Origin of the sequence: Afipia felis ATCC 53690 (assembly GCF_000314735.2) — a bacterium.
Classification (GTDB): domain Bacteria; phylum Pseudomonadota; class Alphaproteobacteria; order Rhizobiales; family Xanthobacteraceae; genus Afipia; species Afipia felis.
In genome coordinates, this window is record NZ_KB375270.1 from 2,881,195 (window position 1) to 3,321,226 (window position 440,032).

Sequence of the window (440,032 nt, forward strand, 5' to 3'; positions counted from 1 at the left end):
ATTTCAGGTCGATCGCGGCGATCATCACCGCATGCGCGCCGGCGAGCGAATTCGAGATTGGCAAGGCCGTCATCAGCGTCGGAAGATTGGCCGCACGACTGAAGATGTAGTCGCTGACGATGAAGCTTTTCGCGTTCCGCGCGCGAGTGACATACTCGCGGTCGGCGAGGTTGATGCCGACGACACGATCGGAGGTCGAGCAGGAGATGGTTCCCGAATCATCCACCACCGAAATGCTTCTGATCCAGGGCAGGTCCGAGCGCATGCTGGCGCGCAGCATCTCGCAGGCCCGTTCCGGCGTTCTCGCCGAGCCGTAGATGAAGGCCGAGGACTTCAGCACAGCCTGAACGGTGAGAATGATTTCGCGCTGCGCATCCGCGGTGTGGCGCGCGAGTTCGGTCAGTTCATTGCTGGCGATTTTGATCTGCTGCTGGCGGCTTTCCTCAAGCAGCCGCACGCGGTCGAACATCATCGGAACGACGAGAATCAGCGCGAGCAGGATCAGGCGGGCACGGATGCCGACAAGCGTCTTTATTTTTGACGTGCCCCTGACGAAACTGGTATTTGGCATGCTCTTCCCTGTCCCCGGCGGAGACTCGTAGGGCAAAGGCCTCAAGAAGAGTTTTTCCGATCCGATAAAGTTTGATCTAACTTCTATCTGCCGTCGGATTTGCGAGGGATGATGACCGACCGTAAAGCATCTTTGGTAACGCAGGATTCACCAAGCGGTCTCGACGCCGTCGAGCGCGAGATCGCGCGCGCCTGCGCCGATGCACGGCGCGATCGCGCGTCGGTGGAGTTGATCGCCGTCTCGAAAACCTTCGATGCTGACGCGATTTCGCCTGTCATTGCAGCGGGTCAGCGGGTGTTCGGCGAAAACCGCGTGCAGGAGGCGAAAGCGAAATGGCCGCCGCTGAAAGAGGCTGCGCCGGATCTCAAGCTGCATCTGATCGGCCCCTTGCAGTCCAACAAGGCGCGCGAGGCGGTGATGCTGTTCGACGCGATCCACTCAGTGGACCGTCCCAGCATTTGCGAAGCGTTAAGCAAGGAAATCAAATCACGGGAACGTATTCCGTTATTGTTCGTGCAAATCAACACTGGCGAGGAGCCGCAGAAGGCGGGCGTCATCCCATCGGAGGCTGATGATTTTCTCGTCGCCTGCCGCGAGCGTTACGGCCTCACCATTTCCGGCCTGATGTGCATCCCGCCGGTGGATGAAGCGCCCGCGCCGCATTTCGCGCTGACTGCGAAGATCGCGAAGCGCAACGGCTTGAAGCTTCTCTCGATGGGCATGAGCGCTGATTTTCCAATCGCGATTCAGTTCGGCGCGACCCATATCCGCGTTGGCTCCGCGATTTTCGGGAAACGATAGATTTTATCGGCGCACTCAATCGATCACGATTCGCGTTTCCGGCCCGATCCGCGCCAGCAACCGCAGCATTGCTCCGCGCGTCATGCCCACACATCCGGCGGTTGGTGCGAAATCCTTGCGCGCCAGATGCAAAAACACCGCGCTGCCGCGTCCCGGAATCCTCGGGCGCGTGTTGTGGTCGATCTCGATAATGAAATCGTAGAGATGATCCTCGCGCCGCAGCCGGTCGCCGGGCTCGTCGTCCCTGATTTTGATCGGCTGGTTGTAGCGGCGGTCGGCGGGATCTTCCGACCAGGCGTCGGTGGCGGTGATGCGGCGTACCGGCAATGCCGTGCGCGGCCGTGCGTGGCGATCGTCCCGCCACCACAGCCGTAGCGGGTGAAACACCCCGCGCGGCGTCCCGCCGTCGCCTTCGCGCTTGTCGGTGCGGATGCCGCCGCGCCCCAGCGCCACCGGGATGATCCGGCCGTCAAGCCGGAGCCAGCCGCGCTTGCGGTTTCCAGCGGCCGTGCGGATCATGATTTCCGCCACCGGTGCATCACGCAGGTTTGTGTGATAAGTATATGTATTGGCTCGGCTTCTCATGAATACGCCGAACTCCTATCTTGCGTCGTAAGCGTCAAATGCTATGCCGGACATCGTTTTGCCCCGGTTCAGCGTCTTTGGTCGAGATTCTTATTTCAATAATCTCAAAGGATTGGATGTATGCCCACCGCTCGCAAGATCCTGATCGTGGACGATGACAACGATCTGCGCGAGGCGCTGATGGAGCAGCTCGCCTTGCATGAAGAGTTCGAGCCGACCGCTGCCGAGACCGGGGCGAAAGGCGCGCATGCGGCGAAAACCGAAGCGCCCGACCTCGTGCTGATGGATGTCGGCCTGCCCGACACCGACGGGCGCGAAGTGGTTCGCGGCCTGCGCAAGAGCGGCTTCAAGGCGCCGATCATCATGCTCACCGGGCACGATGGCGAATCCGATACGATTCTCGGGCTGGAATCGGGGGCGAACGACTATGTCGCCAAACCGTTCCGCTTCGCCGTGCTGCTTGCGCGAATTCGCGCGCAGTTGCGTCAGCACGAGGCGAGCGAGGACGCGGTGTTCACGGTCGGACCTTACAGCTTCCGTCCCGGCTCGAAGATGCTTACCGGCGCCAACGCCAAGAAAGTCCGGCTCACCGAAAAAGAAACCGCGATCCTGCGCTTCCTCTATCGCGCGGGCCAGCAGCCGGTGACGCGCGAGACACTGCTGCAGGAAGTGTGGGGCTACAACTCCGGCGTCACCACGCACACGCTGGAAACCCACATCTATCGCCTGCGCCAGAAGATCGAAAAGGACGCCGCCAATCCCGAAATTCTGGTGACAGAGTCGGGCGGCTACAAACTTGTCCCCTGATTTGTGGCATAGCATGATGCGGGGTTCGCGTCGCGGCCCCGCAGGCCGCCATAGTCCGGGACCTTATGTCGATTGAAGACGATATTGCTCTGCTAGCCCGCGTGCCGGCGCTGAACCTGCTTGGCATGTCTGCCTTGCAGGTGCTGGCGATTGGTGCGGAGCAGCGTGACTATGGTTATGGCGACGTGCTGTTTCACGAGAACGATATCGCCGACGCCGGCTATGTGATCCGGCGCGGGTCGTTTCGTGTCACCGCGGAGGGTGGTCCCGAAGTGGTGGTAGGCGCGGGCGAACTGATCGGCGAACTCGCGTTGATTATCGACATGCGCCGGCCTGCGACGGCGACCGCGCTGGAACATTCCACAGTGGTTCGGGTGTCGCGCACGCTGTATCAGCGCGTGCTGGAAAGCCATCCCGAGGCGGCGCGCCGTATTCGCGATGATCTCGCCGAGCGCACCAACGCGGCGACCAGTGCGATCGCGCGCCTGACGTCGAAGCTGGTTTGATTTTTTCGCAAAAGAACGTGCGTTAAATATCCAGCACTGCCGTCACCGGCACGTGGTCGGAAGGGCGTTCCCAGCTTCGCGCGTCGCGCAGGATCTTGAAGTCGGTGACCTTGTCGCCGAGCGCGGGCGAGACCCAGATGTGATCGAGCCTGCGACCGCGATTGCCCACGGTCCAATCGGCGGCACGGTAGCTCCACCATGTGTAGACTTTCTCGTCCATCGGAATGCGCTGGCGCGCGATGTCGACCCAGCCTCCACGAGCCTGCACGGCGAGAAGCTTTTCGCATTCCACCGGCGTGTGCGAGACGACATTGAGAAGCTGCTTGTGCGACCACACGTCGTGCTCGTGCGGTGCGACGTTGAGATCGCCGACAAGAATATGACGAGCATCGCTCTGCGGATGGAGCGGCGCGCAATCGGCCATCTCATCCAGGAACGAGAGCTTGTGCTCGAATTTCGGATTGGCGACCGGGTCGGGAATGTCGCCGCCGGCTGGCACGTAGAAATTATGCAGCACCAGCGGTGCGGCAAGACCCGCGCTGTCGCCGAACGCGACCGAGATGTGGCGCGAGTCGATCTTGCCGCAGAAGGTGCGCACGTCTTTCGAAACGAAGGGACGCTTCGAGACGATGGCGACGCCGTGATAGCCCTTCTGTCCGTTCAGCGCGATGTGCTCGTAGCCAAGCCGCTGGAAGCGCTTCAGCGGAAACGCATCGTCGATGCACTTGGTTTCCTGCAGACACAGCACATCGGGCCGCCGACTTTTCAGAAACTTGGCGACCAGATCAATGCGCAGGCGGACGGAATTGATATTCCAGGTGGTGATCGTGAAGGGCATGAGACGATGCGAGAGGGCGAGGCGCGCCTTATCGCATAGTTGAAGCGGGATGTCTAAAGCCTGCGGCTGGAAGCGCAGCGCTCAGTTCGAGCCGCCCTGGTAATTGGTGTAGTCGATCTTGAACAGCGCCGGATCGAGCTTCTTAGCGGTGTCGAGATTGTAGACGGCCACGGTGGTGTCGTAACCCTGCGGATCGGTCACCGTCCATTGCTTGAGCTTGCCATCCTTGACGCCGGTCATCAGCGTCAGGCGGCTGGTGCCGGTCACCGCCTGTTTCTCCTCGATGGTGATGCTGACATAGAGATCGTCAGCGCTGATGCTCGTGACGTTGGTGTCCCTGAGCAGATCGAGTTTCGAGGCGAGCAGATAGCGCAGCGGCGTCTGCGACAGCGGATAGACATCCTGCGTCGCCAGCCTGCGGTCGCGTACGATCACGCTGGTGCCGTCGGCGACGAGCGCGATCGGCGAGGGATCGTCATATTCGAAACGGATCTTGCCGGGCTTCTGCAGATAGAAATTGCCGGTGGTGCGGCTGCCGTCGGGCCCGACCTGAACGAAATTGCCCGACAGGTTTTGCAGCGACGACAGATAGGCGCTGACCTTGTCCGCAAGCGCGCGCTGGTTGGCGTCGAACGCCTGCACCCTGGAGGCCGGGTTGTTGTCGCTGCCGCCGAACAGCTTCTTCAGCGCTGGCATGATCGGATTGGGCATCGGCTCGGATGTCTGCTGCCGTGGCGCGTCGTTGACGGTGGCAGGCGGTGCGGGTGTTGGCGGCTCGGACGCTGCAACCTGCATGTTGCGCGCTTTCGGAGCGGGGCGCGGCAGCGGCACAGCCTGCGCCTGCGCGATTGACGCGGCCACGAAAAGGGCTGCGAGCGTGACGCGCTGCCAGTTCGCAAAAGCGGGAATGCGGGACATAAAGAGAAGGCCGTTCTGATGTTTCAAGGAAGGTCCTGCGGGACGAGGAACCTCGGTTGCACGTCTAGCGGCGAGTAATGGCGTTTTCACGGCCCATTGTCCTGCCGCGCTCAAAAACCTTCCTCCTCGGGCACCAGAATCTCGCGTTTTCCGGCGTGATTGGCCTGCCCCACGATGCCGGCCTCTTCCATCCGTTCCATCAGCGTGGCGGCCTTGTTGTAGCCGATCTGCAAGCGGCGCTGGATGTAGCTCGTGGAAGCCTTGCGGTCGCGTTTGACGATCGCAACCGCCTGCGCGAACAGATCGCCCTCGCCACCACCGCCCATGCTGGTGTTGTCGAACACCGCATTGCCGTCCTCGTCGGTCTCCTCTTCGGCGGTGACCGCTTCGAGATATTCCGGGCTGCCTTGTGTCTTGAGGTGCCGGACGATTTTTTCCACTTCCTCGTCCGACACGAACGGGCCGTGCACACGGCTGATGCGTCCGCCGCCCGCCATGTAGAGCATGTCGCCCTGGCCGAGCAGTTGTTCGGCGCCCATTTCGCCCAGAAGCACCCGGCTGTCGATCTTTGACGTCACCTGGAAGGAGATACGGGTCGGGAAGTTCGCCTTGATGGTGCCGGTAATGACGTCGACCGACGGACGTTGCGTCGCGAGGATGACATGCAGGCCCGCGGCTCGCGCCATCTGCGCAAGGCGTTGCACCGCGCCTTCGATGTCCTTGCCGGCGACCATCATCAGGTCGGCCATCTCGTCGACGATGATGACGATATAGGGCAGCGGTTCGAGTTCGAGCTTTTCTTCCTCGTAGATCGCCTTGCCGGTCTCCTTGTCGAAGCCGGTCTGGACGGTGCGGGTCAACTCCTCGCCCTTGGCCTTCGCCTCGGCGACGCGGGTGTTGTAGCCGTCAATGTTGCGGACGCCGAGCTTCGCCATGTTCTTGTAGCGTTGCTCCATCTCGCGCACCGCCCATTTCAGCGCGACGACGGCTTTCTTCGGATCGGTCACGACCGGCGTCAGAAGATGCGGAATGCCGTCATAGACGGAGAGTTCGAGCATTTTCGGATCGACCATGATGAGGCGGCACTGGTCGGGCCGCAGCCGGTAGAGCAGCGACAGGATCATGGTATTGATGCCGACCGACTTGCCCGAGCCGGTGGTGCCCGCGATCAGAAGATGCGGCATGCGTGCCAGATCGACGATGACCGGCTCGCCGCCGATGGTCTTGCCGAGGCACAGCGGCAGCTTGGCGGTGCTGCCGGTCGCTTCCTTCGCGGTGAGCAACTCGCGCAGATAAACCGTCTCGCGCTTGACGTTCGGCAGTTCGATGCCGATGGCGTTGCGTCCGGAGACGACCGCGACACGTGCGGAGACGGCGCTCATCGAGCGCGCGATATCGTCGGCAAGGCCGATGACGCGCGACGATTTGATGCCGGGCGCAGGTTCGAGTTCGTAAAGCGTCACCACCGGTCCGGGGCTTGCTTTCACGATCTCGCCGCGCACGCCGAAGTCCTGCAGAACGGTCTCCAGCGCGCGGGAGTTTTCTTCCAGTTCGTCCTTGCTGAGCGTGAGGCGATCGGACGCCTTGGGCGCGGTGAGTACCCCGATCGGCGGCAATGTGAAGGCGGAGGCTTTGCGTGAAGACGGCTTCGAGGCTTTCGCCGCGCGCTTGCGCGGAGCCGGCTCCTCGTCCTCCTCCTCTTCTTCCTCTTCGTCCTCGTATTCGTCGTCGAAGTCTTCCTCGTCAGCCGGCACCAGCGAGGGTGCTGCGCGACCGCGCAACGTCGGTTCGGTACGCTCGAACGAATGGCCGCGCGTGGTTTCGTTGCGGCCGACCGCGAGCGAGAACAACGCCTTCAGGGCGCGGCCGATCCGCGCCTTGGTGCTGATCGCGGCATGCAGGAAGAAGCCGAGCGAGAACAGGCCGGGCGCGGCTTCTTCCTCGAAGGTTTCCTCATCGTCCTCGATGGAGGCGATATCCTCTTCCGGATCGGCTTCGCGCGCGCCGTAGCCGCCAGCGATCGCGCAGGTGACGATCACGCCGATGCCGAGCAACAGTCCGAGGCAAAGCCGATACAGAAAGCCGGGCGGGCCGAAGATCACCGCAGGCACGCGCACGATGGCATCGCCGACCACGCCGCCCAACCCCGTCGGCAGCGGCCAGGACATGCTGTGCGGCCAGCAGCTTGCAAAGCCGGCCGCCAGCACGGCGCACAGGATCCAGCAGCCGATGCGCACCGCTTCGCGATCGAACGGGCGATGGGTGAGAAGCCGCCAGCCCCATACCGCGACCGGCAGCACGAACATGAGGGTGCCGAGGCCGAGGATCTGCATCAGAAGGTCGGAGCCGATCGCGCCCGGCCAGCCGATCAAGTTGCGGATCGGGCCGGAAGTCGCGTGGCTCAGGCTCGGATCCTGCACCGACCATGTCATCAGCGCGGCGGCGACCACGCCCGCGAAGACGATGACCGCAAGGCCGATCAGTTCGCGCAGACGCCGCATCAGCATCTCGCGAATGGGATCGGACAATTGTCCGACCAGAGGAACGACGCGTTCGATTGCCATGTCCCGCCCTCAACCCCGCGGTTCGTGATCGTTCAATACTGCCACCATGCGCTTCAGCGCTTCCTCGGTGACGTCAGCCGGCTGCACCAGCGCGAGGCGGATATAGCCCGCGCCGGGGTTCGTGCCGTCGGCGCCGGAGCGCGCAAGATAACTGCCGGGCAACACCCGCACGCCGCCGTCCCGGAAAAGCCGGATCGCAGCCTGCTCGTCGCCGCCATGCGCGGAGACATCGAGCCAGGCGCAGAAGCCGCCCGCTGGGCGGCGATAACCGAAGCGCGTGCCGAGGATGGTGTCGGCGTGATCGAATTTCAGCCCATAGAGGCGGCGGTTCTCGTCGACATGCGCCTCGTCCTGATAGGCGGCGATGGCGACATGCTGCAGCGGCATCGGCACCTGCGGTGCCGCGACATTGCGCCATTCATGGAAGCGGCGGATGAAGGCCCTGTCGCCCGCGACGAAGCCAACGCGCAGGCCGGGCAGGTTCGAGCGTTTCGAGAGCGACTGGAAGGCGACGACGTTTTTGAAGTCGGTGCCTGCGTTTTCCAAAATGCTGCCGGGCGGCGTGCGGGTGTAGATCTCCGAATAGCATTCGTCGCTCAGCACCATGAAGCCATGGCGGCGTGCGAGTTCGCTCAGTCGCGCGAAGTAAGCGGGCGTCGCGACCGCGCCTTGAGGATTCGCGGGCGAGGCGAGATAGAACGCGACCGTGCGCGCCAGCAATTTCTCGTCGAGCGCGTCGAGATCGGGCAGGAAGCCGTTCGCGCGCGTTGCGGGAAGAAACACCACTTCACAGCCCGCGCCGCGCGCACCTGCAGCGTAGGCCGGATAAAACGGATTCGGCATCAGGATCGCGGGCGTGCCGCTCCGCGGACCGACATGGGCGGCCGCAGCGATCGCCGCATGAAACAGTCCCTCGCGGCTGCCGTTGAGCGCCAGCACTTCGCTGTCGGGATCGAGTGCGCGGGGTAGGCGATAGCGCCGCGACATCCAGTCGGCGGCGGCGGCGCGAAAGGCGGGAATGCCGTTGGAAGCAGGGTAGCGTCCGAAATCGGCAAGGTTTCTGGCCAGCACCTCGCCAACGAACGGGGGGATCGGGTGCTGCGGTTCCCCGAGCGACAGGTTGATGAGCTTTTGTCCGGGCTGATAGGGCGCGAGCAGCTCCGTCAGGCGCGCAAACGGAGAACGTTCGCCGGCCGCGGGTGCGACGGCGGTCTCCGGGCGGGAGGAAGCAAACGAGACCATTACAAAAAGCCCAGCACTTTCAACGAGTCAGCCATCACCGAGAATGTGGAAATGGATCCCTCCACCATAGCGGCGGTGAGGTTAAGACGCGATTAACCATCGGACGCAGCAGCGATTTTAGGCCAGACAATAAAGACAGGGTCGTGACCGCTCCTCCGGCCGGTGAGGGCCAAAGAAAAGGGCCCCGGCTTGCGCCGGAGCCCTCCGCGGTTGGGGCGTTGCCGGGAAACAGGCCCCGACCGTATCCGTGGCTTGCGCTTACATGTTGTAGGCGCGCTCGCCGTGGTCGGTGATGTCGAGGCCTTCGCGCTCGGCGTCGACCGGCACCCGCAGGCCGACGATCAGGTCGACGAGCTTGTAGAGGATCGCCGAACCGATGCCCGACCACAGCAGCGTGGCGATGACCGCCTTGCCCTGCGAGATCATCTGCGTGACGAGGTCGTAGGTACCCGCGTTGTTGCCGGTGATGTTGGTGTAGTCGGTGATACCGACGCCGCCGAGCGCGGGGTTGACCAGGATGCCGGTCATCAGCGCGCCGAAGATGCCGCCGATGCAGTGCACGCCGAACACGTCGAGCGCGTCGTCATAACCGAGTGCGTTCTTCACGGTGGAAACGAAGAACAGACAGATCGGCGAGACGAGCAGGCCGAGCACCAGCGCGCCGATCGGACCCGCGAAGCCTGCCGCGGGCGTCACCGCGACAAGACCCGCGACTGCGCCGGAACAGATGCCGAGCAGCGAGGGCTTGCCCTTCGCCATCCATTCTACCATCAGCCACGAGAACGCAGCGCCTGCGGTCGCGATCATCGTGTTGACGAAGGCGAGCGCGGCGCCGCCATTGGCCTCGAGGTTCGAGCCAGCGTTGAAGCCGAACCAGCCGACCCACAGCAGCGAGGCGCCGATCATCGTCATGGTCAGCGAGTGCGGAGCCATGATCTCCTTGCCGTAGCCGACGCGCTTGCCGACCATCAGGGCGCCGACGAGACCGGCGATGCCTGCGTTGATGTGCACGACGGTGCCGCCGGCGAAGTCGAGTGCGCCCGCGCCGGCGAGCCAGCCGACCGAGCCGGTGATGCTGTCGAGTTTCGCCTGTGCCGCAGCCTTTGCCGCGTCACCGCTTGCATCCGCGAGTGCCTTCGCGGCGGCGGCGATATCGTCGGGAGCTGCGACGTACCAGACCCAGTGCGCCAGCGGGAAGTAGATGATGCTCACCCACAGGAATACGAACAGCATCGCTGCCGAGAACTTCATGCGCTCGGCGAACGCGCCGACGATCAGCGCGGGCGTGATCATCGCGAACGTCATCTGGAACACCATGTAGGCGTATTCGGGAATGACGACGCCGTTGGAGAAGGTGCCGACGGTCGAGTTCGCATCGATGCCTGCGAGGAATGCCTTCGAGAAGCCGCCGACATAATTGGTCAGGCTGCCGCCATCACTGAAGGCCAGCGAGTAACCGTAGAGCGTCCAGATGATGCCGACCATCGCGACGATGGCGAACACCTGCGTGAGGATCGACAGCATGTTCTTGGCGCGGACGAGACCGCCGTAGAACAGCGCAAGACCCGGAATCGACATCATCAGCACGAGCAGTGCGCTGACCAGCATCCAGGCGGTGTCGCCCTTGTTGGGAACGGGCGCGTCAGCGGCAAAGGCTGCACCGGTGCATCCGATCACGGCGAATGCGGCGATCAGTGCGGCCGATCCCAGACGCGCGGGACGGTGAAAACTCATGTTGAAGACTCCTGATTGAATGGAATGGAAGGCGTGAAAATCAGAGGGCTGCGTCATCGGCTTCGCCGGTGCGGATGCGCACCGCGTGTTCGAGGCTGGTGACGAAAATCTTGCCGTCGCCGATCTGGCCGGTCTTGGCGGCCGACGTGATGGCTTCGATGGTGCGGTCGACCTGGGCATCGGTGACCGCGACCTCGATTTTGATTTTGGGCAGGAAACTCACGGCGTATTCGGCGCCACGATAGATCTCGGTATGGCCCTTCTGTCGGCCGTACCCCTTCACTTCCGTGACCGTGAGACCATGAACGCCGATGGCGGTCAGGGCATCGCGAACCTCTTCCAGCTTGAACGGCTTGATCACAGCCATCACGATCTTCATGCGTCTGTTCCCCGCTTGGCCCGGCTTGCCGGGCGCTTTCGATCGGGACTCACCGCGCGAAGAAGGACACTCCGCGGGCACCCGCCGGAACATGACGAATCAAAAGCTGTGCCAGAGCGCGCGCTGGCTTTATCGATCTGAAAAATATGATGTTTCTGTCTTGGCCCCGGATCGGCCAACTGCACCGCACAATCACGCGCTTAAAACAGCGACAGTGCAGCCCATAAAATAGGCAGGACAGGATGTTGCCGCAAAGCTGCTCATGCAGCGGGCAAGAGTTACCACGCCCTTAACGCGCCGCACGGCCGGGGACGGGGTTTCAGGGTCCCGGCGGAACGGCGTCCGGTTCAGTCGGCCGGTTTGGACCGCCGCACCCGGACCGAGCCCTCTTGCGCCACGGAAGCGACCAGCGTGCCGTCAGCGCGGAAGATCGAGCCACGGGAGAAGCCGAGCCCTTCATGGGCATTCGGGCTGTCCTGAGAATAGAGCAGCCATTCATCGGCCCGGAACGGGCGGTGAAACCACAGCGCATGATCGAGACTCGCGCCGCTGATGCCGTTCTCAAACACGGTGCGGCCGTGGCAGGCGAGCGATGCGTCGAGCAGCGAGAAATCGGACGCATAGGCCAGCGCGCACATGTGCAGGGCCGGATCGTCCGGCAACGGCTTCGCGGCTTTGAGCCAGATGGTGACGTGACCATCATCGATCTTTTCGCCGACATATCGCGTGAGATTGGTCGGGCGCAGTTCGAACGGCATTTCGGCTTCAAAAAAGCGGCGGATGAAGTTCGGCATTTCGCTCTGCCGCTTTTCATCGAGCACGTTGTGGAGATCGAGCGGCCTGACGTCATCCGGCAACGGTACCTGCGGCATCGCGGCCTGATGTTCGAAAATGCTGTCCTCGTGGACATGGAACGAGGCGATCATCGAAAAGATTTCGGCGCCTTTCTGCGAGGCGATGACGCGGCGGGTGGAGAAGCTGCCACCGTCGCGCAGCCGCGCGACGTCATATTCAATCGGAACGGCCGGATCGCCGGGCAGGATGAAATAGGCGTGCAGCGAATGCGGTAGCCGGCCTTCCACCGTGCGGCAGGCCGCGACCAGTGATTGCCCGACAACCTGACCGCCGAACACGCGTTGCCAGCCGCTCGGAGGACTGAAGCCGCGAAATCTGTCGCCTCCGAGCGTTTCGAGATCGAGAATAGAGATCAGGTTGGCGAGCGAGGCGGGCATTGCTTTACCTTCTGCGCGCATCCGGCGCGGGTGACGGTGCCGCGGAGGTATCCGCAGGGGAGGCAAGGGATTATAAAACCCGTTATAAAACGCGGGATGCCGGGCTCCGCAAGCGGTCTCGTGCGTTGAGGTAACGGCAATTTGGTTGGAGTGGCGATGACAAAATCGCAGGGCATCGTGATCGGCGGCGGTGGGCTGACAGGGCTTTCGCTGGCGTTGGCGTTGCGTCAGGGGCTCGGGCCGGAAATTCCGGTGATCGTGGCCGACCCGGCCTTCGCCGTGCGGCCGAGCCGCGATCAGCGCGCGTCTGCCATCGTCGCCGCCTGCCGCAGGCTGTTCGAGACGCTCGGCGTGTGGGGCGAGGTTGCGCCCGATGCGCAGCCGATCCTCGACATGATTGTCACCGATTCCAAATTGCGGGATGCGACGCGGCCTGCGTTCCTCACCTTCACCGGCGATGTCGCGGCCGGTGAGCCGTTCGCGCATATGGTCGAGAATCGTCACCTGATCGACGCGCTGACGCGCCATGCCGAAGTGAACGGCATCGAAATGCGCACCGACAGCGTGACGGCGTACGAGTCGAAGGACGACGGCGTGCAGGTGGCGTTCGGCGGCGGCGATGTCATCACGGCGCGCTTGCTGGCCGCAGCCGACGGCGCACGTTCGAAATTGCGCCAGCGCGCGGGCATCGCCACCCATGGCTGGGACTACGATCAATCTGCGATCGTCGTCACTGTCGGCCATGAGCGCGATCATGAAGGCCGCGCCGAAGAACATTTTCTGCCCGCCGGGCCGTTCGCGATCCTGCCGCTCACGGGCAAGCGCTCGTCGCTGGTCTGGACTGAGCAGCCCAAGGAAGCGGCGCGTATCGTGGCGCTCGGGGCGGATAATTTCAAAGCGGAGTTAGAGACGCGTTTCGGTCTGCATCTCGGCGAGCTTGAGGTGCTGGATAAGCCGCGCACTTTCCCGCTCGGCTATTTCGTTGCGCGCTCCTTCATCGCGGATCGACTCGCGCTGGTCGGTGATGCCGCGCATGTGATTCATCCCATCGCAGGGCAGGGCCTCAACATGGGGCTGAAGGATGTCGCCGCGCTGGCGGAAGTCGTGGTCGACGCTGCGCGCCTCGGCACGGATTTCGGCGCGGCTGATGTGCTCGAGCACTATCAGCGCTGGCGGCGGTTCGACACCATGGCGATGGGCGTTGCCACCAATGTGCTGAACGGCATGTTCTCGAACGATTTTGCGCCGCTGCGTGTGGTCCGCGATATCGGGCTCGGTCTTGTGGACCGGATGCCGCCGCTGAAAAGCGCGTTCATTCGTCAGGCGGCTGGATTGACTGGCGAAGTGCCGCGGCTGCTGCGCGGCGAGACGCTCTGAATCAAATCAGTCGATCTTCCGCGCTTCTTCCGGCAGCATGATCGGAATGCCGTCGCGGATCGGGTAAGCAAGCTTCGCGCCGCGCGAGATCAATTCCTGCTTCGCGGCATCGTATTCCAGCACGCCTTTCGTCACCGGGCACACCAGAATTTCCAGGAGCTTGGAGTCGACGGGGTCGGACTCGCTGGCGGGCGGAATGTTGGTCGTCATCTGCAATCCATCACTAGACAAAAAATTACTGTACCGGCGGATCGCCCGAAGTCTGCTTCTTGGCGAGATCCATCTGCGTCACCGCGATCAGGATTTCGGCGCGGGTCTTGAGATCGGGCGCTTCCAGCAGCGCCTGCTTCTCCGCGGGGCCGTAAGGCGACATCATCGCCAGCGCATTGACGAGCGCTTCGTTCGGCGCGGCGCGGATGCCGTCCCAATCCACCTTCAGCGAGTTGGCTTTCAGGAATTTGGTGAGGGTGTCGAGCACGGCGTCGCGGTCGACCTCCTCCTCGCCCTTGCGCGCGACGAAATCGTCGACGAAGGGAAAGAAGTCGACCTTGCACTGGCGATAGGGCGTCAGCACCGTGAGTTCCTCGACCACCTGGAAACGCGCAATGCCGGTGAGTTCAAGGATGTAGCGGCCGTCGCCGGTCTCGCCGAACTGGGTGATGCGTCCCACGCAGCCAACCTGAAACAGCTTGGGGTGCTCCTCGCTTTTCGAATGCGCGGCGTCGGGCTGGATGATGCCGATCATGCGGTGGCCGTCGCGTAGTGCGTCGTCCACCATTTCGAGATAACGCGGCTCGAAAATATTCAGCGGCATCTGCCCGCGCGGCAGCAGCAATGCGCCCGGCAGAGGAAACACCGGAATGGTTTCGGGAAGATCGCCGGGCCCGTGATATTCGGAATTGATGGCCATTCGATTTGATCCCCGATGGCTTTGCGCGTTTACGAGAACAGGATGGTGGACAGGCGCTTGCGGGCGTCCACTGTGGCCTCGTCCTCGCCGCCCCACGCCTCGAAGAATTGCAGGAGCTGTTTGCGCGCGCCGTCGTCGTTCCATTTGCGGTCGCGCCTGACGATTTCCAGCAGATGATTGGCGGCGTCACTGCGCGCGTGCTTCGCGTTCAGCGCGATCGCGAGATCGTAGCGGGCCTGATGGTCGAGCGGATTTGCGGCGATCTTTTGCTCAAGCTCCGCGACCGGACCGACCGACTGCGCCTGTTCGGCGAGATCGAGCATCGACTGCACGGCGGCGACGGCGGCATCGCCGCGCTTGGCTTCGGGCACCATTGCGAGAGTCTGCTTGGCCTGATCGAGCGAGCCCGCGACCACATAGCATCGCGCGAGGCCTGCCATCGCCGGAACGTTGGCGGCATCCTGCGCCAGTACTTCGGCATAGATCTCGGCGGCGGTGGCGGCATCGCCCTCGGCCAGATGGGCTTCGGCCTCCGCAAGGAGATCCCCATCGCCGCCCGGCATGCCTTTGGTCAATTTTTCGATGAAAGCGTTGATCTGGCTTTCCGGCTGCGCGCCCATGAAACCGTCGGCCGGCTGGCCGTTGACGAAGGCAATCACAGCGGGAATCGACTGGATGCCCATCTGGCCGGGAATCGCCGGATGCTCGTCGATGTTCATCTTGACGAGCTTGACCTTGCCCTTGGCGGCTCGCACCGCCTTCTCGATGATCGGGGTGAGCTGCTTGCACGGGCCGCACCAGGGCGCCCAGAAATCGATCAGCACCGGCTGGCGCTTGGATTCCTCGATCACGTCCCGGACGAAGGTTTGGGTCGTGGTGTCCTTGATAAGGTCCGGCGCAACGGTGCCCGCGGCGGAGTCATTGTCGAGTATCGTCACGTCGTTTCATCCCGGCTGATGGCTGTGTTTGGGCACATTTACCATGCCCGGTCCTAAAATGGCGGCGAAAGTGACGATTTCAATTGCGGAAGCGCTTGAAATCGTTCCCGAACACGAACTTAAAGCAGGCTTCAGGGTGAAAAAGACCGCCTTTCTCTGTTGCATTGCCGTGCGGGGTTTGGCATAGGTTGCGCCCGGCGGCGCGAGCCGTCCATTTCTGATGCGGGTGTAGCTCAGGGGTAGAGCACGACCTTGCCAAGGTCGGGGTCGAGGGTTCGAATCCCTTCGCCCGCTCCAGAATCTTCAGATCATGAAGACAATTGGCAACCACGCAAGCCGCCGCAAGGCGGCTTCGTCGTTTCTAGGCCTCCCCAACTTTTGGTTCCCTCGGGCGTTATTCTCCACGGAGCTGGAGGATAAGCCATGAGAGAAAGAGACGGGGCGGACCTGCAACGCTTCATCGACGCGCAGTGGTCGCTCTACGACCGGGTGCTTGGCGAATTGCGGGGCGGGCAGAAGCGGACGCACTGGATGTGGTTTGTGTTTCCGCAGATCGAGGGCCTCGGCCACAGCGCGATGGCACAGAAATACGCGATCACCTCGCGCGCGGAAGCGGCGGCCTATCTTGGTCATCCCCTGCTCGGCGGGCGGCTCGAGGAATGCACCGCGCTGGTCAACGCCATCGATGGGAAATCGGTGCACGACATTTTCGGTTCACCCGACGACCTCAAATTCTGTTCGTCGATGACCCTGTTCGCCAAGGTGGCCAAGGGGCACAGTCTCTTCGACGCGGCGATTGAAAAATATTTCGGCGGACGGTTTGATGACGCGACGCTCGCAAGGATCGGAAGCGCATGAAAATCAGCGGTCACCGCTCGCACACCGTCAGCGTTAAGCCCGACCTTATCGCGACCTCGACCCTGACGGTGAAAACGCCGCGGCGCGGCTTCTTCGACATCACGGCGGAAGCCCGGGATTTTCTGCATGAAGCGCAGGCGGCTGGCGGTGCCCTGACGCTGTTCGTCCGGCACACGTCGGCATCGCTCACGATTCAGGAAAATGCCGATCCCGACGTGCTGACCGACCTGATGGATGCGCTCGACCGCCTTGCGCCGGAAAATGGCGGCTGGATCCACCACAGCGAAGGTCCCGATGATATGCCCGCGCATATCAAAACCATGCTGACCTCAAGCAGCCTGCAGGTGCCGGTGGAGAACGGCGAGATGATGCTCGGCACATGGCAGGGCATCTATCTGATCGAACACCGCGCACGGCCGCATCGCCGCGATGTCGTGCTGCAGTTTGTCGGCAGCGCGGCGCATTAGTTCACTTCAGCGTTACGCATTTCGGCAAACAAATCTGACGTCAACCATTCGAGATGGCTGCGCACGTCCGTCGGCCAGTCGGCGATCAGCGTATGGAAGCGTTCACCGTCAGGGACATAGAGCGCCCGAAGCACGTCCTCGTAATGCGGCTTGTTGCCGGCGATGGCCGACAGGAAACGATGCACCGATTCCTGCCGCTCGCGAGCCTCGTCCTTGTCAGCGGTCTTGCGCCGTGCCTCGTCGATCAGCTTCCGCAGCGTGACTGATGCGCCGCCGGGCTGCGCGGCGAGCCATTCCCAATGGCGCGGCAGCAGCGTCACCTCGCGGGCGACAACGCCAAGCTTCGGCCGTCCCGGTCCGCGTTGAGGTTCGAGCGAGGCCTTGAGCCGCGTGGTGACGTCCGCGACAGAGCCGCGAAAATCGATCTCCACCGGGCGGCTGCTCACGAGATCGAATAGCAGGACCTGGCTTTGCGGGCGGGTGGAAAGGGTTTGTTTGACCCGGACGGCGACGTCCACGATGTCGCCGGAGGCGATGCAGTGGTCTTCGTCGAAGGCGATGATCTGGGGGGAAGGCATGACGAACCCGGGGCTCAAGGAAGATGCCCATAATATACCCGGGTAAAATAAGCTTGTCAATATTGCCCGGGTATTATTTAGGGCCGGGAAAGGCTCCCACCGTCACACCCGGCGGCGGCATATCGTCGTCCGGCACGAAGAAGTCCGGCATCAGCGGTACGGACGGATCGACCCGGTAAGGTTCGAAATCGGTCACGCCGTCGGCGGCGAGAATCTTGTCGTCGATGCAGAACTGTCCGGTGAAGTCGCGCGAGGGCTTGGTGAGAATGACGTGCGCGGCATCGGCAACGATCTCCGGCTTGCGGCTCGCGCGCATCGTCGCCTCGCCGCCGAGCAGGTTGCCGACGGCGGCGGTGGCAATCGTCGTGCGCGGCCACAGCGCGTTGACCGCTATGCCGTCGTTTCTCAGTTCGCCGGCAAGGCCGAGCACGCACATGCTCATGCCGAACTTCGCCATCGTGTAGGCGGTGGAGGGCGCGAACCATTTCGTCTTCATGTCGAGCGGCGGCGACAGCATCAGGATGTGAGGGTTCGCCGCTTTCTTCAGATGTGGAATGCAGGTCTTCGAGACGAGAAACGTGCCGCGCGCATTGATCGCCATCATTAGGTCGAAGCGTTTCATCTCGGTCGTCTGCACCGGCGTGAGACTGATCGCGCTCGCATTGTTGATGCAGATGTCGATGCCGCCGAATTCCTTCACCGTCTGATCGACGGCGGCGATCACCTGCGCCTCGTCGCGGATATCGCAGGCGATAGGCAGTGCGCGGCCGCCCGCAGCCTCAATTTCTTTGGCTGCGGTGAAGATCGTGCCTTCGAGTTTCGGCTGCGGCGTCGTGGTCTTTGCGGCAATCGCGATGTTGGCGCCGTCGCGCGCGGCACGTTTGGCAATGGCAAGGCCAATTCCGCGGCTGCCCCCGGTGATGAAAAGCGTCTTGCCGTTGAGAGTGCCCATGCCGCCTCGCTGATCTCAGTATCCTACCGCTTCGGCGCCCCGCGTGCGTGGATCGGCTGCACCCAGCCATCCCCGATCGGTCGCTGCAATCGAATTTGCCGAAGTCTGCCCCATCGGCGCCGTGAGCGTGTGACCCATGCTGCGCAGCGCATCGAGCGTCCTTTGCGAGAAGCCGCGCTCGATCCGCACTTCATCGGGCATCCATTGATGATGCAGCCGCGGCAGGCTCACCGCCTGCGCGATGTTCATGTGATAATCGAGTGCGTTGACGATGACCTGTAGCGTGGTCGAGATGATGCGGCTGCCGCCGGGTGAACCCGTCACGAGCACCGGCTTGCCATCTTTCAGCACGATCGTCGGGGTCATGGATGACAACGGCCGCTTGCCGGGTCCGGGCAGGTTCGCTTCATAACCGACGAGGCCGTAGGCATTCGACGCCCCGGGCGCGGCGGTGAAATCGTCGAGTTCGTTGTTGAGCAGCACGCCGGTGCCCTCTGCGATCAGGCCGACGCCGTAGCTGAAATTCAGCGTGTAGGTGTTGCTCACGGCGTTGCCTTGCGCGTCCGCCACCGAGAAATGCGTGGTGTTGGTGCCCTCATGCGGCTGCATCGCCGCGGCTTTCACCGGCGTCGATCTGTCGAGGTCGATATCGGCGCGCTGTTGCGCGGCGTAATGCTTGGAGAGAAGCCGCGCGAGCGGCGCCTTGCTGTAAGCGGGATCGCCAAGATAGCGCGCGCGGTCGGCGTAGGCGCGCTTCATCGCCTCGATCAGCAGATGCAGCGAAGCGGGCGTCTGCGCGCCCATCTTGTGCAGGTTGTATCCTTCCAGAATGTTCAGCGTTTCGATCAGCACCGTACCACCGGATGACGGCAGCGGCATCGACACGATGTCGTAGCCGCGATAGTGGCCGTGCACCGGCTCGCGCCACACCGGCTGGTAGGATTTCAGATCGTCGCGGGTGATGATGCCACCCGCCGCCTGAATGCCCTTCGCGAGCTTGTCCGCGACTGGGCCATCGTAGAATCCGTTCGTGCCGTGATCGGCGATAGCTTGCAGCGTATCTGCAAGGTCGGGCTGTACGAATTTGTCGCCTTCGCGCAGCGGCGAGCCGTCTGCGTGCGACAGCAGTTTTACGCTCGAGGGCCATGGCGCAAACCGCTGCCGCGCATCGGGCAGCGTGTCCGCGATATCGTCGGTAATGACGAATCCGTCGCGCGCGAGCTTGATCGAAGGCGCGAGCAGATTGCGCAGCGTGAACTTCCCCGAGCCGTAGCGCTCGAGCGCCGCCGCAAGTCCCGCGACGGTACCCGGCACGCCGATGCCGAGCGCGCTGTCGCGCGATTTCTCCGGATCGGGCTTACCGTCTGGTCCGAGAAACATGGTGGGTGTGGCGGCCTTCGGTGCGGTCTCACGATAGTCGAGCGCGATATCCTTATTCTCACGTGCGAGATGGATCACCATGAAGCCGCCGCCGCCGATATTGCCCGCGCGCGGATAGGTCACCGCCATGGCGAATCCGGTCGCGACCGCAGCATCCACCGCATTGCCGCCGCGCTTGAGGACATCGGCGCCGACCCGCGCCGCGATCTTCTCCTGCGCCACCACCATGCCGTGGTGTGCGGCCACCGGTTGCGCGCGCAATACATGCGGGGACGAGATACGGGCATCCTGCGCGAAACCGGCAGCAGGAAGAAGGAGCAGCAGCAAGGCGAGGGCGAAACGGTTCAAACGGAGGCTTTCCTGTCTCGGGATTGTCAGATCCGGCGAATGTCAGATCGCGATAATCGTCGCGATTTGATCTATAAGATGGCAACAACCTACCCGCCCGCCGCTCACACGCCAACGAACATGAAGGTGAAGATGACGTCACTTGCGCCAGCGCCGAGCCGTACCTATCCGCCGCGCTCGGCCGTGATCGGCTGGATCTTCTTCGACTGGGCAGCGCAGCCTTATTTCACGCTGATTACGACCTTCGTGTTCGCACCCTATTTCGCGACGCGTGTTGCGCCCGATCCCGCCACCGGCCAGTCGCTGTGGGGCTTTGCGACATCAATCGCCGGATTCCTGATCGCGTTCCTGTCGCCGGTGCTGGGGGCTATCGCGGATGCGGGCGGGCGTCGCAAGCCATGGATCGCGGCGTTCGGCGCGCTGCTGGTGATCGGCTCTTCGCTGATGTGGATCGGCAGGCCGGGCGATCCGTCTGTGATCGTGCCGGTGCTGATCGCATTTGCGGTCGCGACCATCGGTGCGGAGTTCGCCACTGTGTTCAACAATGCGATGATGCCTTATCTCGTGCCGCCGGAGAAAATCGGCCGCCTGTCCGGCACTGGCTGGGCCACGGGCTATATCGGCGGCATTATCAGCCTCGTTCTCGTGCTCGGATTCCTCGCCGCCAATGAAACGACGGGGCGAACGCTGTTCGGATTGACGCCACTGTTCGGCCTTGATCCGGCCATGCATGAAGGCGACCGCATTTCGGGTCCGCTCACAGCGGCTTGGTTCGTCGTGTTCGTGCTGCCGATGTTTGTGTTCACGCCGGATCATGCCTCGAAGACGCCCGCGCTCGGCGCGGTGCGCGAAGGCCTGCGCGAATTGCGCGAGACGCTGCGTGCGCTGCCGTCGCAGCCGAACATGGCGACGTTCCTGATCGCCAACATGGTCTACACGGACGCCCTGGTCGCGCTGTTTGCGTTCGGCGGCATCTATGCGGCGGGCACGTTCGGCTGGCAGACGATTCAGATAGGCACGTTCGGTATCCTGCTAGCGGTCAGCGGCACGTTGGGGGCGTGGATCGGCGGCAAGCTCGACGATCTGCTCGGTCCCAAGACCGTCATCACCGGCGCCATGACGATCCTGCTGCTGGCGATCCTCGCGATCCTGTCGATAGATCGTGATACGCTGTTCTTTGTTATCAAAGTCGCGCCGCCAGTGCCGGGCGGCGGGTTGTTCGCCGCGCCTGCCGAGCAGGCCTATCTCGGGCTCGGGCTGTTCATCGGCTTTGCGGCGGGGCCATTGCAGGCCGCGTCGCGCACGCTGCTCATTCGCCTTGCGCCACATGAGCGCATCACGCAGTTCTTCGGACTGTTCGCGCTGTCGGGAAAAGTCACGTCGTTCTTCGCGCCACTCGCGGTCGGCATCGTCACCGCCGCCACCGCCAGCCAGAAGGCAGGCATGGCGGTGCTGATCGTGTTCTTCGTCGCGGGACTTGCGCTGCTGTCGCGGGTGAAGGAGCCCGCGCGGCCTTAATGCTTGAAGTGGCGCGTGCCGGTGAACACCATGGCGATGCCATGCTCATCGGCCGCCGCAATCACCTCCGCATCGCGCACTGAGCCACCCGGCTGGATCACCGCGGTCGCTCCGGCCTCGATTGCGACCAGCAAGCCGTCGGCGAACGGGAAGAAGGCGTCGGACGCGACCACCGAGCCCTTGGTCAGCGGCGCGGCAAGTCCCAGTTCCTTCGCGGCGTCTTCCGCCTTGCGCGCAGCGATGCGGGCGGAATCGATGCGGCTCATCTGGCCGGCGCCGACGCCGACGGTGGCGAGGCCCTTCGCATAGACAATCGTGTTCGACTTCACATGCTTCGCGACGCGGAAGGCGAAGCGCAAATCCGCGAGTTCGGCATTGGTCGGCGCGCGTTTGGTTACGGTGGTGAGCGTCATGTCGTCGACCACGGCGTTGTCGCGCGACTGCACCAGCATGCCGCCGGCAACCGTCTTGGCAATGAATCCCTTTGCACGCGGGTTCGGTAATTGTCCGGCGAGCAGCAGCCGCAGGTTCTTCTTTGCAGCGATGATCTGGATCGCTTCCTCGCTCGCGTCGGGCGCGATGATGACTTCTGTGAAGATGCCGGTGATGGCGCGAGCGGCTTCTGCGTCGAGCGGACGGTTTACCGCGACGATGCCACCGAACGCCGAGGTTGAGTCGCAGGCCAGCGCTTTCTTGTAAGCGCTCGCGATGTCGTCGCCTTCCGCGACGCCGCACGGATTGGCGTGTTTGACGATGACGCAGGCTGCGCTCCTGGCCGGATCGAACTCCGCGACGCATTCGTAGGCGGCGTCGGTATCGTTGATGTTGTTGTAGGAGAGCTGCTTGCCCTGCACCTGCCGAGCAGTGGCGACGCCGGGGCGCTGCTCGGCGCCGACATAGAACGCCGCGCTCTGGTGCGGGTTTTCGCCGTAGCGCAAGGCTTCAGCCAAGCGACCGCCAATGGCGCGATAATCCGGCGCGTCGATTTTCAGTTCGGCAGCGAACCAGTTCGAGATCGCCGCGTCATAGGCGGCGGTGCGCGCATAGGCCTTCGCGGCGAGGCGCTTGCGCAGGGAAAGCGTCGTTGCGCCCTTGTGGGCTGCGAGTTCATCGAGCACGGCCTGATAGTCGGCGGCCTCGACGACGACGGCGACATCGCCGTGGTTCTTCGCGGCGGCGCGGATCATCGCTGGTCCGCCGATGTCGATGTTCTCGATGCAGTCTTCCTCGCTCGCACCCTTCGCGACCGTGGCTTCGAATGGATAGAGGTTGACGACCAGCAGATCGATCGGGGCGATACCGTGGTCCTTCATCGACTTCGCATGGTCGGCGTTGTCGCGGATCGCCAGCAGGCCGCCATGCACCTTCGGGTGCAGCGTCTTGACCCGGCCGTCCATCATCTCGGGGAAGCCGGTGAGGTCGGAGACGTCGGTGACCTTCAGGCCCGCATCCGCGATCGCCTTTGCGGTACCGCCGGTGGAGACGAGATCGACGCCATGGGCAGTGAGAGCCTTGGCGAAATCGATCAAGCCGGTCTTGTCGGAAACGGAAAGCAGAGCGCGGGTCACGCGGCGCGGATGGTCGGTCATGCGATGGTCCAGAAGCTGGGAGGAATGGCGGTCAGGCCGCGGCTACGCGCTAACATAGTTTGTTCCCCGGCTCTAGAGCGGCAATTCCGGCTCGCGCCGCGGGTCGCGTTTGGCGGTCGCGGCGGCGGAATTGGTGGATTTGGAGAAACTCCAGTACACGGTCGCCACCTGCCGGGCATGCTGGCGGATCACGATCTGGGTGGTTCGGCGCGGGCCGTCGGAACCGGCCAGGAACACGCTGTCTTCGAGGTCGATTTTCTGGTCCGGGGCCTCGAAGGTCCAGACGTCGCGGTTGGGCAGCACCAGCATAGCGCCGCGGCCATCGCTCAGCCGATTGACCTTGACGGAAGGGTGCAGGTGAAAGCGGATGGCGTAGTCGTCCATGCTGCCGCGGAATGCTGAGCCGGGATCTTTCGCGAGCGTGTCCTCGCCATCAACGCGACTGCCATCGGCGGCAACCGTGAGGACGCGGCGGTGGACGAAGCCGAATTGCTTGCGATAGCCATCATGCGACATCGTCAATACGGTGCTCTCGGACGTGACCTCGCGATAGGATTCGACGACTTCGGGGCCTGCAACGATCGGCGAGCCCTGCAGCAGGCGTTTCACTGTCTTGCGTTCGACGAACTGGCAGGACGACGTGTCGCTATAGGTCAGCGTCGAATGCGCGGCCGTAGAGCGCGCGAAGCTGCGCCAGTTGTCGCGCCCGGTCGAAGGCATGCCGCAATTGACGACGATGCGGTTGGTGCCGTTCGACATCTCGAACGAAAGGCAACCCGCGTGGGCGTCGCGGCTAAGTGGTGGCGGTGGCGGCGTGCCGGTGTCGGCGATGATCGTGAGCGTGCCGGCGTCGAGCCGCTGGAATCCGGTGTGCGGCATGTGCGGCATCGGCGTGCCGTGGGTGTCGTCATAGGCGAGCAGCGTCGCGAGCACACCGGGCGCTGCGGTGTTCATGCCGTTGAACAGCGCGAACGAACCGTCCCCATGGCGGAAGAAGCGCAGCATCGGCATCATCCGGTCGATGGCATTGAGCAGCGCGGGCGGCGGCGCGATGTTGCGCGCGGCGAAGGTCTGCCGCAGCGGCAGAAGGTCGAGGAGCAGTTCGACCAGTGCTTCCGGATTGCGCGAGATGTGGCCGCCGTCCGGCAGGATCTGGCGCTGCAATTCTTCGGAGAGTTTTTTCGTGGTGCCCTTGATGTGCTTGGCCTGATTGGCGAGGCAAAGCGAGGCGTAACACAGCGCGATCAGCACCTGCAGGCGTGAAAGGCCATCGGGAATGTCGGCCTTGGTGTAACGCAGGAAGCGGATTTCGCGCGTGAGACTCTTGAGAAAGCGGCGATAGAAACGCGCATCTGCATCGTGCAGGACCAGAGGCGCCTGCGACAGCAGGGAGATGATGCGACGACCGACCACGTCGGCGCGCTTTGCCACCGCGCTTTTGCGCGGATGCGCGAGCCAGTCGTCCAGCAGCGCGCGCGCGTTGGCGCGGGTGATTGCCGAATCGGCGGCGCGCAGATGGCGCAACCAGCCGAAGCCAAGCAGGGAGACTTCCCATTCCTCGGAGGGAGGATCGAGTTCGAACACCGAGCGACCGTGGCAGGTGACGATTTTCCCCGCGAACACAAAACGGCCCGAATAGATTTCGGCGGCGCGGGTGGCGTCGGTGGTGCGCAGATCGTGCGGGGCAATCAGCAGGCGGTCGGCACGGCCGGGCCAGAGGCGCGCGAGGGCTACCGATGTACCACTGGCGCGCGCCATCATTTTCCGCCCGGCCCGTCCGAGCAGAAGTCCCGATATGCGCCTTTGTCCGGTAACCGACATCATCCCCGCGCCGGAGGGAATCTCCGTGCGTCCTTTTTAATCCGGAATTTCGGACAAGGCACCTCTGTGTGGGGACAAAAGCCGGGAGGTGCCTGCAAAAAAAGGAGAAATGGGGATCAGGTCTTGATCAGCCGCGCGGCATAAAAGCCATCGAGGCCCGAGAGCTTCGGGTCGGCGTGGGGCAGATGGCACGGCAGCGTGCGGACATCGCCATCCGGGGTGATGAGTTCCGACAGGCCGGCCAGCTCGCTCGGTTCGACGGGCTTGCGCTTCATCTGCGGCTCGGATGCGAGCAGCGATGCAATTGCCTGCTCCCCTTCCTCGGGTTCCAGCGAACAGGTGCAATAGACCAGCGTGCCGCCAGGCTTGAGCAGCGCGACGCTTTTCTGCAGCAGGCGCTTTTGCAGCGCGTTCAGCACGCCCATATCGGCTTCGTTCTTCAGCCAGGCGACGTCCGGATGGCGGCGAATGGTGCCGGTCGCCATGCAAGGCGCGTCGAGCAGGATCGCATCGAACGGGCCGGCATCCCATTCGGTGGCATCGGTTGCGACGCAGGTGGCTTCCAGTGAAAGTCGCCCGAAATTTTCTTTCAGCCGCGCGAGCCGCCCGGCGGAGCGATCGACTGCGGTGACATGCGCGCCCGCCTGCGCGAGCTGTGCGGTCTTGCCGCCGGGTGCCGCGCAGAGATCGGCGACGGATTTTCCTGCAAGGTCACCGAACAATCGTGCGGGAATTGCTGCGGCAGCGTCCTGCACCCACCATGCGCCTTCGGAAAAGCCCGGCAGCATCGTGATCGGCCCGTGCAGAAGCGTACGCACGGTGCCGGTCGGCAGCGTTTCGCCGTGAAGCCGCGTCGCCCAGCTTGCGGAATCGGATTTCACCGTGAGGTCGAGCGGCGGCTCATGGCCAATGGCGCGCGCCATCGCCCGTGCATTGTCCTCGCCGTAGGCCTTGATCCAGCGCGTCACGAGCCATGACGGCAGATCGATCATCTCGTCCTTAACCTCTTCGAGCAGCGGTAACCCTTCACGCGCGCAACGGCGCAGCACCGCGTTGACGAGGCCCGCATATTTCGCTGCGCGTCGGTCGGCCTGCACGAGACGGACCGACAGATCGACGGCGGCGTGATCGGGCACGTCCATCCACAGAATCTGTGCGGCACCGATCAGAAGCGCGCTTTGCGCGCGCGGCGCATCGGTGGGAATGCCGCGATCGAGCAGGCGCGACAGCAGATGTCCAAGCGTGCCGAGACGGCGCAGCACGGTCGCGACGAGGCGGCGCATCAGCGCGCGGTCGCGGTCGGAGAGAGTCTTGAGAATGGGATGCGCGGCGGGCCCTTCAAGCTGATCGTCCAGCGTACGCCGTTTGTGGAGAACGCCGTCGATGATGTCGGCGGCTATACGGCGCGCGGCGAGGCCGGGCACCTCGGTCGGCGGAACGAATCGCGAAGGCTTCATGAAAACGACGCTAACAGGATGGGAAGGAAGGGGGAGTTACGACGAAGCGGCAGGGATGACATGCGAATATGCCAAATGTAAGAATCGTGACGCGGTTTAAATAAGACGCGGGACGAATAAAGCATGGCGATGCGCATCGCCGTTTCGCACTGAATGATACGGAGGTCGATATGGCGAAAGCTGATGTGGCGGATGCGCCGAAGACAGAAAGCGCGGCTGAGACGCCGGCGCGCCGACCGCTGCCTCCCGCGGCCCAGCGTGCGCTCGCCGAAGCAGAAGCCCGGCGTGCGGTGGCCAAGGAAAATAACCCTGAGCATGATTCCAGCGCTCCGAAAGAGGTCAACGGGCCGAAAGGCCCTGAGCCGACCCGCTATGGAGATTGGGAAATCAAGGGGATAGCATCTGATTTCTGAATTCTGAGACGGCTGCCGGGCATTACGTAAAAGCCCGTATCCGCTTGCAAGCATCGGGTTTCGGCAGTATCTAGGGATATGTTCCTAGATACTCCGAATCGTATGGCAACCCGGTCCGCGCGGCGCCGCGACCGCATATGGGCCGGCACGCTGCTCGCGCTGATGTTCAGTGCGGGTCTCGTTGCGGGCGTATGGCTGCCGCATCGCGGGTTCAATACGTCCTCGGACAATACTGAGCGGGCGGAACGCGATCGGCTTGTGGAAGCCTCGCGCAGCGGCGATGCAGGCGTCCGTCAATCCGCGCAGGTTCTCTATGTGATCGATGGCGATACCTTCGAGGCGCGCGTGCATCTGTGGCAGGGACTCGACATCACCACACGTGTGCGATTGCGCGGCGTCGATGCGCCGGAACTCAAAGCGCAATGTCTTGAGGAATCACGCATGGCGCAGGCAGCGCGCACGGCACTTGTTCAATTGCTCGCCGAGGGCGGTGTCACGATCTTAATGGAATGGATAATTGAGCCCATCATGGCCTCGCTTTGACTCCGTAAAAGTTGCGTATGGGATATATCCAATAACTCTTACGGCTCGCGGCAACCGGCCTGACTATTGGGAGTACACCTCCCTCAGCGCCCTTGAAAGATTGATGTCGTCATCCACGTACGGCGCAACGATTTCCGAGATTTCCAAACCGGGCAGTCGCTCGCTGAGCCTCGACAGCACATTGCGGACTAGCGGATCGCTAGGCGTTGCGTGACGCTTGAATGCGAAACGCTTACCGTTCTCAACGTCTGCCACTTTCACCACAACACCGTTCTCCTGCATGCCGCTCTGGTTCAAACTTACGGCGAAATCGGCAGCCTTCATCTCTCGATATGCCGACAATCCTGCTTCGCCTTGCTTGAACGCACGGCAAAGACTCTGCTTGAGTCGCTGCAAACTGCCTTTGTCCTTGCGCATATATTTCTGGTCACGCGGCGAGAGCGACTTGAGCATATCGAAGAATTGCGCGAAATCAGCGTAATCATCGATCGTCTTAAAGCAGCGAGGACATTTCGCCCAATAGTCGTCCCAAAATTTGCGGACCAGCATGAATTCATCGACGCTACGCCACGGCTCTGTGATGAAAGCGAGGTGCTCGATCGTTCGGTTAGGGTCATTTGGGTCGTTACAACGGCTCATAGTCAGCGCTTTCGGACGGCGCTTCATGTCATATTCCATGCGGACGTTTCGTTTGATCTCCTTCGAGACCAAGTCGGCGTCATAGAAAATCATCTCACGAACGCTCGTGTGAACATCAAGCTCGATCGGATTTTTCGGTTCGCGTCCAAAAAATGTCTGCAGAATGTGCGTATTCTGCTCCTCCAACTCTGTCGCTTCGACCGGAGATTTGATTCCCGCTTTCGCCAGCACGATGTGTTTCTCATCCTCCTCGTTCTCGCCTGGGACAAGAGTCGCCTGGCCGCGAGTCCGCCAGCCCAATACGCGGCGGACGGCATGCTTTTCGGACAGCACTTCAGCAATCCCCGTCAACGCCTCACGCGTATCGCGGTAACGCTGACACAGTTCGCCGCTCCTGGCGATTTCCATCTCACCTTCGGTTGCGTTCGTGAGAAATCCGTCAGTCGTCACACTGAATACTTCCTTGTTCTCAGGAATAGCGTTCATGATCTCGCCAACGACAGCGCGCACCATCGATGTAATGTAAGCCGCATAAAAGGGATTCGTAATTTCGCTAGGCTGCACGCGTTCACTTCGCCTCATTCGCAAACCGAATACGCGCTTGTCTCGGAGGCCTTGAGCTGTCTTGCCGTAGCAAGAGTTTGCAACTTCCTTCCAGAACGCTTTGTCGATCTTCTCCGACGCTGAATTGCGTTTGGCGATAGCTTCCTTAATGAAGTCGAAGAATGGCCGTTCGTCGGGGTTCTGTGGGATCACAACGGCATGCTTGACTTCGATATCGTAGCCGAGCCGCTTAGCCAGCGAAATTTCAGGCGTTGCGCAATAGCTGCGACCCGACATGGGAAATATGATCCCGTTTTGAGTGCGAACCGGAAAAATCGGATAGCGGGTCCCGGCGGGTGCTTTGAATTCGACACAAGCAAAGCCAAAATCACTCTGGAGAAGTTCATCGAGGTCCGAGACGATGCGAATCTCACGCCACCTCGGCTTGCCGATCATAGCCATCGCGGTGGGGTAGGCTCCCGTCAGGTCATAATCGGTCCAGGTATCTTCAGCCGATGGCCCGAACTGCATCTGCTCGTTGCGGCCTCCGTGATAGCATTCTGAGACAAAGTCGATGTGCCAATTAATTTCTTCGATAAAAGGCGTTGATTTTTGCGTCCGAAAGCACTGTCGTTTCTCGTCGTACAGAAGCTCGCTATGAGCCTCCCGTCCTACCATTTCTAATGCGTAAGCCTTCTTGTCATCGGTTGCTTGGGCTTTCCATTTCTCGACAAGAAGCTTCTGCCCGATATTTGAAAGGGCTGTTGGCGCAAACATCCTCGGGAGAATGCTGTGCACGCGCTCCACGAGCTGTTTGTAATATCGCGCGCTGATCTCTGCATCGGCGATCGCGTACTCCTTAAACAGTGGCCAATCGTCGGCGCGTACCGCACTCATTCGCGATTTCAGCAAGCGTTCGACGGTAGGCTCGTCGCACAGTTTGATCTTTTCGCAGCCGATCAATCCACCAAGGCCCGCCAGGCTTTTCTTACCAGCAGGTGCATGGAGAATCGTGTCACGCACATAAACACTGAGATCGATGTTGTCGTCCTCGGCTTCACTGAACTGCACACGGATGTGAACTGGCAACCCGAGCGACACGAGCGAGTTGCGCACATTGTTCAACCGCATCCAGAGTTGCTTACGGTCATCGAATGCCGGGAGATCGGCGCGATTATAATGTCCGACGAGCACGATTGTCGTTGGAATCGTGTATCCGAGTTCGGCGCCTTTTGAGATTGCATAGACGATAAAATCGGTCAGACTCATCCGCTGGCCAAATTTCGGAATGGTGATGCCGGACCATTCCTCCCCCGTGGGGTTAATTGCGTAAAATTGGTAGGACAGAACTTCGTATTTTGCTCGCCCCTGTTCGATATCGTCCTGTGTATTTTTTTCCTTTACCGCTTGGTACTCGGTGTCGAAGCCAAGGATCAGGTACTCTCGCCGGGGCAGATCAGCGATCGACTCCTTAAGAAAGGCGAAATCAATGAGGTCTCCGTCCGGCCGCTCACGCAGCCGGACGAGATTCGCTGTTTCCAGGACAGCCTGGAATTTTTCCTGCGGCGTCTTGGGTGCAGGCTTCTTTTTCTTCCGCTTGGACGGCTTTTCGTCTCCGCTCACGACTGCCGCTCCCGCTTCTTACGGTTTGCAGTTACGATCAGTCGGGCTTTAGCCGTTGCAATTTCAGCGGGCGTGAAGAGACCGGAGTCTGCATAGTCAACGACGGCCTGTTCGATTGAAAGGTGCTCAAGGTCGGCGGCTTCAAGAACTCGAAATCCGCTGTGAATGTTCAGTACCATGTTGACGTCGACTAACATCTTGGCCGTCGCCACGGCGCCGTGTTGCGCGATCAATTCACGAATGCCCTTGAAGTGGTATCCGATGCTCTGCTCAGCTTTGTCTAAGTTGGCGAGTACATGCATTTCAAAGTCTTCATCAGTCATGAGTCATCCTTCGCCGACCTTAAGGGTCGCGCTGTTAATTGATGGAGGAGCGAAATAGAGATTGCGGCGCCGTAAGCCGCCGCAGCTGCGGTGTCAGAAGTATTCGTGACAACCAGCGCGAGCGAGTATCTGGAAGCTTTCAAGTGCGCCGTTGCACCCGCCCGAAGCGATGTGGGTCCAATGAGCGGATGCTTGTTCGCGAAGCATTTTATGAATGGAATTGCGAAGTGACGCCCGCGGCAGGTCAATCAGCATTGTTGCCCACCATTCGCCCTTCTTATTATTGTCGAGGGCGATCAGAGCGCGAAAATGGTTGGGCCGAACGACCGATCGATATCGGGGTTCGTCGATGCGTTGAAACACCAGCTGAGCGCAATCATTTAGCGATTCAAGGTATTCCAAAGCCATAAGGTCATTCTGTGGATACCGAGGGATGCATCCGAAGAAAACCTTGGTGGCACAGCGCCAGCTGGCAGGCACCGTAAAATTCTGGCCAGCAATCAGGAGAGAGGGATTGGAGCCCTCCATCAACTGCAGTCCGTCAATTGCTGCACGCGCTCGGCTGCCCTCGGGAGGACGATCAAGAGTGCCTTTCATCGTAATAATCGAAGTCATATTTTCTCTCCGTTTCGGTTGCGTCTTTCGACAATCCGAAGGTACGTGACGGAGAGGCGTGCTTTCAAAAGATGTTGCTGCGCCTTTTTTAGTTTTTAAATGGCAGAATTTATATACAAACCGTACTGCTTAGTTGGGTTCAAAGAACTTCAAGTCTCTCTTCAATGAAGGCGATGCATCCTTAGCTTTAGCTTCTTTTCGTTTCCTGCGCAGAACGATGTTGAAGCGAGCTTGCAACGTCTCTTTCGAAAATTGATTATATGGCGCTGCTTCGATGAGTTCGACGCAAATCTTTTCTATGGATTGTTTGACGTTCTTCTTCTTGTTCTCTCTGCGATGGCGAACGACTGCCCGAAATAACCTATCCTCCTTGTCGGCATCCCAAATAATTTTGCGTCCGGTACGTTCCGAATGAATGGCGTTCGCTACGGCGAGCAATAAGAACTGCCAGTGACCAGGGTGCTTTGGATTCAGCTTGGCTCGCTCAAAAAACAAGAGAGCTGGCTCTTCATAATCAGGCTCATGCGCGAGGTAGTTTGGATTGAATCGTTCTGGGACTGCTTCTCCCATGTCGAAGTCTTCCGCGATAGCATTAAGTATTTCATTGAGGTTCGATTTGTATTTTCTAGTCATTGACTGCCCGCCTATTTCTATAGCTTCGCTTCGCGAAGGATCTGCGATCAGACGTTTCTCTTGAAAGTAACATCATAACCGAACTGGCTGGCCAGCGTCTCAAGGTAAACTTCCAAGTTGCGAATCTTGTTGTTGAAATACGCTCTTGCTTTCCGACTTGTGATCATAACGCTTCCATTCGGACCGGTTAGACGGACCAGACGCTGCTCGAATCTCCCATAGCGATAGCTGGCCGAGTAATCTTGAACTGTTCGATATGTTTTCAATGCCAACCTTAAATTAGCGCATCCAGCCAGTGTTTCTGGTCTGTTTGTCTTCCACCAGCCTTCAATGTCTGTACTGGTCGAAACATATACTCTGCGTTCAATGTTGCCGTATTGCTTTCGTTTAGGTTTAGGCTTTGGCGTTTCTGGTTCGATCTCTGGCAATCCCCATAGGGCGCTGCGTAATGACATTTGAGGTAGCCTTTATTGTTATTGATGGGAATTGATTAGGTGGCGTTTAGACAGCAATAGAGATTAAAGCCGGAATGGCATCACGGCCTTTGCAATGCAGATAAGCAATTGGCTGCCTGAAACGGGGTTTCACCCAGGAGTCAGCGTGAGCAGTGATTCCAATCTATGTGGTCATGGAGGCAGCCATTCTTCTGCCTGCCTTTCAGGATGTAAGAAATCCAACCGTCACTGGTCATCGGCTGTATATCCACATGGCGGTATCCGAAGTCAGTCTTCCGCCATTGCTTGCGTATCAAAGCAGAAAAATCGTCGCCTGCTATGTGTGGTGGCCTGTCAATAATCATGTGATAGTGCAGGCGGCCTTCCAAATTCTGTTCGATGACAGCGAAGGTTTTGAGCTTTTTGCCATATCGCTTGGCTGCCGCTCCGAGCGACTTGGCATTCAGCCTGTTCAAAAAATGGCGACAGTTTGCTGAAGCCGCGATGAGATCGTTGGTGCGGCCATTCGCTCGCATCTTCATCGTGAGCGTGACAGCCATAGGCTGTACAAAGCTATATGCCTTGACGTGCTCTGAAAGAGATGTGATGTCGGAATGATGTGGTCGCATTCCGATATTTATCGACGTTAAAAATCACAAATTTCTATTTCTTAGCCAAGGCTGCGTTGTCCCTTTGGCTTGGCTAATGGATGTTTCCTGTGAATTCAGGAGACCATCATGAAGCCCAATAATGTGATTGCTGACGAATGGCCGACATTCCGAGGGCGACGATTGACGGCCAAGGAGCGTGAGTTTGGATTGGTTATTACGCCAATCTCCCCTAAAACCGTGCCAAGACCTGGACGGTTGATCTCGTCCAATCAGTTATGGATGGGACGCTGCTGCAGGTTGTTCTTTGAACTGCGCTATGGTGGCTATCCTCTTGAAACCGTCGGCAACCGGTCCACACTGACTGCCCAAGGCGTAAGAGAATTAAACGCTCAAGCTTTGCGTATCCATGACTCCATAATGGAAATTGCCGAACAGCAGGAACGCGAAAGGCTCGCAGCTGAAGATGCAGCATTCCGGGTCATTATCGAGAAACGAAAGATCGAGCTTCCAACTTCAGGCCGATCGAAAAATAAAGCCGCTTAAATCTTTCAAATGAATGCGAAGATACGCATCGGCGATCCACCGTAGGCTCTCTCTAGGCGAGCCAATTTCGGTCGCAGTTTCTAAGCTGTAATTCTCATAGTCGATAAGAAGCCGTGCAGCGATCGTGTCTGCATCGGGAGGCAGAGTCCAAATCTGCTGCTCGATAGCGTCTATTGCCATCTTGATCTCATCCCATGAAGGTCCAGATTTTACTGCTCGAGCGGGTGTTGAATTGAAATTGCTTCGACCCTCGATGGCGAGACGTTCGCGAAGCAAAGGCATTCGCTGCATCCACAATTCCTCAAGGTGTGAGCAGGCCTTTGGTTGGTTCGAGCAACCGGATGCCATGCCGGACAGCGAAAGCTGCAACAATAATCGTCGGGTGAGATCTGTCATGGAAATCCTCATTGGTAGGATTCCCGCCTCTGTGCGTTAACCGCGTGCGTCAACAGGCGATTTTCAGGCTGTTGTCTTGGGTCTGAATCTGAGTGACGCGGGCTCCGTCAATTAACTGGAGCAAACGCCATGTCTGCACTTTCACTTGTCTCTGTTCAGAAGCCGACGACCAGCAATCCGATTTTGCAGCGCCGTAACCGCCTTGCCGCCAGCATCGATCAGCAGATCAATAAGATCGGCCTCTTCCGGGAAGGGAAGCGGATTTCCCGGGAGCAGTTCTGGGTCGATAGCAGTGGGACGATTTATTTCCAGCTTCGGTATGGCAAGCAGCCGCTGGAGATGAAGAAGGGTATGTCAACGCTCAAGGCGACGACGTTTGACGATCTGGTCGCGCAGCTGGACGAGGTGAAAGCCGTGGCAGTCGCCGGAGGTCTGGATGAAGCGCTGACCGCATGTGCGAACGCGGTACGAGCGAACTTCAAGGCAGCCAAGGATAAAAAGGCTAGCCGCTAACGGTCATTTCCGCTTGGGGACGGGCTTGATCTTCTTCAGGAGGTCAGCCCCTTCCACCCCCAGAACGTCGGCTATTCTGCCCAAAATCTCCAGTCCTACGTGCGTTCTCGCATTCTCAAGATCGCTTAAATAGGACCGGTTAACCTTGGCTTGGTGAGCCAATTCCTCCTGAGAAATACCCTTCTCGGCTCTCAGCTTAACCACATTGGCTGCAAAAGTTCGGCGCAAATCCATGCGCCAAGAAAAATCTGTTGTCGGATATAACGACACCGGTTTAAACCGACAAAGATATGTCGCTTTAAACCGTCATTCATATTTCATCCTTGGGGGCTCCATGCGCATTGCTGCTGTCGTCGCCGTATTACTGTTTAGTTTCTCTATGTCTGCGGCTGAAGCCCAGCAGGTTTCTGAACCTGTGGCTGTCGCCAATTTTGCTTGGCACCAGCTATCCCCGGCGACATTTCGCTGCGTCAGCACGCAGCTGGCTCAGCAGAGCTTGAGTATCCGCTATTTGGTCGAACAGGCGATATTGCCGTCAGATTCTCGCGTTGAATCTCTCGTGTCGCAATGCTCAGAAAGCACCGCGGAGAACGGTCAAGGTACTGTGAGGCAACGGCGATCTGCGATTGGAAACTATTTCCCAGACAACTCTACCAGAAGCCCCAACGTGCTAGCGCCAGTACCCACCGAGCCAACTGCACCGCCATCGCTGGTTTCTCCGGGTAGTGTTGCCTCCCAACCATCCGATAATGAGCTCCAGACCGAGCGATCAGCCCGGGTTCAGCAACAGCAGCAAGAAGTCGAACGGCAACGCCAAGCGCAAGTCGTTAATCAGCCTCAAAACACCACCACCACCACTACAGCACCACCACCGCCAGCGAACTCAACGATTGCTACTTGGATGTCGATCTTGCTTCTTGGTGTAGCGGCGATTGCCTTCTGGATATTCAGGTTAAACAAGCAAGTCGCCCTACAGGTTGCGGGCGGAGCGAACGTCACGTTGCAAGATGTAGCGATCAAATCTCTTCATAGTGCCGTACCCCGAAGCGCTGCCGACTGGTCGAGCATTGTAATGCTGTTCGCATTTGTTGCATCTGCACCGTTGGCTTTTGGAGCGATCGCAACGCCGAATACGCTGGTACGCGCGATCGGCATCCTCATCATCCCGGCTTCGTTCATCGGGTGGATTGTAACAACGGTTCGCGGATTGCATGCCGTCGATCTTTACTTTTGGCGGATGTCATCGACTTACGTCGCCCTATCGCTCTGTGCAGGAGCATTGTTGATCTTCATGCTTGGTAGCTTATTCGGTCTCAGCACTGTTAATTCTCATGACGACGCAGCCGCCAACGCTGGCGCCTCCGCCACGTTTGCTGCGATGGGGCTGATCTATCTGATAGCTGCCGTATGGTGTGCTTGGTTAAACTGGAAAAAGACCAGCAACATCTCACTTACTGTCAGTGTGACGGTGCTCCAGCTCTTCACTGGCAGCGCGATTATTGCCGTTATTGGGTATTTACTGTTTGGCCGTAGCGGAGAGGAAAATCGAATCCGATAGTCATCGTGATCGAATATATCCTTCAGCTCATGCTCGCGTTTGCCGCTATATCGGCTGGATGGTGTGTTGCGGGCTATATCAAAGATCGGTTTCTTCAATGAATCTCATTCGTCAAGGTGCACTGGAACCAAACCTTCAAACCTCCATTGATATCGCTTTGGAGGACAGCAGATGGCACCGCGTGCGTACTGGAAGGGCTACTTGCGCCTGTCGTTGGTGACCTGTCCCATCGCTCTATATCCGGCATCTACCTCAGCCGAGAAAACACACTTCCATCAGATCAACAAGAATAACGGCCATCGTCTCCGACAGAAGCTGGTCGATGAAGTCACTGGCAGAGAAGTCGAGAAGGAAAATCGCGCTCGGGGCTATGAGCTCACGAAAGGAAAGTACGTCGAGATTGAAGAAGACGAGCTGGATGCGGTCAAGCTGGAGAGCACCCACACCATCGAGATCGATGAGTTCGTGCCAGCCGGAGACATAGACCTGCGTTATTACGACAAGCCGTACTACCTGATTCCGAATGGAAAGACCGGAGCGGACGCTTTTGTCGTCATCAGGGACGCCATGAAGCGCAAGGATAAGGTCGCATTAGGTCGCGTCGTTCTTGCGAGCAGGGAACATGTCATTGCACTCCGGCCGCTGGACAAAGGCTTATTGGGAACAACGCTGCGCTATCCTTACGAATTGCGGGATGAGGGCGATTATTTTGATGCCATTCCGTCTCCTCGTGTCTCCAAGGACATGATCGACCTTGCTTCGCATATTCTCGACACTAAGGCCGCGAAATTCAATCCAAAGACTTTCAAGGACAAATATGAGAATGCGCTGAAGGCCCTCGTGAAGCGAAAGGCTTCAGGCAAAACCATCGAAGCTCCTGAGAGAAACGAGGCAGAAGGCAACGTCATCGATCTAATGGAGGCTTTGAAAGGCAGTCTTAGCCGGAAGTCAAAAAAGGCAGGTGGCAAAAAAGCCGCCCGGAAAGGGCGACGAAAGGCTGCCTAGCGGATGCAGAGCGCACATCGTGACCCAGGACCGGGAATTATTGGAGACAGCAGCGCGCAGCCTTAAGGAGGTGACCGACCGGATTGCTGGCATGGAGATGATTCTCAGCGAGCTCTTTCGCTCTCAAGGGAAAAACAGAACTAGCTCTGGCACGACTTCGGATTCGCACAGATCTCCTCAGGATGAAGGGCACTCCGTCTGCCTACCTTGAATCCTTCCTTCAACGCCTTGAGTGAACCATAGCTTATGCTCGAATGCAGCGATCGTCTCGCTAGTATCGTGGTGGCTGTCGAAATGTTTTCTTCCAATGCGGCGGACGTTTCATTCTCGGCAGACTTATCGGTCGCTCGGGATAGACGAATTCTGGGCCGAACAGCCATCTCCCTTTAAATTCATCCCAAAACATCATTGCGTCGAGCTGGGAGGCGAACTCATGAACGATCCAGCTCTGAATTCGCTCGCCCGTTTGATCGAACGGAATGCGGTTGTATTTGCAAAGCGTATCGATGCTGTCCCAATTCTCGCGAACGTAGGTGTCTTCAAGCGCTACGTGATACGGACGTAACGGCGACCACGGCTTCCCGCTCCCTCGAGGATGGAAGTCTTGTCGCTGCATTAAAAATTCCGGCAAGCGCGTGATTGCTTTTGCGATCCGCCTTGCTTCGTCAGACGTAAGCGAACGATGATGCAAAGGGATATCTTTCAGATCGTCGCGGCACGGTACAATGGCGAGCGGCATATTATTCGCGTCGGTTACCATGAACGTATCGGCGTTTGGCCTTTCGAGCTTCCACGGCGGTGGGAAACGTCGTTTCGGTCTACTTGACTGTATGAGAACAAAATAGGAACATGATCTAAGAGAGGTCAATACGGAACATCATCATGTCGGCACAACCGGAGCCTGATCCCCAGGCGGAATCGGATCGATTAGACGCGGCTGCCGATCAGGCGATTGCAGCTTGCGGCGGTGACCTTCGCAGCGCAATACGCGCGCTAATACTTGCAAACGAATATCTTGAATGGGAAATGGAGCAGAGCGTCTCGCGCGGATTTTTGCGAGGCGTAAAGCATGGGCGCTTTAACTGCTATTCGGGATAAATTATCTCCTCCAAGATGCGGATCAGCCGCAGTTAAGGAGAGCATGGAAAAGCTTTATGCTGCGGAGAAGCGCTCTATACGATGAGTCTGCTAAAGCCGACTGGTTAAGGTGAGAGGATAGAAATGCAAGATATTCGGCTCTTTATCGACAAACTCCACGCCGACGCTCAAGCCTGCGAAACCATTGGTCAAACGGCGCTGAACGAAGGGAAGCGTAAGATCTTCGCTGCGCTTGCCGACACATATCGGAAGCTGGCCAACGAAATGGAGCGGATCGCTGCCGCTCACGCGGTCCTGGATGAGGAGCGCGAGAAGAACCTTCTCGGAGTGCTTGGCGGCAATACGAGCACCGCTGACAGTCTTGCGGAGATAGCAAAAGTGCTGAGTTCGGCAGCGCCGAAGTCCTAGCCACCATCGGAACTAGCCGACTATCTCATCGTTATACGGCAATCTATCGTACCTGCGAGGATTGCTGTGAAGAACGGAAGCTGGACTGAAGACGATTTGCGCACCTTGCGTTTGTATGCTGAGCAAGGACGGTCCATTTATCGCATAGCAGCGGCGCTAAATCGAACTGCGTCTGGGGTTCGATCGATGGCTCAGCGGCATGGCATTTCCATTCGCAGCGGCCAGGAAATGAGCCGAGCATTTAAAGCGGCGAACGCTGAAGTGAGCAATTCGTCCTCCCCCCGGTAAACCCAAGCAGGTAGCCGTGAGCACTATTGACCTACGTGAGGAGCGAGTCTTCTGGAAAGAAGACTATCATCGGCGGACTTTCGACTTCCGGTCGCAGTTAAATTTCACGCGGTTTGATGGCTGCCTCTTTGTTGATTGCATCTTGCTGCTAGACGAAGGCACGGAGCAGCTCGCGTTCACAAGTTGCACGTTCAAAGATTGCAACATCGATAAAATCGAAGAAAATGTCGTTCGGGGTATCCGTTCCGAGAACAACACTTTCGACCGGCCCATTGCCTTGCGCAAAGCGGATCTCGATAAAAGGCTAGCCGAGGCGCTGCAAAATCAGGCGCGTAAGTAAGGGTGGGCGGCTTGAATGTCGAGGCATGAGAAAGAGATTGCTCTGGGGGTCCTCCAAGCTCTCAACGCGGCCCGTCTGATTCCGGGCGACGCCGAATTGGCGAAAGCCAGCGCGATGGCACTACCAGAGCGCGGCATATCCGGGGATCTCTTCAGAGAGAACACTTTCGTCGCAATTAGAAACCTTAGAATATCGATAGACGAAGGTGAGAACGAAGAGCGATTGAACGCCCTTTATTCTGCCGCTGTTGACGCAGCCTATGTATGGGTCGAGGCCCGCTCAGACTCTCAAAACGAGACCTGAGAAACTTACACACCGCTCCCAATTTTTCTGAGCATGAAACTTGCAGATGCTTATCGCGTAACGCTCAGGATTCTCTCTCACTCGCCAGCGATGCCGATGATGATATCGTAGCCGAACATCATAAGCGGATGGCCGATGCCTGGTATGTGCTCGCGAATGAACAGGACTGGCTAGTGATCGGACTGGCAAGGTGAAAGAGGTACTGAGCATCCCCGATGGCAATCTGGATTAACACAGATTGGAACTTGCTCCGAAGAGGAAGCTTGTTCGGCGCTATGCCAACTTCGGGAGACTAAAATGGAAACACCTATCTCAGAGCGCCCTTATTTTCCGGCGGCCTCTGGAATTTGCTGGGCGTCGGTTATTGCAGGCGCTGTTGTCTCATTAGCGATTACGATTGTTTTGTTATGGTTTGGTGCGGCGCTGGGTTTGACCTTGACGTCACCCTGGAACGATTCGGGCGTATCAGCGACTACCTTCAAAATAGGAACGGGTCTGTTCCTTGTCGTCGTCGCCATGATTTCATCAGCTCTGGGAGGGCATATCGCCGGCCGTCTTCGCAACGGTTGGGACTCGAGCGTCCATGCAAATGAGATATATTTCCGTGACACGGCTCATGGCTTTGTCACTTGGGCCACTGCGACATTCGTTGGTGCAGTCCTTCTCGCATCCGCTGCAGCAGGCATCGCCAGAACGACCTCAGGCGGTCTTGCTGCGGGCGCAGCGAGCGCCACTGCTTCTAGAGCGTCGTCGGGCCCTATGGACATCTACGTCGACCAACTTCTGCGTCCCGGTCCGGGCGCAGCAGCTTCTAACACCACAAGCCCAAATGACAGCCGGGCCGAACTATCTCGCCTGCTCACCGCCAGCTTCCGCTCCGGAAAAGACATGTCCCTCGACGACAAAACCTACGTCGCGCAGGTCGTCGCGAAGAACACGGGGATGTCACAAGACGAAGCCCAGAAGCGAGTTGATCAAACGATCGTCACGGCAAAAAGCAACCTTGACGCCGCTCGTAAGGCAGCCATGCAGCTTGCTTATTGGATCGTTGCCTCTCTTCTCATTGGCGCTTTCTCGGCAAGTCTGGCGGCAACGGAAGCCGGGGCCTTCCTCGACCGCAATTGGTCAACCGTCTAAAGGAGGAATCACATGCCGATTTTGCTCTGGTTGCTGGGTATCCCGCTTCCGCTAATTTTGCTCATCATCCTACTGCGATGACATTGAAGGCTCCTTAGAGGGGCCTTCCACTGCTCACAATCTGCTTCAGTCATAACCTATGTTGCTCCGTCAAATGAACTCGCGCAGAGAAGCTGATTTATCCGGTGCTCGCGCCGGGTGACAACCGGCCACAACGGGGACGATGGACGCAGTCATTTTGCCGGTTTCTGACCGCGACACCAACGCATCGGTACGCGCTGACATCTGACTTGTTCTCGACGCGAGCGCCTATTCCAAGTGGAGACTGGTACCCATGTCGAAGACTAAAACTCTCAAGGATTTATTCCATGATACGCTCAAGGATATCTACTTCGCTGAGAAGAAGATTATGAGCGCATTGCCGAAGATGGCAAAGGCAGCTCAAAGCGACGAACTGCGTGCTGCTTTCGAAAAGCATCTCGAAGAAACCGAGGGCCAGGTGGAGCGCCTTGAGTCCGTCTTCGAGGAGCTTGGTGAGACAGCTCGCGGCAAAACCTGCGACGCGATCATGGGCATCTTAGACGAAGGCAAGGAGATCATGTCGGAGTACAAGGGAGCTCCCGCCCTCGACGCCGGCTTACTCGCCGCGGCCCAAGCAGTCGAGCATTATGAGATATCGCGTTACGGAACGCTCATCACTTGGGCAGAGGAGCTCGGTTTAAAGAAAGCCAGCCAGCTTCTCAAAGAGACGTTGGCAGAAGAAAAGAAAACCGACCAAACGCTCACCAGCATCGCGAAATCAGTCGTTAACGCTGAAGCCGAAGCCGCGTGACTTCAATTGACCCGGTATAAAAGCCGGGCCAATTTGGCAGGAACGGACGATATTCTGGCGGAGCCAACCTAAGTGGAGTGCCATGGCCGACGATCTGTCCAAGAAGGGTCCGCAGGACCGCAGTCACATCAACATGCAGGAAGATTACGAGGTGAAGTATTGGGCGCATCACCTTGGCGTTAGTCGGGAAGAGCTGAAGCGGGCCGTCGATAAGGTCGGAACCTCCGCAGCGGCGGTGCGAAAAGAACTCGGGAAATAGTCTCCGTCACTGCTGGTTAACCCCCGTAACGCCCTTTCCTCGGCCGCAAGCCTCGACTCTAAGGTCCCGCGATCTTCGTCCCGGAGGTTTGGTGAGGCGAGTAAGAAGTGACAATGGCCGATAACCTTTTCATGACCGCGAATGATGAAGCGGCGCAGTTCTTCATCCATGGGGCTGCCCCGTTTTTGTCAAAAGGTATTCAGAAAGTCTTCGATATTGCGTAGGCCAGCGGACAACCGCCGACCTACGCTAAAGCCTATCTCGTTGGGCGGCTATCAATCCGGAGGCTACGCTCAAGGCTGGCAATCCGGGATTCCAAATCCGTCATCCAGTCCTCGGCTGGGATCATTCTCGGTTTCCCAAACTTGATTTCTGAGCCAAGCATGGCCTCTTTCAGTCTCCGCAGCCGCTGAAGCTCGAAGGCTTGGGGCACGCTCTTAAACATCGCCGCCTCCATCAGGCCGCCGCGGGCACGCGGGATACGGATCGACGCCGGACAGGCTTTCCTCCGGGCGGTCGAGGGCGATGATCGAGGCTAGAGAGGGCTTCCAAGATTTCGTCGATCGTCACCGGTCTGCGCTGGCCGGGGATTGCCCTTAGTGCAGGGCAGGAATTTACGGCAGCAGCGTCGGAAGCCCAAGATGCCAGGATGGCTCTCTTTTCTGCGACGGTCAGCCCTTCCTGGGCCAGAACATCCCGTGGATGGTCATAAACCAATCCAGGATGAAAGATGCCGTTGAGATCGAACACATCGTCTTCGTTAAATCTGCCGTGGATAGTCATCTCGTCCTCCTTCTTCTCCTTTCGTTGCGGACGCCAGTGGGGGCGGCTCGGTTTTCGAGCCGCCCCGAGGAAGGTCAAGCAGCCTTCGATTCAATTTGGTGGACGTTGGAAGGCGAAGAGCCAGCGTTGATTTCGATTTTACGGGGCTTCATCGCCTCAGGAACTTCGCGAACCAGATCAATACGCAGAATGCCATTCTCGAATGAGGCATTCTTCACCTCAACATGATCGGCGAGGCTAAACTGCCGTCGGAACGCTCGCGCGGATATTCCATGATAAAGGAACTCCCGCTTTTCCTCGTTCTTACGGCCCTCAATGGTAACAACATTCTGCTCGGCAGTGACGCTGACATCGTTCGGCGCGAAGCCAGCCAGCGCCAGAGAAATCTGGTACTGATTGTCGCCGACGCGCTCGATGTTGTACGGGGGGTAGCTTTCCTCGCTGTTGCGTTGCGCCGCATCAACGAGGTCGATCAATCGGTCGAAGCCGATCGAAGAACGCCAGAGAGGCGTAAAGTCAAAGGTCCTCATAGCCAAATCCTCCATAGAGCAAGATGGATACGAGCAGACACCGGACACCACCGGCGCCCGCCTCGCGGAGCCCATCAGGCGCTCCGCACCACTCAGCGTGGCGACAAAAAAATTAGAAAAGGATCGTTTTTCGTCAAGAGGGCAGAACGATTTTTTTAAGGTTCCCGGAAACCGGTTCGAGCTAAGGACTTGGCGTCTTTAACGTTTGGAGAACTGATTTTGGAAAAAAAGCCTGTCCCTGACTTTTTATCACTAAACTCGTCGATGGCCCGTTCGCCTGAGTGGCGCAAATTGAGTGCTATGGGAGCATTCGGTGTCTGTCAGGTTCATGTAAGCATTGAGAACTAGTTTGAGGGGGCGTTACAGCAGCGTGTTCCGAGAGCTCCCATCCGAGACGTTAAACGATCAGCATCGCGCGGATAAAATCAAAAAAACGTCTGAGAGGAAAAGGAAGTTTCTCCGCTTAGACGTGATGGTGATGATTGCAGCTACGCGTAAGGAACACCGTGCATAAAAATCGTCGTGAGGTTTCTCATCGCGTATCCTTCACTCGAGGCTATCCCGCTTGGATTATGAGCATTGATGGCACGCGGCGTTTGGATTGCGATCTCGTGGAAATATCGGAGGCTGGTGCTCAACTAATCGTCAAAAAATCGATAGCTGGCCTTAAGGAATTTTTTCTTGTGCTCTCATCGGTTGGAACGCCCGCTTACAGACGCTGCAATTTGGCCTGGGTTGACGGTGAAAGCGTGGGTGTCAGGTTCATTCTCAAATCTTCCAAAAAACAAGACGAGTCGACTGAAGACACCTCAAGCGCATCAAAAGGCGATGCTCGACCTAATTCGCGATAATAATTGGCTCAATAGCAGCATGACTGAGAAACGGATCGCACAACGCCGTCGAATATTGAAGGCCGGGTTCATTGAGACCAGCGGTGGCATTAATTGCTTTGTAAGAAACATCTCCGAAACCGGTGCCTCAATCGAAGTTTCTATCCATGACTCCATAAGGGAAATTGCCGGACAGCAGGAGCGCGAGCGAGTCGCTGCGGAAGAGACAGCATTCCGGTGACCGGCCCCCACTGAGTGGTCCGATTGGAATGTTAGTTTAGCGATTGCATTTTGACTATCTCCTTTGGTGCAGGCCAGACGAGAGCCTCGGGTGCCGGCGGTCGATATCCCAGTGATGAGTGTGGACGCACCGTGTTGTAGTGGCGGCGCCAGCTTTCAATGACGGTCTGGGCTTCCTTCAATGTGTAGAAGATCTCGCCGTTGAGCAGTTCATCGCGCAGCTTGCCGTTGAAGCTCTCGCAATAGCCATTCTCCCATGGACTTCCAGGTTCGATGTAAGCGGTCATGGCTCCGACGGTGGCGATCCAATCCCGAAGCGCCTCGGCGACGAACTCAGGGCCATTGTCTGAACGTATGTGTGCAGGGATGCCCCGTGAGACGAACAGCTCGCAGAGTGCCTCGATGACGTCGGTGGCCTTGAGCTTCCGTGCGACACGGATGGCCAGGCTCTCACGACTGAACTCGTCGATGATGCACAACATCCGAAACGCCTTGCCATCGTGGGTGCGGTCAGCGACGAAGTCATAGGACCAGACATGGTTGGGCCGCTCCGGCCGCAGACGGATGCACGAGCCGTCGGTGAGCCACAGACGCCCGCGTTTAGGCTGTTTGGCAGGGACCTTCAGCCCCTCGCATCGCCAGATCCGCTCAACACGCTTCTTGTTCACCGTCCAGCCGGCTCTACGAAGCAACGCCGTAATCCGGCGATATCCGTAGCGGCCATATTGGCGGGCAAGCTCGATGATGTCGGCAGTCAGTGCTGCCTCGTCATCGGGTGTCGTTGGGATCTTGCGCTGCGTCGATCGGTACTGGCCCAACGCTCGACATGCCCGTCTCTCGGAGATGCAAAGCTCGGTCATCACATGATCGACGCACGCTCGGCGTCGGGAGGGGCTTAGAAGTTTCCCTTCGCGGCCTCTGCCAGGATCAACTTGTCCAGCGTCAGATCCGACACCGCGCGACGAAGCCGGGTGTTCTCGGTCTCCAGCTCTTTCAAGCGCTTCACCTGATCGCCCTTCAGGCCACCGTACTCGTTTCGCCACCGATAGTAGGTTACTTCCGTCACACCTATCGCTCGGACTGCGTCTGCCACCTGCCGGCCCTGCGCCATCAGCACATCAACCTGCCGAAGCTTCGCAACAATCTCTTCAGCCGTATGCCTCTTCCTTGCCATCGATCTTATCCTCCATCCGAAAATCATACTTCAGGGAGGACCACTTCAAAGGGGGCAGATCAGAAGCGCAATCGTTGCCGTTATTGGGTATTTGCTCCTTGGTCGGACCGGAGAGGACGACTGAAGCCGATAGCTATCGTGATGGAATATATCCTTCAGCTGATGCTCGCGTTTGCCGCGATATCTGCTGCGTGGTGTGTGGCGGGCTATATCAAGGATCGGTTTCTTCAATGAAGCTTCCTACCTCTCCCCGTCAGAACAAGTTGAGGGACGACCACCACCAGTGATGCAGGCTCGATATTCCCATGGCGGTGCCCACGTCCCAACCCAGATGCCCTTTTCTCCGTGACGAGCGCGATCTTGAGTCGTGCCGTAACGGCCATGTGAATATCGGGGCCAATCAAGCGCCAGCCCGGTCTCGACCAGCCATTCCGCTATGTCGGCTCCATTGACCGAACATCTGGCGACGGTTCTGCCATAGCGGTCACGATCAATGGGCTCGCAGTTCACAATCTTGCCTAAAGTGAACGCAGACAGCTTGTTGGCTGCTTCGGCTCCGCACCGATACAGGTCGCTATTGTTGTTACGGCAAAGCTGCGAGGATTCCGGAGCGTCGATGCCCCAGAGGCGAATGCGCTGACCATGAATCTCGATGGTATCGCCGTCGATAACCGAAGCTTGGCCAACAATATTCTTGGCCGCATTTGCCGAAGGCAGTGCTAGTAAGACGAACGGCGTAACGGTTAAAGCGATTTGCTATTCATGATGGTTGTTGATTTTCGCTCACTGTAGTCTTCTCCCATATTCAGCCAAAGCGACAAAAAGCTCGTAAACTTTCCGAGCGCAAACCCGTTCATGAACTTCGTATTGTTGTCCGCTTTGTGAGCGTAGGGCTACATCTTCGTTTCGACCTCAGGGACATCCTCAATTCCTGTTTGCGTTACGGCAAGCCGGACGCTCGGCACCCTAGAAGCTTTGCGCCGTGGAATAAGCTGTAAGGCCAAAACAAAAGGAGCCGACCGGGAGTTAGGCCGGCCGGCTCAAATGACAACTGCTGGATCGCCCCAGTTCCGCTGCGTAGGTCAATAGATCAGCCCCGCAAACGTTCCTGTCGCTGACTTTTATAAAAACGCGGCCCGGCGAGCAGGCACTCTCACAAGAGCAGGCAAGCCGAGCCGCGCCCCGGGTCGCCCTAAAGCGCCTCTCGGTTCGCGCACCGTAGGCTTATCCGTCAACATCACAAGAACTAACAGTGACCCGCCTTGCGAAGGCCCTGGCAAGACAGTGGTGAGCGCAAAGGAAGCCCCGCCGCCTAGCTCGTGGTCGAGAGCTCTACAACGTCACGCCGTTCGGAATACCAAGGGATAGGGCGGGTCGGATTCTGCCTCATCCTGCGGGTTGTCCAGGCTTCGCATCCGCCTGGGACGGATCGAATTTCGGATGAGGCGGCTACAAAACGCAGACTGATGGCCTAATTATAGGCTGTCCGAGGCGAGAACCGATCATGCCAACGATCACGAAGTTTTTCTAGCGCGGCGAGTGCCGGTGACTTGTGTGCCTGAAGGATAGAGTTTCTAGGGGCCGCTCGAATTTCGTCCTCAAGCATCAATGTTAGAATCTGATGCTTTATTGCGGCCGTTGAATGCAATCTGATCTTTCGCCCTGAACGGTGATTTCTCATGGCCTGCTCACCTTTGGTCGGAAATCCGGGCTTGGTCCGACTTCGATCTGTCCATTTCTTTTTGAATTGCCATCCCACTACGTTCCGTCTCTTTTTCCCAAAGACACGATAGAGCTGCGGTGATGGTTGAATCGGCCTCGCGCGCCAATCGCGAACGAAGCTGGCCAAGCCGCTTTATGCTGGCTTGCATAAAGAGCGAGTCGGCCATCATGTCGGAGCCTGTAAGCCGGGAGATGTGATCCATGCATTGACCTGAAAAGCAGCCTCCACCTGCTGGGCGCGCCTTATGAGCCGTTGGCGCGCTTCCCCCAAAGGGGTTGAACTCGCCGCAGTTCGAAGGCGCCTAGATTCTAGGATCAGGCGTTGAGCAAGTGGCAGCATGGATTTGGAAGGAAACATTGGATGCACCTCTGTATGCAGAGGGCGGGAGCACTACACTCTCAGTCACCGATAGATGCCGGAAGGCCGCGCGGTGATGATCCATAGATGGCTATGAAACCGACTTAAACGAGTCCCTCAAGAAAATAATTCCCTCGAACGATGAGTCTGCGCAACTTAAATTAAGTGCCAGATAGCTGTGACCGCTACCAGCAGGGCAAGCAGCAGCGGCACGACAATGGGTGGTACGAACCAGTCGCGAAATTTTGTCATCGGCTATCTCCGGTATGAAAAAAGCCCGGCAAATGCCGGGCTTCCTCATCGGCCCATTCGGGCAAATTACTTCTGTTCAGCAGGCTTCTGAGTTGGCTTATTGCCACCATCGTTATCCTGCTTCTGGCCCGGCTTATTGTCGCCCGGAGCGGCGGTCTGGGGCGCTGTGGGTGCATTTTGATTGCTATCGGTCATCGTATTTCCTTTCAGGAAATACCTAAAGACATTCTAGGTACCTTACCTAAATGGGATCTCAACCTAGAATTACAACGGACGACTTGAAAACTTTTAGTTGTGGAGTATTTGTCAGGAGGCTGCCTAACCGCCCCGGCGGGGTTTTTCTATTCCGGCGGTATCATTTCCGCGCTCAAAGTTGCTCACGAATTGCGGCATATAGCATCCCCATCAGTTCGAGGGTCGCGCCGACACCTTTTGCTTCATCCGATACAGCAAACCGCTCTGTCTGAAGGCGCTTCGCTTCCTTCGTAATCTTGTCGGTGTAAGCGTCGAAGAGCCGAAGCCGCTCTTCACGATCTGCAACGCCAGCGGCCAGAATTTCGTCTGCTTTGATGACAACAGCAGTTTGGAATGCGGCGTGCAGCGCACTAAGCATTGCAACGAGCTGCGCGTTATTCGTGAGAGGCGAGGTAAACGAAAGTTCTGGCGTCTCAATAGACATTTTCGTTCTCCATTGGTCGGCTGGAGCCTCGTTCAAGGCCACCTAAACTCAACGCGATAGGCTAACCGGCGGGATTTTCTCTATCGCGGACGGGAATTTCATTTGCTAACCTCTTCGCATGACAACTGACGTAAAAGAGTTCATCGATTTCTGGATGCAGCATAGCATCCATGCCAAACTTGATATGGGTCAAGTCGGAAGTTCTCAGATCGCCGCCGATCTCGCTGCACGGCTTCTCGTTGCAGCGAAGGAACAAGGCCTTTCCGAGGACGAGGTGTGCGCAGAAATAGGCGATCCCGTCGAGTTTATCAGGAGCAAGCTGGGCGAGGCGAACGCGATTGAATCCGAGCGACGTCACCCAAATTCCTGACGCTCTTGCGGCGTTGTTTTTTAGGCAAAGTAAAAACCCGCCCAATCGTTTGATTGAGCGGGTCTAAAATCAACCCAGTACATCCGTGGAATTGATCGTTTTCGGTTAGGCGAGCTGCAGATTTTCCGCGCTGGTTTTGCCGCGCATCCGGTCGATCTTCGACTGGAAAAACCTTCTGCCCCTCACCAAGCCCGTGAAGGCCTGCGCGCTCCACAGCACTGACGTGAACAAGCGCCCGTCATTCAATCGCCTCAAGCCGCTCGATCTTACACAACGTTCCTTATCTGGATTGTCCTAGTTATCGGCATCATTCTTGCCAAGACGCTTTTCAGGCGCGGCGCCGATACCATTTCTTCACATGCATTGCCAACATCTTCTGTTACGCCGCCGATTTCGGCGTCGGCACAGTCGTCTTCGAATTTTGAAGCGCAAGACTTAACGCCCGCGCTCAACGCACAAACGAAAGCTTTTCTCGATCAGCTAATCCACGCCAAGCCTAGTGGCGGCGAACCCAGCGTCGGCTTTCCTGGCTCACCAAATTCAATTATGCCATCGCAGTCAGCGGGGGCTAGATAGCGATAGCTTGAGTAGCAACGGCTTCTTATATGAAATCCGATTTTCCTGATATTTTCAGAAATCAATGCTGCGTAGAATAATCCCCGCAGGCTTGCCTTCGAACTCGGCATCAAGGAATTTCTGTATGGCTCGTTCCTCAATGCGGGAACGTAATCGCATGAACTGAGCTTCGCGCTGGCTTTGGCTTACTTTTGTCGGCGAATCGAGATCGTCCATCGCGGAAGTGCTAATGGCGCACAACACCTCAGTGTCACCGTTCTTCATGCTGAACCGTACGACGTCTCGATCTGAATCATAGGTTTTGAACTCGCCTTGAGCGAGTATCATCATAACAATCCTTTCCGACGGGCTCCGAATGCCGTCTCAGAGTTGCGCTTAGGTGATAGTGAAGTCCGCGTGATAAAAGCCCTTTGAGTAGTATTTCCTTTAAATGCTGGGCTTACAAATAGAGTCTCAGGAAAACTTCGCCCGAGTTTGCTTCTCACCATCGTAGATTTCGATGAGTAACATAGGGTATCGGCCCAACAGTTCGGTTGCCGCAATTTTTGCCGCCGCTCCGTCAGGATATTCGTTTTTGTAGTGACCATCGACGACGAGAGAAAAGCCATCGACGGGTGCTCGATCAGCGCGCTTAACTTTTCGCGGCTGCTCTTCAGGCAGCAGGAGAGGTTTTTTCATTTTGGGTTCCTTGTACCGGCCAAGTGCTTCTTCACCGAAGATGCAACGCTGGGAAGCGGCCGCGATGGCTACTTTTACTGGAAAGTATCCTCACGTCTTAGATATGGGCTCTTTTGATTGAAAAGCCACTCAACGCCTTATCTTATTATGGCATTCGGTGTGGCTTTCGGGCGCGGATAGCCGCTTATGGCAATGTCGCTAAGTCGTGAAGGCGATAATCCGGAAGATTCAGGTCTACCAGGACGTTGCTCTCGTTAACGGCTTGCAATCTTGCCGCAACATCATGGGCCTGAGCTTCGACACCTGCCTGAATCAACAGTTGCCGAAGCTGGTCGTTTTCGCCTTCGAGATCACGCAGCGGCGCAAGATGTCCCAAAGCACTCATGATTCATCCTGTTGAGCGAAATGCCCCTTACGATTTTCGCGTCGCGGTCGGTCGAAGGGGCGGGTTCAATTCAGCGATCTTGAGGCGCGCCTCCTCCTGGCTAGCGTGGGGGCCGGTGACGAAAGTTCCGCTCATTTTAGTAGTGTACCATCCCGACACGACGCCAAGCCGCCGCGCCTCCTCCAATTTGACGTGCCGTGACTGCAATTCTTTCGTGGTCATATCAAGCATTGAAATTCCTCACGCCCCGCCGGACGTCTGAACGAAGTTTCAGAATCAATCGTTTGCGGAAAACGATCGAATCTCGAGTGAAATTAACTTTCGCTATCGAGCCGGGCGAAGTCGCGGAGAACAGAGGCCACCAAATCACGGTGGTGCGTGTCCTGCGAACTTAATGACGTGTAGTAGAGATTGAGAACATAGCGTGCCTTCGCGGCGGCTTCGGACCACGATGCCACAGGTGCGTCGAGCAATTCAGTCTCGATACGCAATTGCCGTTCACGCAAACTGGCTGCGTGGGCTTCGGCCTCGGCTACAATCCGGCGGAGGTTCGTCGCCTTTTGCGCGGCCATGCCGCGGTGGAAATCGAGTTCGACCGGATCATAAACCATTTGAGGCCACGGCGTCACGTTGCTGTGCATCCGCAAGATCGACCGAGGTGATCGGTAGCATTTCCATCGAATGCTGATGCGGCAGCGCTCCGGGCACCATGATCATGGTCGCTATGCGCCGGTAGCAGGGAAACGACAATCCCTCGATCATTTCTTCATCGGTAACGACATCGTATGCGCCGGCAGCGAGCAGCCGATCGATACCTTTGATGCGAAATGGATGATTAAACACGAACTTGTCACGTCGTGATCTGATTGTCATTTGTCTGAAGCCCTCTGCAAGGGAAACCTGCGTCGTCGCGTCTGACCGAAACATTGGTGGAAGTGCCGCCTACGCCTGAGATCGAAATTTTCGCGATTCGATCGAAGCGACATCACGGCAATATAAAACCCGCCCAACCCTTGATTGAGCGGGCTTTAGATCAACCCAGTACATCCGTGGAATTGATCCTTATCGATTAGACGATTTGGAGATTTTCTGCGCTCGTCTTGCCGCGCATTTTGTCCACCTTCTCCTCGAAGGAAACCTTCTGGCCTTCATTTAGCCCGTGTAGGCCAGCGCGTTCGACGGCGCTAACGTGAACAAACACGTCATTGCCACCGTCATCCGGCTGAATAAATCCGAAACCCTTTTGTCCGTTGAACCATTTAACCGTGCCGACTGGCATCGTCTCTTCTCCAAAAGCGCGACATTGCGCTGCGCCTGCACAAAGGATGCGCAGGACTTTCAAATGTCAGCAATGTCGAGAGAAAGAGCCGTCAGGCGCCTTAGCAAGATCAAGGCAGCATCGAACGCTCAATACATATAGATTTCCCGCGCGATAGCAAGGAAGCAATCAAGGCTTTTATACGACCGCAAACTTTCTATTCGAACTCACCCTGGTCGAGAGACCAAACTCCTAGCTATTTGATTCAAGAAAGCGCACAAAAAAAGCGTCGCCGCACGGCAATTGGCATCTATCGGTGATGAGGGCGTCGAGACGTTCCCGTCAATTTCGAATGGGGACGCCGATGTGCGAGAAGTGCCTTCGAATAGACGGCCAGATTGAACACTACGCAGCACTATCAAGAACAGCGGACGATCGCTTTACCGAAATGGGCGTCGCGTTTCTGGTCGTAGACCTTCAGGCCGAAAAGGCGAGATTGCACCCTATAGTTTTGACCGGGCGAATTGTTGCTTCAGAACGCGGGCCTTGAGTGTCAGGGCCATCGCTAGCGTAGCTGTAGCAAGAACCGTTCAGTCTCTCCAATAAGCAGATCACCTTACATGAAGCAGATTGATCCTGCAGCGCGGGTTGAAGATGGCGCGGTGGTCGGCGAAGGCACGACGATCGGACCCTATTGTCTAATTGGACCGAACGTCGTCATCGGCACCAATTGCAAGCTTCTCAGCCATGTCACCGTGACGGGGCATACCTCAATTGGAAATGATTGCGTAGTCTCGCCGTTTTCTTCACTTGGCGGAGCACCCCAAGATTTGAGCTATCGGGACGAGCTAACCCGGCTTGAAATCGGCTCCGGCTGTGTCATTCGCGAGGGCGTCACAATGAATCGAGGCACGATTAACGGTGGCGGCGTGACGCACATCGGAGATCGCGGGTTTTTCATGAATAACAGCCATGTGGCTCATGATTGCATCGTTGGGGACGACGTCGTTTTTGCAACCGCGGCCGTGATCGGCGGCCATTGCGAGGTGGGCAATCTAACCTTTCTCGGTGGTTTGTCCGCCGTTCACCAATTTTCCCGAATTGGACCACAAGTGATGGTTGGCGGCCTCTGCGGGGTTCGTGGTGACATTATCCCCTATGGCTTAGCAAACGGACAATATGCCGCGCTCGAAGGCCTTAACATCGTCGGCATGAAGCGCCGCAAATTCACGCGTGAACGACTTACTATTGTAAGGGGGTTTTATCAAAAACTCTTCCACGGCTCGGGTGGCTTTGCCGAGCGGCTGGCTCGGCTCCAGCATCTGGCGAATGAAGACCACGCAATAGCCGAGATTCTTGCATTTATCGGCACCCCCCGACGTCGCGCTTTATGTATTCCGCGAACTAGAATCAACGGCGGTCTATGAAAGTAGACCCAACCAATTTCCTGGCATGCCAGCGAGGAAAAAGTTGGTCTTGATCTCAAGGGCTCGGTCCGGCAGTGGCTGGCTCCAACAACGTCGCGAGCCCTAGAGCTTGTTCGTCGGCGAGCTATGCGCCGTCAAGACCAAGCAGCGCTAATCGTGCAACATTGGGCGGTCAGCCGACTCGTAAAACATAAACGCTGGTTTATGTTTTACGACTTCAAAGGCTTTAGGCTAGATGTCTGCTTATGACCCAAAGCGGGCATCTCACATCCACGTCCTCAAGGCCTCGCTGTCATCTCGAGGATCGCGTCATCCTCAATGACCGCAAGCCGATGGTGTTCGAGAATTGAGCGTCAGTTTTGAGGAAAGCTAACCGTCCGCTTGCGGATGGAACGACTGAGCTTGCGGAAAAGCCATGGATGCGGCGCTGAACGAAGCAGGCTCGTGATCGTAGCCGCCAAAGCCTTTGCCCTGAAGGTATTGAAAGCCGCATCTCCGCGTTCAAGCAATCATGTCAACGACATTGATGCTCCTCAGCCAGGATAGAGGAATTTACGCGGATTAAGTCTTGCTTGGCGGCGGCCTTCGGGTCTTTCCACATCAGTCTTCGACTTAGATCAGGAGCACCAATAAAGTGATGCCGTGTCGACCCGGCTCCTCCGTTATAATGGTTTCTGGATGCTATCAAACTGACGTCTAGGCACTTGGCACTGTTGCGAATTAGGCGCGGCATTTTTAGAATGATAATATGTCAGCGGAAAAATACTTCCTTGAGGTGAAGGGCTTTTGTCCTATTTGCCATCAAGATACGGCTTTTCATGCATATGGGCCGTGGTTGCGCGGCACATTCTATTGTCAGACCTGTGAGAAAGGGTCAGTTCCTCGGGAGCGGGCACTTGCTCTAGTTCTGTCGGAAGTGGCTCCCAACTGGCGTTATCTTAAAATTCACGAATCCTCGCCAGCGCCTCGCGGAATTTCAATTGCTCTGAAGCGAGATTGCCCGCAATACATTGGTAGCCATTACTATCCAGACAAGCCTTTTGGCTCATTGGTTGATGGGTGGCGCAACGAAGATTTGCGTAAACAAACCTTCGAGGATGGGGGATTTGATCTCGTCATCTCGCTCGACGTGATGGAGCATGTTTTCCATCCTGACGAGGTTTTCAAAGAGATACATAGAACACTGAAGCCAGGAGGGATGTATGTCAGCACCTTTCCAATCCATAAGCACCAGGTTGGTGCAGCCATTAATCGCGCAGTGTTGGATGAGGATGGCTGATCTGCCCCCTTTGAAGTGGTCCTCCCTGAAGTATGATTTTCGGATGGAGGATAAGATCGATGGCAAGGAAGAGGCATACGGCTGAAGAGATTGTTGCGAAGCTTCGGCAGGTTGATGTGCTGATGGCGCAGGGCCGGCAGGTGGCAGACGCAGTCCGAGCGATAGGTGTGACGGAAGTAACCTACTATCGGTGGCGAAACGAGTACGGTGGCCTGAAGGGCGATCAGGTGAAGCGCTTGAAAGAGCTGGAGACCGAGAACACCCGGCTTCGTCGCGCGGTGTCGGATCTGACGCTGGACAAGTTGATCCTGGCAGAGGCCGCGAAGGGAAACTTCTAAGCCCCTCCCGACGCCGAGCGTGCGTCGATCATGTGATGACCGAGCTTTGCATCTCCGAGAGACGGGCATGTCGAGCGTTGGGCCAGTACCGATCGACGCAGCGCAAGATCCCAACGACACCCGATGACGAGGCAGCACTGACTGCCGACATCATCGAGCTTGCCCGCCAATATGGCCGCTACGGATATCGCCGGATTACGGCGTTGCTTCGTAGAGCCGGCTGGACGGTGAACAAGAAGCGTGTTGAGCGGATCTGGCGATGCGAGGGGCTGAAGGTCCCTGCCAAACAGCCTAAACGCGGGCGTCTGTGGCTCACCGACGGCTCGTGCATCCGTCTGCGGCCGGAGCGGCCCAACCATGTCTGGTCCTATGACTTCGTCGCTGACCGCACCCACGATGGCAAGGCGTTTCGGATGTTGTCAATCGGCGTTCAAATTTGACCCCGGATCGGCGTCCAATTTTGACCCCTTTGATCGGGCTGGTTTGGCGGTAGCGCTCGTGTCGTCGGAGCCGGCCGGGGTTGCGGAGACGAGACGAGCGCGAGTGGCTTGATCGTCGTCGCGGCTTTTGAAGCGCCAGCTGTCGTTACCGGTCTCGACGATGTCGCAATGGTGAGTCAGACGGTCGAGCAACGCGGTCGTCATCTTCGCGTCGCCGAACACGCTGGGCCATTCGCCAAATGCCAGATTGGTGGTGACGACGACGGAAGTGCGCTCGTAGAGCCGGCTGATGAGGTGGAACAGCAATTGGCCACCGGATTGTGCGAACGGCAGGTAGCCCAGTTCGTCGAGGACGATGAAGTCCATCCGGGTCAAATGCTCGGCGACCCGACCCTGCCGTCCGCTTCGGGTCTCGATCTCCAGGCGGTTCACGAGGTCGACCACATTATAGAAGCGCCCGCGGGCACCGGATCGGATGCAGCTTCTGGCGATGGCGATGGCCAGATGAGTTTTGCCGGTGCCGGTGCCGCCGATCAGGACGGCATTGCGCTGCTGGGCGATGAAGCCGCCGCTGGCAAGGTCATTGACCAGCGTCTGGTTGATGGGAGTGCCCGTGAACTGGAAGTCCTCAAGGTCCTTCGCAAGGGGAAGTTTGGCGATGGTGAGTTGGTACTTGATCGAGCGGGCCTGCTTCTCGTTGATCTCGGCATTGAGCAGGTCGCCGACAATGCGCTGGGGTTCATGCTGACGCTTGATCGCAGTCGTCATGATCTCGTCGAAGGCGGCCTTCATGCCATAGAGCTTGAGCTCACCCATGAGGTCGAAGAGTTGAGTACGTTCCATCAGATGGTTCTCCTCAGATTGTCGTAGCGGGCACAGTCGGCGATCGGGGCATGGCACAACGTCAGCGCAGCCGGCGTCATGATGTTGGCGGGTGGAGTGGGCTCTCGTTGCCGAGCCAGGATATTGAGCACGACATCGGCGGAATGGACGCCTTGGACGATCGCCTCGGCACAGGCCACCTCGACAGCGGGCAGACCGTCGGTCAGAACTGCGTTGAGGATGTCGACCATCTGCCGGTTGCCATCATCGGCACCGGCAAGCTTGCGCCGTATGCGCTCGATCGCAGCCGGCAGCACCCAGTCCTTGAAGGGAGCGCCGTTGCGCAAGGCGCCGGGTTTGCGAGCCAGCACCGGCACGTAATGCCAAGGATCATAGGTCGTCTCGCCACGACTGAAGGCGCGCGGATGCTCGGCAACGATACGTCCGTCCTGGCGGATAACGATGCGGTCAGCGTAAGCATGAACCTCGACCGGCCGCCCGACGGCGCTGGCCGCGACCGAGTACTTGTTGTTGTCGAAGCGGACCAGGCAGGTCTTCGAGACCGATGCCGGAACCGCATGGAATCCGTCGAACCGGCCCGCATAGGGAACCAGCTTTGGGCGTTCGGCTTCGAACACCTCCCAGATCGTCTGCTCGGTCAGTTCCGGATGACGGTGTGCCTTCGTGTAGGCGATGCACTTGTCCAGCAGCCAGGCGTTCAACTCGTCGAGAGTTTTGAACCGAAGCCGCGGTGTGAAGAAGCGCTCGCGGACAAGGCCGACCTGGTTCTCGACCTGGCCCTTCTCCCAGCCTGATGCCGGCGTGCAGGCCACCGGGTCGACGAGGTAATGGCTGCACATCTGCATGAAGCGGCGGTTGTAGAGACGACCTTTGCCGACGAAGATCGTCTCGACCGCGGTCTTCATGTTATCGTAGATGCCGCGCCCGCAGGTGCCTTTGAACAGCGCGAACGCCCGATCGTGAGCGTCGAACACCATCTCCTGCGTCTCACGCGGATAGCACCGCACAAACAACATACGGCTATGGCACAGCCGGACGTGGGCGGCCTTCACCATCACCGTCACGCCATTAAGCAGAACTACCTCGTGGCTCCAGTCGAACTGATAAGCTTCCCCAGGCGCAAAGCTCAGCGGGACATAGGCCGCAGCCGTCGATTGTCCACGGTCCGTACTCCATCGTCTGGCGTAACGCCGCACGGCATCGTAGCCACCGTCGTATCCACGCCCGCGCAGCTCTTCGAAGATCCGGATCAGCGTCAGTCGCTCGCGAGCGGCCTTGGTCGCATTTGCCGCCAGCAACACGTCGAGCTCCGTTGCCCATCTTCCGAGCTTGGGCCTCGGCTGGACAACACGCTCGTACTCAAATGAGGTCTCTCCCGACCTCAGCACCTTCCGCACCGTGTTCCGTGACACCTTCAGGTCCCGGGCAATCTCCTTGATCGTCTTGCCCTTGATGAAGTGCTCACGCCGTATCCGCGCAATCGTCTCCACGATCAGCATCTCCGACCACCTGCTTTGTTACGAAGCAGGCAGCGCAACAGGCTAATGGTAGGGGGTCAATTTTGGACGCCGATCCCCCGGCTTACGGGGTCAATATTGCAGGCCGAATGACACGGATGTTGTGCATCATCGACGAGTTCAGTCGTGAGAGCCTGGCCATCCGTGTCGCACGGAAGCTCAAGGCCACCGACGTCATCGAGGCACTCTGCGAGCTGTTCGTCTCACGGGGCATCCCTGCACACATACGTTCAGACAATGGCCCTGAGTTCGTCGCCGAGGCGCTTCGGGATTGGATCGCCACCGTCGGAGCCATGACCGCTTACATCGAACCTGGAAGTCCATGGGAGAATGGCTATTGCGAGAGCTTCAACGGCAAGCTGCGCGATGAACTGCTCAACGGCGAGATCTTCTACACATTGAAGGAAGCCCAGACCGTCATTGAAAGCTGGCGCCGCCACTACAACACGGTGCGTCCACACTCATCACTGGGATATCGACCGCCGGCACCCGAGGCCCTCGTCTGGCCCGCACCAAAGGAGATAGTCAAAATGCAATCTCTAAACTAACATTCCAATCGGACCACTCCGCAGGGGCCGGTCACCAGGTTGATGCAGCCATTAATCGCGCAGTGTTGGATGAGGATGGCGAAGTAAAGTATCTGTTGGAGCCTGAATACCATGGCAACCCGATCAGCAATGACGGCTCGTTAGTCACTGTCGATTACGGCTACGAGATCTATCGTAAGATCTCCGAATGGGCTGACTTCGACGTTCGGATCACCAGACTGTGCGATAAAACTCACGGTATTTTAGGCGAATACACCGAAGTGATCGTCTGCAAGAAGCGCAGTTACGTCCGTCCGTCGGCAAAAGCAGAAACTGACTCAGGATCAGTGAGCTTGTTTCAAAAGATGCGCGCGCTGATGGGGCGCATCTAGTCACCCCTGAAATCAGGACACCCCAATGCCCAACCCGGCATCCTGCCGGTTACTCCGTGCGGCTGCTGGCTCACAATCGGCTTGATATCCTTGGCGTGGCCGTCCGCAATAGCATCGCTAGCCAGTCACGAAATCCTAACCGCCAAATAGGCGTTCCCAAATTGATGGTTGCTTAGAGGCTGATAATAGGTCGCCATCGTGAGCGAGCTTTCGATATATCTTGTTCTCCAGAATAGTTTCGTAGCGTGGGCTGGTCTTCACCAGCAGATCGACAACGCGCTTAACTTGTTGATCGTCTATCTGCTCGCTAGTGTAAAACTCTGCAGTTTTTGGGAAAAGATGAGGTGCTAAGGTGGGAGACTTTCCAAGGCACCAATCATAATCGTCGAAGTCGATTAAGCCGCCGACAGCAAGAAGGCGATCAACTAAGAAAAAGGTGAGGGCATCTACGTTCCAAGTATGGGCCCCGTCGATAAAACAATAGTCAAAAATATCGTCAGCTTTTCGCTCTAGCAAATGCGAAAGGGGCCAGTTGTAGCTATCCAGCAGCTTGGCACTCGATCCAAATGGATGGACATTTTTAAATCCGTTAGACTTTAGGAGGCTGGCAACGTAATCGACGTTGTACTGATAGTCGAAGAGATAAATCTCACCATCACCGTTCAAGTGTCGAGCGATTTCCAATGTTGTCGAACCAAGATTCACTCCAAATTCAGCATAACGCTTGCAGTTGAACCGAACGAATGTATCCACAGTCTCGGTATTCACATTCGTTATTAGCTGAGATGGATAACTGTCATTCTCTGTCGCGCGTTTTTCGAAAACCTCTTCGAGGCTTGCTGCTGTAGTTTCTTGCATCTGGAGAATTCCTGACTAATTTCCGCTCGCTTCGTAATCGAGAATTACTTGCATAGCGCGCCAAACACTATCTCCCAATCGGGAGGATCAAACGTCGCCAGTCCCGAGTGAGGGTGTAGTCCAATTTCTCCCATGATCGGCCTTTCGCCATCATACATGTCAATGCGGATAAAGGGTTCATCCTTTGAAAGAACCTCCGAGATCTTTATCATATGATCGAAGTTCTTCGGTTTTTCAGCTTGTTCTGTGTACGGCTGAAAGAGATTGCGGTGGCCTATATATAGTGGGAGGCGATTGAAGTTGGTGTCGTAGAACGCCTGCTTGTGACCGCTGTAGCGCGAGAAATCGACCTGCACAAAATGGACCTTGCCATTAAAGCAGAAGAATTTGTAATCGAGCGGTACTTCACCATTAGAGTCCTCGAGCAGTTCTTCGATAAAGAGCTGAGGTTTGATCCAGCGGCAAACCCAATCGCCTACGCTTAATGAAAAATCAGAAGCTAACCAAGCTTTCGATTTTTCAATTGCACCATCCCAGTCGAAGGTGGTGACGTCTCTAACGAATATGAGATCGCCGGAAGTGTGATTCGGCTTTATCACGAACTTGTTGGGGAGCTCAGCGGTCCTAGCGAGACTCAAATCATACCCGGTCCAGTAAAGTTTAGGGATATGCACGAAATCACCGCAGCGCGACCTTACGAAATCACGCGCAGCAAGTTTATCGGAATAGAGTGTGTGTTTGTCCTTTCGACTGAATAATTTCCATACCTGGATTTTGTCGCTGAACGTTTTTGGTTTGAATAGTTTCGGTTCGCGTTTGTGAAAGTGGACGAACCAGCGATAAACTAAGCGCACGTCTGTTGGGAACAGAAGGGCATCAATAAAGAGGCGGCCCAATTTGGTCCGACCCACACCTCTAGCTTTCAGCCAAATTGCCCGCTTTTTTAGGCTATTGGCGTGCTTGTCCAGTTTGTGGGTCTTCACCCCAGTGAACGGCCACATGTCTATATCCGAAGTGATCTTTTAAGAATTTCACCCGCTAGATCGGGTGGTCGAAGTTAAGCAATCCCAACGACAAAATCCAATGTGCCACGCAGCCAGGAAAGGTTGACTGAGTCAGTCGACGCGTCGGCGTAGGTCCAAAATCCGGCCCCCGTTAACGAGACTATCGAGATCAAGACGTTCGCCGTGCTTAAGGGCTGTTCCGCGTGTTATTGCGATCAAGCTTCCGTTAAATATTTCTATCTTTGCAATAACACCTCCCTGTGCGCATTGAGCCAAAACGATCTCTAAAATCAGTTGCGAAAGCGGGGTCGTTTCTTCGGAAAATAACTTGTGGCCTTTGAGAAAATCGCCTTTGTTCCAATGTGACCAGCCCCAATCTTCGATGATGTAGCGCCCGCCGGGCTTCAAATAGGAGAAACACGTCTCGAAGCTGCGTTTTGTTGGCTCGTAAAGGTGCGAAGCGTCGTCCGCGATCAGGTCAATCGACTTCTCCTTAAACTCATCCTGAATGATCGCGGTTACCCGCTCAACGTCAGATTGATTGACGCCGCCATGCATACTGACCCGATGCTGCAATCCTTTGGCAGAAATGATTCCGGAAATTGGTTCGGGTACATGGCTTAGATCGATAGCGACGATCTTTTCGGCGGTGCTCATATCCGAGATATAGAGAGGCATGCCGCCTTGGAAAAAGCCGATCTCTAAAACGTACCTCGCATCTGCAATGTAGGAGTCATAGAGCTCCAAAAACGACTTCGGCTTCAAAAGCTGAATAACATCAGCAGTTGTCTTCTTTGTGTAGTCCGAAATCTGCGTTTCGAAGTGAAAGTTTGGCGTCGCAAATGCAGTTTCACTCGTCCATTTAGGCCAACCGGCAGCGGTTTTTGAAGGTTCCGGTAAGCGTTTAAAGCGCGAAAATAATGAGTTCATAGGTCTCGCCTTCCGGTGGAGCAGCATGGACACTAACATGCCGCAAGCCTGAACAACCATTGGCACTAGTTGATTCCGTGCGGCAACGCACAATCGCGATCCCTCCTGAAAGGGCAATCCAATGCCTTACGTGGCGCCAGAAGCGCCGCGCCGTTCCCTGCCTAATCAGCAACTGGAAGACTGAAATCCTGCGGCTTCGGGGCCATACGGGTTGCGATTTTCTGGCTGGTGATCGCGGGGCTGACTCTGGTGTGGCCGGGTCTGGCAGAGAAAATCCACCGGCTGCTGTACGTCATCGGCGACGCTCTGATGGTCGTCTCGTTCGGGATGCACGGATGTCGACCGCGAACTAATCCTCAGCCACTTAAGGGATCTGTAATGCTGAAATCCATCCTTGCCGCGGCGCTGGCGCTTATGTGCCTGCTGAAGCTCGCCCGCGCCACGTCGCGCACCAGAGGTATGATCTGGCCTGCAATGTGTCGACGCCTTGTGAAGGCGCCATGGATAGACTGATCGACGTAGGATCCGGCTGAAGCCGCGCTCGGCCGCAGTTGCGTGAGCGGGCTTTTGATGAGCTTGGTTGCCGCGGATGAACTCAAGCTGCGCGTCCGATAGATTGTTCAGGTTTCCAGATTGCTCGCATAGGTGAGCTTGTCGAGATTGATGACAGGTGAGGACTCATTCATGATCCACGCGAAAATGAAGTTCGAACTAATAAAGCCGGTGCTGTCCGTGATGAGAACAGAAGCTTGGTAACTGGCGGTGCGGGGCATTGCGTAACTTTTGATGAGGACCGGTAGTTGGTGTCGGAAATGTATGAGTGTAGCTTCGTCAATTTCCCGGAATCATCATATGGCTTTCTGCTTTGCAATGACGATGGCCTGGCCGGCCATCTGGCGGTTGTCGATGTATTCTTCGATCTCAAAATAGGGGTGCCACTTTTCGCGAAGCCACTCGACAGGCATAATAGCGTCTCCATAGACAGATTTATCCCGATAGGCACCTCCACCTGATGCAAGATAAACGAATTCGCCACGGTCGAATTGCTGCAACCGAGCTTCGGTGTCGCCAGCGGCTTTCTTGAGTGATGCATGCCACGATGTCTGCGGATCGGTGATGCTGGCGATGAATTCGATAAAGCGTCTGGGCTGTGTCGTGCAGATCAGGATGCAGCCGTTCTTGGCGACGCGATGCAGTTCGCGAATCCAGTGGAGATGAACATGCTCCGGCAGATGCGTGAACACAGAATAAGCCATTATATGGCTAAATGAATTGTCTCCGAAGGGAAGGTTGCCGATATTGTCGATGCGATGAAGCTGCGCCTCGATGCCGGAGGCCCTGCAAAGCTCGATCATGTCAGGATCGACGTCGACGCCGGCAAGTCGCTTCTCGTCGAACTCGCGCCAGAAGAAGCGCAGAAAGCGTCCCCACCCGCATCCGAAGTCCAGAAACGTGCTTTCAGCATTGATCGGCTCGTCAAGCTCCTCCGATTTATTTTTAAAAAGCGAATAGAACGTCAATGCCTCTCCGAGAGCGGAGCTGTTTGCGGAGCCGACAAAGCGAGCTTGAAGATCGGGCGGAGGAAAGCGGGGAAATGATACGCCGTCGATGATGGGTTCGTCGACACTCCGGATCAGGACCTGTTTCCAGTCTTCATCGGAAACGCGCTTCCAATTTCTTTCTACAGGACGCTCCGCGAGTAGTGGAGCAGGAAGGTCCGCTTTTTGGGAGAAGCGAGACTTTAGTTTTTGAGTCCAGAAACTCATGAGGATTCTCTGCTGCAGATGTTGCCGGAGCGTATTCAAAGCTGCCAAAGGTCGCCTTGCCATTATGGGCGATTCCGACAATAGTTGCGATGCTGCACAAGGGGCAAATGAAGCTGAAAAGCATAGATTTTTCGAGCCTCACAAGGGATGAAGCGCGTTTAATTGTCGCGTCGGTTTTATTTTAAAATCGACGAAAGTGGAGGCTGTGAAGGCATCGTGTCGTCAAGGAATTCAAAGAATTCGTCGTCTAGCAATCAATCCCTTCGGTTTTTGAAATTGCGGGCGGTCTGGCGATATCCTCTGTCCTCGCAACGAAGGAAGCAGTGGCGCGAATTCAAAATACGAAGCATTATCGACTTCGTCGAATCCAAGGAAGTTGCTGAGGCATATCGGCACTCTTGCGCATATGCACGACTCTACGACGAGTTTGTGAAAAATTCGACAGGGCAATATCCAGCCTCAGATTACCTTGAATGCCGAACATATCCAGCTCGTCCGAAGTCTGGAGTGGCAAAAGTGGTCGCTTACTATCTTCCGCAATTCCATCCTATTGCCGAAAATGATTTCGCATGGGGCAAGGGTTTTACGGAATGGCGGAATGTGACGCGCGCGTTTCCGCATTTCGAGGGCCATTACCAGCCGCGCGTGCCGGGTGAGCTTGGCTATTACGACCTGCGCGTTCCCTCCGTGATGGCGCGGCAGGTTGAGTTGGCGAAGCTTCACGGAATCTCGGCTTTCTGCTTTCATTTCTATTGGTTCGCGGGCGAGCGGCTGCTCGAACTGCCGATTGATCATTTCCTCAATAACAAGGATCTCGATATTGAATTCTCGTTGTGCTGGGCCAACGAGAACTGGACGCGGCGATGGGATGGCGGCAAGAATGAGCTTATTCGTGCTCAAGCGCATTCGCCAGAGGATGATGTCGAGTTCATTCGCTATCTCGGGAAGTATTTTGCCGACCCCCGATACATGAAGGTCGACGGCAGGCCCGTGCTGACGATCTATCGCCCCTCGATCTTTCCAGACATGGCAGCTACGGTGCTTCGTTGGCGCCATGAAATTAAGAAAATGGGTTTCCCGGGCATCTATCTCATTGCCACCAACTCGTTTGGATTTGCTGACTATGAGAAGTTCGGCTTCGATGCGCTTTCGGAATTTCCGCCGCACAATACGAAAATAACCCAACCTCAGACCTTGCAGGTCACCCCGAAGAGGCACGGCGGACTTCTCCTTCCATACCCAGCGTTGGTTGAGTATGAGGAACAGAAAGTCTTGCCGGGGGGGTATCATTCACCCTGGCATCATGCCGGGCTGGGATAACAGCGCACGAAGGCCGCACGACGGGACTATTTTTTACGATGCCAGCCCAAGTCTATTTCGGAAATGGCTGGATGTTTGTTTCGCGCGCGCCAGCGAGAATCCTCCTGATGAGAGACTTGTATTCATCAATGCGTGGAACGAATGGGCCGAGGGCGCATATCTCGAGCCCGATCGCAGGTATGGGTATGCTTATCTCACGGCCGTAGCAGATGCTGTAGAAGGGCGGTCGAGCTTTGGCGGCAAGCGGTTCCTAGGTATTGAGGCTTTACAGTCTCTCGAAGCGGAACTGTTCGAGGAGTATGTGCAGAACGCGCTAAGCGAACAAAAGGCACCAGAATATACAGATGTTGCGGATGAGGAGGCTGAGACCGGCGACGTTCAGTTGATCGCGTATTACCTTCCTCAGTTTCATCCAATTCCGGAGAATGATCGGTGGTGGGGCAAGGGGTTTACCGAATGGCGAAATGTCGCTCGTGCGTTTCCGCTTTTCGAAGGTCACTATCAGCCCCGTAAGCCCGGCGAGCTTGGCTATTACGACTTACGCGTGCCTGATGTCATGCGTCGGCAGGTTGAACTGGCGAAATTGTATGGGATCTCGGCGTTCTGTTTTCATTTCTATTGGTTTGGCGGGAAGCGCCTGCTCGAAACGCCGATAGAAAATTTCCTGAACGACAAGAATCTCGATTTGTCGTTCTGCCTATGCTGGGCAAACGAAAACTGGTCGCGACGCTGGGATGGAAGCGAGAATGAGATCCTGATGGCGCAAAACCATTCGGACGAGGACGATGAAGCGTTCTTGCGTTACCTCGACAAGTATTTCAGGGATGAGCGCTATCTGAAGATTGACGGTAAGCCGGTCCTCACGGTCTATCGTCCCGCGATTCTCAAGGATGCCGCGGCAACGACGGCGCGCTGGAGACGGATTGCCAAGGAGCTTGGCTATCCCGACCTGTATCTGATCGCGACGAATGCCTTCAGTTTCAATGACTATGAAAAATATGGCTTCGATGCGCTGTCGGAATTTCCTCCTCACGTCATACGTGCATCTAATGTTCAGGATGAGATTGCGATGTCTCCGCGGCGCACCGGGTGGCGTGTCAGACAGTACGCGGAGATCGTCGAGTCGGAGAAAGAGCGGCTTGGTGATGAAGGGAGAAAGATACACCCTGGCGTCATGCCGTCATGGGATAATTCTGCGCGCAGACCTACGAATGGCGAAATCATTCATGGCTCTACGCCAGAGCTTTTCGGGGATTGGCTGCGGCATGCATTTTCGCGTGCCATCAAAAACCCGGAGAATGAGCGTCTAATTTTTGTTAACGCCTGGAATGAATGGGCCGAAGGTGCCTATCTGGAGCCCGACCAGAGATTTGGCTACGCTTATCTCGAGGCTTGCGCCTCGGTCGCCCTGGAGTACGTCAACCGGGACGATGAGATTGTTCTCCGTGGTAAAAACAGTCTCTCTTGGGAAATAATCAAGGGCGCTCGAACAAAGCAACAAGGTGCGAAGACGATTTTGCTGTGTTCTCATTATTCGGGAGCGCAGGTTTTTGGCGCGGAAAGGAGCCTGCTTGACGTTGCCACAGCTCTGAACAGCGCTGGATTCGATGTCGTCGCGACGCTGCCGAACAGTTCAAATGCCGATTATATCGAGCAGTTGAAAAAATCCGTCAGTGAAATTCATGCGATTCCATATGGCCAATGGGAGTCGAGTCGCTGGAGCGACTATGAAGCGATCGAATCCGTTCAATCATTTGTTTCGGTGATCGATCGCGTTCACCCCGACTTGATATATGCCAACACTGTGGTCCTCCGCGCCCCTTTGGTGGCGGCGCGATTCCGGAATGTGCCTGCAATCGTCCATGCGCGAGAGATTGTGGTTCACGATCCGGATATTCGAGCGCTCATCGGGCTCGAAGCAGAACAGATCGCCGGACAGATCGCCCGTTCAAGTGATTGTATCATTGCGAATTCGAAGACGACGGCCGAAAGCTTCGCTGCTTGTCACGATCTTGTCGTGATCCCGAACATCATCGACCCCGAACCCTTCGATATGTCGAACGATGTCGTGGACGGCTTGGTGAAATTCGGATTGATCAGCAGCAATGAGCCGAAAAAGGGGGTGGAAGACTTCATCGAGCTCGCTCGCCTAAGCAAACAGATCGCCTCAAATGCACGATTTCTTGTTATCGGGCAGCAGCACTTGGACGGAATCCAGGATTATTTGTCTGGAAAAAAACAATATCCCGACAATCTCAGTTTTGTTGATTATCAGTCATCCGCGATGGACGCGATAAGGCTGGTCAATGTTGTTGTCAGCACCTCATCTTTCCAAGAATCCTTCGGGCGGACAGTGCTTGAAGGCATGGCTGCGAGCCGCCCCACGCTCGCTTATGATTGGGGCGCGGTGAGCGAACTCGTCGATCCTAACGTCACCGGCTTCCTGGTGCCATTCAAGAACATCGACGCGGCCGCGCAATGCGTCAAAGTTTTTTGCGAGGACATCGCTCGATTGAAGCGGATGGGAGAAGCGGCAAGACTTCAGGCTCGCGAGAAATGCCGCCTTGACGTATTCCGAGACAAGCTGGCCGAGATTTGCAATCGCGTTATCGACAATCATCGATGCGATAATCGTGCCTATAAGGATGTGAGTGCCGAGCGACTAGCTCATGTGAACGACAAGACCATTGATGTCGTAGTGTGCGTTCACAACGCGCTGCAGGACGTCGAGGCGTGCTTGGAGTCAGTCCGTCGTTATCTCGGCGACAAGCATCGGCTGTTGATCGTCGACGATTGTTCTGACGAACCGACCCGGTCTTATTTGGCGACGTTCGCGAAACAGCATCCGTCAATCCTGTTGCTGAGGAACGACGAACGCGCAGGATATACAAGGAGCGCCAACAAGGGCCTTCAGGCCTCAACAGCAGATCTTGTGATCTTGCTGAACAGTGACACGATCGTGAGCGAACGTTGGGCTGAAAAGATGGCCGATGCCGTTTTTTCAACCCGGGGGGCCGGCATTGTCAGTCCGATGTCGAACGCTGCGAGCTATCAGTCTCTCCCGGATGTGGAGTCCTCCGGCCCGCAGACGGCGACCAATGAACTTCCGGCAAATTGTGGTTCGGGCGACGTTGATCGTTTCTGTGAGGTTACCTCGTATGCCCGTTTCCCAGTAGTTCCCATGGTGCATGGGTTCTGTTTCGGGATCACGCGCGAGGCTGTGAATTCTTTGGGCTATTTCGATGAAGTAGCTTTCAAGGATGGCTATGGCGAGGAAAACGATTATTGCTTGCGTGCGTTCCGGGCCGGAATATGGTCCGTCATCGCGACTAATACATTTGTCTACCACGCGAAGTCGAAAAGCTATTCGGCGGCGCGCAGGGCGCCGCTGGCCCGTAAGGGGCAGGCCCAACTCTATAAGACTCACGGACGATGGTTCTTCAATGCGAACGTAGAGATATTGAAGGAGCATCCCGATTTGGAGCGAATGAGAATCATGTTCCGCAGGATGTGGCCGAAGGGCCAAAAGCCACAGGACAACTTTGCGGAGCCAATTTGGGGTTCGCCGAAGAACTTATCTCGTCTAGACGACGCCGAATGGCTGTCGATGCTGAAGAGAAGCGCCAAGTCGAACGTGGTCGACGGGGTCACGTTGCCGAGCTTCCCAGAGGACAGCATCCAGATCGAATCCGTCGGATCGGCGGGGGAAACGACGGTTGGAGAAGCATTCAACTTCTATTCGCTGATCAGGGATCAGGCAGAAAAGATTGAGCGACCGATCCAGTCCGAGACGAAGATTCTGGATTTCGGCGCAGGTTGGGGTCGAATGATCCGGTGTTTCTGGCGCGATGCGGATCCATCGAACATTCACGGCGTCGATGTTTCGGAACGATATTTGACGGCTGCACGCAAAACCGGAATCGGGAATCTCCGCACCATTTCGCCGACGGGAACGCTGCCCTATCCGGATCATTCATTCGATATCGTCTATGCGTATTCTGTGTTCACGCATCTGCCGAAGCATGTGCAGGACATCTGGCTTCCCGAGATCGCCCGTGTGTTACGGCCGGGCGGATTGCTTGTGGCGACGGTAGAGCCGCGCCGGTTCTATGATTTCGTCAAGGATCTGAATGATGAGACCAAGGCGAAACATGTCTGGTACCAGATGCTGTCGGATGCTCTTGCAAGGGTCCCGGATGCAGAGGATCAACTGGAAAAAACAGGTTTCCTGTTCCTGCCGACGAACAACATAGATACCTATGGTGATACCGTCATGACCCCTGAATATGTTGAGGCGAAGTGGACGAGGTATTTCCGTATCCTCGACTATCTCGACGATTCCGAACGGTTCTTTCAGGCCGTCGTTTCTGCGCAGAAGGTCTAGTGCAAGGTGGTGCGTGCGTTTTTGCGAGACATGTCTCAAAGGTTTGCCGCGTCACTTCGGACGCAGGATGACGACGTCTATGCCGTCACAACAGGCGGCTCGCATATCTATGTAAACCCCAGCGATGCGCGCGGGAAAAAGCTGCTTGAAACAAACGGAAATTTTAATCCTCCAGCGCTCAGTATCTGGCAGGAATTGCTACGAAGTGCAGACTGGACCTTCGTTCTAGATGTCGGTGCGAACTATGGCGAGATGCTTGCCAATGGTGGAGTGCCAGAGCGTGCGAAGATCATTGCAATCGAACCCAACAGAGAAATTCTGCCCTATCTGAAGAAGACGTTGCGCAGAATCGGCAGGATCAAAATCTATGAAACCGCGATTTCCGACCAAGAAGGTGTATCGCAGCTTCTCGTCACCAAAGATTGGTCCGGAACGGTTCGTCTTGTCGAAGGTGAGGGAGATGTCGCCGTCAAAACGACTACCCTCGAAAAGATTATCAGTGCCGAGTGCCGCAATATCGATGCAACAAAAATTGTTTTGAAGATCGACGTGGAAGGATACGAAGCGAAAGCGCTATCGGGTCTGATGCCGCTGCTGAACCGTTTTCAGGAATTTGCTGCTTTTATTGAGGTGGCGCATCTTTCCCCGGACGACAAAAATTGGATTTCAGATCATTTCGCAATCGAGGCTTTCGACGTTGAGAAAGGTGCCCTCGTCAGCGTACCGAATCTGAATTGGACGGAGGATTCTGGCCTTTACCCGTATGACGTGGTTATTCGCCGATCTCCCGTTCCAGCAGCGGTAGCTAAATAGGTTCTAGCCCAATCATCAAAATCCTTTGGGTAGAGGATTTTGGGATCGTACAGTAAGTTTCCCGCGCAAGTTCTGCTGCCATCATTCGCGAATCGCGGTCACAGGCGATCAGATTTCTACAGGTGCCACCTTAGCAACAAGGTAGATGATTGGGTGTGCCCGTTTTTGGCGCTAGTCAGACATTTTTTTACGCGCAATCGTTGCCATAAGATCTCGGAAATGGGATCGGGCTGTCTGTAGGGGCAGCTATGACAAAATTTATTGCCTACTATCGCGTGTCTACTGAACGTCAGGGCAAATCGGGACTTGGTCTTGCCGCGCAACGCACTAAAGTTGCCAATTATGCTGCTGGCATTGGTCAGATAATCGCTGAATTTTGTGACGTTCAATCTGGTCGGGACGACGACCGTTCCGAGCTACAGAAGGCGCTCGCTCTGGCAAAACGCAAGCAGGCTAAGCTGATCATCGCTCGCCTAGACCGATTCTCACGCAGGGTCAGCTTCATTGCTCAAATAATGGAGCAAGGGATCGGACTGGTCTGCGCCGAGATGCCGAACGCATCAGACTTTCAGTTGCATATTTTTGCCGCACTTGCGCAGGAAGAGCGTCGGCTGATTTCTGAGCGCACCAAGGCCGCGTTGGCTGAGGCCAGACGACGAGGTAAAGTTCTTGGCTCAAATGGGAAGTATTTGGCAGCGAAGAACCGTGCCTCCGCGGATGAATTTGCGGTGTCATTCAAGTCAAAATTGAACGCAGAATTATTGGGGCAGTCTTATAGCAAGATAGCGAACCATCTAAACAATAACGGCGCGGTCACAGTGACTGGCCGTAAATTCTATGCGCAGACCGTCAAGAATTATTTGAAGCGTCTCGGCTATGATCCAACTGAACCAGCACAACCACCCGTTACATCACGCGTATTCTGTAACGATTAGACAGATCATGGCCGCGCACGAACGATCTTTCGAGTGGGCTTGACTCCAAATGTCATCGGCTCGTTGGTGAAAGAGTTTGTACCTTTCTTAGCCTTCGTCACTGGCTTTTGCGATCATCACAAACTGGACGAGGCTCGCCCCATCACCTAATTCAGATGGCGTCCTTGAAGAACTCCAGCACATCCTGATCTAATGGCTCGTGGCTGGACTCGAGAACTGCTAGAGATTTCTTCTTCGAGATATTCCACGTACTCAGATCAAAGACGCCTGAAAACTTATCCAGTTCGCCAAGGTGATGCAGCGTCGCTATCGTTCTGATGCATTTCGAACACCTGCCGCAATTGATCGGCATATTTGCGTCTTTTCCGGCCTGATACGGTTGATTTGTACAGACATCGAGATGTTTGTCGGCGAGGTAGCTAATGGCGATATGTTTTGTCTTTTCAGACCGGCTCGCGTCGTAACCAAGTTCAATGGCGCGAATACCTGGTGGTAAGATGTTGGCTATCGCTGCATGGTCAATGAAATGTATTCCGTGCTCTCGAGCCGTTTTGAACGATATATCCTCGTAGGCGATTGCCGACGAATAATAGAAGGTGGAGATTGTTGGCGCTAACGCTAAGCATGCTGCTATATTTCTTATTGTCGCGCAATGTACATGCGCCTTCGGATAGTGAATGTGGAAATTCGTATCAATTTCAATGATTGGAATGTTTAGTTGCTCGCTGATAGCGGTGATATTTTCAAGCCTGAATTTCCAAGCCGCTCGGTTATCGTCATGAGCACCGGCATGAATATTTATCAAAAAGTCCGGCTGAAGTTCCCGGCCCAACTTCTCCAGTGAGTAGAATGAATCGACTCCCGCACTAAACAAAAGGCCGCTGGCTCCAACCGGAACGGACGTAATTTGCTTGCTGCCATTTCTGATAATTGTCGGTGGCCTCGTTCCATATAAAGAACAAATAAATGGAGCGAAGCCATACTTGAGGCTCGCGAAGTAAGCATCGTCGAGAGCGGCATTTATTTCCAATGCTACATCGCGTTCGGATGCGATAAGCATAAGCATCGGCAAAAATGTTTCGATGTTCGGAGAGAGGTTAAGTTTCTCGCCGCCCCGAATTTTTGCTTCTACCCACAATTCTCCATCGCCAGAACTAATAGAAGACCTGCCGCCCTCGCTGCGAACAGAACCCAATCTCATGTTTGGCTTACGCGCGTACCACGCATCCATATTCTGTTTCGGATCTTCAACGTCTTTCTTCGGCCATCTTGGTAATTTTGAAGACGATTCGTGAACTTCTGCCGAGTTGTGCTCCAAAACGGGTGCTTCGCAGGTGGAGCACGGCCCCTTTTTCGACACGGGTTGCCGACCCTCGGATTTTCCAAACTTAATGTAATGGACAAGGGGGTTCATGCCTGAAGCAAGCACATCCAAGTTTTCACTGAGGTAGAAACCAGTATCAAAATTAGCGCTCGGATTTCTGCCTTCAAAGCGCCCGAAGTGCACATAGTGCTTTATCGTATCAAGAGATTTGTCCTTGATGTCTGCGTAGGTCTTTCGATACCAGGCTTCATCGAACAGACCTGATTTCTCGATCAAATTCCGATCGCGTTTGCTTTTTCGGTAAAACTGAGCTTTTTGTATCCTTCCATTTTGAAAGCGATCTCGACTGTTAAATGTGGTGACGATACGATCAATTGCCTGAGAGAGATAAGTTCGCTGTGCTTCAACATCTTCCTGCTTTTTACTCTCCTCTCTAAACCACGTTTCAGACGTAGCGATCTTTGCCAAGTTCTCTGAAAGGTCACTCGACAATTCTTTGGCAGAAACCTCGTCAGCGTCTTCCTTGCCCTCATCGTATGCCAATAGCTTTAAATAGGCACTAGGCTGGACAGCAAATGGTGCATGTTTAGCGAGAGGAGCAATCTTCGGAAGCCGAATATGCGGCCGTATTGATTGATCGTAAGTGTACTGTCCTTCGGTTATGTTTTTCGAAAAACTCCCCTCGAAATTGGCCGAAGCAGCAAAATCATCCCACTTCAAAGGAAGGTCTGTGGGAATGCCAGCATCCCAAAAACAGAAGGGCGTGCCGTAGGCCGCGGCAGCGATAGCTCCGTGAAGCGATGAAGACAGAACAAACTTCGCGGACGCGATGATATCAATCAATCGATAAATGTCAGCTAGTTCAGGTCCGATATTCGGTCGCGCAATGAGATCACATCCGCTGCGGGAAAGGATCTCTTGATCCGAGCGATCATCATTGAAGTGTGGAATGCAGATCGATTTGTTGCGATATTCTGAAAGCATTATGGGGCGATAAATCGCTGGCAAGACCAGCGCAGAATCTCCGATCGGAACGCGGCCCTCCAAGCCCAACATTTTGGCGGAGATCGGTCCGCGGACAGCGTAGATTTTGATCTGCTCGCGATTACTAGATTTAAGACCATCAAGCGTGCGAACGCCGCACCCCCAGAACGACGGCTTCACACCGGCGAAAGCGGCGAGACCTGGTTCAACCCACATATCGTCGATACAGCTGCCGACCAAGTGGATGATCCCGCAGCTTTCGCTGATGGGGAGAAATAGTCGGTCAAGAAAAACGCGAGTAAGAGAATCACCAAAATTCTGAATATTCTCGCCTTTCAACCAGAACTGTACGCGCTGAAACATGCTGATGCGCCCCAAAAGGTATTCTACTAATGCGTCATGATGATCAGCATTTTTGGATAGGGCGGTCAATTGTTCTGCATCCGGTGTCGATGCGATTACATGACCCGGCAGATAGTGATGATGGAGGTTTCCTCCCTGATAGGACGTCTTTGTAAATGCCGAGGCAGTCCTCGATCTCCGCGGGAGATAGAGGTTCGAATTCGGTCGAGCTTTCGGTCGTAAAGGTGTGGCAGGTAACCCGTGTAGTTCGATTATGCTTGCGACAGATCGTGCAAACCCACGCCTCAAACTGAACGCCGGTCTTCTCGTTGATGCACGTCGCTTGCACAGTTTTGCTATTGAAACTGCCATCGCGACCAAAGCAGACTTTGCAATACATCATCTGACCCGGCCTCACGATTTAGCCGCTGGAAAATAAAAGATCGAAAAATGACGCGTTGAAGTCGTGGATATTTCCCTACGTGGCAGCACTATTCGATTAGTGCTCTTAATAGCCCTCGACTTCGCTTTCTTCGTCCATCGTATAGCGATCTAGCTCATTTCCGTCAGGATCCGTCAGAATGAACAGGTCGTCCTTCTTGCGGATGATCTTAAGAATTTCCGCTGGCTTTTTGGGATTAACGAAAACCATCAAGTGAGCACCGTCGCAAAAGTTCACCTCGAACTGCTGCTCGCTCTCATCATTCTCGATCAGCAATTCTAAGCTTTTAAGTAAAGATTGTAAGCGGGATGCGATCTGGGACCGAATTCTGTAAACGCTCTCGCCTTTCGTTGACCGAACCTTTTCGACCAAATCCGCAATCTGATTTTTATCGCCGTAATAGAGCAGGGCATTGCTATCGAGCTGAGCAATCTCGGCACGAATTTCATTGATGTCTGTTTTTACTTTTTCGATTGCGGGCTCGATCTCCTCAATCTTTCTTGCCAGAAACTCGCTTGATCTGCCCAGCTGAACGCCGGTCTCGAACAAAACTTCAAGCTCCCTTTCAAGGTATTTCTGCTTCCCTTCCGTGGCCTCAAGTTTGGCGACCGTATCGGCTCGCTTTCCTGCATGCGTCGCTGATGAGACAAGCGATGCGAGGTCCAGCTTCTCTACAAGGGACAGAAAGGCTTTTTCAAAGTCGTCGTAGCGCCACCATGTTTTATGATCGCATCCAGAACGGCGCATCGCGCTCGAGCACGCCAAATATGAATTGGTTTTGGGTGGCTTTCCCTTCTGCACATAGGACATCGGATTTTTGCAATATGCACAGACCGCAAGCTTAGAAAACAAATTAGGGTAGTTAAGACCCTTGCGGCCGCCACTTCCTTTCTTTTCCGCCGTTGGCATAGTCTTGCGCGAAAGTCGTGCGAGCTGAACCGCGTCGAATGTCTCATCCGGGATAATAGCGGGGAAGTAATCCTTGATCGGTGCTCCTTCCGGAAGACGCTTGCCGTTCAATCTCTTGTGGGGTTGAAATTCGCCCACCACGGCCTTGTTGCTCAGCAGTTTGTTGACGGTCGACGGCTGCCAACCACCTTTGCCAAGAAAAGTCGATACGCCTTCCTGATTCAGATGCTGGACGATAGAGTAGGCGCCCAAGCCAGCTAAGGCATCGGCATAGATACGACGCACTTTGCCAGCCTGTTCCTCTACGACCGTGAAAGTCGATCGATCGGCCGAAAGCTTCAGCCAGTTAGGGCATTGCGCGGTTAGCTTTCGTTCGCTGCCATGCCGTCGTTTATTCAGCCACGCCTGGCTAAGCCGGTCGCTCTTTCGGGCGGATTCTTCGTTCGCCCGACTCATCTTGGCAATGGAGATGATCAGGTCTTCGAAGGAGATGTTGCCGCTGAATACGCGCTCGTCGTCCAGGGTGACGAGGTTGATTCCAGCCTTCACAAGCTCCAGGAATGGTCCGAGAGCCACTATCGGCTCCTGACGGCTCAGCCGATCGAACGATTCGACGAGCAGATAGGACCCCTGAGGTATCTCACCCCGTCGAACGGCCTCCAGGAAGCGTCCAAAGTTGCCTGAGGCGATATTCTGGCCGGTAAAGCCCGACTTGCCGATGTCGTGGAGATCGAACTCCTGATCCAGCTGGAGGTCATGGGCGAGGGCGTACTTCTGGGACCGCTCCTGCTGGCGACGGAGGCTGTCGCCCTTCAGCTGGATGTCCGTCGACATGCGGACGTACGAGAAGGCTTTGGGGCGATCTGGCGGGCTCCTATCCATCCGAAAACATTAAAGAAATTGTTGGTAATTGTCCACAATATCTTCAATGTCGGGCCGGATAAGTATAACGGCCGGGTGGTCGCCGATGTCGCAACGCGAACCACGCCAAATATTTCCGCTGCGCTGATCGCAGCAGGCCACGGCCGGCCTTATAGCGGCGGCCGCCGCGCCGGCTGGTGTCCGAACTAACTGGAGTGAAAAAACCCCGTGATTCCGGGGTTTTTTGATCAGCGGTGGGTCACGACCACCGGCGTGCCGACCGATACGCGCTCGAACAGGTCGGTGATGTCGGGATTGTACATCCGTACGCAGCCATAGGAGACGTAGCCGCCGACCGACTTCGGCACGTTGGTGCCGTGGATCGCATATTCTCCGCCCGCAAGCGTCATTGCCGCGACTCCCATCGGGTTGCGCGGCGAGCCGCCTTCGATCACGTCGGGAATGTTCGGGTGATCGCGCTTCACGTCTTCTGGCGGCGACCATGCGGGATTGCGGTACTTGCCGCTGATGCGCGTTTCACCGGCCCACTCCTTGCCGCGCTTGCCGACGCCGACCGGATAGCGGATAGCGTGCTGCTCGTCGAGGATCAGATAGAGCCGGCGCTCGTTTGTCTTCACCACGATGGTGCCGGGCGAATAACCCGCAGGCGCGCGAACCATGTCGGGATGCGCGAGGGCGGGCGCGGCGCTTGCAGCGAGGGCAAGCGAGCCGGCGGCAATGGCAGCTGCAACGGTTGAAATGAACGGGCGCATGGCAATCAGTCTCCGCAAAATCCTGTCAGGCCGCGCAGCTTTTCAAGCGCTTGCAGCCTACGCCGCACAGGTGAGCGAACCGTTTCTGCCCGCGCCGTGCGGCTGCGCGCCATAAAGGAAAAATCGGCGGAGGTGTAAATGTCCGCAAAACAACAGTTGCGGGGAAACCGCCGCGAGAGTGCCGCGACGTCCTAACAATGCCGTGATGGGCCTCACCCGCGGTCAAGAAAAAGCCTCTCCCGGAAGGGAGAGGCTTGAATGCGAGAAAACTTGAAACCGGATCAGGCGTGAACAGCCTTCTTGTTCTGGCGGTTGTTGACGAGATCGGTGACGACGTTCGGATCGGCAAGCGTGGTTGTATCGCCGAGGCTCGACGGCTCGTCTTCCGCGATCTTGCGCAGGATGCGGCGCATGATCTTGCCGGAACGGGTTTTCGGCAGGCCCGGCGCGAACTGGATCAGGTCAGGTTGGGCGATCGGGCCGATATCCTTGCGCACCCAGGCGACCAGTTCCTTGCGCAGCTCCTCGCTCGGCTCGACGCCCGTCATCAGCGTGACATAAGCGTAGATGCCCTGGCCCTTGATGTCGTGTGGATAGCCGACCACGGCAGCTTCCGACACCTTCTCGTGTGCGACCAGCGAGCTTTCGACTTCCGCAGTGCCCATGCGGTGGCCCGAGACGTTGATGACGTCATCGACGCGGCCGGTGATCCAGTAATAGCCGTCAGCATCGCGGCGGCAGCCGTCGCCGGTGAAGTATTTGCCTTTGTAGCTCGAGAAATAGGTCTGCTCGAAACGCTCGTGATCACCATAAACGGAGCGCATCTGGCCGGGCCACGACTTTGCGATGCAGAGATTACCGCTGCATTCGCCCTCGAGCATCTTGCCGTCAGCATCGACGATCTGCGGCACGATACCGAAGAACGGCTTGGTCGCTGAGCCCGGTTTCTGCGCAATGGCGCCGGGCAGCGGCGTAATCATGATGCCGCCGGTCTCGGTCTGCCACCAGGTGTCGACCACCGGGCAGCGGCTGTCGCCAACCACGCGGTAGTACCATTCCCAGGCTTCCGGATTGATCGGCTCGCCGACCGAGCCGAGCAGGCGCAGCGAGGCGCGCGAGGTCTTCTTCACCGGCGCGTCGCCTGCCTGCATCAGTGCGCGGATCGCGGTCGGCGCGGTGTAGAAGATGTTGACCTTGTGCTTGTCGACGACGTTCCAGAACCGCGAATTGTCCGGATAATTTGGCACGCCTTCGAACATCAGCGTGATCGCGCCGTTCGCCAGCGGACCGTAGAGAATATAGCTGTGACCGGTGACCCAGCCGACGTCGGCGGTGCACCAGTAGATGTCGCCGTCGTGATAGTCGAACACGTAACGGTGCGTCATCGCCGCGAAGAGCAGATATCCGCCTGTCGTGTGCAGCACGCCCTTGGGTTTGCCGGTCGAGCCCGAGGTGTAGAGGATGAACAGCGGATCTTCCGCATTCATCGGCTCGCACGGGCATTCGCTTTCGACCACTGCCGCAGCCTCATGGTACCAGACGTCGCGCGTCGGATCCATGTCGACCGCGCCGCCGGTGCGCTTGACGACGACGACCCAATCGACGCCGCCGACCTTGGCGATCGCTGCGTCGACGTTCGCCTTCAACGGAATCTTCCTGCCGCCGCGCAGACCCTCATCGGCGGTGATGACGACGTTCGATTTGCAGTCTTCGATGCGGCCCGCGATCGAATCGGGAGAGAACCCGCCGAACACCACGGAATGAATCGCGCCGATCCGCGCGCAGGCGAGGATCGCGTAGGCCGCTTCCGGGATCATCGGCATGTAGATGGTGACGCGGTCGCCTTTCTTGACGTTACGCAGCCGCAGGATGTTGGCCATCTTGCAGACTTCGTCGTGCAATTCGCGATAGGTGATGTGGCGCGATTCAGACGGATCGTCGCCTTCCCAGATGATCGCTGTCTGGTCGCCACGCTTCTCAAGATGGCGGTCGATGCAGTTGTAGGCGGCGTTGAGAACGCCATCCTCGAACCATTTGATGGAAATCTTGCCGGGATCGAACGAGGTGTTTTGGACCTTGGTGAACGGCTTGATCCAGTCGAGTTGCTGTGCCGCGTCCTTCCAGAACCCGTCCGGGTCCGTGATCGAGCGCGCGTACATGTCGTTGTACTTCGCCTCGTCGACATAAGCGCGTTTGGCCCAATCTGGCGTGACTGGATGAATCGTCTCGGACATCGTCTTCTCCCGGATCGCCCATGAATTGGGCGGCTGATCTTATTGACCGGGATTATGCGCCCCCCGAGGGGAGCGGGACAAGTTGGAAGATTTAGGACTTTTGTCGAGACACGATCGAATTTTCTCAATCGGTTGAGCAAACGGTCGCGCGCGTGAGGGGCGAAACGCCGCAGGCGAAAATATCGATAGAAGGGGCGCGCTTGAGTGCGTCAGATTCCGCCCATTTTGCATACGATCGCCCACTGCTGAGGAGTCACAGCCTGCACTGACAATCGTGACAACCGCAGCAGCTCCATGTCGGCGAGCTTGGCCTCGCTCTTCACAGCCACCAGGGTTACCGGCTTTTTTAAAGGCTTTTTCGCAGCGATATCGACGCAGACGAACTTGCCGGATTCATCGGTCGGGTCGGGATAATGCTCGCGCACGATCTCGGCGATGCCGACGACCTCCTTGCCTTCGTTGGAATGATAAAAGAAGGCGAGGTCGCCCTTCTTCATCTTCATCATGTTGAGCTTGGCGGAATGGTTGCGCACGCCGGTCCACGCCTCGCCCTTCGCGCCCTTGGCGACCTGTTGATCCCATGACCAGACCGAAGGTTCGGATTTGACGAGCCAGTAATTCATCGATCATTCCCTATGCGGATCGCCGATTGGTAAAAACGATGGCGACAATCGCTATTCTCTATCCTTCCGCCCTGAAGGGGCGGGTCAGCAGCATTTCGATCGCCTCGTTGACGGTGATTGCGCCGCCAAGCACATGCGCGACCGCCTCTGCGACCGGCATTTCGATTTTTTTCTCGCTTGCGATCTCGAGCAGCACCGGCGCGGTGAACTGTCCTTCGCTCAACACGTCGGGAGAGAATTTTTCGCCGCGGCCGAGCGCCATGCCGAAAGCGAAGTTGCGCGACTGCGGGCTCGAGCAGGTCAGGATCAGATCGCCGAGGCCGGACAGGCCCGCGATGGTCTCGTTGCGCGCGCCGCAGGCAAGACCAAAACGCATCAACTCGGCGAAGCTGCGCGTGGTGAGAGCGGCGAGCGCCGATGCGCCGAGTTGCTTTCCGGCGGCGATACCGGCCGCGATCGCCAGCACGTTCTTCACCGCGCCGCCGATCTCGACGCCGCGCACGTCCGTCGTGTGATAGGGCCGCAGCGAAGCAGACCCGAGCGCGTGCGTCAGCGCGACAGCAAGTTTTTCTTCCGAAGCGGCAAGCGTCACGGCCGTCGGCAGTCCGCGCGCGACGTCGCTTGCGAAACTCGGCCCCGACAGAATCGCGGGCCGCGCTTGCGGCAGAATTTCGGCGGCGATCTCGGTCATGAATTTGTGGGTGCCGCGCTCGATCCCCTTGGCGCAGATCACGACGGGCGTTCCATCAGCGACATGAGGCGCAAGCGCCGTCATCGCATCGCGCAGGCTTTGCGCCGGCGTCACCAGCAAGAGGATGCCCGCCTTCGCGCTGTCAGCGAGACTGCCAGTCACCTTGATTGTGCGATCGAGCTTGATGCCGGGCAGGCGCGGATTCTCACCGCTTCTTTTCATCGCGTCGAGAGTTGCCGCGTCGCGACCGATCAGCGTCACCGTCCGGCCTGCACGTGCGCTGGCATTGGCGAGCGCCGTTCCCCATGCGCCTGCGCCGATGACCGAAATGGTGTCGAAGGATGTCATGAGCCTGCTTTGACGTTGCGTGGAGTACGGTTGAGGACTCTTTTCGCGGTGCGCGTCAATGCCGCGCTCGGGTGTTGATGAATTTTGTCGGCGTCTCGGCGGCCTCGTCGAGTTTCCAGCGTGCGCGTGGCGGCGCCGCCATGGCATCGGTGAGGCCGAGCGCGAGCCGTTCGGCACCGGCCCAGGCGATCATCGCGCCGTTGTCGGTGCAAAGCTGCGGTGGCGGCACGATCATGGTGATCTGGTCGTTGGCCGCGATTTCCTGCAAGGCGTTGCGGATCGCGACATTGGCGGCGACGCCACCGGCCGCGACCAGCGCGCGGGGAGCACCGAATTGCTCGCGAAACAACCTCAGGCCGGAACGAATGCGGTCGGCGGTGGATTCAAGCACGGCGGCCTGAAAGCCGGCGCACAGATCGGCGATGTCCTGCGGCTCCAGCGGATCGATCCGCGACGCTTCGTTACGCACCGCGGTCTTTAGGCCGGATAGCGAGAAGTTTGCGTCTTTTCGTCCAAGCATCGGTCGCGGGAAGGAAAACCGCTCCGGGTCGCCATCGCGCGCGGCGCGCTCCACCTGCGGACCGCCGGGGTAGGGCAGGTCGAGCATCTTGGCGACCTTGTCGAAGGCTTCGCCCATCGCGTCGTCAACCGTGGTGCCGAGCCGGACATAGTCGCCAACGCCGAGCACGGCGACGATCTGGGTGTGGCCGCCGGAGGCGAGAAACAGGCAATAGGGAAACGCCAGCGGCACGGTGAGGCGCGGCGTCAGCGCATGTGCCTCGAGATGATTGACTGCGATCAGCGGTGTGTTGTGCACGAGCGCGATGGCTTTCGCAGTCGTGAGCCCGACGATGACGCCGCCGATCAGTCCGGGGCCCGCCGCCGCTGCCACGCCGTCGAGTTGCGAGAATTCGACGCCCGCTTCGGTCATGGCTTTTTCCACCAGTACGTCGAGCATTTCGACATGGGCGCGCGCAGCGATCTCCGGCACCACGCCGCCAAACGGCGCGTGCTCGGCGATCTGCGAGCGCACAATATTGGAGAGAATCCGCCCGCTGCCGTCCGCGTGCCGCTCGATCACGGCGGCGGCGGTTTCGTCGCAGGTCGTTTCTATTCCCAAAACGAGCATTGTCGAATCTTGCGCCAAATCAACCTTCAGGCGGGATTGCCGAATGAGATCGGCTGGGCCACTTGTGTTTGCCGCCAAAGCGGCGTTTTGCTTGGTTCTCGGGTAGCATTAGCGGGCGTCCGGTAAAAGTGGGTTCCGCAGATTGAGGTACGAATGGCGATATTGGTGATGCGGCCTTTTCCGGACAATGAAGCGACCGCGAGCGCCCTGCGCGCGGCCGGGTACGGCGTTTTGCTGTCGCCCGCGCTGCGGTTCGAGCCGGTTGCCGTGCGCGACGAGCTGGATGCACATTATAACGCGGTCATCGTCACCAGTGCGAATGCCTTGCGCGGCATTGAGGGGCAGGCGCTGCCGGAGCGGCTGCGCGACACGAAAGTGTTCGCCGTCGGCGATGCCACCGCGCAGGCGGCCCGTGCTTTCGGTTTTGCCGATGTGGAAAGTGCGTCGGGTGACGCGGTCGCGCTCTGCGAACTGGTGGAGAAGCGGCTGCGCGGCTCTGGTCAAATCTGCTACCTCGCGGGCGCCGATCTCAGCCGCGATCTGGGAACGGACCTGAATGCTCGCGGGTATCACGTCACCACGCTCACGACCTATCGGATGATCCCGCTGCCGCGTTTCTCCGAAAGCGTGGAGGCGGCGTTCGCCGCCGGTGATGTCGAGGCTATATTGCACTACTCCAGGCGCAGCGCGCGCTCGTTTGTCGGCGCGGTTCAGGCGGCGGGGCTCGAGATTTCCGCGCTGGCTCTACCGCAATGCTGTATTTCCGACGTAGTGGCGGCAGTCTTGCGCGATGCTGGCGCCTCACGGGTGCTGGCCGCGTCGTCGCCTGACGAAAGTGGGATATTCGAGGTGCTTCATCGTGCAATTCCGCTGGAGCGGCGCAGGGCCAAATCTGATAGCGTGTAGGAAACCGGGCAGGCTATGGGCACAGACGACGACCAGCGTGAGACCAGCGAGGCTGCCGCTCCCAAGCGGGCCGGGCCGACCATTGATCTCGATCCCTCCGAAGTGACCGACACCACGCCCGGTGCCGAGGACAAGGCAGCGGCGGGCGAATCTTCTTCGGACAAGCCGCGAACGGGCTGGCGTGCCCGTTTTGGCGGCAAGTCCTCGTCGAAAGACAAAGAGACCTCGAGCGATTCGGCATCGGCGCCAGCCGTGGTACCGTCGCGGATCATTCTGGCTGCGGTGTTCAGCGCGGCTGTCGTCGCGCTGCTGGTGAGTGGGCTTTGGAGCGTCCTGTCGCCGAACAATTCCGACCCGGACATTCCGCCCGCACAGACCTCAACCATCGAGGATCTGACGACGCGTGTGACCAATCTCGAAGACAAGCCGGCAACGCCTGCGGACACCAGCGCACTGGCAAAACGTCTCGATGCGCTCGATGCTTCGCTTGCCGCGATTCGCAATGATGTCACCGCGCTGCGCGACCAGATGAAGGACGCGTCCGCCAAGATCGCGGCGCTGGAAAAATTTGCCGCGCTGGAATCGTCTGCCGCCCGAAGTGCAGCCGCGCCGGATTTGTCCGGCATCGAAGGACGATTGTCGAAGATCGAACAGCAAATCGTGAGCGCGGAGGCCGCGAAGCCGACCGCTCCGCCGCCGGACGACACCGCGCTGCGCCGCGCGCTCGCAGCGTCCGCGCTCGATCAAGCCGTGCAGCAGGGTCTTCCTTATGCGACCGCGCTCGCCACGGCCACGCGGCTTGGTGGCGGAACAGTCGACGCGCTGAAGCCGCTCGAGCCCTTTGCCACAACCGGCGTGCCGAGCGCTGATGCACTTAGCCGCGATCTGGTTTCGCAATTGCCGCGCCTCCAGGTCAAACGCGAGGATACGCAGGCAGCGAACGGATGGATCGACCGGCTGCGTAACAGCGCCTCGCGCCTCGTGCGTGTGACGCGGATCGACGACGCAGGCTCGGATCGCGCGGCTTTGCTCGCGCAGGCAAAAACAGCGGCGGCGCGCAGCGATCTGCAACAGGCCGAGCGTATCGTCGCACAACTGCCGGAGAGCGATCGCAACGCGTTGCAAGGATGGATCGACAAGGTTCATGCACGCGCGGCGGCGCTTGCCGCTTCGCGTGCTTTCAATCAGGCCGCCACGGCGGCGCTGCCTTCGCCGTCTCACTGATGTTCTGAAGCCTCGCGATCGGAATCCGCATGGTTCGCATCTTCTCCTTCCTGATCCTGCTGGCGGTGGTGGCGCTCGGTGCGGCATGGGTCGCCGATCAGAACGGCGGCGTCGTGCTGTCGTGGAACGGATGGCGCGCCGAGACCTCGCTGCCGGTTCTGGTGCTCGTCATCTTGATCCTCGCGATTGCCGCGATGCTTGTGTGGACGATCGTCCGCGCGTTCTGGAAGACGCCCGCGCGGTTGCGCCGTCGCCGTCACGAGAAACGCCAGGCGAAAGCGCGGCATGCTATCACGCAGGGCCTGATCGCCGTCGGCACCGGGGACGCATTGATTGCGCATCGTCATGCGGGGACGGCAAAGCGACTGGCGGAGCACGATCCGCTGACGTTGTTGTTGCAGGCGCAGACCGCGCAGCTCGAAGGCGACCGCGCCGGCGCGCAGCATGCCTTCCATGCCATGGCCGAACGGAAGGACATGCGCCTTCTCGGCCTGCGTGGTCTTTTCATCGAGGCGCAACGCAACGACGATCTCCACACCGCGGTCGCGACAGCGGAAGAAGCCCTGAAGATCGCGCCGAATTCGCCGTGGGCTTCGCACGCGGTGCTTGGCTTTCGCTGCGCGCAAAGCGACTGGGACGGCGCGCTCGCGCTGCTCGACGCCAACAAGGCGGCAGGCCTGATCGAGAATGCGCCATATCGGCGTCAGCGTGGCGTACTTCTCACCGCGCGCGCGCTCGAACTGGAGGAGCGCGACCGCGATCTCGCACGCAAGAGCGCGATGGAGGCGATCAAGTTCGCGCCGCAACTGGTGCCGGCAGCCGTGCTGGCCGCGAAATTCTACAGCGAGGACAATCAGGTTCGCCGCGCCATGCGCACGATCGAGGTGGCGTGGAATGCCAATCCGCATCCCGACCTGGCCGATGCCTATGCGCATGTTCGGCTCGGCGATTCGGCGCGCGAGCGATTGGCGCGCGTCGAGCTTCTCGCGCAGAAGATGCCGGATCATCGCGAGAGTCGCCTGGCGGTGGCGCGCGCCGCCATCGAGGCGAGTGAATTCGATCGGGCTCGCGAAGCGCTCGCGCCGCTGCTGGCTACACCTACCCAGCGCGTGGCGTTGTTGATGGCGGAGCTGGAGCGGGCCGGCAATCATGACGAGGGCCGTGCTCGTGAATGGACCGCGCGCGCGGTGCGTGCCGCGCCCGATCCCGCATGGACGGCGGATGGCTATGTGTCGGATCGCTGGCGGCCGGTGTCCCCGGTCACCGGACGGCTCGATGCTTTCCAGTGGGTAACGCCGGTGGCGGCGCTGACGTCCGAGCGCACGGAGATTGAGGCCGGCGCCCCCCAACTTGCAGAGGCAAGATTGCCGGAGCCCGCGGTTCCACCGGCGATTGAATCGAAGGCCGTGGTTGTCGAGGCTGACGAACCTGCCGCCGAGGAGGCTGGCCTCATGGAGGCGACTCCCGAACCAGTGAAGCCTGAGAATGTGGCTCCGCCGGTGTTCCGGACCCGCCCGGCAGGTGAATCGCGCCCTCCTGCGGCATCTGCCATTATTCCGCTGGTGCGCGCGCCCGACGATCCGGGCGTTCCGGAGGACAATTTTTCTGACGATCTAGAGGGCGGCCATGAGCGGCAGCCCGGCGGCTGGCGGGGGTTCGTGTCGCGGCTGGGCGGCTGAAATGACCCCGAGAATCTTGCAAAACCGGGCCGCGACCGATAAACACGCGCCTGTTCAAGCCGGTTGTCGAACCGGCGCTCACGGTTCGCCGCAATAGCTCAGTTGGTAGAGCACGTCATTCGTAATGACGGGGTCGGGGGTTCGAGTCCCTCTTGCGGCACCACCTCTTTTACAATCGAAAGTTGGTCAGGACGGTAACGGCGCGCATTCCCGTACAATCCGGAATTGCAGTCATGCCGTGGCCGTGATGTTTGTGGCGCTGGGCGTCTGGGGCACGGCGACGGCGTGGCCAGATTTGATCGTCGCTGCGATCATGGCGGGAATATTCTTGACCTCGGCCTTCCAGATCTTGCGGCTCTGGCTACCTTGCCGGAATCGTGATGTTTTACCATTTGCGAGACCATGCCGGTCATGCGAAAACAGGGCATGCGCTTGAAGCGGTTAACCAATTTCTGGATCATGCTTTTTGTCGGGGTGGGGCTCTTGCTCGCCCCGCTGACGATTCCGGTGTTGGGCACACCAGCGATGGCTGCGGTCAGCCAGATGCAGGCTATGTCGATGGCCGACGATATGCCTTGCTGCCCTGATCAAACTCAAAATAAGAACTGCGATGGATGCCCCTTCGTCGCGTTGTGCATGTTGACGATTTCCTTTCCTGCACCGTCCAGCGCGGCCTCGCTTATTGAACGCCACTCAGTGCGTGAAGCCCTGCTTCCTGCCGACGACCTTCTGATCGACGGACTTGGCGCCAAGCCTCCCGATTATCCCCCTCGAGTACACGTCTGACCTGCGTGAGTTCGCGTGCCGGATGGCGCGCGCATTGTTGTATGCCGCTATGGCGGCACGTCAGACATATCGAGGATCTAAAATCATGAAGGGTCTCTATCGCGCGCGCGCCGCAACGGTCGCGCTATTCGGTGCTGCATTAGTAGGCATGACGTTGCCCGCGCATGCCGACATCAAGGACTACGAGTTTCAACTCATGCAGCCGACGGTCCAGGCTGGGTCGGATCGCATCGTCGCCGTACGCCTCGTCAACAAAACCACCGGCAAAGCCGTGCCTGATGCTGTGATCTTTGCAACCCGGCTCGACATGGAGCCGGATGGCATGCAGGAGATGGCAACAAAGGTCACCGCGATGCCAGGTACGGAGCCAGGAACCTATCGGTTCAAGGCAAACTTCAGCATGGCGGGACGGTGGCAGCTTTCACTTGGCGCCAAGGTGCAGGGTGAGACCGGCACTGTTGAGACCAAGTTAGTCGTCACGGCCGAAAAATGACTCCGCGCCGTCTCTCCGCGACTGCCGCTGCAATCATTGCAGCGGCAGGTATCGCTTTGATGTCCAGCCGCGAACTGGGGCTGCGGCATCCTGAATATTCAATCGTATCCGCCGCTATGGCGGCGGGTGCGCCTATCTACTTTCAAGATCCGGACGGCAGACCGTTCTACTCCTTGACGCCGAAGAAAACCCCGGATGGCCGAGACTATCGCGTGGTGCCCGCTGGTGCCGACGTGAGTTTCGACGACCCTGCGCACGAGGACGCCGATTCACAATCACACGTCGAAGCAGACGCCAAAGAACGCCGTAAGATCAAATATTATCGCAACCCCATGGGATTGCCGGACACGTCGCCGACGCCAAAGAAAGATTCGATGGGGATGGACTACATTCCTGTCTATGAAGACGAGGATACGAATGACGGATCGGTCAAGCTCTCGCCGGGAAAGATTCAACGCACAGGCGTGAAATCTGAGCTCGTCGTCAAGAAGACAGTGACGTCGCTGATCCGCGCGCCAGGAACCGTTCAGGAGGATGAGAGACGCGTTTCGGTTGTCGCGTTGCGATTCGAGGGATTCGTGGAGAGCGTCGCCAATGTCACAACCGGCGACCACGTTCATAGGGGGCAATTGCTTATGAACGTTTACAGTCCGGCGCTATCGAGCGCGGCTGCGGAATATCTCTCCGCCATTAATGCTGGAGCCACGGGCAGGGATCTGAAGGGCGCACGGCGCCGATTGGAGAACCTGGCCACACCGGATTTAGCCATCAAGGAGCTTGAGCGCAGCCGGGAAATCTCACTCTCGGTTCCTTGGGTTGCTCCGCAGGACGGAGAGATTCTTGAACGCAATGCCGTGAATGGCATGCGTGCGGCGCCTGGCGAAGTGTTGTTCAGGATCGCCGACCACCGCCTTGTCTGGGTGCTCATCGATGTGGCGGAGCGCGATCTGGCGCAAATCTCTGTCGGAGCCAAGGTGACTATCCGGCCGCGTGCGCTCGTCGGCCAAACGTTCGATGGCACCGTCGCGCTCATTTATCCGCATCTCAATGCAGCAACGCGCACTGCGCGGATTCGAGTCGAGGTGCCTAATCCCGACGAACTATTGCGACCCGAGATGTATGTCGATGCTGAGATCAAGGCTGGTACGACCGATCCGGTACTCGCGGCACCTGAAAGTGCGGTATTGGATAGCGGAAGCCGTCAGGTCGTTCTGATCGACAAAGGCGAAGGACGCTTCGAGCCGCGTGAAGTGAAGCTTGGTCGTCATGGCAGCGGTTTCGTCGAAGTCACTCAAGGCGTGTCAGAGGGCGAGGCTGTCGTCACCTCAGCAAACTTCCTGATTGATGCCGAAAGCAATCTTAAAGCCGCGCTGAAAGGACTTGCTGCCGCGAACGACGAAAAGCCGACGCCCCTGAGACCTGATAGCACGGGAACACGGCCATGATTGCCCGTGTCATCGCGTGGTCGGCGCGCAATCTGCTGTTGGTTCTGTTCGGTGCCGGTTTTGCGGCTGCCGCAGGCATCTACGCGCTGGCTCATCTGCCGCTCGATGCCATTCCAGACCTCTCGGATACGCAAGTTATCGTCTACACCGAATATTCCGGACAGGCGCCGCAGGTGATCGAAGATCAGGTCACCTATCCGCTCGCCACCGCGATGTTAACGGTCCCAAAATCGAAAGTGGTGCGTGGGTTCTCGTTCTTCGGCGTTTCCTTCGTCTACGTCATTTTCGACGACGGCACCGATATCTATTGGGCGCGTTCGCGCGTGCTTGAATCCCTCAACAGCGCGGCTTCGCGGTTACCTTCAGGCGTCACGCCAACCATTGGGCCGGATGCGACCGGCGTAGGCTGGGTCTACCAGTATGCAGTGGTATCCAAGGAATTGAACCTCGCAGACACACGAACAATCCAGGATTGGAATCTGAAGTTTGCTCTTGCAAGGGCGGAGGGCGTCTCGGAAGTGGCGAGCGTCGGCGGCTTCGTCAAACAATACAACGTGGTTCTCGATCCGCAGCGAATGCGCGATCTCGGCATCACCATGCAGAAGATGCGCGATGCAATCCGCGCCAGCAATGCAGACGTTGGCGGGCGCACTGTCGAACTGTCCGAGTTCGAATACGTCATTCGGGGGAAAGGCTACCTCAAAAGCATCAATGATCTCGGAAACATCGTTCTGAAGGCCGACAAAGGCACGCCGGTGCTCTTGCGCGACGTGGCGCGTGTTGAGCTTGGACCCGACGAGCGGAGGGGGATTGCCGAACTGAATGGTGAAGGCGAGGTGGCGAGCGGTATCGTTCTGCAACGCTTCGGCATCAACGCGCTCGACGTCATCAACAACGTTAAGAAGCGCTTCAAGGAGATCGCAACAAGTCTACCAAAGTCAGTTGAGATTGTGCCGGTCTATGACCGCTCGAACTTGATCAACGCGGCTATCACGACGCTCAAACACACGCTGGTCGAAGAAAGCATCATCGTTGCTCTGGTGTGCATCGTGTTTCTGCTACATGTCCGGAGTGCGCTTGTTGCCATCCTGATGTTGCCGGTCGGCGTGCTAATGGCATTCGGAGCGATGAAATTATTAAATATCGGCTCCAACATCATGAGCCTCGGCGGCATTGCGATTGCGATCGGCGCCATGATCGACGCCGCAATCGTCATGATCGAAAACGCGCACAAACATCTCGAACGGTCCAAAGACGGCCAGTCGCGCATCTCCGTCCTGATCGATGCAGCGTCGGAGGTGGGCCCAGCACTATTCTTCAGCCTTCTGATCATTACCGTCTCGTTCATGCCGATCTTCACGCTGGAATCGCAAGAGGGCCGGCTGTTCAGCCCGCTTGCCTTTACCAAGACCTTTGCGATGGCAGCTGCGGCATTGCTGTCAGTCACTTTGGTGCCAGCGCTGATGGTGATCTTCGTTCGTGGCCGGATCATCCCGGAACACCGGAATCCGATCAACCGATTCCTGATCTGGATTTACAAGCCGGTGATCAAATGCGTGTTGCAGGCCAAAGTATTGGTGATCCTTCTTGCCGTCGGAGTTCTCGCAATTTCGGTCTGGCCCGCGCGGCAACTCGGGACAGAGTTCATGCCGAACCTGAACGAAGGCACGCTGCTGTATATGCCGACGACGCTGCCCGGTATCTCGGTGACCTCGGCCGCCGAACTGATGCAAACTCAGGATCGGACCATTCGTTCTTTTCCAGAGGTGGCCTCTGTCTTTGGCAAAGCGGGACGTGCGTCGACGGCCACAGACCCAGCGCCCATGGAAATGTTTGAGACCATCATCAATCTCAAGCCAAAGGAGCAGTGGCGCCGCGGCGTGACGATCGACGGCCTCATCGCAGAATTGGACAAGGCGCTACAGTTCCCCGGCGTCTCCAATGCCTGGACCATGCCAATCAAGGCTCGCATCGACATGCTTTCGACTGGCATTCGCACGCCGGTTGGCGTGAAGGTGATTGGTCCTGATCTCGCCGGGATCGACACACTCGCGCGACAGATCGAGCAGGTACTTAAGGCTGTTCCGGGGACATCGTCGGCATATGCGGAGCGTGCGCTCGGCGGCTACTATCTTGAGATCACACCCAATCGTGAGGAATTGGCGAGGTACGGCATCTTAGTGCAGGACGTGCAGGACACGATCGCAACTGCACTTGGTGGCCAAAGCATAACGACCACTGTTGAAGGCCGAGAACGATTCACTGTCAACATGCGCTATCCTCGGGATCTTCGCGACAGTCCGAAGGCAATCGCGAGCGATATTCTCGTGCCGATGCCCGGGGGCGGGGCTGTGCCATTGGGAGAAGTCGCCAGCGTGACACCTGCACGCGGGCCAACCTCGATCAGGACAGAAAACGGCCAACTCGCAACTTACATTTATGTCGATATCCGGGATCGCGATCTCGGAGGATACGTCGCCGACGCCCAGTATGCCGTGCAGTCCGGGATTCAGTTTCCGCCAGGCTATTACGTGATTTGGAGCGGTCAGTATGAATATCTCGAACGTGCGACTGCCCGGTTGAAGGTCGTTGTACCTGTCACGCTCCTGATAATTTTCCTCCTGCTTTATCTCAATTTCCGCTCGATCACCGAGACCCTGATCGTCATGCTCTCGTTGCCATTCGCGCTGATAGGCGGACTCTGGCTGATGTGGTGGCTTGGTTTCAATCTTTCTGTCGCAGTTGCCGTTGGCTTTATTGCTCTGGCCGGTGTCGCGGCGGAAACGGGCGTCGTTATGCTGATCTACCTCAACCACGCGTGGGCTGAAGTACAGGCCTTGTGTCAAGCGCAAGGTCGACCGGTCTCGCGGCGTGACCTCGCCGACGCGATCATGGTGGGCGCTGTGGATCGTGTGCGGCCCAAAATAATGACCGTGGTGGCAATCATGGCAGGCCTCCTGCCGATCATGTGGAGTACAGGTACTGGTTCCGAAATCATGCAACGGATCGCAGTGCCGATGATTGGCGGCATGGTCTCATCGACGCTGCTAACGTTGGTCGTGATCCCAGCCATTTTCGGACTGGTGAAGGGTGCTCGCTTGCGAGATGAACGCCGCGCCTAATTATAGAAAATGAATTCACTCCAGATGATTCTGGAGTCGATGAATTTCAAACCTCAGTTCGGGTTCATACCAAGACCGTGTCGCTTTTACGATCTTTACAACCGACAGCATCATGGGCACTTCCACCAGAACGCCCGGGGGTCGGGGTTTCGAGTCCCTCTTGCGGCACCAGTCTTTTAGCTCAGTCGGCTCGAATCACGCACCTGAATCCGACGTGACTCGTAGACGTGTCGATGGGCTGTGCTTGACGAGCGGCGGGTCTGTATCGTCGGCAATAATTCGGCGCACATAGGTGCGAGCCACCCTTTACAACCCTCCTTGGAATACGAGTGTTGCGGTCTCCAGCATCGAAGCTGTCTTCTTCTCGCGCTCCCCGCGGGTTTTCAGGTATGCAGCAGGCTTTTTGCGCATCCGCTTGATGGCGTGAACCGTACCAATCCTTTGTCCACTCCCAAACATTTCCGATCATGTCGTGAATGCCGTAACCGTTCGGCGGAAAGGCGGTCACAGGCGAGGTGCGGGCATAGCCATCGAGAGCCAGGTTCTCGTGAGGAAATTCTCCTTGCCAGGTATTCGCGAGATACGTGCCTCCGGGTGCGAGCTCGTTGCCCCATGCGAAGTCGGCATTCTCCAGCCCGCCGCGCGCGGCAAACTCCCATTCAGCTTCGGTCGGCAAATCCTTTCCGGCCCATTGAGCGTATGCAAGGGCATCAGCGAAAGTGATGTGAACGACAGGGTGGCTATCGAGCGTATTGATATTGCTCTTGGGGCCGTATGGCCTGCGCCAATTGGCTCCCTTCATAAGGGTCCACCATTGCGCCCAGCTGTGCCGATGAGAGGACGACGCCGGAGGCGTGAAGACCAGCGAACCGGCAAACATCATATCTGGAAGTATTCCCGGATAATCTTTTGGGTCTGGCATCCTCTCCGCGAAGGTGATGTATCCGGTTTGTCTGACAAAGTTTTTGAACTGACGATTTGTCACCGGTGTCCGGTCGATCAGGAAGCTGCCGACTTTAACCCGATGTTCGGGTGCTTCTTCAGGATAGTGCCTGTCAGAACCCATCACATAGACGCCGCCAGTAAGCCGGATCATGTCCGGCACATCGGTCATGTTCTTCATGTTTGAAATCTGATGGTTCATGTTCCGATCCGAATCGCGGCGGGCGTATGACCCGTTCGATCTTGCTTGAACTCACGAACGATAAAACCAGCCGAGCGATACCGCATCAAAAAAGCCTTCGGAGCAGGCAGTCCGCTCCGAAGGCCTTGAAACCGCTCCGATGAGCCGGTTCGCTTCGTTTTGCGTTCTCCTGACTTAACCGAGTTCAGCCGCCACGCCTGGCGGAGGCGAGAAGCCGAGATCGCCGCGTGCAATCACAGCGTCTCGACCACCATTCTTTTCAAGCAGCGAATTCTGCCGAACCCGCGCGCGCGCATCGGCCTCTTTTGGGTCGCAAATTTCTTCAAGCCGGCGACGCATGTCGGCCTCGACATCCGCGTATTTCGGGTTGCCAGCAAGGTCATTCAGCTCTTCCGGGTCGTTTTCAAGATCGAAGAGTTGCGGCGGGTAATCGAGATAATTGACGTACTTCCAGCGGCGGCTCCGCACCATGAAAGCGGGTCTGGTCGTTCCCATTCCGTGGTATTCGGAAAATGCGACGCGGTCTTTTGGCTGCTCTTCGATGATATCGAACAGCGAGGCCCCTGGAAGGTTTTGCTCCTCGTCGGCCGTCAAGGCTTCACCGGCCGACGCCAGGATTGTCGGATATAAATCGACCAGCGAGATGGGAGTTTCACATGTCTGTCCGCGCGGGATGTCGGGACCGGACATGATGAAAGGCACGGCTGCGGTTTCTTCGTACATGGTGGACTTACCCCACAATCCACGGGCTCCCATGTTGTCGCCGTGGTCACTGGTGTAGATCACCCGTGTGGTGTCGGAGAGATTGGTGTCCGTCAGGCAGGCAAGCAATTTTCCCACGTTTTCATCCAGGAAACTGCAGAGCCCGAGATATCCCGCCAGCCCCCGGCGCAGCTTGTCCGGAGTATCGAAAAACTCGTCATAGACGAAGCTGCCTGCATAATCCTGCAGATAGGGATGGTTGGGGCGGTGCATGTCTTCGTAAAGCTTTGGCGACGCCAATCGTGGATCATTGTAATAGCGGTAGAAATGCTCAGGCGGCGCTGTAAGCGGAAAATGCGGACAGACGAGTGATACAAAAAGCACCCACGGCTTGTCGGCGTACTTCGGGGCTTCTTCCTGAAGCCAGGTCTGCGCGCGCGCAGTGATATCGCGATCATAAAATGTGTACGGAGACTCGCCCGGCCCGGCGAGTTTGGCCATCTTCCAGGACATTCCCCGCCGTGGGAGGTTTTCTCGAACCAGCCCCATGAGGTCGCCCTTGCCCTCGATGACATGCATCGGGACGATTTCTTCGCTGAATCCGTTGTCGTCTTCACTCGAGCGGAAATGCAGCTTTCCAATGGAGACAACGCGGTGTCCTGTTGACCGCAGCCGATGGTGCCAGCTGGTTACAGACCCATCGTAAGGATCGGCATTATCCCAGAAGCCAACCTGATTAATGTATCGTCCTGTCGCAAGAGATGCGCGAGAGGGGATGCATACCGGAGAGTTGCAATACGCCGCGTCAAATCGAACGCCGGAAGCGGCAAGTCGATCAAGATTGGGCGTATGGACGAGCGGATGTCCGTAACATCCGAGCGCCTTGGCGGAATGTTCGTCGGAAAGTATCACGACCAGATTTTTCGGGCTGGGCATTGCAGTGACCAATCTTTTAATTGACAGCGCTGCCATTTTGATCTGACAATGACAGCGCTGTCAATAATAAATGATTGCGCTGTCATTTTGGCGCAAGCTTATGGGAAGCGCTACTAATCGGGAGGGACCTTATGAGCGCATCAGTGCCGATATCGCAAAACCGCTGGTTTCGAATACTTGGCGTATCATTCGTCATGTACGTTCTGTCGTTCATCGATCGAACCAACATTGCGATGGCCATTCCCGGCATCCGGGCCGACCTGGGCCTTACAGCTTCCCAAATCGGGTTTGCGACCGGCGTTTTCTTCTGGGGGTACGTCGTCCTTCAGGTCCCGGCAGGGCGTCTCGCGTCGACCTGGAGTCCCAAGAAAGTCATCCTGGGTCTGCTTGTCCTCTGGAGCTTTATGTCGATGACGACGGCGTTCGTGCATACGACCACCGAACTCGTCGCTAATAGATTTCTGCTTGGCGTGACGGAAGGTGGCGTTCTCACGTCCGTTATCGTCCTGATTAGCCGATGGTTTACCCGCGCCGAACGGGCGCGCGCAAATGTGCTTTTCCTGATGGCAATCGCCGTCGGGCCGATGATTGCAAACCCGATTACGGGATTTGTTCTCACATTCATGAACTGGCGGTGGATGTTTGTGTTTGAAGCGGTGCCAGCTCTTCTGTGGGGCATCGTCTGGTGGTTCGCCATCGATGACACGCCGGCCGAAGCCGAGTGGCTTCCGAAGGCCGAGCGGGAGATGTTGGTCAGCGAACTGTCCAACGAGCGAAAGCTTGCTAGCGAGCCAACCGGTCATTGGGCAAAAACACTGATGCACCCAGCCGTGTTGCTGCTCGCGCTCTATAATTTTCTAGCGCTGATGGCTGAATGGGGCGTGATTTTTTGGCTGCCAAGTGTGATCAGGGATAGTTCGCACGGCATGCCTATCTACATTGTTGGCCTTCTGGCTTCTCTGCCCTATCTTGCCGGCGTCGTCGTGATGTATTTCGTGGCCGTAAGCTCGGATAAGCGGCAAGAGCGGAAATGGCACATGCTGATCATGTCGTCGCTCTCGGGTATTTTTCTCATCTGCGCGCAGTTCGCCGTAGGCTGGAATATCTGGGTCGTCCTGGGCTTCTTGGTCCTCTCCACCGCATCGTTCTTCGGCCGCTACGGTCCGTTCTGGACAATGCCAACCGAAATCCTCCCACCGTCGGTTTCGGGCGTCGGCATCGGACTCATCAATGGCGCAGGGAATATCGGTGGAGTCTTCGGGCCGCTTATGTTCGGATACTTCCGCGAGGTCACCGGCAATTTCTCGACCGCGCTGGTTCTGGCTGGTGTGTCGCTGATCCTGAGTTCGATCGTGGCGCTGCCAATCTCGAACAAGCCTCCGGCGAAAAGTGGCAATCGACAGATGGCCACTGCGTCAGCTAAATGATGGTTCATGAGCACTGAGAAATCCAACATCACTTTAGACGATGTTGCCGCCAAGGCGGGCGTGTCACCGATAACGGTGTCACGCACGCTGCGGAAACCAAATCTGGTTGCGGAGAAGACCCGCAAACAGGTCGAGCTGGCGATCTCGAAACTTGGTTATGTGCCCGATTTGATCGCGGGCAGTTTAGCCTCGCGGCAGACTCGGCAGATAGCCGTCGTTATTCCGTCCCTTAACACGCCCGCATTCATGCGCATGGTGCGGGGCATTTCGGAATATCTATCCCCGCGCGGCTACCAATTCGTGCTCGGCGACAACAATCTTTCCGGTGATGACGAAACAAAGCTAATAGCCTCACTGCTCGGCCGCCGATCGGACGGCATCATATTGGCTGACATTGTCCAGACACCGGAAGCACGTAGAATTTTGGAGCGAAGCGGCGTTCCTGTCGTTGAAACCTGGAGCCTGACACGCCGCCCGGTCGATATGAACGTTGGCTTCAATAACCAGGCGGCGGCGCGAGAAGCTGTCCGCCATCTGGTTGATATTGGCCGCCGTCGTATCGGCATGATTTGCGGTCCACTGCGAGCCAACGAGCGGGGGCGGCAGCGAGCGCTGGGTTTTCGACGCGCGATGGAAGAAGCCAATCTGAATGCCGATCTGTTCGTTGAGCTCCCGCTGCCAATTAGTTTCAGCGATACCTCCGTAGCGCTGCGTACTCTTTATGACCGCGATAAAGGGCTTGATGCAGTATTTTGTAGCGGCGATAGCTTTGCCGTCGGTGCGCTTTTTGAGGCGCAACGACAAGGTCGCGCCGTGCCCGATGATTTAGCAATTGTCGGTCTCGGCGACTTGGACCTGGCCAGTTATGTCGTTCCGGCGCTCACGCGCGCTGAAGTGCCCGGCTACGAAATGGGACGCTTGGCCGCAGAGATGATTGTCAGCCGGCTGTCCGGCAACACGATTTCGAAGAAGGTAATCGACGTAGGCTTCAAGCTGGTTGTCAAAGGAAGCACGGTGAAACCTGCCTAGCGTGGCAGAGCCCCCCAACCGAGTGCTGTCGCGCTCACGCGACGCCGCCTTATGCCATTGTTGATAATGTAGGAATCTGCGTCCCGTAATACGGGGCGGGGGCAAATCGCCTCTGGCGAGACCGCTTAATCTCCCCGCTTGGATAGCCGTCCTCCCGCGCAGTTAGCATGTCGGCGATTGGCGCCTGCTGGCGTTGGTGATCTTACTTCCGCCCCTGTTTAACCTTCGGCAAGCGTCCAAAGCCGTATGGCTTGACGAAAGCACTTGGTCATCGGCTGTCTCAGCCTTATGAGTTCGAACGGAAAGTCGGACTGATGACCGTATGCCGTTCGAAACTGGCTCGAGTTGTTCGCCGATTGCGGCCGAAGGGAAGGCAATGGAACAAGGCAAGAAGGATCCTCAGACTGTCACCGCGACGGGTGCGCGTGCTCAGTCCTTTAACATCCAAGGTGTTCGTACCATTGCTTTGAACAACGTGCTCACGCGCAGCGGCGCTGTCACGGAGCTGTTCCGCACGGACTGGCCTGAGATTTCCATCGAACCGCGTCACATGATTCTGGCCACGATGAATCCCGGAGCGGTCACGGATTGGCATCGCCATACACGACAGACGGATCACCTGATTGCCATCAGTGGGAATATCAAGCTGGTGTTGTGGGACGGACGCGAGAATTCCAAAACCAAGGGACAGCATGACATCATTCGTTTCGGTGTTTTGCGGCCGCTCATTGCGGTTGTGCCTCCGGGCGTGTGGCACGGGTTGCGCAATGAGAGCGGATCGATTGCTCAATATGTCAATGTCAACGATGTACCCTATGATCATGCCGACCCGGACAATTTCAGGCTGTCGTCGGAGCACGGCAAAGTGCCGATTGATCTGTAGAGTGGATCGATGCTCAGCGACACGGAGTCATTCGGGCAGGACTTTCTTCTGACGCTGCTCACGGCGGACCCCGCTGTTGCTGTCGAGGGAGAACAAGCTGGCGTTCAGCGAATTGGGATAGATATCGAGCGGCTGGGAAAGGCCGCTCGCCAGGCTGGGCACGATACCCGGCTATCCGAGCATACGTGGGATAATCTTTCGGAGATCGCGCGCGCCCTGCGCTCCAGCGATGTTTTTGTCCGGTTGAATCCGCCGCATCCAGGAACGGCCGAAGAAGTCGGGGTAGCGATAAAGTGCGGGGCAACCGTTTTGATGTTGCCCTACTTTCACACGGAGGCAGACGCTGCAGTCTTTGCAAATCTTGTGAAGGGGCGGGCGTACACCATGCTCCTTGTCGAGACCCCCCGCGCGCTTGTACGCATTCAGGAGATCGCGGCAACCAAGGGCATAGATGAGATCATGATTGGTCTCAACGATCTGCGGCTATCCATGAATCTTCGTGGGCTCGAGCTCGTATCATCTCCCCTAATGAGCACAATTGCCCGAATCGTGAAGGATAGCGGAAAGAGATTTTCGTTTGGTGGTCTAGGCCGTCATGACGATGCGACCCTGCCGCTGAATCCGGATATCCTGTATGCTCAGTACCCACGCCTTGGCGCGACCGGAGCATGGCTTTCCAGATCGTTCTTTCGAAATCCGCCGGCACATTGGACCATGAAAGACGGGGTCAAAGCATTGAGAGCGCGCCTGTCATTCTGGGCCGCGCAGTCCGAACACGACCTGACTCTTGCTAAGGACGCCCTCGCATTGCAGTCCATAAATTCCGAGGTCTAAACTTTAGCAAGGAGCGGTCGATAGCTCGACCAATTCCTCGCAGCCTCGTTCGAGGAATGCGACGCCAAATTTTCCGGCCCGGGTGGCGTTTACGGCTCCAATGATCGTTTTTTATGTCGATAGCCGATCGCTCAATCTCCGCCCATTGCTTGCGGAGCTCGACGTCCGACCAGATGTATTGAGCGCCCCATCCACGTTTCAGGTCTTTTGAGCGTTGGCGGGTGGCGTAAAGTTTATGACGTGCAGCAACGCGTGCCATGTCCAAATAATGGAAGTGAAATAAAAGCAGTTCGTCAGGTTTCGGCGCTAACACGCGCCCTTCAAATGCGGCGCGATGACGACCGGCAATGAAGTTGCTTTCACGAATTTCATTCGGATCAAAAATACTCACCTTCGAATAACTTTGATCCGGCGCGCCCCTTGAGCAGAAGTCGAACAGAGATTGATCATTGCTGTTCGGAAACGAATCCGAGACCATCTGAAATCCCAAGGCAGGAATGATCGTGACCGAGCTGTCTTTGCATTCCTCCAAATATGAAACGATCGAAGGGTGATAAAGATGCTCATCCAGATCGGTCACGACAACCCAATCCGCTTTACCCCGCGCATCTTTCCAAATCTCGTTCTGTAATCGACGTTGGGATTCGATGCGAGACTCCGGGTCTGAAAGGTCCGGTTGCGACCTTACTTCCACACGCGGGTGGGCCTGAAGCAGGGCGATTGAATTGTCGGTCGACCCGTCATCATAGACAAAATAGCGATCGACCCAGGGATCGTAATGCCTGAAGAAGAACGGCAGCATGTGTCCGTCGTTCCAGCATCGAGTATAGAGATAAACGGTCATGTCGCCTCAGGCACAGTCAAATCGGGCAATCTGCGCGATTGAGACCATGATGCATATCCATATGCAAACCATCCATTGGTCTGCGCTACGTTCGTCCAGATATTTTCTGTTGATCCAAGTCGGTCTCTGACTGCCGATCAGCTTAAAAACGAAAACGTCGGTCGGATAGGGTGGGCGCTTAGCTTCAGCCAGCTACGCGCTCTTCTCGTCCGGACTTTGATCATCCGCGAAATCGAACGTGCTGGCGTCGCGCGCCAGCTCCGCGATACGCGCCTGAAAGGTTGTCGAGGTTGAAGAGCGATAGATCGCGAAAAACTCGACGTTTGGGCCAGAAGGCTTTGTTCGCAGCAGCCGCAAATGGCCCGACTCGATGTCAGGCATGTATCGTTTGACCGGAAGCAGGCTTATTCCGACGCCCTCTCTGGTCAGGGAGGCGATCACATCCATGCTGTCGCACAGGTCGACCTTGGTCTGGGCGCCGCCAATCGAAGTCAGCCATTGCTGGACGGTGTGATGATGGAAGCTATCCTTTCCCAAAGACAGGATTCTGACGTTTTTTAAATCGGCCGGCTCAATGACACGATCAGGAAGCTCCTGCCTGCGTCCCGCCATCCAGGCGAAGCGAACGCTTCCCACGGGCTGGGTTTCGAAGTTTGCATCAAACGTCAGTCCCGGCGCCAGAATGAGATCGAATTCATCGGCGTGCATCCGTCGCAGAAGTTCTGCAGTCAGGGACACATTCAGTTCGAGAGACAGTTTCGGAAACTGCTCATGGATGAGGTCCACCAGCCGGGGCAGCCAGGTCACCGCGATCATTTCGGCAACGCCGAGCCGCAGCAGTCCTGCGGACATATCCGCGTTGGTTACAAACGTCTTGATATCGGCGACGGCCGAGGTGACCTTTTCGGCATAGCGGCACAATTCCCGCCCTTTGGGTGTCAGTCGAATTTTGCGCTGAGAGCGGTCGAAAAGAATGACGCCCAGGCTTTCTTCCAGCTCCTGGATTCGCGCGGAGATGGTGGATGTCGTGGCGTTCAGCTTTTCGGCGGCGGTCGCGAAACTGCCATGCTCGACAATGGCGAGAAATGTTTCGAGTTGGCGGATATTCAAGCGCGGCCTCATTACTCAAAGGCGCAATCGCCCCAGCGTCATTCAATCTCAGTGCAGGCACCGGAGCAAGTCGGAACAGACTTGTGCATTGCGGCGAGCGTTCCAAATAAAAACACAGCGCGCACTGTTCGGATTTTTCAAACGTAATCGTTCAAAATTATTCGCTTTTTATCGGGAGGGCGGTCGCTACCGTTGGCAGCAGATGTTCAATCGAGCCGAAGAGGCGAAACCATGCTTGCCAATCAGACCGCGATCGCTTCGCAAAAGAATTTCAGCCCGATGATCGATCATGCTCCTATCATGCCGGACCAGTTCAAGGCGGTCATGAGGCGGTTTGCCGCAAGCGTGAACGTCATTACGTCGGCAGACAGCGACGTTCTGAACGGCATGACCGCAACTGCGGTCTGCAGCGTGACGACGGAGCCGCCGAGCGTTCTGATTATCGTCAATCGGGCCAATCGGTCCCACCCGATCATCAAAAACTCGCAGGCCTTCGCGGTGAATGTTCTGTCGGAGGAGCAAAAGGTCCTTGCCCAGCATTTTGCGTCGCGTGCGAACGATCCCTTCGCTTCGGTCGAGCATTTCATCGGCAAGACTGGCTGTCCGATCATCAAAGGCGCCGACGCCTTTCTGGAGTGTGTCGTGACGCAGGAAACCGAGGTCGGTTCGCACACGATTTTTGTCGGACAGGTCGTTGCGAGCGAGACGTTCGATGAGCGGCCGCTGCTTTATCACGCCGGGCAGTATCTTTGCCTGAAAGATGCGAAGGGCGCTGCGTGACTCCGACCCCCGAGACCGAAGACAGGAGAACTATCGGATAGATCTTTGAATCGCCGCTAAAGGCCACTCAATCACATATAAAAATACTGGGAGGAGAGTATGACCTTGAATGCACAGACAATGGAAGACAGTCAACTGAACCGTTTCTACGCGAAACAGGCCAAACGGGCTGTTATTGCCTCAACGGTTGGTACCATGATCGAATGGTACGATTTTTATCTATACGGCCTCGTCGCGGCGCTGGTTTTCGGAAAGCTCTATTTTCCTTCACATGACCAGTATACGGGCACGCTGCTTTCGTTTTCGACGTTGTTTCTCGGGTATGTCGCCCGTCCGGCAGGCGCCATTCTGTTCGGGCACTTCGGTGACCGCATCGGTCGAAAGGGCACTCTGGTCGCCACGCTTTTGCTGATGGGCGGCAGTACGGTCATCATCGGCCTCGTCCCAACCTATGAAGTGATCGGTATCTGGGGCGCGGTCGCGCTCACGGCTCTGCGCATGCTGCAGGGAATCGGTGTCGGCGGCGAGTGGGGCGGTGCAATCGCGGTGGCAACTGAATGGTCGCAGTTCAACAAGAGCCGTGGTCTCGCGGGAAGCTGGCCGCAATTCGGTTCGCCGCTCGGACTTCTGCTAGCGGTAGGTGTTCTTACCATCGTGAGCCATGCAGGATCGCCGGAATGGTTCGAAACCATCGGATGGCGTATCCCGTTCCTGCTCAGCGCTATCTTGATCGGCGTCGGCCTCTACATTCGCCTCGGCGTACTTGAAACGCCGGTGTTCGAGAAGGTGCGAGCGGAGAACAAGATCGTTCGCGCACCGGTGCTCGACGCGATTAAATATCACTGGCGTGAAATTATCCTGACCTGCCTCATTCGTACCGGGCAGATGGCGCCGTTTGTCGTCTTCACCGCATATCTCCTCTCCTATGGCACAGGAGTGCTCAAGCTCGAGCGATCTTTCCTGTTCAATGCAGTGCTGGCGGCATCGTGCGTCTCGCTGGTTACGACGCCGCTCTTCGGCTACATCTCGGACAAGATCGGGCGGAAGCGGATGTACCTGATCGGCGCGGCGACGATGTTCCTGTTCGCCTTTCCGTACTATTTCCTTCTCAACAGTCAGGTCCCTGCATTGATCGTGCTGGCGATCATCGTGTCCCTGCCGGTGCACGACATGCAGTACGGACCGCAGGCGGCCTTCATTGCGGAAAGCTTCCCGCCTGCCGTGCGCTACTCGGGCTCGTCGCTTGGCTACCAGCTTGCGTCCATCACCTCGGGCGGTCCGGCACCGATTATCGCTGCGTGGCTGTATCACACCTACGGCACGTCGCTCGCGATAAGCGCGTATCTCGCGTTCATCGCGGCGATCAGCTTCATCTCGACGTTGTTCCTGCCCGATCGCTCGAAGCAGAACTACGGCGCGGACGGCCCTCTGCCGGTCTCACGAGAGGCACTTGAACTGGCGCAGGACGTCGCCATTGCGCCGGCCAAGGCTTGATTGAGAAATCCAGGAGGAAATACCGATGTCAGTTGAAACCCTCACGAAGGCCGCGGCCCAAAATCCCGTCGATCAATGGCACGAGGTATCGCCTCTGACGCGATTGCCGGATCACAAGCTGCTGGTCGGTTTGTTCCTCCCGATGCAGGAAGGCGCGTGGAGCCCATCAACGGCTCCACGCGGGACAAGCTGGACGTTCGACTATCTCGCGAAATGCACGACACGCGCCGACGAATTCGGGTTTGACCTTGCCTTCGGTCTTGCTCAGTGGCTGAGCAAGGGTGGCTACGGCGGAGCGATGAAGTTTCGCGAGCACGAGCTAGATCCGATCATCGTCAACACCGCATTGGCGACGATGACCAAGAAGATCGTGCTCATCAATACGGTTCACATTCTCTATGCGTGGCATCCGCTTCATCTGGCGAAGTTCGGCGCGGCGATCGATCACATCAGTCACGGCCGTTGGGGTGTCAACGTTGTTACCGGCTACAAGCCGAGCGAATACCGGATGTTTGGTTTGCCGACGATCGAGCACGATCTGCGCTACGAGATGGCCGATGAATTCACCACGATCATGCGCAAGCTGTGGGCGGACAATGAGGACCTCACGTTCAATGGCCGCTACTGGCAGACGGAGAAGGCCTTTCTCGCGCCGAGGCCGGGAGCCAAACGACCTTTCCTCGTCAATGCCGCATCGTCAGGGGCCGGGCTGGAATATGCGGCCAAGCATTCGGACATCATCTTCATCACGAGTCCGGCCGGGGCCGATCCGGTGAAGGCATGTGAATCGCTTCCGGCAGTCAACGCAAAGGTCAAGGACCTAGCGGCCAAATATGGACGCAAGGTCAAGACGATCATCAATCCGCATGTGATCTGTCGGCCAACCGAAAAAGAAGCGCGAGCGGCCTATCAGGCAATACTCGATCACGAGGATACGACGGCGGCCGATAATTTCGTGCAGACCTTCGTCAGCGGTGACACCAAGTCATGGCGTGGACACAGCCGTGCGCAGTGGGTAATCGGCGGCAACGTACATCTTGTCGGTACTCCCGAGCAGATCGTGGACTGGTTTGGCAAGCTGAGCGACGCCGGATGCGATGGCGTTCAGGTGAACTTCTTCGACTACCTGCCGGACCTTGAATTCTTCGGCAAGGAAGTCATGCCGCTCCTTAAACAAGCGGGCCTCAGGAACTGAGGAATCTCTTCCAGGCTGCTTACTCAGGAAAACCCGGCGTACTGCCGGGTTTTTTTGTCATCCGTCGCTCGAAGGTGAGGACGGATCAACTACCCGCCGCTTTCCAGCCGCCGCCGGCGCCCGATTTCGACGGCGTCGTCGAACATGTCTTCGAGAAAGCCGGTCGCCTGTCAGTCGCGAACGCCGAAGTGGCCTGATCGCGGTAGTCCATGTGAGGTTCCCTGAACACCCCTACGGAGCCTTGGACGAGGACGGTGTCGCGTCGCCAGGGCCCGTCACCACCACGGTGGCGGTCATACCGGCGCTCAGTGTGACGCCATCCGGCACGTGGTCGATTGCGATGCGCACCGGAATACGCTGCGCCAGCCGCACCCAGTTGAAGGTAGGATTGACGTTGGCGATCAACTCGCTTCCCGGCGCATTGTCGCGGTCGGTAATGGCGCGCGCCACGCTCTCGACATGGCCGCGCAATTCGGAGCTATATCCCAGGAGTCGGATCGAGACATTGTCACCGATATGGATCGAGCGCAGCTTCGTTTCTTCGAAATAACCGGCGACGTAATAGGAGTCGCTGTCGACGACGGCCACCATCGCCTTCCCGGCGGTGGCGTAGTCGCCCTTGTCGAGCAACAGGTTGGTGACGTGGCCGTTGACCGACGAACGCACCTGGGTGCGCGCGAGGTTGAGCTTGGCAACATTGAGCGCGGCCTGTGCCTGATCGTATGCTGCTTGCGCAGAGAGTGCGGCGCTGTGCGCCTGCGCGAGTGCTTCATCCGAGATGGAGGCGGAAGAAAGTCTCTGCCGCCGCGCGTATTCTTCCAGCCGCTGGTCGCGCAGGCTCTGCGCTCCGGCGAGTGCGGCTTCTGCGTTCGAGACCGCAAGCTGGAAGCGGGCCTGGTCGATCACGAACAGCACGTCGCCAACCTTGACGCTCTGGTTGTCCTTGATGCGGACGTCGATCACCACGCCTGACACGTCCGGCGTGACCTGCACCACATTGGCGCGCACCCGCGCGTCACGCGTCCAGGGGCTGTCCTCATAGGTGCGCCACAAGTACCAGCCTGCGACCGCCGCGACGGCGAGGGTCAGCAGGGTCACGAAAAGACGCAGAAGCGGCAGGCGTTCGGACATCCAGTTGTTTCCAGTCGACTTGGATTTTCGTTTAAAGCGTCGCGACCACAATGATGCTGAGTAAAATGACATAGAGAGCGGTATTGAACAAAGGCGGGTGCCAGACGAAACGGTAGAAGCCGGCGCGCGTCAGCCCAAAGCGTAGCACGAGCCAAAGGAGGCTCGCTGCAAGTGCATATCCCATCAGGGGCGGCAGCAAGATGCCGGCGAGGTTGATTTCCTTGATCATGCGGTCACCGTCTCCATCTGCGGAGATTCGTCCTCGGGCGGTTGCCCGAAGAAAACCGCATGCCGCTTCAGGATCATGTCGATGTTGTAGAGCGCCTCGGCAGCGCGCAGCGTCGCTGTGCTGTCGTCGCGGTTGAGGAGACTGGCGCTCGCTGCTCCGAGTGAAAGCAGCGGCCTTTTGCTTGCGCGGTTGCGCGCGGCGCGGGCGAAGTAATCCGAAATGGCCCGGCAGGCTGCGGCTACGCGGCGAGCGGCGGGCGGCGGCAATTGATGCCGTAAGGCGTGCAGCGCCATCACGTTCAGGCCGAGGCGAAGGCTGCCGAGGCCGCCCTGGATGGTGGCGCGCTCGTCCGCCTTCATTGGATTGAGCCGCGCAAACAGCGCATTGTTGCGATCGAACATCCGGCTTTCGAATGCGCCGCGGTCGGCATGCTCGTTCCGGCTGATGGCAGCGAGATCGAGGAACATGCCGCGCATCAGCCGCTGCACGGCCCAGTCTGTCCGCAGCGGCCAGAGCAGGCCAAGTGTCACGACGCCCATACCGATGCCGGTGACGTAGCCGAGCGCGCTGTTGATGAAGGCGGCGAAGTCATAAGTCATGGTGTTGACAATCGGTGTCAGGCCGCCCGCGGTCATGATCAGCGGCAGAGTAAAGCGGGCCGACTGAGGGGACGCGAGAAACGCGCCCGCGATAAGATAGAATGGGGCCAGCGCGACCGCCAGCGCTGCGAAGCCAGAGAGCGGCGGCAGAACCGCGAACAGATAGAATGCCGCGAGCAGGGCACCCGCGAAGCTCATCCAGAGAAACACGGCGGATGCGGCGGCGGGATTGTCGCGGCCACCCATAATGGCGCAGATGATGCCGGCAAAGGTGACGGCGGTCGGGCCATTCGGCCAGGCCGAGAGAATCCAGAAGGCGCTGGCGAGCAGTACGGTGAATGTCGCGATCGCGCCACCGAGCAACGCGGCGGACAGGTCACGGTAGGGGCGGAAGGACGGCACGGCGGGATTTCCGGGAAGGCGGCGGCCGCTGGCGATATGGGTGCGCAGCCATACCGCGTCGCGCCAATGGTCGAGCACGTCGCCAAGGCGCAACAACATGCTGCGCAGCAGAAAGGAGCGCGTGTCGGCACGCAGAGTTGCGGTGTCCGGCAAATAGGCGTCGATCTGGCGGTGAAGCTCCGTTTCGTCGAAACGCTCCGCCTGCGCGTCGCTAGCGGTTTTAGCACCGGCCGTTTGCGCCATGTGGGCCGCAGCCTTTTCCAGCAGGGGACGCAGCGCCTCAGCCGTGGCGGGGCGTTCCTGCACCAGCGCCGCGAACCGGTCGTAGACCGACATCAGCATCGCGAGCAACGCCAGCAGCTTCCCTTCGAGTTGCCGGATCGCCGGATCGACCACCCGAATGGCGGGTGTATCGAAGATCGCGAACACACGCAGCGAATCCAGCGACACCACGGCATTGAGAATACGACGGCGGTCGAGCAGGCCGGTGATTTCGTTCTGCTGGCCCTGCAGCGCGTCCTGTGCCCAGCGCGCCATGCTCGGCAGGGTCGCATCCAGTGCCCTGCGGAGCGCGTCGCCCGCGCGCTGCGGAAAGATCAGGTGATGCACCAGCGTGGCGCAGCCGATGCCGATCGAGATTTCCAGGCAACGCGATACCGCATAGTCGAAAGCGGTATCCGGTGCGAGTGCGGCGGGCAGCCCGATGATCGCCGCCGAATAGCCGGACAGCATGCCGACATAGGCCTGTGGGGCGTCGCGCAGATAGATTGTGATCGTCGTGCCGAGCCCGATCCAGAGCGCGAGCGCAAGGCAGAACAGTTCCGGGCTGTTGTTGAACAGCGCCACGAAGACCAGCGAGGCGACCGCGCCGATCATGGTTCCGAGCACGCGGTAAACTGATTTCGACAGCACCATGCCCGCGAGCGGCTGCGAGACGATATAGACCGTGGTCACCGACCACATCGGCTGGGAGAAATTGAGCCGAAGCGAAATGTAGAGGGCCAGCATCGCTGCCGCGAAGCTCTTCAGCGAAAATACCGCTTCGCGCCAGGTCAGGTTCTGGAAGGTTTTCAGCATGCAGGCAGGCTCGAGCCGAGTGGCCAAGATTTCTCTTACTGGGTAAATCGCGGATTCAGAAGGCCCTGCGGGAGTTTCATTGCCGGAGTTTCATGTTCTCGCCATGAAATGACAAGACGGCCCTGATTAGGGTAAGAACGCCGTTCCCCATTCGAGGACCACCCCGGATGCTTGATAGATTGCGCCAGTTCATCACTGATGTCGTATCCCTTGCCGGGCCGGAGCAAGCCGGCTTCGCCGACGATGATTATCGTCTGGCGGCGGCCGCGTTGTTGATCCATGTGATCTCGCTCGACGGCGAGCCTTCGGCCGCCGAAAAGCGCAAACTGCATGCCTTGCTGGAATATCGTTTCAATCTTGATCATGGAACCGCCGACGTGCTGATCCGCGATGCCATGCGGGTCGAGGGCGAGGCGGTCGACCTCTATCATTTCACCAGCGTCATTATGCGTTCGGTGAGCGAGGAGGGGCGGCTGCGGATCGTCGAGATGATGTGGGAACTCGTCTATGCCGACGGCCATGTCAGCGAGTTTGAAGAAAATGTGATCTGGCGTGCCGCCGACCTGCTCGCCGTCTCCGCTCGCGAACGGATCAATCTGCGCCAGCAGGTGGCGGATAGCGCGCTGGATTCCGACGCCGTAAACTGACCGCTGACGTTCACATCTCCGACAGGTTGAGCCGAATGGCCGAGCGCGTGACACTGATTACAGGAGCGTCGTCCGGTATCGGTCTTGAACTGGCGCGGATTTTTGCCGCCCATGGACATACCTGCGTGCTGGTCGCGCGACGCGCGGATCGTCTTTCTGAATTGTGCGATGTGATCGGGGCCACTGGCGCCAAGAAGCCGATCGCCATCGCCTGCGATCTTGCGGCCGAAGGCGCCGGAGCAAAGCTGGAGGAAGGCCTCGCGGCGCTTGGCTTCGAAGTGGAGTTTCTCGTCAACAATGCGGGCTTCGGACTGGCCGGTGCGGCGCTTGAACTCGATCGCGCGCAGCAGCTCGAGATGATTGATCTCAACGTCCGCGTGCTGACCGATCTCACGCTGCGCTTTGCCGACAGCATCGTCCGCCATCGCGGTGGCATCCTGAATGTCGCGTCGATCGCGGCATTCCTGCCGGGACCGGGAATGGCGGTCTATTACGCGACCAAGGCGTTCGTACTGTCGTTCACCGAGGCGATGCGGGGGGAATTACGCAAGACCGGCGTGCGCGTCACCGCGCTCTGTCCTGGCCCGGTGCCGACGGAATTCCAGTCACGTGCCGGATTCGTTCCGGGAATAGATTCGAAAGTGCTGACCGTGTCGGCTGTCGAGGTTGCACGCGCCGGTTACGAAGGATTGATGGTGAACCGGCAAGTGGTGTTGCCGGGCTTTGCAGTTCGCAGCATTCCGCTGTTGCTGCGGTTCGTTCCGCGCGCATGGGTGCTGGCTGCGGTCGCGAAGGTGCAGCAGCGCCGTCGTTAGACGCGCTTCAAGAATCCCGTTCGGCTTCGCGCGTGACGATGTCGATCTCCGAGGTCAGGGTGCGATGCACCGGGCATTTGTCGGCGATTTCCATCAGCTTGTTGCGCTGTTCGCCATCGAGTGTGCCTTCGATGGAAATGACCCGCTCGATCCGGCTGATCATGCCGTCCTTGGTTTCGCACTCGGCGCAATCCTTGGCGTAGATGCGCGAGTGTTTGAGTTTCACGGTCACGCGGTCGAGCGGCAGCGCCTTGCGCTCGGCATACATCCGCATCGTCATCGACGTGCAGGCGCCTAAGCCTGCGAGCAGGAGGTCGTAGGGGCCGGGGCCGCTGTCGAGGCCCCCGACGCCGACCGGCTCGTCGGCGAGAAGCGTATGACGGCCTGCCGTAACAAGTTGCTGGAAGCGGCCTTCGCCAGTCTCCTGCACGGTGACGCCCTCTTTCTCCGCGAGATCCTCCATCGCCCCAGGGACCGCATCGAGATAACGCTCCGCCCATGCCGCCACCATGTCGGCGACGTAAAGAGCGTCCTCCCGCTTCGTTAGCAGATGGTCCGCGCCCGCGAGCGAGATGAAGCTCTTGGGGTGCTTGGCCGCGACAAAAATCTCCGTGGCGTTCTCGATCCCGACCGTGTCGTCGGTCGGCGCGTGGAAGATCAGTAGCGCGCGCCGGAGGTTGGCGATGTGATTGGCCAGGTTTTGGCTGGTGACATCGTCGAGGAAACTGCGTCGGATCGTGAAGCTGCGTCCGGCAAGAGACACCTCGGCTTCGCCCTCGGCGCGGATGGTCTCAACATGATTCCGGAACAGCCCGACGACATGCGCGGGATCGGAGGGGGCTGCGATGGTGACGACGGCCTTTGCCTCCGGAATCCGTTCCGCTGCCGCGAGCACGGCCGCGCCGCCGAGGCTGTGGCCAATCAGCAGAGCGGGGGCGTGGTGGCCAGCGCGCAGATGATCGGCAGCCCGGATCAGATCGGCGACGTTGGACGAAAAATGCGTGTTGGCGAACTCGCCCTCGCTATTGCCGAGGCCCGTGAAGTCGAAACGCAACACCGCGAAGCCACGCTGCACCAACTCGCCGGCGATGCGGCTCGCGGCAAGATTGTCCTTGCTGCAGGTGAAGCAGTGGGCGAACAGCGCATAGGCGCGGGGTGTGCCCTCGGGGCGGTCGAGAGCGGCGGCGAGCATCCCGCCCCCGGTTCCCGGAAACTGAAAACGCTCGGTCGGCACGCCAGCCTCCATTTCTGCGGCAAGTCCGGCACAGGATGCCAGACAAACGGCAACGATGCGAGGCGGCCCTGTGGCATGAGCGGCATCACGGCGCAGATGGTAATGAAGGAGGGGGTTGGTGGAGCCAGGCGGGATCGAACCGCCGACCTCGTCATTGCGAACGACGCGCTCTCCCAGCTGAGCTATGGCCCCGTCGGCCGGTGGGTTGAACCCGGCAACGCGCGCCATTTACAATCCGGTCCAACCCCAAGTCAAGGACTCCGGCCGGGCTTCCGCGAGGGCTGAAATGGCCACATTTAAGGCCCTGAGACCGAGAGCCGAAGGCCTTCGGCTCTCTTGTTTGGTTCCCCCTGAGACGATAAGAGGGGCCTTCAACTGGAAAACTCGCCATGCGCGCCGTTCTCGATATTGTTCTCATCATTCTCGATCTTTACGTCTGGCTGCTGATCGCCTCCGCCATCCTGTCCTGGCTGATCGCATTCAACGTCGTGAATACGCGAAACCAGTTTGTCGCCTCGGTCGCCGAGTTTCTTTACAAGATCACCGAGCCGGTGCTGCGTCCGATCCGCAACATGATGCCGAACTTCGGCGGCCTCGATATCTCGCCGATCATCGTCATTCTCATCATCATGTTCCTGCAGCGGGTCATCACTTATTACATCTACCCGAACGTGATCTGATCCGGTCGCGCTGGCTAAGGGATTCCCGATGGACCCATGGCGATATGCAGCGCATGGCGTCATGGTTTCTGTCCGGGTCACGCCGCGCGGTGGTCGCGATGCGGTGGACGGCATCGAACAACTCGCTAACGGCAAATCGGTCGTCAAGGTTCGCGTGCGGGTGGCGGCGGAAGGCGGCGAGGCCAACCGCGCGGTGACCGAGCTTTTCGCGGAAGTTCTCCGCGTTCCGAAAAGCAAAGTGCGCGTTGCGTCTGGCGTGACCTCGCGCATCAAGCAGATCGCGATCGACGGCGATCCCAAACAACTTGGCGAGGCTTTGAAAGCCTCGACCGCCATAACCGACAAGGATTGAAAGGACATCGATGCCGGCCAGTGTGATCGACGGAAAAGTGATTGCGGCGAAGCTGCGCGAGGACGTGGCGGCGGAAGTGGCGCGGCTGAAGCGCGATCACGATCTCACGCCCGGCCTTGCTGTGGTGCTGATCGGCAACGATCCGGCAAGCGAGGTCTATGTCGGCAGCAAGACCAAGCAGACGCTGGCCGCGGGCATGGCGTCGTTCGAACACAAGCTCGCCGCCGACACGCCGCAGGCCGAGGTGCTGGCGCTGATCGAAAAACTCAACCGCGACCCGGCCGTGCACGGCATTCTGGTGCAATTGCCGCTGCCCAAGGGGCTCGATGCCAACACCGTCGTCAACGCGATCGATCCGGCCAAGGATGTCGACGGCTTGCATCCGGTCAATGCGGGGCGGCTCGCGAGCGGGCTATCGGCGCTGATGCCGTGCACGCCGCTCGGCTGCATCATTCTGGCGAAGACTGTGCATGCCTCGCTCGAGGGTATGAACGCCATCGTGCTCGGCCGTTCCAATCTCGTCGGCCGTCCGCTGGTGCAACTGCTGCTCAATGAAAATGCGACCGTGACGGTCGCGCATTCGCGCACGCGCGATCTGTCCGCGTTGTGTCGTCAGGCCGATCTGGTGTTCGCGGCGGTCGGGCGGCCGGAAATGGTGAAGCGCGACTGGATCAAGCCCGGCGCGACCGTGATCGATGTCGGCATCAATCGCCTGCCGGGCGAAGGCGGCAAGAGCCGTCTCGTCGGTGACGTTGCTTATGCCGAAGCGATGGAGGTGGCGGGCGCGGTGACGCCGGTGCCGGGTGGCGTCGGTCAGATGACGGTGGCCTGCCTGCTCGTCAATACGGTGCGCGCGGCCTGCGCCATTCACAAACTGCCGAAGCCTGCGGTCTGACCGCAGGCTTCACAGAGTCTTCTTCTTACTTCTTCTCGTTCTTGGCGCGGGCGATGCCCTCGAGGATGAGCTTCTGCGCTTCTTCCGCGCCGCCCCACCGCACGATCTTCACCCATTTGCCGGGCTCCAGATCCTTGTAGTGCTCGAAGAAATGCTGGATCTGCTCCAGCGTGATTTCCGGCAGGTCGCTGTAGGTCTGGATGCGGTTGTAACGCTTGGTCAGCTTCGGCACCGGCACCGCGATGATCTTCTCGTCGCCGCCGGCCTCGTCTTCCATCAGCAGCACGCCGACCGGACGCACCGCCATCACCGCACCCGGCACGATGGCGCGGGTGTTGGTGATGATGACGTCGCACGGGTCGCCGTCCTCGGACAGGGTGTGGGGGATGAAGCCGTAATTGCCTGGATAGCGCATCGCCGTATGCAGGAAGCGGTCGACCACCAGCGTGCCCGCGACCTTGTCGAGTTCATACTTGATCGGCTCGCCGCCGATCGGAACCTCGATGATGACATTGACCTCGTGCGGCGGGTTGGCTCCCACCGAGATAGCGTCGATATTCATGGATAACCCTGGACTAGGAATAAAGACCGCGAACGGCGGCCGACGCGCGCTGTTTAATCGCTTTTGCGGGCGAGGGGAATCACCTGCGGCCGATCCGGCATGATTTGATGATGGGCCGGCTGTCGCGAGACCGTCAGTTGCCCCAGGCGAAGGCGACCTTGTCGAGCGCCTTGGCGCCGAATTGCTCCGAGGAACGCGCCACCATGCGGCCGCCGAGGCTCTGGTAGAAGCCGACGGCCGGGTCGTTGTCCGACAGTGCCCAGACCACCATGCTTTTCAGCCCGCTCTGGGTCAGGTCGCGCTTCGCGGCGGAGAACAGGCGGCGGCCAAAGCCCAGCCCCTGGAACTCCGGGCGCAGGTACAATTCGTAGATTTCGCCGTCGAAATGCAGGCTGCGGGCGCGGTTGCGGCCGTAATTCGCATAGCCCGCGATCTTGTCCCCGAACGACAGCACGCTGACGCGGCTACCTTTGCGGATGGCGCCGTTCCACCACTGCGGACCACGGCGATTGATGAGCTTTTCCAGTTCCGCGCCGGGAATAATACCCTGATAGGCCGAGCGCCACGCCTCATCATGGGTGGCAGCAATCTCGGCGGCATCGGCTGTCCGGGCGGGCCGGACTTCGATCAGGATCGTGCTCATGAGATAATCAAAGCAACTCGCCGGGCGCTCGACAAGGTCTATCGTTAATTATCGGTTAACATGTGAGGTTTTTGCATCATCGTGCTGTGACCTGTCCCGAAATAGGACGAAAATCGGCAGGCGCAGCTTGGCTCATCGCGCCGCAAATTCGATAGTGCGGATATGGCGACGCGATGGCTTTTCACGACGGTATTCGCGGCTGGGTTGATGAGTACGGTGTTCGCCGCATGCGCACAGCCGCTCTCGCTCGGCCCGGTTGGGCCGGAAGGCACGCCCGCGCGGCAGCAGGAATGGCGTGTACCAACGCCCGATCCCGCGACAGTCTCCCATGCGCTGTTATTTCGTCCGCAAGGCGAGGGACCGTTTCCTGTTGCGATCATCGCGCATGCGTCGGTCGAGAATGAGATCCAACGCGCACAGATGACGCAGCCGAACTACGCGCATCTCGCTTTGGCGCTGGTCGCGTGGGGCTTCGCGGTGCTGGTGCCGCAGCGTCCCGGCCATGGCGATACCGGCGGTCCCTATCTCGAAGGCCAGGGTGGATGCGATGCGCCGGATTATCTCCGCGCCGCGCAGGTCACCGGCCGCGCAATCGGCATGGCGCTGGATTTTCTGCGAAGGCAATCTTTCGCGCGCCACGATGGCGCGGTGATCGTCGGCCATTCGGCGGGAGGTTTCGGCGCACTGGCACTCGCGCAACGCGATCCGCGCGACGTTGCTGCGATCATCGTCTTCGCGCCGGGCCGCGGCGGACACGCGCATGGCGAGCCCAACAAAGTCTGTGCGCCGGACAGACTGATCGCGGCAAGCAAGACGCTCGGGCAGAATGCGCGCGTGCCGGTGACATGGCTGGTGGCGGAGAACGATTCCTATTTTTCTCCGGCGCTGTCGAAGCACATGGCGGATGCGTTTCGCGCGGGAGGGGATCGCGTAACGTTCAACGCGTTGCCGCCCGCTGCGCGCGAAGGGCATTTTTTCGTACAGGAAGAGAGCGAGGCTCGACTGGAGTCGATCATCGCGCCTGCTCTCGGCAAGCGTTAACGTGCTCAACGGCCGCGCGGCGCCGTCACTTCCTTCGCTGCGCGAAAACCGCTTTCCAGCGCGCCATGGGCGGTGGAGAAGAAGCTTGGTGAGGTTGCTTCGCCCGCGAAGAACAGTCGCCCATCTACGGGTGCGGCGAGAATGGCACGATCACCGGCATGGCCCGGCAACGCATGTGAATAGGAGCCGCGCGCGAATTCGTCGTGCGCCCAGTGCGACGATGCAAGCGGCGTCAGTTTCTTGCGAAAGTCATTGCCGAGCAGACCCGCGATCTCGTCGATTGCAGCCTGCGCCAGCGCGCCTTTTCCCGCATCTTCGAGTTGGCGCGCGTAGGCGCCGCCGAAATAGCCCTCGATGCAGGCCATGCCCTGCGGCCGCAGATGATAGGCGCCGGTCTTCACGGTGCCGCTGCGCCCGCGCAGATTGCCGTCGGCGGGCAGATCGGTCGGCATCGCAAGCGCCAGCATTACCTTGTCGGCGAGGCCGAGCGGCAGACCGGCGGCGGCGTTCACCTTGTCGGACAGCGCCGGCGTGAAGCGGATTGTTTCTTTCGCGAGCAGGTCCGTCGATACCGTGACGATGATCTTGTCCGCCGTGAGCGTGCCGCGCGAGGTGTGCAGCATGAGGCGCGGCCCGGAATGATCAATCAAGGTCACTTGCGTGCCGAGAGCAACAGTGCAGGTTGAACCATAGGCCGCGATCAGCGCGCCGTAACCCTTGGCCGCTCGCCAGTTGATCTCGGTGTCCTCATACGCCGCCATGTCATGGACCGAGACCTGATCGAGTTCGCAGCCGTTAATGTAGGTCGAGACCGCGTCGATCTGTGCATTCCAGCGATTACCGGGTTTGAGGAGATCGCTCGCCGGGCGGTCGGGTTTGTCGACTGCAGCGAAGGCGCGCTCGAAAAAATCATCAAGCGCAGCGAGGAATTCTTCGCGCTCGGCGCGGGGAAAACCGGCGTCGAAAGTCTGCTGCTGCCACGGCGGCCGATTTCGATTGATCGCAAATCCAAGTTGCTCCGCGATCCGCACGAATGGGTTTTTGTCGGCGGAATGCAGCCAGCCGCAGCCCACGTCGAAGATCACATTATTGGGTAGAGACAGCGTCTGCGCGCGTCCGCCGATTCGATCCCGCGCTTCCAGCACGAGCGTCGAAAGGCCGGAGCCCTGCAGTGCATGCGCAGCGCCAAGTCCGGCTGCGCCCGCGCCGATGATCGCGACGTCGATGTGAGAAGGAAACGACATGGAATCTGGGCCGATGAGAATGTCATGGACGTATGAGACGAAAATGCCCGGCGCAAGGCCGGGCATTTTAGAGATTGTTCGAAGCGAATAAGAGATCAGCTCGCGAGAGCTTCCTTTTCCTTTTCGGCGCGTTTGCGCTCGTTCGGGTCGAGGTGGCGCTTGCGCAGCCGGATCGACTTCGGCGTGACTTCAACGAGTTCGTCGCTCTCGATATAGGACAGCGCCTTTTCCAGCGTCATCTTGATCGGCGGCGTGAGGCGCACTGCCTCATCCTTCGATGTCGTGCGGATGTTGGTGAGCTGCTTGCCCTTGAGCACGTTGATCTCGAGATCGTTCTCGCGGGTGTGCTCGCCGACGATCATGCCGCGATAGACGCGCCAGCCGGGCTCGATCATCATCGGGCCACGATCTTCGAGCTTCCACATCGCGTAGGCGACGGCTTCGCCCTGATCGTTGGAGATCAGCACGCCGTTGCGGCGACCTTGAATGTCGCCCTTGTACGCGGCATAGCCGTGGAACAGGCGGTTCATGATCGCGGTGCCGCGGGTGTCGGTGAGCAGTTCGCTCTGGTAGCCGATCAGGCCGCGGGTCGGCGCGTAGAACACAAGCCGCAGGCGGTTGCCACCCGACGGGCGCATTTCGATCATCTCGGCCTTGCGCTCGCTCATCTTCTGCACGACCACGCCGGAGAATTCCTCGTCGACGTCGATCACGACTTCCTCGATCGGCTCCTGAAGCTGGCCGTTGTCGGCCTTCTCCAGCACGACGCGCGGACGCGACACGGCAAGCTCGAAGCCTTCGCGGCGCATGTTTTCGATCAGAATCGCGAGCTGCAATTCGCCGCGACCCGAGACTTCCATCGAGTCCTTGTCGGTGGCTTCCACCACGCGCAGCGCGACATTGCCTTCGGCTTCGCGCAGCAGGCGATCGCGGATCAGGCGGCTCGTCACCTTGTCGCCTTCGGTGCCTGCGATTGGCGAGTTGTTGACCATGAAGGTCATCGACACAGTCGGCGGATCGATCGGCTGCGCCTGGATCGCTACTTCAACGGTCGGGTCGCAGAAGGTGTCGGCGACCGTACCCTTGGTGAGGCCCGCGATGGCGACGATGTCTCCGGCTTCGGCAAGTTCGATCGGCTGACGCTCGATGCCGCGGAAGGCGAGAATTTTCGAGATGCGGCCCGTCTCGACGGTCTTGCCGTCGCGCGAGAGCACCTTCACCGTTTGGTTCGGTTTCACCGAGCCCGAGGCGATGCGGCCGGTAATGATGCGGCCGAGATAGGGGTTGGCTTCCAGAATGGTGCCGAGCAGGCGGAACGGACCCTCTTCGACGACGGGCTGCGCAACATGTTTGAGGACGAGTTCGAACAGCGGCTTCATGCCGTTGGCGTTGTCTTCCTCGTTTGTGCCCATCCAACCGTTCTTGCCGGAGCCGTACAGGATCGGGAAGTCGAGCTGCTCGTCGGTGGCGTCGAGAGCTGCGAACAGGTCGAACACTTCGTTGACGACTTCAGTGACGCGCGCGTCGGGGCGGTCCACCTTGTTGATGGCGACGATCGGCTTGAGGCCGAGCTTGAGCGCCTTGCCGACCACAAACTTGGTCTGCGGCATCGGACCTTCGGCGGCGTCCACCAGCACGATCACGCCATCGACCATCGAGAGGATGCGCTCGACTTCGCCACCGAAATCGGCGTGACCGGGCGTGTCGACGATGTTGATCTGGGTGTCGCCCCAATTCACCGAGGTGCACTTGGCGAGAATGGTGATGCCGCGTTCTTTTTCGATGTCGTTGGAGTCCATCACGCGTTCGGTGATGCGCTGGTTTTCGCGGTAGGTGCCTGCCTGCTGGAGCAACTTGTCTACCAGCGTGGTTTTGCCATGGTCGACGTGCGCGATGATCGCGATATTACGCAGGTTCATAAATCATCCTGGGGCCGCCGTGGCGGCGTTCAAATCGGGCGGCCAAATCGCGGCCCGAAAAAGAGGTGCCCGGCTCTGTCGAACCGGGCACTCATTGCGGCGCAATATAGTCGGGAATCACTCAAAAACAACGGATAAATCGTTAAAATCGGCCTCGAGGCAAAAATTGATTAAGCGACATGCATAGGGGGCGGGGGACGTTGCGCCCGCGCCATTTCCGGCAGGTTGATCAGGAACATCTTCCGGTCGGCGACCGCGTTATGGAACTGTTCCAGCGCGATGCTGAACGCCGTCAAGGAACCCTCCTCGATGGCGCCGTCCTCGAAACAATGCAGCGTTTCCCGCATGATGGTGTCGGCCTCCGCCTGCATGGCGTCGAGTTCCTCCATCGAGGTGCTGGTTCGTGCCGCGGTGAGCATTTCGAGCAGCCGCTCGCGCAGGCCTGAATTGGTGACGCGCTCATCCTTGCGCAGGTAGCCGCCGAACCAGGCGATCACCGAGCCCATCACCGAGAGCAGCATGATGCCGCCCCACATGTAGTCGCTGTACTTGTCGAGGAAGCTTTTCTCCTCGCCGTCCACGAAGGCGGCCGCGCCGGGGTGGGCCGGAATGGCGGCATCCTTGTCGGTGTCCGGGGTTTCGATCTTGGCCGATTGCGGGAACTCGTTAATGACGGCTTGCCGGGCGCCGAATAATTGCCGTGCGAAGGTGGCGACCGTCGTGTCTGACAGCGAGCGGCGTGCCATGAAGTGATGGCCGACGGTGATGGTCGTCACGGTATCGTCGGGTCGTGGCGGGGAGGCGCTGAAAGTACCCGCGGGAATTTCACCCGAGTCATAGGCGGCGAATTTCTGCGCGATCGCGTCCGCTGTATCGAGCGAAAGAAAACGTGGCTCAGCTCCCGCGCGCGAGGTCGCAGCAATAGCCTCGGCAGTGATGCGGCTGTTGAGCGGCCCGACCGCCATATAGGCGTCGAGTTTAGCGCTGCGCAGCGCCTCGGAAATGCCTGCGGTCGAGAACTGGGTGACATGCACCGACTCCGGAGACACCCCGGACTGATCGAGGATGACGTGAAGCAGATTGATGTTGGCCTGGGTGCGCCCGATCACGCCGATATTCTTGCCCGCGAGTTGCTTGATGCTGGTGATCTTCGGCTTCTTCGAGGCGCCGCCCGGCACCCAGATCACCGCGAAATTCTTGCGCAGGAAGGCGACCGCGCCGGCGTTCTTCGGCAGATCGACGTCTGCGCGCACGATGGCGAGATCGGTCTTGCCCTGCGCAAGATCAGCGGCGCTTTGGGACGCGCCCTCCGTGATGACGGGGCGCAGGCGAATGTGGGCGTGGTCGCGTGCGAAGGCCTGGCTGAGTGCCTGGATCACCTTGACGTCATCGCTGCTGGGCGGCCCGACCGCGATGCGCAGCGTGATCGGCCGTAGCGCGTAATAGGTGATGCCACCTGCGAGCGCGAAGACAGCGAGCACGGCGGCGATCACCATCAGGATTCCGCGCATCTGCCGTCGTGCTCGCGAGGAGGAGACCCCGGGAGCCTGCAAAGCGGGTCGCGCCAACAGGTTGTCCTTTGCCATATTCCACCGCAGCGGCTTCTTAAGTCCTCCGCCCGGGCTAGGCGTTAAGGACCATCACCACTATCGTACCAGAGATTGAGGCGGAATGCGGCCGGAACCGGGATGTTGGTTAGCGTCCGGGTTGGGGAACGGTCGGAAATACCCCGGGTTGACGCGACAGGTAATGGTCAGGAGGCGTGGCATGGTCGATTTGCTCTCGGAAGCGGCGCGGAAGCAGGCGCTGGTGGGCCTGAAAGGCTGGAGCGAGGCGGTGGGTGGCAAGGCGCTGAACCGCACCTTCACGTTCCGGGACTTCAACGAGGCGTTCGGTTTCATGACGCGCGCGGCGCTGGCTGCGGAAAAGAGCGATCACCATCCTGACTGGCGCAATGTCTATAAAACCGTCGAGGTGAGTCTCTCCACTCATGATGCCGATGGCGTCACCGAACGCGATATCGCGCTCGCCAAAACCATGAACGAGATCGCGGCGAAGCTCGGCGCGTGAGGAGCGCCGCCTCCGGCGGCTTTCCTGATGGGTTGTCGCGCGCGGTACACATCCCCATTTAGGGGATGCGGATGAAGGAGCCGCGCCAACAGCCATGTCCAGATCGGAACAGAGCATCGAGTTCGACACCAACGCGCTGGTGAATAATCCCGAGCGTTTGCGCGAGAGCTTCTGGAAGAAGCTCAAGCGGGTGGCGGCGCAATTGCCCTTCGCCGAAGAGCTTTTGGCCGCCTATTATTGCGCGTTCGACCGTGAGACACCGCGTCATGTTCAGGCGGCGCTGCTTGGCGCGATCGCCTATTTCGTGCTGCCGTTCGATTTTATTCCCGACATGCTGCCGGTGCTCGGCTTTACCGACGACGCAGCCGTGCTCGCGACCGCAATCCGGCTGGTTTCGAGCCACATCACCTCTGAACACCGGCGGGCGGCCCGCGTTGCGCTGGGGCGCGGGTTCGAGGATACTCCGCACTGAATTTTCCAAGCCCCAAAAGCGGCGCATTGCTGCGGTTTGGCTGATCGGCGGAATCAGTGCAAACTCCGAGGAATCTTCGCCGATTCCCGTTTTCGACAAGGCCGGGCGGCGCTTTCGCGCCTTGCCCGATCAAAGAGGTTCTTCATGATGTTGCGGATGCTGGCACCTATGACCGCTGTGGCGCTCATCGGATGCATGGCCGTGCCTGTTTCATTGCAGGCCCAGACGCCCAAAGCACACTCGTCCAAGGCGCCGGCTGCGAAATCCAGCAAGGCCAAACCAGCCGCGAAGCCGGCTTCGAAACCCGCTGCCGCGCATGCCGGCGGTGCGGAGCCGACGCTGGTCGGGCAGTACGCCACCTGGGGTGCCTACGTCGCGACGCCGAACGGCAAGAAAGTCTGCTTCGCGCTGGCCAAGCCCTCGTCCTCGAAAACCAATCCGCCGAACCGGCCGCGCGATCCCGGCTACGCCTTCGTGTCGACCCGTCCCTCCGAGAAGGTGACGAACGAAGTGTCGATCATGATCGGGTACCAGATCAAGCCGGGCTCCGACTCCACGCTCGCGATCGGCAATGCGCGTTACGCGATGTACGCGCAGGGTGACGGATTGTGGATCAAGAACGCCGCCGAGGAGGACCGCCTGATCGACGCGATGCGCAAGGGCGCGGATGCGACGGTGAAGGCGACATCGGCCAAGGGAACGGACACGACCGACGTGTTCTCATTGAAGGGGCTTTCCCAGGCGCTCGACAAGGTCGCGCAGGAGTGCCGGAAGTAGCCGGTTCCCGACGCTGCCTCCTTGCGAGGGGAGCAGGTTTTTGACGTCTCCGGCGCAGAATCTTTAAGTCCAGGGCCGGAATCGCCCCGGCTGCGGCTTTCCACGGCTGCGTGAAAAGCCTATTTGAAGCGCCATGAACCCCACGATGACGCAAGCGGAGGCGCGCATGGACGCGCCCTTGGAAAAGACCGCCCAGGAGGTCTATGTCGCTCCCGACAGGCCCTCGCTGATCGGCCTGTCGCGCGCGGAACTGATGGTACGACTTGGCGAAGTCGGCGTGCCCGAGAAGCAGCGCAAGATGCGCGCGCAACAGCTCTGGCACTGGATGTATGTGCGTGGCGCGCAGACGTTTGCCGACATGACCAACGTCTCGAAGGACATGCGCGCGCAACTCGAAGCGCGCTTTACCGTCGACCGGCCGGAAGTCGTCGCCGAACAGGTTTCCAACGACGGCACCCGCAAATGGCTGCTGCGTCTGCCGGGCGACGGCGTCGGCCGCGCGCATGAAGTCGAGTGCGTCTATATTCCCGAAACCGATCGCGGCACGCTGTGCGTGTCCTCGCAGGTCGGCTGCACGCTGAACTGCTCGTTCTGCCATACCGGCACCCAGCGGCTGGTGCGCAATCTCACCGCGGGCGAGATCGTCGGCCAGGTGATGGTGGCGCGTGACCGCCTGAACGATTGGGTCGATCGCGAAACGCCGAACGGCAATCGCCTCGTCACCAACGTGGTGATGATGGGCATGGGCGAGCCGCTGTACAATTTCGACGCCGTGCGCGATGCGCTCAACATCGTGATGGACAATGAAGGCATCGCGCTGTCGCGCCGCCGTATCACGCTGTCGACTTCGGGCGTGGTGCCGAACATCGGGCGGATGGGCGAGGAGACCGGCGTGATGCTCGCGATCTCGCTGCATGCGGTGCGCGATGAATTGCGCAACGAACTCGTGCCGCTCAACCGCAAATATCCGATCGCTGAACTGCTGGAAGCTTGCCGCAACTATCCCGGCGCATCGAACGCGCGCCGCATCACCTTCGAATACGTGATGCTGAAGGGCGTCAACGACTCACTCGACGATGCCAAGCTTCTGGTGAAGCTGCTCAAGGGCATTCCAGCCAAGATCAATCTCATTCCGTTCAATCCGTGGCCCGGCAGCAAGTACGAATGCTCGGACTGGGAGCAGATCGAGAAATTCTCCGAATACGTGTTCAACGCTGGCTATTCCTCGCCGGTCCGTACGCCGCGTGGTCGTGACATTCTCGCCGCCTGCGGGCAGCTGAAATCCGAGACGGAGAAGTTGTCGGTGCGCGAACGCGATGCCCTGCGCGCGATGGCGATGACGGATTAGTTGTCGCATGGCTCTGATCGGACGATTGTTCGCGACCTTCTTCGGCTTCCTCGCCGCCTGCTTCGTCGCGGGCGCGGTGGTAGTGTTCGCGCTGGTGTTTCCCGAGATGGACGTGCAGACGCTCGATATCGACAGCGGCACGATGAACGTCATTTTCGGAATCGGTTTTATGCTGATCAGCGGCTTCGCGCTGCTGCCCGCGCTGATCGCGGTGCTCGTCACCGAAGCCTTCTCGATCCGTCATATTCTGGCCTATGCGATCTTCGGCGGCCTCGCGGGGCTTGGCTGCTACCTCGCCTTCATCCCGTTCGACACCGTGACGATGACGTTCGAAGGCATCGTCCGGCGTCACGTCGAAGTGATGGTGGGCGCGGGCATTGTTGGCGGCGTAGTTTACTGGCTGATCGCAGGCCGTAACGCAGGAGCATGGCGCGAGCCGGTGTGAGGGTGCTTTCCTCCGTCGGCACGGTCTGGTAGGCAGGCGCCATGAACAAGACGGGCCTTGTAATCGCTCTCGCTGTCGGTGCTGTTGTGGGCATCGTGTTCGGCGTATTTCCCGAGCTCGATCTGAAAATCGCGGCGCTGTTCTACGATCCTGCGAGCCATCGCTTCCCGATGCAGGCTTCGCACCTGGCAAGCTTTGCGCGCGATGCCGCGATGTGGATCACCTGGGCCTTTGCGCTGCCTGCACTGGTCTCGCTCGCTGTGAAGATCGTGCTGCCACGCCGCCGGATGCTGGTCTCGCCCAGAGTCACTTTGTTTCTGACGCTTTCCATCGTGCTGACCGCCGGGATCATCTCGAACGCCGGTTTCAAGACCTATTGGGGGCGTCCGCGTCCGGTGGCGACCGCCGAGTTCGGCGGTCCCTGGCAGTTCAAGCCGTGGTGGAATCCGACCGGACAATGTCCGCGCAACTGCTCATTCTATTCGGGCGAAGCGACCACGGCATTCTGGACCTACGCGCCTGCAGCGCTTGCGCCGCCGCAATGGCGGCCGCTTGCTTACGTCGCCGCCACGGTGTTCGGTCTCGGCACCGGACTGCTGCGCATGAGCTTCGGCGGCCATTATTTCACCGACGTGATATTCGGTGGCGTTATGGCATTCCTGATCGTGTGGGTGATGCACGGTATCTATTATCGCTGGCCGACGCGACAGAGCGACGATGAGATCGACGCCCGGCTCACGAGATGGTTTATGGCGTTCTTCAACGCCATAGGTGCGCCATTCAAGCGCCGCACGCCGACGCCTCCGGAAGGATAGGCGGATGAGTGTGGCGGCTGCTTCCGGCGCGGGCAAAGGCGGCAGGCTGCCGGCGGTGTTCGCTGTCCTTGTCGTGGTGCTGACGCTGGTGCGGCTTATCGGGCTGCATCTGTCGGTAGTCGATCTGTTCTTCGATGAATCGCAATACTGGGCGTGGGCGCAGGCGCCCGCGTTCGGCTATTTCTCCAAGCCGCCGCTGCTGGCGTGGATTATCGCCGCATCGCAGACGGTATGTGGCGCGTCGGAAGCCTGCATTCGTGCACCGGCGCCGCTGCTGCATGGCGCGACCGCCTTTCTGATTTATGCGATCGGACAAAGGCTGTTCAGCGCCCGTGCCGGTTTCTGGTCGGGGTTGATCTATCTGCTCGCGCCCGGCGTCGTGTTTTCGACGCGGATCATCTCCACCGACGTGCCGCTCTTGTTCTGCTGGGCACTGGCGCTGCTGGCTTTCGTCGAATTGCGCCGCGCGCCGAACTGGGGCTGGGCTGTTCTGCTTGGCCTCGCGATCGGCATCGGCATGCTGGCGAAATACGCGATGATTTACTTCGTCGCCTGCGCCGTGCTGGCCGCGATCATGGATGAAGGATCGCGGCGGCTGTGGCGCAGGCCGCAGCTATGGGTGGCGTTGGCGATCGGTGTCGTGGTGCTCGCGCCCAACCTGATGTGGAATGCCGCGAACGGCTTCGTCACGCTCAAGCACACTGGTGACAATGCCCGCGGCAACGGGCTGATGTTCAGCCTTCCTCATGCCGCCGAGTTTGTCGCCAGCCAGTTCGCTGTCATGGGTTTCATCACCTTCGGCGTGTTCCTCGCGCTGCTCGTGCGCCCGCGTCATTATCTACGCAATGCCGACATGCGGATGTTGATGGCGTTTGCCGTCCCGCCGGTCGCGATCATCACGGTGGTTGCGTTTCTCACCCATGCGAATGCCAACTGGGCGGCGCCATCGGCGATTGCCATGACCATCCTTGCGACCGCCGTGCTGGTGACTGAGGATCGCCGCGGCTGGCTCGTGGCGAGCATCGTCATCGGTCTCGTGGTGCAGGGGACGCTGCTGATCGGCGATCACATCGCCGATCGCGTCAGCATTCCCGGCATCCGCAATGGCAACGTCTACGCTCGCACGATGGGCTGGCATCGCCTTGGCGATGACGTCGCCGTCACAGCCAAAGCGCATGGCGCACGCGGCATCGCCGCCGACACGCGTGATCTCGTCTCGTCGCTGATTTACTACACACGCGCGAGCGGCTTGCCGGTGCTCGCCTGGCCGTTGTCGGCAGTGCCGAGCCATGAGTTCGATATCTCCCGGCCGCTGACGGCGGCGGCATCGATGCCGATCCTGTTCGTCACGGAATGTGAACTGCCGGCACGTCTCGAGGCGCAGTTCGGCAACGTCACATCGCTTGGGCCCGTGACGATGGTGAGGGGCCCGACCTCGCGCCGGAGCTTCTCGTTGTTTCTGCTGGATCAGCCGAAAGGCGCACTCAGGCCGCTGGCAGGCTGTAGCTAGGTATCGCGGGAGCCCCTTGCCGGACTTTGCTGGCCGCCGCGCTGGTCCCATCGACATGGTGGCCGCTGGGCCAGGACGGCGAAAATGAGCCTTTTCGGGGCCTCCCAATCTTTCTATAGAGAGCCGGTCTGATCTTGGCGTCGCCTACACTCCGGCCGCCAATCCACGCATTCCCGTCCGCGCGATGTCTGGTCATCGTGTATCCAAGTCGTCCAACGAAACTGCCCGAAGGAAGTCCCATGAGCACGATTCTGAAAAACCTTCCCAAGGGAGAAAACGTTGGTATCGCGTTCTCGGGCGGGCTCGACACCAGCGCGGCGCTGCTTTGGATGAAGCAGAAAGGCGCGCGCGTCTTTGCCTACACCGCCAATCTGGGCCAGCCCGACGAGGCCGACTACGACGAGATTCCGCGCAAGGCGATGGAGTTCGGCGCCGAGAAGGCCCGCCTCGTGGATTGCCGCACGCAGCTGGTTCACGAGGGCATCGCCGCGATTCAGTCCGGCGCCTTCCATGTCTCGACCGGCGGCATCGCGTACTTCAACACCACGCCGCTTGGCCGCGCCGTGACCGGCACGATGCTGGTCTCGGCCATGAAGGAAGACGGCGTCAACATCTGGGGCGACGGCTCGACCTACAAGGGCAACGATATCGAGCGGTTCTATCGCTACGGATTGCTGACCAATCCGGAGTTGCGGATCTACAAGCCGTGGCTCGATCAGCAGTTCATCGACGAACTGGGCGGCCGCGCGGAAATGTCGGCGTTCATGACGGCGCATGGTTTTGCCTACAAGATGAGCGCCGAGAAGGCGTATTCGACCGACAGCAATCTTCTCGGCGCGACGCACGAGGCCAAGGATCTCGAACATCTCAACAGCGGCATCAGGATCGTCAATCCGATCATGGGCGTGCCGTTCTGGCGCGACGATTGCGTCGTCAAGGCCGAGACGGTTTCAGTGCGGTTCGAGGAAGGCCAGCCCGTCGCGCTGAACGGCACGACCTTCGCCGATCCTGTCGCGCTGTTCCTCGAGGCCAACGCCATCGGCGGTAGGCATGGCCTCGGCATGAGCGACCAGATCGAGAACCGGATCATCGAGGCGAAGAGCCGTGGCATCTACGAGGCGCCGGGCATGGCGCTGCTGCACATCGCGTATGAACGTCTCGTCACCGGCATCCACAACGAAGACACCATCGAGCAATACCGGATCAGCGGCATGCGGCTCGGCCGGTTGCTTTATCAGGGGCGGTGGTTCGATTCGCAGGCCTTGATGCTGCGCGAAACCGCGCAGCGCTGGGTGGCGCGCGCGATCACCGGCGAGGTGACGCTCGAACTGCGGCGTGGCAACGACTACTCGATCCTGAACACCGAGAGTCCGAATCTGACCTATGCGCCGGAGCGGTTGAGCATGGAGAAGGTTGAGGACGCGCCGTTCACGCCGGGCGACCGCATCGGTCAATTGACCATGCGCAATCTCGATATTTCCGATACGCGCCGCAAACTCAATCTCTACACGAAGACGGGCTTGCTCTCGGCGGGTGAAGGCGCACACATTCCCAAGCTCGGCAGCGACAAGGGCTGAAGCGCATCAAGAATTGCGTGGCGCAACTAACCCGTCTTGTCCGCCCAATAGACGACGGTGTCGTAGGGAACGGTCACGATGTCCTTGCCCGCAAGCTCGGGTGTTGACGCTATCAAGGCGCGGATGGCCGCCACGACTTTGGCTTCCTCGTCGGGAGGCAGCGCGGCGATAAAGCTCGTCGAGCGGAAGCGGTCGACGATTACATCCTCCGGCGAGCCGGTATGGCCCGGATGTGGAAAGCGGTTCGCATGCAACGGGCCGAATCCATCGAATGGGAACACCGAACTCAGGGTCTTTGAGGTGAAGCGCGGCGTGTCGCCCTCATAGGGAGCGATGAGGTCCCTCAACTGAGCGACCCACGGCACGGATTCATCGCGCCTGTTCCAGACGAGTGCGAGTTTGCCCCATGGCTTCAGCACGCGATGGATTTCCGTGAGCGATGCCTTGGTGGCGAACCAGTGAAACGATTGCGCGCAGGTCAGCGCGTCGACCGAATTGTCAGGCAACGGAATCGCGGTGGCGGTGCCTTCAAGAACATCGATCTCCGGGAGCAGCTTCGCAAGCTGTTCACGCATCTGCCGCACCGGCTCGACTGCGATCACGCGCGCGCCGGTTTTGACCAGATAACGGGTGAACTTGCCCGTGCCTGCGCCAAGGTCCACGGCGGTTTTGCCGGCCTCAATGTTGAGATACTGGCTCAGCCAGTCCACGATCTCGGTTGGATAATCAGGCCGTCCGCGCGCGTAGGTCTCGGCTTTGGCAGTGTAACCTTTGGCGGCGGCGTGGTGGATCTGTCCAGCAACATCGTTCATCAAAGACTCCTTTTAGTCGCATCATGCGTCCGATCCGCTGGATAAGGCCAGATACAAAAATGGCCGGGACATTGTCCCGGCCATCGCATTTTTGTGACCAACATTGCAATCAGCGTGGCGCGGCGTTGGCCTCGCCACCGTTGAGAAGCGGTGTGATGTTGCGCACCGTGACGCGGCGGTTGCGGCGCTCCGGAGCGTCGGTTGCAATCTTCAGATACTGCTCGCCGTAACCTTGCGACGTGAGGTTCTCCGCAGGTACGCCGAACTGCTGCGTCAGCAATTCCGCGGCCGCTTCGGCGCGGCGATCCGACAGCGACAGATTGTCGACATCGTTGCCGACCGCATCGGTGTGGCCTTCGATCAGAAACACCGTCTGCGGATTTCTCTGGATGGCCCGGTTCATGCCATCGGCGATGGCCTGCAGCTTCGCAGCTTGATCCGGCGGAATGTCCCACGAACCGGTCTCGAAATTGATGGTATCGAGATCGATCGATGGCATGCGCTGGCGCACCGAGGGGCTGTAGCGGATTTCGTCGAGCGAATAGGGCCGCTCGAGCCGGTCCACTGGCGGCGCAATCAGCGTGTCGTAGATCAGATCCGGCGGCGCGCCGTCGGCTTCGACGATGTAGCGATCCTGCGGAATGTGCAGCACGGGCGGCGGCAGCGAGACGAAGTAGCCGCCGATGGCGCCGGCCACCACACCAGCGGCGAGACCGGCACCAAAACCCGGACCGCCGTGACGCCGGTTGTCGATGATGACCACCTCGCGTCCATCCGGTCCACGGCGGCTGCGCCGCAGAAGACCACCACGCTCGTCGTTGATGGTGATGATCTGCGAGCCGTCAGGACGAACCACGACTGTGCGCGTGTCGTTGCCCTGCCGGTCGACACGGACGTCTCGTGCGCCGTAGCGGAAACGGTCCACATCGTTGTGCCGGATGAACGACTGTCCATTCGGATCGCGTACGATCACGCGGCCCGGTTCGGTGATGATGGTGCGACCGCCTTCGGTGCGTTCCTGGCGCTTGCCGCGGAAGTCGTCGATCCGTCCGCGCTGCATCGTTGCATCCCGGGCGGGCAATGGCGTGGTGGCCGCTGCTGGTGCAGCAGGCAACGGTGCCGCGATCGGCGCGTGCGTAGGCGCAACGGGTGTGCCGGCGGGAAGGCCGGGCGGTGGACCGCGCCGCTCGCTGCGTTGTCCGTTGGCGCCGCCGGGTACGGGTGCTGCGTTGGGCGCAGCATTCGGTGCGGGAGGTGTTGCGTTCGGCAGCGCGTGGCCGCCGGGCGGCGTTTGAATGGCATTCGGCCGCATCGCGTTCGGAGGCGTCGCCTGATTCGGTGCTGCGTTGGGTGCAGTATTCGGCGTGGGGGGCGCGCCGTTCGGCAACGGGCGACCGCCGGGCGGGGTCTGAACTGCATTCGGGCGCGCATTTGGAGGCGTCGCCTGATTTGGCGCAGCATGCGGGGCCGCGTTGTTCGGCGCCGGTGGGCGTTGTGGCGTTACGTCGCGGGCGCCCGGCGCGATCGGCTGGGCGCTGGGTGCGCGCGGAGCTTCACCGCGTGGTGCAGGTGCGGGTTGCTGCTGCGGAGCAGGCGGTTGCGGGCGCGGGGCCTCGCCGCGATGCGGCTGAGTCGGCGCCGCGGCGGGAGGCGTTGGCCGTGCGGGTGCGCCGGGCGGATGAGCCTGTGGCGCGGGAGCGGCATGAGGAGGTGCCGCCGGCGGTGCGGGACGGGCCGCAGGAGCCTGAGGTGCTGCGGGCGGATGTGGAGGTGCGGCCTTCGGAGCCTGAGGCGGCGCGGCATGTGGTGGCGCGGGCGGTGCTCCTCTCGGCGCGACAGGCGGCGGAGCCTTCGGCGGCGTCCTGCCCTCAGGCGCCTTCTGCTGATCGGGAGCGGCCTGGGCCATCATGAAAGATGCTGGCGCGGCATGCGCAAATTGCGAAACGGAAAATGCGGCGGTCGCGAGCAATACCAGTCTCAGGTTCTTCATATCCATCCTTGGTGTTGGAGCCATGTCTCTCATCTCTCACCAGAGTCCACGACGCATCTGTTGAGGATGTGTCATGTCCGCAATGGACTGACAATGGTGAGGCGGGAGTGTGGCAGCATGCATCATCGTACTGATTATTTTGCGCGAAGTCGCGCATTGCATGCGGCGATATGAATGAGCGTTCATCGCACATCGTATTTTTGTAAAATGTATCGTCAGGATGAAGGATATTCGGCGGAGCAAAGGGCGAGGAGTTCTCAGTCGCTCGGCGGGGAAGGGCCCTGCGGCGTCTGCGGTCCGCGCACCGGAAATTCATCCGGCGTCTGTCCGGGCAATTCCTGCGGCACCTGTGGCGCATCCGGTTCATGCATCGGCGGCGGCACGTCGGGTTTGGGATTTCCCGGCGGCATTTCGCGTGGCGGTTCGGTCGGCGTGCCTGGCGTTGCAGGTGGTACTTCCGGCGGATCGCCCTGCGGCGTTTGCGGATCTGGTGCCAATTCGATCTCCTCGCGTATCGGACTAAAAGCAACAGCCACTGCCGCTGCATGTTCCGCGTCGACGCAGGCGATGAGTTGACTTTGCGTTCACCTGCCGACGAAATGCGGCGTCACAGGAGAAGACGATGCCGCTGGCTTATTGGTGTGTTCTGGTCGCTGCGCTGTTGCCGCTGTTCTGGGCGGGATATGCGAAGGCGGGGGGCACTGTCGACAATCATTGTCCCCGCGAGTCGACCAACGATCTGCCACCGAAGCATCGACGCGCTTATGCCGCGCACTACAATGCCTACGAGAATTTCCCGCTCTTCGCCGCCGCCGTCATCATTGCGATAACGCAGGGCGCTACGCTCTCCACCGTCAATGCGCTTGCGGTGATCTATGTACTGCTGCGCATCGTACACGGCGTGCTGTATGTCATCGATCAGCCGACCGCGCGTTCGATCGTCTACGGCCTCGCGCTGTTTACCAGCATCGCGATTTTCGTGTTGCCGGCGTTCGGCTAGCGCCGCCTCACGCCCGCCGGTTCTTTGCCACCTTGGCGAGATTGTCGCGGAGCGTGACGACCGCCTTCTGCAGTTTTCGGAAGTCTTCGGGCGGCAGGCCGGTCTCCTTGACGAGGTTCATGCACAGGCCCTTCTCGCGCAGGCGACGGCCTTCATTAGTGAGATGCACAATGACCTGGCGCTCGTCGGCGGGGTCGCGCTTGCGCTCCACATAGCCCAACTCCTCGAGCTTCTTGAGGATCGGCGTCAGTGTGTTGGATTCGAGAAACAGCTTTTCACCGAGGCCGCCCACGGTCTGATTGTCCTGCTCCCACAGCGCAACGATCGCGATGTACTGCGTGTAGGTGAGGCCGAGCTTCTCCAGGATCGGCTTGTAGGCTCGCCCGTAGGCGAGATTGGCTGAATAGACCGCGAAGCACAGGAAATCGTCGAGTCTCGGGGTGGGTCTGTCAGAAGAAGTCTTGCCGGCGCTGGTCTTGGTGGTCATCGCGAAGTTCCTCACACGGATGTGATATCTCGGACAGCATATATATCGGTTCCGATTAAATCGGAAGCGTTGACATCCGGGTATTTTGATATATTTAGATCGCATCCGATTGGATCGGTAGAGACATAATGAAAGGAACCCGCCATGACCACCCAGATCGAAAAAGTGCTCTACACCGCCAAGACCCACGCCACAGGCGGCCGCGACGGCGCGGCCCGTTCCTCCGATCGCCGCCTGGATGTGAAGCTGTCGCCTCCTGGCTCGGCCGGTCAGGGCACCAATCCGGAGCAATTGTTCGCCGCCGGCTGGTCGGCGTGCTTCATCGGCGCCATGGGCCGCGCCGCGAGCCTGCAGAAGGTCAAGCTCCCCGCCGACACGGCGGTGGATGCGGAGGTCGATCTCGGAACGGTAGGTGACGGCTTCCTTCTTCAGGCTCGTCTCAATGTCAGCCTGCCGGGGCTCGATCGCGATGTCGCCGAAGCGGTAGTGAACGCCGCCCACCAGATCTGCCCGTACTCGAAAATGTCACGTGGCAACATCAACGTCGAACTGAATGTGCTCTGAGCCGCCGCGGCGAACGATCCGTGCCGCCTATGTCAGTGCGGATCGTTCGCGGCGCCCTCAACGTTACGTTGCAAACCCGGGAAACAGCCATGTCCGATCTTCTCAATGCGAACCGCCGCAATTTTCTTCAGCTCGCCTCGACCGGCGCCGCCGCATTGACGGCCGCCGGGTTCGGTTTGCTGCAATCCGCCCGCGCGCAGAGCGCAGGCGCGCCGAGTCCCGCGACGCAATCGAACAGCGCAGCCGTGCTTGCGCCGGTCCGGCAGATCAAGGCCGGTGTGTTGAACATCGGTTATTATGAAACCGGTCCCGCCGATGGCCCCGTGGTATTTCTGTTGCACGGTTGGCCGTACGACATTCACAGCTACGTCGATGTTGCGCCGATGCTCGTCGCGAAGGGTTATCGCGTTATCGTCCCGCATGCCCGCGGCTACGGCACGACGCAATTTCTTTCCGCCGATACGCTGCGCAACGGCGAACCGGCCGCGCTCGCGGTAGACATGATCAACCTGATGGATGCGCTCAGGATCGAGAAGGCGCTGATCGCGGGTTACGATTGGGGCGGCCGCACGGCAGGCATTCTCGCGGCGCTCTGGCCAGAACGCGTCAAGGCGCTGGTAGCGGTCTCCGGTTATCTCATCGGAAGCCGTGCGGCGAACGAGAAGCCACTGCCGCCGAAAGCCGAACTGGCATGGTGGTATCAGTTTTACTTCGCGACCGAGCGCGGCCGTCTCGGCTACAGCGAGAACACCCATGAGTTTGCAAAGCTGATCTGGCAGCTCGCTTCGCCCAAGTGGCAATTCGACGACGTGACCTTCGCGCGCTCGGCCAAATCGCTCGACAATCCCGATCATGTCGCGGTCTCGATCCACAACTACCGCTGGCGGCTAGGCCTTGCCGAAGGCGAGGTGAAGTATGACGCCATCGAGCAGCGGCTCGAGCAGCTTCCGGCCATCAGCGTGCCGACCATCACGATGGAGGGCGATGCCAATGGCGCGCCGCATCCCTCGCCGGATTCCTACGCGAAGAAATTCATCGGGAAGTATCAGCACCGGCTCATCACCGGCGGCATCGGGCACAACCTGCCGCAGGAAGCACCGCAGGCTTTCGCCCAAGCGGTGATTGACGTTGATAAGTTCTGATCGTCTGTAGAGAACCCGAAATCAAAAGCCTGCCGTGTTCAGCGGCAGGCTTTTGATGCGAGAGAGTTGCGCTTGCTTACACCTGGCGCTCGACCAGCTTCGCCTTGAGATCGGCGATGGCCTTCGAGGGGTTCAATCCCTTCGGGCAGGCCTTGGCGCAGTTCATGATGGTGTGGCAGCGATAGAGCCGGAACGGATCTTCCAGATTGTCGAGGCGTTCGCCGGTGGCCTCGTCGCGGGAATCCTTCACCCAGCGATCGGCTGCAAGGAGCGCGGCCGGACCGAGGAAGCGGTCGCTGTTCCACCAATAGCTCGGGCACGAGGTCGAGCAGCAGGCGCACAGAATGCACTCGTAAAGTCCGTCGAGCTTGCTGCGCTCCTCGATCGACTGCCGCCATTCTTTCTGCGGCGTCGCGGTGGAGGTGTGCAGCCAGGGTTCGATCGATGCATATTGTGCGTAGAAATTGGTGAGGTCTGGCACCAGATCCTTCACCACCGGCTGATGCGGCAACGGACGGACGGTGATCGGGCCGCTCTCGACTTCGCTCATCGCACGGGTGCAGGCGAGGGTGTTCTGTCCGTCGATGTTCATCGCGCAGGAGCCGCAGACGCCCTCGCGGCAAGAGCGGCGGAAGGTCAGCGTCGGGTCGACGTGGTTCTTGATCCAGATCAGCCCGTCGAGAATCATCGGGCCGCAATCGGCGGTGTTGACGTAATAGGTGTCCATCCGCGGGTTTTGGCCGTCGTCCGGCGACCAGCGGTAGATGTGATATTCGCGCGTCTCGGTGGCGCCTTCCGGCTTCGGCCAGCTCTTGCCGCCCGTGACGGTGGAGTTTTTCGGCAGCGCGAATTCAACCATGACGTAAAGCCTCTGTTCTTGTCGTTCCGGGCATAGACCGTCTCAGACGGTCGTAAACGCCCTTTCGCCCGGCAATTGCTCAGTACACGCGCGCCTTCGGCGGAATGTACTGAATGTCGTTGGTCATCGTGTAGCTGTGCACCGGGCGGTAATCGATCGTGGTGTTGGCCTTGGTGTCGATCCACGCCAGCGTGTGCTTCATCCAGTTCTTGTCGTCGCGCTCGGAGAAGTCCTCCCGCGCATGCGCGCCGCGGCTCTCGGTGCGGTTGACGGCGGAATCCATCGTTACAACCGCCTGCACGATGAGGTTGTCGAACTCGAGCGTCTCGATCAGGTCGGAATTCCAGACCAGCGAGCGGTCGGTGACGCCGATATCGGTGAGGCCGCCATGAACCTTGTGGATCAGGTCCTTGCCTTCGTTGAGCACTTCGCCGGTGCGGAACACGGCGCAGTTATTCTGCATCACGCGCTGCATCGAATCGCGCAGCTTCGCGGTCGGCGTGCCCCCGGAGGCGTTGCGGAAATGGTCGAGACGAGAGAGCGCCATGTCGGCGGAATTGGCGGGCAGTTCCGGCTGCTTGCCGTTCGGCGTCAGTTTTTCGGCGCAGCGCAGTGCCGCCGCGCGGCCGAACACCACGAGGTCGATCAGCGAGTTCGAGCCGAGGCGGTTGGCGCCATGCACCGACACGCAGGCGGCTTCGCCGACCGCCATCAGGCCGGGGACCACCGCGTCGTCGTCGCCATGCTTCTTCACCACCACTTCGCCGTGGAAGTTGGTCGGGATGCCGCCCATGTTGTAGTGCACGGTCGGCAGCACCGGGATCGGCTCGCGGGTGACGTCGACGCCGGCAAAAATCTTCGCGGATTCCGAGATGCCTGGCAGGCGCTGATGCAGCACGGCGGGATCGAGGTGGTCGAGATGAAGGAAGATGTGATCCTTCTTCTTGCCGACGCCGCGTCCCTCGCGGATTTCGATGGTCATTGCGCGTGAGACGACGTCGCGCGATGCAAGATCCTTGGCGGAGGGCGCATAGCGCTCCATGAAGCGTTCGCCTTCGGCATTGACGAGATAACCGCCTTCGCCACGCGCACCTTCGGTAATGAGGCAACCCGCCGGGAAGATGCCGGTCGGATGGAATTGCACGAACTCCATGTCCTGCAGCGGCAGGCCTGCGCGCAGCGCCATGCCGCCGCCGTCGCCGGTGCAGGTATGGGCCGAGGTGCAGGACTGGTACGCACGGCCGTAACCGCCGGTGGCGAGGATCGTGGTCTGGGCGCGGAAGCGATGCAGCGTGCCGTCATCGAGCTTGAGCGCGATCACGCCGCGGCAGACGCCCTGATCGTCCATGATGAGATCGATGGCGAAGAATTCGATGAAGAACTCGGCCGAATGGCGCACCGCCTGGCCGTACATCGTGTGCAGCATGGCGTGGCCGGTGCGGTCGGCGGCGGCGCAGGTGCGCTGCGCCTGGCCCTTGCCGAAGTCGCGGGTCATGCCGCCGAACGGACGCTGGAAGATTTTGCCGTCCTCGGTGCGCGAGAACGGCACGCCCCAATGTTCGAGCTCATAGACGGCGGCTGGCGCGTTGCGCACCATGTATTCGATGGAATCCTGGTCGCCGAGCCAGTCCGATCCCTTCACGGTGTCGTACATGTGCCAGCGCCAGTCGTCGGGATGCATGTTGCCGAGCGAGGCGGAGATGCCGCCCTGCGCCGCGACCGTGTGCGAGCGGGTCGGAAACACCTTGGTGATGCAGGCGGTGCGAAGACCGGCTTCCGAACAGCCGACCACGGCGCGCAATCCAGCGCCGCCCGCGCCGACCACCACCACGTCGTAGGTGTGATCCTCGATCGGATAGGCCGAGCCTGCGGCCGCGGCCGTCTTGCCGCTTGCTGTCATGATTTAACTCCCGACCGAGAGCTTGAAGATCGCGAAGATCGATGCAAGCCCGACGGCGAACGAAAAGAAATTGTTGGCGATGATGGCGAGTATCTTGATCGCCTCGCTGTGCACGTAGTCTTCGATCACGATCTGCACGCCGATCTTCATGTGCAGGCAGCCCGCGATGATGAAGAGGGTCAGCAGGATCGCGACGATCGGCGACCCGAGAAGCTGGGCTGCGGCGGCCTGATCGCGTCCCGTCAGCATAACGACGATGATGGCGACCGGCACGATCAAGAGCGCCATTGCGATCGCAGTGACGCGCTGGCGGAAAAAATCCTTGGTGCCGGAATGGGCGGCACCGAGACGTCGTACGCGCGCCAGCGGCGTGCGCATGGATACGTTTTTTGCGGTGTCGCGCGCGCTCATCGGCCGGCTCCGATCATATAAAAGCCGATCCACAATGCTGCGGTGGCGACGATGCCGGCGACGAGAGCCGCCTGGGTCAGACGTTCACGGGCCTCCACGCCGAAGCCGTGGCCTGTATCCCAGACGAGATAACGCAGCCCGCTGAAGGCGTGGTGCAGCAGCGCCCAGGTGAAGCCGATCTCAACCAGGCGGCCGATCCAGCTTGTGGTGAAGGTCTGCAGGCAGGCATAGGCGGCAGGACCAGAGGCGGTGGCGATCAGCCACCAGGCCATCAACAGCGTGCCGGCATAAAGCCCGATGCCGGTGACGCGGTGGATGATCGACATGATCATCGTCAGCGTCCACCGATAGGTCATGAAGGGGGAGAGCGGGCGATCTGTCTGTGCGGCCATCGGCGACTTTTCGAAAAATGCGGCGAAGGAATTTCTTCGCGCCCGAGGGTTAGAGATTTTCTATTTACGGACAGGACAGAATGAGTGCAATGCGAAACTATGATAATTGAGAATATTGATTCATTTTTTAGTTGTGCCGACCGTTTGTGTATTTAGTATGCCAGCGTAAATGTTCACAATATAAAATGGCCGCTTGTTCACTCCTTGAAAGAGCCGCCTATCGGGGAATTGGATGGTTTGCACCGTCGCCATTCCCTCGCTAACCTGCGACAAACTAACGCAGATGACGCTCATGCCCTTACCTGAAATCCAGCCACGCAAAGACGCCGGTCCGGTGCGGTCCGGTCCTCGCAAGGGCGAGACAAATGCCCCTTTCATGGGCGTTTTCGGCTTCTCGGTCCTCGGGTTGCTGCTGTGCTGCATTCTCGGCAGGTTGCCGATCTCCCGGGATTTTCTGTCGACGAAGATTCTTTTGATCTTCATGGCCGCGCCGGTTGCCGCGTGGCTCGGTTTTTCGCTCGGCGGCGGCGAGTAGCCGGCATCATTGCAAGGCCTTCGAGTTCCGCAGATCGGGCATGCCCTGCCTGCGGAACTCGATCGCCGACCAAGCGCCGCTATTTCGAGTGGGCGTAAAGCTTTGCGTATTTGTCGCGCAGAATGTTCTTCTGCACTTTGCCCATCGTGTTGCGCGGCAATTCGTCGATGAACAGAACGCGCTTGGGCAACTTGAATTTCGCGAGTCGGCCGTCGAGCGCGTGCAGCACGGCGGCCTCGTCCAGGCTGATCTTCTTGTCGGGGACCACCACGGCTGTGACGCCTTCGCCGAAATCGGCATGCGGCACGCCGATCACCGCGCTTTCGATCACGCCGGGAATGGCGTCGATCTCGCTCTCGATCTCCTTCGGGTAGACATTGAAGCCACCTGAGATGACGAGGTCCTTGCCGCGTCCGATGATGTGGACGTAGCCGCGCTGATCGATCTTGCCGAGGTCACCGGTGATGAAGAAGCCGTCGCGGAATTCCGCCTTGGTTTTCTCCGGCATCCGCCAGTACCCCTGGAAGACGTTCGGGCCTTTCACCTCCAGCATGCCGATCTCGTCGCGCGGCAGTTCGCGGCCTGTCTCGGGATCGGTAACGCGCATGGTGACTCCCGGCAGAGGGAAGCCGACCGCGCCCGGCACGCGCTCGCCATCATACGGGTTCGAGGTGTTCATGTTGGTTTCGGTCATGCCGTAGCGTTCCAGTACGGCGTGGCCAGTGCGTGCCGACCATTCACGATGGGTTTCGGCGAGAAGCGGCGCGGAGCCGGAAATAAACAGCCGCATGTGCGAGGCGGCTTCTTTCGTCAGGCGCTGATTCTGCAGCAGTCGGACGTAGAAAGTCGGCACGCCCATCAGCACGGTCGCGCGCGGCATCAGGTCGATGATGCGGTCGGTGTCGAGCTTCTTCAGGAAGATCATCGTCGCGCGCGAGAACAGGCAGGTGTTGATCGCTACGAACAGGCCGTGGGTATGATAGATCGGCAGCGCGTGGATCAGCACGTCCTTATCGGTGAAGTGCCAGTACTTCATTAGCGTCAACGCATTTGACGCCAGATTGTCGTGTGACAGCATCGCTCCCTTGGAGCGGCCGGTGGTGCCGGAGGTGTAGAGGATCGCGGCAAGATCGTTTCCCGCGCGCGCGACGGTCTTGAAATCCGGCGAGGCGTTCACAGCGCCATCCTTGAGCGAGCCATGCCCGTCGGCGTCGAGCGTGTCGACGTTGGCGTTGATTGTCTGCGCAATTTTGCGGATTCCTTCCGCTTTCGAAGGATCGCAGACGATCAGTGACGGCTCAGCATCGCCGAAGAAATATTCAAGCTCGTTCAGCGTATAGGCGGTGTTCAACGGCAGAAACGCAGCGCCCGCACGGATCGTCGCGAGATAGAGGACCAGCGCCGCAAGTGATTTTTCAACCTGAGCGGCGACGCGGTCTCCCGGCTTGACGCCCTGCGCCACAAGATAATTGGCGGTGCGCGCCGTGAATTCTTCCAGCTCGCCGTATGACACCTCGCGGCCATCTTCGGTTTCGACCGCTGTCTTGAGAGGCTCCTTCAATCCCTCGAACAGGCGGGCGTAGAGATTGGCGTTGGCGGATGCGGTCATGGTGAAGATCCGAAAGACAAATGAGAATTCGGCTTTACCAAAGCCGCGCTGCACAATGCAATGCAGACCATCGCATGGATTCTGGTGTCGTTTAGCGCGCCTCGCCGCGACTGAAAGGCAGCGCGCGCTGGAAGAGGCTGATCACGACACCGAGCGCCAGCGCGGCTGCGGAGACCGCGAGTGCCGACGACAGAGTCCCGGTGAGATCGCTGATAACGCCGGTGACGAGTGGGCCGAGAATCTGTCCGAGGCTGAAGATGATGGTGATGATCGCGATCACGCGCGGCCAAGCCTGTTCGGGATAGTTGAACCGCGTGAAGGCGGTGGTCGCAATCGTGGTGGCGAGAAATCCGTTGCCGAAGACAACAGCCGACAGCGCGTAGATCCACGGCGATGATCCTGCAAGCGGAAGCGCCGCGCCGATCGTGGTGAGCCCGATCATCAGGGCCATGGCGAAGCCACTCTGTCCGCGCGCCATCAGGCCGCGCCAAATCCACGGCGCGCTGATGCCACCGAGCCCGATCAGGCACCAGAACGCGCTTTGTGCCGCCGCGCCGCCGCCATTGTCGCGGATATAGGCGATCATGAAGGTCAAATAGGCGATATAGCCTGCGCCATAGAGGAAATAGCCCGCGAGATACGGCAGGATCGGTTTGATCGAGGAATCCTGCTGGCTAGTGCCGACGCTGACCGGATGCAGGCGGACACGCAGCAGCGGCACGGCCAGCGCCGCCGAAATCGCGGTGAGAACGATCCACACGATCCACCACGAGCCGCGCCCGAATTCTTGCAGCAGGAACGGCGAAATCGCCCCCGAAATGATCAGGCCCATCGCTGGGCCGTAATAGAACAACCCGATCAGCAGCGCCGCGCGCCGTGGATGCATCTGTGCGATGGACGCGGCGAGCGCGCCGCCGCAGATCAGCACAAACGCGCCGCCGATGCCGGATAGGATCCGGGCAAAACCGAAAGGCACGGGGGCGCCGGAGACGGAGCTGATCGCGAGCGAGACGAGGCACATTACGATGCCGAGATGGATGGTTTTCAGCAGGCCGATCCGCTTCGCCACCGGCGCGGCCAGCAGCGCGCCCGCGAGATAGCCGGCAGCGTTGACGGTATTCATCGCTCCGGCTGTGGCGTAGGACCAGCCCAGCGTGTCACGCATATCTGGCAGGACCAGCGAATAGGCGAAACGGCAGATGCCGAGGCCGATGGTGGGGCCGATAGCCAGCGTGAGAACCGCCAAGGCCGGGCGGGCGTCGGCGATCGTGGGAGCGCGCGAGGTCATGCAAATCGCTCAGAGAGCCCTGCAAATGCGGGTGTTTGGCCGATGCGGCTTGCAAAACATGCAGGGGGAATCTAGCAAAGCCGCGACTTTCCATACCCGGCAACCAGCGACAGGACAATTCTACTATGGCACCGCACAAATTATTGCTTCTCCCCGGCGACGGCATCGGCCCCGAGGTGATGGGAGAGGTGAAGCGCCTGATCGACTGGCTGAACGCGCAGGGCATCGCCAGCTTCGAGACCGAAACCGGTCTGGTCGGCGGCTGTGCCTATGATGCAGACAAGGTCGCGATCACCGACGCCACGGTGGCGAAGGCGAAGGCGGCGGATGCCATCCTGCTCGGCGCGGTCGGTGGCCCGAAATGGGATGGCGTGCCGTTCGATGTGCGCCCCGAGGCGGGCCTGCTGCGGCTGCGCAAGGACCTCGAACTGTTCGCCAACCTGCGCCCCGCGATCTGCTACCCGGCGCTCGCCGATTCATCGAGCCTGAAGCGCGAGATCGTCGAGGGTCTCGATATCATGATCGTGCGCGAGCTGACCGGCGGCGTCTATTTCGGCGAGCCGAAGGAAATCACCGATCTCGGCGGCGGCAAGAAGCGCGCGGTCGATACGCAGGTTTACGAGACCTATGAGATCGAGCGTATCGCGGCTGTCGCCTTCGACCTCGCGCGCAAGCGTCAGAATAAAGTGACGTCGATGGAGAAGCGCAACGTCATGAAGAGCGGCCTGCTCTGGAACGAGGTCGTGACCCGTGTGCATGCCGAGAAGTACAAGGACGTGCAGCTTGAGCATCAGCTTGCCGATTCCGGCGGCATGCAGCTTGTGCGCAATCCCAAGCAGTTCGACGTCATCGTCACCGACAACCTGTTCGGCGACGTGCTGTCCGACATCGCCGCGATGCTGACCGGCTCGCTCGGCATGCTGCCCTCGGCCTCGCTCGGCGCGACCGACGCAAAGACCGGCAAGCGCAAGGCGCTGTATGAGCCGGTGCACGGTTCTGCGCCAGACATTGCCGGCAAGGGCCTCGCCAATCCGCTGGCGATGCTGGCCTCGTTCGGCATGGCGCTGCGCTATTCGTTCGATATGGGCCAACTCGCCGACACCATCGACAAGGCGATCGCCAACGTGCTCGACAAGGGCATCCGCACCGGCGACATCGCGACCGGCGGCGCGAAGGGCGTCTCCACCTCGCAGATGGGCGAGGCGGTGCTGAAGGAAGTGCAGGCGCTGCACGGCTGATCGCCGAGCGCCATTCCGAAAATAAAAAATGCCCGGCGCGAGCCGGGCATTTTTGATTCAGGCGGGACGTTCGATCAGTACAGCGGGAACGCTGTCGGATAGCCACCGAGATCGTAATTGTCGCTCAGCGGATTGCGGCCCATGTTGGTGCGGTCGATGGTGCGGCCGTAGTGATAGCCGGGCGCCAGCGCGTAGTCGGTGAACTTGCGGTCGCCGGGCAACACCTCGGTGCCACCATCGAGCCAGGAGCGGCGAGAGATGAAAACGCGGGTGCGCGGGCCGGAGCGGTAGGAATAATTGACGCCGCCGCCATCGCGCGCGACCACCGTCTGCCGCTTCTTGGGCGCGGCATTCGCATCGCTGACGCCAAACCCCAATGCGGCCACCGTCACTGTCGCTAGCGCGGCCGCCATGACGTTGGTGCGCAACATTTTCAAAACCATCGTGCCCTCGCGAATTCCTGAGTGGAGGACAATTTACCTGTTCCGGGGGCGCCGCCACAAGGTGAATTGGGCCACAGTCGGGCTGAATAACGGTCCAAGGTGCTGAAATGTTTCAAAAGCCCGGCATTTTATCGATTGGTCGCCTATATGAGGGGCGAGGCAACGCCCGTCGGTCCCTCCGGCCCCGGTTGCCGGGCCCGAAGAGGCAGTTGGCGTTGTCTTGATGGTATTTTTCGCATAGAAGCGCGGCGTCTCGCTCCGCACATCCTGTGGGCGAAGCACTGCTTTGGAGAACTAAAATGGGTTTCAAGGTCGCCTGCGTGGGAGCTACCGGCAATGTGGGCCGGGAAATGCTCAACATCCTGGACGAGCGCGCCTTTCCGGCCGACGAAGTCGTCGCGCTGGCGTCTCGCCGCAGCCAGGGTACGGAAGTATCGTTCGGCGACCGCACCCTGAAAGTCAAAGCTCTCGAAAACTATGATTTCAGCGACGTCGATATCTGCCTGATGTCGGCGGGTGGCGACGTGTCGAAGGAGTGGTCGCCGAAGATCGCAGCGCAAGGCACGGTGGTGATCGATAACTCCTCGGCCTGGCGCATGGATCCCGACGTGCCGCTGATCGTGCCGGAAGTGAACGCCGATGCAGCAGCAGGCTTCACCAAGAAGGGCATCATCGCCAATCCGAACTGCTCGACCGCGCAGCTCGTGGTCGCCTTGAAGCCGCTGCACGATGCCGCGACCATCAAGCGCGTCGTGGTCTCGACCTACCAGTCGGTGTCGGGCGCGGGCAAGGACGCGATGGACGAATTGTTCTCGCAGACGAAGTCGGTCTACACCAACGACGATCTGGTGGCGAAGAAGTTTCCGAAGCGCATCGCCTTCAACCTGATTCCGCAGATCGACGTCTTCATGGAGGACGGCTACACCAAGGAAGAGTGGAAGATGATGATGGAGACCAAGAAGATTCTTGATCCCAAAATCGTCCTGACCGCGACCTGCGTGCGCGTCCCGGTGTTCATCAGTCATTCCGAAGCCGTCAACGTCGAGTTCGAGAAGTCGATCTCGGCGGATGAAGCGCGCGAGATTCTGCGCAAGGCGCCGGGCTGCCTCGTCATCGACAAGCGCGAGCCGGGCGGCTACGCCACGCCTTACGAGGCGGCGGGCGAGGACGCGACCTACATCAGCCGCATCCGCGAGGACGCGACAGTGGAGAACGGTCTGGCGTTCTGGTGCGTGTCGGACAATCTGCGCAAGGGTGCGGCGCTGAACGCGATCCAGATCGCCGAAGTGCTCGTCAACCGCAAGCTGCTGCAGCCCAAGAAAAAGGCTGCTTAAAAGGCGGCCTGATTAGCCGCCTTTGTCATCGTGTTGAAACAAGCCGCCTTCGGGCGGCTTGTTTTTTGAAGCTTAGTTTGAAGTTGAATGCGGGCGTGCGCTCTCATATCCGAGAGGCAACGTCTGGGTGACGGCCTGGAATTCGCCGGTCGTGCGGTCAAGGATCGACAGCGATCCATGTGCGACACCGAAATAGGCGCCGTGAAGCTGGATCTTGCCGCGCTCGACCTGAATGCGGATGCAGGGAAACGTCATCAGGTTGTCGAGGCTGGTCGAGACCGCTTTCTTCTCGATGCGTGTGACGTAATCGTGCTGGGATTCGCCGGGCTTACGAGGCTCGCCGTCGAGCGCCGGAGACAGCAGCGACATCCACTTGCCGATGAAATCGCCCGGCGACAGCGGCGCGGAAGGTTCCACCAGCGCCTTGATGCCTCCGCATTGCGCGTGGCCGAGCACCACGATGTGCTTGACCTTCAGCACCTGCACCGCGAATTCCAGTGCGGATGAGACGCCATGCGCCTCGCCGTCCGGCGCGTAGGGCGGTACCAAATTCGCGACGTTGCGGACGACGAACAATTCGCCCGGCCCCGCGTCGAAGATCACTTCGGGAGACACGCGCGAGTCGCAACAGCCGATCACCATGACTTCCGGCGACTGGCCGATGTCGGACAATTCGTGGTAGCGCGACTGCTCTGTCGGAAGGCGATGGGCCGCAAAGGTGCGGTAGCCGGAAATCAACTGTTTTGGAAATCTCTCGGGCATGGTCACTCTCGCGTTATTTCCATTGGCTAACCACGATCCCTCCCACGGGGCAAGGCTTTCCTCCCTACATTACCGGTGATACGCCTCTCGAAGTCATGTCTCTGGAGCAATGCCGATGATCCGCCCGCTCCGCAGCGTTCTGTTCATGCCGGGTTCGAACGCGCGCGCATTGGAGAAGGCCCGCAGCCTTCCTGCCGACGGTATTATTTTCGATCTCGAGGATTCGGTTGCGCCTGAGGAAAAGCCGAACGCACGAACGCAGATCGCGCAGGCAATGTCGCAGGGCGGCTTCGGTGGGCGCGAGCTTGTCATCCGCACCAATGCGCCTGCATCTCCTTTTTGGCAGGACGACAGCGCGCTGGCGGCGCAGGCGCGCCCGGACGCCATTCTGGTTCCGAAGATCGCAGGGCCTGAGGATGTCGCGGCGATCTGCGCGCGACTGGACCAATTGGGGGCTAATCCTGCGATCAAGCTGTGGGTGATGATCGAGACGCCGCTCGCGGTGTTGCAGATTGCCGGGATCGCGGCCTGCGCGCGCGAGAAGGGTGCGCGGCTTGCCGCGTTCGTGATCGGTCCGAACGACATTTCGCTCGACACCCGCATCCGCATGAAGCCGGGGCGTGTCGAGATGGTGCCGCTGTTTCTCGATTGCGTCGTCGCCGCGCGCAGCTACGGCATTGAGGTTCTCGACGGACCTTACAGCGATTTCAGCGATGCAGCGGGTTTTGCGGCCGAATGCGAGCAAGCACGCGATCTCGGTTTCGACGGCAAGACGCTGATCCATCCGGCGCAGATCGAGATCGCCAATCGCGTTTTTCGGCCGGCGGATGACGAACTCGCCGAAGCACGCGGCATCATTGCCGCATTCGAGCAGTCTGAGGCTACCGGCAAGGGCGCGATCCGTTACGAGGGACGGATGGTCGAGCGGCTTCACGCCGAGATGGCGCGCCGTACGCTCGCGATGGCGGATGCGATCGGGAAAATGGAGCAGGCGGCAAAAACCTGAAGCCGCCCGGTTTTTATCGTGATGCGAGATTTGACGGCGGCAGGGCCGCTGTCATTGTGATCTCACAGCCAGGGACGTGCGATCTTCTCGCGGGCTTCGAAGCTGTCGATTGAAGCCTTCTTCTGCATCGTTAGGCCGATGTCGTCGAGGCCGTTGAGCAGGCAGTGCTTGCGGAACGGGTCGATCTCGAAATTGATGACCCCGCCGTCCGGGCCACGAATTTCCTGCTTCTCGAGATCGATGGTCAGCGTGGCATTGGCGCCGCGCTCGGCGTCGTCGAACAGCTTGTCGAGTTGCTCGTGGGTGACGCGGATCGGCAGCAGGCCGTTCTTGAACGCGTTGTTGTAGAAGATATCGCCGAACGAGGTCGAGATCACACAGCGGATGCCGAAATCAGCAAGTGCCCAAGGTGCGTGTTCGCGGCTCGATCCGCAGCCGAAATTGTCGCCTGCGACCAGGACCTGGGCGTGGCGGTAAGCCGGCTTGTTCAGCACGAAATCCGGATTTTCGCTGCCGTCGTCATTGTAGCGTTGCTCCGAGAACAGGCCCTTGCCGAGCCCGGTCCGTTTGATGGTCTTCAGGTACTGCTTCGGGATAATCATGTCGGTGTCGACATTGATGATCTTCAGCGGCGCCGCGACGCTGCTCACAACCGTGAATTTTTCCATCGTCTCAATCCGTTGGGACCTGCGGAGGCAGGCCAATTTGGAACGGTTCTTATCGTGAATGACGGATTTGGCAAAGGCCCATTGAACGCATGGCCGAATGCGGTGGGCGAAGGTTATTGACGCGGGAAGGCCGATCGGAGAGTTTTCGGGCTTCTCGAGGGGGCAGGCGGATGGTGCGGCATTCATTGTTAGGCATGGTGGGAGCGGTTTTGCTGGTGGCGCTGTCACCCGGTACCCAAGCGTCTGCCGAGCCTGCCGGTGCCGTCCAGTCCCATGCCGCGGTTGCGCCTGCAGAGGCGTCTACTGGAGCAAGGGCAGAGGAATTTTCCGCGCAGAGCCGGGAGCGCCGCCGCCGGCGGCCGCCCCGGGTTCATATCTATACGCCGCGCGGGCCGGGACCGAATTCCGTTCGGATTTGCCATTCTCATTACGAGTACGAGCATCGTCCCAGCGGGACAGTGATCGTGCCGCGTGAAAACTGTTACTGGCAGGGTTGAAGCTGTCGCGCATCGCCGAGTGCTTGCTTCGCATCGATGCCACTCTGTGGCCTTGATTCATTCAGCATAAATTCACCGTCTCGCTTTCAGGCTGACCAATGTCCCTCATCGGGAACCCTCGTGGCTCACGCGGGTTGTAAAGCGTTGGATTGCAGCCGTCGGATGACGGCTGTTTCATTGGTCATAGGAGAGCTTGAGGATGAAGAAACTTCTCGGACTTCTCGCAGTCGCGGGTCTGATGTTTGTTGTGACTCCGTCACAGCAGGCGAATGCGATGTCGCTTGCGGCACCTGGCACGGCTGCGGCCGCCGATCATGCTGCCGTCGGTACGACGGAAGTCCGCTATCGCCGTCATTGGCATCCGCGCCGTCACTGGCATCCTCATCGTCGCCACTGGCATCATCGCCGTTGGTGATCTCCAACGGATCAACGAGCAGGCCCTTCGCGGGGCCTGTTTTCGTTTGGAACGATTGGAATCGGCGCCGGCGCGGAACATGATATGGCTAGGCCGGGGCCCTGAGACAGATCGAAGGAGGATTTGATGAAATTCAATCTTCAGACATTGCTCGCTGCCGCAGCGATGATGTTTGGTGCCGCTCTGGTGATGCCGGCGGCGCAGGCCGCCACGCAGCAGCCGCAAGCGGCCTCGCAGCAGGCGCATCACGCCAAGCAAACGATGACCGATGTGAGCGCCCGGCGTTACCGCCGTCACTATCGTCCGCGCGTGTATTATCGCCCGTACTATCGGCCGTATTACCGTCCCTACTATTACGGGCCTAGCTATTACCGGCCATACGGCTATTACCGGCCGTATTATCGTCCCTACGGTTATTATTACGGCGGACCGGCCTATTACGGTTGGGGTCGCGGCATTGGATTCAGTTTCGGGTTCTGAAGACAGTAGTGGAAAGAGCAAAGCAAAACGGGCGCTTTTCAGCGCCCGTTTTTTATTGGGGTCATTCCCGGCGAAGTTGCGGTTACGCAGCCTTCCAGTCGCGGATGTCGACGAAGTGGCCCGCGATCGCCGCCGCTGCCGCCATCGCAGGCGACACCAGATGGGTGCGGCCCTTGAAGCCCTGACGGCCTTCGAAGTTGCGGTTCGAGGTCGAGGCACAACGCTCTTCCGGCGACAGCTTGTCGGGGTTCATTGCGAGGCACATCGAGCAGCCCGGCTCGCGCCATTCGAACCCGGCCTTGATGAAGATCTTGTCGAGGCCTTCGGCTTCGGCCTGCTCCTTCACGAGACCGGAACCCGGAACGACCATTGCATTGACATTGCCGTTGACGGTGTGGCCGTTGATCACCTCCGCAGCCGCGCGCAGATCCTCGATGCGGCCGTTGGTGCATGAGCCGATGAAGACGCGGTCGAGCTTGATGTCGGTGATCTTGGTGCCGGCTTTCAGGCCCATATAGGCGAGCGCGCGTTCCTTCGACAGCCGCTTGGCCTCATCTGCGATCTTGGCGGGATCGGGCACGATGCCAGCAACCGAAGCGACGTCTTCCGGCGAGGTGCCCCAGGTGACGATCGGCGGCAGGTTCGCGGCGTCGAGACGAATCTCGTGGTCGAAATGCGCACCCTCATCGGTGCGCAGCGTGTCCCAGTAGCGCACGGCCTGCTCCCACTGCGCAGCCTTCGGCGACAGCGGACGACCCTTCAGAAACTCATACGCCTTCTCGTCGGGTGCGATGAGGCCCGCGCGTGCGCCGCCTTCGATCGACATGTTGCAGACCGTCATGCGGCCTTCCATCGTCAGCGCGCGGATCGCATCGCCGGCATATTCCAGCACGTAGCCGGTGCCGCCTGCGGTGCCGATCTCGCCGATGATGGCAAGGATGATGTCCTTCGCGGTGACGCCTTCGGGCAGCTTGCCGTCGACGACGGCACGCATGTTCTTGGCCTTCTTCTGGATCAGCGTCTGCGTGGCGAGCACATGCTCGACCTCTGAGGTGCCGATGCCGTGCGCCAGCGCGCCGAATGCGCCATGCGTCGAGGTGTGGCTGTCGCCGCACACGATCGTCGAGCCGGGCAGCGTGAAGCCCTGCTCCGGGCCGATGACGTGGACGATGCCCTGACGTTTGTCGAACTCGTTGAAATACTGCACGCCGAAGTCGCGCGCGTTGGTCGCAAGCGCAGCGATCTGCTCGGCGCTCTCCGGATCGGGGTTCGGCTTGGAGCGGTCGGTCGTCGGCACGTTGTGGTCGACAACGGCAAGCGTCTTCTCCGGCGCATGCACCTTGCGGCCGGACACGCGAAGGCCTTCGAACGCCTGCGGCGAAGTCACCTCATGGACAAGATGGCGATCAATGTAGAGCAGGCAGGTGCCGTCGGGCTGCTCGTCAACCAGGTGATCGTTCCAGATCTTGTCGTACAGGGTGGTCGGTTTGGCCATTTTGGTTTTCGCTTTTTCCGGGTCGGGCGCGTTCCGTAGGCGCCTGTTGCAGCGGGCTTTTTACTCGCATAAGGCGCGGCGGGAAAGTATTCTCGCCATATAAGAACTGCATGGGGCTCCTCAATGTCTGCACGGCCGCCGGTCGCACCCTATCTCACGGTTTCCCCCGCGGCGGGTGCCGTTGCATTCTACAGCGCCGCTTTCGACGCCAAGCAGAAAGCCCTGATGCCAGCGCTGGACGGCATGCGGATTATGCATTGCGAGTTGGAGATCAACGGCGGCACGCTGTTCCTGTCGGATGCGTTCCCCGAATTCGGCAAGGCGCGTTCGCCTCTGCCCGGCGAGCCGGTGACGGCCTCGGTCAGCCTCGAATTCGCAACGTCCGAGGAAGTGGACGAAGTGTTCACGCGGGCGACGAAGCTCGGTGCGGTCGGCGAAGTCTCGCCGACAAATTCATTTTGGGGCACGCGCACCGCGATCGTGCGTGATCCGTTCGGCCATCGCTGGATCATGAACGGTCCGCTCGCAACGTAATTGCTGTCGCGTTCACGCATGAAAAAAGCCCCGGTGAACCGGGGCTTTTTTGAATCCTTGATAGAAGCCGAATTACTCGGCAGCCGCAGCAGCCGTCGTGGTCTGACGCTGATCCTGCTTCTCGACGATGCGGGCCGATTTGCCGCGCAGGCCGCGCAGGTAATACAGCTTGGCACGACGCACCTTGCCGCGACGCACGAGCTTGATCGAGTCGATCATCGGCGAATAGATCGGGAAGACACGCTCGACGCCTTCGCCGTACGAAATCTTGCGAACGGTGAAGCTCTCGTTGATGCCACCGCCGTTGCGGCCGATGCAGACGCCTTCATAGGCCTGCACGCGGGTGCGGTCGCCTTCCTTGACCTTAACGTTGACGGTCACGGTGTCGCCCGGACCGAAGTCGGGAATGGTCTTCCCGGCGGCGAGCTTCTCGAGCTGCTCTTTCTCGAGCTCTTGGATGAGATTCATAGCAAAACTCCATCGGGCAGCGCGCCCGAAAGGGACTGCGCGAAATTTCGTATCCAGCACATGCACGGATTGGGCGCTGCTATACGCCAAACCGCACCCGTTGTCACTGGTCCGTCGTGTTTTTTGGCGTCTTTGAGCCAATTCGAGCCGCCCAGAGGTCCGGGCGGCGGGCTCGGGTCAGGGATTCGGCCTGGGCGCGCCGCCATGACTCGACCCTAGCGTGGTCACCGGAGGTCAAAACATCAGGAATCTCATGGCCTTCGAAGGTCTGAGGCCGGGTGTACTGGGGATACTCAAGAAGGCCGTCGGAAAAACTCTCCTCGGTTCCCGAAGCGAGCTTGCCCATGACACCCGGCAAGAGCCGGACGCAGGCATCGATCAGCACCATGGCGCCGAGTTCCCCGCCGGATAGTACGTAGTCGCCGATCGAGACCTCCTCGAGGCCGCGTGCCTCGATCACGCGCTGGTCCACGCCCTCGAACCGGCCGCAGACGATTATCGGGCCAGGGCCCCCCGCCAGTTCCACCACCCGCTTCTGGGTCAATGGCCGACCGCGCGGGCTCATCAGGAGGCGCGGCTGGTCGAAGTCGCATCCGGCGGCGTCGATCGCGGCCGCCAGCACATCGGCGCGGAGCACCATGCCGGGTCCCCCGCCGGAAGGGGTGTCATCGACGCTGCGGTGCCTGTCGGTCGCGGAGGCGCGGATGTCGCGCACGTCGAGCCGCCAGATGTCGGACGCCAGCGCGCGGCCTGCGAGGCTGACGCCGAGCGGGCCGGGAAACATCTCCGGAAACAGCGTGAGAACGGTGGCGCGCCAAGTCATGGCGCAGAATCCGCCGGGTCTGGCGAATCGCCTTCGATTTCTTGCGGTAGATCGACGACGACACGTCCCGCCGCAAGATCAACCGTCGGCACTACGGCGTTGGTAAACGGCAGCAAGAGTGATGGCCCGCTTTTCGGCGCGATCTCGATGATGTCGCCCGCGCCGAAATTATGGATCGCAGTAACGGTTCCGATAGCTGCGCCCTGCGGATCGAGGGCGGCGAGGCCGATCAGGTCAGCGTGGTAGTACTCGCCTTCATTAGTATCGGGCAGGGCATCGCGCGAGATGTAAAGCTCGATGCCGTTGAGGCGTTCTGCTTCGTCGCGGTTGGTGACGCCCTTGAGCGACGCGACCAGATGGTCCTTGGCAGCGCGGGCGCGCGCCACCTCGAATTGTCGCGCGCCGTCCTTGGTCGAGAGCGGGCCGTAGTCGATCACCGCCATCGGGTCTTCGGTGAACGGCCACAACCGCACCTCGCCGCGCACACCGTGCGCGGCGCCGATCTTCGCAACGCAGATGCGCGCTGCCCGGGTCATTCAGGCTTAAGCCTTGGGAGCCTCGGCGGCCGCCTTGCGCTCCTTGCGCGGCACGGCCTTCTCGGGGTTGTTGCGCGCGGTGCGCTTCGCAACGCCAGCCGCATCGAGGAAGCGCATCACACGGTCCGACGGCTGCGCGCCCTTGGCGAGCCAGGCCTTCACCTGCTCCATGTCGAGCTTGAGGCGAGCCTCGTTGTCCTTCGGCAGCAGCGGGTTGAAGTAGCCCAGGCGCTCGATGAAGCGGCCGTCGCGGGGAAAGCGCGAGTCGGCGACGACGACGTGATAAAACGGGCGCTTCTTGGTGCCGGCGCGGGCGAGGCGAATGACGACTGACATGGTGTTCTCCGTTCGATTCTAAAAATGCTTGTGTGACAGGGGTTATTTCTTCTTGCCCAGACCCGGAAATCCTCCGAGGCCCGGCAAATTCGGTTTTCCGAGGCCGCCCAATCCTGAGGGCAGGCCCGGAAAGTCTTTCGGCAGCGAAGGCATACCGCCGGGGCCTTGCGGCAACCCTTGAGGCATCTGGTCCTTCAACTGCTGAATCTGTTCAGGCGAGGGCATGCCGCCGCCAAAGCCCATCATCTGCGCAAGGCCAGCCATCGGGCCGCGCTTGCCCTGACCCATGGCCTTCATCATGTCGGCCATGCCCCGGTGCATCTTCAGGAGCTTGTTGACGTCCTCGACCTTCACGCCCGCGCCAGCGGCGATGCGCTTCTTGCGGCTCGCCTTCAGGACGTCGGGGTTCTTGCGCTCCGCGCGCGTCATCGAATCGATCACCGCCATCTGCCGCTTGACGATCCTGTCGTCGAGATTGGCGGCGGCGAGTTGGTTCTTCATCTTGGCGATGCCGGGCATCATGCCCATCAGGCCGCCGAGGCCGCCGAGATTCTGCATCTGGGCCAACTGTTCGCGCAGATCGGCAAGATCGAACTTGCCCTTGCGCATCTTCTCGGCTGTGCGCGCCGCCTTCTCCGCATCGATATTGGCGGCGGCTTTCTCGACCAGCGACACGATATCGCCCATGCCAAGGATGCGGCTTGCGATACGTGAAGGGTGAAAGTCTTCCAGCGCGTCGGTCTTTTCGCCGGTGCCGATCAGCTTGATCGGCTTGCCGGTGACGGCACGCATCGACAGCGCCGCGCCGCCGCGGCCGTCACCATCAACACGGGTGAGCACGATGCCGGTGAGGCCGACGCGCTCATCGAACGCGCGTGCAAGGTTGACGGCGTCCTGGCCGGTGAGGGAGTCCGCAACCAGCAGCACTTCATGCGGATTGGCGGCGGTTTTAACCGCAGCTGCTTCACGCATCATCTCTTCATCGAGCGTGGTACGGCCGGCGGTGTCGAGCAGCACGACATCGTAACCGCCGAGCTTGCCCGCCTGCAGCGCGCGTTGCGCAATCTGCTGCGGTATCTGGCCGGCGACGACCGGCAGTGTTTCGATGGAGAGATCGCGGCCGAGCACCGCGAGCTGTTCCTGTGCCGCCGGACGGTAGACGTCGAGCGAGGCCATCAGGACTTTTTTCTTGTCGCGCTGGGTGAGGCGTCGCGCGAGCTTCGCGGTGGTCGTGGTCTTACCGGAGCCCTGCAGGCCGACCATCATGATCGCGATCGGCGCGGGCGCGTTGAGGTCGATGAGCTGGCCGTCGGAGCCGAGCGTTTCCACGAGCTGATCGTGGACGATCTTCACGACCATCTGGCCGGGCGTCACCGACTTGACGACGGTTGCGCCGATCGCCTGTTCGCGGACCTTGTCGGTGAACGAGCGCACGACTTCGAGCGCGACGTCCGCTTCCAAAAGCGCACGGCGCACTTCGCGCATCGCGGCGTCGACATCGGCCTCCGACAGCGCACCGCGCCGCGTCAGCTTGTCGAGAATGCCTCCGAGCCTTTCCGACAGATTGTCGAACATCTCAGCGTCGTATCCCGTTACGCTCCGGATGGAGCAATGATCCAAACAATTTTACGCCCGAGGGCGCACAGCGCTGTCGGGCGTTGACCTCCGGCGTCTCGCACCGGGCGGCGGGTCGAAAAGAAAACCTTTTCGAGAAGTGGCGCGGTTAAAGCCTTCCCGGCCCGGAAAGTCAAGAAAGGAGCGGAAAAAGCGGCTTTTATGGCTGAAAGCGGGCGTCGCGGAGCTGTTATTTGCCTCCCGGCCCGATTTTGGGGTCAATCGAAGCATGAAACTCACCCGTCGCGGCTTTTTCGGAACTTTCGCCGGTCTTCTGGCGGTCGCAGGCGGGTCCTCGGCGTGGGCATCCCGGATGAAGACCTATAGCGGCCCGGTTTCGGATCATTTCGACGGCTTGCACTTTTTCGACCCGCACGGTGCGCCGCCTCGGCCGCTGGCCGACCTGCTGCGCTGGCGCTTTGGCCGAAACTCCTCGAAATGGCCGGACTGGGTGCCGAGCGGGTTTGCCGATACGCCGCCGTTAAGCGTCACCGGCAGCAAAGTCCGCCTGTCCTTCGTCGGGCATGCGAGCTGGCTGATCCAGACCGCGGGGTTGAACATTCTGGTCGATCCGGTGTGGTCGGAGCGGGCCTCGCCGCTTTCTTTCGCCGGCCCGAAGCGCGTCAACGATCCCGGTATCGCGTTCGAGGCGCTGCCGCCGATCGACGCCGTACTGGTGTCGCACGGCCATTACGATCACCTCGATATGCGCACGCTCTCAAAGCTTGCGGCGAAATTCTCGCCGCGCGTCATCACGCCGCTCGGCAATGATGTGACCATCAAATCGAACAATGATGCGGTACGCGCCGAAGCATATGACTGGAACGATCGCGTCGAGATTGGCAACGGCGTATCGGTGACGCTGGTGGCGACGCGGCATTGGAGCGCGCGCGGCCTGTTCGACCGCAACAAGGTGCTGTGGGCGAGCTTCGTGCTGGAGACGCCTGCGGGCAAAATCTACATCGTGTGTGATTCCGGCTATGGCGATGGCGGACACTTCCGCCGGGTGCGCGAGGCGCATGGGCTGTTGCGGCTCGCGATCCTGCCGATTGGCGCTTACGAGCCGCGCTGGTTCATGCGCGACCAGCATATGAATCCATCGGATGCGGTGAAGGCGCTTGGCGACTGCGGAGCCGAGATGGCGTTGGCGCATCATCACGGCACGTTCCAGCTCACCGACGAGGCGATCGACGCGCCCGCGAATGATCTTACTGTTGCGCTCGATCAGGCGAAGGTGCCGCGCGACACCTTCGCTGTTTTGAAGCCGGGACAGATATTCGAGATCTGACCGCTTTCACCGGTTATGGTTTCGGCTTGATCTCGTAGCTCACGTGAACGGAGACCCGCAGTGTCTGTTCGCCGGGCACGATCGGAGTCGGTGCCGCAGCAAGAGTTGCGTCCATCCTTCGGAACGCGATCGGCGGCGGCGCGCCATCTTCGGCGATGCTGAGTGGCGCACCAAGAGTTACGCCCGCGGATTGGGCATAAATCGCGGCCTTACGGTGCGCATCTTCCACCGCCTTGGCGCGAGCTTCGTCGAGCAGTTTTGACGATTGCGAGACCGAAAAGCCGATGCCGCCGATATCGTTGGCGCCGGAGGCGACCAGCGCGTCGATGGTGTCGCCGATCTTGGCGATGTCGCGCAGTCTGACGCTGACGCGATTGGTCGCGCGATAGCCGGTGATCTGCGGCGGCGCGTTTGAATTGTTCCGGCTCGTCATCTGGGGGTGCAGCGAAATTTGCGAGGTCTGGACATCCTTTGGTGCGATGCCGGTTCCTTTCAGGGCGGCCAGCACATCGTTCATTGCCTTGGCGTTGGCTTCGCTCGCGGCGCGCGCGGTCTTTGCTTCCGTTGTCACACCAGCTTCGATCTCCGCCAGATCGGGCGCGGCTGACACAGTGGCCTGTCCGCTGACCGAAATCGAGGGCGGCACAGGTTGAGCGAGCGCGGGCGAGGCGAGCGCGAGGCACGCGGCGGCGACGAGACAACGCATGATAATGAACTCCTTAGTTCAGGGGGACGAAGACGTTGATGATGAGTTTGTCTTCTTCGGTCTTGAGCGGGTCAGTGACGTATTCCTCGATGAAGCTGTCTTTCGCCTCCAGCTTCTTCTCATCGAGATAATTGGTGATGGCCTCGTAGGTGTTGTCCATGTTGTCGTAGGAGCCGCGATGGACGAATTTCAACACCTTGCCTTCGGGCGATTGGGTGATGCTCATGTCCTTGGGCAAATTCTTCGGCTCCTGATTGACGGGCATTTCGGCCTGGAAGGTGAAGCCGGCGTCGTCGGTTGACGTGTAGACAATGATCACAGGGCCCGCGGGCTCGATCTTTTGCTTGGCGAGCAAGGTGTTCAGCGCCTTGATAGAATCCGTCAGCGTCTCGAACGCCGAATCCCACACGGCTTTGCCCTTGAGCGCGACGACCTTTTTTGCGGTTAGAGTGGTTTCCTCGCCGAACGGATCGGCTGGCTGCACTTTGGCCGGAGGTGCTGCTTCGGTCGCGGGTGAAGCAGGTGCGGGCGTAGCTGCTGCGGGTGGAGTGGCTGGAGCGGTGGGTGCGGACGATTCAGGCGGTGTCGCCGGAGCTGTGACGGCAGGAGCAGGGGTGGCTGCAGGTGCGGGGGGCGTCGCGGGAGCGAGCGTAGTGGGAGGCGCGACCGGCTTGTCGGCTGTTGTGGGAGGGGGCGTCGTCGGGGTCGCGGGCGACTGTGCGGATGCCGGAATTATTGCCATTGAGGCCGCCGCGAGAGCGATCGGGACCAGCAAAACCAGTCGGGTCGAGCGGGACGTCATCCGGGAAATCTCCATTTTATCCGGGTTTGCGTAGTCTGAGCGTAGCATGGCGTGATATGCGCGTCTCAAAGGGTCGGGAGGCGGGGCAGTGGGCTGGTCATTGTCGCCATCCTCGCCATATAAAGCGCCTGGATTTTGACCATGACCGTGCTCGCCAATCATAGCTTCGCCAAGATGAACGGAATCGGAAACGAGATCGTCGTTGTCGATCTGCGTACGTCCGATTCACAGATCACGCCGGCCGAAGCCCGTGCCATCGCCGCACCAGACGGCGTGCCTTACGATCAATTGATGGTGTTGCAGACGCCGCGGCTGCCCGGCACCAGCGCCTTCATCCGTATCTATAATAATGACGGCTCCGAGGCAGGCGCCTGCGGCAACGGAATGCGTTGCGTGGCCAAGCGTGTATTCGGCGCAAGCGGCGAGAAAGCCGCGACCTTCGAGACCCGCGCGGGACTCCTGAACTGCTGGCAGGGGCCGTCACCAGATCTTTACACGGTCGATATGGGCGTACCGAAGTTCGGCTGGCAGGACATTCCGCTCGCCGAGGAATTTCGCGACACGCGCTATATCGAATTGCAGGTCGGGCCGATCGATGCGCCGGTGCTGCATTCGCCATCCGTCGTCAGTATGGGCAACCCACATGCGATCTTCTGGGTCGCCGATATAGACGCCTATGATCTCGAACGGTTCGGGCCGCTTCTGGAAAATCACCCGATCTTTCCCGAGCGCGCCAACATCACGCTCGCCCATATCGTCGATCGCGATCACATCCGCATGCGCACTTGGGAGCGCGGCGCCGGTCTCACCAAAGCGTGCGGCTCGGCGGCGTGCGCGACGGCAGTGGCAGCGGCACGATTGAAGCGCACCAATCGCATTGTGCAGATGAGCCTGCCCGGTGGCGATCTCACCATCGAGTGGCGCGAGAGCGACGACCACGTTCTGATGACCGGCGCCGCCGTGCTGGAATATGAAGGCATCTTCGATCCAGCGCTGTTCGCGGCGCTTGCCTGACATGACGGTCGAGCTCGTCACCTTCGGTTGCCGCCTCAATCTTGCTGAATCGGAGACGATGCGCGCCGAGGCGGGAGCCGCGGGCGTGCACGATGCATTTATCGTCAATACCTGCGCGGTGACGAGCGAAGCGGTGGCGCAGGCGCGCCAGACCATCCGCCGTCTGCGACGCGAGCAGCCCGAGCGCAGGATCATCGTCACCGGCTGCGCGGCGCAGACCGATCCCGCAATGTTCGCGGACATGCCGGAAGTTGACCGCGTTCTCGGCAATGACGATAAAATGCGCGCCGATGCCTGGCAGGCGACGCGCAGTGCATTCGATCTTGATGACGGCGAGAAGGTCGCTGTCGCTGACATCATGGCGGTGCGCGAGATGGCGCCGCATCTGGTGGATGGATTTCACAATGGCCAGCCACGCGCCTTCGTGCAGGTGCAAAACGGCTGCGATCATCGCTGCACCTTCTGCATCATTCCGTATGGACGCGGCAATTCGCGTTCGGTGGCGATGGGGGCGGCGGTCGATCAGGTGCGCGTTCTGGTCGAGAACGGCTGTCCCGAAATCGTGCTTACCGGCGTCGACATCACGAGCTACGGCGCGGATTTGCCGGGAACACCGAAATTGGGTGCGCTTGTGAAGCAGATACTCAAGCACGTGCCGGAATTGAAGCGTCTGCGTCTGTCTTCGATCGATTCCGTCGAAGCGGATCGCGATCTGCTCGATGTGATGGCAGACGACGAGCGATTGATGCCGCATCTGCATCTGTCGTTGCAGGCCGGCGATGATCTTATTCTCAAGCGCATGAAGCGGCGGCACTCGCGCGCCGACGCCATCGCGTTCTGCGAGCAGATCAAACGGCTGCGGCCAGACATCGCGTTCGGCGCCGATTTGATCGCAGGTTTTCCGACCGAGGCGGACGGGATGTTCGAACGCTCGCTCGCGCTGGTCGAAGATTGCGATCTCACCTTCCTGCATGTGTTTCCGTACTCGAAACGTCCCGGCACGCCCGCGGCGAAGATGCCGCAGGTCGAGGGCCGCATTGTCAAGGAGCGGGCGAAGCGGCTGCGCGACGCAGGCGAGGCGGCACTGAAGCGCAGGCTTGCGAACGAGGTGGGAAAGATGCGTCATGTTCTGATCGAAAGCGCCACGCAGGGCCGCACCGAACATTTCCTGCCCGTCGCGATTACGGGCGGTGTTGCAGGCGAGGTGCGGGCCATGGCCATTTCGGGCCACGATGGTGCACGCCTAAGCGTGTGACACAGCCTGTTCCGGCGATTCGATCTCTTGCTCGCCGTTCCAGCCGCATGCGCGCAGCCGTTCCTGCAAATGCACGGGCACCGGCGCAACGACGCGCACCGGCGGCTTGTTCTTCGACAGTGGCACGATGATCTCGCGCGAATGCAGATGCAGGCTCGGCTCGCCGAAGCGCGGGCCGTTGCCGTAGATATTGTCGCCGACAATCGGAAATCCCATCGCCGCACAATGCACGCGCAATTGATGGGTGCGGCCGGTGATCGGTTCCAGCGCGAGCCATGTCAGCCCCTCACCGCGTCCCATCACGGTCCAGCGGGATTTGGAAGGCAGTCCGTTCGGATCGGGCTTCTGCCACCAGCCGCGCTCCGCATCGAGCCGCCCGAGCGGAATGTCGATCTCGCCTTCGTTCTCCGCAGGCCCGCCTTCGACCACGGCCCAGTAGGTCTTGCCGATCTTGCCGTGCTTGAACAGAAGCCCGAGCGAGGCAGTGGCCTTGCGGTGACGGCCAAGCACGAGGCAGCCGGAGGTGTCGCGGTCGAGCCGATGCGCCAGCACCGGCGGGCGCGGCAAACCGTAGCGCAGCGCGTCGAACGAAGCTTCGAGGTTGGGGCCACCCTTCGGGCCTTTATGCACGGCGATCCCGGCCGGTTTGTCGACCACCAGCATCAGGCCGTCGCGGTGAAGCACGCGCGCCTGCATTTCTTCGGCGGTCGGCTGTGGCGTATCCATGGTGAAGACCGGCTTTTGTTTCTCGGCCGAACCGGGTAACACACCCCCCGAAATGTTGACAGTCAACAAATGACAGATACGCCGCAGGACAAACCCAAGCAGAGCTGGTGGCAGCGGCTTTCGGCTGGGCTCAAGCGCACGTCCGGTTCGATCGGCAGCGCGCTCACCGATCTCGTCAGCAAGCGCAAGCTCGACCGCGCCATGCTCGAGGACATCGAGGATGTGCTGCTGCGCGCCGATCTCGGAACCGAGGTCGCTGCGCGGATCGCGGCGAAGGTCGGCGAGGGTCGCTACGACAAGGATGTCTCTGCGCAGGATGTTCAGGAGATCGTCGCTGCCGAGGTGGAGAAAGTGCTCGTGCCCGTGGCAAAGCCACTCGTCATCGATGAGAGCCAGAAGCCGTTTGTCATTCTCGTCGTCGGCGTCAACGGCTCCGGCAAGACAACGACGATCGGCAAGCTTGCCGCGAAGTTTATGGCGGAAGGCCGTCGCGTGATGTTGGCGGCGGGAGACACGTTCCGCGCCGCCGCCATCGAACAACTGAAAATCTGGGGTGAGCGCACCGGGGTGCCGGTGATTGCGCGCGCTCACGGTTCGGATGCCGCGAGCCTTGCGTTTGACGCGGCAAGTGAAGCGCGGGCGGACAATCGCGACGTGCTTCTGATCGACACCGCGGGGCGGCTGCAGAATAAAGCCGAACTGATGGTCGAACTGGAGAAGGTGGCGCGCGTCATCAGGAAGGTTGATGCCAGCGCGCCTCACGCGGTGCTTCTGGTGCTGGATGCGACGGTGGGACAAAATGCGCTGTCGCAGGTCGAAGCCTTCCGCAAGACCGCAGGTGTCACGGGCCTTGTCATGACCAAGCTGGACGGCACCGCGCGCGGTGGCATCCTGGTCGCGATCTCGGAGATCTACAAACTGCCGGTGCATTTCATCGGCGTCGGCGAAGGCATCGACGATCTCGCGCCGTTCACCGCGCATGATTTCGCGCTCGCGATCGCGGGCAAGGACACGGTGCAGGGATAATCGGGATCATGGACAAGCGCGTGCCACATCCGCTGTTCAAGCTCGCGACCGAGCTCGGTCCGTTGCTGGTGTTCTTCGCCGCCAACGCCAAGTTCAACCTGTTCGTGGCGACCGGTGCGTTCATGGTCGCGATCGTCGCGGCGGTGATCGCCTCCTACGTGGTGGTGCGCCACGTGCCGCTGATGGCCCTCGTCACGGCGGTGATCGTGCTGGTATTCGGCGGGCTGACGCTCGTGCTGCATGATGAGACGTTCATCAAGATCAAGCCAACCATCATCTACGCGCTATTCGCGGCGACGCTCTTTGTGGGCGTGATGATGGGACGATCGTTCATCGCCATTTTGTTCGATCAGGTCTTCAACCTGACGCCGGAGGGCTGGCGGCTTCTCACGATCCGCTGGGCGATCTTCTTCGCATTTATGGCGGTGCTGAATGAAGTGATCTGGCGTACCCAGAGCACGGATTTCTGGGTCGCGTTCAAGGCCTTCGGCGCGGTGCCGCTGACGGCGGTCTTCGCGATGGCGCAGATGCCGCTCGTCAAACGCTACCAGATCGAGGACGCGACTGCGGAAGCACCGGACAGCGAGCGCGGCGACATCACGAAGAGCTAAAGCGTTCTCCTTGGCGAAAATCCCGGTCTCAATGCTTCTTATCGAGATTGGCGATCTGTCCCGGCGTAATGCCGAAATTATGTGTGAATGCGGCAATGAAGGGTGTGGGACCGGCATACCCAAGATCGTAGGCCGCCGTTTTTACCGGCACGCCGAGTTGTAGCAGGCGAACCGCGGCTGCCATGCGAAGCTGCATTCTCCAAGCCCTCCAACTCATCCCTGTCGTGGTGACAACAATGCGAGACAGGGTGCGTTTGCTAACCCCATGTTCGCGAGCCCAATCGTTCAAATTTCGCGGATCGACCGGATCGCGGGCGAGTGCCGCGGTGATGGCGTCGAACAATGGATGTGCTCTGGGCAGAACGGCCGTCTGAGTCACCTGCCGTGCTGGGCGGAGCATCTGTTGGATTTCTGTTATGGCGGCCTTTAAAAAGTGCAACTGACTTTTTGCGGCCGTATCGTTGTCGCCCAGCCGCAATAATAATTCTCGTAAGAGAGAGGATATCTCCAGCGCGCCCGCCGTTGCAGGAAGTAATCGCGCGATGCGTGGCGCAAGATAAAGACTGTACGTGTTGCGGTCGCATCGTGCGCTTAATCGGTGCGGCAGATCGGGTGGAATCCAGATGCCGTTATCCGCCGACGCCATCCACACCCGTCCATCGACCGTGACTGTGACCAAGTCCCGGGGCGCGAATACGATTTGGCCGTGCGCATGCGCGTGCAGGCCAGGCGCTTGCTGATTGTCAAAATGAAAATGCAGACAGGCGGATTCCTGTGGCGAAAGGGAGTGGATTCGCTGCAGCGCTTCGTGTCCTGAATGATGAATGTCGCTTTTTATGGACTGAATGGCCTCTCGCATGGATTCACGGATCCTCTGCCGGTTTCGAAACGTGATTGGATTGCTCGCAATTCAAGGCAAACCAAATCACGGAGGAAACCAATGTCAAACGAATTTGATTTCAGTACCTCGCGGCGGACGGTTTTGAAGACATCGGCGGCAGCCACCGTTGCTGGTGTGGCGTTGGCGACCGGCCTGTCCGATTCCGCGAAGGCAAGTGAAAGCGGAGCTAAGCCGCGGGATTATGTGAGTCCGAATCGCGAGCGGTCGGTTCTGATTACGATCGATACCCAGAATGATTTCAGTCTCCACGGTGCCCCGGCCGAGATACCGGGCACAATGGCCGTGGTGCCCAATATCAAGCGTGGCCTCGAGGCCTTCAGGCGCAAAGGGTTGCCGATCATTCATGTCATCCGCCTTTACCAGCCCGACGGCTCGAATGTTGATGTCGCGCGGCGGAAGCTGCTGCAGGATGGCGCCAGGATCGTAAATCCCGGCACGGACGGCGCAGAACTTGTGTCCGATCTCAAGCGCTCGGCGTCAGACAGGCTTGATAGCGCTGCGTTGCTTGCAGGCCATTCCCAGCAGGTCGGTCCAAAGGAATGGGTGATCTACAAACCGCGATGGGGTGCGTTTTACGGAACGAATCTTGCCGATCAGCTTCGGGAACTCGGCGTCGATACAATCGCTCTCGCCGGTTGCAATTATCCGAATTGCCCTCGAACGACACTCTACGAGGCAAGCGAGCGCGATTTCCGCCTCATTATGCTGACGGACGCCGTGTCAGGGGTCTATGACAAGGGCTTGCAGGAGATGAAAGCAATTGGCGTTAATCTGATGACGACGGACGAGGCGACCAAATGGGTTAACGCCACCACTTAGTCGAAGCCAACGAGGCGGATGATCGAGCGCGGCGATATTACGCCGCGCTGAATGTCCCCTTTATCAGCTCAGCTGCTTCAGCAGCTTGATCATGGCCGGCGCGTTGCGGCGGATTTCAGCCATGTGGATGCCGGACAGCGCCTTGAGCGCGGCGTCAGCCTTTGGCGTTAGGCTCAGTAGAACGCGGCGGCGGTCTTCCTTGTCGGTCTTGCGCACCACGAGCTTCGCCCGCACCAGCCGGTCCACCAGTTCGACCGCGGTGTGGTGCTTGAGGTGGAGATGCTCGGCGAGGTCGCCGACCGTGACACCGCTCTCGTCCTCAAATCCGCGAATCGCCAGAATTGCCTGATGCTGCTTCGGGGTCAGGCCGCGATTCTGCGCCGCCTGCTCGCTGAAGTTGAGAAAATTCCGCAAGGACCGGCGGAACGAGGCCAATACCAGATAATCCTTGTCCTTAATGGCCACGCTGCGAGGCAGGGCTGATATGCGCTTTTGCGCCGTAACGCGAAGTTGCGCGGATTTTCCGGTTTTTGTCGTTGATTTAGCCATCCCTGACCCCGTTGCCTTCTATCGTATAGCGATATATTGACGTGACCCGTCGAAAGGCCATACCGCGCGCTTTCGGTAATTTCAATCCTATTTCGGATCCTTACGAATATGTCACGTTCTCCTACAGTGGCGCCGAGGCTTGGTGACTTCACCGCCGACAAGCGCGTGCTGGTTCTGGTCGCGATGGCGCTCATCGTTGGCAGTGGCGGTGCGGCGTCCGCCTGGCTGCTGCTGCACATGATCGCGCTCGTCACAAATCTGGTGTGGTTGCAAACGTTTAGCACGGCCAATCTGTCTCTTGCGGACCTCAAGCCTAGCCTCTGGATGGTGCTTGCACCCGGGCTGGGCGGCCTCATCATCGGCCTGATGGCGCGCTACGGATCGGAGAAGATTCGCGGTCACGGCATTCCGGAAGCGATCGAAGCCATCCTGATCGGCGGCAGTCGCATGCAGCCAAAGGTCGCAGTCTTGAAGCCGCTGTCGTCGGCGATTTCGATCGGCAGCGGCGGTCCGTTCGGCGCGGAAGGACCGATCATCATGACCGGCGGAGCGATCGGTTCGCTGTTCGCGCAATGTTTCCATATGAGCGCCGCCGAACGGAAGACGCTGCTGGTGGCGGGTGCGGCGGCCGGCATGACCGCGATTTTTGGAACACCGATCGCGGCGATGTTGCTGTCGGTCGAGCTGCTGCTGTTCGAGATGAAGCCGCGCAGCCTCATTCCGGTCATCACCGCCTGCGTGGTGTCTGCGGCCTGGCGCCCGTTCATCATCGGTGTAGGGCCGCTGTTTCCGTTCTCCGGCCATCTCGATCTGCCCTGGTGGGGCGTGTTCCTTTACATCGCGGTTGGTATTGTGGGCGGTCTGCAATCGGGTCTGCTCACGGCCTTGCTCTACAAGGCCGAAGATTTTTTCGAGCGGCTTCCGATTCACTGGATGTGGTGGCCGGCGATCGGTGGCCTGCTCGTTGGATTGGGCGGCCTGATCGAGCCGCGCGCGCTCGGTGTCGGCTACGATATCATTGCGGGCCTGTTGAACGACAAGATCGTCACCTCCCAAGTCTTGACGATTCTCATCGTCAAGTCCGTGATCTGGATCATTGCGCTGGCGTCTGGCACGTCTGGCGGCGTGCTGGCCCCGCTGCTGATTTTCGGCGGATGTCTGGCTTGGCTGGAAGGCCTGTTCTTGCCGGGCGATGCCGGTGCGTGGGCGTTGCTCGGAATGGCTGCGATGATGGGCGGCACCATGCGGTCGCCTCTGACCGGAATCATGTTTGCCGTGGAACTGACAGGCCATTTCGGTCTGCTCGAACCGCTCTTGGTCTGCACCGGCGCGGCCTATGCGCTGACCGTGCTGCTCCTGAAGCGTTCGATCCTGACGGAGAAGATTGCGCGACGCGGCCAGCATGTCGTGCGCGAGTACAGCATCGACCCGTTCGAACTGCTGCGCGTATCTGACGTCATGGTGAAAGACGTCGATACGCTGCCCGCGAGCATGCGCGTAGACGAGGCGGTTGCTTTCTTCTGCGGCGATACGCCGCCCCGCCACAAATCCTATCCGTTGATTGACGAAGACGGCAGCGTCGTCGGCGTCGTTGGCCGCCGCGATATTCTGAGCTGGCGCGCGGAAAATCCCGAAACCGACGAAACCCTGTTCGATTGCATCTCGGATTCAGCGGTGGTGATAGGTTATCCCGATGAACAGGTATCCGTGCTTGCCGACCGGATGGTGGCCACCGAAGCGGGCCGCGTGCCCATTGTGGATCGCACGAGCGGACGGCTGGTCGGTTTGATGACGCGTAAGGATCTGATGCGCACGCGCGGCAACGCGCTCTCGGCGGAAAGCGATCGGCTGTCATATTTCTTGCGCAGGCGGAAGCTGTCTGCGACAACAGGATAGCTGAGACGCCGCGACCGTAGACAAGATTGCCCGGCCTGATCGACGCCTTCGCGAGGTGGACATTGCATCAAGGGTATCGTCATGGATTTTCGCGCAGCACTCGGAGAGGCGATTCTCTCCTCGGAATCGGACGCCATCATCGCAACCGGCAAGGATGGCGCCATCACGTTCTGGAATCCGGGTGCGGTGCGGATTTTCGGGTTTGCCGAGAACGAGGCTGTCGGGCAGTCGCTCGACATCATCATTCCTGAAAATCTTCGTGCGCGGCATTGGGAAGGCTACGACAAGGTGATGGAAAGCGGGCAAAGCCGCTATTCCCATGGCGACCTTCTGGCAGTGCCGGCGCTGACGAAGGAAGGCACGCGCATTTCCGTTGAGTTCACCATGGTGGTGTTGCCCGGGCCGGACGGCAGACCTTCGGGCACTGCGGCGGTGCTGCGCGACGTGACCAAAAAATTCGAGGAAAATCGCGCGCTGCGCAAAAAACTCGCAGCAGCGCAGAACGCGGCGAGAGAAAATATCTAGCGGGTGCCGATACTTCGCCGGTTGAGAGGGATCGGCTCCGGCTCCCTGAACGCCGGGCCCGAAGTTTCTATGTAACCTTTTCCGTGTCGCTCCATCTAACAGGCAGCATGGAGAACAGGAATGACTGACTCTCACAGCCAGGCGCGGCGCCCCGCGCTGGACGAGACCGCAAGCGATGACGTGCTGGTGCGCGCCGCGCAGGGCGGCGACAGCCGCGCCTTTCGCGCGATTCTCACCAGATACAATCGCAGGCTTTACCGGATCGCGCGCGGCATCCTGCGCAACGACGCCGAGGCGGAAGACGCGGTGCAGGAAGCCTATATCAACGCCTTCACGCATCTCGCAGGTTTTCGTGGCGATTCAAGCCTTTCCACCTGGTTGTCGCGCATCGTCATGAACGAGGCGCTTGGCCGCCTGCGGTCTCGCCGTCTCATGGTGGACATCGCCGCAGTCGTCACGCCTGAACGGGAGGCCGAGATCGTGCAGTTTCCGAACACTGTTCGCACCGATCCCGAACGTACCATCGCCCAGCGCGAGCTGCTTCGTCTCGTCGAACGCGCGACTGACGAATTGCCGGATGTCTATCGCACCGTGTTCGTGACGCGGGTGATCGAGGGCATGAGCGTCGATGATACAGCCGAGTTGCTCGGCATCCGTACGGAAACGGTCAAGACGCGGCTGCATCGCGCGCGCAAGCTGGTCCGCGAGCATCTCGACCGCGAGATCGGCCCGGTGATGCTCGACGCCTTTCCTTTCGCGGGCAAGCGTTGCGAGCGCATGACCGAAAACGTCATGCAGCGCCTTCGCCTTGTCTGATCCGGAACCCTTGCCGGGTTCGTCCATTCATCACATGCAAACGCGGCGTCGATGCCGAAGGAGACGATCATTATGGTGTCCAACCTCAAGGTGCTTGAGCGTGAACGCGAGGCGGCTGTCGTTTCCGGGCGACCGGATCGCGCCGAAGTGGAGGACGCGTTCCGCACCATCATCCGTTGGACCGGCGATGATCCTGCGCGCGATGGCCTGATCGAGACTCCGAGCCGCGTTGCCCGCGCTTTCGAGGAGTTTTTCATCGGCTACAGCCAGAACCCGGTGACGGTGTTGCAAAAGACCTTCGAAGAGATCGAAGGCTATGATGAAATGATCACGCTGCGCGGCGTTCGCTTCGAGAGCCATTGCGAGCATCACATGGCCCCGATCGTCGGCAAGGCCTGGGTCGCTTACATTCCGAACGGCCGCGTCGTCGGCATCAGCAAGCTCGCCCGCGTGGTCGAGATCTACGCCAAGCGCCTGCAGATTCAGGAGAAGATGACGGCGCAGATCGCCAATACCATCAATGAGGTGCTCAGACCGCAGGGTGTTGCGGTGCTCATCAAGGCGCAGCACCATTGCATGACGACGCGCGGCATCCACAAGCCCGGCACCGATCTCGTGACCAGCCGGATGCTCGGCTGCTTCCGCGACAACCCGGCGACGCGACAGGAATTTCTGAGCATGACCACGGAGCGAGACCAGATCTGAACAGCGGAGGTCGCCATGCAGGACGATGCACTCAAGGGACCCGATCTCACCGGCGGCGTCGAACACGCGCAGTTCACCGACGGCAAATTGCTGGGGCATGTTGGCGATGACGAGGTTCTGCTGGTGCAATCCGGCACCGACGTTTTTGCGGTCGGCGCGCACTGCACGCACTATCACGGACCGTTGGCGGACGGGCTGGTTGTCGGCAACAGCATCCGCTGCCCATGGCATCACGCATGTTTCGATCTGCGAACTGGTGAGGCGACGCAGGCGCCCGCCTTTGATCCGATCGCGCGATACAAGGTGGAGCAGCGTGACGGCAAGATATTCGTCGGCGGCAAGATAGAATCCCGCCCGGCAAATCCGCACGCGCTGAACGAGGCACCGGACAAGATCGTGATCATCGGCGGAGGTGCTGCGGGCTTTGCGGCGGCCGAGATGCTGCGCCGGGAGCGTTTTGCGGGCGAGATAGTCATGCTGTCGAGCGAGGCCGCCGCCCCGGTCGACCGGCCCAATCTGTCGAAGGATTATCTTGCTGGCAGCGCGCAGGAAGACTGGATTCCGTTGCGCCCCGACGACTTCTATCGGGACATGAAAATCGACCTGCGTCTTGGTGTCGAAGTCACGTCCATTGACGTCACGGGCCATGCGGTTGTTTTGAAGGATGGTGCGCGGCTTGCCTATGACCGGCTGCTGCTGGCGACGGGCGCGGCGCCAAACCGGCTGTCCGTTCCCGGTGCGGATCGTCCGAATGTGCATGTGCTCCGCACGCTTCGGGACAGTAATGCGATCATTTCTAATGCAAAAGGCGCGCGCTGCGCGGTGGTGATCGGCGCGAGTTTTATCGGGCTTGAAGCCGCCGCCTCGCTGAGGGCGAGGGACATCGAGGTTCATGTCGTCGGGCCTGAGAAAATCCCGATGGAACGCGTTCTTGGTTCCGAGATGGGACAGTGTGTGCGCAGTCTGCACGAAGAGCATGGCGTGATCTTCCACCTTGAGGAAGGCGTGAACGCGATCGACGAGCGCGGTGTTGTGCTCAAAAGTGGCGAGGTGATAGCAGCCGATCTCATCGTGTGCGGCATCGGCGTCAGGCCGCGGATCGCGCTGGCGGAGAAGGCGGGGCTTGCGACCGACCGCGGTGTCGTTGTCGATCGCTATCTGCAGACGAGCGCGCCGGAAATCTATGCGGCGGGCGATATTGCCCGCTGGCCGGATCCGCATTCGGGCGAGAATATCCGCGTCGAGCACTGGGTGGTGGCTGAGCGCCAGGGGCAGGTCGCAGCCCGCAACATGCTGGGCGCGCGCGAGGTGTTCGACGCTGTTCCGTTCTTCTGGAGCCAGCATTACGATATCCCGATCAATTATGTTGGCCACGCCGAAAGATGGGACGACATCGTCGTGCACGGCGAGATCATGGCGCACGATTGCCTCCTCGAATACAGGCTCAACGGAAAGACGCTGGCGGTGGCCACGATCTTCCGTGATGGCGACAGCCTGAAGGCGGCTGCTGCGATGGAAGAAGGCCGTGCGCCGGTGTGAGGCGAAAGGTCGGCGAATAATCTTTGAATTTCTCGTAACCTTTTGCCGAGCGACTGCATCCAACAGACAGACGACTTCGAGCGTCGTCATCTGCCGTTATTCCACGGCGGCCACTGGAGCAGAGCATCATGTTGGTCAAAATCAGCGCGGCGCTAGCCGCTATTTGCCTTTTGGGTGCGCCGGCTTTCGCGCAAGGCACGAAGCTTACCGATCCGCAGATCGCCCATATCGCCTACACCGCGGGTGTCATCGACATCGCCGCCGCCAAGCAGGCGCTGTCGAAATCGAAGAACAAGGGAGTCATCGCCTTCGCCAACGACATGGTTCGCGACCATGAGGCGGTCAACAAGCAGGCACTCGATCTCGTCAACAAGCTTAAGGTCACGCCGGAAGACAACGACACCAGCCGTGCGCTCGCCAAGCAGGCAGCGGACAAGCAGGCCGAACTCGCAAAGCTGAGTGGAACTGCTTACGACAAGGCGTACGTCGCCAATGAAGTCGCTTTTCATAAAGCGGTCGATGGTGCGCTTGCCAAACAGCTGATCCCCTCATCGAGCAATGCCGAATTGAAAAGTCTTCTGGAAACGGGCCTCAAAATCTTCGAGGGCCACCTGCAGCATGCTGAGCACACGCTCGCTGATTTGAAATAAGCGCAACGGTCGAAAGGGGAGACAGCATGCTGTCGAGACACTACTGGTTCGCCCCTATGATTGTCGCGACCATGCTTGGCAGCGCTCCGGTGCATGCCGAGACGGTGCGCGTGACTATCAACAAGCTGGTGTTTTCACCGGCGGTGGTGAAGGCCAAGGTTGGCGACACCATCGAATGGGTCAACAACGACATCCTCGCCCACACCGCGACGGTAAAGGGCGATTGGGACGTCGTGATCCCGCCGAAGAAGTCGGCGACGCTGGTGATCAAGAAAGCGGGAGGGGTCGAATATTACTGTCGCTTTCATCCCAACATGAAAGCACGGATCGACGTCACGAACTGACGCCGATCAGGAAACGGAAGATTCGACCCGCTTGAAGCGGGCGCCCTTGGCCAGCATCACGCCGTTGGCGCCCGCGATCCCGAGTTCGAGGCTTTCGGCGATGCGCCGCGCGCGCTCCATGAAATGCTCGGCCGCGTTCGGCGTGCAGAGATCGTTCACGGTCGCTTCGAACAATTGTAGCCAGCGGTCGAAATGCTGCGCGTCCACCGGCAGCGGCAGATGCTTGCGCATCGGCTGGCCGTGATATTCCCCGCTCATCAGCGCGACCGAGGACCAGAACGCCTTCATCTGCCGCAGGTGAGGTCCCCAATCGGCAATGCGCGTGTTGAAGATTGGCCCGATCAGTTCATCGTCGCGGACGCGTGTGTAGAATTCATCGACGACGCGCGCGATCAGTTCCTCGTCGATCCCTGTTTCGGCGCGGATCGCGTTGGTAATCTGGGCGCGTCGTTCGGCCGCTGCCATGGCAGATTCGGACATGGTCCACCTTCAATCTAATGATGCATCCTATATGCATCTTTCTGTGGAAAATCAACCCACTGGCCCCGGTTCCGCCGTCAGCAAGGCGATGTCGGCGCCAACGCGCAGGTCGTCTTCCGCCCCTAGCGTGTGCTTGCGGATATGGCCCGTCTGGTCGATCAGCACGAGGCTCGGTGTTCCAGTCATGCCATAGGCCGCCATGGTCTGCGGGATCGGCGTGCCTTCGCTTGGCTGATCCACCGCGACCGGGAAATCGATCCGGTATTCATGCAGGAACGCCTCCAGCGCGACCGGCGTCATGGCGGCGTGATGCTCGAACACAGTATGAAGCCCGATCACGGCAACCTTGTCTGGAGAGAAGATGCTGGCAATGCGTTGGGCTTGCGGAATCCCGGCCTGAACGCAACCCGGACACAACATCTGAAACGCGTGCAGCACGACGACCCGGCCGCGCAGTTCCTTCAGCGTCAGCGGCGCGGCGACGTTGAACCATTGCGTGACTGCAAGCTCGGGAGCGAGGGTCATGGCGACATTCTCATCGATCGCCGAACATAACGCCGAACGCCGGGTCTGGCCACTCTCGGTTATTTTCTGGTCAGCACGTGGTCGTACAGCATCATGCCTGCAGCCATCGCTGCGGCGAAGATGAAGGAGGGCACAAGGCCGATCGATAGCGCCGCGACGGCAGGGCCGGGACATAGTCCGCCAAGTCCCCAACCCACGCCAAAAATGGCGGAGCCGAGAACAAGCGGCCGGTCGATGACCGTACGCGTTGGCAGATGAAACTGTTCGTCGAGCGCGGGCCGCGCCATGCGGCGCTGGATCGCGACGCCGGGAAGTGCGACCAGCAGCGCGCCTCCGAGCACGAAGGCGAGACTCGGATCCCAATGACCGCTTGCGACATCGAGAAAGCCGATCACGCGCGCCGGATCGACCATGCCCGACAGCGACAATCCGAAACCGAAGATCGCGCCTGCGGCGAGTGAAACGAGAAGACGAAGCAAGGCACTCATCGCCATGCACCCATAACGGTGGCGACGACGACACCCGTCGCCAGAAAAATGCATGTCGCCACGAGTGAGCGCTTCGAGAACCGCGCGAGACCGAGGATGCCATGACCCGACGTGCAGCCAGATCCCATCCGTGTGCCGATGCCGACGAGGAGACCTGCAACTACCAGAACCGGAGTGGATGCGACGATGGCCACCGGTGGCAGATGTCCGGTCGCGGCCGCATACAGCCACGGCCCGAGCAGAAGTCCCGCGAGGAAGGCGGCGTTGAGTCCGATCTGCTGGCCGTCAAGCAAGCGGCCGACGATGCCGCTGATGCCGGCGATCCTGCCGTTGACGATGAGCAACAGCATGGCGGACAGGCCGATCAGCATGCCGCCGGCGAGCGATGGCCAATAGGAGATCATCGCCGCTTTCCTTTCCGGCAGTAGATTGCGTGCAGGGCTTCGATCAGTTGCGCGGCTTTGGCCTCCGTCAGCCGATAGAAAATCTGCTTGGCTTCGCGACGCGTCTTCACCACGCCCGCATCGCGCAGGATGCCGAGCTGCTGCGACAGGCTCGGCTGATGAATGCCGAGCCGCTCCTCGAGCGCGCCGACGGAAAATTCGCCTTCGGCGAGCGCGCAAGCGAGCGCGAGCCGCCCGGGATGAGCAAGGGTTTTCAGAAGCGTCGCGGCTTCATTCGCATTGGCCACCATATCCATCGCGCGCGGAAAAGCCCGCGCCGCTGCACCTGGATGCCTCACCATGCCGCGCCCTCCAGCGCATCGAGTGGAAATTTGAGATAGCGTTTGCCGTTGGCTTCCGGCTCCGGCAGACGTCCGCCGCGAATATTGACCTGCAGAGCGTGCAGGATGAGCTTGGGCATCGGCAGTGTCTTGTCGCGCGCTTCGCGCAGACGAATGAAAGCAGACTCGTCGATGTCGGTGATGTGAGGGTTGCTGCGCTTCTGCTCGCCGACCGTGCTTTCCCAGCGGGCGTGGCGTCCGTGAGGCCGGTAATCGTGGCCGGTGAATAGACGCGTGTCGTCGGGCAGCGCCAGAATCCGCTGGATCGAAGTCCACAAGGTCTGCGCGCTACCGCCGGGAAAATCGGCGCGGGCCGTGCCGGAATCCGGCATGAACAGCGTGTCGTGCACGAAGGCGGCGTCGCCGATCACATAGGTGATCGAGGCTAACGTATGACCCGGCGAAAACAGAATGCGCCCTTCGAGCGTGCCGATGCGGAATGTGTCGCCATGGTTGAACAGCCGGTCCCATTGCGAGCCGTCGGTCTGCAGAGCGGGCCAGTTGTAGATGGCCTTCCAGAGCTTCTGCACGTCGGTGACATGCGCGCCGATCGCGGTCGGCGCGCCGGTTTTGCTCTTGAGATAATGCGCGGCGGAGAAGTGATCAGCGTGGGGATGCGTGTCGAGAATCCATTCGACGGAAAGGCCTTCGCTCTCGATATAGGCGAGCAGGGCATCGGCATTGGTCGTGCTGGTCGCGCCGGATTTTTCGTCGAAATCGTAGACGGGATCGATGATGGCGCAGCGTTTGGTGGCAAGGTCGGAGACAACATATTGGATGCTGCCGGTGCGCGCGTCGTAAAAGCCCTTCACCGCCGGTTTGTAGGCAGCGTCGCGTGCAAGCCAGCGCTCCGCGCCGGCGAGATCGAAGCCGCGCGTTTTCCCGAAAGCCTCGACGTCCTCACGCCGCATTCGCCCGTCGAGAACCTCGCCGAGAACATAGAGCGTCATCACGCGCGTGCCGCCCTTGCAATGAGCGTAAACCGGGCCGTCAGCCGCATTCACCGCCTGCTGAAACGCACGAATATCCGCTTCTGTGATCGTTGAGCCTGTGACCGGCACGAATGCGTAGCCGAGATTGGCGTTGGCCGCAGCGTCCCGCTCAGTGTCGTTGCCTGGCTGATGAGGCTCCTCGCCGTCCGGGCGAAGATTGATCAGGGCGGCATAGTCCTTCGCAAGATCGGAGATCGCGCCGATCTCCGGTTGGCTCGCGACCGTCAGGCGGTCGGTGATCTTGACGGCGCTCATGGGACCTCGCGAGGTTCATCAATATACAATATACTAAACTATATATTGTAAGGATGTGTGACGGCAAGGCCCGATGCCATCATTCCGGCGGGTGGGGCGTTTCGTCTCGCGCGGAAGGTGCCTTATTTTGCCCGCACATTCTGCGCGTCGGAAAAGGTGCCGCCGCTTGCTCTGGGAAGTAGGAACAGATGGCCACGGAAATATTATTTCCGGCCGGAAATTCTTGCTAAATCATTGATTTAACTGGCGCACCCGACACGATTCGAACGTGTGACCTTTGCCTTCGGAGCAATTTAACCTGCCCTTCGACGCTTTTCGATGGGTTTCGCTCCGATGCGCTATGTTACTGTAATAACTAAGCAAATTGAAAAACCGGCTCGTCCGGCGTACTCTCGGACACGCTCCGACTCGCGTCCGGCTGCTTACGTGGTGCTTACGCGAGAAGGGGAGTTTGGACGGGAGAATTCCCATGGCTAAGCTCACAAAGCGCCTCGTCGACGCTGCCGAGTCCCGCGAGAAAGACTACGTCATCTGGGATGACGAGCTACCAGGTTTCGGGCTCCGCGTCTTCGCTTCTGGCAAGCGCAGCTATGTCCTTCAATACCGGGCATTGGGTCGCTCGCGCCGCTACACCATCGGTTTGCATGGCGTCTGGACTGCCGAGAGTGCGCGACAGGAGGCGAAGGTTCAGTTGGGCCGTGTTGCCCAGGGCGACAACCCTGCCGAGGAACGCCAACTCGATCACAAGGCGATCACGGTCAAGGAGCTCTGCACGCTTTACGTCAACGACCTGAACGCAGGCCTTATCCTTGGGAAAGGCGGGCGGCCCAAGAAGCCGACAACCATCGTTACGGATACCGGACGCATCGAGAGGCACATCATCCCGCTCCTGGGTACGCGCCGCGTGAAGGACCTGACCAAGGCCGACATCAACAAGGTCCTGAAGGACATCATGGCCGGCAAGACGCGAGTGTCTGTCAAGACAAAGAAGCTGCGTGGCAAGGCCATCGTCCGTGGCGGCGCCGGAACGGCGACACGCACGGTCGGGCTCCTTGGGGGCATTCTCACCTACGCCGTCGAGGCCGGTATCATAGCGATCAATCCTGCCCATGGCCTGCGAAAGCCGAAGGACAACGTCCGCACCCGCCGGCTCACCGAAGCGGAATACCGGACGCTGGGCGAGATGCTGCGCACAGCCGAGAAGGAGGAGAAGTACGCGACGACGGTGGAGATCATTCGTCAGATCGCACTGACCGGCTGCCGCCGCAGCGAGATGATCGGGCTGATGTGGACCGAAGCGGATACCGATCGAAGCTGCCTACGGCTGGTCGACAGCAAGGAGGGAACGTCGGTCCGTCCTATCGGCTTGCCCGTTGTCGAGTTCCTCGAGGCACGTCGGGAGACAGCCTCCGGTTCATATGTCTTCCCCGGCTATGGCGACGACAATGCGTTCGGCAGTTTTCCGAACCATTGGGAGCAGGTCTTCAAGGGCTCGCCGCTCTCGGATGTCACGCCCCACGTCTTGCGACATAGTTTTGCGAGCATCGGCAACGATCTCGGCTTCACCGAGGTGACGATCGCGGCGCTGGTCGGCCACGCCAAAGGTTCCGTCACCAGCAAATACATCCACACGCTCGACACGGCCCTCATCATGGCTGCGGACACGATCGCTGGCTACATTGAGGGCCTGCTCGACGGGAAGGAATTCAAACAGACCGCATACGCGCTCGATCGCGATTCGCGAAAGGCCGCGCTTACGCGGTTCCTACAAAAGGCCGCCGGCGAGGAGATTACAGTTGCGGAAGGTGAGCGGCTTGCTGCCTAGTTGCGCAGCGCACTGAAGAGCTGACCATATTGATCCGCGGGACACATCCTATGCAGGCTTGTCGAGTGTCGATTATCACTATACGGTTGCCCGCTCAGGCAAACGCCAATCGATGGGGCCGATGCATCCAGGATCAGTGGTTCGGCAGGAATGCCTTGATAGGCACGGGCTCAGCGTAACCGACGCCGCGCGCGTCCTTGGCGTTGGTCGCCAGACCCTGAGCAACCTGCTCAACGCGCGTTCCGGCATCTCGCCTGAAATGGCCATCCGGTTAGAGAAGGCGTTCGGGACACCGGCCCGGGAGTGGCTGATGCGGCAGCTCGAGCACGAGTTGGCCGAGGCGATTCACAAGGCCGACAGCATAGAGGTGCAGCCCTTTCCTGGCACCCCGGACGAGATGCGGGGACGCTCATGAACGCGGTCGAAATTGAAGAAGCCATTTCCGCACTGGCGGAGCGACCCTTCGACGCCGAGGAGTTTCCCTACGCGTTTCTGGAGGCCTTCGGAAATAAGGAGACCACGCTCAAGCGCCTGCGCAAGGGCGAGTCCAACAAGTCCGATCTGGGCGGTGTACTTCAGACGAACAACATCCATATCGCGACCTGTAAGCCGGGTGACGTGACGCGTACGCTGGAAGCGTTGAAAGCGAGCCCAGCCACGGCGCGGGCGAAGGCGCGTTTCGTGTTGGCGACCGACGGCGACCTGTTCGAGGCGGAAGACCTCACCACCGACGACGCGCCGATCTCCTGCACCTATGCCGATTTCCCGAACCACTTCGGCTTCTTCCTCCCGCTGGCGGGGATCACCACGGTCAAGCAGGTCCGCGAAAGCTCGTTTGACATTCGCGCAACGAGCCGTCTGAACCGGCTCTACGTCGAGTTGCTGAAGGACAATCCCGAGTGGGGCACCGCGCAGCGCCGACACGACATGAACCACTTCATGGCGCGGTTGATCTTCTGCTTCTTCGCGGAGGACACTGAGATATTCAACGGCACTCGCGCCTTCACGTCGGCCGTTGAGACGATGACCGCGAAGGATTCGGCCAACACGCATGAGGTGATCAGCACGCTATTTCGAGCGATGAACACCAAGATGGAGGAGCGCGCCGCCGCCGGCGTTCCGCGCTGGGCCGAGGGCTTTCCCTATGTGAACGGCGGACTGTTTTCCGGCAGCACCGATGTGCCGCGCTTCAGCCGCATCGCGCGATCATACCTGCTGCACATCGGCAGCCTCGATTGGAAGAAGATCAACCCGGACATCTTCGGGTCGATGATCCAGGCGGTGGCCGATGATGACGAGCGCGGCACGCTCGGCATGCACTACACCAGTGTTCCGAACATTTTGAAGGTGCTGAATCCGCTCTTTCTGGATGATCTCCGTGAGAAGCTCGATGAAGCTGGCGAGAATGGGCGCATGTTGCTCAACTTGCGCAAGCGCATGTCTAAGATCCGCGTGTTCGATCCGGCCTGCGGTTCGGGCAATTTCCTTGTCATCGCCTACAAGGAGATGCGGGCTATCGAGGCGGAGATTAGTCGCCGCCGCGATGAGGCCGATCGGCGCACAGAAATTCCGCTGACCAACTTTCGCGGGATCGAACTGCGCGATTTTCCGGCCGAGATCGCGCGCTTGGCGCTCATTATCGCCGAATACCAGTGCGATGTGCTCTATCGCGGCCAGAAAGAGGCCTTGCGAGATTTCCTGCCGCTTGATGCGCAGAACTGGATCACCTGCGGCAACGCCCTGCGGCTCGATTGGCTGAGCATCTGCCCGCCGACAGGAACGGGCGTGAGGCACCACGCCGACGATTTGTTTCACACGCCGCTCAATCAGGCGCAGATCGATTTCGAGAATGAGGGCGGCGAGACTTACATTTGCGGAAATCCGCCGTACATCGGCGGAAAGAAACAAAGTGCTGAACAGAAAAGCGACCTCGCGGCCATTTTTTCCGGAGGGCAGCATAAAAACTTAGATTACGTATGCGGGTTCTTTGTGAAAGCTTGCAGATTCATAGATTCTTTTGACAAGGCTGCATTAGTTACTACTAATTCGATCAATCAAGGCACCCATGTCCCCGTGCTCTGGCCAGAGGTTTTCCGAGCCAATTGCGAGCTGGAGTTTGCATACGCGCCATTCAAATGGGCGAACAACGCGGCGAATAACGCCGGCGTTTCCTGCACAATTTTGGGTCTGAGAGTACGTAAGCCAGGCTCCAAATACATATACAACGGAAATACCCGGCGCGAAGTGTCCAATATCAGTCCTTATCTCGTCGAGGGACCGGATCGGATCGTGCAGTCGGAAACGAAGCCAATTTCTGGTCTCTCCAAGATGATCACTGGCAACGCTGCATATGACGGCGGCCACCTTTTTCTTGATAGCCGCGAGGCCCAAGCACTTCGAGGCAGCTTCCAAGAAATTAGCGGTAATATCCGATCTGTCTTGGGCACGTCGGAGTTCATTGACGGCATTTTGCGGTTTTGCCTTTGGTTTAACGACGACGAACTCGACTTCGCGGCCTCGCATCCTGCCGTGGCTCCTCGCATTGCATCTGTGCGCTCCTATCGCGAGACTGGTGGCGATGTCGCTAGGACATTAATTTCTCGTCCTCACCAATTCAGGTATCGGCACGAAGCAAAGCACTGCCAAATACTTGTACCACAGGTATCATCGGAGCGCCGGGAGTACTTGCCAGTTGGGTATCTGAGCAGTGACGCCATAATAACACATCTCGGTCACGCAATTTACGATCCCACGCTAGTCGATCTGTCCGTGCTGAGTTCAAAGCTCCATTTGACGTGGGTCTCGACGATATGCGGCAAGCTGGAAACGCGCCTGCGCTATGCTAGCAATCTGGGTTGGAATACGTTTCCGCTACCGATATTGACTGATAAGAACAAAGTTGATCTCACTCGCTGCGCCGAAAATATCCTTTTGGCCCGAGAGGCATATTTCCCAGCGACGATCGCCGAGCTTTATGATCCAGCGACCATGCCGGACGACCTCCGTGCAGCTCACGACCGTAACGACGAGGTACTCGAGCGCATCTATATCGGTCGTCGATTTAAGAACGACACCGAACGACTCGAAAGGTTGTTCGACCTTTACATCAAAATGACGACAGGATCGAGCAAGGCAACCAGAACCCCTGTGGCGGCAACATCATGAACGACTATGTGTTGTTTCAGATGTGGGGTCCATTTCGGCAGTCTCTGATTGCCAGCCACCTCTTCTATGTCGAACAGGCGAAAAGGCGCTTACTTTCGCAGTTTGAAGACATCGAGGCCGAAGCCGACAAGGCTGCCGAAGAATGGCTTCAGCGGAGCAGCGGACGTTTTGATCCTGATCGGCATGACGCCGGAGACTTCTACGAAGCTGCCAACGACGCCGGCATCGAGTTCTATACCCTTTTAAGTGATATGCGTGACCAGACCCGCCTGAGCGTCGTCGCGGGCATGTTCCATGAATGGGACAAGCAACTGCGCGATTGGCTAGTTCGAGAAGTGCAGCATTGGCACCAAGGGAACGTCGCGGCGCAGAAAGTATGGTCGGCTGATTTCGTGCAGATCGCGGAATTGTTGGCGAGCGTTGGTTGGGAGATCCGTTGCACGGACTACTTCCAAATGCTTGATGCGGCCCGTCTCGTTGTTAACGTCTATAAGCACGGTAAGGGAAAGTCACTTGAGGATCTCAAGCAAAAGTATCCTGACTACCTCGATGACCCGTTTCGTGGCGCTGCATTCTCAAGCGTGGAGCATCGCGACCACACGCATCTAAAGGTAAGTGACGAGCAATTTCAGGCATTTTCAGATGCGATCGTCGCGTTCTGGCAAGCGGTGCCAGAGAACATATTCGAGTCAAAGGTCAATGACGTGCCCGATTGGTTTGGCAAGGCCATCCTGAAAGACCGCACCGGCCACAACCAGGCGAGCAAACAATGATCGACAACACGCCAAAGTCAGTCCCCTCCGTTTCGGTTAAATATGCCAGCAACGGCAGTTCAACCAAGGCCAACGAGTTCGGCATGCGGCCGATGCAGGAGCGCGCATTCGAGAAGCGTGGCGAGCAATATCTGCTAATTAAGTCGCCGCCAGCCTCGGGCAAGAGCCGCGCGTTGATGTTTATCGCGCTCGACAAGCTGACCAATCAGAGCGTCAAGCAGGCCATCATCGTCGTGCCGGAAAGGTCCATCGGCTCTAGCTTTCATGACGAGCCGCTGAGCAAGCACGGCTTCTGGGCGGACTGGCACGTTGAGCCGATGTGGAATCTCTGTGACGCGCCCGGAAACGACAATGGTGGCAAGGTCAATTCGCTCGGCGCGTTCTTTGAAAGCGACGATAAGGTGCTGGTCTGCACTCATGCGACCTTCCGGTTCGCCGTCGACAAATTCGGGGTTGAAGCTTTCGACGACCGGTTGATCGCGGTGGACGAGTTCCACCACGTCTCGGCCAATCCCGACAACAAGCTCGGCCTGCATCTGGGCGATTTCATCACCCGCGACCGCGTCCATATCGTCGCGATGACCGGCTCCTATTTCCGGGGCGACGCCGAGGCGGTGCTGGCGCCGCAGGACGAAGGCAAGTTCGAGAGTGTCACCTACACATATTACGAGCAGCTCAATGGCTATCAATATCTGAAGCAGCTCGACATCGGCTATTTCTTCTATTCGAATTCCTACGCCGACGACATTCTGAAGGTTCTGAACCCAGCCGAGAAGACGATCATCCACATCCCTAACGTCAATTCGCGCGAGAGCACGAAGGACAAGATCAAGGAGGTGGAGCACATCATCGAGGAGCTGGGCGCCTGGCAAGGGACCGATCCGGCCACCGGATTCCAACTTGTCAAGACTCCGGAAGGCCAGATCCTGCGTATTGCCGATCTGGTCGATGACGATCCAGCCAAGCGGGATCACGTATCCGCCGCGCTGAAAGATCCTACGCAGAAGAACAACCGCGATCACGTCGACATCATCATCGCGCTGGGCATGGCGAAGGAGGGCTTCGACTGGATCTGGTGCGAACATGCGCTGACGGTTGGCTACCGCTCCAGCCTGACCGAGATCGTGCAGATCATCGGTCGCGCCACCCGTGATGCACCGGGCAAAACCCGCGCGCGCTTCTCAAACCTGATTGCCGAGCCTGCCGCCGCCGACGACATCGTGACCGAAGCGGTGAACGACACGCTGAAAGCGATCGCGGCGAGTCTGCTGATGGAGCAGGTTTTGGCCCCTCGCTTCGAGTTCAAGCCGAAGAATCCGCAAAACGAGCCGACGCCGGGCTTTGACTATGGCCAGGGTGGCTACGATCCGAGTAAGTGCAACGTCGGCTTCAACGAGGAATCCGGCAAGTTCCAGATCGAGATCAAAGGCCTCGCGACGCCAAAGAGCGAGGAGGCGACGCAAATCTGCCAAGAGGACCTGAACGAAGTGATCGCGGCCTTCGTGCAAGACAAGACGGCGATCGAACGTGGTCTCTTCGACGAGGAACTCGTCCCCGAGGAACTGACCCAGGTCCGCATGGGTAAGATCATCAAGGACAAGTTCCCACACCTCGACGCAGAGGATCAAGAAGCCGTGCGTCAGCATGCTGTGGCGGCGTTGAATCTGACCCAGAAGGCGAAGGAAGTCGCGGCGGGCAGCTCGCTCGGCGAGGAGAGCGCGAATACCGCCTTTGTCGATGGCGTGCGCAAGTTCGCGATGGACGTGCGGGAGTTGGACATCGACTTGATCGACCGGGTCAATCCATTCGGCGAAGCCTATGCCATCCTCGCCAAGACGATGAGCGAGGAAAGCCTGAAACAGGTTGCCGCGGCGATTGCCGCCAAGCGCACCAGCCTGACGCCCGAGGAGGCGAAGGTGATCGCGAAACGTGCCGTTGAGTTCAAGCGGGAGCGCGGGCGTCTGCCGTCGATCAGCTCGGCCGACGCCTGGGAAAAGCACCTGGCAGAAGGCGCTGCCGCGTTTGTCCGTTTCAAGGATGAGGGCCGCTATGATTGATCTCGACCTTGATGAGCTGCGTTCGGAGCTCGACGATTTCGCGCAACCGGAAAAGAAGGGCGGTCGTTCGCCTCGCGAGGAGCGCATCATCGCGGGCTTTGAGGAGATTCAGCGCTTTGTCGAGAAAAACGGCCACGCTCCGCGCCACGGCGAGGATGGCGATATATTCGAACGGCTTTATGCTGTGCGGCTCGACCGACTGCGCGCGCTCGAAGAATGCCGGTCCCTTCTCACACAGTTTGATCACCAGGGACTGATTACATGTGCGCCCATAGCGTCGTCTGGCCCGCCTGCTGACTCGATGGATGAGGAAGAGCTGCTCGCCGAACTGAAGGGCGCGGCCGGTTCATCCGACATCACCAAGCTGCGCCATGTGCGCACCAGTGCTGAGAAGCGCGAGGCCGAAGAAATCGCGAGTCGCGAGAAATGCGCGGATTTCGAGAGATTCAAGCCCCTATTCCTACAGGTGCAGGCCGATCTTGAGAGCGGGCGCCGGACCACAAGACCCTTCGTCAAGGATGCGGGTTTCCTGAAAGCCGACATTCAGGCCGGGCAATTCTTCATCCTTGGCGGCCAGACCGCTTATGTGGCGGAGGTTGGAGAACTGATAAAGGCGCCAAATGGCGAAACCGACGCGCGGCTCCGGGTGATCTATTCCAATAGCACCGAGAGCGACCTGCTGCTGCGATCGCTGCAGCGCGCCCTCTACAAGGATGACGCTGGTCGACGTATTACCGAGCCAAGCGCCGGCCCGCTATTCGACGAGCAGACTGGCGATGGTGATCAGGCCAGCGGCACGATCTACGTGTTGCGGAGCAAGTCCGACCACCCTCTGGTCGCAGCGAACCGCGAAATCCTGCACAAGATCGGCGTGACGGGTGGTAGCGTCGAACGGCGCATCGCTAACGCTCGGCTCGATCCAACCTACCTCATGGCGGATGTCGAGATCGTTGCGACTTACGAACTCTACAATATCAACCGGGCCAAGCTCGAATTCTTGATTCACAGGGTCTTTGGCGGGGCGCGCCTTGACGTCGAGATCATGGATCGCCTCGGTCGACCGATCGTGCCGAAGGAATGGTTTCTAGTGCCCTTGTTCGCCATCGATGAGGCGGTAAACCGGATCAAGGACGGCACGATCACCGATTACGTCTATAACCCGAATACCGCCCGGCTCGTAGAACACGGCGCGCAACCACCGCTGGGAAAATTGACATGAGCAATGTCAACGTCAGGCGGTTGGTCGAGAACATCCGTTCCGGCACCAATATCTATACGCCGCTTGTCGAAATCGTCGTAAATGCGATTCAGGCTATCGACGCGAAGGGCATACCGAATGGACTGGTAGAAATCGAAGTCCTTCGAAACGGGCAGGCCGACGTACTCGACCGCCTTGATGACGTTGATGGCTTCGTTGTCAAGGACAACGGCATAGGCTTCACAAAGAGCAACCGTGACGCCTTCGACACCCTCTACACCGAACAAAAGATTGCGGACGGCGGCAAAGGATTTGGACGCTTCACCTGTCTGAAATACTTCGACCAGGTGAAAGTATCCAGCACCTTCGCCCAAGGTGATGCCTTCCGTGATCGCGTCTTCAAGATGGGTTTGGATAAGGACATCATCGTTGATGAAAAGGAAAGCGCGTCCGATGCGCACGCGACGGGCGCAACCGTTGAGATTTCCGGCATCAAGTCAGTAAGATTTCCCGACAAGAAACTGGAAACGATCAGCCGGGTCATCGTGGAGCGGTTGCTGCCCTATTTCGTAGATAAGGAGCGGGTCTGCCCGCGCGTCGTGATCCGAGACGCGAATAAGCCGACCGATTCTATCTCCCTCAATGACTATCTGGGCAAGGCAAACAGCCAAATCGTCGAAATGAAGGTGGGCGAAGGCACGTTTTCTTTATCGGCGAATGAAGATGAAAAGTCCTTTCAGGTCCGCGTGTTCAAATTCTTCGCGCCACGAACGGCGAAGAGCAAGGTGAGTCTTGTCGCGCACCGGCGAGAAGTGACGGACAATCCGCTCGAATCATACATTCCCGAATTCGCGGAAGAGTTTTTCGAGCCGGGGCCGGATCAGGATTTGGCTAAGGGGCGCAACTTCGTCATCAAAGCCTATGTGTTCGGCGACTATCTGAACGACAACGTGTCCCTCGAACGGGGCGAGTTTCGCTTTCAAACCGACACCGACCTTTTGAACGGCATATCTCAGAATGACATCGAACAAAAAGCCGCCGAGCTCGTGCAGTCGGTGGTGGGCGCGGAGATCGCCGCAAGGAAGAGGCGCAAGGAAGTGCGCATCTCCGAGTACGTAACCAATGACGCGCCCTGGCATCGCATCCTTGCAAAAGAGGTGGATTTCAGCGTCCTACCCATGAGGCCGTCAAATCAAGACATCGAGCTTCATCTACAAAAGAAGAAATATGAGAAGGAGGTGGCGACACGAACGCAGGTCACGGCGCTACTGAACTCGAAGAACCCGGATGAGCTTGGTGAGAAGATCTCGCAGTTGATCGAGAGTATTTCCGATAGTAGCAAGAACGACCTGATTCACTACGTCTCCATGCGAAAGTGCGTTCTGGACCTGTTTTCCAAGTCACTAGAAATCGGAGCCGACGGAAAACACAAATCCGAAGGCGAGGTGCATGACGTCATCATGCCGCGCAAAAAAGACTCTGAGGAACTGAACTATGATGCGCACAATCTTTGGATTCTGGATGAGCGACTGAATTTTACGTCCTACGTTTCGTCTGACAAACCCCTTAAATCAGCGAAGGGGGACCGCACGGACCTAACTATCTATAATCGCCGCGTGGCGTATCGGGGGGACAATGAGTCCAGTAACCCCATTACGATTTTCGAATTCAAGAAGCCCCAACGAGACGATTTTGCCGATCCATCCTCCAAGGAAGATCCGGTTCAGCAGATCATCCGTTACGTCAATCAAATCAGGGAGGGCAAGTTCAAGACCCCGACCGGCCGTGACATCCTGGTCAACGACACAACGCCCTTCTACGGCTATGTCGTCTGTGATCTGACCAAGAAGGTCAAGGGCTGGCTCCAAAAGGAGAAGAACTTTACCCCTATGCCCGATGGCCTGGGATGGTTCAACTGGTTCGGCAACATCAGCCTCTATATGGAAGTGGTTAGCTGGACGAAGCTGCTCCGTGACGCGGAAATGCGGAACAAGATATTTTTCAATAAACTCGGCATAGATTGAACGGGTCACGACCGACGAACCCTTACTGCGGTCCCTGGCAGCCAGCACCTACGGCCGCGCAAGGTCCGCGTCATGGAAACGCGGCGGGGCGCACTCCCCCAGAGCTCGACCGCTTGGCTTCAGTCCCTTGCGATTTTGTCGTCGAGCCAGCCCTGCACGGCCTTACGAACACGAATATGGCCAAGATCGTCGAGCACTGTTTTCGGCAACCGTTCGCCCTCGCCCAGATCGAGCAGCTGCTGCGCGGGGTGATCTGATCCGAGCAACGCCAACAGCCCGAGCGCCGCCGAGCGGTCGCGATCCGCGAGGCCACAGACGCCAAGCAGCAACAGCGCGCGCCGCTTGGTCGAATATGCAACTCGCTCCATCGCCGCGACCACGGCCTCGACCCGACCATGAGTCGCGAGCAAAACGCAGGCGGAGGCGGCCAAGGGCGGCGCTAATCGCAGGAGAAGCTTGGCGGTGATCGCGTCGAGAATCTCGCTTTCGACAACATCGGCCTGACTCAGGGCATCTATGGCGTCGACCCGGACCCAGCGAGCTTGGTCGATGAAAGACAGAGCCCAGATCTTCCGGCGTATGGCCGGACTGCAGCATTGCGCAGCGGTCTCTAGCGCCACCATGCCAAGCGAGCGGTCGTCTGTGCGTTCAGCCCTAAACAACAGGGCCTCACCAATGTCATCCGAAAGGCTGCCATAGGCGGCGAGCCCGACAACCGCCTCGCGTGCGATGGGGTACGATGGTTCTTCGTTGTGAAACGCTTCAGCATCCGACCAATCATCATCGACCAGTCTGCGGAGCACGCCCTGATGCTCGGCGCACCGCCGCGTGGCAAGGATGCGGACTAGGGCTCGCCGGACCCGGCTACCCGGATCGGACGAGAAGTTCAGTAGGCGCGGCGGCAGCGGATCTGGCAATCGCGCTGCAAGATACGGAAGGGCAACCTCACGGGCGTCCGCTCGACCGTGATCAAGCGCGAGCCACACCAGCGTATCGTCCTCGATAAGAATTGCGGCTTGGGCAGCGGCCTTTGCCAGTCGATGGTCCGCGGTCTCAATAAGCCAACGTCGGATGGCCGCTGACGGGGCACCGCCGCTGGCGATCAGTACCTGCACAATCTCGTCAAGTACCGAGGGCGTCGCTGCTTCTGCCGCTTGGTCCAGCAAGTGCAGGGCCTCTCGGCCGACAACTGATGCGGCTTTATCTTTCAGGGATAGGGCCTGAAATATCTCGACGGCCACACCCGGAAGCATCGCCATGAGAGATCGGATCCGCCGCGCCCGCGTCTTGCTCGAAATGCGGCGCTGCGCCGCGTGCGCGTCCACCAGCAGATGCACGAAAGATGCGGGTGTGTGGGCCAATCGTTCGAAGCACCGCGCGAGCGCGGTCGGCGATTTGATCAAGGCGCAATAGGCGAGCGCACCGCGCAAACTCTCGTCACTCGGATTCGAGAGAATCCGCTCTTCAAGGTCGGAGGAAAGCGAGGCTTGCCAATGCTCGCGCGCTGCCTCCCAGACACGGTCTTCGTCATTGCTGGACCGCGCGACAGCGATGAGGGTCCGAAGTTCCTCCAGCGGAACCGGTCCGCTCGCCCGTGCGACGTCGTCGGCCCACGCGCGACACAGCTCAGCGATCCGGGGATGTTCAGCCAAGGCCCGCCAGCGGCCGAGTGCCCTGACTTGCTTCACATAGGCATCAACGAGAGTGCCGGCGGCATAGCCATCTTCCTCATGCTGGGATTGGTAGCCTTCCTCGACGGCCGCATCGCATTCACCGTCTTCGATCGCGCGCCATTGTTCTTTACCTTCGCGCTCATATGAGCGGCGAAGCCTCGCTAGTTCTTCGAGCGCCGCCTCGAGCACCTCTTCATAGCGGTCAAGGTCTCGCACGGCGCCAGCGGCCACCGCGCCGACATTTCTGTCGAAGCCGGAAGCGACCAATTTGCGCGCTGCCGCAAGAAAGGCTGGTGTTAGGCCGGTCGCGATCCGATCAAGCTTATTAGGAAAGGTATCGCCGAAGCCGTCCCGGTCCTCAGGCAATTGCTCACGGACAAAGCGATCAGCGATCGCGAACGACCGAGTATCGGCCGAGACGCGCTCATACCAAGCGTCGTCGAAGCTCGGCGGCTGCCATCTGTCGAGGAAGAACTGGCCGCCGCGCCGTATACCCTGGATGAACCAGCGCGCGAGTTCTGACGGGATCGACTTCTGCGTGCCGACGTCAGAAGCCAGTTGCAGCACGGGCCGGAAATCGGCTCGCGGATCGACCAAGCTCTCCTCCAGCCAAGCGTCGATCCTAGCCCGACTGGCGCTATCGGCCTCAAACTCCATGTCAAGATTGTCAGCGGCGCCAACGAGATCGGCGATCGCCTTGAGCGAACGCGCCGCGGTCTCGAACGCCCAGTCTCGCTGCGAACCACCGAGCTGGGTTAAGGCGGAGATCATCGACGTCAATGCCGTTTGGCTACGCGCCCAATTCTCCTTGATGAAGATCTCGAAACCAGCGCGGACGCTCGGGTGCGAGAAGCTGACGGTCAGGCCGGGCTGGCGCAGATGGCGCGTCGCGACGAGCCGATTCACCAGCTTCTCCAGCCCATCGGAAAAAGTCGGGACGGTGATCCGCAGTTGTCGGCTAAGCCCAATCAACTGGCCGCGGTCAAATTGCGATCTGGCCGTCAGCAGCGCCCAGATGATTGCCGACCAGCCGGTCTGATCGCTGGCATTCAGATAAGAAACGACCACGCCTTCCACAGCATCGCGATGGGCCAGCGCGAGGATTCGCCGAAAGAAGGCAGGATCGACTTCATCCGGCTCAGGGCCGTCGGCCATGTAAGTAAAGAACAGATCGATTTCGAACGGTGTTTCAAGCGCTTCCAAGGCGTCCGTCCGGAAATCCAAGGCCTTGGCCTGCAGCTCCGTCGCCAGGAGTTCCAAGCGTTTGTCGTAGATATCCGCGAGTTCGCCATCCCGGTATTGGTCGGCGTCTAGCACCACGGTCCAACGCTTGAGACCCTCGTCGGCCTTGGCCTGACCGAGCATGTCGGTACGCGAGGTGATGACGTACTGATGCCCAGCGTGCGCCTCGCGCAGCAGCCTCGGCAGTTGTTCGGTCCAGACGTCGGTGCCACCCCGCAAGCTATACTGCCCCCACGGATCCTCGACATAGAAGAGCTTTGGGCCGGTGTCGGTCAGCGTCCGCATGCTTGAGGGACCGTTGTTGACGTTGACCTGGATGATTTCAGGCGCGGAAGGCCGCTGCCGCGCCTGATCAACCAGCGCCAGCGCCGTCCAAGTCTTGCCCGTACCCGAAGGTCCGGTGATGACAAGGGCGTTCCGCCGTTCGAGCAGATCGCTTAGGGCTTGGTAGTTTCCCGGCGGCACGAACGCCTCGAGTTGGGGAGCGCTCGCCAGATAACCGCCACAGCCGCGGATGATGCTCAGCAAGTCCTCGCGCGTCCACACACCTGGGCTCGTCCCGCGCATTCGTTGCCGAGCCTCGTCGCGCAGCCGCGCGCGACACTCGGCTTGTCGGCTTTGCGGCACCCGCAAAAGAGAGCCGAGGATGTCGTTGATCTCCAAGTCCAAGAGACGCTCGGTGAGAACGCCCCAGATAGCTATCCGGCCTTCCGGCCCATGGGGTAACGTCCCCGATAGGCTGGCCGGGAAAGTTTGCTCTTCCGGCCACTCCTCCAAGCCCTGTACCAAGAGGTCGCGCGCCACGCCGCTGGCGTCGGCGTTCGTGATCAGAAGATAGCGCGTGCCAGGATCGTCGAGATGATGTTTGGCCGGTCGACGGGTCGTGCCGCGTTTGAGCAACGCTTCGAAGTCGGTGATTGACCAGGGGCCGCTGTTGCGGAGCTTCACCTGCACAACGAGCTTGTAGCCGTCTGCCACGTTCGCGCTAGGTTGGACACGGCCAGGCGTCGCAGGTTCGAGGTCCGACTCCAGATCTTCCTCGTTGGCGGGTTCGAGCGTGATCCGGCTCGCCGACTTGGTGATCAGCATCAACCGCAGAGCGGCCAACACCGAGACGCCGAGCTGATACTCGTAGCCGTCCAGTGCGGCCTTGGCGCCGCCTGCCACAGATTCTGGAGGCAGCGCGGTCAAATCTCGGCGTCCATTTGCTGCGTCTTCCTGGCACGCTTACTGATGAGGTTGGCCGCGCTCATCGCTCCAGCCTCACGCGCAGTCTACGGGCCCGCTCGCGGAAGGCGGCCTCGCCGCCTTCCAAGATGTCACACACCGCCTTGCGGATTTCCGCGCTCTCAAGACCGCCCGACACATAGGTGATCGGCGGAAGACCGCCCGAAGGATGCGGACCCGCCGATGCGACGATGATCTGGTCCGCATCGGTGTTGATGACGAGGTTGGCGTTGTGCGTGACCATGATCACTTGGCGCTTCGCCTTGGCCGCGACAAACAGCGCCACCAACTCGTCGAAAACCGATTTGGGATCGAGGTTTTCCTCAGGCTGATCGATGATCAATGGTCGATCGTCTGAATCGTCCAACGCCAGATACAGCAGCAGCAGCACAATGCCGCGCGTGCCAGGCGACAGCTTCCGGATGTCGACGCCGTCGTAGGAAATCTCGTACCGGACCGTGATGTGATCGGTGCCGAAAAGCCAATGCGCGAACCGTTTCGACCAGGCCCGGAATTCGGCCTGCTGCGTGGGCGCAAAAGGTGCGTGAGACAGCAGATCTCTGAGGTATCTTGCCATGAACGCGGTCATAGCCGCCTGAACCTCGACCGCCGAACCCGTCTCCCAGGCCGGCTTGAGCGCTTCAGTGGCGGCCGCGATTAGGGAGCCCCGTCCGTAAAATGGGCCGGTCTTGCGCCTATCGAGGAGTTCCTCTTCCGCAACCGAGCCCCACGCTTGAACGTCGGCGATCCTGCGAACCGCGAAGCTGAGCTTCTTCAGCGTGCCCGACGATGCCGCCAGCCGCGCCATCAGCGGGGCATAAAGACTAGCCAGCGCACTCTGTTCGTTGATGATCGCCTCGAACACCCGGCCGTAGGTGTTGTCGCGCACGGTCTGAAGGTCTTTCCGACGGACCGCCGCGCCTTGCGCATCCGTGAGCCGGATTTCGAGGGTCTGGAGCGCGGAGTTCTCCTGCGCGATGCGGCCGGTCAGCGCCGCGTATTGGTCGCGGACGACCTTATCGGCGCTGAACAGCGCCTCGAGGCGCGTCATTTCGGCGGCGATCGGCGCGAGCGGAAGCGCCGAAAGATCGGCTGTGTCCGGGATCAGGGCGACGTTCGGGGCGCCGGGCGGTGGTGGAACGCCGTTGAGCTTGCGGACCTCGCCATCGGCCCATGCGATATAGGCCGTGAGGCTCTTGTCGACGTCGCCCTTATAGATCAGCAGGAAATCGTCCCATTGCTGGTCGCTCATGCCGCTGGCGCCATGTCGCGCCCGAGCTTGGCGCAACATTTCCGGCGCGCCGGTGGCGCGGACGCTGCGGACCTCGTCCTGCAGGGCGACGAAGGTGCGGCGCTGATTCCCGAAGGATTGGATTTTGTTGCGAAGTGTCTGGGCCGCCTCGCTGAGCCGCGTGTGGCGGGTGACCTGCGCCTCGGTGCCCTTGACGACCAGCTTGGCACGATCAGCTGTGTAATCCGCGATTAACTTCTTCTTTTGCCCGACCTGGGTGGTCAGCGTCGCGACAAGGCTTTCTTTCTCAAACTCCGTGGCGATGCGGTCCGAGATGTCGGCGATCGCCTCGGCCTCGCGCTCGCGTGCCTGCTGGAACCGCGAAGTCTGCTGGTCGCGCAGCTCGGCGAAATCGAGCGCCCATTCACGATCGTCCTGCGAATGCGACTCGAAGATCACGCGCTCAATTTCGTCAACCAGGCCGTCGGAGACGCCCTTGGCCGAGCAAAGCTCCTCGACGAATTGCTGGGAGAGATACCGGGCGCGCGGAAAGGTCATATGGCCGTTGGCGTCGCTGCCATCCAAGGCGCGCGTGACCGTCGCGCCCCCGCCCCAGGTCAGCGTCGTCGATGCGTTGCCGATCAACCTGCGCGCCCGGGCCAGGAACGACGGGCTGATATTCTCATCGGCGTTCCAGCCCGACGGCGAAATCGCGTCGCAGCCGGCCGCGATCACGTCGGCCAGGGCCGTCTTTCCCGATCCGCGCGCGCCGATGATAGCGACAAGGCCGTGATTGAGGGGGATGTCGGGCGTGGTGGCCCAATCTGCATCGCCGATCTGGACGTGGGAGATGACTTGCGACGGCATCGCCGAGCCCGGCGGTTGCTCACCGACATAGGCGCGCCCCTCGGGATCGATGCACGCTTGGCGGAGCGCATCGAATTCGAGCCCGCCCTTGATCCACGAGAAGCGATTTCCAAATGGGGACGCCACGTCGTCGAGCTTGTGCGCATCGCTCCCGTGCAGACAGGGCTTCAGGCCGCCGTAGCGGGTGCGGATTTCGTCGGGGCCGAGATCTCTCTGGCCCAACCAGAACTCACGCTGCGCCGGGCTACCCGCGAAGATCACATGGGCGAAGCCTTCGATTTCGCGCCGGATCGTCTGATCCGCAGCTTCCCGCACGCCCGACGTACCGTCCGTCGCGCCGCCGGCCACTGCGATCAGGATGTTTGTCTTCGCCCATCCGCTTTCGGAGAACACTTCGCGGAGCTTCTGGAAACTGACCTTGAACTGGTTGGCCCCATAGGCCAGCGCGGCCCACTCGTCCGTAATGCTGGGATCGGCTTTCTTGCCGAGCCGGATGAGATCGGCCCGCGTGCAATCGAAACGATCCTGCATGACGTTGAACTGCAGGCGCGATAGCAGACGCCGCAGCTCGTCGAGATGTTGCGGATCCTCCGGGCTGACGAAGAGGTGGAGATTGACGAAGCCGCCTTTCGCCGTCGCAACGTCGAGCCGGAGTTCCACGTTGGGGAAGACCAGCTTGGTGCTGGGCAGGCGGCCAGCCGCCCTGTGCCGCAGCACCTCCTCGTAAGTATCGGTCACGTAGTAGTCCGTGACCGCGATCGCCTCGATGACCGGCGCGGCCTGCTCAAGCGCGGTCAGATAGTCACCCCAAGCGTTCGGGCCGCTGAACTGATTGTTCATGACCGTGCCGGGCGCGTGGATATGCGGTTCCCATCTTCGCCATTCTGACCCTCTGCTAAGCATCGTTTCCCCTTTCTCGGCGGCTATCTTGATTTGTCCGCCTTGTTCGTCCGCGGCGCTCCATTCCAAAGACTTGACAATGGCGCTGCCGCCAGCCTGTCGCCGAACGGCACGACGTCCGTGCTGTCATAAAGGACGACGCCAAAAGCAAAGCGGTCCCCGCACGCCTCGGCCAAGGCCCGCAGGCCCCCGAAATCACCGGCTTTAACCGTCGCGCTCGCCTTGACTTCGATGCCTGCGATCATCCCGTCATCGCGTTCCAGTACGATGTCGACCTCGCGCCCGTCCCGATCCCGAAAATGGTGAGGCGTCAGCCGCAGGTCCGAGGCCGTCATCAGCTTCAGAATCTCCGCGAACACGAAGCTTTCGAGCAGCGCGCCGAACGTGCTGCGATCTGCCTTGACCCTGTCGAAGGAAAGACCGCGCACAGTCGCTAGCAGCCCAGAATCGAGGAAGTGCAGCTTCGGCGTCTTCACGATGCGCTTGAGGGCATTGGTGAACCAAGGTTGCACCGTCGCGATCAGGAACACCTGCTCAAGCAGCCCGACATAGCGCTGCCCCGTCTTATGGCTGACGTTGATGCCGGCGCCGAACTGCGAATAGTTGACCAACTGGCCGGAGTGCTCGGCCAGCAGCCTTACGAATTTCGGAAGTTCCGTCAGCTTCTCGACGTCAGCGATATCCCGCAGATCGCGCGTGAGGATCGAGGTGAGATAGGACCTCGACCAGTCCTGCCGCCGCCGCTCGCTGTCGCGGCTGATCGCTTCGGGAAAACCGCCGAGCAAGACAAGTTGGACGAGATCGTCGCCGAGGATTGCATCGCGCTGGCTCCGGAGCTTCCCTGCGAAGAGATGCTCCAGGAAAGTCGGCGTCCGGCCTTCGATCTCCGCCCTTGCGAGCGGCAGCATCTGTATGGTCTCCATCCGGCCGGCCAGGCTGTCGGCGACTCGCGGCAAAGTCAGGACATTCGCCGAGCCGGTGAGCAGGAAGCGACCCGGCCGATAGTCCTCATCAATCGTCTTCTTGATGGCCAACAGCAGGTCGGGCGCGCGCTGGATTTCGTCGATAATGGCCCGATCGAGGCCGCGGATGAAGCCGGCGGGATCGGACTGGGCGGCCTCAAGGACCGTTTGATCATCGAGCGTGATATAGGTCCGCCCGGCTTCTCCCATTTTTCGGACGAGCGTGGTCTTGCCGGCACGACGCGGGCCCACGATCAGGACCACCGGCGTATCAGAAAGGGCTTCCTCCGCCCGTCGCTCCACAAACCGCTCGAACATGCCATCTCCGAATCCGGAAGATTGGAACTATCGGTTCCGGCTGATTGGGAGTCAATGGTCCGCTGATTGGAAGTTTCGGAACCGCGATCTGGAAGCTCTAGAGGGGAAAGCCTTCCCCCTGGTCGGCGCCGCGGTCGCCGACGCACCCCCTTCTGCGGGGAGATCCCCGCAACGCCCCCTAGAGTGAGAGCGCGGACCGGATTCGCCGTGACGGGTTGAGGGCTGGAGGAGAGGCCTCCGGCGCCCGTCGCGGAGACCCGCGATGTCCAGCAAGACCGCTTCGGCTCGCCCCGGCCACGACCGGGCGAGCCTCTATGACGAAATCACCGGCAAGATCATCGCCGAGCTGGAGGCCGGCCGCGTGCCCTGGGTCCAGCCCTGGGGGACGGCCGCGGCGAAGGCGCCGCTCGCCATGCCGAAGAACGCCGCGACCGGCCGGCAGTATTCGGGGATCAACGTCCTGATCCTCTGGGGCGCCGTGATCGAGCACGGTTTCCCCGCCCAGAGCTGGCTTACCTTTCGCCAAGCGCTCTCGCTTGGCGGCAATGTGCGCAAGGGCGAGCACGGCACCACCGTCGTTTATGCCGACCGCTTCGTGCCGGACGACGAGAAGCGACGCGCCCGAGAGACCGGCGAAGAAGCCGCCGCGATCCCGTTCCTGAAGCGGTTCACCGTCTTCAACGCCGCCCAGTGCGAGAATCTCCCAGCCGAGGTTGCGGCCGTTGCGCCACCGCCGCCACCGGGCCTGATAGAGCCCAGGGTCGAGGCGCTGATCCGGGCGACCGGCGTTGATCTCCGCATCGGCGGCAACCGCGCCTTCTACGCGCCGGGCCCGGACTACGTCATGGTCCCGCCGCCGCAGGCCTATTTCGAGCCGATCAACTGGCACCGCACGGCCCTGCACGAGCTGGGGGCACGCCAGCGGCCATCCCTCCCGTCTCGGCCGCGATCTCGGCGGCGCGTTCGGCAGCAGGAAGTATGCGTTCGAGGAGCTGGTGGCGGAGATGAACGCCGCCTTCTGCTGTGCTTCGCTCGGCATCGTTCCAACCGTCCGGCACGCCGATTACATTGGCTCCTGGCTCGAAGTGCTGCGGGAGGACAACCGCGCTGTCGTCCGCGCCGCCTCCCAGGCCAGCAAAGCCGCCGACTGGCTTCTCGGCTTCTTGCCCGACGCTGAAAGTCGGGCGGCCTAGCCGCTGCACCGGCGGAGGAGGCGGCTTGATGCTCGACCTGAAACCCGGAAAAGCGGCAATGCGGACTTCCGGCTTCGTGTCTTTCTGGTTCGTCGGCTTTGCGGCGCAGTCCTCCGAGAGGAAGAGGGCTGCGCCGGTTTTCGCGGCGGGTTGGAGGTCGAGAGAGAGTCTCTTGGCCGCCCGCCGCGGAGACTACTCCCATGGCTACTGCAGTTCAGAAGATCACCCTATCGTCCTCGCGCGACATCCCCTTCAACAAGCTCGTTTTGTCCCAGTCGAACGTCAGACGCGTGAAGGCTGGCGTCTCGATCGAGGAGCTGGCCCAAGACATCGGCCGGCGCACGCTGCTCCAGAGCTTGAACGTCCGGCCGGTCCTCGACGCCGAGGGCGCCGAGACCGGCATGTTCGAGATCCCGGCCGGCGGCCGGCGCTACCGCGCGCTCGAGTTGCTGGTGAAGCAGAAGCGTCTCGCCAAGACCGCGCCGGTTCCGTGCGTGGTCCGCGATCCCGCGACCGACATTCTTGGCGAGGACGACTCGCTGGCCGAGAACATCCAGCGTGCGCCGCTGCATCCGCTCGACCAGTTCCGCGCCTTCCTTACTCTGCGCGAGAAGGGGCGTTCCGAGGAGGACATCGCCGCGACGTTCTTTGTCGGTGTGAACGTCGTGAAGCAGCGCCTGCGCCTGGCGTCGGTCGCGCCGACCCTGCTCGACATCTATGCCGAGGACGGCATGTCGCTCGAGCAGCTCATCGCCTTCACCGTCACGGCCGACCATGCCCGCCAGGAACAGGTCTGGCAGGCGGTCTCCGGCTCCTGGCAGAAGGAGCCCTATCAGATCCGCCGCATGCTGACGGAGAAGACGGTGCGCGCCTCCGACCGGCGAGCGGTGTTCGTCGGTCTCGACGCCTATGAGGCCGCGGGCGGCGTGGTGCTGCGCGACCTGTTCCAGTCCGATGACGGCGGCTGGCTCGAAGACATCGCGCTGCTGGACGGCCTGGTCGCCGAGAAGCAGAAGACCGAGGCGGAGACGATCGCCGCCGAGGGCTGGAAGTGGATCGAGGTCGCCATCGACTTTCCCTACGGGCACACCCACGGCCTGCGCGAACTGGAGGGCGTCACCATCGATCTCACCAGCGAGGAGCAGGCGACGATCGACGCGCTGAAAGCCGAATACACCAAACTGGAGGAGGAGTATGACGGCGCCGACGAGCTGCCGGACGAAGTGGACGAACGCCTCGGCGAGATCGAGGCGGCACTCGCCGCCTTCGACGATCGGCCCGTCACCTATGATCCGGCCGACATCGCCCGCGCCGGCGTCTTCGTCAGCATCGATGCCGAAGGTGCGCTGTCGGTCGACCGTGGCTACGTCCGGCCGCAGGACGAGGCTCCCGCTGGCGACCCGGAGCAGGATGGCGAGACCGATCCCGCAACGGCTCGGGCGCACGGCGTCGATCCCGACGCGCCCGTGGTTCAGCGCGCCGTCATCACCATCGGCGGACAGATCGCCGGACCGGAGGATGAGGACGACGAGGACCTGAAGCCGCTCCCCGACCGCCTCGTGACCGAGCTGACCGCGGAGCGGACGCTCGCGCTGCGCGACAAGCTGGCGTCCACGCCCGCCGTCGCGTTCCAAGCCGTGCTGCACAAGTTCTGCCTCGACGTCTTCTCCCGTTACTTCTCCTACGGGACGGCGATGGAGGTGTCGGTGCGCAGCGCCAGCTTCCCGGTGCAGGCCCCGGGGCTGAAGGACACGCCCGCAGCCAAGGCGATCGACGTGCGCCACAAGGCTTGGGAAGAGCGCATGCCCAAGGACAAGGCCGATCTCTGGGACTGGCTCACGACCCTCACCGGCGACGAGCAGGCGACGCTCTTCGCCCATTGCGCCTCCTTCGGCATCAATGCGCTTTACGAGAAGGGCGACCGCTATGGCGCCGGGGTTTCGTCCCACACCGTCGAACAGCGGATCGCCGAGGCCGATCGCCTAGCCCAGGCCGTCGATCTCGACATGGTGCAGGCCGGCTGGCGTCCGACCGTCGAGAACTATCTCGGCCGGGTGCCCAAGCGCCGCATCCTCGAGGCGGTGCAGGAGGGCGCCGGCGAACGGGCAGCGCAGCTCATCGACCACCTGAAGAAGGACGACATGGCCAAGGAGGCCGAACGACTCCTGGCCGACACCGGCTGGCTGCCGGAGCCGCTGCGGATCGCCGCCGCGGACGACGCGCCCGTCGAAGCCACCGCAGCCGAGGACGGCGGCGAGGCGCTGCCCGAATTCCTCGCCGGCGACGATGAGGAGGCGGAGGCGCCGCAGGTGATCGCGGCCGAATAGCCTGCGTGCGGGGCGGCTTCGGCCGTCCCGCGCCCTTTTCCCCTTTCAACCGACCCGACAGCCCGGCCTTCGCGCCGGGCTCGTTGCATTTCAGGAGGGCCGCATGTCCATATTCACCATTGAAACGACCTACCGCCTGCCGGTCTACCGGCAGCGTAGCTATGAGGCGGAAACCCTCGACGCCGCCTGTGCGCTCGCTATCGCCGACAAGGGCTGGGACGACGAGAAATCCGACGTCGAGACCTCCGGCGCCACCTATGTCACCGGCGTCTGGGACGGGCGCGACGCAGCCTATCGCGGCAGGGCGCTCATCATCCCGTCGCAGTTCGGCGAACAGGTCCAGCGCAAAGCCGACCACTTCGAGGTGCTGCTCGGCCTGCTCAACGTCTTCGCGCACGCGCCGGACGCGGAACCGGCCGACGGTCCGTTCTGGCGTCAGCGCCTGGACGCGGCAATCGCCAAAGGCGAGGCAATTCTTGCGGACGAATCTGATCCCCAAGCGGCAGGAGGCGCATCATGACCGAGTATGTCGTGAAGATCGGCTTCTGGCTGCGCGCCTACGACAGCGTTACGGTCGAGGCGGATGCCGACGCCGAAGCGATCGAGAAAGCCAAGATCGCTGCAACGACGGCCATGACGTTGACCACACACCCCGAACATGTCGAGTTTGACGAGCGACGCGAGGGCGTCATCGCCTTTATCGACCGGGTCAACCCGGACGGCCGCGAACCTGTGGTCGAGGATATCGCGTTCGACAACGATCACATCCATCCGGACGACGCGCCCTCTCGCGCCGATAAGGAGATGCACCCCCGCCGCGTCGTCTTCGCCTACCGCGTTCCAGTCCACGTCGAGGTCGAGGACGGGCTGGTCTCGCGCGTCACCGTCATCGATGAAACGCCGATCTCCGATCCTACTGTCGTTGAAGGCGACGCTGGCTACCTCGCCGAAGCGATCGCCGCCGCGGACGACGGCCAGGCCTGGCCGTCCTGGGCCTTCGGCTACTGATGATCGCCATAGCTCGGCGCCCCGCCACCCGGTGGGGCGCCTTTTCTTATGCCGGCCACGGCCGCGACGCTGAGAGGAAGAGGGCGGCCGGAACGGGTTTGAGCCGGTGCGGTCCAAGAGAGAGCGCCGGCCGGCTCGCCCATTCCCGCTCTCCCGAGGCTCCCTTCATGAACGACCTTTCTCAGATCGCGGCCGACCAGGCCGCGCAGCCGTCGCCCGGCCATCGCCTCGATGCCCCCGGCGCGATCATCGCCGCCGCCCAGCACCTCCTCCCACATCTCGAGCGCGGCCAGCGCGTCGATGCCGCGATCCTGCGCACCGCCATGGAAGCGGCTTTCGGCGCCTCCGACGCCTCCGGCGCATGGGACTGGAAGACGGCCTATGACGCCTGCGAGGCGGCGACCGTCCTCTTCCTCCACAAATACGGAAAGGCGCTGTTCCGCAAAGCCGACTCTCAGGCTTCCCGGCTTTCCGCCTTGATCAAGATTGCTAGCCTTCTCCCGACCCACACCCGCCGCTCCGCCGAGAGCGAGGCCTTCCAGCAATTCTCTACGCCGACCCCGCTCGGCTTCGCGGCCCTAACCGCGGCCGCCGTCGGGGCTGCGGACCGCGTGTTGGAGCCTTCGGCAGGAACCGGCCTCCTCGCCATCCTGGCCGAGATCGCCGGCGGCGCGCTCGTGCTGAACGAGCTGGCCGAGACCCGGTCGGCGCTGCTCACTTCCCTCTTTCCGGCCATTCCCGTCACGCGCTTCGATGCCGCGCGGATCGACGACCATCTCGATCCGGCCGCCGTTCCGAGCGTCGTGTTGATGAACCCGCCCTTCTCGGCGATGGCGAACGTCGCCGGCCGCATGGCCGACACCACCTATCGCCACATCGCTTCGGCGCTCGCGCGCCTCGCCGACGGCGGGCGGCTGGTGGCGATCACCGGCGCGAACTTCGGGCCGGACACCCCAGCCTGGCGTGACGCCTTCGTCCGGCTGCAGGCGCGCGGCCGCATCGTGTTCACGGCCGCGATCGACGGTGCAGTCTACGCCAAGCACGGCACCACGATCGACACGCGGCTGATCGTCATCGACAAAGCGCCCACCGAGAACCCGGCCGCGCTGCCGGAATCGCGGGGCATTGCGCCCGACGTCACGACCTTGCTGGGTTGGATTGCGGAGCATGTTCCGGCGCGTCTGGCTCTCGCGCCAAGCCTCGCAATTCCCATGTCGGCTGTCGCCGCACCGCGGACGGTGCGCGGCTATCTTGCCCGCGCGGCTGCCGCGCAAACCGCTAGGCCCTCTGTCGCCGACCCGGAGGCGGTCGATCTCGGCTATGAGACGATCGACTGGGCGCCGCCCGAGGGCGCGCGTCTCAGCGATGCGATCTACGAGGAATACCGCCTCCAATCGATCCGCATTCCAGGCGCCCAGGTCCATCCCACCAAACTGGTGCAATCGGCGGCGATGGCCTCGGTGGCGCCGCCGAAGCCGAGCTATCGGCCATGCCTGCCGATCAAGCTCGTCGGCGGTGCGCTCCTGTCCGACGCCCAGCTCGAGACGGTGATCTATGCCGGCGAGGCGCATGGCGATTATCTCGCCGGCGCGTGGACCGTGGACGAGACCTTCGATCTCGTCACCGCCGCCCATGACGATGCGCCGAGCGCCGTTCGCTTTCGCCGGGGCTTCATGCTCGGCGACGGCACCGGCGCCGGCAAGGGCCGCCAGTCGGCCGGCATCATCCTGGACAACTGGCTGAAGGGCCGGCGCAAGGCGGTCTGGATCTCGAAGTCCGACAAGCTGCTCGAGGACGCCCAGCGCGATTGGTCTGCCCTCGGCATGGAGCGCCTGCTCATCACGCCGCTGTCGCGCTTCGCGCAGGGCAAGCCGATCCGGCTGTCCGAAGGCGTCCTATTTTTAACCTACGCTACGCTGCGGTCCGACGACCGCGGCGAGAAGCTTTCCCGCGTCCGGCAGATCGTTGAATGGTTGGGCTCCGACTTCGACGGAGTGATCATTTTCGACGAGAGCCACGCCATGCAGAACGCCGGTGGCGGCAAAGGAGAGCGGGGCGATATTGCGGCCTCGCAGCAGGGCCGTGCGGGCTTGCGTCTGCAGCACGCCCTGCCGGACGCGCGCGTCGTCTATGTCTCGGCGACCGGCGCCACTACGGTCCACAACCTCGCCTATGCCCAGCGGCTCGGCCTCTGGGGCGGCGAGGATTTCCCCTTCGCCACACGCGCCGAGTTCGTCGAGGCGATCGAGGATGGCGGTGTCGCCGCCATGGAGGTGTTGGCCCGCGATCTCCGGTCGCTCGGGCTCTACACCGCCCGTTCGCTCTCCTATGACGGCGTCGAATACGAGCTGGTCGAACACGCGCTCACCGACGAGCAGCGGCGCATCTACGACGCCTATGCCGGGGCGTTCGCGATCATCCACAACCATCTCGATGCCGCGATGCAGGCGGCGAACGTCACCGGCGAGACCGGCACGTTGAACCGGCAGGCGAAGTCGGCGGCCCGCTCGGCCTTCGAGAGCGCCAAGCAGCGCTTCTTCGGCCATCTGCTGACCTCGATGAAGACGCCGACCCTGATCCGCCGGATCGATCAGGACCTGGCCGACGGCCATGCCGCCGTGATCCAGATCGTCTCAACCGGCGAAGCGCTGATGGAGCGCCGGCTCGCCGAGATTCCGACCGAGGAATGGAACGACATCCGCGTCGACATCACGCCGCGCGAGTATGTTCTCGACTACCTCGCTCATTCCTTCCCGGTGCAGCTCTACGAGCCGTTCACCGACCGCGAGGGCAACCTCTCGTCGCGGCCCGTCTTCCGGGACGGCCAGCCCGTCGAGAGCCGCGAGGCCGTCGCGCGCCGCAATGAGCTGATCGAGCGGCTGGCTTCGCTGCCGCCCGTCCCCGGCGCGCTCGACCAGATCGTCCAGCGCTTCGGCACGGACCTCGTCGCCGAAGTGACCGGACGCTCGCGCCGCGTCGTGCGCAAGGGCGACCGCCTCGTCGTCGAGAACCGCGCCGCCTCCGCCAACCTCGCAGAGACCGCCGCCTTCATGGATGACCTGAAGCGCATCCTAGTGTTCTCGGAAGCGGGCGGGACGGGCCGCAGTTACCACGCCGAACTGTCGGCGCGGAACCGCCGGCTGCGCGTCCACTATCTGCTCGAACCCGGCTGGAAGGCCGACGCCGCGATTCAGGGCCTGGGGCGGACCAACCGCACCAACCAGGCGCAGCCGCCGCTGTTCCGGCCGATCGCCACCGACGTGAAGGCCGAGAAGCGCTTCCTCTCGACCATCGCACGCCGCCTCGACACGCTAGGTGTAGCGGCTCGCGTTTGAAAACGGGCGTGCTCGCATTCGACGCCGCTTTCGGCTCGAATTAACTGCAACTGACGGCGCGCTGATGCTCACGCTATCTGCAAACGAGCTTGCAATCGACGGCGGCGGCTCGCATTTCATGGCGGCGTGCTCGAATTAATTGCAAGTGAAATGCCGGGTTCCAAGCTATCCAAAATCAATAGATGCAGTGCCGGCTGCCCGCTAACGCCTCTGAGCGGTCAGACGGGGATTGACCTACGCCGCCTCTCGCACGAGACGGATATCGACTTCTCTGTCAACGTACTTCCATTCCTCTGTTGCACGCAGTTCGGAAAGCAATGCGTTGAACTCAGCCTCATGGGTTGGCGCGAACTCGAACCAATTGAGAAAATCGAACGGTTCATTTTCAGAGAGGTCGCGGCAGTGGTGGAGCTTGCGCGCTACTGCAGGCAAGTAGTTGAGCCCGATTTGGATGTGCTTTGACTTTTCGAAAACGCTCCGGCGCTCGTCTTGCGTGAATTCCCACCAAGCTGCGTTTTTTCGGATCGGTATCAACGCAGCGCAAGTTGCTTCTGGGCGCGCTAGCCCTTGCTGCTTCACCACAATTTCGTTCTTCTCTTCGCGCATGACATACCGTTCATTGCTTGTTATTCCGCGAAGTACCCAGGGTGCATTGGTTTCGGGCTGCAACTCTGAGGCAGATATTACGTTGAGCCTTTTGGCTTCAGGCAGTGACTTGCCAACTATGGTTTCGGTTCCAACGATCCGCCAAAGACCGCTGTCTCCGCCGACGAATGCAAATAATCGTGTATCCATTTCACCCCCTTCATGTGAGTGTGTTAACTTTTTTACAGCCTCAAAAAACCTATCTGCCCATCCCATGCTTGTGCATCATCGTCTCGCCTCGCTTAGCGTAGTATTGCATTACGCTTACCAGCGCCCCCAGTTAAATTGTAAATATAGCATCGAATTGGTCTGTGATACGACCGCCAGAAAATAGCCGTTTGTCGCCATTTCAAAAATTAATTGTACCGTATCGGTACACCCAAATGGGTCGTCAAGATGAGACGATATTCTTGTCTCAATAGGGTTGTTTTGCTATTTCCGATATGCTATCTTCGGAGGATCTAAAGGCTAACGAGACAATTCAAATCTATGGCGCTCTACGGATATGCTCGGGTTTCCAGCAGCGATCAGGATTTCGCTCTGCAGGAACAAGCGCTGCGCGCTGCCGGCTGCGATGTGGTCCGGGCCGAGAAAGTGAGCGGAACCAGTCGGGTCGGGCGTACTGAGCTTCAGACGCTGCTCGATTTCCTGCGACGTGGAGATACGCTGGTCGTCACACGGATCGATCGCCTCGCGCGCAGCATCAAGGATCTGCAGGACATCGTGTACACGCTGAAGGAACGCGGTGTCACCCTCAAGGCAACAGAGCAACCCATCGACACACGCAGTGCGGCAGGCAAGGCGTTCCTGGACATGCTGGGCGTTTTCGCCGAATTCGAAACCAACCTCCGGCGTGAGCGTCAGCGTGAAGGTATTGCCGCCGCCAAGGAGCGAGGCGTCTACCGTGGCCGCAAGCCATCGATCGATCCCGCCGAAGTTCAGCGCCTTCGCGTCGAGGAGAAGCTGGGCGCGACGGAGATTGCGCGCCGGCTTGGCGTCGGCCGTGCCTCGGTGTATCGTGCGCTGGCCCACTATGGACGCCCGGCGTAAGACGATTCCAGTCGACTCACTGCTGCAATTGCGGCAGCGGCTTGACCGTTTGCCGCGCAAAAGCCCGGAACGAGCCACCCAGATTGCTGCGGTAGCCGGGTTGTACGGCGTCTCCGCAACGACCGTCTATCGGGCGTTGCACGTCCTTCAGAAGCCACACGCCGCGCATCGCGCCGACCATGGCAAGCCGCGGCTGCTGCCCCAAACGGAATTGGAGCGCTACTGCGAACTGATCGCGGCACTGAAGCTGCGCACCACCAACAAGGCCGGGCGCCACCTTTCGACCGGGCGGGCCATCGAACTCTTGGAAGACCATGGCGTTGAGACCATGCAAGGTTTGGTCAAAGTGCCCAAGGGCCTGTTGCGCCGACCTACCGTCAATCGCTATCTTTCCTTGTTGCGACTCGATCAGCCCCACCTTCTTCGCGAGCCGCCGGCCGTGCGCTTCCAGGCCGAGAAAAGCAACGACTGCTGGCAGTTCGACATGTCGCCTTCCGATCTCAAGCACATCGACAAGCCTGACTGGATTGACCCAGCGAAGGGCGTGCCGACCCTGATGTTGTACAGCGTGGTGGATGATCGTAGCGGCGTCGGGTATCAGGAATACCAGTGTGTATATGGCGAGGATGCAGAGTCTGCGCTCCGCTTTTTCTTCAACGCCATGACCGCCAAAGCCGACGCCGCCTTCCCGTTTCAGGGACGACCAAAAATAATCTATCTGGACAACGGGCCGGTAGCCAAGAGCCGGGTGTTTCAGAACGTCATGTTGGCCCTCGACATTGAATGGCAGACCCACATTCCGGCCGGCAAGGACGGAACACGCACGACGGCCCGGTCAAAAGGCAAGGTCGAGCGCCCATTCAGGACAGTGAAAGAGGCGCACGAAACGCTCTACCACTTCCACAAGCCGGAGACGGAGAGGCAGGCCAACGAGTGGCTGATGCGCTACCTGCTGCGCTACAACGATCAGGGTCACCGCTCTGAGAAACATTCTCGGCTGGAGGACTGGCTGAGCAACCTGCCTGCGGATGGCCTGCGCGACATGTGCACCTGGCAGCAGTTCTGCCACTTTGCGCGTGAACCGGAACGTCGCAAGGTGGGCATCGATGCTCGTATCGCCATTGGCGGCACTGTCTACGAAGTAGAACCAGACATGGCCGGTGAAACCGTCGTCTTGCTGTGGGGCTTGTTCGACGACGAAATGCATGTCGAGTTCGATGGCGAGAAATTTGGACCCTACTCCCCCATATCGGGTCCGATCCCGCTCCATCGGTACCGCGCATTCAAACGTGGCAAGTTCGATGAACGCGCCGACCGTATCCGCGCACTTGCCGACCAGCTTGGTCTGCCCATCAGTGCTTTGGCCGGAAGCGATGTGCATTTGACGTCATCGGCGAACGCCATATCGCTGCCGCATCAACCATTTGACGCCGAGGCACATGAATATCATTTCGCCAGCATCATCGCCGCCAAGCTGGCGATTGCCGACGACTTGGCGCAACCGCTGGCCAAGATTGCACCGGCCGATCGTGCTTTCATCGACCAGGTGCTGGGCGAAACGCTGACACGCAGCATCGTGTTGGCGCGCGTACGGGATTATTTCCGCAACAAAAAATCGGGAGAGGACCATGCGAGTTGAGGTAATGCAGTATTACGGACTAACGCAACCGTTCAGCCAGGCGGGCTACTATGAAACCGAGCATCACAAGCAGCTCATCAAGGATATCAAGGGGGCGATCCTCGAAGGGCGGCTGATCGCACTCTGCGGCGTCGTGGGCAGCGGCAAGACGGTTACCTTGCGCCGCTTGCAGCAGATCCTGAAGGATGAAAATCGCGTGTCCGTCGCCAAATCGCTGTCGGTCGAAAAGCACAGCATCAAGCTCGCGACCCTGATCACGGCACTCTTCTACGACCTGGCACAGGACAAGCTGGTGCAAATTCCGAAACAAGGCGAGCGGCGCGAACGCGAATTACAGGAGCTGGTCAAGAAGGGAAAACGCCCAGTGGCACTGTTCGTCGACGAGGCACACGACCTGAACGGGCACACGCTCATTGGCCTCAAGCGTCTGATGGAAGTCGTGGAAGACGGCGGTGGCCGGCTGTCGGTAATCCTGGCCGGTCATCCCAAACTGCGCAACGACCTGCGCCGGCCGACCATGGAGGAAATTGGCTACCGTACCGATATCTTCACCTTAGACGGCATCGCCGGCAGCCAGCGCGAATATATTTTATGGTTGCTCGGTGCCAGCACCGGCAACAAAACTGAGCCAGAGTTGATCCTGACTGTTGAAGCGATCGACATGCTGGCCACCAAACTGCGCACGCCGCTGCAGGTCCAGCTGCACCTGACGTTGGCACTCGAAGCCGGCTACCAGACAGGCGAAAAGCCGGTCACGGCAGCACTGGTGGAATCCATGCTGTCGCGCCACCTCGATGATTTGGAGCCGATGTTGACGCGCCATGGCTATCGGCTCAAGGACATGGTGGAGCAGTTCGACGCCAAGGCGGCGGAAATCCGGGCGCTGTTCAGCAATCAACTTGAACCCAAGCGCACGGCAGAGCTGCGCGATCGAATGCTGGCGGCGGGGTTGCCGATATGAACTGAACCGTCATTTGCAATTAATGTGAGCACACGGTCATGGAATGCGAGCCGGCGCCGATCAATGCAAGCTCATTTGCAGATAATGTGAGCACGAACGCTCTTTCATTTGCAGTTATTGTGAGCCGAAAACTGCGTCAAATGCGAGCATGGCCGGTTTCAAATGCGAGCCGTTACAGCTAAGCGTAAGCGTGCTATCCCACAAGCTCGGTTCGTCCGGCCGTTTCGGGTTCCAGAATAGAAACCCTTTGCTGGCAATCACCATCTGCGAAAAACCCAAGGCGTTCACGTCGGAACCATCGGCCGAAATGGTCGAGCGGACAAGGGCGAGTGTCTGGCTATGCAAACTCTTGATGTATCGGCCATCGCTCGGCAGTTTCAGCTTGTCTAGGAACTGCTTCTGATTGTTGCCCAGCACCAAGACAGGGGAGCCGGTCAAGGTGGCCTCTGTACACATCCACGCCAGCAAAAGCCGAGGCATCATCCCGTAAGGCATTCCAAATTTCGGATGCGCGTTGATGGACAGTGAAATTTTCGAGGTGCCGCGCTCGAAATAGGTTGTTTTCGGGTCGGTATGGGGCAACGTGGCTTGTGCCAAAAAGTGCGCAACATACCCGGTTGCCCCGGCCGCCTTCGCGTCCTCAAGTTCCAATGCCAATGCTTCCGAAATCAAATGCTCTTGCCGCTTCGTTATGCTGGATTTCTGCGCTTCCCCGGCCAGAACCTGCGCGGTGGGCGGCTCTGAAACTGGCGAGGCCTTCGGCGCAGCCGGCACGCTGCGACCGACAACGGCCCCCACGGACTGGAAGCCCTCGATGCGCGAAGGCTCGGCGCTCTTGGCCTCTGGCGTACCCATGAAGCGGGCGGCCGTTGCTGCGGCCTTCTTGGCTTGCTCTGCGCCCATGCCGGCGTCGATCAGCTTTAGCCGGTACTCGTTCGCGTTCAAAGCATCGCGGCGGGCGTTGGCCATCTTGGCCGCCACGGCGGCGGCATCCTCGGCCGGTAGGCCGACTGCTATCAGCTCGGCGCGGTAGGCTGCTTCATCAAACAAACCGCCATCAAGGTTTAGTGCTGTCTGCTTTGCGCCATTTTTGCTAAGATTGGTCATGGTCATTTGCCTGTTTTGGTGATGGTCAGCAGCCCTTTACGAGTTCGCCACTCCGGGGCTGCACCCCCGGCCCGACACTGTTAGAGCAGTGCCGGGCCATTCTTTTTTCAGTGCGGGCCGGTTTCCTCGCACCAGTTGGACGAATCCACGATGATTTCGGGGTCGAGGTGCGTCACGTCGGCCAGCGTCGTGAGTGCCTTTTCAAACGTCCGAAAGCGCACCGGGCGGCCTTCATGCGTGATGGCGTGCAAGGTCTGGCCCTGACGGGCGTACAGGGCGAACCCTTGGCCGTCGTTGGGGTAAAGCACGGCCTGCACGCGCTCCCCGTCCGGGGTGTCACAAGCGGCATTCAGGCGGTGGAACGTCCACGCCCTGCCCTTCTTCACTTTCGGTTCCATCTGCTCGAAAAATTCAGCCACAAGCGCCTCGACTTCTGCGGGCGTTGCGCCCAAGTTTTGATCTGTATTCATCTTCGCCACTCCTGAAAACCGGCGTTAGAGCGCCGGGGTTGTAATCACGGCACCTGTTGGGCCGCGTGCTTCACTCTCAAAATCTCGACGGTGCGGGCCTCAGCCAGCACACGATAAAAAACGATGTAGTTCGGATGCACGATCAGTTCGCGCAACCACTCGGGCAAGCCCGGTCGGCCATGCCGGCCAAGCTCTGGATGCTGTGCAAGCGGCTTGGTCTTGTCGCGCAACTCCTGCCCGAAGCTCTTTGCCCGCGTCGGGTTGTCCTTGCCGATGTAGCGCACGATGGCGCGCAAGTCATCGCGTGCCATTGGCCGCCATTCAATGCGGTAAGGCTTGGCCGTCATGCGCGCTTTTTCTTCGGCAAGGCGGCAATGTCGGCGTCCATCTCGGCCATGACTTCATCGTGCGGAATGCTCGGCCGTGGGTCGTCAATAGATGCCTGAAGCTCGCCGGCCAGCCACTGGTTATAGGCGGCGGCTTCGTGCGCTCCGCGTAGTACCTGCGCCCTCGCGTCGTCGCGGCTGTTGACCACCTTTTCGGCGGGGTTCCAGTCGCTGGCGTCGAACTGGCCGACCGTGATTCCAAGATCACGCAACAGGGACAGGGCGGCAATCGGATTGCCAAACCGGCGCGGCTCGCCGCTGCGGGCCTTCGACAGCACGGCACCGGAACCGCTGCGGGTTGCGATCTGAACAAGGAACGCCCCGCCCTGCCCTTTCAAGGTCACGCCTGAGACGCCGCCGGCATTGCTGGCAACGCGAAGCTGCTCAAGGGTCATGCTTTGCATGGTGTTCTCCTTATACGTCACTAATCAGATTGTATTCTGCACGAAAATTAGAAAGCGTGCAAGCGCTCTAGACAATTTGGGTGGTCAAAATTGGCATAGCCAATTTAGATTGGCCTTTGAGTTATTGGCCGGGTCTGCTACGCTAGGCCAAGTTAGCTATACCGATACGGTACAATTAATTTTTGAAATGGCGACAAACGGCTATTTTCTGGCGGTCGTATCACAGACCAATTCGATGCTATATTTACAATTTAACTGGGGGCGCTGGTAAGCGTAATGCAATACTACGCTAAGCGAGGCGAGACGATGATGCACAAGCATGGGATGGGCAGATAGGTTTTTTGAGGCTGTAAAAAAGTTAACACACTCACATGAAGGGGGTGAAATGGATACACGATTATTTGCATTCGTCGGCGGAGACAGCGGTCTTTGGCGGATCGTTGGAACCGAAACCATAGTTGGCAAGTCACTGCCTGAAGCCAAAAGGCTCAACGTAATATCTGCCTCAGAGTTGCAGCCCGAAACCAATGCACCCTGGGTACTTCGCGGAATAACAAGCAATGAACGGTATGTCATGCGCGAAGAGAAGAACGAAATTGTGGTGAAGCAGCAAGGGCTAGCGCGCCCAGAAGCAACTTGCGCTGCGTTGATACCGATCCGAAAAAACGCAGCTTGGTGGGAATTCACGCAAGACGAGCGCCGGAGCGTTTTCGAAAAGTCAAAGCACATCCAAATCGGGCTCAACTACTTGCCTGCAGTAGCGCGCAAGCTCCACCACTGCCGCGACCTCTCTGAAAATGAACCGTTCGATTTTCTCAATTGGTTCGAGTTCGCGCCAACCCATGAGGCTGAGTTCAACGCATTGCTTTCCGAACTGCGTGCAACAGAGGAATGGAAGTACGTTGACAGAGAAGTCGATATCCGTCTCGTGCGAGAGGCGGCGTAGGTCAATCCCCGTCTGACCGCTCAGAGGCGTTAGCGGGCAGCCGGCACTGCATCTATTGATTTTGGATAGCTTGGAACCCGGCATTTCACTTGCAATTAATTCGAGCACGCCGCCATGAAATGCGAGCCGCCGCCGTCGATTGCAAGCTCGTTTGCAGATAGCGTGAGCATCAGCGCGCCGTCAGTTGCAGTTAATTCGAGCCGAAAGCGGCGTCGAATGCGAGCACGCCCGTTTTCAAACGCGAGCCGCTACAGCTAGGCGCCATCACGCGAGGCCAGCGCCAGACCGGGGGCCAGGGACTCTTCAGGCCAGAGGACAATCTGGAATCGCACTACGCCCGTGACGCGCTGCGCCAGCTCTACATGCTGCTCGTGCGTGGCAAGATCGAAGGCTGTTCGCTCCAGATGTTCGAGGCCGCCACCGGCCTCAACCTGATGGACGCCAACGGCATCAAGGACGAGTTGCCGCCGATCACGACTTTCCTCAACCGCCTACTGGCGCTCACCATCGAGCTGCAGGGCGTGCTGTTCACGGCGTTCGAGCAGTTGCTGAACGCCAAGATCGAAGGCGCCATCGCCAGCGGTGTCTATGACGTCGGCCTGGAGACGCTGCGGGCCGAAAGCTTCGTCGTCATCGATCGCCGGACGATCTACACCCATCCCGCGACGACCGCGGAAACCCGGCTGCTGACCATCACCGAGCGCCGGCGCAATCGCCCCGTCACGCTCGATGAGGCGCTGGACCATCTCGCCGACCACCGCGCCGCGTTGCTGCTCAACGAGCGCTCGGGCCGCGCCGCCGTACAGATTCCGGCGCCAAGCCTGATGCTCGACGATGGCGAGATCGAACGCCGCGTTCGGCTGATCCGGCCGATGGAGCACCATCACGCGTCGCTGAAGATGATGGACGACAGCCACTGGCAGGCGGCGGAGCGGGAGGCCTTTGCGGCCGCGTGGGATCGTGAAGTGTCCGAGGTCCCCGAGTTCGCCGACAACACGATCCATATCGTCGCCGGCTTGCTGCTGCCGATCTGGAAGCGCCTGCCGAACGAGTCGACCCGCGTCTATCGGCTCCAGACCGATGCGGGCGAGCGCATCATCGGCCGCAGGGTCTCGCCGGCCTGGGCGGCGAACGCGTCAGTGACCGGGACCACCATCCTGACGCCGGATGCGGCCTTCGCGGCGCTGACCGAGGGCCGCACCGTTCTCGACCTCGCCGAAGGCCTTCAGCTCCACCGCGCGCGCGTCATGGGCGTCCACCGCATCGAGCTGTCGGGCTTCACCGACACGATGCGGGACCGCCTGCGCGCCTACGGCCTCTTCAGCGAGATCATCTCGTGGAAGCTGCGCATGTTCGTGCCGACCGACGCCGCCGGAGCCGGCGTGCTGGCGAAAGTCCTCGACCACTATCCGGCCCTGCGCATCAGCGAACGGGAGGCCGCGTGATGAGTCGCCACGACGCCTCCGAACTGGCACACCGACTCGCGCGCGACGCCGAGGCGGTGTGCCGCCACTACCTCTCGGCCGGACGGCGGGAGGGCCGCTATTGGCTGGTGGGCGATGTGCGCAACACGCCGGGCCGCTCGATGTTCGTGCGGCTCAAGGAGTCCGTGAAAGGGCCGGCCGGCAAATGGACCGACGCCGCGACCGGCGAGCATGGCGATCTGCTCGACGTAATCCAGGAAAGCTGCGGCCTGATCGACTTCAAGGACGTCGCCGATGAGGCGCGTTCGTTCCTCAGCCTGCCGCATCCCGAGCCGGAGCCAGATCGGCATCGATCGCGAGCGCCCGCCGCTCCAACCGGATCGCCGGAGGCGGCACGACGACTGTTCGCCATGTCGCAGCCGATTTCCCGTACACTCGTAGAAACGTATCTCAGTAATCGCGGCATTACGTTTTTGCACGGAACCGGAAGCCTGCGTTTCCACCCGCGCTGCTACTATCGACCGGACGAACACAGCCCGACCGAGACCTGGCCGGCGATGATCGCTTCCGTCACCGATCTCGAAGGACATTTGACCGGGGCGCACCGCACCTGGCTCGATCCCGGCGACTTCACCGAGGCGACACTCGGCAAGGCGCCAATCGACACGCCGAGACGGGCGATGGGTGACCTTCTCGGTCACGCCGTTCGATTTGGCGTGGCGGGCGAGGTCATGGCGGCCGGCGAGGGCATCGAGACGATGCTGTCGCTCCGATGCGTCTTGCCGACCATGCCGCTGGTTGCAGCCCTCTCGGCGGCGCATCTCTCCGCCATCCTGTTCCCGGACACGCTGCGGCGACTCTACATTGCTCGCGACGATGATCCGGCCGGCGACGGCGCAATGGCGACATTGATCGACCGGGCGCGGGAGGCCGGGATCGAGGCGATCGTGATCTCGCCACGGCTCGGCGACTTCAACGAGGATCTCCGCCTGCTTGGGATCGACGCGCTTCGGGCGGCGAGCCGGGTGCAGATCGCGGCGCAGGACGTCGCCCGCTTCATGGAGCTGGCGGCATAGTCGGAACCGGGATGAGGGGCGGATCGGCAGCGCCGTCACCGTAGGGCCGGCGATCATGCGTTCCCCAGCGCCGGAGGGGACCGCACCCACGGCCTTCTGAGAGGGCGATCGGGCAGCAAGCGGCCCGGACCGGCAACCTCGTGGGCCGACTATTTTCCGTCGGCGGCGGAGCCGCCTTTACATCGCGAAACAAAATGGCCGGCCCCCTTCGGTCCTCCGCCAAGGCTTCGGCCCTCCACTGCGCTGCGGATGCAAGTCCGTTCCGCCCGCCGCCTTCGTCGCCATGAAGGCCGCGATGGGCGCGGCCGATCCGACGAGGAAAGCCGCGATGACCACCGACCATGACGACGAATTCGAGCCGCACCACAGCTCATCCCCGACCGACCAGGTCCTCCACGAACTCCAGCTCTATGGCTACCGCCCCTTCAACGACGAGCCCGATCCCAGGCCGCTTCCAGAAGCGAACATCCTCGCGGGCAGCATCTCCGACATCTTTGACGCCCTCGTGGTGGCGCTTGCTGACACTCGCCTCGAACCCGACCTCGAGGACCTGCTGTGGTCGACGGTGAATGTCTTCCATCGGGCCATCGAACGGATCGAGCGCGAACTCGACGACAACGAACTGGCCCAGCAGCGTTCGCAACGTGAACAGGATGGCAGCGAGGTCAAATCCGTCGAGCTGGAACGACTGACGGCGGAAGGTCAGACGCTCATCGAACGCCGCAACGCCTTCGAGCTGATGCGCGACCAGGCCGCCGACCAGTTCGAGCACCACGCCTATTCAGCCTGGCGGCCGCGCAACGGGTCGAAGGTCAACCATCGCAACCTCACCTCGGCGATGATCGACAGCCGCGACTTCCTGGCGGCGAAGAAGCGCGCCGACAACCAGGTGCTCCTGCCGGCGGGGCCGAAGGTGGCGCTCACCGGCGGGCTCGATTTCAACGATCACCGGCTGATCTGGGCCAAGCTCGACCAGGTCCACGTCAAGCACCCCGACATGGTGCTGCTGCACGGCGGATCGCCGAAGGGCGCCGAACTGATCGCCGCCAAATGGGCCGACAACCGCAAGGTTCCGCAGATCGCCTTCAAACCCGACTGGACGAAGCACGCCAAGGCCGCTCCCTTTAGACGCAACGATGCCATGCTGGACGTGCTGCCGATTGGTCTCCTTCATTTCCCGGGCACCGGCATCCAGGACAATCTCGCCGACAAGGCGAAGAAGCTCGGTATCCCGGTCTGGAAGTTCGGCGGCGCGTGAGCGCCGCCATCTTCCACATCATTCTTCCGGATAGGAGAAAGAGTTCAAGGCTGCTGGCGCCAGAACTGCGTGCTGTAATTGTTCAGTCCGCGGGTATGCGCGTCGACTGTCACCTGGAAGGTTTCCGGAATCTTGTCTCCGTCGCCGCCTTCTTTGAAATAGTCCCTAATCGAGTAGAGCGCTCCTCTCATCAGGTGCTCCCACGTTTGATACAGCTTAGTCTGCCGATCCTGCTCCTGCTTGGCGGCGCTCGGCTTTCGACTGGGGACCGGGATCGTATAATCGGGACGTATATCTGCGTTATGGACGAACGTGATGCTGCCGAACGTCCACTCGCCATCGACGGCCCGGCGCCACCGATAGCTCACTCTGACACTTAGGCGTTCGTCGAAGCGATGAGGCGGCATGATCTGGTCATCGACGTAGAAGAGCTGCCCTTCCTTCTCCTCCGTTTCCATCCGGCGCTTCATGGCTCCCACGGCGAAGGACAAATCACTACCCGCGCGTCGAAGAGTGCTTTCAGTCTCTGCGCGCTTTCGTGGCGCCTTGGCCAAGTGGTGTTTCGCCAGCGCCTGTTCGAAGTGATGGAGTTTTGTCGAGATGTAGGGACCGCAACTTGTGAGAGGGAGACGATGCAGATCGCCAGATCGTTCTTCCCGGATAGCCTGATCGACCAGCCTGTCCAGCTCGTTAGTGTCGATCGCCTGAAGGGCATTCTGTTGATCGCGGGGGATGTTGATCTCGCCCATGCCTACTCCCTTACGCTTTGTCTACAACCGGCCCTCGGCCGAGCCCGACGACCCGTCCACAGTAAAGTACCAAATGCTTGTTGCGCATCGCGAGATGACACAACCTTGGGAAGATGATGTGTCGCTATAGAAGCCCATCATACTTCCTTTCAGTCGCCATTGTCCGAGCGGCCCGTCATCTTGTGCATGCACAGGCCAAGCGCGCACATCGCAAGGCATGGCAATGCGCTGAGGAGAAGCGGTGCTATCCCGAGCGCAAGCAGCCAGCTCCAATTGAACGCGACGCCGAGGATGATGATCACCGCGCCGAGCACGAAAAGGCCGCGGCGGCTACCAAAATAGCGGCCGATCATCTGGAAGGCATTGTCAGGGCAGGGAGGCGGCGCTGGAATAAGGAATTTCAAATCGACCATGAGTGTTTTTCCTCGGCTATGGAGCCGCCGATCTCTTGCGGGCTCGTATCGGAGCCGCACCTTCTCGTGAGCGGCATCCATGCAAAATGCGGCGGTCGATCATTCCGTCGCGTAGATAAACGGCGCCTTGCCGTCCTTCGTGACGGCATAGATCGTGAACTTCTCGGTCTTCGTGCCGACCATGCCGGGCGAGCCCATCGGCATGCCTGGCAGGGTAATGCCAGCGATGGCAGGCTTCTCCGCAAGGAGCTTGCGGATGATGTCGACAGGCACGTGCCCGTCGATCACATAGCCACCAACGAACATGGTGTGACAGCCTTCCAGCTCTTCGGGTACGCCGGCCTTGCTGCTGATGTGGGCAAGATCATTGGTCGGCTTGACGTCGACGTCGAAGCCGTTGTTGCGCAGATAGGCGGCATAGCCTTCGCAGCAACTACAGTTCGGGTTCTTGTAGAGGACCGCGTGGATGGGCGCGGCGACCACGGGCGCCGACAGGAACAGAAGGGCGGCGCTGGCGAGGAGGAAGTGTCGTCTTTGCATGTCCGTTCTCCGTTTCGAATAGGGTTGAGTTCAAGCGACGCGCAGTACGGTCATCAGACCGGCCACCTGGTGGTCCATGACGTGGCAATGCAGCATCCACTCGCCGGGATTGTCGGCGACGAAGGCGACCTCCACCGTCTCTCTCGGTGAGACCAGGACGGTGTCGCCCCAGAGATTGTGCGGCACAGGCTTTCCGTTGCGTGTCAGCACATGAAAGCTGTGACCATGCAGGTGCATCGGATGCCACCATGCGGTTTCGTTCTTGAGAGCTAGCAGGACGCTGCGGCCCCGCTGGAATGTAAGAACGGGCTTCATACCGGCGTCGCCATCGCCGGTCATCGACATACCATTGATGGCCCAGGCGGCGCCCCGACCCAAACCCATCATTCCCATGCCCTTCATGCCGCCCATCATCCCACTCATGCCGCTCATCATGCCGCCGCCCCCCATCATGCCGCCCTGGAGCGCCAGTTCGTGTCGCTCGGCGGTGGTGAGATCCGGCTCCGGTAGGGGGTTGCGCGGCAACTTGAGCGTGGCATCGAGGGGATGCGGGCGAAGCGGCGGCCTCTCGCCATAGGCAAGCTGGGTGAGCGTGTAGGATAGGTCGTCATAGAAGTCGTCGACCACGCGGTAGCGGCGGCCTGGCTCACCCTGCATGTCGAGAACGACATCGATTCGCATCGCCGGGCCGACAACGACGCGACCTCCGTCCGGCTCATGCGGATCGCAGGGTTGGCCGTCGGTCGCGACGATCACCGGCCGATGGCCCTCGAAACGCAAAGCCATGATCCGGGCGAGTGCTCCGTTGACGAGCCGGAGCCGGAGCCGCTCACCGGCCCGGACCGGCTGCTCGTCCGATATCGCGCCGTTGAGCGTTACCGTGTTTCCGACCCGGCCAGACATGGCCGCTTCCATGCCATTGCCGAACCCGCCAGCAATCTGGGCCTCTGAGGTGAGGCGCCAGTCCGAGAGCACCCAAAGGAGATCGCGGTCGACCGCGATGGGCTCGCGCTCTTTCACGATCACGGCGCCCGCGAGGCCACGGCCAAGCTGTTCGAGGCTGTTGGCGTGCGAGTGATACCAGAAGGTGCCGGCATCCGGCGGCGTGAACGTGTAGGTGAAGGTCTCGCCAGGCTTGATCAGTGGCTGCGTCAGGCCTGGCACGCCGTCCATCGCGTTCGGCAGCCGGATGCCGTGCCAATGCACGGTCGTGCCCTGATCGAGCCGGTTCTCGACGAGGATACGTGCCGGCTCGCCTTGCCGGAGGCGCACGACCGGCCCCGGCACGGCGCCGTTGTAGGCCCAGACCTCCGCCCGAGGATGGCCTGCTCCTGCGAGTGAAGCACGGCTCGGCCCAGCCGTGATGCGGATGTCGCCCGGGGCGGCCGCTCGTGCCCGCCATGGGAGCGACGATGTTGTCAAAGCCAGTCCGGTGCCAGCCAGCAACAGGCCGCGGCGCGAGATGGCAGAACCAGTTCTTATATTCACGTTGGACCCTTCCGAATCATCGTAGATGACGGGAACGCGCCGGTCTTGATCGCCCGTTGGCGGGATCAGACTGGTGCCCGCGATAGGCACAGCACGCGCACGCATTCGTTGGCCTCGGCCTTAGTCGCTTAAAGCGATGGCCGCGGTGTCAGCCGATGCTGGCGGGTCTGGGCGGGTGGGGGCCAGGCGGCGAAGCCCTGCCGTTGAGCAGCGCCACGCGTGCTGCAATCGGTGACCCGGGCCTCTGGACCAGGGCCATTCCGGTGACTTGCGGGAGCACGGCCAAGACCGGCGCAACGCAGAAGGCCGCGCACGGCATAGCCTTCATGTCGTTATCATTCCCGCCGCTCGGGCAACAATCGCAGCCATTGTGGCCGGGAGCGCCCATATCGGACGCCATCGCCATCTTCGCAGTCATGTCGCTGGCCTGGACTGCCGACAGGCTCATCCCCACGGTCACGAAGACCGCGAGGAACAGGGCGACGAGCTGTGTGGCCGACCAGCGTTTCATGGTGCCACCAGCGTCGCGCCGAACTGCGCCAAAAACAAGTCGGCTCGGCTCTCGTCTCACCGGAAGAAGACGTATTTTACGAGCGCGGCAATCACCAGCACCAGCACGACGATGCCGATGACGCCGAAAAGGCCCATGCCCCACATCATTCCTTCGCCCATCATATTGTGCATCTTGGCGCTCTCCTGTCATTCGGCCGCCTCGCGTAGCGGTAAGGGTTCGAGTTCCTCGACGGAGGCCGGGACGGCCTTCGCCGGAAGCCCCCATCCTTTGATCAGCCCATAGATCGCCGGGATCACAACGAGCGTCAGGATCGTCGATGAGATCATGCCGCCGATCATCGGGACAGCGATGCGCTGCATGACCTCCGAACCAGCGCCGGTGCTCCACAGGATCGGCACTAGGCCCGCCATGATGGCCACGACCGTCATCATCTTCGGCCGTACCCGCTCGACCGCGCCGAGCATGATCGCCTCGTAGAGATCGGCACGGGTGAAGCTCCGGCCTTGTCCGGCTCGCGCCGTCTTCACCTCGGCCATCGCCTGATCGAGATAGATCAGCATAACGACCCCTGTCTCGGCAGCGACGCCGGCGAGCGCGATGAACCCTACCGCCACCGCGACCGACATGTTGAAGCCGAGCCACCACATCAGCCACACCCCGCCGACCAGAGCGAAGGGCAGCGACAGCATGACGATCAGCGTCTCCGTGAGCGCCCGGAAGTTGAGGTAGAGCAGCAGGAAGATGATCAGGAGCGTCACCGGCACCACGATCTTCATCCGCGCTTCGGCCCGCTCCAGATATTCGTACTGTCCGCTCCAGCCGACCGAATAGCCCGGCGGCAGCTTCACCGATGCGGCGACCGCCTTCTGCGCCTCGGCAACATAGCCGCCAAGATCGCGGCCGTTGATGTCGACATAAATATAGGTCGCGAGCTGCCCGTTCTCGGTGCGGATTGAGGTCGCGCCCCGTGTGAGCTGAACCTTCGCCACCTCGCCAAGGGGAATGGCGCCGCCACCGGACAGCGGCACTTCGACATCGGTCGCGATCGCCCGTGGATTCGAACGTAGGTCGCGGGGGTAGCGGATATTCACGCCGTAGCGCTCGCGACCCTCGACTGTTGTCGTCACCGTCTCGCCGCCGAGTGCGGTTGCGATAACGTCCTGCGCATCGCCGATCTTAAGACCGTAGCGGCCTAGCGCCTCCCGGTCGGGGATGATGTCGAGATAGTAACCGCCGATGACTCGTTCGGCATAGGCGCTCGACGTGCCGGGCACCGCCCTGAGGACTGTTTCGATCTGACGGGCGACCTTCTCCATCTCACCAAGGTCCGCGCCGAACACTTTGACGCCGACTGGCGTGCGGATGCCGGTCGAGAGCATGTCGATGCGAGCACGAATCGGCATGGTCCAGGCATTCGAGACGCCGGGGAACTGTAGCGCCTTGTCCATCTCGGCCTTGAGGCTGTCGATATTCACGCCGGGCCGCCACTGCTCCTTCGGCTTCAGATTGATGATGGTCTCGAACATTTCGGTCGGCGCCGGGTCGGTCGCCGTCGCTGCACGGCCGGCCTTGCCGTACACGGAATCCACCTCCGGGAACGATTTGATGATGCGGTCCTGCACTTGTAGTAACTCAGCCGCCTTCGTCACGGAAATTCCCGGCAGGGTGGTCGGCATATAGAGCAGCGTGCCTTCATCGAGATTTGGCATGAACTCCGAGCCGAGCTGGCGCGCGGGCCAGATGCTGACGGCAAGTGCAACAAGAGCAACGATGATGGTAAAGGTCTTCGCCTTCAGGACCGCGCGAATGATCGGTCGATAAGTCCAGATCAGAAATTTGTTGATCGGGTTCTTATGCTCCGGAATGATCTTGCCGCGCACGAAGATCACCATCAGCGCCGGCACCAATGTCACCGACAGAATCGCGGCCGCCGCCATCGAGAAGGTCTTGGTGAAGGCGAGCGGGCCGAACAGCCGTCCCTCCTGCGATTCCAGCGTGAAGATCGGCAGAAAGGACACGGTGATGACGAGCAGGCTGAAGAACAGTGCCGGACCGACCTCGCTCGCCGCATCGATCAGGATTTGCACGCGGGGCTTATCCGGCGGCGCGCGCTCCAGATGCTTATGGGCGTTCTCGATCATGACGATGGCGGCGTCGATCATGGCGCCGACCGCGATGGCGATGCCGCCGAGACTCATGATGTTGGAGCCGAGCCCGATCAGCTTCATCCCGGTGAAGGCGATCAGGATGCCAACCGGCAGCATAAGGATGGCGACGAGTGCGCTTCTGAGATGCAGCAGGAACACCACGCAGACAAAGGCGACAATGATGCTCTCCTCTGTCAGTGTGTGCCGCAACGTTTCGATCGCGGCCTCGATGAGATGCGAGCGATCATAGACCGGCACGATTTCAGCGCCTTTGGGCAGGCTGCCCGCGATGTCGGCAAGCTTCTGTTTGACGTTCTCGATCACGCTGAGCGCGTTGGCGCCGAAGCGCTGTAGCACGATGCCACTTGCCACTTCCCCTTCGCCGTTGAGCTCGGTGATGCCGCGTCGCTCGTCCGGACCGATCTCCACGCGCGCCACGTCCTTGAGACGCAGCGGCACGCCCCGATCGGTCTTCAGCACGATGTTCTCGATATCGGCGGGCGATTTGATGTAGCCCCGGCCGCGCACCATAAACTCGAACTCTGACAGCTCAAGCGTACGACCGCCGACATCCTGGTTGCTGTTGCGCACGGCGTCACGCACGGCAGCGAGTGATATTCCCTGGGCGCGCAGCCGCAGCGGATCGACGACGATGTTATATTGCTTGACGAAGCCACCGACGCTCGCGACCTCCGAGACCCCCTCGGCCTTCGAGGCAGCAAAACGGATGACCCAGTCCTGCAGCGAGCGTAACTCAGCCAGTGTCATGTCCTTGGCGATAACGGCATATTGGTAAACCCATCCGACACCGGTCGCGTCCGGCCCGAGCCCCGGCGTGACGCCGGCCGGCAGGCGCTTGGCCGCGGCGTTCAGATATTCGAGCACGCGGCTACGCGCCCAATAGGGATCCGTGCCGTCCTCGAAGATCACGTAGACGAAGGAGACGCCGAAAAAGGAGAAGCCGCGCACGACTTTGGACCTTGGTACGGTCAGCATGGCTGTTGTCAGAGGATAGGTGACCTGATCCTCAACCACCTGCGGCGCCTGGCCGGGATAATCGGTGTAGACGATGACCTGCACATCCGAGAGATCGGGAATGGCGTCCAGCGGTAAGGTCTTGACGGCATAGACACCGGCCGCGACAGCGAACGCGGTGCCGACCAGGATCAGAACGAGGTTGCGTGCGGACCACGCGATGAGGCGGGCGATCATGGCGTATCTCCTGTCGCTGTCATGCCGCTGAGTGCAGCCTTCAGATTGCTCTCGGCGTCGATGAGGAAGTTTGCCGAGACGACAACCCGATCGCCGGATGCGACGCCGCTACGGATTTCGGTGAAGCCGCCGCCCTGGGTGCCGAGCTTGACCTGACGCGGTTCGAAACGGCCATCGCCTTTGTCGAGGATCACCACCTGACGCGTGCCAGTGTCGATCACCGCGCTATCGGGCACCGCGACCACCGATCTTCCGCCACCCACTTCGATCTCGACATCAGCATACATGTCAGGGCGAAGAACGCCGTCCGGGTTTGGGATCTCGATCCGCACCTTCGTCGTGCGCGTCGCCTCGTTGACCTGCGGATAGATCAGCGCGACGCGACCCTCAAAAGTCCTACCGGGCAAGCTGCGCACGCGAACCTTAGCGAGTTGACCAAGTTCGACGCTCGCGAGTGCATATTCAGGCACGTCGGCAAGTACCCAGACAGTCGATAGATCGGCGATACGGAACAGAACCTCGCCGGCCGTCATTTTCATTCCCTCGGTCGCATTACGCACGAGGACGATGCCGTCGCGAGGGGCGTACCAGGTAAAGGCCGGCGGAACCTGATGAGTCCGGTCGATCTCGTCGATGACTTCCTTCGGCACCGCGTAGTTCTCGAGACGCCGACGCGCTACATTGAGCCCTGGATTGATCTGGACTTGTACGGCAGCAGTCGCGATCTCCTGCGAGCGTAGTTGCAGGAGAGGCTGTCCCTTCCGCACCCGGTCTCCGGTCGTGACGTTCTCGACCTTGCCGACATAGGAGTCAGCCGCGACGGTCACGACCGAGACATTCCGCTCGTCCGGCTGGATGGCGCCCGGAACCCGCACCGCTTGGACGATGACACGATCGGCGGCAATCTCAGAACGAACGCCCGTTCGCTGCAGCTTGCCCGGCGCGACCTTGATGGTCGAACCGTCCTCGTCGTCGCCGGCGTAGACGGGGAGATAATCCATCCCCATCGAATCCTTTTTTTGCACCGGCGAGGTGTCGGGCAGGCCCATGGGGTTGCGATAGTAGAGGATCTTCTTCGGGTCGCCGGCGGCAGGAGCTTCGGCAACGCTGGCCGGCTTGTCGTCGAAGCTGATGTCCTCGCTCGCGTGAACCGGCAGGAAGTCCCGCCCATCCGCGGTCGTCTTCGGCAGCGCCGAATAGGCCGGACGGCTGTCAGGATCCCGATAATAGATCACCGGTCCCGAGGGCGTCGGCCTGGCGCTCGCCCGAGGTGTCGTGGCGCCCTCCAGCCAGGGGACCGCCCGGAGGAGCCACGCTACCACGGTTGGGTTCATGGGTGGCAGCGCAAGATCGCGATGCCCAGCCCAGTAGCCTCCAGCCCCCGCCGCCAGTATGGCGGCGAGGGTGAGGCCCGTACGGCCGATGCGCGTCATGGTACCGCCTTGAACTCGAGCTTGTTCTCGACCGTGCCGGTCTCGCCCTGCAGCTTGGCGCCGAGCGAGAGCCGCCAGCCCCCGGCCATCACGAGAGCCGCTTTAAAGCGATAGACGCCGGGCTCCGTTGACGGCAGTTGCTCGATCGGCTCGGCCATCTCGGCCATGCTGTCTGGCGCCATATCGACACGTTTGGCGATGATCACCGCGTCCGGCACGGGCTTGCCGGAACGCTTGTCGACCAGGCGAACGGTCACGACGGCACCGTCACCCTTCTTCACTTCGCTCTGGACGAGCTGGAACTCATAGTCGCCGATCCCGGCCCAGGCCTGCGAGAGGGTTCCGATGCAAGCAGCACCGACCGTCGCCGCGACCGCAGCGGATTTCACATTCAGAAAGTTCATCGTCAAAGATTCCCAAATTCATCTCGTTCAGCCACGCGGACGCGCGGCCGGCTCGTGATCAGGCCTATGGCCGGATCACGTGGCTTCGCCGCATGAACTCGGTCATGCGGCATGATACGGCTCACAAGGAGCCGCCGATGAATTCAGGCTCGGGGAGGTCGGGGTGGTGGCGGGTCGATCAGGCCGTCGCGCCACAGATGATCACTCGGCTCCTTCACGCTCGTCACGGCGAACCGAGCGGGAATGAAAGCCGATGCCGGAAGAGAACCGGGAAGACAATTGGCCGTGCATAGAACGGCCAGCGGGCAGGATTTCGAACAATCCGGCTGCGCAGGTTTCTCACCCGAACAACAAGGCATGCTGTCCGACATAGACGCCATTTCGGATGTCGCCGCCATCTGGGCAGCCCCCATCGCCCTCGCAGACGACGGACCAACCATCGGCGCAATCAAAAGGCTCAAGACCGCAAAGATCGAGAGCAGGCGGGGGACAAGCGACCAAGGCTTCACGGGTCATGCATCTCACATAGTGCACCGCAAGAGAAGCGCCGGCTTGTTCACTTTCTCGTCAGCGCATGCGGCCATGACCACTCGCATCCTTTAATGCGATTCAGGAATAGTTGCCTCGCCACGAACGAGCGTGCGCCCAGCTGGCTTCATCCGAGCGTTCTCACGCAGACGCGACATCGCGTCGAATCAGCTCACGGCCATCTCTATCCAGCTTCCCACGATTATGCGCTGGAGAGCATAAGCACGAATTCGACTCATTCCAGCCATGAAGGGACGCATCGGCACACAAGCTCGACCGAGGAAGACCAGTGGGATTTCCCCTCCCGCGGGCGCCTGTTTGCGGTTATACTCACGGTCGCGCCGTGGTGGTGGTGGAAGGCGCGACCGTCAGACCTTTATCTCACGGAGTACACCGCCATGATCCTCTTCGGACCACTCCTCGTCATAGTCGGCATCGGCTTTATCTGCTGGCTGCTGTTCACCCTCGCTATCTTTGCGCTGCCGTTTTTCGCCGGTCTGACGATCGGCATCTGGGCCTTTCACACGGGGCCCGGCGTGCTCGGCGGCATTGCCGTGGGTCTTGTAGCCGGCGGCGTCACCTTTGGCCTTGGCCAGCTTGCGCTCGCCGTTGTGCCATGGGCGTGGGCTCGGCTCCTGATCATCCTTCTCTATGTCGCGCCCGCCACCGTCGCTGGCTACAGCGCCACGCATGGAATCGCCCAGATGGCGATGCCTTCACCCACCTGGCAGACGATCTTCGCCGTCATCGGCGCGGTCGCCGTCACGGCGTTTGTCCGCTTCACCGGAATGGCCGCGCCCGGACCAGCCGGACAGGGCTTAGCGCGGGGCTGACGTCATCACGTCGACGACCGTTGGGGCGGGGCCAGATCACGCATTCCGTATGCTCGCGATCCTCGTCGTCGAACACGGAGTGAGGGCCGACTGGCGTCGAAGCTCACCCGATCATCGCAGAGTACCGGGCGTCGTGGCGGGTTGTTGAGGCGACATGGCCGAGGTGGCGACGTCTTACGGATATGGCCAACGAAGCGCGTGACGGGGCGTGCAGCCGGAGCTTGGCCTCCGAAGCAGGATATCCGTTGGTGGCCAGGACGGGGCCCGGATTACCGTCGAATTCACTGGCCAGCCTCCGCGGTGACTCGAAAGTCGCCACGTTCCCCTTGATGTCAGCTCTGTCAGGCCGAGCGCACCGAACGGCCTCTTCGATGGATTGATCTGGCCGAAGGCCGGCTGAAGCCTCGACCGCCTATGGCGCAACAGCGGCGTCAAAACTTTCTTCCCCTGCCGGCTGCGCCGTCATTCCTCGCGAGACAAGAAAGTCCCTCCTTTGCTGTCGAGCCCCTTCGGGGTGCGCCGTCGATCGCCTCCGGCCCCTCGATCACCATCGAGGCCGCAATGGTGCGGGCTCGGAAACAGAGATCAAGGAGAACTACCATGGCGACCATCGGCACCTTCAAGAAGACCGGCTCGAACGAATTCACCGGCGCAATCGTCACCCTCTCGGTCCAGGCCAAGAACGTCCGGATCGTTCCCGAAACCAACCGTTCCGGCGAGAACAGCCCCACCCACCGCGTCTATGTCGGCCGGGTCGAGATCGGCGCCGCCTGGGCCAAGCGCTCCAACGAGGGCCGCGACTATCTGGGCCTCAAGCTCGACGATCCGAGCTTCACCGCCCCGATCTTCGCAAACCTCTTCGACGACGAGGACGGTGAGGGCTACAGCCTGATCTGGTCCCGCCCCAACGGCCGTCGGAGCGACTAAACCCCGCTACAAATGCCCCGTCCGGCTGGTCCGGGCGGGGCATCGCCTTATGATCCAAGGGCGACCGCCGACCTTGAATGGGCGGAATACCTAGTTTACTAGGTGGCAGTATATTAGGTGGCACGGCGATCTCACCGCATGAGCTTGCGGGAGATCGTCGCCACGAATCTGCGAAGACTGAGACATGCCAAAAGCATGTCGCAGGAGGAGCTTGCCGACCGTGCGGGCACCAATCGCAACTATGTTGGCATGCTGGAGCGCGAACAGCACTCCGCGACCGTCGACATGCTGGAGAAGCTCGCCGAGGTTCTTGAAGCGGACCCTGTCGAATTCTTCCGACGCGAGACGTGAACCGCCGTTATCAAGGGGCCTGAGGCTCGATCGGCGCTTTTCTCCGAGCCTTCGAAGACACCGCTCGCACAAGTTCAGTCGCTTCCACGTCGAGCGCCTCCGCGATCCGGCCGAGAACGGTGACGCTGGCCGAAACGTCGGCGCGTTCGATCCCTCCGACGTACCGGGCACTCAACCCAGCCCTTTCGGCCAATTCCTCCTGCGTCATCCCTTTCGCATGACGCAACCGACGCAGATTGACCGCCATGACCTCCTTGAGATCCATGGCGATGATGGAGCCGATATAGGAACTATCGTTCCAGGAATGATCGTTCCGATTCGTACATGCCGGTGCTATTCATCGGGCTGCGGAGGTCCCAGTTTGCCAATTTCCCGAGCAACGCGATGCGTCCCAGGCATCACGGAGTAAGTGTCACGCGGCCCAAATCTTGCAAAAATTCGCGGTAAATGAATGCCTAACACATCGCTTTGATCTCTATGGGGTAGATCGCAATGACTCAGGTGCCCTTTCAGGACCGGCCGCCGCACACCGACCGCTTGAGCGCCTATGACGAGCAACATCTCGCGATCTATCTTCGGTTGCTGATGGCCGACGAAGAAGGCGCCGACTGGCACGAAGTCGTCCAGGTAATCTTCGGCCTCAACCCCACCCGGGAGCCCGCCCGTGCCAAAACGGTTCATGACAGCCATCTGGCGCGGGCGCGCTGGATGACGGAGACGGGTTATCGGCATCTGCTTGAGCCGCGGATGCAGTGAACAACACCATACTCCCACGGCTCGCAGCCACACGCGATGCAACCTTAAGGACTACTTTGCCGGCGATTTTTCCGGATCGTGGTGTCCCTCCCTTGAGAGAGGACAAAATGAGAGGAAACGCCATGCCCACGGAATATTGGCGCTCGCCGGAGACGATTGATCGCCTGAACCGCCTCGAACGCCCCGGCTTCGCCGTCGAATTCCTGCGCCGCAACCACGATTACCGCCGCGACTTCGTCCGCACACAGCGCCAGATCACACGCGCCTCCGTCGATGCCGAAACCGCCCGTGTCGGTCTCGCTCGGCGATGGGGGTTGCGTTTTCGCCCATGACCCAAGCCTTCCCGTTGGGCCCGCCCCGGTCACCTGGCTGCCCGAACTATCGCCCGGTACGCTGATCCTTGAAACAGCGCCGGGCGGATTCGACCAACTCACGTCGCTTGATCCCGCGCAGCTGGGATCAGTCGTTGCTGATGACGCGGACGACGAAGGCCGTGAGCTTGTTGTTGTCGACGGCTCGGGCGAACTCCACGTTCGTTTGCACGGCGATCAGATCAGCACGCGGCCTGCCATTCTGCTGCCGCCCGACATCTCTTTTGAACTCCGGCTTGATGTCGCACTGCGCTTCGTGCGCCGTCTTCGTGGCCAGCGCGTCAAACTTCTTCCCGCCGCCCTTCGCCTGACGCCTCAGCAGAAGCGCCGGCTCGTCCAGCTTCTACACGCCTTCGACGTCCGCGAACTTGGGGGCGGCCCACGCGAGGTCGCCGAAATAATCCTCCGCTCCGAGCACGCACGATTTCCATCAGTCGAGTGGAAGGATTCACACGCCCGACGCACCGCCAACCGTCTCATTCACGACTCGATTGCGCTGGTCGAGCGCGGCTACCTCAAACTTCTGCGCGGCGGCTAACACACGCACCGATCCCTCCAGAACACACCCTAGTCCTACGCCCGCCCGCGCTACGCACACCACGCGCTGCGCTCACATGCGCAGCGGCGCGACCGAGGGGGGACACACCTACTCGAAAATCTTCGTCCACCCCTAACGCCTGAACTCTCCGCCACCGTCACCCCGACATGCCGCGACTTGGCCGCGGCGCTTCGAGGCAAGACGGAGGCACATCATGCCCGACAGGGCCGCGCAACTCGCCACGCGTTACGTCCGCACGCATGAAGCGGCGCGCATCCTCGGCATCTCACCGCGGACGCTTGAGAAATACCGCTGCCACGGTAGCGGCCCAACCTTCCGCAAGCTCGGCGGGCGCGTCGTCTACGCGATCGACGACCTCGAAGCTTGGGCCGACCAGGCCGCGTGCAGCTCGACGTCGGATCCTCGATACGTCGAGGCCCGCGCCGCCGGCCACGCGCATCGCTGAAGCGGCGCTCGTCGATGACATCGCGCCGCCTCATCACAGCCAGCGAACGGAGCAAGCTCGATCCGTTCATCGTCGCCACCGGCGACGCAAGTCCGCGCGACCAGCGCGACTTGATGGAGCGGCCGTTCTTCTCGCTCGCCAAAGCCAGGCGCACGGCGCCGATCCTCTACGAAGCTGCCGGTGTTCGGGTCGAGGTCTACGCCGTGCCCGAGCATGGCATGGCGACCATCTGGGACGCCGACGTGCTGATCTGGGCGGCGAGCCAGATCGTCGAGGCCGAGAACCTCGGCTTCAAGACCTCGCGTTTCCTTCGCTTCACGCCCTACCAGCTCCTGACCGCGATCGGTCGGCAGACAGGCGCACGCGATTACAAGCTCCTGAAGGGCGCGCTCGCCCGCCTGCAATCGACCGTTATCCACACCACCATCCGCAACGGCGAACATTGGCGCCGTCACCAGTTCTCCTGGATCAATGAGTGGGAGGAATGCACGACGCGCGACGGCCGCGTCGAGGGCATGGAGTTCGTGCTCCCCGACTGGTTCTACCGCGGCGTCATCGACCGCTCGCTCGTCCTGGCCATCGACCCGGCCTACTTCCGGCTGACCGGCGGCATCGAGCGCTGGCTCTATCGCGTCGCCCGCAAGCACGCTGGTCGCCAGCCCAAGGGCTGGCTGTTCGAGATCGCGCATCTCCACGAGAAGTCCGGAAGCCTGGTGCGCGTCTCGGATTTCGCGCTCCAGATCCGGCGCATCGCCGCGCGCCAACCGCTGCCCGGCTATCGCCTGCGCATCGAGTGCCAGGGCCGCCGCGAGACGCTCCGCATCCTGCCGGCCCGCTCATCCACAGTTCCTGTGGATGGCGCTGTGGAAACGCTCGGGACTTCGCACGCAAACGGTATCGGGACTCCGCACGCAGCCCTATCGGGACTTCGCACGCACGAACCGCAGCTAACGCTATGGCCGGAAACGGCGATTCCGGGCCTTAACTTAGAGTCTAACTCAGAATCTAACTCTAGTTGTTGGTCCGCGCGGTCTGCGGATAAACCCGCCACCTCCGCTACGCAGGCCTCCGAGCCACCAGGACGACAGCCGTCGCTGCCCTTCGGTCGCAAGCCGGGAGGGAAGAGATGATCGTCGCTCTGCTCAACCAGAAGGGCGGCGTCGGCAAGACCACGCTTGCGCTTCATCTCGCCGGCGAGCTGGCGCTGGACGGCAAGCGCGTGACGCTGATCGACGCGGACCCGCAGGGCTCTGCGCTCGATTGGTCGCAGCAGCGGGCGCGGGAGAACGTCTCACGGCTCTTCGGCGTCGTCGGCCTCGCGCGTGACACGCTCCATCGGGAAGCGCCGGAAATCGCGTGCACCGCCGATCATGTCGTCATCGATGGGCCGCCGCGCGTCGCGGGATTGATGCGTTCGGCGCTGCTCGCCGCCGACCTTGTACTGATCCCGGTGCAACCATCACCCTTCGATGGCTGGGCTTCGGCCGAGATGCTGAGCCTGCTCCGCGAGGCCCGCATCTATCGTCCGCAGCTCGCCGCGCGCTTCGTGCTGAATCGCTGCGGGGCACGCACGGTCATCGCCCGCGAGACGGCCGAAACGCTCGCCGATCACGATCCGCCAGTGCTCTCCAGCACCATCGGCCAGCGTGTCGTCTTCGCCGACGCCGCGCGATCTGGGCGCCTCGTGTTCGAGCTGGCCGCGCAGAGCGCCGCGGCGCTCGAGATCGCAGCGCTCGCCGCCGAAGTCGCGAGAATTGCGCCATGAGCGCGGGTGGCGCCCGACGCGGCTTCGCCGCCCGGCCCGGCGACGCCGAGAGCTGGATCAAAGCGCCCGACGCCTCAAGCCGTCGCGGTGACGAGCCCTCCGCCTTCACCGCGCGACTGACGATCGACGTCACGCCGGCGCTGCGCGGCCGCATCAAGGTCGCCGCGTTCCAGCGCGGGATCACCGTCGCCGACATGCTGCGCGACCTCTTCGCGCGCGAATTCCCCGCCGATCCCGGAGAGAGCGCATGAACGACAACGAGCCGTCGCCGACGCTTGTCGTACCGCCATCGCATCGGCGCCCCGTCGCGCTCACCCATGTCGAACTGACCTGGATCGAGAAGAAGATCGAGCACTGGCTGCGCTTCGGGCGGCGTGCCGAGGAGAAGATCCTCGATCGCCGCCGCAGCATCTCGAGCTTCAAGCCCGGCAGCGTCTTCGCGTTCGTTCGCTGGGCGTCGAACGACTACGGCACCGTCATCTCGCGCATGGATATCGTGCGGGCCGTCGAGCCTGGCGCACGCTTCCAGACGCTGCCCTTCGTGCGCCCCGGCGGCGAGATCCTGCTGCGCGTCGATAGCTGGCCGAAGGTCGAGCGCGTGCTCCAGGCGATCGACGCCGTCGAGACGCTCGACATCGATCCCGCCGACGCCGCGCCGGAATACTGGCGCCACCTCCACAACCGTCTCGCCGCCGGCCATGAACCGCGCCCCTACACGCGCGAGCAGCACGCCGCTTGGCTCAAGCGTCGGAGCGTCACGCTATGACCCGCTTCGGCTACGTCATGACGACGTATTTCGCCATGCTCGTCTTCATCGGCTTGGCTTTCGTCCATCCGACGCCGCGCCTGATCTGGAACGCCACGGCGAGCACGCCGACCGGGCTTTATGCGCTCCGGCCGGCAGGACAGCTTCACGCGCTCGAACTGGTCGCCGTGCGCGCGCCCGAACCGATCGCCAGCTACCTGGCCGATGGCGGCTTCCTGCCCAAGGGGGTGCCGCTGCTGAAGCATGTGATGGCGCTACCTGGGCAGACCGTGTGCCGCGCAGGCGACTCCATCACGGTCGATCACATCGCAGTCGGCGCGGCGCGTGAGCGCGATCACCTCGGCCGCCCGCTGCCGCGTTGGAGCGGCTGCCACACGCTCGGCCCCAGCGAAGTCTTCCTCATGAACCCGACCGTCCCGGACAGCTTGGACGGACGCTATTTCGGCGCGCTTCCCACCACCGCGATCGTCGCCCGCGCGGTCCCCTTGTGGACCGATGAGGCCGGCGACGGCCGCTTCGTGTGGCGCGCGGCCACCGATTGACCCGCTTCTCAACCCGCCAACAACGGAGGTTTCCCATGGCGCAGATTGGTCAGTTCACCCGAGACAAGTCCGGCTTCACCGGGCGCATCCAGACGCTCTTCTTCCACCGTGACCTTTCCCTCGTTCCGGCCGAATCCTCCGATGCCGAGAACGCGCCCGACTATCGGGTCCACATGGGCGACGGCGACGGCCTGGAGATCGGCGCGGGCTGGAAGCGCACCGGCGAGAAGGCCGGCGAATACGTCTCACTCGTCATAGATGATCCCGCACTCGCGCAGCCGATCCGCGCCAACCTCTTCCAGTCGGGCGACGACAAGTCCGCCTGGGTGCTGAACTGGAACCGCCCGCCGAAGCGTAGCGATCGGGGCTGACCGCATGCGGCGCGCGCTTCTTCTGCTCGCCAGCGTAGCGGCGCTCGGCATGCCCGTTGTCGTTGTCCACGCCCAGCCCGCGCCCACCGTGATGCGGTCGGTGAGCGATCCCTACGCCAGTCTAATTGCAGAAGCGGCCCAGCGCTTCGCAATTCCTTCGGCGTGGATACGGGTGATCATGCGCATCGAAAGCCGTCGCAATCGGCGCGCCGTCTCACCCAAAGGTGCGATGGGATTGATGCAGCTCATGCCCGAGACCTGGGCCGCGCTGCGCGCTCGCTATCGGCTCGGGCGTGATCCTTTTGATCCACGCGACAACATCCTGGCAGGCGCGGCTTTCTTGCGTGAGATGTACGACCGCTACGGTTCGCCGGGATTCCTCGCGGCGTATAATGCCGGGCCGGGGCGATACGAAGATTATCGCGACCGGCATCGTCCGCTGCCGCCTGAAACCGTCGCTTACGTCGCGGCGCTTGTCCCTTTTGTCGGGGACGGCGCGACCGATGGGCCTGTCCTCGTGGCGGCCTCCGGTCCGCCGTCTTGGACACAGGCCCCTCTCTTCATCACGCGATCGGCAAGCGCTGATCCTGTCGATCGCGCGCCATCCAAACAGCCGTCGAGCGATGCGTCGGCTGCCATCGCGGTGCGCGACCTGTCGGCCATCGCACCGCAATCCGCTGGGCTGTTCGTCGACGTTTCCGCAGCGGCGTCGAAGCCGTGATCGCGCCGCTCTCCCGTCGGCGTGCTGCTACGTCGCCTCGGTCAGCTCGCGCTTTCCCTGTCGGCTCGGCGGCCTCCGACGTCTCAAGGGGCCTCATCGCAGCTACAGGGCGCGATTTCGTTGGCAGGCGCGGCAAAGCGTTCTTCCGGAAAGAAGAAAGGGCAGGCAGGGGAGGAGCGCAGAAACCAACCGACCGAGGGCGAGATAAAAGGCCGCAAGGTGCGGCTCGGTCGGTCGGTTGTTTTTATTGGCATTTTTCAGCGATCCGGCAATGTGCGGCCCTGGGGCACAAGGTGCGCCGGACCCACAACACTTTGCCGGAGCTGACTTTTCCGCACATTGCCGGGGCCGGCGATGGCTGACGAGAACGATTTCCAGCCTCGGCCGGGCCGCATCCGCTCAACCCGCAGCCAGCGCGCGAAGCCCTTCGTCGCCCAGGCGCTCGCGGCAGCGCAACGCGCCGGCGGTGGCGTCTCGCGCCAAGGTCTCTTGCGCAGCGGACGGCACTCCACCTTCGGTCGCGGCCGAGCCGCCAGCGTTCGGGCCAACCATCTGCTGACGGGCCGCTCTCGTCTGGTCACGGTGAAGACTCGCGTCGTCCGCCATACCGCTCGCGCTGCGCCGCTCGCAGCCCACCTCGGCTATCTACGACGCGAGGGCGTCACCCGGGACGGGGAGAAGGCCAGGCTGTTCGGTCCCGAGACCGAGGACGCCGACCCCAAGGCCTTCGCGGAGCGGGGCGAGAAGGACCGCCATCACTTCCGCTTCATCGTCTCGCCCGAGGACGCGCCGGAGATGGCCGACCTGAAGGGCTTCACCCGCGAGTTGGTCGGCCAGATGGAGAAGGATCTCGGCACCAAGCTCGATTGGGTCGCCGTCGATCACTGGAATACGCAGCATCCCCACGTCCACATCATCGTGCACGGCGTCGCCGACGACGGCCAAGACCTCGTCATTTCGCGCGACTACATCAAGGAGGGGATGCGTGCCCGGGCCCAGGACCTGGCGACGCAAGAGCTGGGGCTGCGCAGCGATCTCGACATCCGTCGCGCGCTCGAGCGCCAGGTCGACGCCGAGCGCTGGACCCAACTCGACCGGCAGCTCGCCCGCGATGCCGATCGACACGGCGTCCTCGATCTCGCACCAGATGCCGGACGTCAGCCTGATCCGTTCGAAGCGCTCAAGGTCGGACGGTTGCGGCGCCTGGAGGGTCTTGGTCTCGCGCACCAGCTCGGGCCGGGCCAATGGACGATGGACCCGGCCGCGGAGACGACCTTGCGCGAGCTCGGCGAGCGCGGCGACATCATCAAGCGTATCCACCGCAGCCTGACCGAGCGTGGCATTGAGCGGGCCGCGGCGAGCTATGTGCTCGCTGGCGAGACCTTGGATGTCCCGATCATCGGCCGCCTGGTTGATCGCGGTCTCGACGATGAGTTGAAGGGCACAGCTTACGCCGTCGTCGACGGCGTCGACGGGCGAACCCATCACATCAAATTCCCGGATCTCGACGCCGCCGGCGACAGCGCGCCGGGCTCCATCGTCGAGCTACGCAAATTCGACGACGCGCAAGGCCGCCGTCGCGTCGCCGTTGCCGTGCGTTCCGACCTCGCCATCGAAAACCAGGTCACGGCGAGCGGCGCAACCTGGCTCGATCGCCAGGCCGTCGCGCGCGATCCGGTGGCGCTTGGCCAGGCCGGCTTCGGCGCCGAGGTCCGCGAGGCGATGGATCGCCGGGCGGACCAGCTCATCGAGCAAGGCCTCGCTGAGCAACAGGCGCGGAGGATCGTGTTCGCCTCCGGCCTGATCGGAACGCTTCGACGGAGGGAGGTGGAGGAGCTGGGCGAGCGGCTCGCCGCCGAAACGGGCCAGCCGTTCAATGGTGCGGAGGCGGGCGAGTATGTCGCCGGGACCTATCGGCAGCGCTTCGCGCTCGCCTCCGGCCGCTTCGCCATGATCGACGACGGTCTTGGCTTCCAACTCGTGCCCTGGACGCCCTCCCTCCAAAAGCATCTCGGCCGCCACGTCTCCGGCGTCGCCCGCGCGGATGGCGGGATCGACTGGGGCTTCGGCCGCAACCGGGGGCTCGGTCTGTGAGCGATCCCTCCAATCATCGACCTCAGGAAAGGACGTCTTCTATGTCCGCGACCAAGATTCTCTGGGGCCAGGTCATCACCGTCTTCGCGATCGTCCTGCTGGCGATCTGGAGCGCGACGGAGTGGACGGCTTGGCGCCTCGGCTTCCAGCCCCAGCTCGGCCACCCGTGGTTCGAGCTGCTGCATTTCCCGTTCTACCTTCCCCCGGCCCTTTTCTGGTGGTGGTACGCCTACGACGCCTACGCGCCTGACATCTTCATCGAGGGCGCTTACATCGCCGCATCGGGCGGGATCATCGCCGCGGCTGTCGCGATCGGCATGTCCGTCTGGCGCGCCCACGAAGCGAAGAATGCCGAGACCTACGGCTCTGCCCGCTGGGCGCAACCGAAGGAGATCGAAGCCGCTGGGCTCAGCGGACCCGATGGCGTCGTGCTGGGCCGCTACCAGCGCAGCTATTTGCGTCACGACGGGCCGGAGCATGTGTTGTGCTTCGCGCCGACGCGATCGGGTAAAGGCGTCGGCCTCGTCATCCCGTCGCTCTTGACTTGGCCGGGCTCGGCGATCGTCCACGACATCAAGGGCGAGAACTGGCAGCTCACCGCCGGCTTCCGCGCCCAGCACGGCCGCGTGCTCCTGTTCGATCCGACCAACGCCAAGTCGTCAGCCTACAATCCGTTGCTCGAGGTCCGCCGCGGCGAATGGGAGGTGCGCGACGTCCAGAACATCGCCGACATCCTAGTCGACCCGGAAGGTAGTCTGGAGAAGCGGAACCATTGGGAGAAGACCAGTCACGCGCTTCTGGTCGGCGCCATCCTTCACGTCCTCTACGCCGAGGGGGACAAGACGCTCGCTGGCGTCGCGTCGTTCTTGTCCGATCCCAAGCGGCCGATCGAGTCCACGCTCTCTGCAATGATGCGGACGCCGCATCTCGGCGAGGCTGGCGTTCATCCTGTCGTCGCCAGCGCCGCCAGGGAGTTGTTGAACAAATCCGGCAACGAGCGCTCCGGCGTCTTGAGCACGGCCATGTCGTTCCTTGGCCTCTATCGCGACCCTGTGGTCGCCGAGGTGACGCGGCGCTGCGACTGGCGGATCGGCGATATCGTGGCCGGCGAGCGGCCGACGACGCTCTACCTCGTAGTTCCGCCCTCGGACATTAACCGCACCAAGCCGCTGATCCGCCTGATCCTCAACCAGATCGGCCGGCGACTGACCGAGGACCTGCAGGCTAAGGCCGGGCGGCGGCGGCTCCTCTTGATGCTCGACGAGTTCCCGGCGCTGGGGCGGCTCGACTTCTTCGAGTCGGCGCTCGCCTTCATGGCGGGCTACGGCATCAAGAGCTTCCTGATCGCCCAGTCGCTGAACCAGATCGAGAAGGCCTATGGGCCGAACAACTCGATCCTCGACAACTGCCATGTGCGAGTGAGCTTCGCCACCAATGACGAGCGGACCGCCAAGCGTGTCAGTGACGCGCTTGGGACGGCGACCGAGATGAAGGCGATGAAGAACTATGCCGGCAGCCGCCTCTCGCCCTGGCTTGGCCATCTGATGGTCTCTCGATCGGAGACGGCGCGCCCGCTGCTCACGCCGGGCGAGGTCATGCAACTCCCGCCTACCGACGAGATCGTCATGGTGTCTGGCGTCCATCCAATCCGCGCGAAGAAGGCGCGCTACTACGAGGACGCGCGCTTGCAGGAGCGCATCCTGCCGCCGCCCGTGCCGACGCAGCCGAAAGTGAGTCGTTCCGACGACTGGAGTTCACGGCCATTGCCGCCGCGGCCCCCGGCGCCCGCCGTGCGTGACGGCGAAGAGGCCGACGATGAAGATCCGAAGAACGCGGACCGCCGTCGCCAGCCTGAACTCAACCAGGAGACGGTCGAGAAGAAGCAGCCGATCGACAACGAATTCGCCCTCGATCCGACCGACGAGCTGGAGGAAGACGCGCCCCGCGTCGGCCGGATGAACGACCTCATGCAGGGTTTGGCGTGCCAGGCGTCGCTCGATCCGGGCGACGACCTGGGACTGTGAGGCACGTATGCCGACGCCGAAGAAGAAAGCTCAGATCTCCGTCTACCTCGATCCGGACGTGATGCGGTCTCTTGCGGCCTACGCGGCGCGCCGGGAGCAACCGATGTCGCTGATCGCTGAAGCCGCTATCGCATCGTTCTTGTCACCCGATGCCGATGAGCGACGTGAGGCGGCAATCGCGAAGCGGCTTGATCAACAGGACAGGCGTTTGGCGCGGCTCGAGCGCGATGTTGGTATCGCTATCGAGACGCTCGCGCTGTTTATCCGCTTCTGGCTTACGACCACGCCGTCATTGCCAGAGCCGGCCGCCAAGGCGGCGCGGGCGCAGGCCGGAACACGCTACGACAACTTCGTCGCCGCACTTGGTCGGCGCCTCAGCCAGGGCCCGAAGCTTAGACAAGAGATTCCCGAGGACATGCCCGAGAAATCCGAGGGGCCTGAGAGGAGTCTGTAGGACTGTGACACGGGCATATTGCGCCCCATACAAGATTTTGTATATGATCCATGCGTCCCTGTCGGTGCGCACCGGGGCCCTCGTGAGGAAGCCCTGTCATGCAAGTTCAGCTCAAGAAACTCGAAGGAAGGTGGGATCTTGGCTACGCCCTGCACAAGCATACCCTTTCGAGCGTTTACCTTGGGGATGACGAATATGGCCATCCCCGCTTCGACACGACCCGCTCCGAACCGGGCGAGTGCCTCTATCAGCTGAAATATCGAGGGGATTGGGACCAGGTAAAGCCGCTGGCAGCGCAGGTGAAAACCAGCTTGTTGCCGTTGTTCGGCAAGATTGGGCTGATCATCCCCATGCCCGCCTCGACGGCCCGGGCGCGCCAGCCCGTAAATGAGATCGCCACCGAGCTGGGGCGGCTGACCGACACGCCCGTGTTCGACAGCATCATCGTGAAAGCGCCGGCCCCGCAGGGCAGCCCGCAACTCAAGAACCTGCATAGCCGCGAGGAAAAAGAAGCGGCGCTGCAGGGCCGGTTCAGTATCAATCCGGCCATCACCAACGAGGGGTGCTGGAATGCGCTCCTGCTGGACGACCTGTTCGACACCGGCGCGACCATGGACGCCGTCTCCAAGACGCTACGGACGTACAAGAAGATCAACCAGGTCTATGCCGCCTCGCTAACGTGGAAATAGACCGATGACGACCGTCTTCATCGCTGGATCGATTTCCATCAGCCGCCTGCACGAGAAGGTGCAAGAGCGGATCAACAAGATCGTGTCTTCCGACTTCGATGTCGTCGTCGGAGACGCCGATGGCGCCGACACGTCGATCCAGGAATGTCTCCAGCGATTTCACGCTGGCAAGGTGACTGTGTTCTGCACGGGGAACGCGCCCCGGAACAACGTCGCCGAATGGCCGGTGCACCGGGTCGTCTCGAAAGCCAAGGCGGGCAGCCGCGCGTATTTCACCGCGAAGGACCTGGAGATGGCGCGGACCAGCGATTACGGGCTGATGGTCTGGGACTGCAAAAGCACCGGCACCTTGAGCAATGTGATCGAGCTTCTGCGAGAGAAAAAGAAGTCCGTCGTCTTCGTGAACAAGGGTAAAGATTTCGTCACCATATCCGACAAGAGTGGCCTGGATAATCTCCTCAGCTTCATGTCGGAACACGCCCGCGCCAAGGCGGAAGAGAAGATCGGGCTCTCCTCCATGATCGCCAGCATCTCGCAGGAACAGTTCTCGCTCGATATCGCGGGGAACGGGCGTCCTTCGCCAGAGCCGGAGGCAGAACCGAGCACCGCCGAGCCGATTGAGGAAAGCGCAATCTCTAGCGAGAGCATGAAGCTGCGCTCGGCGCTCATGTCGGCTCTGAAGGATCATATTTCGCGCGCGCACCTGAGTCAGTCGCAGGCCGCCAAGGTGTTCGGCGTGACCCAGCCGCGCATCTCCGATCTCACGCGCGGTAAGGTCGATCTGTTCGGGCTGGATGCCCTGGTGAACATGGCCGCGACCGCCGGCCTGCGAGTGGAGATGCACGTGCGCCAAGCAGGTCCGGCCGCGGAATGATGACGCGCGCACGTTGACGGGCCTGCTAGGGCGAGTCGTCCTCATCCTATCCCAAAGTGAAAGATGCGTCGCCGCGCCGCTTACTCTTTCCCGCATCCAGCAAGTCTTTTTTCTCTGCTCTGCGCTCGGCCCCTACGCCGTCTGAATACTTGTTGAACTGTACTATTTCTTGCCTCTTCTAATCGTCCCCGTCGCTAATCGCGTGTCGCGATTGGCCAATGACGGGGACGATCGTGGCGATCACACCACTTCATTCAGAAGCCTTCTCCCGCGGTGCGCGCATGCTGCGCACCGCGCTCGGCCCGGCCATCGCGATCTTCCTCGAAGACCCCTCGATCGTCGAGGTGATGCTGAACCCCGACGGCCGGCTCTGGATCGACCGGCTGTCGGGAGGGCTGGAAGATAGCGGGCGGACACTGTCCGCCGCCGACGGCGAACGGATTGTGCGCCTCGTCGCGCACCATGTCGGCGCCGAGGTCCATGCCGAGAGGCCGCGTGTCTCGGCCGAGCTGCCCGAAACGGGAGAGCGGTTCGAGGGACTTCTGCCACCGGTGGTGGCCGCCCCGGCCTTTGCGATCCGCAAGCCTGCCGTCGCGGTGTTCACCCTCGACGACTATGTCGCCGCCGGTATCATGCTGGCCGGCCAGGCGGCAGCGCTCCGCGCCGCCGTGGCAGATCGCAAGAACATCCTCGTCGCCGGCGGCACCTCGACCGGCAAAACCACGCTCACCAACGCGCTGCTGGCCGAGATCGCCGGCACCACCGACCGCGTTGTGCTGATCGAGGACACCCGCGAGCTGCAATGCCGGGCGCCGAACTTGGTGGCGTTGCGCACCAAGGACGGCGTCGCCTCGCTCTCCGACCTCGTCCGCTCCTCGCTGCGCCTGCGGCCCGATCGCATCCCGATCGGCGAGGTGCGCGGCGCCGAAGCGCTGGATCTCTTAAAGGCGTGGGGGACCGGCCATCCCGGCGGCATCGGCACGATCCACGCCGGCACCGCGCTCGGTGCGTTGAGGCGCCTCGAACAGCTCATCCAGGAAGCCGTCGTCACCGTCCCCAGGGCTCTGATCGCCGAGACGATCGATCTCGTCACGGTGCTGCGCGGCCGCGGCAGCGAACGCCGCCTTTCCGAACTCGCCTTCGTCGCCGGTCTCGATCCCGCCACCGGTGATTACCGCGTCCAGTCCGCCGGGGCGGGCGGCGACCCCTTGCCCCTCGGAGACCCATCATGATCCTCGTTCGCGCTGTCGCATGTTCTTCGCGTCGCCGCCTGGCCGAGCTTGTCACACTCGCCACCCTGACGCTCGCCTTCGCCCCGGCGGCCTACGCCTCCGGTTCCTCCATGCCATGGGAGACCCCGCTCAACTCCATCCTGGAGTCAGTGCAGGGGCCCGTCGCGAAGATCATCTCGGTGATCATCATCACGGTGACCGGGCTGACGCTCGCTTTCGGTGACACGAGCGGGGGCTTCCGCCGGCTGATCCAGATCGTGTTCGGCCTGTCGATCGCCTTCGCCGCGTCGAGCTTCTTCCTGTCGTTCTTCTCGTTCTCCGGCGGAGCGCTGATCTGATGGCGGCAATCGTCGATCCCGACGTGCCCGGCTTCTTCGCGCCGGTCCATCGCGCGCTCACCGACCCGGTCCTGATGGGCGGCGCGCCGCGGACCGTCGCGATTGCCAACGGCACACTCGCGGCGGCGATCGCCCTCGGCCTCCGGCTCTGGATCCCCGGCGCGCTGATCTGGGCTGTGGGTCACACCGCGGCCGTCTGGGCAGCGAAGCGCGATCCGCAGTTTGTCGACGTGGTGCGCCGGCACCTTCGTTACCCGGCCCACCTCGGCGTCTGAGGCTCCAATGCTAAACCTCGCTGAATACCGCAACTGCCCAGCGACCCTCGCAGACTTCCTGCCCTGGGCGGCCCTGGTCGAGAATGGCGTCATCCTCAACAAGGACGGCTCGTTCCAACGCACCGCGCGCTTCCGCGGCCCGGACCTCGACAGCGCCACACCGGCCGAGTTGGTCGGCGTCACGGCACGGCTGAACAATGCGCTGCGCCGCCTCGGCTCTGGCTGGGCGATCTTCGTCGAGGCGCAGCGGATCGCCGCCCAGACCTATCCGCACAGCAGCTTTCCCGATCCTGCGTCGGCGCTGGTCGATCTCGAGCGGCAGGCCGCTTTCGAGGAAGCCGGAGCGCATTTCGAGAGCCGCTATTTCCTGACGTTCGTCTGGCTGCCGCCCGCCGAGGACGCTTCGCGCGTCGAGGGCTGGCTCTATGAGGGCCGGGCGCAGACCGGCGTCGATCCGTGGGAGCTGCTGCGCGGCTTCGTCGACCGGACCAATCGCGTCCTGCAGCTGGTCGAGGGCTTCATGCCCGAGGTCGCGTGGCTCGATGACAGCGACACGCTGACTTACCTTCACTCGACCATCTCGACGAGGGCGCAGCGCATCCGCGTGCCCGAGACGCCGATGCACCTCGATGCGTTGCTCGCCGATGAGCCACTCGCCGGGGGCCTCGAGCCGCGCCTCGGCGCCCACCATCTTCGTACGCTCACCGTGGTTGGATTCCCAACCGCGACCCATCCCGGAATCCTCGACGAGCTCAACCGGCTCGCTTTCCCGTACCGCTGGTCCACCCGCGCGATTCTGCTCGACAAGACCGAAGCGGTGAAGCTGCTGACCAAGATCCGGCGCCAGTGGTTCGCAAAGCGCAAGTCGATCGCCGCCATCGTCAAGGAGGTGATGACCAACGAGGCTTCGACCCTCGTGGATTCCGACGCCGCCAACAAGGCGGCCGACGCCGACCTGGCGCTACAGGAGCTGGGCTCGGATGATGTCGGCCAAGCCTACGTCACCGCGACCGTCACGGTCTGGGACGAGGACGCCGGTCTTGCGGCCGAGAAGCTCCGCCTCGTGGAAAAGGTGATCCAGGGCCGCGACTTCACCTGCATGCCGGAAGGGGTGAATGCGCTTGAGGCCTGGCTCGGGTCTATCCCCGGCCACGCCTACGCCAACGTCCGTCAGCCGCCCGTCTCGACGCTGAATCTGGCGCACATGATCCCTCTCTCGGCGGTTTGGGCTGGGCCGGCACGCGACGAGCATTTCCAGGCGCCGCCGCTGCTCTACGGCAAGACGGAAGGCTCGACGCCATTTCGGCTCAGCCTCCATGTCGGCGACGTCGGCCATATGCTGATCGTCGGTCCCACCGGCGCCGGCAAATCGGTGCTGCTGGCGCTGATGGCGATGCAGTTCCGCCGTTACCGGAACAACCAGATCTTCGCCTTCGACTTTGGCGGCTCCATCCGCACCGCGGCGATCGCCATGGGCGGCGACTGGCATGATCTCGGCGGTAGCCTGTCCGCCGGCTCGGAGCATTCAGTGTCGCTGCAACCGCTGGCGCGCATCGACGATCAGCCCGAACGTGCCTGGGCGGCGGAGTGGGTGACGGCCATCCTGGCCAAGGAAGGCGTCACCATCGACCCGACCGCCAAGGAGCATGTCTGGTCGGCGCTGACCTCGCTGGCGTCCTCGCCGGTGCAGGAGCGCACCATCACGGGCCTCGCGGTCCTGTTGCAGTCGACAGCGCTGAAGCAAGCGTTGCAACCTTATTGCGTCGGCGGCCCTTCCGGCCGGCTGCTCGACGCCGAGACCGAGCAGCTCGGCTCCGCTCCGGTGCAGGCCTTCGAGACCGAGGGGCTGATCGGTGCCGGTGCTGCGCCCGCCGTGCTGACCTATCTCTTCCATCGCATTGAGGGCCGCCTCGACGGCCGGCCGACCTTGCTGATCATCGACGAGGGCTGGCTGGTGCTCGACGATCCTGCTTTCGCGCAGCAGCTCCGCGAGTGGTTGAAGACGCTGCGCAAGAAGAACGCCTCCGTCGTCTTTGCCACGCAGTCGCTGTCCGACATTGATGGCAGCAACATCGCGCCCGCGATCATCGAGAGCTGTCCTACGCGCATCTTCCTGCCGAACGAGCGAGCGATCGAGCCGCAGATCACCACGATCTATCGCCGCTTTGGCCTCAACGATCGACAGATCGAGATCCTCGCCCGCGCGACGCCGAAGCGCGACTACTACTGCCAGTCCCGTCGCGGCAACCGCCTGTTCGAGCTGGGCCTCGGCCCGGTCGCGCTCGCCTTCTGTGCCGCCTCTTCGAAGACCGACCATGCGGCGATCGAGCGCGTCGTCGCGGAGTACGGGCGCGACGCTTTCACGCCCGCTTGGCTCGCGGACCACGAACTCCTCTGGGCCGCCGATCTCATCCCTGACCTGACCCACCTGGAGACGTCATCATGATCAAGCTGCGCCATCTGGCGGCGGCAAGCGCCGTCGTGCTCACCCTGGCCGTCGCCGCACCGCCCGCCTCGGCGCAGTGGATCGTCTACGACCCGACCAACTTCAGCCAGAACGTGCTGACCGCCGCACGCGAGCTGCAACAGATCAACAATCAGATTCAGATGTTGACCAACCAGGCAACGAGCCTGGTCAACCAGGCGCGCAATCTTACCAACCTGCCGATGTCGACGCTGACCCAGCTTCAGTCGTCGATCGCCCAGACCCAGTCGCTGCTCGGTCAGGCGCAGAACATCGCCTTCAACGTCCAGCGCATCGAGCAGGCCTATTCGACCAGCTACGGTTCGGCTGCCGGCACAGGTTCGACCAACACCATGGTCGCCAACGCGCAAACACGCTGGCAGAACTCGGTCGGCGCGTTCGAGGACAGCCTGAAGATCCAGGCGGGCGTTGTCGGCAACATCCCGACCAACTCCAGCGCCATGACCTCGCTCGTCTCGGCGAGCCAGAGCGCCACGGGCGCCTTGCAAGCGGCGCAGGCCGGCAACCAGCTCCTGGCATTGCAATCCCAGCAGCTCTCCGACCTCGTCGCCGTGCTGTCGGCCAAGAGTCGGGCCGATGCGCTCGAGCAAGCGCGCAGCGCCGCCGCAGAAGCGCAGGGCCAGCAAAACTACAAGACCTTCTCGACGCGCACCGGCTATCAGCCCGGCAACGTCGCCATGTTCAGCGGCAACTGAGGCGTCGCGATGCTGGGACGATCGGAGATCTTCCGCGCGGCCGCGATCGTCGCCCTGGTCGCGGTGTTCATCGCGACCCTCGTCGCGGTCAACTGGCGTCCCTCGGCGCCCGTCGTCGAGACGTCTCCGACCATCAATCCAGCATCCGATGACCTCTCGGCCGAGCTGCGCCGTTGCAGCGCGCTCGGTCCTCAGGATGCCGAAGACCCGCATTGCGTCGCGGTCTGGGAGGAGAACCGCCAGCGCTTCTTCGGCAGGCCGGCGCGGCCGCTGTCGCCACAAACGCCCCCAGGCGCCGCCGCGCCGGCCACCCCTGCTATCGGAGACGCGCGATGAACAATGTCGGCGTCATCGACACCTTCCTCAACACCTTCACCACCTACATCGATTCCGGATTCGGCCTGATCAAGGGCGAGGTCGGCTATCTGTCGTCCACGCTGATCGTGATCGACATTACGCTCGCCGGCCTGTTCTGGGCTTGGGGCGCCGACGAGGACATCCTGCAGCGGCTGGTGAAGAAGACCCTCTACATCGGCTTCTTCGCTTTCATCATCAACAACTTCAACAATCTCTCGGCCATCGTCTTCAACAGCTTCGCCGGCCTCGGCCTGAAAGCGGGCGGCTCTTCGATCTCGACCGCCGACTTCCTGCGGCCGGGCAAGCTCGCCCAGGTCGGGCTCGACGCCGGTCAACCGCTGCTCGACGCGGCCAACCAGATGATGGGCTTCACCAGCTTCTTCGCGAATTTCGTGCAGATCGCGGTGCTGATGGTCTCATGGGTCCTGGTGCTGATCGCTTTCTTTATCCTGGCGGTACAGCTCTTCGTCACTTTGATCGAGTTCAAGCTGACGACGCTCGCCGGCTTCATCCTCATTCCCTTCGCCCTCTTTAACAAGACCGCGTTCCTCGCCGAAAAGGTACTCGGCAACATCGTCGCTTCGGGTGTGAAGGTGATGGTGTTGGCCGTCATCGTCGGCATCGGCACCGGCCTCTTCTCGCAGTTCACTCAGACCTACGCCGGCGGTCAGCCTACGGTCGAACAAGCGCTGTCGGTGGTGCTCGCCGCACTCGCCATGCTGGGCCTCGGCATCTTCGGCCCGGGTATCGCGACGGGCCTGGTCTCTGGCGCGCCTCAACTCGGTGCGGGCGCGGCTGTCGGCACAGGTCTCGCCGTCGCGGGCACGGCAATGGCCGGCGCCGGTGCGCTCGGCGTGGCCGGGAGGGGGGCGATGGCCGCCGCTTCCGGTACGGCCGCCGCCGCACGCGGCGGCGCGGCGATGGCCGGTGGCGCATCCTCCGCCTACAGCCTGGCTTCGGCCGGACGATCCGGCGCGTCGAGCGTCGCGGCGGGTCTTGGCGGGGTGGGACGCGCGGCGGCTTCAGCTGCATCAGGCCCGATGCGGCGCGCTGCCGCCCAGGCCGCTAGCTCCATGCGCCAAAGCTTCGCAGCCGGCGCGCGTTCCAGCTTCGCCGCCACGGGCGGCCCGTCGACCGCGGGAACGGTCGGCGGCAATCCGCCGAGCGGGCCAGCGCCGGCCGGGAGTGGGTCAGCCGACTTCGGCCCGCCGGCCTGGGCACAACGCATGAAGCGCAACCAGTCGATGGTCCACGGGGCGCAGACGGCCGCACAAGGCCTCAAGTCCGGCGACAGCCATGGCGGCGGCCATTCCGTCGATCTCACAGGAGGAGAATAAGAGATGGCGCTGTTCCGCCGCCCCACGGTTCGTTACGGCCGGACGCCCGAGCCTGAGACCCCCTATCAGCGCGCCGCCCAGGTGTGGGACGACCGCATCGGCTCGGCCCGGGTGCAAGCGAAGAACTGGCGGCTCATGGCCTTCGGTTCGCTCGCGCTCTCCATGGGCCTCGCCGGCGGCCTCGTCTGGCAATCGACTCACGGCAGCATCGTCCCTTGGGTCGTGCAGGTCGACAAGCTCGGCCAAGCGCAGGCTGTCGCCCCCGCCGCCGCCGACTACACGCCAAGCGACCCACAAATCGCCTGGTATCTCGCCCACTTTGTCCAGATGGTCCGCGCTCTGCCGGCCGATCCGATCATCGTGCGGCAGAACTGGCTGCAAGCATACGACTTCACCACCACCTCGGGCTCCCAGGCGCTGAACGACTATGCCCGCGCCAACGACCCGTTCGCCAAGCTCGGCAAGCAGCAGATCGCCATCGACGTCTCAAGCGTGATCCGCGCCTCGCCCTCGAGCTTCCGCGTCGAATGGGTCGAGCATCGCTATCAGGACGGCGCGCTCGCCGACAACACTCGTTGGACCGCGATCCTCACCATCGCGATTCAGACGCCAGCTTCCGCCGACGTGCTCCGCAAGAACCCACTCGGCATCTACGTCACCGCAATCAACTGGTCGAAGGAGCTGGGACAATGACCCCGCCGATTTCTAAGGAGGCCGGCGGTCCGGCTTCACGTTTCTCCGCCAATCCGCAAAGCCGGAGGGGAGCAAATGCGGCTTTCCGTAAGGCCGGCCTCATGTCTTTGCTGATGTCCGTCACCGCGCTTGGCGGTTGTGCGAACAATTTCGTTCCGCCCGACATCAATTACGACAGCGCCGCGCCAGCCAAGCTCACCGTCGATCCACCGGCGCCCATCAGGATCGTCGAGCTTCCCAAGCCACTTCCGCTACCCGGACAATTGAAGCCGATCGAAGGTGGAAAGCCGACACCGGAAGCCGCTGACCCGACTGTGCGTGTCAACCAAGCCAATGCCGCGGCGCGAATCCAGCCGGTGCGCAACGGCTTCATCAACGCGGTTCAGGTCTATCCCTTCTCCGGCGGAGCGCTCTATCAAGTCTATACGGCGCCCGGCGAGATCACCGATATTGCACTGCAGGACGGCGAGCAGCTCGTCGGCTCCGGCCCCGTGGCAGCCGGCGACACCGTGCGGTGGATCATCGGCGATACCGGGAGTGGCGCGGGCGCGACCAAGAAGGTCCACATCCTAGTCAAGCCGACGAGACCGCAGCTGCTCACCAATCTGGTGATCAACACGGATCGGCGGACCTATCTCCTTGAGCTGCGCTCGACGGAGAAGACCTATATGGCCTCAGTCTCCTGGCAGTATCCCGAAGACCAGCTCATCGCGCTTCGGCGGCAGAACCAGGAGGCCGCCGCCGCGGCACCGATCGCGGCCGGCGTCGATCTCGCCTCGATCAACTTCCGTTACGCGATCCAGGGCGACAACCCGGCCTGGCGGCCGCTGCGCGCCTTCGACGACGGGAAGAAGGTCTATATCGAATTCCCGAGCGGCATTGCCCAGGGCGAGATGCCGCCGCTGTTCGTCATCGGTCCGGCCGGCGGCTCCGAGCTGGTGAACTACCGGGTGAACCGCAACTACTACATCGTTGACCGCCTGTTCGCCGCCGCCGAATTGCGTCTCGGCGACAAGGATAGCGAGCGGCGCGTCCGCATCGTCCGCACCGACGGAAGGCCGCGGTCATGACGGCGGAAGGCCCTGAAGAACAACCGCCGTCGCCAACGCCCGTCGTACCGCCTGACCTGCGGCTTCGGGGCGAACGGCCACGCGTCACGCGCTTGTCGCGCAGGGTGCTGATTGGTCTGGGCGCCGTTTCGGCGCTCGCCGTCGCGGGCGCGCTCGGCTACGCGCTCCAGACTCGCCACGCGGCGCAGAGCGGCCAAGAGCTACTCTCAACGCAGAGCCGTCCCTCGGCTGAAGGCCTGGCAAGACTCCCAAAAGACTATACCGGCCTGCCGCGGCAGGCTCCGCCGCTTGGGCCGCCACTGCCCGGCGATCTCGGCAAGCCGATCCTCAATGCCGGTGCTGCGCCGAACACCGTCGCTTCCGCAACGACGCCCGATCCGGAAGCGCAGCGCCGAGCGCAAGAGATCGAGGCGGCGCGGCTCAGCCGTCTCTTCGCCCAGACCAGTCAGCAGCCTCGGCCGGTCGGGCTCGCCGCGCCGGCTGCAACGGGGACCACGGCGGGCCCGCCGCCCACACCGCCGGTCGAAGCCGGCGCCGCGCAGAACATGCAGGACCGCAAGACGGCCTTCCTCAACGCTTCGACGGACAAGCGCACGGACCGGCTCGACGCCAAGGCCTCGCCTTACATCGTGCAGGCCGGCACTGTGATCCCTGCCGCGCTCATCACGGGCATTCGTTCCGATCTGCCCGGCCAGATCACCGCGCAGGTGACCGAGGCGGTCTACGACAGCCCGACCGGCAAATATCTTCTGATCCCGCAGGGCGCAAAGCTGATCGGCCAATACGATAGCTCCGTCGCCTTTGGCCAGAGCCGAGTTCTCTTGATCTGGACCCGCATAATTATGCCGGATGGCAACTCGATCGTGCTGGAACGCCAGCCCGGCGCCGACACGCAGGGCTATGCTGGCCTCGAGGACGAGGTCGACAACCATTGGGGCATGCTGTTCAAGGCTGCCGTCCTCTCGACCCTGCTCAGCGTGGGTGCCGAAGCGGGCACGAGCCAGAATGAGAACAACCTTGTTCAGGCGATCCGCAGCGGCGCCTCCAACAGCATTAGCCAGACCGGCCAGCAGATCGTCCAACGCCAGCTCAACATCCAGCCAACTCTCACGATCCGGCCGGGCTTCCCCGTCCGCGTCATTGTAACGCGCGATCTGGTGCTGGCCCCGTATGCGCAGGGAGGAACGCCGTGACGAAGCTCAAACTCGGGACGCTCCCGGATGACAAGCCAGTAAAGGTCAGCCTCGAATTACCCGCCTCCGTGCATCGCGACCTGGTTGCCTATGCCGAGGTGCTGGGACGGACGACCGGACGCCCTGTCTCAGATCCCGCCAAGCTGATCGCGCCGATGATCCAGCGCTTCATGGCCACTGATCGCGCCTTCGCCAAGGCGCGAAACGATCGTGCCCAGCCTTAACTTGGATCAGAATCGCTCGATAGATCTGGATAACGTTCGCGGACCATGTCGAGAAACGGGCGGAGAGAGGGGTTGCTATTCGTCTTCCGCCAGTACGCCCAAAAGTTCAAACGTGTTGGCCCATCGCTCTCGTGGACTTCCCGAAAGGTGACGCCGGGATATGTCGCGCCCGTTGCGCCCTCTAACGCAACCAAGATACCCCAACCAGCGCCGACCATTGTCAGAAGCCGGTCCAGCGCAACTTCGTGGTGGTTCAGTCGACCGGCGTCTTGGCATCCGAGTTTGTTAGCGAGAAGTTTGATGAATTCCGGACCAGGCCCACGCAACGGCACCAGCAGAACCTCGGCTTTCAGGTCGGCCCAGTGAATCGTCTCTCGGCGGCTGAGCGGGTGATCCTCCGGAAGCGCAACCACGACCCGTTCGCTCCAAACCGGCAATGACCTTCCCTCCCATCGGGCATGGCCTTCTGCAACGAATGCAATGTCAACCGCTGAACTCGCGAGATCAGCTATCAACTGGTCGCTCGATCCATCGACCAAGTGCGTTTCTACATCCGGAAAGCGCTTGCGATATTCGATGAGCGTGGCGCGCAAATTGCCGGCCGAAAGAGAAGCATGGATGCCGATCGTCAGGCGTCCACTCTCGCCCCGGGAGCGGCTTTTGAGGCGAGCCGTGATTGTTTCTGCCTCACCAATTATCCGGCGCGCGGCGTCTAGGAACTCCAAGCCTTCAGTTGTCGGCCGAGTGCCGCCGTTCGTTCGTTGGAAGAGTTGGACACCAAGCATGGACTCCAAACCGCGCAAGCGGCGGCTAAGCGTGGATTGACGGATGTTGAGTGCTTCCGCTGCCTGACGCAGACTCCGGTGCTGCGTCGCGATGATGGCCCATCTGAGATCTTGCAGTTCTATGGGCATCTTCGAAAGTCAGCCTCAGCGGCAGACTCCGACGCGCGTCACCGAGCGATATCCGATCTCGAGCCGGTCTCAGCGTTGGGCCTGCCATGTTTGCAGGGTGGATCCACGAGGGCGCAGTTAGGTCATTTCGTTTTCCCGAATGCGCGCTTTGCAACGGCGGAGAGGGTCGCATCGAGGGATAGACGGCCCGGCCCTAACGCCATGATGGCGAGCGCCATCGAGGCCCATGGCAGATGGAAGTTCGCCCAGCCTTCGGGGACGGTAAGCTGGATGACGCCTGTCATCGTCAGAAGCCCGAGCGCGACGAAGCGGGTGCCCAGGCCGAGAACTAGCAGGATCGGCAGCGTGATCTCCGCCATCCCCACCAGATGCGCAACGACAATTGGCATCGGGAACGGATACTCGCTGCCGAAGATGTGAAGCTTGAACATGTTCTCGAAGAGGAAAGCGGTGCTCGGTGACAAGGACAGGAAACCGTCCCAGCGCGTCAGCCCTGACTTGAAGAATGGAACGGCGAGCGCGATCCGCAGAATCGGCGGCGCCACGATCACACCAATTCTGCCGATCCAGGATTGCAACATCTCCGCAAATCGACCGATGCAGCCCGATCGAAGGGAAGACAGTGCATGTAATGTGCTGGCGCTCATATTAGGATCCTTGCGCATCAAGGCAGATGCCCGTGCGCGTCTGAAAGGCGAAGAGCGCGCCGGCGTCGATAAGACCGGCGATGTTCGCGGTAAGGTCGAAACGGCGATCACAGGCGGTGGCTAACTGGGTCGCATCCGCGACGGTGTGCCCAGCGTCGAGCGCGCCGATGAAGTCCGCAGCTCCCGGCGGCAGAGATCGAACTTCGACAGTCGCGTCCGGCCGAACGACCAAGGTGTCTTCGCCTTCATCATCCAACGTCACCTGTCCAGGCTCACCCTCCTCAGCATTCATGCGCCATATCGTGAGTGCCGGCATGCTGGAACGGCAAACCTGGACGGACGGGTGAAGCAGGAGGCGAAGGCCAGGAAGCTCGTCAGCCGCTATGTTGGCGAAGGAGCCCGAACTGAGCGGGCAGGCCTCCGCCGCGTGGTAGGCTAAGACCCAAGCCCATTCGATGCGCGTCACATCGGCCAGATAGGGCACGCTTGCGGCTGGGGGAAACGTCTCAACGAACGCAGGAAATGTCCCGCCGTACTCGAGAAGGATCGGCGACCGCGGCGGCTCGGCGCGGACATAAATCCCCGCCATTGCGTCGAAGAACTCTTCCCCGACCAATCGCCGTGCCGCGGGGTAAGCAGCCTTCAGTATCTCGGTGAGGCCCACGACGACGTTGTTTCGGTAAACCGCGAAGCGCTTCGGACAGACGTCACCATCGGGACCAATGATCCCGCTCGGCGTCGGGCGCTCTGGATCGAGCAGAGCGGCCGCAAATTCCCGCTGCCGATCAGCCGATAGCAGCACGACGAACTTCCTTCGTTTCGAGCGCGCCCATCAGGACGTCAGCCATAGCGGCCTCGGCCGCGAGTTCGCGCCACGGGGGAATGTTGGCGTCCCATTCAATCAGCGTCGGGATGGGCCCCGTGCGCGTGATGACCCTCCGGAAGAGATTCCACACCAGCTCGTCGACGAGTTTGTCATGGGTGTCGATAAGCAGCGGGCGCCCCTTATCGTCAATCTCGCGCGTATGGCCCGCGAGATGGATCTCCCGTACATGGGCGAGAGGGAAATCGGCGATGTAGCGCTCCGCGTCCCAAAGCTGGTTTGTGCAGGAGACATGCACATTGTTGACATCCAGCAACAAGCCGCAGCCGGTTCTCCGCACAACCTCGCTGATGAATTCGGTTTCCCCCCACGTGCTCTCCTCGAACCAAACATATGTCGACGGATTCTCAAGCAACATCTGGCGGCCGAGCGCCGTCTGCACCTCATCGATATGGTCCGAGACGCGCACGAGCGTCTCGGTGGTATAGGGGGCCGGCAACAGGTCGTTCAAAAAGCCAGTATCGTGCGTCGACCAGGCGAGATGTTCGGAGAACAGTCCCGGCCGGTATCGACGGATGAGGTCGGCGAGCCTGGTCAGGTGTTCTCGATCGAGCGGCCGCGTGCCACCGATCGACAACCCAACTCCATGCAGCGACAGGGGATACCGTTCGCGAATGCGCGTCAAATACCGATGAGGCGGGCCGCCGGCCCCCATGTAGTTCTCGGCGTGAACCTCGAAAAACCCGACATCGGGCGTCTCGGAGAGAATGCGCTGATAGTGCTCCGCCTTCAGGCCGACGCCGGCGCGCCGGGGTATGGCGGTCTTATCCGCCGGACAGAGTTCTGTCGACATGGGAGCCTCTCAACAACGGGGTGAAGGTTTGGGCGGACGCATGCGCCATCCGCCCATCGACGCTTCAGGCCTTCGGGGTGAGGCTGCCCACGCCATTCGGCGTCTTGATCGAGGTGCAGGTCCCCTTCGGCTCCAGTTTGAAGGCGTTGCCCTGGTAGTTGGCGGTGCTTGTGCCGGCGCAGGTCGTGCCGGCCCCGGCGTAACAGTCGTTCTGGCCCTTCAGGGCGACGCCGTAGCACATCTCCATCTTGCCGGACATGACCGACTTCTTGGTCATATCCTGCTTCTGCATCATCTGCTCCTTGGTCATCATGCCGGAGCTCTGCGCCATCGCGGGCGCCGCAGCGAGACCACCCAGAGCAAGGGCGAAAGCGCTCGCCACGAGCGTGGACGTCGAATGATTGACCTTCATGTAGAAACCTCCGAACGGGTTGAGCCAGCGACGGAGATCGTGCGCTAGCGAGCACGCTGTTGTAGCCTGCTCAATTCAAAGTTCGGCTGTTGGGGTAGAATGGTTACGTTCAGCAGGCGCGGCACATTTCGGCCCACTCATCACGACGAGGCTTCGCCCGACGTCACAGCGCCATTGACCTCGGCGGATCTTCCGCCCGGCCTTGGCGTCACGCGGCCCCGCGGCGGTCACGCATGCGTTCGCATCTCAGCATTAAAGGTTACTATCAGTCGGCAAAAAGAAATCCCCTGCCAGAAGCCTTCCTCGGAGATACGATGGAACAACGCGCCAGACGTCATGTCGAATCGCGGCACCGAAGTTACGAGGAAGACGGTCGATGGCATCGGGCAACCAGAAGGGTAACCCGCTATTGAGAGTCGTTGGTGGAAGCCAGACCAGTCGCCATGCTGATAGTACTTCGGCGAAGCGCGACGTCGAATGGTCGATCTTCATGGCGCGGGCGCAGGCCGGCGACGGTGAGGCTTATCGACGGCTTCTGACCGAGATCACGCCCTATCTGCGCCTTTTGGTGGGACGCCATCATCGCTCTCCTCAAGATGTCGAAGACACGATCCAAGACATCTTGCTCACCATCCACTCCGTTCGCCAGATATATGACCCGACACGTCCCTTCACACCCTGGCTTGTGGCAATCAGCCGTAGACGGATCATTGACCGGCTGCGGCAACAAGGACGTTCCGCTCGTCGCGAAACGCCATTGAACGAAGACCATGAAACCATTGCTGACGCTGAGACGAACTTAGAGACGAGAGCTGATGGACGATCGGTGCGCGAAGCGGTGGAGAAACTGCCGCCAGGCCAACGAGAAGCCGTCACGCTCCTGAAGCTCCAGGAGATGTCGTTGAAAGAGGCTGCGGATCAAAGCGGTATGTCCATCGCGGCGTTGAAGGTCGCGACGCATCGGGCTCTCAAGAGTCTCCGCGCGATTCTTGGCAAGGGTGATATTACGTGATCACGACCCCAGACCTCATTGCCTCTCTCAGCGCGAATGCGACGCCCGTGCGCCGCCTGCGACCGCCGGTTCTGCGCGCGTGCTTCTGGCTCGCCCTGGCGGCCCTGGTTCTCGTCCTGCTCGGCATCAGCCACGGCCTGCGTCCGGACTTCGCAAAGCAGCTCGCCGATCGCGTCTACGTGGTTGGACTTGTTGCCTCTCTGCTGACAGGTGTGCTGGCAGCCGTTGCTGCGTTCATGCTCAGCCTCCCCGATCGTTCACGCCTGTACAGCCTCCTGCCTCTGCCGAGCCTGCTGGTCTGGATGTCGACCGTCGGCGTCGGTTGCCTGACCGATTGGGTCTCCGTAGGCCCAGCGGGCATGCAAATGGGCGAGGCGGTATCGTGCTTCGCGACGCTGGTGTTGACCAGCCTGCCGCTGTCCTTAGCGCTGCTTGTCATGCTGCGTTACACCGCTCGGCTGCGCCCGATTGCCGTAATCTGGATGGGCAGTGTCGCCGTTGGAGCGCTGACCGCAAGCGCCCTGTCTCTGTTCCACGACATTGACGCAACTGTCATGATCCTCATGTGGAACCTCGGGGCCGCAATCCTGATCATCGCCCTTGGCAGGATCTTTGGACGACGAATGCTGTCCTGGGTGGCGCCCCAGCCGCTGGACCGTTTCACATGATGTGGACGCGCCCGTTCCTGCTCATTGCAACACTGGTTCTCGTTTCTGCGGCGGCAATGATCTCTAGCGCGAATGCACGCCCCGAATCGCTCAATCCGCCAACGCTGCGCAACGGAATAAGCCAGTTCATTTTAGAGGAACCGCTGAAACCTGCGCCGCTCATGCGACTCCGCGGCCTCGACGGCCGCATGCTGAGCATGGAAAAGTTCTACGGAAAGGTCGTCCTTCTTAATTTCTGGGCCAGTTGGTGTGCTCCTTGTGTGGAGGAAATGCCGTCTCTCGAGGCGCTTGCGGCCAGTCTTCCTCCCGACCGCTTTGTCGTCGTCGCGGTCTCACTTGACGGCGGCGATGGACGGCAGGTGCAGTCGTTCATCAATCGACACAATCTTCGGCACCTGACCGTGGTGCTTGATCCCGACCACGAGTTCGGTGCGCTGACCAGTGAGGGGAAGCCGGAACCGGTTATGCCCGTCTATGGATATCCAACCACCTACGTCTTGGACAAGCGGGGCTTGGTCACAGGGTTTCTGGTTGGTCCCACGACGTGGGACTCTCCACTCGCACGTTCGTTCATCGACTATTTCATCAATCTAAAGTGACGGCTTCGCCGTCCGCTCACGAACCAGGGCGAAGTAAGAATGACCATTTTAGGCGTACTTGGCGGAAGCGGCGTTTACGACATTGCCGGGCTTGAGAATCCAACTTGGCGGAGGGTCGCATCGCCCTTCGGCGAGACATCCGACGAATTTCTTTTCGGTACGCTCGACGGTCTAGAAGTCGTCTTTGTCCCGCGCCATGGCCGCGGCCATCGCCATTCGCCCAGTTCGATCAACTACCGCGCAAACATCGACGCCTTGAAAAGGTCCGGCGTTACCGATCTCTTGTCGGTGTCGGCCTGCGGCTCGCTTCGCGAAGATCTTCCACCAGGCCATTTTGTCGTCGTGGATCAATTCGTCGATCGCACGATCGCACGACAGAGCAGCTTTTTCGGGGAAGGGGTTGGTCGCTCATATCTCAATGGCGCATCCGACCTGCGACCGGCTTGCGAAATTTGCGCATCAATGCGCCGCCGAGGCCGGTATACCAGTCAGGCGCGGCGGCACCTACCTCGCGATGGAAGGACCGCAATTCTCCAGCTTGGCCGAGTCGCGCATCTATCGGTCATGGGAGTGCGACGTCATCGGCATGACCAACATGCCGGAAGCGAAGCTCGCCCGCGAGGCCGAGATGTGCTTTCTCACTGTCGCAATGGTCACCGACTTCGATTGCTGGCATCCCGATCACGCACACGTCCAAGTCGCCGATGTCATCCGCGTGCTGAACGAGAACGCCGAGAAGGCCAAGCGGCTCATTCGCCTGCTTGCGCTGCGGCTGAGGGACGACAGACCCACTCTCTGTCCCCATGAATGCGACTGCGCATTGGATGTCGCCCTTGTTACCGCGCCCGGTGCGCGCGACCCAAGCATGGTGGCAAAACTCGATGCTGTCGCCGGCCGCGCTCTGAGGCGGTCCTGAACTCGGCCTCCGTCCGACGGCGACGCTCGTTTCATTCACGGAATCGCCGCGGCGCCGCGGCCGATGTCGCCAACCCTCGCCGTGCTACGCCTCGCGATTCGCGAGGACGAAACCTTTTCGGCCTGTCCGCGAACTTATCATAGAGGGGACGCGACGTCGGATGTGCCATGGTCCATGTAACGCAGAAATTCATTGATCCATTTGTCACCGCAACCGGCGCTCCGCGTGCGAGCGTCAGGCTCGGCACCCTTGAAACGCTCTGGTTCAATACCGGAACGCTGTGCAATCTCGCCTGCGACAACTGCTATATCGAGTCGAGCCCGCGAAATGACCGTCTCGTTTATTTGACCAGAGAGGAAGTACGGCGCTTCCTGGACGAGGCGAGGGAGCGCGACCATCCGCCGGCAGAGATCGGATTCACCGGCGGCGAACCCTTCATGAATCCCGATATCCTCCAGATGATCGCCGACAGTCTGAGCGCGGGTTTCAGGGCGCTGGTCCTGACGAACGCGATGAAGCCGATGCAGAGGCTCAAGACGCCGCTCGCGATCCTTAACGCCGAGTTTCCGGGCAGGCTCGCTGTAAGAGTCTCCCTCGACCGCTACGAAAGAACCGGCCACGAACAGTTGCGCGGCCCGCGAAGCTGGAAGCCGACCATCGCAGGTCTGTTGTGGCTGGCTGAGGCCGGATTCAATATATCCGTAGCTGGTCGCATGGTCTGGAAGGAGGCCGAAGATCAGATCAGAGCGGCCTACGGCCGGCTATTCGCGGAGCTGGGCCTTTCGATTGACTCCGCCGACCCCGCGGCCCTCGTCCTCTTCCCGGAGATGCGGGCTGGCGAAGACGTGCCGGAGATCACCGAGCAATGCTGGTCAATTCTCGGGCGCAGTCCCTCCTCTGTAATGTGTGCAAGCTCGCGCATGGTCGTGAAGCACAAGGGCGCGGATTCGCCGACGGTCGCAGCTTGCACCCTTCTTCCTTACGATCCGTTGTTCGATCTCGGTGGGACGCTCGCGGCGGCGACGGTGCGGTCCGTCCCGCTCATGCACCCCTTATGCGCGCGGTTCTGCGTCCTGGGCGGAGCGTCGTGTAGTGCGCAGCACTAGATCAATCCGGCGCTCCACCGAAATCAATACCGATCTCTGCGTCATCGGCGCGGGCTCCGCGGGCCTGACGATTGCCGCGGGCGCAGTGCAGATGGGCGCGCGCACCGTCCTCATCGAGGCCCATCGCATGGGCGGCGATTGCCTCAACACCGGATGCGTGCCTTCGAAGTCGTTCTTGGCGGTCGCCAAGCTTGCTCACTCGCTCCGAGAGTTGGCCCCCTACAGCCGCCTACCGGCCGAAGCACGTTTCGACTTCGACAAGGTGCATGGCCAGGTGCAGAGCGTCATCAAAGCTATCGCGCCAAACGATTCCGAGGAACGCTTCACACGGCTCGGCTGTACTGTGATCCGGGAGCACGCGCGCTTCTTGGACAGACAGACGGTCGAGGCCGCCGGCCAGCGCATCCGCGCCCGCAGGATCGTCATCGCGACCGGAAGCCGGCCGCGCGTCCCGCCGATCCCCGGTCTCGACCAGGTTCCCTATCTCACTACGGAAACGCTGTTCGAAAACACGGTCCTCCCGCAGCACTTACTGATTATCGGTGGCGGTCCCGTTGGCACGGAGATGGCCCAGGCGCATCGCCGCCTTGGAGCCGAGGTCACCTTGCTGTCGCGCGGTGCCCTTCTGCCACGCGACGATCCAGACGCCGTCGACGTGCTGCGCCAAGCACTCCACGAAGACAGCGTCGCGCTGCATGAGTTCGCCAACGAGCTGAGCGTCACATGGGCCTGTGGGCGCATCTTAGCCTCGTTCGTCGGCCGGGACGGGGCTCGACGTGAGCTTGAAGCGAGCCACGTGTTGGTCGCGGCAGGGCGCCGGCCGAATATCGAAGGTCTCCACCCCGAGGCGGCCGACGTCCGCTACAGCGAAAAGGGGATAGAGGTCGATGCGCGCCTGCGCACAAGCAACCGCCGCATTTACGCTGCTGGCGACGTTGCCGGTGGTCCTCAGTTCACCCACCTCGCCGCGTACCACGCCGGGATCGTCCTTCGGAATGCGCTGTTTCGACTTCCCGCCAAGGCGAATCTCGCAGCGCTTCCGTGGGTCACCTACACGGATCCCGAACTTGCCCAGGTCGGGCTGACCGAAGCGCAAGCGCGCGAAGCCCATGGCTCGGCTCTGAGGGTCCTCAACACTCCTTTCGCGGACGTCGACCGCGCGCAAACGGACGACGCTCAAGGTGGATTCGCCAAGATCCTCGTGACCAAGCGCGGGCGGGTCGTCGGTGCGACCATCGTCGGCCGGCAGGCTGGCGAACTCGTGGTGCCCTGGGGTCTTGCCGTCGGCGGAAATCTCAAAATCGGCGCATTGGCGCGTGTGATCGTGCCCTATCCCAGCCTCAGTGAAATCACGAAGCGCGCGGCCAGCGCATTCTATACGCCGGCACTGTTTAGCGCCCGGACCCGCTGGCTGGTGCGGGTCCTTGGGTGGTTCGGATGATGGCCGCCTCACTCACAAAGCGCCTCGTTCCGGTCGGCTTTCTCGTTGCGGCTGTCGTGGCCTATTTTCTGCTGGGCCTGAACCACTACCTCACGCTCGATCATCTGCGCGCCAACGCACAAAGGTTGCACCAGTTCACGGATGATCACCGCTTCGTCGCGATAGCCGTGTTTTTCGCGACCTACGTCGCTGTCGTCGCCCTGTCCGTGCCTGGCGCCGTCTTCATGACGATCGCTGGCGGACTGATTTTCGGGCTCTGGCTGGGCGCTGCACTTAACATTCTGGCGGCGACGACCGGGGCGATCATTCTGTTCGTCATCGCGAGGTTCGCCTTCGGCGGAATGCTGCAGGCCCGCGGCAACGCTTTCATTGCGCGGATGGAGGCCGGATTCACCCGCAATGCTTTCACCTATCTCATGTTCTTGCGGCTCGTACCTCTCTTTCCGTTCTGGGCTGTCAATCTGGCGGCGGCCGCATTTCGCACCCCACTGCGGTCTTTCGCTCTCGCGACACTGATCGGAATCATTCCCGGCACGTTGGCTTTCACCTCGATCGGCGACGGCCTATCCATCGCCGCGGGTGCGAGCTCGCGCGGTCCGAATGACGAGATCTTAGGGCCCACAATGATCGCGCTCCGCATCGGTCTCGCTCTGCTCGCGCTCGTGCCCCTGCTCGTCACTTGGCTCAGAAAGCGGGGGACGCGATGACTTTGACCGTCATCATTCCCGCGCTCAATTCGGGAGCGAGTCTGCCAGCAACCCTCGCGGCGCTCGGGCGCCTGGACCAGGTGCTGATCGCGGACGGCGGTTCGACGGACGACACCGCTGATGTCGGCCGGGCCCGAAACGCGCGTGTCGTGCAAGCGTTACGCGGTCGGGGAAACCAGCTCCGCGCTGCCGCAGCAGAAACTGAATGGCTGCTATTCTTGCACGGCGACACGCTCCTCGAGAACGGCTGGAGGGACGAAACAGACGCGTTCATGGCGGCGCCCCACAATGCCGAACGCGCCGCCGTCTTCGGCTTCGCATTGGACGACGCCTCCACCGAAGCCCGCCGCTTGGAGCGTTGGGTGGCGTGGCGGGTACGGACTCTTGGCCTCGCCTATGGCGATCAGGGCCTTTTGATCCGGAGGGCATTCTATGAGGCTTTGGGGGGCTTCCGCCCCATCCCCCTCATGGAGGACGTCGATTTGATCCGACGCATCGGACGCCGGCGGCTCGTGGTCCTGCAAACACGTGCGCTGACCTCGGCCGCTCGCTGGCGCCGGGACGGCTGGCTTCGGCGAAGCGGCCGCAATCTCGGCTGCCTGACCCTGTATTTCCTGGGCGTCCGCCCACGCCTCATTCATCGACTTTATGGCTGAACATGGCGCTTAAGTGTCATCTCGTCATCTTCGCCCGTCTTCCCCGCTTGGGCGCAGGAAAACGACGCCTCGCCAAGGGCGTCGGCGCGGTCGAAGCTCTCAGGTTTCAGCGTACCATGCTGGGCATCACGCTCCGCCGCCTGTCGGGCGATCAGCGTTGGATCACCTGGCTGGCGATGACGCCGACGCCACGGCGTGCGAGACAATTTGGGGTACGTACCATCCCTCAAGGGCGCGGCTCTTTGGGCGATCGGATGGCCACCGTGGCCCGTGCGATGCCACCAGGTCCCGTCGTCATCGTCGGCAGCGACATTCCGGGAATTTCCGCGGCTTCAGTTGCCGCAGCCTTCCGCCTGCTGGGAAGCAAGGACGCCGTCTTCGGTCCGGCACTGGATGGCGGCTATTGGCTTGTCGGCCTGCGCCGTCGTCCGAGATTCCTTGCCCCGTTCGTCGACGTGCGGTGGTCATCTCAGCACGCGCTCGAAGATACTCTTGCCAATCTATCGAGTTACTGCGTCGGATTTGTCCAGACACTTGAAGATGTCGACGACGCCACAGCCCTGAAACGCCATCTTCCCACAATAGGCACGTTCGCCCGCAGAAACCGGATCGCCTCGAGTCGCTCGAACACAGTCGATCAAACCTGTTCGGTGCGGTCACCATGACTGCAGGACCGGCGCTCGAGCGGCAGCCCGCCTTCGCAAGCAAGCAATTTTCCGCGTCCCGCTGCCAAATTACTTGAGCTGGCGAGGTAACCTCGGGCGGTGGGCGCCGAACTCTGAATTAGGGACGGTCGGCGTCAGTAGAAACCGGCTGCTCCCGCTTAACCGTCATCGGGAGATCCGGATGTCACCCATCAAGCTTTTGTCCACCGTCATGCTCGCGATGAGCTTATCAATAGCAATCAGCCAGACCGCCCTGGCAGCGACAGAAGCGCCGTACACGCAACAGGCGTTTGCGGCGTCCCAGCATGAGGGCAAGCCGATCCTCGTCGACATCTCCGCAAGCTGGTGCCCGACCTGCGCGAAGCAGCGTCCTATCATCGATCGGTTGGTCGAAAACCCGGCATTCGGGGATCTCGTAATCTACAAGGTCGATTTCGACACGCAGAAAGATGTGGTCCGTTCGTTTGGTGCGCAAACGCAGAGCACACTGATCGTGTTTCGTGGCCCCAAGGAAAAGGGACGGTCGGTCGGCGACACTGATCCCGATTCGATCAAGGCGCTTCTCCTGAAAGCGAACTGAACTCGTTCGCGGAATCGGAAGCATGGCCCTCCCAATCGGCAGTATCGGTTTCGGCTTCGTGGCCGGAATCCTTTCGACACTATCCCCATGCATTCTTCCGCTGCTACCGCTTGTCCTCGGACCGGCGGTCGCTGCACACCGCCTGGGTGTGCCGGCATTGGCCGCCGGCCTGGTCACCTCATTCGTCGCTGTCGGGCTCTTCGTGGCGACGGTCGGCTTTTCTATTGGCCTCGACGGCAGCGTCTTCCGTTCGATTTCCGCGGTGCTCCTGGGTCTCCTGGGGGTGGTGCTGCTCAGCGGCGCACTGCAACAGCGCTTCGCAATCGCCGCCGGAGGGATCAGCAATGCCGGCAATCGGTTGATCGCGCGAATCTCGCCGAGTGGGCTTCGCGGCCAATTCGTTCTCGGATTGCTGCTCGGCGCGATCTGGAGCCCCTGTGTCGGGCCGACCCTCGGTGCAGCCTCCGTCCTCGCGGCTCAGGGACGCGATCTTGCCAGCGTGGCGATCGTCATGGTGGCGTTCGGTCTTGGGACCGCCATCCCGCTGCTCGTCGTCGGCTCGCTCTCACGCCAGGCGCTCAGTCGCTGGCGGGGCAATCTCATAGGAGCGGGGAAGCTCGGTAAGGTCATCCTCGGCGTAGGAGCGTTGGCCGTAGCAACGATGATTCTTAGCGGGTTCGATCACACACTCGAGGCCGCGCTCGTCGCTGCATCTCCCACTTGGCTGGTTGATCTCACGACACGCTTTTGATGGTCGCGGTGTGGCGATCCCACTCGAATGCACCCATGCTGATGCAACAGCGTGGGTCGTAAACGGCTTCCGACTATTCACCGCAACTCGTTAGGACACGTAGCCATGAACAGACTGACCCGTCGATGCCTGCTTGGTGCTGGAGTAACTCTTGGTATTGCCGCGGCAGGGCGCACGCAGGCGTGGGCTGCTCCGGAGACAGCCCGCGATCTCCAATTCATTCTGCATGCGGTGTTTTTCTCCGATGAGACCCATCAGGCCCAGCCGCTTGATCCCCATGCGTTCGTCAAAGACCCCTCGGCCCCAGCCGGCATCGGGCCGCAAAACATTCCGCACATCGCGGGCTTTCGGCCCGCGCTCGTGGCTGGGCCATTGGATGTCGAAACCTTCAATGCGCAAGGCAAGAGTCTCGGCTTCAGTTTGGCGGATTGGTTCGCCGCCAAAGGGTCCGTCAAGATCACGCCGAGCGACGCGGGAGCGCGACTTGACTGCCGCTTCACTCAATTGCGACCGAACGGAGTCTACAGTCTGTTCGAGAACCATTTCGATCAAAAGCCAATAGGCTTTACGCCGTCGGACGGTCGCGGTAAGGGCAACAGCTTTACTGCCGGCGTAAACGGAAGCGCCGCCATCAGCATGACGTCACCGCACCCTTTGACACACGACAATGCCGTGCTGCTCGTCTACCATAGCGACGGCGTCACCCACGGATTGGAACGTGGAGAGATCGGCGTCACAGCGCATCACCAGATCATCGTCCGAATACCAGCATGACATACATACGCTTGGGAAAGGCGGCCACGTCGGGTTCCCGATCCACTGAGACGGCTGATAAAATCATTCAACCGTTCGAACCGGCTTGCTGCCTTTCCCGAGCTCTTCATTCCGTCCGGAGTGACATCTAATCGAGTCTACGTACACTGATGCTGGTTGCATGCTGTGGCACAGCCACCCTGAGAAAAATAAAGAAGAAGATTGGGTTTGGTAGAAAATAACGCCAGCCAACCATGTGATCTCGGCCGCCATCACGATCGAGAAAATCAAGCCAGATATAGAAGAATTTGTACACGCAGAATCCCGGAATCCAGTTCGTGCGGAATCCTTCGGTCTTCAGACAGCCCTTGCTGATGTAGTAGTTGCCCTCAAATGAGGTAATGCCAAGGAATCCGAGTGGACCTTCGGCAAGGAGTTCTCCATCTGGCTCGTGATAGATCTGGATGCGTGACATGCGACGCCTCACCAATGCAGAATTTTCGCAAACTTCGTGACGGCTACCTTGCGCCAAGCGAGAAGGCACATGGTCAGCAGCAGTGTTCTGAGTCCCACAGAGATCGGAAATCCGTAGCCGAAGTTTGGAATTACAAACAGTAGCAATCCGTTTCGGTCCTCCCGACGATCTGCATCGCTATTGCCATCATCGGCGTGCTGCGCTCCTCGATCCTCCGTCAGCAAATTGCGACTGTCACATCGGACACAGAGAGATTGATGCCCAATTCAAGGGATGCGGCGACTCCGTTCGCGAGGCGATCAGGCCGCAACTGCTTGGTTCCGTTGCGTCAAGGCGCCGTAGACGCCACCTAGCACGGCCCCATAGATCCAGTGCAGCATGAGGGTGGCGACCGGCGCCATCATACCCAGGCCCAGTCCAAACAGGCCAGCCCCGGCCATCGGCATCAGCATGATCATCATGATGAACCAGGCGCCAGTCGCGAAAATTGCGCCGCGCAACCAGTGGGGTCCGGGCAGCTTGGCGTCCAGCCCAGCATAGAGGAGACCCCAGAGGACCGTGCCGATCACGAAATGCCCCATCCAGCCCATCAGCGGCATGCTGGAACCAGACATTTTCGTGATCATCGCGATGGGGTTGAGTTCGGGCATGAGCCCCATGGCTTGCTTCATCATCATGATGGCGGAAAGCACGACCGTCGCGGCCAGTCCGGCGAGGAGGCCTTTTCCGTATTTCTCGGCGTTATTCATAGCTGGGCTCCGGAAAGGATGGATGGAAACTCATAGTCGAGGATGGGGTGCGCTGACGGCTGTCTGATCAACGCGAGGCGTCTTGCGCTGATAGTCCGAGACAACGCCCGCCGCTTTCTCGCAAGGGGACTAACCGTTTTGAGCCGGCTCGGGGCCTCCTTCAGCTTGGTCCAGAACGACGTTTGACGGGACAATCATTCGCGGCAATCCGACGGCTAGTGATCCCCTTATTGAGTTCGGCCTGTCGTGGCAGAAGGTTACGGTGCGGTCATCGCAGCAGGCCGATCGAAAAGCCGCATCAGCTTCACCGACTGTCGACGCCGCCGCCTCATTTGTTTGCTCACCCTCCGGCGCTTTTCCCCTGAAAGCGAAATTTTGTGCGCCGGGCTTGACCTTCCAGTAACTGGAAGCCCCATCTTGCCTTCCAGTAACCTGGAAGGAGTGAATTCCATGGATCAGCAAGGTGCACATGAAGTGCGCGAGATCGTTCTCACGGTCTCCAGGATGACGTGCGGCGGATGCGCCAACACGGTGACACGCATCCTGTCTCGAGTTCCGGGGGTCGTCGATGCAAAGCTAGATTTCGCGACCGGGCTCGCGACGATCAAGGGAGAGGCACCGGCTGCAGTGCTCATCGCGGCCGTCGAGGCGGCCGGCTATGGAGCCAAGGACGCCGGCTCTGATGCCCAGACGGGAGGCTCTAATGGAAGCGCCTGAAGTCCTCGATGATCGTACACGCGCCATCATTCCGATCGAAGGAATGACCTGCGCGACCTGCGCGGGCCGGGTCGAGAAGGCGCTACAGGCCGTTCCCGGCGTCGAAGCCTCGGTCAACCTTTCGAGCGAACAAGCCGATGTGGTGTTCAATTCGGCTCAGGTTCAGCCGGACGCGTTAGTGGAGGCGGTCTCGCGCGCCGGCTACGACGTCGCTCACGAGACGCGGGAACTTGCCATCTCGGGCATGACCTGCGCGACTTGCGCGGGCCGCGTCGAAAAGGCTCTTCTTGCGGTGCCGGGCGTGATCCGGGCAGAGGTCAACCTTGCCAGCGAGAACGCCACCGCCGAGGGCGTCGCCGGTCTCTTGCGTCCGGCCGATCTCATCGCAGCCGTGCGTCGCGCCGGATATGATGCCGAACTTCGGACAGGCGACGTCGAGCGCGATCGGCAAATCCTCGCCGCGGAAGAAAAGCGGCTCAAGCAGGAAGCCTGGCGGATGTTTGGGGCCGCCGTGCTCAGCGCCCCTTTGCTGTTGCCAATGGTTGGCGTCGAAGTACCCGCCTGGTTACAGCTCACGCTGGCGACGCCCGTCCAGTTCATCCTTGGCGCACGTTTCTATGTTGGCGCATGGAAGGCATTGCGGGCACGTACCGGCAACATGGACCTTCTGGTCGTGCTCGGCACATCGACTGCCTATTTCTACAGCCTTTACATGCTTTTCGCAGGGCACGCCGGCGAACATCTCTATTTCGAGGCGGCTGCCGTCGTCGTTACCTTGATCCTTGTCGGCAAATGGCTCGAAACCCGCGCCAAGCGAGCGACGACCTCGGCCATCAAGGCGCTCATGGCACTGCGGCCGGAGAACGCGCGCGTCATCCGCGACGGCGCGGAGATCGAGGTGCCGATTTCAGCCATTTCGCCCGGAGATATCGTCGTCGTCCGGCCGGGCGAGAAACTTCCAGTCGACGGCGTGGTGGTCGAGGGACACAGCGAGGTCGACGAGAGCCTTCTGACCGGAGAAAGCCAGCTGTTGTCAAAGCAAGCGGACGATGCTGTGGTTGGCGGCTCGGTCAACGGTAGCGGCCTGCTCCGCATCAAGACAACGCTTGTCGGGGAAAAATCGACGCTCTCGCGGATCATCGCGCTCGTCGAGAATGCGCAAGGCAAGAAGGCTCCGGTCCAGCGTCTCGTCGATCGTGTCGCCGCGGTTTTCGTTCCGATCGTGATCGTTGTCGCGATGGCCGCGTTCTTCGGTTGGTGGCTGATCGCAGGAAACCTTAACTCCGGCATCGTAGCAGCCGTCGCGGTGATGGTGATCGCCTGCCCTTGCTCGCTCGGCCTTGCAACGCCGACGGCCTTGATGGTCGGCACCGGTGCGGCCGCCAAGGCCGGGATCCTGATTCGAGATCCGGAAGCTCTCGAAGTCGCCCACAAGCTCGACACCGTGGTTCTCGACAAGACGGGCACGATGACGGAGGGCAAGCCCACCGTGACGGAAATGCTCACTACGGGAATTTCGGAGAGCGAACTGCTTGCGCTTGCCGCCGCCGCCCAAACCGGTAGTGAGCATCCGCTCGCCCATGCTGTCCTGACAAAGGCGGAAGGCCTCAAGCTGGGTCGCCTCGAGGACTTTCAAAGCCATCCGGGTATGGGCCTCACCGCTCGCGTTGCCGGGCGACAGATCGCCATCGGCAATCGCCGCCTGCTTGCGCGGGAGCGTGTGCCGCACGATAGCTTGGAAGTTCAGGTGGCTGCCCTAGAGGAGCGCGGACGCACTGTGATGTGGGTAGCCGCGCTTGAACCCCAGCCGCTGTTGCTGGGCGCCATCGCGGTCGCGGACCCCATCAGAGAGACCGCCAAGGCTGCCGTGCAGAGCCTGCAGCGGCTTGGCCTTGAGATCATCATGTTGACTGGCGACCACGAACGAACCGCTGCCGCCGTCGCGACGGAGCTCGGTATCAAAAGGGTGATCGCCTCTGTACTTCCCGGTCAGAAGGCCGACGAGGTTCGCCGTCTCCAGGCGGAAGGACGCACCGTCGGAATGGTCGGGGATGGCGTCAACGATGCGCCGGCGCTCGCCGCCGCGAACGTCGGCATCGCCATGGGCGGCGGCTCGGACGTGGCGATGCAAACGGCCGGCATCACCTTGATGCGGTCCGATCCACTTCTGGTCGGCGACGCCATCGCAGTCAGCCGGGCCACCCACAACAAGATCCGGCAGGGCCTGTTCTGGGCGTTTTTCTACAACGTGATTGGCATGCCGCTGGCCGCTTTTGGGCTTCTGAATCCGATGATTTCCGGCGCGGCCATGGCACTGTCCTCAGTGAGCGTCGTGTCCAATGCGTTGCTGTTACGTCGCTGGCGGCCGGCTGCAAAGAAAGGGATTTAATGATGCAATCCGATAAGGAACTCACCATCGGCGAGGTGTCCGTACTGTCCGGCCTGCCTTCCAAAACCATCCGGTACTACGAGGAAAGCGGAATCATCGAGAGTGCGCGGCGGAATGAAAATCACTACCGCACCTATTCGCAGGTCGACGTCCAAACCTTGCGTTTCGTCGCGCAGGCGCGACGCCTTGGCTTTTCGCTGAAGGACGTCGGCGAACTGCTCTCGCTTTATCGGGACCGGAACCGCGCGAGCAAGGACGTCAGGCGCATCGCACTTCGCTACCTAGCCGATCTCGATCGCAAGATCGCTCATCTAAGGGCAATCAAGAACACGATCGACGATCTCGCACGGCGATGTCAGGACAATGATCGCCCGGAGTGCCCGATCTTGGAAGAATTGGAGACTCCTGCGTTGGCTGGAAGCAGGCAACACGATCAACCGCGTGGCGCAAGCCGCAGGAGCCAGTGACGTATCGTTAGCGCGAGAAGGTGTCCCATGCCGCATTGGTTGATCGTTGTTTCGTGGGTCTCCATCATTACCGGTTTTGCGACGGCGGGAATCGTGACCTTTGACGTAATCCGCCATCCTCAGCGCATGCAGCGCGTCACTGAGACTCGAAGTGAGACTTCCCGGCACCGCCACAAGCTAGGCGCGCTCTGGCCGCGGCAGGCGCACGCGGATACGACGCCAATACCTGGGCAGACGGCAGATAATCGCATTCATAACCACACGGCATTAGAAAGTCAGTACGGCGTGATGTCGAGTGCTCCCCTCATTAGGGGAAACACGTCATGATCGGTGCAGGTGGCGTCAGCAAGGGTCGTAAAGGCTCGCTCCGATTAAAGCTCCGCGGCAGATTCCTGACCACCCCGGTGAGCAGGGACGGTCGAGGGGCAGAACCTACCGACCCGACACGAGGAGCTTGAAACTCGAATGGCAGAGCGTAAGGATACGGTCATTATCACCGGCAGTACGGGCTTCATCGGTTCGGCCGTCGTCAAGAAACTCGCCGGGCGATTCGCCCTCGTCGGACTGGATCGGGCGACCACACGCCAACCGCCATCGGCCGCCGAATGCATTTGCATCGACCTGACATCGGACGATGCGATCGCAGCCGGTCTGCAACGTGTCCGGACGGCTTATGGCACCCGCATCGCATCGGTGATTCACCTTGCCGCTTATTTCGATCTCACCGGTGAGCCGAACCCGCTTTACGATGAGATAACGGTTCGCGGCACCGCAAACCTGCTGCGCGCACTTCAGTCGTTCGAGGTCGAGCAATTCGTCTTTGCGAGTTCGATGCTGGCGCACAAAGCGGGCCGGCCGGGCGATGTGATCAGCGAGGATTCGCCGCTGGAAGCGAACCTGCCGTACCGGGCTTCAAAAATCGAGGCGGAGCGCTTGATACGCGAGCAGCACGGGCCGATCCCGGTTGTCAATATCCGGCCGGCCGGCATCTACGACGGGCTCTGCCGCAACGCTTTTCTCGCCAATCAGATTGCGCGGATTTACGAGAACAATCCGACGGGACATGTTTATCCGGGCGACCTGCGCACTGGGCAGTCCTTCCTCCACCTGGAAGACCTCACCGACGCGGTCGCGCGCCTGATCGAGCGACGCAGCGCGCTTCCCCCGGAGGTGGCGCTGCTTCTCGGCGAGCCTGAGGTTATTGGCTACGGCGATCTTCAGGCCGAGATCGGACGGCTGATCCGTGGTGAGAGTTGGGAGACCCACGAGATTCCCAAGGCCCTCGCCAAGGCAGGAGCCTGGGTTCAACAGGATGTTCTCGGCGAGGATTCCTTCATTCGGTCCTGGATGGTCGATATTGCCGATGACCACTATGCCATCAATATCAGTCGCGCCCGTCATCTCCTCGGCTGGGAGCCGGTGCATTCATTGCGCGAGACGTTGCCGCAAATGATCGAGGCGCTCAAGGCAGACCCCGCTGGCTGGTATCAGGCAAACAAGCTCAATGCCGCCAAGGTGGCAGGTGAGGGAGCAGAGGCGCATAAGCGATCCGAGGCGCTTCATGCCAATCATGAAAAGATGGAGTCAGGGCGCATGCTCGATATGGCGGGGATGAGCCGGCGGATGCTCTGGGCTCACTTTTTGGTGCTCACTCTCGGTATCTGGCTTCTCACTAGTCCGCTTCAGTTTGCGCTTTTCGATCCGGCGGCGGCCCGCGCGGTGCACGATATCACGCAGGAGCGCGGACTGTGGGAGCCCGTATTACGCAATGCGCTTACGGGGTGGAGCGACATCATATCGGGCTTGCTGCTTGTGCTCTTTGGCGCGCTTTCACTGTCGCGGCGTTTTTCCTGGGCGCAATGGGGCTCGACGGCCGTCGGTCTCTGGCTTCTGTTCGCCCCCCTTTTCTTCTGGACGCCGAGTGTCGCCGCCACCACGAACGACACGATCGTCGGCGCGCTGGCAATCGCCTTCTCGGTGCTCGTTCCGATGATGCCGGGCATGAGCCACGAAGGAATGATGGATCAGAGCACCGTTCCGCCTGGCTGGACTTATTCGCCGTCATCTTGGCTGCAACGTCTTCCGATGATCGCGCTCGGCTTCTTCGGCTTTCTTATCGCCCGCTATCTTACCGCCTACCAGCTGGGGCAGATAAACGGCGTCTGGGACCCGTTCTTCTCCGGAGGTGGTGGGAGGAACGGCGCGGAGTTCATCATAACGTCCGCGGTGTCCCGCGCCTGGCCGATTCCCGATGCCGGGCTTGGCGCCGCAGCCTATATGATCGAAGCGCTGATGGGCGCCATGGGCACCGCCACGCGTTGGCGCACGATGCCATGGATGGTGACCTTTTTCTTCATCTTGGTCGTGCCCCTCGGCGGTGTCTCGATCTTTTTCATCATCATTCAGCCGATCGTGATCGGCACCTATTGCACGCTGTGCCTGCTTGCCGCGCTCGCCATGCTGATCATGATCCCATTGGCGCTCGATGAGGTGGTCGCGATGGGCCAATACATGCAGCGAAGCGTCCGAGAGGGCCGGCCGTTCTGGCGCACTTTTTTCCAAGGCGGGCCTGAGTCGAATGGAAGCGCAGACAAGTGCGATCCGGGTTTTTCTGCCGGGCCTATGACTCAATCTGTCGCCGCGGTCCGCGGCGTCACGGTACCCTGGACACTGGCCGTGAGCTGCCTGTTCGGTGCGTGGCTGATGTTTTCGCGCCTGATATTCGGCACTGGGGAAACCATCGCAAACAACGATCATCTCGTCGGTGCATTGATCATCACGATCGCTGTCTGTGCTATGGCCGAAGTGGCGCGGCCGTTGCGGTTCCTGAATCTGTTGTTTGGGCTGTGGTTGATCGCGGCGCCGTGGCTGCTCGGTGGCGCCGGCCCAGCCTCGTCTTGGAACGACGTCGTGGTCGGGCTTGCCGTTATCGGTCTTAGCCTCCGTCGCGGAAGAAGAAGCACGGAGCACTATGGGTCGTGGGACCGATATGTCGTCTAGGCCGCTTGGGACTCGGCTTCAAACTCATGAAGCCAGAAGTGAATCAGATTTCCCGGTAGGTTCCGGTTTGGGCGTCTTTTGTAAGATCAATCTTGGGCGTCCGGGTAACGTAGGAGCAGTGATGGAAGCTGCATTGGTCTGTGCTACCGCTGAAGACCATCGCGCCGCCGCGATAGATTTTAACTAACGGGCTACGTCGTCTTCTTAATGGGTTATAGAGCCTCGCGCTAAGTGCTCTAAGTACTCGTTATCTCTCTTGGCGATGAGCACACGCTGATGTTTGCGTGTCATACATCTCTTGCTGCATTGAGAGATGAACCGTTCCTTGGAGATGAAGAACGTCGCGCTAGTCTGAGAAAAAGGATACATCGGATGCGGATTTTTTCAAGTTGACGGATTCGGTGCGTCTTGTTAGTGCGTCGGTCATGTGGGACGTCTCCTCAGCCGCAATGAATAGCGTGTAGGCTGTTAGCTCGCGGATGCCTTCAGTACGGTATTGTGCATGCATAGTGGTTCGCCATTAGAATTTTGCTTCAATAACGTCTCCGCCGATTTTTGCCAGCGGCAGTGCGCGCTTTCGCGGGCGGGCATTACCTCAACATATCAACTTAAGATAAAGGCGGGGACACTCGAATGGAGTCTGAAGTGAACTATCGCGGAGTCGTTTATCCTTGGCAATGCGACCATATGGGTCACATGAACATCATGTGGTATGTCGGCAAATTCGATGAGGCTAACTGGAATTTCCTAGCAAGATTGGGATTAAGTCCGCGATACCTCCGCGAGACCGGAAATGGCATAGGCGGCGTACAGCAAAATCTAACCTACAAGCGTGAGATGCACCCCGGCGATACGATCGAGATCAAATCCCGGCTCCTCGAAGTCCGCGACAAGACGGTCCGTTTCCTCCATGAGATGCGTAATGCAGAGACTGGCGAACTAACCGCGACTTGTGAAATGACCGCCGCTCATATGGACAGCAAGTCGCGTAAGGCGACGTCGCTTCCGTCGGAAATTCGCAATATGGCGCTACTACGTGTTCAATCCTCAGGATCGGCTACAGCCTGATAGCTCGCTTGATTTAATTGAGGACCGGTTAGGCTAGTCTTCTGCTGGGCGGGCGCGCGCAACGTCCGCGTGGACATCTTTTGGGAGCAATCGGACGATCTGAACGAACACCTGATGGCACGTCGGTAAAGCGAAGTTCACCCACGTGAACATGTTGGACCAACTGGAGCTCCGTTTTTCCGCGCAGACGGCTCTGGACAGAGCAAGATGCCAAGTCCGACAAATCATCGATGAGCGCTTGGTCGACCGTCTCGGTTGCACGTCGATGACGCACAGCGTTCCGAGACCGTAGCCGCCGGCCGAGACCAACGGAGCAGCCGCACATCCGGCTCCCCTGTTTAGTCGGATTATACAGAGGCGAGAGATCTTCCAGGACTTTGAGAAAGCTCACGCGGAGTTTAGAAGGCCCGAACAGGCGCGGGTGTGAGGCCCGCGGCCTTGAAGGGGATACTTATGGCATCGGATCGATTGCGGATCGGCACGCGCAAAAGCGCAATGGCGATCGCCCAGACTGAGGAGATCGCACGACGCCTGAAAGCCGTCGGCACCGAGGTCGAAATCGTCAAGTTCGAGACCATGGGCGATATCGACCAGGCTGGCAAGCTCTCGCCGCATGGCGGCAAAGGTGGGGCCTTCGTGGCGCAGATTCGCGAGGCAGTGCTTAACGGAAGGCTCCACGCCGCGATGCATTCGCTGAAGGACGTGCCGGGCAATGAGGACACGCCCGGGCTTGTGATCGGCGCAGCGCTCTCGCGCGATCCGCCCGGCGACGTCCTAGTGCTGCGGCCGGGCACCTCGGTCGACGAGCTCAAACGCACGCGTGGCAAGGGATTCGAGATCGGCACCAACTCCGTCCGCCGCGCGGCCTATGTGCGGCGACTGTTTCCGGAGATCGAGGTCATCCATTTCCGCGGCGCCGCCGACAGCCGCGTGCGCAAGCTTGACCAGCGCGCAAAGCAGAAGCTGCCAGATGGCGGTGCGGTGGGGCCCGCGGATGCGTTGATCATGGCGCGCTCAGGCCTCGAGCGCGTCGGGCTTAAGAGCCGGATCGCGTACGAATTTTCGATTGCCGAGATGCTGCCGGCAGTAGGGCAGGGGATCGTCGCAGTCGAATGCGCCGCGCGTGATTTCGAGACGCGCTATATCCTGTCAGCGATCGACGACGCGTCGGCCCACGCGTGCGCCGACGCCGAGCGCGAGGTGCTGTGGGTGCTCAACGGCCATTGTAACTCGCCGATTGCGGGATTTGCGGAAATCATGGGCACGGAGATGCAGCTCGCCGCATCCGTGCTCGATCATGCGGGCAGTCGCATCATCGAGGCCTCGCGTGTTGGCTGCGCAAGCCGTCCGCGCGAACTCGGCCGCGCAGTGGGAATGGAGCTGCTCGCCAGAGGCGCTGCCGAGATCATCGAGCGCGGCCGGCCGGTGTGACAGAGCATCATTGTGGAGAACGGAAGCGACGAAGCAATCCAGAGTCACAGGTGAGGCTCGGATTGCGTCGCTTCGCTCGCAATTACGGCGGCAATAGCACCGGACAACGACGAACGCCAACCGCGGCTGGTTGGCGGAACTTGCTTGGCTAATTCCCGACTAATTGGTTTGGCGCTTTGCCTTCTCAGGCTGCCCGAAGGATGTAAGAGATCAGATAGAGGCCCCGCGGCGACACGGCATCGATGAAGTCATCCTTGCCATTCATCCGCGGATCGGTTCGCTCGACGTGAAAAATGTGATACGCGATCTAACGCCCGTCCTGATGCGAACATGCTCTAATCCCGCAACAGTGATCATCGAGGGATGATCCGCGCACCGGTAGACTAAGTGAAGCGCCGCCGTTCATGTGCAGAGCGCGGACATTTGCCCTCGTAAAAGACAGCCGCGAGTTCAAATGCGGTGCTCCTCAAGATTTGGTGACCGGCGCGCACTGCAACCTCGCAATGATCCACAGGGCGGCTGACTTCAATCGCTCTCTCGATTTCAGGATGGATCTATTGTTCATCACCTCGGCCTGGCGCTTGGCGGTCGGTTGCGGGCGGCACTGGGGAGATTGCAGACCGCACGCGCCGCCCTGCAAGGTGGCATGGGCTGGACCATCGGCAAGACCAATTGTGGGTGAGCCGTCCAAGGAACTACCGTTCCTTGAAGGGCAGCGCGACATTCAGAGGGAAAACGCCTCGCCGCAGTGGCTCGGACTAATCATTCATCCGCCCGGAAGCCATCGACTGAAAGACTTCGTCGCGCAGATAGAAGTGGTGAAAGAGAGCCGCGGCTGCATGCACGCCTGCAACCCAGAGGATTGCATCGCCGAGGGTGGTGTGTATTTCCATGATCAGCTGCCCCAGTCCATGCGCCTTCGCGATCTGGGGGGCGATGTCGAATCCAGGAAGGGTGAGGGGAATCCCCTCGAGCCAGGTACCGAGCACTGCCGTTGCTGGAATCGCGATGAGGAGCGCATAAAGCGCGAAGTGGACGAGCTTCGCGGCCGCAGCCATCCATCGCGGCATCGGCTGCTTCGCGGGCGCGCTGTCGATCAGCCGCCATAGCAGCTGCAGCACGACGACAATGAAGACGAGCACCCCGAGCGCCTCGTGAATCCTGCGGAGCCCGTCCGCGGCGGCGGAATAGAGCGAATCCTGGTCGCCCTTGCTCAGCACATAGGCGGCGAGAACCAGCATGACGGTCAGCCAATGGAAGGCTTGGGCGGCGGCGCCGTAGCGAGAGGAGGTGCTGCGCAAACCGATCATCTCCGATCTTGAGCCCGCCGCAGCGGTTGATGAACGGTGGCGGCGCGTCGCCAGAGATTTGAGCGCTTGATAAGCTGGCTGGTTCCCCCGGCGCCCCTCTTACCTTATGGCGAACCCATTGCCCAGGGGTCCTCAATCGGTGTCCGAGCGTCCGGCACTCTTCGACCCGGACTGAAAGAGGGAGATGATCATCGCAGCGGCGGCGGAGATTGGGGGGCATGCGCCCGGCGAGATTGCGGGCCCGGGATACCGAACTTGGCCTGCTTCAATCGCGGCCCGACCGACCTGTCGGCCACCGGTGCGCTATCGCCGATCGCATGGGATTTGACCGTACATTCGTTCGGGCGGACCAGGCCAGTGCATGGATCGTCAGTCCTGCTGCCCGTCCGGCAATTGGCGTGCCACAGCACGGTAACCTGAAGGATCGTGACCATAGACCTGTCGGAAGGCGCGGAAGAAGCTGCTCCGGCTCGCGTAGCTCGCAGTCAAATTAGATAAATTCAGGGGCGACATTAATCGAGCAGGAGAGTGCTCTCGCAGGAAGGGGAAATGAATAAATCGAGGTTTCATTCCCGCTCGCCTGCCGGTGAGCGCGCTCGTCCGCGCTGCGGATCTGGAGCTGGTCACCGCGCATTTATGCATGATGTAACGCGTTTCCTGGAAGTGCATAACCAGTCATTATCGGTAGCATTCCCAATCCTCATTTCAGCATGTGCTCGCACTCTGGGATGGTGACATCCTGGATGCGAGACACTTCGCTCTCAATGAAAAGTCCGACGAGATCGCTCGATCACCTGGAAACTTCTCATGAGTCATCTTCAGCAATGATGTGTTCCGCAAAACCTGCGAGACCAAATTGGCCATGCCGATAAGTGTGCGGGGCGAAAGAGCCGAGGAAGAGCAAAACGCGACCTTCGCTCTTCTCGAGGCGAGAAGCCGAGAAGAACTTGCAAAGGCACTACTCGGGATCGCTCTTCATCGGTCACGAGCGTCAGCTGGGGCTGTGCTATTCAACGAGAACGGTCAGTTCGTACCGTTCGCCACGTCGAACTGGGCCGAGAATGCTGTGAGGGGTGTTCGGTTTTCCTCCTCGCGGTTTGCGTTGGACCTTGGGGCTCTTGAGCATGCTGCCAGGATGCCCGATCCCACTTCGATGAACGAAGTTCTTTCTAGGCTCGATGGCACCAGCATCGACCTTTCCGTCTTGTGGATACCTCTAAGGTATCGAGGGGACACAGTGGGTCTGATCTACCTGGAAGCGGATCGAGGCGGGAGCTTCGGAGCAGCCTCCATTGAAAGCTTCAGCGCCATCGCAATCCAGGCTGCCGCGGTTCTGACAAACTTTCGATTAACCGATGATCTCGCGCGAGAAACACGGCTAAGGCAGCACGCAGAGGCAAGTCGCGACGAAATTTATGATTCGATGCTTCGGCATCAGTGCATCGGAAAGATAGGTCATTTCAAGTTCAACCCCACGACGGGAGCGTCGATGGGTTCAAGAGAGTTTTTTCGGATATTCGGTGTCTCACCCGAGGCGGAGAAGCTCGATCTGGAAATCTGGATCGCTAAACTGCATCCGGACGATCGAGATCGTGTCGAACGCGAAACCTCCATTGCCGTCGCGACCGGGAGCACCCTTCAGCTGGAATACCGGATCATGAAAGATGGTAGGGTGCGTCATGTCTACTCGGAAGGTCATCCGGAGACGAACGGGGATGGAGATCTCCTGTATCGGGGAATCGTCATCGACCTTACAGAAGGGAAGGCCGCCGAAAGGTTGTTTGCCGAAACTCAGGCCGAGCTTTCGACCGCTTCGCGCATGGCGGCTTTGGGCGAGCTTGCCGGCTCGATCGTGCACGAGGTGAATCAACCTCTGACCGCGCTGAAAACCAGCGCGGAGGCCTGCCGCCGTTGGCTGTCAAGATATCCAGTGGAGATATCCGAGGCGGTCGAAGCCGCTAACCAGGTTGTAAACAAAAGAAAGCGGGATGTTGCGATCGTGAGTGGATTGGAAGTGCTGGCCGAGGAGGCGCAGGCAAACCTCAGCTTCATCAGGATCGACGGCGTCATTTTGGAAGTATTAGGCATGTTTCGTGACGCGTTGGAGGAGTCATCCATTTCCGTGCGTGCCGATATCGATGAAGGGTTGCCGGAGTTGAGGGGAGATCGCTTGCAGCTACAGCAGGTTGTTTTCAACCTGCTGCGAAACGTCATCGATGTGATGAAGGGTGTGCACGGCCGGCCGAGAAGGCTGGAAATATCGTGCCATGCCGACGATGTCGAAATGTTAACGGCACTTCGCGATTGCGGTGGTGGCTCAGGAACAAACACGAACGATATGAATCGTTTGTTCGATCCATTCTTCACCACAAGAGACTCTGGAATGAGTTTAGGCCTATTCAGAAGCCGGAGCATCATAGAGGCGTATCGTGGACGGATCTGGGCAGAAAGGAATGAGGATTGCGGCCTGACTATCCGGTTAGCGCTGCCGCTATGAGAAAGAGCCATGAGCGCTCAGGGCGCGTTACAGTGTTTCCGTCTGTTTGCCTGCGCAGCAATTGCTCCGGAGGGATCGAGGGGCATCCTTCATTCGAATAGAGCTTACCAAAGCTATGGTTCAGTTCGCAGCAAATCACAGACAAGCGCGCGAATCCTTCTCAGCGGATGGTTCTGCGGCTCCAACATCTCGGCGAGATGCACGAAAACAGCCGGCCCTGATCCACAAATGTGCCCGCGTACGAGCCTTCGCCAATTCTGATAAAAATTCGTGATAAAAAAGTGAATCAGCAAATCTCGCTACGGCGAGGGGTTTTTCAGCAGACTGCTAGTGAGTGCTGGACTAGGTGCACGCTCGCGACGTTGAGCGCAGAGATCGCCTCGTCGAACTGCAACATAATTGCCACCGCCTTGCAAGGCAGCAAGGTGCCCAGGCTCCGCATTCCCAATGGGCATCGACTCGATGCCCACATGTCACTTTCGCGACGCGGGGTACCTCGGTTAAGTCTGGCTGTTCCGGCCGAGGAAAGTCATTCTCATCGCCGACGCGAGCGGATCGCGGTTTGACTGGAGAAACAATCATGAAGCACAAGGTGTCAGTATTCCTTTCCAGCGTTCTTGCTGTCGGCGCGATCGCGACGGTGGCATTCGCGCAGCAACCACAGCTTCCTCCGCCGGACGACTGGCATGCAACTGGGCGCTATCTTCCGGAATACACGAGTGATGGTGCTCTCCTGCTGCCGAAAAACTTCCATGAATGGGTTTATGTTGGCTCGCCTCTGACACCAAACGTATTGAACAATGGGAAGGCAAACTTCCCGGAGTTCCACAACGTATACATCGAGCCTGGTTCCTATGAAATCTATAAGAAGACGGGCGTCTTCCCCGAAGGAACCATATTCGTCAAGGAGCTACAACTTATGCTGCCCGCCGATCGTGCGGACGGTTCGAGGCAAGAGCCCTCTGGCCGGGGATTTTTTCCGGGGCCTTTTAACGGCGCCGACGTGACCGTCAAAGACAGCAAACGGTACCCCGCGACTAATGGCTGGGGTTACTACAACTTCAACCACTTCGAGCCGAAGGCCGCCACCGCCAAAGTCAGGCCGCTGGAGGAGTGCGCGTATTGTCATATCGCTAGTGCTAAACGCGATGATGTCTGGACACAGTTTTATACCCTGCTTGATAACGTACCCGTCCCCGCCGACCAGAAAAAGAAGTAGGAGGCTGCGATGAAGATCCTCAAGTCAACGATGGCGGCTTTGTCGGCGTCAATAATTGTGATGGGCGTTGGATACCTTGTGTCACTGCCAGCGGCCAGTCAGGCCGCCTCTGGGAAAGTCCAACCCGTCGACGCGGCTGGCAATATGCGCATACCGGACAATTACCGCACAAGCTATGAATACTTGGGAAGCTGGTCTGTCGCGGGCGACGAGAAGGGTGCGAAAGAGATGCACACTGTTTACGCCTCGCCGGGAGCTGCGGAGGCTTATCGCGCTACGGGCAAGTTTCCTGATGGATCGATCTTGGTAAAAGAGGTCCAGAGCACAGCAACTGCAGTAATGACCACGGGCACCGTCAGCCATGTAGATCGTCTCAAGGGCTGGTTCATGATGGTGAAGGACAGCAAGAACAGCCACCCTGACAACAAGCTGTGGGGTAACGGCTGGGGCTGGTCCTGGTTCGATGCTGACAATCGGGTCAAGACCACCTCGAAGGATTTTCGTACTGATTGTCTGGGCTGTCACATTCCAGCCAAGGGGACTGACTGGATCTATGTCTCCGGTTATCCCGGGCTGAAGAAGTAGGTGCGAAATCGCCAAAATGGGGAGGGCCGGCCAAAGGCCGGCCATGAAAGCCAGTGATCGGAGCGATTATGAACAACCGTCTTAGGAAGTGCGTTTACGGACTGATGATGGCTCTTCTCGTATCTTTTTTCGCGACTGAGGGGAGTTCGGCGGCGGATACATCGGTCGAAAAGAGAATCACCAAGCTATTCCTCACGTCAGGCCAAGTCGATCTTGCAAAAGAAGTGGTAAGATTGCCGCTTCATCGCGGTCGCCTTTCCTCCGGAGAGACAGTTTGGTTCGTTCTCACCGACGTAAGCGATTTCGCCACTTCCAAAAAGATGGGCCTCACATGGGCGCCAAGCCTCAGTCAGGCAAAAGACCTCGCGAGCACGCGGGTTGCGGAAATGGATGAGTCCAATAACTTCGTCTTCAAATCGGGGCGAGTTGATTTCTCACCAGTTCAAACGTTGACTGCTGGAGAGACGCCAAATTTCTTCCCGCCTAGATTGGCGCGGGCCGGATCTGTCGGGGATGCGCACTACAGCCCATTGGTCCGGGTGGCAAACCGTAATGACATTGTTTTCAATGCCCCCATGATCGCCTTCAACGTCGGATCAGAGAAAATCTCGTTTTGCGGCGGCAATCCCGATTACTCGGTTGTGACCGACTCCGTGGCAAGCATCTGCCCTGACAATGGCACCGTCGACTTGAAGCTGCGCTTCGGATTTGCGGACGGCAAGCACCTGCGGTACCTCAGTTTCGACGCCAACTCCGAGGAATCAGCTGCACTCGAGGCATCTACCTTTGCGCCTGCCGAAAGCGACGTCCTCCAAAGCGGCGCAACGGAGATTATCTACACAGTCGTAAATGGTCGGACCGGGCCGAAGGATCCTGAGCGCCAAGGGCTTAACAGCGCGCTCAGTGGCGAAGGCCCTTCACTCGACATCCTTGCGCATTTCAAGGAGATCAGTGCCGGATATTCACCGATGTGGGATGTTCAACTGGCCGAGTGGGCCAAAGAGGCTGTTAAGAACAATCAACGGAAGCTGATTACTGACGGTAACGACATTGTAGCAAAAAGCGAAGCTGGCTTGTTGGTAAGCCCTGTCGGAGGTCCGGTTAAAACGACTGGAATTCTGGTGAACTGCCCAGTCGTGGGTTTCACCAACGAATGATTCTTCGACGAAGGAGATCGGCGCCAGCACCGTGAGTATTCAGGTGGATTCAAGCAATCTCACCGATCTCGACTATGTCTACGATGTATCAAGCAAGCCGCTTGGAGTTCGGCGTGGTTTTGGCGAATGCGGGCGGAGGGTCGTTCTTGCACTTGCGTCCATCCGCGAAGGGCAGTTCAGCACGCAACGTGCAGCGTGTTCTGTCGCTGTCCAGAAGGCGCTGTCTGATTCCGCGTTTTATGGGGCGTCCTTGTCCTCCGAATTAAAGGACGCACTATGGGCTAGGTTCTTCGACTGCCTGAACGGTGCGTCTGATCGCAGGTACACAAAAGAGGGAAGCCAGGATGAACGAAGAGCAAAGGGCGATGAATGCGAAACTGTCGACATTGAGTTTTCTAGTTCGATAGATGCTCGCGAAGTCATCGCTCACGCCACGTCAGAGGCTGCCGAAGCCTTCATAGCCTCGCTTCACAGAGCCACACGACGCGCGGATCGTTTCGTTGCTGGCGATGTCAGCATGTCGGGCCAATTGCACGCTACGCGCAAGAAATTCAGAAGCAGATATCTTTGCTCGTCGATCGAGCCAGAAGGCATAGCTGATCACTCAAGTGACGTAGCGTTGATAGGCGACCCAGCATTGAAATGATAACCGGTGGTTATTGGCCGAATTGCCTCAATGTAAGGTATTGTAAAGCAACGTACAGTGGCGGGTTAGAGGCGGCGTCCTCGGCACGCCGTCGATTTCCCGCAAGACCGAGCTCCGGCCCCACGGATGCACCTGAGGAGATCAGAAATTGAGGGCGTCTCTCACCGCCTACAGCAATCCGGGCAATTTCCTGCGCGTCGTAGCGCGGCTATTACCGTGGCTGTGGAGCTTGACGATTCTTGCCTTCGCGCTCGGTCTGTTCGGAACGTTCATCGCGCCGTCCGATTATCAGCAGGGCGAGACTGTACGCATTATGTACATTCACGTCCCTGCTGCTTGGGCAGCAATGCTTGCTTACACTCTAATGACCGTATCCGCGCTCGGATCTTTGGTTTGGCGTCATCCACTCGCCGATGCAGCACAGAAGGGAGCTGCGCCTCTTGGCGCTGCCTTCACGTTTATCTGCCTCGTCACCGGTTCGCTGTGGGGCAAGCCGATGTGGGGTACATATTGGGTGTGGGATGCTCGGCTCACCTCTGTGTTGGTTCTGTTCCTGGTGTATCTGGGTTTGATCGCGCTTTGGCAGACGATTGAAGATCCGAGTAAGGCGGCGCGGGCCGTGTCGGTCATGACGCTCGTAGGGTTCGTCAACATCCCAATTGTGAAATTTTCGGTGGATTGGTGGAATACCCTTCACCAACCGGCTTCCGTCTTCCGAATGGAAGGCCCGGCCATCGCCAGTTCAATGCTGTGGCCACTGATAGTTATGGCGCTCGCATATACGTTCTTGTTCGTGACTCTCCACGTAATGGCGGTCCGCAACGAAATCATGCGGCGCCGCGTCCGGCGGCTTGCGATCACACTGGCTGCGGGCGGTGAACCCACGATGGCCGGCATGCGGCCGCTCGAAGCGGCGCGCTGAGCAGATTATGGTTCAGCATGGCGGATCGATCATCGCGGCGTTTCTGGTGACGGGTATGGTCCTGGCCGGGATGATCGTGACAACCTTCATCAACTATGGTGTTCAGCTCCGTAGTTTACGTCGGCTCGCTCCCGACCGTTCGGATCGGCCCAATCACTCATGACCGACACCCCCACTTCTATGCATTCCCCATCGAACGCAACGGCGCCTCGGCACGCGCTGCTCCGCGTTTGCGTGGCAATCCCGCTGCTGGTCTCCTTCGGGATCGCGGCGCTACTCCTGGTGCGACTCGGCGCCGGCGATCCGTCGCTCGTACCCTCGGCTCTCGTTGGCAGGCCATCGCCGCAATTTGCGTTGGCGCCGCTCGACGGGCTCTCCACACTCGGCCGGCCCGGCCTGTCGAGCGCCGACCTGCGGTCGGGGCACGTGACGATCGTGAATGTGTTCGCCTCCTGGTGCACCGAGTGTCACAACGAGCACCAGGCGCTTCTGACATTGGCAGGCGACCGGGCGCTGCAGGAGCGGGGAGTGAAGGTTGCCGGCATCGTTTACAAGGACGACCCTGGGAAGGCGCTGGCCTATCTCGTTGCAAAGGGAAACCCTTTTGCACAGGTCGGTACTGACCGGTCCGGGCGAGTGGGGATCGATTTCGGCGTCTACGGGGTCCCCGAGACCTACGTGGTCAGAGGTGATGGTACGATCGTGTACAAGCTTGTTGGCGGCATCTCGGATGCAACCCGACCTGCTTTGATGGCCGCGATCGCGAAGGCAGAGCGTCCATGACAGCCGCCCTGCAACGCGCCGATTTCCTCGCAGCGGATTCGACAAGCAATCTCTCACATCTGCACGGGTCATCGCTTGTCCGCGCTATTCGCGGACGACGGATCGGACCGCGGAGGCAAAACTGCGCGAAACAATTCGAACTTCGAGGTCGGCGGATGCCCCATGTCTTGGAGCGTCACGCGATCGCAGAAGCAAACTGGGGGCCTTGAGACATGCTCTGGGTCGCCATCGCAATGATGACATCCGCCGTCGTGCTGGCGCTGATCTGGCCACTCTTTGCGCGGCACGAAGAGCCTCACGCCCGCGCTTCCGACATCACCTTCTATCGCAGCCTCCTGACCGAGGCAGATGATGACGTCCGCTGTGGTCTAGTCGCGCCCGAGGACGCGGCGACGACCCGGGCCGAGCTCGAACGCCGGCTACTCGCGTCGATTGACTCTGCGTCCGGGGGCCGGCCGCGTGTGTCGCAGCGCCGTTGGCCGAGGCGCGCTGCCGCCGCGACGGCGGCAGTCGTGGTGCTGCCGATTCTCGCGCTCGCGTCTTATCTCAGGGTTGGCGCTCCCGGTCATCCGGACATGCCCATCGCATCGCGCCGGACGGTGGAGTTTACACCGGCTGCTGCAATCTCCGAGATCGAAGCGCACCTCGCGATCGATCCCAACGACGGCGGCGGCCTCCGGGCGGTTGCGCCTATCTATCTGCGCATGGGACGTTTTCACGATGCGGCGCGCGCCTACGAGGCGGCGCTACGCCTGCTCGGTGAGAATGCACAGGAGCGCGCGTCTCTCGGGCAGGCGTTGGTGATGGCGGCCAACGGCGTCGTGACAGCGGAGGCGCGCGCCGCCTTCGACAAGGCGCTCGTGGAAGACCCCAAACAGCCCATAGCGCGTTTCTTCCAGGCGATCGCGGTTGAGAGAGATGGCAACAAAAATCAAGCGAGACAACTCTGGGAAGCGTTGAAGGCCGACACGCCATCTGATGCGCCTTGGATGGATGCCATCCTTCAACATCTGGCTAGTCTTTCTGAAGTGCCGCAATCGGACGCGGAAGCCGCGCATTCGGGCCAGGCGGCGGCTAACGTTGCAGCGCTCTCTCCCGAGCAGCGGACCCAAGCGATCCGCGGAATGGTGGATGGGCTCGCCGAAAAGCTCGCGAAGGAAGGCCACGATCTCGAGGGGTGGCTGAAACTGATCAGGTCTTACGCAATGTTGAATGAGCACGAGAAGGCCGAGGCGGCCGTCGCAATGGCGCGGACCAAGCTCTCAGCCGACGCGCGAGCGGCGACGCGTATTGATGAACTCGTCAGACAGCTCGGCTTGAAAGGGTAGACTTTGACCAGAAAGCACAGGCGCCTCACTCTGATCGGCACGGCAGGCTTTACTTTGGCGATCGCGGTGGGGCTCATCCTGTTTGCGTTGCGTGACAGCATCGTCTTCTTCTACGGGCCGACCGAAATGACCGAAAAGGCACCGCCGCCGGGGACCCGGCTGCGCATCGGCGGCCTGGTAAAGCGGGGCTCTCTCATCCGTGGCGGGTCGTCCACTGTGACCTTCGAGGTCACCGATCAAAAGAGAGATATCAAAGTCAGCTATACCGGATTGCTGCCGGATCTTTTCCGGGAAGGGCAGGGTGTCGTGGCCGAGGGCACGGTGCAAGGGCCGGGCCTCTTCCATGCCGATGCCGTGCTCGCCAAACATGATGAACGCTATATGCCCAAGGATGTAACCGACAAGCTCAAGCGAACCGGCACTTGGCGCAACGACGAAAAATCCGCGCAGGCGCAAGAATATCAACCAAATCGGCCTATGGGATTAACAGAGTGATCGTCGAAACCGGACATTACGCGCTTGCCCTGGCCTTGGCAGTCGCGCTGCTTCAGTCAGTTCTGCCGATCTGGGGAACTCACCGCGGTGATCCCCGACTCGCCTCCGTCGCGGTCCCAGCTGCGATCACCCAGTTCTTACTGTTGGCCTTTGCCTTCGCGGCGCTAACCTACGCGCATGTGGTTTCCGACTTCAGTCTCGTGACGGTCGTCGAGAACTCGCTAACCACCAAGCCGCTCGTCTACAAGTTCGCCGGCGTCTGGGGCAATCATGAAGGATCTATGCTGCTTTGGGTTCTGACTCTCGCGACTTTCGGGGCCGCGGTGGCGACTCTTGGGCGCGGTATGGCGGAGGAGCTGCGCGCCAACACGCTCGCGGTCCAGGGCTGGATCTCCCTTGCGTTCCTATCCTTCATTCTGTTCACCTCCGATCCCTTCGCGCGCCGTTTTCCCGCACCCCTTGAGGGGCAAGACCTCAATCCGGTGCTTCAAGACCCGGGCCTCGCCATCCATCCGCCGTTACTTTACCTCGGCTATGTCGGCTCCTCGATCGTGTTCTCCTTCGCGGTGGCGGCCCTGATCAGCGGCCGACTGGACGCGGCCTGGGCCCGCTACGTTCGACCTTGGGTGCTGATCGCCTGGATCTTTCTCACCTTGGGTATCGCCATGGGTTCGTACTGGGCCTATTACACGCTGGGGTGGGGCGGGTTCTGGTTCTGGGATCCGGTCGAGAACGCGTCGCTGATGCCTTGGCTCGCGGGCACCGCGCTGTTGCATTCGGCCGCCGTCATGGAGAAGCGTGAGGCCCTCAAGGTTTGGACGCTGTTCCTGGCGATTCTCACCTTCTCGCTATCACTGCTCGGCACGTTTTTGGTCCGCTCAGGGGTGCTGACCTCGGTCCATTCCTTCGCCAGCGACCCGGCGCGTGGTGTCTTCATCCTGATCATCTTGACCCTGTTCATCGGCGGCTCCTTCGGGCTTTATGCTTGGCGGTCCCCATCTCTAGGCCGCGGTGGTTTGTTCGCGCCCGTGTCACGGGAGGGGGCACTCGTCGTCAACAACCTGCTTCTCACTACCTGTTGCGCGACGGTGCTGACCGGCACGCTTTATCCGCTCGCACTCGAGGCCTTGACCGGAGACAAGATCTCGGTTGGCGCACCATTCTTCAATTTAGCACTCGGTCCGCTCCTGGTGCCGATGCTATTGTTGATGCCGATCGGCCAATCGCTGGCCTGGAAGCGCGGCAACCTGCTGGGCGCGGCTCAGCGGATGACGTTCGCGGCTATGGGGGGCCTCGTGGTCGCGATTGTACTGGTCGCTGTCAACCGCGGCGGCCCCGTCCTTGCCGTGGTCGGTCTCGGCCTCGCGGCCTACCTCATCATCGGCTCGTTCGGCGATGTGGCGTCGCGCGTCTGGACTCGTGGTCAGCCCGCTAGGGTGATGCTCGCTCGCGCGGTCGGGCTGCCGCGCTCCGCTTGGGGTGCGGCAATCGCTCACGCCGGCCTAGGCGTGGCACTCATGGGCCTGGCGGCAACTGGTTGGGGGACGGAGCGGATCGAGGCTGTCAAGCCGGGCCAGGGGGTCGATCTCGGTCCCTATCAAGTCACCATTGTGAGTCTTCGTTCGCAAGAGGGGCCAAATTATTCCGAAGTCCTGGCCGATACGATCATCAGGCGGAACGCCGTGACCGTGGCCTCCGTCCAGCCCGCGAAGCGCAGTTTTCCGGTACGACAGACTACCGTCAGCGAAGCGGGCATCGTGACGCTGGGTCTTGGCCAGGTCTACATTTCGCTCGGGGAGCAGCACCCAGATGGTTCGATCGACGCGCGCATGTTCTGGAAGCCGCTTGTCACGGCCATCTGGATTGGCGCCGTCATCATGGCATTCGGAGGGATTGTCTCGTTGTCCGACAGGCGGCTTAGAATCGGCTTTGCGCGCCGTGCAGCTCGTGTCCTCGGTGCCAACCCCGCAGCGCCGCAGCCTGCAGAATGACTGCACTTCGTTACATTCTCCTGCTCTTGATCGTGCTGATAGGCCTCGCGCCGAAACTCGCGAGCGCGGTGCAACCGGCCGAGGTTCTGGCCGATCCGAAACTCGAAGCGCGGGCGCGGGTGATTTCCGCCGGACTGCGCTGCTTGGTTTGCCAGAACCAGTCGATCGATGATTCGAATGCGGAGCTCGCGCGGGATCTCCGGCTGCTCGTTCGCGAGCGGCTGAATCTCGGCGAGAGCGACGAGCAGGTACGCGCCTTTTTCGTGAGGCGTTATGGAAATTTTGTCCTGTTGAAGCCGCCATTCGACTTGGAAACCGCTCTACTCTGGGGAATGCCGGCTCTTGTGTTCGCGGCCGGCGCGATCGCTCTTCTTTTCGGATTGCGCCGCCGGCAGCAGCCAGCACCGTCCGCCCCCTTGAGCCAAGCCGAACGCGACCGGCTCGCGATTGTTTTAAACGCCGATGCTCCCCCATAGCCATCCCGGACGGTCGAATTACCTGTGGGAGGCCGACGCGATGTCGTTTCGGCTGAACCGCCCCTCCTTAACAACGAGCCTTTTTCGAAGCGGCGCTCGTTATTCTCCCGCCCCGCGAAGCGTGACGGCGGCGGCAATTGGAGAGAGCGCGAAGGATGCGAGGCTGAGCGCGCAGAGGATCACCAAGGGGGTTAAAAAAGGCACTGTGCCGCTCTCCGCCGCCGAGACGCCGAAGATCAGAACCGGTACGGCTAATGGCACGACGAGGATCGAGAGCAGAAGGCCGCCGCGTCGCAACGTGACGGTGAGGGCGGCTCCGATTGCGCCCAGAAAGGTCAAGGCCGGCGTACCAACCAACAGAGTTATTGCTACTGCTCGGAGCGCCGGGCCGTCTAAGTTCAACATCAGGCCGAACAAGGGAGAGAGGATCACGAGCGGCAGCCCCGTGACGAACCAGTGGGCCAGACACTTTACGAGGACAATGAGCTCCAAGGGCGCCGGCGACAGCAGCATCTGGTCTAGAGAACCGTCCTCGTGATCGGCTTGGAACAGGCGGTCAAGGCCTAAAAGACTCGCGAGTAGCGCCGCTATCCACAGAATGGCCGGACCAATGCGCCCCAGCAAATTCAAGTCGGGTCCGATCGCGAAAGGCACGATCGTGATGAGACTGAGGAAGAAGATTATGCCGAGGACCCCGCCGCCACCAACGCGCCGCGCCAGCATGAGGTCACGAAGAAAAACGGCAAGGAGGATGCGGGTCATGGTCTCCACCTGGTGTCGCCATCGCGGCGCGACTGCACCCACGGAATGGGAGGTGGGACGCGATCTTCATCTTGGCTCCCGGATGAACCGGCGCCCAGCGGACGAACATATTCCAACGGCACGCTGCTCACTTCGCCTCGAGCCTGATTTCGAGTGTTCCCGGCAGACCGAGCGGTTCGTGCGTTGCTACGACCATCAAGCCGCCGCTTCCGAGGTGGTCGGCTACAATAGTTTTCAGCAAGGCCCGCGCGTGCCGGTCGAGCGCGGTCAGTGGCTCGTCGAGCAGCCATAGGGGACGATAGGCGACCAAGAGTCGGGCCAATGCAACCCGGCGGCGCTGCCCTGCCGAGAGATAGCCGACCGGCAGGTCCAGAACATGGGCCAGATCGATCCGGTCCAGCGCCTCTGACGGGGTCAGGCGGCTCCCCCCTAAGATCGTTAGGCCGAGCTGAAGATTTTCGCGCGCGGTCAGCGCAGATTTTAGCCCATCGAGATGGCCGACATAGTGGAGTCGCTCTGCGAGAGGCGCCGGATCTTTGGCTCCAGTCTCCTCCTCCCAACACATGCGGCCGGATGCCAGCGGCAAGAAGCCGGCAATCGCACGCAAAAGAGTAGATTTGCCTACGCCGTTCGAGCCCGTCACTTCGGCAATTTCCCCAGCGGCCAGTCGCAAGGAAACGTCGCCGAGAACCACGCGCTCACCGCGCGCGACGGACAGATCCTCGATCAGGAGACGGCACGACTGCTTGATGTCCATTTTCGTTTCCGGCTAGTCATTGTCGCGTTCAGGTCGCTTTTTTCCAACGTGTGGCCCGTGGCTCGTCCGAGAGAGCGCTCTTGGCCAGAGCATTGAAGTGTAAGCGCGCGCCTTTGAAAGAATTGCCCAGGTCTGTAATTCGTCGACCCAGCAACCATGGTGCTGTGCGTGACCATGTCATGGGAGCGCTGACGCTCCAGATCAGGATGGCGGGGGCCACGTAGAAGGCCAAAACTGTGAGCACCCGGTGGCAAGGAGGCCAACAAGGTGTGTTATGGAATGAGTCACGCAAATTGGACGCGCGAAAAGGAACTCGATCGAGGGACATCACATTTTTTTCCAGAGGCGTGCCGAAAAAGTGGCGCGGACGCCGCCAGTCAGCTTTTCTGGAATCGACACCGTCGGCCTTCGCTTGCTCAGCCGCAACCTGGGACGCGCGACGCATTCCGAGCATGGTCTGCGCCGCCAAGTAACTGTCGCTCGCTCGATGCACGGCCCGGGAGGAGATGGCTGCGAAGGAGGCGCTCCCATAGAACGGCTCTCAGGCAAGAGAGAGAGTATCCCAGGTCTCGGCGAGCGCAGCTGCGAGTTTTGCTATGTGCTCCTCACCGTGAAATGGCGAGGGGGTAATGCGCAGGCGCTCTGTGCCTCGGGGGACGGTCGGATAATTGATCGGCTGGATGTAGATAGCATGGCGCTCCAAGAGGTGGTCGGCGGCAGCCTTGCAAAGCTTTGCGTCACCCACGACAATCGGAACAATGTGGGTCTCGGTAGGCAGAACCGGAAGCCCGGCGGCTCGTAGTGCAGCCTTCGTTGCAGCGGCCTGTCGTTGATGCGCTTCGCGCTCGGCACTTGAGTGCTTGAGGTAACGCAGGGAAGCAAGAGCCGCGGCTGCAACTGGCGGAGGCATCGCCGTGGTGAAGATGAATCCGGGAGCGAAGCTGCGCACCGCATCACAGATCACCTGCGAGGCCGCAATATAGCCGCCGACGCAACCGAATCCCTTGGCGAGAGTGCCCTCAATTACAGTCACACGGTGCATCAGCCCGTCGCGCTCGCTAATCCCTCCTCCACGAGGACCATAGAGGCCGACCGCGTGAACTTCATCGAGGTAGGTCATCGCGCCGTACTGATCCGCAAGGTCGCAGATTGCGCCGATCGGCGACACGTCGCCATCCATCGAGTACACGGACTCGAACACGATGAGCTTGGGACGGTCACCGGCCTCACGCAGCAACGTCTCGAGGTGACCGAGATGGTTGTGCCGGAAAACCCGCTTCTCGCAGCCTGATTGGCGCACGCCCTCGATGATCGAGTTGTGGTTCAAAGCGTCAGACAAGACTACGCAGTCTGGAATCAGCTTACCGATTGTTGAGATGCCGGCTTGGTTCGATACGTAACCGGAGGTGAAGACGAGACTCGCTTCCTTGTCGTGCAGGTCGGCAATCTCGCTCTCCAGGTCGACTAACGGTGAATGATTCCCGGCAATGTTGCGGGTTCCGCCTGCTCCTGCACCGCAGCGGTGTGCCGTCGCCGTCATTGCAGCAACGACCTCAGGATGCTGCCCCATGCCCAGGTAGTCGTTCGAACACCATACCGTGATCTCGGTGACCGTCCCGTCGGACCGGCGCCATTTGGCGGCCGGGAAGCGACCGGCGATGCGCTCGATGTCAGCGAAGACGCGGTAGCGCTGCTCGCCGTGCAGACGCTCCAGCGCGTCGCGGAAATGGCACTCGTATGCTTGACTCGCACCCACACTGTTGGACAGGGGCGCCATTAAAGCTCTTTGCCCCGATACCATACCCGAGCAGAAGTGTGCCTTGTCGACACTTCCGCTCGTCGGATGCCTTGCTTGCCATCCTGCCAACATGTTCAGTTGCACCACTTTTTGCTTGCCCCGATAGTTCCTGATTGTAGCTCATCGCTCAGATCACCTCGCACTCGCGTTAGTTATAGTTTGCATGTCCTTTGGTTATGACAGAAGGTGCCCTGAAGGCCGCACGAGCTGCGTATCGTGCCGGACGGCCGCGTGTCGATGGAGAGAACGTTCTGTCGCCGCCGACAGAATGCCAATCCAAATGACCGACGAATGCATCCCTGCTTCGCAACACGAAGAAGCGGATAAACTTCGCCAAGCGATTGGAGACTTTACAAGGCCTCACGCCATATGAGGCCATCTGCAAAGCTTGGACGGACAACCCCGAGCGATTCAGATACGATCCAATCCACCTCAGATCGGGACTGGAAATCAGACGCTTGATGAGATTGCTCGCGCATCAGCATTTGCTATGGGTCTCGAAGATCGTCACGACGTAACGGTGATCACTCCGGTCGATGCTAATGATCCAGCTAATCTCCGCCTCATTACCTACGTACAGTGGAGTAATTCCCCTCTACTCGTAAGCCGTGCGATGCCGGCGTGGGTGCGATGGCTTTGGTAGAGATCGGTGATCGCATATTTCTGCTGGATACCGAGGCGATTGTCGTCGATCCAGAAAAGCTCGGGCTCGAAGCTGAAGAACCAGAGCGTATGCAACGACTGGTCCGGTTTCGATGGGCGGGGAAACCATGCGGGTGACAGTCGCATCGGCAGTTAGTCTGGACATCTCAGATATGGGTATCCGTTCTGTTACCGCGCGCATTAGGGATTTTGGCACAAACTTCTTCGATCTGGCCCAAGGAATGCAAGCAGCAACATCGGTACGCGCACAACTAAAAAAACGATGGCACCAATCTCGCGCGCTAGTGCGTGATCACGCAATCACTCTGGTCCGCCAGCTCTACGCGACTCCGCAATCTCGAGCGGGACATCCAGGCGATACGTTTTGACGCACCGGAGGGCAAGATCGAGCTGCCGGTGAAGCTGCGCTTCCACGATTCGCTGTTCGTGCCGCTCGCAAAATGGGCGATGCTGATGGCAGGCAATTATCGCTGCATCACGCCGGACGGCATGCGCACCGCGCAGGAGGCGGTTCACTCCAATCTCGAGGAATCGCGCTCGATCTACAATTTCGTGGTGGATGTTTGCGTCAAGCTCGGGGCTTCGCGCGACGACATGGTGCCGTTCGAGAAATACGCTGCGGCAGCGGAAAGTCTGTCGCGTCCGGCCTCCGCCGCGCGCGCGCTCAACAACGGCGCGCCGAACATCGAGCGTGCCGACAAGCTGGTGCAGTTGACGGCCCGCGAGATTGGCATGAGCCACCCCGTGCTCGACGCCATCGTGGCCCTTGTCGACAAACGTTTGGAGGCGAATCGGAAGAAGGCTGCTGCTTCGGGCAGGCGATGCTGGTCCCACGTAAATACAGCCATTTCGTTAATAGCGCTCTGCAGTTAAGCGTCAGCACCGGTACGGGGCAGTTAGCTTCCGAATCTCTTTTCTCGCGCGATGGTCTTCGGCTTAGCTGATCTCGTGCGACGGACGCCGCCATCTGCGCGGCGCAAGTTTATCTTGAAGCGCTCGGTAAAAAGGCGGTCGTTATTCCGAGATCTAAGAACAAATTCGCCGATGTGCTCGGAAAATTACTTCATGCCGTGTACTTTTGCTGCCAAACTAGCGAAGTCCGTGGTGGCAAAAGGTGTTCATCGTAGTCCAGGCGCTTGATGGTTAGGCGACCGGTAGGTAATCAGGGAGTTGAGAATTGGTACGGCTGACGGATCTACCTGAAGGACAAGCCAAACGTCTCGCTGACTTGGAATGTCCAGATTTCCAGACCACGCCATGGGTAAGCGGGCCGCCGCTCGCCTTACGTCGGATAGCAGCCATCTCTTCCGCCGGACTTTTTGTCAAAGGCGAAGCTGCTCCATTTCGTGGACGTGACGCCGATTATCGAGCTATCCCCTTAGGGACGTCCGCTGCCGACGTTCTGTGCAGCCATATTTCGATTAATTTCGATCGCACCGCTTTTCAGGAAGACTGGAACGTGATCTTTCCTTTGGACCGCCTGCTGGAGCTTGCGGAGGAGGGTTTCATTGGCTCAGTTGCCGAGACGCATTACTCGTTTATGGGGGCGATCGATCCGACCGAAGCCGAAGGTCATGTTCGTGAGCTGGCGGTCAGATTGAAGCAAGAAGACGTCGAAGCAATCCTGCTCTGTCCTGTCTGACCCATCTGTTCGCGCGCCGTGAGCGCGCTGGCTCACTATCTCGAAGAGGAAGGCATCGCAACGGTTGCGATTAGTCTTATTCGACCGCAAACGGAAAACACCAGACCGCCACGCGCGTTATGGGTACCGTTCGAACTCGGCCGCCCCATTGGACCGCCAAGCGATCCAGTTTTTCAGAAGCAAGTAATTCGAACCGCCCTACGGTTGCTTGAGCGCGAGGACGGTCCGGGCATTCTTGAAGACTTTCGCGAAGAAGATCCGCGTAGCGTTGCGGATGGAACTTGGCAGCCTCCATCGACCGACAGTTTTGCCGCGGGAAGACCGAACGCTAGGCTTGCCGAACTGATGGAGGAAGAAATTCGGAGGCTAGCACATGTGCATGAACGATGGATCGCTCGGCACAATCGCACTACGGTCGGACTTGCTAGATTGCCTATTGGTCAATGCGCCCGTTACGTCGCAGGCTGGATGACGGGGGATGCGAGGCCAAGCCCATGGAGCGATCTGTCGGCGCCAATGATGCTGCGTTTCTGCGTGGACGATCTAAAAGCTTATTGCTTAGAGGCGGCGGCAGGTGAAAGAAAGCCGTCGAGCAAACAGCTCAGGGACTGGTTCTGGAACAGCACGGCAACCGGAAGTGCGATTCGGATGTTGAGAAAAGTCTTACAGGCGAGCGATGACGAACGATTAAGCCGTATCGTTAGTACCTTCATGGTTCCTGCCGCGCAAATAAGGCCGGGCGACTAATCTGACGTGACACCAACGTGCTCTGTGTCGGCGGTCTCCGAGATGGCAGGTGCCTTCGGATGCCATAGCAATGAGCTATGTTCTAGCATGAACCAATTTCGCCGCGTTGTAGTTGTTTCAAACCATGTAATGGCAAGGGCACACACACTGGACTGAGTTTCGGAACGTGTATCCCCGCGTCAATTACCAAACGAAGCTGTAGTGGTCCGGAAGCAACTTTAGCGCTAGACTCCGGTGGATGTCTTTACGTTGATAACGCTGCGCTACCGGATACGGCGTGGGTGTCAAATGTAATGGTCGATTTACGAGATTCGTCGGACAAAGCCTCTGCTCCGTCCGACGGTGCCGCTTGTCTGTACAACGAACGACTCGACGGTGTCTGACTTATGCCGCCGCTTTGGCCTTGCGATTGGCTTCCAGCCGGCGGTCGACGCGTGCAACGATGGCATCGAGAACGGGATGAATCATGCCCTTGTCCTTCGCCACCAGCTGGACCAGCTTGTCGGCGCGTTCGATGTTCGGCGCACCGTTGTTGATTGCACGCGCCGCTGATGCCGGGCGGCTCAGGCTCTCGGCCGCGGCGGCATATTTCTCGAACGGCACCATGTCTCCGGGCGCAGCGCCGAGCTTGACGCAGACGTCCACCACGAAGTTGTAGACCGAGCGTGATTCTTCCAGATCAGAGTAAACGGCTTCCTGCGCGGTGCGCATGCCGTCATCTGTGATGCAGCGATAATTGCCAGCCATCAACATGGCCCATTTGGCGAGAGGGACAAAGATAGATTCGTGGAAGCGCAGCTTTACCGGCAGCTCGATCTTGCCTTTCGGCGTATCGAAACGCACCGAATCGATGTCCTTTTCCAACTGTTTCAGGATGTCATTGCTTCTCTCATCGTCGAAGCGCGCAACCTTGAAATTGGTCGGCAGCGTCACCTGCAGCACGTTGATCTTCTCCTCCGGCGGACGCACCGCTTGCGGGTCGGGACTGCAAAGCGTCAATTTTCCGGCATCGAAATTCTGCCAGACCTCGGGAGCGGTGAACGCTGGTTTCAAAGTCGTAGCGTTCAGTCCGGGAATGCGCTGCATGTAGGGCAGCGGCGGCATGTTCATGATTGACATGCAAGGCACGCCCGACTTCGCGACCGCATCGAGCAGTTCGCGCACGCCCGGTGAGCCGTATTGCGGCTCCTGCATCGCCAGCCCGATCAAGTCGTAATCCTTCGGATCGACATCGCCAGCGCCAGCAGCGGAAACCTTGCCGGGCAGCTTGCGCGAATCGATTTCCACCTGATCCTTGCGGCCACGCACCGGCATGCGGACACGAAAACCTTCCGAGTTGATCAGGTCCGCTTCCGCGGGCAGGCACACAAGCTTGACCGAATGGCCGCCGAACAAAATCTTCGACGCAAGCAGCGAGCCATATGACGCGCCGAGAATGAGAATATTGTAGTTGGACATTTCCTACTCCATCAGGGGAGCAGATGCTGACGTCAGCAACAGCAACGACACATCTGCATGGCGATGAGGGATCGAACAACGCCATGCACGGCATGGCTATCAATTATTCGACAGGCCCCAGCGACTCCTTGAGGACTGTCTTGTTACGGATCAGGAAGCGGCCCTTGACGATCGAGAGTGCACCCTTGCGCTGGAAATGCCCCAAGGCGTTGTTGACCCACTGGCGGCTCACGCCGATCATCTTTGCAAGGTCCGATTGGGTAAATGCGTACCGGATTAGCAAGCCTTCCTCGGTTTCGGCGCCGTAGGCCGCGGCGAGGCCCAGCAACAGGATACCGAGCCGGCCCTCGACCGATTGTGTGCCCATCACCTGCAGGAGAAGCGAAAACCAGTGCAGCTTGAAGCTCATCGCATCGAGCATGGCGATGGCAAGCGCCGGCATCTCGAGGGCGAGTTCACGCAGGCGCGCACCTGATATCGCAAGCACCTCCGTCGGCTCGTTGGCATAACCCGACCACAGATAGGTGGTGGCATCGTTGATGAAGTACGGCCCGCCCACGACGTCACCTTTCGACCAGTAGGCGACGGTGTATTCCTTGCTATTGTGAGAGATGTATGACGATCGGATCACGCCGCGAAGGATGAAGTAGGTATATTGGTGGGCGGTGCCCTGGGAAAAGACGAGCTCACCGTTGCGATATTTCTTCACAACTCCACGCTTCATCAACTCGTCCCGCTCCTGTGGGCCGATATTGCCAAGAATGTCTTCCCTCCAGCTCAGCCGATCGAGAATGTCGTGAGCCACAGCCTCATTCGGGCTACCGTTTGATGCAGCCAGATGGAACGTTGGGAAAGGACGGCTTGCCATGCGACTCGTGCTCTTTCCTTGCACCGATATGGCCGCTCCAGCATTCCGAAGCCGAACGCAGGTGCCAGACTGGCATGCCAGTAATACATGCACCTTATTGTATTCGGCGCTCCGTTTCGGGCTGTCAACTGAAAGACAGCTATGACGCAGCCGTTCACCTAAACCGTTCGGGTTGAAATCGTTGCGGCGTCAATGCGGAGCCATAAATGCCTCGTTTTGAAGATCTCGATCCGGATTCCCAGCAGTTTTTCGCGAATTTCAAATGCCGCGAAGATGGCCCGCCGCCTTGGACGCCACTGACGAAGCCGTTGCGCGAGTGCAAGGTTGCGATCGTCACCTCCTCGGGCCTCATCCGGAAGTCGGACAAGCCGTTCGACCTTTCAAATGCGGAAGGCGATACGAGTTATCGCGTGATTCCTTCCGATACGCCGGCGCGCGAGTTGACATTTTCGCATACCAGCACGAACTGGGACCGCTCCGGCTTCGCGATGGACGTGAACGTGATTTTCCCAGCCGACCGGCTGCGCGAGCTTGTGGCCGAGGGCGTGATCGGCTCGCTGGCCGACAAATATTTCGCCTTTATGGGCGCGATCTTCAATGTTGACCCGTTGATCGAAAATTCGGCGCCCGACGTCGGGCGTCAGTTGAAAGAGGTGGGCGTCGACATCGCCCTGATGGTCCCTACCTGACCACTCTGTCCTCACACCGTGAGTGTGATCCAGCGTCAGATCGAAGCACAGGGTGTCAGCACCGTGTCCATCAGCCTGTTCCGCGGGTTCGCGGAAAAGGTGAAGCCGCCGCGCGCATTGTGGGTGCCATTTCCCTTCGGACGCCCGCTCGGTGCGCCGAACAACAAGGCGATTCAGCGCAAGGTCATTTTTGCGATGCTGGATCTGCTGAGCAGGCCGGAAGGACCCGTGCTCGAAGACCTTGTCCTGACCAAGGATGAGGAACCTCTCGACGCTCGCAATCAGAAGATTGGGCAGAAATGCGGCACGAAAGGCTGCAACTTCGACGACGCTCTGGCGAGCGAAGAGGAGCCGGCGGCAAGGGAGATCGCTAGGTATGATGGAGACTTCGTGAGTGTCTGTGCGGAGATCGCCGCGCTGAAGGCACATCACGACGATTACATGCGCGATCACAGCGGGCGGACCCAGGTCGGCTATTCGGAGGTGACGCCGGGCACCATCGAGATCGCGGCGAAGAGGCTGCATGACTACGTGAACGGAAAGGAACTCGCAGTTCCGGCCGGGCTTTCGCAGGGGACGGACAACGGCGCGGTCGCGCAGAATGCGTTCGTCAGGCTCTGCGCCGACGACCTGAAGGCTTACTATCTCGAAGCGAAGCTGTCGGAGCGTAAAGGGCAGAGTTCTGAAAACTCGACCGAGTACAATGATTGGCTCTGGTACGAAACGCGAATGGGAAGTCTCATCGTTGCGGCAAGAGGCCGTGTGATCGAAACGACCGACCGGAAGAAGGATCCGAACTGGATGATCGCCCGCGCAATGGTGCCGCGGGGATATGGCGAGAGCGGCTACACGATGCACTCGCAGAATAAAGTATGAAGCAAGGAGGCGGCTATGGATATCACCCTCTATCACGGAAACAACTGCAACGCCTGCCACGAGGAGATGGAGTATCTGAAGTACAACAATGTCAATTTTATCCCGAAGAACGTCCACGAGGACACTGACGCTCGGAAAGAGTTGATCTCGCTAGGGTCGAAAACCATCCCGACGACCGTAATCGACGGCGAAGTCATCGTGGGCTTTGAAATCGAACGCATCAAGGAGTTGATCGGCCTGTGAGGCGCGAGCTGTGCGACACGAAGATAGTAACGAGGAATAGGGAGAAGCCGAACAATGTCCATCAAGGGAATCGTATTCGACGCGTACGGGACACTGTATGACGTCCAAACAGTTTCAGCAGTCACCGATAAGGCATTCCCAGGATTCGGGGATTACATAACGCAAGTGTGGCGCATGAAGCAGCTCGAATACACTTGGCTCCGGACCATGATGGGCGATTACCAGGATTTCTGGGCCTGTACGCGAGATGCGCTCTCCTACACGCTAAAGACTATCGGATTGACGGCAGATCAGAAGCATTTCGATGAGATCGCCGAAGCGTACAATAATCTAAAGCCTTATCCGGACGCGAAGGAAGCCTTGATGGCCCTGCAAGGCTATCGTCTCGCGATCCTGTCCAACGGCAGTCCGGGAATGCTTGATGCGCTCACCAGAAACAGCGGTTTGGACAAGCATCTCGAAACTTGGATCAGCGTTGATCCCGTGAAGGCATTCAAGCCAGATATGCGCGCCTATGAGCCGGTGCATGCGCAGATGGGATTGGCGCGGGACGAAGTGTTGTTCGTGTCGTCCAACGGTTTTGACGTCTGTGGTGCGAAGCGCTTCGGATTCCGCGTCGCGAGGATCGAGCGTGTGACGCCGAAGGCGCTCAACAAGGAGATTCGCGACGCTTCGGTCATCTCCCCGAGCACCATGTTCAAGGCAACCAGGATGCGGATAGAGGACATCGGCCATGGCCCGGATCATGTCGTGGCTTCCCTGAAGGAACTACCGACGGTTCTCGAAACAATGGAGAACGCGGCTTAAATCCCCCGTTCCGAGAATCCCCCAAGCCTCGGGCGTCTTCGCAAGAAGACGTCCTTTTTTGTGAGCGCTGACAGATTGTTAGCGATAGTCCGACTCGCGTGTTGCGGCGCGATACCCATAGGCAGCGAAAGATGGCGGCGATCAGGTCCGCCGCCGGCTTATCTCCTGTTCGGCATGTCAAACATTTGACTGCTATCGGCCTAGCTCTCCATCACACTCAAGTCGTCGAAGCTAAGGAATAGGACAGTGCATTCAAAACTGACGATCATTGGCTCGGGCCCCGCCGGCTACACCGCTGCAGTCTATGCCGCTCGCGCCAATCTCAAGCCCCGCCTGATTACCGGTTTCGCGCGCGGCGGGCAGCTGATGACGACCACGGATGTCGACAACTGGCCCGGCGATCCCTTCGGCGTGCAGGGCCCGCAACTCATGAAGCGTTTTGCAGAGCATGCCGAGCGGTTCGGCACGGAAATGATAACGGACCAGATCACGTCTGTGTCCCTGAAGAAACGCCCCTTTGTGCTGCGAAGCGCCAAGGCGACCTATACGACTGACGCGCTGATCATCGCGACCGGCGCATCCGCGATGTATCTCGGTCTGCCGTCGGAGCAGCTTTATCTCGGACGCGGCGTTTCGGGCTGCGCGACGTGCGATGGCTTCTTCTATAAGGACGAAAATGTCTGCGTCGTCGGCGGCGGTAACACGGCCGTCGAAGAGGCGCTGTATCTGTCTCATATAGCAAAGCGCGTCACGGTCATCCATCGCCGGGAGAAATTCCGTGCTGAGGCCATTCTGATAGATCGCCTGCTGGCCGCCGAAGCGGAAGGCCGGATCGCCATCATGCGCGAAACCGTGCTGGACGAGGTTCTCGGTGACAATGTATCGGTGACATCGGCGAGGCTGCGCAATGTAAGAACCGATGCGACCTCAACTATTGACGTGCGTGGCGTGTTTGTCGCGATCGGCCATCAGCCGAACACCGGGATCTTCAAGGGCCAGCTTGAAATGACGCCCAGCGGGTATCTTGTGACGCGCGCAGGGGCCACTGGCGGGAGCACCTGCACGAGCGTACCCGGCGTGTTCGCAGCCGGAGACGTTCAGGATCATGTGTACCGGCAGGCCATTACGAGCGCCGGCAGCGGCTGCATGGCTGCGCTCGACGCTGAAAAATACCTGGCGGCGCTGCCGCTTAAGAATTTTGATGAAGAGGTTGCGATCGCCTCCTGAACCGGCGTGTCGCAAAAAGGATTTCAGGGAAGCGAGGTTACTTACGACTGTCGTCAATCAGAAAGCTGCCCCCAGAAGTGCATCAAAAGATGCCGGACAAAAGGGGGCAGCGGGAGGAAACAAAATGGATATCAGTGTGACTGCGGCGAACCCGATCGACGTTCCGGCCTATCACAAGGATTCGAATTGGTCGGCGGCCTATCATGACCAAAATTTCCAGCATCTGTTGCGAACCAAGGCGAGTCGAATACGTCCGGCTGTTTTGTTATATTTTCTCACTTACATTGTGCTGTCTGGCCTCGCGGGATTTGCGCCGCAAATCATGAACGCCAAGCTCATCGGCTCGTTCTCCATCGGTTACGCCCTTATTCTTCTGACCTATTTCGTCGCATGGGGCGTGGCGCTCTGGTATGTGCGTGTTGCGGAGGTGGAATTCGATCCTCTGAAAGACGCAGCAGTGAAGTCAATTCATATGCGGGAGATGCTGCGATGAGCGCAATCACCATCTGGATGTTCGGCGCCGTTATCTTGATGACGCTCGTCATCACCTATTGGGCGGCCAAGCGAACGAAAACGACGGGCGAATTCTACGCGGCAGGACGCTCTCTCACCGCCTCCCAGAATGGTCTGGCGCTTGCCGGCGATTGGTGCAGCGCCGCTGCCTTTCTCGGCTTCACCGGCCTGACGGCTCTTTATGGAATGGATGGCGCACTTTATGCGGTCGGACCTCTGGTCGCATTTTGCACCGCCATTCTCTTGTTCGCTGAACCCTTGCGGAACGCCGGCAAGTTCACTCTGGGCGATATTGTCAGGTGCCGCATGGAAAGTCGTACCGCCCTGATTATGACAGCTATCGGGGTCATTGTGGTGAACTTGGCCTATCTCGTTCCGCAAATGGCCGGCGCGGGTGTGCTTATCAAATTGCTGCTCGGCTTGCCCTACAACCTCGCAGTCGCATTCGTGGGCGTGGCGATGATCGTCTATGTTGCCTTCGGTGGCATGCTGGCGACGACTTGGGTGCAGATTGTCAAGGCTGTTCTCCTGATGACGGCCGGTCTTGTCGTCCTTGTTCTTTGCCTTAAGGCGGTCGGCTTCAATCCTGTCGAGTATTTCAATCTCGCGGAAAGGGAGCACGGTCCGAAGTTTCTGCAGGCTGGAAACTACTTGAAGAACCCGTTCGATCAAGTGTCGCTCGGGCTGAGTTACATCTGCGGCATCATCGGTCTTCCGCACGTCATGACACGTTTTTATACTGTGCCGGACGCCAAGACTGCGCGCCGTTCTGTGATCTGGGTCATGTTCCTTGCCGGCGCCTTCTTCATCGCGACTGCGATCTTCGGCTTGGCCGCGGCACACTTCATCGGACCCGAGGCCATCCGGGCGGCGGACAAGGGAGGAAATCTGGCGATGCCTTTGCTCGCACAATATCTTGGCGGCGGCGCCAACACACTCGGCGGTGACATGACGCTCGGCTTTGTTTCTGCGGTGGCGGTGGCGACCATCCTGGCCACTGTTGCCGGTTTGACGCTGGCAACGTCGGGAGCCGTGGCGCATGATATCTACGTCAATGCGATCAAGGGCGGACATGTGGAGGAAAGGTTTCAGGTCCGCGTCGCGCGGATTTCCGTGCTGTGCGTCGGCGCGTTTGCGACCATTCTTGGGATCGCGGCGCAGGGCGTGAACGTTGCGGTTCTCGTGATTCTCGGCTTTTCGATCGCCGCAAGCGCTAATTTCCCCGTGGTTGCCCTCTCGCTGTTCTGGAGGCGCTTCAACGTCGGCGGCGTGGTCGGCGCTGTGGTTGTGGGGTTGGTTAGTTCGGTGACGCTGGCGCTGATCGGGCCTGCGTTCTTGGGTCCCCACGCGTTATGGCCGCTTGTCGTTCCAACGATCGTGACTATGCCGCTCGGTTTCCTCGGTGCTGTGATAGGATCGCTGATGATCAGTCAGAATCCGCAAGACGACAAGAATTTCGAGGAGATTTCGGTCCGCGCCCATACCGGGTTGGGAGCCGAGATCTAGGACATCGCATGAGGCTACAGAAGAGCCGCTCCTTCGGCCCGAAGGAGCGGCTCTTCCTGTTGCAGATGCCGGGGCGAGACGCCGATCCGCCCGCTATGACCGTTAGGAGCGGCCGGGTTGCGCGGCGGTGTCTTTCCAGGCGTAAGGCGCAAGCTCGGGGTTGAGCGAGGGCCGGCCGAGATTGCTGGTAAAGTTGCAAAGCGTTGCGAGGCTGATGCCAAGAATGACCTCGACTGCATCCCCCTCATCATATCCGGCTGCGTAGAATGCTTTGAGTTCGTCGTCCGTGACATTCCCGAGTCGCTGCAGGATGGCGCGCGTGAAGTGAGCCAGCGCATCCAGCCGGGCATCAGGAACGTCCTTGCTGTCGCGCAACGCGTCGACCACCTGCTGCTCCAGCCCAGCCTTGCGGTAGGCCAGCGCCGTGTGGCCGGCGACGCAGATGCCGCATTTCTGCGTCGCCGCCGCGGTGATCTGGATGGCTTCGCGTTCGCCGACGTTGAAGTTGCCCCTGGTCAGGATAGCAGACAGCGAGTGGTATGCTTCGAGTGCCGCAGGTGAGTTCGCCAGGATTCGAAACAAGTTCGGCAGAAAGCCGTTCCTGCTGACGACAAGTTCAAGACCTGCTTGAGCCGCTTCCGGCGCGTCGTCAACCGTATGGAGAGAAAGGCGTGACATCTGATTTTCCTCAAATAGCGGCACACGACGCGCCGGGCGGAATTCAGGCGATCCTCTTTGAAGTGATCGTATAGGCGAATGTTTGCGAGTCGAGGCAATCCAGCCGGCCGGCGACGGTTTCCGCCTCTGGATACATGACGAATGTCGGCGTGCCGGACTTGGCTCCGGGAAGGGCGATCAGGTCGGCCGTGTTGTATGGCATCCAGTTGCCTTCCCAGGCGCCCAGAAGCGTTTTCCGGGCGGCGACCACGAGTGGGTCGTCGATGGACAGATGGCCGGTCGACTCCTCGAGCGCGACCTTGCGGACGTCGGCGGGATCCATCGGCACCCAGCCGAATTCAGCCAGGAACACCTCCGAGCGGCAATGTTGCGCCGTGGTGACGTTGCTCGAATTCGCACCGAGACTCTTGTATCCGAAGGCGGAAGGCGCAATCCGGATTCCATAGAGATCGCGCGCAGGGATTCCTTGCGCCCGTACAAGGCCGACGAAAAGGGCGTTGAGATCGGCACATTTGCCTCCGATATCGCCGCTCCGAAGCAGGACGACGATGTTGCCGGTGCCGCAGCCCCGCACGCTGCCTTCGCGATAGGTGTTCTCGACCATCCACTGATAGATCGCGCGGGCCTTTTCGATCGGTTGTTTGGCGCCGCTTGCGGCAATGATCTTGTCCGAAGTTTCCCGAACAATTCCTTCGAGCGGAATGTGATCGTTCGAGGTGGTGTAGCGCCGCTGTTCGTCTTCGGACAGCTTGTAGGCGCCCATCGGCTTTGACAAATCGATCGCGCGGTCCCGCAGGGACAACCGGCTCGTCACCTCGAGAACGGCGACTGGTTCGGCACCGGTCCATGTCGCGTGAAACATTCTGGCCTGCGATTGCGGATCGTGCCAGTCCGTATGATGGCCGTTAGAAGTTACGCTGTCGCCGCCGGACCGGAACCAGGCTTCTTCATGGATGGAGGGAAGCGGGAGCCATGCCTGCGCTGGGCTCCCGTGGGTCGGCACCGCCATTCGGGTCGTCACTTCATAGGTGCTCCACTCGCCCGGCTTGGGAGAGAAGACCACGCCTGCGATGGCTTTGGGTGTTGTCAGCGTTGCGGCCGTGGCGGCCATTAATCCGGTGCCGAGAACCTTGCGTCTAGTCCACATCATTGTTGCAAATCCTTGTCTACGTCAGGTGGAGGGTCATTGTGGAAGCCGTCATCGCTCCCTTGCCTGGATATTCCTCCGCTTGTGCGAGCGGAGATGACACCACCACTGAAATAGCCATGCCAAACATCCGTTTGGACCGGGCTTTTGCAAAACGTTCCGCCACGAGCGGGTGCGCCGTAGTCCCTCCCAGTCACTGGAGTGCGAGCGCCGTATCACAAGCCCCGAGACTCGGGAGCCGATTTCAATGTCACGCCCTTATGAGAACGTCGGCTCTTGCACAAGGTCAACAAAAATTTCTCAAGCTTTGAAAGTACTGTCGATTAGTTGACAGAGATAGTTCGCTTAGGATGTGACGTTCAACCCGGATTTGATCGATCTGAACACGTGGCCCGTGAGGTTCGTGATGAAAATTTTCTCGCTGCGAGCAGATGAAGAACCCATCCCGAACGATCGGGACTTCCAATCGTGAGTCGAGAAACGCACGGTCGCATTCCATCTGTCGATGAAATCATGAAAACTGCTCCTGCCGTGGAGTCTTGCGCGCTGTACGGACGGCCATCGACCCTGGCTGCTGCGCGCGTCGTCGTGGACGAGGTCAGGCGAGGCCGCGGTGAAGGCGCGATGCCGAGCGCAGAGCAGTTTGGAGAAAGAGTTTCCGCGCATGCCACGGCCATGGCGATGCCGCATCTGAAGCATGTCTTCAATATGACCGGCGTCGTTCTTCACACGAATCTCGGTCGCGCTGTCCTGGCCGAAGAGGCCATCGCGGCGGCCGCGGATGCCATGCGTCATCCGGTTTCGCTTGAATTCGATCTGGACAGCGGTCAGCGGGGGGAAAGAGACGATCACGTCCGCGATCTGATCTGCGAATTGACCGGCGCCGCGGACGCGACCGTCGTTAATAATAATGCTGCCGCTCTTTTCCTTGTCCTGAATACGCTGGCGCATCGACGTGAAACAATTGTGTCGCGTGGCGAACTTATCGAGATCGGGGGCTCTTTCCGACTGCCTGCGATCATGGAGAGAGCCGAAACGATTTTGCATGAGGTCGGGACCACCAATCGCACACATGCCGGCGACTACGCGTCTGCCATCAACGAGCAAACAGGTTTACTGCTGAAGGTTCACACCTCGAACTATGTGATCAGGGGATTCACGACGGCCGTCGGCACATCGGATATGGCGTGCATTGCGCAGCAAGCGAAACTGCCGAGCGTGTACGATATGGGGTCCGGCATCCTGCTCGGCCTTGAAAGATTCGGCCTGGCGCACGAGCCGACCGTTTCCAAAATTCTCCGTGAGGGTATCGATCTGGTGACTTTTTCCGGAGACAAATTGTTGGGAGGCCCTCAGGCTGGATTTATCGCCGGTCGCAAGGATCTGATTGCGGCGATCAATCGAAATCCGATGAAACGCGCGATGCGTATCGACAAGATGCGCGTGGCCGCGCTCGAGGCCACTTTGCGGTTGTATCGCGATCCCGACCGGCTTGCGCAGCGGCTGCCGACCTATCGTTTAATCCGCCGCTCTTGCGATGAGTTGCGCGACGTCGCCCGGCAGCTTTTGTCCCTCGCCCGCCAGCAACTGGGTGCGGAATTTAAAGTCGAGATATCGGACTGTGATGGCGAGATCGGTTCCGGCGCGATGCCGACGGAAAAGATCGCAAGTGTTGGTCTTGCGATCCGCTCGACGCGGGGGAGCGGAAGAGCCCTGATCGAATTGGCGGCAGCTTTGCGACGACTGCCGATTCCCGTCATCGGACGCATTGAAAGCGATGCACTCATTCTTGACATGCGTTGCCTGGAGGACGTGACGGCCTTCTCGATGAACTTCATGCAGTTGGCGCGGGGGGGCACCGATCTGGACTCAAGGACGCTGGAATGATCGTCGGCACCGCCGGACACATCGATCACGGCAAGACGGCCCTTGTGCGGGCGCTCACCGGCGTCGATACCGACCGCCTGAAGGAAGAAAAAGCGCGAGGCATCTCGATAGACCTCGGCTTCGCCTACCTTACGGCCGAGCGTGGTGTGGTCGGCTTCGTCGACGTGCCCGGTCATGAGCGCTTTATTCACAACATGTTGGCCGGTATTGCTGGCATTGATTTCGCTATGCTGGTCGTAGCCGCCAATGAGGGCATCAAACCGCAGACCGAGGAGCATCTGCAGATTCTCGACCTGCTCGGCCTGTCGCGCGGCGTTGTTGCATTGACGAAATCGGACCTCGTGGAGGTGGAACGGCTGGCCTTGATCTCGGACGAGATTGCAGAGCGGCTGGAATCCACCAGCCTTGGCGATATTCCGATCGTCCCGGTTTCAACCGTTACCGGAAACGGCATCGACGAATTAAGGCGATTGATCCTCGATGCGTATGATGTCGAATCCATGCCGCACGGCGATGGCCGGTTTCGCATGGCGGTGGATCGCTGTTTCACCTTGACCGGAATGGGAACGATCGTAACTGGCGCCGTGATGTCGGGCCAGATCGAAACAGGCGGGCACGTTGTCGTCACCCCGTCCGGAATTAGAGCACAGGTTCGTTCCATTCATGCGCAAAACCGCAAGACACAGATCGGTCGCCGCGGCGATCGCTGCGCGCTCAATCTCGTAGGCTCCGATGTCAGCCGCGAGGCGATTTCGCGCGGCGACGTAATTGCGGATCCAGGCCTGCATTGTCCCGCGGACCGTCTCGACGTCCATCTACATTTGTTGGCGAGCGAACGGCGGCCTCTGCCGCACTGGACGCCGGTCAAGCTTCATCACGGCACCGCGCAGGTGGTAGCTCGTACCGTCATTCTGGCCGACGGTCCGCTGCCGCCAGGCAGCGATGGATTTGTGCAGCTCGTCCTCGATCGGCCGACAGCCGCGACCGTCGGCGAACGCTTCGTCGTCCGGGACATATCGGATCAGCGGACGATCGGGGGCGGGCGGTTTCTCGATCTGCGGGGGCCGACGCGCAAACGGCGCTCACCACAGCGCGTCTCGCAGCTCAACGCCTTGCTGAAGCCATCCCTCAAGGAAACGCTTGCCGGATTGCTCGCAGTCCACCCCTATTACGTTGCATTGACAGCGTTCGGGCGCGACCGTGCTTTGTCGCAAACTCAGACAGACGCTCTTGTGCGCGACTTGGGATTGACAGTGCTTCCACACGGAGCGGATCGTCTTGCGATCTCACGGGAAACGGCCCAGAAGCTCGATGCCGATATTCTTGCGGTTCTCGAGGATCATCACCGGAATCATGCCGAGATGATTGGTCTTGGGTTCGAGAAGCTGAGGATCGGGCTGAATCCAAGATTGCCGGCGCCGGCGCTCAAGGGATTTCTTCAGCAACTGGTGAGCGCGCGGCGCGTGGTGATCGAAGGTGCCTGGGTGCGGCTTGCGTCCCATGCGATGCATTTGTCGGTTCCCGACGAGCGGGTATGGTGCAAGCTTTCACCCCTTCTGGAGGGGACGGAGCGTTTCCGGCCATCGCGGGTGAGAGAACTCAGCGAGCGGCTTGCACTGACAGAGTACGACATTCGCCGGCTGCTGAAAGCGCTTGCCAAGATGGGAAAGGTCCAGGAGGTTTCGCAGGATCATTTTTTTATGCGCGAAACCGTCGTCGAAATACTTGACGTCGTGATAGAGCTTGCGGAAAAGAATTCAGGCCGCGTGACGGTGGCGGATCTGCGCGATCGTCTTGACAGCGGACGCAAGCTCGCCATCGACTTGCTGGAATTCTTCGATCGGCACGGCGTGACGATCAGGCGCGGCGACTTTCGCGTTTTGAATCAGCCAAAACTCGGCCTTTTCAAATCGCCGAAATTCGCAACGGCCGGATAATGGAGGAGAATCGTCCCTGGTGGGACGTCCGGACTTCAAATCCGGGAAGGACCGTCGGACGGTTCTTGGTGGGTTCGACTCCCGCTCTCTTCCGCCATCCGTTGCGCATCCGGCCGACCCCGGCGCTGCGCCTAACTCCGAACGTCGATACCGGCCTGCCCCTTTTCGACGGAGCCGATGATAGATGCGGACCGATAGCCGGCCACCTTTATCCGATCCAGAAGGGTTTGTGCGTGGGATGCGGTGCAGGCGATCAGCAGCCCACCGGATGTCTGCGGATCGGTGAGGAGATGCTGGCGCCATTCCGGCAGGTCGTCCGGTAAGACGACCCCTTCGGAGACGCTGCTCCAGTTACGTTTTGAAGCACCGGTGATGAAGCCCTTTTTTGCGAGTTCCACCGTCTGTTTGAGGAGCGGCACGCGAGGCCAATCGATCTTCAGGCGCAGGTCGGAGCCGCGTGCCATTTCCAGCGCGTGCCCGAGCAGCCCGAAGCCTGTGACGTCGGTCACGGCATGCACATCTTTGTCTTCTCCGAGGCTGGTGCCGATCACGTTGAGCTGGGTGGTCGAGGCCAGCATGTCCTGATAGCCGTCCGCGTCGAGCTGGCCGTTCTTCAGTGCTGCGGAGTAGAAGCCCACGCCAAGAGCCTTGGTCAAAATCAGGCTGTCGCCGGCCTGCGCGCCGCTGTTGCGCCGGATTTGATCCGGGCGGCAGGTGCCAATTACGGCCAGACCGTAGATCGGTTCGGCGGAATCGATCGAATGTCCTCCGGCTACGGGAATTCCCGCCTGCGCGCAGGCTCGCGCGCCGCCCGCCAGAATATCGCGGACGGTTTCGATCGGCAGCTTTCCTAGCGGCATGCCGAGGATAGCCAGCGCCATGAGAGGTTTCGCTCCCATCGCATAGATGTCCGAGACCGCGTTTGTCGCGGCGATCTGACCGAAATCAGTTGGATCATCCACGATGGGCATGAAGAAGTCGGTCGTTGCCACGACACATGTCCGGTCATCGATCTGCCAGACGGCGGCGTCATCTCCTGTTTCGCTTCCGACCAGCAGGTTCTTGAACGGCGAAGCGAGCGGCGATGCCGAGAGCAGGTCATGGAGAACCGAGGGCGAGAGTTTGCAGCCGCAACCTCCGCCGTGAGCGAGGCTCGTCAGCCGAGGCGGCGTCTCGATAACGGGTTTGGTGGCTTTTTGCGTCATGTGCATCCTCACATACTGGTCGCGTTCACTATAGCGCGGCGTCCGTGGATCGGAATGTCAATATCTAGATAGCGGCCGGCCGGTTCACGCCGATAGTGCCGATCGTGTCAGCGAGGGTTGCCTTGCGGCGGGAGGCTTTATGAAGTTAGGGATAGCTCATGAGGTTGATGGTGGGGAGCCGCGTGTTGCGGCGACGCCGGATACCGTGAAGAAGTACAAGGCGCTGGGGATCGACGTTGCGATCGAGCCGGGCGCGGGCATCAAGTCCGGCCTGCTGGACGCCGACTACGAAGCCATGGGCGCCGTGGTCAGCGCAGACGCCGTGAAGGACGCCGACATCGTCATCAAGGTGAAGCGTCCGGAAGCCAGCGAACTCGCGACCTATAAAAAGGGCGCGCTCGTACTCGCGATCATGGATCCGTACGGCAACGAAGCCGCGCTCAAGGCGATGGCCGCCGCCGGCGTGTCGGGCTTTGCGATGGAGTTGATGCCGCGCATCACCCGCGCGCAGGTGATGGACGTGCTGTCCTCTCAGGCGAACCTAGCGGGCTATCGCGCCGTGATCGAGGCCGCCGAATCCTTCGGCCGCGCCTTCCCGATGATGATGACCGCTGCGGGCACCGTGCCGGCCGCCAAGGTGTTCGTGATGGGTGTCGGCGTTGCCGGCCTCCAGGCGATCGCGACCGCGCGCCGCCTCGGCGCCGTCGTCTCCGCCACCGACGTTCGCCCCGCGACGAAGGAGCAGGTCGAAAGCCTCGGCGCCAAGTTCCTCGCGGTCGAAGACGAAGAGTTCAAGAACGCGCAGACGGCGGGCGGCTACGCCAAGGAAATGTCCAAGGAGTATCAGGCCAAGCAGGCCGCGCTCACCGCCGAGCACATCAAGAAGCAGGACATCATCATCACCACGGCGCTGATCCCGGGCCGTCCGGCTCCGAAGCTTGTCACCGCCGACATGGTCGCGTCGATGAAGCCCGGTTCGGTGCTGGTCGATCTCGCGGTCGAGCGCGGCGGCAACGTCGAGGGCGCGAAGGTGAACGAGATCGCCGAGGTCAACGGCGTCAAGATCATCGGGTACACCAACCTCGCGGGTAAGGTCGCGGCTTCGGCCTCAAGCCTGTACGCACGCAACCTGCAGTCGTTCATCGAGACGATGTTCGATAAGGAAACCAAATCACTGGCCGTGAAGTGGGACGACGAACTGGTCAAAGCCACCGCGCTGACCAAGGACGGCGCCGTCATCCACCCGAACTTCCAGCCGAAGGCGTAAGGAGTCCAGCCATGCATGGTCTTGAGATTGTCGACCCGTTCGTGTTCCGGCTGTCGATCTTCGTGCTCGCGGTGTTCGTGGGCTATTTCGTGGTGTGGTCGGTGACGCCCGCGCTGCACACGCCGCTGATGTCGGTGACCAACGCGATCTCCTCGGTGATCGTGGTTGGTGCGCTGCTCGCGGTCGGCGTGGCACTTGTCGGCGACGACAACGGCCCGCTGTGGGCGCGTGCCTTCGGCTTCATCGCGCTGGTTTTTGCATGCATCAATATTTTTGGCGGCTTCCTTGTCACCCAGCGCATGCTGGCGATGTACAAGAAAAAGCAGAAGTGAGCAGGGGCTAAGCCATGAACGCTAATCTTTCGGCGCTGCTCTATCTGGTGGCAGGTGTTCTCTTCATCCTGTCGCTGCGCGGACTTTCAAGTCCGGCCTCTTCGCGCCAGGGCAACTTCTTCGGCATGATCGGTATGGCGATTGCGGTCGCCACCACGCTTGCGGCGCATCCGCCGACCAGCGCCACCGGTTGGATCCTGGTGATCCTCGGCGTCGCCATCGGCGGCAGCATTGGTGCGGTGATCGCCAAGCGCGTGCCGATGACCTCGATGCCTGAACTGGTCGCTGCCTTTCACTCGCTGGTCGGCATGGCCGCGGTGCTGGTCGCGGCCGGTGCGTTCTACGCGCCGACCGCCTTCGGCATCGGTACCCATGGTTCAATCCACGCCCAGAGCCTCATCGAGATGTCCCTCGGCGTCGCCATCGGCGCGCTGACCTTCACCGGCTCGGTGATCGCATTCATGAAGCTGTCGGGCCGCATGAGCGGCGCGCCCATCATCCTGCCGGCGCGTCACATCATCAACATCGCGCTGGCGCTGGCGCTGGTGTTCTTCATCTACGGTCTGATCGTCTCGCAGAGCGCGGTGGACTTCTGGCTCATCACCATCATCGCGCTGGTGCTCGGCGTGCTGCTGATCATCCCGATCGGCGGCGCCGACATGCCGGTGGTGATCTCGATGCTCAACTCCTATTCGGGTTGGGCCGCGGCCGGCATCGGCTTCACGCTCGGCAACTCGGCGCTCATCATCACCGGCGCGCTGGTCGGCTCGTCGGGCGCGATCCTGTCCTACATCATGTGCCACGCGATGAATCGCTCCTTCATCTCGGTCATCCTCGGCGGCTTCGGCGGCGATTCCGGCGGAGCAGCGGCTGCCGCAGGCGGCGGAGAGGCACGTCCGGTCAAGCTCGGCTCGGCCGACGACGCGGCCTTCATCATGAAGAACGCGCAGAAGGTCATCATCGTGCCGGGTTACGGCATGGCGGTCGCGCAGGCTCAGCACGCGCTTCGCGAAATGGCGGATACGCTGAAGAAAGAAGGCGTCGAAGTGAAGTACGCCATCCATCCGGTCGCGGGCCGCATGCCAGGCCACATGAACGTGCTGCTGGCGGAAGCCAACGTGCCTTACGACGAGGTGTTCGAGCTCGAGGACATCAACTCGGAATTCGCGCAGGCCGACGTGGCCTTCGTGATCGGCGCCAACGACGTTACCAACCCGGCGGCGGAAGAAGATCCGAAGTCGCCGATCTACGGCATGCCCGTGCTGCAGGTCTGGAAGGCCGGCACAGTGATGTTCATCAAGCGCTCGCTCGCCTCCGGCTATGCCGGCGTCGACAACCCGCTGTTCTATCGTGACAACACGATGATGCTGCTCGGCGATGCCAAGAAGATGGCCGAGAACATCGTCAAGGGAATGTAGGCGTAAACCACTAACGGAATACCGACACAGGCTGTCAACTAATTGGCTTCTTCAAAACGCCATCAGGTTTACAAGCGAACAACAAGCGGAAGTTACATGAAAAAGTTGCCTCGCCGATTCGGTCATTTTGTGTATGGCACCATTCAGTCCGGACTCACGAGCGGCGTGGCGAGCGGTATTGCAAGCGTTGGTTATCTGGAACATGGACTATTTCTCACGCGCTGGGTCAACGCCTGGATCATCTCGTGGACGCTGATGATGCCGTTGGTGTTGCTTGCGGCGCCTCTCATCCACCGGCTGACGCTTCTTATAGCGCACGACGAGCCTTGATCATCACCTATAGGAGGACTGCACTGACGTGCGGCTGTTAGCAGTGACACATCTACGTCTCATAAGCTCTTTTTCAAATTCTAAGCAAAGCGGGATTGTTGATTTAAAGCCTTCCACGGCTGAGACTGATCTTCGTCTTCGTCTTCTTCGAGCATTTGCCATGCTTTCAACTCAGGAGGATAGATTGGAGGTCGTGCGGAGGGCGGAAGCTTTAGTCGATCCGATCTGGGATCACTGAAAAACAATCATAATCCATTGAAGTAAACATCAAACAATCCAGGGAGTTCGTTCGTCTATGGGGGCAATCGACAAAGCATCCGTTCGCAAGGTTCTGGACAAGGTCAAGGCTGATGGCCGTGACAGCCTCACCGCGCCGGAAGGCAAACTGGTTTGTGACGCGTACGGCATCGCCGTCCCCGGCGAAGGCGTGGCCAAGTCGGCCGACGAAGCGACCAAGCTCGCAGGCGGCATGGGTTATCCGGTGGTGATGAAGATCGTCTCCCCCGACATTCTGCACAAGACCGAAGCCGGCGGTGTCGTGGTCGGCGTCAAGGACGACGCGGCTGCGAAGGCTGCCTACGACCAGATTCTGGCGAACGCCAAGAAGTACAAGGCCGACGCGAAGATCGAGGGCATCCAAGTTCAGCAGATGCTGACCGGCGGCACCGAAGTCATCATCGGTTCGATCACCGACGATTCGTTCGGCAAGCTCGTGGCCTTCGGCCTCGGCGGCGTTCTCGTCGAAGTGCTCAAGGACATTACCTTCCGCCTCGCTCCCGCGACCAAGGAAGACGCCCTGTCGATGCTCGACGGCATCCAGGCCAAGGAAATGCTGCACGGCGTTCGTGGCGGCGATCCGGTGAACCGTGACGCGCTGGCCAACATCATCGTCGGCGTCTCGCAGCTCGTGACCGACTTCCCTGAAATCGTCGAGCTCGATCTCAACCCGGTGTTCGCCACCAAGAAGGACGCGATTGCCGCCGACGTGCGCATCGTCGTCGACTTCAACTACAAGCCGAAGGCTGCTCCTCGTTCGGACGAGGAAATCGTCAAGGCGATGAACCGCATCATGATGCCAAAGTCAGTAGCGGTCATCGGCGCATCGGCCGAAGACGGCAAGATCGGCAACTCCGTGATGAAGAACCTCATCAACGGCGGCTACAAGGGCGAGATCTATCCGGTCCACCCGAAGGCAGCCGACATCCTCGGCCACAAGGCCTACAAGAGCGTCAAGGACATTCCCGGCGAAGTCGACGTCGCGGTGTTCGCGATCCCAGCGAAGTTTGTGGCCGGCGCTCTGACCGAGTGCGGCGAGAAGAAGATTCCTGGCGCCGTTCTTATTCCGTCGGGCTTCGCCGAAGCGAACGAGCCTGAGCTTCAGGAAGAGATCGTCAAGATCGGCCAGAAGTACGACATCCGCCTGATGGGGCCGAACATTTACGGCTTCTACTACACCCCGGCCAACCTCTGCGCGACCTTCTGCACCGCCTTCGACGTCAAGGGTTCGGCGGCGCTGTCGTCGCAGTCCGGCGGCATCGGCATGGCGATCATCGGCTTCTCGCGTTCGGCGAAGATGGGCGTCTCCGCGATCGTCGGTCTCGGCAACAAGTCGGACATCGACGAAGACGATCTGCTCGCCTTCTTCGAGCAGGACAAGAACACCAACGTCATCGCGATGCATTGCGAAGACTTGAAGGATGGTCGCGCCTTCGCGAACGCCGCCAAGCGCGTGTCGAAGAAGAAGCCGGTCATCGTGCTGAAGGGTGGCCGCACGTCAGCGGGCGCCAAGGCAGCGGCGTCGCACACCGGCGCCCTTGCCGGCAACGACAAGATCTACGAGGATGTCTTCAAGCAGTCCGGCGTGATCCGCGCCCGTTCGCTGCGCCAGCTCCTCGAGTTCGCACGCGGCGTACCGTTGCTGCCGACCCCGAAGGGCGAAAACGTCCTCATCATCACGGGTGCCGGTGGTTCGGGCGTGCTGCTGTCGGACGCTGTGGTGGACAACGGCCTGTCGCTGATGGCCATGCCTGCCGATCTCGACGCGGCGTTCCGCAAGTTCATCCCGCCGTTCGGCGCTTCGGGCAACCCGGTTGACATCACTGGTGGCGAGCCGCCGATCACCTACGTCAACACCGTGAAGCTCGGCCTCACCGATGATCGCATCCACTCGCTGATCCTCGGCTACTGGCACACGATCGTCACCCCGCCGATGGTGTTCGCGAAGAACATGGTTCAGATCAAGAATGAGATGAAGGCCCAAGGCTTCGAGAAGCCGATGGTCGCATCGCTCGCAGGCGACGTCGAAGTCGAGGAAGCCTCCGAATATCTCTACCAGAATGGCATCCCGGCCTATGCGTACTCGACCGAACTTCCCGTGGAAGTGCTCGGTGCGAAGTACAAGTGGGCGCGCGGCGCCGGTCTCATCAAGTAAGGCACCAATTCATCGTCGTTCGCACAGGAGATGAAGATGTCAGTCAAAACGATATTGGCCAAGTTTCCTCAGGTCGACCATGGTCAGGCATCCGGAGCACTCGCCGACGTTTACGAGGACATTCACAAAACGCTTCGCGTGCCATGGGTCGCCTTCGCCATTCGGGTGATGTCGCAATTTCCTGATTTCATTCCCGACGCGTGGGCCGCTCTCAAGCCACATATTTCGACCCGCTATGCTGAGGACGGCGCTGATCTCGTTCGTCTGAACGCGATCGTGCCCGGTCCCGTGATGCCGAATCCGACGCCCAAGTTGCTGGCGATGGGTTGGAAAGAAGCCGACATCGAAGAATTGAAAACGTCACTCGATCTGCTGAACTACGGAAATCCGAAATATCTCATCCTCATCACCGCCTTCAACGAGGCCTGGCACGAGCGTAATGCAGGCGGGCGAAATTTTGCAAAGCTGAGCGGTCGCGACGCCCAAAAAATTCCTTACGGCCTGCCAGCCGGAGTGAAGAAGTTTAACCTCCTCGATCCCGATCAAGCCGATGAGCGGACCCAGACAATCCTACGAAATCTTCGGGATGCGTCTTTGCATCACGGTCCCGCCAGCGACTACCGTGTGCTGGGGCGTTGGCCGGACTACTTGGAATTGGCGTTCAAGGACTCTTTGCAACCGGTCGTCTTGTCCGCCGAATATGAGGAAACGGCCCGCCGCATTCGTAAAATCGCGCGGGATCACGTCAAGGGCTTTGATGAAGTCGCTGGCGTGGCCTGGCGGAATATGACGGAGAAGCTCTCAGCGGAGCAAATTGCGGGGCTTACCGGACTTCTATTCCTGTACAACCGCTTCATTGCAGACATCACTATCGCCATTATTCGGCTGAAGCAGGCGTTCACGAACGCTGAAGACGCGACCCAAAATAAATACACCAAATAATGACAACGAACATCCCTCGTTTGCACGAACTCATCAATTATGCATGCGAGCTTAAGAAAGGGTCATGTAGGAGACTCATTCCCTGAGTGTCCGCCACCAACATCAAGTGTGAATCCAGCAAAATCTTACGCGCGAAGGCACAAGAGTAGACACCGACAAAACGCTGCCTTGGTAAGCAATGTTTCTAATGCGCACGCAACTCGTTACAGTCGCGCCGCGGTGTTTCGTGCTCTTGATAGTTGGAGGGGGCGTTGGGGGGGTCTGCTTACTCCCGAATTACTGAGGCAGTCGGCCAAAAACAAAGCTAATTCAGAAACGACCCGTGAGTTGGCGCGGCGGCCATAAGCATAAACTACTTCCACGCTCGGTAATGGCGGAAGTCCTGAACGAGGTCCTAGAACGCGCAGAGGCGCTTCGACCAGCGCTCTAGCTAATACAGTGGCTCCCATTCCTTCAATAGTAGCGGCCCGCAGACATTCAAAGCTCGGTCCGACGAAACTCCTGTGCCAGGTGCGTCCTTCTCTCTTCATAGCTGTTTGCGCCGAACGACGATAAGCACAGCCTTCCGGAAAGAGAATCAGGGGCAGCGATCCTTCGCGTTCGGGCACAAAAGATGGTCCGCTCACCCAAACCAATTGTTCTTTGAGTACCACCGTGCCGTGTGAAGCTCCTGCATCTTGCTTGAAGAAGGCAAGATCGAACTCGCTACGCTCTGTACGTTTGAGCAGGTTCTCTGACTGGTTAGCCTCCACCTCCAGTCCTACCATCGGATGTGAACGCTTAAACGCTGTCAGCCAAGCGGTGAAATCACGGCCAAAGAAATCGAGTGGTACACCGAGCTTAACAAAGCCCGTGAGAGCCGCATCCGACATTGAGCCGAACGCCTCGTCGTTGAGCTGCAAAATACGCCGCGCATATTGCACCAGCTTAGTACCTTCGCTTGTTAGCTCAAGGACTCTGCCCTTGCGGCGCTCGAGGACACTCTTGCCGACCTGAGCTTCCAACTTGTTGATCTGCTGGCTGACTGTCGATTGGGTGCGCCCCACCGACTCTGCTGCACGTGAAAAGCTCATCGTATCAGCAATAATCAGGAATGTGCGGAGGCAATCTATGTCGAAATTCATGGAACTCTCTCTCTATCGGAAATAATGATATTGAACATCGAATTAATCAATTTTGTCACTTTTGGGGGATTTCGTACAGTTCAATGTCGGCGCTGTCCGGCCAACCCGCACAAGCGGGATCAAATCGCGAAACGGGAGGCGCGGATGTTCCGCTGCGCGCAACTCGAATAATTCGTTCAAAAAGAGAACAACGAGGGGAAGCGCAATGCGTGACATAACGCTGACGGGGGCTGCGTATGCCTCTATTCGAGTTTTGATAGCTGAGAAGAAAAAGTATCTGATCCCGATGACGATCACCTTCATGGTGGCGTTCATGGGACCGGTCATACTTGCCGGATTTGCAAGGGAAACGATGGGAATGCGCGTGTGGGGCGCGTTCAATCTCGGCTTCCTCCTGATTGCATTAAACTATCTGCTATCGTGGGTCCTGGCGCTGATTTACGTTCGCGTCGCAAACGATGTCTTTGATCCTCTTGCTGCCAAGGCTGTTTCCCAACTCAAAGCGGCAGGGAAACATCGATGATTACCCTCGGTATTTTTGCGCTCATTCTCCTTATCACGCTGGGCATAACCTACTGGGCCGCGAGACGTACAGCGACAACCGCGGACTTCTACGCAGCGGATAGTAGCCTGACGGCTTCGCAAAACGGATTTGCTTTGGCTGGCGACTGGTGCAGCGCGGCGGCTTTCCTCGGGTTCTCTGGATTGACGGCGCTTTATGGCATGGACGGAGCGTTCTATGCGATCGGGCCTCTCGTCGCTTTCTGCACTGTGCTCTTTTTAGTTGCGGAGCCACTTCGCAATTCCGGCCGCTATACATTGGGTGACGTTATCCGAAGCCGAATGCAGACGCGGTCTTCACTGCTTGCCACAATCGCCGGCACTATTGTCGTCAATTTCGCCTATCTAATGCCTCAGATGGCGGGCGCTGGAGTACTCGTTCGGTTGTTGACAGGCATTCCTTATGACTGGGCCGTCATCTTTGTCGGTATCGCGATGATTGTATATGTCGCTTTCGGCGGCATGCTCGCCACCACTTGGGTTCAGATCATCAAGGCCGTCTTTATGCTTGCGACCGGGGCACTCGTGCTGGGAATGGCACTGCGGCTAGTCAACTTCAATCCGCTGACCCTGTTCGACAACGCAGAAGCCAAATACGGCGCGAAGTACCTTTTGCCCGGCAACTACCTTAAAAATCCGTTTGACCAGATTTCCCTTGGACTTGGCTATGTGCTCGGTCTCGCGGGACTCCCTCATGTTATGACACGGTTTTATACCGTGCCGGATGCCAAGACGGCGCGACGGTCAGTCGTTTGGGTGATGTTCCTTGCCGGTCTGTTCTTCGCGGGTACGACACTTTTTGGTCTCGCAGCAGCTGACTTCGTTGGTCAGGACGTTATTCGCGCAGCAGATAAGGGAGGCAATCTTGCACTGCCTCTGCTGGCCCAATATCTCGGGGGCGGAAAAGGCACGCTAGGTGGCGAGGTGATGCTTGGGCTGGTCGCAGCTGTCGCTGTTGCGACGATTCTGGCCGTTGTCTCGGCCCTTACGCTGTCGACATCAAGCACTGTGGCGCACGACTTTTACACTAACTGGCTCAACCAGGGGAAAATCGATCCTAAGCGCGAAGTCATGGTTGCTCGCATCTCGGCGGTGGTGATCGGCATTCTTGCTGTCGTGCTAGGCATTCTAGCCCAAGGCATTAACGTCGCCGTCTTGGTGATTCTTGCAATTTGCGTTGCGGCCAGCGCCAACTTCCCAGTCCTCATCCTTTCGCTGTTCTGGAAGCGGTTCAACACCGGGGGAGTTATCGGTGGCATGAGCTTTGGTCTTATCTCGTCGGTCGTGCTGGCGATGATAGGGCCGGCAATGCGTGGCGCAGATGCTTTGTGGCCGCTGGTTAATCCAACGGTAGTTTCACTTCCGCTCGGTTTCCTCGGTGCCGTTATCGGTTCATTGATCGCCGGTCGCGACAAAGCCAATGAAACGCGTTTTGAGGATTTTACGGTCCGCGTCCACACCGGCGTTGATCCCACCTCATAACACCGTGCGGCCCGGATTTCGTCGGGCTGCATTCCATCCTGCTCCTAACAAAAAAATGGGTCTGCCCGTGACTATCAAAGCTTTCGTATTCGACGCCTACGGCACACTTTATGATATCCAATCCGTCGCCGCCGTAACGGATGAGTCCTTCCCTGGCTATGGTGAGGTCATTACGCAAGTCTGGCGTATGAAGCAGCTCGAATATACGTGGCAACGCAGCATGATGCAGCGTTATGTGGATTTCTCTGTAGTGACGCGGGAGTCTTTGGTCTACTCACTAAAGCTTCTTGGCCTCAACTACGATCAGGCGGTGTTTGACCGCATCATGGACAAGTACGTTCATCTTGATCTCTATCCGGATGCGAAGGTTGCTCTCGATGCGTTAAAGCCGAACAAGCTCGCTATTCTATCGAATGGCAGTTCGGATATGCTGGGTCCTCTTGTGAAGAATACGGGCCTTGACCGCATACTTGACGCCACGATTAGCATCGACAGCGAGCGAATCTTCAAGCCGGCCCCTGCAGCTTATGCGCTAATTGAAAAAAGACTCAGGGTGCAGCCGAGCGAAGTGGTCTTCGTTTCATCAAATCCGTTTGACGTTGTGGGCGCCAAAGCCTTCGGTCTTAACGTTGCATGGATCGAGAGGGTGACGCCGGAGGCGATGGCGGCGGAAGTCAAACCGAATGCGCCAATCTATCCTGTGACGATGTTCAAAGCGATCCGTACCCAGATGGATGAGCTAGGGTTTCAACCAGACCATCGCATCCATACGCTGTCGGAACTAGCAACTGTAGTTTAAGCGCAAACGAACTAGCAGCCCTGGTTGCAAAATAAACGACGTATTCTGGGAAATATTTATGTCTAAACGCAACATCCTGATCCTCGGAGCCTCTTACGGCTCACTGCTGGCCTCGAAACTTCTGTTCGGCGGCCATAACGTCACGCTGGTGTGCTTGCCGGCGGAGGCCGATCTCATCAACGCGGAAGGCTTTCGTGTGCGAATGCCGATCCGCGGCCGCAAGGACGAGATCGAGATCGATTCCCGGAAATTGCCGGGCAAGGTTTCGGCCGCCGGTCCCGCCGACGTGAACCCCAAAGACTACGACCTGATCGGTCTTGCGATGCAGGAGCCGCAATACGGTTCTCCGGGCGTGCGCGAACTGCTCGATGCCGTCGCGAAGTCGCGGGTGCCGTGCATGTCGATCATGAACATGCCGCCGCTGCCCTACATGCAGCGCATCCCAAACCTCGACGCCGGGCCGTTGAAGCCGGCCTACACCGCGCCCGAGGTCTGGGCGAATTTCGATCCGGGTAGGCTGACGTTGTGCAGTCCCGACCCGCAGGCGATCCGCCCGCCGGAGGAGAAGGTCAACGTCCTGCAAGTGACGCTGCCGACCAACTTCAAGGTCGCGCGCTTCGATGACGAGGCGAGCAACGAAATCCTCCGCAATCTGGAGCGGGACATCCAGGCGATACGTTTTGACGCACCGGAGGGCAAGATCGAGCTCCCGGTGAAGCTGCGCTTCCACGATTCGCTGTTCGTGCCGCTCGCGAAATGGGCGATGCTGATGGCGGGCAACTATCGCTGCATCACGCCGGACGGCATGCGCACCGCGCAGGAGGCGGTTCACTCCAATCTCGAGGAATCGCGCTCGATCTACAATTTCGTGGTGGATGTCTGCGTGAAGCTCGGGGCTTCGCGCGACGACATGGTGCCGTTCGAGAAATACGCCGCGGCAGCGGAAAGTCTGTCACGCCCGGCCTCCGCCGCGCGCGCGCTCAACAACGGCGCGCCGAACATCGAACGGGCCGACAAGCTGGTGCAGTTGACGGCCCGCGAGATTGGCATGAGCCACCCCGTGCTCGACGCCATCGTGGCCCTTGTCGACAAGCGTTTGGAGGCGAATCGGAAGAAGGCTGCGGCTTAGGGCAAGCGATGTTGGTCCCACGTAAATACAGTCATTACGTCTTTGGGATGATTCAGTCGGGGGTCACGAGTGGCTTGGCTGCCGGCGTGGCCACGTTCGGTTATCAGGGAGAAAGACTCTTTGCGCACTGGATGAAGTCTTGGCTGATTTCTTGGACCCTGATGGTGCCCTTGGTGCTATTCGCTGCACCGGCTATTCAGCGTCTTACTTTGACTCTGACGCGGGAGAGACCTTAGCGGACATTGGCAGGCTCAACCGTGGGACAAATTTTTAACCCGACCGCGACGTTTCTAACGCTAAACACCATGCCTCATTTTTTCCGGGCCATGCCTCCTTTTGTTTTTCCCTTCGTGTCGCTTCCAAAGAGCTCAAAGAGTGTCTGCCAGACCACCAGCCCAGCTGGAGACAGTGATCGGTCCCTTCTTTTGAAAAGCAGAATATTCCGACTCGTTTGAGGGCGCATCAGCGGTCGGGTGGTTAAGGTAGGGTGACTGTCGTAGGGCGCCACCATCTCTGGGACGACAGCTACGCCAAGGCCAGCCTCCACCATTCCCAGGACGGAGCTCGGCTGAGCAAGTTCCAGAACGATATGCGCGTTAATCTTCAGGCGCGCGAGAGTGTCAATAATTTGCTGTCTGCTACCTGAGGTATTGTTCAGCATAACAAGCTGACGATCGCCCAGTCGAGGCCACGGAATAGCGCGCTTTTTTGCGAAAACATCATCGCGACGACAAACCACTAAGAATGGATCGTTCATGAGCGTATGAATCTCAAGATCAGATTCTGCAATGAAGCCGCTGGAGATTCCAAACTCAATCTCTCCGCGTACTACCTTTTGAACGACTTCCTTGGCAGCGACGTCTTCTATTGAAAAAGAGACGTTCGGCCATTTCGTCGAGCAATATTCGATGCACCTTGGCATTAAGCTGCGTGCAATTGAGGGTACACAGGCCATTGCAACTGTGCCTCGGTGCTGAACCCCAATATCGCGCAATTCCCGCAAAACAGTGTCGAGTTCATTGAGTAAGCGGGCGCTTGTTGCCACTAATGTTTCACCAACGGACGTCAACCGGACCTGTCGTGTTGTGCGGTCGAGCAGTTTAACACCTAGTTCGGTTTCGACTTGCCGGATCGCAAGGCTTACGGCGCTTTGCGACGAGCCAATGTCTTCAGCTGCGCGGCTGAAACTGCGGTGTCTGGCAACTGCCAAAAACACCTTCAGCTGACGTAATCCGACATTCATAATAAAAACTCATGAGTTGATGCGATCTTTCAATTTTACATTGAAATGACCTCATCATTCAATGGAGGTTCTCAACGAAGCGAGATACCTCATGATCGATACACTGACTCCAAGTAAGTCTCCTCAGACTTCTCATTCAAAATCAGCAGCCCCTCTTCGCGTTCTTGGACGTTCAAACTCCTTCAACGTTCGCAAGGTTTTGTGGGTCTGCGACGAAATCGGAATCCCGTTCACGCGAGAGGATTACGGCCGCGGCTTCATGCCGACTGACACGCCGGAGTTCCTCGAGCTTAATCTGACGGGTCAAGTCCCGGTGATTATCGACGGCGATCGCGTGATGCGGGAGTCGAACACTATCGTTCGCTATCTCGCCGCCAAACATGGCGCCACCGACCTGTACCCAGAACATCCGGCTGGTCGGCAGGCGATCGAGGAGTGGATGGATTGGGTCGCATACGACGTCACGCATGCACTTCGCGGAGCATTTCTTGGCGGTCAACTAAGGGAAGCCCCGTACGATCATCCTTGGTACATCGAGCAAGGCCAGAAAGAGCTCATTCACGTTATGGGTCTCTTGAACAAGCACCTCTCGGAGAACGGGCCCTATGTGATGGGCGATCGCTTTACGATCGCAGATATTCCCGTGGGCCTAGTCGTCAACCGCTGGTTCAACCTCACCCATCCCGGTTTGAAACGGCCGGATTACCCCGCTGTCGCTGCTTATTACGAACTGATGACGGAGCGGCCAGCGTTCCGCAAGCACGGCCGAAACGGGCTGCCGTAAGCGTAGTGGTTATCAGCGATCTGGGAGGAAAACATGAAACATATGCCGGGACGTCATTTTCTACAAATTCCGGGGCCGACGAATACGCCTCTACCCATTCTTGCAGCGATTGCAAAACCAACGATTGATCATCGCGGTCCAGAGTTTGGTGAACTCGGCCTGGATGTTCTGAAACGTATCCGCGGCGTGTTCAAGACGAAGGGGCCCGTCATTATTTATCCCTGCTCTGGAACTGGAGCTTGGGAGGCGGCACTCGTCAATACGTTGTCCGCTGGCGACCACGTGCTGATGTATGAAACCGGATGGTTCTCCACTTTATGGAGCAAGATGACTTTGGCTCTTGGTTTGAAGCCCGAGTTTATCAAAGGTGATTGGCGAAGCGGCGTTGATGCAAAGGCGCTCGAATCTGCTCTTCTCGCCGATACAGCGCACAAGTTCAAAGCGGTGGCAGTCGTCCACAATGAAACCTCCACGGGTGCTGTGTCTAATATAGCGGCGGTACGAAGGGCCATCGACAACGCCAAGCACCCGGCATTGTTACTGGTTGACACTATCTCCTCGCTTGGATCGATCGACTTTCGTCATGATGAGTGGGGTGTGGATGTCACAGTTGGTGGTTCGCAAAAGGGATTGATGCTTCCGCCAGGCATTGCCTTCAATGCGATTTCGAACAAAGCGCTGGAGGCGTCGAAGCAGGCAAAGTTGCCCCGCAGCTTTTTGGGCTGGAACGAGATGCTCGCAGCCAACGCAACCGGCTATTTCCCTTACACACCATCCACGAACCTCCTTCAGGGGTTGAAGGTCGCGCTCGACCTGATCGAAGAAGAGGGGCTCGACGAAGTGTTCGCTCGGCATGACCGTGCTGCATCGGCGACACGCCGCGCGGTTGAGCATTGGGGCTTCGAAATTCAGTGCCGCAATCCGGCCGAGTATTCATCGTCGCTAACGGCGGTGAGACTGCCTGAGGGTCATTCCGCTGACCGGTTACGCAAGGAAATTTTGGAGCGAACCAATACTTCGCTGGGTAATGGACTGGGAATTCTTGCAGATCGAGTATTCCGCATCGGCCACCTTGGCGACTTCAATGCGGCCTCGGTGCTGGGCACACTTGCGGCCGTTGAAGTCGGTCTGAAGGCGACCGGAATTCCCTACCGATCTGGAGGTCTCGATGCCGCCATCGAGACTCTCAACGGAAATCTTCCTCCGAGCAACAAAATGGGAGAGGCGGCCGAGTAGTCGGCCACCTTCTGCAATGCATTTGAAAATCAAAAATATGTCGGGAGAGAAACAATGGCTATTACGCGGGAGGCGGAAGGTGTAGCGGCAAATGCCGCATCACCAAGCTCATCCATAAGTGCTCATACCCTGGTTACGACGCTTCTCTGCATTCTCTTTGCGATTATGTATCTCGACCGGGTGAATATCTCTGCTGCCGCCGCCTCTGTGAAGGATCATTTTTCCCTCACGAATGCGGAAATGGGCATCATATTCAGCGGATTTTCTTGGGCCTACTTGGCATCGGTCCTATTTGGCGGCTGGGGCGCGAGAAAGTTCGGCGCCAAATCAACTCTGATTGTCTGCGTGATCGTCGTCGGCATCGGAACGATCGCGACGGGACTCGCAGGCGGTCTTATAACTCTCTTCGTGGCCAGACTTGTCGTTGGATTGGGCGAGGGTCCTGCGTTCCCCGCGGCAACTCAGGCTATGCGGAATTGGTATCCCCCCGACCGCTTCGGCTATATCCAAGGCATTACGCATAGCGCTTCGCGCCTTGGAGCGGCACTTGCTCCTCCCATCGTGGCTGCGCTGATCATTTGGGCAGACTGGCGGGTCTCTTTCGTCGTGTGCGGGACCAGCGCGCTCATTTGGTGCTTTTTTTGGTGGTCGACTTTCCAGGATGATCCCAGAACTCACCCGCGTGTAGATCCCCGATGTCTTGAAGGTCTCACAGTCTCACTGCCCAATCGTCGCGCCAAAACGCCGTTATGGGTTCTCACCAAGCGTATGTTTCCGGTAACGCTGGTGATGTTCGCGTACGGTTGGACGTACTGGGTGTTTGTATCTTGGCTACCGCTTTACTTCGTAAACCAGCACGGGACCAATCTAAAAAACTCAGCACTTCTGACGAGCGCTTTGTTCTTCGCCGGGCTCATCGGTAACACCGTAGGAGGCGTCGTATCAGATCGAATCCTACGAAAAACGGGACGCAATCGGTTGGCTCGATGCAGCGTGATCGCCGTATCTCTCGTTGGAGCCGCTGTTTTCATTACACCAACGATGTTCATCAACGATTTGTACTACGTCGTCCCATTGCTAGCTTGTGCAATGTTCTTTCTCGAGCTGACGATTGCACCAATGTACGCCATTCCGATGGATATCTCGAAAGACTACGCGGGCCTTGGAAGTGCTTACGTGATCATGGGCGTTGGCATTTCCGGTATCGTATCGCCAGTGGTTTTTGGCTGGCTTATCGACCGTACGGGAAATTGGAATGTGCCTTTTGCGTCGGGCATTGGGATCCTGCTTGCCGGAAGTTTAGCGGTCATTCTGCTGCGGCCTGATGTGCCGCTTATTATCTCTCCGTCGAAGGAATAGATGCTGGTGTCAAACGGCCTGGCCGCTCTCTACAAAATGAAGCCCGCATGCTGTTTCGCAGAAGCCGAGTTGCGCACTACATGAGGAAGTTGTCGAGTGGGCTTGGTCATTTCGTCTACGGGATGATTCAATCTGGAATAACCAGCGGCGTCGCGAGCGGTATTGCGAGTTTGAATGCACTTGAAGAAGGGGGCTTCTTCACTCGGTGGTCTAAAGCATGGTTGATATCCTGGATAATCATGGTGCCATTCGTGTTACTTGCGGCCCCTCTGATCAGACGCCTGACTCTTCTCGTTGTTGCTGATGATGCGCCTCGAGTTTGATTTACGAGTATTGCAAATGAGACGAGTGAGTTATTTGAAGTTAGTTAAAGCTGCCGATGAGGCTGGGATGGAGCAGTCGATGAAAATGGATATTTGCGACTCGCCAATCAAAAACGAAACGACGCGGCGGCTACGTGTCGTTTCTTCGGTCTCATCAGAACAAGGCGGACAGAACGTGATTGATTTGGCCGAAATATCAACTGATCCAATCTGGGACTATTGACTGCAGGTGGCGACGATGATCGATCTCTATTATTGGACCACGCCAAACGGGCATAAAATTTCGCTTTGCCTTGAAGAAATGGGCCTGCGTTATTTGGTGAAGCCCGTAGAAATCGGGAAGGGTGAACAATTCAGGCCTGAGTATTTGGCGATTTCACCGAACAACAAAATTCCAGCCATTGTCGATCATGATCCGATTCATGGCGGTGAGCCATTGGCCTTGTTCGAATCTGGCGCGATCTTAATTTATCTTGCAGAAAAATCCGGCAAATTTCTGCCGACTCGGACCTGCGAACGTTTCGATGTCCTGCAATGGCTAATGTGGCAGATGGGTGGGCTGGGGCCCATGGCCGGGCAGAACCATCATTTCGCAGGATATACTGCTGAAAGGATTCAGTATGCGATCGACCGCTACGTGAACGAGACTAATCGACTATACGGAGTCTTAAACAAGCGCTTGTCTGAGAGAAAGTTCGTCGCAGGAGAATATTCGATTGCGGATATGGCAATCTATCCATGGATCGTTCCCTATGAGCGCCAGAGCCAGAAACTCGACGATTTTCCATATCTGAGGCGATGGTTTGAAACGATCAAGGCGCGGCCCGCAACTATCCGGGCGTATGATGTTGCGAAGAGAATAAATCCCACAAATGCGCCGACAGTAAATGAGCAGTCTAAGAAAATTCTATTCGGACAGACCGCCTTGAAATGATGAACCTCGGCGAAGAGCGAGCCTATCTTCTGCTGGTTTCAAGATGTTGATGAGCTAACCTGCCGGCGCAATTTCTCTCTGGCGGTGTCACAGGCTCGACTCCTTGTGTTCTTGGCTCGCGCAAGACGTCGGCAGAAAACTACCCTATCGCCACCATCACATAATAAATTGCATTGCGTGCCTTATCCACCGGTTGGCTGAGGCCTCGTTTATCGAACGCGCGTGAGGCGAGAGAATAAGATCCGACGTTGGCGGGGCGCCATGAAAATGTAAAGCGGCGCCATGCCCAGCCGGCTTCAGGCTCAAGTTCGGCTGCAGCCCAGTGGTTTCCTCCGTCAACGCTGACTTCCACCTGCGCGAGACCGGCACCGGCCCAGGCCCAGCCCCAAATCGCTATGTTGGTTCTTTCCAGCTTATCCTGTGGCGATGGCGATACGATGACGGATTCTGGCGGAAGCTCCCAAAGCGGTGTGGTGCCACCCAACGGGTAATCAGCGTTTGGGGGTATAGGATCATTATAATATTTCGTAGTGTAAGGACCGTCGGGCCGTCGGTCTGAGAGCTCGAGCCTGTAGAGCCATTTCACCAAGTTCGTGCCGTAGTAGCCGGGAATGACGAGTCGCAACGGAAAGCCGTGTTCTTGGTCCAGCGGTTTTCCGTTCATTTCATAAGCAAGAAGGATATCGCCCGCAGCGAGTCTGTGGAGCGGCATGTCTTTCAAATACACGCCCGATATCACGTCTTCGAAAACACCCTTATCGACTCCGAACGACCACAGGAAGCTGGCTTCCCGCTTGACTCCTGTCTCGTGGAGGAGGGAAGCCAAATCGACTCCGCCCCATACGACATTGGCGTAGCGACGGGTTGCAATGTCTGGTCTCAATGGAAATCCTGCGCATTCATGCAGTGCTGTCACCGTGCGCTTAGGCAGGGCGGAAAGCTCTGAATGATTCCAGCGCCGTGGACGCTCCACAAGGCCAGCAATATCAAGCCACCAGTCCTGAGCTTTGGCGCGCGGTACGCCAACATGGCCTAATATGAATACGTCGTCGTTCGGTGTTATCCGCTCCGTAAGTTGATGGGGCTGCAATGGAATATGGCGAATTGTGCGGTCTGGTCGAATCTCTTCGATAACCGGCCGGTCATGCTGAGCCGCCCTGATTTCGTCCGGGGTGGGGTTTCTCCCCTTCAATATATGCTCCTTACCTAAAATCTGACATGTTAGTTTGACATTGAAGGATCCTCATGTCTAGCTATCGATTGCCAATAGGGAGGTATGAGCATGGTTAGTGCAACGGATGGGGCCGAAGTCGTTAGGGTGACGGATCGGCAGCGACTAATGGCCGTATTCGCGTCCTGTTTTGGCTGGTCGCTGGATCTTTTCGATCTTTTCGTTTTGCTTTATGTCGCGCCGGTGATCGGAAAGTTGTTTTTTCCCTCCACTCACGCGACGCTTTCGCTGGCTGCAGTTTATGCGTCCTTTACGGTAACACTGCTGATGCGTCCGGTGGGGTCGGCAATTTTTGGCAACTACGCTGATCGGCATGGCAGAAAATCTGCGATGTTCGTCGCGGTGTCCGGCGTCGGCCTTGCAACGGCGGCCTTCGGTCTGCTTCCGACGCTGGCCCAGGCCGGCGTTTTCGCTCCTATCCTTTTCCTCGTTCTGCGCCTTGTCCAGGGCGTTTTTGTCGGCGGCGTCGTTGCTACGACTCATACGGTTGGGACGGAATCGGTTCCTGAGCAATGGCGCGGTGCGGTTTCCGGATTGGTTGGTGGGGGCGGCGCCGGCTTGGGTGCGCTTATGGCGTCTCTGGCATTCTGGTTTGCCACGACACTTTTTCCCGGTTCGGACTTCGATGTCTGGGGTTGGCGGGTGATGTTCTATTCAGGCATTCTCAGTTCTGCCTTGGGTCTTCTGATCTTCAAATACCTTGAGGAATCGCCGGTTTGGCTTGCCGCAAGCTCGCGTCGCGCAGCGGCGCGAGGATCGCAAAAGGCAAAATCCCCGGTCGGGGAACTGTTTTCAGGGCCGCTTCGAAACACCTTGCTGATCAACCTCCTTATTACTACGGGCGCTGGTTCAGCGTATTATGTAACGTCCGGCTATTTGCCGACCTTCCTAAAGGTGATCAGCAAAATACCGAATTCTTCGATATCGGCTATTTTGATCGGTTCGGCCCTCATTGCGACAATCAGTGGACCCATTGTCGGCTTCATCAGCGATTTGATCGGACGAAGGGCGACGTTCCTCGCAGTCGGATTGCCGGGTCTTATTCTGCTGCCGCTGATGTATCTGTGGATGGCCCAGACACAGGACGTCACCACGATCGCCATTTATGCGTTCGTCATTTCGTTCTTCGGTAACGCGGTGCTCGCGCCGGTTCCGATCTTTCTCAATGAGCGCTTCCCAACGGCGCTCCGAGCGAGTGGCACGGGCCTGTCCTGGAATATCGGCTTTGCGCTAGGGGGGATGATGCCGACGGTCGTCTCGCTCGTGAGCCGCGAGACAGCGAATATCCCTATGTCACTCGCGATATTTTGTTGTGGGGCCTGTGCGCTATTTGTGGTCGGGGCGCTTGCTGCTGGCGAAACAAAGGGCGCGAGACTGGACGAGTGAGCTTTTCAATAACATGCCAAATTGACATGTTAATATCCACGATATAGATCAGCTTAGCTAACGGAATTCAGGAGTTGTTTTTATGCGCATTCTTTGCTTAGGCGCGGGCGCCCTCGGCGGCTATTTCGGCGGTAGACTCGTAGAGAGTGGAGCTGACGTCGAATTTCTTGTACGTGAAGCGCGAAAGGCGCGAATTACGACCGATGGACTCCGGATAGAGAGCAAGTATGGAAACTGCCATCTGAATGTCAAAGCGGTTACCGCGAATGAAGCGAAGGGCCAGTACGACATAGTTCTGCTGACGTGCAAGGCGTATGATTTGCCTGGCGCGATTGCGACCATTGCTCCATTTGTCGGGTCGAACACCGCCGTGCTGCCGTTGTTGAATGGCGTTGCGCATATGGAAGTTCTGAACGAAAAATTTGGACGCGAACGAGTTCTAGGTGGCGTAGCGAAGATTTCGGCGACACTCGCGTCCGACGGCACGATCAAGCATCTCAACGATTGGCGCTACATCACGATGGGTGAGCAAAACGGGGAGATGAGCGACCGCGTTCTCAGTCTCAAGGCGGCTTTCGATAAAACCTCCGTCCTTGCGACGGCAGTTCCAAACATCATGCAGATGATGTGGGAGAAAGTGGTCCATCTCTCGACCGTCGCGGGGATGACATGTGCAATGCGCGCCAGTGTCGGCGATATTGCGCGCACGCAGGATGGCACTGCAATGATGATACAGCTTCTTGAGCGGAATGCTGAAATCGCAGGGCGCGAAGGGCATGCACCATCAGAGGCATTTCTGGCCGAGTACCGTCAGTTGTTTCATGACACGTCGTCGCTCTACATGGCCTCGATGCTGCGTGACATCGAGCGCGGCGGCTCGATCGAGGCTGATCATATTCTTGGTTTCATGCTGAACAAAGCCAAGCACCACGGCGTCGATTTCGTGCTCCATCAGTTCATCTTCGTTCATGTTCAGGCTTACGAACAGCGCCGTGCGGCACTGCAGGCAAAGGCGGTGGCGTAATGGCCAAGACTTATCGGATCGCGGTCATCGCTGGGGACGGAATTGGCAAGGAAGTGATGCCGGAAGGCATCAAGGTCATGGAAGCTGCCGCAAGTAAATTCGGCATAGGTTTCCAATGGGACGAACTGGACTGGTCTTGCGAGAGATTTAATAAGACCGGGCAGATGATGCCGAAGGATGGACTCAATCTCATCAAGGAGCATGACGCTATTTACCTGGGAGCCGTCGGTTATCCAGGCGTCCCTGACCATGTCTCCCTTTGGGGGCTGCTCATTCCGATTCGTCGTGAATTCGATCAATATGCCAACGTTCGGCCGGTGCGCCTGATGCCTGGTGTGCGCAGCCCGCTTGCGGACCGTACCTCTAAGGACATCGATATGGTGATCGTCCGCGAGAATACTGAAGGCGAGTATTCGTCGATCGGCGGCGTCAAGGATGAGGGCGGTGAGAATGAGCGCGCGGTTCAGGAAAGCGTCTTCACCCGCAAAGGCGTCGATCGAATCCTGAAATATGCCTTTGAGGCTGCAGGAAAACGGCGTCAGCACGTTACGTCAGCGACGAAGTCGAACGGCATCGCGATCACTATGCCGTACTGGGACCGACGGTTCGCGGCTATGGCCGAACAATACCCAGCCATCAAGACCGCCCAGTACCATATCGACATTTTGACTGCGCAATTTGTTCGCAATCCGCAATATTTTGATGTTGTGGTGGGATCCAACCTGTTCGGGGACATTCTTTCCGATCTGGGTCCGGCCTGTGCGGGCACAATTGCCATCGCGCCAGCGGCCAACATCAATCCGGAGCGGAAATTCCCATCGATGTTCGAACCTGTTCACGGTTCGGCACCGGATATCTACGGCAGGAAAATCGCCAATCCGATTGGCCAAATTTGGTCCGGGGCTATGATGCTTGAGCATCTCGGTCATCCGGAGGCTGGTGCGGCTGTGGTGGCTGCAATCGAGACGGTTCTGCGCGAAGGGCCACATAATCCTGACTTGGGGGGCAAGGCCTCGACCGAAGAGGTGGGTTCGGCAATCGCGGCTGCGATTTCTTGAGGTTAACTCGCCACTTCCCGAAATCCGGCGATTGGCTTACGGTAGGATTTATTCGAAAATGAATTCATATCGAATTGTAGCCAGGAAGCTGGCGGGATTACGGAGGCAGTAGGATCCAGATGTTGCAGCGAGCCCCAAATAGCGAAAGGGACTTATCGGCGGCTGACCTTGCTTACGGTGGCATTATCGATCTGGTGTTGAACAGCGAATTGCGGCCAGGCGAACGCACTTCTGTCAACCTTCTCGCCGCGCGTCTGGATATTGGCCGTACCCCCGTAAAGGAGGCAATTACGCGTCTGCAAACGGAAGGTCTGCTCTCGGTAGCGGGCCGAAGCGGAACCATGGTCAATCGCATTGACCGCGAGCAGACCCAGCAGCTTTTCGCCCTGCGTCGCGCGCTTGAAGATTTTGCAGCAGAGGGGGCGGTGGAGAATGCGACCACTAAGGATATTTCCGAGATCAGGAAGTGTCTTCAGAAATTGGGAAGATCGAACACCACTGCGGAATTTGTGCGTGCGAACGTCGAATTTCATTCGCTGATTGTCGCGGCCGCAGGAAATCCGTTTCTGGTTCGATTCTTTTCACAACTTCAAATTCAATTGCAAATCGTCACATATCTTTTGCGTAGAGGATTTGACAAGAAAGCTGCCGATGCGCGTCATCGTGAACATGAGACGATTGTTAAGGCGCTCGAGAAGCGTGATGCCAAGGTGCTGAAAAATGCTTTGCGTACGCATGTAATGACGACCGAGAGCGCCATCCTGGCTACGCTGACTGACAGCGAGAAGCGGGAAAGAACATTGCGGCGCAAATAGCGTTGCGTTTATCTAAATTGACATGTCAGGTTGAAATGTTACGCTAGGTGAATGACAATGAATAAATTGACAGACAACGATACGCAGGCGCTGAACCGCCTAAATATGCAGGCCGAGCCGAAGTACTTGGCGGCCTGTGTTCAGGCTGCGCCGGTGGCTTTCGACCTGCAGAAAACTCTCGAAAAAACGCAGGATCTTTCCGCCGATGCCGCGCGGCAAGGCGCGAAACTTGTTCTGTTTCCCGAGGCATTCGTCTCGGCCTATCCGCGCGGTGCGAATTTCGGCGCGACAATTGGCGCTCGCACCGCCGAAGGACGGGAGATGTTTCGGCGCTATCATGCGTCGTCGATCGATGTGCCGGGGCCGGCGGTGGAAGTGCTGGCAAGTATAGCCAAGCAAAATTCCATTCATCTGGTCATCGGCGTAATCGAGCGCGATGGCGGCACCTTGTATTGTACCGTTCTCACGTTTGCGCCCGATGGACGCTTTCTTGGGAAGCACCGCAAGCTAATGCCGACAGGATCGGAACGGTTGGTCTGGGGCTTCGGTGATGGTTCGACGCTTCCGGTCTACGACACTGAAATCGGAAAGCTTGGCTCGGTCATCTGCTGGGAAAATTACATGCCGATGATGCGGGCCGCTATGTATGCGCAGCGCATCCAGATCTATTGTGCGCCCACGGCGGATGGCCGTCCGACATGGGCTCCTTCGATGCAGCACATTGCGCTCGAAGGGCGCTGTTTCGTGCTGTCGAGTAACCAGTTTTGCCGCCGCAGCGATTATCCTGTCGACTATCCGTCCGACCTGCCGATGGAGGCTGATGCGATCGTCTCGCGTGGCGGAAGTTGCATCGTCGATCCGTTGGGAAACATATTGGCTGGGCCCTTATGGGATCAGGAGGGCATCATCACCGCAGAGATCGACGTCGCACAAGTGACGCGCGCTCTCTACGATTTCGATCCAGTTGGACACTACAGCCGTCCCGACGTTTTCTCATTGAACGTCGACAAAAATGAGAAGCGTGCAGTTAATTCAGTCGTCGCGGGCATTGATTGAGGCCTGCCTGAAAATGAAGCTGCTGATGCTCGCAATATCGGCTTGTAACTGACATGACAAATTGAGATAGCAGTTCTCATCACGGGGAGTGGAATATATGAGCGGTCCGTCACTTGTTTCTGTCAAAGACGTATTGGAATCCGTCGGTCACAATGCGCACGGCAATTGTTCCAAGGCTGTCCTGCATCAGGTTCCTGAGTCTGAAACCAGCCTGTTCAGCGTGCATCCGGGTGAAAAGCTCGCGCGCCACATCCATACCAGGACCTGGGATCTATTCATGGTGATCTCGGGGAAGGGCGAAATTCGTTACAAGGGCGAGGAGGGCGAAGGTGTGGTGCCGATGCCGGCGCGCGCGTTCTGCGCAATGCCTCCCGGCTACGAACATGAAGTCTGCAATCTAAGCGATACAGAGCCTTTCAGCTTTCTGCTGATTCATGCGCCGTGGACTGGCTACGACTTTGTGAAGACGAACAAGAGCTAAGGAACTTTCCTTCATCGACAAGCGAAAGGCCAACTGATGACTTTTCCAAAGTACGCTCGTGCGATTCTTGCCGCAGCTTTTGTGTTCTCCGTTGGAACGGCAAAGGCGGATTTGGTCAAGCTGACGATCCCTACGTTGCCTGCACCTTCGCTCGGTGCCTTTATGGGCCCGGTGATCAAGGCACAGAAGTTTGACGAGCAAAACGGGCTCGATCTTACCTTCCAGCAGAAGCCAACCGCGACCTATAGAACCGACTTCGCGGCTGGTACGGACCAACTGGGAGGGAGTGGGACGTTGCTGGCCGACGCTGCGCTGCTGAGAGATAAGGGGCTCAAAGTCACCTATCTCTTTAATGTCTTCGATTTCTGGGCCACTGTGGTGGTGCCGGAGGAGAGCAGCATTCGCGCTATCACCGATCTGAAGGGAAAGACGCTTACCGCGTCCCTACCCACCGCAAATTTTCCGATGTTTCGTTATCTGGCGAAGCTCGGCGGTCTTGACGTGAATTCCGTGCAGCTCCGCAATGCGGATTCGTCATCGTTGGTACCGACGGCGAAAAGCAAGCGTTCGGATGCCGTTCAACTGTGGGAGCCGGCCTACACCATTCTTACCTACGGCAATCATGATTTCCGTAGCATCGACGTAATGTCGCGGTGGAAGGAAAAAACGAACGAGAATGCCTTTCCTTATCTTGGCATCGCCGCCCACGAAGCCTGGGTCGATCAGAACAAAGCCGTCATTCCGAAGCTGTTTGCCACCTATCAAAAAGCGGCAGAGTTCATCAAAAGTCACCCCAAAGAGGCGTCTGCATTGATTGCAAAGAGCCTCAAGGTCAGCGCCCCGGTTATCGAGGATTTGCTTTCATCCGATCGGCTCCGCTTGAACCTGTATTGGGCCTCCGACAACAAGCACGCAGCTGATGAAGTCTTTAACGCCGCGATTAGCGAAGGTTATCTGAAAACCAAACCCACTGACGGCATCTTGTATGACCCCCGAAACTGATGACGTGCACCAGGAGGTCGATATCATGCACGGTAAGATAACCGGCTCAGTTGCCATACAGCCAGTTGAGCGAAGGACTCTGTGGTCGCGACTGGCCCAGCATCGACCCGCGATCATTGATCTTATTGCGGTCGCTGCCCTGTGGCAGATTTCTACCCATTACTTCTCCCCTGCCATCGTGCCGCCGCTCAAGGATATCGGCGATGCGATCTGGAAGATATTTTCCCAAGGGGACAACCTTGTCAGTCTTCTGGCAACGTCACTGCGTGTTGTTGCCGGTCTGACCATCTCCTTCGTCCTAGGAGCGGCGTTGGGAGTAACAATGGGACTCTTTAGCGGCATCAGAACCTATGCGCGGCCGTTGCTGCATATGATTCAAGGTGTGCCAGCACTATCCTGGGTCGTGTTTGCCGTGATCTGGTTTGCGCAGGTTGAAATTCGCATTGCCTTCATTCTGATTATCGGCACGCTCCCGGCCTTTGCTCTGTATATCGACAGTGCGGTCAAATCGGTGAATCTGGATCTGATCCATTTGGGTCAGGCGCTCCGTGCCAATCGTCTTCAGATTTTGACCAAAATCATCATGCCGGCGATCGTTCCTGAGATCATGAGCGCGTGGACAGTGAATCTGGGTAATGCGGTTCGCGTCGCCGTGATCGCCGAATTGATCGGGTCTACCACGGGTGTTGGCTTCCAGCTACTGCAAGCACAGGCCGTATTCGATATGGCGGGAGCCGTGGCCTGGACGCTCAGCCTCGTCGCCGTGTTGTTCGTCTATCAGGGCATTATCAGTCTGGTCGAAAGCCGCCTGCTTGCCTGGCGTCCGCGAAGCGAGGTGGCGTGATGACTGAGAATCCAATCGTTGCATTTTCCGGCGTAACAAAGACCTTCGTCAAAGATGGTGTGTCGTTCACAGCATGTTCCGATTTGTCTTTTACAGTTCAGCCCGGAGAGGTAGTTGCCATCGTCGGTGAAACTGGCTGTGGAAAGTCGACCGCCTTGTCGTTGTTGCTCGGCCTTCAGGAACCCAGTCGCGGCTCGGTACAAGTTCTCGCGATCGATCCATTCAAGGAATTCCATGCCTTGAAGGGCAGGCTCGGTATTATCTTCCAGAATGATCGTCTGCTTCCGTGGCGCACAGCGATCGAGAATGTCGCATTCGGAATGGAAATTCTGCATATCTCGAAGTCCGAGCGTATACAAAGTGCCATGCACTGGCTTGCCCGCGTCGGACTGGAGAGGTTTGCAAATTCGTATCCGCACCAATTATCAGGCGGCATGCGCCAGCGTGTATCGATTGCAAGGACATTTGCACTCAATTCGCCCCTCTTGCTTGCGGATGAAGCGTTTTCAGCGCTCGATGAAATTACTGCGACCGCGCTTCGTAATGATTTGCTGAACATGATCGGGGAAGAGAAAAAGACGACGATCTTCATCACTCACTCTGTCACTGAAGCTGCCGAGTTGGCCGAACGAATTTTGGTATTTGGGAGACCGGGGCGGGTTCTTTCAGAGATTAGAGCCAAAGACTTGATTGCCCACGGTGGAACACATGCCGATGTTGCCTCCGAAATTCGTGAAAGCATGAAATCCGCCAGATCTACGTCGGCTCATTCTATGACATCGTAGTCGGCAATTCATTGCTCTAACACTTCGGCAATTATCAGCTGGGCCTTTCCAGTGCGCCGACTGACCGGCTTCTCAGAGTAAGCTCATCAGTTACCTCTGTGCGAATGACAGATATCGACCCGAAGACGACATCCATTCTTCAAATTGCGGACGGCAGCTCTGCGCCACAAAGCGGACTTTCTAGCACGCGGCGGTGAGGGGCCGCTTGGCGCCCTCCTTATTGCCGTCCCGAGACGTTTCCTCCGGTTCAGATAGCTGTTTTTTCATCCATCAGCAACGCTCGGCGGAAATGTCGGATCGGTGTTGGTCACTTTCGGCCAGACCGCCAAGAGTCTGATGCCAACCAGCTTGGGAAACATGATCTTCAAGTGCTTCCCGCGTCTCGCGCAGAAAACTGACGACCTGGGACGCTGGCGAATTACTCCACCCGCTTTCAAGAGCTGGCATCTTGGCGAGTTCGGCACGCGTCAGATCCGAGAAGTCGATATCATCGAGTTCGTCTTTCGCGTCGATTGTCGGGAGTTGCACCTCGATCGTTTGTTCGAACGTCACCTGGAGATTAATCGGCCGCTTCTCCGCTTTGCTCGACGGCGACAGAATGGGGGATGATTTGCGGTCTCGAACCTACCTTCTTAGGAGGAATGGTCCCGATGTACTGCTCAGAAAGTACTCGCTGCCTCGGCGATGGCACGCCTCAATCCGGCATCGGACATCGTGGTGACTTTCCCACCGGAGCCGAGCGCAAAAGTTGCGGCAATGCCTCGAAAGCTTCATCGACTTCAATTCGATCCCAGACAGTGTCCGTATTAATCACACGCGGTGAAGGCATCCGACCGTCCTTGACCATATCGTCGAAAAGGGAAGGGGATACGCAGAACAACGAAGAAGTCTTCTTCGTCGAACAGGTGCACATGATAGATCGGCAAGGTTAGTTCGTCCGCGTTTAAGGATCGGCTCAACTCGTCGGGCATCGGTCATGATGGGCGACCTCTGCGCCGTCGTCCGCTGGGACGGGCAGGCTCAGCTTGCCTGACGTTTGGGAGGATCACTTCCAAGGCACGCGATTGCCATCAACGCGGTGGCCACGGCAAGAGCTGCTGCGGTCCACATCACGCGCCCGTACGTCTGGACAACTGCGACCGACGCGACATTCGAGGCGGAGGTCCCGCCGAAGGCTAATCCGAGGGCTGCGACCGCAAGGAGGCCGCCAAGACGCGCGGCTACGTTGTTCATGCCGGACGCCGATCCGCCCAGATCGCTCGGCGCGGCGTCCAAGACTGCGGTTGTAAGCGGCGCCACACGCGCCGTCTTACCTATCCCTGTCAAGACAAGGCCAGGTAGGAACCCGAGCCAGTACTCCGGTCGCGCGGCGGACAATGCGAATACGACGTAGCCGGAGGCAGTGATCACGCCTCCTGCCGCAGGCATCGTGCGGTTCCCGAGGCGTTGCGCAAGACCTCCAGCCGCACGCGAGCCAGCGGCCATGATTACGGAAAATGGCAGGAATGCTGCTCCTGCCGCAGCGGCAGAATAGTTGTGCGTGTAAATCAGCACGAAAGGCAGGCGAAAGAGCGCGCCCATCAGTACCACGCAGACGCCAAGGGCGGCGAGACCCTCCACGCCTGACACGGCTCCGTCAGCAAGGCCCGACCATTTGTGAGTTCGACCGAGCGTTCACCCAGACGCGAGCCGTGGAGGGGCCAGGGTCACCCTCGCGAGACGGTAGCGACGACATACGATCAAGGAGCCCCGGCGAAATGACGAGCGGCGTCACGGAGGCTCCCGCAAAGTGCCGTGTAAACTGATCGACTGCCGCGACCTGCTCTGACGAGCCAGCCAAGAGCTCTGTCAAAGTCTGAAAGGAAAGCACGATGATAAATTCGAACAATGATGGCGCTCCCCGCCCACATGCTGAGGTGGCCGACGATCTTGACGGCGCTGGCAGGCTCAACGGCCGTGCCGGCGGATCGGTGTTCTCGATCGGCGGCCCTGACGGCAAGGGGGGGCACGGCGGCGGGGGCGAATCCCTACGAGTTGCTGAGCGCTTCGCTCGCTGCGTGCACGGCAATGACGATACGGTTTCAGGCGCGAAGGCGTAAGTTCCCGCTTTCTCATGTCGAGGTCGCTGTGTCCTATCACCACGGAGCGGACGGCGGCCGGGACTCGTTCGAGCGCTCCATCAGGCTCGAAGGAAAGCTGCGCGATGAGGAGCGGGCCCAACTGATGCAGGCCGCGGACATGTGTCCCGTCGGACGAATGCTGGGCCTCAGCGCTGACATCCGTACGAACGACAAAATCAGCGGTGGGCGAGCGGCAAGATATGAAGACGACTTGAGCGAGCTTCAATCCCGAACATCGACCCCGACTAGTATGCCGCGAGATAGTCTGCGAGCGCCACTGCGTTGTTACGTTCCGTGTCGTGTGCACCGAAGAGCAACGTGACTTTGCCAGCTGATATAAGATCCGTCAGCTCTTCAACCGCGACTTGATTGGCGCGGAGTTCTTCAAAGTATCGATTGTGAAATTCGCGCCAGCGTTTCGGGTCATGGCCAAACCAGGTCCTGAGGCCGGCGCTCGGGGCGATGTCCTTTAGCCACACGTCGACGCTGGCATGCTCCTTCGTAAGCCCGCGCGGCCAGATGCGGTCGACGAGTACTCTCATGCCGTCGGAGGCCTCGGGCTGCTCGTAGACGCGTTTCACACCAGGCCGCATTGACCGTCGAGACATTGAATTCTCCAGCTCTCCCCTCCAAGGAGGGCACTTCCGTTAGGCTTCCTTGGCGGGACTGACCGCAGGAAAATCGATCGGGGTCTGGATCGCGTTGTTCATGAAATTGGTCAACAGGAACTGAGCAGTCAGCGCGATCATCTCGACGATGTTGGCGTCGGTCCACCCGCCGTCTTTGACCGCTGCGAACTGGGCGTCGGTGACTTTGCCGCGCGTCTCGATAAGCGCCTTCGCGAAGGCGACCGCAGCCTGGCGCTTGGGGTTGCTGGAGAGGCCCTGCCGGTTCAGGTCGATTTCCTCCGGAGGGATCTTTGCCATGTTCGTCGAGACGTAGCTGTGCGCGGCAAGGCAGTAGTCGCAACCATTAGCCTCCGAGACTGCGAGCGCAATCCCCTCCCTGGTCTTCAGGTCGAGGGTCTTCGACACCGGCCCCATCAGGCCAGCCCAACCGCCGAGGGCGTTCGGACTGATTGACATCAAGCGATAATGATTCGGCACGAAGCCGAGCATCTTGTTGATGTTGTCGAGAATTGCTTGGGATTCCGCGGGCGCGTCGTCGCGCCCCGGGATATCGATGCGGGACATGTTCCTCTCCATTGCACGCCGGCCAGCTTGGTCTTTGAACCACACTGATAGCCCCTATCGTTCGGCGGCATAATCCGATAACCGTGAGAAACGACCTCTCGGAATGTGAGAGAAGATGGACCGGCTTGAAGCAATGTCGATTTTGGTAGCGTCGGCCGAGGCCGGCAGCTTTTCCGCGGCCGGGCGGCAGCTTGGCGTTCCCCTACCAACCGTCAGTCGGAAGGTCGCTGAACTGGAGGCACACCTCAACACCCGGCTACTGGTCCGATCGACTCGGAAACTGTCACTGACCCAAGCGGGTCTCGCCTACATTGCCGCCTGCAAACGCATCCTGGAACAAGTTGACGAGGCGGAATCTCAGGCCTCCGGGGAGTACACTGTCCCGCGCGGCATCCTTACGATGACGGCGCCGATTGTCTTCGGACGGCTCCATGTCATACCGGTCGTGAACGAGTTCCTCGCGAGCTTCGCACAGATCAGTGTTCAGCTGATGCTCTCCGATCACACCGTAAACATTGTCGACGAGCACATCGACCTGGCCGTCCGCATCGGCATGTTACCGGATAGCACGCTCATCGCGACGAAGGTGGGCGAGATCCGGCCCGTAGTGTGCGGCAGCCCTGAGTATTTCGCCGCTCATGGCGTCCCAAAGACGCCCGGTGACCTGGCCGACCACATGTGCGTGACTTACACAGCTCTGGCGTCTGGGATGACGTGGATCTTCAATCCGCGTGGCAAGGCGCCGAAGAGCGTGCGTCCCTACTGCCGGCTGAAGATCAATACCGCCGAGGCCGCCATCGACGCGGCGATCGCCAGCGTCGGCGTCACGAACGTGCTCTCCTACCAGGTCGCCCGGGCGGTAGCTGCGGGGAAGCTCAAGCTGATCCTGGAGGACTACGAGCCCGATCCGATCCCGGTGCACCTGGTGCACACGGGACAGGCGATCCTGCCTCTCAAGCTCCGACGTTTTATGGAGTTCGCCGCGTCCCGGCTGCGAAAGTCGCTGGCGGCTGACCTAGCCAAGGTCTCTGCGCCAAAATCCGGCCCAAAACCGAAGAAGTAGCTATCTCACCCGAGGCAACCACTCATGCAGGACAAGAATAACTCAAACTTTCGCGGCAAGACTACCGGAGCCACACTACATAAGCGATTATGCTAGCGGCAAATCGGGCCGCGCGCGACGGGCGGAAAATGTCACTCCAAGACAAATTGGACGCTGTCAAAGCCGAGGATTTGGCCAAGACCCCGCCGAACGTGACGCTGGTTCGCCAACGGGCGGTGGAAGCGCTTGTCACATCCGGGTTGGGAGAGCGCGCCGCGCAGGCCGGGGAGCAAGCCCCTCCGTTCCGGCTACATGACGGGCGCGGCCGGGCGTTCTCGTCGCGTGAGGCGCTGCGTCGCGGCCCCATAGTCGTCGTGTTCTACAGGGGGAGATGGTGCCCCTACTGCACCGTCGACCTTCGCGCGATCGAATTGGCCTCTCACGATATACGTAGCTTCGGCGCTTCGCTGGTCGTCGTCTCGCAGCAGACGGCTGACAACAGCCTTGAGACGCAGAGGCGCAATGAGCTTTCATTCGCCAGCTTGGTGGACGCCGGAGGCAAGGTCGCGCACACTTTTGGCCTGCGTTGGAAAGCCTCCGACGAACTGCGCGCCGTCGAAGAGGTATGCGGCATGGATCTCGCGAGTTTCAATGGTGATCCGAGCTGGACGTTGACCATGCCGGCCCGGTACATCGTGGCGCCCGACGGGATGATCGAGTACGCCGACATCAGCGTCGACTACACGCGGCGCGGCGACCCGTCCGAACTGCTTCCGGTCCTCGCCCACCTCGCCAAGCACTAGCGCGCTCTCAGGCTCCAGAAAGCGTGTCCAGGCGTCCAAACCAATAGACCGGGCCATTCCAACGTGTGCACGCAAGTGGCATCCATGCGCCATGGTTATGGCGTGTCCCGTCACGCCGTCGAGCACAAAGGCTCGTCAGTATAGACAGCCGCAACTTGACGGAGAACAACACATGGAGCTTCATCAGGCTCGCTACTTCCTCGCCGTCGCATCCACGCTCAACTTCACGCGCGCGGCCGAACAGTGCAACGTCACGCAGCCTGCCCTGACCAAAGGGGTACAGAAGCTCGAGCAGGAACTCGGCGGCCAGTTGATCTACCGCGAGCGCCAGCTGACGCAGCTTACCGACCTCGGGAAGGAAGTCCTTCCGATGTTGGAACGTACTTTGACCTCGGCCGAGGCGGTGCGTCGCAGAGCCCAGGAGTTCCAACGAAAGGAGGTCGCGCCACTGAAAATCGGCCTCGCCCCCTCCATCTCGGCCTCACTCGTCCTCGACCCGATCGCCGAGATTGCAAAGTTCGTCCCTGGACTTCGCGTCGAGCTACGCGAGGGTACAGCGGAGGAACTCGTCGACCTCTTGCTTGAGGGAAAGATAAACGCCGCAATGGTCGGGGACGTGCAGGACATCCCCCCCCGCATTGACGACTGGTCGCTGTTCGAGGAACGTTACGTCGCGTTTCTCTCGCCGACACACCAACTCGCAAGCCGTCCCTCGATCCGCATCGACGACCTCCGCGAAACCATCTTGCTCGAACGTGCCGGATGCGATGTCGCCCTTAAGATTCAACGATCGTATTTCCCCGAGGAACCGGCCAACCACGGCCACTGCAGCGCTCACGAACTGCACTTGCAGCACATGGCCGCGGCTGGCTTCGGCGTGATGCTCGCGCCCGAGCACATGCCGTGCCTTTCGGCGCTCAAGACCATTCCGCTTGAAGGCGACCCGGTTTGGCGGGAGGTCCACCTCCTGACTGTGCAGGGGCGACGCTACTCGCCGGCGCTGGATGCTTTCGTCAAGGTCGCACGGCTTCGCGACTGGTCGATCGACGTCTCCCATCGCGGCATGCCCCACGCAACGCTTCCGGAAGCGGCAGGCGTGCTGGCATGACCGCGACACGCACGCCGCCGACCAACCACTTCAAGCCAATCGATCCGCAGTCTGACGCCCCATCGATGCCAAACCAGACCGACAAGACACTTGCCCAGATTCGCTCGGAGCTGTTGGCGACGTTCAGCGCCGCAGACTGGGAGTCATACAATCACCTCGTAGGGTGGCTTCGCGATACAGACGTGGCATCGCACGCGTTGAAGGTCGGAGACACCGCGCCCGACTTCGTCTTGCCGGACGCGAACGGCCGTCTCCACTCCTCCGAGCAACTACGCCGCGACGGTCCCCTCGTCCTGAGTTTCATCCGAGGCGGCTGGTGTCCGTTCTGCACCGCAGAGCTATGTGCACTTCAGGCCGCAAAGGATGAATTCGAGAGTCTCGGCGCAACGCTCGCGGTCCTGACACCGGAGACGAGGCAATTCCCGCGGCACCTCAAGCAACGCTTGGGGCTGGACCTGACGGTACTCTCCGACGTCGACTACGGCGTTGCGGTGTCGTATGGCATTTTATTCCGGGTGCCCGACGAGACCAAAGCGCACTATTCTGCTCTAGGTTTCGACCTCGGGGCGCGGCACGGGTCACCGGACTGGATGCTGCCCATTCCCGCAACTTACGTGATCGACACGGAAGGCCGGATCCGCAGCGTGTTTGTCGAACCCGACTTCACGATACGGGAGGAACCGGGGCAAATCTTGGCCTCACTGCGCCGGACTGTTTCCACCTGCTAGCCTGACGGGGCCGGCCATCCAGCATCAAGACCTCGTAATCGCAGACTGCGCGGGATAAAGAACGTCGGCGCGAGGAGGTTCGGGTTGGTAGGCTTCCAGAAAGCACCCTGCAAGACCCCATCAGCGGTTCGGCCAGCGGCGGACGTTCATTCTCGGCCTCTCGGGATTCGCCGCCGCGTCGATCGCCTGCGGGCTTGCGCCGACTGCGACGGCGCTCGTGGTCTTCCGGGCGTGCAAAGCGCCGCTGGGACGTGTCTCATACCGGCGAGCCTTGCATCGATAGGGACCGCCTTCTCAGGCGAGGACCGCGGGCGGGCAGTTGGGACCTGGGCAGCGGCCGGCGCGATCGCAACGGCGCTTGGCCCACCGCTTGGTGGATGGCTGGTCGATGTCGTCGGATGGCGGAGCGTCTTTTTCCTGAACGCACTAATTGCGCTGGCCGCTCTCGCGATGGGCATCAAGGTCCGGCCGGCTCGGCCGGAATGCAGCGGCAGGCTCGACCTGTTGAGCCCACTCGTGGGCGTGCTTTGCCTCGGCTCGATGAGCTACGGACTGATCGCGGCGGGAACTAGCGCGGTGTTGCGAGGGACGGCGTTCGTTCTGCTTGCGCTACCGCTTGGCGCTCTCTTGGTGTTGCGCGAAGGGCAAGCGCGACATGCGCTCGTGCCGCCGCGTCTCTTCCGCGACGGGCGCTTCGTCGTCGCGAATGCGATGACGGTGGTGCTGTATGCGTCGCTGAGCGCCTCACGACGGTCTAGAGTGCTGCGAGGCAGTCGGTCTCGATGTCGAAGTGTCCCGGCCAGTCCGGCACGTTGACGAAGATCCTGGCGCGTGTGTTCTTCGGGAAGTACGGAGCGTAGACCTCGTTTAGGCCGCCGAACTTCTCGACCGATGTTCCGAGTCCTGCAGCATCTGCGTAGCTCCTGTTTCCTTGACTGCGCCGCCTCCCTGCATCAGGTGCGACCGTAGCTGCTGTTGCCCCGAGTGCGTAATCCGGCGTTTGAGAAAACTATCCTCTCACAAAACGAGAGGGATGGTCTCTCAAGCGCCGTAACGTTCAAACTGGATTTCAGCCCTAACGCGAGCGCCGCGTCCGCCGCGATGTCGACGAAGGCATTCGACCCGCAGACGAAAATGCCGCCGGGATAGCCGCGCCGCGACATCGGCGACCATCGCCGCGTCGATCCGCCTACTGAAGTCGCTGCCGCGTACGGCCGGCTCGCGCGTCAACGCAAGGGCGAGTGCGAAATCGGGCAACGATCTTTCAAGTTGGAGGAGCTCGTCCCTAAACAGCACGTCGCCCCAAGTCTTGGAGGAGAGTAACAGCGCGACGGGTACGGGTTCGCCGCTTGCCTTCCTGTACCGGATCATGGCCATAAGCGGCACAACGCCGGAACCCGCGCCGATCAAGAGTACAGACTTCTCGGTTGGCCCGGGCCAAAGGAAGTGCCCGCCAAGTGGCCCGCGAAGCTCGATCGTATCTCCGACCTGGGCGACGTCGTGAAAAAATGGTGAGACCTCACCATCCGTAAGGCACTCGATCGCGAGCTCGATCACGTCCGATTCGCTCGGGGCCGACGCAATCGAGTAGCTGCGCATGGCTGTGTAGCCATCGGGCGCAGTCAGGCGGACATCGACGTGCTGGCCGGCCCTGTAGTCGAACGGTTCCGTCAGGCGGAAGAAAAAGCTCTTGATGGTCGACGTTCTCACCACGATCTCGACAATCGCGCAGCTCTGCCAGTGTGCTGTCGTGGCAAATGTATCAGTCATTAGTATAGCGCTGCTCAAGCCACGGGTCGCCGTACACGTGGTATCCGCGCAGTTCCCAGAAGCCGGGTTCGTCGCGCTCGGTGAACTCAAGCCCGTTCACCCACTTCGCCGATTTCCAGAAATAGAGATGCGGCACAAGCAGGCGCGCCGGCCCTCCGTGGTCACGCGGCAGCGGCTGACCTTTGTAGTTGAGGGCGACCATCGCCTTGCCGGTTGCGAGATCTGCGAGTGGCACATTGGTGGAGTATCCATCGTAGCAATGCGCGAGCGCGAACGGAGTGGGCGCGCTAAGGCCAGCGTCGGCGAGAATGTCGTCGATGACCACGCCCTCCCAGGCAGTGTTGAGCTTCGACCATGAAGTCACGCAGTGGATGTCTCGTGTCATCCTGGTTCGTGGGAGTGTATTGAACTCCGACCAGCTCCACGTTTTGACCGGACGAGGCCCGACCTTCAGCGTGAAAGTCCAGTCCGCAGGTTCAATCCGCGGCGTGGGGCCGGCCGTAAGCACCGGGAAGCTATCGACGAGGTGCTGTCCCGGAGGAATCCGATCCGATTGTTCTGATCCGGATTGGCGGCCTGTGAAACCACGAGTGGCCATGGGGCATTTCCTCCATCGGCAGGTAAAAGAAGCGTCGTCCGATAAAATACGCTACCGGCGAACCATGAAATTCGTTGCGGCGAATGGGAAGTGACGTCACGCCATGAAATCGATAGCCGCGCGTTATGACGGCCGTCCGGCTTCCGCATCGGTCTCGCGTGCACCGGACGCCGACTGCTCCAGCAGCTTGGTCAGCATCCTGACGGCCTCCGTTAGCTTCAGGACTTCGCGCTCGCGCAGTTGGTCGATCTTCTCATGCAGCAACTCTATTTCGAGCTCCGCCTTCACATTGATCCGGTAGTCATTCTCCGCGGCCTTGCGATCGATGTCCTGCTGCCGGTTCTGGCTCATCATGATAACCGGCGCGGCGTAGGCCGCCTGGAACGAAAGCGCGAGATTGAGCAGAATGAACGGGTAGGGGTCCCAACCCCTAATCGCGCCGACCAAGTTGGCCGCTATCCAGACGACCAGGATTGCGCTCTGGACGATGATGAAACTCCACGATCCCATGACGGTGGCGACCGCGTCCGCTATCCTTTGCCCCGGCGTCAGGCGCGCAACCGCCGGGGGCTCATCCATGTCCTGAAGACGAAGTGAGCGGCGGGCTCGCCTGAGGTCGGCGAGCAGGTCGTGCTCGGCTTGTTCCATGCCATCCTGGTCTTCCACCTTCTGCTTCATGCTTCCAGCAATGTTCCGCTCGGTTGGAGGTGTACGCCGTCGCGTCGGCCTCACGACCGCGCTCGCGGCACCAGCGTTATTGCCGTGGAATCGGCTGGTAAAGCTATGATCTCGATAACCGCCCGTAATGCTGCGCGGCCCGCAGGATAGCCGCGCGAAGACTTCTAGTCGGCCGCCAAGAGTGCTGGTCGGCAAATTCTCGCAGAGAGACGCGGCGTACGCTTTCGGGCAGCGCCCCAGGAGCCCCCAGTCATTCCGATAACGGTCGGCTATCGACTCCATGGCGAGAGGTGATTTTCCTTTCCACCGTCATGGACTCAATCTCTAATCCATCGTCGCCCACCTTCGTGTACGGGCCGGACTCGACGTTTCGTTGAACGATCGAGGGCCAGGAGGTCCGAAATGCAGATCAAAGAGACAGTTGGCGTTTCCTTCCGCGGTCCTGTTGAAAGTCAGTCGCTTGAGGATGTTGTGGTGCTCGTTGACAGCGCTGGTTTTGCGCTCGGAGCGCAGCGAGGATTCAGCTCAAGAGTGCGGAACGTCGGCGATCGCGGCTTCGTTACATCCAGGTGCGTAGAGATCCCGCTCGTCGGGCCCGACGGCGAGGTATCGGGGGTTCTGTATGACTCCAGTCCGCGATCCTACTCGCATCTCGTGATCGCCCCAAACAAGCCAGAAAGGGCGAGCGAGATAGTAGAGTCGGCGCAGTTCATCGTCCACGACATCAACAATCTTCTCGCCGTGATCAGCAGCGGGCTTCGATTGCTCGAGTGCCAGGATGATGCCGAGGATCGAAAGGCGATCGTCGGCAAATTGCAGGAGACGATCACAAGAAGCGCGTTCCTGACCCGACGGCTCCTTGGCGATGCGCGACCGCGAGCCAAGCCGATCGACGGGTACGTCGACGGTCGTCGCCTCGCAGCGATTGCGAGCAGCCTCGACCGGGCGTTCCATCCAGACATCACAATCCGCATGGAGATCGCTCCTGACTTGTGGGCGTTCAATGCCGATGCAGAAGACCTGTACTTCGCTCTACTGAACCTTTGCCGAAACGCGGCCGACGCTATGCCTGAGGGCGGCATCATTACAATTGCGGCGCGGAACGTCGAGCATTCCGCCGGCGCAACGCAGGGATTCGTCGAGATCGTCGTTGCCGATGATGGGATGGGCATGCCCGAAGAGGTCCTCTCGCAGGCCTTCACCCGTTACTTCACCACAAAACCCGCGAGCAACTTGAATCGCCCGCCGACCGATTGCGGCGGCACGCCGGCGCGCGGTCGAGCTACGTTGTCTTCCCAGTCTTCGCACTTGCGAATGCGGGGAGTGGCGATCAACCCGAGCGTCTTCGTGGGGCATGGTTGGCTCATGGCAGCGATCGTCGCTGGCCTCGCCATAGGAAAGCCGCTCGGCATCTTTCTAGCGGCTACCGCGGCAGTTCGCACGGGCATCGCCGTCAAGCCGACCGAATACACGTGGCGGCAGCTGGCCGGAGCGGGAGCCCTTGCTGGTATCGGTTTTACGATGTCGCTCTTTATCGCCGGCCAGGCATTCCCAAACACCACTGATTTCTCGGCCGCCAAGATCGCTGTGTTCGCCGCATCGATTCTTTCGGCTGTCTTCGGGACGGTTCTACTCTGGGGAGCTTCGCAGCAGGAGCCCGTCGTTGACGCGGCGCAAAGCCCCAGCATTCAAGCTCAATAGCCTGCCGACGTTTGTGCAGAATCGTGAACAGGAGATTTTTCGATGATTCTACCCACCGGTACGACAATAGCGGTTGCTGACGGCGAGACGGTGCGCCTGTTCCACAATACGGGCGTGAAACCTGGCGTGCATCTGGTTGAAATCACCGCGGCGCCCGCGTCCGCCCATGCGGGTTCGGGCGCACGCCACCATAACGGCTCCGCCAACCTGGACAGCAGGCAACTCGTTGAAGACGATTTCGCGGCAGTGACGGCGGCGTTCCTTAACACGCTCAGCCTGGACGGGACCATTGAGCACCTGGTCGTTGTCTCCGATCCCGAGACCCTGGGGGAGATGCGCAAGCACTTCCACCGCGACCTGAGAGGCAAGATCATAGGCGAGCTCGCGAAGGACTTCAGCCGTCGCCCGCTCGAGGACATCGCCTCACTAATCGCTGACGCCTGATGCGTCTCTGGAAACGGCTGGCGGCGCAAGCCCGTCCAATCATAACCTGCGCGAATAACTCAAAGTTACCGACGACGACTACTGCACTCGATCAACCTTAACCAGAATTTCCCGGGGTCACTGACCACCGCGAGCTGAGGGAAGACCGGACATGAGGAAAAGCGAGAACACGCACGCGACGGCTCCGCGTCGGGCAACGAAGCCAAGCAAGCGCGACCCTGCGGATGCGATACGAAGCACGACCGAATACTTGATCGCGACACGACAGGCCGAGCGCGCGCTCAAGGCGGGCAACAGCGCACCATCCTTTCGGTTGCGTGACCAACTAGGCATTGAGGTTGCGTTGGAAACGCTCCTTAAGCCCGGTCCGTTGATCCTGACGTTCTATTCCGGCTCGTGGTGCCCGGCATGCGGCCGTGACCTGCAGGCGTTCGAGTCCCTCCGGCAGTCGGTCGAGATGCAGGGCGCGTCGCTCGTGAGCATCTCACAACAGACGATCGAGGAGAACGCAAAGGCACACACCCAGTTGAAACTGGGTTTTCCGATTCTCTCAGACCGAGGCGGCCGAATTGCCGAGCTGTTCGGCGTGCGCTGGCGCATTCCGGAGATCCTCCGGGAAGTCCACATGAAGAGCGGCATCGACCTCCCGCTTCTCAACGGTGACGACAGTTGGACACTGCCGATCCCGGCCCGCTTTATTATCGACAGGGCTGGGCTGATCGCCTTCTCCGAAATCAACCCCGGGCAGTCCGGCCGTTCTCCGCCACGGGACGTCTTGCCTGTATTGGAACACTTGCACCGCCTGCGCGCCGCATGAACGTCGAGCAGCAAATCGCAACGATTCCACGAACTACGACCGAGCGTCCAACATGCAGGGTTTGCAAAGTCCCTCGCAGCCCGAGATACCCGAAACGTCAATTAGAGCCCGAGCTGAACGCGATCAAACCCCATTAGAATGAGAGCTGCCGTGCACCGTTTTCCAGACACTGTCTTCGTCGCCGCCGGACTCCGCACCCCCTTCGGGCGCGGTGGGCGCGCTCGCCAACTATGATGGCATCAGCCTATCCGTTCCAGTCGTTCAGGCTATGGCCCATCGCGCCGAACCCAACCTGGTCGTCTGGGGAAACGTGATCCCTAATCTCGGCTGGAGCAACGTCGCGCGCGAAGTCTGGCTCGATGCAAAGCTCAATCCTAACGTTCCTGCATTCTCCGTCGTGCTTGCGTGTTCGACGAGCATGACCGCGGCGTTCGCGGCCGCCGGTATGCTTGGCAGCGGGATTGACCTCACATTGGTGGGAGGTGCGGAGGTGATGAGCCGACCGCCGATCGCCCTGACGTCCGAGGCATCAAAACGGCTGACCGATCTGTTCGGACACAATCCCGCTGCCGCTTTGGCCGCGCTACGAGCGCTCGAACCAAAAGACTATGTGCTGCCAAATCAAGGGATGGGCCAATCGGATTACCGGCCGAACAATGGGCGAGCACATGGAAGAGACCGCGAAGGAGTGGCACATCAGCCGCGAGGCGCAAGACGCCTGGGCGCTCAAGGGCCATCAGCGGGCCGTTGCCGGTTGGAATAGCGGCTTCTTCGACGATCTGGTTATCAAGCTACCCGAACTCGAGTGTGACTCCAATCCGCGCGCAGATACGTCATCGGAGAAACTTGCCGCGCTCAAGCCCGCGTTCGACAAAAGGAGCGGACAGGGAACGCTTACGGCAGGAAACTCGTCACCCATCACAGACGGCGCCGCCGGCTGCTGGATTGCAAACGAGGCGGGCCTCGACCGGCTGCCGTCGAATACGCCGTATTTGCGCTTGGTCGATTACGAGGTCGCTGCGGTCGACCACCATACTGAGGGGCTGCTGATGGCGCCCTCCTATGCGATTCCTCGTCTGCTTGCACGACACGGTCTGCGCTTTGACGACATTCACCTTTGGGAGATCCACGAAGCCTTCGCGGCCCAGGTGCTGGCGAATGTCGCTGCCATCGAACGGAGGGATTGGATCCGGTCCAAGACTGGAGTTGACGCCGATTTCGGTACCTTCCGGTGGGACCGCGTCAATCCCAATGGAGGCTCAGTCGCGATTGGTCACCCGTTCGCCGCGACGGGCGCGAGAGACTTGAGTCAGGCAGTGAAGGAGCTTTGGTCGCGACCGGCGGGATCACGCGGGATCATTAGCGTTTGTGCCGACGGCGGGCAGGGGACAGTCGCTCTCCTAGAGAGAGTTTGACCGTTGATGGAAACGTCGCATCCTCGGTCGCCGATCAGCCCAAGCCCGGCGATGCCATTTTGAGAGGCTTATGCCGGGATCTCGCCGTCGCTTTCCATCCGTCGCCTCGATCTCGTGTGCTCGGAATGCCGTAATGCACAAGCGCTTCGGATGCCTCTGCGAGTGACTCCACTACGGCGTCAGGAGCTCGCATAATTCTCGGATACTTGTTAGAGCGCGCGATATAGACCGTTCTCAATCCGGCGCAGCCCGCGCCGTGAACGTCCCATCCGTGAGCCGCGACCAGGGCAAGCTTCCCAGCCGCAATCCCGGCACGCTGGGCGGCATAGAGGTAGACCTCGCGACGCGGCTTCCAGTGTCTGACGTCATCCACTGACAGCGTTTCTTCGACAAATTGGTCTAGCCCACTGGCTTGCAGCAACTTCGCCGTCGCTTCAGTGCTGCCGTTCGTGAGGGTGAAGATGCGTATCCCAGCTTCATGAAGTCGTCGGAATGCAATGCCGGCGTCCGGATGGGGTTTTAGCTGCGCGAACCCGTCGATGACGGCGGCAAGCCTTGTGGCGGCTGCGTCCCTGCGCTCCACGATGTAGGTCTCCAACGTAGCGGACGCGACATCCCGAAATGGCCGGTATACGCCGCTCGCGTCGAGGGCGAATCCATCCCGCAAGATTTGCGCAAACCAGAGTTCCAGCGCCTCGCTTGGCAAGCCGGCGGCGACTAACAGGGGACGCAATTCTTCCAACGAGAAGACCGTCTCAATTACATCGAACGCAACAGCTTCGGGAAACCACTTCGCCGCCATCGTGCCCTCACAGCATGTAAGCAATGTCCGAACCGGCCGTCGGATAAGCAAAGATCGCCTCTTTCAATCGCGACACGGGCAGATCAGCACGGATTGCGAGCGCAAAGACGTTAATGACTTCCTCCGCATGCGGCCCAATAAGATGCGCACCGAGAATTCGCTCTGTGCCATCTTCGATTAGGATCTTGAACCCTGAACAGTCCTCCCCCACACGCCGTGCGGTGTACCAATCTGAGGTCTTCTCGTGGCGAACTCGGTAGCGCAGGTTTCGCCGCTGGGCCTCGTCTTCGAGCAGACCCACGCTGGCGAGCGGCGGGATGGTGAAAACTACGCTCGCTACGCCCTGGTAGTTTGGGCGCTGCTGGTTTCCCTCGACCATGTTCGCTGCGACCACCGCCCCGTCGCGGCTCGCGACAGGGGTCAAAGGCGGCCCACTCGAGGCAGCATCGCCCGCGGCGTAGACCGCAGGATTGGACGTGCTTTGCAAAAACTCATTCAGTAACAGCCGTCCGCTCTCTTGCGAGACATTTGCTGCTGCAAGATCCAGCGTTTCCAGGTCTGGCGTACGCCCAGCTGCATGCACAACAAGATCGGCCTCCACAACGGAGCGTGTACCCTCAGATATGGTCACAACCCTGAAGCCGTCCCGGGTCTTTTCGATCGACTCGACGCGTGTCTTTAAGCGGATATCGATGCCCAAACCAGCAGACTTGTCGTTGAGCCAACCCACGAGTTCTTGATCGAATTGAGCGAGAACTGTGGGCGATCGCTCCAGAATGGTCACCGCAGCACCGGCGCGCGCTGCGACGTGCGAAAATTCCGCTGCGATGAAGCCTCCGCCGACAAACACTAGCCGCTTCGGCAACTCGTCGAGCTCTAAAAAGTCGGTGCTGGTTGCAAGGTACTCCTCGCCCGCGATACCCAGACGCATCGGCACCGCCCCTGTCGCGATTAGGGTAAAACGGGTCTCTAACGTCTGATTGCCAACCTCGATCGCGTTCGGGCCGCGAAACCGCGCATGTTCACGAAACGCGTCGATGCCATGCTTGGCGAGTTCTTCCTCACGCCGATTCGGCACAGGGTCGGTAAAGCTCCGCTTGAACGCCATGAGCTGACGCCAATCGATAGACGGCTCTCCTCCGCTAATGCCTTTGCCACGCAATCGCTGGCTCTGGTCCAAAGCGTCTGCAATTCCGACCAAAACCTTCTTCGGATCGCACCCACGGAGCGCACAAGTGCCCCCAAACGGACGATGGTCGACAATGGCGACGCGCCAGCCAGCGGCGCGACAACGAAACGCTGCCGTCGTCGCGCCAGCACCCGAACCGATAACAACGAGATCGTAGCGGCCCTGCATCAGATGCCTTTCTATTCTTAGTGATAACAATTGCCGCAGCCTGAGGCCAGCGACCGGCCTTAACAGAATGGTTCGACCAATCATGCTGAAAGGTTACAGCGCATTCTCGCTGTTTCAGATCGACGACACCTAGGACGGCAAGACACTGTCGTCCTCATCCAGCACAACATGAAAGCTTCGTCACTTCTCTGTCGAACGCGAGCGCTGCGAGCTTCAGGCCTTCCACCGTGGTGAGATATGGGAATATCGTGTCCGCGATCTGCTGTACGGTCAGTCCGGCACGGATCGCTATAACAGCGGTTTGGATACTATCGGCGCCTTCCGGGGCGAGGATATGGGCGCCGAGCAGCCGCCCGTCGCCTGCATGGGCAACCAGTTTGATGAGCCCCCGCGTGTCACGGGCGGCAAGTGCGCGCGGCACTTGATTGAGGTTGATGGTTGAGACGCGGACAATATGGCCCGCGGCGCGGGCCGCAAACTCGGTCAGCCCGACGCTTGCGACCTGCGGGTCGGTGAACACGACGGCGGGCATAGCGCTGTTATCGTAGCGCAGACTGTCACCGTTGAGGGCGTTCCTCGCTGCGAGCTTGGCGCCATAGGCGGCCATGTATACGAATTGGTCGCGGCCGGTGACATCGCCGGCGGCATAGATGTTGGCCCTGGTGGTGCGCATGCACTCGTCGATGACGATGCCACCCTTCGGCGAGATAGGGATGCCGTGTTCGGCGAGCCCAAGGCCTTCGACGTTGGGCGCACGCCCAGTCGTGACCAGCACCTGGTCGGCGTCGATTGCAATATCGCGATTATCGCGGGTGACGATGAGTGAAATCCCACCCGCGATCCCGCGAATTGCCCGGTAGGCAATGCCGGAGACGACGGTAATTCCTTCATCCTCGAAATATCCCATGAGCGCCGCGCCGATCTCGGGCTCAGCCGCTGGCAGCAGGTGCGAGCGGCACACGAGCGTTACTCTAACGCCGGCCCGGGCGAACATCTGAGCGAGTTCAGTGCCGATATAGCCGCCGCCGATGACGAGCAGGGAGCGCGGCAACTCTTCGATGTCGAGTGCCGTCGTGCTAGTTAGATACGGCACCGCCTCGATACCAGGAATGGCGGGCATCGCCGACCGCGCACCGGTCGCGATGATGATCTTGCCAGCAGCGACGCGGAAGCTCCCCGCCTCGATACCGCCCTTGATGAGGCGCGCCGGTCCCTCGAGATAAGTGATGCCGTTATAGGCGGGGAGTAGGTCAATGTATTTAGTTTGGCGCAGCGCAGAAACGAGTGCGTCCTTCTGACGAACGGTTCCACGCCAGTCGGTCAGTTCGGCGTTGGCCGTGATGCCGGCAAAGCGGGCGGCCGCGCGGGCGTTATGAAGTGTCTCTGCGGCGCGGATGAGGGTCTTCGATGGTACGCAGCCAACATTGACGCAGGTCCCACCAATGGGGCCGCTCCCGACGAGCGCCACCCGCGCGCCCTGATCGGCGGCCGTGATCGCGGCCGAGAATCCCGCTGATCCGGCGCCGATGACCGCAAGGTCGTAGTGACGGTTTCGATTCGTGGCGTCCGCCGTGTAGCAATCGTTCATGAGTTTGACTTTCGTTTTGCGCTTTCGAGCGCGCAGCAATCGACAGTGTTTTGGTTGGCCAACCGGTCACGACGTAAGGTCAAACGCCGATCAAAGCGATGACGGTCACAATCGCGACAGAGCCAGTGAGCACAGGCGCAGCAGGCGCGATGGAGTCGACGGCCACTAACGGCGCGGGTCCGGCGAACACAGGACGGCCAGACCAGCGACAATTGCGCCAAGAGACTTTTTCCGCTTACATCCTTGAGCTCTAGCGCAGAAGCGGCCGCCCATCAGCTTTTCGTGCGCTTCGAGATTTCCGCAGGGTAACCTTGGCCAGTGGTGGCCTTGATCATCGCCGCCGGCGAAGTCTGAGCGTCGTCATATGTGACGGTCGCTTCGACATCGGCGTTGCCGTCTGCCTGTCTAACCAAAAACACCGGTGACGCCCTTGACGTGGGCGAGCGCGCTCTTGACGATTGGCCCGCACAGCACACAGCCCGCATGATGAACGTCGAGGATAACGGTGGCTTGTCCTGCCTGCGCGGCCAATGGCGCAAGCAGCATGCCGAGTGCGGCAAATGTTCCGATCTGGGTCTTCATGTCTCTAACCTTTCCTGGCATTGAACACTGGATGTCGATGGTAGGGTGGCTCTCGCCGGACGCCGGCGCTTCAGAGGAGATAGCGCGCCGCATAGGGGAACCCGACAGCGAGCACGACCAACGTCGCGGCGGTCCAGAGGCCGATCTTCGCGGCCCGGTCCGATTGGGACGTGGCGCAGTAGCCATCCGCGCATGCGATTTCCCGGTTGCGCCGGAGACGCCACCCGCCGTAGGCGATGAAGGTGAGCGAGACGCCCGCGAAAATCGGCTGGTAAGGCTCGAGTGCGGTCAGATTGCCGATCCAGGCTCCGCTGACACCAGCCAGGAATAACGCGAAGGGGATGACGCAGCACGACGCCGCTCCTAGAGCGCCGAGGATACCGCCGACAGCGAACAGGCGCGGCGTTCGATCTGCGTCTAAACGCTCTGACGTTACGGCCGAGGCGTGGGCCGTCGCAGCGGCGATTGCAGCGGGTGTATCGCGCATCTTCAAACTCTCTCTGCTTGCCCAAAACGTCGATCTCGAACTAGGCTACGGTCTGTAGCGACTACAGGGTCAAGAGGTTTTTGCGATGCGCGATCAGACTCCGGCGAAGGGCCTCCAGAGGGCCGAATTGGCCCGGCGGACGGGCGCTAATCTCGAAACAGTGCGCTACTACGAGAAGGTCGGCCTGCTGCCACCGCCGCCGCGAACGGCCGCCGGCTATCGGAGCTATGACAGGGCGCACGAACGCCGTCTCAGCTTTGTGCTGAGGGCGCGTGAACTTGGATTCTCACTTGAGGAGGTACGCGCCTTGTTGCGTCTGGTGGACGAGCGGGACCAGCCGTGCGCGGAAGCGAGCCGACTCGCGGCAACTCACTTGGTGAACGTGCGGACGAAAATCGCCGATCTGCAACGTATGGAGGGAGTCCTGAAGAGGGTCCTCGCGCAATGCGGTGATGGAAGGCGCCCGGATTGCCCGCTGATCGAGACGTTGTTTCGTGAGACGACCGTCGAATAGGTCGGCTCGATTACGCCGAAACACGCTGGATTTTGCTCCCAGTTTATCCGGAAGCGCGGACTTCGGCGCGAATCGGAAAACAAGCCAAGCAATCGAATTTACGGGGTAGTTCGGCTGTGGGGACAGGATCCGAACCTGTGACCTCCAATGAGCGCGAGCGATCTTCCCAGCGAACGCGACAAGAAAAGTACCACCGCTCTTCGCGACGCTCGCCGCCTCTCTTACGTCGCCGTCACGCGCCCCGAAAAGAACTCAACCTGATTTTTCAGGAGCATCATCACTCGCCGTGGTGAAGGAGCTCTTTGACAGAAGTCAGAATTGAATAATCGACGGGCGTCACCCATCCCATACCTAAGACCGACGCCGGCAGTCCTTCCGCCTTCGTGGCCTCGCTTGAAGGCGTCGGGGCATTGCGGGCGAAAGACTCATATGGCCTGCTTCCGACTCTCCCAGCGCCATGTGCCGCAAGTCTGAGAAACATTAAACGGGGAGCAATCGCTAGACCCTCGAAGCCAACCCTTAAGAGGAGTGGCGCGCCGGACAGGATCAAACTGGGCACTGCTATGTCATTGTTGCCGCCATCAATTTCTGATTCCGGCAATTTGCACTTCGCGCCAGACGCAGTTATTTCGCACGCTTAAACAGCGTTACTACCCAGGCGATGAACCGTTGCCACCAAGCTGGCGGTGTGGACGGCGCCGGCGGCGGTGGCGGCTTGATTTCACCAGTGTAAACTTGGCTGGTGTAGTGATCTGCTCGTTGCGCGCGCTGCGTCTCACCATAGGTCATGCTCGGATACCAATCGATCCGCGACTCCCTGATCCAATAGTGTGATTTGCAGGGCAAAACGCCGAGGCCTATCGAGGGCTCAAGCGAGACCGTCGAGCCGTGATCAGTCAATCGCCACTTCGAGGGATTGAGGGGCGTCACAACTTTATTGCCGCAGCCGCAGCAGCATAGGTGAGATGCGGTTTTAAAGCGGTTGGAAATGTAAAGCATGCCTTTGTCGAGATCCTTTGGGATGAACTCGACGTAGCAGTGCTTCATGGTCGTGCGCCGCGTCACTCGGTCTCCTCAATCGCGATTACGCCGGTTGCAATTTGGTAGCTGGAATAATGCTCGCGTCCGGCGTCGCGGTAGAAGCCGATCAAACGCTTCCATCTTATCACAGCCATCGCGGCGTTCAGCGCATTCAATTCAGCGATCTGGATGTTGGTGGCGTACTCGTTCTCCGCCTCATCTTCCTCGCCGAACGACATGCGGGTTGCGATATGATCGCTCTTGTCTGGCGTGCAGGTGAGGACGCGCACGATACCCTGCAAGCCCGTCGGCGCACGCACCACGCCCATGCCGACGTCGATGAACGACACGTTGTGTTCAAGGAGCCAATCGACGATTGCGCGCTTAGACTTACCGTTATCCAGGCACAGAAAGGCAAAGTTGATACCCTCAAGCTGCTGGATGTTTTCAGCGGTCAGCTTTGCTGGATGCTTGATCAAGCCGCGTCTGCGCAGCTTGCCGTAGATGTCGCCCAGTGTATCGACCTTGGATTTCTTGCTTTCGAGCTCTTCCAGCGACCACGCTCCCGGTGCGCGGAACGCGTTGTGCGTGTCGAAACGGTCGCCGTCGAAGATATGAATCTCCCCGACGCGAGTCTTCGCCACGAAATCGAGGACGTACGATCCAGTGCCGCCTACGCCTATGATGGCGACGCGCTGCTCTTCGAGCTTCTCGTTATCGGCGCCCACGTGGACACGGCTTGACGCCGTGTCGATGTAATTGAAGACATCGTCATCGTCTTCGTCCGTAGCGTATACCGGGAAGGTCTGCGCCGTGACTTCCGGGCGGATCTTCTGCGCCTCGCCAACAATCCAGCCGAGATAGGCCTGCATCTTGTGGACGTAATCGCGATAGCTGGCCTTCGCCGAGAAGGTGAAGTCAGCTTGGACGCCTTTGCCGAAATTCTGTGGCGCACTGGGATTCTCGAAGGCGCGGATTTTTGCACCGTCGGCCTTACATGGGTGCTCCCCCGTCCAGTAGGCAACGTGAGCGCCCGGCTTCTTGGTGCGCTCGTGCCCGTTAACGACCTGCGTCTCCAACTTGGAGAAGAGAACGCCGTCTTCGCGGACTTCGCGCGAGGACGTGACGTAGGGCACATCCTTGACCAAGAGGTATCCGCTGCGGATCTCGAGATGAAAGCCCGCGTTGCGAAGCGCGAGCAAATCATCGCTACGAGCGAGTAGCCGGTGTGACATCGAATTCCATGTCCTTCTTCACCTGCACGGACTCGCCTTCGATAAGCGTGCCGGTCGGTTTGTCGTTGTTGCCCTTGCTATACTGAACCGCATAGCGCTGGTTCTCCGGCAGCGGCGCCGCGCTGATCAAGACCAGCAGCTGCGCATAAGAGAGGGGGCCCTTCTCGACCTCATATGGCGTGCCGTTCACGTAGATTGTGATCATGTGGTCGTTGCCGCCGCCGTGGCCGGGGCTGCCCCCGCCATTACCGTTCCCATTGCCGTTGTTGTTACCGTTCGCCATGTCTATGCTCCTTGCTTAGTGTTTTTTGTCACGAGGCGGGAAAGGATCGCGTCCCGGAGCGACCGTATCAGAGTCGCGCCATTTCGCGTCGCGACCCTGAATCCTAACCTCGCCACCGCCGAGGCTGCGGACCGTTGCCTTTGCCTGCTGTTCGGCATTGGACTGTTTGTGGTGCACGCTTTCGGGTGTGGCCGAAGCGGCCTTCTTCACCGCCCAATCCGTGCCGTGCTTCACTACAAAGCGATCATTCTTCGACATTCGCTGTCTCCAACTTTGACTTGCACCTTGCGATTCTGCCATGGCACACTTGTTACTACCGCCATCGTTTGTCTTTCATGGCGAAGATGTCAAGTTATTTATGTCGGAGACGCCATGGGTGAGGACCAAGCCACTGAAATCTTTAGTAAACGGCTCAGAGAAGCGCGCGACCTGCGGGGCTTGAGCCAAGCCCTGCTGGCGGCCAAAGCGGGTCTGCCGCCCGCTTCCGTGTCGCATTTCGAATCGGGACCTAGGAAACCGTCCTTCGATAATCTCAAGGCTCTGGCCAAGGCATTGGACGTGACGACGGACTATTTGCTTGGTCGTTCCGAAACACCCGACGCATCGGCGGAAACAGTTGGCCGACTTCACCGTGATCTACACAAATTGTCATCACAAGACCTGGAGCTAGCTCAGGATTTCGTCGAGCTTCTCCTCAAGAAGCGCAACTCCGGAAACGACCAAACATGAGTGCGGGACTGCGACTGGCTCGGCGCTCAATTGCGGAGTCGGCAGCGACCCAAGTGCTGCGCGCAAACAACATTGAAGGTCCATGGGTCGATCCGATAGCGATTGCCAAGGCTAAGGGTATCGAAGTTCGTGCCAAGCCGGATACCGCCGACGGCGTATCAGGGATGCTCCTCAAGGCAGGCGACGAGTTCGGAATACTCTATGCTACGAAAATTCCAAGCCGTGGTTTCCAACGATTCAGCGTTGCCCATGAACTAGGGCACTACTGCATCGAGGGACATTCGGACGCGCTCCTCGATAACGGGATGCACATCTCACACGCAGGGTTCCAATCTTCCGATCCTTACGAGCACGAAGCGGATCACTTTGCGGCGGCGCTGTTGATGCCGGAGAGAGCGTTCAAGCGCGCAATTGACGAGTACGACCCTGGCCTCGCTTGCGTCGAGGCGCTGAGCAAGCAATGCGAAACCTCACTAACCGCGACTGCCATACGTTACGTCACGTTGACTGCTGATGGAGTTGCGGTGTTGTTGACTAAGGGCGACGGCGTGGAATGGTGCTTCATGTCGGATGGCCTGAAGCAAGCGAAGGGACTGAGGTTCATTCGCAAATGGGCGCCAGTTCCCGATACGACGCTGACGGCTTCTTTCAATACACGCCCAGATGATGAGCGAGCTGGCCAAAGCGATTCCAGAGAGGCTTGTCTCAATGACTGGATGGGCGGCGATTGTTCATATCGCGTGACGGAAGAAGTCATCGGTTTGGGTCGGTACGGACGCAGTCTTACGATATTGACCTGCAAGGGCTTGTCTATGCGCTCCGAAGCCGAGGAGGACGACGGAGACGAAGACAAGTTGATTGAAAGCTGGACGCCACGATTCAAGTGATCGCCGGTCGGTAGAGGTGGATGGCCGCGGTCTCCAGTCCTTCAAGTCGCTTTGGGCGGGGCAGACGTGTCGCATCACCTGTTCACTCGGACGTCCGCTTGTTGGACCCGGGCACGTCATCTCAACGACCGACTTTACGCGCAGAGCTACCGTCTCTGTCTTGGTGCCCAGCTTTGCTCTGGAGTGGTGGAAAATGGCGCGCCCGACACGATTCGAACGTGTGGCCTCCACCTTCGGAGGGTGGCGCTCTATCCAGCTGAGCTACGGGCGCATTTCACTTCGCTTAATCCTATTGACCTCCGGCGGTCAACGGATTCAGATATTTTCAACCGATCCTCTCGTTCCAAGCGTCCAACGCATCGTGCTGGTAGTCGCTGCGCTACGCGCTTGTTCGCTTTTCCTCTCTGGAAACTGCTTACGCGGTGCTTACGCGAAGAATCTTCCAGATAAGGTAGCTTACTGAGAGAACGTCAACCTACTGAAACTCGTTTCCTTTTTCGACTTCCTTACAAACCAAATCCCCTTGACGTCAGCCTTCGGAGGGCAACGCTCTATCCAGCTGAGCTACGGGTGCCTGATGTCCCTTTATCGGATCACGCGGGTCTCGGCAACGCGAACGTGAGGGTCACGCCGGAACGATGGTCTTGCCGATCGGCCAAAGCGCGATGCCCGCGAGCTTGAGATGTGCCCATGCGAACGGCAGGCCGACGATGGTGATGGCCATCAGCAGCGCCGTGCCGAGATGGCCGAGCGCGAGCCACCAACCCGCCAGGATGAACCAGATGATGTTGCCGATCATCCCGAGCGGCCCTGTGCCGACGTCGGAGCGGCCGGTGACCATCTCGCGCGAGATCGCGCGCTGGCCGAACGGAAACAGCGTGTAACCCGCGATCGTCATCGCCGCGCGCGCCCACGGAATGCCGATGATGGTGATCGCCATCAGCACGGCCGCGATCATCCAGCCGACCGCCATCCAGAAGCCGCCGAGCACGATCCAGAGAATGTTCAGGAGAAGCGAAACCGGAGACATGGGCAGTCCTCGTAGTCTGCGTTATGCGCGTCACCTCGTTCGTGCGCGCCAGACTCGATATTGGGTCGGCAGGCAGACCGCGCAAGGACGGTACCCCGCACCGATCGCATTTGCTTCATCCGCGAAGAACACCCGATGTCGCCGGTAAGTGTCGCCCTTGGCCAGCGCGCGGGCGGCGGCGCGACAATCGAGGCTGCCGTAGATACGCTGTCGCGCGTGGCCGCCGAACTGGCCTGGCGTCGTGCTGTGATAAAACGCCCCATCGCTGCCGAGCAGGCGATAGGTTTTGCCGCCTGTTTCTGTCCTGGAGCTCATTGCCATTCTCGGTAGCGCGGCGGATTCTCCTCAAGGCGCGTCGAACAGATCTGAATGGCCGTGCGGCGCGCAGCGCAGATATTGCGGCGGCGCGTGAACGTGATCGCCGAGTTCAGCCGCGGCGTGCCAAGGCCAGCGCGGATCGTACAGCGCGGCGCGTGCCAACGCGATCGCATCGGCCTGCCCCTTGGCGAGAATCTCTTCCGCCTGCTTGGGCTCGGTGATGAGACCGACCGCGATGGTGGGAATGCCGGCCTCCGCGCGAATGCGTTCCGAGAATGCGACCTGATAGCCGGGGCCGAGTTTGATCTGCTGCGCAGGCGTCAGCCCGCCGCTGGAAACATGGATCGCCGGACAGCCGCGCGCCTTCAGCGCCTTCGCGAAAGCGATCGAGCCTTCGATATCCCATCCGCCGTCGGCCCAGTCGGTCGCGGAGAGTCGCACCCAGACCGGCTTGTCCGCAGGGAAGGCCGCGCGCACCGCATCGTAGATTTCGAGCGGAAACCGCATCCGGTTCTCGAGACTGCCGCCGTATTGATCGGTGCGCGCGTTGGAGAGCGGCGACAGGAATTGATGCAGCAGATAACCGTGTGCCGCATGCAGTTCGATGCCGTCGAATCCGAGGGTAGTTGCACGCTTCGCCGCGCGGACGAAATCGTCGCGCACACGCAACAAACCCTGTGCATCAAGCGCGGTCGGCACGTTGTCATCTTTCGCGAAGCCAAGCGCGGACGGCGCCTCGGTCTGCCAGCCGTCCTTCTCGCTAGGTGCGATCTGCTTGCCACCCTCCCACGGCACCTTCGTCGAGGCCTTGCGTCCGGCGTGAGCGAGTTGAATGGCGACCTTGATCGGCGAGTAAGTGCGTACCGCGCCGAGTACGCGGGCCAGCGCCTTTTCGTTAGCGTCGGAATAAAGGCCGAGATCTTGCGGCGAAATACGCCCCTGCGGCGATACCGCCGTCGCTTCCAGGATCAGAAGTCCCGCGCCGGAGAGCGCCAGATGGCCGAGATGGATCATGTGCCAGTCGGTGGCGCTGCCGTCCTCGGCGGAGTATTCGCACATCGGCGCAATGATAATGCGGTTGGACAGGGCAAGCCGCCCCAATTGCCAGGGTGCGAACAGTTCACTCACGCGTGATCTCACTATCGTTGTTGCGGCAGACTTGGTAGCAGACCGGATCGCATGATCCAAATGCGACTCAAGCATGAGCCCCGGGGCCAAACGGATGAATCGGGACAATGATGCCGCGTTCTATTCCGGCATTCCCACGTTCGACGATTTCGGCCGGCTGATGGAGCCGTCGCTCTATCGCGCCTTGCCGGGAGGCTGGCTGATCGGCACGGCGGACATCGTGCGCTCGACGGATGCGATCGCCAATCGGCGTTACAAGGCCGTCAACATGGCGGGTGCTGCAGTGATCGCTGCGATGACCAACGCAATGGGCAATCGCAGTTTTCCGTTCGTATTTGGCGGTGATGGCGCGAGCTTTGCGGTTGATGCCGCCAGTCGCGAGATTGCTGCCGAAGCGCTGGCGACGACGGCGGCATGGGTGGAGGAGGCGCTCGATCTGACGATGCGTGTCGCGCTTATTCCGATTGAAGCGATCCGTGCGGAAGGCTTCGATGTGCGCGTGGCGCGGTATGCGCCGTCGCCTCATGTCAGCTATGCGATGTTCGACGGCGGCGGCCTGAAATGGGCAGATACCGCAATGAAGCGCGGCGTGTTCGCGCTGGCCAAGGCGCCACGCGGGACTCACCCCGATCTCACCGGACTGTCATGTCATTTTTCCGAAATCATGTCGGCGCGCGGCATCATGCTTTCGTTTCTCGTGGTGCCGCACGGCGAAGATAAAGCCGCATTCCGTGCGGTGATCGAAAGAATGCTGGCGCTGGTGGAGATGAGTCCGGAGGGAGGTCGCCCGATTCCGCTGCAAGGGCCGCCGCGCCACTGGCCGTCGCCGGGCGCGGACTATGTCGCGCGGGCCTGGCGGCGTGGTCCGCTCTGGTGGCGCCGCGGTGTGGTGTCGTTGGGGGCGCTCTGGCTGTATGCGATGACGCACTCTCCCGTTCGTATCGGCAGATACGCGATGCAAACCTATCTGCGTCAGGTGGTGGATAATTCGGACTTCCGGAAGTACGACGATGGCCTGCGCATGGTGATCGATTGCACGGTGCAGACCGCAGGCGCGATCGAGGCGTTGCTTTCACACGCGGCGGCGGCAGGCACGGTCCGCTACGGCCTGCATCGGCAGGATGCAGCCCTGATGACGTGCTTCACGCTGGCGGCGATGGGGCCCGGTCATTTCCATTTCGTCGACGGCGCGCGCGGCGGCTATGCCTCCGCAGCGGCCGCGCTCAAGGCTGCGATGAACTGAAGTCCGATCAGGCCATGCCGTTGAGGAACGGATTGGTCAGGCGCTCCTGACCGATGGTCGAGCCCGGACCGTGGCCGCAGATGAAGCCGACCTCGTCGCCGAGCGGCAGCACCTTGTCGCGGATGGAGGCGAGCAGCGTTGCATGATCGCCACCGGGCAGATCGGTGCGGCCGATCGAGCCGTTGAACAGCACGTCGCCCATGATCGCGAATTTCATGTCCGGATTGAAGAACACCATGCTGCCCGGCGAATGGCCGGGGCAATGCAGAAGCTCGAACGTCAGTTCGCCGATGCTGACCTTGTCACCTTCCTCGAGCCAGGTGTCGGGCGTGACGTTGCGCAGGCCGGTGAGGCCGTAGCGCCGTGCGCTGTCCACGACATGGTCGAGCAGGAATTTGTCGGCGATGTGCGGGCCGGTGATCGGTACCTTGAGATGCTCGCGCAGTTCGTCGGCACCGCCGACGTGATCGACATGGCCGTGGGTCAGCCAGATGTGCTCGACCTTGACGCCGGCCTGCTTGATCGCGTTGAGAATGTCGAGCACGTCCCCGCCGGGATCGATCACCACGGCTTTTTTGGTTTGCTCGCACCACAGCAGCATGCAGTTCTGCTGGAATGGCGTGACGGGAATGATGCTTGCGCTGGCCTTCGGCGCCTCATTGGTCTGCTCGGTCATGCGGCCACAAAGCGCATTTTTGGGCCTTGGCCAAGTGAATTTTGCGCCTGACGGCACGGGTCTCACGCCACCGCTGTTCCCGCTGGGCGACCGCATCCATTCGCTTTATGATGGCGCGATGCTTCAATCTCCCCTTAATGCCGTGGCGTGTCCCGCAGACGGTCGCCAATCCGAGACTGCGCGCATGGTGGCGCGCGGCACATCGCGCTTTCTTGCCTCGCTGGGTTTCTCCTGTGTCGAGGAACTGCCGCTGCCCTCTGGTGGCCGTGCCGATCTGGTGGCTATGAACACACGGGGCGAGATGTGGATCGTCGAGATCAAATCCTCCCGCGAGGATCTGCGGGCCGACCAGAAATGGGAAAGCTACCGCGCCCATTGCGACCGATTGTTCTTTGCGTTCCCGAGCGAATTGCCGTGCGAACTGTTTCCGCTCGAGACGGGATTAATCGTCGCCGATGGCTATGGCGCCCATCTGCATTGCGAAGCGCCGGAGCATCGCCTGCCCGCGGCGACGCGCAAGGTGATGATGATCCGGTTCGGGATTGCCGCTGCGCGACGGATGAATCGTCTGATCGACCCGCAAGGTCACGGCATGGTCGACGAGTGACGATTACTCGGCTGCGGTGCTGACGATAGGCACCAGCGCGCTCTCGAACATGCCGAACGCGATCTCAGCGCCCTGCACCACGGATCGCGGATCGGACAGCGCCGCCGGGTGGGTTTCGAGCACGTCGAGAAAGGTTGGCCACAGCCGCTGGCCGAAGCCGTGCCGCAGATATTTCGTCGCGCCGATCGAGCACGAATCCGGATGCTCGGCGAGACGCGACAGCATCACCCGAGCGCCCATGCGCGTGGCCTCCAGCACATAGACGGTGCCGAGCATCTGCGCGGGATTGTCGAAATGCGGTTCCGGAAGCGGATCGCACGAGGCATCCATCACGATGAGGTCGTATTCGAGCGCGGCGGAGCGCGCGCGGCGCGGCCAGTCCGGCAGGATCAGATCAATGCCGTTGCGCTCGAGGGCTGCCTCGATCGGAAACAACGCCTCCGCCTGACCGCGCAGGAAGCTCGCGTAATAGCGCGGCTTGCTGAGATCGAGCCAGGACAACGCAAGATCGAGCCGCCTGTGAGAGGTGTGGGTCGCTTCGCGGATGAGATCGTGGATCATGGCCCGCTCGCGAACTGCCTTAGGCGCCAGAGGAAGGGCGCGTCACGACGATCCCGCGCGCCGGCACCAGTTCGGCGAGAAGGTCTGCGATATAATTTTTGGTGATCTGCGCAGGATAGGCGGGGCGGCCGCGCACGGTCACGCGGGGCGTACCCAGCGGTCTGTCCCAGTCCACCCGGTAATCCTCAAGCAGGCCGAGACGCTTGGTGGCTTCGAGCCGTGTCGAGATATCGATGTGGCGGGCTTTTCTCATGGCATGCGCAGCGAACTGCTCTCCGTTCGAATTCGCCGGGGCAACGCGCATCAACCCAAAAAAGTTCCGGCCCGCTTGGAGGCGGGCCGGATGACGATTTCGAGATATGTCGTTTGGCGTGTCAGCGCGGCGCGCGCTTCGCCAGAATGCGCTGAAGCGTGCGGCGATGCATGTTCAGCCGCCGCGCCGTCTCGGAGACGTTGCGGTCGCACATCTCGTAGATGCGCTGGATGTGCTCCCACCGCACCCGGTCGGCCGACATCGGGTTTTGCGGCAGTTCCGACTTGGCACCGCCAACCGCGAGCAGGGCAGCTGCGACCTCGTCAGCGTCCGCCGGCTTGGCGAGGTAGTCGACCTCACCAAGCTTCACAGCGGTGACAGCGGTGGCGATGTTGCCATAGCCCGTCAGCACGATGGCGCGTGCGCCCGGCCGCTTGCTTTGCAGCGCCGCCACGACGTCGAGCCCGTTGCCATCGCCGACGCGCAGGTCGACCACCGCGAAAGCCGGCGGCGACTGTTCGATAGCGGCAAGACCCTCGGGGACGTTGTCGCAGCTTGTGACGGTGAACCCGCGGGTTTCCATCGCGCGCGACAGGCGTTCGAGAAAGGCTTTGTCGTCCTCGACGATCAGCAGGGTGCGGGGCGCCGGCTCGACAGGCAACTGGTAGGAAGACGATTGGGTGGCTGCGTACATGGGTTTTCCTTTGTCCATGTTCATCCTATTCCAAATTGATCCGGCATTATGTCAGCCCTATGCGTCAGAGTGCCTCACCCGTGAGTGAACCTCAAGTCAGGCCGCTGACCCCCGTCTCGAAGCGGTCGCGGGGCCAGGAAATGGCGACGATCGCGCCGTGGTCCGGGAAGGCCCGGTTGGAGAAACCAACTTTGGCGCCGGTCCGTTCCAGCAGGGTGCGGGCGATGAAAACGCCAAGCCCGAGGCCGCGATGGCCGCTGCGGCTGTCGCCGCCCACCCGGCGGGAGAGGTAGGGTTCGCCGATTTTTTTGAGGAGATCAGGCGGGATGCCAGGGCCGTCGTCGGAGATGATGATGTTGACCTGCTCGGCGTCCCACCAGGCCGCCACCTCGACCGCATCGCGCGCGAAGTCGACCGCGTTCTCGACAAGGTTGCCGATGCCGTAGAGCACGGCCGGGTTGCGCAGGCCCACGGGTTCGGGCGGGCTGCCGCCGGAGATGCGGATCTTCAAATCGATGCCGAATTCGCGATGCGGCGCTACCACCTCCTCGATCAGGTTGGTGAGCGGCATGCGATCGAATGGTGCGCCGCTGGACGAGAGCTGGGTGATCTTGGCGAGAATATCGCGGCAGCGCTTGGCCTGCTCACGAATGGTCGCGACGTCGGAGATAAGCGGATCGTCCGGCGCGCGGTCCTTCGCCGCGTTCTGCAATTCGTTGGCGATCAGGAAGATGGTCGAGAGCGGCGTGCCGAGTTCATGTGCGGCAGCGGCGGCGAGGCCGTCGATCTGGGTGAGGTGTTGCTCGCGGGTGAGGACGAGTTCGGTGGCGGCGAGCGCGTCGGACAGCTTGCGGGCTTCCTCGGTCACCTGAAACGCGTAAAGGCTTGTCACCACCAGCACCATGATGATGGATAGCCAGACGCCGAACATATAGGTCGGCGGCAGCACCAGCGGTTCGTCGCCGTTCCACGGCAGCGGCAGATGGAAGAAGCCGAGAATGGTCGCGCAGGTCGCGGCCAACAGACCTAGCGCGATGGTGTAGCGGGTTGGCAGCGCCGTCGCAGAGATCAGCACGGGCGCGAGGAACAGAAACGAAAACGGGTTTTGCAGGCCGCCAGTCAAAATCAGCAGCGCCGCCAGTTCGAGGATGTTCATGCCGAGCAGCGCTGCGGCAAACACCGGATCGAGCCGGTGGGTGGGCGCGAAAGCGATCTGCAGGGCCAGGTTCAGGCCTGCCGAGAGGCCGATCACGATGAGGCAGGGCAGGATCGGCACTTCGAAGTCGAAGCCTTGCGCCACGATGAAGATGGCCGCGAGCTGCCCCAGAACCGCCAGCCAGCGCAGCCGCAGGATGGTGTGCAGACGCACGTCCGGGCGGGGATGCCGGAAATCCGAATGTAGAGTGTCGCCCATGACTGGCATTTATACGTGAACCCTCGGTTGCGGAAAGTTCCGAGTACGGGGGGAAGGGGCGACTAAGGTTGAGAAAGTTTTCCTGCACTCCATAGGGCGGATTGACGCAGATCAATGGTACGCTCATGCTGTTGCAGCGCAAAATCGAAAAGGGATTCGCGATGCCGATTGGAGAATTTGGACGGCCGCCGTCTTTGCCACAGGATGTGGGCGCGCCTGTCGTCTCTCCGATGTACTGGATGTATGAGATGGGGCAGGCGTCTCTCAGTCCGGCACGCGCTGTCGCCGACGCCACCAAATTGATGTTCCAGAATCCGCTCAACCCAATGGCGAGCACCGAGATCGGCAAATCGATCGCGGCGGGCTGCGAAGTGTTCGAGCGCACCACGCGCCGTTACGGGAAGCCGGAATGGCACATCGATCATACTGATGTGCAGGGCATCTCCACGCCAGTCGAGATCAGGACGGTCTGGGAAAAGCCGTTCTGCCGGCTTCTGCATTTCCGGCGCAAGCTCGTGCGCCCGCTGCGCGAGCCGCAGCCGCGCGTGCTGATCGTCGCGCCGATGTCGGGTCATTATGCGACGCTGTTGCGCGGCACGGTGGAGGCCTTCCTCCCCAGTCACGACGTCTACATCACCGACTGGGCCGATGCCCGGACGGTGCCGCTCGCGATGGGGCGGTTCGATCTAGACGATTATGTCGATTATGTCGTTGAGATGCTGCACGCGCTTGGCGGGAACGTGCATGTCGTGGCGGTTTGTCAGCCGTCCGTGCCGGTGCTTGCTGCGGTTTCGGTGATGGAAGCACGCAACGATCCGTTCGTGCCGGCTTCGATGATCCTGATGGGCGGACCGATCGACACGCGGCGCAATCCGACTGCCGTGAACAATCTCGCCGCCGAAAAGGGCACGGACTGGTTTCGCGGCCACGTCATCAGCAAGGTGCCGTTTCCGCATCCCGGTTTCATGCGCGATGTCTACCCGGGCTTCCTGCAACTGACTGGCTTTGTCAGCATGAATTTCGACCGGCATCTCGAAGCGCACCAGAAGCTGTTCGATAATCTGGTGAAGGGCGATGGCGATCTCGTGGACAAGCATCGCGAGTTTTACGACGAGTATCTCGCGGTGATGGATCTCACCGCCGAGTTCTACCTGCAGACGGTCGAGGAAGTGTTCGTGAAGCACTCGCTCCCCAAGGGAGAACTGATGCATCGCGGCGTGCGTGTCGATCCGTCGAAAATCCATCGTGTCGCGCTGATGACGGTGGAAGGCGAGAACGACGACATCTCGGGTCTCGGGCAGACGGAAGCCGCCCACGATCTCTGCGCGTCGATTCCCGCCGAGCGGCGGGTGCATTACATGCAGAAAGGCGTCGGCCATTACGGCGTGTTCAACGGCTCGCGGTTTCGCGCGGAAATCCTCCCGCGGATCGCGGATTTCATCGTCTCGGTTCCCGCTGCGGCGGGTTCCAAAGCGGCCGCCGAATAGGCCAGTTGCGAGCCGGATTCGCAAGAAGTGCCGATTTGACGGCCTTTTCTGGCCACAGAGCATCCTCATGCGCCGCTCGCCCGACGCAAGCCTTTGAATAGGCGTAGCTTTCTTGGCTTAAACTCTGTGGCATCAAAGTGACGGTGCCTATGATCCGGAAAGTCGGATTTTCTGATAAAAATGAATAGCGAATCTCTGTTCCTTGCCCCCTGATATGGGAGAGGAACCCCTAAGCCCCACGAGATATTGGGCAAATGATTTGTTTTAGCCAAAGCGGATTTCCCTGGCGGCGGATATGGCAGAATCCGGGCCTCGTTCTCGCCCTCGGATCTCCTGACATGGCTTTTCGCGCCCTCCTTTATCGTCGTCCCACTGAGCCTCGCACGCTTGCCGTCAAAATCGGCTCCGCGATTTATGCGATTCAACTGCGAAGGCATCGGCGCGCGAGGCGATATACGCTGCGCATTCATCCGAGCCGTCGCGAAGCCATCCTGACCATGCCTCCGCGCGGCAATCTGGCCGATGCGAAGGATTTCGCGCAGCGTCACGGCGCCTGGATCGCGGCGCGCCTCGGCGGTTTGCCGAAAGCTGCGCCGTTTGCGCCCGGCACCTCGCTGCCGCTGCGCCATGTGGCGCACAAGATTGTCCACCGCGCAGGCGAACGCGGCACCGTCTGGGCCGAGACGCGCGACAGCGGCGAGAAGATTTTGTGCGTGGCCGGCGGCGTCGAGCATGTCGAGCGCCGCGTGCTCGATTTCCTCAAGCGCGAGGCGCGGCGGGAACTGACGCGTGCTTCCACCTATTACGCCGAGATGCTCGGTGTGAAGGTGAAGCGGCTCTCGATCCGCGATCAGTCCAGCCGTTGGGGCTCGTGCACCTCGGCAGGCGCGTTGTCGTTTTCCTGGCGGCTGATCCTCGCGCCGCCTTACGTGTTGGATTACCTCGCCGCGCATGAAGTCGCGCATCTCGTCGAGATGAATCATTCCGCGCGGTTCTGGCGGGTCGTCGGGAAAATCTGCCCGCAGACCGAGCGCGCCAAGAAGTGGCTCGATGTCCACGGCAACGATCTGCACCGTTATGGCGTCAGAGATTAAGCGCGCCGCTTAAATTCATCGACCGAACAGCCGATCCATCAGCCAGCCGCCGCCGGACAATCCGGCGTCGGCTTCAGGCCGACCCGAAGTCTGTGCCGGACGCGGCTGCGCATTGCCGTTGCGGGAGGGATAAGCGGGCTGGCTGTAGCGTCCTGCGCCGTAAGACGGCTCCCGCGTGTAGGAGGCCTGATCCGACGGCGCCGCGCCAAGTGGCTGCGGCGGGGGCGGCGAACCACCACCACCGCCGCCGGAAAGCGACTGGAAGAAATCACTGATCGGGTTGTTCGGCTGCGGCACCGGCAGGTTAGCGACCCGCACGCCTTGATGAGCCGCTCTCATGAAACGCGTCCAGACTTCGACCGGCAGGCCGCCGCCGGTGGCCTTCTTCGTCGGTGAGCTGTCGTCGTTGCCGAGCCAGACGCCGGTGACGAGATGTGCCGTGTAGCCGACGAACCAGGCATCGCGGAAATCCTGGCTGGTGCCGGTCTTGCCAGCGGCGTACCAGCCCGGAATGTCGGCCTTCTTCGCGGTGCCGATCACCAGCGTCTCGTGCATCATGGCGTTCATCATCGCCACATAGCGCGGATCGATCACCTGCGAGGCCGGATCCGGCGGGCGCACGTAGAGGATCTTGCCGGTGTCGGAGGCCTTGATGCGCGTGATGACATGCGGCGAGACGGCGATGCCGTTATTCGCGAAGGTCGCGTAGGCGCCGACGAGTTCGGTCGGCGACACTTCCGAGGTGCCGAGCGAGATCGTGGCGTTCGGTTCCAGCTTCGAGGCGATGCCGAGCCGATGCGCGGTGCGCACCACGTTCTGCGGGCCGACTTCGATGCCGAGCCGCACCGCCACGGTGTTGAGCGACATCGCGAGCGCCTGCGTCAGTGTGACGGGGCCGAAATACTGGTGGCTGTAGTTCTCAGGCTTCCAGCCTTTGACGTCAATCGGTGCGTCCTGCCGCACCGTGTCCGGCGTCAGCCCCGCTTCGAGCGCGGTGAGATAGACGAACGGTTTGAACGCGGAGCCCGGCTGGCGTTTGGCCGTGACCGCGCGGTTGAACTGGCTTTCCGCGTAGTTGCGGCCGCCCACCATGGCGCGGACCGCGCCGTCGGGCGTCATCGCCACCAGCGCACCCTGGCTCACGTTGAACTTCACGCTCTTGGCCGCGAGCTCGTCGATGATGGCTGCTTCCGCCACGCTCTGCAGTTTGGGATCGATCGTGGTTTCCACCACGATGTTCTGGTCGACCTGACCGATCAGATCATCGAGCACTTCGCTGATCCAGTCCGCGACATAGTTGATCGTGCCGGCGCCGGTCGGCTTCACCGCGAAGGATGGATGTGCGATCGCGGCTTTCTCCTGTGCGGGCGTGATCAGTTTGGCGTCGACCATCGCCGCGAGCACGACGTCGGCGCGCTTCTCCGCGCCTTCCGGATTGCGATTCGGCGCAAGCCGCGACGGCGATTTGACGAGGCCCGCGAGTATGGCCGCTTCGAACAGCGTCACGTCCTTCGCTGGCTTGCCGAAATATTTCTGGGCAGCGGCTTCGACGCCGTAAGCGCCCGAGCCGAAATAAACGCGGTTCAGGTAAAGTTCGAGGATCGTTGTCTTGCTGTACTTGCGTTCGAGCCACAGCGCGAGTTCTGCTTCCTGCAGTTTTCGCTGCAGCGTGCGTTCCTGGGTCAGGAACAGGTTCTTGGCGAGCTGTTGCGTCAGCGTCGAGCCGCCTTGTGAGACGCCGCGATGCAGGACGTTGGCGATGGCCGCGCGCGCGATGCCGATCGGATCGATGCCGAAATGCGAATAGAAGCGCCGATCCTCGATGGCGATGAAGGCGTTCGGCAGATAGGGCGGCAGATCCTTTAGCGAGACGTTGGCGCCCGGCATCTCGCCGCGCGTGGCGATGACGGACCCGTCGGTTCCGACGATCTGGATCGTCGGCGGCCGCTTTGGAATTTCCAGCGAACTGATCGAGGGCAAATGCGCGCCGACCCAGACCACACCGCCGACGACGGCGATCATCGCCCACAGGCCAAGCACGACGCCCCAATAAGCGACGCGGCCAAAGCGTTTGCGAAGGGACACCTTGCTGGCGCGGCTGGACCTGCTTTTATCGGCCTTGCGCTCGCGCGGCTCGGGCTTCTCGCGGCGGGTACGCACGGGCGGCTCGTCCTCGTCGTCGAAATTGCTGTTGTCACCGACGCGGTCGCTGCGGTTCAGGCGCAAGCCGTCGAGGGACGCCTTGCCCTCGAATTTCGGTTCGCGGCGTCCGCCTGATTTCTTCCGCGCCATCCGCTTGTGTCCGTGCCTCTCTCCGGTGACCGGGTTGGAAGCTAACGGCGGCGGTTTAAGGGCAGGTTACCGACTGGTTAACGCCCATTAGCACTCTGGTTCCCGCTCATGCAGCGCCGCGCGCCACATCGGGATTTGCGAGCAGGTGCACCAGCGCCCGCTTGATCGCGGCCTGCCGTGTCGGCGCGGTGATCTGTGCACCCATCAGATCGGTGACATAGAACACGTCGCGGACGCGTTCGCCGAAGGTCGCGACATGCGCTGAGCCGATATTGAGGCTGAGCTTCGAGATGGCGGTGGTGAGCTGATAGAGCAGGCCCGGCCGGTCGAGACCGGTGACCTCGATCACGGTGTAGACGTCGGACCACTGGTTGTTGATAACGACTTCCGGCTCGACCACGAAGACCTTGTCTTTCGTCCTCGTTTGCGTGCGTTTGGCGACCGTTTCGGGTAGACGTATCTTGCCTTCCAGAACCTGCTCGATCATTTCGCCGATCCGCGTGGCGCGGCGGGCCTCGTCCTCGTTGCGGTCGTATTCGCGGGAGATCGCGATGGTGTCGAGTGCAAGGCCATCGGTGGTGGTGTAGATCTGCGCATCGACGATGTTGGCGCCGTTGGCCGCACAGGCGCCCGCGATGATCGAGAGCAGCCAAGGATGGTCTGGCGCGAGCAGCGTCAGTTCGGTGACAGCTCGCCCTTCCTCGAAGCCGACTTCGATTGCGAATTTCTTGCCGCCCGCATCGGCGTTCTTGATGAAACGCGCGTGGTTGATCTTGCGCGGCAGTTCAACCTTGAGCCAGTAGGCCGGATATTGCCGTCCGATATAGGCATCGATTTCGGACTCGGGCCATTCGCTGAAGGCGTTACGGAATTCGGCATGCGCGACGTCGACGCGGCGGGCGCGGTTGACCTCGGAGAAGCCGCCGGTCAGCGCAGGCTCGGTTTCGTAGTAGAGCGTGCGCAGAAGCTGCGCCTTCCAGCCGTTCCATACGCCCGGGCCGACGCCGCGGATGTCGGCGGTGGTGAGGATGGTCAGGAGCTTCATCTGCTCGACCGACTGCACGACGGCTGCGAAGTTTTCGATGGTCTTGCGGTCCGACAGATCGCGCGATTGCGCGACGGTGGACATGGTGAGATGTTCCTGGATCAGCCAGGCGATCAGCTCGGTCTCCGCGGCGTTGAAACCGAAGCGTGGACACAGCCGCCGCGCAACCTTCGCGCCCGCGATGGAGTGATCCTCGGGGCGGCCCTTGGCGATGTCGTGCAGGAACACGGCCATGTAGAGCACCGAGCGATGCTCGGGCCGGATCTTCTTGAACAGATCGTTGGCAAGCACGAACTCCTCGTGGGTGCCCGCCTCGATGTCCTGAAGAATGCCGACGCAGCGGATCAGATGCTCGTCCACCGTGTAGTGATGATACATGTTGAATTGCATCATCGACACGATCTTGCCGAAGGTGCGGATGAACTGGCCGAGTACGCCGGTCTCATTCATGCGCCGTAGCACCGTCTCGGCGTCTGGCGAGGTCAGGATTTCCATGAACAGCCGGTTGGCTTCCGGATTCTCGCGCACCTGCGGGGTGATCAGGTTCAGCGAACGCGTCACCGCACGCATTGCGTCGGGATGGAAATCGAGATTGTTCTTCTGCGCGAGGCGGAAGATGCGGATCAGGTTGACCGGATCGTGCTTGAAGACGTTGGGCGCCGCGAGATTGATGCGGGCATTGTCGACGATGAAATCCTCGGTGCCCGCGATCTTGCCGCGGCGTTTTTGCGGCCGCAGCCGCGCCATCACGCGGTTGAGCACCGGCGCGGGCTTGGCTTCCTGCTCTTCAAGTTTTGCGCACAGGATCGCTGTGAGGCCGCCGACCTGCCGCGCCACCATGAAGTAATGCTTCATGAAGCGCTCGACATCCTGCATGCCGGGGTGCGAGGTGTAGCCGAGACGCTGCGCGATCTCACGCTGGATGTCGAACGACAGCCGTTCTTCCGCGCGGTTGGTCAGGAAGTGGATGTTACAGCGGACCGACCAGAGAAAATCCTCGCAGCGGCGGAAGGTGCGATACTCGGTGGCATCGAAGACGCCGCGCTTGACGAGTTCGCTCGCATCGCGGACGCGGTAGACGTATTTCGCGATCCAGAACAGCGTATGGAGATCGCGCAGGCCGCCCTTGCCGTCCTTGACGTTGGGTTCGACCAGATAGCGCGACTGTCCGGCGCGGTTGAGTCGCTCCTCGCGTTCGGCGAGCTTGGCCGCGACGAACTCCGATGCGGTGCCCTGCACCACGTCCTTGTCGAAGCGCACCATCAATTCGTCATAGAGGTGCTGGTCGCCGATCAGATAGCGGCTCTCCAGAATCGCCGTGCGGATCGTCATGTCGGCGAGCGCCTGACGGATGCACTCGTTGACCGTGCGGGTGGCGTGGCCCACCTTCAGTCCCATGTCCCAAAGGCAGTAGAGAATGACCTCGGCGACCTGCTCGCCCCACGCGGTCTGTTTGTAGGGCAGCACGAACAGCAGATCGATGTCGGATTCCGGCGCCATCAGGCCGCGGCCGTAGCCGCCGGTCGCGACGATCGACATCCGCTCTGAATCGGACGGCGTATGCGAATGATAGAGATGCCGGGTCGCGGCCGTGTAGAGAATACGGATGATGGCGTCATGCAGCGCGCACAGCCGTTCGGCGGTACGCCGTCCATGCCGCTCGGCGAGCAGTTCGGCCTGCGCGACTTCGCGTGCTTTCACCAGTTCGGCTTTCAGCAGCTGTGCCATCGCCGAGCGGAATGCGTCGTCGTGACCTTCGTGCTTTTCGGCGAGCGCATCGATCCTGTTCATCACCGCTGCGGCTTCGAAACCGAGCACGGGCGTCTCGCTGCTGCGTTCCCGCGCGGCGTCGGCTGGGGAGACTTCAAGGGTTGAGGATGGCGACGGCGTCATGGGCGAGGATTGCAATTGTCGAACCGGAGCGCGGGATATTCCGTCTCCTAGGAGGCCTTTCGGCTGACATTTGATGACAACGCTTTGAAAAACAAGCGCAATATTTCATCACCGATCACAAAAACGCGCCGGCGGAAGTTAAATCCTTAGCCGTTCAGCTTGGCTTTCAGCGCGTAGAGCGCATCCAGCGCCTCGCGCGGGGTCAGTTCGTCCGGCTGGATGGCGTTGAGTGCCTCGATCAGCGCCGCGGCTTCGGGCGAGGGCGCGGCTTCGCTGTCGCTTGCCCGCGCGGTGACGGCGAACAGCGGCAGGTCGTCGATCAGCGCCTGCGCCCCGGTGCCGCGATCCTGTGCTTCGAGTTTCGCCAGCACCGTCTTGGCACGCGCGATCACGGCGGGCGGCAGGCCCGCGAGCTTGGCGACCTGAATGCCGTAGGAGCGGTCGGCCGCACCCGGCAGCACTTCGTGCAGGAACACGACGTCGCCGTGCCATTCCTTGACGCGCACGGTGGCGTTGAACAGGCGCGGCAGCTTGGCCGAGAGCGCGGTGAGTTCGTGATAATGCGTCGCGAACAGTGCACGGCATTTGTTGGCGTCGTGCAGATGTTCGATCGAGGCCCACGCGATCGACAAGCCGTCGAAGGTCGCTGTGCCGCGCCCGATCTCGTCGAGGATCACCAGCGCTCGCTCGCCTGCCTGATTGAGGATCGCGGCCGTCTCCACCATCTCGACCATGAAGGTCGAGCGGCCGCGCGCGAGATCGTCGGCGGCGCCGACGCGAGAGAACAGCCGGTCGATCACGCCGATCTTCGCGCGCTTGGCCGGCACGAAGCTGCCAATCTGCGCCAAGAGTGCGATCAGCGCGTTCTGGCGCAGGAAGGTGGATTTGCCAGCCATGTTCGGGCCAGTGAGAATCCAGATCTGGCCCGAGGTTTGCGATGGTGCGGGCGAGAGGTCGCAGGTGTTAGCGATGAAAGACTCGCCATTGCGCTTCAGTGCGCGCTCCACCACCGGATGGCGTCCACCCTCGATGTTGAACGCGAGCGAGCCGTCGACTTCGGGGCGGACATAGTTCTCGTCTATCGCGAGCCGGGCGAGCGAGGTCGCAACGTCGAGCACGGCAAAGGCGTGAGCCGCCGCGCGTAGATCGTCGCCGATGGACACGGTCTGCACGACGAGCCGTTCGAAAATCTCGAGCTCCAGTCCCAGCGCGCGTTCGCCTGCGTTGGCGATGCGTGCCTCGATCTCGCCGAGTTCAGACGTGGTGAAGCGGACCTGGCCCGCCAGTGTCTGGCGATGGATGAAGGTCGCGTTCAGCGGCGCAGACATCAGCTTGTCGCCGTGCTGCGCGGTGACCTCGACGAAATAGCCGAGCACGTTGTTGTGCCGGATCTTCAGGGCTTTAATGCCGGTGTCTTCGGCGTAACGCGCCTGCATCGAAGCAACGACAAGGCGGGAGGCATCGCGCAGCGAGCGGGTCTCGTCGAGCGTTGCGTCATAGCGCTCGCGGACGAAGCCGCCGTCGCGCTTAGATAGCGGCAATTGCTCGGCGAGGGCGCGGGCGAGGACCTCGGCGAGGTCGCGCGAGGGCTTGCTCAGCGCCTCGATGGCGGCGGTAATTTCCTGCGGTGGCTCCTGCATTTTTTGCAGCCGCGCGATGGCGGCGTCCGCCGCCGTGATGCCATCGCGCAATCCTGCAAGATCACGAGGTCCACCGCGACCGACCGAGAGCCGCGCCAGCGCGCGCGACATGTCTGGCGCTTCGCGCAGGATTGCGCGCAGGTCATCAGCGGCGGCAGGATCGGCCACGAAAGCTTCAACCGCGTCGTGTCGCCGCGTAATGGCGGCGATGTCGGTGAGGGGCGTTGCGAGCCGCTGAGCGAGAAGGCGCGAACCTGCCGCGGTGACAGTCAGATCGATCGCGTCGAGCAGCGAGCCGCGCCGTTCGCCCGCCAGTGTGCGGGTGAGTTCGAGATTGGCGCGCGTGGCGGGGTCGATGGCGAGCGTCGAGCCCGCGAGTTCGCGCGCGGGCGGCGACAGCGGCGGATGCTTGCCGACCTGCGTGCGCTCGACATAAGTGACGGCGGCGGCAGCCGCGGTCGCTTCCAGCCGTGACAGTGTGGCGAGGCCGTCCATCGTGGCGACGGCGAAATAAGCGCACAGCCGCTGTTCGGCGTTGGCGCTGTCGAACACGTCGCGGGTCAGCGGCGTGACGGCGGTGTGCTCGCGTAAGGTTGGACCGAGCGTTTCATCGCCGAGGATCGCGTCGGGCACGACGATCTCGTTCGGGCTGACGCGTGCGAGCGTGGTGGAGAGTTCGCTTACGCCGCATTCGGTGACGGTGAATTCGGAGGTCGAGATGTCGATCCAGGCAAGTCCGAGGCGGTCGTCGCCGCTGGACGCGCGGGCGCGCGCGATCGCCATCAGATAATTGTTGGCCTTGGCGTCGAGGAGATTGTCTTCCGTCAGTGTCCCCGGCGTGACCAGCCGCACCACGTCGCGGCGTACCACGCTTTTGGAGCCACGCTTCTTCGCCTCGGCCGGGTCTTCCATTTGCTCGCACACCGCGACGCGGTGGCCGAGTGCGATTAGCCGGTGCAGATAGTCGTCGGAGCGCTCGACCGGCACACCGCACATCGGGATGTCTTCGCCCTGATGCTTGCCGCGCTTGGTGAGCATGATGCCGAGCGCGCGTGAGGCGGTCTCCGCATCCTCGAAGAACAACTCGTAGAAATCACCCATTCGGTAGAACAGGAGCAGGCCCGGATTGGCGGCCTTGATTTCAAGGTACTGCTCCATCATCGGCGTAACGCGCGCGACCGTGTCCTTCGGCTCGGGGGGTGCGTTCGTCGCGGCGGGAGAGGGGGCGTGCATCGTCATGGCGGCGCACGCTAGCAAAATTAGGGGTGGGCTTCACACCCCGGAACGGCCGCGAAACCGGGGTTTTCCCCGTTCCGCGCCGGTCTTTAGGCCCACTCGACGCCGGATTCGGCGGCTAAGTCGAGAGTGCCGCGCTCGCCAATGTCGTCGAAATGTGCGTCGAGGAATGCCGTGGCAGCGCGGACGCCTTCCTCGTGCAGCGATTCGAAGAAATCGTAGTCGGTCTTCAGCTTGCTGAGGCCGTCGAGTTGGGATGCGAACTCACCGAGTTCGATACGATGGATGTTCAGCCGCCTGTACTGGTTGTGTCCCTTGCCGCGCGGCAGCCGTCCGTCGTCGATCAACTGGTTGACGAAATCCATCGTGCGCAGTTCGGAGATCAGCGCGGAGTTGAAGGTGATTTCATTCAGCCGCTTGACGATCTCGCCGGAGGTTTTCGGCGTGATGTCCTGCGAGACCGGATTGATCTGCACCACCAGCACGTCCTCGGTGTCGGTTGCCTGCAGGAACGGAAAGATCACGGGATTGCCCATGTAGCCGCCGTCCCAATAGGGTACGCCGTCGATCTCCACGGCCTGAAACAGATAGGGCAGTGCGGCGGATGCCATCACGACATCGGCGTCGATGGAGTTGCGGCAGAATACCTTGAGCCGTCCGGTATGAACGTTGGTGGTGGAGATATAGAGCGCGAGGTCGCTCGCGCGGATCGCGTCGAAATCGACGAAGCGGGCGATCAATTCGCTCAGTGGATTGATGTTGAGTGGGTTGAAGTCGTAGGGCGAGAAATAATGCGACATCGTCTCGAACCAGTTCTGCACCGGCGAGGTGGCGAACGGGAAAATCGAGAACAGCCGGTCGGCGATCGCGCGCTGTACCGGCGGCAGGTCGCCTCCGACGCTCGCCGCACGCCAGAACTCGGCGAGGCGTTTGCGCGCTTCCTCGGGGCCGCCGCGCGCGAGGCCGTCAGCGAGCATCACTGCGTTGACCGCGCCGGCCGATGCACCGGACAGGCCGGTGATCTCCAGCCGTCCGTCGGCGAGAAGATGATCGAGTACGCCCCAGGTGAAGGCGCCATGCGCGCCGCCGCCCTGTAGAGCGAGGTTGATCTTCTTGGTGCTCGCCGACTCTTTTCTGTTACCGGCCATCACCCAGGGGGCGAGGCTGTCGAGATAGGATTTCAGATTTGCTGCCACGAGCCTGCTTTCTGTGATCCCCATGAGTATTATATGATGTGATGACCGCAGCGTTGCGGCCACAGGCGAAAGCTAGGCCTGTTATGTTGCATTGCAATAGCAATAATGTGAACCTAGCTTCACCAGTATGTTATGCTGGTGTAAGTCATTGATATAAAATGGTATGCTGCGCAGCATGGCTGCAATAACAAAGGCGTTCCCATGCCCTTGAAGCCCGCTTTCCCGGCCCCCGACCATGATCACGGCCGATGTGCGTCCGATGCGATGTCCCATGCCGAGCGGCAATGCGAGGCGCGGGGACAAAAATTCACGCCGATCCGCCGGCAAGTGCTGCAGGCGCTGCTGGCGAGCCACAAGCCGCTCGGAGCCTATGAAATCATTGACGATCTGGCCCGCACCATCCCGCGCCCGGCACCGATCACGGTCTACCGCGCGCTGGAATTTCTGATGGAAAACGGGCTGGTTCATCGCATTGAAAGCCGCAATGCCTTTCTTGCCTGCGTACACAATCATGACGCGACCCCGGTGGTGGCCCTTCTGATTTGCGACCGCTGCGGCTCGGTCGGTGAGATTCCGGCCGCTCCGCTGGCCCGGAGCGTCGCCGAGATGGTCGACGGAACCGGATTTTCACCAAAACTCTCGGTGGTGGAGATCAAGGGCCTGTGCGGCCATTGCCAGCGAGCGGCCTAAAAACGGCTCCGAAAACCGCGAAAGGCTCCTTTGCAAAGCCATTTTTGACGCCCATCTACGATAAAGCATCGAAGAAAGCCCGAACCGCCTTCGCTGGCGTTCGCCAAGGTCTTTAGGCTAAACAGGCTTTTCTGGTAGATGTCTCCATTATGCCGGCGGATGGCCGGCTGTCACACAAAGCTGATATTTCAACGCCATGACCGATGCCGATTTGCTAGCCCGCCCGCGGGACGTGAAGGAAATTCAAGCCGGACCGAAGGGCCGCCACCAGACCGTTCAGGTCACGGTCGGCAACGTCAAGGTCGGCGGTGGCGCACCCATCGTGGTGCAGTCGATGACCAACACCGACACCGCCGATGTCGAATCCACGGTGACACAGGTCGCTGCTCTCGCTCGTGCGGGCTCGGAGATGGTGCGCATCACGGTGGATCGCGAGGAAGCGGCGGCGGCCGTGCCGCATATTCGCGAGAAGCTCGACAAGATGGGCGTGGACGTGCCGCTGATCGGCGACTTCCATTATATCGGCCACAAGCTGCTCGCTGAATATCCGGACTGTGCGGCTGCGCTCGCGAAATATCGTATCAATCCCGGCAATGTCGGCTTCAAGAACAAACGCGACAGCCAGTTCACCGACATCGTCGAGATTGCCATCAAGAACAACAAGGCGATCCGCATCGGTGCCAATTGGGGCTCGCTCGATCAGGAATTGCTGACGCGCCTGATGGAAGACAACGCGAAGTCGCCGAACCCGATCGATGCCCGCGCGGTGACCCGCGAGGCCATGGTGCAGTCGGCGCTGCTGTCGGCGAAGCGTGCCGAAGAAATCGGTCTGCCGAAGAACAAGATGATCCTGTCGGCGAAGGTCTCGAACGTGCAGGATCTGATCGCGGTGTATCGCGAACTGGCCTCACGCTCGGATTACGCGATCCATCTCGGCCTCACCGAAGCGGGTATGGGCTCGAAGGGCATCGTGGCGTCATCCGCAGCGCTTGGCATTCTCCTGCAGGACGGCATCGGCGACACCATCCGCGTCTCGCTGACGCCTGAACCCGGCGGCGACCGTACGCTGGAAGTGAAGGTTGGTCAGGAAATCCTGCAGACGATGGGCTTCCGCACCTTCGTGCCGCTGGTCGCGGCATGCCCCGGTTGCGGCCGCACCACCTCGACCGTGTTCCAGGAATTGGCGCGCGACATTCAGAGCTTCATCCGCGATGAAATGCCGAACTGGAAGACGCGCTATCCGGGTGTCGAGCAACTCAACGTCGCGGTGATGGGCTGCATCGTCAACGGCCCCGGCGAATCCAAGCACGCCAATATCGGCATTTCGCTGCCGGGCACCGGTGAGACGCCGGCCGCTCCCGTATTCGTCGACGGTCAGAAGTTCCGCACCCTGCGCGGTCCGACCATTGCCGCCGACTTCAAGGCGCTGGTGATCGACTACATCGATCAGCGCTATGGCGCGAATGCCAAGGTCACTGCGGCAGAATAATTTTAGCTGCCTTTGCAATTTTGCATCTGAATGGCCGGGCAATGCCCGGCCATTTGCGTTTTGGCTGCGTATTTAAACCGGCGAATTCTTCTCGCGGTTGTCGACCACGGCTTCTTCCAGGTCGAGGTCGCGCTCGATGCGCCGGCGTGTTTCGTCGGTGATCTTGCCGTCGCGCAACAGCTTGTGCAGCAGCTTGCGTTCGATGGAGATGATCTGGCGCACCATGATGGCGCCCCGCGTTGCGGGCGTGAATTCGCCATCCTTGGCGGGTGGCTCGGGCAGCGCACGCACCCGCGTCTCATGGCGGGCTTCGAGGAATCGCGCGAGCCCTTCGGGCAGCTCGCATTCCTTGATGAGCCGGTTCAGTTCCTTGCGGGAGGCGGCGACCAGTTCGCGCCGGGCCGCGATCTCCTTCTCGCGTTCGTGCTTCGCCTCGTAATGCCCGTACTGAGCGACGCCGAGCGCGCGCACGACGAATGGCAGCGTGCTGCCGATGCCGACGACGGTGATGAAGATCACGCCGAACGACACAAGCAGGATCAGGTCGCGATCCGGGAAGGGGCGTCCGTCGGCAAGTGTCAGCGGCAACGCCAGCGCGACGGCGAGCGATACCACGCCGCGGATGCCGGTGAATCCGATGACTGCGATGCCGCGCCAGGGCGGCGCCTCCTCGCGCGCGCGGAGACGCTTGCTAAGAAGGCGCGGCAGATACGCACCGGGAAACACCCAGAGGAAACGCGCGAGGATCACAATGACAGTCGTAATGGCGATGGCCGAGAGAACCGTGCCGACCTGCAGTGATTTCGACGTCTCGACCAGCGCGCGCGTCTGGAATCCGACGATCAGGAACAGCACGCCCTCGATCAGCCAGGTCGAGAAATCCCAGAAGAAGATGCCTTGCAGGCGCGTCGCCGCGGGAATCCGAAGCGGTCCATTCCAGCTCACGTAAAGTCCGGCGGCAACCGTCGCAAGCACGCCGGAGCCACCCGCGTGTTCGGGCACCCAGAATGCGAGATAAGGCGTCAGCAGCGACAGCGTGATCTCGACGCGCGGATCGTGGGCCCATTGCCGCAATCGCAGGCTGAGCCAGCCGACGAAAATTCCGAACAGAATCTCGCACATCACGATGGCTGCGAAGGTGCCGGTGGCGGCCGAAAAAGAGAACGTGCCGGTCGTCACGGCCATGACGGCGAAGCGGTAGAGAATGAGCGCGGTTGCGTCGTTGGCGAGGCCCTCGCCTTCGAGCACCACGAGGATGCGATGAGGCAGGCCGAGCCTGCGCGCGATCGCAAGCGGCGCGACCACGTCGGGCGGCGAGACGATGGCGCCGAGCAGAAATCCCACACTCCAGGAGAGGCCGAGTGTGTAATGCACGGCGACCGCCACCGCGCAGGTCGTGAAGATCACGCAGCCGATGGCGAGCATGGTGATCGGCTGCAGATTCCATTTGAACTCGCGCCAGCTCATCGACACGCCCGCCGAATAGATCAGTGGCGGCAGCACCAGAAGCAGCACGCCTTCCGGCTTCATCTCGATCGGCGGGAAGCCCGGCACGAAAGCGAGCACGACACCGACGATCAAAAACACGATCGCGGGCGTAAGCTCCAGCCGCCGCGCCACTGTGGCGGAGGCGGCCAGTACGCTCAGCACCAGAAGGAAAGTGAGAAAGCCCTCGGTCACGCGGGTCGTTATCCTGATGAAAGGGCGCTCGCGGCGATGTTGACCATCAAAGCGAGCAGCGCGGTGTTGAAAAGAAAAGATGTGATTCCATGCACGGTCGCAGTGCGGCGGATCACCCTGTCGGTGATGCCGACATCGGAGACCTGTGCTGTCATGCCGATCACGAAGGAGAAGTAGACGAAATCCCAATAGTCGGGGTCGCAGTCCTCGCCCGGAAATGCGAGGCCGCCGACGCTCTCGCCGCGATAGTACTCGTGGGCATAATGCAGCGCGAACGTAGTGTGGATCGCCGCCCATGACAGCAGGATGGTGACGATCGCAAGTGCCAGTTGCATCGGCCCGTAATGCGGTGCGCCGAGCTCGAACACGATGGCGGCAAGGCTTGCGAAGGCCGCGATCAATGTCAGTGCGAGAATGAGAAAGCGCCCGTCGTCCTGCATCGCTGCGACGCGCCGGAGGCCGGCATGCCCGCCGAGAAAGATCGTGATGTAGGCGAGTACCAGATAAAGCACGAGCGAAATATCCCAGCCGAGCAGCAACCGCGTGGTGACGCGCAGCGAGGCCGGGAGAAGCAGCAGCGCGCCGAGGCCGACCGCGACCGCGATGAAGAAGCGCGGCCTCGCATAGATGATGCGCAGGATTTTCGGCATGCGCCGGAAGCGGGCGAGACTATCGTCGTCGCGGGGAGTCGTTCGGGAGCGGGGAACGGTTTTCTTCTGCGCCATGCCGCCCTTAGTTCTGCCGCTCCGCGACGAAGCGCGCCGCTGCGCGCAGTACGTCGCCCTTCGCCCCGAACGGCGCGAGAGCCGCGTCTGCCTGCTTCAACAGATCCTGCAGACGGCGCTTGGCGCCGTCGATGCCGAGCTGGGTGACGAAGGTGGTCTTGCCCAGCGCCGCATCCTGCCCCGCGGGCTTGCCGAGGGCTGCCGCATCACCTTCGACATCGAGCAGGTCGTCGGCGATTTGGAAGGCTTCGCCGAACGCGTGACCGTAGGCGTCGAGCGCGGCGTATTGCTCCTTCGAGGCCTGGCCGAGCAGCGCACCGGCGATGCAGCCATATTTGAGCAGCGCGCCGGTCTTCATCTGCTGAAGCTTCGCGACATCCGGCGGCTCCTTGTCGCCGAAGCGGCCTTCGCCCGCGAGATCCATGATCTGACCGCCGGCCATGCCGCCGATGCCGGCCGCGCGCGCCAGCGCCCGCGTCAGCAGCAGTCGCACCGTCGGGTCGCGATGAACTTCATCGCGGGTGATGATGTCGAAGGCGAGCGTGAGCAGCGAGTCGCCCGCGAGGATTGCAGTCGCCTCGTCGAATTTCTTGTGCGAAGTCGGGCGGCCGCGGCGCAGGTCTGAATTGTCCATCGAGGGCAGGTCGTCGTGGATCAGCGAATAGCAGTGGATGCATTCGAGCGCCGCGCCTGCCATCAAGGCGCCGTCACGAGGAACGTCGAACATCGCAGCACTCGCCACCGCGAGGAACGGTCGCAGCCGCTTGCCGCCGTTCAGGCTGGAGTAGCGCATCGCCTCGATCAGCCGCTTCGGGCGGAGGATTTCGCCCTGCTCGGGACGCTCCGACAGCAGCTGGTCGAGCAGCGTCTCGGTCTCGGCCGCGGTCGTATCGAGCAGCTTGTTGAAGTCCTGGGCGGTGGCGGTGGTGGCAGAGGCGCTGGTCATCGAAAACTCCGAAATTTGGCCGGACCATGCCTTCATGGACGCGCTCCCGTCAATTCTGCCAAGCGATGGAAATGCCGGATTCGGCCCCCCTCGCTGCTTCTGCTATGGGAGGGGCATGGATTGCTCACGTGCCCGCGGTCTGCGGACCCTTAGCCCATGAAACACCCGATCCGCGCGATCCTGCTCGCCATAGCGGCTTTGCTTTTGCTGCCCTATCTGCTGGTGCCATTTTATTCCGCAGGCCATCCAGTCTCGCTGCTGATGGTGGGGCGCTTTCTGACCGGTGCGCCCGTTTCGCGGACCTGGGTCGATATCGGAGCGATGTCGCCCGCGATGCCGCGCTCGGTGGTGGCATCGGAGGATGCGCGGTTCTGCACCCATCACGGCGTGGACTGGGATTCTCTGAGCGACGTGCTGGAGGATGCCGAGGACGGCGAGGTGACCCGGGGCGGTTCCACCATCACCCAGCAGGTGGCGAAAAACCTGTTCCTGTGGCCGGGACGCAGCTACATCCGCAAGGGGCTGGAGTTCCCGCTGGCGCTCTGGATCGACCTCGTGCTCTCCAAAAAGAGAATTCTCGAGATTTATCTGAATGTTGCCGAGTTCGGACCGACCGGCCAGTTCGGAGCCGAGGAGGGCGCCCGCTATGCCTTCGGCCGGGGCGTTTCGGCTATTTCACCCCATCAGGCGGCGCTTTTGGCCGCGATCCTGCCCAATCCGGTGACCCGGAGTGCGCGGGCACCCAGCGCCCATATCCGCCGTCTGGCCGGGACCTACACAGCGCGGGCTCGTTCAGCAGCGATTTCGCCCTGCTGGACCAGGAATTGAAGATTTTGAAGCATTTTCAGCCATTCCAGCCCTAGCGTCGGCCGCCTTCATCCTCTATAAGCGCGGCCTCAACCGAAATTCTCCAGAAAGCTCCCGAGGGCGGGTTGCTTTCGCTTGAAGGACGACGATCCAATGGCCGTTCCCCGCAGAAAAACTTCGCCATCCCGCCGCGGCATGCGCCGCTCGGCCGATGCGCTCAAGAAGCCGACCTATGTCGAAGACAAGGACTCGGGCGAATTGCGCCGTCCGCACCACCTCGACCTGAAGACTGGCATGTACAAAGGCCGTCAGGTTCTGAAGGTGAAGAAGGAAGACTAAGCGATTTCTCCAGTCGCGGCGCAAGCCGCCGCGACTGTTCTGCCGCCGGATTTGAGGCACGGCAGTTTCGGAGTATCGTTTCAGCAGCTTGCGCCATAGAAGGCTTCGCCGATGCCTACAATCGGTTTCCCGCTGCTGCTCATTCCGATCGCGATCTACAACATCGTCGTATTTCTGATGCCCGGCGCGGCTTTGACCACGCCGCTGTTCACGCTGCCGTTGATGTCTGGCGTGGAATGGGGCGTCAGCTTCAACGATCTTATTCTGACGCTCGGCATTCTCCTGCTGCTGTTCGAATTCGCCCGCGCATCAAAGCCCGGTTCGAAATACGCGATGGATCACATCCTGTCGCTGCTCGTGCTTGGCGGCGCGGGCGCGGAATTCCTGTGGCTCGCGCCGTTCGGCACCTCGGCCTTTTTCCTGCTGGTTCTGCTTGCTTTCGTGGATTTCTTGGGCGGGCTGACGCTTGCGTTGCGTCACCGCCGTGCGCGCCGTGCGATGCTGCGAGCCGAGCCTGTCGCCACACCGGCACCGGTTGCTGCTCCCGCTCCCGTTCCTGTCGCGCCGCCGCCTGCAGCCCCCGAGCCGGTCCGCACCGAACCATCGTCGCTCGCACCGAAACAGCCGCCATCGTCCCATCCGCAGATGGAAGTCATTACGCCGGAGATCGACAACCCGCCGCAAGCGCAGCCGGATACGGCGAAGCCCGGTGACGTTGGCGATGTGATAAAGGTGGAGCCTGCGCACAAGAGCACGTCGGAATGGAGCGCATCCGATCCCGTGCGCGACCCTGACGGGCAGAAGGCGGATAAACCGGATTATCCGCCGATCGTGCCGCGCCGGGACTGATTCCAAAAAATCAGACGATATCCTTGAATCGCGATCCGTCGGACGTGCGCGGCCGGACGGCGACGCGCGCAGCAGTATAACGCGCCACGCCGTCGCTCGCGCTCGCCTGCCGCAGCTTGCGGGTCTGTGGCGCGTGGGTCGCGGTTGCAATCAGATGCATCACGAAAGTGGAATCGGGGCGCACCCTTGCGCCGCGCGGTGCACTCGCCTGCAGGACCGGGGCGATCGGAACGAGAGCCGTCGATGCCGGCGGCATATCGGCGACGGGCTCCGCGCCGGAGCTGGGCGTCGCTGCTACATCCTGTCGTGGTGAATTTGCCGCTACCATCGCCGCCATCCGTTGCGGCGTTTGTCCCGGGATGGGACGCCGGTGCCGCTTCGATGGAGGTGTCGCAAGGACTATGCCTGACAGAGGCAGCAGGTTCTTACCCTTCTGCGGAATGCTCTGAGCCCGCGCTTTTTTGGATTGTTTAAGGGGCTACACCTAGGCTCGGAGTCCACGAAGGCTTTATGCTTCCGAGCGAATGATTCGAATCTGTCCCGGATCGAGGCACCGTGTCCGCAATCCAACCGTCTTCCGCGTTGTCCATACCAGGCGCTACCGCCGGCCACATCGAGGAATCGTCGGTGGACACGGTTCTGGCGTGCCTGGGACAGGCTGCTTTTACCTGGGACATCGCCGGCGACGCGCTGTCGTGGAGCGCCAATATTGATGCCGTGCTGGCCGGTGTCCCGCCGGAGGCGATGGGATCGGGCGCGGAGTTCGCCAAACTGATCGAACCCAATCCGCATGTCCGCCGCGAGGCGGTAATGAACGGCTCGGGTCAGGACGCGGGCCAAGGCGTTCCCTACCAGATCGAATACGGGCTGCGCGCGCGAATGTCGGCGCCTGTCGTCTGGGTTGAGGAGACCGGCCGCTGGTTCGCGGGCGCCGATGACAGGCCGGCCCATGTGCGGGGCATCCTGCGTATCAACAACGAGCGTCACGCGCATGAGGAGCAGTTGCGCAAGCTCTCGCAGCACGATCCGCTGACGGGCGATCTCAACCGCACCCAGCTCGTCGCCGCGCTCGCGGAGGCGATGGAGGAGGCTGCGCGCTTCCGCTCGTCCTTCGCCTTCATGCTGATCGGCATCGATCATCTGGCGCGTCTCAACGAGGCGTTCGGCTTCGATGTCGCCGACGAGGTGATCTGCGAAGTCTCGCAGCGGATTCGCTCAAGGCTGCGCGGCGGCGACGTGCTGGGCCGGTTTTCCGGCAACAAGTTCGGGCTGATTTTGAAGAATTGCACTGCCGATGACATGCAGGTTGCGGCCGCGCGTTTTCTCGCCGGTATCCGCGACGAGATCGTGCCGACGACCTCCGGGCCGGTGTCGCTAACGGCCTCGATTGGCGCGGTCAATGCGCCGCGCTATGCGCGCACCGCCGAGGAGGCGATGTGCCGGACGCAGGAAGCGCTGGAGACGGCGAAGGCACGCCGCCGCGGCTCATTCCATGCATGGCACCCGAATATCGAGCGCGATGCGCAGCGCCGCGCCAATATCCGCGTCACCGACGAGATCGTGACCGCGCTGAACGAGCAGCGCATCGTCATGGCGTTCGAGCCAGTGGTCGAGACCTTATCGCGGAAGCCGGCCTTCTATGAATGTCTGGTGCGAATGCAGCACGGCGAGGACGAATTTTCGTTGGCTCCCGACATCGTGCCTGTGGCCGAGCGGCTCGGCCTCATTCGCCTGGTCGATCATCGTGTGCTCGAACTGGTCGTCGACGAGCTTGCACGGACGCCGGACGTGTCACTCAGCCTTAACATTTCGCCCGACACCACGATGGACCCGAACTGGTGGTCGAGCATCGAGTCGCTCTTCCGTACCTATCCGGGCGTGGCCGAGCGAATGATCGTGGAGATCACCGAGACGGTGGCGATCCAGGATATCGACGACGTGCGCGGCTTCGTGACCCGGTTGAAGGATTTCGGCAGCCGCATCGCGATCGACGATTTCGGCGCGGGCTACACCTCGTTTCGCAATCTACGCAAGCTAGGCGTCGACATCGTGAAAATCGACGGTGCCTTCGTGCAGAACGTCGCGCGCTCGATGGACGATCGTGCCTTCGTGCACACCATGATCGATCTGGGGCATCGGCTCGGCCTCAAGACCGTCGCCGAATGGGTGCAGGACGAGGCGGCAGCGAAACTGCTGCAGGACTGGGGCTGCGATTACATTCAGGGCCGGCTGACCGGGCTCGCCTCGATGCAGCGTCCGTGGGGAACGGGCGCGAGGCATTCCTCGCCCAGCGGGCAGATGATCGCGAGATAATTTCGCGGGGCGCCAAAAAACAAATGGCCGGGACAGGCCCGGCCATTTGATGGAATTTTTGAAATCTCAGGTGTTGTGGTCGCCGGACGGCTTCGACATCCGTTCCAGCCGCTCCTGCATTTCCTTCATCTGGCGCTTCAGTTCGTCGATGTCGCCGTGATCGGCTGGCTCTTCGTTCGATGAAGGAGTCTGCGTCTCCGCGCCGTTGCGGGCGGGAGCGGCGAACGGTTTGAACATCGCGAAGGTCCGCTCGAACATTTCCATGTTGCGGCGGACGTGTTCTTCAAGCGGCGCGAACGGCGTGCCACTGAAGGTATTGGTCATCTGCTTGCGGAATTTTTCTTGCTCGCGGGTCAGCGTGTCGATCGACTGCTCCAGATATTTCGGCACCACCATTTGCATGCTGTCGCCGTAGAAGCGGATCAACTGGCGCAGGAAGGTGGTCGGCAGCAAATTCTGCCCTGCCTTGTTTTCCTGTTCGAAAATTATCTGGGCCAGGACCGAACGGGTGATATCGTCACCGGTCTTGGCATCGTAGACGAGAAAATCCTCGCCCTCTTTGACCATGCTCGCGAGATCTTCGAGCGTCACATAGGTGCTGGTACCGGTATTGTAGAGGCGCCGGTTGGCGTATTTTTTGATTGTAATGGGTTGGTCGGATTTCGCCATGAACTCACACGCTGCAGAATGGAAGACAGGAACTTTCGCAGAGCAAACAGTGCGATGCGGAAAGTAAGCACGTTCGGCCGGGCTCGGCTACCGTTTTGTGGATGCCAGGTTAACGGTCGGGGTGGGTCGCAAACCCTTATTCTCGACGAAAGTAGAGAGGTGGTGGCTGGTCGTTTGGCCGGAAAAGATTAAGCTAATGCGTCCCGGCGTGGCCCACGCCGGCGCAACCCAAGCCTCGCGCTTCTAATGTCAAGGAGATATCCCATGTCAGACGATGTCGTCATCGTCAGCGCCGCCCGCACTCCGGTCGGCTCGTTCAACGGTGCTTTCGCTACTGTGCCAGCGCATGAGCTGGGCGCGGTTGCGATCAAGGGAGCTCTCGATCGCGCTGGCGTCGATCCCTCGCAGGTTTCGGAAGTCATCATGGGCCAGATTCTCACGGCGGGGCAGGGCCAGAATCCGGCGCGTCAGGCGTCGATCAGGGCGGGAATCCCGGTGGGAAGTCCTGCCTGGGGCATTAACCAGCTTTGCGGTTCGGGCCTGCGGGCGGTCGCGCTTGGCTATCAGGCGCTGATGAATGGCGATTCCGAAATCGTCGTGGCTGGCGGCCAGGAATCCATGAGCATGGCGCCGCATGCGCAATATCTGCGCGGCGGCATCAAGATGGGCAACACCGAGCTCGTGGACACGATGATCAAGGATGGCCTGTGGGACGCCTTCAACGGCTACCACATGGGCAACACGGCCGAGAACGTTGCCAAGCAGTATCAGATCACGCGCCAGCAGCAGGACGAGTTCGCCGTCTCCTCTCAGCAGAAGGCCGAGGCCGCGCAGAAGGCCGGCCGGTTCAAGGACGAGATCGTTCCTTTCATCGTCAAGTCGCGCAAGGGCGACATCACTGTCGACACCGACGAGTATCCGCGCCACGGCGCGACCATCGAGGCGATGGCGAAGCTGCGCCCCGCCTTCGACAAGGAAGGCTCCGTCACCGCAGGCAACGCGTCCGGCATCAATGACGGCGCCGCCGCCATCGTGCTGATGACGGCCTCGCGGGCGGCAAAGGAAGGCAAGAAGCCGCTGGCGCGCATCGTCTCCTGGGCGCAGGCCGGCGTCGATCCCGCGATTATGGGCACGGGGCCGATCCCGGCTTCCCGCCGCGCGCTGGAGAAGGCCGGATGGAAGGCCGAGGATCTTGACCTGATCGAGGCCAACGAGGCCTTCGCCGCGCAGGCCTGCGCGGTCAACAAGGATCTCGGCTGGGATACCACGAAGGTCAACGTCAACGGCGGCGCCATCGCCATCGGCCACCCGGTCGGCGCATCGGGGGCGCGCGTGCTGACCACGCTGTTGTTCGAGATGCAGAAGCGTGATGCCAAGAAGGGCCTCGCGACGCTGTGTATCGGCGGCGGCATGGGCATCGCGATGTGCGTAGAGCGCGATTGATCTGGTATACAAAGCGGGTCAGCAAAGACGCGCGATGATTGATACGAAGAATGCCCGGTCGAACGACCGGGCATTCTTTTTTGGTTTGACGTTTGATCGTGAAACTGTCGTGATGGTCGAATAGTGCAATGACTTATTACTGAGGAGGAGACGTCATGACACGCACGGCATTGGTGACGGGCGGTACCCGTGGCATTGGAGCGGCCATCAGCAAGGCGCTGAAGGGCGCGGGCTACAATGTTGCGGCGAGCTATGCCGGAAATGACGAGGCTGCCGCCAAGTTCAAGGCCGAGACCGACATCGCGGTTTACAAATGGGATGTCGCCTCGTTCGAGGCCTGTGCCGAGGGCGTCAAGAAAGTCGAAGCCGAAGTCGGGCCGGTCGATGTGCTCGTGAACAATGCCGGCATCACGCGCGACGTGCCGTTCCACAAGATGACGCTGGATCAGTGGAATGCCGTCATCAACACCAACCTCGGCTCGCTGTTCAACATGTCGCGGCAGGTAATCGAGGGCATGCGTTCGCGCAAATTCGGCCGCATCATCAACATCTCCTCCATCAATGGTCAAAAGGGACAGTTCGGCCAAGTCAACTATTCAGCCTCGAAGGCAGGCGACATCGGCTTCACCAAGGCGCTCGCGCTCGAGACCGCGCGCGGCGGCATCACCGTGAACGCGATCTGCCCCGGCTACATCAACACCGAGATGGTGCAGGCGGTGCCGAAGGATGTGCTGGATCAGAAGATTCTGCCGTTGATCCCCGCCAACCGGCTCGGCGAGCCTGAAGAGATCGCACGCGCGGTCGTGTTTCTCGCGGCCGAAGATGCCGGCTTCATCACCGGCTCGACTTTGACGGTGAACGGCGGGCAGTATCTCGCATAATGACGACGCCTCACGGCGGCATCGCTGATTGAACTGCGGCGATGCCGCCTGTGTGAACCATGCGTTCTTCCACCGCGACCTTGATCGGCCTTGTGGCGCTGCTGCTGTGGTCTTCGCTTGCCGCGTTGACGGTCGCGACGGGGTCGATACCCGCATTTCAGTTGCTGGCGATGACGTTCGCCATCGGCGCGCTCGCGGGCATGGCGGGATGGTTGTTCCGTCCAACCGCGATGACTGCCTTGCGGCAGCGCCCGGTGGTGTGGCTCGTCGGCGTCGCCGGGCTGTTCGGCTATCACGCGCTGTATTTTCTGGCGCTGCGCTTTGCGCCCGCGGCGGAAGCGGGATTGCTGAATTATCTCTGGCCGCTTCTGATCGTGCTGATGTCGGCATGGCTACCGGGAGAGCGGTTGGCTGTGCATCATGTTATCGGCGCGCTGCTCGGCTTCGCGGGCGTTGTGATGCTGTTCGGCGGCGATCTGTCGGGCGCATTTCAGGGGCGCTACGCGCCGGGATTTATCGCAGCCCTTTGCGCCGCGTTTGTCTGGGCGAGCTATTCGGTGCTGTCGCGCAAATTCGGCACGGTGCCGACCGATGTGGTGACAGGCTTCTGTATCGCGACCGCCGTACTGGCTACGCTGGTGCACCTCGTCCTTGAGTCCACAGTGATGCCGCAGACGGCCGTGCAGTGGTTCGCCGTGATTGCGCTCGGTCTCGGGCCGGTAGGACTCGCCTTCTATGCTTGGGACATTGGCATGAAACGCGGCGACATCCGGCTGCTGGGCGCCGCGTCCTACGCGACGCCGCTTTTGTCCACGCTGCTTCTGATCGTCATGGGCTATGCGAAGCCGACATCCTCGCTCTGGCTCGCGGCACTGCTGATCGCGGGTGGCGGACTGCTCGCGGCGAAGGATGCGTTTCGCGCGAAGCGCTGAGTTGAGCTCACGATCTGAAAGGAGGCGTGCTCGATGGCGGCTTCCTGACTTTTGTCGCCTGCTCGAACGCATAGGCGATGCGGATCAGCCGCGCGTCGTCGAACGGGCGCGCCAGGATATCAAGCCCGACCGGAACGCCGAGCGGCGCATCAGTATCGGAGGCAGAGAAACCCGCAGGCACCGTCACCGCCGGAAAACCCGTCACACCTGCGAGGATGCCGGTCCGCTCGCTCTGGTGCGGATCGCCGATCTTGTGAACGAGGCGCTTTTGCAGCGGATAGGCCATCGCATCGAGGTTGTGCGTGGTCATCAGAAGCAGCACACGCTCGCGCAACTGCTCGATCCGCGCAAGGCGCGCCAGATATTCTGGCTCGTTCTCCGGCGTCTCAACCGCATCGGCAGCCGCGAGAAAATCTTCCAGCGGCTTGTGGTAGTGGCCGGAGGCGATCAATTCACGCAAGCTAGCCACGGGCGCGCCGCTGCCGAGCGATTTGAGATAGCCGTTGAATAGCTCCTTGAATTCCCATTTCCACAGTCGCGCAGGATCGCGTCGGAATCGAGCGCAGGGTCGTCGATTTCGATGATGCTCGCGCCTGCACGGCGAAACGTATCGCGCGCGCCAGCCATCACGGCGTTGACCTCGGCGTGGATCTCCTCCTTGCCGAAGAAGTTCGTGAGCACGCCAATCCGTACGCCGCGCAGGCCGTCGGCATCAAGATGGTCGGTGAAGCTGTGCGGGATGTGATTGATACTGCGCGCGGTAACAGGATCGTCGGGATCGAAACCCGCCATCACGTCGAGCATAATCGCGGCATCTTCTACGGAACGTGTAATCGTGCCGGCGACATCCTGCGTGTGCGACACCGGGATCACGCCGGCCCGGCTGACGAGGCCCCTGGTCGAACGGAAGCCGACGAGGCTGTTGGCGGAAGCGGGCGAGCGGATCGAGTTCATCGTGTCGGTCGCGAGCCCAACGGTCGCGAAATTCGCCGCCACCGCAGCGCCGGTGCCACCGCTGGAACCGCCGGGCGTGCGGGTGAGATCGTAAGGATTTTTGGTCTGGCCGCCGAGCGAGGAGATGGTGATACCAGCTAGCGCCCATTCGTGCATGTTGGTCTTGGCGAGGATGATCGCGCCAGCTTCGCGCAGTTTGCGCGTTACCGTGCTCTCGATTGGCGGCACCACGTCCTTGAACAACACATTGCCGCCGCTCGTCGGCATGTCGGTGGTATTGTAGTTGTCCTTCACTGCAACTGGAATGCCGTGCAGCGGCCCCGTTAGCTCGCCGGTTTTTGCGAATTGCGCGTCGAGACGTGCCGCGATTTCGCGCGCTTGCGGGTTGACCGCGAGAATGGTGGCGAGCGCGGGACCGTTTCTGTCATACGCCGCGATGCGGGCGAGATAGGCATCGACGATGGCGATGCATGTCGTTCGTCCGCTCAGGATTGCTTCGTGCAATGACGCGATCGAGGCTTCGTCGATGGCGCACGGTACAGCAGGATGCGATGGCATGGTGCCCTCGGAAGGCATGAGCGGCTAGTGTGCCGGATCGAAGTCCGGTGGTGCAAGCTCGAAGCCTGAAAATTCGAAGCCCGGCGCGACGGTGCAGCCGACCAGTGTCCACGCGCCGAGGCATTGTGCTGCCTGCCAGGCGTGCGGCGGCACGATCGCCTGGGGAATTTCGCCTGCCGCGAGCTCGCCGCCGAGCGTGATGTCGCGTCGTGCACCGTCCTCGACGATGCTCAGGATCAGTGGATCGCCCGCGTAATAGTGCCAGGTCTCGACCGCATCGACACGATGCCAGTGCGAACGCTCGTTCGCCGCGAGCAGGAAATAGATCGCTGTCGAGCGTGCGCGGCCGTCGTCATCGGTTTGTGTGTCGCGAAAGGTCTCGCGGAAATGGCCGCCTTCGGGATGCGGGGCCAGACCGAGGCGGACAATCACCTCCGCCGCCGTGAGCCGCTCGTTGCCCATCAGGCGCGGTTCTTCCGCTCGCGGATTTCTCCGAACACGTCCGCCGGTGTCTTGCCGCTCTTGTTGAGGGCGGCGGCGACGGCAGGCACGTCGGCGCGTAGAAACACATTGGCTTCCTTCTCGTCTCGCATCAGCGAGGGAATGGTGAGCTTGCCCTCGGCGCGTAGCTTCGTCACGTCCTCCGCGCGCTTCTTCAGCGCCGGATTGTTAGGCTCGATGCCGAGCGCGAATTTGATGTTGGAGGCGGTGTATTCGTGGCCACAATAGACGCGGGTGTCGTTCGGCAGCGCGCGTAGCTTCAACAGCGAGTCCCACATCATCGGATAGGTGCCTTCGATGACGCGACCGCAGCCGATCGAGAAAATCACGTCGGCGCAGAACAGTGCATGGTCGGCGTCGAACATGTAGCTGATGTGGTCGAGCGTGTGGCCGGGAGTCTCGAACACGCGCGCGGTCAGATTGCCAACCTTCACGGTGTCGCCTTCCCTGACGTGAACGTCGAGCCCGTCGATATGCACGCCTTTCTCATAAGGGCCGACGACGCGGCATTTGTACTTGGCCTTCAGCTCCGCGATGCCGTCGGTGTGATCGGCGTGGTGATGGGTGATGAGGAGGTCCGTGAGCGTCCAGCCCTCGCGCTCCAGCGCGGCGATGATCGGCTTGGCGTCCGGAGCGTCGATAGCGGCGGTCGCCTTGGTCGAGGGATCGTGAATGAGATAGCCGATATTGTCGCTCAGGCAGGGAAAGACGCGAATTTCAGCAGCCATGATCACTCCGGGCTTTTCGAGAATGGCGGTGTTTAGCATGTCGCAGGGAAGGGGTTAACCCGCATTCGCAGCAGACTTATGCAAGCGCGGGCGGCGTGGTAAGGAACTGTATGACCATCGACGTCATCGATCTTCGCGGGTTCTATTCGCAGCGCGTCGGCGCGGTGGCGCGGCGTCTCATCAGCCACGGCGTCATGCGGCACTGGCCGGATACGCAGGGCCAGCGGTTGCTCGGCCTCGGCTATCCGACACCTTACCTCGGACTGTTTCGTGAAAGCTGCGAGCGCTGCTTCGCGTTCATGCCGGCCGCGCAGGGTGTATTGAAATGGCCGACGGCAAGGCCGACGCTGTCTACGCTGGTCGATGAATTTTCGCTGCCGTTGGCAGATGCGGCGGTCGATCGCATCCTGCTCGTGCATGCGCTGGAGATGTCCGACGATCCTGACAGTCTCATGCGCGAGGTGTGGCGGGTGCTCGCGCCCTCGGGACGGATCATGGTGGTGCTCCCCAATCGTCGTGGCGTCTGGGCGCGAACCGACAGCACGCCGTTCGGCCATGGCCAGCCTTATTCGCGAAGCCAGGTCACGCAATTGTTGCGGCGGACTTGGTTCACGCCGATTGCATGGAGCGAAGCTCTGTTCGTTCCGCCGATCGACAGCGGCTGGATGCTGCGCTCGGCGATGGCATGGGAAAAAATCGGTGCAGCGCTGTCGTCGCCGTTTCCTGGCGTGCTGCTCGTCGAGGCGACGAAGCAGGTCTATCGCGGTATTCCCGCCAAGCGCGAGCGAACACGACTTATCCCGGCGCTGGAGCCTGCGCTTGTACCGCGGCCGCTGCGTCGGGAATGATGCCGATCGTTTAAACCGAAATTACTCGCTGGCGAGATCGCCGTTTTCCTGCGGCATCGCGGCCTGTGCTTCGGGTCGCGGACCGCGCGGACGACGGCGGCGATGGGCGAAGCGTTCGCCCTGTGGCGGCGCGCCGGTGGCATTGGACTCGAGGCCCGCTGCAGGCTGTGCACCGCCGGTGATGAATGAGGGCAAGCCTGCTGCGCCGGTCTCGGGCTGCGCCTGCGGCTGGCGGTTCTCGCGTGGCTCGCGATATTCACGCGGCTGCGGTTGTTCGCGCGGCTGCGGATAGGGCTGCTGCTCGCGCGGCGTGAACTGCTGGGGCTGCGGGGCGAAGCCCGGCTCCGCGCCGAAGTTCGAATAGCTGTCTTCCTCGCCGGCTTCCTCGCCGAGGTCGTTGTCCATGCGCGGCTGTTGCTGCTGCTGGGGCTGGTTCTGCCGGAGCTGTTCCTGCGCGGCTGCGATCAGGCGGAAATAGTGTTCGGCGTGCTGGTAGTAGTTTTCCGCCGCGACCGGGTCGCCCGAGGAGCGGGCGTCGCGCGCGAGTTGAACGTATTTCTCGGCGATATGGGATGCGGTACCGCGGATCTTGATGTCAGGACCGTTGGATTCGAACACCCGGGTCATCGGGTTCTGGCTACGGCGGTTGTTGTTATGGTTGTTATTGTTGCGACCGCGCATACGCTTGTTGTTGTTCTGACCGTTCCTCATGTCGTGCCTTTTACCGATCCCTGATGGTGTTGATCGAAGTGGTGTTGATCGAAATGGAGTAGTTCCGCGCCCAATCCGGACTCGCGCAGCACACAGCGTCTGCAAGCCATGACGCACCGCCATGGCGGGTTGACCTCAATTCCTGCCCGGAAGGTGGAGCGGGCAGTTGCCGATGTCATGGTTGAATGTTCAAGCCTAAACAGCTTTCATTTGCTGGAAGCGGGCAGCGCGGCTCTATCGTCCTTCGCGCCCAAACCATTCCGCTTTCGGAACCCCTGTTCGGTGGTCCTCTTTCCCGAGGACGCCGCCCTTCCATCCGCTGCGCGGAACCGGAGGGCCAACCGATCTATTCGGAACCTAATCTCTCTCGGGGCAATCGCCAAGTGATTTTTTTGTGGCAGGAAACCCTTTTAAATGAAGGGTTTCCTTCCTACGACGGCCCTCGGAATCCCGTTCAGGTCGGGTTTTGCCGGGACATCCGGACCAAGCCCTGCTGCGGTCAGCAGGCGGGCCACATCGCGCTCCTGGCCCTGTCCAATTTCAAAGACGATAACGCCGCCGGGCGCCAGAAGTTCGAGGGCGGCGGGCGCGATCACGCGATAGGCATCGAGCCCGTCGGCACCGCCGTCGAGCGCCAGGCGCGGATCGTGCGCGCGTACCTCGATGGAGAGATCGTTAATGTCGCGCGATGGAATGTAGGGCGGGTTCGAGACGATCAGATCGAACGGGCCGTGTAAGGTGTCGGCGTAATTGCATTCGACGAAGCTTGCTCGTTCGTCCAGGCCGAGCACGGCAGCGTTATGCGCGGCGGTGCTTAGCGCGTCGGGGTTAATGTCGGTGCCGATGCCGTGCGCATTCGACAGTTCGGACAGCAGCGCGAGCAGGATCGCGCCGGAGCCGGTGCCGATGTCGGCGATGCGAAGCGCGTCGTTAGCTCGTCCTTCCCGCTTGAGGATATCCAGCGCCGCCTCGACAATCGTTTCGGTGTCGGGGCGCGGTACCAGCGTCGCCGGGGACAGCGCAAAGGACAGGCCCCAGAATTCCTTGTGGCCGAGGATGCGCGCGACGGGCTCGCCGTCGATCCGCCGCCGGGTGACGGATTCAAGCGCTGCCGCCTCGTCTGCAGTGAGCGTGCGCGCAGAGGCGGCGATCAAGCGGGTGAGGTCAAGCCGCAAAACCTCGCCGAGTAGCAGCCGCGCATCGAGTTCGGGCGATTCTATTCCTGCAACTTCGAGGCGCGCGCGAATCTCGCGCCGCGCCTGATCGAGGCTGAGACCGTTGAGGCTCACGCGGAATTCTCGGCGGCCAGAAGTGCGGCCTGATGCTCGGTCGTGAGCGCGTCGACCAGTTCGCCCAGTGCTTCGCCCGCGATCACCTGCGGCAGTTTGTAGAGAGTGAGATTGATGCGGTGGTCGGTGACACGGCCCTGCGGAAAATTATAGGTGCGGATGCGCTCGGAGCGATCGCCGGAGCCGACCTGTCCGCGCCGGTCGGCGGAGCGCTCGGATGCGGCGCGCTGGCGTTCGGCGTCGAGTACGCGCGAGCGCAAGATGTTCATCGCGGACGCGCGGTTTTTATGTTGCGAGCGGCTGTCCTGCATGTTGACGACGATGCCGGTCGGAATGTGCGTGATACGGATGGCGGATTCGGTCTTGTTGACGTGCTGTCCGCCCGCACCTTGCGCGCGCATGGTCTCGATGCGCAGATCCGTGTCCTTGATATCGATGTCGATATCCTCGGCCTCCGGCAGCACCGCGACTGTCGCGGCGGAGGTGTGGATGCGGCCGGATGCCTCGGTGTCCGGTACGCGCTGCACACGATGCACGCCGGATTCGAATTTGAGTTTTGCGAATGCGCCGCGCCCCTGCACCTCGGCGACGATTTCCTTGTAGCCGCCCATCGTGCCTTCGCTCGCGGAGATCACCTCCACCTTCCAGCCTTGCAGCGTGGCGAAGCGCTCATACATCCGAAACAGGTCGCCCGCGAACAGCGAAGCCTCGTCGCCACCGGTGCCGGCGCGGACTTCCAGCATCACGTTGCGCTCGTCCATTGCGTCCTTCGGCAGCAGCGCGATGCGGATATGCTGTTCCAGTTCGGTCTGCCGTTCGAGCAGAGCCGGGCGTTCGCTTTCCGCCATCGCCCGCATGTCGGCGTCGGTCGCGGGATCGGCGATCATGGATTCGAGGTCGGCAAGCTCGGAAGCACCGGCGCGGTAGGCTTTCACCGCATCGACTACCGGAGTGATCTCGGCCAGTTCGCGGGTCGCGCGCACGTAGGTGTCGGCGCTGACCTGCCCCATCAGCTCCGCTTCGAGAGTGGCATGGCGGGCAAGCAGAATATCGAGTTTGGCGTTGGGCAGCATAAGGGTCGTCTCACGAAGCAGCGGGAAGGGCGCAGGCGGGCGTGAGCTTCGCTACAACGGCAGGCCTTCCGCTTCGGCGAATGCCATCAGCTTTTCGCGTATCGGAACGCGGTCGTAAGGCGTGTCGAGCCATTTCTCCATCTCGGCTTCGATCTTCGCGGCGTCGAGTTCGAGGATCAGCGCTTTCACCGGGCCGTGGGCCGTGGCGTTCACCGACATCGAACGGTAGCCGAGCGCGATCAGCGCCAGCGCGCCGAGCGGCTGCGAGGCCATCTCGCCGCACAGTGACACGGATTTCCCGGCTTCCTTGCCCTTGCGCGCGATGTGGCGCAGCGCCCGCAGGATCGGCGCCGACATGGTGTCGAAGCGGTCGGTGACGCGCGCGTTGCCGCGGTCCACCGCGTACAGGAATTGGAAAAGATCGTTGGAGCCGACCGAGACAAAATCGACGCGTTCGAACAGATCGTCGAGCTGATAGAGCAATGCCGGGACTTCGATCATGGTGCCGACATCGATGCGCTCGGGCAGCGTATGGCCGTGCTGCCGCAGATAGGTCAGTTCGCGCTCAACCATGGTCTTGGCCTGATCGAATTCGCGCACCACGGTGACCATCGGAAACATGATGCGCAGCGCACGGCCCGCAGCAGCGCGCAGCAACGCGCGAATCTGGCCGCGCAACAGGCCGGGACGATCAAGGCCGAGCCGGATCGCACGCCAGCCCAGCGCTGGGTTCTCCTCGACGATCGTATCCATATAAGGCAGCGCTTTGTCGCCGCCGATGTCGAGCGTGCGGAATGTCACCGGCTTGTCGCCTGCGGCATCCAGCACGGTGCGATACAGCGAAAGCTGCTCGCTGGTGCGCGGCAGGCTGGTGGAGACCATGAACTGCAGCTCGGTGCGGAACAGGCCGATGCCAGCCGCGCCCGCATCCTCGATATGCGGCAGGTCGATGATGAGGCCCGCATTGAGCATCAGTTCGATCGACTGGCCATCTTTTGTCCTGCATGGCTTGTCGCGCAGCTCGCGATACTGCTCCTGCCGCCTTGCGCGGAAGCGCACGCGCTCAGCATAGGCGGACTGGATTTCCTGCGAGGGCCGCACATAGATCGAGCCGGACGTGCCGTCGACGATGATGGCGTCGCCCGGATCGGCGAGGCCCGGTGCGTTGGCGACTTCGCCGATCGCCGGAATGCCGAGCGCGCGCGCCACGATCGAGACGTGCGAGTTTGCGGTGCCTTCCTCGAGCACGAGGCCGCGCAGCCTGTTGCGGTCGTAATCGAGCAGAGCGGCCGGACCCATCGAGCGCGCGACGAGGATCGCGTTGTCGGGCAATTGTTCGCGCGAGGGGGCATGATCGCGGCCGACGAGCTGGCGCATCAGGCGGTGACCGAGATCCTCGAGGTCGTGCAGGCGGTCGCGCAAGTAAGGATCGGTCGAACGCAGCATGCGCGCACGGGTGTCGGACTGCACGCGCTCGACAGCGGCCTCGGCGGTGAGGCCGGTCGCGACCGCTTCGCGCAGGCGATGCTGCCAGCCCTGGTCGTTGGCGAACATGCGGTAGGCTTCGAGCACGTCGCGATGATCGCCGCCTTCGGCGACGTCGCCCCGCTCCAGCATCCGGTCGAGATCGGCCCGCAATTTGGTGACAGCGCTGTCGAGCCGCTTGATCTCACGCGGCACGTCTTCAGCGATATAGTTGGTGATGACGACACGCGGCTCGTGGAGCACGACATGGCCGAGTGCGATGCCTTCCGACAGGATCGAGCCGGACTTGTGGACCGAGATGCGGGCGGCGGGTTCGGCACCGGGCGGGGCGAGTGAGGACAGTTCGCCCGAGGCGATCATCTCTGCGAGCACCATCGCGGTGGTCTGCAGCGCCTCGACTTCTTCCTCGACATAGGTGCGTCGCGCGCGGTTCTGCACCACGAGCACGCCGAGCGTGTTGCCCGCGCGCAGAATCGGCACGCCGAGGAAAGAGTGGTAAATTTCTTCGCCGGTTTCCGGACGGTATGAATAGGCCGGATGGTTCTGGGCATCGGACAGATTGAGCGGCTGGGCTTCGCTTGCGACGAGGCCGACGAGGCCTTCATGCGCGCTCAGTACGGTCTTGTGCACGGCGTCGGGATTGAGACCCTCGGTGGCGTAGAGTTCGAGGGTATTGTCCACGCGCAGCACGTAGGTCGAGCAGACCTCCGCCACCATGTTGGCGGCGATCAGCACCACGATCTTGTCGAGGCGGTCCTGCGCGCTGACCTGTTCGGCCATCACTTCGCGCAGCCGCCTTAACAAGACGCGGGGGCCTCCCAGCGCGCTGCGCATCCGCTCGTTCCTCGCTTCCGACATGGTTCGGGACGTCACCATCCGCCTCTCAAGGCTATAGCGAATTGGCCCTCCCTTTGCCAAGCAAAAGGCCTGCCAATCCGGCGGTATGGAGGGGTTATAAAGGTAACGCCAGCGAGGCGAAGCTGGCCGGCGGAACAAGGCTGCGCAGGCCGCTCCAGATGATCTGGATGCCGATACAGAACAGCAGGAAGGCCGACAGCCGCATCATGACATTGGTGCCGCGTTCGCCGAGCACGCTGACGATGTTGCTGGCGAAGCGGTAACAGACGTAGATCGTCGCGGCGACCGCCAGAAGTCCGGCGAGGGCCCCGCCGCCGAGTACGGCGAGCTGGGTCAGGTCGGTCTCGGAAGCCGGCCGCTGGCTGCCCAGCGTGATCGCGACCGAGATGGAGCCGGGACCGACGGTCAGCGGCATGGTGAGAGGGTAAAAGGCGTCGACCGTGCTGCGCGGGCCGGGGTGTTCGCGGTCCTCGATGTCGTCGCCCTGCTGCAAAAGTTGCCAGCCGAACGCCGCGACGACGAGGCCGCCGGCGATGCGCACCACCGGCAGTGTGATGCCGAAGAACACCAGCACATGCGAGCCGATGAACAGCGAGCACAGCAGCAAGATGAAACTGTTGATCGCGACGCCGCGCGCCAGCGCAGGCAGCCGCGCTTTCGGAATGCGGTTGGTGAGCCGCAGGAAGATCGGCGCGCCGCCGACCGGATTGACCACAGGAAACAGCGCCGCATAGACCAGCAGGAACGCATTCACGATCTCTGCGATGTTGTTCACGCGGCGGATGCCTTATGTCAGGTCTTGGCGTCGAGTCCGTAGAGGGTGTGGAGCGTGCGGACCGCAAGCTCGGTATACGCGGCGTCGATCAAGAGCGAAAACTTGATTTCCGATGTCGTGATCGCGCGGATGTTGATATTGCGCTCCGACAGCGCTGCGAAGGCGCGTGCGGCGACGCCCGCGTGGCTGCGCATGCCGACGCCGATTGCCGAGATTTTTGCGACGTCGGTTGCGGTATCGACCCGCTCGTAGCCGATCTTGTCCTTGGCTTTGGCGATCACATCCTGCGCGCGGGTGAAATCCGAGGCCGGCACCGTGAAGGTGAGGTCGGTGAAGCGACCGTCTTCCGACACGTTCTGCACGATCATGTCGACATTGATGTTGGCCTCTGCCAGCGGTCCGAAGATCGAGGCCGCGACACCAGGCTTGTCCTCGATGCGGCGCACCGAAATCTGGGCTTCGTCCTTGGAGAAGGCGATGCCGGTGACGACTTGGCTTTCCACGATTTCCTCCTCGCTGCAGATCAGCGTTCCCGGCGGCGTGCCGTGCGGGTCGATATCCTCTGGCTTGACGAAACTGGAGCGGACAAACACCGGCACGTTGTGCACGAGGCCGAGTTCGACCGAACGGACCTGCAGCACCTTGGCGCCCTGCGAGGCCATTTCCAGCATTTCCTCGAATGCCACCTTGTCGAGGCGCTGCGCCTTCGGCACCACGCGCGGGTCGGTGGTGTAGACGCCGTCGACGTCGGTGTAGATATCGCAACGATCGGCGTGGATCGCAGCCGCGATCGCCACCGCCGACGTGTCGGAACCGCCACGGCCGAGCGTGGTGATGCGGCCGGATTCCTGATGGATGCCCTGGAAGCCGGCGATAACGGCGACTTCCCGGCGGTCCTTGAATCGCTTGATGAGTTCGGACCCGTCGATGCCAGTGATGCGCGCGGATGCATGGGCATCGCTGGTCTCGATCGGAATCTGCCAGCCCTGCCAGGAGCGGGCCTGGATGCCGAGCGCCTGCAACGCGATGGCAAGCAGGCCTGAGGTGACCTGTTCGCCGGAAGCGACGATGGCGTCGTATTCGCGCGCATCGTGCAGGGCAGAGGTTTGCTGCGCCCAGCCGACCAGTTCATTGGTCTTGCCCGACATCGCCGAGACGACGACCGCGACATCATGCCCGGCGTCGACCTCGCGTTTGACATGGCGGGCGACGTTCTGAATACGCTCGATGTTGGCGACGGACGTGCCGCCGAACTTCATGACAAGGCGGCCCATGGAGTGGCGCAGTCCCGTTATGGTTCAGGGTGAGGATCGGTTCCGCTCAAAACCGCAGCGCCGCTCCGAAAACGCGGCTATACATACCTGCGCCGCCCGGGGCAAGCCATGAGTTCCGGGGACTGGGAGAGTGGGCACGATGGGCCGTTATGTCGACGAGATTTTGCAGCCGGGGGAGCAGCTTCGCTATTCGACGACCATCCACGGCATCGTCTATGCGCCCGGCCTCGTTTGTCTTGCACTGGCGGCTGCGGCCCTGATCGGGGCATGGACGACGCTGGAGGGGACGCTGGTCGCGGTGCTGATCGCGGCCGCGGCGGTTCTGGCGGCCCTTGGCCTCGTCTGGCTGTTGAGCGCCTGGTTTCGCCGCTGGACCACGGAGACGGACGTCACGAGCCTGCGGGTGGTCCACAAGGAAGGATTCATCAAGCGCAATACGTTCGAGATGAGCCTCGACAAGGTGGAAAGCGTCGACGTCGTGCAAAGCATTCTGGGGAGAATCTTCGGTTGGGGCGATGTTACGGTGAAGGGCGTCGGCGAAGGGCATAAAACGATGAACATGATCGCCTCGCCGCTGCAATTCCGCAATCACATCACTGCGCATTGAGGACGGACACCATGACCGATACCTCTCACGCCACATCGAATTCTTCGCCGAGCGTCGATCCGGCCGAGGTCGCGCGCTTCTCGAAACTGTCGTCGGACTGGTGGGACCCGAACGGCCGGATGAAGCCGCTGCACCGGATCAATCCGCTGCGGCTTGCCTATATCCGTGACGCCGCCTGCCGCAAGTTCGAGCGCAACCCGAAAAGCCTGAACTGCCTGTCGGGCCTGCGAATCCTCGATATCGGCTGCGGCGCGGGCCTTCTGTGCGAGCCGCTGGCGCGGTTGGGTGCCCAGGTCGTCGGCATCGATCCGTCCGAAACCAATATTTCGGTGGCGAAGCTGCATGCCGAACGCGGCCATCTCAGCATCGATTACCGCTGCACCACGGTCGAGGAGATCGATCTGCGCGAGCGATTCGACATCGTGCTGGCGATGGAGGTCGTCGAGCATGTCACCGATGTCGGCGCATTTTTGCTGCGCTGTTCGGCCGCGATGAAGCCGTCGGGGCTGATGACCGTCTCGACGCTCAACCGCACCTGGAAGAGTTTCGCGCTTGCGATCGTAGGCGCGGAATATGTGCTGCGCTGGCTGCCGCGTGGCACCCATCAGTGGGACAAGTTCGTCACCCCCGAAGAGCTCACGCATTATCTCGATGCCTGCAAGCTTGGCATCACCGAGCAGACCGGCGTGGTATTCAATCCGCTCGCCGACCGCTGGAGTCTGTCGTCCGACATGGACGTCAACTACATGGTGATCGCTGAAAGCCTGTAAGTCCGCCGCTGCTTTGCGGTTCTGATATGCAGAGGGCTCGCTTGACGAAAACCGCGCCATCATAGCCTTTTGCGGTGATGAAACGTCACCGCCGCGGCCCCGCATGACCGATCTGACCTGGCTCTGGATACCGTTTACCCTCGTGGGTGCCCTCGGCCAGGTCGCGCGCAACGCAATGCAGCGCGGGCTGACAAAGCCACTCGGCACACTCGGCGCGACCCATATCCGCTTCCTGTTCGGTTTTCCGTTCGCGGTCGTGTTTCTGGGGTCGGTCCTCGTCGCCACAGGCGATCATATCGGATGGCCGGCGTCGGGATTCTATCCGTGGCTGCTCGCGGGCAGTGCTGCGCAGATCGCGGGCACGGCGCTGATGCTTGCGGCGATGAACGAGCATTCCTTCGTCGTCACCACGGCCTATCTCAAGACCGAGGCGATTCAGGCGGCGGCCTTCGGCTTCGTATTTCTGTCCGACGAACTGACCGGGCTGAAGCTGCTTGGCATCGTGATCGCCACGCTGGGCGTGGTTCTCACCGCGCTGCGGCCCGGCGCGAAGGGTTTCGGCAGCCTGCGGCCGACCTTGCTCGGGCTGTTTGCTGCCTCCTTCATGGCACTGTCGGCGGTCGGCTATCGCGGCGCGATTCTCAACGTCGAGGGCGTGAGCTTCGTCACCGCAGCGAGCTTCTCGCTGTCCATCGCGCTGCTGCTGCAGACGCTGGTGCTCTCGGCCTATCTTGTGGTGCGCAAGCCCGGCGTGATGACGGCGATCTTCCGCCTCTGGAAGCCGTCGATGTTCGCAGGCTTCATGGGCGCGTTCGCCTCGCTGTTCTGGTTTCTCGCTTTCGCGCTGACGCCGGCGGCGAATGTGCGCACATTGGCGCTCGTCGAAGTGCTGATCGCGCAGGTGGCGGCGCATTACGGCATGAAACAGTCGATCACGGCGCGCGAATTCGCCGGCGTGGTGCTGATCCTGATCGGTGTGACGGCGCTGGTGGCGGGTTAACGCTTCCACACAATGATGACGGCACCCGCCGCAATCAGTGCGATACCCACCCAGTTGCTGGCCGTAGGGCGCTCTCCGAGAAACACGACACCGAAGATTGCGACCAGCACAACGCTCAGCTTGTCGATCGGCGCGACCAGTGTCGCCGGACCGAGTTTGAGCGCGCGAAAATAACACAGCCATGATGCGCCGGTGCCGAGACCGGACAAGATCAGGAATAGCCATGTCTTGCCCGAGACCTGTTCGGGCGACCTGAATTCGCCCGTTGCGAACAGAATGAGCGCGAAGCTCAGAAGCACGATAACCGTGCGGATGAATGTCGCGAGATCGGGATTGATGTTCTCGACGCCGACCTTGGCGAAAATCGCGGTGAGCGCGGCAAACATCGCCGACAGCACCGCCCATATCTGCCAGGACGACCAGATGCTGACCATTCGCTCGTCCTCGTCTGGCTAGTTTCGTTCGTCGGGCAGCAGCGGCAGCGGCATCACCTCGACGCCTTCCTCGATCAGCGAGCGGGTTTCTTCCGCAGTCGCCTGACCATAGATCGCGCGCTGCTCGGAATCGCCGTAATGAATCTTGCGCGCTTCGTTCGGAAACCTGCGGCCGACATTCTCCGCGTTCTTCTCCACATGCTCGCGCAGTTCACGCAGCTTGGTGGCGATCTCCTGTGCCTCGGGCGTCATCATCAGCGGAGATGCGGACGCAGGAACATCGGGCGATGTGGTGGGCGCGGGAGCGGAGACTGTTTTCGTGCTCTTCGAAGCTAGGCGCGGCGCCATGATCGCTTTTTCGACCTTGGCGGAATCGCAGGCCGGGCAAGTCACGAGATGCCGCTTGCGCTGGCTCTCATAAGCGCCGGAGCTTTGAAACCAGCTCTCGAAAGTGTGGCCGCATTCGCAACGCAGCGCATAGCGGATCATGGCGATCCCCTGACGGCGCGCAGATAATCGGGCTGCTGGCTCGGGTCGCGGACGCTGAAGCGGCGGCCGTGTTGCAGCGATGGAATGCTTTTGCGCACCGCAGTGACCCGCGCCGGGTCGATCTCTGCGGTGATGATGCCGGGCTCGGTGCCGCCTTCGGCGATCACCGTGCCCCACGGATCGATGATGAGCGAATGGCCGAACGTCTCGCGCTTGTTCTGGTGCAGGCCGCCCTGCGCGGCTGCGAAGATGAAGCAGCCGTTCTCGATCGCGCGGGCGCGCAACAGCGCATGCCAGTGCGCTTCGCCGGTGCGCTTGGTGAAGGCCGCAGGAGCCGCGATGAAGGATGCGCCAGCTTCCGCGAGCGCGCGGAACAGCGCGGGAAAGCGCAGATCGTAGCAGATGGTGAGGCCAAGGCGGCCCCAGGGCAGATCGGCAAGTACTGCTGTTTCGCCCGGCTGGTAGTTGGCTGATTCGCGATAGCTCTCGCCATTCTCCAGATCAATGTCGAACATGTGAATCTTGTCGTAGCTGGCGAGAATGTCGCCGCTCGGCCCGATCAGGAACGACCGATTCACCGCGCGCTCCGGCGAGGCCTTCAACGCCAGCGAGCCGATATGCAGGTGAACTTTCAATTCCGTCGCAAGGTCCTGGTACGCCTTCAGCGAAGCATCGTCGGCCTCGGATGCGAGCAGGTCGAACAGCGCCTTGCGGTTCTCCTGCATCACATTGGTGACTTCCGGCGTCTGGATGTACTGCGCGCCTTGCGCCGCCGCTTCGCGGATGAGTTGCGTGGCCTGAACGAGATTCTCGGCGGGCAGCAGGCCAGTGCGAAGCTGGACCAGCGCTGCCTTGAAAGGTGTGGCAGGAGCCGTCTCGGTCATGTGGGCTCTTTCTGTCCGTTCAGCAGTTCATCGAGCTTGCCGGCGCCTTCCAGCGCATACAACTCGTCGCAGCCGCCGACATGGAAGCCGTCGATGAAAATCTGCGGGAAAGTGGTGCCGCCTTTGGCGCGCGCCAGCATCTCCTGCCGGAAGGCCGGATTCTGGCCGGCGTCGAATTCGGTGAACTCGATATGCTTGCGTTGGAGCAGGGCTTTAGCGGCCGAGCAGTAGCCGCAACCCGGCCTGGTGTAGATTTCGACAGCGGCAGACATTGTATATTCCATGAAAAGGATCGCGACTGATTATATGGGAGGGCGGAACGCCTCCACAACCCGCGCGAATACCAGCACATCGACCGAAGCCGCCTTGGCGCGCAGCAACGCGCGAGCACAGGCGTCCACCGTCGCGCCCGAGGTCAGCACGTCATCCACCAGAATGAAGCGCCGCCCAGCGACGGCGGCGCGTTGATCGTCACCGACCGCGAATGCGCCCTGTACGTTGCGGGCGCGCTCGGTTCGCGACAGGCCGACCTGCTGGTGGGTGGCCCGGGTGCGGCGGAGCAGATCGGCCCGCACTGGAATTTTGGATTGGCGACCGATGACGTTGGCGAGCGTCGCCGACTGGTTGTAGCGCCGCGACCAGCCGCGTTTCCAATGCAGCGGCACCGGGATCAGCGCGTCGGTCTCATTGAGCAATTCTGCTCCGGCGCGGGCCATCCAGCGGCCCATCGCGGGCGCAAGGTCGGTGCGGTCCTGATATTTCAGTGCATGCACGAGCGTGCCTGCGGCCTCGTCGTAGCGCACGGCGGCGCGGGCGCGTTGATACGCCGGAGGTGCCGCGATGGCTTCCATCGACAACAAGCCCGGACCGGGATCATAGACAAAGGGAATGCCGAGCCGCGCGCAGTAAGGCGGCGCGATGAAGGATAGCTTTGCCCAGCAGACGGAACAAAGCCCTTCGCCCGCGACCGGTTCGCGGCAGGAGATGCACAGCGTCGGTAGGGCGATATCCAGCGCAAGCCGCGCGACGCGGCGGCCTGCATCGTGGCAGGCACTCCACGCGCCGCGCAAAAAAGGCCGCATCGGCATCGGCTGCATCGGCATGGGTCGAGCCTAGCCTTGCCCATGAACCCACTCAAGCTGGTTCATGTCTCACGATTGAACGCGGGCGGGGTTGGGCGTAACAAGCGGCCCATGACATCCACCTCGCCGCCGAAAGTGTTCGATTCTGTGCTGCTCAAGAAGCGGCAGGCGCGCGCTGCGAAAGCTGGCGCCGAGACGTTCCTGCTCGACCGCGTGGTGGAAGATTTGGGCGAGCGGTTGCATGCCGTGGTGCGCGATTTTCAGACCGCCGTGGATCTTGGCTCGCCGGGGCATGGCGCAGCGGATGTGCTCGCGGCTTCGGTGAAGCAGTCGCGTCATGTCGATTGGCCTGCGAATGAGCACGAGGCGCTGCCGTTTCAAGCGCATGCGCTCGACCTCGTCGTCTCGGTGCTGGCACTGCAATTCGTCAACGATCTGCCGGGCGTGCTGGCGCAGATCCGCCGCGCGTTGCAGCCAGACGGTTATTTTCTTGCGGCAACCATTGGCGGCGACACACTCACTGAATTGCGTCAGTCGTTCGCCGAAGCCGAGGTTGCACTCGACGGCGGGCTGTCGCCGCGCGTCATTCCAATGCTCGATCTGCGCGACGCGGGTGCGTTGCTGCAACGCGCGGGCTTCGCGCTGCCGGTGACGGATGTGGATCGCGTCACTGTGCGTTACGACACCATGTTCGGCCTGATGCGCGATTTGCGGCGGATGGGCGCGACCAACATGCTGATGGATCGCCGCCACACACCGTTGCGCCGCGCGACGCTGATGCGTGCCGCCGAAATCTATGCGCAGCGCTTTTCTGATTCTGACGGCCGCATTCGCGCGACGTTCGATATCGTCTGGATGGCCGGCTGGTCGCCGGATGAGAGCCAGCCGAAGCCGCTCAAGCCGGGCTCGGCGAAGATGTCGCTGGAAGAAGCGATCAAAAGCCAGAGTCGCAAAGGGTAATCCGCGACCCGAGCGGTTGCTTACAACAACAAATCTGTCAGATGCGAGATCAGCGGAATGTCCGCGGGTGGCATCGGGTAATCGCGCAACCTGTTGGCGCGCACCCAGGCGAGCGGTTGACCTTCGCGGCCGGTGGCGATGCCTTCCCAGCGTCGGCAGATGTAGAGCGGCATCAGCAAATGAAATGTTTCGTAGGCATGGCTCGCGAATGTCAGCGGTGCGAGACAGGATTCCTGCACAGTGATGCCGAGTTCTTCATGCAGCTCGCGGATCAGCGCGGGCTCCGGCCGTTCGCCGGGCTCGAGTTTGCCGCCGGGAAATTCCCACAGGCCTGCGAGTTGCTTGCCTTCGGGACGCTGCGCGATCAGCACCCGGTTGTCAGTGTCGATCAGCGCGCAGGCGACGACGAAGACGAGCTTGGTGGTGGCAGGTTTGTCCATCACGACCTGTAATCGCCGTTGATCGCGACATATTCCTTAGTGAGATCGCAGGTCAGTACGCGGTCGCGGCCCTTGCCCATGCCGAGCGCAACCTTGATGGTGATTTTCGGCTGCTTCATCAACGCGGACACTTCCGTCTCGTCATAGGCCGGATCGCGCATGCCTTTGTGCGCGACGCGCACGCCGTTGAAGAAGATCGCGAGCTTGTCGCGATTGGCAGGCTCGCCCGCCTTGCCGACTGCCATCACCACGCGGCCCCAGTTGGCATCCTCGCCCGCGACCGCGGTTTTCACCAGAGGCGAATTGGCGATCGACATCGCGATCCGGCGCGCGGACATCTTCGACGCCGCGCCGTCAACCAGCACCTCGACGAGCTTGCGCGCGCCTTCGCCGTCACGCGCGACCTGTTCGGCAAGATCGGCCAGCACCTCGCGGAAGGCTTTTACGAAAGCCTTCAGGCGCGGGTCGGACGCCCGCGTGATCTTCGGCGCGTCCTTGGCGGTGCCGGTGGCGAACGCGAGCAGCGTGTCGGAAGTCGAGGTGTCGCCGTCGATGGTGACAGCGTTGAAGGTGTCCTCGACGCCGCTCTTGAGCAGCGCCTGCAAAGCGGCCGCCGAAATCGGCGCATCGGTGAACACGAAGGAGAGCATCGTCGCCATGTCGGGCGCGATCATGCCTGCGCCCTTGGCGATGCCGTTGATGGTGACGCGCGCCTTGCCGAGCTTCACGGTTTTGGTCGCGAGCTTCGGAAACGTGTCGGTGGTCATGATGGCGCGGGCAGCCTCGTCCCAGCCGCCGGGGGCCGCCTTTTTCGCGAGGTCATCGAGCACGCCGTTGAACTTGGTGGCGTCGAGTGGCTCGCCGATCACTCCGGTGGAGGCGAGGAAGATCTGGTCGGCGCTGCTGCCGGTCGCGCTTGCGGCGATCTTCGCCGTTAGCGCGGTCGCGGTCTTGCCGGTCTTGCCGGTGAAGGCGTTGGCGTTGCCGGAGTTGACCACCAGAGCGCGGGCCAGACCCTTCTTCAGTTTCGCGCGGCACCAGTCGACCGGGGCGCTCGGGCATTTCGATTTGGTGAAGACGCCGGCGACCGTCGTGCCCTTGTCGAACAGTGCCAGCAGCACGTCGGTGCGGCCCTTGTAACGGATGCCCGCAGCGGCGGTCGCAAGCTTAACGCCGTTGATGACCGGCAGTTCGGGAACGTGAGTGGGCGCGAGGGGGGAGACGGCGGTCGACATGAGATCGGATGCCTTGATGTCTAGACTAAACGATGGGCCTGAAGAGTCCGGCCACTCACGTCTTACATCCTTGTCGATGAAGGCTCCAAGACGTGTTCTGAAGACGTGTATGCCCGGGCGAGCCCGGGCATACGGTCAAATTATCGAAGTCGGTTTGCGAAGTCGATTTACTTCTTTGCAGGAGCCGCCGGTGCAGCAGGCGCGGCCGCGTCGGGCTTCTGGTCGAGCCGCTCGATCTTGGCGTCGGCGCGCAGCTTGGCCACGTACTCGGCCTGTGCCTTGCGGATCACGAACGCCTCGAGTTGCGGCTTTACCTGGTCGAAGGGCGGAGCCTTACGGGCGCGCTTTTCCTCGACCTTGATGACGTGCCAGCCGAACTGAGACTTCACCGGGCCGGAAATCTGGCCGGGCTCCAGCGCGAAGGCGGCGGCGGAGAATTCCGGCACCATCTGGTCCTTGGTGAAGAAGCCGAGGTCGCCGCCATCGGACGCGCCGGGGTCCTTCGATTCCTTCTTCGCCAGTTCAGCGAAGTCGGCACCCTTCTTCAGCTTCGCGATGATCTCCTTGGCCTGATCTTCGGTCTCGACCAGGATATGGCGGGCATGGACTTCCTGCTCGCCGGAAATCTGCTTGGCGGCGTCGTCATAGACCTGCTTCAGGGCTGCATCGGTGACGGCGGCCTTGCCTTCCTGATCGAGCAGGGTGTCCATCAGGAGCCGGCTGCGGGTGAAAGCGAGCTTTTGTTTGAAATCTGGAGTGTCGGCGATCTTCTTGTCTTCCGCGGCCTTGGCCACGAGTTTCAGGTCGATCAAAAGCTGCACGACGCTGGACTGGCGGGAGGCCGGATCGAGCTGGGCAAGGCTCGGACCGATGTCCTTTTCCGCAGCGGTGACATCGCTTTGCCGGATTTCGGACCCGTTAACCTTGGCGAGAACCGGATTGTCGTCGGCGCGCAGCGGCTGGGCCGCCATCAGGGTCATGGCCATGCAGAGCGCGGCGGTCGAGAGCAGGCCAAGGCGCACGGCAGACGTCGTGCGGGTCGGGAGGGTCATGGATTATCCTTTTCTGATCAAAAGCGGAGAACAGCGAAGTCGCGGGACACTCGCTCAACCGCCCGCCGATGGCAACGCGAAAACCCGTCAAAATCATGAAATCCCTGAGAGGTTGGCGCGTTGACAAGCCCTGGGGGGCCCCATATCTCTCCCGGCAACCGGCTTTTGGCGCAGGGCTTTTACCGTGCGCCCCTGGGCCGGTGATCTTCAGCATTTTGCTGCTCCATGCCCTGCGGGCTTTGCCTGCAAGGACCGGTCGCAAAAAGGCCATGCGTGCAGTCTTGATGACGGATGGCCTTTACGAGCGATCCGGTTTCGGGGTCGCAAGCCAAACTGACAGACGGGATTAAACGATGATCGGCGCGCTCGCCCGCAAACTATTCGGCTCCGCCAACGACCGGCGGGTGAAGGGATATCAGGGGCGGGTCGATGCCATCAATGCGATGGAGCCGGAGCTTGCCGCGCTCTCCGACGAAGCGCTGAAGGCGCGCACCGCGGAGTTCAAGCAGCAGCTCTCCAACGGCAAGACCCTCGACGACATTCTCGTCCCGGCCTTCGCCACGGTGCGAGAGGCAGCCAAGCGCACGCTCGGTCAGCGTCATTTCGACGTCCAGTTGATCGGCGGCATGGTGCTGCATGAGGGCGACATCGCCGAGATGAAGACCGGCGAAGGCAAGACGCTGGTGGCGACGCTTGCGGTTTACCTCAACGCGCTTGCCGGCCAGGGCGTGCATGTCGTCACCGTCAACGACTACCTCGCCAAGCGCGACGCCGAATGGATGTCCCAGGTGTACGGCTTCCTCGGCCTCACCACCGGCACCATCGTCCACGGCCTCGACGACGCCGAGCGGCAGGCGGCCTATGCCTGCGACATCACCTACGGCACCAACAACGAATACGGCTTCGACTATCTGCGCGACAACATGAAGTACCGTCTGGAGGACATGGTCCAGCGGCCGCACTTCTTTGCCATCGTCGACGAAGTCGACTCCATCCTGATCGACGAAGCCCGCACCCCGCTCATTATTTCCGGACCGCTCGACGACCGCTCCGAATTCTACAACACCATCGACACCTTCATGCCGAGCCTCGAGAAGGTCGCGGATTTCGAGGTCGACGAGAAGCAGCGCACGGTCACGCTCACCGAAGCCGGTATGGAAAAGATCGAGACGCTGTTGCGCGACGCTGGCCAGCTCAAGGGCGAGTCGCTCTACGACGTCGAGAACGTCTCGGTCGTGCATCACGTCAATCAGGCGCTGCGTGCCCACTCGCTGTTTACGCGTGATAAGGACTACATCGTGCGTGATGGCGAAGTCGTCATCATCGACGAGTTCACCGGTCGCATGATGCCGGGCCGCCGCTATTCGGAAGGTCTGCATCAGGCGCTGGAGGCGAAGGAGCACCAGCCGGTGCAGCCGGAGAACCAGACGCTCGCCTCGATCACGTTCCAGAACTATTTCCGCATGTACAAGAAGCTCGCGGGCATGACCGGCACCGCGGCGACGGAAGCCGACGAGTTCTACGACATCTACAAGCTCGAAGTGGTCGAGATTCCGACCAACCTGCCGATCGCGCGCCTCGATGAGGACGATGAAGTCTATCGCACCTCGCGCGAGAAATACGCCGCGATCCTCGACGAGATCGAGCGCGCCAATTCGAGGATGCAGCCGGTGCTGGTCGGTACGGCGTCGATCGAGAAATCCGAAGTGCTGGCCGAATTCCTGAAAGAGCACGGCTACAAGCAGATCGACTTCGCCAATCCGAAATCGATGGCGAAGCTTTACGACGCGGCGCGCGCGGGCAAGCCTTCGAAGCTGTTCGCGGTGCTGAACGCGCGCTTCCACGAGCAGGAAGCCTATATCGTCGCGGAAGCCGGTGTGCCGGGCGCGATCACCATTGCCACCAACATGGCGGGCCGCGGCACCGACATCAAACTCGGCGGTTCGCTGGAGATGCGCGCGGCGGCCGCAACCGCCGGTATCGAAGACGAGGCCGAGAAATCAAAGGTCGTCGAGGGCATCAAGGCCGACATCGAGAAGTTCAAGGCCGTGGTGCTAGCGGCGGAGGAAACTGTCGAACTCGATCCGGGCAAGCCCGGCAAGACGGTGCAGAAGCCGGGCGGCCTCTACATTATCGGCTCCGAGCGCCACGAGTCCCGCCGCATTGACAACCAGTTGCGCGGTCGCGCCGGCCGTCAGGGTGACCCCGGCCGCACCAAGTTCTATTTGTCGCTCGATGATGATCTGATGCGCATTTTCGGCTCGGACCGTCTCGACAGCATGCTGCAGCGCCTTGGCCTCAAGGAAGGCGAGGCGATCATCCATCCGTGGATCAACAAGGCGCTTGAAAAGGCGCAGCAGAAGGTCGAAGCGCGCAACTTCGACATCCGCAAAAATCTCCTGAAATACGACGACGTCCAGAACGATCAGCGCAAGGTGATCTTCGAGCAGCGCATCGATCTGATGCGCGATCAGAACGTCAGCGAAACTGTCACCGACATGCGCCACGGCCTGATCGAGGGTCTGGTTTCCAAGCATATCCCCGAGCACGCCTATGCCGAGCAGTGGGATGTCGCGGGGCTGCGTGACGAGTTGAAGCGCGTGCTCGATCTCGACCTGCCGGTCGAGGATTGGGCCAAGGAAGAAGGCATCGCCGACGAGGAGATGCTGGCGCGGCTCGAGAAACATGTCGACGAGCACATGGCGGCGAAGTCTGCGCAGTGGGGTCCCGACGTGATGCGTTACGTCGAGAAGACCATTCTGCTGCAAACACTCGACCACCTGTGGCGCGAGCATCTCGTCATGCTCGATCATCTGCGACAGGTTATTGGCCTGCGTGGCTACGGCCAGCGCGATCCGTTGCAGGAATACAAGGCGGAAGCTTTCGAGCTGTTCGAGTCGCTGATCGCGCATCTGCGCGAGGCGGTTACCGCGCAGCTCATGCGCGTCGAGATCGTGCCGCCAGACGAGCAGCCGCCGATGCCGGTGATGGAAGCTCACAAGCTCGATTTCAATACCGGCGAGGACGAGGTGGCGCAGGTGCAGACGGCGATGGCCGCCGCGCCGGTGCCGGCGTCAGAGCGCAATCCGTCCGATCCTGCGACGTGGGGCAAGGTCGGCCGCAATGAGGATTGCCCCTGCGGCTCAGGCAAGAAGTTCAAACACTGCCACGGACGCTTTGCGTAAGCGCGTCGCGATTGTTGCATTATTAAAAAAACGCCGGTCGAAGGACCGGCGTTTTTTATGCTCGGTGATGGCTGCTGAAGCGGGTCGTCTTACTGGAAGCTCGACCAGCGATTGTTGAACGAATTGGCCGGCGTGGTGGGCTGCGCGCCGGCGATGGTTGCGGGCGGCGTCGGAGCGGTGGATTTGATTTCGGAAGATTTGGCCTCGGACGGCTTGGTCTCGGATCCGGCCTGCGCCGTGCGGCTGAGCGGGATGATCCGTGGCTCCGGCATTTTGGCTTCCGGCGCTCGCGCGGGCGCGGCGTTCTTTGCGACGGCTCTCGCCTTCGGCGCGGGAATCTCCTTCGGCGTAACTACCGGCGTAGCCTGCGGCGCGGCGGGCTGCTCGTGTTTCCAGCCGACCTTGCTGGCGATGGCCGAGAACACGTTCGGGCCGCCGGTCTGGCCTGTCGCCTCGGACGAATCCAGCGCGGCACCTTCCGGCGCGCGCGGCGGGTTGACGTATGAGGGGATCGTGCCCGGCGCGGGCGCAGTTGCAGGGATGGTGTAATCGCTGACGTCGCTCACCGCGATCGACTGCGAGTCGGGCAGTTTGGTCGCGAACACCGGATGCATGCCGCCATCGATGCCCGCGCGCGATTTCGCGAGCCGCGCTCCGCGGGAGATCAGTTCGGCGAGCCTGCTGCTATCGGCGCGCTCCTTCTCCTGCAGAGCTTGCGCGACTGCGGGATTGAGCTGATGCGGTGGGCATTGGCCAGTGGGGTTGAAGGCCAGCGGTCTGCCACCCGGCAGCGGCTCGGCGTCGAAGACGTACTTCTTCTCGCAGACATCAACCCTCGGCTCGGTCTTGGTGACCTCGAAGATGTCGTTGCCCTGCTTCAGCATGCGCCAGAACGGCATGTTCGGATTGTCGCGATACTTCGCCATGTTCTGCGGCGTCATCCGGAACGGATAGGCCTGCACCTGGAACGCGGTCTGGCCGCCGAAGAAGGACTCGCGGCCGAGTGAATAGATTTCAGAGATCTGCTCGTCGGTCATCGCATAGCAGCCGCGCGACGAGCAGTCGCCATGCACCATAAGCTGCGAACCGGTGCGGCCCCAGGCGCGGTCGTAGGCGTTGGGGTAGCCCATGTTGAAGGAGAGATAATAGGCGGAGGCCGGGTTCATCTGTCCCGGCGTGATGGAATAGAAGCCCTCCGGCGTCTGGCGGTCGCCTTCGCGAACCTTCGGGCCGAGATCACCGGACCAGCGGCAGATCGGATAGGTCTTCAGCAGCGCGAAATGCCCGGTGCGGTCCTGCTTCCAGACTTCGAGCTCGGACTCCTGCTTGAACAAGCGCACCAGCATCGGCGAGCCCTTGTCCATGTTCTTGGTTTCCATTTCGGCCAAGAGTTTTTCAGGAATCGGCTTGGTGGCCTTGGCGCTCTGCGCAAGGTTCTCGCCATTGCAGCCGGCCAATAGGGTGCCGGTCGCAAGTGCTGCGGAAACCATCAATGCGCGGATGAGGGAACGGTTGATCAAGATGCACCCTGCGCTTCGGATTCCACGGCGCGAATGCCGCGGCGTGCGGGAACCAGAACGAGCGGATATTTCCGATTATTATCCTTAAAGAACCGTCAGCCGCAAGCTGGAGAGGCGCGAGGAACCCTCTCCATAGTGAAAGTAAAGTTAAATCAAATTTCACGAAAAAGCCACGATTGCAGCGTGGCGCCTATCAGCCGAGGCGGCGTCCGATATCGAGAAACTTCTGCCGCCGCTGGGTGCGGATCGCCAGCGGATCGAGCGAGGCGAGATCGCGGAACGATTGCGCGATGGCGTCACCGGTGCGGGCGATCATGTCGGCGGCGTCGCGATGGGCGCCGCCCGGTGGTTCCTTCAGGATCGTGTCGATGATTCCGAACCGCGCGAGATCCTGCGCGGTAATTTTCAAATTGGTCGCGGCTTCCTGCGCCTTGGTGGCGTCGCGCCACAGAATCGAGGCCGCGCCTTCCGGCGAGATCACGCTGTAGACCGCATGCTCTAGCATCAGCACGCGGTTGGCGGTGGCGATTGCAATCGCGCCGCCCGAGCCGCCTTCGCCGAGAATGACCGCGACATTCGGCACGGTGAGGTTGAGACACTCCTCAGTCGAACGTGCGATGGCCTCGGCCTGGCCGCGCTCCTCCGCACCGATGCCGGGATAGGCACCTGCGGTATCGACGAGCGACAGCACCGGAATGCCGAAGCGATCGGCCATCTCCATCAGCCGCACCGCCTTGCGGTAGCCCTCCGGGCGCGCCATGCCGAAATTATGCTTGAGGCGACTCTCGGTGGTGGAGCCTTTTTCCTGCCCGAGCACGCAGATGCTTTCGCCGCGGAAGCGTCCGAAGCCGCCGATCATGGCGTCGTCGTCGCTGAACTTGCGGTCGCCCGCGAGCGGCGTGAATTCGGTGATGAGGCTTGCGATGTAATCGACGCAATGCGGACGCTGCGGATGCCGCGCGACCTGGGTTTTCTGCCACGGCGTCAGATTGGCGTAGAGATCGTGCAGCGCGATCTTCGCCTTGTCCTCGATCCGCGAGATTTCCTCGCCGATGTCGCTGCCGCCGGCTGCGAGCGTGCGCAACTCGTCGATCTTCGAATCGAGTTCGGCAACGGGCTTTTCAAAGTCAAGATAGCTGCGGATCGGATCGGCCATGAAACAAATATAGGATGGAATGGAGGGATTGTGCGGAGGGCGGAAACTGGACTTAGGGCCTGCCCAAGTCAAGCGCGGCGGAACGAAAGATAAACGTCTGATATATTTGAAATATTATTTTTCGGCGAGCGGGTGCAGGTCGCGCACCAGGCTCTTCAATCGTTCTTCCACCACATGGGTATAGATCTGCGTCGTGGAGATGTCGGTATGACCGAGCAGCGTCTGCACGATGCGCAGATCCGCACCATTATGGAGCAAATGGCTTGCGAAGGCGTGGCGCAGCACGTGCGGACTGATGAGGCGCGGAGAAATACCGGCGGCGACCGCAAGCTCCTTCAGGTCGCGGGCGAAATGCTGCCGCGTCAGATGGCCGCTCTCTCCCGAAGAGGGAAACAGCCATTTTGAAGCCGGTTCGGATTTTGGCTTCTCGCTTTTCTCACTCTTTGCGGTATCGGCGGCGGCGAGATAGGCGGTCATCGCATCGCGCGAACTCTGGTTGAGCGGAACGAGACGCTCCTTGTCGCCCTTGCCGCGGACCACGATCATGCGCGCGTCGCGCCGCGCGGCCGACAACGGCAGCGCTACAAGCTCCGAGACACGCAGACCCGTGGCGTATAGCACTTCGAGCAAGCACCACAGTCGCATCGCGCGCAGCTTTTGCAGCGGCGGCTGATCATGGTCGGCAAACTCGCGCGCTTTTGCAAGCAGGCGATCGACGTCGGCGATAGACAGAACTTTCGGCAGCGCGCGGCCGCGCTTGGGGCCGGAGAGAATCGCTGCGGGATCGTCGCCGCGTTTGCGTTCGTTGAGCAGGAAGCGGAACAGATGCCGCATCGACGACAGCCGCCGCGCGACACTGGAGGATTTGAAGCCGCGATGATCGAGATCGGCGAGATAATCACGCAGCGCCTGCGTATCAGCGCGGGCGAAATCGAGCTTGGCGCGTGCAAGGAAGGCGGCGAGATCCTCGAGGTCGCCGCGGTAGGCGTTGAGCGTATTGTCGCCCGCGCCCTGTTCGGCGGCGAGCATGTCGAGAAACAGATCGATCGTTCTTGCGTCGGATGTGGCCATCACGCCTTCCGCCGTTATTTCTTCTGGAACTTGTCCTGCGAGATGTTGATCGTCATCTCGCGGGGCGTCGGATTGACGAAATTCGCCAGCGCGTACACGGCGCCGTAAATCAGGCCGCCGATGATCGCGATCACGCTCAGGAAGCGAAACAGACTTGGCATTGGTTTTCTGGCAGTGGCTTCTGCCGTCCCCATCTCCGGGCCGCTCCGGTGGCATCGGAGCGTTAACGACATCCACCATGTTCGGGCCGTTTCAGCAAGCCTTCCATAATGTCCCCTATGGCAAGGCCGCCGAAGACGGTAAGATGACAGAATATGAGCCCCGACGAGCCCGCGGAAATGTCCGAAATCCTTGCCCGGCAAGGTGTTGCCCAGAACCAGATCGCCGATATCGTGTCGGCGCTCGGGGCGCGGACGATTGTCCTTGTCGGCATGATGGGATCGGGAAAATCCACCGTGGGACGCCGGCTGGCGGCGCGGTTGCGGCTGCCGTTCGTCGACGCCGACCATGAGATCGAAACGCGGCACGGCGGCATGACAATCACCGAGATTTTCGCGACCCATGGCGAGCCGTATTTCCGCGAGGGCGAGGCCAAGGTGATCTCGGCGCTGCTCGACGGCGGCGCGCAGGTGCTTGCGACCGGTGGCGGGGCCGTGCTGCGCGAGGACACACGCACGCGCATTCACGACAAAGCGGTATCCATTTGGCTCAAAGCGGACGGCGCGACCGTGCTCCGCAGGGTCAAGCGCCGCTCCGACCGGCCGTTGCTGCAGACCGAGGATCCCGCCGCGACCATCGAGCGCCTGATTGCCGCACGCGAGCCGTTCTACAGCCTTGCCGACATCTCCATCGTCTCGCGCGACGTGCCGCACGACAAAATCGTCGATGAGTGCATCGAGGCGCTCCATGAATATTTGTGCGGGAATACGTCTGTCGCTTTCGCAAACAAGACTTAAATAAGGACTCTGATGCCGGCAGCCGCTGAAACCAAACTCCGTCCTGATGACACGACGACGATCGAGGTCGGTCTCGGCGCACGTTCCTATTCCATCGCGATTGGACGCGGCCTGCTGCCCTCGCTCGGCGAGCGCATCAAGGCGCTGCGGCCCGGTGCGCGCGCGGCGATTGTGACCGATCACACCGTGGCGCAGCACTGGTTGCAACCGGCGATGGATGCGCTCAAGGCTGCCGGCGTCGAAGCAGCGGAGCCGATCATCGTCGAGGACGGCGAAGGCTCGAAGAGCTACGGCGTGCTTGAAGACGTGAGCGAAGGGCTGATTGGTGCCCGGATCGAACGCAACGATCTTGTCGTCGCGCTTGGCGGCGGCGTGGTCGGCGATCTCGCCGGCTTTGCAAGCGCCATCGTGCGCCGCGGTGTCGATTTCGTGCAGGTGCCGACCTCGCTGCTTGCGCAGGTCGATTCCTCCGTCGGCGGCAAGACCGGTATCAACTCGCCGAAGGGCAAAAATCTGATCGGAGCGTTCCACCAGCCGATTCTGGTGCTGGCCGACACCGCTGTGCTTGACACACTGTCGCAACGCCAGTTTCGCGCGGGCTACGCGGAGGTCGCGAAATACGGGTTGCTCGGCGATCTCGATTTCTTCGAATGGCTGGAAAAGAACCACGAGGGAATTTTCTCAGGCCAGACCGCACGCGAATATGCCGTTGCCGCAAGCTGCCGCGCCAAGGCGGGAATCGTCGCACGCGACGAGCGCGAGACGGGTGAACGCGCGTTGCTCAATCTCGGCCACACTTTCGGTCACGCGCTGGAAGCGGCGACCGGATTTTCGGATCGTCTGTTCCACGGCGAGGGCGTCGCCATCGGCATGACGCTGGCCGCTGAGTTCTCCGCGCGTCGCGGCATGATTTCGCAAGGCGACGTTGTGCGTGTGCAGGCACATCTGGCCGCTGTCGGCTTGCCGACGCGGCTGCAGGATATCGCGGGTTTCACTCAGGAAGGCGTCGGCGACGCGGACGCGCTATTGTCGCTGATGTTCCAGGACAAGAAGGTCAAGCGCGGCAAGCTCACCTTCATCCTTCTGGAAAAGCTCGGCCACGCCGTTATCGTCAACGATGTTGATCCGGTATCGGTGCGTGATTTCCTGAGCGAGAAACTGTCGCAGAAACATAACTGATTGAGCATGGGCTGGTTTACCTTCGCCGTCGTTATTGCCTGTCTGGTGATCTCCGCCTTTTTCTCGGCGAGCGAAACCGCGCTGACCGGTTCGTCCCGCGCGAGCATGATGCGGCTGAAAATGCAGGGCAGCCGTCAGGCTGGCATCGTCACGCGGCTGCTTGAGCATCGCGAGCGCATGATCGGTGCGCTGCTGGTCGGCAACAACCTCGCCAACATTGGCGCGTCCGCGCTCGCAACCGGCGTGTTCACGGCATGGTTCGGCGAGGTCGGTGTGCTGTATGCGACCGGCGTGATGTCGGCGCTGGTCATCATCTTCGCCGAGGTGCTGCCGAAGACGGTGGCGATCAATGCACCGGACCGTGTCTCGCTGCTGGTCGCGCGGCCGATGCAATGGGTGCTGCTGGTCCTGAGCCCGCTTCTCACCGTGATCGACGTGGTGGTGCGGCTCTTGATGAAGCTGCTGCGCATTCCGGTTGGCGCGCATCAGAATTTGCTGTCGCCGACCGAGCGGCTGCGCGGTGCGGTCGATCTGATGCATCATGAAGGCGGTGTCGAGAAGCAGGATCGCGACATGCTCGGCGGCCTGCTTGACCTGAAAGACCTCGACGTCTCCGACGTCATGGTTCATCGCACCGAAATGGTGATGATCAATGCGGACCTTCCTGCAGAAGAGCTGGTGCGCGAGGTGCTCGCCACCGAATACACCCGCATCCCGCTGTGGCGTGACAAGCCGGAGAACATCATCGGTGTGCTGCATGCCAAGGATTTGCTGCGCGCTATCCGGCTGACGGAAGGCGACATCTCCAAGGTCGATGTCAGCGCAATCGCGCTGCCGCCGTGGTTCGTGCCGGAAATGCGGCCGCTGTCGGAGCAGCTCAAGGCGTTCCGACGTCGCAAGACACATTTCGCCCTCGTCGTGGACGAGTATGGCGAGGTGGAAGGCCTTGTCACGCTGGAAGACATTTTGGAAGAAATCGTCGGCGACATTTCCGACGAGCATGACGTCGTGGTCGCGGGCGTTCGCGTTCAGGCGGACGGTTCGGTGATCGTCGACGGCACGGTGCCGATCCGTGACCTCAATCGCGCGATGGACTGGAAGCTGCCGGACGAGGAGGCGACGACGATCGCGGGCCTCGTCATTCACGAGGCGCGCTCGATTCCGGACCGCGGTCAGATCTTCACCTTCCACGGCTTCCGCTTCCGCGTGCTGCGACGCGAGCGCAATCGCATCACTGCGCTGCGCATCTTCCCGCTGCCGCAGGCGACGGACGAGCCGATGCCGCGCCGCGCGGGCAGGGCGTTCAGCTTTTTCTAGAATCTATGATGAAGAACGTGCGGCTATTCGCCGGGCGCCTGCGTCTTCAGCGCCAGTGCATGAACGCCGCCAGCGAGATCGTCCGCCAGTAACGCATTTATCATCCGGTGGCGCTCGACGCGGCTCTTCCCTTCGAAGGCGCGAGACACAATATGAACTCTGAAATGCGTTTGGCCGCCGGGGCGGTGGCCGGCGTGTCCTTCATGCAAATGCGATTCGTCAACGACGCTGAGGCTCTCCGGATGGAGAGCGTCGGTCAGTTTTTTGGCGATGGTGTCCCGAACGGTCATGATATCCGCAATATCGTGCGTTATTGAGCGCCGTCAATGCGCTTGACGCGCGGCCCTTATCATTTGCGGTTGATGGTCGCGGCGATGTATACTCGACGGCTCGCGAAATTCGCGATTTGTCTGTCCTCTTGAGCCACGTTGTCCGAACTGATGTCCTTCGATTCGAAATATTTTGACAAGATCCGCATCAAGCCTGCCGCGAAGGCGAAGACCCGCGTCAAGGAAGAGGCGGTGATGTGCGAATGGCCGGATTGCAAAAATCCCGCGCCGCATCGTGCGCCGAAGGGCCGTGGCAAGGAGCGCGAGTACTGGCACTTCTGTCTCAATCACGTCCGCGAATACAACCAGTCTTATAATTTCTTCTCGGGAATGAGCGACGAAGCCGTCGCGCGCTATCAGAAGGATGCGCAGACCGGCCATCGCCCGACCTGGAAAATGGGCGCGAACACCGGCCCGAAGGGCAAAGGCAAATCCGGCGTCGAGGACGAGTTCGAAGGCGCGCTCGATCCGTTCGCGATGTTCCAGGAAATGAACGGTCGCGGCCGCTGGCGTCCGGGACCGGGCGCGAAGGCGGAAACCAAGACCGAGACGCGGAAGGTGATGAACGCCGAGCGCAAGGCGCTGCAGGTGATGGGGCTAGGCGCGGATGCCACGCTCGAGATGGTGAAGACGAAATATAGGCTTCTGGTGAAGCAACATCATCCCGACGCCAATGGTGGCGACCGTTCGACCGAGGATCGCCTGATCGAGATCGTCAAGGCGTATAATTATCTGAAGACCGTAGTGCGCCCGTAAGGCTGCGGGTCTTACTCGCAGGACGAAGCACCCAGCGCTCGGCGGCGCGCCCGCCATGTGCGAAATGCCCATGTGGCGACACCGATCGCGAGCAGTCCGCCGACCAGCGGCAGCGCGTAATGCTCGGCTTTCGCGCCCCATTGCTCGGCGGCCGATCCGGCGAGCACGCCGGGCAGGATCATCGCGGGCGCCCAGACCAGAACGGCAAAGATGTCGATGGCGACAAATTTCGGTGGCGGCATGTCGAGCGCGCCGGCTGTGATCGGTACGAAAGCGCGGATCGGCGGAAGAAAGCGGGCGAAGAACACCGCGAACGTGCCGTAGCGCAGGAAGAAGCGTTCGCTCTCCGCGATCAGCGCCGGGTACTTCGACATTGGCCACAGCGCCAGCACGCGCCGCTTTTGTGTGTAGCCGAGCCAGTAAGCAAGGCCGTCTCCCAATGCCGCGCCAACGATGGCGGCGACGAGAATCGGCGCGAGTTTCAGGTTCCCGCTCGGGACCAGTGCGCTTAATGCCAGAATCACCGTCGAGCCTGGCACGACCGCGCCTGCCAGCGGCACGGCTTCGAGAAAGGCTGACAGGAAGATCACGGTATAGGCAGCGACGCCGTGAGAGGACACAAAGGCGACGACGAGATCGAGATACTGGCTCACGCGCGATCCAAAATATGGAATGACCAGACGGTCGGATCACCCATAGGTGGGCATTCACAGCAGAAAACCCAATGCGGGTTGCAAATCTGCAGGCCCAGCCCGGCAAAGATGCGGTACCGGGAGGCCTTCAATAATTCCAATAAATGGACTATCTTTTTGATGTAACGAAAGAACTTTTAGCAGCCGCAAGGCTTCTGCCGTTTGCGGCTCTCTGCTAGGTTCTCCCCGCATCCCACCCGCGCGAACAATGCACGTCTGGTTTCGGGAGCATCCGAGACCACGGAGGAATGATGACTGCCGCCACTTTGCAATCGCAGGAAGCTACGCGTCTGCCGGACATGAAGGTGTCCGTGCGTCAGGTTTTCGGCATCGACAGCGATCTTGAGGTCCCCGCCTATTCGGAGGTCGATCCTCATGTGCCGGACGTCGACCCGGATTATCGCTTCGACCGCGCCACCACGCTCGCGATTCTCGCAGGCTTCGCCAAGAACCGCCGCGTCATGGTCACGGGCTTCCACGGTACCGGCAAGTCCACGCATATCGAGCAGGTCGCCTCGCGGTTGAACTGGCCGTGCGTGCGCGTCAACCTCGACAGCCACATCAGCCGTATCGATCTCGTCGGCAAGGACTCGATCGTCGTGCGCGATGGCAAGCAGGTCACCGAATTCCGTGACGGCATTCTGCCGTGGGCACTGCAGAACAACGTCGCGCTGGTGTTCGACGAATACGACGCCGGCCGCCCGGACGTGATGTTCGTTATTCAGCGCGTGCTGGAAGTCTCAGGTCGCCTGACGCTGCTCGACCAGAACAAGGTCATCAAGCCGCATCCGGCGTTCCGCCTGTTCGCGACCGCCAACACCATCGGCCTCGGCGATACCTCGGGCCTCTATCACGGCACCCAGCAGATCAACCAGGGCCAGATGGACCGCTGGTCGATCGTTACCACGCTGAACTACTTGCCGCATGACGAGGAAGTCGAGATCGTGCTCGCCAAGGCGAAGCACTATCGCAACGATGCGGGCCGCGACACCGTCAACAAGATGGTGCGGCTGGCGGATCTCACGCGCAACGCATTTGCGAACGGCGATCTGTCGACTGTGATGAGCCCGCGCACCGTCATTACCTGGGCCGAGAATGCGGAAATCTTCGGCGATCTCGGCTTCGCGTTCCGTGTGACCTTCCTCAACAAGTGCGACGAACTGGAGCGCCCGCTGGTGGCTGAATTCTATCAGCGCTGCTTCAACGTCGACCTGCCGGAAAGCGCCGTCAACGTCGCACTGAGCTGAGCCGGATCGGCATGAGCGCATCGAACGTCAAGTTCAAATCCTCCAAGGAAGCGCCGACGGAGCCGTTCAAGCGCGCAGTGACGTCGTGCCTGAAGGCGATCGCCAAGAAGGCTGAGCTTGACGTCACATTCTCCGCGGAACGGCCGGGTGTCGCGCCCGGCAAGGCGCGGCTGCCGGAGCCGTCGCGCAAGCTGACCCGCAAGGACGCCGCGATCGTGCGGGGGCATGCGGATTCGATCGCGCTGCGGCTTGCCTGTCACGATCCGAAACTTCATCGCAAGCTCGCGCCGAGCAATCAGCAGGCGCGCGCAGTGTTTGAGGCGATGGAGCAGGCCCGTGTCGAAGCCATCGGCTCGAAGCGCATGGCGGGCGTCGCCAAGAACCTCAATGCGATGCTCGACGATCATTTCCATCGCGGCAAATATGACGAGATCACCGACCGCGCCGACGCACCGCTGGCCGATGCGCTGGCGATGCTGGTGCGTGAACGCCTTACCGGACAGGCGCCGCCGGTGGCCGCGCGCCGGATCGTTGATCTGTGGCGGCCGACCCTGGAAGAAAAGGTCGGCCATCGGCTCGATCAGTTGCAGGGCCTCACCGAGGATCAGGCCAGGTTCGGCGAATTGATCCAGGACCTCCTCACCGCGCTCGAGCTCAGTGATGAGCGCATCGCCGAGCCGGACGAAGACGAGAACGAGGACGAGGAAAAGAAGGGCGGCGAGAAGGGCGAGGCCGGTCAGGAAGCCGAGGCCGACAAGGACGAGACGGACGATATGTCCGCCGATCAGTCGCAGTCGCAAAGCGAGGACATTTCGTCGGACAGCGCCATCGACGCCTCCCAGCTCGCCTCCAGCGAGAACTATGACGAAGGCGACATGGGCGAGGAAGAGACGCCCGGCGATGCCACGCGTCCGAATGCGCGCGGCCAGAATGAGCCGAAGGGCCCAGAATATCACGCCTTTGCGCCAAAATTCGACGAGGTCATTTCCGCCGACGAACTATGCGATGCCGAGGAGCTGACACGGCTGCGCGGTTATCTCGACAAGCAGCTCGCGCATCTGCAGCATGTGGTCGCGCGTCTCGCCAACCGCCTGCAACGCCGCCTGATGGCGCAGCAAAACCGGGCGTGGGAGTTCGATCTCGAAGAGGGCATGCTCGATCCGGCACGGCTGTCGCGCGTCGTCACTGATCCGTTCCATCCGCTGTCCTTCATGCACGAGAAGGAAGCGACCTTCCGCGACACGGTGGTGACGTTGCTGCTCGACAATTCCGGTTCGATGCGCGGCCGACCGATCACCGTGGCTGCGACCTGCGCCGACATTCTGGCGCGGACTCTGGAGCGTTGCGGCGTCAAGGTCGAGATTCTCGGCTTCACCACGCGTGCCTGGAAGGGTGGACAGTCGCGCGAGGCGTGGCTTGCGGCAGGCAAGCCCGCCAATCCGGGCCGGCTCAACGACCTGCGCCACATCATCTACAAGTCGGCCGATGCGCCGTGGCGTCGCGCGCGCAAGAATCTTGGCCTGATGATGCGCGAGGGCTTGCTGAAAGAGAACATCGACGGCGAGGCCCTCGACTGGGCGCACAAGCGCCTGCTCGCGCGTCCCGAGCAGCGCAAGATCCTGATGATGATCTCTGACGGCGCGCCGGTCGACGATTCGACCCTCTCGGTGAATTCCGGAAACTATCTCGAACGGCATCTGCGCTGGATCATCGAGGAGATCGAAACCCGCTCGCCGGTGGAATTGATCGCCATTGGCATCGGCCACGACGTCACGCGCTACTATCGGCGCGCGGTTACGATCGTGGACGCGGAAGAACTCGGCGGCGCGATCACCGAAAAGCTCGCGGAGCTGTTCAGCGAGACCCACGGTGCGCCGCCGGCAGATCGCCGCCGCAAGCTGCACTGAGCGCGTCATGACGCGCCGCATGTCTCGCCGCGCGTTTCTCGGACATGCGGTTGGCGGTCTCGCCGCTGCGCAGACTGTCATCCCGCTTCCGGTTCATGCACGTGCGCTGGCGCGATCGCTCGATGGCGTCGTGCCGGTCGAAGTGAACGCGCGGCCGCTGCCCTCCTTCGATCTGCGCGATCCTTCCCATGTCCGCTTCGGCTCGTTTCAATTCCGCAGCGGGTTGGTGCTGACGTCGCCGTTCCGCAAATTCGGCGGGCTGTCGTCGCTGCATCTCGATGCGAAAGGCGAGAATTTCATCACGGCGAGCGATAAAGGCGACTGGTTCACCGGGCGCTTTGTCTATCACGGGGATGCGCTGAGTGGCCTTGCTGATGTTAGATCGGCGCCGATGCGGGGCAGTGACGGCCAGCCTCTGGCGGCGAAAGGTTGGTTCGATACGGAATCGCTGACCTTCGACGGATCGATCGCGTATGTCGGCATCGAGCGGGTCAACAAGATCGTGCGCTTCGACTTCGACAAGGGCGGCATCCTTGCGCGCGCGGAGGAGGTCGCCGCGCCGCCGGAAGTTGCAAAGCTGCCTTATAATCTCGGGCTGGAATCGCTTGTCTATGTCGGCAAGGGGCAGCGGCTCGCCGGTACGCTCCTTGCGATTTCAGAACGCTCGCTCGATACCGACGGCAATATCGCAGCGTTTCTGATCGGCGGTCCTTCGCCTGGTATTTTTCATATCAAGCGATCGAATGACTTCGACATCAGCGATGCTACACTGCTGCCGACAGGTGACGTGTTGCTGCTGGAGCGGAAGTTCTCCCTGGCCAAGGGAGTTGGCATCCAAGTACGTTGTATACCAGTTTCGACAATTGCCCCTGACTCGCTCGTCGACGGCCCTGTTCTCTTCGAGGCGGATATGGGTGCTGAAATCGATAATTTCGAAGGGATCGCGACTCATGTCTCGCGAACCGGCGAGACAATTATCACGCTGATTTCTGACGATAATTTTTCATTTATTCAAAGGACCCTACTGGTCCAGTTCACACTGCTCGCGCGGTGATCGCCGCGCTGTGAGCAATTGCAGCAGAATGGTGCCCTGCAACAGAAATATCGCTGTGTGCGACAGAACGCCCTGCGACAGATCGTCTCATACGACCTCAGGACATATGTAAAATTCTTCCAGTCCGTTGCACGATCCTTATCGCGGTAGTGACGACTTACCGCTCCAAAAAAAATCCGGCATCCAAGACCGGCTGGTATTTCAGGGAGGATATGCATGAGTGTACGTACGAAGACGAGTTATGCCTTTGCTGCATTGCTCGGTGCCGCTGCTTTCGGGCTGGCACCGATGTCAGCGATGGCGGCGTGGGAGCCCTCGCGTCCTGTTGAATTGATCGTGCCGGCAGGCACGGGCGGCGGTGCCGACCAGATGGCGCGCGTCGTTCAGGGCATCATCAGCAAGCACAATCTGATGAAGCAGCCGATGATCGTCGTGAACAAATCCGGCGGCGCAGGCGGCGAAGGCTTCCTCGACGTCAAGGGTTCGCGCAACAACCCGCACAAGCTGATCATCACGCTGTCGAACTTGTTCACGACCCCGCTCGCAACCGGCATTCCTTTCTCCTACAAGGATCTCACCCCGGTCACGATGATGGCGCTGGACGAATTCATCCTCTGGGTGAACGCGGACAAGCCGTACAAGTCCGCGAAGGACTACATCGACGCGATCAAGGCCGCGCCTGATGGCCAGTTCCGCATGGGCGGCACCGGCTCGAAGCAGGAAGACCAGATCATCACCGTCGCGCTAGAAAAGGCGACCGGCAAGAAGCTCACCTACATCCCCTACAAGGGTGGTGGTGAAGTTGCCGTTCAGCTTGTCGGCAATCACATCGACTCCAGCGTGAACAACCCGATCGAGGCCGTGGCGCAGTGGCGTGGTGGCAAGCTGCGTCCGCTCTGCGTGTTCGACAGCAAGAAGCTCACCTACACCGACAAGGTTGCGGGTGATCAGACCTGGGCCGACATCCCGACCTGCAAGTCGCAGGGCCTGGACGTCGAGTACCTGATGCTGCGTGGCTTCTTCATGGCTCCCGGCGCGACGCCGGATCAGGTCGCCTATTACGTCGACCTGATGAAGAAGGTGCGTGAGACTCCTGAATGGGCTCAGCTCATGAAGGACGGCGCCTTCAACCAGACCGCTCTCAGCGGCGCGGACTATCTGAAGTGGGTGGACGCGGCTGAGAAGACGCACGAAACCCTGATGAAGGACGCGGGCTTCCTCGCCGCCAAGTAATCGTCACAACCAAGAACCCGGCGAACATGATCGTTCGCCGGGTCATCTCTTTCCGCGCAAGGATTCGACTCAATGAGCGAAGCATCACATGAGCAGTCGGGCGGTCCGGCGCATCGCACCGTCGAGATGGGCGTTGCCGTTGCCTGCATCGTTTTTGGCATCATCACGATTTTGGGGAGCATGCAGGTCGGCATCGGCTGGGGCGCCGAAGGTCCGCAATCCGGCTTCTTCCCGTTCTATCTCGGCATCGCCATTGTGCTGTCGAGCTTCATGAATCTGAAGAGCGCCCGGGGCATCGACGGTGAGCGCGAGTTCGCGACCTGGTATCAGCTCAAGCAGGTTCTGGCGGTGATCGTTCCGACCACCGTGTATGTTTTCGTGCTGCCCTACACCGGCATCTACATCGCATCGATGGTGCTGATCGGCGGCTTCATGATGTGGCTGGGCAAATACCCCTTGTACAAGGCTGTCCTGTACGGCGTTGGCGTGCCGGTCGCCATCTACTTCATGTTTGAGAAGTGGTTCCTCGTTCCGCTCCCGAAGGGACCGATCGAGTATTGGCTCGGACTGTGACGCGAGCAGTGCGCTCGAACCCATAAAAGAGATCAGGTAGGAAAACGTCCATGCTCGCAGATATCGCCAATCTGTTTCACGGCTTTGCGGTCGTGTTACAGCCCTCTAACATCTTGCTGATGGTCATCGGCATTCTGCTCGGTGTGATCGTCGGCGTGCTGCCGGGACTGGGCGGCGCCAACGGCATCGCGATCCTGTTGCCGCTGACTTTCAGCATGTCGCCGACCGGCGCGATCATCATGCTCTCTTGTATCTACTGGGGAGCGTTGTTTGGCGGCGCCATCACGTCGGTGTTGTTCAACATCCCTGGTGAGCCATGGTCGGTGGCCACAACATTCGACGGCTACCCGATGGCCCAGCAGGGCCGCGCCGGTGAGGCGCTTACGGCGGCCTTCACCTCATCGTTCGTCGGTGCGCTGTTCGCGGTTATCGTCATCACCCTCGTTGCGCCGCTGGTCGCAGACTTCGCGCTCGAGTTCGGTCCGGCCGAGAAGTTCTCGGTCTACTTCCTCGCCTTCTGCAGCTTCATCGGCATGGGCAAGGAGCCGCCGTTCAAGACCATCACCTCCATGATGATCGGCTTCGTGCTGGCGGCAGTCGGCCTCGACAGCGTCACCGGTCAGTTGCGTCTGACGTTCGGCTTCACCGAACTGCTGAACGGCTTTGACTTCCTGATCGCGGTCATCGGTCTGTTCGGCATCGGCGAAATCCTTCTCACCATGGAAGAGGGCCTCGCGTTCAAGGGCAAGGCTGCCGGCATCAACCCGAAGGTGGTCTGGCAGACCTGGCTGGAGTTGCCGCGCTACTGGATGGTGTCGCTGCGCTCCTGCCTGATCGGCTGCTGGATGGGCATCTCGCCCGCTGGCGCGACGCCAGCCTCGTTCATGAGCTACGGTATCGCCCAGCGTATCTCGAAGCGTGGCCACAATTTCGGCAACGGCGAGATCGAGGGTGTGGTCGCGCCGGAAACCGCGGCGCATGCCGCGGGTACTTCGGCACTGCTGCCGATGCTCGCACTCGGCGTGCCTGGTTCGCCGACCGCTGCGGTGCTGCTCGGCGGTCTGCTGATCTGGGGTCTGCAGCCGGGTCCGCTGCTGTTCGTCGAACAGCCGGACTTCGTCTGGGGCCTGATCGCTTCCATGTACCTCGGCAACCTCGTTGGCCTCATCCTGGTGCTGACCTGCGTGCCGTTGTTCGCGGCGATCCTGCGCATCCCGTTCAGCATCATCGCTCCGGTCATTCTCGTGATCTGCGCGATCGGTGCCTACACGGTGCACAACTCCAGCTTCGACGTGATCCTGATGATGGTGTTCGGCATCGTCGGCTACGTCATGAAGAAGACCGGTTATCCGTTGGCACCGCTGGTTCTGGCCATCGTGCTCGGCGACAAGGCGGAAGAAGCATTCCGTCAGTCGCTGCTGTCGTCGGGCGGCCACCTCAGTGTCTTCTTCTCCAACGGGCTGGTGTCGACGATCATGGCTCTCGGTCTCATTGCCCTGTTCTGGGGCGTGATCTCCGACCTGTGGGCGAAGATCCGCCGTCCGGCGAAGGCTGCGGCCTGATCTACGATCAATCTTCTTCCGGGGCGAAAGCCTCGGAAGGGCTTAATGACGAGCAACGAAAAAGCCGGATCGAAAGATCCGGCTTTTTTGTATCGATCCGCAGCAAACGCCGGCCTTGCCAAAAGGTCCGATCACGTATGGCAAGTAAGGCAGATGGCAAACAAAAAGGCCGGGCAAAAACCCGGCCTTCAAATTCTCGATCGTTCGAAGCTTAGCTTGCCGCGGCGAGCTTCTTCTTCTCGATCTGGCGCTTCAGGTCGGCAGCCTTCGGCGAAAGGGTCGCCGCATTGGCCTTGAGCAGGAAGGCATCGAGACCACCATTGTGGTCGACGCTCTTCAGCGCGTTGGTCGACACCCGCAGCCGCACCGACTGGCCGAGCGTCTCAGAGATCAGCGTGACGTTGCACAGGTTCGGCAGGAACCGGCGCTTGGTCTTGATGTTCGAATGGCTGACCCTGTGGCCAACCTGCGGCCCCTTGGCCGTCAACTCGCAGCGCCGTGACATGGCGAAATCCTTGTGTCTCCCGGAGCCAGAAAGGCCCGCGCGGGGGTTGCTACCGTCCATTTCAGGAACCGCGGACGTATAGTCGGAGGGCGGCCGAGCGTCAAGACGGCGCGGACACCGAAATGCTCGAAAACGCCGGGAGAATAGCGATTTTATGAATAAAGCCAAGCATTTCCCAACATATAATCGGCGTAATCGCGGAAGAGACAAAGCTTTTGCCGGTTCCCGACTTTTCAGTCGAGGGTGAGAACTTGCCCGGCGGCATCAGGATTTTCATTTGATGGATTTTTTCGCCCTGCATCGCTGGCGCCGGCTGCTTTTTCTTGCGCCGTTGCTCCTTGCCGGTCCCGCCCAGGCGCAGGGCCGGATGGACGCCAAATATCAGGCGACCCTGAGCGGCATCGAAATCGGCAAGGGCAGCTGGACGGTGGCGATCGGTGACAAGGACTATTCGGGATCGACCTCGGGCGGCACCACGGGCCTTATCAAGGCCATTGGCGGTGGTCATGGCACCGGGGCCACGCAGGGCAGGGTGCTCGCAGGGCGGCTTGTGCCGGACGCCTATCTGAGTTCGGTATTCTACGGCAAGAAGAACGAGACCATCCGCATCGCCTTTGCCGGAGAGCGTGTGAGCGCGTTCTCCATCGAGCCGGAGCCGCCGTCGACGCCGGAGCGCATTCCGGTGGTGGATACAGAGAGGCGCAACGTGAGCGATCCGATGTCGGGGGTGATGTTTACCGCACCCGGCAAGGACGAACTGCCGAATCCGCAGGCGTGCGCCACAAAGGCTGCGATCTTTGACGGCCGGATGCGTTACGACCTGCAACTCGCATTCAAGCGGATGGAGACGGTGGTGCTCGCGAAGGGTGCCAAGGTTGACGCGGTGGTCTGCACGGTCCGGTTCAAGCCGGTCTCGGGTTACGTGCCCTCGCGCGCCGCGATCAAATATCTTGCCGCGCGTCAGGATATCGACGTGGCGCTCGCGCCGATCGCGGGCACGCGGGTGATGGTGCCGGTGCGGGTGCGGATTCCGACGCCGCTTGGCCTGGGAATGGTGCAGGCGACCGAATTCAACACCGCAGCGCAGCCGCAGGCCGCCAGACGAAGCAATTAGAGCGCGGGAGACGGCGAAAGATTCCTGTGATGAGTCTGCTTGACTCGCGAGGCAAACGGAGTCCTCCGTGCGGTTAAGAAACTGGGTCCCGATGGGCTCAATTGAGGTGCGCTAAAATCGCGATCTGGTGGCATAGGAAACCCACTCGCACGATATCTTGCGGTGAACGAAGCCGAACACGACATGAGTCAGCGATTCGGGCCGCTTTCGTTCCGGACTCGTTCCAATCCTTAAATCCCGAAGGCTTTCGGAGCCGAAAAGCGTCGCGTTGTGAAACACTCCCTTCCTTCTGCTTCTCATTTTCAGACTGACCGCGCGCCCGGCGCGGGCGTCACCGCCGTGCTCGGTCCGACCAACACCGGCAAGACGCATCTCGCGATCGAGCGGATGCTTGCGCATTCTTCGGGGCTGATCGGCCTGCCGCTGCGGCTGCTCGCGCGCGAGGTCTATAACAAGATCGTCGCGCGCGCCGGTGCGGAGTCTGTCGCGCTGATTACGGGCGAGGAGAAGATCAAGCCGCCGAAGGCGCGTTACTGGGTCTCGACCGTCGAGGCGATGCCGCGCGATCTCGACGTGTCGTTTCTCGCGGTCGACGAAATCCAGATCGCATCCGATCTCGAGCGCGGCCACGTCTTCACCGATCGCATCCTGCACCGGCGCGGTCGCGATGAGACGCTGCTGCTCGGCGCCGCGACGATGCGGCCTTTGATCGAGCGGTTATTGCCCGGCGCGAACATCGTCACGCGGCCGCGCCTGTCGCTGCTCGAATTCGCGGGCGACCGCAAGATCACCCGCCAGCCGCGTCGCACCGCGATCGTCGCGTTCTCTGCCGATGAAGTCTACGCCATCGCCGAACTGATCCGCCGCCAGCACGGGGGCGCCGCGGTCGTGCTGGGCTCGCTTAGCCCGCGCACCCGCAACGCGCAGGTGGAGATGTTCCAGTCCGGCGATGTCGATTATCTTGTGGCCACCGACGCGGTCGGCATGGGCCTCAATCTCGATGTCGATCACGTCGCCTTCGCATCCGACCGCAAGTATGACGGCTATCAATTCCGCCGCCTGACACCCGCAGAATTTGCCCAGATCGCAGGTCGCGCCGGACGCGCCACGCGCAACGGCACGTTCGGCACCACCGGTCGCTGCGCACCGTTCGAGCCCGAACTCGTCAACGCGCTGCAGAACCACACTTTCGACAGCGTGAAGATGCTGCAATGGCGCAACACCGTGCTCGATTTCTCTTCGCTTGCGGCATTGCAGGTCTCGCTCGCGCTTGCTCCGGGACACGATGCATTGACGCGTGCGCCGCTCGGCGAAGACCAGCGCGTGCTTGAGCATGCGTCGCGCGACCCGGATGTGCGCGACATGGTGGTGGACGCGGGGGCTGTCGAAAAGCTATGGGATGCCTGTCTGGTTCCCGATTACCGCAAGCTGTCGCCGGCGGCCCACGCGGAGCTCGTGACTACGTTGTTCACGTTCCTCATGCGCAGGGGCCGGATCCCCGATCAGTGGTTCGCGACCCAGGTGGCGCAGGCGGACCGGATCGACGGCGACATCGACACGCTGTCCGCGCGGATTTCACAGATCCGAACCTGGACCTTCGCCGCCAACCGCCCCGATTGGCTTTCAGACCCCCTCCATTGGCAGGAAACCACCCGGGCGGTGGAGGATAAATTGTCTGATGCACTGCATTCGAGGCTAACTGAGCGTTTCGTTGATCGCCGGACCAGTGTATTGATGCGCCGCTTGCGGGAAAACACGATGTTGACGACTGAAATTGGAAAGACCGGCGAAGTCACCGTTGAGGGCCATGTGATCGGCCGCCTCGATGGCTTTATGTTTGCCCCCGATGCCGCCGAGGCGGGTTCGGAGGCGAAGGCTTTGCAGGCCACCGCTCTGAAGGCGCTAGCGGGCGAGATCGATGCGCGCGCGGAGAAGCTCTCCGGTGCTGCTGACGATCAGTTCGCGCTTGCCTCTGACGGCACGCTGCGCTGGACCGGTGATGCGGTCGGCAAGCTCACCGCTGCGGACGATGTATTGCATCCGCGCGTTCGCATCATCGCCGACGAGCGTCTTACTGGCGCATCGCGCGATGCGGTGCAGGCGCGGCTCGATCTGTGGTTCAAGACGCATGTCGAGAAAATCCTCGGGCCAATGTTCGAATTGTCGAAGGCAGAGGATGTCACGGGCATCGCGCGCGGCATCGCCTTCCAGCTCGTCGAGGCGCTCGGCGTGCTCGAACGGCCGAAGATCGCGGCCGAGATGAAGGACCTCGATCAGCCCTCGCGCGCCGTCCTGCGCAAATATGGCGTGCGGTTCGGCGCCTATCACATTTTCTTCCCCGCGCTGCTCAAGCCCGGCGCACGCACGCTCGCCTCGCTGTTGTGGGCGCTGAAGCAGGACGATGTCGACATGAACGCGCTTGGTGGCGCGCAGCATCTTGCCGCCTCGGGTCGCACTTCGTTCCCGGCCGACAAGGCGCTGTCGCAGGATGCCTACCGTGTGCTCGGCTACAAGCTCGCGGGCGAACGCTCGGTGCGTGTCGATATTCTTGAACGTCTCGCCGATCTCATCCGTCCCGCTTTGTCGTGGCGTCCCGGCACCGGCGCTGAGAAGCCTGCGGGCGCGTTCGATGGCCGCTCGTTCACGGTGACACAGGCGATGACGTCGCTCACCGGTTCGGCTGGCGAAGATTTTGCTTCGGTGCTGCGTTCGCTCGGCTATCGCATGGATCGCCGCGCGCCGTTGGCGGAAGCGCCGAAGCCTGCTGAAGCGCCTGCAGAGGCCGCGGCGGAAAGTACGGTTGTAGCCGAGAACGAAGCCCCAGCCGTGCAAACGGAAGCTGCGGCTTCCGAACCGGCAACGGAAACTGTCGCTGCTGAGACTGCTGCAGCAGCGGAAGCGGACGCCGTCACTCACGTGACTGTTGAAGCGCCTGCGGAGGTTGCGAGCGCCTCGAAGCTTCCGGAAGTTGCATTCGCCCCGGCAGAGGAGGCGGACACAGCAACCGAGGCAGCGCCTTCTGCAGAGAAGGCGGAAGAATCATCGCCATCCGATACGGAGGCTGCTTCCGAGGAAGCCGTGCCTTCTGAAGAAGCTGCGGCTGCACCTGCGGAGCCAGAACTTGTCGAAGTGTGGCGGCCCGCGGGCCGCCACGACGAGCGTCGTCCGAGGCATGAGCGTCATCGTCATCACCACCGCGCGGCGCCTGCCGCTGCGGCGGATGCTCCCACATCCGAAGGCGAAGAGAAAAAAGAAGGCTCGCGCCATCATCGTCGCGACCGTCACCGTGACGATCGCCGCAAGCGCGAGGATGAGGGCGCTCAGGCACGTGGTCCGCGCGAGGAGCGCGGCGAGCGTCCGCATCAGCGCTTCAAGGGGAAAGGCAAGTTCGAGGGCAAGCGCGACCGCGATCGCAAGGATGGCAATTCGAACTTCCGCACCTTTGCGACCAGCGCGCCGCGGGAACGCGAACGTGTGGCCGATCCGAATTCGCCGTTCGCCAAACTCGCTGCGCTGAAAGAACAGCTCGGAAACCGCAAGGACTGACGCCTGTCACCGGACCGCCAGCGTCTCGACAAGTGGCTATGGCATGCGCGGATCGTGCGCACCCGGACCGACGCGGCGAAACTGGTGTTGGGCGGCCGTGTCCGCCTCAATGGCATGCGGCAGACCTCTCCCGGACATGCGCTGAAATCCGGTGACGTGCTGACGGTGGCACTTGATGCGCGGGTTCGTGTTCTGAAGATTGTCGCTTTCAGCGAGCGTCGGGGTGATGCGCCGTCAGCGCAGGGCCTCTATGATGAATTGAACGGGAAAGAGAAGTAACTATCTGCGATAGCAGAGCCTTCCTTCTCTTGCAGCGCGGGATATCCTGCGCTAGGCCAACACCCAAATTTGGAACGGTTCCGGAGATCTGGATGACTTACGTCGTCACCGAAAATTGCATCAAGTGCAAGTACATGGACTGCGTTGAGGTGTGTCCCGTCGATTGCTTCTACGAAGGCGAGAACATGCTCGTGATCCATCCGGACGAGTGCATCGACTGCGGCGTTTGCGAACCGGAATGCCCGGCTGAGGCGATCAAGCCCGACACTGAGCAGAATCTGGAAAAATGGCTCGGCGTGAATGCCGAGTACGCTAAGACTTGGCCCAACATCACCCAGAAAAAGGATGCGCCTGCCGACGCCAAGGAATTCGACGGCGTCGAAGGCAAATTCGATCAGTATTTCTCGCCCAACCCCGGCACTGGCGACTGAAACAGGACGGTTCGCGGAATCCTCTTAACCGTAGTTGGTGGTGCGTCGTCCAGAAAAGGTAACGAGGCACCAAGAGCGGCCATAAACCTTTGATTTTTACGGAAAATGTGTTATTATTAGCACATTCCGCCGGTTGTTCACGTCCTGTCCATTCCGGATGCAGGCGTCGAAGGGCAGCCGGGTCCATCAGGGGCGTGGCGGTTCCACGCAAGGCGCCGTGGCAGACAAATCGCGTCAGAATAAAACCAAAGCTACCAAGGACAAGAATTCCGGCAAGACGCCCGCCCGTGGCGCCTCCGGTAAGAAGGCTGCCGCTCTGGCAGCCAGCACCTCAAAAAGCAAAAGAAGTGTAATGCCAGCAAAGAAGAGCACGAAGCCCGCCGCGAAGTCCCCTGCCAAGGGAGCGGCGAAGCCGGCCGCTGCCAAGACCAAGCCGGCCGTCAAGCCGGTTGCCAAAGCTCCCGTTGCGAAGGCTCCCGTCAAGCCCGCCGCGAAGGCTGCTGCGCCGAAACCGGCCGCCAAGCCTGTGGTGAAGGCGGAGGAGCCGAAGAAGGTTCTGACGCAGCGCCAGGGCTTCAAGACCAATGAATTCGTGGTCTATCCGGCGCACGGCGTCGGCCAGATCCTCGCGATCGAGGAGCAGGAGATCGCTGGCGCGACGCTCGAACTATTCGTCATCAGCTTCATCAAGGACAAAATGACGCTGCGCGTGCCTACCGCGAAGGTCATCAATGTCGGCATGCGCAAGTTGTCGGACCCCGCGCTCGTCAAGCGTGCGCTGGAAACCTTGAAAGGCCGCGCGCGCATCAAGCGCACGATGTGGTCGCGCCGCGCGCAGGAGTACGAGGCGAAGATCAATTCGGGCGATATCGTCGCCATCGCCGAAGTCGTGCGCGATCTCTATCGCTCGGAATCGCAGCCCGAACAGTCTTACAGCGAACGTCAGCTTTACGAAGCGGCGCTCGACCGCCTGTCGCGCGAGATCGCGGTGGTGCAGCACATCACCGAGACCGAAGCGGTCAAGGAAGTTGAGGCCAACCTCGCCAAGAGCCCGCGCCGCGGTGCTGCCAAGGCGGAAGCCGGCGCGGATGCCGCGAGCGACGCCTCTGATGATGATGGCGACGACGATTCGCTGAGCGAGGACGAAGCGGCCTGAGCGCTGCCATCCGATCGATCTTGAAAAACCCGGCCTCGCGGCCGGGTTTTTTTATTATCGCGCTGAAAATGCAGGACGCGTTGAGAAGGTCTCAATCTACCACGATCTTAACGCGGTCGTTCGGCCTCAGCGAGGCATGCTGATCGAGGCCGTTGAGAATACGAAAGCGCTCCAGCGGGCGGTCGACCCCTTGCATCCGCCGCGACATCGATTCCACGGTGTCGCCGGGCTTCACCGAGACGACCCTCACCCGCAGCGGCCGCGCCGCCTGGATTTCGGCAAGCGTCAGGCGGCGGAACGAATTGACTGTCTCGCGGAACGTCCTTTCCGTCTCAGCCGTCTTGTCCTTGGCCGCGAAAATGAAACGATAGACGTCGCCGCCGATGCGCAGCGCATAGATTCGGAACTGCCACTGATCGCTGCTGGCGGTCGCGGTCGCTGCGGGATAGCCGCCGATAATACTTTCCTCGACGGACGCCTTGTCGACGTTCTCCATCCAGCCGGAATTGAGATAGGTTGCCAGCGACAGATCCTGCGGCACGCGCACCACGTCGAACCGCAGCGCCTGCGCGCCGCCATCGCGCACGCCGACCACGGCCTGTGCGGTGTTGTCGAGCGTGTAGGCCTCGGGAGCCATGAAGGTGAAGCCGAGCTTGGGGTGCAGGAAGCGTCGTCCGCGTACGAAGCCTTCGCTCGGATCTTCGCCATAGACCAGATTGTCGATCGCGCTGAGATAGGCGCTGCGTTCGCGTTCATGGCTGCCTGACGCGGCGTATTGCCTCGCGCTGGTTTCCGCGTTCTCCACGCGCTCGGGCGTCGCCGGATGCGATGACAGGAAGTCTTGCGAGCGCGGATCGGCGGTGTGCGATGTCTTCAGCGCGGCATTGCGCTCCATCGCGGAGAGGAAGCGCGCAGCACCGTACGGATCGAAATTCGCCTTGGCCGCAAGCGCGACGCCGATCGCATCGGCCTCGAATTCCTGCGCGCGCGAGAAGTTCGCCATCGTCAGCTTGGTTTTCGCAAGCGCCAGCGCCTGCATGTTGGGGTCGTTACCACCCATTTCGCTGACCACATGAGTGACCAGCGCGGCGCGCTTGGCCTGCTCCTCGCGGATCGAAGCATGTTTGGCGAGCACATGTGCCATTTCGTGCGACAGCACGCTCGACAATTCGGACGTGTCGCTCGCCAGCGCGAGCAGCCCGCGGGTGACGTAGAGCTGGCCCGTGGGCAGTGCGAATGCGTTCACCGCGCCTGAATTGAGGATGGTCACCCGGTAGGTGAAGTCCGGCCGGTCGGATGCCGCGACGAGACGATCCACCGCCTTGGTGATGAGTGCCTGCAGCTTGGGGTCGTTATAGGCGCCGCCATAGGTGGCGAGAATGCGCTGATGCTCGCGGTCTGTTGCGCTCGTTTCCGGCGATGGACGGGTCGGCTTGATCGTCGGCGGGGGCTTCTCGTTGCCCGAAACCTGAAAGCGCCCCATGTCGGTGCAGGCGCCCAGTCCGAGCGTTAGGCACAGCGCTACCGCCGCGGCGAAGCGGCCCGGTCCATACTGGTGCGTCAGCGCCTGTCGTCCCACGCGTTTATTTGCCTCCGGCCGCAGCCGTCCTTGTGTTGCTGACGAATTCGATCTGGCCGGGAAGCCTCGCTTCAATGCGCGGCCCGCCATGCTGCGCGATCCACCCCCGGACCCGAACCCGTTGACCCGCCAGCGTCGCGGCCGTCATGCCCGCAGCGGCGAAGGTCGGCATCATGCGACGGGAAATGGTCACGGCAAAGCCCTGAATCCGCCGCCGGCTAAAATTCAGATACAGCGTGGCTCCGGCCTGCCGCGCGGATAATATTGTGCCCTCAACGAGGCCGAAACTGCCGATATATTTCAATATCTCGTCTGTCGCGGCGGCGTCATGGATGAATTGTGGCTGCGACCAGATGCCGAGCCGGGAACTTTCGGCGCGAAGTTCTGCCTCTTTCAGGTCAGCCATACAGGCCTTGTCGCCGGCGCTGGCCGAGACGATAGCGTGGCCGTTGCCGCCAAGCGCGCCCTGCAGCATCACATTACTGCTCTCGGCGAACACGAAGGCATGCTGTCGGCCGTAGCGGTCGGGCGCGTCGTCGCTGCCGCGCAACATGACTCTCTGCTTGAGGGCATGTTCGCGAAGCCATGCAGTGCCGGCTGTCTCGGCTGATTTTGGAATTTCGATTCCGCTCAGGCGGACCTCGCGGCCATCGTCAAGCCGTAGCGTTCGGGCATCAAGGATGGCGGACACCTGTCCGTCCCCTTGCAGGGGGGCGTCGCAGATCGCGTGTGCTTGTGTGCCCGCAAGCGCGGTCCATGCTGCGACGAGAAAAGAAAGAATGTGCCGGCGGCTCGATGATCCGCCGGCGTGCATGATGTCAGCGCCTGCCCGGATCGGAGATCGCGCCGCTCGCGACCAGCCTGTTCCAGATGAACAACACCAGCAGCGCGCCGAGCGTCGCCGTGATGAATCCCGCGCCCTGATTGGGACCGTAGTGGCCGATCGCCTGACCGATCCATGTCGCGACGAAAGCGCCCACGATGCCGAGCACTGTGGTCAGGATGAAGCCCGATGGATTGTTGGGGCCGGGCGACAGCAGCCGCGCGATGATGCCGGCGACGAACCCAACCAGAAGGATGTAGAGCATCGCGAAATTCCTTTTTGCGAAAGATGGAAGGATGCCACTGGCTTACAGCCAGCGGGAGATTTCCTGCTCGTTCGGCAGTCGGCCATCGGGCGTGAGCTGATGGATGATGTTCGGGAGCTGTTGTGCCAGACCTTCAAGCAGTTCGTCGCGCGACAGGCCGGTCTGGGTGGTCAGAGTGTTGATCTGATCGGCGCCGAGCGCGCTCGCCAGATCGTTCGATGAAATTTGTTTGTTGGCGCCGGGGCCGACCCACGAATTGGCGGCGTCGCCGTGTCCGGCGTCCTGGAATTGCTTGAGCAGGTCATTGAGGCCGCCGCTCAGTACGCTGCCGGCTGCGCCACCGGCGAGAAGTCCGCCGAGAACGCCACCAAGATTACCCTGCAGAAGTCCGCCGAGGCCGCCGCTCAGACCTCCGGTCGCCATGCCGCCACTGGGTGCGGGTGTGCTTCCCGGTGCGGTCGAATTGCCGCCGGTCGGCGCGGTCGCCGTCCCGGTCGAACCGGTGACGTGCTTGACGGCCTTGTAGGCGAGCAGCGCGAGGACTGCCATGGTCATCGGCGACATCCCGCTCGAGGCGTTGGGATCTTTCGGGGCACGAGGACCGTTTTGCATCCCGTTCAGAACATCAAACAAACCCATGGCAACCTCCTTCGGCATTTAGTTCCATTCAAGAATAGGGGGCGCCGAAATCCCCTACAAGGGAACGGCGGGATAGAATTTGCACAATGCCGCCACGGCAGTGTGACGCCTTCAAGACATTGATACCGTCAGCCGAAAGGAGGTCGCGAGCGGGATTTCGCTCCGGGGTCAGCGTTTGCGGGCTGCCGTGCGTTTTTTCGCCGTGCGCTTGGAAGTTTTGCGCTTGGAGGTTTTACGCGCTGTCTTTCTGGTGACCTTCTTCACGGTTTTCCGGGTGCTCTTTTTAGCGGCCTTACGCGCGGTCTTTTTCTTCGGGACTTTCTTGCCTGCCTTGCGCGCCTCGGAAAGCCCGATGGCGATGGCCTGTTTGCGGCTCTTCACTTTCTTCCCGCTGCGGCCGCTTTTGAGCGTGCCGGCCTTGCGCTTTTTCATCGCGCGCTCAACCTTGCGGGCCGAGCCTTTGGAGTATTTCCTCGCCATGTCGTGCTCCTATTGGTTGAAGTAAAAGCCGCAGGCGCCCGCCTGGTTCCCGATTTCCAGATTTCGCCGTCAAGTCGCGGTACTATGACCCCAGGGGACAATGGTCCGGAGGGGATGGCCGCTGGCGAGAGTGGAACCGCTCTGGTATCAACGTCCGGCGCTTCGCGAAGATCGAAAATGCTTCGCAGTTGTGCTGTCAGTTGTTGACCGATCGCGTTCGAAGTCCGTTCTCAATCGTCACCCGGATGACTCATGACCGTTCCTCCGCCCAACACCTCTTCCGTTTCGGCTGATCCCCGCCGCAACTTCTCGATCGCCTTCGGGCTTGAGCGGATCGGCCTGATCGCGGTGCGCGCGCCGGTCGTGACCCTGATTGTCCTGGCGGCCTTATGCGTCGGAGCCTTCTTCGGTCTTCAGCACATCAAGATCGACGATTCACTCAGTCAGCTCTTTCGTTCGGATACCCCTGAATACAAACAATATGAGGAGGTGACGAAGCGCTTCCCCTCCAGCGAATTCGACGTGCTGGTGGTGGTCGAAGGCAAGGCGCTGCTTGAGCGCAACTCGCTGGAGAAATTGCGCGACCTCGTTACCGATCTTCAACTGGTGGACGGCACCCGCGGCATCATCTCGCTGTTCTCCGCGCGCCAGCCGCCCGAGAACGGCAACCTGCCGGCGGCCCTTTTTCCAGAGACACTGCCGCAGGGACAGGCGTATCAGGATCTGGTCGCCAAGGTCAGAAGCAACGAGATCATTCGCGGCAAGCTGTTGTCTGAAGATGGCACGCTGGCGCTAATCGTGCTTGCACTCGATCCGCAGGTCGTCAGCAGCAAGGGGCTCAGCACGACCATCGGCGAGATTCGCAAGCTGATGGGTGAAGACCTCGCCGGGACAGGACTGACAAGCCAGTTATCCGGAGTGCCGGTGATGCAGCTCGAAATCCGCAATGCGGTCGAGCGGGACGGCATGACCTACAATATCGCGGGGGTTCTCGCAGGCTGCCTGATCGCGATCATTTTCTTCCGGCGGGTTTCTTTCATGGTTGCAGCGGCGTTCCCACCGCTGCTGGCGATCCTGCTGTCGCTCGGCACACTCGGTTGGCTTGGTTTCAGCCTCAATATGTTTCTGAACGTGATGACGCCGCTCATCATGGTCATCAGTTTTTCCGACTCGATGCAGCTCACCTTTGCCGCGCGTGACCGGCTGATCGCGGGCGAGGACAAGCGTACGGCGTTTCGCAATGCCGTGCTGGTCGTTGGCCCGGCCTGCGTGCTCACACACGGTACTGCCGCGCTGTCGTTCATCGCGCTGCAGTTCTCCGACTCCGACCTGATCCGGAAGTTCGGCGAAGCGGGATTATTGGCGACGGTCATCGCGCTGGTCGCGGTGCTGTCGCTGGTGCCGGTGTTCGGCGTGCTGCTGGTGCGCAAGGAGAATGTGTTCGCCACCAAGATCAAGGGCGCCGATGCCGGCGTCGAGGCGCTGCGGGCATTCTGCCGCTGGATCGCCGTGCGCATGGTCGGCCATCCGGGATTTTTCAGCCTGATCGCGCTGCTCGTGGTGTTGGGGCTCGGCACGATCTATGCCAATCTGCAGCCGCGCTATCGCCTTGCCGATCAGGTGCCTGACAAGAAGCAGGCGGTTGAAGCCAGCGGACGGCTCGATGCCAAGCTGACGGGCGCCAATCCGATCGACGTGCTGATTGAATTCCCCAAGGGGGAAAATCTGTATTCGCCGCAGACGTTGCAGGTGATCGCCGACGTTCACGGGATCGTCGAGAAGCAGGCGGGCGTCGGCAATGTCTGGTCGCTGGAGACGCTGCGCCGCTGGCTCGCGGAGAAGGCGGGCCGTTCGGACGTCGCCACGCTCAAGGAATACGTGGACATGCTGCCCAAGCATCTGGTTGGCCGCTTTATCTCGCCCGACCACGATGCGGTGGTGGTCTCGGGCCGTGTGCCGGACCTCGATTCCAGTCAGATTCTGCCGACCGTAAACAAGCTCGACTCGGCGATGGCGGCGGTCCGCAAGGCTCATCCCGGCTATCAGATCGCCGTCACCGGGCTGTCCGCGATCGCGGCGCGTAACAGCGCCAGCATGATCGACAAGCTCAATCACGGTCTCACGATCGAGTTCATTCTGGTGGCAGCCTTCATCGGACTGGCGTTCCGCTCACTAACAGTGATGTTCGTGAGCATCCTTCCCGGCATATTCCCGGTGGTTCTCTCCGGTACTGTGTTGTGGCTGTTAGGAGAGGGGTTGCAATTTGCCAGCGTGGTGGCGCTGACCGTTTCGTTCGGGCTTGGCCTCAGCGCCACGATCCACTTCCTCAACCGTCTGCGGCTGGAGGAGCAGCCCGGCGTGGATGAGGGGCTCGCGGTGGAGCGGGCAACCGTTCTGGTGGGACCGGCACTGATCCTGACGACGGTGGTGCTGGCCTGTGGTCTGGTCGTAACGGTATTCTCGGATTTGCCGTCGCTACGGCTGTTCGGCTGGCTCAGCGCCTTCTCGATGGTCGCGGCGCTGGTTGCGGACCTGTTCATCCTGCGCCCGACAGCGATGTTCCTCATCAGCCTGTCGCACCGCCTGCGCGGGACGCGCCGCACTGATCCGAAGCCGGCGGAATGAGCCGGCTCTGAGGCTGACATCGGCATTAAAAAATCTCCGGGCCGAAAGCCCGGAGATTTTTATTTGGCGATCAGTTGAGGAGCTTATTTGGTCAGTGAGATGTTGACCGCGCGCAGTTCGCCCTTCGAAGCGATGGCGATCGACTGCCTTTTGCCGTGGGTCGAAATATTGAAGGTCGCGGCATAGCCGTTGGTCTGCACCAGTGCGGTGACCTCTCCATCCCGCACGCGCCCCTCGACGGTGCCGTTCACGCCGCGGCTCGATTCCGTCCATGA

Annotated in this window: 441 protein-coding genes, 5 tRNA genes and 12 pseudogenes (2 of these 458 running past the window's edge); 254 read left to right on the forward strand and 204 right to left on the reverse strand. The window is 60.5% G+C overall.

What is annotated here, in order from left to right; genetic code table 11:
- Positions 1-571, reverse strand: partial view of a sensor domain-containing diguanylate cyclase gene (locus HMPREF9697_RS13630; protein WP_002717816.1) — the beginning only. 1,121 nt of this gene lie to the left of the window's left edge; 571 of the gene's 1,692 nt are visible here — the first part of the coding sequence; the start codon lies at positions 569-571; its stop codon lies off the left edge, out of view.
- Positions 572-682: 111 nt separating this feature from the next.
- Between HMPREF9697_RS13630 and HMPREF9697_RS13635 the strand changes: the two genes are divergently transcribed.
- Positions 683-1,372 (forward strand): YggS family pyridoxal phosphate-dependent enzyme, encoded by a 690-nt coding sequence (locus HMPREF9697_RS13635; protein WP_040308279.1) that lies wholly within the window; start codon positions 683-685, stop codon positions 1,370-1,372.
- A gap of 15 nt (positions 1,373-1,387) precedes the next feature.
- Here the strand turns inward: HMPREF9697_RS13635 and HMPREF9697_RS13640 are convergent, their stop codons facing one another.
- Positions 1,388-1,957, reverse strand: coding sequence for a L,D-transpeptidase family protein (locus tag HMPREF9697_RS13640; RefSeq protein ID WP_002717818.1), 570 nt, complete (start codon positions 1,955-1,957; stop codon positions 1,388-1,390).
- A 120-nt stretch (positions 1,958-2,077) separates the two neighbouring features.
- On the opposite strand from HMPREF9697_RS13640, the gene HMPREF9697_RS13645 reads away from it, so the two are divergent.
- Both HMPREF9697_RS13645 and HMPREF9697_RS13650 read left to right on the forward strand, forming a co-directional pair.
- A complete protein-coding gene (locus tag HMPREF9697_RS13645; protein WP_002717819.1) occupies positions 2,078-2,764 on the forward strand; it encodes a response regulator transcription factor in 687 nt (228 codons plus the stop codon).
- Positions 2,765-2,829: 65 nt separating this feature from the next.
- A complete protein-coding gene (locus HMPREF9697_RS13650) occupies positions 2,830-3,270 on the forward strand; it encodes a cyclic nucleotide-binding domain-containing protein (protein WP_002717820.1) in 441 nt (146 codons plus the stop codon).
- A 22-nt stretch (positions 3,271-3,292) separates the two neighbouring features.
- Here the strand turns inward: HMPREF9697_RS13650 and HMPREF9697_RS13655 are convergent, their stop codons facing one another.
- The 7 genes from HMPREF9697_RS13655 to tesB form a co-directional block, all read right to left on the reverse strand.
- Positions 3,293-4,108, reverse strand: a complete 816-nt coding sequence (locus tag HMPREF9697_RS13655) for an exodeoxyribonuclease III (RefSeq protein WP_002717821.1) — start codon at positions 4,106-4,108, stop codon at positions 3,293-3,295.
- A gap of 81 nt (positions 4,109-4,189) precedes the next feature.
- A complete protein-coding gene (locus tag HMPREF9697_RS13660; protein ID WP_040307950.1) occupies positions 4,190-5,026 on the reverse strand; it encodes an outer membrane lipoprotein carrier protein LolA in 837 nt (278 codons plus the stop codon).
- A gap of 110 nt (positions 5,027-5,136) precedes the next feature.
- Complete coding sequence (locus tag HMPREF9697_RS13665) at positions 5,137-7,590, reverse strand: DNA translocase FtsK 4TM domain-containing protein (RefSeq protein ID WP_002717823.1); 2,454 nt, start codon at positions 7,588-7,590, stop codon at positions 5,137-5,139.
- 9 nt (positions 7,591-7,599) lie between these two features.
- Positions 7,600-8,832, reverse strand: coding sequence for an aminotransferase class I/II-fold pyridoxal phosphate-dependent enzyme (locus HMPREF9697_RS13670; protein ID WP_002717824.1), 1,233 nt, complete (start codon positions 8,830-8,832; stop codon positions 7,600-7,602).
- A gap of 258 nt (positions 8,833-9,090) precedes the next feature.
- Positions 9,091-10,566, reverse strand: coding sequence for an ammonium transporter (locus HMPREF9697_RS13675; protein WP_002717825.1), 1,476 nt, complete (start codon positions 10,564-10,566; stop codon positions 9,091-9,093).
- A 40-nt stretch (positions 10,567-10,606) separates the two neighbouring features.
- Positions 10,607-10,945: a P-II family nitrogen regulator gene (locus HMPREF9697_RS13680; protein ID WP_002717826.1), complete on the reverse strand. Its 339-nt coding sequence runs from the start codon at positions 10,943-10,945 to the stop codon at positions 10,607-10,609.
- A 347-nt stretch (positions 10,946-11,292) separates the two neighbouring features.
- Positions 11,293-12,177, reverse strand: coding sequence for an acyl-CoA thioesterase II (gene tesB / locus HMPREF9697_RS13685; protein ID WP_002717827.1), 885 nt, complete (start codon positions 12,175-12,177; stop codon positions 11,293-11,295).
- Positions 12,178-12,333: 156 nt separating this feature from the next.
- On the opposite strand from tesB, the gene HMPREF9697_RS13690 reads away from it, so the two are divergent.
- On the forward strand, positions 12,334-13,554 hold the full coding sequence (locus HMPREF9697_RS13690; protein ID WP_002717828.1) for a ubiquinone biosynthesis hydroxylase: 1,221 nt from the start codon (positions 12,334-12,336) through the stop codon (positions 13,552-13,554).
- A gap of 6 nt (positions 13,555-13,560) precedes the next feature.
- Here the strand turns inward: HMPREF9697_RS13690 and HMPREF9697_RS13695 are convergent, their stop codons facing one another.
- Genes HMPREF9697_RS13695 through trxA form a run of 3 tightly spaced genes read right to left on the reverse strand, consistent with a single transcriptional unit; the run spans position 13,561 to position 15,402 of the window.
- Positions 13,561-13,764, reverse strand: coding sequence for a Trm112 family protein (locus HMPREF9697_RS13695; protein ID WP_002717829.1), 204 nt, complete (start codon positions 13,762-13,764; stop codon positions 13,561-13,563).
- 25 nt (positions 13,765-13,789) lie between these two features.
- Positions 13,790-14,464 carry an LON peptidase substrate-binding domain-containing protein gene (locus HMPREF9697_RS13700; protein ID WP_002717830.1) on the reverse strand — a complete coding sequence of 225 codons (675 nt, stop codon included), beginning with the start codon at positions 14,462-14,464 and terminating at the stop codon, positions 13,790-13,792.
- Between the two features lie 29 nt (positions 14,465-14,493).
- Entirely contained in the window at positions 14,494-15,402 is a 909-nt protein-coding gene (gene trxA, locus HMPREF9697_RS13705; protein ID WP_002717831.1) for a thioredoxin, read from the reverse strand.
- Positions 15,403-15,624: 222 nt separating this feature from the next.
- Here trxA and HMPREF9697_RS13710 point away from each other — a divergent pair.
- From HMPREF9697_RS13710 to HMPREF9697_RS13720, 3 genes are all read left to right on the forward strand, one after another.
- A tRNA-Gly gene (locus HMPREF9697_RS13710) sits at positions 15,625-15,699 on the forward strand.
- Positions 15,700-15,825: 126 nt separating this feature from the next.
- Positions 15,826-16,260 carry a DUF1810 domain-containing protein gene (locus HMPREF9697_RS13715; RefSeq protein WP_002717832.1) on the forward strand — a complete coding sequence of 145 codons (435 nt, stop codon included), beginning with the start codon at positions 15,826-15,828 and terminating at the stop codon, positions 16,258-16,260.
- Positions 16,257-16,727 (forward strand): secondary thiamine-phosphate synthase enzyme YjbQ, encoded by a 471-nt coding sequence (locus HMPREF9697_RS13720; RefSeq protein ID WP_002717833.1) that lies wholly within the window; start codon positions 16,257-16,259, stop codon positions 16,725-16,727. Before HMPREF9697_RS13715 ends, HMPREF9697_RS13720 begins: the two co-directional genes overlap by 4 nt.
- On the opposite strand, the gene HMPREF9697_RS13725 is transcribed toward HMPREF9697_RS13720, so the two are convergent.
- From HMPREF9697_RS13725 to ggt, 3 genes are all read right to left on the reverse strand, one after another.
- Positions 16,724-17,305 carry a DUF2239 family protein gene (locus tag HMPREF9697_RS13725; RefSeq protein ID WP_002717834.1) on the reverse strand — a complete coding sequence of 194 codons (582 nt, stop codon included), beginning with the start codon at positions 17,303-17,305 and terminating at the stop codon, positions 16,724-16,726. The two genes, HMPREF9697_RS13720 and HMPREF9697_RS13725, sit on opposite strands and share 4 nt — an antisense overlap.
- 73 nt (positions 17,306-17,378) lie before the next feature.
- Positions 17,379-18,257 (reverse strand): SDR family oxidoreductase, encoded by an 879-nt coding sequence (locus HMPREF9697_RS13730; protein WP_002717835.1) that lies wholly within the window; start codon positions 18,255-18,257, stop codon positions 17,379-17,381.
- Between the two features lie 15 nt (positions 18,258-18,272).
- On the reverse strand, positions 18,273-19,985 hold the full coding sequence (ggt, locus tag HMPREF9697_RS13735; protein WP_002717836.1) for a gamma-glutamyltransferase: 1,713 nt from the start codon (positions 19,983-19,985) through the stop codon (positions 18,273-18,275).
- A 120-nt stretch (positions 19,986-20,105) separates the two neighbouring features.
- Between ggt and HMPREF9697_RS13740 the strand changes: the two genes are divergently transcribed.
- Positions 20,106-21,503 carry an MFS transporter gene (locus tag HMPREF9697_RS13740; protein ID WP_040308280.1) on the forward strand — a complete coding sequence of 466 codons (1,398 nt, stop codon included), beginning with the start codon at positions 20,106-20,108 and terminating at the stop codon, positions 21,501-21,503.
- Here HMPREF9697_RS13740 and purH read toward each other — a convergent pair.
- The 3 genes from purH to HMPREF9697_RS13755 form a co-directional block, all read right to left on the reverse strand.
- The gene (purH, locus tag HMPREF9697_RS13745) at positions 21,500-23,092 is read right to left on the reverse strand and encodes a bifunctional phosphoribosylaminoimidazolecarboxamide formyltransferase/IMP cyclohydrolase (protein ID WP_002717838.1); all 1,593 of its coding nucleotides are present in this window, start codon (positions 23,090-23,092) and stop codon (positions 21,500-21,502) included. The genes HMPREF9697_RS13740 and purH overlap by 4 nt on opposite strands.
- 72 nt (positions 23,093-23,164) lie before the next feature.
- On the reverse strand, positions 23,165-24,913 hold the full coding sequence (locus HMPREF9697_RS13750) for a heparinase II/III family protein (protein ID WP_172583884.1): 1,749 nt from the start codon (positions 24,911-24,913) through the stop codon (positions 23,165-23,167).
- 116 nt (positions 24,914-25,029) lie between these two features.
- On the reverse strand, positions 25,030-26,370 hold the full coding sequence (locus HMPREF9697_RS13755) for an RsmB/NOP family class I SAM-dependent RNA methyltransferase (RefSeq protein WP_002717840.1): 1,341 nt from the start codon (positions 26,368-26,370) through the stop codon (positions 25,030-25,032).
- Between the two features lie 170 nt (positions 26,371-26,540).
- Between HMPREF9697_RS13755 and HMPREF9697_RS13760 the strand changes: the two genes are divergently transcribed.
- Positions 26,541-26,783: a DUF1674 domain-containing protein gene (locus HMPREF9697_RS13760; protein ID WP_040307952.1), complete on the forward strand. Its 243-nt coding sequence runs from the start codon at positions 26,541-26,543 to the stop codon at positions 26,781-26,783.
- A 102-nt stretch (positions 26,784-26,885) separates the two neighbouring features.
- On the forward strand, positions 26,886-27,326 hold the full coding sequence (locus HMPREF9697_RS13765) for a thermonuclease family protein (RefSeq protein ID WP_244597747.1): 441 nt from the start codon (positions 26,886-26,888) through the stop codon (positions 27,324-27,326).
- A 63-nt stretch (positions 27,327-27,389) separates the two neighbouring features.
- Here HMPREF9697_RS13765 and HMPREF9697_RS13770 read toward each other — a convergent pair whose 3' ends face one another.
- The 6 genes from HMPREF9697_RS13770 to HMPREF9697_RS21720 all read right to left on the reverse strand — a co-directional run bounded on the left by HMPREF9697_RS13770 (position 27,390) and on the right by HMPREF9697_RS21720 (position 32,765).
- Positions 27,390-30,131, reverse strand: a complete 2,742-nt coding sequence (locus tag HMPREF9697_RS13770; RefSeq protein WP_002717843.1) for a DNA polymerase — start codon at positions 30,129-30,131, stop codon at positions 27,390-27,392.
- Entirely contained in the window at positions 30,128-30,454 is a 327-nt protein-coding gene (locus HMPREF9697_RS13775; protein WP_002717844.1) for a hypothetical protein, read from the reverse strand. Before HMPREF9697_RS13775 ends, HMPREF9697_RS13770 begins: the two co-directional genes overlap by 4 nt.
- Before the next feature lie 93 nt (positions 30,455-30,547).
- Positions 30,548-31,069, reverse strand: a complete 522-nt coding sequence (locus HMPREF9697_RS13780; RefSeq protein WP_002717845.1) for a hypothetical protein — start codon at positions 31,067-31,069, stop codon at positions 30,548-30,550.
- Between the two features lie 129 nt (positions 31,070-31,198).
- Positions 31,199-31,702, reverse strand: coding sequence for a hypothetical protein (locus HMPREF9697_RS13785; RefSeq protein WP_002717846.1), 504 nt, complete (start codon positions 31,700-31,702; stop codon positions 31,199-31,201).
- A gap of 47 nt (positions 31,703-31,749) precedes the next feature.
- A complete protein-coding gene (locus tag HMPREF9697_RS20975; RefSeq protein WP_147293860.1) occupies positions 31,750-32,157 on the reverse strand; it encodes a hypothetical protein in 408 nt (135 codons plus the stop codon).
- Between the two features lie 140 nt (positions 32,158-32,297).
- Complete coding sequence (locus HMPREF9697_RS21720; protein ID WP_430644711.1) at positions 32,298-32,765, reverse strand: rolling circle replication-associated protein; 468 nt, start codon at positions 32,763-32,765, stop codon at positions 32,298-32,300.
- A gap of 108 nt (positions 32,766-32,873) precedes the next feature.
- Here HMPREF9697_RS21720 and HMPREF9697_RS20980 point away from each other — a divergent pair, with 108 nt between their 5' ends.
- The gene (locus tag HMPREF9697_RS20980; RefSeq protein WP_002717849.1) at positions 32,874-33,290 is read left to right on the forward strand and encodes a hypothetical protein; all 417 of its coding nucleotides are present in this window, start codon (positions 32,874-32,876) and stop codon (positions 33,288-33,290) included.
- Here HMPREF9697_RS20980 and HMPREF9697_RS20985 read toward each other — a convergent pair.
- Positions 33,261-33,686, reverse strand: coding sequence for a hypothetical protein (locus HMPREF9697_RS20985; RefSeq protein ID WP_147293862.1), 426 nt, complete (start codon positions 33,684-33,686; stop codon positions 33,261-33,263). The genes HMPREF9697_RS20980 and HMPREF9697_RS20985 overlap by 30 nt on opposite strands.
- A 129-nt stretch (positions 33,687-33,815) precedes the next feature.
- On the opposite strand from HMPREF9697_RS20985, the gene HMPREF9697_RS13800 reads away from it, so the two are divergent.
- A complete protein-coding gene (locus HMPREF9697_RS13800) occupies positions 33,816-34,199 on the forward strand; it encodes a hypothetical protein (protein ID WP_002717851.1) in 384 nt (127 codons plus the stop codon).
- A gap of 3 nt (positions 34,200-34,202) precedes the next feature.
- Here the strand turns inward: HMPREF9697_RS13800 and HMPREF9697_RS13805 are convergent, their stop codons facing one another.
- Positions 34,203-34,433 carry a helix-turn-helix domain-containing protein gene (locus tag HMPREF9697_RS13805; protein ID WP_002717852.1) on the reverse strand — a complete coding sequence of 77 codons (231 nt, stop codon included), beginning with the start codon at positions 34,431-34,433 and terminating at the stop codon, positions 34,203-34,205.
- Here HMPREF9697_RS13805 and HMPREF9697_RS13810 point away from each other — a divergent pair.
- Together HMPREF9697_RS13810 and ku are read left to right on the forward strand one after the other, a co-directional pair.
- Positions 34,432-35,757, forward strand: coding sequence for a hypothetical protein (locus HMPREF9697_RS13810; RefSeq protein WP_244597749.1), 1,326 nt, complete (start codon positions 34,432-34,434; stop codon positions 35,755-35,757). The two genes, HMPREF9697_RS13805 and HMPREF9697_RS13810, sit on opposite strands and share 2 nt — an antisense overlap.
- 171 nt (positions 35,758-35,928) lie before the next feature.
- A complete protein-coding gene (ku, locus tag HMPREF9697_RS13815) occupies positions 35,929-36,762 on the forward strand; it encodes a non-homologous end joining protein Ku (RefSeq protein WP_002717854.1) in 834 nt (277 codons plus the stop codon).
- Between the two features lie 271 nt (positions 36,763-37,033).
- Here the strand turns inward: ku and HMPREF9697_RS20450 are convergent, their stop codons facing one another.
- Complete coding sequence (locus tag HMPREF9697_RS20450; protein WP_244597751.1) at positions 37,034-37,522, reverse strand: hypothetical protein; 489 nt, start codon at positions 37,520-37,522, stop codon at positions 37,034-37,036.
- A 122-nt stretch (positions 37,523-37,644) separates the two neighbouring features.
- On the opposite strand from HMPREF9697_RS20450, the gene HMPREF9697_RS21495 reads away from it, so the two are divergent.
- The 7 genes from HMPREF9697_RS21495 (at position 37,645) to HMPREF9697_RS20465 (ending at position 41,427) form a co-directional block, all read left to right on the forward strand.
- Complete coding sequence (locus HMPREF9697_RS21495; RefSeq protein WP_081602547.1) at positions 37,645-37,860, forward strand: hypothetical protein; 216 nt, start codon at positions 37,645-37,647, stop codon at positions 37,858-37,860.
- A 123-nt stretch (positions 37,861-37,983) separates the two neighbouring features.
- Positions 37,984-38,268, forward strand: coding sequence for a hypothetical protein (locus HMPREF9697_RS13820; protein WP_002717856.1), 285 nt, complete (start codon positions 37,984-37,986; stop codon positions 38,266-38,268).
- Positions 38,269-38,572: 304 nt separating this feature from the next.
- Positions 38,573-38,896: a hypothetical protein gene (locus HMPREF9697_RS13825; RefSeq protein ID WP_002717857.1), complete on the forward strand. Its 324-nt coding sequence runs from the start codon at positions 38,573-38,575 to the stop codon at positions 38,894-38,896.
- 15 nt (positions 38,897-38,911) lie between these two features.
- Entirely contained in the window at positions 38,912-39,199 is a 288-nt protein-coding gene (locus HMPREF9697_RS13830; protein WP_002717858.1) for a hypothetical protein, read from the forward strand.
- Between the two features lie 297 nt (positions 39,200-39,496).
- Positions 39,497-40,336 (forward strand): hypothetical protein, encoded by an 840-nt coding sequence (locus tag HMPREF9697_RS13835; RefSeq protein ID WP_002717859.1) that lies wholly within the window; start codon positions 39,497-39,499, stop codon positions 40,334-40,336.
- A gap of 334 nt (positions 40,337-40,670) precedes the next feature.
- Positions 40,671-41,168 carry a YciE/YciF ferroxidase family protein gene (locus tag HMPREF9697_RS13840; protein WP_002717860.1) on the forward strand — a complete coding sequence of 166 codons (498 nt, stop codon included), beginning with the start codon at positions 40,671-40,673 and terminating at the stop codon, positions 41,166-41,168.
- Between the two features lie 82 nt (positions 41,169-41,250).
- A complete protein-coding gene (locus HMPREF9697_RS20465; RefSeq protein ID WP_002717861.1) occupies positions 41,251-41,427 on the forward strand; it encodes a DUF3606 domain-containing protein in 177 nt (58 codons plus the stop codon).
- 456 nt (positions 41,428-41,883) lie between these two features.
- On the opposite strand, the gene HMPREF9697_RS13850 is transcribed toward HMPREF9697_RS20465, so the two are convergent.
- Positions 41,884-42,210 carry a hypothetical protein gene (locus HMPREF9697_RS13850; protein WP_002717863.1) on the reverse strand — a complete coding sequence of 109 codons (327 nt, stop codon included), beginning with the start codon at positions 42,208-42,210 and terminating at the stop codon, positions 41,884-41,886.
- A 74-nt stretch (positions 42,211-42,284) separates the two neighbouring features.
- Positions 42,285-42,740 carry an Hsp20 family protein gene (locus tag HMPREF9697_RS13855; RefSeq protein WP_002717864.1) on the reverse strand — a complete coding sequence of 152 codons (456 nt, stop codon included), beginning with the start codon at positions 42,738-42,740 and terminating at the stop codon, positions 42,285-42,287.
- A gap of 572 nt (positions 42,741-43,312) precedes the next feature.
- Here HMPREF9697_RS13855 and HMPREF9697_RS20470 point away from each other — a divergent pair.
- Together HMPREF9697_RS20470 and HMPREF9697_RS21245 are read left to right on the forward strand one after the other, a co-directional pair.
- Entirely contained in the window at positions 43,313-43,591 is a 279-nt protein-coding gene (locus HMPREF9697_RS20470; RefSeq protein WP_081602548.1) for a PilZ domain-containing protein, read from the forward strand.
- Entirely contained in the window at positions 43,494-43,811 is a 318-nt protein-coding gene (locus HMPREF9697_RS21245) for a hypothetical protein (protein ID WP_169333024.1), read from the forward strand. The genes HMPREF9697_RS20470 and HMPREF9697_RS21245 overlap by 98 nt, the downstream gene beginning before the upstream one ends.
- 31 nt (positions 43,812-43,842) lie before the next feature.
- Here the strand turns inward: HMPREF9697_RS21245 and HMPREF9697_RS20475 are convergent.
- The 14 genes and pseudogenes from HMPREF9697_RS20475 to HMPREF9697_RS13920 form a co-directional block, all read right to left on the reverse strand.
- A protein-coding gene (locus tag HMPREF9697_RS20475; protein ID WP_085947189.1) for an IS3 family transposase occupies positions 43,843-44,984 on the reverse strand; the annotation gives its coding sequence in 2 pieces (ribosomal slippage) (positions 43,843-44,720 and positions 44,720-44,984; 1,143 coding nt in all).
- Positions 44,985-45,224: 240 nt separating this feature from the next.
- Positions 45,225-45,737, reverse strand: a complete 513-nt coding sequence (locus tag HMPREF9697_RS20485; protein ID WP_347329781.1) for a thermonuclease family protein — start codon at positions 45,735-45,737, stop codon at positions 45,225-45,227.
- Between the two features lie 935 nt (positions 45,738-46,672).
- On the reverse strand, positions 46,673-46,909 hold the full coding sequence (locus HMPREF9697_RS13875; protein WP_040307954.1) for a hypothetical protein: 237 nt from the start codon (positions 46,907-46,909) through the stop codon (positions 46,673-46,675).
- Positions 46,910-47,382: 473 nt separating this feature from the next.
- A complete protein-coding gene (locus tag HMPREF9697_RS21660) occupies positions 47,383-47,511 on the reverse strand; it encodes a hypothetical protein (RefSeq protein ID WP_002717868.1) in 129 nt (42 codons plus the stop codon).
- 172 nt (positions 47,512-47,683) lie between these two features.
- Positions 47,684-47,995: a hypothetical protein gene (locus tag HMPREF9697_RS13880; protein WP_002717869.1), complete on the reverse strand. Its 312-nt coding sequence runs from the start codon at positions 47,993-47,995 to the stop codon at positions 47,684-47,686.
- A 61-nt stretch (positions 47,996-48,056) separates the two neighbouring features.
- Positions 48,057-48,353: a hypothetical protein gene (locus tag HMPREF9697_RS20995; RefSeq protein ID WP_002717870.1), complete on the reverse strand. Its 297-nt coding sequence runs from the start codon at positions 48,351-48,353 to the stop codon at positions 48,057-48,059.
- 117 nt (positions 48,354-48,470) lie between these two features.
- Positions 48,471-48,594: pseudogene (locus tag HMPREF9697_RS21500) on the reverse strand (cold-shock protein); the annotation flags it as partial.
- A 401-nt stretch (positions 48,595-48,995) separates the two neighbouring features.
- Positions 48,996-49,268 (reverse strand): DUF1488 family protein, encoded by a 273-nt coding sequence (locus HMPREF9697_RS13890; RefSeq protein ID WP_040308284.1) that lies wholly within the window; start codon positions 49,266-49,268, stop codon positions 48,996-48,998.
- A 126-nt stretch (positions 49,269-49,394) separates the two neighbouring features.
- The gene (locus tag HMPREF9697_RS20490) at positions 49,395-49,619 is read right to left on the reverse strand and encodes a hypothetical protein (protein ID WP_002717872.1); all 225 of its coding nucleotides are present in this window, start codon (positions 49,617-49,619) and stop codon (positions 49,395-49,397) included.
- Between the two features lie 184 nt (positions 49,620-49,803).
- Entirely contained in the window at positions 49,804-50,004 is a 201-nt protein-coding gene (locus HMPREF9697_RS21005) for a hypothetical protein (RefSeq protein ID WP_002717873.1), read from the reverse strand.
- 27 nt (positions 50,005-50,031) lie between these two features.
- Positions 50,032-50,235, reverse strand: coding sequence for a hypothetical protein (locus tag HMPREF9697_RS21725; RefSeq protein ID WP_002717874.1), 204 nt, complete (start codon positions 50,233-50,235; stop codon positions 50,032-50,034).
- A gap of 83 nt (positions 50,236-50,318) precedes the next feature.
- Entirely contained in the window at positions 50,319-50,615 is a 297-nt protein-coding gene (locus HMPREF9697_RS13910; protein ID WP_002717875.1) for a hypothetical protein, read from the reverse strand.
- Positions 50,605-50,877 (reverse strand): hypothetical protein, encoded by a 273-nt coding sequence (locus tag HMPREF9697_RS13915; RefSeq protein ID WP_040307959.1) that lies wholly within the window; start codon positions 50,875-50,877, stop codon positions 50,605-50,607. Before HMPREF9697_RS13915 ends, HMPREF9697_RS13910 begins: the two co-directional genes overlap by 11 nt.
- Positions 50,878-51,073: 196 nt before the next feature.
- Positions 51,074-51,283 (reverse strand): cold-shock protein, encoded by a 210-nt coding sequence (locus tag HMPREF9697_RS13920; RefSeq protein WP_002717877.1) that lies wholly within the window; start codon positions 51,281-51,283, stop codon positions 51,074-51,076.
- A 599-nt stretch (positions 51,284-51,882) separates the two neighbouring features.
- Between HMPREF9697_RS13920 and lpxA the strand changes: the two genes are divergently transcribed.
- The 3 genes and pseudogenes from lpxA to HMPREF9697_RS20505 form a co-directional block, all read left to right on the forward strand.
- Positions 51,883-52,689, forward strand: a complete 807-nt coding sequence (gene lpxA / locus HMPREF9697_RS20495; RefSeq protein ID WP_002717878.1) for an acyl-ACP--UDP-N-acetylglucosamine O-acyltransferase — start codon at positions 51,883-51,885, stop codon at positions 52,687-52,689.
- Positions 52,690-53,437: 748 nt separating this feature from the next.
- The gene (locus HMPREF9697_RS20500; RefSeq protein WP_081602552.1) at positions 53,438-53,968 is read left to right on the forward strand and encodes a class I SAM-dependent methyltransferase; all 531 of its coding nucleotides are present in this window, start codon (positions 53,438-53,440) and stop codon (positions 53,966-53,968) included.
- Between the two features lie 59 nt (positions 53,969-54,027).
- A pseudogene (locus tag HMPREF9697_RS20505) lies at positions 54,028-54,731 on the forward strand (IS3 family transposase); the annotation flags it as partial.
- On the opposite strand, the gene istB reads toward HMPREF9697_RS20505, so the two are convergent.
- A complete protein-coding gene (gene istB, locus HMPREF9697_RS13945) occupies positions 54,726-55,589 on the reverse strand; it encodes an IS21-like element helper ATPase IstB (RefSeq protein ID WP_002715762.1) in 864 nt (287 codons plus the stop codon). The pseudogene HMPREF9697_RS20505 and the gene istB sit on opposite strands and share 6 nt — an antisense overlap.
- Positions 55,555-57,088 (reverse strand): annotated as a pseudogene (gene istA, locus HMPREF9697_RS13950) (IS21 family transposase). The gene istB and the pseudogene istA overlap by 35 nt, the downstream one beginning before the upstream one ends.
- 101 nt (positions 57,089-57,189) lie before the next feature.
- Between istA and HMPREF9697_RS13955 the strand changes: the two are divergent.
- Together HMPREF9697_RS13955 and HMPREF9697_RS13960 are read left to right on the forward strand one after the other, a co-directional pair.
- A pseudogene (locus HMPREF9697_RS13955) lies at positions 57,190-57,654 on the forward strand (integrase core domain-containing protein); the annotation flags it as partial.
- A 62-nt stretch (positions 57,655-57,716) separates the two neighbouring features.
- Positions 57,717-58,025, forward strand: a complete 309-nt coding sequence (locus HMPREF9697_RS13960; protein ID WP_002717882.1) for a hypothetical protein — start codon at positions 57,717-57,719, stop codon at positions 58,023-58,025.
- Between the two features lie 135 nt (positions 58,026-58,160).
- Here the strand turns inward: HMPREF9697_RS13960 and HMPREF9697_RS13965 are convergent, their stop codons facing one another.
- The 5 genes from HMPREF9697_RS13965 to HMPREF9697_RS13985 form a co-directional block, all read right to left on the reverse strand.
- A complete protein-coding gene (locus HMPREF9697_RS13965; protein WP_002717883.1) occupies positions 58,161-58,883 on the reverse strand; it encodes a class I SAM-dependent methyltransferase in 723 nt (240 codons plus the stop codon).
- Between the two features lie 44 nt (positions 58,884-58,927).
- The gene (locus HMPREF9697_RS13970; RefSeq protein WP_002717884.1) at positions 58,928-59,884 is read right to left on the reverse strand and encodes an ATP-grasp fold amidoligase family protein; all 957 of its coding nucleotides are present in this window, start codon (positions 59,882-59,884) and stop codon (positions 58,928-58,930) included.
- A gap of 114 nt (positions 59,885-59,998) precedes the next feature.
- Positions 59,999-60,817 carry a class I SAM-dependent methyltransferase gene (locus tag HMPREF9697_RS13975; RefSeq protein WP_157223252.1) on the reverse strand — a complete coding sequence of 273 codons (819 nt, stop codon included), beginning with the start codon at positions 60,815-60,817 and terminating at the stop codon, positions 59,999-60,001.
- 620 nt (positions 60,818-61,437) lie between these two features.
- A complete protein-coding gene (locus HMPREF9697_RS21015) occupies positions 61,438-61,590 on the reverse strand; it encodes a hypothetical protein (RefSeq protein ID WP_002717886.1) in 153 nt (50 codons plus the stop codon).
- 75 nt (positions 61,591-61,665) lie between these two features.
- On the reverse strand, positions 61,666-62,583 hold the full coding sequence (locus HMPREF9697_RS13985) for a class I SAM-dependent methyltransferase (protein WP_002717887.1): 918 nt from the start codon (positions 62,581-62,583) through the stop codon (positions 61,666-61,668).
- A gap of 429 nt (positions 62,584-63,012) precedes the next feature.
- Between HMPREF9697_RS13985 and HMPREF9697_RS21665 the strand changes: the two genes are divergently transcribed.
- The 4 genes from HMPREF9697_RS21665 to HMPREF9697_RS14005 all read left to right on the forward strand — a co-directional run bounded on the left by HMPREF9697_RS21665 (position 63,013) and on the right by HMPREF9697_RS14005 (position 70,035).
- Entirely contained in the window at positions 63,013-63,903 is an 891-nt protein-coding gene (locus HMPREF9697_RS21665) for a glycosyltransferase WbsX family protein (protein ID WP_283804942.1), read from the forward strand.
- Positions 63,887-68,287, forward strand: a complete 4,401-nt coding sequence (locus HMPREF9697_RS21385) for a glycoside hydrolase family 99-like domain-containing protein (protein ID WP_002717889.1) — start codon at positions 63,887-63,889, stop codon at positions 68,285-68,287. Before HMPREF9697_RS21665 ends, HMPREF9697_RS21385 begins: the two co-directional genes overlap by 17 nt.
- Before the next feature lie 6 nt (positions 68,288-68,293).
- A complete protein-coding gene (locus HMPREF9697_RS14000; RefSeq protein WP_002717890.1) occupies positions 68,294-69,100 on the forward strand; it encodes an FkbM family methyltransferase in 807 nt (268 codons plus the stop codon).
- A gap of 248 nt (positions 69,101-69,348) precedes the next feature.
- The gene (locus HMPREF9697_RS14005) at positions 69,349-70,035 is read left to right on the forward strand and encodes a recombinase family protein (RefSeq protein ID WP_002717891.1); all 687 of its coding nucleotides are present in this window, start codon (positions 69,349-69,351) and stop codon (positions 70,033-70,035) included.
- 151 nt (positions 70,036-70,186) lie between these two features.
- Here HMPREF9697_RS14005 and HMPREF9697_RS20180 read toward each other — a convergent pair whose 3' ends face one another.
- Complete coding sequence (locus HMPREF9697_RS20180; RefSeq protein ID WP_157223253.1) at positions 70,187-72,775, reverse strand: polysaccharide pyruvyl transferase family protein; 2,589 nt, start codon at positions 72,773-72,775, stop codon at positions 70,187-70,189.
- Between the two features lie 418 nt (positions 72,776-73,193).
- Positions 73,194-74,918, reverse strand: coding sequence for a recombinase family protein (locus HMPREF9697_RS14015; RefSeq protein WP_002717893.1), 1,725 nt, complete (start codon positions 74,916-74,918; stop codon positions 73,194-73,196).
- Between the two features lie 39 nt (positions 74,919-74,957).
- Between HMPREF9697_RS14015 and HMPREF9697_RS20515 the strand changes: the two are divergent.
- Positions 74,958-75,107: pseudogene (locus HMPREF9697_RS20515) on the forward strand (thermonuclease family protein); the annotation flags it as partial.
- Positions 75,108-75,145: 38 nt separating this feature from the next.
- Here the strand turns inward: HMPREF9697_RS20515 and HMPREF9697_RS14020 are convergent.
- From HMPREF9697_RS14020 to tsaD, 5 genes are all read right to left on the reverse strand, one after another.
- Complete coding sequence (locus HMPREF9697_RS14020) at positions 75,146-75,670, reverse strand: L,D-transpeptidase (RefSeq protein WP_002717894.1); 525 nt, start codon at positions 75,668-75,670, stop codon at positions 75,146-75,148.
- A 281-nt stretch (positions 75,671-75,951) separates the two neighbouring features.
- Positions 75,952-77,904, reverse strand: a complete 1,953-nt coding sequence (acs, locus tag HMPREF9697_RS14025) for an acetate--CoA ligase (RefSeq protein ID WP_002717895.1) — start codon at positions 77,902-77,904, stop codon at positions 75,952-75,954.
- A gap of 209 nt (positions 77,905-78,113) precedes the next feature.
- Entirely contained in the window at positions 78,114-78,527 is a 414-nt protein-coding gene (locus HMPREF9697_RS14030) for an EVE domain-containing protein (RefSeq protein ID WP_002717896.1), read from the reverse strand.
- Positions 78,528-78,585: 58 nt separating this feature from the next.
- Positions 78,586-79,626 (reverse strand): NAD(P)H-dependent glycerol-3-phosphate dehydrogenase, encoded by a 1,041-nt coding sequence (locus HMPREF9697_RS14035; RefSeq protein WP_430642222.1) that lies wholly within the window; start codon positions 79,624-79,626, stop codon positions 78,586-78,588.
- Complete coding sequence (gene tsaD, locus HMPREF9697_RS14040) at positions 79,622-80,695, reverse strand: tRNA (adenosine(37)-N6)-threonylcarbamoyltransferase complex transferase subunit TsaD (protein WP_002717898.1); 1,074 nt, start codon at positions 80,693-80,695, stop codon at positions 79,622-79,624. The genes HMPREF9697_RS14035 and tsaD overlap by 5 nt, the downstream gene beginning before the upstream one ends.
- 153 nt (positions 80,696-80,848) lie before the next feature.
- On the opposite strand from tsaD, the gene HMPREF9697_RS14045 reads away from it, so the two are divergent.
- From HMPREF9697_RS14045 to HMPREF9697_RS14080, 8 genes are all read left to right on the forward strand, one after another.
- Positions 80,849-81,601, forward strand: coding sequence for a uroporphyrinogen-III synthase (locus HMPREF9697_RS14045; protein WP_002717899.1), 753 nt, complete (start codon positions 80,849-80,851; stop codon positions 81,599-81,601).
- Positions 81,602-81,616: 15 nt separating this feature from the next.
- Positions 81,617-82,825 (forward strand): COG4223 family protein, encoded by a 1,209-nt coding sequence (locus tag HMPREF9697_RS14050; RefSeq protein WP_002717900.1) that lies wholly within the window; start codon positions 81,617-81,619, stop codon positions 82,823-82,825.
- A gap of 29 nt (positions 82,826-82,854) precedes the next feature.
- Complete coding sequence (locus HMPREF9697_RS14055) at positions 82,855-84,504, forward strand: heme biosynthesis protein HemY (RefSeq protein ID WP_002717901.1); 1,650 nt, start codon at positions 82,855-82,857, stop codon at positions 84,502-84,504.
- 87 nt (positions 84,505-84,591) lie between these two features.
- Positions 84,592-84,667, forward strand: a tRNA-Thr gene (locus HMPREF9697_RS14060).
- Between the two features lie 248 nt (positions 84,668-84,915).
- Positions 84,916-85,290, forward strand: a complete 375-nt coding sequence (locus HMPREF9697_RS14065) for a hypothetical protein (protein WP_002717902.1) — start codon at positions 84,916-84,918, stop codon at positions 85,288-85,290.
- 85 nt (positions 85,291-85,375) lie between these two features.
- Complete coding sequence (locus tag HMPREF9697_RS14070; RefSeq protein ID WP_002717903.1) at positions 85,376-85,783, forward strand: FixH family protein; 408 nt, start codon at positions 85,376-85,378, stop codon at positions 85,781-85,783.
- Positions 85,780-87,228 carry an efflux RND transporter periplasmic adaptor subunit gene (locus HMPREF9697_RS14075; RefSeq protein ID WP_002717904.1) on the forward strand — a complete coding sequence of 483 codons (1,449 nt, stop codon included), beginning with the start codon at positions 85,780-85,782 and terminating at the stop codon, positions 87,226-87,228. Before HMPREF9697_RS14070 ends, HMPREF9697_RS14075 begins: the two co-directional genes overlap by 4 nt.
- Entirely contained in the window at positions 87,225-90,350 is a 3,126-nt protein-coding gene (locus HMPREF9697_RS14080; protein WP_002717905.1) for an efflux RND transporter permease subunit, read from the forward strand. The genes HMPREF9697_RS14075 and HMPREF9697_RS14080 overlap by 4 nt, the downstream gene beginning before the upstream one ends.
- Before the next feature lie 181 nt (positions 90,351-90,531).
- On the opposite strand, the gene HMPREF9697_RS14085 is transcribed toward HMPREF9697_RS14080, so the two are convergent.
- Entirely contained in the window at positions 90,532-91,494 is a 963-nt protein-coding gene (locus HMPREF9697_RS14085; RefSeq protein WP_002717906.1) for a formylglycine-generating enzyme family protein, read from the reverse strand.
- Between the two features lie 174 nt (positions 91,495-91,668).
- Positions 91,669-93,168 carry a sulfatase-like hydrolase/transferase gene (locus HMPREF9697_RS14090; RefSeq protein WP_244597755.1) on the reverse strand — a complete coding sequence of 500 codons (1,500 nt, stop codon included), beginning with the start codon at positions 93,166-93,168 and terminating at the stop codon, positions 91,669-91,671.
- A 158-nt stretch (positions 93,169-93,326) separates the two neighbouring features.
- On the opposite strand from HMPREF9697_RS14090, the gene HMPREF9697_RS14095 reads away from it, so the two are divergent.
- From HMPREF9697_RS14095 to HMPREF9697_RS14110, 4 genes are all read left to right on the forward strand, one after another.
- Positions 93,327-94,559: an MFS transporter gene (locus HMPREF9697_RS14095; RefSeq protein WP_040307965.1), complete on the forward strand. Its 1,233-nt coding sequence runs from the start codon at positions 93,327-93,329 to the stop codon at positions 94,557-94,559.
- A 6-nt stretch (positions 94,560-94,565) separates the two neighbouring features.
- Positions 94,566-95,588, forward strand: coding sequence for a LacI family DNA-binding transcriptional regulator (locus HMPREF9697_RS14100; protein WP_002717909.1), 1,023 nt, complete (start codon positions 94,566-94,568; stop codon positions 95,586-95,588).
- A 322-nt stretch (positions 95,589-95,910) separates the two neighbouring features.
- Entirely contained in the window at positions 95,911-96,471 is a 561-nt protein-coding gene (locus tag HMPREF9697_RS14105; RefSeq protein WP_210161931.1) for a cupin domain-containing protein, read from the forward strand.
- Between the two features lie 9 nt (positions 96,472-96,480).
- Positions 96,481-97,305, forward strand: coding sequence for an aldolase/citrate lyase family protein (locus HMPREF9697_RS14110; protein WP_002717911.1), 825 nt, complete (start codon positions 96,481-96,483; stop codon positions 97,303-97,305).
- Here the strand turns inward: HMPREF9697_RS14110 and HMPREF9697_RS20520 are convergent.
- The 3 genes and pseudogenes from HMPREF9697_RS20520 to HMPREF9697_RS21730 form a co-directional block, all read right to left on the reverse strand.
- The gene (locus HMPREF9697_RS20520; RefSeq protein WP_002717912.1) at positions 97,262-98,149 is read right to left on the reverse strand and encodes a glycosyltransferase family 2 protein; all 888 of its coding nucleotides are present in this window, start codon (positions 98,147-98,149) and stop codon (positions 97,262-97,264) included. The genes HMPREF9697_RS14110 and HMPREF9697_RS20520 overlap by 44 nt on opposite strands.
- 192 nt (positions 98,150-98,341) lie before the next feature.
- Positions 98,342-98,965: a substrate-binding domain-containing protein gene (locus HMPREF9697_RS20185; RefSeq protein ID WP_244597756.1), complete on the reverse strand. Its 624-nt coding sequence runs from the start codon at positions 98,963-98,965 to the stop codon at positions 98,342-98,344.
- A 168-nt stretch (positions 98,966-99,133) separates the two neighbouring features.
- Positions 99,134-99,271 (reverse strand): annotated as a pseudogene (locus HMPREF9697_RS21730) (LysR family transcriptional regulator); the annotation flags it as partial.
- A 219-nt stretch (positions 99,272-99,490) separates the two neighbouring features.
- Between HMPREF9697_RS21730 and HMPREF9697_RS14120 the strand changes: the two are divergent.
- The 3 genes from HMPREF9697_RS14120 to HMPREF9697_RS14130 all read left to right on the forward strand — a co-directional run bounded on the left by HMPREF9697_RS14120 (position 99,491) and on the right by HMPREF9697_RS14130 (position 102,728).
- Entirely contained in the window at positions 99,491-100,039 is a 549-nt protein-coding gene (locus tag HMPREF9697_RS14120) for a flavin reductase family protein (protein ID WP_002717914.1), read from the forward strand.
- A gap of 99 nt (positions 100,040-100,138) precedes the next feature.
- Positions 100,139-101,533 carry an MFS transporter gene (locus tag HMPREF9697_RS14125; protein ID WP_002717915.1) on the forward strand — a complete coding sequence of 465 codons (1,395 nt, stop codon included), beginning with the start codon at positions 100,139-100,141 and terminating at the stop codon, positions 101,531-101,533.
- A 25-nt stretch (positions 101,534-101,558) separates the two neighbouring features.
- Positions 101,559-102,728 carry an LLM class flavin-dependent oxidoreductase gene (locus tag HMPREF9697_RS14130; protein WP_002717916.1) on the forward strand — a complete coding sequence of 390 codons (1,170 nt, stop codon included), beginning with the start codon at positions 101,559-101,561 and terminating at the stop codon, positions 102,726-102,728.
- Positions 102,729-102,813: 85 nt separating this feature from the next.
- On the opposite strand, the gene HMPREF9697_RS21670 is transcribed toward HMPREF9697_RS14130, so the two are convergent.
- Genes HMPREF9697_RS21670 through HMPREF9697_RS14145 form a run of 4 tightly spaced genes read right to left on the reverse strand, consistent with a single transcriptional unit; the run spans position 102,814 to position 106,193 of the window.
- On the reverse strand, positions 102,814-102,939 hold the full coding sequence (locus HMPREF9697_RS21670) for a hypothetical protein (RefSeq protein WP_283804943.1): 126 nt from the start codon (positions 102,937-102,939) through the stop codon (positions 102,814-102,816).
- 20 nt (positions 102,940-102,959) lie between these two features.
- Positions 102,960-103,859, reverse strand: a complete 900-nt coding sequence (locus HMPREF9697_RS14135; RefSeq protein ID WP_002717917.1) for an efflux RND transporter periplasmic adaptor subunit — start codon at positions 103,857-103,859, stop codon at positions 102,960-102,962.
- Between the two features lie 31 nt (positions 103,860-103,890).
- Positions 103,891-104,088 carry a DUF1656 domain-containing protein gene (locus HMPREF9697_RS14140; RefSeq protein WP_002717918.1) on the reverse strand — a complete coding sequence of 66 codons (198 nt, stop codon included), beginning with the start codon at positions 104,086-104,088 and terminating at the stop codon, positions 103,891-103,893.
- Positions 104,085-106,193: an FUSC family protein gene (locus tag HMPREF9697_RS14145; RefSeq protein ID WP_244597760.1), complete on the reverse strand. Its 2,109-nt coding sequence runs from the start codon at positions 106,191-106,193 to the stop codon at positions 104,085-104,087. Before HMPREF9697_RS14145 ends, HMPREF9697_RS14140 begins: the two co-directional genes overlap by 4 nt.
- A 140-nt stretch (positions 106,194-106,333) precedes the next feature.
- Between HMPREF9697_RS14145 and HMPREF9697_RS14150 the strand changes: the two genes are divergently transcribed.
- Together HMPREF9697_RS14150 and HMPREF9697_RS14155 are read left to right on the forward strand one after the other, a co-directional pair.
- Positions 106,334-106,813 carry a tellurite resistance TerB family protein gene (locus HMPREF9697_RS14150; protein WP_002717920.1) on the forward strand — a complete coding sequence of 160 codons (480 nt, stop codon included), beginning with the start codon at positions 106,334-106,336 and terminating at the stop codon, positions 106,811-106,813.
- A gap of 35 nt (positions 106,814-106,848) precedes the next feature.
- Positions 106,849-107,628: an SDR family NAD(P)-dependent oxidoreductase gene (locus HMPREF9697_RS14155; RefSeq protein ID WP_002717921.1), complete on the forward strand. Its 780-nt coding sequence runs from the start codon at positions 106,849-106,851 to the stop codon at positions 107,626-107,628.
- 7 nt (positions 107,629-107,635) lie between these two features.
- On the opposite strand, the gene HMPREF9697_RS14160 is transcribed toward HMPREF9697_RS14155, so the two are convergent.
- A complete protein-coding gene (locus tag HMPREF9697_RS14160) occupies positions 107,636-108,862 on the reverse strand; it encodes a bifunctional alpha/beta hydrolase/OsmC family protein (RefSeq protein ID WP_040308297.1) in 1,227 nt (408 codons plus the stop codon).
- Between the two features lie 116 nt (positions 108,863-108,978).
- Positions 108,979-109,054 (reverse strand) — tRNA-Ala (locus tag HMPREF9697_RS14165).
- Positions 109,055-109,251: 197 nt separating this feature from the next.
- Here HMPREF9697_RS14165 and HMPREF9697_RS14170 point away from each other — a divergent pair.
- From HMPREF9697_RS14170 to folD, 3 genes are read left to right on the forward strand one after another with little or no spacing between them, the layout of a single operon-like run.
- Positions 109,252-109,542 carry a YggT family protein gene (locus HMPREF9697_RS14170; protein ID WP_002717922.1) on the forward strand — a complete coding sequence of 97 codons (291 nt, stop codon included), beginning with the start codon at positions 109,252-109,254 and terminating at the stop codon, positions 109,540-109,542.
- 28 nt (positions 109,543-109,570) lie between these two features.
- A complete protein-coding gene (locus HMPREF9697_RS14175; protein WP_002717923.1) occupies positions 109,571-109,894 on the forward strand; it encodes a DUF167 domain-containing protein in 324 nt (107 codons plus the stop codon).
- Between the two features lie 10 nt (positions 109,895-109,904).
- Positions 109,905-110,789 carry a bifunctional methylenetetrahydrofolate dehydrogenase/methenyltetrahydrofolate cyclohydrolase FolD gene (folD, locus tag HMPREF9697_RS14180; RefSeq protein ID WP_002717924.1) on the forward strand — a complete coding sequence of 295 codons (885 nt, stop codon included), beginning with the start codon at positions 109,905-109,907 and terminating at the stop codon, positions 110,787-110,789.
- 25 nt (positions 110,790-110,814) lie between these two features.
- Here the strand turns inward: folD and ppa are convergent, their stop codons facing one another.
- Both ppa and HMPREF9697_RS14190 read right to left on the reverse strand, forming a co-directional pair.
- Positions 110,815-111,351 (reverse strand): inorganic diphosphatase, encoded by a 537-nt coding sequence (gene ppa / locus HMPREF9697_RS14185; RefSeq protein WP_002717925.1) that lies wholly within the window; start codon positions 111,349-111,351, stop codon positions 110,815-110,817.
- A gap of 133 nt (positions 111,352-111,484) precedes the next feature.
- Positions 111,485-111,994, reverse strand: coding sequence for a GNAT family N-acetyltransferase (locus HMPREF9697_RS14190; RefSeq protein ID WP_002717926.1), 510 nt, complete (start codon positions 111,992-111,994; stop codon positions 111,485-111,487).
- A gap of 207 nt (positions 111,995-112,201) precedes the next feature.
- Here HMPREF9697_RS14190 and HMPREF9697_RS14195 point away from each other — a divergent pair, with 207 nt between their 5' ends.
- Positions 112,202-113,035, forward strand: coding sequence for an alpha/beta hydrolase family protein (locus HMPREF9697_RS14195; protein ID WP_244597762.1), 834 nt, complete (start codon positions 112,202-112,204; stop codon positions 113,033-113,035).
- 5 nt (positions 113,036-113,040) lie between these two features.
- Here the strand turns inward: HMPREF9697_RS14195 and HMPREF9697_RS14200 are convergent, their stop codons facing one another.
- The 3 genes from HMPREF9697_RS14200 to HMPREF9697_RS14210 form a co-directional block, all read right to left on the reverse strand.
- Entirely contained in the window at positions 113,041-114,279 is a 1,239-nt protein-coding gene (locus HMPREF9697_RS14200) for a flavin monoamine oxidase family protein (protein ID WP_040308298.1), read from the reverse strand.
- Positions 114,280-114,374: 95 nt separating this feature from the next.
- Positions 114,375-116,198, reverse strand: a complete 1,824-nt coding sequence (gene typA, locus HMPREF9697_RS14205) for a translational GTPase TypA (RefSeq protein ID WP_002717929.1) — start codon at positions 116,196-116,198, stop codon at positions 114,375-114,377.
- A gap of 170 nt (positions 116,199-116,368) precedes the next feature.
- Positions 116,369-117,709 carry a TAXI family TRAP transporter solute-binding subunit gene (locus HMPREF9697_RS14210; RefSeq protein ID WP_430642166.1) on the reverse strand — a complete coding sequence of 447 codons (1,341 nt, stop codon included), beginning with the start codon at positions 117,707-117,709 and terminating at the stop codon, positions 116,369-116,371.
- A gap of 256 nt (positions 117,710-117,965) precedes the next feature.
- Here HMPREF9697_RS14210 and HMPREF9697_RS14215 point away from each other — a divergent pair, with 256 nt between their 5' ends.
- From HMPREF9697_RS14215 to argG, 8 genes are all read left to right on the forward strand, one after another.
- On the forward strand, positions 117,966-118,268 hold the full coding sequence (locus tag HMPREF9697_RS14215; RefSeq protein WP_002717931.1) for a 4a-hydroxytetrahydrobiopterin dehydratase: 303 nt from the start codon (positions 117,966-117,968) through the stop codon (positions 118,266-118,268).
- A 94-nt stretch (positions 118,269-118,362) separates the two neighbouring features.
- Positions 118,363-118,740, forward strand: a complete 378-nt coding sequence (locus HMPREF9697_RS14220) for a YkvA family protein (RefSeq protein ID WP_002717932.1) — start codon at positions 118,363-118,365, stop codon at positions 118,738-118,740.
- 195 nt (positions 118,741-118,935) lie between these two features.
- Positions 118,936-119,517, forward strand: a complete 582-nt coding sequence (locus tag HMPREF9697_RS14225; RefSeq protein WP_244597974.1) for an invasion associated locus B family protein — start codon at positions 118,936-118,938, stop codon at positions 119,515-119,517.
- A gap of 166 nt (positions 119,518-119,683) precedes the next feature.
- Positions 119,684-120,865, forward strand: coding sequence for a dual-specificity RNA methyltransferase RlmN (rlmN, locus tag HMPREF9697_RS14230; protein ID WP_002717934.1), 1,182 nt, complete (start codon positions 119,684-119,686; stop codon positions 120,863-120,865).
- Between the two features lie 7 nt (positions 120,866-120,872).
- The gene (locus tag HMPREF9697_RS14235) at positions 120,873-121,310 is read left to right on the forward strand and encodes a hypothetical protein (RefSeq protein WP_002717935.1); all 438 of its coding nucleotides are present in this window, start codon (positions 120,873-120,875) and stop codon (positions 121,308-121,310) included.
- Between the two features lie 41 nt (positions 121,311-121,351).
- Entirely contained in the window at positions 121,352-122,125 is a 774-nt protein-coding gene (locus tag HMPREF9697_RS14240; protein ID WP_002717936.1) for a phosphatase PAP2 family protein, read from the forward strand.
- A gap of 4 nt (positions 122,126-122,129) precedes the next feature.
- The gene (locus HMPREF9697_RS14245; RefSeq protein ID WP_002717937.1) at positions 122,130-123,635 is read left to right on the forward strand and encodes an ArnT family glycosyltransferase; all 1,506 of its coding nucleotides are present in this window, start codon (positions 122,130-122,132) and stop codon (positions 123,633-123,635) included.
- Between the two features lie 239 nt (positions 123,636-123,874).
- A complete protein-coding gene (gene argG / locus HMPREF9697_RS14250; RefSeq protein ID WP_002717938.1) occupies positions 123,875-125,212 on the forward strand; it encodes an argininosuccinate synthase in 1,338 nt (445 codons plus the stop codon).
- Positions 125,213-125,238: 26 nt separating this feature from the next.
- Here argG and HMPREF9697_RS14255 read toward each other — a convergent pair whose 3' ends face one another.
- The 3 genes from HMPREF9697_RS14255 to HMPREF9697_RS14265 all read right to left on the reverse strand — a co-directional run bounded on the left by HMPREF9697_RS14255 (position 125,239) and on the right by HMPREF9697_RS14265 (position 128,511).
- Positions 125,239-126,024 carry a class I SAM-dependent methyltransferase gene (locus HMPREF9697_RS14255; protein ID WP_002717939.1) on the reverse strand — a complete coding sequence of 262 codons (786 nt, stop codon included), beginning with the start codon at positions 126,022-126,024 and terminating at the stop codon, positions 125,239-125,241.
- A gap of 109 nt (positions 126,025-126,133) precedes the next feature.
- Positions 126,134-128,014 (reverse strand): OmpA family protein, encoded by a 1,881-nt coding sequence (locus HMPREF9697_RS21530; RefSeq protein WP_244597764.1) that lies wholly within the window; start codon positions 128,012-128,014, stop codon positions 126,134-126,136.
- Positions 128,015-128,271: 257 nt separating this feature from the next.
- Complete coding sequence (locus HMPREF9697_RS14265) at positions 128,272-128,511, reverse strand: hypothetical protein (RefSeq protein WP_040307967.1); 240 nt, start codon at positions 128,509-128,511, stop codon at positions 128,272-128,274.
- A gap of 125 nt (positions 128,512-128,636) precedes the next feature.
- On the opposite strand from HMPREF9697_RS14265, the gene HMPREF9697_RS14270 reads away from it, so the two are divergent.
- On the forward strand, positions 128,637-129,014 hold the full coding sequence (locus HMPREF9697_RS14270) for an MAPEG family protein (RefSeq protein ID WP_002717943.1): 378 nt from the start codon (positions 128,637-128,639) through the stop codon (positions 129,012-129,014).
- A gap of 7 nt (positions 129,015-129,021) precedes the next feature.
- On the opposite strand, the gene HMPREF9697_RS14275 is transcribed toward HMPREF9697_RS14270, so the two are convergent.
- Positions 129,022-129,501: a MarR family winged helix-turn-helix transcriptional regulator gene (locus HMPREF9697_RS14275; RefSeq protein WP_002717944.1), complete on the reverse strand. Its 480-nt coding sequence runs from the start codon at positions 129,499-129,501 to the stop codon at positions 129,022-129,024.
- Between the two features lie 144 nt (positions 129,502-129,645).
- Between HMPREF9697_RS14275 and HMPREF9697_RS14280 the strand changes: the two genes are divergently transcribed.
- Together HMPREF9697_RS14280 and HMPREF9697_RS14285 are read left to right on the forward strand one after the other, a co-directional pair.
- Positions 129,646-130,065 carry an organic hydroperoxide resistance protein gene (locus HMPREF9697_RS14280; protein ID WP_002717945.1) on the forward strand — a complete coding sequence of 140 codons (420 nt, stop codon included), beginning with the start codon at positions 129,646-129,648 and terminating at the stop codon, positions 130,063-130,065.
- 89 nt (positions 130,066-130,154) lie between these two features.
- On the forward strand, positions 130,155-131,207 hold the full coding sequence (locus HMPREF9697_RS14285) for an alpha/beta fold hydrolase (protein ID WP_002717946.1): 1,053 nt from the start codon (positions 130,155-130,157) through the stop codon (positions 131,205-131,207).
- A 76-nt stretch (positions 131,208-131,283) separates the two neighbouring features.
- Here the strand turns inward: HMPREF9697_RS14285 and HMPREF9697_RS14290 are convergent, their stop codons facing one another.
- From HMPREF9697_RS14290 to sdhC, 4 genes are all read right to left on the reverse strand, one after another.
- Positions 131,284-132,066, reverse strand: a complete 783-nt coding sequence (locus HMPREF9697_RS14290; protein ID WP_002717947.1) for a succinate dehydrogenase iron-sulfur subunit — start codon at positions 132,064-132,066, stop codon at positions 131,284-131,286.
- A gap of 79 nt (positions 132,067-132,145) precedes the next feature.
- Positions 132,146-133,966, reverse strand: coding sequence for a succinate dehydrogenase flavoprotein subunit (gene sdhA / locus HMPREF9697_RS14295; RefSeq protein WP_002717948.1), 1,821 nt, complete (start codon positions 133,964-133,966; stop codon positions 132,146-132,148).
- Between the two features lie 3 nt (positions 133,967-133,969).
- Positions 133,970-134,377, reverse strand: coding sequence for a succinate dehydrogenase, hydrophobic membrane anchor protein (gene sdhD, locus HMPREF9697_RS14300; RefSeq protein WP_002717949.1), 408 nt, complete (start codon positions 134,375-134,377; stop codon positions 133,970-133,972).
- The gene (sdhC, locus tag HMPREF9697_RS14305) at positions 134,374-134,769 is read right to left on the reverse strand and encodes a succinate dehydrogenase, cytochrome b556 subunit (RefSeq protein ID WP_002717950.1); all 396 of its coding nucleotides are present in this window, start codon (positions 134,767-134,769) and stop codon (positions 134,374-134,376) included. Before sdhC ends, sdhD begins: the two co-directional genes overlap by 4 nt.
- Before the next feature lie 232 nt (positions 134,770-135,001).
- Between sdhC and HMPREF9697_RS14310 the strand changes: the two genes are divergently transcribed.
- Positions 135,002-135,304, forward strand: a complete 303-nt coding sequence (locus tag HMPREF9697_RS14310; protein WP_002717951.1) for a hypothetical protein — start codon at positions 135,002-135,004, stop codon at positions 135,302-135,304.
- Positions 135,305-135,383: 79 nt separating this feature from the next.
- Here the strand turns inward: HMPREF9697_RS14310 and HMPREF9697_RS14315 are convergent, their stop codons facing one another.
- On the reverse strand, positions 135,384-136,913 hold the full coding sequence (locus HMPREF9697_RS14315; RefSeq protein WP_002717952.1) for a malonate--CoA ligase: 1,530 nt from the start codon (positions 136,911-136,913) through the stop codon (positions 135,384-135,386).
- 91 nt (positions 136,914-137,004) lie between these two features.
- The gene (locus HMPREF9697_RS14320; RefSeq protein ID WP_002717953.1) at positions 137,005-138,201 is read right to left on the reverse strand and encodes a YbfB/YjiJ family MFS transporter; all 1,197 of its coding nucleotides are present in this window, start codon (positions 138,199-138,201) and stop codon (positions 137,005-137,007) included.
- 125 nt (positions 138,202-138,326) lie between these two features.
- Here HMPREF9697_RS14320 and leuB point away from each other — a divergent pair, with 125 nt between their 5' ends.
- A complete protein-coding gene (gene leuB, locus HMPREF9697_RS14325) occupies positions 138,327-139,439 on the forward strand; it encodes a 3-isopropylmalate dehydrogenase (RefSeq protein ID WP_002717954.1) in 1,113 nt (370 codons plus the stop codon).
- A gap of 74 nt (positions 139,440-139,513) precedes the next feature.
- Here leuB and HMPREF9697_RS14330 read toward each other — a convergent pair whose 3' ends face one another.
- Entirely contained in the window at positions 139,514-139,882 is a 369-nt protein-coding gene (locus HMPREF9697_RS14330; RefSeq protein ID WP_002717955.1) for a hypothetical protein, read from the reverse strand.
- Between the two features lie 299 nt (positions 139,883-140,181).
- Between HMPREF9697_RS14330 and HMPREF9697_RS14335 the strand changes: the two genes are divergently transcribed.
- Entirely contained in the window at positions 140,182-141,216 is a 1,035-nt protein-coding gene (locus tag HMPREF9697_RS14335; protein ID WP_002717956.1) for an aspartate-semialdehyde dehydrogenase, read from the forward strand.
- Between the two features lie 72 nt (positions 141,217-141,288).
- Here the strand turns inward: HMPREF9697_RS14335 and HMPREF9697_RS14340 are convergent, their stop codons facing one another.
- Positions 141,289-141,978, reverse strand: a complete 690-nt coding sequence (locus HMPREF9697_RS14340) for a carbonic anhydrase (protein ID WP_002717957.1) — start codon at positions 141,976-141,978, stop codon at positions 141,289-141,291.
- A gap of 115 nt (positions 141,979-142,093) precedes the next feature.
- On the opposite strand from HMPREF9697_RS14340, the gene HMPREF9697_RS14345 reads away from it, so the two are divergent.
- Positions 142,094-142,984, forward strand: a complete 891-nt coding sequence (locus HMPREF9697_RS14345; RefSeq protein WP_002717958.1) for an HpcH/HpaI aldolase/citrate lyase family protein — start codon at positions 142,094-142,096, stop codon at positions 142,982-142,984.
- A gap of 62 nt (positions 142,985-143,046) precedes the next feature.
- Here HMPREF9697_RS14345 and leuD read toward each other — a convergent pair whose 3' ends face one another.
- A complete protein-coding gene (gene leuD / locus HMPREF9697_RS14350; RefSeq protein WP_002717959.1) occupies positions 143,047-143,652 on the reverse strand; it encodes a 3-isopropylmalate dehydratase small subunit in 606 nt (201 codons plus the stop codon).
- Positions 143,653-144,348: 696 nt separating this feature from the next.
- Here leuD and HMPREF9697_RS14355 point away from each other — a divergent pair.
- Together HMPREF9697_RS14355 and HMPREF9697_RS14360 are read left to right on the forward strand one after the other, a co-directional pair.
- The gene (locus HMPREF9697_RS14355) at positions 144,349-144,564 is read left to right on the forward strand and encodes a hypothetical protein (protein WP_002717961.1); all 216 of its coding nucleotides are present in this window, start codon (positions 144,349-144,351) and stop codon (positions 144,562-144,564) included.
- Between the two features lie 126 nt (positions 144,565-144,690).
- A complete protein-coding gene (locus HMPREF9697_RS14360; protein ID WP_002717962.1) occupies positions 144,691-145,044 on the forward strand; it encodes a hypothetical protein in 354 nt (117 codons plus the stop codon).
- A gap of 82 nt (positions 145,045-145,126) precedes the next feature.
- On the opposite strand, the gene leuC is transcribed toward HMPREF9697_RS14360, so the two are convergent.
- On the reverse strand, positions 145,127-146,539 hold the full coding sequence (gene leuC, locus HMPREF9697_RS14365) for a 3-isopropylmalate dehydratase large subunit (protein ID WP_002717963.1): 1,413 nt from the start codon (positions 146,537-146,539) through the stop codon (positions 145,127-145,129).
- Between the two features lie 123 nt (positions 146,540-146,662).
- Between leuC and HMPREF9697_RS14370 the strand changes: the two genes are divergently transcribed.
- Positions 146,663-147,073, forward strand: a complete 411-nt coding sequence (locus HMPREF9697_RS14370) for a VOC family protein (RefSeq protein ID WP_002717964.1) — start codon at positions 146,663-146,665, stop codon at positions 147,071-147,073.
- Positions 147,074-147,145: 72 nt separating this feature from the next.
- On the opposite strand, the gene rplS is transcribed toward HMPREF9697_RS14370, so the two are convergent.
- From rplS to ffh, 5 genes are all read right to left on the reverse strand, one after another.
- Entirely contained in the window at positions 147,146-147,541 is a 396-nt protein-coding gene (rplS, locus tag HMPREF9697_RS14375) for a 50S ribosomal protein L19 (protein WP_002717965.1), read from the reverse strand.
- Positions 147,542-147,644: 103 nt separating this feature from the next.
- Positions 147,645-148,364, reverse strand: a complete 720-nt coding sequence (trmD, locus tag HMPREF9697_RS14380; protein WP_002717966.1) for a tRNA (guanosine(37)-N1)-methyltransferase TrmD — start codon at positions 148,362-148,364, stop codon at positions 147,645-147,647.
- Entirely contained in the window at positions 148,361-148,900 is a 540-nt protein-coding gene (gene rimM, locus HMPREF9697_RS14385; RefSeq protein WP_002717967.1) for a ribosome maturation factor RimM, read from the reverse strand. Before rimM ends, trmD begins: the two co-directional genes overlap by 4 nt.
- Positions 148,901-148,906: 6 nt before the next feature.
- Positions 148,907-149,236, reverse strand: a complete 330-nt coding sequence (gene rpsP, locus HMPREF9697_RS14390; RefSeq protein ID WP_002717968.1) for a 30S ribosomal protein S16 — start codon at positions 149,234-149,236, stop codon at positions 148,907-148,909.
- 42 nt (positions 149,237-149,278) lie between these two features.
- The gene (gene ffh, locus HMPREF9697_RS14395) at positions 149,279-150,811 is read right to left on the reverse strand and encodes a signal recognition particle protein (protein WP_002717969.1); all 1,533 of its coding nucleotides are present in this window, start codon (positions 150,809-150,811) and stop codon (positions 149,279-149,281) included.
- A 268-nt stretch (positions 150,812-151,079) separates the two neighbouring features.
- Between ffh and HMPREF9697_RS14400 the strand changes: the two genes are divergently transcribed.
- Complete coding sequence (locus tag HMPREF9697_RS14400) at positions 151,080-152,138, forward strand: MBL fold metallo-hydrolase (RefSeq protein ID WP_002717970.1); 1,059 nt, start codon at positions 151,080-151,082, stop codon at positions 152,136-152,138.
- Positions 152,139-152,151: 13 nt separating this feature from the next.
- Here HMPREF9697_RS14400 and HMPREF9697_RS14405 read toward each other — a convergent pair whose 3' ends face one another.
- Both HMPREF9697_RS14405 and HMPREF9697_RS20530 read right to left on the reverse strand, forming a co-directional pair.
- Positions 152,152-152,844, reverse strand: coding sequence for an SIMPL domain-containing protein (locus tag HMPREF9697_RS14405; protein ID WP_002717971.1), 693 nt, complete (start codon positions 152,842-152,844; stop codon positions 152,152-152,154).
- A 13-nt stretch (positions 152,845-152,857) separates the two neighbouring features.
- Entirely contained in the window at positions 152,858-153,646 is a 789-nt protein-coding gene (locus HMPREF9697_RS20530) for a GyrI-like domain-containing protein (RefSeq protein ID WP_002717972.1), read from the reverse strand.
- A 141-nt stretch (positions 153,647-153,787) separates the two neighbouring features.
- Between HMPREF9697_RS20530 and dapF the strand changes: the two genes are divergently transcribed.
- Positions 153,788-154,660: a diaminopimelate epimerase gene (gene dapF / locus HMPREF9697_RS14420; protein ID WP_002717973.1), complete on the forward strand. Its 873-nt coding sequence runs from the start codon at positions 153,788-153,790 to the stop codon at positions 154,658-154,660.
- A 1-nt stretch (position 154,661) separates the two neighbouring features.
- Entirely contained in the window at positions 154,662-155,915 is a 1,254-nt protein-coding gene (gene mtaB, locus HMPREF9697_RS14425; RefSeq protein ID WP_002717974.1) for a tRNA (N(6)-L-threonylcarbamoyladenosine(37)-C(2))-methylthiotransferase MtaB, read from the forward strand.
- Here the strand turns inward: mtaB and HMPREF9697_RS14430 are convergent.
- Positions 155,904-156,641 (reverse strand): RluA family pseudouridine synthase, encoded by a 738-nt coding sequence (locus HMPREF9697_RS14430; protein WP_002717975.1) that lies wholly within the window; start codon positions 156,639-156,641, stop codon positions 155,904-155,906. The genes mtaB and HMPREF9697_RS14430 overlap by 12 nt on opposite strands.
- 69 nt (positions 156,642-156,710) lie before the next feature.
- On the opposite strand from HMPREF9697_RS14430, the gene ftsY reads away from it, so the two are divergent.
- Together ftsY and HMPREF9697_RS14440 are read left to right on the forward strand one after the other, a co-directional pair.
- Positions 156,711-157,667: a signal recognition particle-docking protein FtsY gene (gene ftsY, locus HMPREF9697_RS14435; RefSeq protein WP_002717976.1), complete on the forward strand. Its 957-nt coding sequence runs from the start codon at positions 156,711-156,713 to the stop codon at positions 157,665-157,667.
- 8 nt (positions 157,668-157,675) lie between these two features.
- Entirely contained in the window at positions 157,676-158,278 is a 603-nt protein-coding gene (locus HMPREF9697_RS14440) for a septation protein A (RefSeq protein WP_002717977.1), read from the forward strand.
- Between the two features lie 28 nt (positions 158,279-158,306).
- Here the strand turns inward: HMPREF9697_RS14440 and HMPREF9697_RS20535 are convergent, their stop codons facing one another.
- Positions 158,307-159,137: an AraC family transcriptional regulator gene (locus HMPREF9697_RS20535; protein WP_081602556.1), complete on the reverse strand. Its 831-nt coding sequence runs from the start codon at positions 159,135-159,137 to the stop codon at positions 158,307-158,309.
- Between HMPREF9697_RS20535 and HMPREF9697_RS14450 the strand changes: the two genes are divergently transcribed.
- The gene (locus HMPREF9697_RS14450; protein WP_115622197.1) at positions 159,096-159,998 is read left to right on the forward strand and encodes a cysteine hydrolase family protein; all 903 of its coding nucleotides are present in this window, start codon (positions 159,096-159,098) and stop codon (positions 159,996-159,998) included. The two genes, HMPREF9697_RS20535 and HMPREF9697_RS14450, sit on opposite strands and share 42 nt — an antisense overlap.
- Positions 159,999-160,061: 63 nt before the next feature.
- On the opposite strand, the gene HMPREF9697_RS14455 is transcribed toward HMPREF9697_RS14450, so the two are convergent.
- A complete protein-coding gene (locus HMPREF9697_RS14455; RefSeq protein WP_002717980.1) occupies positions 160,062-160,547 on the reverse strand; it encodes a MarR family winged helix-turn-helix transcriptional regulator in 486 nt (161 codons plus the stop codon).
- A gap of 108 nt (positions 160,548-160,655) precedes the next feature.
- Here HMPREF9697_RS14455 and HMPREF9697_RS14460 point away from each other — a divergent pair, with 108 nt between their 5' ends.
- From HMPREF9697_RS14460 to HMPREF9697_RS14490, 7 genes are all read left to right on the forward strand, one after another.
- Positions 160,656-162,443, forward strand: a complete 1,788-nt coding sequence (locus HMPREF9697_RS14460) for a chloride channel protein (protein WP_002717981.1) — start codon at positions 160,656-160,658, stop codon at positions 162,441-162,443.
- Positions 162,444-162,524: 81 nt separating this feature from the next.
- Positions 162,525-162,968, forward strand: a complete 444-nt coding sequence (locus tag HMPREF9697_RS14465) for a PAS domain S-box protein (RefSeq protein WP_002717982.1) — start codon at positions 162,525-162,527, stop codon at positions 162,966-162,968.
- A gap of 120 nt (positions 162,969-163,088) precedes the next feature.
- Entirely contained in the window at positions 163,089-163,784 is a 696-nt protein-coding gene (locus HMPREF9697_RS14470) for an RNA polymerase sigma factor (protein WP_002717983.1), read from the forward strand.
- Between the two features lie 72 nt (positions 163,785-163,856).
- Positions 163,857-164,489 (forward strand): GTP cyclohydrolase I FolE, encoded by a 633-nt coding sequence (folE, locus tag HMPREF9697_RS14475; RefSeq protein ID WP_002717984.1) that lies wholly within the window; start codon positions 163,857-163,859, stop codon positions 164,487-164,489.
- A gap of 15 nt (positions 164,490-164,504) precedes the next feature.
- Positions 164,505-166,028 (forward strand): FAD-dependent oxidoreductase, encoded by a 1,524-nt coding sequence (locus HMPREF9697_RS14480; protein ID WP_002717985.1) that lies wholly within the window; start codon positions 164,505-164,507, stop codon positions 166,026-166,028.
- A gap of 128 nt (positions 166,029-166,156) precedes the next feature.
- Positions 166,157-166,678 (forward strand): DUF4142 domain-containing protein, encoded by a 522-nt coding sequence (locus HMPREF9697_RS14485; RefSeq protein ID WP_002717986.1) that lies wholly within the window; start codon positions 166,157-166,159, stop codon positions 166,676-166,678.
- 26 nt (positions 166,679-166,704) lie between these two features.
- Entirely contained in the window at positions 166,705-167,022 is a 318-nt protein-coding gene (locus HMPREF9697_RS14490) for a cupredoxin domain-containing protein (protein WP_002717987.1), read from the forward strand.
- Positions 167,023-167,028: 6 nt separating this feature from the next.
- Here HMPREF9697_RS14490 and HMPREF9697_RS14495 read toward each other — a convergent pair whose 3' ends face one another.
- Genes HMPREF9697_RS14495 through blh form a run of 6 tightly spaced genes read right to left on the reverse strand, consistent with a single transcriptional unit; the run spans position 167,029 to position 170,546 of the window.
- Positions 167,029-167,502: a group III truncated hemoglobin gene (locus HMPREF9697_RS14495; RefSeq protein WP_002717988.1), complete on the reverse strand. Its 474-nt coding sequence runs from the start codon at positions 167,500-167,502 to the stop codon at positions 167,029-167,031.
- Positions 167,503-167,553: 51 nt separating this feature from the next.
- Positions 167,554-168,027 carry a redoxin family protein gene (locus HMPREF9697_RS14500; RefSeq protein WP_002717989.1) on the reverse strand — a complete coding sequence of 158 codons (474 nt, stop codon included), beginning with the start codon at positions 168,025-168,027 and terminating at the stop codon, positions 167,554-167,556.
- A 59-nt stretch (positions 168,028-168,086) separates the two neighbouring features.
- Positions 168,087-168,521 carry a YeeE/YedE family protein gene (locus HMPREF9697_RS14505; RefSeq protein WP_040307971.1) on the reverse strand — a complete coding sequence of 145 codons (435 nt, stop codon included), beginning with the start codon at positions 168,519-168,521 and terminating at the stop codon, positions 168,087-168,089.
- On the reverse strand, positions 168,512-168,919 hold the full coding sequence (locus tag HMPREF9697_RS14510; RefSeq protein WP_002717991.1) for a YeeE/YedE family protein: 408 nt from the start codon (positions 168,917-168,919) through the stop codon (positions 168,512-168,514). Before HMPREF9697_RS14510 ends, HMPREF9697_RS14505 begins: the two co-directional genes overlap by 10 nt.
- A complete protein-coding gene (gene bigR, locus HMPREF9697_RS14515; RefSeq protein WP_085947220.1) occupies positions 168,916-169,215 on the reverse strand; it encodes a sulfite-sensing transcriptional repressor BigR in 300 nt (99 codons plus the stop codon). The genes HMPREF9697_RS14510 and bigR overlap by 4 nt, the downstream gene beginning before the upstream one ends.
- A 38-nt stretch (positions 169,216-169,253) precedes the next feature.
- On the reverse strand, positions 169,254-170,546 hold the full coding sequence (blh, locus tag HMPREF9697_RS14520; protein WP_002717993.1) for a bifunctional sulfur transferase/dioxygenase Blh: 1,293 nt from the start codon (positions 170,544-170,546) through the stop codon (positions 169,254-169,256).
- 469 nt (positions 170,547-171,015) lie between these two features.
- Between blh and HMPREF9697_RS14525 the strand changes: the two genes are divergently transcribed.
- From HMPREF9697_RS14525 to HMPREF9697_RS14555, 7 genes are read left to right on the forward strand one after another with little or no spacing between them, the layout of a single operon-like run.
- Positions 171,016-172,371, forward strand: coding sequence for a tyrosine-type recombinase/integrase (locus tag HMPREF9697_RS14525; protein ID WP_002717994.1), 1,356 nt, complete (start codon positions 171,016-171,018; stop codon positions 172,369-172,371).
- A 58-nt stretch (positions 172,372-172,429) separates the two neighbouring features.
- Positions 172,430-172,786, forward strand: coding sequence for a HigA family addiction module antitoxin (locus HMPREF9697_RS14530; RefSeq protein WP_244597766.1), 357 nt, complete (start codon positions 172,430-172,432; stop codon positions 172,784-172,786).
- The gene (locus HMPREF9697_RS14535; RefSeq protein ID WP_002717996.1) at positions 172,783-175,536 is read left to right on the forward strand and encodes a class I SAM-dependent DNA methyltransferase; all 2,754 of its coding nucleotides are present in this window, start codon (positions 172,783-172,785) and stop codon (positions 175,534-175,536) included. Before HMPREF9697_RS14530 ends, HMPREF9697_RS14535 begins: the two co-directional genes overlap by 4 nt.
- A complete protein-coding gene (locus tag HMPREF9697_RS14540) occupies positions 175,533-176,309 on the forward strand; it encodes a hypothetical protein (RefSeq protein WP_002717997.1) in 777 nt (258 codons plus the stop codon). Before HMPREF9697_RS14535 ends, HMPREF9697_RS14540 begins: the two co-directional genes overlap by 4 nt.
- Entirely contained in the window at positions 176,306-178,366 is a 2,061-nt protein-coding gene (locus HMPREF9697_RS14545) for a DEAD/DEAH box helicase (protein ID WP_002717998.1), read from the forward strand. Before HMPREF9697_RS14540 ends, HMPREF9697_RS14545 begins: the two co-directional genes overlap by 4 nt.
- Entirely contained in the window at positions 178,359-179,585 is a 1,227-nt protein-coding gene (locus HMPREF9697_RS14550; RefSeq protein WP_002717999.1) for a GIY-YIG nuclease family protein, read from the forward strand. Before HMPREF9697_RS14545 ends, HMPREF9697_RS14550 begins: the two co-directional genes overlap by 8 nt.
- Positions 179,582-181,588: an ATP-binding protein gene (locus tag HMPREF9697_RS14555; RefSeq protein WP_002718000.1), complete on the forward strand. Its 2,007-nt coding sequence runs from the start codon at positions 179,582-179,584 to the stop codon at positions 181,586-181,588. Before HMPREF9697_RS14550 ends, HMPREF9697_RS14555 begins: the two co-directional genes overlap by 4 nt.
- A 119-nt stretch (positions 181,589-181,707) precedes the next feature.
- Here the strand turns inward: HMPREF9697_RS14555 and HMPREF9697_RS14560 are convergent, their stop codons facing one another.
- The 3 genes from HMPREF9697_RS14560 to HMPREF9697_RS14570 are packed head-to-tail and all read right to left on the reverse strand — an operon-like array spanning position 181,708 to position 190,008.
- Complete coding sequence (locus HMPREF9697_RS14560) at positions 181,708-185,694, reverse strand: nSTAND3 domain-containing NTPase (RefSeq protein ID WP_002718001.1); 3,987 nt, start codon at positions 185,692-185,694, stop codon at positions 181,708-181,710.
- Between the two features lie 58 nt (positions 185,695-185,752).
- Positions 185,753-188,731 carry a TrlF family AAA-like ATPase gene (locus tag HMPREF9697_RS14565; RefSeq protein ID WP_002718002.1) on the reverse strand — a complete coding sequence of 993 codons (2,979 nt, stop codon included), beginning with the start codon at positions 188,729-188,731 and terminating at the stop codon, positions 185,753-185,755.
- A gap of 20 nt (positions 188,732-188,751) precedes the next feature.
- Positions 188,752-190,008, reverse strand: a complete 1,257-nt coding sequence (locus HMPREF9697_RS14570; RefSeq protein WP_002718003.1) for an ATP-binding protein — start codon at positions 190,006-190,008, stop codon at positions 188,752-188,754.
- A 262-nt stretch (positions 190,009-190,270) separates the two neighbouring features.
- Between HMPREF9697_RS14570 and HMPREF9697_RS14575 the strand changes: the two are divergent.
- The 5 genes and pseudogenes from HMPREF9697_RS14575 to HMPREF9697_RS14595 all read left to right on the forward strand — a co-directional run.
- Positions 190,271-191,201, forward strand: a pseudogene (locus tag HMPREF9697_RS14575) (ArdC family protein).
- 200 nt (positions 191,202-191,401) lie between these two features.
- A complete protein-coding gene (locus HMPREF9697_RS14580; protein WP_002718005.1) occupies positions 191,402-193,528 on the forward strand; it encodes a ParB/RepB/Spo0J family partition protein in 2,127 nt (708 codons plus the stop codon).
- A 103-nt stretch (positions 193,529-193,631) separates the two neighbouring features.
- Positions 193,632-194,048, forward strand: coding sequence for a hypothetical protein (locus tag HMPREF9697_RS14585; RefSeq protein WP_002718006.1), 417 nt, complete (start codon positions 193,632-193,634; stop codon positions 194,046-194,048).
- A complete protein-coding gene (locus HMPREF9697_RS21735; RefSeq protein ID WP_002718007.1) occupies positions 194,045-194,536 on the forward strand; it encodes a hypothetical protein in 492 nt (163 codons plus the stop codon). Before HMPREF9697_RS14585 ends, HMPREF9697_RS21735 begins: the two co-directional genes overlap by 4 nt.
- A gap of 167 nt (positions 194,537-194,703) precedes the next feature.
- Positions 194,704-197,865: pseudogene (locus HMPREF9697_RS14595) on the forward strand (strawberry notch-like NTP hydrolase domain-containing protein); the annotation flags it as partial.
- A gap of 240 nt (positions 197,866-198,105) precedes the next feature.
- Here the strand turns inward: HMPREF9697_RS14595 and HMPREF9697_RS14600 are convergent.
- Positions 198,106-198,666, reverse strand: a complete 561-nt coding sequence (locus HMPREF9697_RS14600; protein ID WP_002718009.1) for a chlorite dismutase family protein — start codon at positions 198,664-198,666, stop codon at positions 198,106-198,108.
- Between the two features lie 339 nt (positions 198,667-199,005).
- Here HMPREF9697_RS14600 and HMPREF9697_RS14605 point away from each other — a divergent pair, with 339 nt between their 5' ends.
- The 3 genes from HMPREF9697_RS14605 to HMPREF9697_RS14615 are packed head-to-tail and all read left to right on the forward strand — an operon-like array spanning position 199,006 to position 202,166.
- Positions 199,006-199,566: a recombinase family protein gene (locus HMPREF9697_RS14605; RefSeq protein WP_002718010.1), complete on the forward strand. Its 561-nt coding sequence runs from the start codon at positions 199,006-199,008 to the stop codon at positions 199,564-199,566.
- 4 nt (positions 199,567-199,570) lie between these two features.
- Complete coding sequence (locus tag HMPREF9697_RS14610; RefSeq protein ID WP_210161949.1) at positions 199,571-201,205, forward strand: DDE-type integrase/transposase/recombinase; 1,635 nt, start codon at positions 199,571-199,573, stop codon at positions 201,203-201,205.
- Positions 201,195-202,166, forward strand: coding sequence for an ExeA family protein (locus tag HMPREF9697_RS14615; RefSeq protein ID WP_002718012.1), 972 nt, complete (start codon positions 201,195-201,197; stop codon positions 202,164-202,166). The genes HMPREF9697_RS14610 and HMPREF9697_RS14615 overlap by 11 nt, the downstream gene beginning before the upstream one ends.
- Positions 202,167-202,280: 114 nt before the next feature.
- Here HMPREF9697_RS14615 and HMPREF9697_RS20195 read toward each other — a convergent pair whose 3' ends face one another.
- From HMPREF9697_RS20195 to relB, 4 genes are all read right to left on the reverse strand, one after another.
- Entirely contained in the window at positions 202,281-203,279 is a 999-nt protein-coding gene (locus tag HMPREF9697_RS20195) for a replication initiation protein (RefSeq protein WP_051053945.1), read from the reverse strand.
- Positions 203,280-203,380: 101 nt separating this feature from the next.
- A complete protein-coding gene (locus HMPREF9697_RS14625) occupies positions 203,381-203,743 on the reverse strand; it encodes a hypothetical protein (RefSeq protein ID WP_002718014.1) in 363 nt (120 codons plus the stop codon).
- Positions 203,744-203,787: 44 nt separating this feature from the next.
- Complete coding sequence (locus HMPREF9697_RS14630; protein WP_002718015.1) at positions 203,788-204,090, reverse strand: type II toxin-antitoxin system RelE/ParE family toxin; 303 nt, start codon at positions 204,088-204,090, stop codon at positions 203,788-203,790.
- A complete protein-coding gene (gene relB / locus HMPREF9697_RS14635; protein ID WP_002718016.1) occupies positions 204,087-204,533 on the reverse strand; it encodes a type II toxin-antitoxin system RelB family antitoxin in 447 nt (148 codons plus the stop codon). The genes HMPREF9697_RS14630 and relB overlap by 4 nt, the downstream gene beginning before the upstream one ends.
- Positions 204,534-204,918: 385 nt before the next feature.
- Here relB and HMPREF9697_RS14645 point away from each other — a divergent pair, with 385 nt between their 5' ends.
- The 4 genes and pseudogenes from HMPREF9697_RS14645 to HMPREF9697_RS14660 all read left to right on the forward strand — a co-directional run bounded on the left by HMPREF9697_RS14645 (position 204,919) and on the right by HMPREF9697_RS14660 (position 209,237).
- Positions 204,919-205,479 (forward strand): chlorite dismutase family protein, encoded by a 561-nt coding sequence (locus HMPREF9697_RS14645; RefSeq protein ID WP_002718009.1) that lies wholly within the window; start codon positions 204,919-204,921, stop codon positions 205,477-205,479.
- A 254-nt stretch (positions 205,480-205,733) separates the two neighbouring features.
- Positions 205,734-206,924 (forward strand): annotated as a pseudogene (locus HMPREF9697_RS14650) (strawberry notch C-terminal domain-containing protein); the annotation flags it as partial.
- Complete coding sequence (locus tag HMPREF9697_RS14655; RefSeq protein ID WP_002718018.1) at positions 206,924-207,979, forward strand: DUF7146 domain-containing protein; 1,056 nt, start codon at positions 206,924-206,926, stop codon at positions 207,977-207,979. The pseudogene HMPREF9697_RS14650 and the gene HMPREF9697_RS14655, both read left to right, overlap by 1 nt.
- Before the next feature lie 328 nt (positions 207,980-208,307).
- Positions 208,308-209,237: a DUF2493 domain-containing protein gene (locus HMPREF9697_RS14660; protein ID WP_002718019.1), complete on the forward strand. Its 930-nt coding sequence runs from the start codon at positions 208,308-208,310 to the stop codon at positions 209,235-209,237.
- A 44-nt stretch (positions 209,238-209,281) separates the two neighbouring features.
- On the opposite strand, the gene HMPREF9697_RS14665 is transcribed toward HMPREF9697_RS14660, so the two are convergent.
- The 8 genes from HMPREF9697_RS14665 to HMPREF9697_RS14700 form a co-directional block, all read right to left on the reverse strand.
- Complete coding sequence (locus tag HMPREF9697_RS14665) at positions 209,282-209,986, reverse strand: hypothetical protein (protein WP_002718020.1); 705 nt, start codon at positions 209,984-209,986, stop codon at positions 209,282-209,284.
- Between the two features lie 149 nt (positions 209,987-210,135).
- The gene (locus HMPREF9697_RS14670) at positions 210,136-210,399 is read right to left on the reverse strand and encodes a hypothetical protein (protein ID WP_002718021.1); all 264 of its coding nucleotides are present in this window, start codon (positions 210,397-210,399) and stop codon (positions 210,136-210,138) included.
- 99 nt (positions 210,400-210,498) lie between these two features.
- Entirely contained in the window at positions 210,499-210,939 is a 441-nt protein-coding gene (locus HMPREF9697_RS14675) for a DUF411 domain-containing protein (protein WP_002718022.1), read from the reverse strand.
- A 30-nt stretch (positions 210,940-210,969) separates the two neighbouring features.
- Positions 210,970-212,532, reverse strand: coding sequence for a multicopper oxidase family protein (locus tag HMPREF9697_RS14680; RefSeq protein WP_002718023.1), 1,563 nt, complete (start codon positions 212,530-212,532; stop codon positions 210,970-210,972).
- 43 nt (positions 212,533-212,575) lie between these two features.
- Positions 212,576-212,938, reverse strand: a complete 363-nt coding sequence (locus tag HMPREF9697_RS14685) for a hypothetical protein (RefSeq protein ID WP_002718024.1) — start codon at positions 212,936-212,938, stop codon at positions 212,576-212,578.
- Between the two features lie 188 nt (positions 212,939-213,126).
- Positions 213,127-216,300 carry an efflux RND transporter permease subunit gene (locus tag HMPREF9697_RS14690; protein ID WP_002718026.1) on the reverse strand — a complete coding sequence of 1,058 codons (3,174 nt, stop codon included), beginning with the start codon at positions 216,298-216,300 and terminating at the stop codon, positions 213,127-213,129.
- Entirely contained in the window at positions 216,297-217,733 is a 1,437-nt protein-coding gene (locus tag HMPREF9697_RS14695) for an efflux RND transporter periplasmic adaptor subunit (protein WP_002718027.1), read from the reverse strand. Before HMPREF9697_RS14695 ends, HMPREF9697_RS14690 begins: the two co-directional genes overlap by 4 nt.
- Positions 217,730-218,137, reverse strand: coding sequence for a FixH family protein (locus HMPREF9697_RS14700; protein ID WP_002718028.1), 408 nt, complete (start codon positions 218,135-218,137; stop codon positions 217,730-217,732). Before HMPREF9697_RS14700 ends, HMPREF9697_RS14695 begins: the two co-directional genes overlap by 4 nt.
- Before the next feature lie 243 nt (positions 218,138-218,380).
- Here HMPREF9697_RS14700 and HMPREF9697_RS14705 point away from each other — a divergent pair, with 243 nt between their 5' ends.
- The 4 genes from HMPREF9697_RS14705 to HMPREF9697_RS14725 all read left to right on the forward strand — a co-directional run bounded on the left by HMPREF9697_RS14705 (position 218,381) and on the right by HMPREF9697_RS14725 (position 220,776).
- Positions 218,381-218,740, forward strand: coding sequence for a hypothetical protein (locus HMPREF9697_RS14705; RefSeq protein ID WP_147293864.1), 360 nt, complete (start codon positions 218,381-218,383; stop codon positions 218,738-218,740).
- 323 nt (positions 218,741-219,063) lie between these two features.
- A complete protein-coding gene (locus HMPREF9697_RS14710; protein ID WP_002718029.1) occupies positions 219,064-219,498 on the forward strand; it encodes a hypothetical protein in 435 nt (144 codons plus the stop codon).
- Positions 219,499-220,098: 600 nt separating this feature from the next.
- A complete protein-coding gene (locus tag HMPREF9697_RS14720) occupies positions 220,099-220,425 on the forward strand; it encodes a DUF736 domain-containing protein (protein WP_002718030.1) in 327 nt (108 codons plus the stop codon).
- A gap of 138 nt (positions 220,426-220,563) precedes the next feature.
- A complete protein-coding gene (locus tag HMPREF9697_RS14725; RefSeq protein ID WP_002718031.1) occupies positions 220,564-220,776 on the forward strand; it encodes a helix-turn-helix domain-containing protein in 213 nt (70 codons plus the stop codon).
- Positions 220,777-220,786: 10 nt separating this feature from the next.
- Here HMPREF9697_RS14725 and HMPREF9697_RS14730 read toward each other — a convergent pair whose 3' ends face one another.
- Entirely contained in the window at positions 220,787-221,041 is a 255-nt protein-coding gene (locus tag HMPREF9697_RS14730) for a helix-turn-helix domain-containing protein (RefSeq protein ID WP_002718032.1), read from the reverse strand.
- Between the two features lie 227 nt (positions 221,042-221,268).
- Here HMPREF9697_RS14730 and HMPREF9697_RS14735 point away from each other — a divergent pair, with 227 nt between their 5' ends.
- The 27 genes from HMPREF9697_RS14735 to HMPREF9697_RS14865 all read left to right on the forward strand — a co-directional run bounded on the left by HMPREF9697_RS14735 (position 221,269) and on the right by HMPREF9697_RS14865 (position 243,106).
- Entirely contained in the window at positions 221,269-221,532 is a 264-nt protein-coding gene (locus HMPREF9697_RS14735) for a DNA -binding domain-containing protein (RefSeq protein ID WP_002718033.1), read from the forward strand.
- 122 nt (positions 221,533-221,654) lie between these two features.
- Positions 221,655-221,864 (forward strand): transcriptional regulator domain-containing protein, encoded by a 210-nt coding sequence (locus HMPREF9697_RS14740; protein ID WP_172583885.1) that lies wholly within the window; start codon positions 221,655-221,657, stop codon positions 221,862-221,864.
- On the forward strand, positions 221,806-222,441 hold the full coding sequence (locus HMPREF9697_RS14745) for a DUF2285 domain-containing protein (protein ID WP_002718035.1): 636 nt from the start codon (positions 221,806-221,808) through the stop codon (positions 222,439-222,441). The genes HMPREF9697_RS14740 and HMPREF9697_RS14745 overlap by 59 nt, the downstream gene beginning before the upstream one ends.
- A 214-nt stretch (positions 222,442-222,655) precedes the next feature.
- Complete coding sequence (locus HMPREF9697_RS14750) at positions 222,656-222,907, forward strand: helix-turn-helix transcriptional regulator (protein ID WP_002718036.1); 252 nt, start codon at positions 222,656-222,658, stop codon at positions 222,905-222,907.
- Between the two features lie 14 nt (positions 222,908-222,921).
- Positions 222,922-224,037, forward strand: a complete 1,116-nt coding sequence (locus HMPREF9697_RS14755; protein ID WP_002718037.1) for a replication initiator protein A — start codon at positions 222,922-222,924, stop codon at positions 224,035-224,037.
- A complete protein-coding gene (parA, locus tag HMPREF9697_RS14760; RefSeq protein WP_002718038.1) occupies positions 224,034-224,672 on the forward strand; it encodes a ParA family partition ATPase in 639 nt (212 codons plus the stop codon). Before HMPREF9697_RS14755 ends, parA begins: the two co-directional genes overlap by 4 nt.
- Entirely contained in the window at positions 224,669-224,923 is a 255-nt protein-coding gene (locus tag HMPREF9697_RS14765; RefSeq protein WP_002718039.1) for a hypothetical protein, read from the forward strand. Before parA ends, HMPREF9697_RS14765 begins: the two co-directional genes overlap by 4 nt.
- Positions 224,920-225,438, forward strand: coding sequence for a DUF2840 domain-containing protein (locus HMPREF9697_RS14770; RefSeq protein WP_002718040.1), 519 nt, complete (start codon positions 224,920-224,922; stop codon positions 225,436-225,438). Before HMPREF9697_RS14765 ends, HMPREF9697_RS14770 begins: the two co-directional genes overlap by 4 nt.
- Positions 225,435-225,980: a S26 family signal peptidase gene (locus HMPREF9697_RS14775; protein ID WP_002718041.1), complete on the forward strand. Its 546-nt coding sequence runs from the start codon at positions 225,435-225,437 to the stop codon at positions 225,978-225,980. Before HMPREF9697_RS14770 ends, HMPREF9697_RS14775 begins: the two co-directional genes overlap by 4 nt.
- 35 nt (positions 225,981-226,015) lie before the next feature.
- On the forward strand, positions 226,016-226,351 hold the full coding sequence (locus HMPREF9697_RS14780; RefSeq protein WP_002718042.1) for a DUF736 domain-containing protein: 336 nt from the start codon (positions 226,016-226,018) through the stop codon (positions 226,349-226,351).
- A 4-nt stretch (positions 226,352-226,355) separates the two neighbouring features.
- Positions 226,356-227,072 carry a lytic transglycosylase domain-containing protein gene (locus HMPREF9697_RS14785; RefSeq protein ID WP_002718043.1) on the forward strand — a complete coding sequence of 239 codons (717 nt, stop codon included), beginning with the start codon at positions 226,356-226,358 and terminating at the stop codon, positions 227,070-227,072.
- A 354-nt stretch (positions 227,073-227,426) separates the two neighbouring features.
- A complete protein-coding gene (locus HMPREF9697_RS14790) occupies positions 227,427-229,166 on the forward strand; it encodes a relaxase/mobilization nuclease domain-containing protein (protein WP_002718044.1) in 1,740 nt (579 codons plus the stop codon).
- 41 nt (positions 229,167-229,207) lie between these two features.
- Entirely contained in the window at positions 229,208-231,190 is a 1,983-nt protein-coding gene (locus tag HMPREF9697_RS14795; RefSeq protein ID WP_002718045.1) for a conjugal transfer protein TraG, read from the forward strand.
- 7 nt (positions 231,191-231,197) lie between these two features.
- Positions 231,198-231,644: a hypothetical protein gene (locus HMPREF9697_RS14800; RefSeq protein ID WP_002718046.1), complete on the forward strand. Its 447-nt coding sequence runs from the start codon at positions 231,198-231,200 to the stop codon at positions 231,642-231,644.
- Between the two features lie 98 nt (positions 231,645-231,742).
- Entirely contained in the window at positions 231,743-232,333 is a 591-nt protein-coding gene (locus HMPREF9697_RS14805; RefSeq protein ID WP_002718047.1) for a ComF family protein, read from the forward strand.
- Positions 232,334-232,337: 4 nt separating this feature from the next.
- The gene (locus HMPREF9697_RS14810; protein WP_002718048.1) at positions 232,338-233,207 is read left to right on the forward strand and encodes a helix-turn-helix domain-containing protein; all 870 of its coding nucleotides are present in this window, start codon (positions 232,338-232,340) and stop codon (positions 233,205-233,207) included.
- A 218-nt stretch (positions 233,208-233,425) separates the two neighbouring features.
- Complete coding sequence (gene trbB / locus HMPREF9697_RS14815) at positions 233,426-234,439, forward strand: P-type conjugative transfer ATPase TrbB (protein WP_002718049.1); 1,014 nt, start codon at positions 233,426-233,428, stop codon at positions 234,437-234,439.
- The gene (locus HMPREF9697_RS14820; RefSeq protein WP_002718050.1) at positions 234,436-234,777 is read left to right on the forward strand and encodes a TrbC/VirB2 family type IV secretion system protein; all 342 of its coding nucleotides are present in this window, start codon (positions 234,436-234,438) and stop codon (positions 234,775-234,777) included. The genes trbB and HMPREF9697_RS14820 overlap by 4 nt, the downstream gene beginning before the upstream one ends.
- Positions 234,777-235,052, forward strand: coding sequence for a VirB3 family type IV secretion system protein (locus HMPREF9697_RS14825; protein WP_002718051.1), 276 nt, complete (start codon positions 234,777-234,779; stop codon positions 235,050-235,052). The genes HMPREF9697_RS14820 and HMPREF9697_RS14825 overlap by 1 nt, the downstream gene beginning before the upstream one ends.
- 7 nt (positions 235,053-235,059) lie before the next feature.
- Entirely contained in the window at positions 235,060-237,498 is a 2,439-nt protein-coding gene (gene trbE, locus HMPREF9697_RS14830; protein ID WP_002718052.1) for a conjugal transfer protein TrbE, read from the forward strand.
- The gene (gene trbJ / locus HMPREF9697_RS14835) at positions 237,495-238,232 is read left to right on the forward strand and encodes a P-type conjugative transfer protein TrbJ (RefSeq protein ID WP_002718053.1); all 738 of its coding nucleotides are present in this window, start codon (positions 237,495-237,497) and stop codon (positions 238,230-238,232) included. The genes trbE and trbJ overlap by 4 nt, the downstream gene beginning before the upstream one ends.
- 9 nt (positions 238,233-238,241) lie before the next feature.
- The gene (gene trbK-alt / locus HMPREF9697_RS14840) at positions 238,242-238,568 is read left to right on the forward strand and encodes a putative entry exclusion protein TrbK-alt (RefSeq protein ID WP_002718054.1); all 327 of its coding nucleotides are present in this window, start codon (positions 238,242-238,244) and stop codon (positions 238,566-238,568) included.
- Positions 238,565-239,926, forward strand: a complete 1,362-nt coding sequence (trbL, locus tag HMPREF9697_RS14845) for a P-type conjugative transfer protein TrbL (protein ID WP_002718055.1) — start codon at positions 238,565-238,567, stop codon at positions 239,924-239,926. Before trbK-alt ends, trbL begins: the two co-directional genes overlap by 4 nt.
- A 3-nt stretch (positions 239,927-239,929) precedes the next feature.
- The gene (trbF, locus tag HMPREF9697_RS14850) at positions 239,930-240,619 is read left to right on the forward strand and encodes a conjugal transfer protein TrbF (RefSeq protein WP_002718056.1); all 690 of its coding nucleotides are present in this window, start codon (positions 239,930-239,932) and stop codon (positions 240,617-240,619) included.
- Positions 240,616-241,689 carry a P-type conjugative transfer protein TrbG gene (gene trbG, locus HMPREF9697_RS14855; RefSeq protein WP_002718057.1) on the forward strand — a complete coding sequence of 358 codons (1,074 nt, stop codon included), beginning with the start codon at positions 240,616-240,618 and terminating at the stop codon, positions 241,687-241,689. The genes trbF and trbG overlap by 4 nt, the downstream gene beginning before the upstream one ends.
- On the forward strand, positions 241,686-242,882 hold the full coding sequence (locus HMPREF9697_RS14860; RefSeq protein ID WP_002718058.1) for a TraB/TrbI/VirB10 family type IV secretion system protein: 1,197 nt from the start codon (positions 241,686-241,688) through the stop codon (positions 242,880-242,882). Before trbG ends, HMPREF9697_RS14860 begins: the two co-directional genes overlap by 4 nt.
- Complete coding sequence (locus HMPREF9697_RS14865) at positions 242,879-243,106, forward strand: DUF2274 domain-containing protein (protein WP_002718059.1); 228 nt, start codon at positions 242,879-242,881, stop codon at positions 243,104-243,106. Before HMPREF9697_RS14860 ends, HMPREF9697_RS14865 begins: the two co-directional genes overlap by 4 nt.
- Here the strand turns inward: HMPREF9697_RS14865 and HMPREF9697_RS14870 are convergent.
- From HMPREF9697_RS14870 to HMPREF9697_RS14890, 5 genes are all read right to left on the reverse strand, one after another.
- On the reverse strand, positions 243,103-244,020 hold the full coding sequence (locus tag HMPREF9697_RS14870; RefSeq protein ID WP_002718060.1) for a LysR family transcriptional regulator: 918 nt from the start codon (positions 244,018-244,020) through the stop codon (positions 243,103-243,105). The genes HMPREF9697_RS14865 and HMPREF9697_RS14870 overlap by 4 nt on opposite strands.
- A 122-nt stretch (positions 244,021-244,142) precedes the next feature.
- A complete protein-coding gene (locus tag HMPREF9697_RS14875) occupies positions 244,143-244,667 on the reverse strand; it encodes a DoxX family protein (protein WP_002718061.1) in 525 nt (174 codons plus the stop codon).
- A gap of 1 nt (position 244,668) precedes the next feature.
- Positions 244,669-245,469, reverse strand: coding sequence for an HvfC/BufC N-terminal domain-containing protein (locus HMPREF9697_RS14880; protein WP_002718062.1), 801 nt, complete (start codon positions 245,467-245,469; stop codon positions 244,669-244,671).
- The gene (gene bufB / locus HMPREF9697_RS14885; protein ID WP_002718063.1) at positions 245,453-246,343 is read right to left on the reverse strand and encodes an MNIO family bufferin maturase; all 891 of its coding nucleotides are present in this window, start codon (positions 246,341-246,343) and stop codon (positions 245,453-245,455) included. The genes HMPREF9697_RS14880 and bufB overlap by 17 nt, the downstream gene beginning before the upstream one ends.
- A 64-nt stretch (positions 246,344-246,407) precedes the next feature.
- Positions 246,408-246,755, reverse strand: a complete 348-nt coding sequence (locus tag HMPREF9697_RS14890) for a BufA1 family periplasmic bufferin-type metallophore (protein ID WP_002718064.1) — start codon at positions 246,753-246,755, stop codon at positions 246,408-246,410.
- Between the two features lie 376 nt (positions 246,756-247,131).
- Here HMPREF9697_RS14890 and HMPREF9697_RS14895 point away from each other — a divergent pair, with 376 nt between their 5' ends.
- The 12 genes and pseudogenes from HMPREF9697_RS14895 (at position 247,132) to HMPREF9697_RS14955 (ending at position 256,630) form a co-directional block, all read left to right on the forward strand.
- Positions 247,132-247,767 carry a sigma-70 family RNA polymerase sigma factor gene (locus tag HMPREF9697_RS14895; RefSeq protein WP_002718065.1) on the forward strand — a complete coding sequence of 212 codons (636 nt, stop codon included), beginning with the start codon at positions 247,132-247,134 and terminating at the stop codon, positions 247,765-247,767.
- Positions 247,764-248,435, forward strand: a complete 672-nt coding sequence (locus HMPREF9697_RS14900; RefSeq protein WP_002718066.1) for an NrsF family protein — start codon at positions 247,764-247,766, stop codon at positions 248,433-248,435. Before HMPREF9697_RS14895 ends, HMPREF9697_RS14900 begins: the two co-directional genes overlap by 4 nt.
- Complete coding sequence (locus HMPREF9697_RS14905; protein WP_002718067.1) at positions 248,432-249,034, forward strand: TlpA disulfide reductase family protein; 603 nt, start codon at positions 248,432-248,434, stop codon at positions 249,032-249,034. Before HMPREF9697_RS14900 ends, HMPREF9697_RS14905 begins: the two co-directional genes overlap by 4 nt.
- A gap of 39 nt (positions 249,035-249,073) precedes the next feature.
- A pseudogene (locus HMPREF9697_RS21540) lies at positions 249,074-249,950 on the forward strand (S-methyl-5'-thioadenosine phosphorylase).
- Positions 249,951-250,117: 167 nt separating this feature from the next.
- Positions 250,118-251,056 (forward strand): radical SAM protein, encoded by a 939-nt coding sequence (locus HMPREF9697_RS14920; RefSeq protein WP_002718069.1) that lies wholly within the window; start codon positions 250,118-250,120, stop codon positions 251,054-251,056.
- Positions 251,043-252,497 (forward strand): dihydrolipoyl dehydrogenase family protein, encoded by a 1,455-nt coding sequence (locus tag HMPREF9697_RS14925; RefSeq protein WP_002718070.1) that lies wholly within the window; start codon positions 251,043-251,045, stop codon positions 252,495-252,497. Before HMPREF9697_RS14920 ends, HMPREF9697_RS14925 begins: the two co-directional genes overlap by 14 nt.
- On the forward strand, positions 252,497-253,204 hold the full coding sequence (locus tag HMPREF9697_RS14930) for a TVP38/TMEM64 family protein (protein WP_244597769.1): 708 nt from the start codon (positions 252,497-252,499) through the stop codon (positions 253,202-253,204). The genes HMPREF9697_RS14925 and HMPREF9697_RS14930 overlap by 1 nt, the downstream gene beginning before the upstream one ends.
- Positions 253,201-253,860 (forward strand): TIGR04283 family arsenosugar biosynthesis glycosyltransferase, encoded by a 660-nt coding sequence (locus HMPREF9697_RS14935; protein WP_002718072.1) that lies wholly within the window; start codon positions 253,201-253,203, stop codon positions 253,858-253,860. The genes HMPREF9697_RS14930 and HMPREF9697_RS14935 overlap by 4 nt, the downstream gene beginning before the upstream one ends.
- Positions 253,861-253,976: 116 nt before the next feature.
- The gene (locus tag HMPREF9697_RS14940; RefSeq protein ID WP_244597771.1) at positions 253,977-254,525 is read left to right on the forward strand and encodes a TIGR04282 family arsenosugar biosynthesis glycosyltransferase; all 549 of its coding nucleotides are present in this window, start codon (positions 253,977-253,979) and stop codon (positions 254,523-254,525) included.
- 181 nt (positions 254,526-254,706) lie between these two features.
- The gene (locus tag HMPREF9697_RS14945) at positions 254,707-255,105 is read left to right on the forward strand and encodes a thioredoxin family protein (RefSeq protein WP_002718074.1); all 399 of its coding nucleotides are present in this window, start codon (positions 254,707-254,709) and stop codon (positions 255,103-255,105) included.
- A gap of 22 nt (positions 255,106-255,127) precedes the next feature.
- Positions 255,128-255,856 carry a cytochrome c biogenesis CcdA family protein gene (locus HMPREF9697_RS14950; RefSeq protein ID WP_002718075.1) on the forward strand — a complete coding sequence of 243 codons (729 nt, stop codon included), beginning with the start codon at positions 255,128-255,130 and terminating at the stop codon, positions 255,854-255,856.
- 105 nt (positions 255,857-255,961) lie between these two features.
- The gene (locus HMPREF9697_RS14955; protein WP_002718076.1) at positions 255,962-256,630 is read left to right on the forward strand and encodes a hypothetical protein; all 669 of its coding nucleotides are present in this window, start codon (positions 255,962-255,964) and stop codon (positions 256,628-256,630) included.
- A gap of 127 nt (positions 256,631-256,757) precedes the next feature.
- Here the strand turns inward: HMPREF9697_RS14955 and HMPREF9697_RS14960 are convergent, their stop codons facing one another.
- Positions 256,758-257,084 (reverse strand): hypothetical protein, encoded by a 327-nt coding sequence (locus tag HMPREF9697_RS14960; RefSeq protein ID WP_002718077.1) that lies wholly within the window; start codon positions 257,082-257,084, stop codon positions 256,758-256,760.
- 299 nt (positions 257,085-257,383) lie between these two features.
- Positions 257,384-257,833, reverse strand: a complete 450-nt coding sequence (locus tag HMPREF9697_RS14970) for a DUF6789 family protein (protein WP_002718078.1) — start codon at positions 257,831-257,833, stop codon at positions 257,384-257,386.
- Between the two features lie 450 nt (positions 257,834-258,283).
- Here HMPREF9697_RS14970 and HMPREF9697_RS14975 point away from each other — a divergent pair, with 450 nt between their 5' ends.
- From HMPREF9697_RS14975 to hemC, 6 genes are all read left to right on the forward strand, one after another.
- Entirely contained in the window at positions 258,284-258,550 is a 267-nt protein-coding gene (locus HMPREF9697_RS14975; protein ID WP_002718079.1) for a heavy-metal-associated domain-containing protein, read from the forward strand.
- A complete protein-coding gene (locus HMPREF9697_RS14980; protein ID WP_002718080.1) occupies positions 258,537-260,939 on the forward strand; it encodes a heavy metal translocating P-type ATPase in 2,403 nt (800 codons plus the stop codon). Before HMPREF9697_RS14975 ends, HMPREF9697_RS14980 begins: the two co-directional genes overlap by 14 nt.
- A gap of 2 nt (positions 260,940-260,941) precedes the next feature.
- Positions 260,942-261,406, forward strand: a complete 465-nt coding sequence (gene cueR, locus HMPREF9697_RS14985; protein ID WP_244597773.1) for a Cu(I)-responsive transcriptional regulator — start codon at positions 260,942-260,944, stop codon at positions 261,404-261,406.
- A 465-nt stretch (positions 261,407-261,871) separates the two neighbouring features.
- On the forward strand, positions 261,872-264,406 hold the full coding sequence (locus HMPREF9697_RS14990; RefSeq protein WP_002718083.1) for an SPW repeat domain-containing protein: 2,535 nt from the start codon (positions 261,872-261,874) through the stop codon (positions 264,404-264,406).
- A gap of 633 nt (positions 264,407-265,039) precedes the next feature.
- Complete coding sequence (locus HMPREF9697_RS14995; protein ID WP_002718084.1) at positions 265,040-265,474, forward strand: acyl-CoA thioesterase; 435 nt, start codon at positions 265,040-265,042, stop codon at positions 265,472-265,474.
- 453 nt (positions 265,475-265,927) lie between these two features.
- Positions 265,928-266,905 carry a hydroxymethylbilane synthase gene (gene hemC, locus HMPREF9697_RS15000; protein WP_002718085.1) on the forward strand — a complete coding sequence of 326 codons (978 nt, stop codon included), beginning with the start codon at positions 265,928-265,930 and terminating at the stop codon, positions 266,903-266,905.
- A 758-nt stretch (positions 266,906-267,663) separates the two neighbouring features.
- Here hemC and HMPREF9697_RS15005 read toward each other — a convergent pair.
- Positions 267,664-268,215: a cytochrome b gene (locus tag HMPREF9697_RS15005; RefSeq protein WP_009338385.1), complete on the reverse strand. Its 552-nt coding sequence runs from the start codon at positions 268,213-268,215 to the stop codon at positions 267,664-267,666.
- A 1,237-nt stretch (positions 268,216-269,452) separates the two neighbouring features.
- On the opposite strand from HMPREF9697_RS15005, the gene HMPREF9697_RS15010 reads away from it, so the two are divergent.
- The 11 genes from HMPREF9697_RS15010 to HMPREF9697_RS15060 all read left to right on the forward strand — a co-directional run bounded on the left by HMPREF9697_RS15010 (position 269,453) and on the right by HMPREF9697_RS15060 (position 280,314).
- A complete protein-coding gene (locus HMPREF9697_RS15010; protein WP_244597774.1) occupies positions 269,453-270,712 on the forward strand; it encodes a sensor histidine kinase in 1,260 nt (419 codons plus the stop codon).
- A gap of 580 nt (positions 270,713-271,292) precedes the next feature.
- Positions 271,293-271,931, forward strand: coding sequence for a cytochrome P460 family protein (locus HMPREF9697_RS15015; protein ID WP_002718088.1), 639 nt, complete (start codon positions 271,293-271,295; stop codon positions 271,929-271,931).
- 9 nt (positions 271,932-271,940) lie between these two features.
- Positions 271,941-272,516: a cytochrome P460 family protein gene (locus HMPREF9697_RS15020; RefSeq protein WP_002718089.1), complete on the forward strand. Its 576-nt coding sequence runs from the start codon at positions 271,941-271,943 to the stop codon at positions 272,514-272,516.
- A gap of 68 nt (positions 272,517-272,584) precedes the next feature.
- Positions 272,585-273,673, forward strand: coding sequence for a DUF7482 domain-containing protein (locus tag HMPREF9697_RS15025; RefSeq protein ID WP_002718090.1), 1,089 nt, complete (start codon positions 272,585-272,587; stop codon positions 273,671-273,673).
- Positions 273,674-273,704: 31 nt separating this feature from the next.
- Entirely contained in the window at positions 273,705-274,319 is a 615-nt protein-coding gene (locus HMPREF9697_RS15030) for an acylphosphatase (RefSeq protein ID WP_244597776.1), read from the forward strand.
- Positions 274,320-274,467: 148 nt separating this feature from the next.
- Positions 274,468-275,241 carry a heme ABC transporter permease gene (locus tag HMPREF9697_RS15035; protein ID WP_002718092.1) on the forward strand — a complete coding sequence of 258 codons (774 nt, stop codon included), beginning with the start codon at positions 274,468-274,470 and terminating at the stop codon, positions 275,239-275,241.
- A gap of 159 nt (positions 275,242-275,400) precedes the next feature.
- Positions 275,401-276,024, forward strand: a complete 624-nt coding sequence (locus HMPREF9697_RS15040; protein WP_002718094.1) for a DsbE family thiol:disulfide interchange protein — start codon at positions 275,401-275,403, stop codon at positions 276,022-276,024.
- 212 nt (positions 276,025-276,236) lie between these two features.
- Positions 276,237-277,352 carry a c-type cytochrome biogenesis protein CcmI gene (ccmI, locus tag HMPREF9697_RS15045; RefSeq protein WP_002718095.1) on the forward strand — a complete coding sequence of 372 codons (1,116 nt, stop codon included), beginning with the start codon at positions 276,237-276,239 and terminating at the stop codon, positions 277,350-277,352.
- Positions 277,353-277,355: 3 nt separating this feature from the next.
- A complete protein-coding gene (ccmE, locus tag HMPREF9697_RS15050) occupies positions 277,356-277,847 on the forward strand; it encodes a cytochrome c maturation protein CcmE (protein WP_002718096.1) in 492 nt (163 codons plus the stop codon).
- Positions 277,844-279,838, forward strand: coding sequence for a heme lyase CcmF/NrfE family subunit (locus HMPREF9697_RS15055; protein ID WP_002718097.1), 1,995 nt, complete (start codon positions 277,844-277,846; stop codon positions 279,836-279,838). The genes ccmE and HMPREF9697_RS15055 overlap by 4 nt, the downstream gene beginning before the upstream one ends.
- The gene (locus HMPREF9697_RS15060) at positions 279,835-280,314 is read left to right on the forward strand and encodes a cytochrome c-type biogenesis protein (RefSeq protein WP_002718098.1); all 480 of its coding nucleotides are present in this window, start codon (positions 279,835-279,837) and stop codon (positions 280,312-280,314) included. The genes HMPREF9697_RS15055 and HMPREF9697_RS15060 overlap by 4 nt, the downstream gene beginning before the upstream one ends.
- 99 nt (positions 280,315-280,413) lie before the next feature.
- On the opposite strand, the gene ccmB is transcribed toward HMPREF9697_RS15060, so the two are convergent.
- The 3 genes from ccmB to hemA form a co-directional block, all read right to left on the reverse strand.
- The gene (gene ccmB, locus HMPREF9697_RS15065) at positions 280,414-281,076 is read right to left on the reverse strand and encodes a heme exporter protein CcmB (protein ID WP_002718099.1); all 663 of its coding nucleotides are present in this window, start codon (positions 281,074-281,076) and stop codon (positions 280,414-280,416) included.
- A gap of 127 nt (positions 281,077-281,203) precedes the next feature.
- Positions 281,204-281,833, reverse strand: coding sequence for a heme ABC exporter ATP-binding protein CcmA (gene ccmA, locus HMPREF9697_RS15070; protein ID WP_002718100.1), 630 nt, complete (start codon positions 281,831-281,833; stop codon positions 281,204-281,206).
- Positions 281,834-282,374: 541 nt separating this feature from the next.
- Positions 282,375-283,610 carry a 5-aminolevulinate synthase gene (gene hemA / locus HMPREF9697_RS15075; RefSeq protein WP_002718101.1) on the reverse strand — a complete coding sequence of 412 codons (1,236 nt, stop codon included), beginning with the start codon at positions 283,608-283,610 and terminating at the stop codon, positions 282,375-282,377.
- Positions 283,611-283,957: 347 nt separating this feature from the next.
- On the opposite strand from hemA, the pseudogene HMPREF9697_RS21545 reads away from it, so the two are divergent.
- A pseudogene (locus HMPREF9697_RS21545) lies at positions 283,958-284,149 on the forward strand (hypothetical protein); the annotation flags it as partial.
- Between the two features lie 52 nt (positions 284,150-284,201).
- Here the strand turns inward: HMPREF9697_RS21545 and HMPREF9697_RS15080 are convergent.
- Positions 284,202-284,369, reverse strand: a complete 168-nt coding sequence (locus tag HMPREF9697_RS15080; RefSeq protein ID WP_244597780.1) for a hypothetical protein — start codon at positions 284,367-284,369, stop codon at positions 284,202-284,204.
- A 237-nt stretch (positions 284,370-284,606) separates the two neighbouring features.
- Here HMPREF9697_RS15080 and HMPREF9697_RS15085 point away from each other — a divergent pair.
- The 3 genes and pseudogenes from HMPREF9697_RS15085 to HMPREF9697_RS21045 form a co-directional block, all read left to right on the forward strand.
- A pseudogene (locus HMPREF9697_RS15085) lies at positions 284,607-285,167 on the forward strand (hypothetical protein); the annotation flags it as partial.
- 304 nt (positions 285,168-285,471) lie between these two features.
- Positions 285,472-285,936 (forward strand): glycine/sarcosine/betaine reductase selenoprotein B family protein, encoded by a 465-nt coding sequence (locus HMPREF9697_RS21550; RefSeq protein ID WP_244597782.1) that lies wholly within the window; start codon positions 285,472-285,474, stop codon positions 285,934-285,936.
- 18 nt (positions 285,937-285,954) lie between these two features.
- Complete coding sequence (locus tag HMPREF9697_RS21045; protein ID WP_147293865.1) at positions 285,955-286,683, forward strand: hypothetical protein; 729 nt, start codon at positions 285,955-285,957, stop codon at positions 286,681-286,683.
- A 384-nt stretch (positions 286,684-287,067) separates the two neighbouring features.
- On the opposite strand, the gene HMPREF9697_RS15105 is transcribed toward HMPREF9697_RS21045, so the two are convergent.
- Positions 287,068-288,141 (reverse strand): hypothetical protein, encoded by a 1,074-nt coding sequence (locus HMPREF9697_RS15105; protein WP_002718105.1) that lies wholly within the window; start codon positions 288,139-288,141, stop codon positions 287,068-287,070.
- A gap of 103 nt (positions 288,142-288,244) precedes the next feature.
- Positions 288,245-289,009, reverse strand: coding sequence for a Crp/Fnr family transcriptional regulator (locus HMPREF9697_RS15110; protein ID WP_002718106.1), 765 nt, complete (start codon positions 289,007-289,009; stop codon positions 288,245-288,247).
- 206 nt (positions 289,010-289,215) lie between these two features.
- On the opposite strand from HMPREF9697_RS15110, the gene HMPREF9697_RS21555 reads away from it, so the two are divergent.
- The 6 genes from HMPREF9697_RS21555 (at position 289,216) to HMPREF9697_RS15145 (ending at position 294,870) form a co-directional block, all read left to right on the forward strand.
- Positions 289,216-290,574 (forward strand): glycine/sarcosine/betaine reductase selenoprotein B family protein, encoded by a 1,359-nt coding sequence (locus HMPREF9697_RS21555; protein WP_240679513.1) that lies wholly within the window; start codon positions 289,216-289,218, stop codon positions 290,572-290,574.
- A 15-nt stretch (positions 290,575-290,589) separates the two neighbouring features.
- On the forward strand, positions 290,590-290,817 hold the full coding sequence (locus tag HMPREF9697_RS15125; protein WP_002718109.1) for a glutaredoxin family protein: 228 nt from the start codon (positions 290,590-290,592) through the stop codon (positions 290,815-290,817).
- A 54-nt stretch (positions 290,818-290,871) separates the two neighbouring features.
- Complete coding sequence (locus HMPREF9697_RS15130; RefSeq protein WP_002718110.1) at positions 290,872-291,624, forward strand: haloacid dehalogenase type II; 753 nt, start codon at positions 290,872-290,874, stop codon at positions 291,622-291,624.
- A gap of 246 nt (positions 291,625-291,870) precedes the next feature.
- Positions 291,871-292,851, forward strand: coding sequence for a thioredoxin-disulfide reductase (gene trxB / locus HMPREF9697_RS15135; RefSeq protein ID WP_002718111.1), 981 nt, complete (start codon positions 291,871-291,873; stop codon positions 292,849-292,851).
- 124 nt (positions 292,852-292,975) lie between these two features.
- Positions 292,976-293,344 (forward strand): DUF485 domain-containing protein, encoded by a 369-nt coding sequence (locus tag HMPREF9697_RS15140; protein WP_002718112.1) that lies wholly within the window; start codon positions 292,976-292,978, stop codon positions 293,342-293,344.
- On the forward strand, positions 293,341-294,870 hold the full coding sequence (locus HMPREF9697_RS15145; protein WP_002718113.1) for a solute symporter family protein: 1,530 nt from the start codon (positions 293,341-293,343) through the stop codon (positions 294,868-294,870). Before HMPREF9697_RS15140 ends, HMPREF9697_RS15145 begins: the two co-directional genes overlap by 4 nt.
- A 102-nt stretch (positions 294,871-294,972) precedes the next feature.
- Here the strand turns inward: HMPREF9697_RS15145 and HMPREF9697_RS15150 are convergent, their stop codons facing one another.
- Together HMPREF9697_RS15150 and HMPREF9697_RS15155 are read right to left on the reverse strand one after the other, a co-directional pair.
- Positions 294,973-295,548, reverse strand: coding sequence for a carboxymuconolactone decarboxylase family protein (locus tag HMPREF9697_RS15150; RefSeq protein WP_002718114.1), 576 nt, complete (start codon positions 295,546-295,548; stop codon positions 294,973-294,975).
- Between the two features lie 43 nt (positions 295,549-295,591).
- Positions 295,592-296,698, reverse strand: a complete 1,107-nt coding sequence (locus HMPREF9697_RS15155) for a transglutaminase-like domain-containing protein (protein ID WP_002718115.1) — start codon at positions 296,696-296,698, stop codon at positions 295,592-295,594.
- Positions 296,699-297,208: 510 nt separating this feature from the next.
- On the opposite strand from HMPREF9697_RS15155, the gene selA reads away from it, so the two are divergent.
- The 3 genes from selA (at position 297,209) to HMPREF9697_RS15170 (ending at position 300,616) form a co-directional block, all read left to right on the forward strand.
- Positions 297,209-298,582: an L-seryl-tRNA(Sec) selenium transferase gene (gene selA / locus HMPREF9697_RS15160; RefSeq protein WP_002718116.1), complete on the forward strand. Its 1,374-nt coding sequence runs from the start codon at positions 297,209-297,211 to the stop codon at positions 298,580-298,582.
- Positions 298,579-300,519: a selenocysteine-specific translation elongation factor gene (gene selB, locus HMPREF9697_RS15165; RefSeq protein ID WP_002718117.1), complete on the forward strand. Its 1,941-nt coding sequence runs from the start codon at positions 298,579-298,581 to the stop codon at positions 300,517-300,519. Before selA ends, selB begins: the two co-directional genes overlap by 4 nt.
- A 1-nt stretch (position 300,520) precedes the next feature.
- Positions 300,521-300,616 (forward strand) — tRNA-Sec (locus HMPREF9697_RS15170).
- Positions 300,617-300,650: 34 nt separating this feature from the next.
- On the opposite strand, the gene selD is transcribed toward HMPREF9697_RS15170, so the two are convergent.
- Positions 300,651-301,724: a selenide, water dikinase SelD gene (selD, locus tag HMPREF9697_RS15175; protein WP_002718118.1), complete on the reverse strand. Its 1,074-nt coding sequence runs from the start codon at positions 301,722-301,724 to the stop codon at positions 300,651-300,653.
- Positions 301,725-301,863: 139 nt separating this feature from the next.
- Between selD and HMPREF9697_RS15180 the strand changes: the two genes are divergently transcribed.
- From HMPREF9697_RS15180 to HMPREF9697_RS15205, 6 genes are all read left to right on the forward strand, one after another.
- Positions 301,864-302,991 carry a Re/Si-specific NAD(P)(+) transhydrogenase subunit alpha gene (locus HMPREF9697_RS15180; RefSeq protein ID WP_002718119.1) on the forward strand — a complete coding sequence of 376 codons (1,128 nt, stop codon included), beginning with the start codon at positions 301,864-301,866 and terminating at the stop codon, positions 302,989-302,991.
- A gap of 11 nt (positions 302,992-303,002) precedes the next feature.
- Positions 303,003-303,323, forward strand: a complete 321-nt coding sequence (locus HMPREF9697_RS15185) for a proton-translocating transhydrogenase family protein (RefSeq protein WP_002718120.1) — start codon at positions 303,003-303,005, stop codon at positions 303,321-303,323.
- 14 nt (positions 303,324-303,337) lie between these two features.
- Positions 303,338-304,741: an NAD(P)(+) transhydrogenase (Re/Si-specific) subunit beta gene (locus tag HMPREF9697_RS15190; RefSeq protein ID WP_002718121.1), complete on the forward strand. Its 1,404-nt coding sequence runs from the start codon at positions 303,338-303,340 to the stop codon at positions 304,739-304,741.
- A 96-nt stretch (positions 304,742-304,837) separates the two neighbouring features.
- Entirely contained in the window at positions 304,838-305,071 is a 234-nt protein-coding gene (locus tag HMPREF9697_RS15195; protein WP_002718122.1) for a DUF2798 domain-containing protein, read from the forward strand.
- Positions 305,072-305,366: 295 nt separating this feature from the next.
- A complete protein-coding gene (locus HMPREF9697_RS15200; RefSeq protein WP_002718123.1) occupies positions 305,367-307,502 on the forward strand; it encodes an acetate--CoA ligase family protein in 2,136 nt (711 codons plus the stop codon).
- Positions 307,503-307,538: 36 nt separating this feature from the next.
- A complete protein-coding gene (locus tag HMPREF9697_RS15205) occupies positions 307,539-308,444 on the forward strand; it encodes a halocarboxylic acid dehydrogenase DehI family protein (RefSeq protein ID WP_002718124.1) in 906 nt (301 codons plus the stop codon).
- A 203-nt stretch (positions 308,445-308,647) separates the two neighbouring features.
- On the opposite strand, the gene HMPREF9697_RS15210 is transcribed toward HMPREF9697_RS15205, so the two are convergent.
- Entirely contained in the window at positions 308,648-309,568 is a 921-nt protein-coding gene (locus tag HMPREF9697_RS15210; RefSeq protein WP_002718125.1) for a LysR substrate-binding domain-containing protein, read from the reverse strand.
- Between the two features lie 205 nt (positions 309,569-309,773).
- Between HMPREF9697_RS15210 and HMPREF9697_RS15215 the strand changes: the two genes are divergently transcribed.
- The 5 genes from HMPREF9697_RS15215 to HMPREF9697_RS15235 all read left to right on the forward strand — a co-directional run bounded on the left by HMPREF9697_RS15215 (position 309,774) and on the right by HMPREF9697_RS15235 (position 313,775).
- Positions 309,774-310,091, forward strand: a complete 318-nt coding sequence (locus HMPREF9697_RS15215; RefSeq protein ID WP_002718126.1) for a DUF485 domain-containing protein — start codon at positions 309,774-309,776, stop codon at positions 310,089-310,091.
- Positions 310,088-311,611: a solute symporter family protein gene (locus HMPREF9697_RS15220; RefSeq protein WP_002718127.1), complete on the forward strand. Its 1,524-nt coding sequence runs from the start codon at positions 310,088-310,090 to the stop codon at positions 311,609-311,611. The genes HMPREF9697_RS15215 and HMPREF9697_RS15220 overlap by 4 nt, the downstream gene beginning before the upstream one ends.
- Before the next feature lie 67 nt (positions 311,612-311,678).
- Positions 311,679-312,410 carry a haloacid dehalogenase type II gene (locus tag HMPREF9697_RS15225; protein WP_009338381.1) on the forward strand — a complete coding sequence of 244 codons (732 nt, stop codon included), beginning with the start codon at positions 311,679-311,681 and terminating at the stop codon, positions 312,408-312,410.
- Positions 312,411-312,468: 58 nt separating this feature from the next.
- Positions 312,469-313,539, forward strand: coding sequence for a ketopantoate reductase family protein (locus HMPREF9697_RS15230; protein WP_002718129.1), 1,071 nt, complete (start codon positions 312,469-312,471; stop codon positions 313,537-313,539).
- Between the two features lie 8 nt (positions 313,540-313,547).
- Positions 313,548-313,775, forward strand: a complete 228-nt coding sequence (locus HMPREF9697_RS15235) for a DUF2798 domain-containing protein (protein WP_002718130.1) — start codon at positions 313,548-313,550, stop codon at positions 313,773-313,775.
- A gap of 74 nt (positions 313,776-313,849) precedes the next feature.
- Here the strand turns inward: HMPREF9697_RS15235 and HMPREF9697_RS15240 are convergent, their stop codons facing one another.
- Entirely contained in the window at positions 313,850-314,782 is a 933-nt protein-coding gene (locus HMPREF9697_RS15240) for a LysR family transcriptional regulator (RefSeq protein WP_002718131.1), read from the reverse strand.
- Positions 314,783-314,873: 91 nt separating this feature from the next.
- Here HMPREF9697_RS15240 and HMPREF9697_RS15245 point away from each other — a divergent pair, with 91 nt between their 5' ends.
- The 6 genes from HMPREF9697_RS15245 to HMPREF9697_RS15260 all read left to right on the forward strand — a co-directional run bounded on the left by HMPREF9697_RS15245 (position 314,874) and on the right by HMPREF9697_RS15260 (position 319,418).
- Positions 314,874-315,566, forward strand: a complete 693-nt coding sequence (locus HMPREF9697_RS15245; RefSeq protein ID WP_002718132.1) for a glutathione S-transferase family protein — start codon at positions 314,874-314,876, stop codon at positions 315,564-315,566.
- A 33-nt stretch (positions 315,567-315,599) separates the two neighbouring features.
- On the forward strand, positions 315,600-316,802 hold the full coding sequence (locus HMPREF9697_RS15250; RefSeq protein WP_002718133.1) for a pyridoxal-phosphate-dependent aminotransferase family protein: 1,203 nt from the start codon (positions 315,600-315,602) through the stop codon (positions 316,800-316,802).
- A gap of 54 nt (positions 316,803-316,856) precedes the next feature.
- Positions 316,857-318,161 (forward strand): MFS transporter, encoded by a 1,305-nt coding sequence (locus HMPREF9697_RS15255; protein ID WP_002718134.1) that lies wholly within the window; start codon positions 316,857-316,859, stop codon positions 318,159-318,161.
- Positions 318,162-318,241: 80 nt separating this feature from the next.
- The gene (locus tag HMPREF9697_RS20550) at positions 318,242-318,484 is read left to right on the forward strand and encodes a DUF2798 domain-containing protein (protein WP_081602594.1); all 243 of its coding nucleotides are present in this window, start codon (positions 318,242-318,244) and stop codon (positions 318,482-318,484) included.
- Between the two features lie 25 nt (positions 318,485-318,509).
- Positions 318,510-318,707, forward strand: a complete 198-nt coding sequence (locus tag HMPREF9697_RS21050; RefSeq protein ID WP_147293866.1) for a hypothetical protein — start codon at positions 318,510-318,512, stop codon at positions 318,705-318,707.
- Between the two features lie 15 nt (positions 318,708-318,722).
- A complete protein-coding gene (locus tag HMPREF9697_RS15260) occupies positions 318,723-319,418 on the forward strand; it encodes a glutathione S-transferase N-terminal domain-containing protein (RefSeq protein ID WP_002718135.1) in 696 nt (231 codons plus the stop codon).
- A gap of 139 nt (positions 319,419-319,557) precedes the next feature.
- On the opposite strand, the gene HMPREF9697_RS15265 is transcribed toward HMPREF9697_RS15260, so the two are convergent.
- Positions 319,558-320,610, reverse strand: a complete 1,053-nt coding sequence (locus tag HMPREF9697_RS15265) for a molybdopterin-dependent oxidoreductase (protein WP_002718136.1) — start codon at positions 320,608-320,610, stop codon at positions 319,558-319,560.
- A gap of 90 nt (positions 320,611-320,700) precedes the next feature.
- Here HMPREF9697_RS15265 and HMPREF9697_RS15270 point away from each other — a divergent pair, with 90 nt between their 5' ends.
- The 10 genes from HMPREF9697_RS15270 (at position 320,701) to HMPREF9697_RS21255 (ending at position 329,709) form a co-directional block, all read left to right on the forward strand.
- Positions 320,701-322,035, forward strand: a complete 1,335-nt coding sequence (locus tag HMPREF9697_RS15270; protein ID WP_002718137.1) for an MFS transporter — start codon at positions 320,701-320,703, stop codon at positions 322,033-322,035.
- A gap of 82 nt (positions 322,036-322,117) precedes the next feature.
- Positions 322,118-323,059, forward strand: coding sequence for a ketopantoate reductase family protein (locus tag HMPREF9697_RS15275; protein WP_002718138.1), 942 nt, complete (start codon positions 322,118-322,120; stop codon positions 323,057-323,059).
- Positions 323,059-324,117, forward strand: coding sequence for a tartrate dehydrogenase (locus tag HMPREF9697_RS15280; RefSeq protein WP_002718139.1), 1,059 nt, complete (start codon positions 323,059-323,061; stop codon positions 324,115-324,117). The genes HMPREF9697_RS15275 and HMPREF9697_RS15280 overlap by 1 nt, the downstream gene beginning before the upstream one ends.
- A gap of 119 nt (positions 324,118-324,236) precedes the next feature.
- Positions 324,237-324,932: a GntR family transcriptional regulator gene (locus HMPREF9697_RS15285; RefSeq protein WP_002718140.1), complete on the forward strand. Its 696-nt coding sequence runs from the start codon at positions 324,237-324,239 to the stop codon at positions 324,930-324,932.
- A 57-nt stretch (positions 324,933-324,989) separates the two neighbouring features.
- Positions 324,990-325,988, forward strand: coding sequence for a carbon-nitrogen hydrolase family protein (locus HMPREF9697_RS15290; protein ID WP_002718141.1), 999 nt, complete (start codon positions 324,990-324,992; stop codon positions 325,986-325,988).
- Positions 325,989-326,085: 97 nt separating this feature from the next.
- Complete coding sequence (locus HMPREF9697_RS15295) at positions 326,086-326,469, forward strand: cupin domain-containing protein (RefSeq protein WP_002718142.1); 384 nt, start codon at positions 326,086-326,088, stop codon at positions 326,467-326,469.
- 36 nt (positions 326,470-326,505) lie between these two features.
- Positions 326,506-327,471, forward strand: a complete 966-nt coding sequence (locus HMPREF9697_RS15300) for an ABC transporter substrate-binding protein (RefSeq protein ID WP_002718143.1) — start codon at positions 326,506-326,508, stop codon at positions 327,469-327,471.
- On the forward strand, positions 327,455-328,315 hold the full coding sequence (locus HMPREF9697_RS15305; protein WP_244597787.1) for an ABC transporter permease: 861 nt from the start codon (positions 327,455-327,457) through the stop codon (positions 328,313-328,315). The genes HMPREF9697_RS15300 and HMPREF9697_RS15305 overlap by 17 nt, the downstream gene beginning before the upstream one ends.
- Entirely contained in the window at positions 328,315-329,100 is a 786-nt protein-coding gene (locus HMPREF9697_RS15310; RefSeq protein WP_002718145.1) for an ABC transporter ATP-binding protein, read from the forward strand. Before HMPREF9697_RS15305 ends, HMPREF9697_RS15310 begins: the two co-directional genes overlap by 1 nt.
- A 303-nt stretch (positions 329,101-329,403) precedes the next feature.
- Positions 329,404-329,709: a hypothetical protein gene (locus HMPREF9697_RS21255; RefSeq protein ID WP_147296377.1), complete on the forward strand. Its 306-nt coding sequence runs from the start codon at positions 329,404-329,406 to the stop codon at positions 329,707-329,709.
- Between the two features lie 411 nt (positions 329,710-330,120).
- Here HMPREF9697_RS21255 and HMPREF9697_RS15320 read toward each other — a convergent pair whose 3' ends face one another.
- Complete coding sequence (locus tag HMPREF9697_RS15320) at positions 330,121-330,729, reverse strand: MFS transporter (RefSeq protein WP_244597788.1); 609 nt, start codon at positions 330,727-330,729, stop codon at positions 330,121-330,123.
- A gap of 242 nt (positions 330,730-330,971) precedes the next feature.
- On the opposite strand from HMPREF9697_RS15320, the gene HMPREF9697_RS21560 reads away from it, so the two are divergent.
- Positions 330,972-331,199, forward strand: a complete 228-nt coding sequence (locus HMPREF9697_RS21560; protein WP_002718147.1) for a hypothetical protein — start codon at positions 330,972-330,974, stop codon at positions 331,197-331,199.
- Entirely contained in the window at positions 331,135-331,542 is a 408-nt protein-coding gene (locus HMPREF9697_RS21740) for an OsmC family protein (protein ID WP_430642169.1), read from the forward strand. The genes HMPREF9697_RS21560 and HMPREF9697_RS21740 overlap by 65 nt, the downstream gene beginning before the upstream one ends.
- On the opposite strand, the gene HMPREF9697_RS15330 is transcribed toward HMPREF9697_RS21740, so the two are convergent.
- The gene (locus HMPREF9697_RS15330) at positions 331,466-331,828 is read right to left on the reverse strand and encodes a DUF488 domain-containing protein (RefSeq protein ID WP_002718148.1); all 363 of its coding nucleotides are present in this window, start codon (positions 331,826-331,828) and stop codon (positions 331,466-331,468) included. The genes HMPREF9697_RS21740 and HMPREF9697_RS15330 overlap by 77 nt on opposite strands.
- A 39-nt stretch (positions 331,829-331,867) precedes the next feature.
- Entirely contained in the window at positions 331,868-332,413 is a 546-nt protein-coding gene (locus tag HMPREF9697_RS15335; protein ID WP_002718149.1) for a carboxymuconolactone decarboxylase family protein, read from the reverse strand.
- A 115-nt stretch (positions 332,414-332,528) separates the two neighbouring features.
- Here HMPREF9697_RS15335 and HMPREF9697_RS15340 point away from each other — a divergent pair, with 115 nt between their 5' ends.
- The 5 genes from HMPREF9697_RS15340 to HMPREF9697_RS15360 all read left to right on the forward strand — a co-directional run bounded on the left by HMPREF9697_RS15340 (position 332,529) and on the right by HMPREF9697_RS15360 (position 336,910).
- Positions 332,529-333,476 carry a LysR family transcriptional regulator gene (locus tag HMPREF9697_RS15340; RefSeq protein WP_002718150.1) on the forward strand — a complete coding sequence of 316 codons (948 nt, stop codon included), beginning with the start codon at positions 332,529-332,531 and terminating at the stop codon, positions 333,474-333,476.
- A 128-nt stretch (positions 333,477-333,604) separates the two neighbouring features.
- Entirely contained in the window at positions 333,605-334,258 is a 654-nt protein-coding gene (locus tag HMPREF9697_RS15345; protein ID WP_244597791.1) for a peroxiredoxin-like family protein, read from the forward strand.
- A gap of 172 nt (positions 334,259-334,430) precedes the next feature.
- Entirely contained in the window at positions 334,431-335,366 is a 936-nt protein-coding gene (locus HMPREF9697_RS15350) for a LysR family transcriptional regulator (protein WP_002718152.1), read from the forward strand.
- Entirely contained in the window at positions 335,363-336,094 is a 732-nt protein-coding gene (locus HMPREF9697_RS15355) for a peroxiredoxin-like family protein (RefSeq protein ID WP_002718153.1), read from the forward strand. The genes HMPREF9697_RS15350 and HMPREF9697_RS15355 overlap by 4 nt, the downstream gene beginning before the upstream one ends.
- A gap of 231 nt (positions 336,095-336,325) precedes the next feature.
- Positions 336,326-336,910, forward strand: coding sequence for an MFS transporter (locus tag HMPREF9697_RS15360; RefSeq protein WP_244597793.1), 585 nt, complete (start codon positions 336,326-336,328; stop codon positions 336,908-336,910).
- Positions 336,911-337,135: 225 nt separating this feature from the next.
- Here HMPREF9697_RS15360 and HMPREF9697_RS15365 read toward each other — a convergent pair whose 3' ends face one another.
- The 3 genes from HMPREF9697_RS15365 to HMPREF9697_RS15375 all read right to left on the reverse strand — a co-directional run bounded on the left by HMPREF9697_RS15365 (position 337,136) and on the right by HMPREF9697_RS15375 (position 339,140).
- Positions 337,136-337,864, reverse strand: a complete 729-nt coding sequence (locus HMPREF9697_RS15365; protein ID WP_002718155.1) for an FAD-binding oxidoreductase — start codon at positions 337,862-337,864, stop codon at positions 337,136-337,138.
- On the reverse strand, positions 337,857-338,462 hold the full coding sequence (locus HMPREF9697_RS15370; protein WP_002718156.1) for a sulfite oxidase-like oxidoreductase: 606 nt from the start codon (positions 338,460-338,462) through the stop codon (positions 337,857-337,859). The genes HMPREF9697_RS15365 and HMPREF9697_RS15370 overlap by 8 nt, the downstream gene beginning before the upstream one ends.
- 123 nt (positions 338,463-338,585) lie before the next feature.
- Positions 338,586-339,140, reverse strand: a complete 555-nt coding sequence (locus tag HMPREF9697_RS15375; protein WP_002718157.1) for a DUF1003 domain-containing protein — start codon at positions 339,138-339,140, stop codon at positions 338,586-338,588.
- A gap of 402 nt (positions 339,141-339,542) precedes the next feature.
- Here HMPREF9697_RS15375 and HMPREF9697_RS15380 point away from each other — a divergent pair, with 402 nt between their 5' ends.
- The 5 genes from HMPREF9697_RS15380 (at position 339,543) to HMPREF9697_RS15395 (ending at position 343,517) form a co-directional block, all read left to right on the forward strand.
- Positions 339,543-340,841: a Na+/H+ antiporter NhaA gene (locus HMPREF9697_RS15380; protein WP_002718158.1), complete on the forward strand. Its 1,299-nt coding sequence runs from the start codon at positions 339,543-339,545 to the stop codon at positions 340,839-340,841.
- 42 nt (positions 340,842-340,883) lie between these two features.
- Positions 340,884-341,285, forward strand: coding sequence for a host attachment family protein (locus HMPREF9697_RS15385; RefSeq protein ID WP_002718159.1), 402 nt, complete (start codon positions 340,884-340,886; stop codon positions 341,283-341,285).
- A gap of 151 nt (positions 341,286-341,436) precedes the next feature.
- Positions 341,437-342,102, forward strand: coding sequence for a peroxiredoxin-like family protein (locus HMPREF9697_RS15390; RefSeq protein WP_002718160.1), 666 nt, complete (start codon positions 341,437-341,439; stop codon positions 342,100-342,102).
- Positions 342,103-342,370: 268 nt separating this feature from the next.
- Positions 342,371-342,865: a thiolase family protein gene (locus tag HMPREF9697_RS20575; RefSeq protein WP_081602560.1), complete on the forward strand. Its 495-nt coding sequence runs from the start codon at positions 342,371-342,373 to the stop codon at positions 342,863-342,865.
- Positions 342,759-343,517 carry a thiolase family protein gene (locus tag HMPREF9697_RS15395; protein ID WP_002718161.1) on the forward strand — a complete coding sequence of 253 codons (759 nt, stop codon included), beginning with the start codon at positions 342,759-342,761 and terminating at the stop codon, positions 343,515-343,517. Before HMPREF9697_RS20575 ends, HMPREF9697_RS15395 begins: the two co-directional genes overlap by 107 nt.
- A 34-nt stretch (positions 343,518-343,551) precedes the next feature.
- Here the strand turns inward: HMPREF9697_RS15395 and HMPREF9697_RS15400 are convergent, their stop codons facing one another.
- The 5 genes from HMPREF9697_RS15400 to HMPREF9697_RS15415 all read right to left on the reverse strand — a co-directional run bounded on the left by HMPREF9697_RS15400 (position 343,552) and on the right by HMPREF9697_RS15415 (position 348,333).
- Positions 343,552-344,319, reverse strand: a complete 768-nt coding sequence (locus HMPREF9697_RS15400; protein ID WP_002718162.1) for a haloacid dehalogenase type II — start codon at positions 344,317-344,319, stop codon at positions 343,552-343,554.
- A gap of 7 nt (positions 344,320-344,326) precedes the next feature.
- Positions 344,327-345,676 (reverse strand): dihydrolipoyl dehydrogenase family protein, encoded by a 1,350-nt coding sequence (locus HMPREF9697_RS15405; RefSeq protein ID WP_002718163.1) that lies wholly within the window; start codon positions 345,674-345,676, stop codon positions 344,327-344,329.
- A gap of 154 nt (positions 345,677-345,830) precedes the next feature.
- Positions 345,831-347,264 (reverse strand): mercury(II) reductase, encoded by a 1,434-nt coding sequence (gene merA / locus HMPREF9697_RS15410; protein ID WP_002718164.1) that lies wholly within the window; start codon positions 347,262-347,264, stop codon positions 345,831-345,833.
- 405 nt (positions 347,265-347,669) lie between these two features.
- A complete protein-coding gene (locus HMPREF9697_RS21260; protein ID WP_002718165.1) occupies positions 347,670-347,846 on the reverse strand; it encodes a hypothetical protein in 177 nt (58 codons plus the stop codon).
- Between the two features lie 70 nt (positions 347,847-347,916).
- Complete coding sequence (locus tag HMPREF9697_RS15415) at positions 347,917-348,333, reverse strand: mercuric transporter MerT family protein (protein ID WP_002718166.1); 417 nt, start codon at positions 348,331-348,333, stop codon at positions 347,917-347,919.
- Positions 348,334-348,418: 85 nt separating this feature from the next.
- Here HMPREF9697_RS15415 and HMPREF9697_RS15420 point away from each other — a divergent pair, with 85 nt between their 5' ends.
- Positions 348,419-348,847, forward strand: a complete 429-nt coding sequence (locus HMPREF9697_RS15420) for a MerR family transcriptional regulator (RefSeq protein WP_002718167.1) — start codon at positions 348,419-348,421, stop codon at positions 348,845-348,847.
- Between the two features lie 624 nt (positions 348,848-349,471).
- On the opposite strand, the gene HMPREF9697_RS15425 is transcribed toward HMPREF9697_RS15420, so the two are convergent.
- From HMPREF9697_RS15425 to HMPREF9697_RS15440, 4 genes are read right to left on the reverse strand one after another with little or no spacing between them, the layout of a single operon-like run.
- Positions 349,472-349,912: a ubiquitination-like system serine protease family protein gene (locus HMPREF9697_RS15425; RefSeq protein WP_002718168.1), complete on the reverse strand. Its 441-nt coding sequence runs from the start codon at positions 349,910-349,912 to the stop codon at positions 349,472-349,474.
- The gene (locus HMPREF9697_RS15430) at positions 349,909-351,102 is read right to left on the reverse strand and encodes a ThiF family adenylyltransferase (protein WP_002718169.1); all 1,194 of its coding nucleotides are present in this window, start codon (positions 351,100-351,102) and stop codon (positions 349,909-349,911) included. The genes HMPREF9697_RS15425 and HMPREF9697_RS15430 overlap by 4 nt, the downstream gene beginning before the upstream one ends.
- A complete protein-coding gene (locus HMPREF9697_RS15435) occupies positions 351,077-351,385 on the reverse strand; it encodes a multiubiquitin domain-containing protein (protein ID WP_002718170.1) in 309 nt (102 codons plus the stop codon). Before HMPREF9697_RS15435 ends, HMPREF9697_RS15430 begins: the two co-directional genes overlap by 26 nt.
- Positions 351,386-351,400: 15 nt before the next feature.
- Complete coding sequence (locus HMPREF9697_RS15440; RefSeq protein ID WP_002718171.1) at positions 351,401-351,643, reverse strand: DUF2188 domain-containing protein; 243 nt, start codon at positions 351,641-351,643, stop codon at positions 351,401-351,403.
- A 114-nt stretch (positions 351,644-351,757) separates the two neighbouring features.
- Between HMPREF9697_RS15440 and HMPREF9697_RS15445 the strand changes: the two genes are divergently transcribed.
- Positions 351,758-352,114, forward strand: coding sequence for a helix-turn-helix domain-containing protein (locus tag HMPREF9697_RS15445; protein ID WP_002718172.1), 357 nt, complete (start codon positions 351,758-351,760; stop codon positions 352,112-352,114).
- Positions 352,111-353,001, forward strand: a complete 891-nt coding sequence (locus HMPREF9697_RS15450) for an ImmA/IrrE family metallo-endopeptidase (protein ID WP_002718173.1) — start codon at positions 352,111-352,113, stop codon at positions 352,999-353,001. The genes HMPREF9697_RS15445 and HMPREF9697_RS15450 overlap by 4 nt, the downstream gene beginning before the upstream one ends.
- A gap of 194 nt (positions 353,002-353,195) precedes the next feature.
- On the opposite strand, the gene HMPREF9697_RS15455 is transcribed toward HMPREF9697_RS15450, so the two are convergent.
- From HMPREF9697_RS15455 to HMPREF9697_RS15470, 4 genes are all read right to left on the reverse strand, one after another.
- Positions 353,196-353,272, reverse strand: a tRNA-Arg gene (locus HMPREF9697_RS15455).
- Between the two features lie 354 nt (positions 353,273-353,626).
- On the reverse strand, positions 353,627-354,031 hold the full coding sequence (locus HMPREF9697_RS15460) for a YccF domain-containing protein (RefSeq protein ID WP_002718174.1): 405 nt from the start codon (positions 354,029-354,031) through the stop codon (positions 353,627-353,629).
- Between the two features lie 30 nt (positions 354,032-354,061).
- Complete coding sequence (locus HMPREF9697_RS15465) at positions 354,062-354,346, reverse strand: Ada metal-binding domain-containing protein (protein WP_002718175.1); 285 nt, start codon at positions 354,344-354,346, stop codon at positions 354,062-354,064.
- Positions 354,347-354,376: 30 nt separating this feature from the next.
- Positions 354,377-355,477, reverse strand: a complete 1,101-nt coding sequence (locus HMPREF9697_RS15470) for an NADH:flavin oxidoreductase/NADH oxidase (protein WP_002718176.1) — start codon at positions 355,475-355,477, stop codon at positions 354,377-354,379.
- A 94-nt stretch (positions 355,478-355,571) separates the two neighbouring features.
- On the opposite strand from HMPREF9697_RS15470, the gene HMPREF9697_RS15475 reads away from it, so the two are divergent.
- A complete protein-coding gene (locus tag HMPREF9697_RS15475) occupies positions 355,572-356,720 on the forward strand; it encodes a DUF3095 domain-containing protein (RefSeq protein ID WP_115622198.1) in 1,149 nt (382 codons plus the stop codon).
- 7 nt (positions 356,721-356,727) lie between these two features.
- On the opposite strand, the gene HMPREF9697_RS15480 is transcribed toward HMPREF9697_RS15475, so the two are convergent.
- On the reverse strand, positions 356,728-357,396 hold the full coding sequence (locus tag HMPREF9697_RS15480) for an MBL fold metallo-hydrolase (protein ID WP_002718178.1): 669 nt from the start codon (positions 357,394-357,396) through the stop codon (positions 356,728-356,730).
- A 118-nt stretch (positions 357,397-357,514) separates the two neighbouring features.
- On the opposite strand from HMPREF9697_RS15480, the gene HMPREF9697_RS15485 reads away from it, so the two are divergent.
- Positions 357,515-358,003, forward strand: a complete 489-nt coding sequence (locus tag HMPREF9697_RS15485) for an MmcB family DNA repair protein (RefSeq protein WP_040308305.1) — start codon at positions 357,515-357,517, stop codon at positions 358,001-358,003.
- 3 nt (positions 358,004-358,006) lie between these two features.
- Here HMPREF9697_RS15485 and HMPREF9697_RS15490 read toward each other — a convergent pair whose 3' ends face one another.
- From HMPREF9697_RS15490 to HMPREF9697_RS15505, 4 genes are all read right to left on the reverse strand, one after another.
- Complete coding sequence (locus tag HMPREF9697_RS15490) at positions 358,007-358,564, reverse strand: biliverdin-producing heme oxygenase (RefSeq protein ID WP_002718180.1); 558 nt, start codon at positions 358,562-358,564, stop codon at positions 358,007-358,009.
- Between the two features lie 19 nt (positions 358,565-358,583).
- Positions 358,584-358,817 carry a hypothetical protein gene (locus HMPREF9697_RS15495; protein WP_172583886.1) on the reverse strand — a complete coding sequence of 78 codons (234 nt, stop codon included), beginning with the start codon at positions 358,815-358,817 and terminating at the stop codon, positions 358,584-358,586.
- 121 nt (positions 358,818-358,938) lie between these two features.
- A complete protein-coding gene (locus tag HMPREF9697_RS15500; RefSeq protein WP_040307974.1) occupies positions 358,939-359,511 on the reverse strand; it encodes an ActR/PrrA/RegA family redox response regulator transcription factor in 573 nt (190 codons plus the stop codon).
- A 91-nt stretch (positions 359,512-359,602) separates the two neighbouring features.
- A complete protein-coding gene (locus HMPREF9697_RS15505) occupies positions 359,603-360,934 on the reverse strand; it encodes an ActS/PrrB/RegB family redox-sensitive histidine kinase (RefSeq protein WP_002718183.1) in 1,332 nt (443 codons plus the stop codon).
- 152 nt (positions 360,935-361,086) lie between these two features.
- On the opposite strand from HMPREF9697_RS15505, the gene HMPREF9697_RS15510 reads away from it, so the two are divergent.
- Both HMPREF9697_RS15510 and HMPREF9697_RS15515 read left to right on the forward strand, forming a co-directional pair.
- Positions 361,087-362,412, forward strand: coding sequence for a polyhydroxyalkanoate depolymerase (locus tag HMPREF9697_RS15510; RefSeq protein WP_040308306.1), 1,326 nt, complete (start codon positions 361,087-361,089; stop codon positions 362,410-362,412).
- Positions 362,413-362,666: 254 nt separating this feature from the next.
- Entirely contained in the window at positions 362,667-363,506 is an 840-nt protein-coding gene (locus tag HMPREF9697_RS15515) for a M48 family metallopeptidase (protein WP_085947194.1), read from the forward strand.
- Positions 363,507-363,521: 15 nt separating this feature from the next.
- On the opposite strand, the gene HMPREF9697_RS15520 is transcribed toward HMPREF9697_RS15515, so the two are convergent.
- From HMPREF9697_RS15520 to HMPREF9697_RS15535, 4 genes are all read right to left on the reverse strand, one after another.
- Positions 363,522-365,798: a transglycosylase domain-containing protein gene (locus HMPREF9697_RS15520; protein WP_002718186.1), complete on the reverse strand. Its 2,277-nt coding sequence runs from the start codon at positions 365,796-365,798 to the stop codon at positions 363,522-363,524.
- A 106-nt stretch (positions 365,799-365,904) separates the two neighbouring features.
- Positions 365,905-368,736 (reverse strand): [protein-PII] uridylyltransferase, encoded by a 2,832-nt coding sequence (locus HMPREF9697_RS15525; RefSeq protein WP_002718187.1) that lies wholly within the window; start codon positions 368,734-368,736, stop codon positions 365,905-365,907.
- A 146-nt stretch (positions 368,737-368,882) separates the two neighbouring features.
- Positions 368,883-371,615 carry a DNA mismatch repair protein MutS gene (gene mutS / locus HMPREF9697_RS15530; protein WP_002718188.1) on the reverse strand — a complete coding sequence of 911 codons (2,733 nt, stop codon included), beginning with the start codon at positions 371,613-371,615 and terminating at the stop codon, positions 368,883-368,885.
- 86 nt (positions 371,616-371,701) lie between these two features.
- Positions 371,702-372,808 carry a patatin-like phospholipase family protein gene (locus HMPREF9697_RS15535; protein WP_040308308.1) on the reverse strand — a complete coding sequence of 369 codons (1,107 nt, stop codon included), beginning with the start codon at positions 372,806-372,808 and terminating at the stop codon, positions 371,702-371,704.
- 201 nt (positions 372,809-373,009) lie between these two features.
- Here HMPREF9697_RS15535 and HMPREF9697_RS15540 point away from each other — a divergent pair, with 201 nt between their 5' ends.
- A complete protein-coding gene (locus HMPREF9697_RS15540) occupies positions 373,010-373,498 on the forward strand; it encodes a Fur family transcriptional regulator (RefSeq protein WP_002718190.1) in 489 nt (162 codons plus the stop codon).
- Between the two features lie 196 nt (positions 373,499-373,694).
- A complete protein-coding gene (gene ispG, locus HMPREF9697_RS15545) occupies positions 373,695-374,987 on the forward strand; it encodes a flavodoxin-dependent (E)-4-hydroxy-3-methylbut-2-enyl-diphosphate synthase (protein ID WP_002718191.1) in 1,293 nt (430 codons plus the stop codon).
- A 72-nt stretch (positions 374,988-375,059) separates the two neighbouring features.
- On the opposite strand, the gene HMPREF9697_RS15550 is transcribed toward ispG, so the two are convergent.
- From HMPREF9697_RS15550 to HMPREF9697_RS15560, 3 genes are read right to left on the reverse strand one after another with little or no spacing between them, the layout of a single operon-like run.
- Complete coding sequence (locus HMPREF9697_RS15550) at positions 375,060-376,667, reverse strand: Na+/H+ antiporter (RefSeq protein ID WP_002718192.1); 1,608 nt, start codon at positions 376,665-376,667, stop codon at positions 375,060-375,062.
- 8 nt (positions 376,668-376,675) lie between these two features.
- Positions 376,676-377,392: a DUF1345 domain-containing protein gene (locus HMPREF9697_RS15555; protein WP_002718193.1), complete on the reverse strand. Its 717-nt coding sequence runs from the start codon at positions 377,390-377,392 to the stop codon at positions 376,676-376,678.
- A gap of 7 nt (positions 377,393-377,399) precedes the next feature.
- Positions 377,400-378,338 (reverse strand): polyprenyl synthetase family protein, encoded by a 939-nt coding sequence (locus tag HMPREF9697_RS15560; RefSeq protein ID WP_040308309.1) that lies wholly within the window; start codon positions 378,336-378,338, stop codon positions 377,400-377,402.
- Positions 378,339-378,494: 156 nt separating this feature from the next.
- Between HMPREF9697_RS15560 and mtgA the strand changes: the two genes are divergently transcribed.
- The 3 genes from mtgA to HMPREF9697_RS15575 all read left to right on the forward strand — a co-directional run bounded on the left by mtgA (position 378,495) and on the right by HMPREF9697_RS15575 (position 380,333).
- Entirely contained in the window at positions 378,495-379,166 is a 672-nt protein-coding gene (gene mtgA / locus HMPREF9697_RS15565; protein WP_002718195.1) for a monofunctional biosynthetic peptidoglycan transglycosylase, read from the forward strand.
- A gap of 132 nt (positions 379,167-379,298) precedes the next feature.
- Entirely contained in the window at positions 379,299-379,484 is a 186-nt protein-coding gene (rpmF, locus tag HMPREF9697_RS15570; protein ID WP_002718196.1) for a 50S ribosomal protein L32, read from the forward strand.
- A 111-nt stretch (positions 379,485-379,595) separates the two neighbouring features.
- A complete protein-coding gene (locus tag HMPREF9697_RS15575; RefSeq protein ID WP_002718197.1) occupies positions 379,596-380,333 on the forward strand; it encodes a hypothetical protein in 738 nt (245 codons plus the stop codon).
- A 10-nt stretch (positions 380,334-380,343) separates the two neighbouring features.
- Here HMPREF9697_RS15575 and HMPREF9697_RS15580 read toward each other — a convergent pair whose 3' ends face one another.
- Positions 380,344-380,661: a hypothetical protein gene (locus HMPREF9697_RS15580; RefSeq protein ID WP_002718198.1), complete on the reverse strand. Its 318-nt coding sequence runs from the start codon at positions 380,659-380,661 to the stop codon at positions 380,344-380,346.
- Positions 380,662-380,915: 254 nt separating this feature from the next.
- On the opposite strand from HMPREF9697_RS15580, the gene HMPREF9697_RS15585 reads away from it, so the two are divergent.
- Positions 380,916-382,646 carry a putative bifunctional diguanylate cyclase/phosphodiesterase gene (locus HMPREF9697_RS15585; protein WP_244597979.1) on the forward strand — a complete coding sequence of 577 codons (1,731 nt, stop codon included), beginning with the start codon at positions 380,916-380,918 and terminating at the stop codon, positions 382,644-382,646.
- A gap of 66 nt (positions 382,647-382,712) precedes the next feature.
- On the opposite strand, the gene phaR is transcribed toward HMPREF9697_RS15585, so the two are convergent.
- A complete protein-coding gene (phaR, locus tag HMPREF9697_RS15590; protein ID WP_002718200.1) occupies positions 382,713-383,315 on the reverse strand; it encodes a polyhydroxyalkanoate synthesis repressor PhaR in 603 nt (200 codons plus the stop codon).
- A gap of 264 nt (positions 383,316-383,579) precedes the next feature.
- On the opposite strand from phaR, the gene HMPREF9697_RS15595 reads away from it, so the two are divergent.
- From HMPREF9697_RS15595 to yddG, 3 genes are all read left to right on the forward strand, one after another.
- A complete protein-coding gene (locus HMPREF9697_RS15595) occupies positions 383,580-384,758 on the forward strand; it encodes an acetyl-CoA C-acetyltransferase (protein WP_002718201.1) in 1,179 nt (392 codons plus the stop codon).
- Positions 384,759-384,913: 155 nt separating this feature from the next.
- The gene (phbB, locus tag HMPREF9697_RS15600; protein ID WP_002718202.1) at positions 384,914-385,639 is read left to right on the forward strand and encodes an acetoacetyl-CoA reductase; all 726 of its coding nucleotides are present in this window, start codon (positions 384,914-384,916) and stop codon (positions 385,637-385,639) included.
- A gap of 59 nt (positions 385,640-385,698) precedes the next feature.
- Positions 385,699-386,571 (forward strand): aromatic amino acid exporter YddG, encoded by an 873-nt coding sequence (yddG, locus tag HMPREF9697_RS15605; protein ID WP_002718203.1) that lies wholly within the window; start codon positions 385,699-385,701, stop codon positions 386,569-386,571.
- Between the two features lie 7 nt (positions 386,572-386,578).
- Here yddG and HMPREF9697_RS21565 read toward each other — a convergent pair whose 3' ends face one another.
- From HMPREF9697_RS21565 to gloB, 4 genes are read right to left on the reverse strand one after another with little or no spacing between them, the layout of a single operon-like run.
- Positions 386,579-387,040, reverse strand: a complete 462-nt coding sequence (locus HMPREF9697_RS21565; protein WP_244597795.1) for an amidase — start codon at positions 387,038-387,040, stop codon at positions 386,579-386,581.
- Positions 387,019-388,083, reverse strand: coding sequence for an amidase (locus HMPREF9697_RS15610; RefSeq protein ID WP_002718205.1), 1,065 nt, complete (start codon positions 388,081-388,083; stop codon positions 387,019-387,021). Before HMPREF9697_RS15610 ends, HMPREF9697_RS21565 begins: the two co-directional genes overlap by 22 nt.
- Before the next feature lie 24 nt (positions 388,084-388,107).
- Positions 388,108-388,545: a cupin domain-containing protein gene (locus HMPREF9697_RS15615; protein ID WP_002718206.1), complete on the reverse strand. Its 438-nt coding sequence runs from the start codon at positions 388,543-388,545 to the stop codon at positions 388,108-388,110.
- Positions 388,545-389,312: a hydroxyacylglutathione hydrolase gene (gene gloB / locus HMPREF9697_RS15620; protein WP_002718207.1), complete on the reverse strand. Its 768-nt coding sequence runs from the start codon at positions 389,310-389,312 to the stop codon at positions 388,545-388,547. Before gloB ends, HMPREF9697_RS15615 begins: the two co-directional genes overlap by 1 nt.
- A 110-nt stretch (positions 389,313-389,422) precedes the next feature.
- Between gloB and HMPREF9697_RS15625 the strand changes: the two genes are divergently transcribed.
- The gene (locus HMPREF9697_RS15625) at positions 389,423-390,160 is read left to right on the forward strand and encodes a class I SAM-dependent methyltransferase (RefSeq protein WP_002718208.1); all 738 of its coding nucleotides are present in this window, start codon (positions 389,423-389,425) and stop codon (positions 390,158-390,160) included.
- Between the two features lie 21 nt (positions 390,161-390,181).
- On the opposite strand, the gene HMPREF9697_RS15630 is transcribed toward HMPREF9697_RS15625, so the two are convergent.
- The 6 genes from HMPREF9697_RS15630 to HMPREF9697_RS15655 form a co-directional block, all read right to left on the reverse strand.
- The gene (locus HMPREF9697_RS15630) at positions 390,182-390,871 is read right to left on the reverse strand and encodes a DUF4167 domain-containing protein (protein ID WP_002718209.1); all 690 of its coding nucleotides are present in this window, start codon (positions 390,869-390,871) and stop codon (positions 390,182-390,184) included.
- A 410-nt stretch (positions 390,872-391,281) separates the two neighbouring features.
- Positions 391,282-392,160, reverse strand: a complete 879-nt coding sequence (prmC, locus tag HMPREF9697_RS15635; protein WP_002718210.1) for a peptide chain release factor N(5)-glutamine methyltransferase — start codon at positions 392,158-392,160, stop codon at positions 391,282-391,284.
- On the reverse strand, positions 392,157-393,233 hold the full coding sequence (prfA, locus tag HMPREF9697_RS15640; protein WP_002718211.1) for a peptide chain release factor 1: 1,077 nt from the start codon (positions 393,231-393,233) through the stop codon (positions 392,157-392,159). Before prfA ends, prmC begins: the two co-directional genes overlap by 4 nt.
- A gap of 51 nt (positions 393,234-393,284) precedes the next feature.
- Entirely contained in the window at positions 393,285-395,552 is a 2,268-nt protein-coding gene (gene ptsP, locus HMPREF9697_RS15645; protein ID WP_002718212.1) for a phosphoenolpyruvate--protein phosphotransferase, read from the reverse strand.
- A 118-nt stretch (positions 395,553-395,670) separates the two neighbouring features.
- Positions 395,671-396,351, reverse strand: a complete 681-nt coding sequence (locus HMPREF9697_RS15650; RefSeq protein ID WP_002718213.1) for a MarC family protein — start codon at positions 396,349-396,351, stop codon at positions 395,671-395,673.
- Between the two features lie 17 nt (positions 396,352-396,368).
- On the reverse strand, positions 396,369-397,625 hold the full coding sequence (locus HMPREF9697_RS15655; RefSeq protein WP_002718214.1) for an aspartate kinase: 1,257 nt from the start codon (positions 397,623-397,625) through the stop codon (positions 396,369-396,371).
- A gap of 139 nt (positions 397,626-397,764) precedes the next feature.
- Here HMPREF9697_RS15655 and HMPREF9697_RS15660 point away from each other — a divergent pair, with 139 nt between their 5' ends.
- The 3 genes from HMPREF9697_RS15660 (at position 397,765) to HMPREF9697_RS15670 (ending at position 400,002) form a co-directional block, all read left to right on the forward strand.
- Positions 397,765-398,232, forward strand: coding sequence for a PH domain-containing protein (locus HMPREF9697_RS15660; RefSeq protein WP_002718215.1), 468 nt, complete (start codon positions 397,765-397,767; stop codon positions 398,230-398,232).
- 11 nt (positions 398,233-398,243) lie between these two features.
- The gene (gene ubiG, locus HMPREF9697_RS15665; RefSeq protein ID WP_002718216.1) at positions 398,244-399,002 is read left to right on the forward strand and encodes a bifunctional 2-polyprenyl-6-hydroxyphenol methylase/3-demethylubiquinol 3-O-methyltransferase UbiG; all 759 of its coding nucleotides are present in this window, start codon (positions 398,244-398,246) and stop codon (positions 399,000-399,002) included.
- Positions 399,003-399,105: 103 nt separating this feature from the next.
- The gene (locus HMPREF9697_RS15670) at positions 399,106-400,002 is read left to right on the forward strand and encodes a DMT family transporter (RefSeq protein ID WP_002718217.1); all 897 of its coding nucleotides are present in this window, start codon (positions 399,106-399,108) and stop codon (positions 400,000-400,002) included.
- On the opposite strand, the gene HMPREF9697_RS15675 is transcribed toward HMPREF9697_RS15670, so the two are convergent.
- Genes HMPREF9697_RS15675 through HMPREF9697_RS15695 form a run of 5 tightly spaced genes read right to left on the reverse strand, consistent with a single transcriptional unit; the run spans position 399,999 to position 402,912 of the window.
- Positions 399,999-400,436, reverse strand: a complete 438-nt coding sequence (locus tag HMPREF9697_RS15675) for an EamA family transporter (protein ID WP_002718218.1) — start codon at positions 400,434-400,436, stop codon at positions 399,999-400,001. The two genes, HMPREF9697_RS15670 and HMPREF9697_RS15675, sit on opposite strands and share 4 nt — an antisense overlap.
- Before the next feature lie 18 nt (positions 400,437-400,454).
- Positions 400,455-400,925, reverse strand: coding sequence for a DUF1178 family protein (locus tag HMPREF9697_RS15680; RefSeq protein WP_002718219.1), 471 nt, complete (start codon positions 400,923-400,925; stop codon positions 400,455-400,457).
- Positions 400,922-401,809: a carbon-nitrogen hydrolase family protein gene (locus HMPREF9697_RS15685; protein WP_002718220.1), complete on the reverse strand. Its 888-nt coding sequence runs from the start codon at positions 401,807-401,809 to the stop codon at positions 400,922-400,924. Before HMPREF9697_RS15685 ends, HMPREF9697_RS15680 begins: the two co-directional genes overlap by 4 nt.
- Positions 401,806-402,081, reverse strand: a complete 276-nt coding sequence (gene grxC, locus HMPREF9697_RS15690) for a glutaredoxin 3 (protein ID WP_002718221.1) — start codon at positions 402,079-402,081, stop codon at positions 401,806-401,808. The genes HMPREF9697_RS15685 and grxC overlap by 4 nt, the downstream gene beginning before the upstream one ends.
- A gap of 30 nt (positions 402,082-402,111) precedes the next feature.
- Entirely contained in the window at positions 402,112-402,912 is an 801-nt protein-coding gene (locus tag HMPREF9697_RS15695; RefSeq protein WP_002718222.1) for a ComF family protein, read from the reverse strand.
- Positions 402,913-403,002: 90 nt separating this feature from the next.
- On the opposite strand from HMPREF9697_RS15695, the gene HMPREF9697_RS15700 reads away from it, so the two are divergent.
- The gene (locus HMPREF9697_RS15700; protein WP_040307976.1) at positions 403,003-403,851 is read left to right on the forward strand and encodes a methyltransferase domain-containing protein; all 849 of its coding nucleotides are present in this window, start codon (positions 403,003-403,005) and stop codon (positions 403,849-403,851) included.
- 20 nt (positions 403,852-403,871) lie between these two features.
- Here the strand turns inward: HMPREF9697_RS15700 and mutT are convergent, their stop codons facing one another.
- From mutT to HMPREF9697_RS15715, 3 genes are all read right to left on the reverse strand, one after another.
- Positions 403,872-404,291, reverse strand: a complete 420-nt coding sequence (gene mutT, locus HMPREF9697_RS15705; RefSeq protein ID WP_002718224.1) for an 8-oxo-dGTP diphosphatase MutT — start codon at positions 404,289-404,291, stop codon at positions 403,872-403,874.
- Entirely contained in the window at positions 404,291-405,526 is a 1,236-nt protein-coding gene (argJ, locus tag HMPREF9697_RS15710; RefSeq protein WP_002718225.1) for a bifunctional glutamate N-acetyltransferase/amino-acid acetyltransferase ArgJ, read from the reverse strand. Before argJ ends, mutT begins: the two co-directional genes overlap by 1 nt.
- 167 nt (positions 405,527-405,693) lie before the next feature.
- Positions 405,694-406,578: a peptidylprolyl isomerase gene (locus HMPREF9697_RS15715; RefSeq protein ID WP_002718226.1), complete on the reverse strand. Its 885-nt coding sequence runs from the start codon at positions 406,576-406,578 to the stop codon at positions 405,694-405,696.
- A gap of 353 nt (positions 406,579-406,931) precedes the next feature.
- Here HMPREF9697_RS15715 and secA point away from each other — a divergent pair, with 353 nt between their 5' ends.
- Positions 406,932-409,763 (forward strand): preprotein translocase subunit SecA, encoded by a 2,832-nt coding sequence (gene secA, locus HMPREF9697_RS15720; protein WP_002718227.1) that lies wholly within the window; start codon positions 406,932-406,934, stop codon positions 409,761-409,763.
- An 89-nt stretch (positions 409,764-409,852) separates the two neighbouring features.
- Here the strand turns inward: secA and HMPREF9697_RS15725 are convergent, their stop codons facing one another.
- From HMPREF9697_RS15725 to HMPREF9697_RS15740, 4 genes are all read right to left on the reverse strand, one after another.
- Positions 409,853-411,283 (reverse strand): L,D-transpeptidase family protein, encoded by a 1,431-nt coding sequence (locus tag HMPREF9697_RS15725; RefSeq protein ID WP_002718228.1) that lies wholly within the window; start codon positions 411,281-411,283, stop codon positions 409,853-409,855.
- A 193-nt stretch (positions 411,284-411,476) separates the two neighbouring features.
- Entirely contained in the window at positions 411,477-412,439 is a 963-nt protein-coding gene (locus tag HMPREF9697_RS15730) for an acetyl-CoA carboxylase carboxyltransferase subunit alpha (protein ID WP_002718229.1), read from the reverse strand.
- Between the two features lie 114 nt (positions 412,440-412,553).
- On the reverse strand, positions 412,554-413,510 hold the full coding sequence (gene xerD, locus HMPREF9697_RS15735; protein ID WP_002718230.1) for a site-specific tyrosine recombinase XerD: 957 nt from the start codon (positions 413,508-413,510) through the stop codon (positions 412,554-412,556).
- Positions 413,511-413,524: 14 nt separating this feature from the next.
- Entirely contained in the window at positions 413,525-413,671 is a 147-nt protein-coding gene (locus tag HMPREF9697_RS15740; protein ID WP_040307978.1) for a hypothetical protein, read from the reverse strand.
- Between the two features lie 177 nt (positions 413,672-413,848).
- Here HMPREF9697_RS15740 and HMPREF9697_RS15745 point away from each other — a divergent pair, with 177 nt between their 5' ends.
- From HMPREF9697_RS15745 to HMPREF9697_RS15755, 3 genes are read left to right on the forward strand one after another with little or no spacing between them, the layout of a single operon-like run.
- Positions 413,849-414,466, forward strand: a complete 618-nt coding sequence (locus HMPREF9697_RS15745; RefSeq protein WP_002718232.1) for a shikimate kinase — start codon at positions 413,849-413,851, stop codon at positions 414,464-414,466.
- Positions 414,467-414,478: 12 nt separating this feature from the next.
- Positions 414,479-415,645, forward strand: coding sequence for a 3-dehydroquinate synthase (aroB, locus tag HMPREF9697_RS15750; protein ID WP_002718233.1), 1,167 nt, complete (start codon positions 414,479-414,481; stop codon positions 415,643-415,645).
- A gap of 6 nt (positions 415,646-415,651) precedes the next feature.
- Positions 415,652-416,962 carry an HlyC/CorC family transporter gene (locus HMPREF9697_RS15755; protein WP_002718234.1) on the forward strand — a complete coding sequence of 437 codons (1,311 nt, stop codon included), beginning with the start codon at positions 415,652-415,654 and terminating at the stop codon, positions 416,960-416,962.
- A gap of 23 nt (positions 416,963-416,985) precedes the next feature.
- On the opposite strand, the gene HMPREF9697_RS15760 is transcribed toward HMPREF9697_RS15755, so the two are convergent.
- Positions 416,986-417,252, reverse strand: a complete 267-nt coding sequence (locus HMPREF9697_RS15760) for a BolA family protein (protein ID WP_002718235.1) — start codon at positions 417,250-417,252, stop codon at positions 416,986-416,988.
- A gap of 150 nt (positions 417,253-417,402) precedes the next feature.
- Here HMPREF9697_RS15760 and HMPREF9697_RS15765 point away from each other — a divergent pair, with 150 nt between their 5' ends.
- Positions 417,403-418,047, forward strand: coding sequence for a J domain-containing protein (locus HMPREF9697_RS15765; RefSeq protein WP_002718236.1), 645 nt, complete (start codon positions 417,403-417,405; stop codon positions 418,045-418,047).
- 11 nt (positions 418,048-418,058) lie between these two features.
- On the opposite strand, the gene HMPREF9697_RS15770 is transcribed toward HMPREF9697_RS15765, so the two are convergent.
- The gene (locus HMPREF9697_RS15770) at positions 418,059-418,700 is read right to left on the reverse strand and encodes a DedA family protein (protein ID WP_002718237.1); all 642 of its coding nucleotides are present in this window, start codon (positions 418,698-418,700) and stop codon (positions 418,059-418,061) included.
- 287 nt (positions 418,701-418,987) lie between these two features.
- Between HMPREF9697_RS15770 and cobS the strand changes: the two genes are divergently transcribed.
- From cobS to HMPREF9697_RS15800, 6 genes are all read left to right on the forward strand, one after another.
- Positions 418,988-419,986 carry a cobaltochelatase subunit CobS gene (gene cobS, locus HMPREF9697_RS15775; protein WP_085947195.1) on the forward strand — a complete coding sequence of 333 codons (999 nt, stop codon included), beginning with the start codon at positions 418,988-418,990 and terminating at the stop codon, positions 419,984-419,986.
- 11 nt (positions 419,987-419,997) lie between these two features.
- Positions 419,998-421,893: a cobaltochelatase subunit CobT gene (cobT, locus tag HMPREF9697_RS15780; RefSeq protein ID WP_002718239.1), complete on the forward strand. Its 1,896-nt coding sequence runs from the start codon at positions 419,998-420,000 to the stop codon at positions 421,891-421,893.
- Positions 421,894-421,900: 7 nt separating this feature from the next.
- Positions 421,901-422,947: an esterase-like activity of phytase family protein gene (locus tag HMPREF9697_RS15785; protein ID WP_002718240.1), complete on the forward strand. Its 1,047-nt coding sequence runs from the start codon at positions 421,901-421,903 to the stop codon at positions 422,945-422,947.
- Between the two features lie 216 nt (positions 422,948-423,163).
- Entirely contained in the window at positions 423,164-424,180 is a 1,017-nt protein-coding gene (locus HMPREF9697_RS15790; RefSeq protein WP_002718241.1) for a Bug family tripartite tricarboxylate transporter substrate binding protein, read from the forward strand.
- A 72-nt stretch (positions 424,181-424,252) separates the two neighbouring features.
- Positions 424,253-424,753 carry a tripartite tricarboxylate transporter TctB family protein gene (locus HMPREF9697_RS15795; protein ID WP_002718242.1) on the forward strand — a complete coding sequence of 167 codons (501 nt, stop codon included), beginning with the start codon at positions 424,253-424,255 and terminating at the stop codon, positions 424,751-424,753.
- Between the two features lie 50 nt (positions 424,754-424,803).
- A complete protein-coding gene (locus HMPREF9697_RS15800; protein ID WP_002718243.1) occupies positions 424,804-426,315 on the forward strand; it encodes a tripartite tricarboxylate transporter permease in 1,512 nt (503 codons plus the stop codon).
- A 211-nt stretch (positions 426,316-426,526) separates the two neighbouring features.
- On the opposite strand, the gene rpmB is transcribed toward HMPREF9697_RS15800, so the two are convergent.
- Positions 426,527-426,820, reverse strand: a complete 294-nt coding sequence (rpmB, locus tag HMPREF9697_RS15805) for a 50S ribosomal protein L28 (protein ID WP_002718244.1) — start codon at positions 426,818-426,820, stop codon at positions 426,527-426,529.
- Between the two features lie 280 nt (positions 426,821-427,100).
- Here rpmB and HMPREF9697_RS15810 point away from each other — a divergent pair, with 280 nt between their 5' ends.
- The 5 genes from HMPREF9697_RS15810 (at position 427,101) to HMPREF9697_RS20585 (ending at position 433,346) form a co-directional block, all read left to right on the forward strand.
- Entirely contained in the window at positions 427,101-427,934 is an 834-nt protein-coding gene (locus HMPREF9697_RS15810) for a DUF3108 domain-containing protein (RefSeq protein ID WP_002718245.1), read from the forward strand.
- 270 nt (positions 427,935-428,204) lie between these two features.
- Positions 428,205-431,480, forward strand: a complete 3,276-nt coding sequence (locus HMPREF9697_RS15815) for a helicase-related protein (RefSeq protein ID WP_040307980.1) — start codon at positions 428,205-428,207, stop codon at positions 431,478-431,480.
- A gap of 3 nt (positions 431,481-431,483) precedes the next feature.
- Positions 431,484-431,759: an RNA-binding S4 domain-containing protein gene (locus tag HMPREF9697_RS15820; RefSeq protein WP_040307981.1), complete on the forward strand. Its 276-nt coding sequence runs from the start codon at positions 431,484-431,486 to the stop codon at positions 431,757-431,759.
- A gap of 92 nt (positions 431,760-431,851) precedes the next feature.
- Positions 431,852-432,190 carry a ferredoxin FdxA gene (gene fdxA, locus HMPREF9697_RS15825; protein WP_002718248.1) on the forward strand — a complete coding sequence of 113 codons (339 nt, stop codon included), beginning with the start codon at positions 431,852-431,854 and terminating at the stop codon, positions 432,188-432,190.
- A 157-nt stretch (positions 432,191-432,347) separates the two neighbouring features.
- On the forward strand, positions 432,348-433,346 hold the full coding sequence (locus tag HMPREF9697_RS20585; RefSeq protein WP_002718249.1) for a CarD family transcriptional regulator: 999 nt from the start codon (positions 432,348-432,350) through the stop codon (positions 433,344-433,346).
- A gap of 91 nt (positions 433,347-433,437) precedes the next feature.
- Here the strand turns inward: HMPREF9697_RS20585 and HMPREF9697_RS15835 are convergent, their stop codons facing one another.
- The 5 genes from HMPREF9697_RS15835 to HMPREF9697_RS15855 form a co-directional block, all read right to left on the reverse strand.
- Positions 433,438-434,925 carry a M48 family metalloprotease gene (locus tag HMPREF9697_RS15835; protein WP_002718250.1) on the reverse strand — a complete coding sequence of 496 codons (1,488 nt, stop codon included), beginning with the start codon at positions 434,923-434,925 and terminating at the stop codon, positions 433,438-433,440.
- Between the two features lie 4 nt (positions 434,926-434,929).
- On the reverse strand, positions 434,930-435,616 hold the full coding sequence (locus HMPREF9697_RS15840; protein ID WP_244597798.1) for a thermonuclease family protein: 687 nt from the start codon (positions 435,614-435,616) through the stop codon (positions 434,930-434,932).
- Positions 435,617-435,743: 127 nt separating this feature from the next.
- The gene (locus HMPREF9697_RS15845) at positions 435,744-436,013 is read right to left on the reverse strand and encodes a GlsB/YeaQ/YmgE family stress response membrane protein (RefSeq protein ID WP_002718252.1); all 270 of its coding nucleotides are present in this window, start codon (positions 436,011-436,013) and stop codon (positions 435,744-435,746) included.
- Between the two features lie 42 nt (positions 436,014-436,055).
- Positions 436,056-436,652 carry a YidB family protein gene (locus HMPREF9697_RS15850; RefSeq protein ID WP_002718253.1) on the reverse strand — a complete coding sequence of 199 codons (597 nt, stop codon included), beginning with the start codon at positions 436,650-436,652 and terminating at the stop codon, positions 436,056-436,058.
- 168 nt (positions 436,653-436,820) lie between these two features.
- Complete coding sequence (locus tag HMPREF9697_RS15855) at positions 436,821-437,132, reverse strand: DUF6496 domain-containing protein (RefSeq protein WP_002718254.1); 312 nt, start codon at positions 437,130-437,132, stop codon at positions 436,821-436,823.
- A 252-nt stretch (positions 437,133-437,384) separates the two neighbouring features.
- Here HMPREF9697_RS15855 and HMPREF9697_RS15860 point away from each other — a divergent pair, with 252 nt between their 5' ends.
- Entirely contained in the window at positions 437,385-439,757 is a 2,373-nt protein-coding gene (locus HMPREF9697_RS15860) for an efflux RND transporter permease subunit (RefSeq protein ID WP_002718255.1), read from the forward strand.
- Between the two features lie 83 nt (positions 439,758-439,840).
- Here HMPREF9697_RS15860 and HMPREF9697_RS15865 read toward each other — a convergent pair whose 3' ends face one another.
- On the reverse strand, positions 439,841-440,032 hold the 3' end of the coding sequence (locus HMPREF9697_RS15865) for a hypothetical protein (RefSeq protein ID WP_002718256.1). 312 nt of this gene lie beyond the right edge of the window; only the last 192 of its 504 coding nucleotides appear in the window; its start codon lies off the right edge, out of view; the stop codon is at positions 439,841-439,843.

What these genes read in the sequence shown, in the direction of transcription:
- ccmI (WP_002718095.1), top strand. Translation starts at nt 276,237, where the DNA reads ATGCTCTGGGTCGCCATCGCAATGATGACATCCGCCGTCGTGCTGGCG.
- HMPREF9697_RS15430 (WP_002718169.1), bottom strand. Translation starts at nt 351,102, where the DNA reads ATGTCACACCGGCTACTCGCTCGTAGCGATGATTTGCTCGCGCTTCGC.
- trbF (WP_002718056.1), top strand. Translation starts at nt 239,930, where the DNA reads ATGGCGCTGTTCCGCCGCCCCACGGTTCGTTACGGCCGGACGCCCGAG.
- HMPREF9697_RS15105 (WP_002718105.1), bottom strand. Translation starts at nt 288,141, where the DNA reads ATGTCCAACTACAATATTCTCATTCTCGGCGCGTCATATGGCTCGCTG.
- HMPREF9697_RS14400 (WP_002717970.1), top strand. Translation starts at nt 151,080, where the DNA reads ATGAAACTCACCCGTCGCGGCTTTTTCGGAACTTTCGCCGGTCTTCTG.
- HMPREF9697_RS13675 (WP_002717825.1), bottom strand. Translation starts at nt 10,566, where the DNA reads ATGAGTTTTCACCGTCCCGCGCGTCTGGGATCGGCCGCACTGATCGCC.
- HMPREF9697_RS14930 (WP_244597769.1), top strand. Translation starts at nt 252,497, where the DNA reads ATGGCCGCCTCACTCACAAAGCGCCTCGTTCCGGTCGGCTTTCTCGTT.
- cobS (WP_085947195.1), top strand. Translation starts at nt 418,988, where the DNA reads ATGATGACTGCCGCCACTTTGCAATCGCAGGAAGCTACGCGTCTGCCG.
- HMPREF9697_RS14465 (WP_002717982.1), top strand. Translation starts at nt 162,525, where the DNA reads ATGGATTTTCGCGCAGCACTCGGAGAGGCGATTCTCTCCTCGGAATCG.
- HMPREF9697_RS15760 (WP_002718235.1), bottom strand. Translation starts at nt 417,252, where the DNA reads ATGACCGTTCGGGACACCATCGCCAAAAAACTGACCGACGCTCTCCAT.
- HMPREF9697_RS14625 (WP_002718014.1), bottom strand. Translation starts at nt 203,743, where the DNA reads ATGAATACAGATCAAAACTTGGGCGCAACGCCCGCAGAAGTCGAGGCG.
- HMPREF9697_RS15005 (WP_009338385.1), bottom strand. Translation starts at nt 268,215, where the DNA reads ATGATCGGTTTGCGCAGCACCTCCTCTCGCTACGGCGCCGCCGCCCAA.
- HMPREF9697_RS21660 (WP_002717868.1), bottom strand. Translation starts at nt 47,511, where the DNA reads ATGACCGATAGCAATCAAAATGCACCCACAGCGCCCCAGACCGCCGCT.
- HMPREF9697_RS15110 (WP_002718106.1), bottom strand. Translation starts at nt 289,009, where the DNA reads ATGGCAAGCCGTCCTTTCCCAACGTTCCATCTGGCTGCATCAAACGGT.
- trbL (WP_002718055.1), top strand. Translation starts at nt 238,565, where the DNA reads ATGAACAATGTCGGCGTCATCGACACCTTCCTCAACACCTTCACCACC.
- mutT (WP_002718224.1), bottom strand. Translation starts at nt 404,291, where the DNA reads ATGGACAAACCTGCCACCACCAAGCTCGTCTTCGTCGTCGCCTGCGCG.
- HMPREF9697_RS14220 (WP_002717932.1), top strand. Translation starts at nt 118,363, where the DNA reads ATGTCCAGATCGGAACAGAGCATCGAGTTCGACACCAACGCGCTGGTG.
- HMPREF9697_RS20530 (WP_002717972.1), bottom strand. Translation starts at nt 153,646, where the DNA reads ATGACGTCCCGCTCGACCCGACTGGTTTTGCTGGTCCCGATCGCTCTC.
- HMPREF9697_RS15510 (WP_040308306.1), top strand. Translation starts at nt 361,087, where the DNA reads ATGCCGATTGGAGAATTTGGACGGCCGCCGTCTTTGCCACAGGATGTG.
- HMPREF9697_RS15230 (WP_002718129.1), top strand. Translation starts at nt 312,469, where the DNA reads ATGTCTAAACGCAACATCCTGATCCTCGGAGCCTCTTACGGCTCACTG.
- HMPREF9697_RS14340 (WP_002717957.1), bottom strand. Translation starts at nt 141,978, where the DNA reads ATGCCCGAGAGATTTCCAAAACAGTTGATTTCCGGCTACCGCACCTTT.
- HMPREF9697_RS15260 (WP_002718135.1), top strand. Translation starts at nt 318,723, where the DNA reads ATGATCGATCTCTATTATTGGACCACGCCAAACGGGCATAAAATTTCG.
- dapF (WP_002717973.1), top strand. Translation starts at nt 153,788, where the DNA reads ATGACCGTGCTCGCCAATCATAGCTTCGCCAAGATGAACGGAATCGGA.
- HMPREF9697_RS14825 (WP_002718051.1), top strand. Translation starts at nt 234,777, where the DNA reads ATGGCGGCAATCGTCGATCCCGACGTGCCCGGCTTCTTCGCGCCGGTC.
- HMPREF9697_RS13915 (WP_040307959.1), bottom strand. Translation starts at nt 50,877, where the DNA reads ATGACAATCAGATCACGACGTGACAAGTTCGTGTTTAATCATCCATTT.
- HMPREF9697_RS14780 (WP_002718042.1), top strand. Translation starts at nt 226,016, where the DNA reads ATGGCGCAGATTGGTCAGTTCACCCGAGACAAGTCCGGCTTCACCGGG.
- HMPREF9697_RS15365 (WP_002718155.1), bottom strand. Translation starts at nt 337,864, where the DNA reads ATGACTGATACATTTGCCACGACAGCACACTGGCAGAGCTGCGCGATT.
- HMPREF9697_RS15625 (WP_002718208.1), top strand. Translation starts at nt 389,423, where the DNA reads ATGACCATCGACGTCATCGATCTTCGCGGGTTCTATTCGCAGCGCGTC.
- folE (WP_002717984.1), top strand. Translation starts at nt 163,857, where the DNA reads ATGGTGTCCAACCTCAAGGTGCTTGAGCGTGAACGCGAGGCGGCTGTC.
- HMPREF9697_RS15420 (WP_002718167.1), top strand. Translation starts at nt 348,419, where the DNA reads ATGCGCGATCAGACTCCGGCGAAGGGCCTCCAGAGGGCCGAATTGGCC.
- HMPREF9697_RS14490 (WP_002717987.1), top strand. Translation starts at nt 166,705, where the DNA reads ATGCTGTCGAGACACTACTGGTTCGCCCCTATGATTGTCGCGACCATG.
- HMPREF9697_RS14600 (WP_002718009.1), bottom strand. Translation starts at nt 198,666, where the DNA reads ATGGATACACGATTATTTGCATTCGTCGGCGGAGACAGCGGTCTTTGG.
- HMPREF9697_RS14615 (WP_002718012.1), top strand. Translation starts at nt 201,195, where the DNA reads ATGCGAGTTGAGGTAATGCAGTATTACGGACTAACGCAACCGTTCAGC.
- merA (WP_002718164.1), bottom strand. Translation starts at nt 347,264, where the DNA reads ATGAACGATTGCTACACGGCGGACGCCACGAATCGAAACCGTCACTAC.
- leuD (WP_002717959.1), bottom strand. Translation starts at nt 143,652, where the DNA reads ATGGAAAAATTCACGGTTGTGAGCAGCGTCGCGGCGCCGCTGAAGATC.
- selA (WP_002718116.1), top strand. Translation starts at nt 297,209, where the DNA reads ATGAAAACTGCTCCTGCCGTGGAGTCTTGCGCGCTGTACGGACGGCCA.
- HMPREF9697_RS15415 (WP_002718166.1), bottom strand. Translation starts at nt 348,333, where the DNA reads ATGCGCGATACACCCGCTGCAATCGCCGCTGCGACGGCCCACGCCTCG.
- HMPREF9697_RS15280 (WP_002718139.1), top strand. Translation starts at nt 323,059, where the DNA reads ATGGCCAAGACTTATCGGATCGCGGTCATCGCTGGGGACGGAATTGGC.
- HMPREF9697_RS13750 (WP_172583884.1), bottom strand. Translation starts at nt 24,913, where the DNA reads ATGTCGGTTACCGGACAAAGGCGCATATCGGGACTTCTGCTCGGACGG.
- HMPREF9697_RS14080 (WP_002717905.1), top strand. Translation starts at nt 87,225, where the DNA reads ATGATTGCCCGTGTCATCGCGTGGTCGGCGCGCAATCTGCTGTTGGTT.
- rpmF (WP_002718196.1), top strand. Translation starts at nt 379,299, where the DNA reads ATGGCCGTTCCCCGCAGAAAAACTTCGCCATCCCGCCGCGGCATGCGC.
- HMPREF9697_RS14875 (WP_002718061.1), bottom strand. Translation starts at nt 244,667, where the DNA reads ATGAGCGCCAGCACATTACATGCACTGTCTTCCCTTCGATCGGGCTGC.
- HMPREF9697_RS15190 (WP_002718121.1), top strand. Translation starts at nt 303,338, where the DNA reads ATGAACGCTAATCTTTCGGCGCTGCTCTATCTGGTGGCAGGTGTTCTC.
- tsaD (WP_002717898.1), bottom strand. Translation starts at nt 80,695, where the DNA reads ATGCTCGTTTTGGGAATAGAAACGACCTGCGACGAAACCGCCGCCGCC.
- HMPREF9697_RS13835 (WP_002717859.1), top strand. Translation starts at nt 39,497, where the DNA reads ATGGAAACACCTATCTCAGAGCGCCCTTATTTTCCGGCGGCCTCTGGA.
- HMPREF9697_RS14555 (WP_002718000.1), top strand. Translation starts at nt 179,582, where the DNA reads ATGAGCAATGTCAACGTCAGGCGGTTGGTCGAGAACATCCGTTCCGGC.
- HMPREF9697_RS15755 (WP_002718234.1), top strand. Translation starts at nt 415,652, where the DNA reads ATGGGCTGGTTTACCTTCGCCGTCGTTATTGCCTGTCTGGTGATCTCC.
- cueR (WP_244597773.1), top strand. Translation starts at nt 260,942, where the DNA reads ATGCAATCCGATAAGGAACTCACCATCGGCGAGGTGTCCGTACTGTCC.
- HMPREF9697_RS14235 (WP_002717935.1), top strand. Translation starts at nt 120,873, where the DNA reads ATGGCTCTGATCGGACGATTGTTCGCGACCTTCTTCGGCTTCCTCGCC.
- HMPREF9697_RS15560 (WP_040308309.1), bottom strand. Translation starts at nt 378,338, where the DNA reads ATGACCAGCGCCTCTGCCACCACCGCCACCGCCCAGGACTTCAACAAG.
- HMPREF9697_RS15855 (WP_002718254.1), bottom strand. Translation starts at nt 437,132, where the DNA reads ATGGCGAGGAAATACTCCAAAGGCTCGGCCCGCAAGGTTGAGCGCGCG.
- HMPREF9697_RS21495 (WP_081602547.1), top strand. Translation starts at nt 37,645, where the DNA reads ATGTCGGCACAACCGGAGCCTGATCCCCAGGCGGAATCGGATCGATTA.
- HMPREF9697_RS13760 (WP_040307952.1), top strand. Translation starts at nt 26,541, where the DNA reads ATGGCGAAAGCTGATGTGGCGGATGCGCCGAAGACAGAAAGCGCGGCT.
- HMPREF9697_RS15355 (WP_002718153.1), top strand. Translation starts at nt 335,363, where the DNA reads ATGACCGCGACACGCACGCCGCCGACCAACCACTTCAAGCCAATCGAT.
- HMPREF9697_RS13720 (WP_002717833.1), top strand. Translation starts at nt 16,257, where the DNA reads ATGAAAATCAGCGGTCACCGCTCGCACACCGTCAGCGTTAAGCCCGAC.
- HMPREF9697_RS13695 (WP_002717829.1), bottom strand. Translation starts at nt 13,764, where the DNA reads ATGACGACCAACATTCCGCCCGCCAGCGAGTCCGACCCCGTCGACTCC.
- HMPREF9697_RS15015 (WP_002718088.1), top strand. Translation starts at nt 271,293, where the DNA reads ATGAAGCACAAGGTGTCAGTATTCCTTTCCAGCGTTCTTGCTGTCGGC.
- HMPREF9697_RS13775 (WP_002717844.1), bottom strand. Translation starts at nt 30,454, where the DNA reads ATGACTGATGAAGACTTTGAAATGCATGTACTCGCCAACTTAGACAAA.
- HMPREF9697_RS14725 (WP_002718031.1), top strand. Translation starts at nt 220,564, where the DNA reads ATGAGCTTGCGGGAGATCGTCGCCACGAATCTGCGAAGACTGAGACAT.
- HMPREF9697_RS15405 (WP_002718163.1), bottom strand. Translation starts at nt 345,676, where the DNA reads ATGCAGGGCCGCTACGATCTCGTTGTTATCGGTTCGGGTGCTGGCGCG.
- HMPREF9697_RS15745 (WP_002718232.1), top strand. Translation starts at nt 413,849, where the DNA reads ATGTCCGAAATCCTTGCCCGGCAAGGTGTTGCCCAGAACCAGATCGCC.
- HMPREF9697_RS14690 (WP_002718026.1), bottom strand. Translation starts at nt 216,300, where the DNA reads ATGATCGCCCGCCTCATCGCGTGGTCCGCACGCAACCTCGTTCTGATC.
- HMPREF9697_RS14970 (WP_002718078.1), bottom strand. Translation starts at nt 257,833, where the DNA reads ATGAATAACGCCGAGAAATACGGAAAAGGCCTCCTCGCCGGACTGGCC.
- HMPREF9697_RS15715 (WP_002718226.1), bottom strand. Translation starts at nt 406,578, where the DNA reads ATGACCCTCCCGACCCGCACGACGTCTGCCGTGCGCCTTGGCCTGCTC.
- xerD (WP_002718230.1), bottom strand. Translation starts at nt 413,510, where the DNA reads ATGGCCACATCCGACGCAAGAACGATCGATCTGTTTCTCGACATGCTC.
- HMPREF9697_RS15515 (WP_085947194.1), top strand. Translation starts at nt 362,667, where the DNA reads ATGATTTGTTTTAGCCAAAGCGGATTTCCCTGGCGGCGGATATGGCAG.
- HMPREF9697_RS15290 (WP_002718141.1), top strand. Translation starts at nt 324,990, where the DNA reads ATGAATAAATTGACAGACAACGATACGCAGGCGCTGAACCGCCTAAAT.
- HMPREF9697_RS21560 (WP_002718147.1), top strand. Translation starts at nt 330,972, where the DNA reads ATGATAAATTCGAACAATGATGGCGCTCCCCGCCCACATGCTGAGGTG.
- purH (WP_002717838.1), bottom strand. Translation starts at nt 23,092, where the DNA reads ATGACCGACCATCCGCGCCGCGTGACCCGCGCTCTGCTTTCCGTTTCC.
- yddG (WP_002718203.1), top strand. Translation starts at nt 385,699, where the DNA reads ATGCGTTCTTCCACCGCGACCTTGATCGGCCTTGTGGCGCTGCTGCTG.
- ku (WP_002717854.1), top strand. Translation starts at nt 35,929, where the DNA reads ATGGCACCGCGTGCGTACTGGAAGGGCTACTTGCGCCTGTCGTTGGTG.
- HMPREF9697_RS13840 (WP_002717860.1), top strand. Translation starts at nt 40,671, where the DNA reads ATGTCGAAGACTAAAACTCTCAAGGATTTATTCCATGATACGCTCAAG.
- HMPREF9697_RS15200 (WP_002718123.1), top strand. Translation starts at nt 305,367, where the DNA reads ATGGGGGCAATCGACAAAGCATCCGTTCGCAAGGTTCTGGACAAGGTC.
- HMPREF9697_RS20185 (WP_244597756.1), bottom strand. Translation starts at nt 98,965, where the DNA reads ATGATCGCGGTGACCTGGCTGCCCCGGCTGGTGGACCTCATCCATGAG.
- HMPREF9697_RS14860 (WP_002718058.1), top strand. Translation starts at nt 241,686, where the DNA reads ATGACGGCGGAAGGCCCTGAAGAACAACCGCCGTCGCCAACGCCCGTC.
- HMPREF9697_RS15020 (WP_002718089.1), top strand. Translation starts at nt 271,941, where the DNA reads ATGAAGATCCTCAAGTCAACGATGGCGGCTTTGTCGGCGTCAATAATT.
- HMPREF9697_RS15525 (WP_002718187.1), bottom strand. Translation starts at nt 368,736, where the DNA reads ATGACGCCGTCGCCATCCTCAACCCTTGAAGTCTCCCCAGCCGACGCC.
- HMPREF9697_RS14225 (WP_244597974.1), top strand. Translation starts at nt 118,936, where the DNA reads ATGGCCGTGCCTGTTTCATTGCAGGCCCAGACGCCCAAAGCACACTCG.
- HMPREF9697_RS14320 (WP_002717953.1), bottom strand. Translation starts at nt 138,201, where the DNA reads ATGACCTCGCGCGCTCCCACGATCGCCGACGCCCGCCCGGCCTTGGCG.
- HMPREF9697_RS15700 (WP_040307976.1), top strand. Translation starts at nt 403,003, where the DNA reads ATGACATCCACCTCGCCGCCGAAAGTGTTCGATTCTGTGCTGCTCAAG.
- HMPREF9697_RS14535 (WP_002717996.1), top strand. Translation starts at nt 172,783, where the DNA reads ATGAACGCGGTCGAAATTGAAGAAGCCATTTCCGCACTGGCGGAGCGA.
- phaR (WP_002718200.1), bottom strand. Translation starts at nt 383,315, where the DNA reads ATGGCGAAATCCGACCAACCCATTACAATCAAAAAATACGCCAACCGG.
- HMPREF9697_RS14525 (WP_002717994.1), top strand. Translation starts at nt 171,016, where the DNA reads ATGGCTAAGCTCACAAAGCGCCTCGTCGACGCTGCCGAGTCCCGCGAG.
- HMPREF9697_RS14705 (WP_147293864.1), top strand. Translation starts at nt 218,381, where the DNA reads ATGAAAGCCGATGCCGGAAGAGAACCGGGAAGACAATTGGCCGTGCAT.
- HMPREF9697_RS14135 (WP_002717917.1), bottom strand. Translation starts at nt 103,859, where the DNA reads ATGTCCGAACGCCTGCCGCTTCTGCGTCTTTTCGTGACCCTGCTGACC.
- selD (WP_002718118.1), bottom strand. Translation starts at nt 301,724, where the DNA reads ATGACGCAAAAAGCCACCAAACCCGTTATCGAGACGCCGCCTCGGCTG.
- HMPREF9697_RS14360 (WP_002717962.1), top strand. Translation starts at nt 144,691, where the DNA reads ATGAAATTCAATCTTCAGACATTGCTCGCTGCCGCAGCGATGATGTTT.
- HMPREF9697_RS14215 (WP_002717931.1), top strand. Translation starts at nt 117,966, where the DNA reads ATGGTCGATTTGCTCTCGGAAGCGGCGCGGAAGCAGGCGCTGGTGGGC.
- istB (WP_002715762.1), bottom strand. Translation starts at nt 55,589, where the DNA reads ATGGAACGTACTCAACTCTTCGACCTCATGGGTGAGCTCAAGCTCTAT.
- HMPREF9697_RS14345 (WP_002717958.1), top strand. Translation starts at nt 142,094, where the DNA reads ATGATCCGCCCGCTCCGCAGCGTTCTGTTCATGCCGGGTTCGAACGCG.
- HMPREF9697_RS15495 (WP_172583886.1), bottom strand. Translation starts at nt 358,817, where the DNA reads ATGAGAAAAGCCCGCCACATCGATATCTCGACACGGCTCGAAGCCACC.
- HMPREF9697_RS14935 (WP_002718072.1), top strand. Translation starts at nt 253,201, where the DNA reads ATGACTTTGACCGTCATCATTCCCGCGCTCAATTCGGGAGCGAGTCTG.
- HMPREF9697_RS15860 (WP_002718255.1), top strand. Translation starts at nt 437,385, where the DNA reads ATGACCGTTCCTCCGCCCAACACCTCTTCCGTTTCGGCTGATCCCCGC.
- HMPREF9697_RS15695 (WP_002718222.1), bottom strand. Translation starts at nt 402,912, where the DNA reads ATGCCGATGCAGCCGATGCCGATGCGGCCTTTTTTGCGCGGCGCGTGG.
- HMPREF9697_RS14020 (WP_002717894.1), bottom strand. Translation starts at nt 75,670, where the DNA reads ATGCGCCCGTTCATTTCAACCGTTGCAGCTGCCATTGCCGCCGGCTCG.
- HMPREF9697_RS20195 (WP_051053945.1), bottom strand. Translation starts at nt 203,279, where the DNA reads ATGACCATGACCAATCTTAGCAAAAATGGCGCAAAGCAGACAGCACTA.
- sdhD (WP_002717949.1), bottom strand. Translation starts at nt 134,377, where the DNA reads ATGAGCGCGCGCGACACCGCAAAAAACGTATCCATGCGCACGCCGCTG.
- HMPREF9697_RS15575 (WP_002718197.1), top strand. Translation starts at nt 379,596, where the DNA reads ATGCCTACAATCGGTTTCCCGCTGCTGCTCATTCCGATCGCGATCTAC.
- HMPREF9697_RS14700 (WP_002718028.1), bottom strand. Translation starts at nt 218,137, where the DNA reads ATGAACTTTCTGAATGTGAAATCCGCTGCGGTCGCGGCGACGGTCGGT.
- HMPREF9697_RS14730 (WP_002718032.1), bottom strand. Translation starts at nt 221,041, where the DNA reads ATGGATCTCAAGGAGGTCATGGCGGTCAATCTGCGTCGGTTGCGTCAT.
- HMPREF9697_RS13855 (WP_002717864.1), bottom strand. Translation starts at nt 42,740, where the DNA reads ATGAGGACCTTTGACTTTACGCCTCTCTGGCGTTCTTCGATCGGCTTC.
- HMPREF9697_RS15345 (WP_244597791.1), top strand. Translation starts at nt 333,605, where the DNA reads ATGTCACTCCAAGACAAATTGGACGCTGTCAAAGCCGAGGATTTGGCC.
- HMPREF9697_RS15125 (WP_002718109.1), top strand. Translation starts at nt 290,590, where the DNA reads ATGGATATCACCCTCTATCACGGAAACAACTGCAACGCCTGCCACGAG.
- HMPREF9697_RS15240 (WP_002718131.1), bottom strand. Translation starts at nt 314,782, where the DNA reads ATGAATGTCGGATTACGTCAGCTGAAGGTGTTTTTGGCAGTTGCCAGA.
- HMPREF9697_RS14310 (WP_002717951.1), top strand. Translation starts at nt 135,002, where the DNA reads ATGGTTTGCACCGTCGCCATTCCCTCGCTAACCTGCGACAAACTAACG.
- HMPREF9697_RS14100 (WP_002717909.1), top strand. Translation starts at nt 94,566, where the DNA reads ATGAGCACTGAGAAATCCAACATCACTTTAGACGATGTTGCCGCCAAG.
- HMPREF9697_RS15630 (WP_002718209.1), bottom strand. Translation starts at nt 390,871, where the DNA reads ATGAGGAACGGTCAGAACAACAACAAGCGTATGCGCGGTCGCAACAAT.
- HMPREF9697_RS15580 (WP_002718198.1), bottom strand. Translation starts at nt 380,661, where the DNA reads ATGGTAGCGGCAAATTCACCACGACAGGATGTAGCAGCGACGCCCAGC.
- mutS (WP_002718188.1), bottom strand. Translation starts at nt 371,615, where the DNA reads ATGACGATGCACGCCCCCTCTCCCGCCGCGACGAACGCACCCCCCGAG.
- HMPREF9697_RS21260 (WP_002718165.1), bottom strand. Translation starts at nt 347,846, where the DNA reads ATGAAGACCCAGATCGGAACATTTGCCGCACTCGGCATGCTGCTTGCG.
- HMPREF9697_RS15505 (WP_002718183.1), bottom strand. Translation starts at nt 360,934, where the DNA reads ATGCCAGTCATGGGCGACACTCTACATTCGGATTTCCGGCATCCCCGC.
- HMPREF9697_RS15655 (WP_002718214.1), bottom strand. Translation starts at nt 397,625, where the DNA reads ATGGGCCGCCTTGTCATGAAGTTCGGCGGCACGTCCGTCGCCAACATC.
- HMPREF9697_RS15500 (WP_040307974.1), bottom strand. Translation starts at nt 359,511, where the DNA reads ATGTACGCAGCCACCCAATCGTCTTCCTACCAGTTGCCTGTCGAGCCG.
- HMPREF9697_RS14740 (WP_172583885.1), top strand. Translation starts at nt 221,655, where the DNA reads ATGCCCACGGAATATTGGCGCTCGCCGGAGACGATTGATCGCCTGAAC.
- HMPREF9697_RS15490 (WP_002718180.1), bottom strand. Translation starts at nt 358,564, where the DNA reads ATGATCCACGATCTCATCCGCGAAGCGACCCACACCTCTCACAGGCGG.
- HMPREF9697_RS13830 (WP_002717858.1), top strand. Translation starts at nt 38,912, where the DNA reads ATGTCGAGGCATGAGAAAGAGATTGCTCTGGGGGTCCTCCAAGCTCTC.
- HMPREF9697_RS13765 (WP_244597747.1), top strand. Translation starts at nt 26,886, where the DNA reads ATGGCAACCCGGTCCGCGCGGCGCCGCGACCGCATATGGGCCGGCACG.
- HMPREF9697_RS13890 (WP_040308284.1), bottom strand. Translation starts at nt 49,268, where the DNA reads ATGATACTCGCTCAAGGCGAGTTCAAAACCTATGATTCAGATCGAGAC.
- phbB (WP_002718202.1), top strand. Translation starts at nt 384,914, where the DNA reads ATGACACGCACGGCATTGGTGACGGGCGGTACCCGTGGCATTGGAGCG.
- secA (WP_002718227.1), top strand. Translation starts at nt 406,932, where the DNA reads ATGATCGGCGCGCTCGCCCGCAAACTATTCGGCTCCGCCAACGACCGG.
- HMPREF9697_RS13880 (WP_002717869.1), bottom strand. Translation starts at nt 47,995, where the DNA reads ATGTCTATTGAGACGCCAGAACTTTCGTTTACCTCGCCTCTCACGAAT.
- HMPREF9697_RS14155 (WP_002717921.1), top strand. Translation starts at nt 106,849, where the DNA reads ATGGCCGAGCGCGTGACACTGATTACAGGAGCGTCGTCCGGTATCGGT.
- selB (WP_002718117.1), top strand. Translation starts at nt 298,579, where the DNA reads ATGATCGTCGGCACCGCCGGACACATCGATCACGGCAAGACGGCCCTT.
- HMPREF9697_RS15460 (WP_002718174.1), bottom strand. Translation starts at nt 354,031, where the DNA reads ATGTCTCCGGTTTCGCTTCTCCTGAACATTCTCTGGATCGTGCTCGGC.
- HMPREF9697_RS14065 (WP_002717902.1), top strand. Translation starts at nt 84,916, where the DNA reads ATGCGAAAACAGGGCATGCGCTTGAAGCGGTTAACCAATTTCTGGATC.
- HMPREF9697_RS14130 (WP_002717916.1), top strand. Translation starts at nt 101,559, where the DNA reads ATGTCAGTTGAAACCCTCACGAAGGCCGCGGCCCAAAATCCCGTCGAT.
- HMPREF9697_RS14335 (WP_002717956.1), top strand. Translation starts at nt 140,182, where the DNA reads ATGGGTTTCAAGGTCGCCTGCGTGGGAGCTACCGGCAATGTGGGCCGG.
- HMPREF9697_RS15740 (WP_040307978.1), bottom strand. Translation starts at nt 413,671, where the DNA reads ATGCCAAGTCTGTTTCGCTTCCTGAGCGTGATCGCGATCATCGGCGGC.
- HMPREF9697_RS13680 (WP_002717826.1), bottom strand. Translation starts at nt 10,945, where the DNA reads ATGAAGATCGTGATGGCTGTGATCAAGCCGTTCAAGCTGGAAGAGGTT.
- HMPREF9697_RS13725 (WP_002717834.1), bottom strand. Translation starts at nt 17,305, where the DNA reads ATGCCTTCCCCCCAGATCATCGCCTTCGACGAAGACCACTGCATCGCC.
- HMPREF9697_RS15370 (WP_002718156.1), bottom strand. Translation starts at nt 338,462, where the DNA reads ATGGCCACTCGTGGTTTCACAGGCCGCCAATCCGGATCAGAACAATCG.
- trmD (WP_002717966.1), bottom strand. Translation starts at nt 148,364, where the DNA reads ATGACTTGGCGCGCCACCGTTCTCACGCTGTTTCCGGAGATGTTTCCC.
- HMPREF9697_RS20535 (WP_081602556.1), bottom strand. Translation starts at nt 159,137, where the DNA reads ATGCGAGAGGCCATTCAGTCCATAAAAAGCGACATTCATCATTCAGGA.
- HMPREF9697_RS14545 (WP_002717998.1), top strand. Translation starts at nt 176,306, where the DNA reads ATGATCGACAACACGCCAAAGTCAGTCCCCTCCGTTTCGGTTAAATAT.
- HMPREF9697_RS14255 (WP_002717939.1), bottom strand. Translation starts at nt 126,024, where the DNA reads ATGAACGATGTTGCTGGACAGATCCACCACGCCGCCGCCAAAGGTTAC.
- HMPREF9697_RS14945 (WP_002718074.1), top strand. Translation starts at nt 254,707, where the DNA reads ATGTCACCCATCAAGCTTTTGTCCACCGTCATGCTCGCGATGAGCTTA.
- HMPREF9697_RS15330 (WP_002718148.1), bottom strand. Translation starts at nt 331,828, where the DNA reads ATGTCTCGACGGTCAATGCGGCCTGGTGTGAAACGCGTCTACGAGCAG.
- HMPREF9697_RS14795 (WP_002718045.1), top strand. Translation starts at nt 229,208, where the DNA reads ATGTCCGCGACCAAGATTCTCTGGGGCCAGGTCATCACCGTCTTCGCG.
- HMPREF9697_RS14920 (WP_002718069.1), top strand. Translation starts at nt 250,118, where the DNA reads ATGGTCCATGTAACGCAGAAATTCATTGATCCATTTGTCACCGCAACC.
- HMPREF9697_RS14095 (WP_040307965.1), top strand. Translation starts at nt 93,327, where the DNA reads ATGTACGTTCTGTCGTTCATCGATCGAACCAACATTGCGATGGCCATT.
- HMPREF9697_RS13690 (WP_002717828.1), top strand. Translation starts at nt 12,334, where the DNA reads ATGACAAAATCGCAGGGCATCGTGATCGGCGGCGGTGGGCTGACAGGG.
- grxC (WP_002718221.1), bottom strand. Translation starts at nt 402,081, where the DNA reads ATGTCTGCCGCTGTCGAAATCTACACCAGGCCGGGTTGCGGCTACTGC.
- HMPREF9697_RS14540 (WP_002717997.1), top strand. Translation starts at nt 175,533, where the DNA reads ATGAACGACTATGTGTTGTTTCAGATGTGGGGTCCATTTCGGCAGTCT.
- leuB (WP_002717954.1), top strand. Translation starts at nt 138,327, where the DNA reads ATGGCACCGCACAAATTATTGCTTCTCCCCGGCGACGGCATCGGCCCC.
- HMPREF9697_RS14245 (WP_002717937.1), top strand. Translation starts at nt 122,130, where the DNA reads ATGAGTGTGGCGGCTGCTTCCGGCGCGGGCAAAGGCGGCAGGCTGCCG.
- HMPREF9697_RS15140 (WP_002718112.1), top strand. Translation starts at nt 292,976, where the DNA reads ATGGATATCAGTGTGACTGCGGCGAACCCGATCGACGTTCCGGCCTAT.
- HMPREF9697_RS13965 (WP_002717883.1), bottom strand. Translation starts at nt 58,883, where the DNA reads ATGCAAGAAACTACAGCAGCAAGCCTCGAAGAGGTTTTCGAAAAACGC.
- HMPREF9697_RS14485 (WP_002717986.1), top strand. Translation starts at nt 166,157, where the DNA reads ATGTTGGTCAAAATCAGCGCGGCGCTAGCCGCTATTTGCCTTTTGGGT.
- prfA (WP_002718211.1), bottom strand. Translation starts at nt 393,233, where the DNA reads ATGCTGCCCAACGCCAAACTCGATATTCTGCTTGCCCGCCATGCCACT.
- HMPREF9697_RS13715 (WP_002717832.1), top strand. Translation starts at nt 15,826, where the DNA reads ATGAGAGAAAGAGACGGGGCGGACCTGCAACGCTTCATCGACGCGCAG.
- HMPREF9697_RS21670 (WP_283804943.1), bottom strand. Translation starts at nt 102,939, where the DNA reads ATGGACTACCGCGATCAGGCCACTTCGGCGTTCGCGACTGACAGGCGA.
- HMPREF9697_RS13655 (WP_002717821.1), bottom strand. Translation starts at nt 4,108, where the DNA reads ATGCCCTTCACGATCACCACCTGGAATATCAATTCCGTCCGCCTGCGC.
- HMPREF9697_RS14775 (WP_002718041.1), top strand. Translation starts at nt 225,435, where the DNA reads ATGACCCGCTTCGGCTACGTCATGACGACGTATTTCGCCATGCTCGTC.
- HMPREF9697_RS15615 (WP_002718206.1), bottom strand. Translation starts at nt 388,545, where the DNA reads ATGGGCAACGAGCGGCTCACGGCGGCGGAGGTGATTGTCCGCCTCGGT.
- trbB (WP_002718049.1), top strand. Translation starts at nt 233,426, where the DNA reads ATGACGGGGACGATCGTGGCGATCACACCACTTCATTCAGAAGCCTTC.
- HMPREF9697_RS20520 (WP_002717912.1), bottom strand. Translation starts at nt 98,149, where the DNA reads ATGACCGTTTATCTCTATACTCGATGCTGGAACGACGGACACATGCTG.
- HMPREF9697_RS14675 (WP_002718022.1), bottom strand. Translation starts at nt 210,939, where the DNA reads ATGCAAAGACGACACTTCCTCCTCGCCAGCGCCGCCCTTCTGTTCCTG.
- HMPREF9697_RS15215 (WP_002718126.1), top strand. Translation starts at nt 309,774, where the DNA reads ATGCGTGACATAACGCTGACGGGGGCTGCGTATGCCTCTATTCGAGTT.
- HMPREF9697_RS14355 (WP_002717961.1), top strand. Translation starts at nt 144,349, where the DNA reads ATGAAGAAACTTCTCGGACTTCTCGCAGTCGCGGGTCTGATGTTTGTT.
- HMPREF9697_RS21005 (WP_002717873.1), bottom strand. Translation starts at nt 50,004, where the DNA reads ATGAGTGCTTTGGGACATCTTGCGCCGCTGCGTGATCTCGAAGGCGAA.
- HMPREF9697_RS15210 (WP_002718125.1), bottom strand. Translation starts at nt 309,568, where the DNA reads ATGAATTTCGACATAGATTGCCTCCGCACATTCCTGATTATTGCTGAT.
- HMPREF9697_RS15400 (WP_002718162.1), bottom strand. Translation starts at nt 344,319, where the DNA reads ATGGCGGCGAAGTGGTTTCCCGAAGCTGTTGCGTTCGATGTAATTGAG.
- HMPREF9697_RS15480 (WP_002718178.1), bottom strand. Translation starts at nt 357,396, where the DNA reads ATGACCGAGCAGACCAATGAGGCGCCGAAGGCCAGCGCAAGCATCATT.
- HMPREF9697_RS14150 (WP_002717920.1), top strand. Translation starts at nt 106,334, where the DNA reads ATGCTTGATAGATTGCGCCAGTTCATCACTGATGTCGTATCCCTTGCC.
- rplS (WP_002717965.1), bottom strand. Translation starts at nt 147,541, where the DNA reads ATGAATCTCATCCAAGAGCTCGAGAAAGAGCAGCTCGAGAAGCTCGCC.
- HMPREF9697_RS14955 (WP_002718076.1), top strand. Translation starts at nt 255,962, where the DNA reads ATGAACAGACTGACCCGTCGATGCCTGCTTGGTGCTGGAGTAACTCTT.
- HMPREF9697_RS13740 (WP_040308280.1), top strand. Translation starts at nt 20,106, where the DNA reads ATGAAGGTGAAGATGACGTCACTTGCGCCAGCGCCGAGCCGTACCTAT.
- HMPREF9697_RS14585 (WP_002718006.1), top strand. Translation starts at nt 193,632, where the DNA reads ATGTCCATATTCACCATTGAAACGACCTACCGCCTGCCGGTCTACCGG.
- HMPREF9697_RS14980 (WP_002718080.1), top strand. Translation starts at nt 258,537, where the DNA reads ATGGAAGCGCCTGAAGTCCTCGATGATCGTACACGCGCCATCATTCCG.
- rimM (WP_002717967.1), bottom strand. Translation starts at nt 148,900, where the DNA reads ATGACCCGGGCAGCGCGCATCTGCGTTGCGAAGATCGGCGCCGCGCAC.
- HMPREF9697_RS14175 (WP_002717923.1), top strand. Translation starts at nt 109,571, where the DNA reads ATGGACCCATGGCGATATGCAGCGCATGGCGTCATGGTTTCTGTCCGG.
- HMPREF9697_RS15450 (WP_002718173.1), top strand. Translation starts at nt 352,111, where the DNA reads ATGAGTGCGGGACTGCGACTGGCTCGGCGCTCAATTGCGGAGTCGGCA.
- HMPREF9697_RS14800 (WP_002718046.1), top strand. Translation starts at nt 231,198, where the DNA reads ATGCCGACGCCGAAGAAGAAAGCTCAGATCTCCGTCTACCTCGATCCG.
- HMPREF9697_RS14480 (WP_002717985.1), top strand. Translation starts at nt 164,505, where the DNA reads ATGCAGGACGATGCACTCAAGGGACCCGATCTCACCGGCGGCGTCGAA.
- HMPREF9697_RS13805 (WP_002717852.1), bottom strand. Translation starts at nt 34,433, where the DNA reads ATGGATTTGCGCCGAACTTTTGCAGCCAATGTGGTTAAGCTGAGAGCC.
- HMPREF9697_RS15285 (WP_002718140.1), top strand. Translation starts at nt 324,237, where the DNA reads ATGTTGCAGCGAGCCCCAAATAGCGAAAGGGACTTATCGGCGGCTGAC.
- HMPREF9697_RS14280 (WP_002717945.1), top strand. Translation starts at nt 129,646, where the DNA reads ATGACCACCCAGATCGAAAAAGTGCTCTACACCGCCAAGACCCACGCC.
- HMPREF9697_RS14895 (WP_002718065.1), top strand. Translation starts at nt 247,132, where the DNA reads ATGGCATCGGGCAACCAGAAGGGTAACCCGCTATTGAGAGTCGTTGGT.
- hemC (WP_002718085.1), top strand. Translation starts at nt 265,928, where the DNA reads ATGGCATCGGATCGATTGCGGATCGGCACGCGCAAAAGCGCAATGGCG.
- HMPREF9697_RS14190 (WP_002717926.1), bottom strand. Translation starts at nt 111,994, where the DNA reads ATGAGCACGATCCTGATCGAAGTCCGGCCCGCCCGGACAGCCGATGCC.
- ppa (WP_002717925.1), bottom strand. Translation starts at nt 111,351, where the DNA reads ATGAATATCGACGCTATCTCGGTGGGAGCCAACCCGCCGCACGAGGTC.
- HMPREF9697_RS14125 (WP_002717915.1), top strand. Translation starts at nt 100,139, where the DNA reads ATGACCTTGAATGCACAGACAATGGAAGACAGTCAACTGAACCGTTTC.
- HMPREF9697_RS14660 (WP_002718019.1), top strand. Translation starts at nt 208,308, where the DNA reads ATGACCACCGACCATGACGACGAATTCGAGCCGCACCACAGCTCATCC.
- HMPREF9697_RS20465 (WP_002717861.1), top strand. Translation starts at nt 41,251, where the DNA reads ATGGCCGACGATCTGTCCAAGAAGGGTCCGCAGGACCGCAGTCACATC.
- hemA (WP_002718101.1), bottom strand. Translation starts at nt 283,610, where the DNA reads ATGGCGCCCCTGTCCAACAGTGTGGGTGCGAGTCAAGCATACGAGTGC.
- relB (WP_002718016.1), bottom strand. Translation starts at nt 204,533, where the DNA reads ATGCAAAGCATGACCCTTGAGCAGCTTCGCGTTGCCAGCAATGCCGGC.
- HMPREF9697_RS15785 (WP_002718240.1), top strand. Translation starts at nt 421,901, where the DNA reads ATGACGCGCCGCATGTCTCGCCGCGCGTTTCTCGGACATGCGGTTGGC.
- HMPREF9697_RS20550 (WP_081602594.1), top strand. Translation starts at nt 318,242, where the DNA reads ATGAGGAAGTTGTCGAGTGGGCTTGGTCATTTCGTCTACGGGATGATT.
- HMPREF9697_RS14685 (WP_002718024.1), bottom strand. Translation starts at nt 212,938, where the DNA reads ATGAAACGCTGGTCGGCCACACAGCTCGTCGCCCTGTTCCTCGCGGTC.
- parA (WP_002718038.1), top strand. Translation starts at nt 224,034, where the DNA reads ATGATCGTCGCTCTGCTCAACCAGAAGGGCGGCGTCGGCAAGACCACG.
- HMPREF9697_RS15675 (WP_002718218.1), bottom strand. Translation starts at nt 400,436, where the DNA reads ATGGTCAGCATCTGGTCGTCCTGGCAGATATGGGCGGTGCTGTCGGCG.
- HMPREF9697_RS15595 (WP_002718201.1), top strand. Translation starts at nt 383,580, where the DNA reads ATGTCAGACGATGTCGTCATCGTCAGCGCCGCCCGCACTCCGGTCGGC.
- HMPREF9697_RS14450 (WP_115622197.1), top strand. Translation starts at nt 159,096, where the DNA reads ATGATGAATGTCGCTTTTTATGGACTGAATGGCCTCTCGCATGGATTC.
- HMPREF9697_RS15180 (WP_002718119.1), top strand. Translation starts at nt 301,864, where the DNA reads ATGAAGTTAGGGATAGCTCATGAGGTTGATGGTGGGGAGCCGCGTGTT.
- HMPREF9697_RS14975 (WP_002718079.1), top strand. Translation starts at nt 258,284, where the DNA reads ATGGATCAGCAAGGTGCACATGAAGTGCGCGAGATCGTTCTCACGGTC.
- HMPREF9697_RS13640 (WP_002717818.1), bottom strand. Translation starts at nt 1,957, where the DNA reads ATGAGAAGCCGAGCCAATACATATACTTATCACACAAACCTGCGTGAT.
- trbE (WP_002718052.1), top strand. Translation starts at nt 235,060, where the DNA reads ATGCTAAACCTCGCTGAATACCGCAACTGCCCAGCGACCCTCGCAGAC.
- HMPREF9697_RS14440 (WP_002717977.1), top strand. Translation starts at nt 157,676, where the DNA reads ATGGACAAGCGCGTGCCACATCCGCTGTTCAAGCTCGCGACCGAGCTC.
- HMPREF9697_RS21735 (WP_002718007.1), top strand. Translation starts at nt 194,045, where the DNA reads ATGACCGAGTATGTCGTGAAGATCGGCTTCTGGCTGCGCGCCTACGAC.
- HMPREF9697_RS13635 (WP_040308279.1), top strand. Translation starts at nt 683, where the DNA reads ATGACCGACCGTAAAGCATCTTTGGTAACGCAGGATTCACCAAGCGGT.
- sdhA (WP_002717948.1), bottom strand. Translation starts at nt 133,966, where the DNA reads ATGACAGCAAGCGGCAAGACGGCCGCGGCCGCAGGCTCGGCCTATCCG.
- HMPREF9697_RS14290 (WP_002717947.1), bottom strand. Translation starts at nt 132,066, where the DNA reads ATGGTTGAATTCGCGCTGCCGAAAAACTCCACCGTCACGGGCGGCAAG.
- HMPREF9697_RS14960 (WP_002718077.1), bottom strand. Translation starts at nt 257,084, where the DNA reads ATGTCACGCATCCAGATCTATCACGAGCCAGATGGAGAACTCCTTGCC.
- HMPREF9697_RS14055 (WP_002717901.1), top strand. Translation starts at nt 82,855, where the DNA reads ATGGTTCGCATCTTCTCCTTCCTGATCCTGCTGGCGGTGGTGGCGCTC.
- bigR (WP_085947220.1), bottom strand. Translation starts at nt 169,215, where the DNA reads ATGGATATGGTGGCCAATGCGAATGAAGCCGCGACGCTTCTGAAAACC.
- HMPREF9697_RS15380 (WP_002718158.1), top strand. Translation starts at nt 339,543, where the DNA reads ATGCAGATCAAAGAGACAGTTGGCGTTTCCTTCCGCGGTCCTGTTGAA.
- HMPREF9697_RS15385 (WP_002718159.1), top strand. Translation starts at nt 340,884, where the DNA reads ATGATTCTACCCACCGGTACGACAATAGCGGTTGCTGACGGCGAGACG.
- HMPREF9697_RS14605 (WP_002718010.1), top strand. Translation starts at nt 199,006, where the DNA reads ATGGCGCTCTACGGATATGCTCGGGTTTCCAGCAGCGATCAGGATTTC.
- ccmB (WP_002718099.1), bottom strand. Translation starts at nt 281,076, where the DNA reads ATGACCCGCATCCTCCTTGCCGTTTTTCTTCGTGACCTCATGCTGGCG.
- HMPREF9697_RS15145 (WP_002718113.1), top strand. Translation starts at nt 293,341, where the DNA reads ATGAGCGCAATCACCATCTGGATGTTCGGCGCCGTTATCTTGATGACG.
- HMPREF9697_RS14240 (WP_002717936.1), top strand. Translation starts at nt 121,352, where the DNA reads ATGAACAAGACGGGCCTTGTAATCGCTCTCGCTGTCGGTGCTGTTGTG.
- ispG (WP_002718191.1), top strand. Translation starts at nt 373,695, where the DNA reads ATGACCGATGCCGATTTGCTAGCCCGCCCGCGGGACGTGAAGGAAATT.
- HMPREF9697_RS14460 (WP_002717981.1), top strand. Translation starts at nt 160,656, where the DNA reads ATGTCACGTTCTCCTACAGTGGCGCCGAGGCTTGGTGACTTCACCGCC.
- mtaB (WP_002717974.1), top strand. Translation starts at nt 154,662, where the DNA reads ATGACGGTCGAGCTCGTCACCTTCGGTTGCCGCCTCAATCTTGCTGAA.
- HMPREF9697_RS15685 (WP_002718220.1), bottom strand. Translation starts at nt 401,809, where the DNA reads ATGACCGAGACGGCTCCTGCCACACCTTTCAAGGCAGCGCTGGTCCAG.
- HMPREF9697_RS14195 (WP_244597762.1), top strand. Translation starts at nt 112,202, where the DNA reads ATGAGTACGGTGTTCGCCGCATGCGCACAGCCGCTCTCGCTCGGCCCG.
- HMPREF9697_RS15845 (WP_002718252.1), bottom strand. Translation starts at nt 436,013, where the DNA reads ATGCTCTACATCCTTCTGGTTGGGTTCGTCGCCGGCATCATCGCGCGG.
- HMPREF9697_RS13810 (WP_244597749.1), top strand. Translation starts at nt 34,432, where the DNA reads ATGCGCCAAGAAAAATCTGTTGTCGGATATAACGACACCGGTTTAAAC.
- HMPREF9697_RS15340 (WP_002718150.1), top strand. Translation starts at nt 332,529, where the DNA reads ATGGACCGGCTTGAAGCAATGTCGATTTTGGTAGCGTCGGCCGAGGCC.
- HMPREF9697_RS14500 (WP_002717989.1), bottom strand. Translation starts at nt 168,027, where the DNA reads ATGACCCTCGCTCCCGAGCTTGCAGTCACGCAATGGTTCAACGTCGCC.
- HMPREF9697_RS13850 (WP_002717863.1), bottom strand. Translation starts at nt 42,210, where the DNA reads ATGACTATCCACGGCAGATTTAACGAAGACGATGTGTTCGATCTCAAC.
- HMPREF9697_RS15465 (WP_002718175.1), bottom strand. Translation starts at nt 354,346, where the DNA reads ATGAGCTCCAGGACAGAAACAGGCGGCAAAACCTATCGCCTGCTCGGC.
- HMPREF9697_RS15440 (WP_002718171.1), bottom strand. Translation starts at nt 351,643, where the DNA reads ATGTCGAAGAATGATCGCTTTGTAGTGAAGCACGGCACGGATTGGGCG.
- rpmB (WP_002718244.1), bottom strand. Translation starts at nt 426,820, where the DNA reads ATGTCACGGCGCTGCGAGTTGACGGCCAAGGGGCCGCAGGTTGGCCAC.
- HMPREF9697_RS20585 (WP_002718249.1), top strand. Translation starts at nt 432,348, where the DNA reads ATGCAGGCGTCGAAGGGCAGCCGGGTCCATCAGGGGCGTGGCGGTTCC.
- HMPREF9697_RS14735 (WP_002718033.1), top strand. Translation starts at nt 221,269, where the DNA reads ATGACTCAGGTGCCCTTTCAGGACCGGCCGCCGCACACCGACCGCTTG.
- HMPREF9697_RS15305 (WP_244597787.1), top strand. Translation starts at nt 327,455, where the DNA reads ATGACCCCCGAAACTGATGACGTGCACCAGGAGGTCGATATCATGCAC.
- HMPREF9697_RS15680 (WP_002718219.1), bottom strand. Translation starts at nt 400,925, where the DNA reads ATGATCCGCTATGCGCTGCGTTGCGAATGCGGCCACACTTTCGAGAGC.
- HMPREF9697_RS14505 (WP_040307971.1), bottom strand. Translation starts at nt 168,521, where the DNA reads ATGGCGATGAGTGCCTTGCTTCGTCTTCTCGTTTCACTCGCCGCAGGC.
- HMPREF9697_RS14745 (WP_002718035.1), top strand. Translation starts at nt 221,806, where the DNA reads ATGCCGAAACCGCCCGTGTCGGTCTCGCTCGGCGATGGGGGTTGCGTT.
- HMPREF9697_RS14990 (WP_002718083.1), top strand. Translation starts at nt 261,872, where the DNA reads ATGGCAGAGCGTAAGGATACGGTCATTATCACCGGCAGTACGGGCTTC.
- trbJ (WP_002718053.1), top strand. Translation starts at nt 237,495, where the DNA reads ATGATCAAGCTGCGCCATCTGGCGGCGGCAAGCGCCGTCGTGCTCACC.
- HMPREF9697_RS14070 (WP_002717903.1), top strand. Translation starts at nt 85,376, where the DNA reads ATGAAGGGTCTCTATCGCGCGCGCGCCGCAACGGTCGCGCTATTCGGT.
- cobT (WP_002718239.1), top strand. Translation starts at nt 419,998, where the DNA reads ATGAGCGCATCGAACGTCAAGTTCAAATCCTCCAAGGAAGCGCCGACG.
- HMPREF9697_RS15810 (WP_002718245.1), top strand. Translation starts at nt 427,101, where the DNA reads ATGGATTTTTTCGCCCTGCATCGCTGGCGCCGGCTGCTTTTTCTTGCG.
- HMPREF9697_RS14405 (WP_002717971.1), bottom strand. Translation starts at nt 152,844, where the DNA reads ATGCGTTGTCTCGTCGCCGCCGCGTGCCTCGCGCTCGCCTCGCCCGCG.
- HMPREF9697_RS15555 (WP_002718193.1), bottom strand. Translation starts at nt 377,392, where the DNA reads ATGGCGCAGAAGAAAACCGTTCCCCGCTCCCGAACGACTCCCCGCGAC.
- HMPREF9697_RS13820 (WP_002717856.1), top strand. Translation starts at nt 37,984, where the DNA reads ATGCAAGATATTCGGCTCTTTATCGACAAACTCCACGCCGACGCTCAA.
- HMPREF9697_RS21015 (WP_002717886.1), bottom strand. Translation starts at nt 61,590, where the DNA reads ATGCCCCGCACCGCCAGTTACCAAGCTTCTGTTCTCATCACGGACAGC.
- HMPREF9697_RS14315 (WP_002717952.1), bottom strand. Translation starts at nt 136,913, where the DNA reads ATGACCGCATCCGCCAACGCCAATCTCTACGCCCGCCTGTTCGAGGGA.
- fdxA (WP_002718248.1), top strand. Translation starts at nt 431,852, where the DNA reads ATGACTTACGTCGTCACCGAAAATTGCATCAAGTGCAAGTACATGGAC.
- leuC (WP_002717963.1), bottom strand. Translation starts at nt 146,539, where the DNA reads ATGGCCAAACCGACCACCCTGTACGACAAGATCTGGAACGATCACCTG.
- HMPREF9697_RS14005 (WP_002717891.1), top strand. Translation starts at nt 69,349, where the DNA reads ATGACAAAATTTATTGCCTACTATCGCGTGTCTACTGAACGTCAGGGC.
- HMPREF9697_RS13700 (WP_002717830.1), bottom strand. Translation starts at nt 14,464, where the DNA reads ATGGCCATCAATTCCGAATATCACGGGCCCGGCGATCTTCCCGAAACC.
- HMPREF9697_RS20575 (WP_081602560.1), top strand. Translation starts at nt 342,371, where the DNA reads ATGGCCCATCGCGCCGAACCCAACCTGGTCGTCTGGGGAAACGTGATC.
- HMPREF9697_RS14805 (WP_002718047.1), top strand. Translation starts at nt 231,743, where the DNA reads ATGCAAGTTCAGCTCAAGAAACTCGAAGGAAGGTGGGATCTTGGCTAC.
- HMPREF9697_RS15235 (WP_002718130.1), top strand. Translation starts at nt 313,548, where the DNA reads ATGTTGGTCCCACGTAAATACAGTCATTACGTCTTTGGGATGATTCAG.
- HMPREF9697_RS14820 (WP_002718050.1), top strand. Translation starts at nt 234,436, where the DNA reads ATGATCCTCGTTCGCGCTGTCGCATGTTCTTCGCGTCGCCGCCTGGCC.
- HMPREF9697_RS14090 (WP_244597755.1), bottom strand. Translation starts at nt 93,168, where the DNA reads ATGGCAGCGCTGTCAATTAAAAGATTGGTCACTGCAATGCCCAGCCCG.
- HMPREF9697_RS14430 (WP_002717975.1), bottom strand. Translation starts at nt 156,641, where the DNA reads ATGGATACGCCACAGCCGACCGCCGAAGAAATGCAGGCGCGCGTGCTT.
- HMPREF9697_RS13660 (WP_040307950.1), bottom strand. Translation starts at nt 5,026, where the DNA reads ATGTCCCGCATTCCCGCTTTTGCGAACTGGCAGCGCGTCACGCTCGCA.
- HMPREF9697_RS15245 (WP_002718132.1), top strand. Translation starts at nt 314,874, where the DNA reads ATGATCGATACACTGACTCCAAGTAAGTCTCCTCAGACTTCTCATTCA.
- gloB (WP_002718207.1), bottom strand. Translation starts at nt 389,312, where the DNA reads ATGGCTGCTGAAATTCGCGTCTTTCCCTGCCTGAGCGACAATATCGGC.
- HMPREF9697_RS14075 (WP_002717904.1), top strand. Translation starts at nt 85,780, where the DNA reads ATGACTCCGCGCCGTCTCTCCGCGACTGCCGCTGCAATCATTGCAGCG.
- ubiG (WP_002718216.1), top strand. Translation starts at nt 398,244, where the DNA reads ATGACCGATACCTCTCACGCCACATCGAATTCTTCGCCGAGCGTCGAT.
- HMPREF9697_RS14270 (WP_002717943.1), top strand. Translation starts at nt 128,637, where the DNA reads ATGCCGCTGGCTTATTGGTGTGTTCTGGTCGCTGCGCTGTTGCCGCTG.
- HMPREF9697_RS15025 (WP_002718090.1), top strand. Translation starts at nt 272,585, where the DNA reads ATGAACAACCGTCTTAGGAAGTGCGTTTACGGACTGATGATGGCTCTT.
- blh (WP_002717993.1), bottom strand. Translation starts at nt 170,546, where the DNA reads ATGAGCGCCGTCAAGATCACCGACCGCCTGACGGTCGCGAGCCAACCG.
- HMPREF9697_RS21530 (WP_244597764.1), bottom strand. Translation starts at nt 128,014, where the DNA reads ATGAAGAACCTGAGACTGGTATTGCTCGCGACCGCCGCATTTTCCGTT.
- HMPREF9697_RS14665 (WP_002718020.1), bottom strand. Translation starts at nt 209,986, where the DNA reads ATGGGCGAGATCAACATCCCCCGCGATCAACAGAATGCCCTTCAGGCG.
- HMPREF9697_RS14200 (WP_040308298.1), bottom strand. Translation starts at nt 114,279, where the DNA reads ATGTCGTTTCCTTCTCACATCGACGTCGCGATCATCGGCGCGGGCGCA.
- HMPREF9697_RS13645 (WP_002717819.1), top strand. Translation starts at nt 2,078, where the DNA reads ATGCCCACCGCTCGCAAGATCCTGATCGTGGACGATGACAACGATCTG.
- HMPREF9697_RS14785 (WP_002718043.1), top strand. Translation starts at nt 226,356, where the DNA reads ATGCGGCGCGCGCTTCTTCTGCTCGCCAGCGTAGCGGCGCTCGGCATG.
- HMPREF9697_RS15155 (WP_002718115.1), bottom strand. Translation starts at nt 296,698, where the DNA reads ATGATGTGGACTAGACGCAAGGTTCTCGGCACCGGATTAATGGCCGCC.
- HMPREF9697_RS20975 (WP_147293860.1), bottom strand. Translation starts at nt 32,157, where the DNA reads ATGTCATTACGCAGCGCCCTATGGGGATTGCCAGAGATCGAACCAGAA.
- HMPREF9697_RS13875 (WP_040307954.1), bottom strand. Translation starts at nt 46,909, where the DNA reads ATGGATCACATCTCCCGGCTTACAGGCTCCGACATGATGGCCGACTCG.
- HMPREF9697_RS15310 (WP_002718145.1), top strand. Translation starts at nt 328,315, where the DNA reads ATGACTGAGAATCCAATCGTTGCATTTTCCGGCGTAACAAAGACCTTC.
- HMPREF9697_RS13910 (WP_002717875.1), bottom strand. Translation starts at nt 50,615, where the DNA reads ATGGTTTATGATCCGGTCGAACTCGATTTCCACCGCGGCATGGCCGCG.
- HMPREF9697_RS14045 (WP_002717899.1), top strand. Translation starts at nt 80,849, where the DNA reads ATGGCGATATTGGTGATGCGGCCTTTTCCGGACAATGAAGCGACCGCG.
- typA (WP_002717929.1), bottom strand. Translation starts at nt 116,198, where the DNA reads ATGAACCTGCGTAATATCGCGATCATCGCGCACGTCGACCATGGCAAA.
- HMPREF9697_RS14140 (WP_002717918.1), bottom strand. Translation starts at nt 104,088, where the DNA reads ATGATCAAGGAAATCAACCTCGCCGGCATCTTGCTGCCGCCCCTGATG.
- bufB (WP_002718063.1), bottom strand. Translation starts at nt 246,343, where the DNA reads ATGTCGACAGAACTCTGTCCGGCGGATAAGACCGCCATACCCCGGCGC.
- HMPREF9697_RS21720 (WP_430644711.1), bottom strand. Translation starts at nt 32,765, where the DNA reads ATGCGACCACATCATTCCGACATCACATCTCTTTCAGAGCACGTCAAG.
- HMPREF9697_RS15610 (WP_002718205.1), bottom strand. Translation starts at nt 388,083, where the DNA reads ATGCCATCGCATCCTGCTGTACCGTGCGCCATCGACGAAGCCTCGATC.
- trbG (WP_002718057.1), top strand. Translation starts at nt 240,616, where the DNA reads ATGACCCCGCCGATTTCTAAGGAGGCCGGCGGTCCGGCTTCACGTTTC.
- HMPREF9697_RS13920 (WP_002717877.1), bottom strand. Translation starts at nt 51,283, where the DNA reads ATGCCAGTCGGCACGGTTAAATGGTTCAACGGACAAAAGGGTTTCGGA.
- HMPREF9697_RS20490 (WP_002717872.1), bottom strand. Translation starts at nt 49,619, where the DNA reads ATGAAAAAACCTCTCCTGCTGCCTGAAGAGCAGCCGCGAAAAGTTAAG.
- ptsP (WP_002718212.1), bottom strand. Translation starts at nt 395,552, where the DNA reads ATGCGCAGCGCGCTGGGAGGCCCCCGCGTCTTGTTAAGGCGGCTGCGC.
- acs (WP_002717895.1), bottom strand. Translation starts at nt 77,904, where the DNA reads ATGTCCGAGACGATTCATCCAGTCACGCCAGATTGGGCCAAACGCGCT.
- HMPREF9697_RS21385 (WP_002717889.1), top strand. Translation starts at nt 63,887, where the DNA reads ATGCCGGGCTGGGATAACAGCGCACGAAGGCCGCACGACGGGACTATT.
- HMPREF9697_RS20500 (WP_081602552.1), top strand. Translation starts at nt 53,438, where the DNA reads ATGTCAGCGGAAAAATACTTCCTTGAGGTGAAGGGCTTTTGTCCTATT.
- HMPREF9697_RS14170 (WP_002717922.1), top strand. Translation starts at nt 109,252, where the DNA reads ATGCGCGCCGTTCTCGATATTGTTCTCATCATTCTCGATCTTTACGTC.
- ftsY (WP_002717976.1), top strand. Translation starts at nt 156,711, where the DNA reads ATGACAGATACGCCGCAGGACAAACCCAAGCAGAGCTGGTGGCAGCGG.
- HMPREF9697_RS15220 (WP_002718127.1), top strand. Translation starts at nt 310,088, where the DNA reads ATGATTACCCTCGGTATTTTTGCGCTCATTCTCCTTATCACGCTGGGC.
- HMPREF9697_RS13730 (WP_002717835.1), bottom strand. Translation starts at nt 18,257, where the DNA reads ATGGGCACTCTCAACGGCAAGACGCTTTTCATCACCGGGGGCAGCCGC.
- HMPREF9697_RS14030 (WP_002717896.1), bottom strand. Translation starts at nt 78,527, where the DNA reads ATGAATTACTGGCTCGTCAAATCCGAACCTTCGGTCTGGTCATGGGAT.
- HMPREF9697_RS14630 (WP_002718015.1), bottom strand. Translation starts at nt 204,090, where the DNA reads ATGACGGCCAAGCCTTACCGCATTGAATGGCGGCCAATGGCACGCGAT.
- HMPREF9697_RS14570 (WP_002718003.1), bottom strand. Translation starts at nt 190,008, where the DNA reads ATGTTCGAGCGGTTTGTGGAGCGACGGGCGGAGGAAGCCCTTTCTGAT.
- HMPREF9697_RS14330 (WP_002717955.1), bottom strand. Translation starts at nt 139,882, where the DNA reads ATGGTTTTGAAAATGTTGCGCACCAACGTCATGGCGGCCGCGCTAGCG.
- HMPREF9697_RS20450 (WP_244597751.1), bottom strand. Translation starts at nt 37,522, where the DNA reads ATGGTAACCGACGCGAATAATATGCCGCTCGCCATTGTACCGTGCCGC.
- HMPREF9697_RS14905 (WP_002718067.1), top strand. Translation starts at nt 248,432, where the DNA reads ATGATGTGGACGCGCCCGTTCCTGCTCATTGCAACACTGGTTCTCGTT.
- HMPREF9697_RS15670 (WP_002718217.1), top strand. Translation starts at nt 399,106, where the DNA reads ATGACCGATCTGACCTGGCTCTGGATACCGTTTACCCTCGTGGGTGCC.
- mtgA (WP_002718195.1), top strand. Translation starts at nt 378,495, where the DNA reads ATGAAACACCCGATCCGCGCGATCCTGCTCGCCATAGCGGCTTTGCTT.
- HMPREF9697_RS14750 (WP_002718036.1), top strand. Translation starts at nt 222,656, where the DNA reads ATGCCCGACAGGGCCGCGCAACTCGCCACGCGTTACGTCCGCACGCAT.
- ffh (WP_002717969.1), bottom strand. Translation starts at nt 150,811, where the DNA reads ATGTTCGACAATCTGTCGGAAAGGCTCGGAGGCATTCTCGACAAGCTG.
- ccmA (WP_002718100.1), bottom strand. Translation starts at nt 281,833, where the DNA reads ATGGACATCAAGCAGTCGTGCCGTCTCCTGATCGAGGATCTGTCCGTC.
- HMPREF9697_RS14720 (WP_002718030.1), top strand. Translation starts at nt 220,099, where the DNA reads ATGGCGACCATCGGCACCTTCAAGAAGACCGGCTCGAACGAATTCACC.
- HMPREF9697_RS13670 (WP_002717824.1), bottom strand. Translation starts at nt 8,832, where the DNA reads ATGGTCTCGTTTGCTTCCTCCCGCCCGGAGACCGCCGTCGCACCCGCG.
- folD (WP_002717924.1), top strand. Translation starts at nt 109,905, where the DNA reads ATGCCGGCCAGTGTGATCGACGGAAAAGTGATTGCGGCGAAGCTGCGC.
- HMPREF9697_RS13970 (WP_002717884.1), bottom strand. Translation starts at nt 59,884, where the DNA reads ATGTGGCCGTTCACTGGGGTGAAGACCCACAAACTGGACAAGCACGCC.
- HMPREF9697_RS14765 (WP_002718039.1), top strand. Translation starts at nt 224,669, where the DNA reads ATGAGCGCGGGTGGCGCCCGACGCGGCTTCGCCGCCCGGCCCGGCGAC.
- trbK-alt (WP_002718054.1), top strand. Translation starts at nt 238,242, where the DNA reads ATGCTGGGACGATCGGAGATCTTCCGCGCGGCCGCGATCGTCGCCCTG.
- HMPREF9697_RS15300 (WP_002718143.1), top strand. Translation starts at nt 326,506, where the DNA reads ATGACTTTTCCAAAGTACGCTCGTGCGATTCTTGCCGCAGCTTTTGTG.
- HMPREF9697_RS15335 (WP_002718149.1), bottom strand. Translation starts at nt 332,413, where the DNA reads ATGTCCCGCATCGATATCCCGGGGCGCGACGACGCGCCCGCGGAATCC.
- HMPREF9697_RS15295 (WP_002718142.1), top strand. Translation starts at nt 326,086, where the DNA reads ATGAGCGGTCCGTCACTTGTTTCTGTCAAAGACGTATTGGAATCCGTC.
- HMPREF9697_RS15730 (WP_002718229.1), bottom strand. Translation starts at nt 412,439, where the DNA reads ATGGCCGATCCGATCCGCAGCTATCTTGACTTTGAAAAGCCCGTTGCC.
- HMPREF9697_RS14275 (WP_002717944.1), bottom strand. Translation starts at nt 129,501, where the DNA reads ATGACCACCAAGACCAGCGCCGGCAAGACTTCTTCTGACAGACCCACC.
- HMPREF9697_RS13975 (WP_157223252.1), bottom strand. Translation starts at nt 60,817, where the DNA reads ATGAACTCATTATTTTCGCGCTTTAAACGCTTACCGGAACCTTCAAAA.
- HMPREF9697_RS15485 (WP_040308305.1), top strand. Translation starts at nt 357,515, where the DNA reads ATGCTTCAATCTCCCCTTAATGCCGTGGCGTGTCCCGCAGACGGTCGC.
- HMPREF9697_RS15540 (WP_002718190.1), top strand. Translation starts at nt 373,010, where the DNA reads ATGCCCTTGAAGCCCGCTTTCCCGGCCCCCGACCATGATCACGGCCGA.
- HMPREF9697_RS20980 (WP_002717849.1), top strand. Translation starts at nt 32,874, where the DNA reads ATGAAGCCCAATAATGTGATTGCTGACGAATGGCCGACATTCCGAGGG.
- HMPREF9697_RS14550 (WP_002717999.1), top strand. Translation starts at nt 178,359, where the DNA reads ATGATTGATCTCGACCTTGATGAGCTGCGTTCGGAGCTCGACGATTTC.
- HMPREF9697_RS14645 (WP_002718009.1), top strand. Translation starts at nt 204,919, where the DNA reads ATGGATACACGATTATTTGCATTCGTCGGCGGAGACAGCGGTCTTTGG.
- HMPREF9697_RS15185 (WP_002718120.1), top strand. Translation starts at nt 303,003, where the DNA reads ATGCATGGTCTTGAGATTGTCGACCCGTTCGTGTTCCGGCTGTCGATC.
- argJ (WP_002718225.1), bottom strand. Translation starts at nt 405,526, where the DNA reads ATGTCGACCGCCGTCTCCCCCCTCGCGCCCACTCACGTTCCCGAACTG.
- HMPREF9697_RS15195 (WP_002718122.1), top strand. Translation starts at nt 304,838, where the DNA reads ATGAAAAAGTTGCCTCGCCGATTCGGTCATTTTGTGTATGGCACCATT.
- HMPREF9697_RS14050 (WP_002717900.1), top strand. Translation starts at nt 81,617, where the DNA reads ATGGGCACAGACGACGACCAGCGTGAGACCAGCGAGGCTGCCGCTCCC.
- HMPREF9697_RS15800 (WP_002718243.1), top strand. Translation starts at nt 424,804, where the DNA reads ATGCTCGCAGATATCGCCAATCTGTTTCACGGCTTTGCGGTCGTGTTA.
- HMPREF9697_RS14680 (WP_002718023.1), bottom strand. Translation starts at nt 212,532, where the DNA reads ATGCGTGCGCGTGCTGTGCCTATCGCGGGCACCAGTCTGATCCCGCCA.
- HMPREF9697_RS15520 (WP_002718186.1), bottom strand. Translation starts at nt 365,798, where the DNA reads ATGGCGCGGAAGAAATCAGGCGGACGCCGCGAACCGAAATTCGAGGGC.
- HMPREF9697_RS14790 (WP_002718044.1), top strand. Translation starts at nt 227,427, where the DNA reads ATGGCTGACGAGAACGATTTCCAGCCTCGGCCGGGCCGCATCCGCTCA.
- HMPREF9697_RS14940 (WP_244597771.1), top strand. Translation starts at nt 253,977, where the DNA reads ATGCTGGGCATCACGCTCCGCCGCCTGTCGGGCGATCAGCGTTGGATC.
- rlmN (WP_002717934.1), top strand. Translation starts at nt 119,684, where the DNA reads ATGGACGCGCCCTTGGAAAAGACCGCCCAGGAGGTCTATGTCGCTCCC.
- HMPREF9697_RS14455 (WP_002717980.1), bottom strand. Translation starts at nt 160,547, where the DNA reads ATGGCTAAATCAACGACAAAAACCGGAAAATCCGCGCAACTTCGCGTT.
- HMPREF9697_RS15395 (WP_002718161.1), top strand. Translation starts at nt 342,759, where the DNA reads ATGGGCGAGCACATGGAAGAGACCGCGAAGGAGTGGCACATCAGCCGC.
- HMPREF9697_RS14510 (WP_002717991.1), bottom strand. Translation starts at nt 168,919, where the DNA reads ATGATCTCCTATTGGCCATCGCTCGCCGGCGGCATGCTGATCGGCCTG.
- HMPREF9697_RS14890 (WP_002718064.1), bottom strand. Translation starts at nt 246,755, where the DNA reads ATGAAGGTCAATCATTCGACGTCCACGCTCGTGGCGAGCGCTTTCGCC.
- HMPREF9697_RS15390 (WP_002718160.1), top strand. Translation starts at nt 341,437, where the DNA reads ATGAGGAAAAGCGAGAACACGCACGCGACGGCTCCGCGTCGGGCAACG.
- HMPREF9697_RS15205 (WP_002718124.1), top strand. Translation starts at nt 307,539, where the DNA reads ATGTCAGTCAAAACGATATTGGCCAAGTTTCCTCAGGTCGACCATGGT.
- HMPREF9697_RS13650 (WP_002717820.1), top strand. Translation starts at nt 2,830, where the DNA reads ATGTCGATTGAAGACGATATTGCTCTGCTAGCCCGCGTGCCGGCGCTG.
- HMPREF9697_RS15765 (WP_002718236.1), top strand. Translation starts at nt 417,403, where the DNA reads ATGTCCTTCGATTCGAAATATTTTGACAAGATCCGCATCAAGCCTGCC.
- HMPREF9697_RS14580 (WP_002718005.1), top strand. Translation starts at nt 191,402, where the DNA reads ATGGCTACTGCAGTTCAGAAGATCACCCTATCGTCCTCGCGCGACATC.
- HMPREF9697_RS15150 (WP_002718114.1), bottom strand. Translation starts at nt 295,548, where the DNA reads ATGTCACGCCTTTCTCTCCATACGGTTGACGACGCGCCGGAAGCGGCT.
- HMPREF9697_RS14370 (WP_002717964.1), top strand. Translation starts at nt 146,663, where the DNA reads ATGTCTGCACGGCCGCCGGTCGCACCCTATCTCACGGTTTCCCCCGCG.
- HMPREF9697_RS14695 (WP_002718027.1), bottom strand. Translation starts at nt 217,733, where the DNA reads ATGACGCGCATCGGCCGTACGGGCCTCACCCTCGCCGCCATACTGGCG.
- HMPREF9697_RS14995 (WP_002718084.1), top strand. Translation starts at nt 265,040, where the DNA reads ATGGAGTCTGAAGTGAACTATCGCGGAGTCGTTTATCCTTGGCAATGC.
- HMPREF9697_RS15040 (WP_002718094.1), top strand. Translation starts at nt 275,401, where the DNA reads ATGACCGACACCCCCACTTCTATGCATTCCCCATCGAACGCAACGGCG.
- HMPREF9697_RS14110 (WP_002717911.1), top strand. Translation starts at nt 96,481, where the DNA reads ATGCTCAGCGACACGGAGTCATTCGGGCAGGACTTTCTTCTGACGCTG.
- HMPREF9697_RS14655 (WP_002718018.1), top strand. Translation starts at nt 206,924, where the DNA reads ATGAGTCGCCACGACGCCTCCGAACTGGCACACCGACTCGCGCGCGAC.
- HMPREF9697_RS14810 (WP_002718048.1), top strand. Translation starts at nt 232,338, where the DNA reads ATGACGACCGTCTTCATCGCTGGATCGATTTCCATCAGCCGCCTGCAC.
- HMPREF9697_RS14105 (WP_210161931.1), top strand. Translation starts at nt 95,911, where the DNA reads ATGCCGTTCGAAACTGGCTCGAGTTGTTCGCCGATTGCGGCCGAAGGG.
- HMPREF9697_RS14285 (WP_002717946.1), top strand. Translation starts at nt 130,155, where the DNA reads ATGTCCGATCTTCTCAATGCGAACCGCCGCAATTTTCTTCAGCTCGCC.
- HMPREF9697_RS15850 (WP_002718253.1), bottom strand. Translation starts at nt 436,652, where the DNA reads ATGGGTTTGTTTGATGTTCTGAACGGGATGCAAAACGGTCCTCGTGCC.
- HMPREF9697_RS15350 (WP_002718152.1), top strand. Translation starts at nt 334,431, where the DNA reads ATGGAGCTTCATCAGGCTCGCTACTTCCTCGCCGTCGCATCCACGCTC.
- HMPREF9697_RS14085 (WP_002717906.1), bottom strand. Translation starts at nt 91,494, where the DNA reads ATGAACCATCAGATTTCAAACATGAAGAACATGACCGATGTGCCGGAC.
- HMPREF9697_RS15255 (WP_002718134.1), top strand. Translation starts at nt 316,857, where the DNA reads ATGGCTATTACGCGGGAGGCGGAAGGTGTAGCGGCAAATGCCGCATCA.
- HMPREF9697_RS14120 (WP_002717914.1), top strand. Translation starts at nt 99,491, where the DNA reads ATGCTTGCCAATCAGACCGCGATCGCTTCGCAAAAGAATTTCAGCCCG.
- HMPREF9697_RS15130 (WP_002718110.1), top strand. Translation starts at nt 290,872, where the DNA reads ATGTCCATCAAGGGAATCGTATTCGACGCGTACGGGACACTGTATGAC.
- HMPREF9697_RS15275 (WP_002718138.1), top strand. Translation starts at nt 322,118, where the DNA reads ATGCGCATTCTTTGCTTAGGCGCGGGCGCCCTCGGCGGCTATTTCGGC.
- HMPREF9697_RS20470 (WP_081602548.1), top strand. Translation starts at nt 43,313, where the DNA reads ATGAGCATTGATGGCACGCGGCGTTTGGATTGCGATCTCGTGGAAATA.
- HMPREF9697_RS15795 (WP_002718242.1), top strand. Translation starts at nt 424,253, where the DNA reads ATGAGCGAAGCATCACATGAGCAGTCGGGCGGTCCGGCGCATCGCACC.
- HMPREF9697_RS14565 (WP_002718002.1), bottom strand. Translation starts at nt 188,731, where the DNA reads ATGCTTAGCAGAGGGTCAGAATGGCGAAGATGGGAACCGCATATCCAC.
- HMPREF9697_RS14015 (WP_002717893.1), bottom strand. Translation starts at nt 74,918, where the DNA reads ATGGATAGGAGCCCGCCAGATCGCCCCAAAGCCTTCTCGTACGTCCGC.
- HMPREF9697_RS14770 (WP_002718040.1), top strand. Translation starts at nt 224,920, where the DNA reads ATGAACGACAACGAGCCGTCGCCGACGCTTGTCGTACCGCCATCGCAT.
- HMPREF9697_RS13985 (WP_002717887.1), bottom strand. Translation starts at nt 62,583, where the DNA reads ATGAGTTTCTGGACTCAAAAACTAAAGTCTCGCTTCTCCCAAAAAGCG.
- HMPREF9697_RS15475 (WP_115622198.1), top strand. Translation starts at nt 355,572, where the DNA reads ATGAATCGGGACAATGATGCCGCGTTCTATTCCGGCATTCCCACGTTC.
- aroB (WP_002718233.1), top strand. Translation starts at nt 414,479, where the DNA reads ATGCCGGCAGCCGCTGAAACCAAACTCCGTCCTGATGACACGACGACG.
- lpxA (WP_002717878.1), top strand. Translation starts at nt 51,883, where the DNA reads ATGAAGCAGATTGATCCTGCAGCGCGGGTTGAAGATGGCGCGGTGGTC.
- HMPREF9697_RS15435 (WP_002718170.1), bottom strand. Translation starts at nt 351,385, where the DNA reads ATGGCGAACGGTAACAACAACGGCAATGGGAACGGTAATGGCGGGGGC.
- HMPREF9697_RS14755 (WP_002718037.1), top strand. Translation starts at nt 222,922, where the DNA reads ATGACATCGCGCCGCCTCATCACAGCCAGCGAACGGAGCAAGCTCGAT.
- HMPREF9697_RS13755 (WP_002717840.1), bottom strand. Translation starts at nt 26,370, where the DNA reads ATGAAGCCTTCGCGATTCGTTCCGCCGACCGAGGTGCCCGGCCTCGCC.
- HMPREF9697_RS21725 (WP_002717874.1), bottom strand. Translation starts at nt 50,235, where the DNA reads ATGCTTGATATGACCACGAAAGAATTGCAGTCACGGCACGTCAAATTG.
- HMPREF9697_RS15660 (WP_002718215.1), top strand. Translation starts at nt 397,765, where the DNA reads ATGGGCCGTTATGTCGACGAGATTTTGCAGCCGGGGGAGCAGCTTCGC.
- HMPREF9697_RS15250 (WP_002718133.1), top strand. Translation starts at nt 315,600, where the DNA reads ATGAAACATATGCCGGGACGTCATTTTCTACAAATTCCGGGGCCGACG.
- HMPREF9697_RS14210 (WP_430642166.1), bottom strand. Translation starts at nt 117,709, where the DNA reads ATGCGCGGAATCCTGATGGTGATCGCCGCCGTGCTCGCTGTCTTCGCG.
- sdhC (WP_002717950.1), bottom strand. Translation starts at nt 134,769, where the DNA reads ATGGCCGCACAGACAGATCGCCCGCTCTCCCCCTTCATGACCTATCGG.
- tesB (WP_002717827.1), bottom strand. Translation starts at nt 12,177, where the DNA reads ATGCCCGCCTCGCTCGCCAACCTGATCTCTATTCTCGATCTCGAAACG.
- HMPREF9697_RS14670 (WP_002718021.1), bottom strand. Translation starts at nt 210,399, where the DNA reads ATGGTCGATTTGAAATTCCTTATTCCAGCGCCGCCTCCCTGCCCTGAC.
- argG (WP_002717938.1), top strand. Translation starts at nt 123,875, where the DNA reads ATGAGCACGATTCTGAAAAACCTTCCCAAGGGAGAAAACGTTGGTATC.
- HMPREF9697_RS15790 (WP_002718241.1), top strand. Translation starts at nt 423,164, where the DNA reads ATGAGTGTACGTACGAAGACGAGTTATGCCTTTGCTGCATTGCTCGGT.
- HMPREF9697_RS13665 (WP_002717823.1), bottom strand. Translation starts at nt 7,590, where the DNA reads ATGGCAATCGAACGCGTCGTTCCTCTGGTCGGACAATTGTCCGATCCC.
- HMPREF9697_RS20985 (WP_147293862.1), bottom strand. Translation starts at nt 33,686, where the DNA reads ATGACAGATCTCACCCGACGATTATTGTTGCAGCTTTCGCTGTCCGGC.
- HMPREF9697_RS14710 (WP_002718029.1), top strand. Translation starts at nt 219,064, where the DNA reads ATGATCCTCTTCGGACCACTCCTCGTCATAGTCGGCATCGGCTTTATC.
- HMPREF9697_RS15375 (WP_002718157.1), bottom strand. Translation starts at nt 339,140, where the DNA reads ATGAAGCAGAAGGTGGAAGACCAGGATGGCATGGAACAAGCCGAGCAC.
- HMPREF9697_RS14950 (WP_002718075.1), top strand. Translation starts at nt 255,128, where the DNA reads ATGGCCCTCCCAATCGGCAGTATCGGTTTCGGCTTCGTGGCCGGAATC.
- HMPREF9697_RS13800 (WP_002717851.1), top strand. Translation starts at nt 33,816, where the DNA reads ATGTCTGCACTTTCACTTGTCTCTGTTCAGAAGCCGACGACCAGCAAT.
- HMPREF9697_RS14495 (WP_002717988.1), bottom strand. Translation starts at nt 167,502, where the DNA reads ATGTCCGAATCTGCCATGGCAGCGGCCGAACGACGCGCCCAGATTACC.
- HMPREF9697_RS13785 (WP_002717846.1), bottom strand. Translation starts at nt 31,702, where the DNA reads ATGACTAGAAAATACAAATCGAACCTCAATGAAATACTTAATGCTATC.
- HMPREF9697_RS14470 (WP_002717983.1), top strand. Translation starts at nt 163,089, where the DNA reads ATGACTGACTCTCACAGCCAGGCGCGGCGCCCCGCGCTGGACGAGACC.
- HMPREF9697_RS15060 (WP_002718098.1), top strand. Translation starts at nt 279,835, where the DNA reads ATGACTGCACTTCGTTACATTCTCCTGCTCTTGATCGTGCTGATAGGC.
- HMPREF9697_RS13780 (WP_002717845.1), bottom strand. Translation starts at nt 31,069, where the DNA reads ATGACTTCGATTATTACGATGAAAGGCACTCTTGATCGTCCTCCCGAG.
- HMPREF9697_RS14870 (WP_002718060.1), bottom strand. Translation starts at nt 244,020, where the DNA reads ATGCCCATAGAACTGCAAGATCTCAGATGGGCCATCATCGCGACGCAG.
- HMPREF9697_RS15445 (WP_002718172.1), top strand. Translation starts at nt 351,758, where the DNA reads ATGGGTGAGGACCAAGCCACTGAAATCTTTAGTAAACGGCTCAGAGAA.
- HMPREF9697_RS15270 (WP_002718137.1), top strand. Translation starts at nt 320,701, where the DNA reads ATGGTTAGTGCAACGGATGGGGCCGAAGTCGTTAGGGTGACGGATCGG.
- rpsP (WP_002717968.1), bottom strand. Translation starts at nt 149,236, where the DNA reads ATGTCAGTCGTCATTCGCCTCGCCCGCGCCGGCACCAAGAAGCGCCCG.